282 protein-coding genes, 1 tRNA gene and 6 pseudogenes (1 of these 289 only partly in view) are annotated in these 327,346 nt (G+C 72.7%); 129 read left to right on the top strand and 160 right to left on the bottom strand.

Going from position 1 to position 327,346, the window contains the following annotated elements:
- The 4 genes from pgi to ACFOSY_RS17545 form a co-directional block, all read left to right on the top strand.
- Positions 1-1,027: glucose-6-phosphate isomerase (gene pgi / locus ACFOSY_RS17560; RefSeq protein ID WP_394307749.1), on the top strand; the 1,027-nt coding region annotated here is incomplete at its 5' end.
- A 6-nt stretch (positions 1,028-1,033) separates the two neighbouring features.
- Positions 1,034-1,915, top strand: coding sequence for a phosphogluconate dehydrogenase (NAD(+)-dependent, decarboxylating) (gene gnd, locus ACFOSY_RS17555; protein ID WP_394307748.1), 882 nt, complete (start codon positions 1,034-1,036; stop codon positions 1,913-1,915).
- A 5-nt stretch (positions 1,916-1,920) separates the two neighbouring features.
- Positions 1,921-2,523: a histidine phosphatase family protein gene (locus ACFOSY_RS17550; RefSeq protein WP_394307747.1), complete on the top strand. Its 603-nt coding sequence runs from the start codon at positions 1,921-1,923 to the stop codon at positions 2,521-2,523.
- Positions 2,524-3,182: 659 nt separating this feature from the next.
- Positions 3,183-5,570 carry an ATP-binding cassette domain-containing protein gene (locus ACFOSY_RS17545; RefSeq protein WP_394307746.1) on the top strand — a complete coding sequence of 796 codons (2,388 nt, stop codon included), beginning with the start codon at positions 3,183-3,185 and terminating at the stop codon, positions 5,568-5,570.
- A gap of 31 nt (positions 5,571-5,601) precedes the next feature.
- Here the strand turns inward: ACFOSY_RS17545 and ACFOSY_RS17540 are convergent, their stop codons facing one another.
- The gene (locus ACFOSY_RS17540) at positions 5,602-6,051 is read right to left on the bottom strand and encodes a PPOX class F420-dependent oxidoreductase (RefSeq protein WP_394307745.1); all 450 of its coding nucleotides are present in this window, start codon (positions 6,049-6,051) and stop codon (positions 5,602-5,604) included.
- Positions 6,052-6,099: 48 nt separating this feature from the next.
- On the opposite strand from ACFOSY_RS17540, the gene ACFOSY_RS17535 reads away from it, so the two are divergent.
- The gene (locus tag ACFOSY_RS17535; RefSeq protein ID WP_394307744.1) at positions 6,100-7,326 is read left to right on the top strand and encodes a serine hydrolase domain-containing protein; all 1,227 of its coding nucleotides are present in this window, start codon (positions 6,100-6,102) and stop codon (positions 7,324-7,326) included.
- A gap of 37 nt (positions 7,327-7,363) precedes the next feature.
- On the opposite strand, the gene ribA is transcribed toward ACFOSY_RS17535, so the two are convergent.
- The gene (ribA, locus tag ACFOSY_RS17530) at positions 7,364-8,023 is read right to left on the bottom strand and encodes a GTP cyclohydrolase II (RefSeq protein WP_031023966.1); all 660 of its coding nucleotides are present in this window, start codon (positions 8,021-8,023) and stop codon (positions 7,364-7,366) included.
- Between the two features lie 42 nt (positions 8,024-8,065).
- Between ribA and ACFOSY_RS17525 the strand changes: the two are divergent.
- Positions 8,066-8,827: pseudogene (locus tag ACFOSY_RS17525) on the top strand (creatininase family protein); the annotation flags it as partial.
- On the opposite strand, the gene ACFOSY_RS17520 reads toward ACFOSY_RS17525, so the two are convergent.
- The 5 genes from ACFOSY_RS17520 to ACFOSY_RS17500 all read right to left on the bottom strand — a co-directional run bounded on the left by ACFOSY_RS17520 (position 8,710) and on the right by ACFOSY_RS17500 (position 13,800).
- Positions 8,710-9,996, bottom strand: coding sequence for a lysylphosphatidylglycerol synthase transmembrane domain-containing protein (locus tag ACFOSY_RS17520; protein WP_394307743.1), 1,287 nt, complete (start codon positions 9,994-9,996; stop codon positions 8,710-8,712). The pseudogene ACFOSY_RS17525 and the gene ACFOSY_RS17520 sit on opposite strands and share 118 nt — an antisense overlap.
- Positions 9,993-11,039 (bottom strand): class I SAM-dependent methyltransferase, encoded by a 1,047-nt coding sequence (locus ACFOSY_RS17515; RefSeq protein WP_394307742.1) that lies wholly within the window; start codon positions 11,037-11,039, stop codon positions 9,993-9,995. The genes ACFOSY_RS17520 and ACFOSY_RS17515 overlap by 4 nt, the downstream gene beginning before the upstream one ends.
- Complete coding sequence (locus ACFOSY_RS17510) at positions 11,036-12,193, bottom strand: glycosyltransferase family 4 protein (protein WP_394307768.1); 1,158 nt, start codon at positions 12,191-12,193, stop codon at positions 11,036-11,038. Before ACFOSY_RS17510 ends, ACFOSY_RS17515 begins: the two co-directional genes overlap by 4 nt.
- 98 nt (positions 12,194-12,291) lie before the next feature.
- Positions 12,292-12,690, bottom strand: coding sequence for a 6-pyruvoyl trahydropterin synthase family protein (locus ACFOSY_RS17505; RefSeq protein WP_394307741.1), 399 nt, complete (start codon positions 12,688-12,690; stop codon positions 12,292-12,294).
- A gap of 114 nt (positions 12,691-12,804) precedes the next feature.
- Positions 12,805-13,800 carry a zinc-dependent alcohol dehydrogenase gene (locus ACFOSY_RS17500; protein WP_394307740.1) on the bottom strand — a complete coding sequence of 332 codons (996 nt, stop codon included), beginning with the start codon at positions 13,798-13,800 and terminating at the stop codon, positions 12,805-12,807.
- Positions 13,801-13,908: 108 nt separating this feature from the next.
- On the opposite strand from ACFOSY_RS17500, the gene ACFOSY_RS17495 reads away from it, so the two are divergent.
- Complete coding sequence (locus tag ACFOSY_RS17495; protein WP_394307739.1) at positions 13,909-14,688, top strand: CDP-alcohol phosphatidyltransferase family protein; 780 nt, start codon at positions 13,909-13,911, stop codon at positions 14,686-14,688.
- A gap of 51 nt (positions 14,689-14,739) precedes the next feature.
- On the opposite strand, the gene ACFOSY_RS17490 is transcribed toward ACFOSY_RS17495, so the two are convergent.
- On the bottom strand, positions 14,740-15,285 hold the full coding sequence (locus ACFOSY_RS17490) for a hypothetical protein (protein ID WP_394307738.1): 546 nt from the start codon (positions 15,283-15,285) through the stop codon (positions 14,740-14,742).
- A gap of 218 nt (positions 15,286-15,503) precedes the next feature.
- Between ACFOSY_RS17490 and ACFOSY_RS17485 the strand changes: the two genes are divergently transcribed.
- Positions 15,504-16,109 carry an HD domain-containing protein gene (locus tag ACFOSY_RS17485; RefSeq protein ID WP_394307737.1) on the top strand — a complete coding sequence of 202 codons (606 nt, stop codon included), beginning with the start codon at positions 15,504-15,506 and terminating at the stop codon, positions 16,107-16,109.
- Between the two features lie 61 nt (positions 16,110-16,170).
- Here the strand turns inward: ACFOSY_RS17485 and betT are convergent, their stop codons facing one another.
- The 6 genes from betT to ACFOSY_RS17455 all read right to left on the bottom strand — a co-directional run bounded on the left by betT (position 16,171) and on the right by ACFOSY_RS17455 (position 23,892).
- Entirely contained in the window at positions 16,171-18,285 is a 2,115-nt protein-coding gene (gene betT, locus ACFOSY_RS17480) for a choline BCCT transporter BetT (RefSeq protein ID WP_394307736.1), read from the bottom strand.
- Positions 18,286-18,287: 2 nt separating this feature from the next.
- Positions 18,288-19,859: a GMC family oxidoreductase gene (locus tag ACFOSY_RS17475; RefSeq protein ID WP_394307735.1), complete on the bottom strand. Its 1,572-nt coding sequence runs from the start codon at positions 19,857-19,859 to the stop codon at positions 18,288-18,290.
- 72 nt (positions 19,860-19,931) lie between these two features.
- The gene (locus ACFOSY_RS17470; protein ID WP_394307734.1) at positions 19,932-21,413 is read right to left on the bottom strand and encodes an aldehyde dehydrogenase family protein; all 1,482 of its coding nucleotides are present in this window, start codon (positions 21,411-21,413) and stop codon (positions 19,932-19,934) included.
- Between the two features lie 585 nt (positions 21,414-21,998).
- Positions 21,999-22,343 carry an SCO0607 family lipoprotein gene (locus ACFOSY_RS17465; RefSeq protein WP_394307733.1) on the bottom strand — a complete coding sequence of 115 codons (345 nt, stop codon included), beginning with the start codon at positions 22,341-22,343 and terminating at the stop codon, positions 21,999-22,001.
- Between the two features lie 312 nt (positions 22,344-22,655).
- Entirely contained in the window at positions 22,656-22,793 is a 138-nt protein-coding gene (locus tag ACFOSY_RS17460) for a hypothetical protein (protein WP_394307732.1), read from the bottom strand.
- 136 nt (positions 22,794-22,929) lie between these two features.
- Positions 22,930-23,892: an SDR family NAD(P)-dependent oxidoreductase gene (locus ACFOSY_RS17455; RefSeq protein WP_394307731.1), complete on the bottom strand. Its 963-nt coding sequence runs from the start codon at positions 23,890-23,892 to the stop codon at positions 22,930-22,932.
- Between the two features lie 511 nt (positions 23,893-24,403).
- Between ACFOSY_RS17455 and ACFOSY_RS17450 the strand changes: the two are divergent.
- From ACFOSY_RS17450 to ACFOSY_RS17430, 5 genes and pseudogenes are all read left to right on the top strand, one after another.
- Positions 24,404-27,273 (top strand): annotated as a pseudogene (locus ACFOSY_RS17450) (ABC transporter substrate-binding protein).
- 103 nt (positions 27,274-27,376) lie between these two features.
- Complete coding sequence (locus tag ACFOSY_RS17445; protein ID WP_394307730.1) at positions 27,377-28,192, top strand: M23 family metallopeptidase; 816 nt, start codon at positions 27,377-27,379, stop codon at positions 28,190-28,192.
- Between the two features lie 321 nt (positions 28,193-28,513).
- The gene (locus ACFOSY_RS17440) at positions 28,514-29,587 is read left to right on the top strand and encodes a hypothetical protein (RefSeq protein ID WP_394307729.1); all 1,074 of its coding nucleotides are present in this window, start codon (positions 28,514-28,516) and stop codon (positions 29,585-29,587) included.
- A gap of 250 nt (positions 29,588-29,837) precedes the next feature.
- Positions 29,838-32,615: a glycosyl hydrolase gene (locus tag ACFOSY_RS17435; protein ID WP_394307728.1), complete on the top strand. Its 2,778-nt coding sequence runs from the start codon at positions 29,838-29,840 to the stop codon at positions 32,613-32,615.
- A gap of 114 nt (positions 32,616-32,729) precedes the next feature.
- The gene (locus ACFOSY_RS17430; RefSeq protein WP_394307727.1) at positions 32,730-33,467 is read left to right on the top strand and encodes a hypothetical protein; all 738 of its coding nucleotides are present in this window, start codon (positions 32,730-32,732) and stop codon (positions 33,465-33,467) included.
- A 25-nt stretch (positions 33,468-33,492) separates the two neighbouring features.
- On the opposite strand, the gene ACFOSY_RS17425 is transcribed toward ACFOSY_RS17430, so the two are convergent.
- From ACFOSY_RS17425 to ACFOSY_RS17405, 5 genes are all read right to left on the bottom strand, one after another.
- Positions 33,493-34,578 (bottom strand): AAA family ATPase, encoded by a 1,086-nt coding sequence (locus tag ACFOSY_RS17425; RefSeq protein ID WP_394307726.1) that lies wholly within the window; start codon positions 34,576-34,578, stop codon positions 33,493-33,495.
- Positions 34,575-36,425, bottom strand: coding sequence for a DrmB family protein (drmB, locus tag ACFOSY_RS17420; protein ID WP_394307725.1), 1,851 nt, complete (start codon positions 36,423-36,425; stop codon positions 34,575-34,577). The genes ACFOSY_RS17425 and drmB overlap by 4 nt, the downstream gene beginning before the upstream one ends.
- On the bottom strand, positions 36,422-39,550 hold the full coding sequence (locus ACFOSY_RS17415; RefSeq protein WP_394307724.1) for a helicase-related protein: 3,129 nt from the start codon (positions 39,548-39,550) through the stop codon (positions 36,422-36,424). The genes drmB and ACFOSY_RS17415 overlap by 4 nt, the downstream gene beginning before the upstream one ends.
- A 52-nt stretch (positions 39,551-39,602) precedes the next feature.
- Positions 39,603-43,376, bottom strand: coding sequence for a sigma-70 family RNA polymerase sigma factor (locus ACFOSY_RS17410; RefSeq protein WP_394307723.1), 3,774 nt, complete (start codon positions 43,374-43,376; stop codon positions 39,603-39,605).
- A 282-nt stretch (positions 43,377-43,658) separates the two neighbouring features.
- A complete protein-coding gene (locus ACFOSY_RS17405) occupies positions 43,659-44,771 on the bottom strand; it encodes an ADP-ribosylglycohydrolase family protein (protein ID WP_394307722.1) in 1,113 nt (370 codons plus the stop codon).
- Between the two features lie 490 nt (positions 44,772-45,261).
- On the opposite strand from ACFOSY_RS17405, the gene ACFOSY_RS17400 reads away from it, so the two are divergent.
- The 5 genes from ACFOSY_RS17400 (at position 45,262) to ACFOSY_RS17380 (ending at position 49,933) form a co-directional block, all read left to right on the top strand.
- Positions 45,262-46,701 (top strand): hypothetical protein, encoded by a 1,440-nt coding sequence (locus ACFOSY_RS17400; protein WP_394307721.1) that lies wholly within the window; start codon positions 45,262-45,264, stop codon positions 46,699-46,701.
- Positions 46,698-47,192, top strand: a complete 495-nt coding sequence (locus ACFOSY_RS17395; RefSeq protein ID WP_394307720.1) for a hypothetical protein — start codon at positions 46,698-46,700, stop codon at positions 47,190-47,192. Before ACFOSY_RS17400 ends, ACFOSY_RS17395 begins: the two co-directional genes overlap by 4 nt.
- 37 nt (positions 47,193-47,229) lie before the next feature.
- Positions 47,230-47,895 carry a vWA domain-containing protein gene (locus tag ACFOSY_RS17390; protein ID WP_394307719.1) on the top strand — a complete coding sequence of 222 codons (666 nt, stop codon included), beginning with the start codon at positions 47,230-47,232 and terminating at the stop codon, positions 47,893-47,895.
- Between the two features lie 287 nt (positions 47,896-48,182).
- Positions 48,183-48,983, top strand: a complete 801-nt coding sequence (locus ACFOSY_RS17385; RefSeq protein ID WP_394307718.1) for a protein phosphatase 2C domain-containing protein — start codon at positions 48,183-48,185, stop codon at positions 48,981-48,983.
- Positions 48,980-49,933 carry a hypothetical protein gene (locus ACFOSY_RS17380; RefSeq protein ID WP_394307717.1) on the top strand — a complete coding sequence of 318 codons (954 nt, stop codon included), beginning with the start codon at positions 48,980-48,982 and terminating at the stop codon, positions 49,931-49,933. Before ACFOSY_RS17385 ends, ACFOSY_RS17380 begins: the two co-directional genes overlap by 4 nt.
- Before the next feature lie 147 nt (positions 49,934-50,080).
- On the opposite strand, the gene ACFOSY_RS17375 is transcribed toward ACFOSY_RS17380, so the two are convergent.
- Positions 50,081-50,383, bottom strand: coding sequence for a hypothetical protein (locus tag ACFOSY_RS17375; RefSeq protein ID WP_394307716.1), 303 nt, complete (start codon positions 50,381-50,383; stop codon positions 50,081-50,083).
- 231 nt (positions 50,384-50,614) lie between these two features.
- Positions 50,615-51,820, bottom strand: coding sequence for an erythromycin esterase family protein (locus ACFOSY_RS17370; RefSeq protein WP_394307715.1), 1,206 nt, complete (start codon positions 51,818-51,820; stop codon positions 50,615-50,617).
- A gap of 70 nt (positions 51,821-51,890) precedes the next feature.
- Between ACFOSY_RS17370 and ACFOSY_RS17365 the strand changes: the two genes are divergently transcribed.
- Entirely contained in the window at positions 51,891-52,616 is a 726-nt protein-coding gene (locus tag ACFOSY_RS17365) for a TioE family transcriptional regulator (protein WP_394307714.1), read from the top strand.
- A gap of 8 nt (positions 52,617-52,624) precedes the next feature.
- Here ACFOSY_RS17365 and ACFOSY_RS17360 read toward each other — a convergent pair whose 3' ends face one another.
- A complete protein-coding gene (locus ACFOSY_RS17360) occupies positions 52,625-53,698 on the bottom strand; it encodes an alpha/beta hydrolase (protein ID WP_394307713.1) in 1,074 nt (357 codons plus the stop codon).
- Between the two features lie 305 nt (positions 53,699-54,003).
- On the opposite strand from ACFOSY_RS17360, the gene ACFOSY_RS17355 reads away from it, so the two are divergent.
- Positions 54,004-54,330 carry a hypothetical protein gene (locus tag ACFOSY_RS17355; RefSeq protein ID WP_394307712.1) on the top strand — a complete coding sequence of 109 codons (327 nt, stop codon included), beginning with the start codon at positions 54,004-54,006 and terminating at the stop codon, positions 54,328-54,330.
- Positions 54,331-54,387: 57 nt separating this feature from the next.
- On the opposite strand, the gene ACFOSY_RS17350 is transcribed toward ACFOSY_RS17355, so the two are convergent.
- Positions 54,388-56,052 carry a phosphodiester glycosidase family protein gene (locus tag ACFOSY_RS17350; protein WP_394307711.1) on the bottom strand — a complete coding sequence of 555 codons (1,665 nt, stop codon included), beginning with the start codon at positions 56,050-56,052 and terminating at the stop codon, positions 54,388-54,390.
- A 443-nt stretch (positions 56,053-56,495) separates the two neighbouring features.
- On the opposite strand from ACFOSY_RS17350, the gene ACFOSY_RS17345 reads away from it, so the two are divergent.
- The 7 genes from ACFOSY_RS17345 (at position 56,496) to ACFOSY_RS17315 (ending at position 64,625) form a co-directional block, all read left to right on the top strand.
- A complete protein-coding gene (locus tag ACFOSY_RS17345; protein ID WP_394307710.1) occupies positions 56,496-57,023 on the top strand; it encodes a hypothetical protein in 528 nt (175 codons plus the stop codon).
- Entirely contained in the window at positions 57,023-58,414 is a 1,392-nt protein-coding gene (locus ACFOSY_RS17340; protein ID WP_394307709.1) for a hypothetical protein, read from the top strand. Before ACFOSY_RS17345 ends, ACFOSY_RS17340 begins: the two co-directional genes overlap by 1 nt.
- A complete protein-coding gene (locus ACFOSY_RS17335; protein WP_394307708.1) occupies positions 58,411-59,844 on the top strand; it encodes a vWA domain-containing protein in 1,434 nt (477 codons plus the stop codon). The genes ACFOSY_RS17340 and ACFOSY_RS17335 overlap by 4 nt, the downstream gene beginning before the upstream one ends.
- An 81-nt stretch (positions 59,845-59,925) precedes the next feature.
- The gene (locus ACFOSY_RS17330) at positions 59,926-61,050 is read left to right on the top strand and encodes an ATP-binding protein (protein ID WP_006130682.1); all 1,125 of its coding nucleotides are present in this window, start codon (positions 59,926-59,928) and stop codon (positions 61,048-61,050) included.
- The gene (locus ACFOSY_RS17325) at positions 61,047-63,980 is read left to right on the top strand and encodes a hypothetical protein (RefSeq protein WP_394307707.1); all 2,934 of its coding nucleotides are present in this window, start codon (positions 61,047-61,049) and stop codon (positions 63,978-63,980) included. Before ACFOSY_RS17330 ends, ACFOSY_RS17325 begins: the two co-directional genes overlap by 4 nt.
- A gap of 157 nt (positions 63,981-64,137) precedes the next feature.
- Complete coding sequence (locus ACFOSY_RS17320) at positions 64,138-64,362, top strand: hypothetical protein (protein WP_394307706.1); 225 nt, start codon at positions 64,138-64,140, stop codon at positions 64,360-64,362.
- A 50-nt stretch (positions 64,363-64,412) separates the two neighbouring features.
- On the top strand, positions 64,413-64,625 hold the full coding sequence (locus ACFOSY_RS17315) for a hypothetical protein (protein WP_394307705.1): 213 nt from the start codon (positions 64,413-64,415) through the stop codon (positions 64,623-64,625).
- Positions 64,626-64,713: 88 nt separating this feature from the next.
- On the opposite strand, the pseudogene ACFOSY_RS17310 reads toward ACFOSY_RS17315, so the two are convergent.
- Positions 64,714-65,573, bottom strand: a pseudogene (locus tag ACFOSY_RS17310) (helix-turn-helix transcriptional regulator).
- A gap of 86 nt (positions 65,574-65,659) precedes the next feature.
- On the opposite strand from ACFOSY_RS17310, the gene ACFOSY_RS17305 reads away from it, so the two are divergent.
- Together ACFOSY_RS17305 and ACFOSY_RS17300 are read left to right on the top strand one after the other, a co-directional pair.
- Positions 65,660-66,421 (top strand): SDR family oxidoreductase, encoded by a 762-nt coding sequence (locus ACFOSY_RS17305; protein WP_394307704.1) that lies wholly within the window; start codon positions 65,660-65,662, stop codon positions 66,419-66,421.
- A 138-nt stretch (positions 66,422-66,559) separates the two neighbouring features.
- Positions 66,560-66,769: a 4-oxalocrotonate tautomerase family protein gene (locus ACFOSY_RS17300; RefSeq protein ID WP_394307703.1), complete on the top strand. Its 210-nt coding sequence runs from the start codon at positions 66,560-66,562 to the stop codon at positions 66,767-66,769.
- 82 nt (positions 66,770-66,851) lie between these two features.
- Here the strand turns inward: ACFOSY_RS17300 and ACFOSY_RS17295 are convergent, their stop codons facing one another.
- The 4 genes from ACFOSY_RS17295 to ACFOSY_RS17280 are packed head-to-tail and all read right to left on the bottom strand — an operon-like array spanning position 66,852 to position 71,414.
- On the bottom strand, positions 66,852-68,210 hold the full coding sequence (locus ACFOSY_RS17295) for a GH1 family beta-glucosidase (RefSeq protein WP_394307702.1): 1,359 nt from the start codon (positions 68,208-68,210) through the stop codon (positions 66,852-66,854).
- 26 nt (positions 68,211-68,236) lie between these two features.
- Complete coding sequence (locus ACFOSY_RS17290) at positions 68,237-69,076, bottom strand: carbohydrate ABC transporter permease (RefSeq protein WP_394307767.1); 840 nt, start codon at positions 69,074-69,076, stop codon at positions 68,237-68,239.
- Positions 69,077-69,093: 17 nt separating this feature from the next.
- Positions 69,094-70,083, bottom strand: coding sequence for a carbohydrate ABC transporter permease (locus ACFOSY_RS17285; RefSeq protein ID WP_394307701.1), 990 nt, complete (start codon positions 70,081-70,083; stop codon positions 69,094-69,096).
- A gap of 14 nt (positions 70,084-70,097) precedes the next feature.
- Positions 70,098-71,414: an ABC transporter substrate-binding protein gene (locus ACFOSY_RS17280; protein ID WP_394307700.1), complete on the bottom strand. Its 1,317-nt coding sequence runs from the start codon at positions 71,412-71,414 to the stop codon at positions 70,098-70,100.
- A gap of 259 nt (positions 71,415-71,673) precedes the next feature.
- On the opposite strand from ACFOSY_RS17280, the gene ACFOSY_RS17275 reads away from it, so the two are divergent.
- Entirely contained in the window at positions 71,674-73,467 is a 1,794-nt protein-coding gene (locus ACFOSY_RS17275; RefSeq protein WP_394307699.1) for a coagulation factor 5/8 type domain-containing protein, read from the top strand.
- Between the two features lie 218 nt (positions 73,468-73,685).
- Here ACFOSY_RS17275 and fusA read toward each other — a convergent pair whose 3' ends face one another.
- Positions 73,686-75,770, bottom strand: coding sequence for an elongation factor G (gene fusA, locus ACFOSY_RS17270; RefSeq protein ID WP_394307698.1), 2,085 nt, complete (start codon positions 75,768-75,770; stop codon positions 73,686-73,688).
- Positions 75,771-76,207: 437 nt separating this feature from the next.
- On the opposite strand from fusA, the gene ACFOSY_RS17265 reads away from it, so the two are divergent.
- The 5 genes from ACFOSY_RS17265 to ACFOSY_RS17245 all read left to right on the top strand — a co-directional run bounded on the left by ACFOSY_RS17265 (position 76,208) and on the right by ACFOSY_RS17245 (position 81,706).
- Positions 76,208-77,641 carry an MFS transporter gene (locus ACFOSY_RS17265; protein WP_394307697.1) on the top strand — a complete coding sequence of 478 codons (1,434 nt, stop codon included), beginning with the start codon at positions 76,208-76,210 and terminating at the stop codon, positions 77,639-77,641.
- Between the two features lie 165 nt (positions 77,642-77,806).
- On the top strand, positions 77,807-78,913 hold the full coding sequence (locus ACFOSY_RS17260; RefSeq protein ID WP_394307696.1) for a VWA domain-containing protein: 1,107 nt from the start codon (positions 77,807-77,809) through the stop codon (positions 78,911-78,913).
- A gap of 36 nt (positions 78,914-78,949) precedes the next feature.
- Complete coding sequence (locus tag ACFOSY_RS17255; protein ID WP_394307695.1) at positions 78,950-80,320, top strand: SMI1/KNR4 family protein; 1,371 nt, start codon at positions 78,950-78,952, stop codon at positions 80,318-80,320.
- Positions 80,321-80,372: 52 nt separating this feature from the next.
- Positions 80,373-80,753, top strand: coding sequence for a hypothetical protein (locus ACFOSY_RS17250; protein ID WP_394307694.1), 381 nt, complete (start codon positions 80,373-80,375; stop codon positions 80,751-80,753).
- Positions 80,754-80,872: 119 nt separating this feature from the next.
- Entirely contained in the window at positions 80,873-81,706 is an 834-nt protein-coding gene (locus ACFOSY_RS17245; RefSeq protein ID WP_394307693.1) for an SAM-dependent methyltransferase, read from the top strand.
- A gap of 88 nt (positions 81,707-81,794) precedes the next feature.
- Here ACFOSY_RS17245 and ACFOSY_RS17240 read toward each other — a convergent pair.
- The 4 genes from ACFOSY_RS17240 to sucC all read right to left on the bottom strand — a co-directional run bounded on the left by ACFOSY_RS17240 (position 81,795) and on the right by sucC (position 85,644).
- Positions 81,795-81,879: transfer RNA gene (locus ACFOSY_RS17240), tRNA-Leu, on the bottom strand.
- 145 nt (positions 81,880-82,024) lie between these two features.
- Complete coding sequence (locus tag ACFOSY_RS17235) at positions 82,025-83,566, bottom strand: aldehyde dehydrogenase family protein (protein ID WP_394307692.1); 1,542 nt, start codon at positions 83,564-83,566, stop codon at positions 82,025-82,027.
- A gap of 54 nt (positions 83,567-83,620) precedes the next feature.
- The gene (gene sucD, locus ACFOSY_RS17230; RefSeq protein WP_394307691.1) at positions 83,621-84,499 is read right to left on the bottom strand and encodes a succinate--CoA ligase subunit alpha; all 879 of its coding nucleotides are present in this window, start codon (positions 84,497-84,499) and stop codon (positions 83,621-83,623) included.
- 14 nt (positions 84,500-84,513) lie between these two features.
- Positions 84,514-85,644, bottom strand: coding sequence for an ADP-forming succinate--CoA ligase subunit beta (sucC, locus tag ACFOSY_RS17225; RefSeq protein WP_394307690.1), 1,131 nt, complete (start codon positions 85,642-85,644; stop codon positions 84,514-84,516).
- A gap of 200 nt (positions 85,645-85,844) precedes the next feature.
- Between sucC and ACFOSY_RS17220 the strand changes: the two genes are divergently transcribed.
- The 4 genes from ACFOSY_RS17220 (at position 85,845) to ACFOSY_RS17205 (ending at position 92,422) form a co-directional block, all read left to right on the top strand.
- Positions 85,845-87,527 carry a thiamine pyrophosphate-binding protein gene (locus ACFOSY_RS17220; RefSeq protein WP_394307689.1) on the top strand — a complete coding sequence of 561 codons (1,683 nt, stop codon included), beginning with the start codon at positions 85,845-85,847 and terminating at the stop codon, positions 87,525-87,527.
- Positions 87,528-87,538: 11 nt separating this feature from the next.
- A complete protein-coding gene (frc, locus tag ACFOSY_RS17215) occupies positions 87,539-88,771 on the top strand; it encodes a formyl-CoA transferase (protein ID WP_394307688.1) in 1,233 nt (410 codons plus the stop codon).
- A 4-nt stretch (positions 88,772-88,775) separates the two neighbouring features.
- Positions 88,776-90,920, top strand: coding sequence for an acetate--CoA ligase family protein (locus ACFOSY_RS17210; protein WP_394307687.1), 2,145 nt, complete (start codon positions 88,776-88,778; stop codon positions 90,918-90,920).
- A gap of 122 nt (positions 90,921-91,042) precedes the next feature.
- Positions 91,043-92,422: an OFA family MFS transporter gene (locus ACFOSY_RS17205; RefSeq protein WP_394307686.1), complete on the top strand. Its 1,380-nt coding sequence runs from the start codon at positions 91,043-91,045 to the stop codon at positions 92,420-92,422.
- Positions 92,423-92,505: 83 nt separating this feature from the next.
- Here the strand turns inward: ACFOSY_RS17205 and ACFOSY_RS17200 are convergent, their stop codons facing one another.
- From ACFOSY_RS17200 to ACFOSY_RS17110, 19 genes are all read right to left on the bottom strand, one after another.
- Positions 92,506-93,717 carry a sugar phosphate isomerase/epimerase family protein gene (locus ACFOSY_RS17200; protein ID WP_394307685.1) on the bottom strand — a complete coding sequence of 404 codons (1,212 nt, stop codon included), beginning with the start codon at positions 93,715-93,717 and terminating at the stop codon, positions 92,506-92,508.
- 110 nt (positions 93,718-93,827) lie between these two features.
- The gene (locus ACFOSY_RS17195) at positions 93,828-95,207 is read right to left on the bottom strand and encodes a nucleotide pyrophosphatase/phosphodiesterase family protein (protein ID WP_394307684.1); all 1,380 of its coding nucleotides are present in this window, start codon (positions 95,205-95,207) and stop codon (positions 93,828-93,830) included.
- Positions 95,204-96,373 (bottom strand): metabolite traffic protein EboE, encoded by a 1,170-nt coding sequence (eboE, locus tag ACFOSY_RS17190; protein ID WP_394307683.1) that lies wholly within the window; start codon positions 96,371-96,373, stop codon positions 95,204-95,206. The genes ACFOSY_RS17195 and eboE overlap by 4 nt, the downstream gene beginning before the upstream one ends.
- A 3-nt stretch (positions 96,374-96,376) precedes the next feature.
- On the bottom strand, positions 96,377-97,267 hold the full coding sequence (locus ACFOSY_RS17185) for a TatD family hydrolase (RefSeq protein WP_394307682.1): 891 nt from the start codon (positions 97,265-97,267) through the stop codon (positions 96,377-96,379).
- A complete protein-coding gene (locus tag ACFOSY_RS17180) occupies positions 97,267-97,998 on the bottom strand; it encodes an EboA domain-containing protein (protein WP_394307681.1) in 732 nt (243 codons plus the stop codon). The genes ACFOSY_RS17185 and ACFOSY_RS17180 overlap by 1 nt, the downstream gene beginning before the upstream one ends.
- Positions 97,995-98,942 (bottom strand): sugar phosphate isomerase/epimerase family protein, encoded by a 948-nt coding sequence (locus tag ACFOSY_RS17175; RefSeq protein WP_394307680.1) that lies wholly within the window; start codon positions 98,940-98,942, stop codon positions 97,995-97,997. The genes ACFOSY_RS17180 and ACFOSY_RS17175 overlap by 4 nt, the downstream gene beginning before the upstream one ends.
- Positions 98,939-99,985 carry an SCO3242 family prenyltransferase gene (locus ACFOSY_RS17170; RefSeq protein WP_394307679.1) on the bottom strand — a complete coding sequence of 349 codons (1,047 nt, stop codon included), beginning with the start codon at positions 99,983-99,985 and terminating at the stop codon, positions 98,939-98,941. Before ACFOSY_RS17170 ends, ACFOSY_RS17175 begins: the two co-directional genes overlap by 4 nt.
- The gene (locus ACFOSY_RS17165; protein WP_394307678.1) at positions 99,982-101,172 is read right to left on the bottom strand and encodes an inositol-3-phosphate synthase; all 1,191 of its coding nucleotides are present in this window, start codon (positions 101,170-101,172) and stop codon (positions 99,982-99,984) included. The genes ACFOSY_RS17170 and ACFOSY_RS17165 overlap by 4 nt, the downstream gene beginning before the upstream one ends.
- A 1,188-nt stretch (positions 101,173-102,360) precedes the next feature.
- Positions 102,361-106,074, bottom strand: coding sequence for a ThuA domain-containing protein (locus ACFOSY_RS17160; protein WP_394307677.1), 3,714 nt, complete (start codon positions 106,072-106,074; stop codon positions 102,361-102,363).
- Between the two features lie 286 nt (positions 106,075-106,360).
- Positions 106,361-107,359: a sugar phosphate isomerase/epimerase family protein gene (locus tag ACFOSY_RS17155; RefSeq protein WP_031017823.1), complete on the bottom strand. Its 999-nt coding sequence runs from the start codon at positions 107,357-107,359 to the stop codon at positions 106,361-106,363.
- A 15-nt stretch (positions 107,360-107,374) separates the two neighbouring features.
- Positions 107,375-108,583 carry a Gfo/Idh/MocA family protein gene (locus ACFOSY_RS17150; protein ID WP_394307676.1) on the bottom strand — a complete coding sequence of 403 codons (1,209 nt, stop codon included), beginning with the start codon at positions 108,581-108,583 and terminating at the stop codon, positions 107,375-107,377.
- Positions 108,584-108,662: 79 nt separating this feature from the next.
- The gene (locus ACFOSY_RS17145) at positions 108,663-109,712 is read right to left on the bottom strand and encodes a substrate-binding domain-containing protein (protein ID WP_369159947.1); all 1,050 of its coding nucleotides are present in this window, start codon (positions 109,710-109,712) and stop codon (positions 108,663-108,665) included.
- Between the two features lie 17 nt (positions 109,713-109,729).
- Positions 109,730-110,749 (bottom strand): ABC transporter permease, encoded by a 1,020-nt coding sequence (locus ACFOSY_RS17140; protein WP_394307675.1) that lies wholly within the window; start codon positions 110,747-110,749, stop codon positions 109,730-109,732.
- Entirely contained in the window at positions 110,746-112,266 is a 1,521-nt protein-coding gene (locus ACFOSY_RS17135; protein ID WP_394307674.1) for a sugar ABC transporter ATP-binding protein, read from the bottom strand. The genes ACFOSY_RS17140 and ACFOSY_RS17135 overlap by 4 nt, the downstream gene beginning before the upstream one ends.
- 855 nt (positions 112,267-113,121) lie before the next feature.
- Positions 113,122-114,303, bottom strand: coding sequence for an ROK family protein (locus ACFOSY_RS17130; RefSeq protein WP_031017818.1), 1,182 nt, complete (start codon positions 114,301-114,303; stop codon positions 113,122-113,124).
- A gap of 205 nt (positions 114,304-114,508) precedes the next feature.
- Positions 114,509-115,186 carry a GntR family transcriptional regulator gene (locus ACFOSY_RS17125; RefSeq protein WP_394307673.1) on the bottom strand — a complete coding sequence of 226 codons (678 nt, stop codon included), beginning with the start codon at positions 115,184-115,186 and terminating at the stop codon, positions 114,509-114,511.
- 175 nt (positions 115,187-115,361) lie between these two features.
- On the bottom strand, positions 115,362-116,309 hold the full coding sequence (locus ACFOSY_RS17120; RefSeq protein WP_394307672.1) for a beta-ketoacyl-ACP synthase III: 948 nt from the start codon (positions 116,307-116,309) through the stop codon (positions 115,362-115,364).
- 177 nt (positions 116,310-116,486) lie between these two features.
- Positions 116,487-116,627, bottom strand: a complete 141-nt coding sequence (locus ACFOSY_RS17115) for an MFS transporter small subunit (protein ID WP_354758294.1) — start codon at positions 116,625-116,627, stop codon at positions 116,487-116,489.
- Positions 116,596-117,951 (bottom strand): OFA family MFS transporter, encoded by a 1,356-nt coding sequence (locus ACFOSY_RS17110; RefSeq protein ID WP_394307671.1) that lies wholly within the window; start codon positions 117,949-117,951, stop codon positions 116,596-116,598. The genes ACFOSY_RS17115 and ACFOSY_RS17110 overlap by 32 nt, the downstream gene beginning before the upstream one ends.
- 177 nt (positions 117,952-118,128) lie before the next feature.
- Between ACFOSY_RS17110 and ACFOSY_RS17105 the strand changes: the two genes are divergently transcribed.
- The 6 genes from ACFOSY_RS17105 (at position 118,129) to ACFOSY_RS17080 (ending at position 126,404) form a co-directional block, all read left to right on the top strand.
- The gene (locus ACFOSY_RS17105) at positions 118,129-119,100 is read left to right on the top strand and encodes a 2-dehydropantoate 2-reductase (RefSeq protein ID WP_394307670.1); all 972 of its coding nucleotides are present in this window, start codon (positions 118,129-118,131) and stop codon (positions 119,098-119,100) included.
- Positions 119,097-121,025: a molybdopterin oxidoreductase family protein gene (locus ACFOSY_RS17100; RefSeq protein ID WP_394307669.1), complete on the top strand. Its 1,929-nt coding sequence runs from the start codon at positions 119,097-119,099 to the stop codon at positions 121,023-121,025. Before ACFOSY_RS17105 ends, ACFOSY_RS17100 begins: the two co-directional genes overlap by 4 nt.
- Entirely contained in the window at positions 121,006-122,925 is a 1,920-nt protein-coding gene (locus ACFOSY_RS17095) for an NADH-ubiquinone oxidoreductase-F iron-sulfur binding region domain-containing protein (RefSeq protein WP_394307668.1), read from the top strand. The genes ACFOSY_RS17100 and ACFOSY_RS17095 overlap by 20 nt, the downstream gene beginning before the upstream one ends.
- Positions 122,922-123,782: a 2Fe-2S iron-sulfur cluster-binding protein gene (locus tag ACFOSY_RS17090; RefSeq protein ID WP_225656352.1), complete on the top strand. Its 861-nt coding sequence runs from the start codon at positions 122,922-122,924 to the stop codon at positions 123,780-123,782. The genes ACFOSY_RS17095 and ACFOSY_RS17090 overlap by 4 nt, the downstream gene beginning before the upstream one ends.
- A 17-nt stretch (positions 123,783-123,799) precedes the next feature.
- A complete protein-coding gene (fdhD, locus tag ACFOSY_RS17085) occupies positions 123,800-124,648 on the top strand; it encodes a formate dehydrogenase accessory sulfurtransferase FdhD (protein ID WP_394307667.1) in 849 nt (282 codons plus the stop codon).
- A gap of 196 nt (positions 124,649-124,844) precedes the next feature.
- Positions 124,845-126,404: an alpha/beta hydrolase gene (locus ACFOSY_RS17080; protein WP_394307666.1), complete on the top strand. Its 1,560-nt coding sequence runs from the start codon at positions 124,845-124,847 to the stop codon at positions 126,402-126,404.
- A 27-nt stretch (positions 126,405-126,431) separates the two neighbouring features.
- On the opposite strand, the gene ACFOSY_RS17075 is transcribed toward ACFOSY_RS17080, so the two are convergent.
- Positions 126,432-127,472: a bile acid:sodium symporter family protein gene (locus ACFOSY_RS17075; RefSeq protein ID WP_394307766.1), complete on the bottom strand. Its 1,041-nt coding sequence runs from the start codon at positions 127,470-127,472 to the stop codon at positions 126,432-126,434.
- Between the two features lie 178 nt (positions 127,473-127,650).
- On the opposite strand from ACFOSY_RS17075, the gene ACFOSY_RS17070 reads away from it, so the two are divergent.
- The 3 genes from ACFOSY_RS17070 to ACFOSY_RS17060 all read left to right on the top strand — a co-directional run bounded on the left by ACFOSY_RS17070 (position 127,651) and on the right by ACFOSY_RS17060 (position 131,604).
- A complete protein-coding gene (locus tag ACFOSY_RS17070) occupies positions 127,651-128,523 on the top strand; it encodes a LysR substrate-binding domain-containing protein (RefSeq protein ID WP_394307665.1) in 873 nt (290 codons plus the stop codon).
- Between the two features lie 328 nt (positions 128,524-128,851).
- Complete coding sequence (locus ACFOSY_RS17065; protein ID WP_394307664.1) at positions 128,852-130,678, top strand: AMP-dependent synthetase/ligase; 1,827 nt, start codon at positions 128,852-128,854, stop codon at positions 130,676-130,678.
- Between the two features lie 134 nt (positions 130,679-130,812).
- A complete protein-coding gene (locus ACFOSY_RS17060; protein WP_394307765.1) occupies positions 130,813-131,604 on the top strand; it encodes an aldo/keto reductase in 792 nt (263 codons plus the stop codon).
- 66 nt (positions 131,605-131,670) lie between these two features.
- Here the strand turns inward: ACFOSY_RS17060 and ACFOSY_RS17055 are convergent, their stop codons facing one another.
- The 3 genes from ACFOSY_RS17055 to ACFOSY_RS17045 all read right to left on the bottom strand — a co-directional run bounded on the left by ACFOSY_RS17055 (position 131,671) and on the right by ACFOSY_RS17045 (position 135,271).
- Positions 131,671-132,375, bottom strand: a complete 705-nt coding sequence (locus ACFOSY_RS17055; protein WP_394307663.1) for an SDR family oxidoreductase — start codon at positions 132,373-132,375, stop codon at positions 131,671-131,673.
- Between the two features lie 69 nt (positions 132,376-132,444).
- The gene (locus tag ACFOSY_RS17050) at positions 132,445-133,395 is read right to left on the bottom strand and encodes a class I SAM-dependent methyltransferase (protein WP_394307662.1); all 951 of its coding nucleotides are present in this window, start codon (positions 133,393-133,395) and stop codon (positions 132,445-132,447) included.
- A gap of 154 nt (positions 133,396-133,549) precedes the next feature.
- Positions 133,550-135,271, bottom strand: a complete 1,722-nt coding sequence (locus ACFOSY_RS17045) for a glycoside hydrolase family 6 protein (protein WP_394307661.1) — start codon at positions 135,269-135,271, stop codon at positions 133,550-133,552.
- A gap of 494 nt (positions 135,272-135,765) precedes the next feature.
- Between ACFOSY_RS17045 and ACFOSY_RS17040 the strand changes: the two genes are divergently transcribed.
- The 4 genes from ACFOSY_RS17040 (at position 135,766) to ACFOSY_RS17025 (ending at position 142,840) form a co-directional block, all read left to right on the top strand.
- The gene (locus ACFOSY_RS17040) at positions 135,766-138,681 is read left to right on the top strand and encodes a glycoside hydrolase family 48 protein (RefSeq protein WP_394307660.1); all 2,916 of its coding nucleotides are present in this window, start codon (positions 135,766-135,768) and stop codon (positions 138,679-138,681) included.
- Between the two features lie 140 nt (positions 138,682-138,821).
- Positions 138,822-141,473, top strand: coding sequence for a cellulose binding domain-containing protein (locus ACFOSY_RS17035; RefSeq protein ID WP_394307659.1), 2,652 nt, complete (start codon positions 138,822-138,824; stop codon positions 141,471-141,473).
- 57 nt (positions 141,474-141,530) lie between these two features.
- Positions 141,531-142,088 (top strand): chloramphenicol phosphotransferase CPT family protein, encoded by a 558-nt coding sequence (locus tag ACFOSY_RS17030; protein ID WP_394307658.1) that lies wholly within the window; start codon positions 141,531-141,533, stop codon positions 142,086-142,088.
- On the top strand, positions 142,085-142,840 hold the full coding sequence (locus tag ACFOSY_RS17025; RefSeq protein WP_394307657.1) for a Type 1 glutamine amidotransferase-like domain-containing protein: 756 nt from the start codon (positions 142,085-142,087) through the stop codon (positions 142,838-142,840). The genes ACFOSY_RS17030 and ACFOSY_RS17025 overlap by 4 nt, the downstream gene beginning before the upstream one ends.
- Here ACFOSY_RS17025 and ACFOSY_RS17020 read toward each other — a convergent pair.
- Both ACFOSY_RS17020 and ACFOSY_RS17015 read right to left on the bottom strand, forming a co-directional pair.
- Positions 142,809-143,552 (bottom strand): class I SAM-dependent methyltransferase, encoded by a 744-nt coding sequence (locus ACFOSY_RS17020; protein WP_394307656.1) that lies wholly within the window; start codon positions 143,550-143,552, stop codon positions 142,809-142,811. The two genes, ACFOSY_RS17025 and ACFOSY_RS17020, sit on opposite strands and share 32 nt — an antisense overlap.
- Positions 143,553-143,557: 5 nt before the next feature.
- Positions 143,558-143,863, bottom strand: coding sequence for a 4a-hydroxytetrahydrobiopterin dehydratase (locus ACFOSY_RS17015; RefSeq protein ID WP_394307655.1), 306 nt, complete (start codon positions 143,861-143,863; stop codon positions 143,558-143,560).
- A gap of 138 nt (positions 143,864-144,001) precedes the next feature.
- Here ACFOSY_RS17015 and ACFOSY_RS17010 point away from each other — a divergent pair, with 138 nt between their 5' ends.
- Positions 144,002-144,820, top strand: a complete 819-nt coding sequence (locus ACFOSY_RS17010) for a helix-turn-helix domain-containing protein (RefSeq protein ID WP_394307654.1) — start codon at positions 144,002-144,004, stop codon at positions 144,818-144,820.
- Here ACFOSY_RS17010 and ACFOSY_RS17005 read toward each other — a convergent pair.
- Positions 144,802-145,227, bottom strand: coding sequence for a hypothetical protein (locus ACFOSY_RS17005; protein WP_394307653.1), 426 nt, complete (start codon positions 145,225-145,227; stop codon positions 144,802-144,804). The genes ACFOSY_RS17010 and ACFOSY_RS17005 overlap by 19 nt on opposite strands.
- A 194-nt stretch (positions 145,228-145,421) precedes the next feature.
- Here ACFOSY_RS17005 and ACFOSY_RS17000 point away from each other — a divergent pair, with 194 nt between their 5' ends.
- Positions 145,422-146,285, top strand: coding sequence for a helix-turn-helix domain-containing protein (locus ACFOSY_RS17000; RefSeq protein WP_394307652.1), 864 nt, complete (start codon positions 145,422-145,424; stop codon positions 146,283-146,285).
- A 13-nt stretch (positions 146,286-146,298) separates the two neighbouring features.
- On the opposite strand, the gene dnaK is transcribed toward ACFOSY_RS17000, so the two are convergent.
- The 6 genes and pseudogenes from dnaK to ACFOSY_RS16970 form a co-directional block, all read right to left on the bottom strand.
- Complete coding sequence (dnaK, locus tag ACFOSY_RS16995) at positions 146,299-148,194, bottom strand: molecular chaperone DnaK (RefSeq protein WP_394307651.1); 1,896 nt, start codon at positions 148,192-148,194, stop codon at positions 146,299-146,301.
- A gap of 561 nt (positions 148,195-148,755) precedes the next feature.
- On the bottom strand, positions 148,756-149,184 hold the full coding sequence (locus ACFOSY_RS16990; protein ID WP_394307650.1) for an OsmC family protein: 429 nt from the start codon (positions 149,182-149,184) through the stop codon (positions 148,756-148,758).
- Positions 149,185-149,283: 99 nt separating this feature from the next.
- Positions 149,284-151,104, bottom strand: coding sequence for a vWA domain-containing protein (locus ACFOSY_RS16985; protein ID WP_394307649.1), 1,821 nt, complete (start codon positions 151,102-151,104; stop codon positions 149,284-149,286).
- Positions 151,101-152,162: an ATP-binding protein gene (locus tag ACFOSY_RS16980; RefSeq protein WP_031017774.1), complete on the bottom strand. Its 1,062-nt coding sequence runs from the start codon at positions 152,160-152,162 to the stop codon at positions 151,101-151,103. The genes ACFOSY_RS16985 and ACFOSY_RS16980 overlap by 4 nt, the downstream gene beginning before the upstream one ends.
- Positions 152,163-152,335: 173 nt before the next feature.
- Positions 152,336-154,417, bottom strand: coding sequence for a phage holin family protein (locus tag ACFOSY_RS16975; protein WP_394307648.1), 2,082 nt, complete (start codon positions 154,415-154,417; stop codon positions 152,336-152,338).
- Between the two features lie 95 nt (positions 154,418-154,512).
- Positions 154,513-154,915 (bottom strand): annotated as a pseudogene (locus ACFOSY_RS16970) (hypothetical protein).
- 92 nt (positions 154,916-155,007) lie between these two features.
- Between ACFOSY_RS16970 and ACFOSY_RS16965 the strand changes: the two are divergent.
- Both ACFOSY_RS16965 and ACFOSY_RS16960 read left to right on the top strand, forming a co-directional pair.
- Positions 155,008-155,781 carry an MBL fold metallo-hydrolase gene (locus ACFOSY_RS16965; protein ID WP_394307647.1) on the top strand — a complete coding sequence of 258 codons (774 nt, stop codon included), beginning with the start codon at positions 155,008-155,010 and terminating at the stop codon, positions 155,779-155,781.
- A 17-nt stretch (positions 155,782-155,798) separates the two neighbouring features.
- Positions 155,799-156,431 (top strand): DedA family protein, encoded by a 633-nt coding sequence (locus ACFOSY_RS16960; protein WP_394307764.1) that lies wholly within the window; start codon positions 155,799-155,801, stop codon positions 156,429-156,431.
- Between the two features lie 19 nt (positions 156,432-156,450).
- Here the strand turns inward: ACFOSY_RS16960 and ACFOSY_RS16955 are convergent, their stop codons facing one another.
- The 5 genes from ACFOSY_RS16955 to ACFOSY_RS16935 all read right to left on the bottom strand — a co-directional run bounded on the left by ACFOSY_RS16955 (position 156,451) and on the right by ACFOSY_RS16935 (position 161,081).
- Entirely contained in the window at positions 156,451-157,506 is a 1,056-nt protein-coding gene (locus tag ACFOSY_RS16955; protein WP_394307646.1) for an MBL fold metallo-hydrolase, read from the bottom strand.
- Positions 157,503-158,747, bottom strand: a complete 1,245-nt coding sequence (locus tag ACFOSY_RS16950; protein WP_394307645.1) for an aminotransferase class I/II-fold pyridoxal phosphate-dependent enzyme — start codon at positions 158,745-158,747, stop codon at positions 157,503-157,505. The genes ACFOSY_RS16955 and ACFOSY_RS16950 overlap by 4 nt, the downstream gene beginning before the upstream one ends.
- Positions 158,748-158,901: 154 nt before the next feature.
- On the bottom strand, positions 158,902-159,816 hold the full coding sequence (locus tag ACFOSY_RS16945) for a hypothetical protein (protein ID WP_394307644.1): 915 nt from the start codon (positions 159,814-159,816) through the stop codon (positions 158,902-158,904).
- Between the two features lie 176 nt (positions 159,817-159,992).
- Positions 159,993-160,793, bottom strand: coding sequence for an RNA polymerase sigma factor SigF (locus ACFOSY_RS16940; protein ID WP_394307643.1), 801 nt, complete (start codon positions 160,791-160,793; stop codon positions 159,993-159,995).
- A 147-nt stretch (positions 160,794-160,940) separates the two neighbouring features.
- Entirely contained in the window at positions 160,941-161,081 is a 141-nt protein-coding gene (locus ACFOSY_RS16935; RefSeq protein WP_394307642.1) for a hypothetical protein, read from the bottom strand.
- Positions 161,082-161,260: 179 nt separating this feature from the next.
- Between ACFOSY_RS16935 and ACFOSY_RS16930 the strand changes: the two genes are divergently transcribed.
- The 3 genes from ACFOSY_RS16930 to ACFOSY_RS16920 all read left to right on the top strand — a co-directional run bounded on the left by ACFOSY_RS16930 (position 161,261) and on the right by ACFOSY_RS16920 (position 162,730).
- Positions 161,261-161,653, top strand: coding sequence for a DUF2795 domain-containing protein (locus ACFOSY_RS16930; RefSeq protein ID WP_394307641.1), 393 nt, complete (start codon positions 161,261-161,263; stop codon positions 161,651-161,653).
- Positions 161,654-161,675: 22 nt separating this feature from the next.
- A complete protein-coding gene (locus ACFOSY_RS16925) occupies positions 161,676-162,101 on the top strand; it encodes a CBS domain-containing protein (RefSeq protein ID WP_006130869.1) in 426 nt (141 codons plus the stop codon).
- 83 nt (positions 162,102-162,184) lie between these two features.
- Positions 162,185-162,730, top strand: coding sequence for a type 1 glutamine amidotransferase domain-containing protein (locus ACFOSY_RS16920; RefSeq protein WP_394307640.1), 546 nt, complete (start codon positions 162,185-162,187; stop codon positions 162,728-162,730).
- 84 nt (positions 162,731-162,814) lie between these two features.
- On the opposite strand, the gene ACFOSY_RS16915 is transcribed toward ACFOSY_RS16920, so the two are convergent.
- Together ACFOSY_RS16915 and ACFOSY_RS16910 are read right to left on the bottom strand one after the other, a co-directional pair.
- The gene (locus tag ACFOSY_RS16915; RefSeq protein WP_394307639.1) at positions 162,815-163,102 is read right to left on the bottom strand and encodes a DUF6158 family protein; all 288 of its coding nucleotides are present in this window, start codon (positions 163,100-163,102) and stop codon (positions 162,815-162,817) included.
- Between the two features lie 49 nt (positions 163,103-163,151).
- Positions 163,152-164,771 carry an ABC-F family ATP-binding cassette domain-containing protein gene (locus ACFOSY_RS16910; RefSeq protein WP_394307638.1) on the bottom strand — a complete coding sequence of 540 codons (1,620 nt, stop codon included), beginning with the start codon at positions 164,769-164,771 and terminating at the stop codon, positions 163,152-163,154.
- A gap of 171 nt (positions 164,772-164,942) precedes the next feature.
- Between ACFOSY_RS16910 and ACFOSY_RS16905 the strand changes: the two genes are divergently transcribed.
- A complete protein-coding gene (locus ACFOSY_RS16905; protein ID WP_394307637.1) occupies positions 164,943-165,764 on the top strand; it encodes a methyltransferase domain-containing protein in 822 nt (273 codons plus the stop codon).
- 32 nt (positions 165,765-165,796) lie between these two features.
- On the opposite strand, the gene ACFOSY_RS16900 is transcribed toward ACFOSY_RS16905, so the two are convergent.
- The 14 genes and pseudogenes from ACFOSY_RS16900 to ACFOSY_RS16835 form a co-directional block, all read right to left on the bottom strand.
- Positions 165,797-166,054, bottom strand: coding sequence for a gas vesicle protein K (locus ACFOSY_RS16900; RefSeq protein ID WP_026243351.1), 258 nt, complete (start codon positions 166,052-166,054; stop codon positions 165,797-165,799).
- A 170-nt stretch (positions 166,055-166,224) separates the two neighbouring features.
- Positions 166,225-166,413 (bottom strand): gas vesicle protein, encoded by a 189-nt coding sequence (locus ACFOSY_RS16895; RefSeq protein ID WP_006130875.1) that lies wholly within the window; start codon positions 166,411-166,413, stop codon positions 166,225-166,227.
- Positions 166,410-167,237 (bottom strand): GvpL/GvpF family gas vesicle protein, encoded by an 828-nt coding sequence (locus ACFOSY_RS16890; protein ID WP_394307636.1) that lies wholly within the window; start codon positions 167,235-167,237, stop codon positions 166,410-166,412. The genes ACFOSY_RS16895 and ACFOSY_RS16890 overlap by 4 nt, the downstream gene beginning before the upstream one ends.
- A complete protein-coding gene (locus ACFOSY_RS16885; RefSeq protein WP_394307635.1) occupies positions 167,234-167,569 on the bottom strand; it encodes a gas vesicle protein in 336 nt (111 codons plus the stop codon). The genes ACFOSY_RS16890 and ACFOSY_RS16885 overlap by 4 nt, the downstream gene beginning before the upstream one ends.
- Positions 167,566-168,849: an SRPBCC family protein gene (locus ACFOSY_RS16880; RefSeq protein WP_394307634.1), complete on the bottom strand. Its 1,284-nt coding sequence runs from the start codon at positions 168,847-168,849 to the stop codon at positions 167,566-167,568. Before ACFOSY_RS16880 ends, ACFOSY_RS16885 begins: the two co-directional genes overlap by 4 nt.
- Entirely contained in the window at positions 168,846-169,529 is a 684-nt protein-coding gene (locus tag ACFOSY_RS16875) for a DNA primase (protein ID WP_394307633.1), read from the bottom strand. The genes ACFOSY_RS16880 and ACFOSY_RS16875 overlap by 4 nt, the downstream gene beginning before the upstream one ends.
- On the bottom strand, positions 169,526-169,792 hold the full coding sequence (locus tag ACFOSY_RS16870; protein ID WP_006130880.1) for a gas vesicle protein GvpG: 267 nt from the start codon (positions 169,790-169,792) through the stop codon (positions 169,526-169,528). Before ACFOSY_RS16870 ends, ACFOSY_RS16875 begins: the two co-directional genes overlap by 4 nt.
- Before the next feature lie 4 nt (positions 169,793-169,796).
- Positions 169,797-170,570, bottom strand: a complete 774-nt coding sequence (locus tag ACFOSY_RS16865) for a GvpL/GvpF family gas vesicle protein (RefSeq protein WP_394307632.1) — start codon at positions 170,568-170,570, stop codon at positions 169,797-169,799.
- Positions 170,567-170,986 carry a gas vesicle structural protein GvpA gene (locus ACFOSY_RS16860; RefSeq protein WP_006130882.1) on the bottom strand — a complete coding sequence of 140 codons (420 nt, stop codon included), beginning with the start codon at positions 170,984-170,986 and terminating at the stop codon, positions 170,567-170,569. Before ACFOSY_RS16860 ends, ACFOSY_RS16865 begins: the two co-directional genes overlap by 4 nt.
- Before the next feature lie 129 nt (positions 170,987-171,115).
- Entirely contained in the window at positions 171,116-171,610 is a 495-nt protein-coding gene (gvpO, locus tag ACFOSY_RS16855) for a gas vesicle protein GvpO (protein ID WP_394307631.1), read from the bottom strand.
- 120 nt (positions 171,611-171,730) lie between these two features.
- Positions 171,731-172,657 (bottom strand): non-homologous end-joining DNA ligase, encoded by a 927-nt coding sequence (gene ligD, locus ACFOSY_RS16850; RefSeq protein ID WP_394307630.1) that lies wholly within the window; start codon positions 172,655-172,657, stop codon positions 171,731-171,733.
- Positions 172,654-174,501, bottom strand: a complete 1,848-nt coding sequence (locus tag ACFOSY_RS16845; protein WP_394307629.1) for a transketolase — start codon at positions 174,499-174,501, stop codon at positions 172,654-172,656. Before ACFOSY_RS16845 ends, ligD begins: the two co-directional genes overlap by 4 nt.
- Positions 174,498-175,973 (bottom strand): NAD(P)/FAD-dependent oxidoreductase, encoded by a 1,476-nt coding sequence (locus ACFOSY_RS16840; RefSeq protein WP_394307763.1) that lies wholly within the window; start codon positions 175,971-175,973, stop codon positions 174,498-174,500. Before ACFOSY_RS16840 ends, ACFOSY_RS16845 begins: the two co-directional genes overlap by 4 nt.
- 268 nt (positions 175,974-176,241) lie before the next feature.
- A pseudogene (locus tag ACFOSY_RS16835) lies at positions 176,242-176,636 on the bottom strand (phage holin family protein).
- 123 nt (positions 176,637-176,759) lie between these two features.
- On the opposite strand from ACFOSY_RS16835, the gene ACFOSY_RS16830 reads away from it, so the two are divergent.
- The gene (locus tag ACFOSY_RS16830) at positions 176,760-177,107 is read left to right on the top strand and encodes a VOC family protein (protein WP_006130888.1); all 348 of its coding nucleotides are present in this window, start codon (positions 176,760-176,762) and stop codon (positions 177,105-177,107) included.
- 7 nt (positions 177,108-177,114) lie between these two features.
- On the opposite strand, the gene ACFOSY_RS16825 is transcribed toward ACFOSY_RS16830, so the two are convergent.
- From ACFOSY_RS16825 to ACFOSY_RS16800, 6 genes are all read right to left on the bottom strand, one after another.
- On the bottom strand, positions 177,115-179,085 hold the full coding sequence (locus ACFOSY_RS16825) for a DUF5107 domain-containing protein (RefSeq protein WP_394307628.1): 1,971 nt from the start codon (positions 179,083-179,085) through the stop codon (positions 177,115-177,117).
- A gap of 59 nt (positions 179,086-179,144) precedes the next feature.
- Entirely contained in the window at positions 179,145-179,702 is a 558-nt protein-coding gene (locus ACFOSY_RS16820; RefSeq protein WP_394307627.1) for a GNAT family N-acetyltransferase, read from the bottom strand.
- A gap of 107 nt (positions 179,703-179,809) precedes the next feature.
- Positions 179,810-180,751 carry a S66 peptidase family protein gene (locus tag ACFOSY_RS16815; protein WP_394307626.1) on the bottom strand — a complete coding sequence of 314 codons (942 nt, stop codon included), beginning with the start codon at positions 180,749-180,751 and terminating at the stop codon, positions 179,810-179,812.
- The gene (locus ACFOSY_RS16810) at positions 180,748-182,700 is read right to left on the bottom strand and encodes an LpqB family beta-propeller domain-containing protein (RefSeq protein ID WP_394307625.1); all 1,953 of its coding nucleotides are present in this window, start codon (positions 182,698-182,700) and stop codon (positions 180,748-180,750) included. The genes ACFOSY_RS16815 and ACFOSY_RS16810 overlap by 4 nt, the downstream gene beginning before the upstream one ends.
- A 16-nt stretch (positions 182,701-182,716) precedes the next feature.
- On the bottom strand, positions 182,717-184,021 hold the full coding sequence (locus ACFOSY_RS16805) for a M20/M25/M40 family metallo-hydrolase (RefSeq protein WP_394307624.1): 1,305 nt from the start codon (positions 184,019-184,021) through the stop codon (positions 182,717-182,719).
- The gene (locus ACFOSY_RS16800) at positions 184,014-184,847 is read right to left on the bottom strand and encodes a M55 family metallopeptidase (RefSeq protein ID WP_394307623.1); all 834 of its coding nucleotides are present in this window, start codon (positions 184,845-184,847) and stop codon (positions 184,014-184,016) included. The genes ACFOSY_RS16805 and ACFOSY_RS16800 overlap by 8 nt, the downstream gene beginning before the upstream one ends.
- Positions 184,848-185,021: 174 nt before the next feature.
- Here ACFOSY_RS16800 and ACFOSY_RS16795 point away from each other — a divergent pair, with 174 nt between their 5' ends.
- The 7 genes from ACFOSY_RS16795 (at position 185,022) to ACFOSY_RS16765 (ending at position 191,667) form a co-directional block, all read left to right on the top strand.
- Positions 185,022-185,915 (top strand): SDR family oxidoreductase, encoded by an 894-nt coding sequence (locus ACFOSY_RS16795; RefSeq protein WP_394307622.1) that lies wholly within the window; start codon positions 185,022-185,024, stop codon positions 185,913-185,915.
- A gap of 209 nt (positions 185,916-186,124) precedes the next feature.
- Positions 186,125-187,309, top strand: a complete 1,185-nt coding sequence (locus tag ACFOSY_RS16790) for a substrate-binding domain-containing protein (RefSeq protein WP_394307621.1) — start codon at positions 186,125-186,127, stop codon at positions 187,307-187,309.
- A gap of 3 nt (positions 187,310-187,312) precedes the next feature.
- The gene (locus ACFOSY_RS16785) at positions 187,313-188,053 is read left to right on the top strand and encodes an ABC transporter ATP-binding protein (RefSeq protein WP_394307620.1); all 741 of its coding nucleotides are present in this window, start codon (positions 187,313-187,315) and stop codon (positions 188,051-188,053) included.
- Positions 188,050-188,790, top strand: a complete 741-nt coding sequence (locus ACFOSY_RS16780) for an ABC transporter ATP-binding protein (protein ID WP_394307619.1) — start codon at positions 188,050-188,052, stop codon at positions 188,788-188,790. Before ACFOSY_RS16785 ends, ACFOSY_RS16780 begins: the two co-directional genes overlap by 4 nt.
- Entirely contained in the window at positions 188,790-189,716 is a 927-nt protein-coding gene (locus ACFOSY_RS16775; RefSeq protein WP_394307618.1) for a branched-chain amino acid ABC transporter permease, read from the top strand. The genes ACFOSY_RS16780 and ACFOSY_RS16775 overlap by 1 nt, the downstream gene beginning before the upstream one ends.
- Positions 189,713-190,780 (top strand): branched-chain amino acid ABC transporter permease, encoded by a 1,068-nt coding sequence (locus ACFOSY_RS16770; protein ID WP_394307617.1) that lies wholly within the window; start codon positions 189,713-189,715, stop codon positions 190,778-190,780. Before ACFOSY_RS16775 ends, ACFOSY_RS16770 begins: the two co-directional genes overlap by 4 nt.
- Entirely contained in the window at positions 190,777-191,667 is an 891-nt protein-coding gene (locus ACFOSY_RS16765) for an alpha/beta fold hydrolase (RefSeq protein ID WP_394307616.1), read from the top strand. The genes ACFOSY_RS16770 and ACFOSY_RS16765 overlap by 4 nt, the downstream gene beginning before the upstream one ends.
- Before the next feature lie 65 nt (positions 191,668-191,732).
- On the opposite strand, the gene ACFOSY_RS16760 is transcribed toward ACFOSY_RS16765, so the two are convergent.
- Both ACFOSY_RS16760 and ACFOSY_RS16755 read right to left on the bottom strand, forming a co-directional pair.
- On the bottom strand, positions 191,733-194,168 hold the full coding sequence (locus tag ACFOSY_RS16760) for an MFS transporter (RefSeq protein WP_394307615.1): 2,436 nt from the start codon (positions 194,166-194,168) through the stop codon (positions 191,733-191,735).
- Between the two features lie 164 nt (positions 194,169-194,332).
- On the bottom strand, positions 194,333-194,779 hold the full coding sequence (locus tag ACFOSY_RS16755; RefSeq protein WP_394307614.1) for an SRPBCC family protein: 447 nt from the start codon (positions 194,777-194,779) through the stop codon (positions 194,333-194,335).
- Between the two features lie 160 nt (positions 194,780-194,939).
- On the opposite strand from ACFOSY_RS16755, the gene ACFOSY_RS16750 reads away from it, so the two are divergent.
- The 4 genes from ACFOSY_RS16750 (at position 194,940) to ACFOSY_RS16735 (ending at position 198,673) form a co-directional block, all read left to right on the top strand.
- The gene (locus ACFOSY_RS16750) at positions 194,940-195,977 is read left to right on the top strand and encodes an Rv2578c family radical SAM protein (RefSeq protein WP_394307613.1); all 1,038 of its coding nucleotides are present in this window, start codon (positions 194,940-194,942) and stop codon (positions 195,975-195,977) included.
- Positions 195,978-196,110: 133 nt separating this feature from the next.
- Complete coding sequence (locus tag ACFOSY_RS16745; protein WP_394307612.1) at positions 196,111-197,697, top strand: alpha/beta hydrolase; 1,587 nt, start codon at positions 196,111-196,113, stop codon at positions 197,695-197,697.
- Between the two features lie 53 nt (positions 197,698-197,750).
- Positions 197,751-198,149, top strand: a complete 399-nt coding sequence (locus ACFOSY_RS16740) for a RidA family protein (RefSeq protein WP_394307611.1) — start codon at positions 197,751-197,753, stop codon at positions 198,147-198,149.
- The gene (locus ACFOSY_RS16735; RefSeq protein ID WP_394307610.1) at positions 198,146-198,673 is read left to right on the top strand and encodes a GNAT family N-acetyltransferase; all 528 of its coding nucleotides are present in this window, start codon (positions 198,146-198,148) and stop codon (positions 198,671-198,673) included. The genes ACFOSY_RS16740 and ACFOSY_RS16735 overlap by 4 nt, the downstream gene beginning before the upstream one ends.
- Before the next feature lie 47 nt (positions 198,674-198,720).
- Here the strand turns inward: ACFOSY_RS16735 and ACFOSY_RS16730 are convergent, their stop codons facing one another.
- The gene (locus tag ACFOSY_RS16730) at positions 198,721-199,326 is read right to left on the bottom strand and encodes an adenylosuccinate lyase (RefSeq protein WP_394307609.1); all 606 of its coding nucleotides are present in this window, start codon (positions 199,324-199,326) and stop codon (positions 198,721-198,723) included.
- Positions 199,327-199,676: 350 nt separating this feature from the next.
- Here ACFOSY_RS16730 and ACFOSY_RS16725 point away from each other — a divergent pair, with 350 nt between their 5' ends.
- The 9 genes from ACFOSY_RS16725 to pssA all read left to right on the top strand — a co-directional run bounded on the left by ACFOSY_RS16725 (position 199,677) and on the right by pssA (position 210,644).
- Positions 199,677-201,482, top strand: coding sequence for a 3-hydroxyacyl-CoA dehydrogenase family protein (locus ACFOSY_RS16725; protein ID WP_394307608.1), 1,806 nt, complete (start codon positions 199,677-199,679; stop codon positions 201,480-201,482).
- A 163-nt stretch (positions 201,483-201,645) separates the two neighbouring features.
- Complete coding sequence (locus ACFOSY_RS16720; protein ID WP_394307607.1) at positions 201,646-202,458, top strand: TetR family transcriptional regulator; 813 nt, start codon at positions 201,646-201,648, stop codon at positions 202,456-202,458.
- A 379-nt stretch (positions 202,459-202,837) separates the two neighbouring features.
- Positions 202,838-204,181, top strand: coding sequence for a crotonyl-CoA carboxylase/reductase (gene ccrA, locus ACFOSY_RS16715; protein WP_394307606.1), 1,344 nt, complete (start codon positions 202,838-202,840; stop codon positions 204,179-204,181).
- 17 nt (positions 204,182-204,198) lie between these two features.
- Complete coding sequence (locus ACFOSY_RS16710; RefSeq protein WP_394307605.1) at positions 204,199-206,226, top strand: protein meaA; 2,028 nt, start codon at positions 204,199-204,201, stop codon at positions 206,224-206,226.
- On the top strand, positions 206,223-207,242 hold the full coding sequence (locus tag ACFOSY_RS16705; RefSeq protein ID WP_394307604.1) for an HpcH/HpaI aldolase/citrate lyase family protein: 1,020 nt from the start codon (positions 206,223-206,225) through the stop codon (positions 207,240-207,242). The genes ACFOSY_RS16710 and ACFOSY_RS16705 overlap by 4 nt, the downstream gene beginning before the upstream one ends.
- 5 nt (positions 207,243-207,247) lie before the next feature.
- Complete coding sequence (locus ACFOSY_RS16700) at positions 207,248-207,760, top strand: MaoC family dehydratase (protein ID WP_394307603.1); 513 nt, start codon at positions 207,248-207,250, stop codon at positions 207,758-207,760.
- A gap of 3 nt (positions 207,761-207,763) precedes the next feature.
- A complete protein-coding gene (locus ACFOSY_RS16695) occupies positions 207,764-208,969 on the top strand; it encodes an acyl-CoA dehydrogenase family protein (RefSeq protein ID WP_394307602.1) in 1,206 nt (401 codons plus the stop codon).
- A gap of 180 nt (positions 208,970-209,149) precedes the next feature.
- Positions 209,150-209,806, top strand: coding sequence for a phosphatidylserine decarboxylase (locus ACFOSY_RS16690; RefSeq protein ID WP_026243357.1), 657 nt, complete (start codon positions 209,150-209,152; stop codon positions 209,804-209,806).
- A 22-nt stretch (positions 209,807-209,828) separates the two neighbouring features.
- Complete coding sequence (pssA, locus tag ACFOSY_RS16685; RefSeq protein ID WP_026243358.1) at positions 209,829-210,644, top strand: CDP-diacylglycerol--serine O-phosphatidyltransferase; 816 nt, start codon at positions 209,829-209,831, stop codon at positions 210,642-210,644.
- Between the two features lie 244 nt (positions 210,645-210,888).
- Here the strand turns inward: pssA and ACFOSY_RS16680 are convergent, their stop codons facing one another.
- Complete coding sequence (locus ACFOSY_RS16680) at positions 210,889-211,989, bottom strand: glycerate kinase (protein WP_394307762.1); 1,101 nt, start codon at positions 211,987-211,989, stop codon at positions 210,889-210,891.
- 227 nt (positions 211,990-212,216) lie between these two features.
- On the opposite strand from ACFOSY_RS16680, the gene ACFOSY_RS16675 reads away from it, so the two are divergent.
- From ACFOSY_RS16675 to ACFOSY_RS16665, 3 genes are all read left to right on the top strand, one after another.
- Positions 212,217-213,299 carry an ADP-ribosylglycohydrolase family protein gene (locus ACFOSY_RS16675; RefSeq protein ID WP_394307601.1) on the top strand — a complete coding sequence of 361 codons (1,083 nt, stop codon included), beginning with the start codon at positions 212,217-212,219 and terminating at the stop codon, positions 213,297-213,299.
- A 135-nt stretch (positions 213,300-213,434) separates the two neighbouring features.
- Positions 213,435-213,959 carry an NUDIX domain-containing protein gene (locus ACFOSY_RS16670; RefSeq protein WP_394307600.1) on the top strand — a complete coding sequence of 175 codons (525 nt, stop codon included), beginning with the start codon at positions 213,435-213,437 and terminating at the stop codon, positions 213,957-213,959.
- Between the two features lie 65 nt (positions 213,960-214,024).
- Positions 214,025-214,750, top strand: a complete 726-nt coding sequence (locus tag ACFOSY_RS16665; protein WP_394307599.1) for an SIR2 family NAD-dependent protein deacylase — start codon at positions 214,025-214,027, stop codon at positions 214,748-214,750.
- A gap of 12 nt (positions 214,751-214,762) precedes the next feature.
- Here ACFOSY_RS16665 and ACFOSY_RS16660 read toward each other — a convergent pair whose 3' ends face one another.
- The 5 genes from ACFOSY_RS16660 to ACFOSY_RS16640 all read right to left on the bottom strand — a co-directional run bounded on the left by ACFOSY_RS16660 (position 214,763) and on the right by ACFOSY_RS16640 (position 223,433).
- Entirely contained in the window at positions 214,763-215,245 is a 483-nt protein-coding gene (locus ACFOSY_RS16660) for a methylated-DNA--[protein]-cysteine S-methyltransferase (RefSeq protein ID WP_394307598.1), read from the bottom strand.
- Positions 215,246-215,262: 17 nt separating this feature from the next.
- A complete protein-coding gene (locus ACFOSY_RS16655) occupies positions 215,263-216,732 on the bottom strand; it encodes an AlkA N-terminal domain-containing protein (protein ID WP_394307761.1) in 1,470 nt (489 codons plus the stop codon).
- A 92-nt stretch (positions 216,733-216,824) separates the two neighbouring features.
- Positions 216,825-217,691: a DUF72 domain-containing protein gene (locus ACFOSY_RS16650; RefSeq protein WP_394307597.1), complete on the bottom strand. Its 867-nt coding sequence runs from the start codon at positions 217,689-217,691 to the stop codon at positions 216,825-216,827.
- Between the two features lie 51 nt (positions 217,692-217,742).
- Entirely contained in the window at positions 217,743-221,669 is a 3,927-nt protein-coding gene (locus ACFOSY_RS16645) for a glycoside hydrolase family 2 TIM barrel-domain containing protein (RefSeq protein WP_394307596.1), read from the bottom strand.
- A 246-nt stretch (positions 221,670-221,915) separates the two neighbouring features.
- Positions 221,916-223,433 (bottom strand): potassium/proton antiporter, encoded by a 1,518-nt coding sequence (locus tag ACFOSY_RS16640; RefSeq protein WP_394307595.1) that lies wholly within the window; start codon positions 223,431-223,433, stop codon positions 221,916-221,918.
- Positions 223,434-223,764: 331 nt separating this feature from the next.
- Between ACFOSY_RS16640 and ACFOSY_RS16635 the strand changes: the two genes are divergently transcribed.
- Positions 223,765-224,196: an NfeD family protein gene (locus tag ACFOSY_RS16635; RefSeq protein ID WP_189479313.1), complete on the top strand. Its 432-nt coding sequence runs from the start codon at positions 223,765-223,767 to the stop codon at positions 224,194-224,196.
- A gap of 4 nt (positions 224,197-224,200) precedes the next feature.
- Positions 224,201-225,223, top strand: a complete 1,023-nt coding sequence (locus tag ACFOSY_RS16630) for an SPFH domain-containing protein (protein WP_394307594.1) — start codon at positions 224,201-224,203, stop codon at positions 225,221-225,223.
- Positions 225,224-225,343: 120 nt separating this feature from the next.
- On the opposite strand, the gene ACFOSY_RS16625 is transcribed toward ACFOSY_RS16630, so the two are convergent.
- Both ACFOSY_RS16625 and ACFOSY_RS16620 read right to left on the bottom strand, forming a co-directional pair.
- Complete coding sequence (locus ACFOSY_RS16625; RefSeq protein ID WP_394307593.1) at positions 225,344-225,856, bottom strand: O-acetyl-ADP-ribose deacetylase; 513 nt, start codon at positions 225,854-225,856, stop codon at positions 225,344-225,346.
- Positions 225,853-227,262 (bottom strand): phytoene desaturase family protein, encoded by a 1,410-nt coding sequence (locus tag ACFOSY_RS16620; protein ID WP_394307592.1) that lies wholly within the window; start codon positions 227,260-227,262, stop codon positions 225,853-225,855. Before ACFOSY_RS16620 ends, ACFOSY_RS16625 begins: the two co-directional genes overlap by 4 nt.
- A 98-nt stretch (positions 227,263-227,360) precedes the next feature.
- On the opposite strand from ACFOSY_RS16620, the gene ACFOSY_RS16615 reads away from it, so the two are divergent.
- Entirely contained in the window at positions 227,361-228,023 is a 663-nt protein-coding gene (locus ACFOSY_RS16615) for a hypothetical protein (RefSeq protein WP_394307591.1), read from the top strand.
- Here ACFOSY_RS16615 and ACFOSY_RS16610 read toward each other — a convergent pair.
- Positions 227,959-228,804 (bottom strand): inositol monophosphatase family protein, encoded by an 846-nt coding sequence (locus ACFOSY_RS16610; protein ID WP_394307590.1) that lies wholly within the window; start codon positions 228,802-228,804, stop codon positions 227,959-227,961. The two genes, ACFOSY_RS16615 and ACFOSY_RS16610, sit on opposite strands and share 65 nt — an antisense overlap.
- Before the next feature lie 110 nt (positions 228,805-228,914).
- Complete coding sequence (locus ACFOSY_RS16605) at positions 228,915-230,744, bottom strand: gamma-glutamyltransferase family protein (RefSeq protein ID WP_394307589.1); 1,830 nt, start codon at positions 230,742-230,744, stop codon at positions 228,915-228,917.
- 196 nt (positions 230,745-230,940) lie between these two features.
- On the opposite strand from ACFOSY_RS16605, the gene ACFOSY_RS16600 reads away from it, so the two are divergent.
- The 3 genes from ACFOSY_RS16600 to ACFOSY_RS16590 all read left to right on the top strand — a co-directional run bounded on the left by ACFOSY_RS16600 (position 230,941) and on the right by ACFOSY_RS16590 (position 234,094).
- Positions 230,941-232,005, top strand: coding sequence for a lipoate--protein ligase family protein (locus ACFOSY_RS16600; protein ID WP_394307588.1), 1,065 nt, complete (start codon positions 230,941-230,943; stop codon positions 232,003-232,005).
- 179 nt (positions 232,006-232,184) lie between these two features.
- Complete coding sequence (locus ACFOSY_RS16595; protein ID WP_394307587.1) at positions 232,185-232,853, top strand: hypothetical protein; 669 nt, start codon at positions 232,185-232,187, stop codon at positions 232,851-232,853.
- A 359-nt stretch (positions 232,854-233,212) separates the two neighbouring features.
- Positions 233,213-234,094, top strand: a complete 882-nt coding sequence (locus ACFOSY_RS16590; RefSeq protein ID WP_394307586.1) for a CAP domain-containing protein — start codon at positions 233,213-233,215, stop codon at positions 234,092-234,094.
- A 28-nt stretch (positions 234,095-234,122) separates the two neighbouring features.
- Here the strand turns inward: ACFOSY_RS16590 and ACFOSY_RS16585 are convergent, their stop codons facing one another.
- The 9 genes from ACFOSY_RS16585 to ACFOSY_RS16545 all read right to left on the bottom strand — a co-directional run bounded on the left by ACFOSY_RS16585 (position 234,123) and on the right by ACFOSY_RS16545 (position 245,381).
- The gene (locus tag ACFOSY_RS16585; protein WP_394307585.1) at positions 234,123-235,643 is read right to left on the bottom strand and encodes an NCS1 family nucleobase:cation symporter-1; all 1,521 of its coding nucleotides are present in this window, start codon (positions 235,641-235,643) and stop codon (positions 234,123-234,125) included.
- A gap of 27 nt (positions 235,644-235,670) precedes the next feature.
- On the bottom strand, positions 235,671-236,672 hold the full coding sequence (locus ACFOSY_RS16580; RefSeq protein WP_394307584.1) for a TIGR03842 family LLM class F420-dependent oxidoreductase: 1,002 nt from the start codon (positions 236,670-236,672) through the stop codon (positions 235,671-235,673).
- Between the two features lie 11 nt (positions 236,673-236,683).
- Positions 236,684-238,087, bottom strand: a complete 1,404-nt coding sequence (gene hydA, locus ACFOSY_RS16575) for a dihydropyrimidinase (RefSeq protein ID WP_394307583.1) — start codon at positions 238,085-238,087, stop codon at positions 236,684-236,686.
- A gap of 85 nt (positions 238,088-238,172) precedes the next feature.
- Positions 238,173-239,015: a nitrilase-related carbon-nitrogen hydrolase gene (locus ACFOSY_RS16570; protein ID WP_394307582.1), complete on the bottom strand. Its 843-nt coding sequence runs from the start codon at positions 239,013-239,015 to the stop codon at positions 238,173-238,175.
- Between the two features lie 155 nt (positions 239,016-239,170).
- Positions 239,171-240,730 (bottom strand): PucR family transcriptional regulator, encoded by a 1,560-nt coding sequence (locus ACFOSY_RS16565; protein WP_394307581.1) that lies wholly within the window; start codon positions 240,728-240,730, stop codon positions 239,171-239,173.
- A 26-nt stretch (positions 240,731-240,756) separates the two neighbouring features.
- Complete coding sequence (locus tag ACFOSY_RS16560; RefSeq protein ID WP_394307580.1) at positions 240,757-242,043, bottom strand: aspartate aminotransferase family protein; 1,287 nt, start codon at positions 242,041-242,043, stop codon at positions 240,757-240,759.
- Positions 242,040-242,882: a nitrilase-related carbon-nitrogen hydrolase gene (locus ACFOSY_RS16555; RefSeq protein ID WP_394307579.1), complete on the bottom strand. Its 843-nt coding sequence runs from the start codon at positions 242,880-242,882 to the stop codon at positions 242,040-242,042. Before ACFOSY_RS16555 ends, ACFOSY_RS16560 begins: the two co-directional genes overlap by 4 nt.
- A gap of 172 nt (positions 242,883-243,054) precedes the next feature.
- A complete protein-coding gene (locus ACFOSY_RS16550; protein WP_394307578.1) occupies positions 243,055-244,962 on the bottom strand; it encodes a hypothetical protein in 1,908 nt (635 codons plus the stop codon).
- Between the two features lie 122 nt (positions 244,963-245,084).
- Positions 245,085-245,381 carry a helix-turn-helix domain-containing protein gene (locus ACFOSY_RS16545; RefSeq protein WP_394307577.1) on the bottom strand — a complete coding sequence of 99 codons (297 nt, stop codon included), beginning with the start codon at positions 245,379-245,381 and terminating at the stop codon, positions 245,085-245,087.
- A gap of 32 nt (positions 245,382-245,413) precedes the next feature.
- Between ACFOSY_RS16545 and map the strand changes: the two genes are divergently transcribed.
- Together map and ACFOSY_RS16535 are read left to right on the top strand one after the other, a co-directional pair.
- A complete protein-coding gene (gene map / locus ACFOSY_RS16540) occupies positions 245,414-246,184 on the top strand; it encodes a type I methionyl aminopeptidase (RefSeq protein ID WP_394307576.1) in 771 nt (256 codons plus the stop codon).
- A gap of 139 nt (positions 246,185-246,323) precedes the next feature.
- Positions 246,324-248,852, top strand: a complete 2,529-nt coding sequence (locus ACFOSY_RS16535; RefSeq protein WP_394307760.1) for an ATP-dependent Clp protease ATP-binding subunit — start codon at positions 246,324-246,326, stop codon at positions 248,850-248,852.
- A gap of 89 nt (positions 248,853-248,941) precedes the next feature.
- On the opposite strand, the gene ggt is transcribed toward ACFOSY_RS16535, so the two are convergent.
- A complete protein-coding gene (gene ggt, locus ACFOSY_RS16530; RefSeq protein WP_394307575.1) occupies positions 248,942-250,771 on the bottom strand; it encodes a gamma-glutamyltransferase in 1,830 nt (609 codons plus the stop codon).
- A gap of 154 nt (positions 250,772-250,925) precedes the next feature.
- On the opposite strand from ggt, the gene ACFOSY_RS16525 reads away from it, so the two are divergent.
- Positions 250,926-251,690 carry a hypothetical protein gene (locus ACFOSY_RS16525; protein ID WP_394307574.1) on the top strand — a complete coding sequence of 255 codons (765 nt, stop codon included), beginning with the start codon at positions 250,926-250,928 and terminating at the stop codon, positions 251,688-251,690.
- Positions 251,691-252,189: 499 nt separating this feature from the next.
- Here the strand turns inward: ACFOSY_RS16525 and ACFOSY_RS16520 are convergent, their stop codons facing one another.
- From ACFOSY_RS16520 to pcaDC, 4 genes are all read right to left on the bottom strand, one after another.
- The gene (locus ACFOSY_RS16520; protein ID WP_006135014.1) at positions 252,190-252,597 is read right to left on the bottom strand and encodes a DUF6278 family protein; all 408 of its coding nucleotides are present in this window, start codon (positions 252,595-252,597) and stop codon (positions 252,190-252,192) included.
- Between the two features lie 74 nt (positions 252,598-252,671).
- Positions 252,672-253,451 (bottom strand): exodeoxyribonuclease III, encoded by a 780-nt coding sequence (locus ACFOSY_RS16515; protein ID WP_006135013.1) that lies wholly within the window; start codon positions 253,449-253,451, stop codon positions 252,672-252,674.
- 74 nt (positions 253,452-253,525) lie between these two features.
- Positions 253,526-254,161, bottom strand: coding sequence for an MBL fold metallo-hydrolase (locus tag ACFOSY_RS16510; protein WP_394307573.1), 636 nt, complete (start codon positions 254,159-254,161; stop codon positions 253,526-253,528).
- 110 nt (positions 254,162-254,271) lie between these two features.
- Entirely contained in the window at positions 254,272-255,567 is a 1,296-nt protein-coding gene (gene pcaDC / locus ACFOSY_RS16505; protein ID WP_394307572.1) for a bifunctional 3-oxoadipate enol-lactonase/4-carboxymuconolactone decarboxylase PcaDC, read from the bottom strand.
- A 432-nt stretch (positions 255,568-255,999) separates the two neighbouring features.
- Between pcaDC and ACFOSY_RS16500 the strand changes: the two genes are divergently transcribed.
- Complete coding sequence (locus ACFOSY_RS16500; protein ID WP_394307571.1) at positions 256,000-256,317, top strand: hypothetical protein; 318 nt, start codon at positions 256,000-256,002, stop codon at positions 256,315-256,317.
- A 309-nt stretch (positions 256,318-256,626) separates the two neighbouring features.
- On the opposite strand, the gene ACFOSY_RS16495 is transcribed toward ACFOSY_RS16500, so the two are convergent.
- Both ACFOSY_RS16495 and ACFOSY_RS16490 read right to left on the bottom strand, forming a co-directional pair.
- On the bottom strand, positions 256,627-257,118 hold the full coding sequence (locus ACFOSY_RS16495; RefSeq protein ID WP_394307570.1) for a GNAT family N-acetyltransferase: 492 nt from the start codon (positions 257,116-257,118) through the stop codon (positions 256,627-256,629).
- A gap of 68 nt (positions 257,119-257,186) precedes the next feature.
- Positions 257,187-257,696 carry a TetR/AcrR family transcriptional regulator gene (locus tag ACFOSY_RS16490; RefSeq protein ID WP_394307569.1) on the bottom strand — a complete coding sequence of 170 codons (510 nt, stop codon included), beginning with the start codon at positions 257,694-257,696 and terminating at the stop codon, positions 257,187-257,189.
- Positions 257,697-257,701: 5 nt separating this feature from the next.
- Here ACFOSY_RS16490 and ACFOSY_RS16485 point away from each other — a divergent pair.
- Positions 257,702-257,940, top strand: a pseudogene (locus ACFOSY_RS16485) (MMPL family transporter); the annotation flags it as partial.
- 102 nt (positions 257,941-258,042) lie between these two features.
- Here ACFOSY_RS16485 and ACFOSY_RS16480 read toward each other — a convergent pair.
- Genes ACFOSY_RS16480 through ACFOSY_RS16470 form a run of 3 tightly spaced genes read right to left on the bottom strand, consistent with a single transcriptional unit; the run spans position 258,043 to position 260,351 of the window.
- The gene (locus tag ACFOSY_RS16480; RefSeq protein ID WP_394307568.1) at positions 258,043-258,300 is read right to left on the bottom strand and encodes a hypothetical protein; all 258 of its coding nucleotides are present in this window, start codon (positions 258,298-258,300) and stop codon (positions 258,043-258,045) included.
- A 39-nt stretch (positions 258,301-258,339) separates the two neighbouring features.
- Complete coding sequence (locus tag ACFOSY_RS16475; RefSeq protein WP_394307567.1) at positions 258,340-259,554, bottom strand: glycosyltransferase; 1,215 nt, start codon at positions 259,552-259,554, stop codon at positions 258,340-258,342.
- The gene (locus ACFOSY_RS16470) at positions 259,551-260,351 is read right to left on the bottom strand and encodes a MerR family transcriptional regulator (RefSeq protein ID WP_394307566.1); all 801 of its coding nucleotides are present in this window, start codon (positions 260,349-260,351) and stop codon (positions 259,551-259,553) included. Before ACFOSY_RS16470 ends, ACFOSY_RS16475 begins: the two co-directional genes overlap by 4 nt.
- A 412-nt stretch (positions 260,352-260,763) precedes the next feature.
- On the opposite strand from ACFOSY_RS16470, the gene ACFOSY_RS16465 reads away from it, so the two are divergent.
- The 3 genes from ACFOSY_RS16465 to ACFOSY_RS16455 all read left to right on the top strand — a co-directional run bounded on the left by ACFOSY_RS16465 (position 260,764) and on the right by ACFOSY_RS16455 (position 262,987).
- A complete protein-coding gene (locus tag ACFOSY_RS16465; protein WP_394307565.1) occupies positions 260,764-261,810 on the top strand; it encodes a hypothetical protein in 1,047 nt (348 codons plus the stop codon).
- A 233-nt stretch (positions 261,811-262,043) separates the two neighbouring features.
- The gene (locus ACFOSY_RS16460; RefSeq protein WP_394307564.1) at positions 262,044-262,418 is read left to right on the top strand and encodes a hypothetical protein; all 375 of its coding nucleotides are present in this window, start codon (positions 262,044-262,046) and stop codon (positions 262,416-262,418) included.
- A gap of 203 nt (positions 262,419-262,621) precedes the next feature.
- Positions 262,622-262,987 (top strand): ArsR/SmtB family transcription factor, encoded by a 366-nt coding sequence (locus ACFOSY_RS16455; protein WP_033273823.1) that lies wholly within the window; start codon positions 262,622-262,624, stop codon positions 262,985-262,987.
- A gap of 29 nt (positions 262,988-263,016) precedes the next feature.
- On the opposite strand, the gene ACFOSY_RS16450 is transcribed toward ACFOSY_RS16455, so the two are convergent.
- On the bottom strand, positions 263,017-263,436 hold the full coding sequence (locus ACFOSY_RS16450; RefSeq protein WP_394307563.1) for a nuclear transport factor 2 family protein: 420 nt from the start codon (positions 263,434-263,436) through the stop codon (positions 263,017-263,019).
- A gap of 137 nt (positions 263,437-263,573) precedes the next feature.
- On the opposite strand from ACFOSY_RS16450, the gene ACFOSY_RS16445 reads away from it, so the two are divergent.
- A complete protein-coding gene (locus tag ACFOSY_RS16445) occupies positions 263,574-264,365 on the top strand; it encodes an MmyB family transcriptional regulator (protein ID WP_394307562.1) in 792 nt (263 codons plus the stop codon).
- Positions 264,366-264,407: 42 nt separating this feature from the next.
- Here the strand turns inward: ACFOSY_RS16445 and ACFOSY_RS16440 are convergent, their stop codons facing one another.
- From ACFOSY_RS16440 to ACFOSY_RS16420, 5 genes are all read right to left on the bottom strand, one after another.
- Positions 264,408-266,498, bottom strand: a complete 2,091-nt coding sequence (locus ACFOSY_RS16440; protein ID WP_394307561.1) for an SWIM zinc finger family protein — start codon at positions 266,496-266,498, stop codon at positions 264,408-264,410.
- Positions 266,495-269,383 (bottom strand): DEAD/DEAH box helicase, encoded by a 2,889-nt coding sequence (locus ACFOSY_RS16435; RefSeq protein ID WP_394307560.1) that lies wholly within the window; start codon positions 269,381-269,383, stop codon positions 266,495-266,497. The genes ACFOSY_RS16440 and ACFOSY_RS16435 overlap by 4 nt, the downstream gene beginning before the upstream one ends.
- A 101-nt stretch (positions 269,384-269,484) precedes the next feature.
- On the bottom strand, positions 269,485-270,081 hold the full coding sequence (locus tag ACFOSY_RS16430; protein ID WP_394307559.1) for a sugar kinase: 597 nt from the start codon (positions 270,079-270,081) through the stop codon (positions 269,485-269,487).
- Entirely contained in the window at positions 270,078-271,229 is a 1,152-nt protein-coding gene (locus ACFOSY_RS16425; protein ID WP_394307558.1) for an ROK family glucokinase, read from the bottom strand. The genes ACFOSY_RS16430 and ACFOSY_RS16425 overlap by 4 nt, the downstream gene beginning before the upstream one ends.
- A gap of 327 nt (positions 271,230-271,556) precedes the next feature.
- Positions 271,557-272,294, bottom strand: a complete 738-nt coding sequence (locus ACFOSY_RS16420; protein WP_394307759.1) for a GntR family transcriptional regulator — start codon at positions 272,292-272,294, stop codon at positions 271,557-271,559.
- Positions 272,295-272,422: 128 nt separating this feature from the next.
- Between ACFOSY_RS16420 and ACFOSY_RS16415 the strand changes: the two genes are divergently transcribed.
- Positions 272,423-273,445, top strand: a complete 1,023-nt coding sequence (locus ACFOSY_RS16415) for a Gfo/Idh/MocA family protein (RefSeq protein ID WP_394307557.1) — start codon at positions 272,423-272,425, stop codon at positions 273,443-273,445.
- 31 nt (positions 273,446-273,476) lie between these two features.
- Here the strand turns inward: ACFOSY_RS16415 and ACFOSY_RS16410 are convergent, their stop codons facing one another.
- The 3 genes from ACFOSY_RS16410 to ACFOSY_RS16400 all read right to left on the bottom strand — a co-directional run bounded on the left by ACFOSY_RS16410 (position 273,477) and on the right by ACFOSY_RS16400 (position 276,047).
- Positions 273,477-273,920: a PaaI family thioesterase gene (locus tag ACFOSY_RS16410; RefSeq protein WP_394307556.1), complete on the bottom strand. Its 444-nt coding sequence runs from the start codon at positions 273,918-273,920 to the stop codon at positions 273,477-273,479.
- Between the two features lie 153 nt (positions 273,921-274,073).
- Positions 274,074-274,748 carry a response regulator gene (locus tag ACFOSY_RS16405; protein ID WP_394307555.1) on the bottom strand — a complete coding sequence of 225 codons (675 nt, stop codon included), beginning with the start codon at positions 274,746-274,748 and terminating at the stop codon, positions 274,074-274,076.
- Positions 274,749-274,796: 48 nt separating this feature from the next.
- Positions 274,797-276,047, bottom strand: a complete 1,251-nt coding sequence (locus tag ACFOSY_RS16400; RefSeq protein ID WP_394307554.1) for a sensor histidine kinase — start codon at positions 276,045-276,047, stop codon at positions 274,797-274,799.
- Between the two features lie 179 nt (positions 276,048-276,226).
- Between ACFOSY_RS16400 and ACFOSY_RS16395 the strand changes: the two genes are divergently transcribed.
- Complete coding sequence (locus ACFOSY_RS16395; RefSeq protein WP_039989084.1) at positions 276,227-276,430, top strand: hypothetical protein; 204 nt, start codon at positions 276,227-276,229, stop codon at positions 276,428-276,430.
- 130 nt (positions 276,431-276,560) lie between these two features.
- Here the strand turns inward: ACFOSY_RS16395 and ACFOSY_RS16390 are convergent, their stop codons facing one another.
- Positions 276,561-276,998 carry a ribonuclease domain-containing protein gene (locus ACFOSY_RS16390; protein ID WP_394307553.1) on the bottom strand — a complete coding sequence of 146 codons (438 nt, stop codon included), beginning with the start codon at positions 276,996-276,998 and terminating at the stop codon, positions 276,561-276,563.
- Positions 276,999-277,177: 179 nt separating this feature from the next.
- Between ACFOSY_RS16390 and ACFOSY_RS16385 the strand changes: the two genes are divergently transcribed.
- Positions 277,178-277,939: an SDR family NAD(P)-dependent oxidoreductase gene (locus ACFOSY_RS16385; protein WP_394307552.1), complete on the top strand. Its 762-nt coding sequence runs from the start codon at positions 277,178-277,180 to the stop codon at positions 277,937-277,939.
- 51 nt (positions 277,940-277,990) lie between these two features.
- Here ACFOSY_RS16385 and alc read toward each other — a convergent pair whose 3' ends face one another.
- Positions 277,991-279,115, bottom strand: a complete 1,125-nt coding sequence (alc, locus tag ACFOSY_RS16380) for an allantoicase (RefSeq protein ID WP_394307551.1) — start codon at positions 279,113-279,115, stop codon at positions 277,991-277,993.
- A 31-nt stretch (positions 279,116-279,146) separates the two neighbouring features.
- The gene (gene allB, locus ACFOSY_RS16375) at positions 279,147-280,484 is read right to left on the bottom strand and encodes an allantoinase AllB (RefSeq protein WP_394307550.1); all 1,338 of its coding nucleotides are present in this window, start codon (positions 280,482-280,484) and stop codon (positions 279,147-279,149) included.
- A gap of 236 nt (positions 280,485-280,720) precedes the next feature.
- Between allB and ACFOSY_RS16370 the strand changes: the two genes are divergently transcribed.
- Positions 280,721-281,527: an IclR family transcriptional regulator gene (locus tag ACFOSY_RS16370; RefSeq protein WP_394307549.1), complete on the top strand. Its 807-nt coding sequence runs from the start codon at positions 280,721-280,723 to the stop codon at positions 281,525-281,527.
- Between the two features lie 177 nt (positions 281,528-281,704).
- Here ACFOSY_RS16370 and ACFOSY_RS16365 read toward each other — a convergent pair whose 3' ends face one another.
- Complete coding sequence (locus tag ACFOSY_RS16365) at positions 281,705-281,965, bottom strand: DUF5955 family protein (protein ID WP_369159703.1); 261 nt, start codon at positions 281,963-281,965, stop codon at positions 281,705-281,707.
- A 260-nt stretch (positions 281,966-282,225) separates the two neighbouring features.
- On the opposite strand from ACFOSY_RS16365, the gene ACFOSY_RS16360 reads away from it, so the two are divergent.
- Positions 282,226-282,825: a nucleotidyltransferase family protein gene (locus tag ACFOSY_RS16360; protein WP_394307548.1), complete on the top strand. Its 600-nt coding sequence runs from the start codon at positions 282,226-282,228 to the stop codon at positions 282,823-282,825.
- 155 nt (positions 282,826-282,980) lie between these two features.
- Positions 282,981-284,606, top strand: a complete 1,626-nt coding sequence (aceB, locus tag ACFOSY_RS16355; protein WP_394307547.1) for a malate synthase A — start codon at positions 282,981-282,983, stop codon at positions 284,604-284,606.
- A 48-nt stretch (positions 284,607-284,654) separates the two neighbouring features.
- Here aceB and ACFOSY_RS16350 read toward each other — a convergent pair whose 3' ends face one another.
- The 4 genes from ACFOSY_RS16350 to ACFOSY_RS16335 form a co-directional block, all read right to left on the bottom strand.
- Entirely contained in the window at positions 284,655-285,569 is a 915-nt protein-coding gene (locus tag ACFOSY_RS16350; protein ID WP_394307546.1) for a HipA family kinase, read from the bottom strand.
- A gap of 76 nt (positions 285,570-285,645) precedes the next feature.
- Positions 285,646-285,906, bottom strand: coding sequence for a hypothetical protein (locus ACFOSY_RS16345; protein WP_394307545.1), 261 nt, complete (start codon positions 285,904-285,906; stop codon positions 285,646-285,648).
- 20 nt (positions 285,907-285,926) lie between these two features.
- Positions 285,927-286,880: a TerC family protein gene (locus tag ACFOSY_RS16340; RefSeq protein WP_394307544.1), complete on the bottom strand. Its 954-nt coding sequence runs from the start codon at positions 286,878-286,880 to the stop codon at positions 285,927-285,929.
- A 134-nt stretch (positions 286,881-287,014) separates the two neighbouring features.
- Positions 287,015-288,571, bottom strand: coding sequence for an IucA/IucC family protein (locus ACFOSY_RS16335; RefSeq protein ID WP_394307758.1), 1,557 nt, complete (start codon positions 288,569-288,571; stop codon positions 287,015-287,017).
- Between the two features lie 127 nt (positions 288,572-288,698).
- Between ACFOSY_RS16335 and ACFOSY_RS16330 the strand changes: the two genes are divergently transcribed.
- From ACFOSY_RS16330 to ACFOSY_RS16320, 3 genes are read left to right on the top strand one after another with little or no spacing between them, the layout of a single operon-like run.
- Entirely contained in the window at positions 288,699-290,234 is a 1,536-nt protein-coding gene (locus ACFOSY_RS16330; protein ID WP_394307543.1) for an IucA/IucC family protein, read from the top strand.
- A gap of 45 nt (positions 290,235-290,279) precedes the next feature.
- Complete coding sequence (locus tag ACFOSY_RS16325; protein WP_394307542.1) at positions 290,280-291,554, top strand: VWA domain-containing protein; 1,275 nt, start codon at positions 290,280-290,282, stop codon at positions 291,552-291,554.
- Entirely contained in the window at positions 291,554-292,357 is an 804-nt protein-coding gene (locus ACFOSY_RS16320; protein ID WP_394307541.1) for a hypothetical protein, read from the top strand. The genes ACFOSY_RS16325 and ACFOSY_RS16320 overlap by 1 nt, the downstream gene beginning before the upstream one ends.
- A gap of 69 nt (positions 292,358-292,426) precedes the next feature.
- On the opposite strand, the gene ACFOSY_RS16315 is transcribed toward ACFOSY_RS16320, so the two are convergent.
- Positions 292,427-292,951 (bottom strand): DUF3291 domain-containing protein, encoded by a 525-nt coding sequence (locus ACFOSY_RS16315; RefSeq protein WP_394307540.1) that lies wholly within the window; start codon positions 292,949-292,951, stop codon positions 292,427-292,429.
- A gap of 179 nt (positions 292,952-293,130) precedes the next feature.
- Between ACFOSY_RS16315 and ACFOSY_RS16310 the strand changes: the two genes are divergently transcribed.
- Positions 293,131-293,472 carry a hypothetical protein gene (locus ACFOSY_RS16310; RefSeq protein ID WP_394307539.1) on the top strand — a complete coding sequence of 114 codons (342 nt, stop codon included), beginning with the start codon at positions 293,131-293,133 and terminating at the stop codon, positions 293,470-293,472.
- Positions 293,473-293,491: 19 nt separating this feature from the next.
- On the opposite strand, the gene ACFOSY_RS16305 is transcribed toward ACFOSY_RS16310, so the two are convergent.
- A complete protein-coding gene (locus ACFOSY_RS16305; RefSeq protein ID WP_394307538.1) occupies positions 293,492-294,118 on the bottom strand; it encodes a winged helix-turn-helix transcriptional regulator in 627 nt (208 codons plus the stop codon).
- A gap of 81 nt (positions 294,119-294,199) precedes the next feature.
- On the opposite strand from ACFOSY_RS16305, the gene ACFOSY_RS16300 reads away from it, so the two are divergent.
- Both ACFOSY_RS16300 and ACFOSY_RS16295 read left to right on the top strand, forming a co-directional pair.
- A complete protein-coding gene (locus ACFOSY_RS16300; protein WP_394307537.1) occupies positions 294,200-295,408 on the top strand; it encodes a pyridoxal phosphate-dependent aminotransferase in 1,209 nt (402 codons plus the stop codon).
- Positions 295,409-295,493: 85 nt separating this feature from the next.
- Positions 295,494-295,820, top strand: a complete 327-nt coding sequence (locus ACFOSY_RS16295) for a hypothetical protein (protein WP_394307536.1) — start codon at positions 295,494-295,496, stop codon at positions 295,818-295,820.
- Positions 295,821-295,852: 32 nt separating this feature from the next.
- Here ACFOSY_RS16295 and ACFOSY_RS16290 read toward each other — a convergent pair whose 3' ends face one another.
- Entirely contained in the window at positions 295,853-296,653 is an 801-nt protein-coding gene (locus ACFOSY_RS16290) for a GNAT family N-acetyltransferase (protein ID WP_394307535.1), read from the bottom strand.
- Positions 296,654-296,825: 172 nt separating this feature from the next.
- The gene (locus tag ACFOSY_RS16285) at positions 296,826-298,361 is read right to left on the bottom strand and encodes an alpha/beta hydrolase (protein ID WP_394307534.1); all 1,536 of its coding nucleotides are present in this window, start codon (positions 298,359-298,361) and stop codon (positions 296,826-296,828) included.
- 99 nt (positions 298,362-298,460) lie between these two features.
- Between ACFOSY_RS16285 and ACFOSY_RS16280 the strand changes: the two genes are divergently transcribed.
- Together ACFOSY_RS16280 and ACFOSY_RS16275 are read left to right on the top strand one after the other, a co-directional pair.
- On the top strand, positions 298,461-299,429 hold the full coding sequence (locus tag ACFOSY_RS16280; protein WP_394307533.1) for a helix-turn-helix domain-containing protein: 969 nt from the start codon (positions 298,461-298,463) through the stop codon (positions 299,427-299,429).
- 63 nt (positions 299,430-299,492) lie between these two features.
- Positions 299,493-301,664 (top strand): hypothetical protein, encoded by a 2,172-nt coding sequence (locus tag ACFOSY_RS16275; RefSeq protein ID WP_394307532.1) that lies wholly within the window; start codon positions 299,493-299,495, stop codon positions 301,662-301,664.
- A 139-nt stretch (positions 301,665-301,803) separates the two neighbouring features.
- On the opposite strand, the gene ACFOSY_RS16270 is transcribed toward ACFOSY_RS16275, so the two are convergent.
- Complete coding sequence (locus tag ACFOSY_RS16270) at positions 301,804-302,679, bottom strand: helix-turn-helix domain-containing protein (protein ID WP_394307531.1); 876 nt, start codon at positions 302,677-302,679, stop codon at positions 301,804-301,806.
- A 156-nt stretch (positions 302,680-302,835) separates the two neighbouring features.
- On the opposite strand from ACFOSY_RS16270, the gene ACFOSY_RS16265 reads away from it, so the two are divergent.
- From ACFOSY_RS16265 to ACFOSY_RS16250, 4 genes are all read left to right on the top strand, one after another.
- Positions 302,836-303,768: an MBL fold metallo-hydrolase gene (locus ACFOSY_RS16265; protein ID WP_394307530.1), complete on the top strand. Its 933-nt coding sequence runs from the start codon at positions 302,836-302,838 to the stop codon at positions 303,766-303,768.
- 293 nt (positions 303,769-304,061) lie between these two features.
- Positions 304,062-304,229: a hypothetical protein gene (locus ACFOSY_RS16260; RefSeq protein ID WP_394307769.1), complete on the top strand. Its 168-nt coding sequence runs from the start codon at positions 304,062-304,064 to the stop codon at positions 304,227-304,229.
- A 125-nt stretch (positions 304,230-304,354) separates the two neighbouring features.
- Complete coding sequence (locus tag ACFOSY_RS16255) at positions 304,355-304,786, top strand: hypothetical protein (RefSeq protein ID WP_394307529.1); 432 nt, start codon at positions 304,355-304,357, stop codon at positions 304,784-304,786.
- A gap of 110 nt (positions 304,787-304,896) precedes the next feature.
- The gene (locus ACFOSY_RS16250; RefSeq protein ID WP_394307528.1) at positions 304,897-305,460 is read left to right on the top strand and encodes a cysteine hydrolase family protein; all 564 of its coding nucleotides are present in this window, start codon (positions 304,897-304,899) and stop codon (positions 305,458-305,460) included.
- Between the two features lie 33 nt (positions 305,461-305,493).
- Here the strand turns inward: ACFOSY_RS16250 and ACFOSY_RS16245 are convergent, their stop codons facing one another.
- The 5 genes from ACFOSY_RS16245 to ACFOSY_RS16225 form a co-directional block, all read right to left on the bottom strand.
- Positions 305,494-305,979, bottom strand: coding sequence for an SMI1/KNR4 family protein (locus tag ACFOSY_RS16245; RefSeq protein WP_394307527.1), 486 nt, complete (start codon positions 305,977-305,979; stop codon positions 305,494-305,496).
- A gap of 130 nt (positions 305,980-306,109) precedes the next feature.
- On the bottom strand, positions 306,110-307,390 hold the full coding sequence (locus ACFOSY_RS16240; protein WP_394307526.1) for an MFS transporter: 1,281 nt from the start codon (positions 307,388-307,390) through the stop codon (positions 306,110-306,112).
- 39 nt (positions 307,391-307,429) lie between these two features.
- Entirely contained in the window at positions 307,430-308,266 is an 837-nt protein-coding gene (locus ACFOSY_RS16235) for a phosphotransferase (RefSeq protein ID WP_394307525.1), read from the bottom strand.
- 205 nt (positions 308,267-308,471) lie between these two features.
- The gene (locus ACFOSY_RS16230) at positions 308,472-308,864 is read right to left on the bottom strand and encodes a hypothetical protein (RefSeq protein WP_394307524.1); all 393 of its coding nucleotides are present in this window, start codon (positions 308,862-308,864) and stop codon (positions 308,472-308,474) included.
- Positions 308,865-309,277: 413 nt separating this feature from the next.
- Positions 309,278-309,745, bottom strand: coding sequence for an ATP-binding protein (locus ACFOSY_RS16225; protein ID WP_394307523.1), 468 nt, complete (start codon positions 309,743-309,745; stop codon positions 309,278-309,280).
- 149 nt (positions 309,746-309,894) lie between these two features.
- Here ACFOSY_RS16225 and ACFOSY_RS16220 point away from each other — a divergent pair, with 149 nt between their 5' ends.
- The 4 genes from ACFOSY_RS16220 (at position 309,895) to ACFOSY_RS16205 (ending at position 312,061) form a co-directional block, all read left to right on the top strand.
- Complete coding sequence (locus ACFOSY_RS16220; protein ID WP_394307522.1) at positions 309,895-310,722, top strand: helix-turn-helix domain-containing protein; 828 nt, start codon at positions 309,895-309,897, stop codon at positions 310,720-310,722.
- Positions 310,719-310,919: a DUF397 domain-containing protein gene (locus ACFOSY_RS16215; protein WP_394307521.1), complete on the top strand. Its 201-nt coding sequence runs from the start codon at positions 310,719-310,721 to the stop codon at positions 310,917-310,919. The genes ACFOSY_RS16220 and ACFOSY_RS16215 overlap by 4 nt, the downstream gene beginning before the upstream one ends.
- Complete coding sequence (locus ACFOSY_RS16210; RefSeq protein WP_394307520.1) at positions 310,916-311,569, top strand: hypothetical protein; 654 nt, start codon at positions 310,916-310,918, stop codon at positions 311,567-311,569. The genes ACFOSY_RS16215 and ACFOSY_RS16210 overlap by 4 nt, the downstream gene beginning before the upstream one ends.
- 69 nt (positions 311,570-311,638) lie before the next feature.
- Positions 311,639-312,061: an acyl-CoA thioesterase gene (locus ACFOSY_RS16205; protein WP_394307757.1), complete on the top strand. Its 423-nt coding sequence runs from the start codon at positions 311,639-311,641 to the stop codon at positions 312,059-312,061.
- A 24-nt stretch (positions 312,062-312,085) separates the two neighbouring features.
- On the opposite strand, the gene ACFOSY_RS16200 is transcribed toward ACFOSY_RS16205, so the two are convergent.
- Positions 312,086-312,490 carry a winged helix-turn-helix transcriptional regulator gene (locus tag ACFOSY_RS16200; RefSeq protein WP_394307519.1) on the bottom strand — a complete coding sequence of 135 codons (405 nt, stop codon included), beginning with the start codon at positions 312,488-312,490 and terminating at the stop codon, positions 312,086-312,088.
- Positions 312,491-312,570: 80 nt separating this feature from the next.
- On the opposite strand from ACFOSY_RS16200, the gene ACFOSY_RS16195 reads away from it, so the two are divergent.
- The 3 genes from ACFOSY_RS16195 to ACFOSY_RS16185 all read left to right on the top strand — a co-directional run bounded on the left by ACFOSY_RS16195 (position 312,571) and on the right by ACFOSY_RS16185 (position 315,956).
- Positions 312,571-314,019 carry an MFS transporter gene (locus tag ACFOSY_RS16195; protein WP_394307518.1) on the top strand — a complete coding sequence of 483 codons (1,449 nt, stop codon included), beginning with the start codon at positions 312,571-312,573 and terminating at the stop codon, positions 314,017-314,019.
- Positions 314,020-314,311: 292 nt separating this feature from the next.
- Positions 314,312-315,196 carry a lysozyme gene (locus ACFOSY_RS16190; protein ID WP_394307517.1) on the top strand — a complete coding sequence of 295 codons (885 nt, stop codon included), beginning with the start codon at positions 314,312-314,314 and terminating at the stop codon, positions 315,194-315,196.
- A gap of 100 nt (positions 315,197-315,296) precedes the next feature.
- Entirely contained in the window at positions 315,297-315,956 is a 660-nt protein-coding gene (locus tag ACFOSY_RS16185; protein ID WP_394307516.1) for a peptidoglycan recognition protein family protein, read from the top strand.
- A 17-nt stretch (positions 315,957-315,973) separates the two neighbouring features.
- On the opposite strand, the gene ACFOSY_RS16180 is transcribed toward ACFOSY_RS16185, so the two are convergent.
- From ACFOSY_RS16180 to ACFOSY_RS16150, 7 genes are all read right to left on the bottom strand, one after another.
- On the bottom strand, positions 315,974-317,362 hold the full coding sequence (locus ACFOSY_RS16180; RefSeq protein WP_394307515.1) for a nucleobase:cation symporter-2 family protein: 1,389 nt from the start codon (positions 317,360-317,362) through the stop codon (positions 315,974-315,976).
- Between the two features lie 274 nt (positions 317,363-317,636).
- Positions 317,637-319,016 carry an 8-oxoguanine deaminase gene (locus ACFOSY_RS16175; protein WP_394307514.1) on the bottom strand — a complete coding sequence of 460 codons (1,380 nt, stop codon included), beginning with the start codon at positions 319,014-319,016 and terminating at the stop codon, positions 317,637-317,639.
- Between the two features lie 117 nt (positions 319,017-319,133).
- Positions 319,134-320,039, bottom strand: coding sequence for a factor-independent urate hydroxylase (gene pucL / locus ACFOSY_RS16170; RefSeq protein ID WP_394307513.1), 906 nt, complete (start codon positions 320,037-320,039; stop codon positions 319,134-319,136).
- A gap of 5 nt (positions 320,040-320,044) precedes the next feature.
- Complete coding sequence (gene uraH, locus ACFOSY_RS16165; RefSeq protein WP_394307512.1) at positions 320,045-320,482, bottom strand: hydroxyisourate hydrolase; 438 nt, start codon at positions 320,480-320,482, stop codon at positions 320,045-320,047.
- 6 nt (positions 320,483-320,488) lie between these two features.
- Positions 320,489-320,998, bottom strand: a complete 510-nt coding sequence (gene uraD / locus ACFOSY_RS16160) for a 2-oxo-4-hydroxy-4-carboxy-5-ureidoimidazoline decarboxylase (protein WP_394307511.1) — start codon at positions 320,996-320,998, stop codon at positions 320,489-320,491.
- Between the two features lie 179 nt (positions 320,999-321,177).
- On the bottom strand, positions 321,178-321,546 hold the full coding sequence (locus ACFOSY_RS16155; protein ID WP_394307510.1) for a helix-turn-helix domain-containing protein: 369 nt from the start codon (positions 321,544-321,546) through the stop codon (positions 321,178-321,180).
- On the bottom strand, positions 321,543-321,794 hold the full coding sequence (locus tag ACFOSY_RS16150; protein WP_225654748.1) for a thiamine-binding protein: 252 nt from the start codon (positions 321,792-321,794) through the stop codon (positions 321,543-321,545). Before ACFOSY_RS16150 ends, ACFOSY_RS16155 begins: the two co-directional genes overlap by 4 nt.
- Positions 321,795-321,932: 138 nt before the next feature.
- Between ACFOSY_RS16150 and ACFOSY_RS16145 the strand changes: the two genes are divergently transcribed.
- The 5 genes from ACFOSY_RS16145 to ACFOSY_RS16125 all read left to right on the top strand — a co-directional run bounded on the left by ACFOSY_RS16145 (position 321,933) and on the right by ACFOSY_RS16125 (position 325,516).
- On the top strand, positions 321,933-322,754 hold the full coding sequence (locus tag ACFOSY_RS16145) for a TIM barrel protein (RefSeq protein ID WP_394307509.1): 822 nt from the start codon (positions 321,933-321,935) through the stop codon (positions 322,752-322,754).
- A 26-nt stretch (positions 322,755-322,780) separates the two neighbouring features.
- A complete protein-coding gene (locus ACFOSY_RS16140; RefSeq protein ID WP_394307508.1) occupies positions 322,781-323,671 on the top strand; it encodes a 2-hydroxy-3-oxopropionate reductase in 891 nt (296 codons plus the stop codon).
- Positions 323,672-324,001: 330 nt separating this feature from the next.
- Entirely contained in the window at positions 324,002-324,238 is a 237-nt protein-coding gene (locus ACFOSY_RS16135; protein ID WP_006136841.1) for a hypothetical protein, read from the top strand.
- Between the two features lie 194 nt (positions 324,239-324,432).
- Positions 324,433-325,164, top strand: coding sequence for a TIGR04222 domain-containing membrane protein (locus ACFOSY_RS16130; RefSeq protein ID WP_394307507.1), 732 nt, complete (start codon positions 324,433-324,435; stop codon positions 325,162-325,164).
- A 55-nt stretch (positions 325,165-325,219) separates the two neighbouring features.
- Complete coding sequence (locus ACFOSY_RS16125; protein WP_394307506.1) at positions 325,220-325,516, top strand: hypothetical protein; 297 nt, start codon at positions 325,220-325,222, stop codon at positions 325,514-325,516.
- A 46-nt stretch (positions 325,517-325,562) separates the two neighbouring features.
- Here the strand turns inward: ACFOSY_RS16125 and gcl are convergent, their stop codons facing one another.
- Positions 325,563-327,346, bottom strand: partial view of a glyoxylate carboligase gene (gcl, locus tag ACFOSY_RS16120; RefSeq protein ID WP_394307505.1) — the 3' portion only. 1 nt of this gene lie beyond the right edge of the window; only the last 1,784 of its 1,785 coding nucleotides appear in the window; the start codon is cut by the window's right edge — 2 of its three bases fall inside, at positions 327,345-327,346; it ends in the stop codon at positions 325,563-325,565.

Genomic DNA, 327,346 nt, shown 5'->3' with positions numbered 1-327,346 from the left:
GGCGTCGAAGACGTTCACCACGATCGAGACGGTCACCAACGCCACGTCCGCCCGCACCTGGCTGCTTGAAGGGCTGGGCGGCGACGAGAAGGCGGTGGCGCGGCATTTCGTGGCGCTGTCGACGAACGCGGAGAAGGTCGCCGGGTTCGGCATCGACACGGCGAACATGTTCGAGTTCTGGGACTGGGTCGGCGGACGGTACTCCTACGACTCGGCGATCGGGCTGTCGTTGATGATCGCGATCGGTCCGGACCGGTTCCGGGAGATGCTGGACGGGTTCCGGATCGTCGACGAGCACTTCCGCACGGCCCCGCCGGAGGCCAACGCGCCGCTGCTGATGGGCCTGTTGGGGATCTGGTACAACAACTTCCACGACGCCCAGTCGCACGCGGTGCTGCCGTACTCCCACTACCTGTCGAAGTTCACCGCCTACCTCCAGCAGCTCGACATGGAGTCCAACGGCAAGTCGGTGGACCGCCAGGGCCGGCCGGTGGGGTGGCAGACGGGACCGGTCGTGTGGGGCACCCCGGGCACCAACGGGCAGCACGCCTACTACCAGTTGATCCACCAGGGCACCAAGCTGATCCCGGCCGACCTGATCGGCTTCGTCCGGCCGATCGCCGAGCTGAGCGACGGGCTCAAGGCGCAGCACGACCTGCTGATGGCCAACCTGTTCGCGCAGGGACAGGCGCTGGCCTTCGGCAAGACGCCGGACGAGGTGCGCGCCGAGGGGGTGCCCGAGGAACTGGTCCCGCACAAGACCTTCCAGGGCGACCACCCCACCACGACGATCCTGGCCACCGAGCTGACCCCGTCGGTGCTGGGCCAGCTGGTCGCGCTCTACGAGCACAAGGTGTTCGTGCAGGGCGCCGTCTGGAACATCGACTCCTTCGACCAGTGGGGCGTCGAACTCGGCAAGGTGCTCGCCAAGCGCGTCGAGCCCGCCCTCACCGAGGGCGCCGACGTCCCCGGCCTCGACCCGTCCACGGCCGCGCTGGTGGCCGCCTACCGCGAACGCAGGAAGTGAACTGACATGCAGATCGGTCTTGTTGGTCTCGGCAAGATGGGCGGCAACATGCGCGAGCGGCTGCGCCGCGCCGGCCACACCGTCGTCGGCTTCGACACCAACCCCGAGGTGTCCGACGTGCCGCACCTGTCCGACCTGGTCGACCAGCTCGACGGGCCGCGCGCGGTGTGGGTGATGGTTCCCGCGGGCGGCCCCACCCAGCAGGTCGTCGACCAGCTGGCGAGCCTCCTCAAGCACGACGACGTCGTGGTGGACGGCGGCAACTCCCGCTGGACCGACGACGAGAAGCACGCCAAGGAGCTGGCCGCCCGCGGCATCGGCTTCGTCGACGCGGGTGTCTCCGGCGGCGTCTGGGGCCTGGAGCACGGCTACGCCCTCATGGTCGGCGGCGAGGCGGAGTACGTGGAGCGGCTCAGGCCGATCTTCGACGCCCTCAAGCCGGACGGCCCGTACGGGTTCGTGCACGCGGGCCGGGTCGGCGCCGGTCACTTCGCGAAGATGGTCCACAACGGCATCGAGTACGCCATGATGCAGGCGTACGCCGAGGGCTGGGAGCTGCTGGAGAAGGTCGACTCGGTGGACAACGTGCGGGAGGTGTTCCGCTCCTGGCAGGACGGCACCGTCATCCGCTCCTGGCTGCTCGACCTGGCGGTCAACGCCCTCGACGACGACGAGCACCTGCGGCGCCTGCGCGGCTACGCCGAGGACTCGGGCGAGGGCCGCTGGACGGTGGAGGCGGCCATCGACAACGCCGTGCCGCTGCCCGCGATCACCGCGGCCCTGTTCGCCCGGTTCGCGTCCCGGCAGGAGGACGCGCCGCAGATGAAGATGGTCGCGGCGCTGCGCAACCAGTTCGGCGGCCACGCCGTCGAGACCAAGAAGGCGTAGGGAGCATGGGGGATCTGCTGCTCGCGCGGCACGGTGAGACGGAATGGAGCAGGTCGGGCCGCCACACCGGCGGCACCGACCTGCCGCTGACGGCGACCGGCGAGGCCCAGGCCAAGTCCCTGGCCCCGCTGCTCGCGGACCGCGCCTTCGCCCTGGTCCTCACCAGCCCGCTCACCCGCGCCCGCCGCACCGCCGAGCTGGCGGGCCTCACCGCGGCCGAGCCGGAGCCGGACCTGCGCGAGTGGGACTACGGCGCGTACGAGGGCGTGACCACCGCCGACATCCACACCACCCGGCCCGGCTGGGACCTGTGGACCGACGGGGTGCCGCCCGGCGAGGAGTTCCCCGGCGAGTCGCCGGAGCAGGTGGGCGCCCGCGCCGACCGGGTGCTGGCCCGGGTCGCCGGGGCCCTGGAGCGGGGGGACGTGATGTTGGTCGCCCACGGTCATCTGCTGCGGGTCCTCACCGCCCGCCGTCTGGGCCTGCCCCCGTCCCACGGCCGTCTCTTCCGGCTGGAGACGGGCACGCTGAGCCGGCTGTCCCTGGAGCACGGCTCCCCGGTGATCGCGGAGTGGAACACGCGGCCGCCGGCGGCGGGGCGGGGCTGACGACGGTCGGGCGCCCGCGCCTCGCGGGGCTCGGGTTCCTTCCCGGCACGCCGGCGCCTCGCGGGGCTCCGGTTCCCTTCCCGGCACGCCGGCGCCTCGCGGGGCTCCGGTTCCCTTCCGGCACGCCGGCGCCTCGCGGGGCTCCGCTTCCGGCACACTCGTACCGCACGGGAGCCCGGGTTCCGGCGCGCTCGCGCCCCACCGGAGCTCCGATTCCGGCACGCCACGCCCCACCCGGGCTCCATGTCGCTGCCAACGCACTCACGCCCGCAGGGCTCCTTCCGTCCCGGCACGCTCGCGCCCCGCAGGGCCCCTGTGTCGTTTCCGGCGCGTCCTGCCGGCCCTCCCCGGCCGGCGGGACGCGCCGTCGCTGTCCCCAGGCCGGCACCGGCGGGAAGCGCCGTCGCCCCCCGGGGCGTGTCGGCGGCGCGTCGGCGGCCGATCAGGAATCGAGAAGCACCGGCGGGGGGCGTCCGCCTAGGCTGTCGGTGGCGCGCGACGCCGGGGGCGGGGGCCACGGTACGGGCCGGCCGGGTCCTCGGCCGTGGGCGCGCCGCCACGGGCCGGACGGACGCACCTCGTCGCCGGCCGGACCGAGCCGGGGAACGCCGGCGGGGACCGCGACGGCGGACCCGCCCGACGGATGGAGAACCACGACCATGGTCACGAACACGGACCCGCGCCAGCCGGGCGGACACGTCGCCGACAGCCACGACCTGATCCGCGTGCACGGCGCGCGCGAGAACAACCTCAAGGACGTCAGCGTCGAGCTGCCCAAGCGCCGCCTGACCGTGTTCACCGGTGTGTCCGGCTCGGGCAAGAGCTCGCTGGTCTTCGACACCGTCGCCGCCGAGTCGCAGCGCCTGATCAACGAGACGTACAGCGCCTTCCTCCAAGGGTTCATGCCGACGCTGGCCCGTCCCGAGGTCGACGTGCTCGAGGGGCTGACCACGGCGATCACCGTCGACCAGCAGCGGATGGGCTCCGACCCGCGCTCCACGGTCGGCACCGCCACCGACGCCAACGCCATGCTGCGCATCCTCTTCAGCCGGCTGGGCAAGCCCTACTTCGGCCCGCCCGGCGCGTTCTCCTTCAACGTGGCCTCGGTGTCCGCGAGCGGCGGCTTCACCGTCGACCGCGGCGCCGACAAAACCCGGACGGAGAAGGTGACCTTCTCCCGCACCGGTGGCATGTGCGTCCGCTGCGAGGGCCGCGGCACCGTCACCGACATCGACCTCACCCAGCTCTACGACGACTCCAAGTCGCTCAACGAGGACCCGTTCACCATCCCCACCTACACCGGCGGCGGCTGGGTGGTGCGGGTCATCACCGAGTCCGGCTTCTTCGACCCGGACAAGCCGATCCGCGAGTACACCAAGAAGGAACGCCACGACTTCCTGTACCGCGAGCCCACCAAGGTGAAGATCGGCGGAGCCAACCTCACCTACGAGGGGCTGATCCCCAAGCTCCAGAAGTCGATGCTCAGCAAGGACCGGGAGTCGATGCAGCCGCACATCCGGGCCTTCGTGGACCGGGCGGTCACCTTCACCACCTGTCCCGAGTGCGACGGCACCCGGCTCACCGAGGGCGCCCGCTCCTCGAAGATCGAGGGCATCAGCATCGCCGACGCCTGCGCCATGGAGATCAGGGACCTCGCCGAGTGGGTGCGCGGCCTGGACGAGCCGTCCGTGGCGCCGCTGCTCACCGCGCTCCAGCACTCCCTCGACTCGTTCGTGGAGATCGGCCTCGGCTACCTCTCGCTGAACCGGCCGTCGGGCACGCTGTCCGGCGGTGAGGCGCAGCGGGTCAAGATGATCCGGCACCTCGGCTCCTCCCTCACCGACGTCACGTACGTGTTCGACGAGCCCACCATCGGGCTGCACCCGCACGACATCCAGCGGATGAACGGCCTGCTGCTGCGGCTGCGCGACAAGGGCAACACGGTGCTCGTGGTCGAGCACAAGCCGGAGACCATCGCGATCGCCGACCACGTGGTCGACCTGGGCCCCGGCGCCGGCACCGAGGGCGGCACGGTCTGCTACGAGGGGACCGTCGAGGGGCTGCGGGCGAGCGGCACGATCACCGGCCGCCACCTCGACGACCGCGCCTCCCTCAAGGACACCGTCCGCAAGCCCACCGGCGCCCTGGAGATCCGCGGCGCCACCGCGAACAACCTGCAGAACGTCGACGTGGACATCCCGCTCGGTGTGCTGACCGTCGTCACGGGCGTGGCCGGCTCCGGCAAGAGTTCCCTGTTGCACGGGTCGATCCCCACCGACCAGGGCGTGGTCTCGGTGGACCAGGCCCCCATCCGCGGCTCCCGGCGGAGCAACCCGGCGACGTACACCGGGCTGCTGGAGCCCATCCGCAAGGCGTTCGCCAAGGCCAACGGCGTGAAGCCCGCGCTGTTCAGCGCGAACTCCGAGGGCGCCTGCCCCACCTGCAACGGCGCCGGGGTCGTCTTCACCGACCTGGGGATGATGGCCGGCGTCTCCACCACCTGCGAGGACTGCGGCGGCAAGCGGTTCGACGGGTCGGTGCTGGAGTACCGCTTCGGCGGCCGCGACATCAGCGAGGTGCTCGGGATGTCGGTGACGGAGGCGGAGGAGTTCTTCCGGGAGGGCGAGGCGCGGCTGCCGGCCGCCCACAAGATCGTGCAGCGGATGGCGGACGTCGGGCTCGGCTATCTCACCCTCGGCCAGCCGCTCACCACCCTGTCCGGAGGTGAGCGGCAGCGCCTGAAGCTCGCCACGCACATGGGCGAGAAGGGCGGCGTCTACGTGCTGGACGAGCCGACCACCGGTCTCCACCTCGCCGACGTGGAGCAGCTGCTCGGGCTGCTGGACCGGCTGGTCGACTCCGGCAAGTCGGTGATCGTGATCGAGCACCACCAGGCCGTGATGGCGCACGCCGACTGGATCGTCGACCTGGGCCCCGGCGCCGGCCACGACGGAGGGCGGATCGTCTTCGAGGGCACCCCGGCCGAGCTGGTCGCCGCCCGCTCCACGCTGACCGGCGAGCACCTCGCGCAGTACGTGGGCGCCTGAGACAGGGCAAGGTGGCGCCGGGGTCTTCCGGTCAGGCCCCGGCGTCCCGGCGCGGGATGCCGTACGCCCGTTCGACGTGCAGCCGGAGCACCAGCCTGCGGTCGCGGACCATCGCCGCCCGGAAGTCCTCCCAGTCCGGGTGCTCGCCGTTGACGTCCCGGTAGAGCCGGATCAGCTCCTCCACCGTCTCGTCGTACGGCTGCCCGGCGACCGGCGTCAGCTCGGCGGTGCCCTCGGCCACGGTGTAGGCCCAGCGGTCCTGGGTGGTGACGTGGTAGGACGCCCGGGGGTCGCGCCGCAGATTGCGGGTCTTCGCCCGGTCGTCGGTGAGGGACACGCGGATGACCCGCTCGTCGGGGTAGTAGGCGTGCGTGACGTTGGACAGCTGGGGCCGCCCGTCGCGTTTCAGCGTGACGAGCACTCCGCCGTGCCCCTCGGTGAGCAGGGCGAGCAGTGCGTTCTGTTCTGCGTCCTGGGTCATGCTTGGATCAACGGCCCGCACCGGGCCGGCGTTCCCCGGAGGTGTGCGATGGCGGTGCTGCGGCAGGAGGCCGATCCCGGCGAGGCCGGGCTGGACCCGGACGCGCTGGATCGGCTCGACCGGGAGCTGGCCCGCCGGGTCGACGACGGGGAGATGCCCGGATTCCTCGTCTCCGTCGCCCGCGCGGGGCGCGTCGCGCACCTGACGGCGTACGGGGCGCGGGACGTGGCGGCCGGCCTGCCCGTGGAGAGCGACACCCTGTGGCGCATCTACTCCATGACCAAGCCGGTGACCACCGTGGGCGCGCTGATGCTGGTGGAGGACGGGCTGCTGTCCCTCGACGACGAGGTCGGCCGGCACCTCCCGGCGTTCGCCGAGCCGCGTGTGTACGTGGACGGCTCGGGCGACCAGGTGCGCACCCGCCCGGCGTCCGGCCCGCTGCTCGTACGGCATCTGATGACGCACACGGCCGGGCTGACGTTCGCCTTCTACCACGCCCATCCGGTCGACGCCCTGTACCGCGCGGCCGGGCTGGACTCGTCGGTGGCGCCCGGCACGGACCTCGCCGGGACGACGGACGTGTACGCGGGCCTGCCGCTGCTGTTCGACCCCGGCACACGGTGGAACTACTCGGTCGCCACCAACGTGCTCGGCCGGATCGTCGAGGTCGTCTCCGGCCGCCCCCTCGACGCGTACCTGGCCGAGCGCGTGTTCCGGCCGCTCGGCATGGAGGACGCCGGGTTCGAGGTGACCGACGCGCAGGCGGAGCGGCTAGCGGAACTGTACGGCGAGACGGACGACGGGGGCATCGAGCCGATCGACGGGCTGCCGCTGCGGGGCCGCCCCCGCTTCCTGTCCGGAAGCGGCGGCATGGTGGCCACCGCCCATGACATGCACCGCTTCATGGAACTGCTGCGCCGGCACGGCGAACTCGACGGCACGCGGCTGCTCCGCCCGGAGACGGTGCGGCTGATGACCCGCAACCACCTTCCGGGCGGCGCCGACCTGCGCACCGCCGGCGTCCCTCCGCACGACGACCCCGGCAACGAGGGCGTCGGGTTCGGCCTCGGCGTCTCCGTGGTCGTCGACCCGTCGCGCACCCGGGAGCCGTCCGGCCTCGGCGCCTACGGCTGGAGCGGCGTGGCCACCACGACCTTCTGGGTCGACCCCGGCCGCGACCTGACCGTGCAGTTCTGCACGCAGGTGCGGCCCAGGTCCTCCCACACCGTCTACCGCGACCTCAAACGGCTGGTGCACGAGGCACTCACCGACTGACCAGCCCGCGGCGGCGGTCGCACCGGCCGGCGGGGCGTCAGGACAGGTGCCCGACCGCGTCCAGGTGCGGGAGGTGGTGGTCGAGCCGCTCCCGCTTGGTGCGCAGGTAGGTGATGTTGCTCTCGCACGGCTCGATGAGCAGCGGCACCTGCTCGTCGACCTCCACGCCGTGCCGCACGAGCGCCTCGCGCTTGCGCGGGTTGTTGGACATCAGCCGCACCGACCGCACGCCCAGGTCCTTCAGCATCCCGGCGGCGACGGCGTAGTCGCGGGCGTCGACCGGCAGTCCGAGCGCCAGGTTCGCCTCCACGGTGTCCAGGCCCTCCGCCTGGAGCGCCATCGCGCGCAGCTTGGCGAGCAGACCGATGCCGCGGCCCTCGTGGCCCCTCAAGTAGACGACCACGCCCGCCCCTTCGGCGACGACCGCGCGCAGCGCCGCGGCCAGCTGGTCGCCGCACTCGCAGTGCTGGGAGCCGAAGGCGTCGCCGGTGAGGCACTCCGAGTGCAGCCGGGTGAGCACCCGGTCCGAGCCCAGGTCGCCGTACACGAGGGCCACTTGTTCGTCACCGCGGTCGTGGTCCAGGTATCCGATCGCCTGGAACTTTCCGTACACGGTGGGCAGCGGCGCATTCACGACGCGTTCCACACCGGTCCGCCGCTGAGGCTGCTTGCCGAGTACGCCTATTTTTTCTGTCATGATTCTCGAGTTCCTAAGCAGAGACGAAAGGCCGTGACGGATATGGGTGGTTCACACGAGCGGTCGGCGGCATACGGCCCGGTGCACGGTCTGTTGCCGGCGGATACTACAGAGGATGTACGGACGCGGGGAGCCGGCGTCTCACGTCAGATCGCGGTACTTCCGGTCGGAAGTCATGAACAGCACGGACCCTTCCTGCCGTTGGCGACGGACACCCTGGTCGCCTGCGCGATCGCGCGGGCCGTCGCCGACTCCCACCCCGTGCACCTCCTTCCCCCGGTGACCATCTCCTGCTCGCACGAGCACGCTGCCTGGCCGGGCACGGTGTCCATCTCCTCCGTGACCCTGCACGCGGTGGTGCGGGACATCGCCGACTCCCTGCGCCGCTCGGGCGTCGACACCCTGGTGCTGGTCAACGGGCACGGCGGCAACTACGTGCTGGGCAACGTCGTCCAGGAGGCCTCCGCGCGCGGTGAGCGGATGGCGCTCTTCCCGGCCCCGGAGGACTGGGAGGCGGCACGGGTGCGCGCCGGGGTCGTCACGTCGCTGCTGACGGACATGCACGCGGGCGAAGTCGAGACGTCGATTCTTCTGCACACTTCTCCCGAGGTTCTCCGTCCCGGTTACGAGACGTCCGACCACGTTTCGGACGACCGGCGTCATCTGCTCACCACCGGAATGTCCGCCTATACGGATTCCGGCGTCATCGGCCGGCCTTCGCTGGGCACCGCGGAAAAGGGCAGGGAACTCCTCGCGAGCCTGGCGGATTCCTTCGGCGCGTATTTCTCGCTTCTGACCTCCGACAGCTGAGCGGGAATCCGGACGAGGGGTCCCTGCCGGTCCGGCTGCGGTGTCTCCGTCTCCGTCTCCCGGGCGAGCGGGCGGGGTTCCGGGACGGCCGGTTCCGGGACGGCCCGCGTGGCCACCGTGGAGTGTGCGGGGCCGCCCGTGCGGCGGTCACGGGCGGCCGCGTACCAGCGGGCCACCAGCACCACCGCTCCCGGCAGGCTGGCCGCCAGGCTGAGCACCCCGTACACCACGGCGACCGTCAGCCCCCGTCCCGCGCCGAGCCCCGCCGCGCCGAACGCCCATGCGGCGACGCCCTCCCGCGGCCCCCAGCCGCCCACGTTCAGCGGCAGGCTCATCGCCAGCAGCGCCAGCAGGGCGAGCGGCAGGAGCTGCGCCACCGACGCCGCGGCCCCGGCGACGTCCGCGGCGAGGACGAACATGGCCACGTACCCGGCGAGCACCACCACCGACGACACCAGCACGCCCGGCGCGGTGCTCCGCGAGAACAGCGCCTGCCGTGCCTCGCCGAGCAGCCCGCGCACCGCGCGGGGTTTCCTCCCGGACGGCGCCCGGTTCATCCGCAGGGCCAGCACCACCGCGCAGGCCCCCAGCAGTCCGAGCCCGGCCGGCAGGGCGGCCTGCCGTATCCGGTCGTGGACCGGGGACGGCATGGTGAGCAGGACCGCTCCCCCGGCGGCGAACAGCGCGAGCTGCCCGGCGGTACGCTCCAGCACCACCGCCCGTACGCCCCGCCCGAGGTCACCGGCGTCCTGGCCGTGCCGCACGGCCCGGTGCACGTCGCCCAGGACGCCGCCGGGCAGCGCCGCGTTGAGGAACAGCGCCCGGTAGTAGTCCGCCACGGCCGCCCCGAACGGCAGCCGGATGCCGATGCCGCGCGCCACCAGCGCCCAGCGCCAGGCGCTGAACACGGTGGTCACCAGCCCGATGCCGAGCGCGGCGGCCAGCGTGGGCGCGTCGATGCGCCGCACCCCGTCCACGAAGGCGCCCGTGCCGAGCCGCCAGAACAGCACGGCGAGGATGACGACACCGGCGAGCGTGCCGAGGCGGGTGCGCACGGCGGGACCGCCGAGCCGCCCGAGCAGACGGCGGACTCCGCCCCCGCCCGCCGGCGCCTCCGCCGTGGGCGCCTCGGACCCGGCCGTCTCCCCCGTGTGCGTGCTCATGCGCTGCCGTCCACCGGGCGGCTCAGGGCGAGCAGGTCGGTGTGGTGCACGACCACCCGCAGCTTCCCCGCCGCGCAGGCGTCGAGGCGCTCGGCCAGATAGGCGGCGGCGCGCTCGGACAGCTCCGGCCGCTCCTCCACCGCCGCGCCGACCCAGCCGCGCAGCCACTGCTCGGTCAGCGCGGCGTCCTCCGGGCCTAGCCGCCACGGGCTGGGGTTCAGCCGTACGGTCGCGCCGTGTTCGGTGAACGCCTCGGCGGCGGCGGTGACCGCGTCCGGGCCGAGGAGTCCGCCGCGGCGCTGATGGGCGTTGAACGCCTCGGCGATCTCCGCGTCCAGCGGGTGCGGCTCCGTCAGCTCCACGCGTCCGGCGACCGACAGGGTGAGCAGCGCGGGGCAGCCGGCTCCCGCGCAGGCGGCGGCCAGCGCGCCGACCTCCTCGCGGGTGAGGACGTCGAGCAGGGCGGACGCCGTCACCAGGGAGGCGCCGGCCAGCGCGTCCGGGGTGAGCCGGGCGACGTCGCCGCGCCGGGTCTCGACGGTGACGTGACTGCCGTCGGCGGCGGAGCGCGGGGAGGCCACGGCGGCGAAGTGCAGCAGATAGGGGTCGCGGTCGTGCAGCACCCAGTGCTGCGTGCCGTCCAGACGGGGCGCCAGCCAGCGTCCCATGGAGCCGGTGCCGCAGCCGATGTCGTGCACGACGAGTCCGCCGCCGGCCCGTCCGGGCAGGTTGGCGAGCCGGATCCGCAGCGGGTCCAGCAGGTCGTAGGAGCGGGCGGCGGCGTCGGCCGGTTCGCGCAGCTGGAGCCACTCGGGCGCGTAGCGGGGCGGCTCGTCCTCGCCGGTGTCCCGCAGCCGCACGGTGGCCCGCTCGCCGGGGCGGGGTCCGGCCGGTCCGGCGCCGGGGATGACCGGTGCGCCGTCGGTGGAGCCGCTGGGTGCCATGTCGCCCCCTGGTGTCGCGGGCGCCGCGCCGGTGACGTCCCGGGGTCCGGGCTGGGCCGGGATCGCGGCGGCTGCCTGGGTGGTGGTCGGTCGTGTCATGCCGCCCTCCCGGACGCGGTGGGGAGCCGGCGCAGGACTCCCGCGAGGCTCTGTGCCGTGCCGGCCCAGCCGCCGAGCGCGGCCCTCCGGCCGCGGGCGGCCGCCTTCAGCCGCCGCCGCACGTCGGCCTCGCCGAACCAGCCGCGTAGTTCGGCGGCGATCGCGGCCGGGTTCTCCGGCGGGACGAGGATGCCGGGCACGCCGCCGTCGGGGGCGCGGCCGACGGCCTCGGGCAGTCCGCCGACGTCGGTCGCCAGCACCGGGATGCCGCGGGCCAGGGCCTCGGTGACGGCCATGCCGTAGGTCTCGGCGTAGGAGGTGAGGACCATCAGGTCGGCGGCGGCGTATGCGGCGTCGAGTTCGGCGCCGGACTTGGGGCCGGCCAGCTCCAGCCGGTCCTCCAGACCGTGGTCGCGGACGAGGCCGCGCAGGTGGGCGACGTAGTCGGGGTCGTGTCCGAGTCCGCCGACCAGGGAGCAGGTCCACGGCAGGTCGGTCACCGTCGCCAGTGCCTCCACCAGCCGGTGCTGACCCTTGCGCGGGGTGACCGCGGCGACGCACACCAGGTGCGAGACGCCGTCGGTGCCGGGCGCGAGGGGCGCGATGTCGGCGCCGGGGGCGGCGACATGGACCCGCTCGGGGGCGAGCCCGTGGTGGGAGACGAGCCGGCGCACCGCCCACTCGCTGGTGGCGACGACGGCGGGCACGGCCCGCAGCACCGCGCGCTCGCGGGCGTCCAGCTCGGCCGCGACGGTCGCGTCCAGGCCGGTCTCGTCGCCGAGCGGCAGGTGGACGAGCACCGCCATGTGCAGGCGCCCCTCCTCCGCCTCGGGCACGATCACCTCGGGCACCCCGCAGGCGACCAGCCCGTCGAGCAGGACGACCGCGCCGTCGGGCAGTTCGCGCAACGTGCGGGCGAGTTCGTCGCGGGCGGCCGCGTCGGGGCGGGGCCAGTCACCGGGGACCGGGTGCCGGTGCGCCTGCCAGCCGAAGCCGGGCAGGTCCAGGCACACGCGCCGGTCGTAGGCGTTGCCGCCGCTCGGGGCCGACCGGTCGTCGACCCCGCCGGGCATCACGAAGTGCACGGAGCGCAGGGACATGGGGATGATCCCGCCGTTCCTCCGGAAGGACGCCTGCAGGGGCACGTAGTCCAGGCGGCCGGCGCCGCCTCGGCCTGCCGTCCGGGTGGTGTCGAGCGTCCTGCCGGTCGTCGTCTCGGTCGTGTCGACAGGGGTGCCGACGGTCGTGTCGGTCACAGCGCACGCTCGTAACTCGCCCAGGCGATGTGCGACTCGTGCAGGGTGACGGCGATCGCCGCGATGCCCTTGGCCCCCTCCCCGAGCGCTCCCTTGTGGATGCGCTCGGCGAGCCGGTCGGCGATGACCTTGGCCAGGTACTCGGTGGACGTGTTCACCCCGGCGAAGTCGGGCTCGTTGTCGAGGTTGCGGTAGTTCAGCTCTCCCACGACGGCCCCGAGTTCCTGCGTGGCCAGGCCGATGTCGACGACGATGTTGTCCTCGTCCAGCTGTTCGCGCCGGAAGGTGGCGTCCACGAGGAACGTGGCCCCGTGCAGGCGCTGGGCCGGTCCGAAGACCTCGCCGCGGAAGCTGTGGGCGATCATGATGTGATCGCGGACGGTGATGCTGAACAACGGACGACCCTCCAGGTGCGGCGCGTCTGTTCCCCGCCGGTCTGGAGGCGGGGATGTCGAGTAGTACGGCTGGCTTCCTTCCCGTGTTCAGCGTCGGTCGTGTCTTTTCTCAGGTCAGGCGTGTGTGCCCGCTCCGGGGCCGTCGTAGCGCACCCGGTGGCACAGCGCGGGAAGCTCGCCGGAGGCGAGGCGGGGCATGAGGGCGGGCAGGTCCTCGAAGGGCGACTCGCCGGTGACGAGGGCGTCGAGGGCGGGGTCGGCGAGCAGGTCGAGGGCGAGGGCGAGACGGTCCCCGTAACTCCGGTGCGCGCGGGCCGGGGAGACGGTGCCGACCTGGCTGCCGCGGACGGTCAGCCGCCGGGAGTGGAACGCCTCGCCCAGCGGCACGCTCACCTTCCGGTCGCCGTACCAGCTGAGCTCGACGACCGTGCCCTCGGGCCGCAGCAACTCCAGCGCGCGGGCGAGTCCCTGCTCGGTGGCGCTGGCGTGCACCACCAGGTCGCGGTCCCCGTCGGCGTCCGCGGGCAGGGCGAAGCCCACCCCCAGGGCCGCGGCGGTGCTGGCCCGCGCGGGGTCGGCGTCGACGAGCTGGACGCGCACGCCGGGGAAGCGGGCGAGCAGCGCCGCCACCGAGCAGCCGACCATCCCGCCGCCGACCACGGCGATCCGGTCGCCGACCAGGGGCGCCGCGTCCCAGAGGGCGTTGACGGCGGTCTCCACGGTGCCCGCGAGCACCGCCCGCCCGGCCGGCACCGACTCGGGCACGGGCGTCACGGCCGCCGCCGGCACCACGTACCGCGTCTGGTGCGGGTACAGGCAGAACACCGTCCGCCCGGTGAGCGACGCCGGCCCCTCCTCGACCACGCCGACGCTCAGGTAGCCGTACTTCACCGGCCCGGGGAAGTCGCCTTCCTGGAACGGCGCCCGCATCGCGCCGTGCTGACTCTCCGGCACCCCGCCGCGGAACACGAGCGTCTCCGTGCCCCGGCTGACCCCCGAGTACAGGGCGCGCACCACGACCTCGTCCGGGCCCGGCTCCGGCAGGTCCACCTCACGGATCTCGCCCCGGCCAGGTGAGTCGAGCCAGAACGCACGTGCGGCGCGGTTCATCGAAGTCCTCCTGAACGATCGGGATCCTGCGCGCGTACGGAGTGGTGCACAGGCCGCGCACAAGGTAGCGGCGTTGATCGACTCTGTCACACGGCCGGAGGGTGTTCGGTGGCCCTGAACAACACGTACGACGCGAGGCTCGTCCAGCAGGAGACCGCACTGGGAGCGGGCGTACAGATCCTGCTGCTGGCCCTGATCGGTACCGCGATCGGCATGGGCCCCGCGGGCTGGGTCACGGGCCTCGCGTTCGCCATCGCCACCTGGGCGGTGCTGTCCCGGGCCCTGCACCGGGCGGGGTCGCGCACCTTCGGTCCGGCGAACCGGGTCACCCTCGGCCGGGCCACCCTCGTCGGCGGGGTGACCGCGCTGGTCGCGGACTCGTTCCAGGACTCACCTCCTGTCTCCCTCTTCGTCGGCCTGACGGCCGTGGCCCTGATCCTCGACGGCGTCGACGGCAAGGTCGCCCGCAGGACCGGCACCTCGACCCCGCTGGGCGCCCGCTTCGACATGGAGGTCGACGCCTTCCTGATCCTGGTGCTGAGCGTGTACGTGTCGATGGCGATGGGCCCCTGGGTGCTGCTGATCGGCGCCATGCGCTACGTGTTCGTCGCCGCCGCCCGGGTGTGGCCGTGGCTGACCGCGCCGCTCCCGCCGAGCACGGCACGCAAGACGGTCGCGGCACTCCAGGGCGTGCTGCTGCTGGTGGCGGCCTCCGCGCTCCTTCCTCACGTGGTCAACGTCGGCGTCGTGGCCCTGGCGCTCGGCCTGCTGGTGTGGTCGTTCGGCCGTGACGTGCTGTGGCTGCACCGCACCCACCGGGCGACGACGCAGGCGGCGCCGGCGGCTGCGGCCGGGCGCGGGGCGCGGCGGGAACTGGTGACGAGCTGACACCGCAGGCGGGCAGCGCGCGTCACACACCCGTGCGCCCTTGTCGCCCCGCTACTCGATCCCCGTGGCGTCCAGCAGCCGCACCAGCTCCTTCCGCCCGTACCCGAGCCGTCTCGACCGGTGCGCGGCCGTCAGCACCAGATGCGCCACCCGCGCGGCCGCGTCACTGCTCCGCACCTCGGCGTCCGGCCACTCCTCCGGTCTCTCGGCCACCCGCAGGCCGTTCATCACCAGCCCGTGGTCGCGCCGGATCTCCGCGACCGTGGCGGCGACGGCGTCCAGCAGCGTCTTGCCCGGGCGCTCGCACTCCAGGGCGAAGTGCCCGTGGTCGGCCGGCAGGCACCCTTCGGGCGGCCTCGCCCGCAGTCCCGCGTACCGCTCGTCCTCGAAGCCGCAGCTCCCGTCCTCCTCGTGGGTGAGCAGGAAGCGGTGGTGTCCCGGCGGGACCGGGGGCGGCGGGGGCGTGTACTCCCAGCCCGCGTCCTCGTACAACTGCCGCTTCACCTCCTCCTCGTCGGCGTGGGTCACGGTGAAACCGTTGGTCTCGTTGCGCCCGGTGACCGTGCCGTCGGCGTTCCGCAGGAACTGCAGCGTCATGGTGTCTCTCCCGTCGTCGGTGCCTCGCGGGGGCGACGACCGCCCCCGTCACCCCGTCGAACGGCCCGCAGGACCACCCAGTGCCCGCTTCGGGCGTTATCACCGGATCGCGTGAAATGGCCGACGGTGGGAACTCTTCCGCATCGACGGGGTGCCGGGCCCCCACCGGCTCGGCAACTCCTCCACCCGCCCCCACCTGCGGTTGTTACGCTCCCCGGATGAGGATTCCGGGACCCGAAGAGATCCGCGCGCTGCACCAGAAGCACGCGCCGACGGCCGGGGCGTTCGCCTCCGTCCACCGCCACTGCGAGATCGTCCGGAGCATCGCCGAGCAGTTGCTCGCGTCGCCGCACCTCGCCCACCTCGACGCGGAACTGGTCCGGGCCGGCTGCCTCCTGCACGACATCGGCGTCTACCGTCTCTACGACGACGAGGGACGGCTGGACCACAAGAACTACATCCGGCACGGCCTGCTCGGCCAGGAACTTCTGGAGGGCGAGGGCTTCCCCGCCGCCCTCTGCCGCTTCTGCTCCCACCACACGGGGGTCGGGCTGACCCGGCAGGACGTCGTGCGCCAGAACCTCCCGGTCCCGCCCGCGGACTATCTGGCGGAGACGCCGGAGGAGCGGCTGGTGATGTACGCGGACAAGTTCCACTCCAAGTCGCACCCCGACCGATTCGTCTCCCTCGACGCCTACGCCGCCCACGTCCGCCGCTTCGGCGAGGAGAAGGTGACCGCCTTCCAGGCCCTGCGCGACGAGTTCGGCGACCCGGACCTCACCCGCCTCATGCCAAAGGTGGAACAGCCGCCCGTCACCAGCTGACACCGGGCGTGCGACAGCCGCCCGTCCCCGACTAAGGGCGGGCGGCACCCGGAACCGCCCCTCACTCCTCCGGCAGGTGTGCGTCCGGCGCGTCCGGGCGGTGGTCGGGGAGGCTGGAGCGGGTGGACGCCTCGTGGCGCACCCGCAGGAACTCCAGGTACCGCTCGTACTGGTCGAGGCTGTCGGCGATGAGCTGCTCCTTGGTGTAGCCCATCACGTCGTAGTCCTGGTTGCCCTCGGCGAGACGCACCTCGAACCGCACGTAGGAGTCGTGCTCGGCGACCGACCGGGTGGCGAACGCGGGGGTGGGGCGCTCGACGGGCCACACCTCGTAGAGGAACACGTCGCCCTCGCCGGCCGGCACGCGCAGGCCGACGTGGGTGAGGCCGTTCTCCTCGACGGTGCCTTCCAGGACCTCCGCCTCGGCTCCCTGCTGCCGCAGTTCCTGCGCCACCTCCGCGAAGGCGGGCCGGGCCACGTGGTCCACGAACCGCGCGGCCGCCCGCCGGCCCGGGAACGACATCGCGCGCGCCAGCCGGTGCCGCCAGTTCGGCGCGCCGTGCAGCCCCTGCTGCATGGTGCGTCCGGAGAGCGAGCCGGGCAGCGTGGTGACGCTCGCCTCGGCCTTCATCCGCTCCGTCCTCAGGGCGAGATAGAGCCCCGCCATGATCAGGAACATCACGAAGGAGAAGGGCAGGCCCATGATGATGGTGGCGTTGGTGAGTGCCTGCACACCGCCGACGATGAGCATCGCGAGGGTGAGCAGACCGGTCGCCACCGCCCAGAAGATGCGCAGGTACGTCGGCGCGTCGGTCATCGGGGTGGGCAGGTCGGCGCTGAGGTTGCCCATCACCAGGGCGCCGGAGTCGGCGGAGGTGACGTACAGCAGCAGGCCGACGAAGGTGGCGAGTCCGGCGCTGAACGTGAAGCCGGGGAACTGCTCGAGCAGGCTGTAGAAGCCCTGTTCGGGGACGTTCATGGCGATCTCGCCGAACTCGGTGTTGCCGTCGCGCACCAGGAACAGGGCGCTGTTGCCGAAGATCGCCAGGAAGAGCCCGGTGAAGAGGAACGGGATGACCAGCGTCGCCGCGACGAACTCGCGCAGGGTGCGGCCGCGGGAGATGCGCGCCAGGAACAGGCCGACGAACGGCGCCCAGGCGACCCACCACGCCCAGAAGAACAGCGTCCACGCGTCGAGCCACTCGGTGGGCTGGTCGTAGGCGAAGGTGTTCAGGGTCATCGAGGGGAAGCCGCTGACGTAGTCGCCGACGTTCTGGACGATGGCGTTGAGCAGCCGGAACGGCTCGCCGACGACGAGGATGTAGAACATCAGCAGGGCGGCGAGCAGGATGTTGAGCTGCGACAGCCGGCGGATGCCCTTGTCGACGCCGGAGACCGCGGACACGGTGGCCATGCCCACCGCGATGACGATGAGCGCGATCTGCGCCGTCAGTCCTTCGGGGACGTCGAAGAGCGCCTTGAGACCGTAGTTGAGCTGCACCACGCCGATGCCCAGGGTGACGCCGATGCCGAAGACGGTGCCGATGATGGCGGCGAGGTCGACGGTGTCGCCGATCCGGCCGTGGATGCGGCGTCCGATGATCGGGTACAGCGCGGAGCGGATGGCGAGCGGCAGCCGGTACCGGAAGGAGAAGTAGCCGAGCGCCATGCCCATCAGCGCGTACATGCCCCAGCCGGTGATGCCGTAGTGGAACAGCGTCCAGACGACCGCCTGCCGGGCGGCCGCCAGCGTCTGAGGGTCGCCCTCGGGCGGCGCGAGGTAGTGGCTGACCGGGCCCGACACCGAGAAGAACATCAGGTCGATGCCGATGCCCGCCGCGAACAGCATCGACCCCCAGGTGAACAGGCCGTAGTCGGGCCGGGAGTGCTTGGGGCCCAGCTTGACGGCACCGTACTTGGACGCGGCGACGAAGACGACGAACAGCAGGTAGAGGGTGGCGGCGAGGAAGTAGTACCAGCCGAACCAGTGGGAGATCTTGCCGACGACGACACCGATGGCGTCCTCGGCGCCCGACGGGGTGACGATCGCCCAGAGGGAGATCGCCAGGACGAGGAGGGCCGCGCCGAAGAAGACGACGGGCTTGAGGCGGACCGGGCGGTACGGTTCGTCCTCGGGCGGCGGTTCCTCCGGCGCCCCGGCGCCCTTCTCCCTCACGGTCACCGCGTCGCCGCCCGGCCGTCCGGACCGGGGCGTCCGGTGATGAGGTCGGCGGCGCGTTCGGCGGCGAGCAGCACCGTCACCATGGGGTTGATGGTGGGCATCGTCGGGAACACCGAGGCGTCGACGACGCGCACGCCTTCGGCGCCGCGCAGCCGCATCTCCGGGTCGCACACGGCCATCGGGTCGTCGGCGGCTCCCATCCGGCAGGTGCCCGCCGGGTGGTAGACGGTGTGGGCGACGCGACGGCCGTACTCCGACAGGTCGGCGTCGGAGGTGACACCCGGACCGGGCGCCACCTCGCGCACGAGCCAGTCCTTCAGGGGGTCGGTCGCGGCGACCTCGCGGGCCACCTTGAGCCCTTCGACGATCGTGCGCTCGTCGTGGCCGCCGGGGTCGGTGAAGTAGCGGAAGTCCAGGGCGGGGTGCTCGGACGGGTCCGAACTGCGCAGCCACATACGGCCGGTGGAGCGGGCGCGGGGCACGTTCGGCGTCATGCACACCCCGTGCTCGGGCACCGGGTAGCCGAGCCGTTCGGTGTTGACGGTGAACGGCACCTGGTAGAAGTGGAACATCAGGTCGGGCCGCGGCTGGTTCTTGTCCATGCGCAGGAACAGGCCGGCGTCGGAGTCCATCGCGGACTTGGGCGGCAGGGGGCCACGGGTCTCCCAGACGATCACCGACTCGGGGTGGTCCAGCAGGTTCTCCCCCACGCCGGGCAGGTCGACGCTCACGTCGATGCCGAGGCGGCGCAGGTCGTCGGCCGGTCCGATGCCGGACAGCATCAGCAGCCGCGGGGTGTCGATCGCCCCGGCGCACAGCAGCAGTTCACGGGTCGCGCGTACGGTGGCGGGCTCACCGTCGGCGCCGCGCACCGCGACCCGGGTGAGCCGGCCCGCCTCGTCGGTGAGCAGCCGGTGCGCCCAGGTCTCCAGCAGCAGCGTGAGGTTGGGGCGGTCGAGGACGGGGTGCAGATAGGCGACGGAGGCGGAGGAACGCTTGTTGCCCTCCGGCTCGTAGGCCAGGGAGAAGAAGCCGGTGCCGTCGGCGAAGGGCTCGGCGTTGAAGTCGGCGACGACGGGGACGCCGGTGGCACGGGCGGCGGCGGTCACGAAGTCCTTGGCGATGGGGTTCCGGTCGGCGTCCGCCACCGGGACGATGGTGGTCCGCAGCCGGTCCCGGTACGGCAGGATCGTGCCCGGGTCCCAGCCGGCGCAGCCGGCGGCCACCCAGTCGTCGAGGTCCTGCGGCAGCGGCAGGAAGCTGATCAGGGTGTTGTGGGAGGAGCAGCCGCCCAGGACGCGGGCCCGCGAGTGCAGGATGTGGGAGTTGCCGCGCGGCTGTTCGACGGTCGTGTAGCCGTAGTCGAACTCCGAGCCGAGCAGGTTGATCCAGTTGCGCAGGCGCAGGATACGGTCGTCGCCCACGTCGCTGGGTCCGCCTTCCACGACGCAGACGCGGCAGTCGGGGTCCTCGCTGAGCCGTGCGGCGAGCACACAGCCGGCGGTGCCGCCGCCGACGATGACGTAGTCGTGGTCCGACTCCGCGCCGTGAGGGGTGGTGGAGGCCATGAGCTGCCTTTCTTCGGAACCGTGGGGTGGGGGAAGGGCCGGCGTGACGCGGCTCGAGTGACGCGGTCGGGGTCAGTCGCCGCCGCTCGTGCCCTTGAACCAGCCGGAAGGTCCCGGGGCGAGGTTCTGGTAGATGTGCTTGGCCTCCTGGTACTCGCGCAGGCCCGTGGGCCCGAGCTCCCGCCCGACGCCGGAGCGGCCGAAGCCGCCCCACTCGGCCTGCGGAACATAGGGGTGGAAGTCGTTGATCCACACGGTGCCGTGCCGCAGCCGCTGCGCGACCCGCTGCGCTCGGCTCGCCTCGGACGTCCAGACGCCGCCGGCCAGCCCGTAACGGGTGTCGTTGGCGAGTGCCACGGCCTCGTCCTCGGTGCGGAACCGTTCGACGGTGACCACCGGCCCGAACACCTCCTCCTGCACGATGCGCATGGACCGGTCGCAGTCGGCGAAGATCGTCGGCAGCAGGAAGTAGCCGCGGCTCAGGGCGGGGTCGTCGGGGCGGGCGCCGCCGGTGACGAGCCGGGCGCCCTCCTCCTTGCCGAGGGCTATGTAGCGCTCGACCTTCTCCCGGTGCTCGGCGGAGCTGAGCGGCCCGCTCTCGGTGCCCTCCTCCAGGCCGTTGCCCAGCCTGATCTGCCGGGTGCGCTCGGCGAACGCCTCGACGAACCGGTCGTGCAGCGAGTCCTCCACCAGCAGACGCGACCCGGCGGAACAGACCTGCCCGGCGTGCAGGAAGGCGGCGTCGAGGGCGTAGTCGACGGCGGCCTCGAAGTCGGCGTCGGCGAACACGATGTTGGGATTCTTGCCGCCGAGCTCCAGGGCGATGTTCTTCGGCCCCTCGGCGGCGGCGGCCATGATGGCGCGCCCGGTGGCCAGGCCGCCGGTGAAGGACACCAGGTCGACCTCGGGGTGGGAGGTCATGGCGGCGCCGACGGTCGCTCCGGAGCCGAGGACCAGGTTGGCGACTCCGCGCGGGGCGCCGGCCTCCTCGATCAGCCGGAACAGGGCGATGGTGGTGAGGGGGGTGATCTCGCTGGGCTTGAGGATGATGGTGTTGCCGGCCGCCAGCGCGGGAGCGACCTTCCACGACGCCTGCAGCAGCGGATAGTTCCAGGGGGCGATGAGCGCGCACACGCCGACGGGCTGGTGGACGACGCGGCTGAGCACGTCGGGGCCGACGTCGACGACGCGTCCGCCGTCCTTGCCGGCCAGCTCCGCGAAGTAGCGGAAGGCGTTGGCGACGTCCTCGACGTCGAAGCGGCCCTCGGCGAGCGTCTTGCCGGTGTCGAGCGTCTCGGTGCGGGCGATCTCGTCGATGTCGCGCAGCAGCAGGTCGTGCACCCGCATCAGCAGATCGGCACGGCGCCGGGTGGGGGCGTTCACCCAGTCCTCCTCGTCGAAGGCACGGCGGGCCGCCCGCACCGCCCGGTCCACGTCGGAGGCGTCGGCCTCGTCGACGGTGGTGATGACGGAGGCGTCGTACGGATTGATCACCTCGCGCCGCCCTCCGCCGGCGGCGGTCGTCCACTCCCCGTCGATGTACAGCTCACCCATGGCGGGCGCCTCCTTCGCATCCGACCGGTACCGGCTCGGGCGGCCGGCCGGCAGCACGGCCATGGTGCGGGGGTACGCGCCGGGGCGCTCGGTGATCGTTGCGGACGGGTGGTGGGGAGGCCGGGCGGGTGACAGCCCGTCCCGGGGCATCCCTCGACGCGAGCGCTGTTGCGGTGCGGTGCCGCGCGGGGCGGAGAAGGGCGGGGGAGCCAGGGTGAATGTCCGGGAACGAATCGAGAACGTGGGGGATCTGCCGCCGGTGTTGGCTGCGGTCCTCGGGGTCGTGGTGATCGCCCTGATCGTCGGATGGGCGTGGGCGCTGCTCCGGCTGCCGGACCACACGAAGCTACGGAGCCCGGAGGCGCGTGGGCGGGCGCGGCGGCGAGGGGAGAGTCAGAAGCGGCAAAGGGCGCTGCGCCGGCGGCGGGAGTCGTTGCAGCGCGGGAGGGGCAGGGGCCGATCGCGGCCGGCGAACGGATCGAATCCCGGCCACCGCTACCTCACCACCCTGCTCGAAGGCAGGCGCTCCGTACCGCCATGCGCCTGAAGCCGGGCGGAGTGATACGTGAACGCCGGTCGTGCGAGTCAGTTCGCGCCCGGGACGTCGACGACCTTGCCGTCCTCGTCGAGGGTGTGGTCCTGCCAGTACAGGTCCCACTTGTCGCCCACCTGCTGCGGCACCTTGCCCTGCGGGTACTTCACGAACCCCGCCGGGGGCTCTTCATTGTTCGAAACACACATGGAACCGGTCCCGCCTACGGACAGGGCCGGGTACTCGTCGGCGCCGCAGATGTCCTCCTTGTACTCGAAACCGGCGCATCCGGTCACTGCTACGACAGCGACCGCGCTCGCGAATGCGGCAACGGCGATACGAGCTCTGCCGGTCCGGGGAGCGGTGGCGGTCCGGGACGCACGGCGGGTTATGTACATGATCTTCTCCAATCGTTCCGCGTGCGTCCATCCTCAGCGCCCGGACGCCTTCGGCCCCTGAGTACCTGGACTCAATTTCGTCCTGTGCGGATACCCAGAACACCGTAGCGGGCGGGGCGTTGGGGACGGGCCGAACGGGCTCTGCCCACGGCTCCCGGGCAGCAGCTCCAGGTCGCTCTCCGCGCGGTCGAACTGCGCGGCCCGCAAGGTGACTCGGTGCCGGACCGGGTCCTGGGCGACTTCACATCATGCCGTGCGGTCGCCCTCCCTCAGGCGGGCGAGATCGGCGCGGCCCGCCGCGCGCACGGTCTCCTACAGCTGAGGACCCTCAGAGCCCAGCCGGTCGTATGCGCACCTCTCCTCCGCGTTGAGGTCGAAGTCGAAGGGGAAGGCGGCCGGCTCGGCCAGGCGGCGGTCCTGCCGCAGCAGCCGTAGCGCGTGATCGGACATGCGGCGGAACGTAGCACCGCCCGCTGACCGCCGACTCGCGGCCCATTGCGAGAAGGGCCATGCGTCGCGAATGTGCTCGGGTCCATGCGGCTGATCACCTACTCGCAGGAAAGCAAGCCGGGTGCGGGCAACGCCGTCACCCGGCGAAGGCGTCCACGCCGGTCAGCTCCGCCGACAGGGCCCACAGCCGGGCCGCCTGCTCGGGGTCGGTCGCCCAGTCCTTGACCCCGACGCGCCCGCCGTCGGCCGGGGCCGGCTCGGCGACGTCGCAGTCCTCCAGGTACAGGCCGCCCAGGCCCGCCAGCTGGGGGGAGGTCGCCGCCCACACCTGGGTCGCGGCACCCTGCTCGGGCGTCTTGAAGCCGGGCTGGGGGATCTCGTTGCCTTCCTCGTCGATCCAGCCGTTGGCGATCATCTCCTCGCGGGGCAGATGGCGCTGAAGAGGCGTGAGGATGCCACCGGGGTGCAGTGAGAAGGCGCGGACACCGCGGTCGCCCGCGAGCCGGTCGAGGTGGACCGCGAACAGAGCGTTCGCGGTCTTGGCCTGCCCGTAGGCATGCCACTTGTCGTAGCCCCCGCGGAACTGGACGTCGTCCCAGCGGATGCCGGAGTAGTGGTGGGCGCGCGAGGACACCGACACCACCCGGGCGCCACCGGGCTCGATCGCCGGCCACAGCCGGTTGACGAGGGCGAAGTGCCCGAGGTGGTTGGTGGCGAACTGGGCCTCCCAGCCGGGTCCGACCCGGGTCTCCGGGCAGGCCATGATGCCGGCGCTGTCGATCATGATGTCGATGGTCCGGCCACCGGCCAGGAACCGTTCGGCGAAGCCGCGGACGCTGTCCTGGTCCGCCAGGTCGAGCTCGTCCACCTCGACGCCGCTCAGACCGGCCAGCGCCTCGTCGGCGGTGGACCGGCGGCGGGCGGGGACGACGACGAGGGCGCCGGCCCGGGTGAGGGCGCGGGTGGTCTCCAGGCCGATCCCGGAGTAGCCGCCCGTGACGATCGCGAGCTTTCCGGTGAGATCGATGCCCGCCAGGACCTCGTCCGCGGTGCTGTTCGCTCCGAAACCGGAGCCGATCTTGTGCTGTGCAGTCTTCATGTCCGAAACGCTACGAATTGGAGTGCTCTCGAAGTCAAGCGGGCCTGCGGCGCCAGCCCTCAGTCCGTGGTCGTGCTGGACGGCGCCCAGGGCACCTGCCGGATGCCGGTGGCCGCGGACGCGGATGGGCTGCAGGACGCCTGGTTCGCGCGGGCGCGCTCGCGGGGGAGCATGGCGAACACCTCCGTGACCGGGAACACGCGCATCCGCGCGGGCGCGCTCGCGGGGGAGCATCAGTCGCGGGACCTTCGGTACGCCGCAGACCACCGAATGGTCAGCAGGGGCCCTCGGCGATGGCGACCGTCCGGAACGACCGAACGCCGGTACGCACACGCGTGGTGAGCACCGCCCCGCGTCCGCAGGAAATCCCCCTTTCAGCCTCACCCGTTGTCACAGGCAAGCGTTATTCTCGCTAAGCGCTTGTGACACGTGTGTCGTACGACAACGGGGGGTGTCCATGCTCGGCCGGGATCAGTTGTTCCCACAGGACTGTCCGGGAGGTCACCCGGGCATGTCGACAGGGGCGGGGATCGACGTCCAGCGGCAACTGGAGTCGCTGATCCAGGACTTCCGCGCGGGCGACCCTCCGATGCCGGTGATCGTGCTGCACGCGGAGGACGCCGAGGACGACGACCGCGTGACGGAGCTCGTAGACGAGCTGCGCGAAGGGCAGCAGAGCCACGGCACGCGTCTCGCCGTCGCCCCCACCGAGCCGCCGCAGGAGGATCCGGATCTGGACCCCACCGCCCAGGCCGTACGGCTCCTGCGCGACCTGGGTGACAGCCGGAAGTGGGGCGACCGTTCGGCCTCCTACCGCCCCTACTCCTTCCCCCGGCTGGGACTGGTCCGGGCCCTCCAGGACGCCACCGACGACCAGGAGATGGGCGAGCACTGGCCGACCGCCCCGGCGGGCACCCCGGACGGCAACGCCCAGCGCGAACAGGCCCAGACACAGCTGCTGCGCATCCTCGCCCGGCAGCGCTGGCGCCCCCGCAGACCGGCCCGCCGCAACCGGCAGGCGCTGCTCAACGACGTGCAGCAGTTCCTCCCCGCGGGCGTCCTGGGCGCGCTGACCTCGCTGCTGACCCGCCCCGAGTGGTACATCGCCGTTCTCGCGGGCATCGGTCTGATGATCCTGCTGGCCGCGCTGAACCATGTGCCTGGGCGCGCGCCCCTCTTCCTGTGGCTGCGCAGGGAGAGCCGCTGGTTCCTGACCACGACGTTCCTCCAGTCCGCGGCCCGCCGGCAGTCGACCAGCGTACGGCTGCTGCGGCCCGTCCGCTCCTGGCGCGCCATCGCCGCCCGCGCCTACGACGTCGCCGAGGCCATGCGGGAGGGCGGCGTCTTCCCCCTCCAGCTGTACGTGCTGGCGCTCTTCGAAGATCTGCGTGACAACCACCGGCGGGCCGGCTGGGATCTGCGCGGCCTCAAGCGGACGCGTCCGCCGGTGCTGATTCTGCGCCGGGTGAGCCGGGAGAACGGCGGCATCGAGCTGATCAAGGCGGTCAGCGACGTCCGCAGCCGGCGCAGCGAACTGGACCCCCTGCTGATCGTGGCCGCCGTGGCGGCGGACGACGCGTCGCTGCTCGACCGGGGCACCGACACCGGCACACACCCGAACGGCGCCCACTCCCGTTCGCAACCGCTGTCCCGCCCCGCGCGCCTGCAGCAACGCCTGAGGCACTGGTACGACGAATGGGCCGGGAACCTGCGCGCCGACCAGTCCCCGAGCAGGGCCAACGCCCTGCCCTGGGTGCTGCGCATCGCCCTCCCCCATGACGAGCTGGTCCAGCTGCGGCAGGCGGACTGGCGGTGCGTGCGGGCCCGGCACCGGCCGCCCGTGGCGCGGATCGTATGGTCGGCGTACAGCCTGACGCTGGTCCTCGCGCTGGCCGCCACCCTCGGCGTCGTGCACGCCCGCGACCTGCACCGCACGTACTGCTCGGCGGGTCTGCTGACCGCCGACCGCGACACCGAGCTGCGCCCCGCGCCGGGCGGCGGCACGGAGTGCGTGGGCATCTCGACCGGCGACGTGCGATTCGGCTCCCACCTCGAGGGCGGTTCCGACTCCGAGGGCGGGCGGCTGCGCGAGCTGGAGAAGCTGGTGCACGCCGAGAACGCCAAGGTGCTGAACGACAATCCCCGCGCCTACGTCACGGTGGTGTACGCGGGCCCGCTGAGCTCGGCCACGGTGGATCCGTCCCTGGTCAAGGGCGCCGAGGAGCTGGCCGGCGTGTACCTCGCCCAGCGCGTGGTGAACGAGAACTACCGCGTCAAGCTACGCGTGTTGCTCGCCAACGGCGGCGCGGACATGGGACACCAGCGCTTCACCGCCGACGCGATCGCGCGGTACGCCGAGCGCGATCCGACGGTCGTCGGTGTCGTCGGCTTCGGCCGCGACCTGCAGAGCAGCCCCGCCGTGACCCGCCGGCTGCTGGAGGCGGGCCTGCCCATCGTCTCCGGCACCAACTCGGCAACGTACTGCCGAAGGACTTCTCCAACTGGTTCAGCCTCGCGGCCCCCGACGAGCACCAGGCGGAGGCGCTCGGTCTGATTGCGCAGCAGCTCCACGGCAAGGGCGAGGCCCCGTACGCCCTCGTCCTGGCCCGCGACACCAAGGCGTCGCAGGACCGGTACACCAGCGAACAGGCCTACTACGGCGGGGAGATGCTGCGTAAGAAGGGTTTCCGGCTGCTGCCTTCACGGACCTACCGGGTGGCGAACGGCAAGCCCGAACTCCGGCTGCACGCGGAGAGCATCTGCCGGGGCGAGGACGTCCCATCGGTCATCTACTTCGCGGGACGCGTCGAGGACATCGGCCCGCTGATGACCCAGCTGGGCGTCGAACCGGGGTGCGCCAACCGGGAGATCTCAATCCTCACCGGGGACGACCTGAGCAAGGCGAAGTTCTCCGGCATGGGCGGCCGGGACGGCGTGGCCCCGCGCATCACGCTGTACCACGCTGCGCTGGCGGAGCTCCGGGAGGCGGCGTCCGGGACCGCCTTCTACCAGGACGCGGCCCAGTTCCTCCTCTGGCTCGAGCCGGGCGAGGCGACCTACGACGCCCCCGGTTTCGCCAGCGGCCAGACGGCCCTCGCCCACGACGCCACCCGCGCGCTGTACTGGGCGGCGAGCCTCGGCGACGTACGCCAGAGCCGGGCCGCCACCTGGGTCAACCTGAGGGTCGTCAAGCTGGAGGGCATGGCCACCGGCACGATCGACTTCACCGACGCGCCCCTGTACGGCGAACGTCACGGCCACAGCATCGTCCTCGCGCGTGTGCGCAGGACACCGGAGGGGCTGTCGAATGCGGAGGTGCTGTGCAGCAGGCCGGCGGGGGTGAGCAGGCCGCTGGATGTGGAGCAGTGTTCGATCAGGTGAGGCGGGCGTCCTGTCGTGAACGCTTCGATTGCGGCATCCTGGCGGCCGCCCCTGTCCGCTGACATCGCCGCGCGACGCCGCACGTCGCAGTTCGGAGACAGCCTTGCGCTCGACACGCATCGCCCTGGTCGGCCTCGTGGCCCTGGTGGGCAGTCTGCTCGTGGCGACACCCGCGCAGGCGGCGCCGGTGTTCAAGGCGCCCTTCGCCTGCGGCCAGAAGTGGACGTACAGCCACCACTCGGCCGAGGTCCGCCAGGCGCTCGACTTCGTCCGCAGCGACGGCGGCGCCACGAGCGGCGCACCCGTCCTCGCGTCGGCGGCCGGCACCGCCACCCGGCACTACGAGGCGAACGGCGCCGGCAACCACGTCGTGATCGACCACGGCAGCGGCTGGAAAACCTACTACTTCCACCTGAACACCTTCTCCGTCGCCAACGGCGCCTACGTCGGCCAGGGGCAGCAGATCGGCACGACGGGCAGCACCGGCAACAGCTCCGGCGCCCACATCCACTACGAACAGCTCCTCAACGGCGTCGGCCAGCGGATCACCATCAACGGCACCGCCCTCGCCTACCCAGGCTCGTACGGCAGCTACCACCTGACGAGCGACAACGGCTGCGGCACGGGCGGCCGTTACTGGGTGGACACCTTCGCCGACGCGACGGGCTACGCCCAGCCGAACACCAACGACGCACAGGGCGTCCTCTACGCGGGCACCAACTACGTGTACTGCAAGGTGTGGGGCCAGGAGATCCGCGGCGCGAACGGCACCTACAACCACTGGTGGCTGAAGACGGACCTCGACGTCACCTACGCGGGCAAGAACGGGCGCGGGGCGTATGTGTCGGCGTACTACCTGTCGCGGTGGGGGAACGACGAGGCGCGGGACAACGGTGGGGCGGTCATTCCGGACTGCTGACGCCGCCCGTGGCCCGGGATGACACGCGCGTACGCCCGCCTCTTCAGCCGGGCACGGGTACGGCCATACCCCGGTCGATGTCGCCGGCCTTCGGCGCGTCGGCCCACGGCCGCCTCCCGACGGAGCACGCGAACCCCGCGCTGTGACCGGCGAGGCCGGGGAACACATTTGCGACGTGCGATGACGGCGGGTCATACTCCCCCTCCCCCCACGCCCTTCCCCGCTGCCTTTCCGCCTCAGGAGGACTCCGCCCCCATGGGTGAATTCGTTCGTGCGCAACTCTTCATGACGGTCACAGCACACCAAGGCGGTGCGTGACCGGTGGAGATCACCCGCCTCATCGTCGTCGGACTGGGCGTGGCCGTGTCCGTGGCCTACTACCGCCGTTCCGCAGGAGGGCCTTCCTCGCCTCGCAGATCGGCCCGCAGGGCCGAGGCACTGGGTTTTCTGCCCCGGTCCGCCCAGAACACGCTGTACTCCGCGGCCGACGCCGAGCTGGAGCAGGCCGGGGCAGCGGCGAGCCGGGGCGACTGGGAACCGGCGGCACGCCTCCTGGCCCGGACCAGGGAGCAGCGCGACTGGGCACGTCGTTCCCACTACGTCGGCGTGCTCAGCACGCACCGCGCCGCGCAGCCCGGCAGCTGGCTGGACGCCTGGGAAAAGTCGGCCGGCCCTGACGATCCGGACGCGGCGCTGGTCCGGGCCCGGGCGACCGTGGCCCTGGCCTGGCATCTGCGGGGCGGCGGCTGGGCGAAGGACACCAGCAGCAAGCAGTTCGAGGGATTCGGTCGCACGCTGGCGCAGGCACCGCAACGGAACGCGCGGGCCATGGAGGTGAACCCGGACGACCCCTCCCCGTACGTCAGCGAGATCTGGACCGCGCTCGGCCTGAACTACTCCCACGACAGGATGCGCCGCATCTGGGAGGAGGTCACCACCCGGGACCCCCACCACTTCGGCGCGCACACGGCGGCCCTCCAGTACTGGTGCGCCAAGTGGCACGGTTCGGAGAACCTGGCCGCGTCCTTCGCGCGGGAGGCCGCGGCCAAGGCGCCTGCCGGCAGGCTGCTCGCGGCGCTGCCGCTGATCGCGTGGTACGAGCACCGTGACAGCGCGGCGAAGGCGGACGACTTCCGTGAGCCGTATGTGTTCGATCTGGTCGACGACGCCCTGGCGGACGTGTCCGCCGCGCCGCCGGACCACCCGGACGTGCCTGCCGTACGTCATCTGCTGGCCTACTTCCTGACCCGGCAGAACCGGTGCGCGGAGGCGCTGCAGCAGTTCCGGCTGGTCGACGGGTACGTGAACGCCCTCCCCTGGCGGTACTACGACGATCCGGCCGCGGTGTACTGCCTGTGGCGGGACCGCGCGGTCGCGGGCGTTCGGACGCGCTGAGTCTCCGACGCTCTCACGGCTGAGGCGGTGCGTCCCGGGGTACCGGACGCGCCGCCGCCGGAACCACGCTCCAGTTCGCCCGCAGAGCCGCCCCGCACGGCCCCGAACCGGTGTCGAAGACCTGACGACTTCCAAGTCCCCTACAGGCTCGCTGTGTTCAAACTATTGACACGTGAATTACACCGGCTTTACGTTCCGGCCATCTGAGAGCGCTCTCAGAGTCTCCCCCAGTCACAACTTGAGGTGACTCATGCCATCCCCACGCACCAGACCGGCAACCGTTCTGCTGCTGGCGTCGGCCCTCGCCGTCGTCGGCCTGGGCCCGGCCGCCGCCCCCGCGGCCGCTGCCACCATTCCCGTAGGCGCGGGCAGTTACTCCGACACCCGGCCTGCCGGGACGTCCGGCCCCACGACCAACACGGGCACGCCGGTCACCCCGAAGGTGACCACCGCCGCCCGGAACCGCCCCGTGCCCACCAACGACTGGTGGTCCTCCCTCGCCTTCCAGCGCTACGGCGACAACCCGTACTCGACCCCCATGTACGGGCACCCCCTCACCTACCAGGCCACCGCCGGCGGACTCGACGTCGGGTACCCGACGGCCCCCACCATCACCGGCGACGGCCGCCAGTACGAGTTCGCCCACAAGCGCGACCTCACCATCGGACTGACCGGCCTCAACTCCCCCGACACCAAGGCCGACGACTGGTCCGACTGGACGGTCACCCCCTACTGGTCCGACGGAACCCGGACCCTGCGCACCACCATCGGGCACGGCTCGCCGTTCGTGTACGCCAAGGGCTCCGGCGGCAACGCCCAGATCACCACCGCGGGCGCCCCCGCCGTCTTCGCCGACCAGGGCAACGTCCTCGGCATCACCGTCGCCGGACACCACTACGCCCTCTTCGCCCCGACCGGCAGCGACTGGAACGTCTCCGGCTCCACCGTCACCGCGGGCCTCGGCGGCAAGGACTACTTCTCCGTCGCCGTGCTGCCGTCCACCGACGCGCTGGCGACGTTCCGCAAGTACGCCTACAGCTTCGTCACCGGCTCCAAGGTGACCTGGGGCTACAGCGGCGGCACCGTCAGGGCCACGTACACGCTGACCACGGAGGCGAAGGAGGGCACCGAGCGCGGCACGCTCCAGGCCCTCTACCGCCACCAGTGGCTGCACACCACCGACGCGCTCACCTCGTACACGTACGTCTCGCCGCGCGGCACCATGAAGGTGCGCGAGGGGACGTCGTTCAGCACCAGCCAGAAGGCGGCGGCGGTACTGCCCGCGCTGCCGAAGTCGAACGGCGTGGACACGGCCCGGCTGCGCGGCTATCTGAACGACGTGGTGAACGCCTCCGACCCGTTCTCCGGCGCGGTCGACACCTACTGGACCGGCAAGGCGCTGGGCCGTCTCGCCCAACTGGTGCCCGTGGCCGACCAGATCGGCGAGACCGGCATCCGCGACCGGATGCTGAACCTGATGAAGGGCCGGCTCCAGGACTGGTTCACGGCGGGCGGCGCGAACGAGTTCAGCTACGACCAGGCCTGGAAGACGCTCACCGGTTACCCGGCCTCGTACGGCAGTGACACCGAGCTGAACGACCACCACTTCCACTACGGGTACTACGTCTACGCGGCGGCGATCATCGCCCAGTACGACCCGTCGTGGGCCGCCGACTCGGCGTGGGGCGGCATGGTCAAGACCCTTGTGCGGGACACCGCGAACCCGAGCCGCACCGACTCCGCGTTCCCGTTCCTGCGCGGCTTCGACGTCTACGCCGGCCACGGCTGGGCCTCCGGCCACCAGGGCTTCGCCGCCGGCAACAACCAGGAGTCGTCCTCCGAGTCGACCAACCTCAGCGCGGCGCTCATTCTCTGGGGTTCCGCGACCGGTGACACCTCGCTGCGGGACCTCGGCTCCTTCCTGCTGACCACGGAGTCGGAGTCGATCGCCCAGTACTGGTTTGACGCCGACGAGCAGGTCTTCCCGGCGTCCTTCGGCCACAGCACGGCCGGCATGGTGTGGGGCAGCGGCGCCGCGTACTCCACCTGGTGGACCGCGAACCCCGAGGAGATCCACGGCATCAACGTCCTGCCCGTGACGGGCGGTTCGCTGCACCTCGGCGGTGAGAAGGCGGCGATCCGGCGCAACATCGCCGAGATGGAACGGGAGAACGGCGGGCCCGCCGTCGAATGGCGCGACATCCTCTGGGAGTTCGAGTCGTTCACCGACCCGGCCTCGGCGAAGGCCAAGTGGGACGCGGGCAACGGCGGTTACACCCCGGAGCAGGGTGAGTCGAAGGCGCACACCTACCACTGGCTCACCACGCTGGACGCCGTCGGCGCCCCGGACGCCACGGTGACGGGTGACATCCCGACCTCCGCGGTGTTCACCAAGGGCACGACCCGGACCTACGTGGCCCACAACCACGCTTCCTCGGCCCGCACGGTGACCTTCTCCGACGGCAAGACGATGACCGTGCCGGCCCGTTCCACGGCGTCGAGCACGGGCACCGGCTCCTCGGACCCCGATCCCGACCCGGAGCCGCCGACCGGCAACACCTTCCAGCTGCGCGCCGGCGGCGTCCTCACCACGGCGACGGGCGGCACGGCCGGCAGCGACACCATCCCGTCCGGGAACGGCGCCAACCACGACGGCACCCCGTACCAGCCGCTCGTCTACGAGGTGCGGGGCGTCAACGGCACCCCGACCTCGGGCGGCCAGACGGCCTTCCGCCTCCAGGTCGACGCCGGCACGACGGTCGGCCTCGGCCAGCAGGCGCGGGTGAGCTACGACTTCACCGGCGACGGCAGCTTCGACCGGACGGAGACGTACCACTACTTCGCGACCGACCCGGTGACCGGCTGGGAGGAGTACACCCAGGCCCGCGGCCTCAAGTCCGCGACGGGCTCCCTGAGCACCCTCAGGAACGGCACGGTGCGGCTCGAGGTGTGGAGCGCGATCGGCAACGGGGCGTCGAAGCTCCAGACGGGCACGGACAAGTCCGTGCTGGTCATTCCGTACAGCTGAGCCCCCCCCTCGGGATCCCGGTGGGGACCGGCGCACGGCCGGTCCCCACCGTCTCCTCCGGACCGGGATAGGGTCACGCCCGTTACTTGGTGCTTCCTCCCCGGTGCAGGAGTCATGGATCTGCTCACCACACTCGCCGGCTTCCCGAACGCCGCCCCGCTCGCCGGTCTCGACCGGGCCTGGACATGGTCACTCGGCCCCGTGCTGCACTTCGCGGGAGCGGTGACGGCAGACGGGCGCCGGCTGCTTCAGACGAACCAGCGCGGCAGGCATGACGAGGGACTCGCGCGAGGGGTTTTGGCATTCGCGCGGCAGCACGAGCAAGCGCTGATCGGCGAAGGCCGCCCCCTTGCGGCGGTACGGGGCTTCTCGGCAGCCGGCTACGACTTCGACGCGGTGGCCGCGACGGCTCCCGAGGTCCACGGACACCACCGAGCCCAGAACCCCGGCCTCACGGCCATCACGTACATCGTGTTCCCCGGCTTCGAGTCGGAGGTGTCCGGGCGGGAGACCCTGGAGGAAGCACAGGCCCGGTACCGGACGATGCTGAGCCCCGCCGAGATCGGCCGGGAAGCGGTGCCCTTCCTGAAGATGAGCTTCGACAACCCCCGCACGGGCGGCGGCAGCACGAGCGCGGCGCGGGCGTTGACGTACCCCCGGATGCTGCGCCAGGAGATCCCTCAGCTGGAGGGGACTCCCGGTGGCTTCGTCGAGTGGGAGAACCGGGTCGGGGGCGTGTGGCGGGTCGAGTGGGATCAGGGCTGGGTGCTGCGCAGCGGTGGGGAGGAGCGGCGGGGGCTCGGCATCGAGGAGGTGCTGGGCTTCGCCGACGGCACGCTGCGGGTCGGTTGACGACCGTGGCCGGCCTGCGCCGTTCCTACCCCCGCTGCAGTACCCCACGGCCCACCTGAGCCAGCAAGGGCGGCTCCGTGTCTCCCTCGTAGCCGAGGTGCAGTTCGTGTCGCGCGCGGGTGGCCATGACGTAGTAGGACATGCGCAGTCCAGCGGACGTGGGGTCCGTCGCCGCGTCCTGGTGCGTGTCGGGGATGACCACGGTGTCGAAGCTGAGACCCTTCGCGCTCGCACGGTGGACGATCACGATGCCGGGACGGGCCAGATCCAGGTTCCGGTAGAGGTTGCCTCTGGACTGCGAGGTGTACAACTGGGGTTTGATGCGTGGCGCACGGTTCTGGATGCTCCCGAGCAGCGAGAACTGCATGTGCTTGGTGGCCGCGATGACTCCTATGGTCTTACGGGGCTGCGACTGGGCGAGCAGGACGAGCAGATCCGCCGCTCCCCGCTCGTGGAAGCGATGGAGGCGTGGGACCGGTCCTTGCCGTCCGGGAAGGGCGGGCGTGGCCTTGCCGATGTGGAACTGGGCGGCGAAATCCGCGATCTGGTCGGTGTTGCGGTGGTTGCCGTCGAGTTCGTGTCGTGTGTGACGACCGAGGTTGCGGCTGATCTCGTCCAGAGTGGAGTTGGTGTCGGTGAGCCGCTGACATTCGTCCGCGAAGACCGTCATCCGCGCCTTGAGCATGCGGCAGAGCAGATAGAACTCGGGAGGCAGGTCCTGGCCTTCGTCCACCACCAGGACGGGCCCTGTCGTGGGGGGAGCCTCGGCCGCCCGGTTCCAGAGAGCCTCCCAGTCGTACCAGCCGCCGCCGTTGCCCGGCGGAGTGGTCCCGTACCACTCGGTGAGCCAGCGGTGAGCGGTCATCACGCGGATGGACCGGTCCGCCGGGCCCAGCGCGTGCACGGACGCCTTGAGCGACTGCCGCAGCAGGTTGGAGTACGTCAGCACGACCACCGGTGTGCCGGTGAGGGCGAGCATGACGGCGCGCTGTGCGACGAGGACGCTTTTGCCGCTGCCAGGTGGGCCGCTGACCAGGTGGTTCCCGTCGAAGGGGAGGCCGTCGAGGCCGTCACGTTGCGCGGGAGCCAGGTCCAGGTAGGTGATGGTCATGCCTGCTCCAGGGCGGTGGCGGCCGCGGCGCGGGCCGCGGTGACGATGGATTCCAGGTACCCGGGTGCGTGTTCCCCGCCCACCACGAGGGCACGGTCCAGCAGGCTGTTGCCGGCCTCGCAGCTGGTTTCGGGCAGCAAGGCGCAGGCGTGACAGGCGGCTCGGTTGAGGTTGCCGAAGCCCTGACCGGTGTGCTCGGCGCAGAGCGGGTCGGCGGAGCACCATGCGGCGGCCTCCGTCATCCGCAGCAGGGTCTCGGCCAGCCGCGGTGGCTCGCCCTGCCGGACGAGTCCCCCCAGGGTCCCCTCGGCGTCTCCGGCAGCCGTGTACACGAGGATGCCGTACTGGTTCTGCTCCGGGCGGGCGTAGATCCGTTCGCGCAGACTCGCCGTCGTGTAGCCGGACTCGAAGGACAGCTGCCGGATGAGCAGATGAGCGAGCGTGTGCAGGAGCACGAAGCGCGGCGCGAGTTCCGGGCCGGTGACGTTCTCCAGGCGGTCCTTCTGGAACGAGCGGTCGAGGTCGGCCCGCATGCCGGCGACCCTCCTGCGGACGTCCGGCCGCTCTTCCCATTCCCGCAGTGCGCTGTGGTCGAGGGTAAGAAAAATGCCCTCACCGAAGACCTCGACGGCGGGCAGCCACCGCAGCCGGCGCGAGGTGTCGGCGGGAACCACGGTGGCGTCGGGTGACACCCGTGTGAAGCCGGACAGGGCACGGACCTCGCGCAACCGGTCCACCAGCACGACACGGCCGAACCGGCCGGCGAGGGAGGACCAGGGCTCGGCCGTCTCACCGGCCAGCCCGAGGGTGGTCTCCCGGAGAGCGAAGTCACGGGTCGCCGGCGGGGCGGGCTCCATGAAGGCCGCCCACTCCTCCCGGCTGAGATCGGGCCGTGCGGGTCCTGTCGACGTGGTGGTGGCGGTGGCGGGCCCCGCCCCGCCCGTTTCCTCGGTGAGGAGGGCGTCCAGCAGGGCGTCGTCAGCTCCCGTGTCCTCCTGGATCATTCCCCGGAAGACGGTGGCACGCGACGACTTGGGGTCCCGGCACAGCGACACCCACAGGTGGTGTTCGCGCACCTGGTCGGCGACCGCGTCATCGGTGAGCTGGGGGGCGTCCGGCTCGGGGATGTCGAGCGCCGAGTGCACGACGGGGTAGTACAGGTTGCCCGCGGTGCGCTGCACGATCTGTACCGGCCTCGTGCACTGTGTCGCCTCACTGGCGCGCTGCCACGGGTTGCGTCCGGAGCAGCGCAGACCGTGGGTGCCGAGCACGTCGAGCAAGTCGCGTACGGCTCCGCACTCCTTCGCCGTGCAGGCGACGGACAGCGCCTCGAGTCCCGACGCCCGTTCGGAGACGAGGAACTTCAGCTTCTCGCGCTCGGCGCACTGCCGTCGTTCACCCCCGTCCCTGCGCGAATGCGCCCAGAACCACCAGTCGACGTCGCCGAGGTGTCCGCCCTGGCAGATCTGCACGAACCGCATCGGCGCCAGCGTCCGGGCCGGCGAGCACGCAGGGCAGCGGGGCGCCTGTCCGTGCTTCTCGTCCGCGATCCGCCATCGCTTCATCCGCCGGCACGCCCCGCAGAACAACCAGGAAGGGAAGCGGATGTAGGGCGCTCCTGGAGCGTCGGCGATGTCGAAGCGGTCGTTGGCGGTGGCGGGCGCGGCGAAGAAGCCGGTGACGCCCAGGCGGTCGGCGAGCCGCGCCGACTCGACCGGCTGCCGGCCCCGGGTCGGCCAGTCACCGATGCCGGCGGCGACGAACGACTCACCCTGGATGTCGAAGACGGCTCCGACACCGAAGGGCACCACGGTCTGCGACTGACGTACCCGGAGTGTCCGGCTCACAGGTCGGCTCCCTTCACTGTCACCTGGCATTCACGGTCGACGTTGCGCATCGAGTTGGGTGCCTCCCACAGCCCGTGAACCTGCTCGAAGCTTTTGATCAGATTGGACTGGCCCTTGCCCTGGCTGCGGTAGTACAGCTCGCGTCCTTCCTTGCGGGCCTGGCGCGCCAGGTCCTCCCAGTCGGCGAGCAGGCCGGTGAGTTCCTTGTGCGCGACCTCACCGGCCCCGGGCTCGGCGGCCTCCGCGCGGCCCGCCAGCTCCCGGATCAGCGCCTCCGCCTCCGCCATCCGGTCGAGGACCTCTCCGGCCTGGTTCTCCGCCGCGAGGCCGAGCCGATGCCGTACGAGGACGACCAGCACCGCGTGCAGGGCACGGCGGCGGGACGGCACGGACCACGGGGTGACGCTGGTCGGCTCGACGTGCCGGTAAAGCGCCCGGTGGTAGACGTCGAAGGTCTCGTAGTGCGAACGGTCCCGGGGACGGGTGGCGTTGAAGAAGGTCACCACAAGGCCGGGCACCGTGTGACGGCCCACTCGGCTGGTCGCCTGGATGTACTCCGCGGTCGTCTTGGGCTGGCCCTGCATCAGCATCAGCGCGAGCCGCTTCACGTCGACGCCCACGGACAGCATGTTGGTGCACGGCAGGAAGGACACCGACTTGCTGTCGTCCCAGCTCTTCTCCAGCCTGTCCAGCAGCACCGGCTGCTCCGCGCGGGGCAGGTTGCTGGTGAGCTCCTCGACCTGCTGGTCCGGCAGGGGACGTACGCCGTTCCCGGAGTCCAGTCCCGCGAGCTGGGCGGGAATGTCGTCGGCCGCGGCGGTGACCGTGCGGCCGAGTTCGCGCAGGCTGTGGTGGTACGCGACGAGCGTCCAGTAGGCGTCGCGGTGTTCCTCCGGCAGTTCCCACGCACCCTGGAGCAGGGCGGCGGCGGTGGCGACGGAGGCACGGCCGGCGGTGTGCCCTTGCGCCATGACACCGACGTAGCGCCGGCCCGGACGGGTGGTGTCAGGTTCCGCGAAGTAGGAGTGGCGGGCGTCGAGTCCCGCAGGCGGGAACAGCTGGACGTCTCCTCCGTACAGGGCGCGGACCTGTTCGCCGGAGCGCCGGATGGTGGCGGTGGAGGCCACCACCTTGGGCCCGGTGCCGTCCGGAGCGGTGCACAGGCCGAGGACAGCTGCTTCGTACAGCCCGACCGTGGTACCGAGCGGGCCCGTGAGCAGATGCAACTCGTCCTGGATGACCAGGGATGGTGGCAGTTTCCCGGTGCCTGCTCCGAAGAGGCGGCCCGCGCGGGACTCCCACGCCAGCCGGGCGAACTTGTCGACCGTGCCGAGGACGAAGCTCGGCGGCCGGTCGTACATGTGCTCGTCCACGACGGCGACGGGCAGCTCGTCGTGGAAGAGGCACGCGTCTCTGGGGCAGAAGAAGGTGAACGAGTCGGCGCCGGCGCGCACACCGTAGTCGTCGATGTCGGGTGACTTGTGAGCGGGCAGGATGCGCGTGCCGCACCACGGACAGCGGTCGAGGATGAACACGTCGTCCGGGGCGGAGGCAGCCCTCACGGTCTCGAAGTCGCGGCGTGCCTTCTCGTAGGTGTTCGCGGTGGTGGTCTCCCCGACCCACAGACCGATGGAGAAGGGTTCGTCGCCGTAGGTGGCCGGGTCGGCACGGCGCATGGACTCCAGAGCGCACACGGTCGTGGAAGCGCGCTGGAACTGCTGGGTGGTGAGCAGGCTGAGCGTGTAGCGGCTGAGTACGGCGGTGCCCCCACCGTCCGGGCTCTCGCGGCGCAGCACCATCACGAACGCGGCCAGCAGCAGGTACGCCTCGGTCTTTCCACCGCCGGTCGGGAACCAGATGAGGTCGGTGACAGCACGGTCGGGGTGCCGGGGGTCGGCGGCTCCTTCCACCGCCAGCAGGAAGAACGCCAGCTGGAACGGTCGCCAGGCTGCCTCCGGATTGGGCTCGGGGTCCGGTGGCACGGAGTTGTCGTGACGGGAGCGCCGGGAGCCGGCGAGATCGGGGGCGGAGTGGCGCATCTGCAGTGCCATGGCGCGGTTCGCGGCTCGGAACGCGTGCAGCAGCTCGGGTCGTGCGGGATCGCACAGTGCGCGAACGCCGGCTTCGATGCGGGCGACGGCGGTGCCGATCCGGGCGAGGACACGCTCGGCGGCCGCGCGGCCCCACTCGGGCACCTCGGTGTTCAGCTGGCCCACGTACCAGGCGCGGTACGCCGAGGCGAACTCGGCCAGCTCCTCCCGCAGCTGTTCGACCGGGACGGACGGGTCGGCGAGGTGCGTGAGACTGAGTACGGGCGTGTCGGTGAGTCCGGCGGCGCGTACGCCCGTGACCTCGGCCTCCGGCATGACGGCCGCCCGCAGTCCGGTCACCGACCGGCCTTCGTCGTCGTGCAGTTCCTCGACGGCGCACCCGTGTCCGACGGCGTGGGTGCGCACATGGCGGTACTGCAACCGCAGTTCCTGTTCCTCCAGGTCCCGGCTGGCGAGGAGCACGCTCGGGTACTGAAGGACCTGGCCGCCGACCGGCCGGGCCCGCAGCTCCACCTGGAACAGCATGCGGTCCCAGTGGGCGTTCTTGCCGAGGGCGGCGTCGTACTGAGCCGCATTGACCAGGGCGACGGTCACGAGCTGTCCGGCACCGAAAGCGCGCCGCGTTACGCGGAGTTCCGCCCGTGCGTCGAGAACGGCGACGGCGTCCCGACCCGGTTCGAGGAGGTGCGTCTCGGCCGGTATCGCGACGCGCTGCCACGTGCGACCCCGCCGGCCCGTGTGCGACACCGTCAGATAGCGGGCGGCGGAACACTCGACCTCCAGGGTCCGGGCGTCCGTGTAGAAGCTGAAGCCCAGGGACGAAGGGAGCCAGGAGTTCGACTCGGGCACGGGATCGCCGGCCGGCGCGGTGTCCTCGGCCCCGCGTTCCGTGCCCGCTCCCTCGAACTCCTCCTTGGCGAGGTCCAGCTGCCCCTGGAGGTCGGCTTCCTGCGGGTAGAGGGTGCCCATGAGGTACTGCCGGTCGGGGGGCGCGTCGAGCGTCTCGTCATCGCCGTTGACCGGCCCGACGAGTTGTCGTCGCAGGTAGGAGACGAGTTCTTGTCTGGCATCCATGGCTGTTCCTGTGATCGTGGAAGAGGGAGGTGACGTGTGGGTGGCCGCGGGCTCAGGACGTACGGCGCCAGCGGTCGCGGAGCAGGCCCCGGCTTCGTTCCGCATCTTGTGTTGCGGCCAGTCGTGCCTCTGCCTCGTTCAGCTGGTTCTGCAGGTCGGTGATCCGCAGCCAGGCGTTGTGCTCGCTCTGCGCGATGCGCTGTGCCGCCTGTTGTTCCGCTTCCTCCGCATGCCGGCGGGCCGCTTCGACGAACCGGTCGCGCTGTTCGAGGGCGTCCTCGGCGTCTCGCAGCCGGGCCTCGAGTTCGGCGATACGCAGGCGGGCGCCCTGTCGGTACTCCTCGCGTGCCGAGGTGAGGGCGTTGACGCGCTCGGTCGCGGTGGCCTCAGCCTCCTGGGCGCGGGTGACCAGTTCGGTCACCAGCGCTTCGGCAGCGCGTTCACGCTCGGCAGCGGTTCTCTGGGTTTCGGTCAGCCGCCTCTCGAGCTCCGCGATGCGAGCTTCGGCGCCCTCCCGGTAGTCGCGCAGTCGCGTCTCGAGAGTCTCCGCTCTGGCTCGCTGTGCCGCCAGCGACCCGGCGATCTCCTCAGCCTTCTCGGCCCGGTCCAGCACCGACCGGTACAGGTCGTGATGCTGTGCCGTCACCTCCGCGATGCGCGCCTCGGCGGCGGCACGTATGCGTCGCTCGCGTCGGAGCAGAACGGCGTCCATGCGCGCGAGCAGGACGTCTTCCCATGCCTCCAGTTCACGCTCGGCCTCTGCCCGCTGAGCGGCGGCCCGCTCCTCGGCAGCGTTGCGTTCCTCGGCCAGTCGCCGTTCGAACTCCCGCGTCATCGTTTCGAGCCGCGCCTCGCAGACGTCGTGGTCCCTGGTGGACGGGAGTTCGCGCTCGGCCGGCGCTTGAGCGTCCACGGCGTTGCCGGCGGGAGTTGCCGCCGGGCTGCCGTCGCTCGCCTCGGCGTCGGTGGTCACAGCCGTCATAGGACCGGTGCCGGCCTCGGGTCTCGTGGGCTCGTCCTGCGTGCTCCGAGCCGCGGTGAATTCGCGCAGCGCGTCCCCGATGGCCTGGCGTGCCCCGTCGCTGACCAGCGGAGCCGTAGCAAGGTATGCGCGAGGAGTCGCCCCTGCCAGTCTGTCCGCGGGCTCCTCGAAGAAGTGCTCGGGGCGGAGGCCCAGCTCCCGCAGCACGGTAAAGACGTCGACGAGCGTGTCGAGGGCCTGGACGACCGGACGGTCCAGCGATCCCCGGTGCCGCGCCGCGCGCATCACCGCGTGAGCGGCCGACGGACCCAGAAGAACGGACAGCTGCAGGTGCCCGAGCGCTAGCAGCGCGTACTCGGCCCGCCACGCAACTGTCCCGCCGAGTGGCGGCTCCACCAGATCCAAAGCCTTGTCCCAGTCGGCGGTGGCCTGGGTCGGCTCCGCGCTCCGGTCACTCGAGGCGGCGGGCGGGGAGGGAGCCACCGGCACGTCCTGCGCCTCGTCCCGTCCAGCTTCGCCCTCCGGTTCCACCGGCGCGGGCGTCTCTTCCGCCGTCTCCGCATCGGGACGAGAGACAGGCGCGTCGGCGAGGTATTCGCGCAACGCGTCCCGTACGGCCAGCCGCGACTCGCGGTTCACGAGCGGGCGGCGCAGGAGGTAGTCACGTGGGGTGACGCCGACGAGCGCCTCAGCCGGCCGGTCGAAGAAGTCACCCGGCTGCTGTCCCGCGGTCACGAGGGCGTCGAAGACCCGCCGCAGCACTTCGAGAGCCGTCAGCACCGGGCGGGACAGACGCCCGCCGTCATGCGCGTCACGTGCGACGGCGGCGGCCGACAGCCCGAGGAGCGCGGTCAGCTCGTCTTCGCCCAGTGCGGCCCGTGCGTAGTCGACGAGCCAGGACGCGTGGTCGACGGGCGCCTCTGCCAAGGCGCGGGCGCGCTCCCAGTCAGCAGCGGCGACGTCCGGCTCCGCCGCGGTGACAGTGGGGACTTCGGTTACGGACTCGCTCTCGACGGCCTTGGATCCGGCGTCCGGCTCCGCCGGCGAGTCCACAGCGTCGGACGGAGCCTGCGTGACCGCGCGATCCGGCTGCGGTTCGACGGCGGGGGTGCGGACAGCCTCACCGGTCTGCTGAGCAGCCGTCGCGTCGCCGCGCTTCGTCCTCGCCTTACGCAGTGCGGCGCGAGCGCGGGCGGTGCGGGCCGCGTGCGTGGCCCGGGCGATCCGTGCGGCACGCCGGGCTTCCGCCGCCCGCTCGGCCGCCCGCTCGGCCTCCTCGCAGGCGGCGTCCAGGCCGACGAGGCCGGCTTCACGCAGGCGGAGTCGCAGCACGGGCTTGGTCTTGCCCTCGATCTGCCGGATGCGTTCCCTGGTCACCCCGAACTCGCGCCCCAGATCGTCCAGAGTGGACGGCTCGTCACCGTCCAGGCCGAGACGGCGCACGAGGATGCGCGCCTCTCGTTCCGAGAACGTGTCGACGACGGCCAGCACGTCCTCCACGTACAGGGCACCCACGACCTGCTTCTCCAGCGGCGGCGTGACGTGCGTCTCCGCCACGAGATCCGCGAGGGTCGCACCGTCCCCGATCACACGGTCCAGGGAATCCGTGCGGTGAGTAAGGCGACGGATCTCCTGCACCTTCTGCAGAGTCACGTCGCACCGCACGGCGACCTCGGCGTCACCTGCGCGTCGACCCTCGGCGGCGAGTTCCCGCTCCGCCTTCGCCACCTTCCGCATCTGCTCGTGCATGTGCACCGGGACCCGGATCAGGGCGCCCTCGTCCGCGATGGCCCGCGTCACCGACTGTCTGATCCACCAGGTCGCGTAGGTCGAGAACTTGAAGCCTTTGGACGGGTCGAACTTGCGGGCAGCCCGCAGGAGGCCGAGGCAACCGTGCTGGGCCAGGTCCTCGTAGTCGAGCCCCTGGTCGACGTAGCCGCGCACAATGGAGTGGACTAGGCGCTGATTGTGCTCCACGAGGCAGTTGCGGGCGCGAATCCTGAGGTCGCCGACCGGCAGGGACCTCAGTTCGTCCTCATCGGGCTCCTGTGCCATGTGGTGCGGTCCGCCGCGCACAAGGACGGCCAAACCGACTTCGGCCTGCGCCGACAGCAGTGTCTTCGCGGGGTGCCTTGTCCGTCGGTCGGTCTCCAGGACACTATGAGCCGCTGCCATCGCCTCAGCGAGTTCGCCCAGGTCGCTCAGGTCGCCGTGGTCAGCGGAGAGGCCGTCCGGCGCTTCGGGCTCGTCCTCCTCGAGGTCGTGCAGTTCACCCGGATCGGGCTCGTCCGTGTCCTCGGGATCGGAGTCGGGCGGCATCACGTCGGAGTTTTCCTGACTCGACGCGTCCGCCGTCCGGTCGCTGTCACCGGCGTCGTCGCCCTCGCCGTCACCGTCGCCGGGCGGGCCGTCGGGCGGCCGCACCGGAGTGGTCGCTCGCAGATGTCCGGCCTCGCGCGAGTTCAGGCCCGCGAGCCTCACCACGCCGTCCAAGGCCCGGGGCGTCACGTAGCCGTCGTCGTCGGCGTACCGGGCCAGCAGTCCCCGCACCGGAGCCAATCTCGGGAACATACTTTCTCCGCAATCCCGTGCAACCTTTTCACCGGCCTGGGGGTCGACTTCTGCGTGCACGTGCAACTTCCGCACGGGCAGCCCCAGCCGGGCCAGCTCGTGACGCAGCCGCTCCCGCTCGGCCTCCCCGAGCGCGAGAGCCCGCACGCCTTCGACGAAGTCACCCTCCGGCACAACGCCGTCCACGGCCGCGCCCCTTAGCCGCGTCAGGAGTTCCCTCAGCGCCGAGCGCAGGTCGGAGGAACCGGAGCCGCCGTCGGACCACCGCGTCATGTCTCCCCCTTCGACCGACCCCTCACACGTCACACTAGGTCGTGCGCGTTGATGCCGTCAACACGCCAGAACGGATACACCTGACGCTCCTCGTGTACGGTACGGCTCGTCGCAGGCGGGGCAGGCCAGATACGCGCGCCCGGCGAGAGGCAGGGTGTCGGTGCGATGTGCGAAAGTCCCGGCTCGAACGCACCGCGGCCTGCGTGGCCGCGCTGCTCGAGCGGTGGTGTGACCTCACCGTGGGCAGTGCTCGGTTCCTGCACTCGTTAGGTCCGGCGGACATCACCAACCGGGGTAACGGCTCCGCCAGTGCGGGTCCCAGCCTGCGACGTACTCACCGCCGCTGGGTGACTCGAAGAGCTCGAGCAACAGGTCACGCGCCAAGGTGTCCAGCACCCAGGACAGTTCGTGACGGCTCACCAGTCCTACGGGCAGTGCCTCGACCCCGTGTACGGCGCCCAGCAGCGCGCCCGTCACGCATGCGACGGAGTCGCCGTCCGGCGCTCCCGCCGCGAACTGCAGTGCGGCAGCGAAGTCGGTTCGTTGAGGGAAGGACACTGCGGCGTAAAGGCCGCCGTACAACGCAGACGGCGCGGTGGCGTCCGGCGCGAGCCGGCCGAGCAGCCCCGGCTCCGCGGGCTGGTCGACGGCGCACTGGAACACCCCCATGAGGTGGCCGTCCTCGTCACCGACCCCGCCGCGGCCCGCTGTTGGGAGCGTGGCGATACCTCGGCGCAGGGTCCCCTTCACCAGCTGGCCGGCGCCATCGGAAAGGTGGGTCTCCTCAAGGGAGTCAGTCATGCAGTGATGGAGCAGCGCGGTCACTTTGACAGTGGCGGACCTGGCTGCTGGGTCACCGTGTGTGAGAGCAGCGGTCTCACCGGCCAGTGCGGCTCCCTCGCTCCCGATCGCCGCAATCGGAAGGGCCCGTGTCAGCGCGTGGCAGCCTCGGCTGCGCGTGGCCGTCTGTTCGAAACCTTCGCCGATCCGGGACAGGGCGGCCACCGTCGCCGGTGCGCTGCCCCGCCTCTCGGCCAGTACGGGCACACCAGCGAGCCAGCCGTCCGGCCACTCAGCCTCGGTCACGGAGGCCCAGCGACGCCGCATCCTCTCCGTTTCGATGCCCTGCAGCGCCGCCCACCGGCAGTAGGCGTGCAGGACCACCGACGGCGGATGGCAGATGCCCTTGTGTGCCATACGCATCATCGCCCGGATGACGCCCTCGGCGGTGAAGCAGGCCAGTTGTGTGCTGACACCGGCGCGCAACGGACCGTTGGCCGGCGGCTCACCCCGAGCCGCCCCCACCGTGTCCCCGAGCGCAAGGCCGAGCATCATCCCCCTCAGCCGGTATTCGAGTCTCCAGAACTTCGTTCGTCGATCCTGCTCGTCGGCCATGACAGCCTGCCTTCTTCTCGAGGGGCAGTTGTCGAATGCCGAGGCGGTGACCACGCAGTTGAGGGGGTAACTCCCAGCACGGTGTCACTCCTCCCGCCGCAGAAGCTCGTCCGGCAAGAGTACACACGCCTGGACGGAGGCAACACCTTGGCGCGTTGACATCGCCAACGCACATAGGTCATCCTGTCACCGGACACGGTGTGCACTTTGTGCATGGCAGACCCCACCTGCCGTCGCCGCTCGACGCGCACCCCATTACCCCATTGACCTGCATAGATGCATCACGCCACACCGTAGACACCATGCGATCATCGCCTATCATGACGTGATCGGTGAAGAGAACGTGAAGATTCTCTTCACTTCTTCTGCGCGGCAGGGGTGCGCCTGGCATGCCATCGCTCTGTCCTCCGTCACGCTCGCATTCGTACGAAGTCCCGGCTACACCGGGCAAGGGTGGGAAATGTTCACCGGGACACACACCGACAAAGGGGTGACCGCACGTCACCTCGAGGACGTCGCGCAGGACCCCGCGCTCGCCCCGCGCGCCGAAGAACTGCGCGCGCTGGCGCACGCGCTGGACTCCACCGACGTGGACGCCCTCGACGCGTGGGCCGACCTCGACCTGATGGCCCACTTCGCCCGGCCCGAGAGTGTCGCCGAACCGGTGGACGCCGGCCGGGGCGAACGGTTCGACTCCGTGCTGGACTGGGTTCTGGGAGCCCTGGTCTTCCTGCCGCTGCTCTTCACCTGGTTCGGTCTGTGGCAGGCGTCGAGTGCCTATGGGGCGCTCACCGGGGACGATCCCAAGGCCGCCGGCCGGCCCTTCCTTCAGCTGTGGCAGTCCGGGTTCGACGGGCATCTGAGCGACGCGTACCGCTTCGGCCATGTCGCCGTGTTCGGGTGCCTCGCCCTCGTGATGCTGTTCGTCCTCACGACCGTGCACGGCTACCGGCGCACACGTGCCGAGCGTCGCGAGGAGGAGGTGCGGGAGCGTGCTCGTGCGGCTCTGGCCCGCCTGGTCCCCGTTCTCACCCGTGCGCAGCTCTCCCTCAACGAGCACCGGTTCGCCTCACCGCAGCGTTTCGCCGCGGAGCTCAACTCGGCGGCCGGCCGGCTGCAGCGGATGCACTCCAAGGCCATCACCACGCAGGAGGCGCTCACCCGGGCCGCGGAACTGGTGGGCGAGGCCGCGGACAAGGCGGAGCAGCGCCTCTCCCAGGCGGAGGCGTACGTACGGCCCATCGAGCAGGTGGTGCTGCGGATCGAGGAGACCGTCCGGGACAGCGGCGCGGCCATTCAGGCCGCCGTCCGGGGCCTGGACGACCCGCTGACGGAGGCGGGCCGCCGCCTGGCCGACGCCGTCAGCGGGCAGACCGGCGTCCTGGACAAGGCGCTGGAGGACTTGCGTACGGCCGGCGACGACATGCGTGATGTCCTGTCCCGTGCCGCGGACCGGCTGGAGACGGCGGTCGGCGACAACGGCGACCGCGTGCGCGGCGCTCTGTCGGACGCGGCCCGGCAGGTCGAGGAATCCCTGACCGTACTGGCCGCCTCCCAGCGCGGGTTCACCACCGGCATCGAGGTCGTCGCTGACGTCAACGGCCGCCTGCTCGACGACCTGGGCGCGGTGGCCGACCGGACCGGCGAGGCCGCCGAAGCCTCACGGGAGGCCCTGCTCGGCATCGAGGCGCGCAGCCGCGCCGTCCAGGAGGCGACGGACCGCTTCGTCGCGGTCACCGACGTCCTGGAACGGGCGCTCCGTGAGACGGAGGCGGCACGGATCGAGGCGGAGACCGCACGCGGTCAGGCGGAGGCGGCGCGCAGCGAGGCGGAGGCCGCCCGCCTGGGCGCCCAGGCGGCCCAGCGGCGCGCGGCGAGCGAGCTGCGGCAGGCCGAGACACTGCAGGCAGGAAGCGGACGGGACCTGTGAGTGCGCTGAAGAGGCGTTTCCGGTTCACCCCGCTTCACCTGGCCGGGTGGCTCTTCGCCGACATGCTGCTCGTGCTCGCCCTGGTGTCCATGGGAGACCGCGGTGACCCGCTCGCCGCACGGGCCGACGCCAAGCCCTCGAAACCCGCCGCGGTCGAACCGTCGCCCGAACCGAGTCCCACTCCGACGGGGCCGCGGTCCGTGGCACGCAAGCCGGTGAAGGTCCAGCTGACCGCGGCGGCCGGTGACACCACGCGGATGGTGGAAAAGCTCCGTGCCGCCACCACTCGCTACGAAGGGCGCGAAGCCGCCATCGTCCTGACCTTCGGTCAGGCGTCGGAGCCGAGTGACGGCCAGGCGTACGCGCGGGAGGTGAACAAGGCGCTTCGGAAGGCGCGTCCGGACATGTTCACCGACGCGACCACGCGGGACTTCTGGAACGGCGGCCCCTCGGGCTCGGCCGACCTGGAGATCTACTTCTACACCCGGTGACGGCCCCGCCGTCCCACGAGCTCAGGAGAGCACATCTATGCAGATCCTTCCCTTCTACCTGGTGTGCGACGAGTCCGGCTCCATGGCCGGTGACGGCGTCGACGCCATCAACTCGGCGCTGCCGGAACTGCATCACGAGATCAGTACCAATCCGAGCGTGGCGGACAAGACCCGCTTCGCGCTCATCGGCTTCTCCACGCAGGCGTCCGTGCTGCAGCCGCTCGCCGACCTGAGCGAGCTGACGCAGCTGCCGTCCCTGTCGGCGGGCGGCGTGACCTCGTTCGGCGCCGCCTTCCGGCTGTTGAAGGACACCGTCGAGAAGGACGTCGCCGCGCTGAAGGCGGAAGGCCACGACGTGTACCGGCCCGTGGTGTTCTTCCTCTCCGACGGCATCCCCACGGACGAGGGCTGGCGCACCGCCCTCGCCGACCTGAACGGGTTCCGCTACGCGCCGAAGATCATCGCGTTCGGGATCAGCGACGCCGACGCCGCGACCATCACCGAAGTGGCCAACTTCAAGGCGTTCATCCAGCAGAGCGACTCCATCTCCCCGGCCGTCGCCCTGCGGGAGTTCGCCTCCAGCCTCACCCGGTCCATCGTCAGCTCGGCGACCAGCATGGCCGCACAGGGCGGAGAGGGCTTCCAGCTCCAGGTGGACGAGCAGGTGCCCGGCTTCACCAGCCTTTCCCTGGACAAGCTGTGAGCGGCCCGATGCATCACGGAGAAGCCCGCGACGAGGCGACGAGCGGTGGCGCAACCGCCCCCGGTCACGGTCTCGACGAAGACCTCGGCCTGCCCGACGGCGTCAACTTCCACGACATGGGCACGGGCGGATCCGCTTCCGCGGAGCAGCTCGCGCCCGCGGTGAGGGAGCACCTCATGTCGTCCGTATCCCTCTCGAAACCCGAAGACCCTTCGGTGCGCGGGGTGCCCGCGCACGTCGGCCAACGGCCGCCCAGCTATCCGCCCCATCCTCTGGGGTGCCCGTCCGTGCGAGGTGGCGACGAATTCGCGGCCTTCACCCCGGCGGTGCTGCTGGACGGGGCCGAGGTCGGACAGCTGACGGTGCGGGCCACGTCCGTGCGTGGTGACTCCCACAACTGGGAGGGCACCTGTCGCCAGGACGCCATGACGGTGACGCGCGTCGGTCCGCCGGAGGCTGAACTGCTGTTGCTGGCGGTCGCCGACGGAGTGGGCTCCGCGACGTACTCGCACATCGGCTCCTACCGTGTCACCCGCCAGGCGGCTCTCCACCTGGACCGGGAGGCGGAGAACATCCACGCGGCACTGATCGCCCACGACGAGGGCGAACTCCGCGCGATCGCCAACAAGGCGATCGCCGGCGCGGTCGGCGAGCTGCGTATCGGCCAGGAGCACGCCACCACCTTGCACGTCCTGCTGATACCGACCGATGCCCGCATCCGCGAGCGCGTCGTGTTCAGCGTGGGGGACGGCGGTCTGTACGTGCTGCGGGAGGGCCGGTGGGAATCGGGCAGTCCGGTGGACGACGGAAATCTTCTGGACACCCGTACCGAAGCCCTTCCGCACGCCTACCGCAGCGTCAAGGCCAAGCTGCTGCACACCACCCCGGGCGAGGTCCTGCTCCTGGGCACCGACGGCATCACCAACCCGCTCACCCAGAAGAATCCCGAGTTCGCCCAGTACCTCGCGCACGCGTGGGGCGGACCCGAGGTGCCTTCGCTGTCCGACTTCCTGTGGCAGGCGCAGACGCGGGCCAAGTCCTACGACGACGACCGGACCGTCATCTGTGTGTGGGAGAAGCCGGCATGAGCGCGGAGGACGGGGCCGACGTCGCACGGTCGTCGCTCACCTTGGATCAGCGGATCGGCAGCGGCGGCCAGGGAGACGTGTACGCGGTCACGGGCGGCCCGCTCCTCTTCAAGGAGTACAAGGACCCGTCCAAGGTGAACGGCACCGCCCTCGCCGACCTGGTCGGGCTGCGGCAGGGTCTCGGTCAGGCGGACCGGAGCCGCCTGGACGCCCTTGCCGCCTGGCCCCTGTGCCGTGTCGTCGAGGGCGGCCGGACGCTCGGCTTCCTCATGAGGCGGGCCCCCGCCCCCATGACGTGGCGCACCGCGACGGGGGCGACGAAACTCCTCGAGCTGCAGTACCTGATCCGCCCGCCCAAGGCGGCCTGGCGGGACGTCGCCCAGCCGACCCCGGAGCAGCGCAGGGCACTCGCGCTGGCCTGCGTCGAGGCCATCGGCTGGTTCCACGACGCCGGACTCGTGATCGGTGACATCTCGCAGGCCAACGTCCTGTGGTCGCTCTCCCCCGAGCCCGCCGTCCACTTCCTGGACTGCGACGGCTTCCGCCGGGTGGGACGCGCGGCGGTCCAGGCCCAGGCCGCCACTCCGGACTGGGACGACCCGCTCACACCCTCCACCGATGCGACGGTGGACACGGACGCCTACAAGACCGCCCTGGTGGCGGGGCGCATCGTCGCCCGGCAGCCGTACGTCAGACCGGGGCAGGACCTGGAGCTTGTCCCCGGCTGCCTCGACGACCGGCAGAGTGCCGGGGTGCGCAGGCTCTTCGCGCAGGCCGCCGGCGAGCGTGGCAACCGGCCCCGGCCGGGCGAGTGGCGGATCGCGCTGGGCGACCGCGGCGTCATCACGCTCACCGCGGCAACACCCCGGCCCCGGCCTGCCGTCGACCACTCGGTCCTTGACGGGGTACGCAACCGGACGCCGATCGATCTGCGGGGTCCGGTGCGGTAGTGCGGGACGCTGTTGGCGGGAACGGCGTCAAGCGGCCGACGGGAGCGAATGTCCCCGCACGACGGTCGCCGCAGGGTGTGTCGTGCCGGGAACCTCGCACACTGCCGCGGGCAGACGCCGACCTCGGCGAACGCGGGCGCGGCGGCGTCACCGTACCGCCGTCCTTCGAGCGGCCAGCTCCACCCGATAGTGCATCCCGATGAAGAGCAGGGCCGCGGTCAGGGCAAGGACGACCGCCGTCCAGTTCATCCACACCAGGTCGGGATCGCTGACGTAGACGCTTCCGTCCGCCCGTACGCAGTCGAAGCGGAGGGGCAGGTAGGAGGCCCGGTGGTGGGTGAGGCCCTCGATCGTCTCCGGGTCGAAGCCCATGCGGCAGGCCGGCGCGGGGGTCGAGTCGGCGCCGTCACCGACCTCCGCCTCCGACCACAGCACACCGGCCAGTCCCATGGAGTAGACAGCACCGGCGGCCCATGCGAACGCTGTCGCGGTCCGGCGCAATAGGTGTTCGGCCCAGGGCTGGGGCCGGCCGGGTAGCGCCATCGCGGTGACGCGTGCCGCCGAGATGAGTACGGCGACCGCGCAGACCAGGGACACAGCGAATGCCGGTAGTGCGAACAACGGTGCGGTCGCCTCCCCTCCGGACGGGGCGAGACCGTCGTACGCGCCGTCCCCGCGACTCTAGTCGCGCGGAACGTGCCTCACGTACACCACCCCGTCGATGCGGGGCAGGTGGGACGGGTCGAGCGGGGCGTAGCCGAAGTACGGGGACACGCGGGGGACGGCGTGCGTGTCGCCTGCTGACGTGGCCAGTTGAGCCGCGTCGATCACGTACTGGGGATCGGGCACGGCGTGCAGGATGCCCTCCACCGTGTCCGGGGGCGGGGTGTCGACGCCGTGGTGCCGCAGCGTGCCGAGCGCGGTCGCCAGGTGGGCGTACCGGTCGCCGAGGCGGGTGCTCACCAGGGCCCCGGCGCTCCACCACTCCACCTTCGGGTGTCCCCGCATGCTCATCGCGCTCTTGTCCCGTTGCAGGTGACTGTTGTGGGCGAAGACCAGCACGGAGCCGCGTCCGGCGAGGGCGAGGAGATTGCCGGCCATCATCCCGTCCCGCGTGGCGAGCAGGCGGGCCATGCGAGCCGGTGAGGTGTCCGCCATCCAGGAGTGGTAGCGCAGCAGGCCGACGGCGGTACGTCCGTACAGATGCGCGCGGTCCCGGTCGGCCGGCGAGGACGCCGCGGCCAGGTGCGGCGCCTGCGTCTCCAGCAGGGTCACCATGTCGTCCGCGAGCAGGCGCAGTTCGCGCGCCTGCTGTGTACGGCCGATGGACCGGTACGGGTCCGTCATGGCCGCCGGGTCGGTCCAGGACGCGTCGGCGCCGAGCAGCTCGTCGAGCCTGTCCGCCGTACAGGGCAGCAGGTCCGCGTCGACGTGGGCGGCCAGGTGGGCGTGCAGCGCGGTGAGGGCCCGGCGCGGGCTTTCGGCGCCTGTGATCTCCAGCGGGCCGTCCATACCCGCGAAGCGGACGGGGTCGTCCGCCGGTCGCTCCGCGTTGAACTCGCTCATCCAGCGCACCAGTTCGCGGTTGGCCTGCGAGCCGCCCCAGTCGTGACTGAAGCCGCGCCGCATCACGTCGTCGAGTGAGCCCTCGCCCGAGGTGACGTACGCGTCCACGATCAGCGCCTTCAGGCAGTCACTTTCCAGCGCGATCGTCCGGTAGCCCTCCTGTTCCACCAGCTCCTGGAAGAGCGCGTTGCGCAGGTCCAGGAGGGTGTCCTCGCCGTGTGTGGGCTCGCCGAGGGCGAGTACGCGGGGGCGGGACGGAAGCAGTTCCATGATTGCCGACGCCTCGACGGGACGGGCGAATTCCTTGATGCCGGTTTCCATGCCTTCAACGGTATCGTTGAACTTTCGGTTGAAAGTTCGGGTGTGGTTCTCTCGCTATATTGTTGGCACCGTGAGTCGGAACCTTCAAACGAGTGGCAAGCTGAGGCCGGTGGACCTGGCGCGTCGGCACGGTCTGTCCACCCAGGCGGTGAGGAACTACGAAGAGGCCGGCATCCTCCCGACAGCCGAGCGAACGGCCTCCGGCTACCGCGTCTACACCCCTCTGCACGAGCGGGCGCTGGCCGCGTTCCTCGCCCTCGTGCCGGGGCACGGGCACGCGACGGCGACGGTGGTCATGCAGGCCGTGAACCGGGACGCCGTCGACGAGGCCTTCCAGCTCATCGACGAGAGTCACGCCCGGTTGCTGCACGACCGGCGCACCCTGCGAGCCGTGGAGGACGCCCTGCGCGGGCTCACAGGAGAATCGGCGGGCACCGATTCAGCCGGCTTCCGGCAGATGTTCATCGGGCCGCTGGCCGAGGAGCTGGGCGTTCGTCCGGCGACCCTGCGGAAGTGGGAGGCCGCCGGGCTCGTACGTCCGCGGCGCGACCCCGTGACCGGGTACCGCGTGTACGACCCGGCCGACGTACGGGACGCGCACCTGGTGCATCAGCTCAGGCGCGGTGGTTACCTCCTCGAGCGGATCGCGCCGCTGATCACCCAGGTGCGGACAGCCGGCGGCCTCGAACCTCTCGAGGGCGCTCTACGTGACTGGCGTGGCCGGCTGTCCGACCGCGGCCGGGCGATGCTGCGCGGGGCCGCCGCGCTGGACGCGTATCTGGTGGAGCGGGGCTGAGTTCCGCCTCAGCCCTTCACACCCAGCGCGCCCAGCAGCATCGGCAGGGAGGCGTGCAGTTCGCGTTCCCAGTAGCGCCACGTGTGCGTGCCGGCGCCGTAGAAGTGGGTGGTGAGGTCCTTGGCGCCCACGCGCTTCAACTCGGCCGCGAGAGCGTGGTTCTGGCGGTTGAAGTCGGCCTCGAGGGCGCTCGACGCGCCCGGCGTGTCCAGCGGGCCCGCTGTGCCGTCGCCGCAGGACAGGTAGACGGGCAGGGACTTGAGGCGCTTGGCCAGGTGGAACGGGTCGTGGGCCTGCCAGATGCGGCGCTGGGCGACCGGGTCGCCCCACACGCGGAGGGGGTCGTTGCCCTGACCGGCGAACAGGCCCAGGATGCGGTCGACCGACTCGTCGTTGAGGAGCGGGTGCGCGGAGCCGGAGTAGGCGGCGGTCGCCTTGAACATGCCGGGGTGGCGGGCGGCGTAGAGGAGGGCGCCCTGGCCGCCCATCGACAGCCCGGCAACGACGCGGTTGCGGCCGGCGCCCCAGTCACGTTCGAGGAGCTGGCGCAGTTCGACCGTATGGAAGGTCTCCCAGGCGGGGTCGCCGCCCTCGCCGTAGTTCCACCAGTCGCTGTACCAGCCGTTCCAGCCCGCCTCCGGCATGACCACGAGCACGTCGCGCAGACTGTCGGTCTCGGCGACGTCCGTCATCGACGTCCAGGACGTGTAGTCGCCGCAGCAGCCGTGCAGCAGCCAGAAGGTGGGCCAGTGTTGGCGTCTGTCGGCGGGGTTCCAGCCATCGGGGGTCAGCAGGCGTACCTTGACGGTGCGGCCGCCGAGCGCCGCCGAGCGGACCGACAGGTCCACCTGGCGCTCGGCGACCTGCGTGACCGCCACGACTTCGGCGCCCTGTCGCCCCGACTCACCCTGTCCCGGGGCACGATCCTCGGACACGTCGGCGGAGGCGGGGGCGGGGGCGGCGAGGGTCGGTGTGGTCGGCACGAGCGCGAGGATCAAGGCGGCCAGGACGAGGCGGACACGAGCTCGGAAGGTCACAACGGCGGTCACGGCGGCTCCCTGCGGTGCGGTTCGTCGCTGCATCAACGGATGGACAAAAGGCTCTGCTCACCTTGCACTCCGGCAGCATCCACCACAGGTAGCGGTACGCAACAGTCCACGACTCGGCCGTCCTGGTGCTCACCGTCACGCTGTTCCGCTCTCGGCGCGTGGATGCGATCGTCCCCGAGCAGCTTTTCCCCGCACTCTTGTGCCATCTAAGTTCACGTGCGGGTTCCTCAGGGAAGGGAACCACCCGTGCTCGAAGGACACCAGATCGCCATCTTCGGCGAACGCGCGGCCGAAGTGTTCTCCAACTCGATCCATCGAAGGGTGGGCCCCTCGTCATCATGACCGCAGAATTCCTGATGCACCTCGACGACGGAATGCTGGAATACTTCCGGCATATCGCGGACGAGATGGTCTCCCGATTCGGGATATCCCGTTCGGAAGCGGTGGCGAGAATCAACGAGCGGTACGAGGACGCCGACATCTCTCCTTACCCCGACCTGATGTGTCATGAGTACCCCGAGTACTGGGCGTACGGGCTCTACTACTTCCCCGACTCGGCAGGCCGTCTGCCCTCTGGGGGCGAGGACGAGGTCATCGACGTCTCCGCGCTCAAGGTGCGGCCGGCTCCTCCACCCGGATCACCGGCCTGGACCCTCGAGGAATGAAGGCGTCGGAGGGGCAGCCGCCGGAACTGCCCCTCCGGTACACGCCCACGACGCTCGTCAGCTCCTGCGCGGCAGGACCAGCAGCGCGTCTCCGACCGGCCGTTCGCCCGCCGCGTCGGACGGGGCGTTGATCACCCGGCCGTTGGCCACCATCGTCGTCGATCCGCCGCCGTCGAGGTTGACGGCGTCCCGCAGGCCGAGGGAACGGGCCACCTTCGCGCTCTCGGTGATGCTCAGCCCGAGGGAGTTGGTGCTGCGGCCGTCGGCGGTGATCAGGACGGTACGGCCGGCCGCGTCGGTGCCGGCGAGGGTGCGGGGATTGCGCTTGTGGACCCAGCCGTAGTACCAGCTGGGGTTGCCCGGGTGCACCATGCCGTCGGTCGCCGGCGTGATGTGGATGTTTCCGTCTCGGACCAGTTCCGGGCCCGCGTTGACGATGTCCGTGCCGGGGCCGGGCGTCACGGGGTCGCCCTGGTCGTCGCGGAGGGTCGTCTCGACGCTCAGGCGCGTACCGGGGCGGGCCAGGGCCGTCAGCGCGGCCACATGCCTGCCGGTCGCCTGGATCGAGCTGCCGCCGGGCGGGAGGGAGCCGCCGCGGGCGGTGCGCAGCTCCAGTACGAGGCCCGTGCTGTCCAGGACGGCTTCCACGCCCTCGCCCAGCGGGGTGCTCGCGCCGTACTCCGGGGTGAACGCCACGAGTTGGTCGGGGTTGGTGCACGTCACGTCGTGCAGGGGCAGGGAGGTGGGGCTGTCGCCCTCCCCGCCGCCGCAGTTGCGGATCAGGCCGGGTACCCGGTTGACGCCGTTGAGGGGCAGGGAGGTGCCGTTCGCCGAGACCGTTCCCTCCCAGGTGAGGCGGGTGACCTGCGTCCGCCGGCCGTCGTCCTGGACGACGAACCCGGGCCGCCCGCCCACCGTCTCGCTCAGCAGCCGCCCGTCGTAGACGCCGACGCCCGCCGGATCGCCGGGTGCGCCGGAGCGGGGGTCGAGCACGAAGAAGCCCGCGTTGACCGCCGCCACGGCGCCGGCGTCGGCGGCGAGGGCGCTGACGGTCTCGCGGTTCTCGATGTCGGGGCCGTAGGAGGCGTCCAGGGCGCCGCGGAAGGTGCGCGGGTCGATGGTGAGGACGTCGAGGCGCCACGGGCCGCGGTCCGTCGTCGCGCCGTCCCAGCCGGTGTAGGTGACCGAGCCCGAGTAGCCGGCGTTGATCATCCGGGTGCGTTCGGTCGTCGCGGCGGCCTGGGAGGTGAAGCTGCCGATGCGCACGCGCCAGCCGAGCGTGCCGCCCGCGTAGTCGGCGGTGCGCGGCGTCGTCACCCGTTCGGCCCGCGCGTCGAAGCCGTCGCCGCGCAGGCCGGCGACGAGTTCGTCGGCGCTGGCCTTGTCCTTGAGGGCGGTCGGCGGGGCGTCGGGGTCGGGGGAGGTGTCGCCGCCGGGGATGGACGCCTCGACGGTCCAGCGGTGCTTCTGGTCCACGGCGCCGCGGACGATGCGGGTGAGGGTGAGGCCGGGCTGCAGGGTCTGCGTGCTGCGGGTCTCGGCGAGGCCGGAGAGACCCAGCGGCAGCGCGGCGCGGGCGGCGGTGAGGTCGAGGAAGCCCGACGGAAGTGTGGTGCGGGCGTTGGAGGGCCGGGGCTCGGCGAACGCCTGGCCCGGGAGTCCGGTGGCCGCCAGGGCGACTCCCAGAGCGGCAGCCGCCCAGCACAGTCTCTTCTTCGTCATCCTTGACCGCCCTCTCGCGCGTCGAGCCTGCTCGCGTCGCTCCTGGAGCGAAGCCTCGGTGGGAACATGCGTCACGTTCTCGCCCTGTGCTGACGGCGTCACGAACAGTCACTTAACGCACGCTGGACAAGTATCGACCTGTTGGAACACGCGTCAAGGAGGAGTGTCGGGAGAACAGTTGGCCGGACGATCGGCCGGTCAGACTACATGCGGCGGGGTGTCTCCCGCATGTGTCCACAACCTCGCGTCGGTCCGCGGCCTCGGTTTCGTCCACAGCCCCGCCTCCGTCCGGGGCCTCGGTTTCGTCCACAGCCCCGCCTCCGTCCGGGGCCTCGGTTTTGTCCACAGCCCGCACTTGTCCACAGCCGCGCACCGTTGTCAGTGGCCGTCGATAGATTTCTTCGCGTCCCGCCGGTCCGGCGAGGACATCCCCTTTCGCATGCATGGGAGATGGTGCGTTGTCGGTCTGGGAGAGGTCGAGCACGGTGCGGGTGGTGCCGTCGGCGCGGCCGCGGAAGCTGGCCAAGGTGCCGTTCGTCGAACTGGCGGACGGGCGGTTGCAGGGGGTCGTGTCCAGCGGCTCCGACATCGGACGGGTGTACGTGTCGTCGGTGGAGGCGGGGACGTACGCGTTCTCGTGCAGCACCAACAACAACCGGCCCTGCGGCGGGGCGCGCGGCGCGTTCTGCAACCACATACGGGCGCTGATCGGCGAAGCCGTGCTGCAGTACGGCGCGGAGCGCGTCGGCCGGTATCTGAAGGTGGACGTCTCCGGTGACTCCGGTGAGGGGGCCGACGCGCACACTCTCACGTTCGCCATGACGTCCACGCGTCCCGCCCAGGGCGACAAGTCGGCCGCGGCCCAGGTGTTCAGCCGGTTCCTGCGCCATCTGGCCTATCTGGAGTTCGCGCCGAGCACCGCTCCCCTGCCGGAGATGCACTGGTTCCCGACGACCGGGGCGGTGGCGTGATGCGGGTGGATCTGCTGACCGATGCCGTCGACGGGCTGGACGAGGCCCTCGCCGCCGTGGACGGATTCGACCAGGTGCTCGTCGGCGGGCTGCTGCGTCCGCAGCCGGCCCAGGCCGCCGGTCTCGCCGGGCTCGCGGACGCCGTCGCCGGGTCGCCGCTGGCCGGGCGCACCGCCGAGGCCGCCGAGAAGACCGCCGCGGGCGCCGCGGACGAGGACCACTTCCTGATGCTCGCCGCCGCGCGCACCGCGCTGCTGGGCTCCGTGCACGACGCGCTCGTCGAGCGGGTCGAGGAGGCGGTCGGGCGGCCGCGTGCCGAGGAGGCCCCGGTCCCGGGAGCGGGCGCGGAGCACCCGGTGAACCTGCTGGCGGCGGCGCGCGGCTGGCTGTGCGACCTGGCGCGGGCCGGGTGGCAGGGCATCGATCACGAACTGGTCGGCGGCGCCGCTCCCGTGGTGACGGCGATGCTTCCCGAGCCGGCGCTGCGGCGGCTCGCGACGCTGCTCGACGGGTTCGCCGCGGAGCTCGCCGCGTCCTGCCCCGGAGCCACGCTGGAGCGGGTTCCGGTCCGCCGGTGGGCCGACCTGTGGTCGCGGGCGATGCTGCTGACGCTGCCCGGCGCGGACCGCACGGCCGCCGTCACGGAGGTCACGGGTCGTCTGCTGCCGCTCGGTGTCGACCTGCACGAGCACGCCACGGCCGTGCAGGCGCAGGTGCACGCGGTGTTCGAGCCGACGGACGGCACGACGCCGCGGCTGGTGCGGGCCGGCGTGTCCGTGCCGAAGCCCGACACCGTGGTCGGGGCCGGGCTGTGGCAGCTGCTGCGGCCGCACATGTCCGTGCTGGCCGCAGTGAGCGAGGGACGCGCCATGGAGCTCGACGCCATGCCGGTCACCGCGGAGGGCGACCTGATCTGGGACGACGCCCGCGCCACGCCGGGCGAGCCCGCCGACGCCTTCGCCACGGCGCGGGTGGCTCTGCCCACGGCGACGGCCGCCCCCGTGACGCCGGTCGACCGGCATCCGGCGCGGATCGCCGTGCCCGTGCTGCTCGAGGGGTACACCGTCGAGAAGGAGGACGACGGGCTCGCCTTCCGGGCCGCCGGGGAGCGCCTCGCCGTCGACACCGTGCGGGTGCCGGCCGCCGGGCCCCTCACCGCGGAGGCCGTCGCCTCGTCCGGGGCGTGTCTCGGCCTGCTGCGCTGGGACGCCGGGGAGTTCCTGCTCCAGCCGCTGGCCGTCGAGCGGACGGTGCGGAAGAAGCCCGTCGCCGTGCACGCGGGCGCCTGGGCCGGGGGCACCGCCGACAAGGCGGGCGTACGGGCCGAGAAGGCGGCGACCGACGCCGTCACCGTGCTGCGCGAGCGCGCGGGAAGGCTGCTGCGGAAATGAGCGAGGTGAACGGCGTCGGCGCGGGAGGCGAGGGAGCACCCGCCCCCGACGCGGACGAGAACCGGCGGCAGGTCCTGTACTGGCGGCTCCTGGCCCGCCTCTTCGACCCGGAGGAGCAGGCGTCCCTGGAGTCGGCGAGCGTCGCCGTGGTCGAGGACATCGGTCTGCCGGTGGCGCTGCTGGATCCGGGCGCGTCCGTCGACTCGGTCGTGCAGCGGCATCCGGACCTGGCCGCCGAGTTCGACGGCCTGATGACGCCCGAGCCGGACGCGGACGGCGCGCGGGACCGGGCCGCCGAGGTGCGGCGGGCGGCGCTGGCGTCGAAGGTGCTGCTCAACGTCTTCGCGACCGGCAGCGGCACGGTCACCGCCGAGCAGCTGGCCCGCTGGCAGTCCGACGCCGGCTGGCTGGAGCGGGCGCTGGGCTGCCGGCCCGGTGACCTGCGCGGAGGCCGGGGCGGAGGCAGCGGCGCCGGCGGAGGCGTCAGCCCGACGGGCACCGGTGTCGGCTCGCCCACGCCCGACCTGAGCAGGCTGATCCCGGAGATCGGCCCGGAGCTGGGCGCGGTCGAGGCCGGTCTCGTCCAGCGGATGCATCTGCGCGAGGTGCTGGCCGATCCCGCGCTCGCCTCGCGGCTGACGCCGAGCATGTCGCTCATCGAGCAGCTGCTGCGCGACAAGAACAACCTGTCCGGCGTCGCCCTCGCCAATGCCAAGGCGCTGATCAGGCGTTACGTCGACGAGGTCACCGAGGTGCTGCGCACGCAGGTGGAGAAGGCGACGGTCGGTGAGCTGGACCGGTCCGTGCCGCCCAAGCGCGTCTTCCGCAATCTCGACCTGGACCGCACCATCTGGAAGAACCTCACCAACTGGGACCCGGAGGGCGAGCGGCTCTACGTCGACCGGCTCTACTACCGGCACACCAGCCGCAAGACGACCCCGCAGCGACTCATCGTCGTGGTGGACCAGTCGGGGTCCATGGTCGACTCGATGGTCAACTGCACCATCCTGGCGTCGATCTTCGCGGGACTGCCGAAGGTCGACGTGCACCTGATCGCGTACGACACGCAGGCGCTGGACCTGACGCCCTGGGCGCACGACCCGTTCGAGACGCTGCTGCGCACCCAGCTCGGCGGCGGGACGGACGGCACGGTCGCCATGGCGCTCGCCCAGCCGAAGATCGCCGAGCCGCGCAACACCGTCGTGGTGTGGATCTCCGACTTCTACGAATGGCGCACGGAGGAGCTGTTCGAGAGCATGGCCGCCATTCACCGTTCCGGGGCGAAGTTCATCCCGGTGGGATCGGTGACCAGCTCCGGCCGCGGCAGTGTCAACCCGTGGTTCCGGGAGAAGTTCAAGGACCTCGGCACGCCGGTGATATCCGGCCACATCAAGAAGCTCGTGCACGAGCTCAAGTCGTTCCTGACGTGACCGTCTCCCTGACGGCTCACTGACGTCTCACCTCGTCACTTTCGCGACCACGCGACCCTTACCTGGAAAGGCTCATCCCTCATGTCCGAACTGCTGCGCGCCCCCGCCGAGATCAAGTACGCCGAGGAGCTCGACTGGCTGGAGTCGATCGACGACAACCCCAAGCCGTTCTCGTGGCGGCTGTCGCCGAAGATGGTGCGGTTGTTCATCCTCGGCTCGGAGCGGGCCGACGGACTGGACCGTGAGATTTCCCAGAAGTGGTTCGGCGACCGGAGCTTCGTGGAGCGGTCGATCGTCACCCTGGCCTCCGACCGCGGCCTGCTGCTCATCGGTGATCCCGGCACGGGCAAGAGCTGGCTCGCCGAGCTGCTGTCGGCGGCGATCTGCCGCAACTCCACGCTGGTGGTACAGGGCACGGCCGGCACCACCGAGGACCACATCAAGTACTCGTGGAACGTGTCGATGGTGATCGCCAAGGGCCAGTCGCGTGAGTCGATGATCCCTTCGCCGATCATGACGGCGATGGAAGCCGGTTCCATCGGCCGCTTCGAGGAGCTGACCCGGTCCACGAGTGACGTGCAGGACGCGCTGATCTCGATCCTCTCCGAGAAGTACATCTCCGTTCCGGAGCTGGAGAGCGGTGGCGGCGACGACAACATCGTGTTCGCCAAGCCCGGTTTCTCCATCATCGCCACCGCCAACAGCCGCGACCGGGGCGTCAACGACCTGTCGTCCGCGCTGAAGCGCCGCTTCAACTTCGTCCGCATCCCGGTGGTGACGAACAAGAAGAGCGAGGCGGAGATCGTCCGTTTCCGCACGGAGGAGCTGCTGCGCCGGCACGCGATCGACCTGGACGTGCCGCCGACGCTGCTCGATGTGCTGCTCCAGAGCTTCGCCGACCTGCGGGCCTCCGCCGCGGCGGCCGGCAGCGACGACGAGAAGCTGGAGTCCGCGCTGTCGACGGCCGAGCAGATCGGTGTGCTGGAGGACGCCGTGCTGCACAGCAATTTCTTCGGTGAGCGCGCCCTGACCGCCCGCACTCTGGCATCGTCGCTGGTCGGTTCGCTGACCCGGCGCGAGCCGGAGGACCTGGCGATACTCAACAAGTACCTGCACGGGGTCGTCGAGCCGCGCAGCAAGGAGCAGGGCGGGGCCTGGCCCGAGTTCCTCGAGGGCGGCCGCGACGCGATCGCCACCCTGTCGTGAGCGGGCCCCAGGAGAGCGGTGTGTTCACCGCGCTGCGTACGCAACTACAAGGGGCGGCAACCGAGTTCGCGGGCGGGCCCGACGCCCTGGAGGGCATCCTCCTGGGCATGGTGGACGACGTCGACCGGGCGGTGCGCGAGCCGCTGGAAATCTTCCCGGTCTGCCACCACTCCCCCGCCTCCGCGCTGGCGATGGCACGCCGGCTGCGGGAGAAGCAGCCCAAGGTGGTGTACCTGGAGCTGTGCGAGGACATGGCTCCGCTGCTCACCGAGCTGCGCAACTGCCGGCTCCCCGTCGCGGTGCAGGCGTTCGCGGGCGAGATCAACGGCTTCCCCCAGGAGTGGGCCCCGCTGTCGGTCGTCGCGCCGATCACGGAGGCGTCCGCCGAGTACCAGGCCATCGCCTACGCCCTGGACACCCCGGGCGTGGAGCTGGTCCTGGTCGACCGCTCCTCCGACCACGTCTTCCAGTGGGACCGGGCGGGCGGCTCGGAAGCCACGGAGACCGACGGGTCCCCGGCCGAGGCGGAGGAGGCGCCGAAGTCCGAGGAGGCCGCGCTGCACGGCGAGGCGGTCGGCGTCGAGATCGGCGACCTGCGCCCGCGCTTCGCGGAGCTGGAGGAGCATCTGCTGCGCCACGGCAAGGTGCGGCACTGGTCGGAGTGGTGGCACCAGTACGTGGAGGTGCCGCTCGGTGACAGCGACCACGACACCTACCGCCAGGTCATGTTCCTCATCGGCAGCCTGTTCCGGCGGCTCGCGCCGGGCGACGGCGACCGGGTCCGGGTGGACGAGGACCGCGAGCGGTACATGTGGACGCGGATGCGTGAGCACCTGGCGGCGACGGGCACGGACCCGGAGGACTGCCTGTACGTGTGCGGGGCGTTCCACGCGGCCAGCCGGGTGGAGGAGTTCGGCGTGGCCGGCCGCTCGGGCGCGTTCACGATCTCCCCGCGTACGGCGACCACCTGGCAGTACGGGCTGATCCCGTCGAGTCACACGGCGATCGAGGCGCAGTTCGGGCTGGCGGCGGGTTCGGTGTCGATCGCGGCGACGCAGTGGCAGAAGAGCCTGACGCGGACGCGGGTGCGGCCGTACCGGCTGGAGGGCCAGGCGGGCGCGCGGAAGTCCCGCGCGAAGAAGGCACTGCCCGCCGCCGGGTCCGCCGCCCAGGCGCCCGCCACGGACCGGCTGACCGGCTTCCTGCACCAGCCGCCCGTGCTGGACGCCCTGGACGAGGCGGAACTGCTCGGCTGGTCCGTGGACATCGTGCGGGCGGCCCGGCGCAACGGGTACCTCGCGTCGACCGCCGACGCCATCGCCGTGTTCGAGACGTCGATCCTGCTCGCGGGGATGCGGGACCGGGCGAAGCCGACCCCGTACGACTTCCAGGACGCGGCGGTCACCTGCATCGAGAAGGACAGCGTGCCCGGGCGCCGGGACGTGCGCCGGCTCGTCGAGATCATGATGGGCGGCGACCGGATCGGCCAGGTGGGCTACGAGGCACTGCCGCCGCTCGCCCGGGACGTGTACGACCGGCTGGAGCCGCTCGGGCTGAAGCTGCAACAGCGCGGTGTGCAGCGGGCGTTGCTGGACATCGCCGGGCGGCCGGAGCTGGAGGCGTGCTCGGACGTGCTGTGGATGCTGCGGCGGCTGATGCCGGCGGCCGCGGCCCGCCCGATCATGGGTGAGCGGCGGCTCGGTGAGCGGTCGATCCAGGAGTCCTGGGATTTGGCGCTGGGCACCCACCAGCGGGCGCTGATCGAGCTGGGCTACGAGGGCGTCAGCCTTGAACAGGTCCTGGAGCAGCGGCTGCGGCGCGAGGCGTACGGGCCGCGGGCTACCACGGCGGGAGTGCTGGCGGCCGTCGAGGACACCCTGCTGTACCTCCGCAGCGGGCGCCTGGCGGACGAGCTGGGCACCCACGCGCTGAAGGTGCTGGCCGCGGAGCGCAGCGTCGACGGGGCGCCGGAGGTGCTGCGCCGGGCCCGGGCGCTGCTGGCGTACTACCGCACGAGCCGGCCGGAACTCCCGGCGTGGATCGAGTCCTTCGTGAAGACGGGGTACGCGCACTACTGCACGCTGCTGCCGACGGCGTTCCGGGACGAGGACGCGACGGTGGGGCAGGTCGCGGCGATGCTGGGCTTCCTGTTCAGCATGGAGAGCCTCGCGCTGTCGCTGGGCTGCGACCGTACGCAGCTGGAGCTGGCGGTCGCCCAGTCGCACCCGGAGGACCCGTCGAAGACGGCGCTGCTGTGGGCGGCGCAGGTCCAGCTCGGCACCCTGTCGCGCGCGGAGCTGCGGTCCCGGTGCGCAGAGTTGCTGGACAACCCCCTGGTGGTGCCCTCCTACCCGCGCTACCTGAACGGCTTCGTGCACGCGCTGGAGCCGGTGCCGGGGCTGGCGGACGTGGTGGTGGAGGCGGTGTCGAACGCGTTCGGGCGTCTGCCGGACTCGGTGCTGCTCCCGTGGCTGCCGCTCCTGATCACCACGCTGCGCAAGGGCGCTGCCGACCTCGCCCCGCTGCTGATCCGCGAGGCGGGCCGGATCTTCCCGGGCCGGCTGCCGGCCCTGGACGCGTGGATACCGCCGTGGCGGATGCCCCAGCAGGACCCCTTCGCGACCCCGCGGGCGCAGCGCACGGCCACGGCCCCGGTGGGCGCCGCACTGCTCGCCGCCCATCCGGCGACGTGCGACGGGGTGGCGGAGCTGCTGGGCTGCGAGGACGGCTGGCAGCAGCACGCCGGACCCGCCCGGCCGGGCGCGGCTCTGCTGTCGGCGCACCCGGCGACGTGCGACGCGGTGGCGGAGCTGCTCGGGTGCGAGGGTGCCTGGGCAGCGGCGGGCGACACCGCGGTGGCGGGGGCGGCGCTGACGCTTCGCCATCCGGCGACGGCCCAGGCGCTGGAGCCGTTGCTCGCCGACAGGTGACGGCAGATGCCGGCCCCTCTTGGACCGGGGGGCCGGCATCGACGTCCCCTTCACGGGTAACGGCAGCGACACCGGATTCATCCGCGGACCCGCGGGCACGTTGGACTCCATCAGCAGCAACGTCCGCGTACGGGGAGGCCTGGCAGAAGGAGGGCGCGTGGACACTGGTAACGATCGAGGAAACGTGCTGGGCCACGGCGACGAGGCCGGACGAGCGGTGGCTGCTGCTGGATTGCGGATCGCCGTGGTCGCTGGGATCGGCCTTGTGCTCATCGGTGCCTTCGGCATGGTGGCAGGCCTGAAGCCGGCCGTCTGGGTGGCCGTGGTCGGTGTCATCGTCTCGATCGGAGTGGCAGTGGCCATCCGTTCGCGCAACAAGTGAGACGGAGGGAGCCGGCCGGCCGTCATGACTCGGGGAAGGAGGGACCGCACATGTCCGACGTGGGATGGTCGACGGAACAACGGGCGGCAGTGAAGCGGTGGATGCTGTTCGCCACGCTCTTCGCGGTAGCCGGGGTAGTCCTGTCGGTGTTTCTGATCGTTGCCGGGAATTCCGGCGGCTGGGTGGTGCTCGTGATGACGCTGTGCGTGTACGGGGCCCTCTACATGTTCATCGGGAACCGTAAGAACAAGCAGCCTGGCTGATCGCACTGCGGAAGCCCGTCGGGCCGCGGGCCCGGCGCAGGTCACGACGGTCGGACATGCCGGAGCGCCCCCGGTAGACCGGGACCCCTCACGCCCCGGACCCGACCACGTCCTGTGTGCCGAGGACCGCGAGCAGGTCGAGGAGGTCCGCGCTGTCGGTGCCCAGGGCCGGGGTGAACCACAGCAGGCGCTGCCGCCCGTCCTCGCTGAAGAGGTTCAGGCAGTTGACCTCCACACCCCGAGGGCGGGGTGCGCGATCCGTTTGCGGTCGTCGCGGCGGAACGCCACGTCGTGCTCGGCCCAGAGGGCGGCGAACTCCGGCGAGGCGTCCAGCAGGGTGCGGATCATCGAGGCGGCCTCCCTGTCCTTGGCGTCCCTGCGGGCGGCGGCCGCGCGGAGGTCGGCGACGAACGCCCGCGACTGGGTCGCGTGGTCGGCCTCCGGGTAGAGCAGGCGCGCATCGGGCTCGGTGAACCACCGGTGGACGAAACTCGCGCGGGGCCCGCGGTAGCCCGACTGATCGCCTAGCAGTGCCACCGCGAGCCGGTTCTGCACGAGGGTGACGTGGAGGTCGGTGATGACCTGCGCGGGTGTGGACGGCATCCGCTGGAGCAGGTCGAGCATGCCGGGGTGAACGTGCGCGGTCACGCCGCCCGAGGCGGGTACGGGACAGTCCGCCAGCCGGTAGAGGTAGTCGCGCTCGTCGGCGGTCAGGCGCAGCGCCCGGGCCAGGGCGGCGATCATCTGTTCCGACGGCTGGGAGCCGGCTCCGCGCTCGAGTTCGTTGTAGTAGTCCACCGACGCCCCGGCGAGCTGGGCGACCTCCTCCCGGCGCAGACCGGGCACCCGGCGCCGCGGGCCGGCGGGGAGGCCCACGTCGGCCGGGCGGATGCGGTCCCGGCGCGACCGCAGGAACGCCCCGAGCTCGGTGTACTTCGCAGAACCCATGTGCACCATTGTGTGCCCGGCCGGGGCGCCGACCCAGGGGATGTCATCCCCTGGTTGCGCCGGCCGCGACCGCGCACCGTGGAGGCATGACTACGACTGACAGCCCTCACACCCCGGCTCCCGAACGGGTCGCCGTCGTCACCGGCGGTTCGCGCGGCATCGGCCGCGCGGTGTCGCTCCAGCTCGCCCGCGACGGTCTCGCGGTGGTGGTGAACTACACCAGGGACGTGGCCTCGGCCGACGAGACCGTGAAGACGATCACGGCGGACGGCGGGAAGGCGATCGCCGTGCGGGCGGACGTGGCGGACGAGCACGCGGTCGCCGCGCTGTTCGACCGGGCGGAGCAGGAGTTCGGCGGCGTGGACGTCGTGGTGAACGCCGCCGGCCGCCTGATCCTGTCGCCCGTCGCCGACCTCGATCTGGCCGCCCTCGACGCGATGCACCGCACCAACATCCGCGGCGCCTTCGTGGTGGCACAGCAGGCCGCGCGGCGGCTGCGGTCCGGCGGCTCCCTCCTGGGCGTGTCGACCTCCGTGGTCGGAACGCAGTTCCCCGCTTACGGCGCGTACGTGGCGAGCAAGGCCGCCGTCGAGTCGATCACCCTGATCCTCGCCCGGGAGCTGCGCGGCCGGGACATCACGGTGAACACCGTCGCCCCCGGGCCCACGGCCACCGACCTGTTCCTCGACGGCAAGACGCCGGAGGAGATCGACCGGCTCGCGAAGACCCCTCCGCTGGAGCGGCTGGGCACCCCGGAGGACATCGCCCGGGTCGCCGCCTTCCTCACCAGCCCGGCGGGGCACTGGGTGAACGGCCAGGTCCTGCGGGCCAACGGCGGAATGGTGTGAGCACCCTGCCGGCCGCCGTGCCGGCCACCCGAGCCCCGCAGCCCGCCCGGGACCCGCCGGTCACCCCGGAGAACGTCCGTGCGCGACGCCCGTACCGCGTCCGCAGCCTTTCCACAGCGCCACCAAGGAGTCCCACTCATGCCTTTCGCCCACTTCAAGGTCCCCGCCGGCACTCTCGGCCCCGACGACAAGAAGAAGATCGTCGAGCGCACCACCGATCTGTACGCCGAGATCTACGGTGAGCGCGCCCGCGCCACCACCGTCGTGCTCGTCGACGAGGTCGCCGACGGCGGCTGGGGCGTGGGCGGTCACGTCCTCACCGCCGCCCTGCTCAACGGCGACGCCTGACCCACGGCCGCCGGCGGGCGCGGGACCCGGCCCGCGCCCGCCGGCACCGCACGGTACCCGCGCCCACCGGCGCGCCGAACGGTCACGCGGCCTTCCGCACCCGCTCCCCGTGCCCCCGGACGATGTCCGCGTACCGGTGGCCCGAGCCCTTGATCGTGCGGGTCTGGGTGGCGTAGTCGACGTGCACCAGGCCGAAGCGCTTGTCGTAGCCGTACGCCCACTCGAAGTTGTCCAGCAGCGACCAGGCGAAGTAGCCGGCCAGCGGAGCGCCCTTGCGGGCGGCGGAGGCGCAGGCGGCGATGTGCCGGGTGAGGTAGTCCTGGCGCTCGGGGTCGTCGACGGTGCCGTCGGGGCGGACCACGTCGGGGAACGCGGAGCCGTTCTCGGTGACGTAGATCCTGCGGGCGCCGTACTCGTCCGTGAGACGCAGCAGGAGGTCCTCGATGCCGCTGGGGTCGATCTCCCAGTCCATGCCGGTGCGCTGCACGCCGTCCCGGCGGACGGTCGCGGCGTAGGGGGCGGGGCCGTCGGGGTCGGCGGTGACCACCTGCGGGAAGTAGTAGTTGAGGCCGATCCAGTCGAGCGGGGCGGCGATGGTCTCGAGGTCGCCGGGCCGCTCGGGGAGGTCGACGCCGTAGACCTCGCGCATGTCCTCGGGGAAGCCCCGGCCGTGGACCGGGTCGAGCCACCAGCGGTTGGTGTGGCCGTCCATGCGGAGGGCGGCGGCGCGGTCCTCGGGGCTGTCGCTCGCCGGGTGGATGGTGGAGAGGTTGTTGACGATGCCGACCTGCGCGTCGGGGGAGGCGGCGCGGATGGCGCGGGCGGCGAGGCCGTGGCCGAGGAGCAGGTGGTAGGAGGCGCGGACGGCCGCCGTGAGGTCGGTCCAGCCGGGGGCCATCTTGCCCTCGAGGTGGCCGATCCAGGCCGAGCACAGGGGCTCGTTGAGGGTGGCCCAGTGGTGGACGCGGTCGCCGAGGCGTTCGGCGACGGCGGAGGCGTAGGCGGCGAAGTGTTCGGCGGTGTCGCGCTCGGGCCAGCCGCCGCGGTCCTGGAGGGTCTGGGGCAGGTCCCAGTGGTAGAGGGTGACCGACGGGGTGATGCCGGCCTCGAGCAGCCCGTCGACCAGCTCGTCGTAGAAGGCCAGGCCCTTGGCGTTGACCGGGCCGTCGCCGCCGGGCACCACGCGCGGCCAGGCGACGGACAGCCGGTAGGCGTTGGCGCCGAGGCGGCGCATCAGGCCGATGTCCTCGCGCCAGCGGTGGTAGTGGTCGCAGGCGACGTCGCCGTGGTCGTCGTTGTCGATCCGGCCGGGGGTGTGCGAGAAGGTGTCCCAGATCGACGGAGAACGGCCGTCCTCCGCCACGGCGCCCTCGATCTGGTAGGCCGAGGTGGCCGTGCCCCACAGGAAGTCGTCGGGGAGCGCGGCGTAGTCGATGGTCACGGAGGTCCTTTCGGGGCGGGGGGTGGTCACTTGACGGCGCCTGCCGTCAGGCCGGCGACGAGGTAGCGCTGGAGAAGCAGGAACCCGGCGACCACGGGGACGCTCACCACGAGGGAGGCGGCCATGATCTGGTTCCAGTACACGTCGTTGAGGGTGGAGTAGCCCTGGAGGCCGACCGCCAGGGTGCGGGTGGTGTCGTTGGTCATCACGGACGCGAAGAGGACTTCTCCCCAGGCGGTCATGAAGGCGTAGACGGCGACGGCGACGATGCCGGGCACGGCGGCCGGGACGACGACGCGGAACAGCGCGCCGAGCGGGCCGCAGCCGTCGACGAGCGCCGCCTCGTCCAGGTCGCGCGGGACGGAGTCGAAGTAGCCGATCAGCATCCAGATGGAGAACGGCAGCGAGAAGGTCAGGTAGGTGAGGATCAGGCCGCCGCGGGAGCCGAACAGGGCGATGCCGGTGGCGTTGCCGATGTTGACGTAGATGAGGAACAGCGGCAGCAGGAAGAGGATGCCGGGGAACATCTGCGTCGACAGGACGGTCACCGTGAAGACGCGCTTGCCGCGGAACGAGTAGCGGCTGACCGCGTACGCGGCGAACACGGCGATGACGACCGAGCAGACGGTGGCCGCGCCAGCCACGATCAGCGAGTTCACGAAGTAGCGGCCGAGCGGGACGGTGGACCAGATGTCGATGTACGGGCGGATCGTCAGCTCGCTCGGCAGCCAGCGGAACGTGCCGGTGACGTCGGCGAGCGGCTTCAGCGAGCTGGACAGCATGACGTAGACCGGGACCAGCACGAACCCGGTGAGGAGCGTCAGGAAGACGCGCCGTGTCCACAGGAACGAGCGGGGCGGGGCCATCGGGGACCGGGGCGTGCTCATGAGGCGGTCCTCCGTCCGCGCGAGGTGAAGGCGAGGTAGACGCCCGTGACGACGAGCAGGAACAGCAGGAGCAGCACCGACATCGCGGAGCCCGTGCCGAAGTTCCAGGTGACGAAGGACGCCTGGTAGATGTGCACGGAGATCAGGTCCGCCGCTTCGGGCGCGCTCTTGCCGAACATGACGTACGGGGTGTTGAAGTCGTTGAACGTCCACAGGAACAGCACGAGCACCAGCACCTGGTTGACCGGGCGGAGCGACGGCAGGGTGATGCGGCGGAGCTGCTGGATCATGCCGGCGCCGTCGAGGGCGGCGGCCTCGTACAGCTCCCGGGGGATGTTCTGGAGGCCGGCCATCACGATGAGGAAGGCGAACGGCCAGCCCTTCCACACCGACACGGTGAGCAGGGCGATGAAGCTGTTGTCGCCGATCAGCCAGAACGACGGCTTGTCGGTGAGGCCGAGCTGGTCGTGCAGGACGTGGTTCACCAGGCCGTTGTCGTGCTGGAACATGAACACCCAGGTGATGACGGCCGCGTAGACGGGCAGCGCGTACGGCACCAGGAACAGCGCGCGCAGCAGGCCGCGGCCGCGGAAGGTGTCCTGCATGAACACCGCGGCGGCGGTGCCGATCAGCCAGCACAGGCCGACGGACAGCAGGGTGAAGGCGACCGTGACGAGGAACGAGTGGAGCAGGGCCTCGCCGACGGGGGCGTCGAAGTCCACCGACACCGAGTAGTTGTCGAAGCCGGCCCAGGGGGCGGTGCCCCAGTCGCGGATGTAGAACTGGGTGAGTTCCTTGAAGCTCATCACGATGCCGATGACCATCGGCACCAGGTGGACGAGGAGTTCGAGGAGCAGCGCGGGCAGAAGCAGCAGGTAGGGCAGTCCGATGCGGCGGATCCGCCCGGTGCGGCGGCGGGGGCCGCGCGCCGCACCGGGGGAGGTCTTCCGCACGGTTGCCTCCGCTGCGGGGGCGGTGGCGGTCATGGCGGTGTGGTGACTCACTTCGTGGGCATCTGCTGCTGCGCCTTGGTGAGCGCGGCCTTGACCGATTCGGTGGTGACCGGGCGTCCGGCGGCGGCGTCGGCGAACAGTTCCTTGACGGCGGTGCCGACGGTGGTCTCGAACTGGGACTCGTCGGGCACCTGCGGCAGGGCGACGGCGCTCTTGGCGAGGGTGTCCTTCAGCACGGCGTTGGCGGGGGTGTTGAAGGCGGGGTCCTGCTGTGCGGCCTTGACCGGCGGGATGGAGCTGTAGGCGGTGTTGAGGATCTTCTGCTCGGCGTCGCTGGTCATGAACTTCACGAACTCGGTGGCGCCGTCGAGGTTGTCGGTGTTCTTGAAGACGGCGAGGTTGATGCCGGCGACCATGGAGTTGACCTGCTTGCCGGCGCCGGGGGTGCCGGACTGCACGGGCACGGGGGCGATGCCGTAGGCGTCCTCGCTCATGCCCTGGGACTTGAGGTTGGCGGAGGCGGACTGCCACAGCAGCATGCCGGTCTTGCCCTTGGCGAAGTCGCTGACCGACTGGTTCTGGGCGTACTCGGCGTTGCCCGGGGCGATGATCTTGTCCTTGGCCATGAGGTCGACGTACTGCTTGACCGCGGTGACGACGCCGTCGTTGGTGAAGTCGGGCTTGCCGTCGGCGGTGAAGAAGTCGGCGCCGTGCTGCTTGGCGAAGACGTAGGCGTGGTGGATGTTCTCGGAGGGGTTGGAGCCCTCCATGGCGATGCCCCAGTTGCCGTCCTTGGACAGCTTCTTGCCGGCGGCTATCAGCTCGTCCCAGGTGGCGGGCGGGGCGTCGATGCCGGCCTCGGCGAACTTCTGCTTGTTGTAGTAGAGGGCGTAGGCCATGGAGTAGAGCGGCACGGCGGCCGGGTCCTGGCCCTCGGCGCCGGTGGAGCCGAGCGCGGAGTCGACGAAGCGGTCCTTGCCGCCGATCTTGTCGAACTGCGCCTTGTCCCAGGGCAGGAGGCCGCCGGTGGCCTGGAGCGAGGCGGACCAGGTGTTGCCGATGTTCAGCACGTCCGGGCCCTGGCCGGAGGTGGTGGCGGTGAGGATGCGGTTGAGCAGGTCGGACCAGGGCACGACCTCCAGCTTGACCTTGATGCCGGTCTGCTTCTCGAACTTGTCGAGTTCGGGCTGGAGGACCTTCTTGTCGACCTCGATGCTGGCGCCCTGGTTGGAGGCCCAGTAGGTGAGTTCCTTCGGCGAGTCGTTGGACCCGCCCCCGTTGCTCGACCCGCCTCCGCAGGCCGAGGCGGCGAGTGCGAGAGACAGCATGACGGCGCCTGTGGCCGCGGCTCGGATTCTGCGCATGGCTCCTGGGGTCCCTTTCCGGGAAGTGCAGACAGGCAGTGCAAAAGGGGTGCGCACAGGGCGCGCCGGAGCAACGCCTCATAGCTTAATTTAGGACGTGAGTTAAACCCTAACGAGGCGGAACGTCAAGGGTTTCGACGATGTCACCCAACTCCCGCCGCACCTCTTGACTCATGTGTTCCAGGGATGAACCATTCAGCGGCGAGAGAGCGCTCCCCGCACCCCACGCCGTTCACTTCCCGAACCAGGAGAGCCGCCCATGACGTCCGACTCCCCGTCGTCCCCCCGACCGCCCGTCCTCGGCCGCCGCGCCGTTCTCGGCGCCGCCGCGGCCGCCCCTGTACTGGCCGGCCTGCCCTCGGTGGCCTCCGCCGCGCCCGCGGCCCGGCGCAAGAAGCCGCGCCGGCTGAAGGCCGGCGGCGATCTCGGCCCCAACGTGATCGTCTTCGACCCGTCCACCCCGGGCATCCAGGCCCGCCTGGACGAGGTCTTCCGGCAGCAGGAACGCGCCCAGTTCGGCACCGGCCGCTACCAACTGCTGTTCAAGCCGGGCACGTACAACGGGCTCAACGCCCAGATCGGCTTCTACACCTCCATCTCCGGGCTCGGCCTCTCCCCCGACGACACCACCATCAACGGTGACGTGACGGTCGACGCCGGCTGGTTCGACGGCAACGCCACCCAGAACTTCTGGCGTTCGGCGGAGAACCTGGCGCTCGTCCCGGTCAACGGCACCAACCGGTGGGCGGTCGCGCAGGCAGCGCCGTTCCGTCGGATGCACGTACGCGGCGGCCTCAACCTGGCCCCGTCCGGCTACGGCTGGGCGAGCGGCGGCTACATCGCCGACAGCCGCGTCGACGGCACCGTCGGCCCGTACTCGCAGCAGCAGTGGTACACTCGGGACAGCTCGGTCGGCGGCTGGACCAACGCCGTGTGGAACATGGTGTTCTCCGGCGTCGAGGGCGCCCCCGCGCAGAGCTTCCCCGAGCCGCCGTACACCACGCTCGACACCACGCCGGTCTCCCGCGAGAAGCCCTTCCTGTACCTCGACGGCGACCAGTACCGCGTCTTCCTGCCCGCCCTGCGGACCAATGCGCGCGGCGTCACCTGGGGCAACGGCACCCCGCGCGGCACCTCCCTGCCGCTGGAGCGCTTCTACGTCGCCAAGCCCGGCGACTCGGCCGCCACCCTCAACCAGGCGCTCGCCCAGGGCCTCAACCTGCTGCTCACCCCGGGCATCTACCACGTGGACCAGCCCGTCCGGGTCACCCGTGCCGGCACGGTCGTCCTGGGTCTCGGCTACGCCACCCTGATCCCCGACAACGGCGTCACCGCCCTGAAGGTCGACGACGTCGACGGCGTGCGGCTGGCGGGCTTCCTGATCGACGCGGGACCGGTCAACTCGCCCGTCCTGCTCGAGGTCGGCCCGCAGGGCGCCTCCCGGGACCACTCCGCCGACCCCATCACCGTGCAGGACGTCTTCATCCGCATCGGCGGCGCGGGCCCCGGCAAGGCGACCACCAGCATGGTGATCAACGCCCGGCACACCATCGTCGACCACACCTGGGTCTGGCGCGCCGACCACGGCGACGGCGTGGGCTGGGAGACCAACCGCTGCGACTACGGCGTCGTCGTCAACGGCCACGACGTCCTCGCCACCGGTCTGTTCGTCGAACACTTCAACAAGTACGACGTGCAGTGGAACGGTGAACGCGGCCGCACGATCTTCTTCCAGAACGAGAAGGCGTACGACGCCCCCGACCAGGCCGCCATCCAGAACGGCTCCATCAAGGGCTACGCGGCGTACAAGGTCGGCGACCATGTCACCACCCACGAGGGCTGGGGCATGGGCAGTTACTGCTACTACAACGTCAATCCGAGCATCGTCCAGCACCACGGCTTCGCCGCGCCGAACCGTCCGGGCGTGCGCTTCCACGACCTGCTGGTCGTCTCGCTGAGCGGCCACGGCCAGTACGAGTGCGTCATCAACGACACCGGCGCCCCCACCTCGGGCACCGACACCGTGCCGTCCAAGGTGGTGTCGTACCCCTGACCCCGGCGCCGGGGGCACGCCTTGGCCGACGCCGACGGCCGGGCGCGCCCCCTCGGCACCGGTGGCGGCCCCTCCCGGCTCCGGGAGCGGGAGGGGCCGCCGTTCACGGCCCGCGGCACGGGGGCCGTACGGCCTGCCGTACGGGGCGTCGCAGGTGTGCCGTACGGGCCGTCGCACGGCGTGCCGTAAGGGCTACCGCGCTGGGCTACGGCACCGGGCTACCGCGCCGGCACGGACGCCGGTGCCGGGGCCGGGGCGTACCCGGTGGGCCGGCTGGTGAACGTGCCGCGGCCCTGGGTGCGGCTGCGCAACCGGGTGGCGTAGCCGAAGAGTTCGGCCAGCGGCACGGTCGCCGTGACGACCGCCGCGCCCGCCCGCGTGGCGGAGCCGCTCACCCGGCCGCGCCGCGCGGCCAGGTCACCGAGCACGGACCCCACCGCGTCCTGCGGCACGGTGACCGTGACCTCGGCGACCGGCTCCAGCAGCACCATCGCGCATGCCCGCAGGGCGTCCCGCAGTCCGAGCCGGCCCGCGGTGCGGAAGGCGGTGTCGGAGGAGTCCTTGACGTGCGTCGAACCGTCGGTCAGCGTCACCCGCAGACCCGTCACCGGGTGCCCGCCGAGGGGTCCCTCGGCGAGCGCGTCCCGGCAGCCGGCCTCGACGGCACGGACGTACTCCTGCGGCACCCGGCCGCCGACGACCGTCGACCGGAACTCGAAGCCACCCTCCGCGAAGCCGCTCTCCGCCGAGCCGCTGTCCGCGTCGCCGAGCGGCTCGACGTCGAGCACCACGTGCGCGAACTGCCCCGCCCCGCCGTCCTGTTTGACGTGCCGGTACACGAACCCGGACACGCCGCGCCCGACGGTCTCCCGGTGGCTGACGCGGGGCCGGCCGACGGCGACGCCCAGCCCGTGCTCGCGCCGGATCCGCTCCACCGCGACCTCCAGATGCAGTTCGCCCATGCCGGACAGCACCGTCTGCCCCGTCTCGGCGTCGGTGCGCACGACCAGCGAGGGGTCCTCCTCGGCGAGCCGGGCCAGCGCCGACGCCAGCCGCCCGGTGTCCGTGCCGCGCTGCGCCTCGACGGCGACCGAGACGACGGGTTCGGCGGTGCCGGGCGGCTCCAGCACCAGCGGGGCGTCCGGCGCGCACAGGGTGGCGCCCGCGCGGGCGGTCTTCAGCCCGACCACGGCCACGATGTCGCCGGCGACCGCGCGGTCCAGGCGTGTGTGCCGGTCGGCGTGGACCCGCAGGATGCGCCCGACGCGCTCGGCGCGGCCGGCGGTGACGTCCCGCACGGTGTCCCCCTGTTCGATCGTTCCGGAATAGACGCGCAGGTAGGTGAGGCGTCCGGTGGCGGTGGCGGTCACCTTGAACGCCAGGGCGGCGAGCGGCGCCGCCGGGTCGGCGAGCCGCTCCTGCTCGGCGCCGTCGTGCGTGCCGCGCACCGGCGGTACGTCCAGCGGCGACGGCAGGTAGGCGAGGACGGCGTCCAGCAGCGGCTCGATCCCGCGGTTGCGGTAGGCGGAGCCGCACAGCACGACCACGGCCTCACCGCGCGCGGTCAGCTCCCGCAGGGCGGCCGCGAGCGTCCCGGTGCGGAGCGCGCCCGTGTCGCAGAACTCCTCCAGCGCGGCCGGATGCAGTTCCGCGACGGCCTCCTCCAGCAGCCGGCGCCGTCGGAGCGCCTCCTCGCGCAGGGCGTCCGGCACGGGTGCAGGCTCGCGGGTCTCACCGTCGTCGCTCCAGGTCAGGGTGCGCATGCCGAGCAGGTCGACGACTCCGGTGAAGGCGTCCTCGGCACCGACCGGCAGCTGCACGGCCAGCGGCGCCGGGTGCAGCCGCTCCCTGATGGAGGCGACGGCGGCGTCGAGGTCGGCGCCGGCCCGGTCCATCTTGTTGACGAACGCGAGGCGCGGGACGCCGTGCCGGTCGGCCTGCCGCCACACCGACTCGCTCTGCGGCTCCACCCCGGCGACCGCGTCGAACACGGCGACCGCCCCGTCGAGGACGCGCAGGGAACGCTCGACCTCGTCGGCGAAGTCGACGTGGCCCGGTGTGTCGATCAGATTGATCCGGTGACCGCTCCAGGAGCAGGACACGGCGGCGGAGAAGATGGTGATGCCCCGGTCGCGCTCCTGCGGGTCGAAGTCGGTGACGGTGGTGCCGTCGTGCACCTCGCCGCGCTTGTGGGTGGTGCCGGTGGCGTAGAGGATCCGCTCGGTGACGGTGGTCTTGCCGGCGTCGACGTGGGCGAGGATGCCGAGGTTGCGGACGACGGCGAGGGGGTCGGTGGTGCGCATGGCCCGTGGCCTTTCGGAGGGAACCGGAAAAGGGCAGCGCGATTTGCCCGGCGCACGGCGCCGGGCACTCCCGGTGGCACGGGAGGGCCGGACGTGCGTCAGGGCATCCGGTGCCGGCCGCGCAGCGGGCACCGGGCGGCCGAGGACACCAGGATCACCACGGACCGGCGGGACCGGGAACGGGGAGCGACGGCGACAGCGGTGTGGTCACGCACGGCCGTTCTCCCTCCCGGATCGATTCTGGTCTGAACGCGCGCGTGCCGCCGTCGAGGGGCGGTGCGCGCCTGCCCGGCGAGTGTAGGGAGCCGGACGGCCGCAGGGCCACGGATTTTCCGCAGCAGGTCACAGGGAAGTCGTCTCACATATCGAAACGGCTTTCCTGAGAAGTGAGACCTTCTGCGAATGTGGAGTGATCGTCCCCGTGGAAAGACCGTGAAATGCCCGCACCAATCACCAGTCCGGCCGCCGGCCCGGACACCCGTCCGGCCCCGGCTCCCGTCAACTCGCGGTCGCGCGTCCTCATCGCCAGCCTCATCGGCACGACGATCGAGTTCTACGACTTCTACATCTACGCGACCGCCGCCGTACTGGTCTTCCCCTCGCTCTTCTTCCCGAGCAGCGACCCCACCACGGCGCTGCTCTCGTCCTTCGCGGTGTTCGGCGCCGCGATGGTCGCCCGCCCGATCGGCGCGGTGGTCTTCGGCCACCTCGGCGACCGGCTCGGCCGCAAGGGAACGCTCGTGGCGTCCCTGCTCACCATGGGCGTCGCCACGTTCCTCATCGGCGTGCTGCCCACCTACGCGCAGGCCGGCTGGGTCGCGACCGCGCTGCTGGTGCTGATGCGGCTGGCGCAGGGCTTCGCGCTCGGCGGCGAGTGGAGCGGCGCGGCGCTGGTCGCCACCGAGAACGCGCCGAAGGGCAAACGCGCCCTGTACGGCACGTTCCCGCAGCTGGGCGCCCCGCTGGGCTTCATCATCGGCAACGGCTTGTTCCTGATCATCGGCGCGCTGCTGCCGTCCGCGGCCGGCGCCGACCCGTCCCAGCCGTCGGAGGCGTTCCTCAACTGGGGCTGGCGCATCCCGTTCCTGTTCTCCGCGGTGATGGTCGCGATCGGTCTGTGGGTGCGGATGCGCCTGGTCGAGGCGCCGGTGTTCGCCAGGACGCGGGAGGCGGGCCTGGTGCGGAAGCTGCCGCTGGCCACGGTCTTCCGCAGCCACGGGAAGCAGCTGGTCCTCGGCACGTTCTTCATGCTGGCGACGTACGTGCTGTTCTACCTGATGACCACGTTCTCGCTGAGCTACGGCCGCACGGCGAAGGACGCCGCCGTTCCCGGACTGGGCTACGAGTACACGACGTTCGTGCTGATGATGATTTTCGGGGTGCTGTTCTTCGCGGCGTTCACCCTGATCTCCGGCCCGCTCGCGGACCGCTACGGCCGGCGCGCCACGCTCATCGCCGTCACGGCCGGAATCCTGGTCTTCGGCCTGGTCTGGGTGCCGCTGATCGGCCTGGGCACGGTCGGCGTGGTGCTGTGGCTGGTGTTCGGCTTCACGCTGATGGGCATGACGTTCGGCCCGATGGGCGCGCTGCTGCCGGAACTGTTCCCGACGAGCGTGCGCTACACGGGCTCCGGCATCTCCTACAACGTCAGCTCGATCCTCGGCGCGGCCGTGGCCCCGTTCATCGCGGTGGCCCTGTGGGAGGCCGGTGACGGCTCACCCTGGCTGGTCGGCGTCTACCTCTCCTCGATGGCCCTGCTGACGCTGGTGGCGCTGGTGCTCGGGCGGGAGACGAAGGACGTGGGGCTGGAGGAGGGCGAGTCCGCGGAGACGCCGGCGGCGGAGAAGGTTGCGGGCGGCGCGGCGTCCTGAGGCTTCTTCGACCGGGCGGCTCACCCCGTTGTCAGTCCCCCTCCCTAGAGTGAAGCCATCATCTGGACGGACCAGATCCATCCCGGCGTTCACGCTGTGGGTGGACACGTCCGCCTGCGGAAATGGGCGTCGGGGAGGGTCCCCCGACGGCCGACGGGGAAAGGGATGGACGCGATGAGCGCCACGGTGAAGGACCGGCTGAAGAAGCACTTCGTGAACCACGTCGCTCTCGTCATCGACAAGTCCGGTTCGATGCAGGGCCACTCGGAGCAACTCGTGCGCGTCGTCGACGAGTTCGTGAAGGGGCTCGCGGAGGAGTCGGACCGGCTCGGGCACGAGACCCGGATCAGCCTCTACGCCTTCGACCACCTCGTCGAGAACCTGGTGTGGGACATGGACGTGAAGCATCTGCCGTCCATGCGGGGGCTGTACACCGTGGAGAACGGCGCGACGGCGCTGATCCAGGCGTCGGTGAAGGCGCTCGACGACCTCGGTCACATCTGGGAGGAGTACGGCGAGCACAGCTTCCTCCAGGTCGTCGTCACCGACGGCGAGGAGAACGCCTCCGGCGCCGACACGACGGGTTCGCGGCACGACCTCATGCCGGACGGGCGTGCCGTGCTCGACGAGTGGCGGAGCCGGATCGCCGACAAGATGAACACCCTGCCGGACCACTGGACGTCGGCCATCATGGTGCCGAACTCCTTGGCCAAGCGGACGGCCCAGCAGTACGGCTTCCCGACGGGCAACATCTCGATCTGGGACGCCGACTCCGACCAGGGCGTCGAGGAGGCGATCGGCGCCGTCAAGACGGCCGCCACCCGGTTCCTGCGCGACCGCGAGCACGGCGTGCGCGGTACCCGGAACCTCTTCGCGATGGGCCAGGACCTGAGCGCGGCGGACGTGACGTCCAGCCTCCAGGCCCTGAACGCCGGCAAGTACGTGCTCATCCCGGTCGACCAGCCCACGTCGATCCGCGACTTCGTCACCAGCGCCGGGCATCCGTACAAGACCGGCTGCGCCTTCTACGAGCTGTCCAAGCGCGAGAAGGTGCAGGCCAACAAGCAGATAGCCGTGGCGGAGAAGGACCCGGCCACCGGCCGCACGACCGGCAAGGTGTTCACCGGTCCCGCCGCCCGACAGCTCCTGGGCCTGCCGGCGACGGAGGTCACGGTGGCGCCGGGGAGCAACGACGCCTACACGGTGTTCGTCCAGTCGACGTCGGTCAACCGGAAGCTCGTCCCGGGGACCAGGCTGCTCGTCCTGCTCTAGCCTCGACCAGCGGTCACAACCTCCGGAGGTTCTCCCTTGCCCTCGCTCCATGACGTCGCCACCTGGCAGCCCCTGCTGCGCCTCTTGCACGCCGCGCACGCGGACACACTCTCCGCGCCCGGCGGGCACGTGGCGGGGCAGATCGGTACCGGCGGGTGGAGCGTTCCGCTCCCGTACCGGCCGCCGCAGCCCGGGCGTGCCGCGCTGATCTCGGACAACCAGGAGGAGTTCGACGCCATCGGCCTGATCGTCGAGGCGCTCAAGGAGGAGGGGAGCGACGGCATCTCCTTCGTCGTCGAGGCCGCCTCCGCGCCCGGTCGTGTCCGGCTGCATCTGATCGAACCGAGCCCCTCCGTCGAGCCGGGTGTCGCGACCGCGCACCCCGGCACGCTCCTCCTCGCGGACGGGGCGCTGCCCGAGCCGGTGCGCCGCCTGCCCGAGCCGGTGCCGGGCGCCGCGCCGGCCGCGTCCGCGGACGTGGACCTGCTGCGGCGCAGCCTGCGTGAACGGCTCCCGGGCGCGGTGGGCGCCTCCGAGGAGGAGCTCGCGGCGGCCGAGGCACGCCTCGGGGTGACGCTGCCGCCCGAGCTGAGGGCGCTGTACGAGGTCGTCCGGGGCCGGCACGAGGACTGGGACGACTTCCGGCAGCCGTACGACATCATCGGCTGCGATCTGTTCCCGCTCAGCGAGGTGTACATAGCGGACGCGGCGTCCCGGAACGTGCTGTGGCAGTTCGGCGCCATGGACGCGGTCGAGACGGGTCCCGAGCACGCCGTGCAGCAGCTCGTCGGCTCGCCGGGCTGGATCGTCTTCGGTGACAACGGCGGCGGCGACCGTATCGCCGTCGACCTCACACCGGGCCCGGACGGGCACGTCGGACAGGTGATCATCATCGGTCACGAAGGGAACATCGGTGCCGGGCTGGTCGCCGACTCCCTCACCGACATGGTCGTGCACCGCCACTTCGACGGCCGGCCGGTCCGGAGGGTCGAACGGCCCCCGCTGGTCGCCTACGTCAACCGCGCCTCCCTGCCCAGCATCGAGGTCGCCGCCCATCCTGGCCTGGAAGTCCTCAGCATCGGGGTGTGGGACAAGGAACCCGTCAGCCTCGCCCCCGTCTTCGACCTGCCGCGCCTGCGGACCTTGAGTGCGTATTCGGGTACGCTCGCCGACCCGTGCGAGATCGCCCGGCTCACGCACCTCGAGTACCTGGAACTCCCGCCCGCGGAGTGGCGCGTCCTGCTCGACGCGGGGGCCGTGCCCACGGGGCTTCTGGCGGCAGGCATCGACGCCCACCGGCAGCGGGACAACCCGCTGCACATCATCGCCCTCGCCAACGAGATCCTCGCCCTCTACGGCCGGCCGCCGATCACGGGGATCACGGTGTTGGAGGGTGCGGCCTCTTGAGGGGGCTCATCGGTGAGGCAGCCTGAAACCTACGCGAGGAGCTTTTCCGGCGATGGGATTGGTGCTCTTCCCGGGTGACGGCGACGTGACGAGTCCGGACGTCTCCTGGTCCTACGGCGACTTCAGCATGTTCAGGAAGTGGCTGGCCCAAGCCGACGGTTTCACACTCGCCGAGATGGACGGCTTCGGCGGGGACCGCCCGTGGTCCAGCGTCTCCACCACGCTGGCGCCACTGCTCAACCACCCGGACGACGAAGGAGAGCTCACGCCCGCCCAATGCGCGGCGATATTGCCGAGGTTGGAGGAGATCCTGAGCCAACATGAGACCGACCCCTGTGACCCACTCCTTCGACGGCGCGTCGAAGACGTGGGCAAGTTGGTCATCGTGCTGCGGGTCTGCGTGAGCAAGGACGTCGAGCTCTTCTTCGGCTAGTAGGTTGGCGCTCGCTGGTCCCCCCGTGTGCAACGGACCGGAGCCGGCACGGCCTCCGCGTCCGTCCGCACGGACGGGGATTTCGGAACGCCGGAGGGCGGGCGGCCTCGCGGGAGAGGATGGTCGTCATGACGGTAGAAGGTCCCTCCATCGACCCCACCAGGCCCAGCATCGCCCGCGTCTACGACTATCTGCTGGGCGGCAAGGACAACTACGCCGTGGACCGGGAGGTCGGCGACGTGTTCTTCCGGGACCTTCCTGGGTCGGTGGCCATCGCCTTCGCCAACCGCGCGGCACTGACGCGGGCCATCGCGCAGATCGTGACGACCACCGGCATACGGCAGTTCATCGACCTGGGCAGTGGTCTGCCGACCGCCGACAACGTCCACCAGGTCGCGCAGCGGCACGCCCCGGAGTCCCGGGTCGTGTACGTCGACAACGACCCCCAGGTGCTGGTCCACGGCTGTGCGCTGCTGGAGCAGAACGACCGCACCCGGGTCGTCCGGGCCGATGTACGCGACCCCGAGAGCGTCCGTACCCACCCGGACACCCTGGAGCTCATCGACTTCGACCGCCCCGTCGCCGTCGTCTTCAGCGCGATCCTTCACCACGTCAACGACGAGGAGGACCCGGCCGGGATCGTCCGTCACTGGCGTGACCACGTGCCCTCCGGGAGCCACTTCTTCGTCAGCCACTTCCGGTCCGGCGACAACCCGGAGACCGCGGAGGCCGAACGGGTCCTCCAGCAGACCTTCGGCCGCGGCCGGTGGCGCACCGACGAGGAGATCGCCGCCCTGCTGGACGGCCTGGAGATTCTCGACCCCGGGATCGTCCCCGCGCCCCGGTGGCGTCCCGACCCGGTCGGCGCCACCCCGTGGGGCACCGGAGGCGAGGAACGGGAGCTGAGCGTCTGGGAGCGTCTCATCGTCGCCGGGCTGGCCCGGAAGGCGTAGCGGCCCGCAGCGAAGCCTGGGATCGCTGTCAGTCATGACAACGCGACGAGGGCCCCGACCATCCGGTCGAGGCCCTCGAAGGAGCGAGTGTCCGAGGGGGGACTTGAACCCCCACGCCCGATAAAGGGCACTAGCACCTCAAGCTAGCGCGTCTGCCATTCCGCCACCCGGACAAGGTGTCTGTCGCGTGCGGGGTGATCCCCCCGCGGCGACATGGACAACCATACCAAGGTTTCGGAGTGCCTTTCACCTGCGTTTTCCGTGCCTCCGCACGGTGTGGGTACGGGGTGCACGGCGTGTGTCCGGGCGGTCACGCGGTCAGGGCGCGAGCTGGTGGTCCGGGAAGTTCCCCGGCAGCCTCTCCCCCGCCGGGCCCCGGGTGACCGCGCGGACGAGGAGGTCGCCGCCGACGAAGGCGCCGCGCCAGGACGCGCCGGAGCCGCCGAACAGCTCGTCCCGGTCCCCGCGCGAGCGCGGCACGCCGTGGCCGATCTTGAAGGCGCGGATGTGCGGGGCGAGCCGGTCGAAGGTGGCGCGTTCGTCCGTGGAGAGGGTGGCCACCAGGGCGCCGTTGGACGCGTTCATGGCGGCCAGCAGTTCCGCCTCCGTGTCGACCAGGACGATCGTGTCGACCGGGCCGAACGGTTCCGCGTGGTGCAGCGGGGAGGAGCGGGGCGGGTTGAGCAGCGTGACCGGCTGGACGTACGCCGACGTGTCCTGGCCGGGCAGGAAGCGGGCGTCGGCCGGGGTGCCGCGGTGCAGCGGGACGGCGCCCCGGTCGATCGCCTCGGCGACCTGGTCGTGCAGTTCCTTCGCCTTGGCCGCGTTGATCACGGGGCCGAAGTCGAGCGCCGGGTACGGGTCGTCCGGGTGGTCGACGGCGAGGGGGTGGCCGGTCCGCAGGGTGCGGACCGCGGGGAGGTAGGCGGCGAGGAACGCGTCGAACAGGCCGCGCTGGACGACGAAGCGCGGGTAGGCCGTGCAGCGCTGCTTGCCGTAGTCGAAGAGCTTCGGGATCGTCGCGCTCAGGGTGTCCCAGTCGGAGAAGTTCCACACGCCCCAGGCGTTCAGGCCCTCCTGTTCGAGGATGTGCCGTTTGCCCAGGTCGGCCACGGCGGTGGCGACCGCGGCGCCGGTGTCGCGGCCCCCGACGAAGGAGACGCAGCCGATCTCCGGCGCCCGCACCAGCGCCTCGGACAGCTCGCCCCCGCCGCCGCTGACGAGGGTCACCGGGATGCCCTCGCGGGCGGCGAGCGCCGTGGCCAGGGTGAGGCAGGCGACGCCGCCGTCGGTCGGGGTCTTGGCGACGACCGCGTTGCCGGCCAGCGCCTGCACCAGCAGGGCGTGGACCAGCACGCTCATCGGGTAGTTCCAGCTGGCGATGTTGGAGACGGGCCCGTCGAGCGGGGCGCGGCCGTCGAGCATGGTGTCGATGCCGTCGACGTACCAGCGCACGCCGTGGACCGCCCGGTCGACGTCGGCGCGGGCGAGCCGCCAGGGCTTGCCGATCTCCCAGACGAGCAGGAGGGCGAGCAGGTCGCGGTGCTCGGCGAGGGCGTCGAGGGTGGCGGCGACGCGGGCCCGGCGTTCCGGCAGCGGGATGTGGCGCCAGGCGCGGTGCTGGTCCAGGGCGGCGCGTACGGCCTGGCGGGCGGTGGCCCGGTCCAGGCGCGGCGGGCCCGCGACGGGGGTGCCGTCGACGGGGCTGACGGCGGGCAGGGCGCGGCCGTCGGTCTGCCAGGCGGCGTTCCAGAGGTTGAGGACGCGGTCGTCGCGGAAGGCCTCCGGGGCGACGGTCAGGCAGCGCTGCCAGGCGTCGTCCCAGGCGGTGCCGGACTTGAGGGTGAGGGTGGGTGGCATACGGTTCCTCCGCTCTCGGTGCACGGTCGAGAGGTCGAGGTGCTCAGGAAGGGGTCAGGCGTCGAGCACGGCCAGGACCTGCCGGGCCGTCTCCGTGGGGGTGCGGCCGACCCGCACGCCGGCCGCCTCCAGGGCCTGCTGCTTGGCGCGGGCCGTGCCCGAGGAGCCGGAGACGATCGCGCCGGCGTGGCCCATGGTGCGGCCCTCGGGGGCGGTGAAGCCGGCGATGTAGCCGACGACGGGCTTGGTGACGTGGTCGCGGATGTAGGCGGCCGCGCGTTCCTCCGCGTCGCCGCCGATCTCGCCGATGAGGACGATCAGGTCGGTGTCGGGGTCGTCCTGGAAGGCGGCCAGGCAGTCGATGTGGGTGGTGCCGACGACGGGGTCGCCGCCGATGCCGACGCAGGTGGAGAAGCCGATGTCGCGCAGCTCGTACATCAGCTGGTAGGTGAGGGTGCCGGACTTGGAGACCAGGCCGATCCGGCCGGGTTTGGTGATGTCGGCGGGGATGATGCCCGCGTTGGACTGGCCGGGGCTGATCAGGCCGGGGCAGTTGGGGCCGATGACGCGGGTGCCGCGGCGGCGGGCGTGGTCGAGGAAGGCAACGGAGTCGTGGACGGGGACGCCCTCGGTGATGACGACGGCGAGGCCGATGCCGGCGTCGGCGGCCTCGGTCACCGCGGCCTTGGTGAAGGCGGGCGGTACGAAGACGACGGTGACGTCGGCGCCCGTCGCGTCGATGCCCTCGGCGACGGAGCCGAAGACGGGGACCGGCCGGCCTGCGAAGTCGACGGTGCGGCCCGCCTTGCGCGGGTTGACGCCGCCGACGACGTTGGTGCCGGCGGCGAGCATCCGCCGGGTGTGCTTCATGCCCTCGCCGCCGGTCATGCCCTGGACGAGGATCTTGCTCTCCTTGGTGAGGTGGATCGCCATGTCGTCCGGTCTCCTCAGGGTGTGGTGGCGAGGTGGGCGGCCCGGCTCGCGGCGCCGTCCATGGTGGTGACCTGTTCGACGAGCGGGTGGGCGCGCTCGTCGAGCAGGGCCCGTCCGCGCTCGGCGTTGTTGCCGTCGAGGCGCACGACGAGCGGCTTGGTGAGCCGTACGGTGTCGAGGGCGCGGACGATGCCGTCGGCGACGGCGTCGCAGGCGGTGATGCCGCCGAAGACGTTGACGAAGACGGACGTCACCGACGGGTCGGAGAGGACGACGGAGAGGCCGTCGGCCATGACCTGGGCGGAGGCGCCGCCGCCGATGTCGAGGAAGTTGGCGGGGCGGGCGCCGCAGCCGGCGACCACGTCGAGGGTGGACATGACGAGTCCGGCGCCGTTGCCGATGACGCCGACCTCGCCGTCGAGCTTGACGTAGTTGAGGCCCTTGGCGGCCGCCGCCGCTTCCAGCGGGTCGTGGCCGGCGTCCGCCTCGTCGCCCCGACGGGACTGGCGGAAACGGGCGTTGTCGTCCAGGGTGACCTTGCCGTCGAGCGCCATGATCTGTCCGTCGCGGGTGCTCACCAGCGGGTTGACCTCGACGAGGAGGGCGTCCTCGCGGACCAGGACGTCCCAGAGGCGGACCAGGACGTCGACGGTGCGGGCGGGCAGGCCCGCCGCGTCGGCGATGCGGGCGGCGACCGCGGGGGTGACGCCCTCGGCCGGGTCGACGGGGACGCGTGCGACGGCCTCGGGGCGGGTCGCGGCGACCTCCTCGATGTCCATGCCCCCTTCGGCGGAGGCGATGGCGAGGAAGCGTCCCGCGGCACGGTCGAGGACGTAGGAGACGTAGAACTCGGACTCGATGTCGACGGGTTGGGCCAGCATCACGGTGCCGACCGTGTGGCCCTTGATGTCCATGCCGAGGATCTGGCGTGCGGTGAGTTCGGCGGCGGCCGGGTCGGCGGCGAGCTTGACGCCGCCCGCCTTGCCGCGTCCGCCGGTCTTGACCTGGGCCTTGACGACGACGCGGCCGCCGAGGCGGCGGGCGATCTCGCGGGCCTGCTTGGGCGAGCCGGTGACCTCGGCCCGCGGGACCACGATGCCGTGGTCTGCGAAGAGTTCCCTTGCCTGGTGTTCGTACAGGTCCATCTCGGCTCCTGTCTGTGACGTCGCCGGAAGGTCCGGGGAGGGGCCCTCTGGGCCGGGGCCGGCGACGGAAAAGTCCCGCGCACCCCCTGGACACCACCCATCGGATGCGGGATAACAAGCTTCATACAGTATTCGTCGACTGTATGCAATGTACCGCGAGAGTGTTCCCCGCCCCCTAGGAAAGGGACAAGGACTTCGCCATGCCCGACGACACCCAGGACGTCATCTCCGGCGGTCATCTCGTCGCCAAGGCCCTCAAGGCCGAGGGCGTCGACCGCATCTACACGCTGTGCGGCGGCCACATCATCGACATCTACGACGGCTGCGTCGACGAGGGCATCGAGGTCGTCGACGTACGGCACGAGCAGGTCGCCGCCCACGCCGCCGACGGCTACGCGCGCATCACCGGCAAGCCCGGCTGCGCCGTGGTCACGGCCGGACCGGGCACCACCGACGCCGTGACCGGGGTCGCCAACGCCTTCCGCGCGGAGTCGCCCATGCTGCTGATCGGCGGCCAAGGGGCCCTGACCCAGCACAAGATGGGGTCGCTGCAGGACCTCCCGCACGTCGACATGATGAACCCTGTCACCAAGTTCGCGGCGACCGTGCCGGACACGGCGCGCGCGGCGGACATGGTGTCGATGGCCTTCCGCGAGTGCTACCACGGCGCCCCAGGGCCCTCCTTCCTGGAGATCCCGCGCGACGTGCTGGACGCCAAGGTGCCCGTGGACAAGGCGCGGGTGCCGAAGGCGGGCGCCTACCGCGCCTCGACCCGCTCGCCCGGCGACCCGGAGGCGGTCGAGCGGCTGGCCGACCTGCTGGTGCACGCCGAGAAGCCGGCCATCCTGCTCGGCAGCCAGGTGTGGACGACCCGCGGCACCGAGGCGGCCGTCGAGCTGGTGCGCACGCTCAACGTGCCCGCGTACATGAACGGCGCGGGGCGCGGCACGCTGCCGCCCGGGGACCCGCACCACTTCCAGCTGTCCCGCCGGTACGCCTTCTCGAACGCCGACGTCATCGTGATCGTCGGCACGCCCTTCGACTTCCGGATGGGCTACGGCAAGCGGCTCTCCCCCGCCGCGACGGTCGTGCAGATCGACCTCGACTACCGCACGGTCGGCAAGAACCGCGACATCGACCTCGGCATCGTCGGGGACGCGGGGCTGGTGCTGAAGGCGGTCACCGAGGCGGCCTCCGGGCGGGTCAACGGCGGGGCGTCCAAGCGGAAGGAGTGGCTGGACGAGCTGCGCGCGGCCGAACAGACCGCCCTGGAGAAGCGGTTGCCGCAACTGCGCTCGGACGCCTCCCCCATCCACCCGTACCGGCTGGTGAGCGAGATCAACGACTTCCTCACCGAGGACTCGATCTACATCGGCGACGGCGGCGACATCGTCACCTTCTCCGGGCAGGTCGTGCAGCCCAAGTCGCCCGGCCACTGGATGGACCCGGGGCCGCTCGGGACGCTCGGCGTCGGTGTGCCGTTCGTGCTCGCCGCGAAGCAGGCGCGGCCGGACAAGGAGGTCGTCGCGCTGTTCGGCGACGGCGCGTTCTCCCTCACCGGCTGGGACTTCGAGACGCTGGTCCGCTACGACCTGCCGTTCGTCGGCATCGTCGGCAACAACTCCTCGATGAACCAGATCCGTTACGGCCAGGCCGCCAAGTACGGCAAGGACCGGGAGCGGGTCGGCAACACCCTCGGGGACGTCCGCTACGACGAGTTCGCGCGGATGCTGGGCGGCCACGGCGAGGAGGTCCGCGACCCCGCCGACATCGGCCCCGCGCTGCGCCGCGCCCGGGAGTCGGGCAAGCCGTCGCTGATCAACGTCTGGGTGGACCCGGACGCGTACGCCCCCGGAACGATGAACCAGACCATGTACAAGTGAGGTGCACGCCCATGACCGCGAAGGCACTCGAGGGCATCCGCGTCCTGGACATGACCCACGTCCAGTCGGGCCCCTCCGCGACCCAGCTGCTGGCCTGGCTCGGCGCGGACGTCGTCAAGCTGGAGGCGCCCACCGGTGACATCACGCGCAGGCAGCTGCGCGACCTGCCGGACGTCGACTCCCTCTACTTCACGATGCTCAACTGCAACAAGCGGAGCATCACCCTGAACACCAAGACCGAGCGCGGCAAGGAGATCCTCACCGAGCTGATCCGGCGCTCGGACGTGATGGTCGAGAACTTCGGACCCGGCGCCATCGACCGGATGGGGTTCACCTGGGACCGCATCAAGGAGATCAACCCGCGGATCGTCTACGCCTCCATCAAGGGCTTCGGCGAGGGCCCGTACACCAACTTCAAGGCGTACGAGGTCGTCGCGCAGGCGATGGGCGGGTCGATGTCGACCACCGGCTTCGAGGACGGGCCGCCGCTCGCGACGGGCGCCCAGATCGGCGACTCGGGCACGGGCGTGCACGCGGTGGCCGGCATTCTCGCCGCCCTGTACCAGCGGGAGCACACCGGGCGCGGGCAGCGGGTGAACGTGGCGATGCAGCACGCGGTGCTGAACCTGTGCCGGGTGAAGCTGCGCGACCAGCAGCGCCTGGCGCACGGCCCGCTGGCCGAGTACCCGAACGAGGACTTCGGCGACGAGGTCCCCCGCTCCGGCAACGCGTCCGGCGGCGGGCAGCCCGGCTGGGCCGTCAAGTGCGCGCCGGGCGGCCCGAACGACTACGTGTACGTGATCGTGCAGCCCGTGGGCTGGAAGCCGGTCGCCGAGCTGATCGGCCGGCCGGAGCTGGCCGACGACCCCGAGTGGGCGACGCCGGAGGCGCGGCTGCCGAAGCTGAACAAGATGTTCCAGCTGATCGAGGAGTGGTCCTCGACGCTGCCCAAGTGGGAGGTGCTGGAGAAGCTCAACGCGCACAACATCCCGTGCGGGCCGATCCTGTCCACCAAGGAGATCATCGAGGACGACTCGCTGGTCGCCAACGAGATGGTGGTGACCGTCCCGCACCCGGAGCGCGGCGAGTTCGTCACCGTCGGCAGCCCGCTGAAGCTGTCCGACTCCCCCGTCGAGGTGGTCGCCTCCCCGCTGCTCGGCGAGCACAACGAAGAGGTGTACGTCGGCGAACTGGGGCTCGGTGACGAGGAGTTGCGCCTGCTCAAGTCGAACGGGGTGATCTGACGTGATGGCGGAGGACCGGACGGCGAAGGTGCGGGCGCTGCTGGACGCGGTGCGCGCCGAGGGGCGGACGGCGCTCACCGCGCCCGAGGGCAAGGTGATCGCCGACGCCTACGGGATCGCCGTGCCCGGTGAGGAGCTGGCGCGGGACGTCGACGAGGCGGTGGCGTGCGCGGCGCGGCTGGGCGGGCCCGTGGTGATGAAGATCGTGTCGCCGGACATCCTGCACAAGACCGACGCCGGCGGTGTGGTCGTCGGCGTGGAGGGCGCGGCGGACGTGCGGGCCGCGTTCCGCCGGATCGTCGAGAACGCGCGGGCGTACGCGCCGGACGCCCGGATCGAGGGCGTGCAGGTGCAGGAGCTGCTGCCGCAGGGGCAGGAGGTCATCGTCGGCGCGGTCACCGACCCGACGTTCGGGAAGGTGGTGGCGTTCGGGCTCGGCGGGGTGCTCGTCGAGGTGCTGAAGGACGTCACGTTCCGGCTGGCGCCGGTGGACGCCGGCGAGGCGCTGTCGATGCTGGACTCGATCCGGTCGGCGGAGATCCTCACCGGGGTGCGCGGCCGGGCCGGCGTGGACCGCTGGGCGGTGGCCGAGCAGATCCGGCGGGTGTCCGAACTGGTCACGGACTTCCCGGAGATCGCCGAGGTGGACCTCAACCCGGTGATCGCGACACCGGGGGGCGCGGTCGCCGCGGACATCCGGGTGATCCTCTCCACGGAGGAGCCGAGGGAGCGCCGCCGGTACTCCCGGGAGGAGATCCTCACCTCCATGCGCCGTCTGATGCAGCCGCGCTCGGTGGCGGTGATCGGGGCGTCCAACGAGTCCGGGAAGATCGGCAACTCGGTGATGCGCAACCTCGTCGACGGCGGTTTCGCCGGGGAGATCCACCCGGTGAACCCCAAGGCCGACGACATCCTCGGCCGCAAGGCGTACAAGAGCGTCACCGACGTTCCCGGCGAGGTGGACGTGGCGGTCTTCGCGATCCCCGCCCGGTTCGTGGCCTCGGCGCTGGAGGAGGTGGGGCGCAAGCGGATCCCCAACGCCGTCCTCATCCCCTCCGGGTTCGCGGAGACCGGCGAGCACGAGCTCCAGGAGGAGATCGTGGCGATCGCCGAGCGGCACGGCATCCGGCTGCTCGGGCCGAACATCTACGGCTACTACTCCACCTGGCAGGACCTGTGCGCCACGTTCTGCACGCCGTACGACGTCAAGGGCGGGGTGGCGCTGACCAGTCAGTCGGGCGGCATCGGGATGGCGATCCTGGGCTTCGCGCGGACCACGAAGACCGGTGTGTCGGCGATCGTGGGGCTGGGCAACAAGTCGGACCTGGACGAGGACGACCTGCTGACCTGGTTCGGGGAGGACCCGCACACCGAGTGCATCGCGATGCACCTGGAGGACCTCAAGGACGGGCGCGCGTTCGTCGAGGCCGCGCGGGCGACCGTGCCGAAGAAGCCGGTCGTGGTGCTGAAGGCGGGGCGTACGGCGGCGGGCGCGAAGGCCGCGGGCTCGCACACCGGGGCGCTCGCGGGCGACGACGCGGTGTACGACGACATCCTGCGGCAGGCCGGCGTGATCCGGGCGCCGGGTCTGAACGACATGCTGGAGTACGCGCGGGCGCTGCCCGTGCTGCCCGCCCCGCAGGGCGACAACGTCGTGATCATCACCGGGGCGGGCGGCAGCGGGGTGCTGCTGTCGGACGCGGTGACGGACAACGGGCTGTCGCTGATGGAGATCCCGCCCGATCTGGACGCCGCCTTCCGGGAGTTCATCCCGCCGTTCGGGGCGGCCGGCAACCCGGTGGACATCACCGGGGGCGAGCCGCCGTCGACGTACGAGGCGACGATCCGGCTGGGGCTCGAGGATCCGCGCATCCACGCGCTGGTGCTGGGCTACTGGCACACCATCGTCACCCCGCCGATGGTGTTCGCGGAACTCACCGCGCGCGTGGTCGCGGAGTTCCGCGAGCGGGGGATCTCCAAGCCCGTGGTGGCGTCGCTCGCCGGGGACGTGGAGGTCGAGGAGGCCTGCCAGTACCTCTTCGAGCACGGTGTCGTGGCCTACCCGTACACGACCGAGAGGCCGGTGGCGGTCCTCGGCGCCAAGTACCGCTGGGCGCGGGCCGCCGGGCTGATGGGGGGCGCCTCATGAGCTGACGGGGCCGGGGGGCGGCCGGCGGGTGTGCGCCGGCCGGCCCCGGGACCCGGGCGCGCACGAAAGGCACGGGACAGGGGGCGCTGGCCAGTTCTTTCGACGCAAGGGGTGCAATTTCCATGACAACCACGGATGTCACACGGGTCGTCCCCTACCGGGAGGTGACCGACAGGAACGGGCGGGTCTACCGGGTCGGTGAGACCGACATCGACATCATGGGCCGCAAACGCAAGTGGATGGTGATCCTGCCCTGGGTCGGCATGATGGGCATCTCCTCCGCCGAGTACGCGTTCGCGTCCGCGGAGGACACGCTGCACGAGGCCCACCACTGGTCCAGCGGCAGCATCTACTGGATGATGACCGCCTGGGTGTTCTGCCAGGCCGCGGTGGCCTTCCCGGCGGGGCGGCTGCGGGAGAACGGCAAGCTGCCGGCGCGGTGGGCGATGATGCTCGGCTCGGCCGGCACGCTGCTCGGCTATCTCTCCCTGGCGTACGCGCCGCACGTCGCCCTGGCCTTCATCGGGTTCGGCGTGTTCAGCGGCATGGGCGCCGGCATGGTGTACGCGACCTGCGTCAACATGGTCGGCAAGTGGTACCCGGAGCGCAAGGGCGGCAAGACCGGCTTCGTCAACGGCGGCTTCGCGTACGGGTCGGTGCCGTTCGTCTTCATCTTCCACGGCTACATGGACGGCTCCAACTTCCGCTGGGTGCTGGTCGCCTCCGGGGTGTTCCTGGCCGGGGTGGTGGCCGTCGCCGGCTTCTACTTCCGGGACCCGCCGAAGAACTGGTGGCCGGACTCGGTGGACCCGCTGAACCCGCCGGACGACCCGCGCGCCCGGCGTTCGCTCGAGAAGAACCCGCCCGCCGTGAAGCAGTACTCCCCGCTGGAGGCGTGGCGGACCGGCCGGGTGGCGCTGATGTGGTTCTGTCTCGCCTGCACCTCGGGCGTGAACATCTTCGGCATCGCCTTCCAGGTCGACATCGGTGAGGAGGCGGGCTTCGCGGCCGGCATCGTGGCCACCGCCATGTCGCTGAAGGCGATCGTCAACGGCACCGGGCGGGGCGTGATCGGCTGGCTCTCCGACCTGTACGGCCGCAAGAAGTGCCTGCTGTACGTGTGCGTGATCCTGGGCCTGGCCCAGTTCGGCATCATCTGGTCGGCGGAGATCAAGAACCTGCCGCTGTTCCTGCTCTTCTCCGCCGTCTCCGGCTTCGGCGGCGGAGCCATCTTCCCGATGTTCGCGGCGCTGACGGCGGACTACTTCGGGGAGAACAACAACGCCACCAACTACGGGATGGTGTACAGCTCCAAGCTGGTCTCGGGGCTCGGCGCGGGCATGGGGTCCGTGGTCGTGGCCGCGTGGGGCTACAACGGCGCCTTCGGTCTGGCCGGCGGCATCTCGCTGTTCGCCGGGGTCGTCGCGCTGTTCCTGACCCCGCCGGGGCGCCCGAAGACCAAGAAGGTGACGCCCAACCCGCGTCCGCTCGGCGAGGGCTGACGGCGCGACGCTCGCCCGCACCGCACGGACCGGGCGGCCCCCTCCCTCGCCGGGAGGGGGCCGCCCGGTCCGTCGTCACGCGGTCAGCGGCGGCGCCTGCGCAGGGCCGCCATGTTGTCGTAGCTGATCTTGGCCTCGCGCAGCGACTGCGCGGGGTCGGTGGCGCTCGGGGAGTTGTCGTCCTCCACCATCGGGTTGCGGTAGGTGCTCAGCCCGACGCGGGAGAAGAACGTCGTGTAGTCGATGTCGCCGGTGCCGAAGGGCACCATGTCCCAGCCCATGCCGTTGGCGGTGTCGACGACGCCGTCCTTGGCGTGGAACAGCGGGTAGCGCTTGTTGTACCGGGTGACCAGGCCCGCCGGGTCGAACACGTTCTCGCGGGTGGAGCCGTCGGGCGCGGTGTAGGTGTGGAACTTGTACTGGGCGACGTGCGCCCAGAAGATGTCCATCTCCAGCCAGACCAGCTTCGGGTCGGTGACCTTCAGGAAGTACTCCAGCTTCCGGATGCCGGAGCTGCGGGTCGGCCGGCCCTGGTCGTCCAGCGGGCCCCGGTCCAGCAGGAAGCCGTACGCGCTGTCGTGGTTGTGGGTGTAGAGCTTGATGCCCGCGCAGCGGGCGATCTCGCCGAGCTCGTTCCACTTGTCGGCGGCGACGTCCCAGTCGGCCCGGTAGGAGCTGCCGGTGGGGTCGCCGCCGGTGCCCATGTGGTCCATGCCGAGGATGTTGGCGATCTCCAGGTGCTTCTTGAAGGTGTCCTTGTCGGCGGCGGTCAGCGGCCAGGACGACGGGATGAAACCGTGGTTGCCCTGGGCGCGCAGCCCGTACTCGTCGAGCCAGCGGCGCAGCAGCCTCGCGCCCTCCACCGTCTCGAGGTTGTCGCCGCCGGGCGCGTTCGCGTGCTGGCGGTAGCCGGCGAACTCGACCTGACGGTAGCCGTGCCGGGCGAGCTGCTTGAACACCTCGCGGAAGCCCGAGGGCAGGTCACTGGCCAGCGGGTCGCGGGCGGTGGCGTCCCGCACGGTGTAGAGGATGATGCCGCGCTTGTGCGGCGGGACGAGCACCTGGCCACGGCCGTGGTCGTGCCCGTGGTCGTGGCCGTGGTCTCTGCCGTGGGCCAGGGCCGGGGCGGCGCCGAACACGGGGGCGGCGACGGCGCCGGCCGCCACGGCGGTGCAGGTGCTCAGGAAGCGGCGCCGGCCGACGCCGAGACTGCGGCGCAGCGCCTCGTCCGGGGTGTCGGTGAGAGCGGCGGCGTCGGTGCCGGAGGGGCGGGAGGGGTCGGAGTACGGGGTCACGGGTGCCTGCCTTCTCGGTCGTGGGCGGTCCCGGCGGCTGCGGGACCGGCCGTTGTCAGTGCCGTGTGTTTCACTCTCGGTGGTCGGGTTCGGCGGCCGTGCGTGGTGTGTCAGCCGAGTCCGGCGAGCCGGAGCAGGAGTTGCTTGACGTCGGTGGCCGCGACGCGGTCTCCGACAGCGCGGGGGGTGGAGCAGATGAGGAGCGGACCGTCGTCGTCGCTCGCGGGGAGGCGGCCGTGGCTGCCGCGAATAGGTGAGGCGTCGAGGGGCACGACCGCCATGCGGTAGCGCATGCCGAGCTTCTTGCGGGCCAGCGCGCCGGCCGCCTTGACCTTGACGTAGGGGTCGTGGGGGTCCATGAACAGCTCGACCGGGTCGTAGCCGGGTTTGCGGTGGATCTCGACGAGCTGCGCGAAGTCGGGCGCGCGGTCGTCGTCGAGCCAGTAGTAGTACGTGAACCAGGCGTCGGGTTCGGCGACGGCGACCAGCTCGCCGGCGCGAGGGTGGTCGAGGTGGTGGGCCTTCTTGCCCTCGTCGTCGAGGAGCTGCTCGATGCCGGGCACTGAGTCGAGGGCCTCCCGGGTGGCGTCGAGGTCCTCCGGGCGGCGCACGTAGACGTGGGCGATCTGGTGGTCGGCGACCGCGAAGGCGCGGGAGGCCATCGGGTCGAGGTACTCCATGCCGTCCTGGGTGTGCACCTCGAGCAGGCCGGCGCGGCGCAGGGCGCGGTTGATGTCCACGGGCCGGCTGACGCGGGTGATGCCGTACTCGGAGAGGGCGACGACGGTGCGTCCCTCGGCGCGGGCGTCGTCCAGCAGCGGGGCGAGGGCCGTGTCGAGGTCGGCGGCGGCCTTCAGGGAGCGCGGGTCGTCGGGGCCGTAGCGCTGGAGGTCGTAGTCGAGGTGAGGGAGGTAGCACAAGGTCAGGTCGGGGTGGCGGGTGCTCATGATGTGCCGGGTGGCGTCGATGATCCACTGGCTGGAGACCAGGTCGGCGCCGGGGCCCCAGAAGTGGAACAGGGGGAACGTGCCGAACTTCTCGGTGAGTTCGTCGTGCAGGGCGGGCGGCCGGGTGTAGCAGTCGGGTTCCTTGCGGCCGTCGGCGTAGTAGACGGGGCGGGGGGTGACGGTGATGTCGGTGTCCGCTCCCATGGCGTACCACCAGCAGATGTTGGCGACGGTGTAGCCGGGGTGGGCGCGGCGGGCGGCGTCCCAGAGCTTGTCGCCGGAGACGAGGCCGTTGTGCTGCCGCCACAGCAGGACGTCGCCGAGTTCCCGGAAGTACCAGCCGTTGCCGACGATGCCGTGCTCGGAGGGCATGGCGCCGGTGAGGAAGGTGGACTGGGCGGCGCAGGTCACGGCGGGCAGCACGGTGCCGAGCGGGGCGCGGGACCCGGACTGCCCGAGGGTCTTGAGGTGGGGCATGTGGTCGAGCAGACGGGGGGTGAGGCCCACGACGTCGAGGACGAGCAGCGGGGTGGGGTCGGTCATGGGAGTTCCTTCAGGCCGAGGTCCGTCAGCAGGTCGCGGGCCAGGGTGAGTTCGGCGGCGATGCCGTCGGCGAGCTGGGCGCGGCCGCGGGGGCGCAGCTCGGGCGGGAGCGCCTGCCAGGTGTAGGTCTCCACCTCGAGGTGGCGGGTGAGGGGGTGCGGCCCCCCGACGAGCCGGGTCAGCACGGAGGTGAGGACGGGGAGCGTGGAGGTGAGGGGCGCGGCGGGGGCCGCGTGCAGCGGGACGTGGAAGTGGGAGCGCCAGGGGCCCGCGTCGGGCAGGGCGTCGCCGGCCAGGGCCTCGTCGAGGTCGTCGGTGCCGCGCAGCCCGGCGGCTGTGGAGGTGCGGGTCTGGTGCAGGAAGCGGGGTTCGGCGAAGGCGGCGAGGGCTTCGCGGACTTCGGGGAGGTGCGGCTGTGCGGCGTGCAGGGCGGCGGACAGCTGCGACTTGACGACGGGGACGCCGGCCCGGGCGAGGTCGTCCAGGGCGGTGTCGGGGTCTTCGAAGGAGGTGGCGAGGTGGCAGGTGTCGACGCAGATGCCGACGCGGTCGTGGCCGACCGCGGTGAGCGGGGCGATGGCGTCCCGGGTGGTCTCGACGACGCAGCCCGGTTCGGGTTCGAGGGCGACGCGGATGGAGCGGCCGGTGAGGTCCTCGAGTGCGTCGAGGCGTTCGGCGAGGGTGCGCAGCGCCGTGCGGGCGGTCTCCGCGCGCGTGTCGTCGTAGGCGGTGCGCCAGGCCAGCGGCAGGGTGGAGATGCTGCCCTCGGTGACGTCGTCGGGGAGCAGTCCGGTGAGCACGCGGGCGAGGGCGGCGGTGTGTTCCAGGCGTTCGGGGTCGGCCCAGTCCGGCTTGTAGACGCGGTACTTGACCTCCTCGGCGCCGAAGCCCTCGTAGGGGAAGCCGTTGAGGGTGACGACCTCGAGGCCGCGCCGTTCGAGTTCGCAGCGCAGGCCGCGCAGGGCGGCGGGGTCGGTGTGCAGGGCGCGGGCGGCGTCCTTGGCCAGCCACAGGCCGATGCCGAGCCGGTCCCGGCCGAGGCGCCGGCGGACGGGTTCGCAGTGGTCGCGCAGCTGGGCGAGGACGCCGTCGAGGGTTTCGGCGGGGTGGACGTTGGTGCAATAGGCGAGGTGGACGGTGGAGCCGTCGGGGTGGCGGAAGCGCATGGCTCACGCCCCCGCGGCGTCGGCGGTGTCCGGTGCCGGTGCGTCTCTGGGCTGCCCGCGCAGGATGGAGTTGCCCTCGTGGGTGGCCCCGGGAGCGGCCACGTCGAGGTCGAGGCGTCCGCTGAGGCCGTAGAAGGCGACGGGGTTGCGCCACAGCACGCGGTCGACGTCGTCCTCGGTGAAGCCCTCGGCGAGCATCAGGTCGGCGACCTTACGGGTCTTCAGCGGGTCGCTCCTCCCCCAGTCGGCGGCGGAGTTCACCAGCACCTGCTCGGGGCCGTAGGCGCGCAGGATGGCGACCATCCGTTCCTCGTCCATCTTGGTGTCGGGATAGACGGAGAAGCCGAGCCAGGCGCCGCTGTCCTTGGCCTCCTTGACGGTGGTCTCGTTGAGGTGGTCGACCAGCACCCGCTCCACCGGCAGCGCGGACTCGCGGACCACGTCGAGGGTGCGGCGCAGTCCGGCGAGCTTGTCGCGGTGCGGGGTGTGCACCAGCGCGGGCAGCCCGTGGTCGGCGGCCATCTGGAGCTGGGCGGCGAGCGCGGTGTCCTCGGCGGGGGTCATGGAGTCGTAGCCGATCTCGCCGACGGCGACGACGTTGTCCTTCATGAGATAGCGGGGCAGCTCGTCGAGGACGGGGGCGCAGCGCGGGTCGCCCGCCTCCTTGGGGTTGAGGGCGAGGGTGCAGTGGTGGGCGATGCCGTACTGGGCGGCGCGGAAGGGTTCCCAGCCGAGGAGGGAGTCGAAGTAGTCGTAGAAGGAGGCCGGGGAGGTGCGGGGCTGGCCGAGCCAGAAGGAGGGTTCGACGACGGCGCGGACGCCCGCGGCGTACATGGCCTCGTAGTCGTCGGTGGTGCGCGACGTCATGTGGATGTGGGGGTCGAAGATGCGCATCAGGACTCCTTGCCGTGGGGGGCGTCCGGGCCGTCCGCGGCGGGCGCGGCTTCGGTCAGGGCCAGGACGCGGTGCAGGTCCTCCGGGACGGTGCGGCCGGCGGCGGTGCGTTCGGCGGCGTAGTCGCCGAGCATGCGGGCGAGTTCGGCGTCGCCGCGGGCGCGCCCGGCGAGGTCCGCGACCAGGGCGACGGGGACGCCGGTGAACAGGCATTTCAGTACGGCGTGCCGCCAGGCGTGGGCGTCGAGGTGGCGGGCGCCGTAGGGGCCGAGGGCGGCGGCGACCAGCCGGGTGTCGTTGGTGCGCAGGGCGTCCTCGACGAGCGGGAGCGCCTCGGGCCCGGGCACCAGGTGGGGCAGGGCGTGCAGGACGGCGCGGCGTTCGTCGGCGGTGCCCTGCCGGTAGACGCGGGTCAGGGCCTCGGCGTCGGCGGTGGCCGCGTGCAGGATGAGGACGCGGGCGGCGTCGGCGTGTTCGGGTCCGCAGCGGCGGCCCGCCTCGGCGAGGCGCAGCTCCCACACCGAGATGGGCCCGTGGGCGCCGGGGTGGGCGGTGGCCTCGTCCAGGGCCTGGTCGAGCCAGGCGCGGGCGGCGCCGTCGAGCCGGGCGGTGAGGTGGTGGCGCAGGTCGGCGGGCGGGGTGACGGCGGGGGTGGTGCCGTCGCCGGGGGCGGGCGGTCTGCCGGTGGTGCCGGCGTCCGGTCCTGCCGGTGCCGCGTGCGGGCGGGTCATGGGGTGCTGCTCCCTTCGGGGGTGGCGGAGGGATCGCCGGGGGCGGGGACGGGGGGCGTGCCGGGGGTGCGCTCGGCCGCGAGCCGGGCGGCGCGGCGCAGGTACGGCAGCGAGTGGGCGGCGAAGCGGGGGCCGGCGTGGGAGTGGCGGGGCAGTTCGACGACGGTCAGGCCCCGGTATCCGGTGGCGGCGAGCGCCGCGAGGACGGGCGGGAAGTCGATCTCCCCGTCGCCGAACGGCAGATGCTCGTGGACGCCGCGGCGCATGTCCTCGATCTGCACGTGGCGCAGCCAGGGGGCGGCCTCGCGGACGCAGTCGGCGGGTGCGAGGGGTTCCAGGCACTGGCAGTGGCCGATGTCCAGGGTGAGGCCGAGCGGCTCGGGGTCGCCGAGGGCGCGGCGCAGGTGGTGGAAGTCGGCGAGGGTGGCGAGGAGGTGACCGGGTTCGGGTTCGACGGCGAGCGGGACGCCGGCTTCGGAGGCGGCGTCCAGGACCGGTTCGAAGGCGTCGGTGAGGCGTTTCCAGGCGGTGTCCTCGTCGGTGGCGTCGGGGACGGTGCCGCTGAAGCAGTGCACGGCGTGCGCCCCGAGGTCGGCCGCGACCCGCACGGCCCGCACCAGCAGACCGACGCGGCGCGCCCGGTCGTCGGGGTCGGGGTCGAGCAGGGACGGGCCGTGCTTGCGCCGGGGGTCCAGCACGTAGCGGGCGCCGGTCTCCACGGTGACGCCGAGCCCCAGCTCGTCCAGGCGGCGCGCGACGTGCCGGGTGCGGGCCGCGAGGTCGGGGGCGAGCGGGTCGAGGTGCATGTGGTCGAGGGTCAGGCCCACGCCGTCGTAGCCGAGGTCGGCGAGCAGGCCGAGGGCGTCGTCGAGGCGGAGGTCGGTGAGGCCGTTGGTGCCGTAGCCGAAGCGCAGGGGCAGCGCGGGGGGCTCGTGCGCGGTCATGTGATGCTCACCTTCCTCAGGGCGCGCCGGCGGGCGAACAGCCGTCCCGCCGGGGCCAGCGCCGCGATCAGCAGGGACGTGGCGGTGGCCCCGGACCGGGCGGCGAGCGCCGCCTGGAGCGGGACGGTGGCGCGGATGCCGCCGCCGACGGCGCGCTGGGTGAGCGGGGGTGAGGGGTTGAGGGCCGCGTGGAAGTAGGGCCGGGCGGCCGTGGCGGCGTAGGCGGCGGCCAGGGCGGCGGTGACGGCGCCGCCGGGAGTGGTCCGGGGGCCGCCGGCCGGGGTGGAACCCGGCAGGCCGGGGGCGGCTGCTGCCCGCCGGCCTGCCGGGAGTCGGACGCGGCGGTGCGTGACCAGCCGGGTCAGTACGCCGGTCGCCGCGAGGGCGGCGAGCGGGGCCGCCGCCGAGCCGCCGGTGGTCTCGCGCCGGGAGACGGCGGTGACGGCGAGGGTGTGGCAGCCGAGGAGGGCGGCGGAGGGCACCGCGGCCCGGGTGGAACCGGCGGCCGCCGCGCCCATCAGCAGGTCGAGTCCCCGGGCGGCGGCCATGGCGGCCGGGCCCGCGGGCGTGTGCTTCAGCGCCAGGTCGTACGCCCAGACCGTCGCCGCCAGCGGGGCGGCCACCGCGAGGGCGGGGCGGCCGGCGCGGGCGGCGAGCAGCAGTCCGGCGCCGGTGAGTCCGCAGGCGGCGGTGAGCGCGGCGGCGGGGCGGATCCGACCGGACGGAAGGGGGCGGTGGGGACGCTCCTCGGCGTCCTCGGCGCGGTCGGCCCAGTCGTTCAGCACCATGCCGGCCGCGTACAGGCACAGGGAGGAGCCGATGGGGAGCAGAGTGCGCGCGCCGGGCCGCCCGCCGGCCGCCGCGAGGCCGGCGAGGGTGTCGCCGGGGACGGTGAACAGGGCGGGCAGGCGCACAAGTTCCGCCCAGGCGGCGGCGCGGTCCGGGGCGCCGGGGGGCGGGGTGCCCTCGGCGGCCGGGGGCGCGGGCGCGGGTGTGGTGTTCCGGTCCGCGGGGGTGAGGGGCGGGGACGCGGTGGCGGTCATCGGCGTGCCCCGCTGTCCCCCGCGTCGTCGCGCAGGCGTGCGGCGAAGCGTTTCAGCTCCGCGTACTGCTCCCCCAGGGAGGCCGGGCCGTCACCGACCGGGTCCTTGAAGTAGAAGCCGAGTTCGCCCAGCGGGCCGGTGAGGCCCTTCTGCCCGGCGCGGAGCAGCAGCCGGGCCAGGTCGAGGACGAGCGGCGCGGCGAGGGCGGAGTCGCAGCCCTGCCAGATGGTCTGGAGGATCATCCGGGAGCCGAGGAAGCCGTCGAAGGCGATGTGGTCCCAGGCCGTCTTCCAGTCGCCCATCGCGGGCACGTCGTCGATGTGCACCTCGCCCTCAGGCGCCGCGCCGAGGGTGTCGGCGAGGACGCGTTCCTTGCCGGCGTTCTTCGCGGCGGCCGCGGCGGGGTCGGCGAGGGCGGCGCCGTCGCCGCCGCCGAGGAGGTTGGTGCCGGACCAGGCGCGCACGGCGAGGGCGCGCTGCTGGAACATCGGGCCCAGCACGGACCGCAACAGGGTCTGCCCGGTCTTGCCGTCCCGGCCCGCGTAGGGCACGCCGGCGGAGTCGGCCAGCCCTGCCAGCGCGGGGTGGTGCAGTCCGGTGGACGGGGTGAAGTTGACGTAGCCGCAGCCGGCGCGGAGGGCGGCGGCCGCGTAGAGGGAGCTGGGCGGCAGGGCGCCGTCCGAGGGGGCGGGTTCGGTGGAGGCGACGTTGACGACGACGGTGCCGGCCAGCCGATGGCGGTCGGTGAAGTCGCGGATGTCGGCGGCGAAGACGTCGATCCAGTCGTCGTCGGTGCGGGCGGGGCCGGTGTCCGTGTCGCCGGGGGTGGGCCCGCCGGGCCTGATCTCCCGGTCGGCGGCGACGAGTTCGGCGTGCACGGCGGCGGGGAGGCCGTGCGGGAGGACGCCGCCCTCGGCGAGGTGCTCGGCGCGTTTGGGCAGCGGGCAGTCGAGGGTGTCGTGCCCGCCGAAGACGAGCGAGGCCAGCGGGGGCAGACCGCTCGCGGCGAAGTCGGGGGTCTCGGTGACCATGCCGGCCGGCGGGTGCAGCCCGGCGGCGACGGCCGCGCATCCCGCGACGGCGGTCGTGGCGACGGACCCGCGGGCCCCGATCAGCCAGACGCCGTAGCGCGGAGCGGAGGAGGACGGGGTGGTGGGGGTGGGGAGGGACGACGGTTCGGCGGACATGGGCAGCCTCCTTGTCGAACGCGAACCGGACGGACGGCGCGCCGGCCCGGCGGTCGGCCGCACCGCCGGCCTCTCGACCGACGGCGCGCCCGACCCCGGACGGGGTGGTGAGTCCGGTCCCCGGGCTGAAGGGGGTTCCTCCGGTCCGGGGACCGCACGGGGCGGTGTGTGTCCGGCCCGGAGGCCGAACGGGGTGATGCGTGCCCGGCCCGGGGTGGGAGGGGGTACCTCCGGCCCGAGGGCCGAGCGGGGTGGTGCGTGTTCCGCCCCCGGGAGCGGGAGGGGGTACCTCCGGCCCGGAAGCCGAACGGGGTTCCCCGGCCCGGAGGCCGGACGAGCTTGCCCCGCCCGAGGGCGGGACGGGATCCGCCTGGCCTGGTGGGCCGGACGAGGTGGTACGTGTTCCACCCCGGGGGCCGGAGGGGGTACCTCCGGCCCCGGAGGCCGAACCGACCGGATCCCTGCGGCCCAAAGGCCGGACCGGGCTCCCGGCCCAGGAGCGGGACGGGGGTCCTCCGGCCCGAGGGCCGGACGGAGGGGGGTCTTGTCCAGCCAGGTGACGGGAGGAGATTGCTTCTCCCGCCCCGAGGCCGGACAGGGCTTCTCCCACCCGAAGGTGGGACGGAGTTTCTCCCACCCGAAGGCGGGACGGCGTTTCTCCCACCCGAAGGCGGGACGGCGTTTCTCCCACCCGAAGGCGGGACGGCGTTTCTCCCACCCGAAGGCGGGACGGGCTTATCCGGCCGGACGCACGACCGGACCAGGTCGTGTGTCCGGCCCGCTGGCGGGGAGGGCCCCCTCCTGCCCAGAGGCGAAGGTGGTTCCTCCCGCCCGGAGGCCGGACGGAGCTGTCCCGGCCCAGGACGGGACGGGTCCCTCCCGGCCGTGGGCCGGACGGGGTTTCTCCCGCCCGGGTGCGGACGGGGCCGGCCCGGGACGGGGCGGGCTTCCCCGGCCGGCCCCCGGCCGGACGAGGTGCCGGGCCCCGGCCGGATGGGGTGCCGGACCCCGGCCGGATGAGGTGCCGGGCCCCCGCCGGACCAGGTGCCGGGCCCCGGGCACGGGGCCTTCCCCGTGCCCGGACAGCGCCGGGGCCGAGGCCCTGGGGTGGAGGCGGCGGGCGGGGGTCCGGCGTCCGTCCGCCCGCCGCCGTTCTCGGTGTCCTAGAGGGAAGGTGGCCTACGCCCCCTAGGGCAGTTCCTTCAGTTGGATGTTGCGGAAGGACACCTGGTCGTCGGCCCCGTGGTTCTGGAGGCCGATGTAGCCGTCGGTGAGGCTCCGCTGCGGGTCCTTGTTGGTGTAGTCGTTGATCTTGACTCCGTTGAGGAACACCTGGAGGCGTTCGCCCTGGACCTTGATCTCGTAGGAGTTCCACTGCCCCGGCGGGCGCAGGACCTGGTCACGGGCCTTGATGTTGGCCGCCTTAAACGTGTAGATCGCACCGGTGGTGCGGTCCACCGCGTCGGTGGCGTCGATCTGGACCTCGTAACCCCGGTCGACCGCCGACCACGGGTCGTCGGAGGCCGGGAAGCCCACGAAGACACCGGAGTTGTCGTCGCCCTGCATCTTCCAGTCGAGCTTCAGGGAGTACGACTTCAGCTCCTTGGCCTGGTACCAGAGCAGGCCCATGCCGCCCTCGGTCTCCATGACCCCGCCGTCCTTGACGACGAACTTGCCGGGGCCGGCCTGCTTCCAGCCGTCCAGGGTCTGGCCGTTGAAGATCTTCCGGTAGCCCTTGTCCGGCTTGCAGTCCGCCTTCACCTGGCCGGTGGCGTACTGGAGGCCGCCGAGCAGGTGGGCGCGGAAGGCCTCGTCGGCGTACGACTCCTTGGTGTGGCCGCCGCCGGTGTAGAAGGACCGGCCGCCCCCGTAGGTCTGGCACCAGGCGATCGGGTGGTCGCCCTTCATGGTGCCGCCGGAGTAGGTGGTCTCGTCCAGGGTGGCGAGGACCTTGGCCTGCTCACGCGGGTTGGTGCGGTAGTTGTACCACTCGTCGGTGCGCTCCCAGGCGTCGTCCAGGTGCGCGGTGGACGGGTGGTCGTGGTCCTCGACCCGCACGGTGGCCTTCTGGATGGCCGGGTGCGAGTGGAAGTACGCGCCGACGAGGCCGCCGTAGAACTCCCAGTCGTACTCGGTGTCGGCGGCGGCGTGGATGCCCATGTAGCCGCCGCCGTTCTTGACGTAGTTCTCGAACGCCTTCTGCTGGTCGGCGTCGAGGACGTCACCGGTGGTGGACAGGAAGGCGACCGCGTCGTACTTGGCGAGGTTGGCGGTGGTGAACTGCCGCGCCTCCTCGGTCGCGGTGACCGAGATGCCGGCCGGGGCGCCGAGCTCCTTCAGGGCCTTGACGCCCTCGGGGATGGAGTCGTGCCGGAAGCCGGCGGTCTTGGAGAAGACCAGGACCTTCTTGCCCTGCTTGAACGGCTCCTTGGAGAACTCGAAGTCGTCCACGTCGTAGAGCGCGCCCTCGCCGCCCCTGAAGACCAGGTAGATCTCGGTGGTCTTCTTCGGCAGTGCCCGCAGCGGGACGTCGACGTCCTGGAACGTCTCCCAGCCGCCGGTCGGCGGGATGTACGCCGAGCCGTGCAGCGGGCCCTCGGGGGAGCCGGTGCGCAGCTCGATGAAGCCGCCGGAGCCGCCGGAGGAGGCCCGTACGGTCATCTTCTTCTGCCCGTCGAAGCGGTAGGGGCTGAAGGAGATCCAGTCGCCGTCGTTGATGTCGCCGACCGTCTTGCCGCCGTTGGCCTCCGCCTTGTCGAAGGTGTTGACGCCGGACTGGGCGGTGAAGTGCTCGGCCTGGCGGTGCAGCGGCTGGAGCACGGTGCGCGCGGTGCCGGTCAGCGCCTCCTGCCCGTTGGCGCCGCCGTCGGTGTAACTGGCGCCGACCACGCCGTAGATGTTGGCGTTGGGGTCGTGACCGCCGTCGCCGGCGGGCGGCTTCAGGGTGCCCTCACAGCCCGTCTCGCTGGTCAGCTCGTGGGCGTGGGAGTCGTGGCCGAGGCTGTAGGCGACCTTGACCTTGGAGCAGTCGATCGTCTCCTCGGGGTCGGTGACGGTCACCTTGAACGGCACGGGCTCTCCGAAGGCGGCCAGGCTGCCGTTGCCGGGGACGTCGATCCGCACCTTGGGCTCGGTGTTGCCGACGACGATCCGCACGCTCGCGTTGCCGGTGTTGCCCTCGGCGTCCTTCGCGGTGAAGGTTGCGGTGTAGGTGCCGACCTTCTTGTACCGGTGGGTGGGGGTGAGTCCCTCGCCCGTGGTGCCGTCGCCGAAGTCCCAGGAGTAGGTGAGGTCCGGGGAGTCGGCGTCCTCCGCCGTGGCCGTGAAGCCGACTTTCAGGCCGGCCGCGCCGGACGTGCGGTCCGCGGTGACTCCGACGATCGGCGAGAAGCCGTCCTCGGCGTTCTCGATCCGGTAGAGCGCGGAGTTCTCGTCGCCCTGGAACCAGGACAGGCCGTAGTCGAGCACGTAGAGCGCGCCGTCGGGGCCGAAGTCCATGTCCATGATCTGCGTGCCGGTCCACGGGAAGTCGTTGATCTTCGCGACCGAGCCGTCCTCGTTCTGCTCGATGCGCTTGATCCAGCGGCGCCCGAACTCGCCGGCGAAGAAGTCGCCGTCGAACTCCTCCGGGAACTTCACCGAGGACTCGAGCTCCGGGTCGTAGTGGTAGACCGGGCCGCCCATCGGGGACTCGGAGCCGGTGCCGAACTCGGGCACGGATCCGTCGTCGTAGGGGATCCAGGCGGGCTGGGCGGGCGGCAGGTCGACCAGGCCGGTGTTGTGCCGGGAGGTGTTCTTCGGCGCGGCGCAGTCGAACTTGTCGCCGGAGGCGCCGGTGGCGAAGTCGTAGTCGACGTAGGCGTCGTTGTCGCCGGTGCAGAACGGCCAGCCGAAGTTGGCGGCCTTCGTCACCTTGGCGAACTCGACCTGTCCGGCCGGGCCACGGGTCGGGCTGGCGGCGCCGGCGTCGGGGCCGTAGTCGCCGACGTAGACCGTGCCGGTCTTCTCGTCGACGCTGATGCGGAACGGGTTGCGGAAGCCCATCGCGTAGATCTCGGGGCGGGTCTTCTCGGTGCCCGGCGGGAAGAGGTTGCCCTCCGGGATGTCGTACGACCCGTCCTCGTTGACCTTGATGCGCAGGATCTTGCCGCGCAGGTCGTTGGTGTTGCCGGCGCTGCGGCGGGCGTCGAAGGCCGGGTTGCGGTCGGCCCGCTCGTCGATCGGCGTGTAGCCGTCGGAGGCGAAGGGGTTGGTGTCGTCGCCGGTGGACAGGTAGAGGTTGCCCTCGGCGTCGAAGTCGATGTCGCCGCCGACGTGGCAGCAGGTGCCGCGGGAGGCGGCGACGTCCAGGATCTTCTTCTCGCTGGACAGGTCGAGGGTGCCGTTGGGGTTCAGGGTGAACCGGGAGAGGCGGTTGACGCCGTCGAACGGGGCGAAGTCCTCGGCGGTGCCGTTCTCCGGGGCGTCCCCGGCGGGCGTGTCGAGCGGCGGGGCGTAGTAGAGGTAGATCGCCCGGTTGTTCTCGAAGTCCGGGTCGACGCCGACGCCCTGGAGGCCCTCCTCGTCGTGGCTGTAGACGTCGAGGCGGCCGGCGACCTTGGTGGTGCCGCCCGCGTCGGTGAGGCGCAGGGTGCCGTCGCGGGAGGTGTGCAGGACGCTGCGGTCCGGGAGGACGGCGAGCGACATGGGCTCGCCCATCTCGGGTTCGCCCTTGGCGAGCGGCACCTGCTGGAACTGCCCCTCGGCGGCGGCCGGTTCGTCGTGCTCCGGGTGGCCGGGGTGGGCGCCGGCGACGGTGGCCGGGGTGCCCACGGCCAGCAGCAGGCCGGTGACCAGGGCGAGTGTGGTGCGGAAGGCGGGGCGCTTGGCGGTGCGGGCGGATTTGAGTCTTCTTCTGTGCACGAAGTCCCTCCGGGAACGGGATGGGGCCGTACGGAACAGGTGCTTGATCGTGCGGTGCGTGCGGTGCGTGCGGTGCGTGCGGGCGCCGGGGTGCGCCGTCACCCCGGAGGCGTAAGTGCGCTGAACACTCAGGGACGGTAACCGCGTTCTTCCTGGCGGAACACCCCTTGGACCGCGGCTGGTTCAACTTTTTCCCAACACAGGACAAAGCGGATTCCGGGCAGGCCGGACCGGGGACCGGCGAAGGCGCCGGCCCCCGTCCCCGACCTGGCGCCGGGAGGGTCCGTCAGCTGTTGAAGGCAGCGTCGAAGGAGGCGGTGGGCGGTTCGAAGTCGAAGGCCTTGAGCCGCTTCAGGGCCTCGGGAGCGCCCTGGAGGCGGTCCATGCCGGCGTCCTCCCACTCCACGGAGACGGGGCCCTGGTAGTCGATGGAGCGCAGCATGCGGAAGACGTCCTCCCAGGGCACGTCGCCGTGGCCCGCGGAGACGAAGTCCCAGCCGCGCCGGGGGTCGCCCCACGGGAGGTGGGAGCCGAGGCGGCCGTTGCGGCCGTCGAGGCGCTTGCGGGCCTCCTTGCAGTCGACGTGGTAGATCCGGTCGCGGAAGTCCCACAGGAACCCGACCGGGTCGAGGTCCTGCCAGACGAAGTGCGAGGGGTCGAAGTTCAGCCCGAACGCCGGGCGGCGGTCCACCGCGTCGAGGGCGCGCACGGTGGTCCAGTAGTCGTACGCGATCTCGCTGGGGTGGACCTCGTGGGCGAAGCGCACGCCCTCCGCGTCGAAGACGTCCAGGATCGGGTTCCAGCGCTCGGCGAAGTCCTCGTAGCCGCGCTCGATCATCGACTCGGGGGCCGGCGGGAACATGGCGACCAGGTGCCAGATCGCGGAGCCGGTGAACCCGATGACGGTGTCGACGCCGAGGAGGGCCGCGGCCCGCGCGGTGTCCTTGATCTCGGCGGCGGCCCGCTGCCGTACGCCCTCGGGCTCCCCGTCGCCCCAGATGCGGGCGGGCAGGATGCCCTGGTGCCGTTCGTCGATGATGGCGTCGCAGACGGCCTGGCCGACCAGGTGGTTGGAGATCGCCCAGCATTTCAGGCCGTACTTGTCGAGGAGCTGGTGGCGGCCGGCCACGTAGGAGGGGTCGGCGAGGGCCTTGTCCACCTCGAAGTGGTCGCCCCAGCAGGCCAGTTCGAGGCCGTCGTAGCCGAAGTCACGGGCGAGCCGGCAGACCTCCTCCAGCGGAAGGTCGGCCCACTGGCCGGTGAACAGGGTGAAGTTGCGCGGCATCCGTATCCGTCCTCCTCAGGCGGCGATCGGGGTGTAGACGGCGTTCTTCTCGGCGCTCTCCTCCACCGCCGCCAGGACGCGCTGCACCTGGAGCCCGTCCTCGAAGGACGGTTCGGGGCTGCGGCCCTCGGCGACGGCGTGCACCAGGTCGCGGGCCTGGTGGGTGAAGGTGTGCTCGTAGCCGAGCCCGTGGCCCGGCGGCCACCAGGCGTCCAGGTAGGGGTGGTCGGGCTCGGTGACGAGGATGCGGCGGAAGCCGCCGTGCGCGGCGTCCCCCGTGCCGTCGTGGTACTCGAGCTCGTTGAGCCGCTCCAGGTCGAAGGCGAGCGAGCCGCGCTCGCCGTTGAGTTCGATGCGCAGGGCGTTCTTGCGCCCGGTGGCGTACCGGGTGGCCTCGAAGGACGCCAGCGCGCCGGAGGAGAACCGCCCGGTGAACAGGGCGGCGTCGTCGACGGTGACCGGTCCGGTGCCGGCCGCGGAGACGGCGGCCAGGCCGCTGCTCGGCGCGGTGGGCAGCGGCCGCTCACGGACGAACGTCTCGGTGAGCGCGGAGACGCCCGCGAGGTGCTCGCCGGCCAGGTACTGGGCGAGGTCGACGATGTGCGCGCCGAGGTCGCCGAGCGAGCCGGAGCCGGCCTGTTCCCGGCGCAGCCGCCAGGTGAGCGGGAACTGCGGGTCCACCAGCCAGTCCTGGAGGTACGCCACCCGCACGTGCCGCAGGGTGCCGATGCGGCCCTCCTCCACCATCCGCCGGGCCAGCGCGGTGGCGGGCACCCGGCGGTAGTTGAAGCCGACCATGGCCGCCTGGCCGCGGGCCCGCGCCTCCTCGGCGGCGCGAGCCATCGCCTCGGCCTCCCCGACGGTGTTGGCGAGGGGCTTCTCGCACAGCACGTGCTTGCCCGCGGCCAGCGCGGCCAGCGCGATCTCGGCGTGGCTGTCGCCGGGGGTGCAGATGTCGACGAGGTCGATGTCGTCGCGCTCCACCAGGGCGCGCCAGTCGGTCTCGGTCTCCGCCCAGCCGTGCCGGTCGGCCGCCGCCCGCACGGCGTCGGCGTCCCGGCCGCAGATCACGGCCATCTCGGGGCGGAGCGGCAGCTCGAAGACACGTCCCACGGTGCGCCAGCCCTGGGAGTGGGCGGCGCCCATGAAGGCGTAACCGACCATGCCGATGCGCAGCGGTGGCTTCCCCGTTTCCGCCCCTTCGGACGCTTGCGGCTGTGCCATTCGGATGTCCTCCTCGTCGTGGTGGCGGGCGGGGCGGTCCCCGCCCGGTGGGCTGGTCAGGCCCGTGGGGCGGGGCTCCTCACCGGAAGCCGGTGGGCATGTACTGGTCGACGTTCTCCTTGTCGACGACGGCCGAGTAGCAGGTCACCGACGAGGGGATCTCGAACTCGGCCAGGCCGCCGATGCCCTTGCCCTGGCCGAGGGCGCGGGCGAGGTCGATCGCGGAGGCGGCCATCGTCGGCGGGTACAGCACCGTCGCCTTGAGCACCCCGTTGTCGGCCTTGATGGCCTCGAACGCGGAGAGCGCGCCGGCGCCGCCGACCATGATGAACTCGTCGCGCCCGGCCTGTTCGATGGCGCGCAGCGCGCCCACGCCCTGGTCGTCGTCGTGGTTCCACAGGGCGTCGATCTGCGACTGCGCCTGGAGCAGCTGGGCCATCTTGGCCTGGCCGGACTCGACGGTGAACTCGGCGGCCTGGCGGGCCACCTTGGTGATGTTGGGGTAGTTCTTCAGCGCGTCGTCGAAGCCCTGGGTGCGCTGCTTGGTCAGCTCCAGGTTGTCCAGGCCTGCCAGCTCGACGACCTTGGCGCCCTGCTTGCCCTTGAGCTTCTCGCCGATGTAGTGGCCGGCGTTGAGGCCCATGCCGTAGTTGTCGCCGCCGACCCAGCAGCGGTAGGCCTGCGGGGTGTTGAAGATGCGGTCGAGGTTGACGACGGGGATGCCGGCGCGCATCGCCTTCAGCCCGACCTGGGTGAGGGCCTTGCCGTCGGCCGGCAGGATCACCAGGACGTCGACCTTCTTGTTGATGAGGGTCTCGATCTGGCCGATCTGCTGGGCGGTGTCGTTGGAGCCCTCGGTGATCTCCAGGGTGACGTCGGAGTACTTCTCCGCGCGCTTCTTGGCGTTGTCGTTGATGGCGTTGAGCCAGCCGTGGTCGGCCTGCGGTCCGGCGAAGCCGATGGTGACCTGCTTGCCCGGCTTGTCGTCGGCGGCCGGCTGGTTGTTGGCGGCCGGCTCGTCGCCGCCGCTGGGCTCGTTGCTGGTGCAGCCGGTGACGAGGGCGCCGGCGGAGACGGCGGCGGCTCCGAACAGGAGCCCTCTGCGGCTGGTGAACGTCGGCTCTGGCATGGCGGTGAACCCTTCCCTCAGGTCGTGCTCGCGGTACGCCGCTGGACCAGCACGGCGGCGACGATGATCGCGCCCTTGGCGATCTGCTGGACGTCGGTCTGCAGGTTGTTCAGGGCGAAGATGTTGGTGATGGTGGTGAAGATCAGGACGCCGAGGACGGAGCCGACGATGGTGCCGCGGCCCCCGGTGAGCAGGGTGCCGCCGATGATCGCGGCGGCGATGGCGTCGAGTTCGTAGAGGTTGCCGTTGGTGTTCTGGCCGGAGCCGGCCAGGACGATCAGCAGGAAGGCGGCGATGCCGCAGCACAGCCCGGACAGCAGGTACAGGTAGAGGCGCTGGCGGCGCACGTCGATGCCGGCCAGGCGGGCGGCCTCCGCGTTGCCCCCGACGGCGACGGAGCGGCGGCCGAAGGTGGTGCGGTTGAGCAGCAGCCAGCCGATGACGGTGACCGCGGCGAACACCAGCACGAGCGGGGGGATGCCCAGCACGTAGGAGTCGCGCTCGCCGAGGTCCAGGACGCTGTCGATGGTGACGATCTGCGTCCGCCCGTCGGTGATCTGGAGGGCGAGGCCGCGGGCGGAGGCGAGCATGGCGAGGGTGGCGATGAACGGCACCATCCCGCCGTACGCGATGAGCACCCCGTTGACCAGGCCGCAGCCGAGGCCGACCAGGACGGCGGTGAACAGGATGCCGGCGAAGCCGTACTCCTGGGTGGCGACGGTGGTGGCCCACACCGAGGCGAGGGCGACGATCGCGCCGACCGACAGGTCGATGCCGCCGGAGATGATCACGAAGGTCATGCCGACGGTGACCACGCCGATGACGGAGGCCTGGGTGAGCACCAGCTGGAGGTTGCGGGTGTCCAGGAACTCGTCCGGCTTGGTGATGCCGCCGATCAGGATCAGTACGGCGAGCACGCCGAGCAGGGACAGGGTGCGCACGTCGGCGCGGAACAACACGGCCCGCCAGGCGGGCTTTTCGGCGGCCGACGGCACCTTGTCGGTGCTGTCCCGCGGCGGGGAGACGGGCTGCGTCATGACGCCGGGCTTCCTTCCATGACCAGGTCGAGTACACGGTGTTCGTCGAGTTCGCGGGCGGGCGCGGTGTGGACGACGGAGCCTTCGCGCAGCACCAGGACGCGGTCGGCGAGGCCGAGGACCTCGGGCACCTCGCTGGAGACCAGCAGCACGGCGAGCCCTTCGTCCGCCAACCGCCGTACGACGGCGTACAGTTCGGCGCGGGCTCCGACGTCGACGCCGCGGGTGGGTTCGTCGAGCAGCAGCACCCGGCAGCCGCGGAGCAGCCAGCGGGCGAGCACCGCCTTCTGCTGGTTGCCACCGGACAGGGTGCGCACGGGCACGTCCGGGTTGTCGGGCCGCAGCGACAGTTCGCGGACGGCCGCGCGGGCCGCGCCCAGTTCGGCGCCCCGGTTGATCCAGCCGGCCGTCGCGAAGCGGGACATGGAGGAGACGGACACGTTGCGGGTGACCGACTCCAGCATCAGCAGGGCCTGCGCCTTGCGTTCCTCGGGGGCGAGGCCGAGTCCGGCGCGGACGGCCGCGCGGACGCTGCCGGGCCTGAGCGGCCGGCCGTCGACGAGGACGCGGCCGGTGTCGGGCTTGCGGGCGCCGTAGATCGTCTCGAGGATCTCCGACCGCCCGGACCCGACGAGTCCGGCGAGGCCGACGATCTCGCCGGGGCGCACCTGGAGGTCGAGGGGGGCGAACTCGCCGCGCCGGGACAGGTTCTCCACGGTGAGGACCGGTTCGCCGGCGGCCGGCGGGGTCGCGGGGCGGGGCGGGAAGACGTACTCGACGTTGCGGCCTGTCATCAGCGACACCACCTCGCTGGTGGGCGTCGACTTGGCGGGCAGCCCGCGGGCCACGGCGCGGCCGTCCTTCAGCACGGTGACGCGGTCGCCGATGCGGCGGATCTCCTCCAGGCGGTGGGAGATGTAGACGACGGCGACGCCGGCGGCGGTGAGGTCGCCGACGATGCGGAAGAGGTTGTCGACCTCGTCCGGGTCGAGGGCGGCGGACGGCTCGTCCATCACGATGAGCCGCACGTCGTGGGAGAGGGCGCGGGCCATGGACACGATCTGCTGGTGCGCGGCGGACAGGTCGCCGACCAGGCGGCCCGGGTCGATCTCCGGGTGCCCGAGGCGCTTCAGCAGCTCGGCGGTGGAGGTCCTGGCCGCCCGGCCGCGGACGACGAAGCCGGCGGCGGTGGGTTCGTGGCCGAGGTGGACGTTCTCCGCGACCGACAGGTGCTCCACCAGGTCCAGTTCCTGGTAGATGGTGGCGATGCCGAGGCGCATGGCGGCGATCGGCGAGCGCAGGGTGACGTCGTCACCCCGCCAGCTGATCGTGCCCGTGTCGGGCTGGTGGGCGCCGGCCAGCACCTTGATCAGGGTGGACTTCCCGGCGCCGTTCTGGCCGAGCAGGCAGTGCACCTCGCCGGCCTGGACGTCGAGGTCGACGCCGTCCAGGGCGCGGACTCCCGGGAACGACTTGGTGATGCCGGACATGCTGAGCAGCGGTGGTTCTGGTGCCATGCGGATTCCCCTCGGCGGGCGTGGGCCGACGGCCCCTCGCGGGGCAAGCGTTTTCAGGCAGGGCGAAGCGGAGCGGCGGCGGTGGGCTGGTGTCGGGGCGGGCGATGCGGCTCGCACGGCGGGGCCGGTGGCGCCCGCGCCGGCGGGGGTACGGGGCGGGGCCCCGCGTTCACGGTGATGCGGATGCCCTCCGGGACGGGCGGCTTCCGGCCCGGCGGGTCGAACTCCCGTTGCTGATACGGCCGGCGGCCGTTTCAACACCGGTGGTGCGGTCCCCTCCGGGGCGGGCTGATACCGGCCCGGCGGGGCGAACTCCCGATGCCGGCACGGCTGGCGGCCGTTCAACACCGGTGGTGCGTGCCGGAAGCGGAGTGGCCCCCGCTCGGCGGGTGGTGCTGTGCGCGCCGGCAGCGGTGTGGCGTCCGCGGCCGACGGGTCGTGCCTCACGTGCCGGACGCGGGCGGCTTCCGGCCCGGCGGGTCGAACTCCCGTTGCTGATACGGCTGGCGGCCGTCCAGCACGGTGGTGCTGTGCACGTCGGCAACGGTCCGGCGTCCGCGCCGACGAGTGGTCACCTCACGTGCCGGAACGGCTGGCCGTCGCACCGGCGTCGTGCCTTGCGCGCGGAAGCGAAGTGGCGCCGCTTCCGCGGTCGTGCCTCACGTGCCGGTACGGCTGGCTGTCGCACCGGCGTCGTGCCTTGCGCGCCGGTACGGGCACCCCGTGCCGGCGGGTGGTGCAGTTCGGGGCGGTGCGGGCGGGGCCCGCGCCGGGTGGTGCTGGCCCGGGTCGGGATGGCCCGCGCCGGGGTGGTGCTGGTGGCGCCGGATCGGCGGGTGCCGGACCGGCGTCCGGTCAGGCGGGTGAGAACAGGTGGTCGCTGATCAGGCGGGCCGCGCCGATGACTCCGGCGGTGGGGCCCAGCTCGCCCAGGACGATGGGCAGGTTGCCCGTCGCCAAGGGCAGCGACCCCCGGTAGACCTGGGTGCGGATCGCGGCGAGCAGGGTGTGGCCGAGGCCGGTCACCCCGCCGCCGATCACCACCAGGCCCGGGTTGAAGAAGCTGACCAGGCCGGCGATGACCTGCCCGGTGCGGTTGCCGCCCTCGCGGATCAGGTCGAGGGCGGTGGCGTCACCGGCGGCCGCCGCGGCGGCGACGTCGACGGCGCTGAGCGTGCCGTTCGCCTCCAGCCGGGTGGCGAGTTCGGGCGAGAGCCGCTGCTCGGCGGCCTCCGTCGCGTCCCGGGCGAGGGCCGCGCCGGAGAAGTGCGCCTCCAGGCAGCCCCGGTTGCCGCAGGCGCACGGGCGTCCGTCGGGCACGGCCTGGATGTGCCCGATGTCGCCCGCGCTGCCCGTCGTACCGCGGTACACCTCACCGCCGACGACGATGCCGCAGCCGATGCCGGTACCGATCTTGACGCAGAGGAAGTCGGCGACGGTGCGGGCGACGCCCGCGTGCTGCTCCCCCAGCGCCATGAGGTTCACGTCGTTGTCGACCATGACCGGGCAGCCGAGCTCCTGGCTGAGCGCCTCCCGCACGGGGAAGCCGTCCCAGCCCGGCATGATCGGCGGCGCCACCGGGATGCCCTCGGGGAAGCGGACCGGTCCGGGGACGCCGATGCCGGCGCCGTCGAACCCCTCCGCGAGCCCGGTGGCCCTCAGCTTGGCGGCCATGGCCAGCACCTGCTCGAAGACCGCGACCGGTCCCTCGCGCACGTCCATCGGCTGGTTGATGTGCCCGAGGATCTCCAGCTCGGCGTTGGTGACGGCGACGTCGACCGAGGTCGCGCCGATGTCGACGCCGAGGAAGCGCAGGTGCGGGTTGAGGCGGATGTTGTGGGAGCGGCGGCCGCCGCGCGAGGCGGCGAGTCCGTCGGCCACGACGAGTTCCGTCTCCAGCAGCCGGTCCACCTCCACGGCCAGCTTCGACCGGGACAGGTCGACCTGGTCACCAAGCTGGGCACGGGAGTTGGGTCCGCCGTCGCGCAGCAGCCTGAGCAGTCGTGCCTGATGGGCGTTCGCGGGTCGCGCAGTCATGCGTCTCACGAGCCCCTCCCCGCCTCATCGGCTGTGCGCGCCGGATTCCGGCCACGTGTGTGGCGTGCTTTCGGATGGGAAAGTAGCAGCGCTTGCCGGAGGTGGGAAGAAGTCTCGCAGGAATTGACCCCTACTTTTTCCACTCTCAGGACAAAGGCGGGGCGCAGGGCCCGGGACGACCCCGCTCAGTCCGGGCGAAACACCCTCAGTTGTCGCCCCGCGCGTGGTACGACCGCCGCGTGTGCTCGGTGTGCTCGCGCATCAGCCGTGTGGCCGACTGCTCGTCCCGCGCGGCGATCGCGGCGATCATCTCCCGGTGCTCGATCCAGGACTGCTCGCCGCGCTGCCGGGCGACCGGCGTGTAGTACCAGCGCACCCGCCGGTCCACCTGCGCGGCCAGCTCGGCGAGGACCGCGTTGCCCGCCAGCTCCATCACCTTGGCATGGAAACGGGCGTTGAGCGCCACGGCGGCGTCCACGTCGTCCGCCTCGACGGCCTTGAGCCCCTCGGCGAGGATCTCCTCCAGCGCCTGGACGCCCTTGCTGTCGGCGTTGCGCGCGGCCAGCCGGGCCGCTTCCGCCTCCAGCAGCGTGCGGACCGTGAGGAGCTGGTCGGCCTCCTCCTCCGTCGGCTCGTGCACGAACGCGCCCTGCGCGGGCCGCAGATCGACCCACCCCTCGGTGTTGAGACGCTGGAGCGCCTCACGCACCGGCTGACGGGAGACGCCGAGGTGGCCGGCGAGTTCGCTCTCGACGAGATGCTGGCCCGGCTGGAGGGCGCGGGTGGTGATGAGCTCGAGCAGTGCCTCGTAGACGCGGTCGCGCAGCGGGCCCGGGCGTTCGAGCCGGGGCACCGCCCCGTGGGGCAGTCCTGTCGACAACATCGGTCCCCCTCTTCGGCGGCGCCGCGTGTTCGTCGTGCACGCCGGTGACACCGCAGACGTCCTGGGTGATTGTCTTTCGTCTACAGTCTACGGCGCGCCGCCGCACCCCGTTCGGGTTGCCCTCGTCACACCCCGCCCCACCGCGCCCCACCGCTCCCCCATGCCGACGGGCCGCTCACGGGCACCGCACGACCTGCCCCGCGTACGACAGGTTGCCGCCGAAGCCGAACAGCAGCACCGGGTCCCCGGCCGACACCGCGCCCTGCTCGACGAGTTTGGAGAAGGCGAGCGGGATGCTCGCGGCCGAGGTGTTGCCGGAGTCGACGACGTCCCGGGCGACGACGGCGTTGACGGCGCCGATCCGGCGCGCGAGGGGTTCCACGATCCGCAGGTTGGCCTGGTGGAGCACGACCGCGGCGAGGTCCTCGGGCGTCAGCCCCGCCTTCTCGCAGGCCCGCCGGGCGAACTCGGGCAGCCGGGTGGTCGCCCAGCGGTAGACGCTCTGCCCCTCCTGCGCGAACCGCGGCGGGGTCCCCTCGATGCGCACCGCGTTGCCCATCTCCGGCACCGAGCCCCACAGCACCGGACCGATGCCGTTCTCCGTGCCGGACTCCGCCGCCTCCACCACGGCCGCGCCCGCCCCGTCGCCGACCAGGACGCAGGTGGTGCGGTCGGTCCAGTCGGTGACGTCGGACATCTTGTCGGCGCCGACGACCAGCACCCGGTGCGCCCCGCCGGCCCGCACGGCGTGGTCGGCGGTGGCCAGGGCGTGGGTGAAGCCGGCGCACACCACGTTGATGTCCATGACGGCGGGGCCGGGCATGCCGAGGCGGGCGGCGACGCGGGCCGCCATGCTGGGCGAGCGGTCGATCGCGGTGGAGGTGGCGACCAGCACCAGGTCGATCTCGTCGGGCGTCCGGCCGGCCGCGGCGAGCGCCTTGGCGGCGGCGTGCGCGGCCAGTTCGTCGACGGGCTCGTCGGGCCCGGCGATGTGACGGGTGCGGATGCCCACCCGGCTCGTGATCCACGCGTCACTGGTGTCGACCATGCCCGCCAGGTCCTCGTTGGTCAGGACCCGGGCGGGCTGGTAGTGGCCGAGGGCGGTGATGCGCGAGCCGCTCATGGTGATCCCCTTGTGATCCGGTTGCGGGATGCACCAGTCTGATCAGTGACTCACGGGTACGAGCGCAGGTGAAGCGACAGGAAACGGGCGCGAGGCTTGTCGCCTTCCGTCAGCGCCCGGAAGGCCCCGCCGGGCGTCCCCGCGCCCGCCTCCTGTGTCACCTCTGTCACCTCCGGGTCACCCCGTGAACAGCTGCGTGGCCTTCCGCACCAGCTCGTACAGGCCGTAGGCGAGCGGGAGGCCCACCCACAGCCAGGCGAAGGCGATCAGCGCGCGACGCGAGGGCTCAGGCGGACTCGGGCTGCTCTCGCCGGTCATCGGCGGCCTCCTTCGGTGTCCCGGCCGCCGCGTCGGCGGCGGCCGGTTCGTGGTGACGCGGGTGGACGGGGCGGACCAGTTCGTTGGCGACGAAGCCGACGGCCAGCAGCCCGATCATGATCACGAGGGAGACGCCGTACAAGGACGGGCCGTGCTTGCCGGCCTCCTCCTGCCGGTCGGCGACCCAGTTGACGATGAGCGGGCCGAGGACGCCGGCGGTGGACCAGGCGGTGAGCAGCCGGCCGTGGATGGCGCCCACCTGGTAGGTGCCGAAGAGGTCCTTGAGGTAGGCGGGGACCGTGGCGAAGCCGCCGCCGTAGAAGGAGAGGATGACCAGCGCGGCCAGCACGAACAGCGGCTTGGACGAGTCGCCCAGCGACCAGATGAGGGCGTACATCAGCGCGCCGACGCCGAGATAGACGCGGTAGATGTTCTTCCGGCCGATGAGGTCGGAGGTGGTGGACCAGCCGATGCGTCCCGCCATGTTGGCGGCGGACAGCAGGGCGACGAACCCGGCGGCGGCCGTGGCGGACACCGGCGCGGAGGTGTCCGCGAAGAAGTCCGTGATCATCGGCGCGGCCTTCTCCAGAATGCCGATGCCGGCGGTCACGTTCATGCAGAGCACGAGCCACAGCAGCCAGAACTGCGGGGTGCGCACGGCGGAGCGGGCGGAGACCTGCGGCCCCGTGGTGACGGCGGGCGCGCCGGCCGCCGGGCGGGCGGTGGGCGGCACCCGCACCAGCAGCACGCCGAGCAGCATGAACACGGCGTACGTCAGCCCGTGCACGAGGAAGGCGTAGGCGATGCCGACGTTGTCCGTGCCGAAGGAGTCGAGCATCTGCGCCGACCAGGGGGAGGCGATCAGCGCGCCGCCGCCGAAGCCCATGATGGCGATGCCGGTGGCCATGCCGGGCCGGTCCGGGAACCACTTGATGAGCGTGGAGACGGGCGAGATGTAGCCGATGCCCAGGCCGATGCCGCCGACGAAGCCGTAGCCGAACACGATCAGCCAGTACTGCTCGGTGGCCGCGCCCAGCGCGGAGAGCAGGAAGCCGGAGGAGAAGCAGATCAGGGCGACGGTCATCGCCCAGCGCGGGCCCCGGCGTTCGACGAGGGTGCCGCCGAAGGCCGCGGACAGGCCGAGCATGACGATGCCGAGCTGGAAGGGCAGCGCGCTCTGCGTGCCGCTGAGATCGAGCGCGGACTCCAGCGGCGGCTTGAACACGCTCCACGCGTAGGCCTGGCCGATGGAGAGGTGTACGGCGAGTGCGGCGGGCGGGACGAGCCAGCGGCTCCAGCCCGGCGGTGCGACGGGGGGACTCATGAGTCCCCAACCGTAGGGAGCGACCCGCCCCTTGAGAAGACTGTTGAGCGGACAACCACCGGTACTGCACAAAGCCTTGTCGCCCTTGTCTCCATACTGTAGACAATATTTCGTCGACAGAGATTCGGCGATTCCCGGTTCTTCGGTATCCCTCGACCGGACGGAGCTCCCTTCGCCATGAAAGTCGCAGTCCTCGGCGCCGGTGCGATCGGCGCCTACGTGGGCGCCGCGCTCCACCGCGCGGGCGTCGACGTGCATCTCATCGCCCGTGGACCGCATCTCGCGGCCATGAGGCAGGACGGGGTACAAGTGCGCAGCCCGCGCGGCGACTTCACCGCGCGGCCCCACGCCACCGACGACCCGGCCGAGGTCGGCCCCGCCGACTACGTGTTCCTGGGTCTGAAGGCCAACTCGTACGCGGCGTGCGGGCCGCTGATCGAGCCGCTGCTGCACGGCACGACGGCCGTGGTGGCCGCCCAGAACGGCATCCCCTGGTGGTACTTCCACCGGCACGGCGGCCCGTACGACGGACGCCGCCTGGAGAGTGTGGACCCCGGCGGCGCGGTCAGCGCGGTGCTCGCGCCCGAACGGGCCGTCGGCTGCGTGGTGTACGCGGCCACCGAACTCGAACGGCCCGGTGTCGTCCGCCATGTGGAAGGCACCCGCTTCTCGATCGGCGAACCCGACCGCAGCGTCTCCGCGCGCTGTCTCGCCCTCGGCGAGGCCATGCGGGCGGGCGGCCTGAAGTGCCCGGTCGAGCCGGATCTGCGGGGCGACATCTGGCTCAAGCTGCTGGGCAACATCTCCTTCAACCCGATCAGCGCCCTGGTGCGGGCCACCATGCGGCAGATGTGCCTGCACGGCGGCACCCGCCGGGTCATCGAGACGATGATGGCCGAAACCCTGGCCGTCGCCCACGCGCTCGGCTGCGAGGTCGGCGTCTCCATCGAACGGCGGCTGGCCGGCGCCGAGAAGGTCGGCGACCACCGCACCTCCACACTCCAGGACCTGGAGCGCGGCAAGCCGCTGGAGCTCGACGTGCTGCTCGCGGCCGTGGTCGAACTGGCGGAGATCACCGGCGTCCCCGTGCCCACCCTGCGCACCGTGCACGCCCTGTCCGACCTGCTCGCGCTGAGGAGCGCCGCATGAGGAAACGCGACCGGACCCCGAAGACCTACACCCGCCTCACCCACCCCCTCGTCCGCGACGCACGGGACGAGCCGTTCCGCAGGGCCACCTGGGAGGAGGCCCTGGACCGCACCGCGCGCGAACTGGCGGCTGCACGCGGCGCGTTCGGCATGTTCTCCTGCTCCCGCGCCACCAACGAGATGAACTACGTGGCGCAGAAGTTCGCCCGGGTCGTCATGGGCACCAACAACGTCGACTCCTGCAACCGCACCTGCCACGCGCCGTCGGTCGCCGGACTGTCCGCCGCGTTCGGCTCGGGCGGCGGCACGTCGTCGTACGAGGAGGTGGAGCACACCGACGTCGTCGTGATGTGGGGCTCCAACGCCCGCTTCGCGCACCCGATCTTCTTCCAGCACGTCCTCAAGGGCATCCGTAACGGCGCCCGGATGTACGCGGTCGACCCGCGCCGGACGTCCACCGCCGAGTGGGCGGAGAGCTGGCTCGGGCTGAACGTCGGCACGGACATCGCGATGGCCCACGCGATCGGCCGCGAGATCATCCACGCGGGCCTGGTCAACGAGGCGTTCGTGCGGCGCGCCACGACCGGCTTCGAGGAGTACCGGGAACTCGTCGAGCCCTGGACGCTGTCCCTCGCCTCGAAGGTGACCGGCGTCCCCGCCGCCGCGATACGGGAGCTGGCGCACGCCTACGCCCGCGCCGAACGCGCCCAGCTGTGCTGGACCCTGGGTATCACCGAGCACCACAACGGCACCGACAACGTGCGCGCCCTGATCAACCTCGCCCTGCTGACCGGGCACGTCGGCCGCTACGGCTCGGGGCTCCAGCCGCTGCGCGGGCAGAACAACGTGCAGGGCGGCGGTGACATGGGCGCGATCCCCAACCGGCTGCCGGGCTTCCAGGACCTCCTCGACGCGGGTGTGCGCGCCAAGTTCGAGACCGCCTGGGACACCGTCATCCAGCCGCACCACGGCATGACCTTGACGGAGATGTTCGAGGCGATGGAGGACCGGTCGCTGCGCGCCGTGTACTGCATCGGCGAGAACCCGGCCCAGTCGGAGGCGGACAGCGAGCAGGCCGTGCGCCGGCTGAAGGAGCTGGACTTCCTGGTGGTCCAGGACATCTTCCTGACCAGGACGGCGGAACTGGCCGACGTGGTGCTGCCCGCGACCGCAGGCTGGGCCGAGACCGAGGGCACCACCACCAACAGCGAGCGCCGGGTGCAGCGCGTGCGCCGGGCCGTGACGCCGCCGGGCGAGGCCCGCGAGGACATCGACATCCTCTGCGACCTCGCCGGACGCCTCGGCCACGACTGGAAGTACGACGGCGCCGAGGCGGTGTGGAACGAGCTGCGCGCGGTCTCCCCGGACCACCACGGCATGACGTACGAGCGTCTGGAGGAGCACCAGGGCATCCAGTGGCCGTGCCCGAGCACGGACCGGCTGGAACCGCCGTACCTGCACGGCCGGTTGTGGGAGAAGGACCCCGGACGCCGGGGCCGTCCGGCGCCGTTCGGGATCGTGCGGCACGACCCTCCGGTGGACCTCACCGACGAGCACTACCCGGTGCGGCTCACCACGGGACGCCGCCTCGACTCCTACAACACCGGTGTGCAGAGCGGCAGTTTCGCCTCCCCGCTGCGGCGCGGCGAGTACGTCGAGCTGAGCCCGGAGGACGCCGAGCGGTACGGGGTGGTGGTCGGCGAGGAGGTGCTCGTGACCTCGCGGCGCGGGTCCGTGCGGGCGCCGGTGTGGGTGGACCCCGCGCTGCGGCCGGGGCTCGCGTTCATGACGTTCCACTTTCCCGACGAGGTGGACACCAACCAGCTGACGATCGAGGCGAACTGCCCGATCGCGGGGACGGCGGAGTTCAAGGCGTCGGCGATCCGGATCGAGAAGGTGAGCACCCATGGATCTGCGCTTCGGTGACAGCAAACCGACGGACGAGGAGCGCGCCGCCGTCGACGCGCTGCTCGGGCCGCCCGAGTCCTCCTGGGAGGGCGCCGACCGCTCCGACGCGGACCTGAGGTGGGCGCGCGGCGGCCGGGCGGCGCGTGACCGCCGCGACCTGCTGCTGCCGGGGCTGCACGCGCTCAACGACCGGGTCGGCTGGATCAGCGAGGGCGGTCTCGGCTACCTGTGCCGCCGGCTGACGGTCCCTCCGGCCGAGGCGTACGGCGTCGCCACCTTCTACGCGATGTTCTCCGTCCGCCCGCGCCCGGCCACGGTGCTGCACGTGTGCACGGACCTGGCCTGCACGGCGGCGGGCGCGCCGAAGCTGTGCGAGTCGGTGGAGGCGCGCCTGGGCCCGGAATCAGGCGTCCAGGTGCAACGCAGCCCGTGCCTGGGCCTGTGCGAAAGGGCACCGGCGGCCCTGGTGATCCGGGCAGGCCACTCAGCCCGTCCGGCGATTGAGGACGAGGCCCGTTCAGGGCCGATTGGGGGGTCCGGGGGCGCAGCCCCCGGGGACGGGACAGGGAAGGGGCGGCGGGGGCGAACAACAGCGGTCTCCGCCCCCACCACCCCCGACACGGCGATCCACACCGCGCTCACCCCCGAGAACGCCCCCGAGGAACCCCCCGCCACCCTGGCGGTCCCCCAGGCGCCCGACCAGGACCTCCTCCTCCTGGGCCGCATCGGCACCGTCGACCCCACCGACCTGGACGACTACCGGGCCCACGGCGGCTACACCGCCCTCCGCCGCGCGTTCGCCCTCGGCCCCGCCGCCGTCATCCGCGAGGTCACCGACTCCGGCCTCCTCGGCCGGGGCGGCGCGGCCTTCCCCACCGGCCGTAAGTGGCAGGCCACCGCCTCTCAGCCGGACCAGCCCCACCACCTGGTCTGCAACGCCGACGAGTCCGAGCCGGGCACCTTCAAGGACCGCGTGCTGATGGAGGGCGACCCGTTCGCGCTGGTCGAGGCCATGACGATCGCGGCGTACGCGACCGGCGCCCGGCACGGGTACCTCTACCTGCGCGGCGAGTACCCGCGCGCCCTGGAGCGCATGGAGCACGCCATCACGCAGGCCCGCGCCCGCGGACTGCTCGGCGACGACATCCTCGGCCAGGGCTTCTCCTTCGACATCGAGATCCGGCGCGGCGCGGGCGCCTACATCTGCGGCGAGGAGACAGCGCTCTTCAACTCCATCGAGGGCCACCGCGGCGAGCCCCGCTCCAAGCCCCCCTTCCCGGTGGAGAAGGGCCTGTTCGGCAAGCCGACGGTCGCGAACAACGTGGAGACGCTGGTCAACGTCCTGCCGGTGCTCACCATGGGCGCGCAGGCGTACGCGGCGATCGGCACGCGGACGTCCACCGGCCCGAAGCTGTTCTGCGTCTCGGGCAGCGTGGACCGCCCCGGCGTCTACGAGCTGCCGTTCGGCGCCACGCTCGGCGAGCTGCTGGACTTGGCCGGGGTGCGCGGCGACCTCAGGGCGGTGCTGCTCGGCGGGGCGGCCGGCGGGTTCGTCCGACCCGACGAGCTGGACGTCCCGCTCACCTTCGAGGGCACCCGCGCGGCCGGCACCACCCTCGGCTCGGGTGTCGTGATGGCCCTCGACGGCACCGTCCCGCTGCCGCGCCTGCTGCTGCGCATCGCCGAGTTCTTCCGCGACGAGTCCTGCGGGCAGTGCGTGCCGTGCCGGGTCGGCACCGTGCGGCAGGAGGAGGCGCTGCACCGGATCGCGGAGCGCACCGGCGCGGACGCCGCCGCCGACATCGCCCTGCTGCGCGAGGTGGGGCGCGCGATGCGGGACGCCTCGATCTGCGGTCTGGGCCAGACCGCGTGGAACGCCGTGGAATCCGCCATCGACCGTCTGGGGGCGTACGAATGACCGTGACACCGCTGGGTATCCCCCGCCGTCTGCTGGAGTTCACCCTCGACGGGGAGCCGGTGCGGGCGCCCGAGGGGTCGACGATCCTGGACGCCTGCCGGGCGGCGGGCAAGGACATCCCGACCCTCTGCGAGGGCGACACGCTCACGCCGAAGAACGCCTGCCGGGTCTGCGTGGTCGAGGTGGAGGGCGCGCGCACCCTGGTCCCGGCCTGCTCGCGCAAGGCCGAGGCGGGCATGGAGGTGCGCACCGGCACCGAGCGGGCCCGGCACAGCCGCAAGGTCGTCCTGGAACTGCTCGCCTCCTCGGTCGACCTGTCGACGACGCCCCGGGTCGCCGAGTGGCTCAAGGAGTACGAGGCGAAGCCGGACCGCTTCGGCCCGGACGCGGCCCGGCTGAACGAGGAGCCCCGCGTCGACAACGACCTCTACGTGCGCGACTACGGCAAATGCATCCTCTGCTACAAGTGCGTGGACGCCTGCGGCGACCAGTGGCAGAACACCTTCGCGATCTCCGTCGCCGGGCGCGGATTCGACGCCCGTATCGCGGTGGAGCACGACGCGCCGCTGACCGACTCGGCGTGCGTGTACTGCGGCAACTGCGTGGAGGTGTGCCCGACGGGGGCGTTGTCGTTCAAGTCGGAGTTCGACATGCGTGCGGCGGGTACGTGGGACGAGTCGCGGCAGACGCGCACGACGACCGTGTGCGCCTACTGCGGCGTGGGCTGCAACCTGACGCTCCATGTGCAGGACAATGAGATCGTGAAGGTCACGTCGCCGCACGACAACCCGGTGACCCACGGCAACCTGTGCATCAAGGGCCGGTTCGGCTACCAGCACGTGCAGAGCCGGGACTGAACGGAACGGACAGGGACATGGGACGAGTCACGGAACGACGCAAGGTGATCCGCATCCGGGACGGGGCGGTCTCCACCCGCCCGGACACGCTCGTCGCCGAGGAACCCCTGGAGATCCGGCTCAACGGCAAACCCCTGGCGATCACCATGCGCACCCCGGGCGACGACTTCGCGCTGGCGGCCGGCTTCCTGGTCAGCGAGGGCGTCCTCGCCGAGGCCTCGGACCTGCGCAACATCGTGTACTGCGCCGGGGCGACGGCCGACGGGTCGAACACGTACAACGTGGTGGACGTGACGACCGCCCCCGGGGCGACCGTCCCCGACATCACGCTGGAGCGGAACGTCTACACCACCTCGTCCTGCGGCCTGTGCGGCAAGGCCAGCCTGGACGCGGTGCGCACCACGACCCGTCACCCCATCGCCGACACCCCGCCGCTGCGGGTGACGCCCGAGCTGCTGGCCGGGCTGCCGGACCGGCTGCGGGCGGCCCAGCGGGTCTTCGACCGCACCGGCGGACTGCACGCGGCGGCCCTGTTCGACGAGCACGGCGGACTCCTCGACGTGCGGGAGGACGTGGGCCGGCACAACGCGGTCGACAAGCTGGTCGGCCGCGCCCTGCAGAAGGGGGGTCTGCCGCTGTCGCGCACGGTCCTCATGGTGTCCGGGCGGGCCTCGTTCGAGCTGGCGCAGAAGGCGGTCATGGCCGGCATCCCGGTGCTGGCGGCGGTCTCGGCCCCGTCCTCGCTGGCCGTGGACCTGGCGGCGGAGACCGGCATGACCCTGGTGGGCTTCCTGCGGGGCAGTTCCATGAACGTGTACGCGGGTGAGGAGCGGATCGCCCTGCGGGCCGCGGCCGTCCGGGCCTGACCGCATCCCCTCGCTGCACGGCGGCGGGGCTCCACCGGCGGGGAGCGCCCCCTGCGCCGCGGGGGCCCCGCCTCGGCCCGCACCGGCCCGTCCCGTCGGCTTCCGTCGCCGCGGTGTCGGAGTGATCCCGTAGGTTCGGACCCGTGGGAGTGGGGCGGCACGCCGGAGTGGTGTCGCCGGGGGCAGGGGGTCACGGATGCGTACGGGGTTCGAGACGGCGGGACGCGGGAGACGGGCCGCCGCGGCTCTGCTCGCCGTCGTGGTGGCGTTCACGGCGGCGACGGTGTCCGGGTGCGACGAGGGCGGCGCGTCGTCCCCGGCGCCGCGCGCGCAGGAGCGCAGGGCGACGAACCCGCCGGCGGGGGTGCCGTCGGTGTTCACGGGCCAGCGGCTCAACTGGGCGGTGTGCCCGGCGCCGTCCGGGGCGCAGGGGAAAGGCGAGGCCCCGGGCGAGGACTACGAGTGCGCCACGATGAAGGCCCCCCTCGACTACGCGCGGCCCGGCGGCGACACCATCGACGTGGCCCTGATCCGGAAGCGGGCCACCGGGCCCGAGGGCGGGCGGATCGGTTCGCTTCTGCTGAACTTCGGCGGCCCCGGCGTGTCCGGGGTGGTGACGCTCCCCGCCGTCGCGGACGACTACGCCGTCCTGGGCGAGGCCTACGACCTGGTGAGCTTCGACCCGCGGGGCGTCGGCGGCACGGCCCCCGTGCTGTGCGGGCAGGACACCTACGAGGGGGCGTCGGCCTGCGGCGGGCGCTCCGGCCGGCTGCTGCCGTACGTCGGCACCTCGTCCACCGCGCGCGACATGGAGCTGATGCGCTTCCTGCTCGGCGACGAGCGGCTGCACTACTTCGGCGTCTCCTACGGCACCCGGCTGGGCGGCGTGTACGCGCACCTGTTCCCGCGGAACGTGGGCCGCATGGTGCTCGAGGCCCCGGTGGACCCGGTGCTGGACGACTTCCGGTCCGAGATCGCCCGGGCGCGGGCCGTCCAGCGCGCCTTCGACCGCTTCGCACGGCACTGCGCGAAGACCTACGACGACTGCCCCACCGGCAGCGGCCCCGAGCAGGCGCGGCAGCGCGTCACCGCGCTCCTCGACCGGCTGAAGGAGAAGCCCGCGCCGGCCGAGGGCGGCGAGGACCTCGACGACAGCCTGGCCGCCCACGGGATCGCCAATCACCTGGACCGGGGCCGGGACGGCTGGGAGCGGCTGGTGGAGGCGCTGCGCGAGGTGATGGAGCGGGGCAGGGGCGACGCGCTGCTGGCGGAGGCGTACGACCACGACCCGGACAGCCGGGCACGCCTCGCCGGCGCCCACGCGGGCGTCACGGGCGACAACGGCACCTCCGCGCTCGTCGCCATCAGCTGCGCCGACTCCGACCTGCGCCCGAGCTTCGACGAGTTCGACGTCATGGAGCGGCAGGTCGCGGCGGCCTCCCCCGTCTTCGGCGAGACCTGGGCCAATGCCCTCTACCTCTGCTACGACTGGCCGTTCGACGGGGAGAGCGCCGCCGCCGACGTCCGTGCGGAGGGCGCTCCCCCGGTCCTGGTCGTCGCCAACACCGGCGACCCGACGACGCCGTACGAGGGCGCCCGGCGGATGGCGGCCGAACTGGGCGAGAGGGTCGGGGTGCTGCTGACGGTGCGGGACGAGGGGCACGGGTCCTTCCCGCACAACCGCTGCGCGGAGCGGGCCGTCCACCTGTATCTCGTGCACGGCACGACACCGGAGGCGGGCGCGGTCTGCCCGTGACGGCGGGACGCCGTGACGCCGGTCCCGTCAGCCGGAGCGCGTCCCCGTGCCGACCTCGGTGCGGGACGGTGCGGCCCGGTCGTCCCGACCCGCCTCGGGAAGCGGGTCCCTGGAGCGGCGCTTGGCAATGACCGCGCACACCATGAGCTGCATCTGGTGGAACAGCATCAGCGGCAGCACGGCCAGCGAGGCGTGCGCCCCGAACAGCACGCTCGCCATGGGCAGTCCGGCGGCCAGCGACTTCTTCGACCCGGCGAACTGGATGGCGATCCGGTCCTCCCGGCCGAAGCCGAGGCCCCTGGCGCCGTACCAGGTGAGCGCCAGCATCACGGCGAGCAGCACGGCCTCGACGACGAGCAGTCCCCCGAGCCGGGCGGGGCTCACCTGGTGCCAGACGCCCTGCACCATGCCCTCGCTGAACGCGGTGTAGACGACGAGCAGGATGGAGCCGCGGTCCACCAGACCCAGCACCTTGCGGTGGCGGGCGACGAAGCCGCCGATCCAGCGGCGGGTGAACTGCCCCGCGAGGAACGGCACCAGCAGCTGGAGCACGATCTTCACCAGCGAGTCGCCGGAGAAGCCGCCCGTGCCGCCGCCGAGCAGCGCCGCCGCGAGCAGCGGGGTGACGACGATGCCGGCCAGCGAGGAGAAGGAGCCGGCGCAGATCGCGGCGGGCACGTTGCCGCGGGCGATCGAGGTGAACGCGATCGACGACTGGATGGTGGAGGGAACCAGGGTGCAGAACAGCAGCCCCTGGTACAGCGGGTTGGTGAGGAACACCGGGACGAGTCCGCCGGCGGCCAGGCCCAGCACCGGGAAGACGACGAAGGTGCAGGCCAGGACGGTGACGTGGAGCCGCCAGTGCTTGAGGCCGTTCAGGGCCTCACGGGTGGACAGCCGGGCGCCGTAGAGGAAGAACAGGAACGCGATCGCGGCGGTGGAGGCGCCGGACGCGACGTCCGCGCCGGTGCCGCGGGCGGGCAGCAGCGCGGCCAGGCCCACCGTGCCGAGCAGGAGCGTGATGTACGGGTCGATCGGCAGCCGGCGCGGCCAGTGCGGGCGTTTCACGGTGCTCCACGTGCTCGGTTCGGTGTGCTCGGCGGTGCGGTCCCCGGTGCGGGTGCCCCGGGTCACCAGGGACAAGGCGTCCCCGCTCCATCCTGCTCCTCCCCTCCGTGATCGGGAATCCCGCACACCGCTCTCACTGTGATCGCGTCACGTGATGAGCACGGCTAGGCTCCCGGGCATGTACGAGCCGACCCACCTGCGGACCTTCCTGTCCGTGGCGCAGACGCTGAGCTTCACGCAGGCGGCGCGGCGGCTCGGGCTGCGCCAGTCGACCGTGAGCCAGCACGTGCGGCGGCTGGAGGAGGCCACCGGGCGGCAGTTGTTCACGCGCGACACCCACTCCGTGGAGCTGACCGAGGACGGCGAGGCGATGCTCGGCTTCGCGCGCCGCATCCTGGACGTGCACGAGCAGGCGGCGCAGTTCTTCACCGGCACCCGGCTGCGCGGGCGGCTGCGGTTCGGGGCGTCCGAGGACTTCGTGCTGACGCGGCTGCCGGAGATCCTGGAGCGGTTCCGGCACGAGCACCCGGAGGTCGACCTGGAGCTGACGGTCGAGCTGTCGGGCACCCTGCACGAGCAGCTCGCCGCGGGCCGGCTGGACCTGGTGCTGGCCAAGCGGCGGCCGGGGGGCGCCGGGGGTGAGCTGGTCTGGCGCGACGAGCTGGCGTGGATCGGCGCGCCGGGTCTGCGGCTCGACCCGCACCGCCCGGTGCCGCTGATCGTCTACCCGCCGCCGGGCATCACCCGCGCCCTCGCGCTGCGGGCGCTGGAGCGGGAGGGCCGCCCGTGGCGCGTCGCGTGCACCAGCGGCAGCCTCAACGGTCTGCTCGCGGCGGCCCGCGCCGGGCTCGGTGTGATGGTGCACGCGCGGGGTCTGATCCCGCCTGGGCTGGTGCGGATGCCGGAGCGGGCCGGGCTGCCGGAGCCGGGCTCGGTGGACTTCGTGGTGGTGCACGGCCGGCGCCGCCCCTCGGCGCGGGGCGCGGCGGACGCGCTCGCGGCGGCGATCCTGGCGGGCGGCGACCGGCTGCACCGCGGCGGACAGGGGTGACGGCCGGGCGGGGTGACGGCGGGCGGGGGTGACGGTCCGGCCCGCGCGTGCGCTGAGCTGGGTGAGGGCCGTCGCGCCGCCCATGCGCCGGTCATGGGGACGTACAGATTCCGTGGAGATTACGGCACCGAAACTTACTCGACCGTCAGGAATGTGCCCGGACCTTCCCCAGTTGCGAGGTTTCTCCCCCACCGCAGGGCGACTCCGCGCCCTATTCGCACCGTTCGACCCCCTCCCGCCCCCGGGAACCGTGGGGTAGCTTTCACCGCGCTGTGCGGGACGAGGGTGTTGCCGCACCGGTCCGAGCGCCAGGAAGCGGGGAGCGGGATTGCGCGAGTTCACCAACCCTCCGTTGTCGCAGGCGCCCGCGGTGGGCGGTCTGGCAGACGTGGTGTTCCAGTACGCCGAGGAGGATCCGCTGCGCGTGGCGCTCGGCCGCAAGGACGACGACGGCCACTGGCGCGACGTGACCAGCGCCGAGTTCCGCGACGAGGTGCTCGCCCTGGCGAAGGGCCTGCTGGCGAGCGGTATCCGGTTCGGCGACCGGGTCGCGATCATGTCCCGCACCCGCTACGAGTGGACCCTGTTCGACTTCGCGCTGTGGTCGGTCGGCGCGCAGGTCGTCCCCATCTATCCGACGTCGTCGGCCGAGCAGTGCTCGTGGATGCTGCACGACGCGGAGGTGACGGCGGCGATCGTGGAGCACGAGGACCACGCGATGACCATCGCGACGGTCATCGACCGGCTGCCGCGGATGCGCCGGCTGTGGCAGCTCGACGCGGGCGCGGTGCAGGAGCTGTACGACGCGGGCGCGCACCTCGAGGACGACGTGGTGCACCGGCACCGCCGCGCGGTCACCCCCGAGTCGGTGGCGACGATCATCTACACCTCGGGCACCACCGGCCGCCCCAAGGGCTGCGTCCTCTCCCACGGCAACTTCATGTGGGAGGCGGACACCGTCATCGAGCGCTGGGAGCCGGTGTTCCACTCCAAGCGGGGCGACGAGGCGTCGACACTGCTGTTCCTGCCGCTGGCGCACGTCTTCGGGCGGATGGTGGAGGTCGCGGCGATCCGCGGCAAGGTGAAGTTCGGCCACCAGCCGCAGCTCAACGCCGCCGCGCTGATGCCCGACCTGGCCGCGTTCCGGCCGACGTTCATCCTGGCCGTGCCGTACATCTTCGAGAAGGTGTTCAACGCGGCGCGGCGCAAGGCCGAGCGGGAGGGGCGCGCGGGGCCGTTCGAGAAGGCGGTCGAGGTGGCCGTGCGGTACGCCGACGCGATCGAGGCGAAGGCCTGGGGCACGGGGCCCGGCCCGTCGGCGTCGCTGCGGATGCAGCACCAGCTGTTCGAGAAGCTCGTGTACGCCAAGATCCGGACCGCGATGGGCGGCAGGATCCGGCACGCCATGTCGGGCGGTTCGGCGATGGACCGGCGGCTCGGCCTGTTCTTCGCGGGCGCCGGCGTGCACATCTACGAGGGCTACGGGCTGACGGAGTCGACCGCGGCTGCCACCGCCAACCCGCCCGAGCGCACCCGCTACGGCACGGTCGGGCAGACGATCCCCGGGGTGAGCGTGCACATCGCGGACGACGGCGAGATCTGGCTGCACGGCGAGAACATCTTCCAGGGCTATCTCAACAACCCGAAGGCCACCGACGAGACGCTGCACGACGGCTGGCTGGCCACCGGCGACCTGGGCTCCCTGGACGAGGACGGCTACCTCACCATCACCGGGCGCAAGAAGGAGATCCTGGTGACGTCCGGCGGCAAGAGCGTCTCGCCGGGCGTGCTGGAGGAGCGGGTGCGCGACCATCCGCTGGTCAACCAGTGCATCGTGGTCGGCAACGACCGGCCGTACGTGGCGGCGCTGGTCACCCTCGACCAGGAGGCGGTCGAGCACTGGCTGGCGATGCGCGGGAAGCCGCGGCTCTCCCCGGCCGAACTGGTGCGCGACGCGGATCTGGAGACGGAGGTGCGGCGCGCGGTGGTCGCGGCCAACACCCTGGTCTCGCAGGCCGAGTCCATCCGCACCTTCCGCATCCTGGCGCAGCCGTTCACCGAGGAGCACGGGCTGCTCACCCCGTCGCTGAAGCTGAAGCGCAAGGCCATCGAGAAGGCGTACACCCAAGAGGTCGAGGCGCTGTACCGGGCGTGAATTCCGCGGTCAGGAATGCGGCGCGGGCCGTGATCGTCGACGATGGGGGTAACACTGGCAGTACCTGACCACAACCTAAGGATCGAGAGCTCGTGAGCAAGGTCCCCCCGATCACCCTGAACAACGGCGTCGAGATGCCCCAGCTCGGGTTCGGCGTCTGGCAGGTACCGGACGCGGAGGCCGAGACGGCCGTGGCGGCGGCGCTGGAGGCCGGCTACCGCAGCATCGACACAGCGGCGATCTACGGCAACGAGGAGGGCACCGGCAAGGCCATCGCGCGGTCGGACGTCCCCCGTGAGGACATCTTCGTCACCACCAAAGTGTGGAACAGCGACCACGGGTACGACTCCACCCTGAAGGCCTTCGACGCGTCGCTGGCCAAGCTCGGGCTCGACTACGTCGACCTGTACCTCATCCACTGGCCGACCCCGGCCCGCGACCGGTACGTCGACACGTACAAGGCGTTCGAGAAGCTGCTGTCGGACGGGCGGGCGCGCGCGATCGGCGTGTCCAACTTCCTTCCGGAGCACCTGGAGCGGCTGATCGGGGAGACGTCGGTCGTCCCGGCGGTCAACCAGATCGAGCTGCACCCGCACCTCCAGCAGGCCGCCGCGCGGGAGTACCACGCGGAGCAGGGCATCGCCACCGAGGCCTACTCCCCGCTCGGGTCCGGCAAGGGCATCCTGGAGATCCCGGCGATCGTGGCCATCGCGCAGAAGCACGGCCGCACCCCGGCCCAGGTGGTGCTGCGCTGGCACCTCCAGCTGGGCAACGTCGTCATCCCCAAGTCGGTGACGCCGTCCCGTATCGAGGAGAACATCGACGTGTTCGGGTTCACCCTGGACGCCGAGGACCTGGCGGCGATCAGCGCGCTGAACGAGGACCGTCGGCTGGGTTCGCACCCGGCGGAGTTCAACATGGCCTGACGGCGCACACGCCGGTGGCCGGCCCCCGTGGTGACGGGTGGCCGGCCACCGGCGTGTCCGGGCACGTCAGTTGGGCTGCCCCAGCGGCCGTACGACCACGGTGTTGACGTCCACCCCTTCCGGCCGGCCGAGCGCCCACACCACCGACCCGGCGATCTGGTCGGCGGTGAGCAGCTGCCCCGGCGGCAGTCCGTCCCCGCCGTCCCAGAACGGGGTCTCCACCCGGCCCGGCGCGATCAGCGTCACCCCGACGCCCCACTCGGTGACCTGCCGCCGGGTGTTCTCGGCGAGCCCTGTCACCGCGTACTTGGTGGCCCCGTACAGATTGCCGGGCGTGGGCACGAACCCGGCGACGCTGCCCACCAGCACGATCCGCCCGCGGGTCTCCTTCAGCGCGTCGACGGAGGCCCGGATCAGCAGGGCGGGGCCGAGGACGTTGGTCAGCACCATGTCGGTCCACCCGGCGGGGTCACCGTCGGCGACGGAGTCGTGCGTGGCGAACCCGGCGTTGGCGACGACGGCGTCCAGCCGCCCGAACCGCGCGAGCACGGCGTCCACCGCGGCGCTCACCTCGCCGTACACGGCCGCGTCCCCGGGGATCGTCAACAGGCGTTCCGGCTCGCCGAGTTCCTTGGCGAAGGCGTGCAGCCGCTCCTCCCGCCGCCCGGTGACGGCGACCGCCTCCCCCGCGTCCAGCAGTTGGCGCGCCACGGCGGCGCCGATGCCGGTCCCGCCTCCGGTGATGAGCGTGACCCGCGTGTCGTCGGTCATGGGAACTCCCCCTCGGTCTTGTCGCGTACCGGGGAGTCCATCACTTGGAGCGCTCTTCAGGTCAAGACCTCACACGGGCCGTACGCCCGAATGGACCGTGTGGGCCGCCAGGACGAAGACGTCGGGGCGGTGGTGGACGCTCTCCGGGTCGCCGGGGTCGACGAGGCGGTCGAGGGTGGCGCGGTCGTCCGGGTCCAGGTACGCGCCGAGCATGTCGCGGGTGCGGGTGAGGGACTCGGCGACGTAGGCACGGGCGCGGTCCGGGACCGGGGACGGCAGGTCGAGGAGGAAGGTGCGCGAGCGGGTGTGGTGCAGGCCGGCGGCGGTGAGCAGGGCGGGCCAGTTCTCCACCTGGGCCACCGAGCCGGGCAGCTCCTCGCGCATGCGGGTGAACCGGTCCTCCTCCACGGCGTCGATGCGGGCCTGGAGGCCGGGGCGGCCGAGGCCGATGTCGCGGGGCAGGAAGCGGGCGGGCAGTCCGCCCTCCATCACGGCCAGCGTGCCGCCGGGCGCGAGCCGTTCGACGCAGGCGGCGAGGGCCGCGCCCTGGTCGCCGAGGTGGTGGATGCTGCGGCTGGCCCACAGCAGGTCGGCGGGGTAGTCCAGCTCGGCCAGCACGCCGGGCATGTCACCGGTCAGGGTGTCGAAGCGGTCGGCGGCGCCGAGTCGTCCGGCGCGGGCGCGGGCCCGCTCCAGCAGCGCCTCGGAGCCGTCGACGGCCACGATCCGGGCGCCCGGGAAGGTCTCCGCGAACAGTCCGGAGATCACGCCGGGTCCGCTGCCGGCGTCCACGATCAGCCCCGGATCGGTGACCTCCTTCGCCAGCCAGGCGAGGGCCCGCTCGTACAGCGGGGTGAACAGCTCCGCCTGCGCCTCCAGCAGGGGCGCCATCTCGGCCCAGTCGATCTGCTCGTGGTCGTGCCCGTGCCTGTGTCCGCCGGTCCCGTGCCCGTTGTTCCCGTGTCCGTCGTGCCCCTGCCCGTGTCCGTCGTGCCCGGGTGCGTGGTGGTGGTGCGCCATGGTGGTCAGCCTCTCCGCTCGGATGCGGTCAGCGTGCGACGACGCACCGGGAAGGGGCAAACGGTGTTGTCACTCCAGCAAAACCCCGCGGACGCGGGTCCGCCGGACCCGGGCCCCGTGCGGGGTCCGGGCCCGGCGGACCGGGGTCAGCCCGTCACGACAGCGGCGGGTAGGCGTTCTTCATCAGCTCCTGGAACTGGGCGGAGAACCAGTGCCCGGAGATCGGGGCGTCCCCGAGCGCCCCCGACATGTTGTTGTCGTTGCGCGGGTTGCCGGTGTACGTGGGGTCGCACATCCGGTCGAAGCCCTTGCCCTCGTCGTTGTCGATCTCCTCGCTCGCGCCGTCGGACTCACCCGGCGGCTTCATCCACACGTAGGCGTCGATGCCGGGCTCCGGGGACGCCTGGGGCCGCTCGCCCAATCCGGCTCCCGCCTGGTTGCACCAGTTGCCCGTGTTGTAGCGGCGGTCGTAGCGCCCGCCGTCGACGTAGGTGTCCACGCTGGTCGTCGCGCCGGGCCCGGTGGGCCGGTTCGCCCCGCCCCAGCCGTTGCGGGAGGTGTCGATCAGCATGCCGATCCCCGAGTCGAACCCGAGCGAGACCAGCTTCTCGCGCAGGGCCTGGGCGTACGACAGCTCGTCGACGTACCGGTTCCAGCTGACCCACTTGGACTCGCGCACGGACTTGCCGCCCACCGTGTCGTTGATGGAGAAGTGGTCCTCCTTCAGCGCGCTGTAGTTGGCCGTGTTGGCGATGAAGCCGTGCACGTCGGCGACGGTCGCGCCCTCGGCGGTCGCCGCCTGCTTGAACATCTCCGCGGAGGCGCCGAAGTTGTCGTCCCAGCCCAGCCAGCCGTGGTGTCCGGCGTCCACGTAGTTGTAGACGTTGGGCACGTCGCCGAGCTTGTTCAGGGCGTAGCCGACGCCCTTGACGTAGTTGCCGTTGGACTTCATCACGTCGCAGTTCGGCGTGGCGGTGGCCCGCGGCGACACGTTGGTGACCAGGTTGGGCAGGGAGTCGATCTCGACCGTGGTGACGATCCGCAGCGAGGCGTACTTGGGGTCGGCGAGGATCTCCGCGATCGGGTCGATGTACTCGGTCTTGTAGCGGTCGATCTCCGTGGGGCCGAGCTCGCCGTTGGAGGCGAGGGCGGCGCAGTCGCGGCCCGGCAGGTTGTAGATGACGAGCTGGACGACCATCTCGTCCGAGCCCTGCTGGGCGAGCGCCTCGTCGAGGTGGTCGCGCAGGCCCATCTTGCCGTTCGCCCCCTCGATGGCGGCGATGCGGTCCAGCCAGACGCCGGTGGGCTGGTCGGCGATGCGGCTGCCGCCCGGCTCGGCGGCGGCCTTCTCGGACCACTCGGGGTTCACGTACACCTTGGCGCCGTCGTAGGGGTTGTCCACCCGGTCGCCCTCGGCCGGCGGGTCGGTCGGGTCCGGCGGGTCGGTGGGGCCGCCGGAGTCGACGTTGCAGGTCACGCCGTCGAGGGTGAAGGTGGCGGGGACGGCGTTGGTCCCGCTGTAGCTGCCCTGGAAGCCGAAGGTGGCGGAGCCTCCGGTGGCGAGCGTGGCGTTGTACGCCTCGTTCGACGCCGTGACGTTCGCGCCGGACTGGGTGATCCTGGCGTTCCAGCCGCTGGTCACCCTCTGGTTGCCGGCGTAGGTCCAGTTCACCGCCCACGACGACTTCGCGGCGCCGTGGTTGGTGACCGTCACGGACGCGGTGAAGCCGGTGTCCCACTGGTTCTGCACGGTGTAGTCGACCGTGCAGGGGACGGCGGCCGCGCCGGCGTCGCCCGGGACGGCGGCGAGCGCCGTCCCGGTGGCGCCGGCGACCAGCGCCATGGCGGCGAGAAGCGCGGTTCTGGTGCGACTCATGGTGCGGGTTTCCTATCCGTAGGGGGCGTTCCTTCGTGGGCGCGCGCAGCCGTTCGCGCGGCCTGGTGCCTTACGGGGTGGGGGATGCCGTCCCGGATCCGCACGGGCGGGTCCGTGATGCCGGCCGGACGTCTCCGGGCAGCACGACGGCACAGAAATCCCACGGTGACGAGCGCCCCCGCGTCAGGTGCTCCACACGCGTGCGGGGGTGGCTAAAAGTACTGAACGCGGGGGGTGGCTCATCGAGCGACTCCTTGCAGCTCGGACGCGTCGTGACCGACGCGTCGACTGATGGAACCGCTCCCACTGGTGCACATGAAGCTAGCGCCAAGTGACGATGAAGAACAGAGGGTGTGCGGACATTGGCGTTATGCACACCGTCGAATCTTTTCGATTCGCACCAAGGGTTGACCGGTCCACCCCCCGTCCCCACTATGGGAGCGCTCCCACTGGTTCAAGCCTTGACCTGTCGAGTCGCAGGAAGGACCAGCACCATGCATCCCCCACCCCGCAGACGGGGCGGCGTGCGCCGCCTTTCAGCGGTCGCCGTGGCCGCTCTCGCACTGCCTCTGACGATGCTGTCGACGGGTACCACCCCCGCCCGCGCGGCGGCCGTCCAGTGCAGCGTGGACTACAGGACGAACGACTGGGGGTCGGGCTTCACCGCCGACCTGACCGTCACCAACCGCGGTTCGGACGTCATCGACGGCTGGACCCTGACGTACGCCTACTCGGGCAACCAGCGCCTGGTGAACGGCTGGAACGGCAGCTGGTCCCAGTCCGGTTCCACCGTCACCGTGCGCAACGCCGGGCACAACGGCCGGATCGCCGCCGGGGCCGCCGTCACCACCGGCGCCCAGTTCTCCTACAGCGGCACCAACACCGCGCCCACCTCCTTCTCGGTCAACGGCACCGCCTGCGTGGGCGCCCACCAGCCGCCGATCGCCGTGCTGACCAGCCCGGAGGCCGGCTCGGTGTACACCCAGGGCGAGACGGTGCCGCTCGCGGCCACCGCCGCCGCGGCCGACCAGGCCACCGTCACCAAGGTGGAGTTCTACGACGACACCGAACTGCTCGGCACGGACACCTCCGCGCCGTTCACGCTGTCGGTCGGCAGACTGGCCGTCGGCGCGCACTCGCTGGTCGCGAAGGCGTACGACAGCCTGGGCGCCTCCGCCTCCTCCACCCCGGTCGGCATCACGGTCGCCTCGGGTCCCGCCGTGGTCGCGAGCCCGTCCCAGCTGGGCGTGCGCCAGGGCGAGTCGGGCACTTTTGAGGTGAAGCTCTCCAAGCAGCCGAGCGCGAACGTGACCGTCACGACGGCGCGGGCGAGCGGCAACACGGGGCTGTCGGTGTCCTCCGGCGCGACCCTCACCTTCACGCCGTCCAACTGGAGCACCGCGCAGCGGGTGACCGTCGCCGCCGACTCCTCCGGCACCGGTTCGGCGGTCTTCGAGTCCACGGCCGCCGGCCACGCCAAGGCCGCGGTGACCGTGACCCAGCTGGGCGCGACCAAGACGTACGAGAGCCGCTTCCTGGAGCTGTACGACAAGATCACCGATCCGGCGAACGGCTACTTCTCCCCCGAGGGCATCCCGTACCACTCGGTCGAGACGCTGATCGTCGAGGCGCCCGACCACGGTCACGAGACCACCTCGGAGGCGTACAGCTACCTGCTGTGGCTCCAGGCGATGTACGGCAGGATCACCGGCGACTGGACGCGGTTCAACGACGCCTGGGAGACGATGGAGCGGTACGCCATCCCGACCCACGCCGACCAGCCGACCAACTCCTTCTACGACCCCTCGAAGCCGGCGACGTACGCGCCCGAGCACGACACCCCGGACGAGTACCCGTCGCAGCTCGACCCCGGCGTCTCCGTCGGCCGCGACCCGATCGCGGCGGAGCTGAAATCGGCGTACGGCACGGACGACGTGTACGGCATGCACTGGATCCAGGACGTGGACAACGTCTACGGCTACGGCAACTCGCCCGGAAAGTGCGAGGCCGGACCGTCCGACACCGGCCCGTCCTACATCAACACCTTCCAGCGCGGCCCGCAGGAGTCGGTGTGGGAGACCGTCACCCAGCCCACCTGTGACGCCTTCAAGTACGGCGGCACCAACGGCTACCTGGACCTGTTCACCAAGGACGCGTCCTACGCCAAGCAGTGGAAGTTCACCAACGCCCCCGACGCCGACGCGCGCGCGGTGCAGGCGGCGTACTGGGCCGACCTGTGGGCGAAGGAGCAGGGCAAGGGCGGTGAGGTCGCCGGGACCGTCGCCAAGGCCGCCAAGATGGGCGACTACCTGCGCTACGCGATGTACGACAAGTACTTCAAGAAGATCGGCAACTGCACCAGCACGTCCTGCCCGGCCGGCACCGGCAAGGACGCCTCGCACTACCTGCTCTCCTGGTACTACGCCTGGGGCGGCGCCACCGACACCTCGGCGGGCTGGTCCTGGCGCATCGGCTCCAGCCACGCGCACGGCGGGTACCAGAACCCGCTCGCCGCGTACGCGCTCGCCACCTACGCCCCGCTGAAGCCGAAGTCGGCGACCGGCGCGGCGGACTGGGCCGAGTCCTACGACCGGCAGCTGGAGTTCTACCGCTGGCTCCAGTCCGACGAGGGCGCCATCGCGGGCGGCGCGACCAACAGCTGGGCGGGCCGCTACACCACCCCGCCGTCCGGCACACCGACCTTCTACGGCATGTACTACGACGAGAAGCCGGTGTACCACGACCCGCCGTCGAACCAGTGGTTCGGTTTCCAGGCGTGGTCGATGGAGCGGGTGGCCGAGGTGTACCAGCAGACGGGCGACGCGCAGGCCAAGGCGGTCCTCGACAAGTGGGTCGACTGGGCGCTGTCCGAGACGACGGTCAACCCGGACGGTTCGTTCCGCATCCCGTCCACGCTGCGCTGGTCCGGCGCGCCCGACACCTGGAACGCGTCCTCGCCGGGTGCCAACAGCGGGCTGCACGTCGAGGTCGTCGACTACACCAACGACGTCGGTGTGGCCGGCTCCTACGCCAAGGTGCTGACGTACTACGCCGCCCGCTCCGGCGACACCGAGGCGGCGGACACGGCGAAGGCTCTGCTCGACGGCATGTGGGAGAACAACCAGGACGACCTCGGCATCGCCGTCCCGGAGACCCGCACCGACTACCAGCGCTTCGACGACCCGGTTCATGTCCCGTCCGGCTGGACCGGCACCATGCCGAACGGCGACCGGATCGACTCCTCGTCGACGTTCCTCTCGATCCGCTCCTTCTACCAGGACGACCCGGCCTGGTCGAAGATCGAGAGCTATCTGGAGGGCGGCTCCGCGCCGGTCTTCACGTACCACCGGTTCTGGGCCCAGGCGGACATCGCCACGGCCATGGGCGCGTACGCGGAGCTTCTCGAATAGTCCCCGCCGACGCTCCGTGTACCGGCCCCGGCACATGACGCCGGGGCCCACCGGGCCGGGCGGTCCCCTCGCGCACGGGGGACCGCCCGGTCCTCGCACGCTTTCCGTTTCTCTCCCCCACGAGGAAGGACACCCCCACCGTGCGAAGAACCCGTGTGCTCACGGCCGTGCTCGCCCTGGCGGCCGGTCTGCTCGCCGGCGGCCCGCCCGCGCTGGCCGCCGACGCCCCGGCCCCCACCCCCGCCGCCGTGTCGAAGCCCGCCGCCGACACCTACACCTGGCGCAACGCCCGCATCGACGGCGGCGGTTTCGTGCCCGGCATCGTCTTCAACCGCACCGAGCCGGACCTGGCGTACGCCCGCACCGACATCGGCGGCGCCTACCGCTGGCAGGAGTCGACCAGGAGCTGGATCCCCCTGCTGGACTCGGTCGGCTGGGACGACTGGGGCCACACCGGCGTGGTCAGCATCGCCTCCGACTCCGCCGACCCGGACCGGGTGTACGCGGCGGTCGGCACGTACACCAACGACTGGGACCCGGGCAACGGCGCGGTGATGCGCTCCGGCGACCGGGGCGCGAGCTGGCGGAAGACGGTGCTGCCGTTCAAGCTGGGCGGCAACATGCCCGGCCGGGGCATGGGCGAACGGCTGGCGGTCGACCCGCACGACAACGACGTGCTGTACCTGGGAGCGCCCAGCGGCCACGGCCTCTGGCGGTCGACGGACGCAGGCGTCACCTGGGCGAAGGTGACGTCCTTCCCCAACCCCGGTAACTACGCGGAGGATCCGGACGACGCGAGCGGGTACGCCTCGGACAACCAGGGCGTCGTCTGGGTGACGTTCGACGAGTCGACGGGGACGGCGGGTTCGCCCACGCGGACCGTGTACGTCGGGGTCGCCGACAAGGAGAACGCCGTGTACCGCTCGACCGACGCGGGCGCCACCTGGGAGCGGCTGGCCGGCCAGCCCACGGGGTACCTCGCCCACAAGGGCGTCCTCGACGCGGAGAACGGCCACCTCTATCTCGCGTACAGCGACACGGGCGGGCCCTACGACGGGGGCAAGGGGCGGCTGTACCGGTACGCCACGGCGACCGGGACCTGGACCGACATCAGCCCGGTCGCCGAGGCCGACACCTATTTCGGGTTCGGCGGACTCACCGTGGACCGGCAGAACCCGGGCACGGTGATGGCGACCGCGTACAGCTCCTGGTGGCCCGACACGCAGATCTTCCGCTCCACGGACAGCGGCGCCACCTGGACCCAGGCGTGGCGCTACACCTCGTACCCGGAGCGCGAGAACCGCTACGTCATGGACGTCTCCTCGTCACCGTGGCTGACCTGGGACGCCAACCCCTCACCTCCCGAACAGACGCCGAAGCTGGGGTGGATGACGGAGGCGCTGGAGATCGACCCGTTCGACCCGGACCGGATGATGTACGGCACGGGCGCGACGGTCTACGGCACCGAGGAGCTGACGAACTGGGACGACGACACCCCGTTCACCATCCGCCCGATGGTGCGCGGGCTGGAGGAGACCGCGGTCCTCGACCTGGCCTCTCCCCCGTCGGGCGCCCCGCTGCTCAGCGCGCTCGGCGACATCGGCGGCTTCCGCCACACGGACCTGACGAAGGTGCCGTCGATGATGTTCACCCGGCCGAACTTCACCTCCACGACCAGCCTGGACTTCGCCGAGTTTGCCCCGGACACGGTGGTGCGGGTGGGCCAGGTCGACTCCGGTCCGCACGTCGCGTTCTCCACCGACAACGGCGCCAACTGGTTCGCGGGCACCGACCCTTCGGGGGTGAGCGGCGGCGGGACGGTCGCCGCGTCGGCGGACGGCGGCCGCTTCGTGTGGAGCCCGGAGGGCGCGGGCGTGCACCACACCACCGGCTTCGGCACCTCCTGGTCGGCGTCGCAGGGCATCCCGGCGGGGGCGATCGTGGAATCCGACCGGGAGGACCCGCACACCTTCTACGGCTTCAGGTCCGGGCGGTTCTACGTCAGCAGGGACGGCGGGGCGACCTTCGAGGCGTCTCCGGCGAGCGGGCTGCCGGCCGGCGACAGCGTGCGGTTCAAGGCGCTGCCCGGCACGGCGGGCGAGATCTGGCTGGCGGGCGGGGCGAGCGACGGGCCGTACGGGCTGTGGCACTCCACCGACTTCGGGGAGACGTTCACGAAGGTGCCGGGCGTCGACGAGGCGGACACCGTCGGCTTCGGCAAGGCCGCGCCGGGCGCCTCGTACCCGACGCTGTTCACCAGCGCGCGGATCGGCGGGGTGCGCGGCATCCACCGCTCCACCGACGCGGGCGCGAGCTGGGTACGGGTCAACGACGACGCGCACCAGTGGGGCTGGACCGGCGCGGCCGTCACCGGTGACCCGCGCGTCTTCGGGCGCGTCTACGTGGCGACCAACGGCCGCGGCGTCGTCTACGGCGACCTGGCGGACCCGGGAGGCGGCACCGATCCCTCGGGCGCGTGCGAGGTGGCGTACCGGGTCACGCATGCGTGGGGCGACGGCTTCCAGGCGGACGTGCGGCTGACCAACACGGGGACGACGCCGTGGGACGGCTGGTCGCTGGCCTGGTCCTTCGCGGGCGGTGAGCGGATCGCCCAGCTCTGGAACGGCGCGCACACCCAGTCCGGCCGGGCGGTGACGGTCCGCGACGCCGGCTGGAACGGCAGGGTGGCGCCGGGCGCGTCGGTGTCCTTCGGCTTCACGGCGAGCGGTGCGCCCGCGGACGCCCGGCCGGCGGCGTTCGCGCTGGGCGGGAAGGAATGCGCGGTGCGGTGAAGATCGCCGGCGGGGGATGATGGGGCCGCCCCCGCCGGCCACCCCGAAGGAGCCCCGATGCACGGACGGATCATCTTCCTCAACGGCACGTCCAGTTCGGGCAAGTCCAGCATCGCGCGGGAGTTGCTGCACGTCCTGGAGGAGCCGTACTTCCACATGCCCGTGGACGCCTTCCACCGGATGCGGACGAGCCGGGAGATCGACGCAGGCCGGCTGCCCGAGGTGCTGCACCGCACCTGGCGGGGGTACCACCGGGCGGTCGCGGGCATGGCCGCGGCGGGGAACAACGTGGTGGTCGACCATGTGCTGAGCGAGGACTGGCGACTGGCCGACTGTCTGGAGCTGTTCGACCCGCGGGAGGTGGTCCTGGTCGGCGTGCGGTGCTCCCTGGAGGAGACCGAACGGCGCGAACGGGAGCGCGGCGACCGCCCGGCCGGGCTCGCCGCCCGGCAGCACGCGCGGGTGCACGCGCACGGCGTGTACGACGTCGAGTGCGACACGACCACGACGAGCGCGGCGGACTGCGCCCGCGCGATCGCCGCCTTCCTGCCCCGCCGCCCCTCCCCCACCGCCTTCGAACGGCTCCGCGCCACGGTGGAGGTGAGCGGACGGTGAGCCGGATCGCCCTGCTCGGGGGCGGCTTCTCCACCGACGAGGACGGGCTGCTGGACGACTGGGTGCTGGGGCACGCACGCGCCCTGCGGCCGAAAGTGTGCTTCCTGCCCACGGCGAGCGGGGACGCGCCCGCGTACGCCGAGACGTTCCTCGCCGCGTTCCGGCCGCGCTCCTGCGAGCCGTCCGTGCTGCCGCTGTTCCGGCGGGAGCTGGACGACGCGGCGCTGCGGGACTTCCTGCTCGCGCAGGACGTCGTGTACGTCGGCGGCGGCAACACCGCGAACCTGCTGGCGGTGTGGCGGGTGCACGGCGTCGACCGGCTGCTGCGGGAGGCGTACGCCGGCGGGACGCTGCTGTGCGGGATCAGCGCCGGGGCCAACTGCTGGGCCGAGGGGTCGCACACCGACTCCTTCGGCCCGCTGACCCACCTCCCGGACGGGCTGGGGCTGCTGCCCGGGTCGGTGTGCCCGCACTACGACAGCGAGCCGGGCCGCCGGTCCTCCTACCGGGCGGCCGTGGCGCGCGGTGAGCTGCCCGCCGGGTGGGCGGTGGAGGACGGCGCGGCGGCGCTCTTCAGGGACGGGCGGTTCACCGAGGCGGTGACGCGGACGCCGGGCGCCTCCCTGTACCGGGTGCGGGCGGACGTCAAGGCCGCCGGCATCGACAGGACCGCCGGGGTCGTCGAGGAGGCGGTGCCGTGCCGGCTGCTCGGCGGTGACGCTACGGCGTCCTGCGGAACGCCCTCAGGGTGAAGACCGGGTCCGGGCGGGGGCGGTCCTGGTCGGGGAGTGCCGAGAGACGGGCGGCGAACTCCTCCGCGATCGGCCGGCCGGGCGGAAGGGTGACGAACCAGCCCCGCCGCAGGTCGTCCACCGTGCGGCGCGGGCTGCGGCCCTGGCCGTGGCCCCGGAAGCGGGCCTCCCCCGCCGGGACGAGGCCGTGTCCGGCCGCGCAGGCCGCCACCGTGTCCGGGTCGTCGGGCACGGGGCTCGGCGGGCGGCCGGCGAGCACGGCGTCGATGTCGCTGCCCACGTTGTGCGAGAGCCCTTTGTGCACGGTGGTGACGTACACCCCGCCGGGCCGCAGCACCCGCGCGCACTCGGCGACGACGGCGCGCACGTCGGCGGGGTCGGTCAGCAGGTGCAGCAGCCACACGCTGACCACCGCGTCGAAGCTCGCGTCCCGGAACGGCAGCCGGCGGCTGTCGGCGCGCACCACGGCCCCCGGGAGCCGGGCGGCGGCCCGCAGGGTCATGGACGAGGACAGGTCCACGCCCGTCACCCGCAGTCCGGGGCGCGACGCGGGGAATCTCCGGGTCACGATGCCGGTGCCGCAGGCCACGTCCAGCAGGCGCCGCGCCTGGCGCGGGACGAGGCTCATGACGGCCTCGGCGGCGGCCTGCGCGCGGGGTTCACCGCCGCGCAGGGCGTCGTAGCGCTCCGCTTCCTCGTCGTAGTCCAGCACGAGCGTCAGTGTGCCCCGTGCGCGGGCGCCAGGTCTTCCACCTTGCGGGCGAGCTCGAAGTCCTTGGCGGTGACGGCGCCGCCCGCGCTGTGCGTGTGCACGGACAGGGACACCGAGTGGTAGCCGAGGGTGAGGTCGGAGTGGTGGTCCAGCTCGTCCTGCACCCGGGCGACGTGGACGACCATCGCCGCCGCCGCGATGTGCGAGTCCAGCCGGTAGGCGCGGGTGAGGCGGTCCCCGTCGAGCGTCCAGCCCGGCAGCTCGGCGAGCCGGGACTCGATCTCCGTCCGGGACAGCGGTTCGACGGGCATGCGCGGTGCTCCTTCGCCGGGTCGGCTCTCGTGGCGCGTCCAGGCTGCCACAGAAGCGCGGGCGCCGCCCTGGCCGGACGGCGGGCGGCTCCCCCGGGCGGCTCCCCGGTCCGGCGGTTCCTCGATTACCGTCCTGGCATGACCACTGCCCCCACCGACACCGTTACCCGCACCGAGGGCGTGGGTCCGCTGCTGCGCGCCTGGCGGCAGCGGCGGCGGGTCAGCCAGCTGGAGCTGGCCCTGCGCGCCGACTCCTCCGCGCGGCACATCAGCTTCGTCGAGACCGGCCGGTCGCGGCCCAGCGAGGAGATGGTGCTGCGGCTGGCCGAGCACCTGGACGTGCCCGTACGGGAGCGCAACGCGCTGCTCCTCGCGGCCGGTTACGCCCCCCGCTACCCGGAGACCCCGCTGGACGACCCCGCGCTCGAGGTGGTGCGCACCGGCGTCGAGCGGCTGATCTCCGGGTTCGAGCCGTACCCGGCGCTGGTGGTGGACGCGGCCTACGACGTGGTGGCGGCCAACCGGGGGGTGCTGGCGCTGTTCGAGGGCGTGCCGGAGGCGCTGCTGACGCCGCCGCTGAACGCGGTGCGGCTCACCCTGCACCCGCGGGGCCTGGCGCCGCGGATCCGGAACCTGCGGGAGTGGCGCGGACACCTGCTGGAGCAGATGCGGCGGAACATCGCCCTGCACCGCTCGCGGCGGCTGCGGGCGCTGTACGACGAGGTGGCGGCCTACCCCGTGCCGGACTCGGCGGACCCGGAGCAGGAACCGGCGGAGCCGGTGGCGTACTTCGCGCTGCCGATGGTGGTCGAGCACCGGGGGCGGACGCTGTCGTTCGTGTCGTCCATCGCCACGTTCAACACCCCGATGGACGTGACCGTCGCCGAGCTGGCCGTGGAGACGCTGCTCCCGGCGGACCCGGCGACGGCCGCGTACCTTCAGACCTGGCTGGACTGACCCGCCCTCAGCGACCAGTGCTGGGCGAGGGCGAGGCCCGCCACGACGAGCGCCTGGAGCACGGTCCACACCGCGCCCGCGGTGGTCGGCGAGAGCCACAGCGCGAGGGCGGCGAAACTCACCGCCGCCCAGGCGAGGTTGGCCTCCACGACGACCCGCACGCCGGCCGCCGGCGGGTGCGGCCGGGCGGCCAGCAGGCCCACGCCGGCCGCGTACACGGCGAGAAACGCGCCGAGGGCGAGCAGCAGTCCGGGACCGGCCCCGAGGAAACGGCCGAGCGGTCCGGACAGGGCGAGGTAGGCGAGGGCGTTGGCGCCGGTCACCACGGCGTCGAGGGCCAGCAGACGGCGCAGCGTGCGCCGCGCCTCGACGGTCCGGGCGGGCATGGCGAGCGGGGTCGTGGACATGGGGCGTCATCCTCCGTCGGGAGCGGTGCGGGACTCGGTGCGTCCACGATCCCGTGGGGCCGGGGGCGGGTCGATTACGCCCGGGGTAATGCGGCGGACGGCGGGGAGACAGGGCGGTCACCTGCGGCACGTGAGAGTCTCTGAGGGACATGACAGGATGAGCGCATGCCCGAGCACGTTGGGGAGGCGTGGCGTTGAGTGAGCGGCGGGCCGCACCCACCGTGGGCCAGGTGGTCCTGGGACGGCGGCTGAACGAATTGCGTGAGGCCGCGGGCCTCTCACGGGAGGAGGCCGCCCGGATCCTGCGGGTGGCGCCGGCGACGGTCCGCCGGATGGAGACCGCCGAGGTCGCGCTGAAGATCCCGTACGTCCAGATGCTGCTGACCGCCTACGGGGTCCCCGACAGCGAGGCCGACACGTTCGTCACGCTCGCCGAGGACGCCAACCGCCCCGGCTGGTGGCAGCGCTACCACGACGTGCTGCCGGAGTGGTTCAGCCTCTACGTGAGCCTGGAGGGCGCGGCCCGGATCATCCGCTCCTACGAGCCGCACTTCGTCCCCGGGCTGCTCCAGACGGAGGAGTACGCGCGTGCCGTGCTGGAGGCCGGGACGATCGGCACGGCGGGCCCGGAGACGGTCGAGCGGCACGTGGCGCTGCGCATGGAGCGGCAGCGGCTGCTGGAGCGCCCGGACCCGCCGCACCTGTGGGTGCTGATGGAGGAGACCGTGCTGCGGCGTCCGGTGAGCGGGGACAGCCGGGTGATGCGCGACCAGCTCGACAAGCTGCTGGAGTACGCGGCGCGGGACCGGGTCACGCTCCAGATCGCCGAGTTCGCCGACGGGCCTCACCCGGGGACGTACGCGCCGTTCTCGCTGTTCCGGTTCGCCGAGCCGGAGCTGCCCGACATGGTGTTCACCGAGTACCTGACCGGCGCGCTGTACCTGGACTCCCGCAAGGAGGTCTCGGTGCACCTGGAGGTGCTGGACCACATCACGGCCCGGGCGGCCTCGGCCCGGCGCACCGAGAAGCTGCTGCGGGAGTGCCGCGAGCGCCTGTGAGGCGCCCGTGGACTCAGGCGGCCCCCTCCTGGCCGGTGCGGGTGTCCTTGTCGTCGTCGACGATCTCCGCGTCCACCACGTCGTCGTCCCCCTGGGACGCGCCGCCGCCGTCGTCCGGGGTGCCGGGGCCGGCGGTGCCGCTGCCGGCCGTGGCGCCGGTCTGCGCGTACATCGCCTGGCCCATGCGCTGGCTGACCGTGGCGACCTTCTCGACGGCGGTGCGCAGTTCGGCGGTGTCGGGCGACTCCTGCGCCAGCAGCCGCTTGACGTCGGCGACGGCCGCCTCCACGTCGGACTTGGCGTCGCCGGGCACCTTGTCGCCGTTCTCGGTGAGGAACCTCTCGGTCTGGTAGACGAGTTGCTCGGCCTGGTTGCGGGTCTCGGCCGCCTCCCGGCGCCTGCGGTCCTCCTCCGCGTACTGCTCGGCCTCCCGCATCATGCGGTCGATGTCGTCCTTGGGGAGGGCCGAGCCGCCGGTGACGGTCATCTTCTGTTCCTTGCCGGTGCCGAGGTCCTTCGCGGAGACGTGCATGATGCCGTTGGCGTCGATGTCGAACGCCACCTCGATCTGCGGCACCCCGCGCGGCGCCGGGGGCAGTCCGGTCAGGTCGAACGTGCCGAGCTTCTTGTTGTACGCGGCGATCTCCCGCTCGCCCTGGTAGACCTGGATGCCGACCGAGGGCTGGTTGTCGGCGGCGGTGGTGAAGATCTCCGAACGCCGGGTGGGGATGGTGGTGTTGCGCTCGATCAGCTTGGTCATGATGCCGCCCTTGGTCTCGATGCCGAGGGACAGCGGGGTGACGTCGAGCAGCAGCACGTCCTTGACGTCGCCACGGATGACGCCCGCCTGGAGGGCGGCGCCGAGGGCCACCACCTCGTCGGGGTTGACGCCCTTGTGGGGTTCCTTGCCGGTGAGTTCGCGGACCAGTTCGGTGACGGCGGGCATCCGGGTGGAGCCGCCGACGAGGATCACGTGGTCGACGTCCGACAGCCGTACGCCGGCGTCCTGGACGGCCTGGTGGAAGGGCTTCTTGCAGCGGTCCAGGAGGTCCGCGGTGAGCTCCTGGAACTGGGCCCGGGTGAGCTTCTCGTCCAGGTGCAGGGGGCCTTCCGCGGAGGCGGTGATGTAGGGCAGGTTGACGGTGGTCTCGCTGGACGACGACAGCTCGATCTTCGCCTTCTCGGCGGCCTCGCGCAGCCGCTGCACGGCCATCCTGTCCTGGGTCAGGTCGACGCCGTACTGGCCCTTGAAGCGCTTGGCGAGCCAGTCCACGATCCTCTGGTCCCAGTCGTCGCCGCCGAGGTGGGTGTCGCCGTTGGTGGCCTTGACCTCGATGACGCCCTCGCCCATCTCGAGGAGCGACACGTCGAAGGTGCCGCCGCCGAGGTCGAACACCAGGACGGTCTGGTCGTTCTCCTTGTCCAGTCCGTAGGCGAGCGCCGCGGCCGTGGGCTCGTTGATGATGCGCAGCACGTTGAGTCCGGCGATCTCGCCGGCCTCCTTGGTGGCCTGCCGCTGGGTGTCGTCGAAGTACGCCGGTACGGTGATCACCGCGTCGGTGACGTCCTCGCCGAGATAGGACTCGGCGTCCCTGCGCAGCTTCTGGAGCACCCGGGAGGACAGTTCCTGCGCCCGGTAGCGGGTGCCGTCGACGGAGCCCTGCGCGGGGAACCGCCACTGGGCGTCGCCCATGTGGCGCTTGACCGAGCGGGCGGTGCGGTCGACGTTGGTGACGGCCTGCCGCTTGGCGACCTCTCCGACGAGCACCTCGCCGTTCTTGGCGAAGGCCACGACCGAGGGGGTGGTGCGGGCGCCCTCGGCGTTGGCGATGACGGTGGGCTCACCGCCCTCGAGCACGGCGACCACCGAGTTCGTGGTTCCCAGATCGATTCCGACGGCACGTCCCATCGCTGCAACCCCTTCCGCCAGGGCCACTCTCCGGTTTCCAACACTTCCAGCACAAAACTTGAGCGGCGTGTTGTCAAGCGTGCGGAGCGCCCTTCAGGGGCGCGGGGAACTGCGCGACCAGCCCCATGCGGCCCGCACCCGGCATACAACAACAGTTACTGGCACCCCAGTGGCCGTACGGGGTGCGGCGCAGGCCCGCCGAAGGGGTGCCGCCTGCGCCCACCCGTGCCGCCCCAGCGGCACGACTGCCCCCAGGCTGGGCGCCCCGCAAGGGGCGCGGGGAACTGCGCGACCAGCCACGACACGGCCGCACCCGGCATGCAACAGTCCCCGGCACCCCAGTAGCCGTACGGGGTGTGGGCACAGGCCCGCTGGAGGGTGCCGCCTGCGCCCACCCGTGCCGCCCCAGCGGCACGACTGCCCCCAGGCTGGGCGCCCCGCAAGGGGCGCGGGGAACTGCGCGACCAGCCACGACACGGCCGCACCCGGCATGCAACAGCCCCCGGCACCCCAGTAGCCGTACGGAGATGCGGCACGACCGCCCGCAGGCGGCGGGGCGGGTCAGGCCAGCTTCGCCGTCAGGGTGATCTCCGTGCCCTTGAGCGCCTGGCTGACCGGGCAGTTCACCTTGGCGTCCTCCGCGGCGGCGGTGAAGCCGGCCTCGTCCAGGCCGGGGACCGTGCCCTCGACGGTGAGGTGGATGCCGGTGATGCCCTGGCCCGGCACGAAGGTGACCTCGGCGTTGGTGGTCAGCCGGGTGGGCGGCGTGCCCGCCTTGTCGAGGCCGTTGGACAGGGCCATCGAGAAGCAGCTGGAGTGCGCGGCGGCGATCAGCTCCTCGGGGCTGGTCTTCCCGTTCGCGTCCTCGGCGCGGGAGGCCCAGGTGACCGGCTGCTCGGGGATGGCGCCCGAGGAGTCGAAGGCGACGACCCCGCTGCCCTTGAAGAGGCTGCCTTCCCAAACGGTGTGTGCGGAGCGCGTGGTTGCCATGACGCAATCCTTTCAAAAAGTTCCGGTCGTGCGACCGGCGGTGCTCGGTCCGGACGCCCGGATCACCGGGCGCCCTGCCCCATCCGATCACATCACGGCTCAACTCACCCGGAAGACGGGCCCTCTCGGGGTGAAGGGCAGGGTCGCGCCCTGCGGGATCAGGTAGGCGTGCTCGCGCCGGACCCGCAGCACGTCGCACCAGCCGTCGGTGATCACCAGCACGGGCGCGCCGCGCGGGAAGTCGTCGGCGCGCTCCAGCAGGTCGACGCCCGGCTGCAGCTCGGTGCCGCCCCGGCCGCGCACCCGGACCTTCCCGGCGATCTCGGTGACCGGCAGGTAGCCCGCGTCGTGCGGCGCCGCGTCGCAGAACACCACGCGCGCGGCCGGCACGTCACGCGACTGCGCGTAGGAGGCGATGGCGCCGAGCGCCTTGCCGAGGAGGGTGCGGCTCATGGAGCCGGAGGTGTCGAGGACGACGCCGAAGGTGCAGCGGGCGATCTCCTCCGGCGGGTACCAGCGGCCCGCGCGCGGGATGTCCGGCGTGGACGCCTGGCGCCGGGAGGGCCGGGCGAACGACCGCAGCGGCTCGGGGCGGGGCACGAACTCGTCGAACCAGCGGGCGAGCCGGGCGTCCCAGGGCAGCGGCGGATGGCTGAGGGCGCGGATCTCCTCGACCAGGCCGGCCGGGAGCAGGCCGCGCTCCTGGCGGTCGTGCAGGTCCAGGCCCTGGGCGAGGCCCCGCCGGTAGAAGCCGTCGAGGTCGACGCAGTCGCGGGGCGGGCCGAGAGGGGCGCCGAGGACGTCGCCGAGGCCCTTGCCGCGCGGGGTGGGCAGGCGGCGGGAGCGACGGTCGCCGGCGATGCGGTCGTAGACCTCCTCGGCGGACAGCCCGGCGAGGTCCTTGTCGTACAGCAGGCCCGCGGGGATCGTGCCGATGTCCATCTCCACGAGCCAGCCGTTGATGACGAAGTCGCAGGCGACGTTGAAGAGGAACGGGTCGCGGGGGCCGCAGCGGTCGCCGTGGCGCAGGGCGGCGTGCAGCATCTCGTGCGCCAGCACGAACCGCCACTCCTCGTCGTCCATGACCCGCAGCGGGTTGACGTAGATCTCGCCCGCCCCGGCGTTGACGGCGGCGACGGAGATGCCGTGGGCGCGGGCCAGTTCGGCGTCGGCGACCAGGGTCATGCCGGAGGCGATGCCGCCGAGCAGCGGGTAGGAGGAGACGAACCAGCTCAGCGCCTTGTGCCAGGCGCGGCGCGGGGCCGGCGCCCCGTCCAGGCTGTCACGGCGGCCGCCCGCGACGTCCATCGCGGCCGCCACGGTGCGGGTGAGGGCGGAGGCGAACGCCAGCTGGTGGTCGGGCGGCTGCCCGTACCAGCCGTTCCAGCTGGTCAGGTGCAGGTCGGGTGCGCCGCCTGCGGTGCCGCAGCGGCGGTAGGCGTCGGGGACGCCGGTGCGGCGCCAGGCGGCGGCGAGGCGCTCCTCGTCGCCGTCGGGGTAGGCCGTGGGCAGCTCCTCGGGCGCCTTCCCGACGGGCGAGCCGAGCAGGAAGCGGTCGACGACGACGCAGCGGGCGGCCAGCTCGCAGGCGTCCGGCTGGGTGCGGGGCCCCTCGGCGGCCGGGACGTGGCCGAAGCCGAGGTGCAGGACGGCGTGCGCGAGGGCCCACGCCCAGGTCTCCGGGTCGGCCGTGCGGTCGGGGTGGACGTGCAGCACGGCGTCGGAGCTGACGCGCACCAGGCCGTCGCGGGGCGCCAGCTCGCAGTCCTCGCGGCGGCACACGTCGACGTCCACGGCGGCCAGCGCCGGGTTGGCCCGCATGATGCGCAGGCCCTCGGCGAACGCCTCCGCCGCGAGGTCCCGCTTGCGCCGCCGCGCGTCGCCCTTGGGCTGCGTGCCCTTGCCGCGGCCGCGGCTCACCGGCGCGCCTCCACCAGCCGGGGCATGTCGCGGGCCGCCTCGACCAGGAACCACGACGGCAGCACCGGGTTGCCGTCGGCGTCGGGGGCGATGACGGTCTGCGCGACCTCCACGGAGATCTCCGCGAGCTGCACCAGCAGCGACTTCGCGCGGTAGGCGATCTGCCGGCCGGCCGCCGACATGTGCTCCTTGGAGGCGGGCAGCTCCTTCACCAGCCGGCCGCGGAAGGACTCGGCGAGGTAGTAGAGCAGGTCGCGGTCCTCCGGGCGGTGCGGCCAGCGGGCCTCGCCCTTGACGACGGCGTCGATGCCGAAGCGGCTGCGCACGATCTTGACGTAGCCGCAGAAGGCGGTGGCGTGCGCGGGGGTGAGCGTGCCGTGGGCGAGGACCTTCAGGGTGTCCTCGTCGAGGTCGCGGCCGAAGGAGTGCAGCGCGTCGGAGAGCATGTGCCAGGAGCGGGGCGTGGAGAACGGCTCCTCGGTCTTCGGCGGCTTGGACCACAGGTGGTCGGGGCGGTCGGTGAGGTGGTCGGCGATCCACGGGTGGATGCCGTTGTTCGCCGCCCAGACCAGCCAGTCCTTCGGGGACGCCGTCAGGTGGACGTGAGTGAGGCGGTTGACCAGCGCGGAGGCGAGGGGACGGGCGAGCGCGTTGTCGGTGGCGCGGTTGCCGGCACCGATGACGACGGAGCCCTTGGGCAGCTCGTAGTCGCCGATGCGGCGGTCCAGGATCAGCGAGTAGAACGCCTTCTGCACGTCCGGGGTGGCCGCGTTCAGCTCGTCCAGGAACAGGCAGTACGGCTCGTCGCGGGCGATCGACGCGGGCGGGCAGAACACCGAGCGGCCGTCGCGGATCTGCGGCACGCCGATCAGGTCCTCGGGGGCGAGCTGGGTGCCCAGCAGGCTCACGCACTCCAGCCCGAGGCTTTCGGCGAACTCCCTGACCAGGGAGGACTTCCCGATGCCGGGCGCGCCCCAGAGGAACACCGGCCGCACGGTCGCGAGGCCGAGCAGCAGCTCCGGGACACGGGCGGGGGTGACGGTGACGGCTGCCTGCACGCAGATGCTCCCTCTCCGCGCGCCTTCGCGGGCGCGGGTGACGTGACGGTGGACGACTCGTGGTCGAGGTTGTCAGCACCGGGCGCGTCCGTCACACGAATTTCCGCCCGCGACGCCCTTGTTGCCGCGTTCAGGCCGCGTGGTGCCGCGTTGAGGCGGTGTGGGTGCCGCGTTCAGGCCGCGCGTTCGCGGTGGTCGGGGAGGGGGCGGGTGTCGGCCTGGTCGGCCTCGGTGAGCCAGCGGCGCAGCACGTGGTGGACCTGTTCGGCGCCGGCCAGCTCGGCGCCCTCGGGGACCGGCACGGACAGCACCAGTGGGGACAGCAGGAAGGGGCGGGACTGGGCGCCGCCGAGGCCGCCGTGGGAGCCGATCTGCTCCTCGAACGCGAGCACCTCGCCGTCCGCCGGGTCGTGGAAGGAGTTGACCATGATGTCGGCGGTGTGCGGGAAGGTGTGGGTGCGGCGCACGACGTCGGCGGCGCCGGGGCCGAACGGGGCCAGCGGGCCGGGGTTGTCGTCGAGTTCGTCGAGCGGTATCTCCGCGCCGTACGCGCCGAGCACGACCCCGCCGTGGCGTTCGCTGCGTACCAGCAGGAAGCCGATGCCGGGGTGGTTGGCGAGGGTCGGCAGCAGCGCGGGGTGCCGGGCGTCGATCTCCTCCTTGGTCATCCGGTGCGGCACGTCCGGGAAGGACACCAGGCCCAGGTTGCCGGAGGCGAGCACCACCGGCTCCGATCCGCGGGAGGGCCGGTAGTGCTCGGCGCCCTCCTCGACCGGCCGGCGCAGCGCGGCGCGGACCGCCGCGCGGGCCTCGGCCCCGCTGTGGGTGCGCCGGGCGCGGCGCGGCACGGGCAGCCCGCAGCCGGCCCGCACCAGGTCGCCGAGGGTGAGTCCGTAGCGGGCGCGGAAGGTCTCGCCGGGGCTCTGCCCGTGGTCGGACAGCACGACGATGCGGTACGGGCGGGGGGCGTGCTCGGCGACGTTCTGGATCAGGGCGAGGGCGCGGTCGAGGCGGCGCAGGACCTGTTCGGTGTCCCGGCTCGCCGGCCCGGAGTGGTGGGCGACCTCGTCGTAGGCGACCAGGTCGGCGTAGACGGCGCTGCGGCCGGCCAGCAGGTCGCCCATCACGGCGGCGGTGACGACGTCCCGTTCGACGACGGTGGCGAAGGCGCGCACCAGCGGGTACAGCCCGCCGCGGGAGACGCGCGGGCGCCGGCCGCGGATCCGGGCGCGCACGGACTGGCCGATCTCCCGGCCCACCTCGGCGACGAAGGACAGGGCGGTGCGCACGGCGTTGGCCGGGTCGGAGAAGTACGCGAAGTAGCCGGCGCGGGAGCGGGCCGCCGGACCCCGTCGGCGGGCGGCGATGGACAGCACCAGCGCCTGCTCGTCGGCGCCGCCGCTGAACAGGTTGCCGCGGCTCGCGCCGTCGCGGGCGAGCAGCCCGGCGTGGCCGGAGTGCTCGATGGCGCGCGCCTGGAGCTCGGCGGCGCTGGTGGGCCGGTTGCAGACCATCACCTCGCGGCGGGCCTTCTCGTACCAGCGGAACGCGGGGACGTCGAAGGTGCTGCCGTGCAGGATGCCGAGCTGGCTGGCGCCGGTCTGGCTGGACCAGTCGGTGCGCCAGGGAGTGAGGCGGTGGGTGGGCCGGCCGCCGTCGGCGCCCAGCCAGCGGGCGACGGTGGGCATCAGGCCCTTGCCGACGGCGGACAGCAGGACGTCGTGGCCGACGCCGTCGAGCTGGACGAACACCGTGCCGGGGGTGGCCGGGCAGGGCGGGTCGGAGCGCCGTCTTCGGTCGGCGAGCCGGTAGAGCCGCCGGCGGTAGGCGTCGTCGTCGCGGACGGCGAGGGCGGCGCCGGTGGCGGAGGCGACGGCGGACATCACGGCGGCGACCACCACGGCCGTCTCGGGGGCCGCCGCGCCGCGCTCGACCGGGTTGACGCGCAGCGCCAGCCACAGCAGGGCGCCGTTGAGGAAGAACACCAGCAGGCCGAGGACGAGCGCCGGCACGAGCAGCAGCAGCCGCACCAGGAGCGGCCAGACCAGGGCGGACAGCAGGCCGAAGGCGCCCGCGCCGAGGGCGGCGGTGACCGCGATGTCGGTGGCGCTGTCGCCGTCGGCCGAACGGAGCCGGAAGTCGGGCAGGATGCCCGCGAGCGCCAGCATGGTGAGCGTGGAGACCGCCCACACGGTGACACTCCGCCCGATCTGACTGGCGACCCGTCGCCATCGCCCGCCACCCACGCCGCGCACACCTCACGTTCCGGTCCCTGGCCCGCCCTCACCCTGTCACAACGTCCCGATGAGGCGTTTCGTCCCCCCTCCCCCAATGCGAGCGGGCGGCGCCCTCAGCGGCCGTCGTAGCCGGCGGTGGGCATGGACAGCCTGCGGTGCACCCGGGCCTTCATCGCCGCGTCGTACGACGGCTCCGCGCGGCCCACCGTCTCCACCCGCACCCCGCGCCGCGCGCACTCCGCGGTGAACTCGGCCACGGACGACAGCGCCCGCTCCAGCACCCGCCGGCTGGGCGCCACGAACAGGTCGGCGCCGGGACGCACCCCGTCCCACAGCAGCGCGTGGTCGGGGCGCAGGCCCCGCACCAGCAGTTCGCGCGCCACCACGTACCCGTGCTCGGCGGCCCAGCGCGCGCACATCGTGTGCTGCTCGCGGGAGTCCACCAGGAACGGCTCGGCGTCCAGTTCCTCCAGCGGCGTCAGGCCTCGCGATGGTCGTCACCCGCACCGGCGCCATGGCGTCCCCCTCACCTCGGGCCCCCCTCGGGTTCGCCGACGACCCTACTCCTGAGCGTAGGCTTCGGGGAGTCGCGCGAAGGAGGCGAAGAGGTGCCGGCGGAGGTCACGTGGTGGGGGCACGCCACCTGCACGCTGGAGGACTCGGGCACACGCGTCCTCACCGACCCCCTGTTCGCACGCCGGCTGGCGCATCTGCGGCGCAGGCGCGGTGCGGTGCCTCCGCCGGAGGCGCTGCGCGCGGACGTGGCGCTGGTCTCCCATCTGCACGCCGACCACCTCCATGTGCCGTCGCTGGCCCGGCTCGCCCCGGGCACCCGGCTGCTGGTGCCCCGCGGCGCGCTCGACGCCGTGCCGGGCCTGCGCAGGCTGACCGCGCTGGACGTCACGGAGATGGCGCCCGGTGACGTGACGTCCGCCGGGCCGCTCGCGGTGCGGGCGGTGCCCGCGCTGCACGACGGGCGGCGGCTGCCCGTGGGGCGGCGTCGCGCGCCCGCCCTCGGCTATGTCGTGGAGGGCGAGGCACGCACGTACTTCGCGGGGGACACCGGCCTGTTCGAGGACATGGCGAAGGAGGTCGGGCCGGTCGACGCCGCGCTGCTGCCGGTGGGCGGCTGGGGGCCGTACCTGGGCGACGGGCACCTGGACGCGGGGCGCGCGGCGCAGGCGCTGGCGCTGCTGGGCGCGCCGAGCGCGGTGCCGGTGCACTACGGCACGTACTGGCCGATCGGGATGGACGCCGTGCGCCCCCACGAGTTCCACGCGCCCGGGCAGGAGTTCGAGCGGCTCGCGGCGCGGCACGCGCCGGAGGCGGTGGTGCACCGGCTCGACCACGGGGACAGCGTGCGCCTGGGAGTCGCGCGGTGATATCCCCCGCCGCCCTCGTGCAGGCGGCCGGGGGCCTGGTGCCGCCGGCGGCCGTGGCTCCCGAGTCGACCCAGCAGGCCATCGGGTATCCGTCGTTGTTCCTGCTGGTGCTCATCGGGGCGCTGGTGCCGGTGGTGCCGACCGGCGCGCTGGTCAGTTCGGCGGCCGTGGTGGCGTTCCACCGCAGCGCCCCGTTCTCGATGGCGCTGGTGTTCGCGACGGCGTCGCTGGCCGCCTTCCTCGGGGACGTGGCGCTGTACTGGCTGGGGCGGCGCGGGATGACGTCGAGGAACGGCTCCCGCTGGCTGGAGGCGATCCGGGACCGGGCCCCCGAGGAGCGGCTGGCGCAGGCCCAGGAGAAGCTCGCCGACCACGGGGTGGCGGTGCTGGTGCTGTCCCGGCTGGTGCCGGCCGGGCGGCTGCCGGTGATGCTGGCCTGCCTGGTCGCGCGGTGGCCGCTGCGGCGCTTCGTGCGCGGCAACCTGCCGGCCTGTCTGGCCTGGGCGGCCACCTACCAGCTCATCGGCGTGCTCGGCGGCTCGCTGTTCCCCGAGCCGTGGCAGGGCGTGGTCGCGGCGGTCGTGCTGACCGTGCTGATCAGCGCGGCCCCGAGCCTGTGGCGGCGGGTGCGCCGCACACCCGTGAACTGACACCGGCCGGCGGCGCCGGTCACCCTGGCGCGAGCATCCGCGACCCGCCGATCGGCAGGTCCCACAGCCGGTCCCGGGGCAGGCCGGCCGCCTCCCAGGCGGCGCGGACCCGGGTGAGCGGCTCCAGGACCGGTTCCGCGGACAGCACGAACGTGCCCCAGTGCATGGGCGCCATGCACCGCGCCCCCAGGTCCTGGGCGGCGCGCACCGCCTCCTCCGGGTCGCAGTGCACGTCGGCCAGCCACCAGCGCGGGTCGTACGCGCCGATCGGCATCAGAGTGAGGTCGATGCCCGGGTAGCGGCGGCCGATGCGGGAGAACCAGTGGCCGTAGCCGGTGTCGCCGGCGAAGTGCACGCGCCGGCCGTCGGACGCGGTGAGCACCCAGCCGCCCCACAGCGAGCGGCAGGTGTCGGTCAGGGTGCGCTTGGACCAGTGGTGGGCCGGTACGAAGTCGAAGCGGACGCCGTCGAGTTCGGCCGCCTCCCACCAGTCGAGCTCGGTGACGCGGGTGAACCGGCGGCGGTGGAACCAGCGGGCCAGGCCCGCCGGCACGAACAGCGGGGTGTCGCGCGGCAGCCGGCGCAGGGTCGGGGCGTCCAGGTGGTCGTAGTGGTTGTGGCTGATGACGACCGCGTCCACGCGGGGCAGCGCCTCCCAGGCCACGCCGACGGGCGTGACGCGGGCGGGCGTGCCGAGGATGCGCCGCGACCACACCGGGTCGGTGAGCACGGTGAGCCCGCCGATCCGCACCACCCAGCTGGCGTGGCCCGCCCAGGTCACGGCGAGCGTGCGGGCGTCCACGTCGGGCACCGGGCCCGGCGCGTACGGCAGGTCGGGGATGCCGGCGAGTCCTTCGGGGCCGGGCCGTACCGCGCCCTCGCGGGCGAAGCGGGCGAACGCCTTGAGGCCGGGCAGCGGGGCGGTGAGCCGGTCGTGGAAGGTGCGGGGCCACACCCGGCGCTCGGCGAGCGGACGCGGCGCGGCGAGCGGGGGGTGGGGGCCGTCGCCGCGGGCCGGGGGGCGGGCGTCCGGTGCCGTGGTCGTCGTTCTGGCCGGCTCGTGCCGCTGCGTCATCGAGAGGACTCCCATCGCCGAGCGTCGTCACGGAGGTCGTCGAGGACCGATGTCACCCGGTTCAACGCGCGTCCCACCGGTGGCAGTTCCTCCGGTTCGTCCGCCTCCAGGCACTCCGCGCGCTCCTCGGGCGTGTCCCCCAGCAGGGGCGCGGTGCACAGCCGCACGCGCGGGCTCTCCAGGTCGTCGCCGAAGCGGTGGCCGCCGGCCACGGGCATGCCGAGCCGGCCGGTGAGGAGGTCCTCCAGTTCCTGGGCGTCGCCGACGCCGTGCGCGGCGAGCGCGGGCGCCAGGGGGGAGAGGTCCACGTACAGGTGGCGGCCGCACTGCGGGGGCCGGGCCAGGGCGCCCGCCGCGACGACGGCCCGGTACGCGGCGGCGGCCACCCGCGCGTGCACCCGCACGGCGGCGGCGACGCGGGCGGTGACCGGCTCCGGCTCGGACAGCGCGTACCCGGCGGCCGCCGCGACGGGGGCCGCCACGCGCGCGTCGAGGGCGGTGAGCACGTCGAGGACGCGCGCGTGCAGCGCGCCGCCCTCCTCGCCCGCCGGGAAGCGGGCGACCGCGGCGGGCCAGCCGGGCGGCAGCAGCGCGCCGGCGAGGTCGGTGACGACGGTGACCCGGTCGGGCAGCATCTCGGCGGGGCTGAGCAGCACCGTGCCGTGCGGGTCGTGCAGCGTGTCGCGCCAGGTCTCGTCGCTGATCAGGTGCAGCCCCTCCCCGGCCGCGGCCTCCAGCGTCTCGTGCAGCAGCTCGGGCGGGGCGACCGTCGCGGTGGGGTCGTCGGCCACGGACAGCACGAGGAGCCGCGGGTCGCGGCCCTCGGCGCGCATCCGGCGCACGGTCTCCAGCAGCGCGTACGGGTCGGGGACGCCGCCGCTCTCGGCGGGGGTCGGCACATGGAAGACGGGCCGGCCGAGCAGCCGCGCGTACGGCGCCCACCAGGCGGCGCACGGCCGCGGCACCAGGACGTCGCCGTCGATGGCGGCGGTCAGGGCGGTCAGCAGGGCGGGCGCGCCGGGGGCGAGGGCCGTGCGGCCGGGGGCGGCGGGCAGACCGCGCCGCTCGCCGTACCCGCGGGCCGCGTCGAGCAGGGCGGGGCCGCCGCCGACCGGCTCGGGGCCGGACCGGGAGGCGGCCGCCGCGAGCACCGCGGCCGGCTCCGGCAGCACCGGCAGCCCGTCGTCGGGGAGCGGCGGCCCGAAGCGGACCGGGCCGTGGCCTTCCGGATCCGTCCGCATCGCCACCTCCGCGCAGTTGCCAGAGCCCGGCGCCGGTGTCCCGGCGTCCGGTCGTGCCGCCCTCGGCGAAGTCAGTACCCCGCGACCGGCCCGTCATGAGCACGGTGCCGGATCGGGTGCGCCGCCGCACCGGCAGGGCAGCCCGGCGGGGGCCTCAGAAGCGCGTCCGGCCGGCGCGCCGGCGGAGCAGGCGGTGCGCGCCGGCGCCGACCGCGCCCGCCATCAGCAGACCGCCCGCGACCTGGGCGGGCACGGAGTCGGTGAAGGCGCCGCCGCCGCCCGCCTGGACACCCTGGTGGGCGGTCGGCGAGGGGCAGGGCGTCGGCGTGGGCCTGTGCGAGGGGGTCGGCTTGTGGGTGGGGGTGGTGGAGGCGGTCGGCGAGGTCGTGGGCCCCGGCGGTGCGGTCCACTGCGGGGCCGCCTCCGGGCCGCCGGCGCCCGGGTCCGTCGCGGTGCGGGGCGGGGCCTTGTGGTCCATGGCGCCGGGGTCGGCGGCGTACGGGTCGGCGTACGCGTCGGGGGCCGTGCCATAGGGGTCGCTGCTGTACGGGTCCGTGCCGTACGGGTCGGTCGCGCCGGGTTCGACGGCTCCGGGGCCGACCGCTCCGGGGTCCGTCGCCGTGCCGGGGGCGCCCTCCGCGCCCGGGGCTCCCGCACGCTCCTCGGCGCCGGGGTCGGGGATCAGTTCCTCCAGTGCGGTGCCGGAGTCCGCGGGCGGCTCCTCGGCGAGCTCGGGCGCGAGCGGGTCGGTCGCCGCCGGGTCCTCGGGCGCGAGGCCTTCGGAGGTGCCGAGGGTGGTCGCGCCGTAGAGGTCGGCCTCGGTGAACTCCTCCACCAGCGTCTCCGACGAGTACTCCTCGGCCTCCTGCGCGCCCGGCGCCACGGGGCTCGGCGTCGCGCTCGCGCGCCCCTGCCACCCGTGTCCGGCGGTCGGGGACGCGCACGGGGAGGGGGACGTCCAGGCGCCCACGCCCGCGGGGACCGTCAGGGCGGACGCGGCCGGTGCGAGCGCGCCGAGGACGGTGCCGGCGACGGCGGCGACGGACAGGGCACGGGCGGTGCGGCGCATGGTGCGGGCTCCTTCGGCGACGGCGGGGGCGCGGCGGTCGCCCCGCTGCCATCACAGCCCGCCCGTCCCGGCCTCGCGCGCGGCCGGGCACCATTCGCAGGACCGGGTCCGCCCGTGCGGGTGAAAGGACCCCCGCGGGTCGGGCCGGCAGCTGTCCCTACGCGTCGTCGCAATCCCTACGCGTCGTCGGTGTCGCCCATCACCTGGTCGCGCACCCGGCCGCAGCTCCGGCTGATCAGCCGGGAGACGTGCATCTGGGACAGGCCCAGCTCCTGGGCGATGCTGTTCTGCGTCATGTCACCGAAGAAGCGCATGTAGAGAATGGCCCGCTCGCGCTCCGGCAGCTCGGCCAGCCGGTCCTTGACCGCCTCGCGGTCGACCACGGTGTCCAGCGCGGGGTCGGGGCCGCCCAGGGCGTCGCCGAGAGACCAGCTGCCGTCGCTGCCGGGCATCTCGGCGTCCAGGGACAGCGCGCTGAAGCTCTCCGCCGCCGCCTGGCCGGTGCGCACCTCGTCCTCGCTCAGCCCGGCGCACTCGGCGATCTCCGCGACGGTGGGGCCGCGGCCCTGGACGGTCTGGGAGAGCTCCTGGGTCGCCCGCCGGACGCGGTTGCGCAGTTCCTGGACGCGGCGCGGGACGTGGAGGGTCCACATGTGGTCGCGGAAGTGCCGCTTGATCTCGCCGGTGACGGTAGGCACTGCGTAGCTCTCGAAGGCGCTGCCGAGGTCGGGGTCGTACCGGTCGACGGCCTTGACCAGCCCCAGGGCGGCGACCTGGCGCAGGTCGTCGTAGCTCTCGCCGCGGCTGCGGAAGCGTCCGGCGAGGCGGTGGGCCATGGGGAGCCAGGCCCGCACGATCTCGTCGCGCAGCGCGTCCCGCTCGGGTCCGTCGGGCAGGGAGGAGAGCCTGCGGAAGGCCGCCGCGGTGTCGGGTGCGTCGTGGTGGGGATGCGTCTTGGCGCCTGTTCGGCTCGGCATGGTGCGTCGCAACTCCCTAGGAGGTGCTCGGGGACGGACGGTCACCGTGGCGGACGCACCCACCGGGACAGGAACGCCCGGGGCGGTCGCGCCGCCACCACGGACGTGCCTCCTGTCCGAAGCACTTCCTGACCGCATGCCCCCGTGTCAGCCGCGCAAACCTCCCACGGGCCGGTCACCCGGTTCCGCTTCCGCCTCACGGGGCGGCAGGACGTAGTCCTCGTAGCGGCCCAGCATCAGGATCACGCCGAGCATGAGGAACGGGACGAGCAGGGCGAGCACCGCCATGGCCGGTCCTTCCGGAAGCCGCGTGGGGGGCGTGCGGTCCGGGTCTCCCACGGCCCCGGCGCCAAACCCCGCGGCGCGCGGACGCCCTCCGGATCCGGCCCGGATCGCCGCCCGGATCGCGGTGTCGGCCCGCCCTCCTCGGGTACGCGGTGCGCACCCCGAAGGATCTGGAGGGAGACATGCAGCGAGGCAGTGACCGGCTCAGCGTCCACCGTGACGACGAGATGAAGCACGAACTGCAGGGCCTGCTGCGGTCCGGACATCCCACCCGTACCGAGGAGTGGCACGACCCGGAGCCGTTCGCCGACGACGACCCCGAGGTCGCGCACGGCCCCGTGACGCCGGGACGCGACCCGTCGTCGCTGGAGGCGGTGCGACTGGAACTGGCCCGGACCCTGGCGAGGGGGGACTTCCCCGCAGGCCCCCGTGAACTCATGCGTGCCCTCGACCGGCGGCACGCCCCCGACGCGCTCGTCGAGGCGCTGGAGCGGCTGCCGCGCAAGGACCGCTACCACAGCGTCCAGGAGCTGGCCGAGGCGCTCACCCGGGTCCGGGAGACCGAGAGGGCGTGACCGGAAGGGAGGCCCGCCCGCCATGGCCGAGTTCGTGAAGGACGTGATGACCCCCGGCGTGGTCGCGGTCCGCCCGGACGCCTCGGTCGTCGAGGCCGCGCGGCTGATGCGCGGCCAGAACATCGGCGACGTGGTGGTCGCGGACGGACAGCGCGTCGTGGGGGTGGTCACCGACCGGGACATCACCGTCCGGGCGGTGGCCGAGGGCCGGGACCCGTACGCGGTGAGCGTCGGGTCGGTGTGCACGCCGGACCCGCTGACGCTGGCCCCGGACGACCCGGTGGCCTCGGCCGTCGCCCTGATGCGGGAGCACGCGGTGCGCCGGATCCCTGTGGTGGAGGGCGGGCTGCCCGTCGGCCTGGTGACCCTCGGCGATCTGGCCGAGGCCCGGGACCCCGGGTCGGCCCTCGCCGACATCAGCCGCGCGGAACCCGACGCCACCGGCTGACGCGCGACGGCGGAACGACCGAGCGAAGAACGACGACCGACGACCGACGAACCGACGAACCGACGAAGGGACGTAGCGCCATCATGCGCATCGCATTTCTGACCGCACCCGAGGGCGTCGAGCAGGTCGAGCTGACCGAGCCCTGGAAGGCGGCCGAGCAGGCGGGTCACGAGCCCGTCCTGGTGTCGACGAAGTCCGGGGAGATCCAGGCGTTCCACCACCTCGACAAGGCGGACACCTTCCCCGTGCAGGAGGTCGTCGGCGACACCTCGGCGGACTCCTTCGACGGGCTGGTGCTGCCCGGCGGGGTCGCCAACCCGGACTTCCTGCGGATGGACGACAAGGCCGTCGCGTTCGTCCGGGACTTCTTCGAGCAGGGCCGGCCGGTCGCCGCGATCTGCCACGCCCCGTGGACCCTGATCGAGGCGGACGTCGTGCGCGGCCGGGAGCTGACGAGCTGGCCCAGCCTGCGGACGGACCTCGGCAACGCGGGGGCCACCTGGGTGGACGAGCAGGTCAAGGTCTGCGACCACGGGTCGAACAAGCTGGTCACCAGCCGTAAGCCGGACGACCTCAAGGCCTTCTGCGAGACCTTCCTTGAGGTGTTCGCGGCCGAGCGCGCCTCGTAGCAGGCCCGGTACGAGGGCCGTACGGTAGGAGGGCCGTACGACAGCCGACGGGAGTCCCGCGTGAGCGGGGCTCCCGTTCGCCGTTCAGGTGCCCGAGGCGGTCGGCGTCGCCGCGTCCGAGCCGGTCCGCTCCCGGGCGCCCTCGCGGGTGCGGCCCGGCGCGACGGGGCGGCGCGGGTTGCGCCGCAGGTACTCGCCCTCCAGCTGCGCCATGCGCTCGTTGTGGGCCCGCAGCGCGTCGTTGGACCCGTACAGCAGCGTGTCGTGGCGCGTGCGGTGGATGGTCTCCAGCTCCTTCATGAGCTGCTGGTCGTCCAGGCGGCTCGGGTCGACTCCGGTCATCGTGGTGCCCCGCTCGTCGTGTGCGTTCATGCGCCCCGGGTACCCGCCCCGCCGCCCGGGCCACCACCCGGAACGGCAATCAGCGCGCGCGTTCCACCCGCCGCTCGTCCCAGACCGGTTCCGGCGTCTCGCGGACCCGGCCGTCGCTGCCGAAGACCAGGAACCGGTCGAAGGAGCGGGCGAACCAGCGGTCGTGCGTGACGGCCAGCACCGTGCCCTCGAAGCCCTCCAGGCCCTCCTGGAGGGCTTCCGCCGACTCCAGGTCGAGGTTGTCGGTGGGCTCGTCGAGCAGCAGGGCGGTGACGCCCTGGAGCTCCAGCAGCAGGATCTGGAAGCGGGCCTGCTGGCCGCCGGAGAGCCGGTCGAAGGTCCGCTCCGCCTGCTGGGTCAGCTCGTAGCGGCGCAGGCGGGACATGGCGGCGCCCCGGTCCTGGGAGTGCTCGGTCCACAGGATGTCGAGCAGGGTGCGGCCGATCAGCTCCGGGTGGGCGTGGGTCTGCGCGAAGTGCCCGGGCACGACGCGCGCGCCGAGCCGCCAGCCGCCGGTGTGCGCGACGTCGTCGCCGGCGAGCAGACGCAGGAAGTGCGACTTGCCGGAGCCGTTGGAGCCGAGCACCGCGACCCGCTCGCCGTAGAACACCTCCAGGTCGAAGGGTTTCATCAGTCCGGTCAGCTCGAGCCGCTCGCAGGTGACGGCGCGGACGCCGGTGCGGCCGCCCTTGAGGCGCATCCGGATGTCCTGCTCGCGCGGCGGCTCCGGCGGGGGCCCCGCCTCCTCGAACTTGCGCAGCCGGGTCTGGGCGGCGCGGTAGCGGGACGCCATGTCGGGGCTGTTCTCCGCGGCCTGGCGCAGCGTGAGCACCAGCTTCTTCAGCTGGGCGTGTTTCTCGTCCCAGCGGCGGCGCAGCTCCTCGAAGCGGGCGAAGCGCTCGCGCCGCGCCTCGTGGAAGGTGGCGAAGCCGCCGCCGTGCACCCAGGCGTCGGCTCCCGCGGGGCCCGGTTCGAGGGAGACGATCTTCTCGGCGGCGCGGGCGAGGAGTTCCCGGTCGTGGGAGACGAAGAGGACCGTCTTGCGGGTCTCCGCGAGGCGCTCCTCCAGCCAGCGCTTGCCGGGCACGTCCAGGTAGTTGTCGGGCTCGTCGAGCAGCAGCACCTCGTCGGGGCCGCGCAGCAGCGCCTCCAGCACCAGGCGTTTCTGCTCGCCGCCGGAGAGCGTGCTCACCTGCCGCCACTGGGCCTTGTCGTAGGGGACGCCCATCGCGGCGGTGGTGCAGATGTCCCACAGCGTCTCGGCCTCGTACCCCTGGGCCTCGGCCCAGTCGGCGAGGGCCTGCGCGTAGCGCATCTGGGCGGCCTCGTCGTCGATTGTCATGATGGCGTGCTCGGCGGCGTCCACCGCGCGGGCGGCCTCGCGGACACGGGGCGGGGCCACGGACACCAGCAGGTCGCGCACGGTGGTGTCGTCCCGTACGGAGCCGACGAACTGGCGCATCACCCCGAGGCCGCCGCTGACGGCGACGCTGCCGCCGTGCGGGGCGAGCTCGCCGGAGAGGATGCGCAGGAGCGTCGTCTTGCCCGCGCCGTTGGGTCCCACCAGGGCCACGACGGCGCCCTCCCCCACCCGGAACGACACGTCGCCCAGAAGAGTCCTCCCGTCGGGGAGGTGGTACTCGAGGTGCGCGGCTTCCAGGTGTCCCATGGCCGCGATTGTGCGGGGCGCGCGAAGCCGCTGGCAAACGGGTTTTCCACGGCCCGGTCCGGCTGTCGGGCGACCGGCGTGCGTACCAGAATGTGAAACGTGGATCTCATCATGCGGCCGTCGCGCGTAACGTGGGCGTCCTCACGACGAGTTGAAAGGGGTGGCCCCGCCATGCCGCACGCACGGGAGACCGCCGTCTACACGCACGGGCACCACGAGTCGGTGCTGCGGTCGCACACCTGGCGCACCGCGGAGAACTCGGCCGCGTACCTCCTCGGGGCGCTGAAGCCCCACATGCGGATCCTGGACATCGGCTGCGGGCCCGGCACCATCACCGCCGACCTGGCCGCCCTGGTGCCCGACGGGCACGTCACGGGGCTCGACCGGGAGCCGGGCATCCTCGAGCGGGCCCGCGCGGTGGCCGGCGAGCGGGGTCTGACGAACGCCGACTTCGTGACGGGGGACGTGCACGCGCTGGACTTCCCCGACGCCACCTTCTGCGTGGTGCACGCCCACCAGGTGCTCCAGCACGTCGGCGACCCGGTGGCCGCGCTGCGCGAGATGCGGCGGGTGACCAAGCCCGGCGGGTACGTCGCCGTCCGGGACGCGGACTACGCGGCGATGACCTGGTATCCGGAGTCGGCGGGCCTGAACGACTGGCTCGGCCTCTACCGGCGCGTGGCGCGGGCCCACGGGGGCGAGCCGGACGCGGGGCGGCGGCTGAAGGCGTGGGCCCTTCAGGCGGGGTTCACCGACATCACGGCGACGTCGGGCACCTGGACCTACTCGACGGCGGAGGAACGCGCCTGGTGGAGCGGGCTGTGGGCGGACCGCACGGTGACCTCCGACTACGCGGAGCGGGCCGTGGCGGGCGGGCACGCCACCCGCGAGCAGCTGGAGGCGGTGGCCGCCGCGTGGCGGGAGTGGGGCGCCCGGGAGGACGGCTGGTTCGCCGTGCTCCACGGCGAGATCCTCTGCCGGAAGGACACGTGAACCCAAGCGCCGGGCCCTCTGCTGCCCAGGACTCAGTCCCGGGGCAGCAGAGGGCCCAGCGGGCCGAGGTCGAGGTTGAGGTCCTCGGGGCGCAGTCCGTAGCGGTTGCGCAGTTCGGCCATCCGGTCCTCGAGCAGCATGAGGGTCAGCCCGACCCGCTCCTCCTGCTCCTCGGTGAGGTCGCCCTCGTCGAAGCGGCGCACCGCCTGGCGCTCCATGAGCTGGCGGAGCAGTTCCACCACGGTCAGCACCAGCTTCACCAGGTCGCGCTCGACCGTGTCCGGCTCCAGGTCGAGCCGCCGGCGGGGCTTGGGGTGCGGTCCTGCGGGGCGGGCCGCCGGCTCCGGGCGCGCGTCGAAGGACGCCTCCGGGTCGAGGGGCGAGCGCTCCTCGAAGAGGTCGGCGTCGGTCACCGTGACGGGGTCCGGCGCGTCGGGCGCGCGGTGCCGCGGGTCGTCGGTCACGGTGACTCCTCGAAGGGCGAGGGGACGTTCTGGTTCACGGAGCTGATCAGTGCGTTGAGGTCGATGCGGACCAGGTCGACGTCCGCGATCCGGAGCGTGATGTCGCCCGTGATCACCACGCCGCCGGCCAGCAGCCGGTCCAGCAGGTCGACCAGGGCGATCTCACGCCGTTCGACGACGGTCACGTGGTCCCCTCCCCGGCGGTCCCTCCAGCGGCGGTGTCCCCACCCGCGGTCTCCCCGTCGGCCGTCTCCTCGCCGGCGAACGAGTAGGCCGCCCACGGGCCGGTGAGCTCCACCCGCAGCCCCGGGGAGTCGTCCTTCGTCCGCTCCACCTGCTCCACGAACGCCTCCGACTGACCGCGCGGCACCAGATAGGCGGCGTTGAGCACGTTGCGGCCGCGGGCGCCGGACAGGGTGGGGTTCTGCGGCGCGTGCAGCCGGGAGTCCTCGGCGAAGCCGGTCAGGGTCCGGTGCAGCCCGGTCGCGAAGGTCTCCGCGCGCTGCCACTGGTCCTCCCTCGACCGCGTCTGCTCCCGGCGCCGGCGCAGGTAGTCCCGCCCGGACATCGCCGCGGGCCGCGGCTCGGGCCGCTCGGGGGCCTGCTCCGGCTCGGACTCCAGGAACACCTTGACGCCCCACTCGACGCGGCCCTCCAGCCGGTCGAGGCGCCGCAGGAAGTTCTCCTCGCGCGCCTCGATCATCGACCGTACGCCGCTGTCGTCGCGGAACACGGTGCCGAGCCGCAGCGGCAGCGGAGTGGTGACGGTGGTGAGCGCGTCGATCACGCCCTGGTGGGCCCGCGCGACCGCGGTCAGCCAGTCCAGGTCCTCCAGATGTGCCCGCAGCGGCTCCTCCGCGAAGTCCGCCTCGGGCACATGGCTGACCACGGCCACCAGGTCGCGGTGCGGCACCAGCCGGGGCGGGTCGCCGCCCACCCCCGTGAGCTGGGCCTGGAGCGGTGTGCCGAAGGGGCGGCAGACCGCGTACACGTAGCGCAGTCCCGTCACGGGGCCTCCTCCTCCGCGCGGCGCGGCTCCAGCTCCTCGAGCCGGGCCAGGCGCTCGCGCAGCTCGGCGTTCTCGCGGGCCAGTTCGTCACGCCGGGCGCGTGAGGACAGCGCCGGGTCGGACTCCCACCAGTCGATCCCCATCTCCTTGGCCTTGTCCACGGAGGCGACGACGAGGCGCAGCTTGATGGTGAGCAGTTCGATGTCGAGCAGATTGATCCGGATGTCGCCCGCGATCACCACGCCCTTGTCCAGCACCCTTTCCAGGATGTCGGCGAGGTTGGCGCTGCTGCCCTGGCCGTACGGGTCGGGGAGTCGGCTGGGAGTGGTCATCGGCGGCTCCGGCCCTCGGGCTCATCGGCGACGGCGTCCTCGGCCGGCCCTTCCTCGTCCTCGTACTCCTCGTCCTCGTAATCCTCCTCCTGGGGGGCGTCCTCCTCCGGGGGCACGCCCTCCTCGTACCCTTCGTCGTCCTCGTCGCCGGCGGCCTCTTCGTCCTCGTCCTCGTACGGGTCGTCGGGCTCGGCGCCGCCGGCCTCGTCCTCGTACCCGGCCTCGGGCTCGGCGCCTTCCTCGTACTCGGCCTCGTCCGCCTCGTCCTCGTCGTACGCGTCCTCGGGGCCGCCCTCGGTCCCGCCCTCGGGGGCCTCCTCGTCGTACTCCTCGTCCTCGGCCTCGAAGTCGCCCGCCTCGGAGTCCTCGGGCTCGCCCTGCTCCTCCTCTTCCTCCGCCACGGCGTCCTCATGGCTGCGGACCACCTCGCCGTCGCGGATCTCGCCGCGCCAGCTGTCCTCGGCCTCGCCCTTGATCGTGATGAAGCGGGCGAAGTTCTTCAGGTCGAGCCGGGCGCGGCGGCCCTGGGCACGCCAGATGTTGCCGGTCTTCTCGAAGAAGCCCGAGGGGTAGTACTCGATGACCAGCAGCACCCGGGTCAGGCTGTCGGCGAGCTTGTGGAAGGAGACGACGCCCTTGGTGGTGCCCTTGGCGCCCTCCGACGTCCAGGCGATCCGGTCGTCGGGCACCTGCTCGGTGGTCGTCGCCTTCCAGCTGCGGTTGGACCACCAGATCTTCGCCTGCCAGTCCGACGTGGTGTCGTCGGCCTTGTTGGCGCTCTTCACGCCCTTGGCGAAGGTGCTGAAGTCCTGGTACTGCGTCCACTGGTCGTACGCGGTGCGCAGCGGCACGCCGACGTCGATGTACTCCATGATGACGGTCGGCTTGTTGCCGGACGACTTCTTGCGCTTGCCCTTGCCGCCTCCGCCGAGGTTCTTCAGGGCGCCCGTGACGTTGTCCTTGGCACGCGTCGCGCCGAGTTCCAGCGCGGTGCGCAGGGGGCCCTTGCCCTCGGCGAGCTTCTTGCCGCCGTCGGCGGCGAGCTTGGCGAAGCCGGGGCTGTTGCCCTCGGCGATGTCGTTCAGCTTGCCGGTGGTCTCGCCGAGCTTGTGGCCGACACCGGTCAGCAGGCGCGTGGCCTGGGCGGCGAGGTAGTCCTGGAGCTCGGCCTTGAGCCGGTCGGCGGCCTCGCTGTGGGCGAGGTCGGACAGCGGGTTCTTGCCGGCGCCGTCCGCGGTGTCGCGTGCGGCGGACGTGGCCCGCCCGACGGTCTCGGTCATCCTTCACCGCCTCCCTTCGAGGGACGGGGACGGGCGCCGCGGGAGGCGGACGCGGTCCTCTTCGCGGCCGTCTTCTTCGCGGCGGCCTTCTTCGCGGCGGGCGCCGGAGCGCCGGCGGCCCGCTTGGCCGGTGCGGCCTTCTTCGCCGCGGGGCCCTTCTGGGCCGGGGCCTTCCTGGCGGCCTTCCTCGCCGCCGGTGCGGCGCCCGGTTCCCGCTCGCGCCCGCCGTCGTCCCGCCGACGCCCGCCGTCGTCCCGGTCCTCGCCGCCGGCGTCGTCCGGCTCCTGGCCGGACGGCTCCTCGTCGTGCGGCTGCTCGCCGGCGTCGGTCCCGTCGCGGTCCTCGGCGCGGTCCTCGGCATCGCTGCCGTCCAGTTGGCCGCGTACCGCGGCGGTCCGGCCGTGCAGCCGTTCGGCGAGCGAGCTGATCTGCCGCTCGACCAGCGCCCCGGAGGCGGCCTTGCCGGCACCCCGCAGATCACCCCGGAGCTGGTCGCCCAGCTCCTTGAACTGCGGGTTGTCGCGGAGTTGCTTCGTCACCAGGTCGGTGACGGCGCGCGGGCTCAGGTTGAGCTTCTTGCCCGCGACCAGACCGCCGACGGCCAGTGCCATCTTGAGCTTCTTGGTCCGTCCGAGGAGATATCCGGCCCCGATGGCGAGGCCCAGTCCCGTTCGATTCATCGTTGTGCCGTCCCGTCCCCTTGACCCGCGCCCGTGCGCGTCGCGATCTCCAACCGGTCCAGGAGTGCGTCCTCCTGCTCGTCGAACTCCTCCTCGGTGATCTCCCCTGCCTCCAGCAGTTCCTCCAGGCGGGCCAGTTCGGCACGGATGGTCGCGGGGTCGTAGTAGATGCGTTCCGCTTCCTGAAGGACCTGCCGGACGGCCCAGGAGCCGGCCCGCGCCGGGGCGAGCGGCAGCAGCAGCACCTCCGAGATCAGGCCCATGTCGTCACCCCGCTCCGGTGTCCGCCCCGCCGGCCGTGGCGCCCGCGGGCTCGGCGGGGCCGGGCTCGACGAAGCTGTACGGCGGCAGCGGGCCGTTCAGACGTATCTCCAGGTGGGGCAGGTCCTCGCGGGCCCGCTCCACCGCGGTCAGGAACTCCTCCGCCGTGTCGCGCTTCACCAGGTACGAGACGTTGGCGAGCCAGCCGGTGGAGCCGGGGCCCACGCTCTCGGCGTCGGCGATGCCGTGCAGCGCGTTCTCCAGCGCGGCCCCGTCCTCGGCCTCACGGGCCTTGACCGCTTCGGCGACCATCTCGCCGAGGCGGATCTTGTCGTCGTAACCGCCGCCGCCGGCCTGCCGGTTGGCCTCCGCGAGGGCGCGGATCTCCGGGTTGGTGGCCATCACGTGGTGGAGGACGGCCTCTTCCACGTGGTTGGCCTTGACGTTGTACTCGACGCGGCCGTCGAGGGCGCGCAGCCGCTCCAGGTAGTGGTCGGCGCGCTCGGCGAGGACCGACGTGACGGAGTCGTCGTCGGGGGCGACGCTGCCGAACCGCATGGGCAGGACGCAGCCGCCCGCGCCGATCTCGGCGAGCACGTTCTGGTGGGCGAGCAGCTCCCGCCGCTTGGGGCGCAGACCCTCGGGGGCGTCGCTGACGACGGCCGCCAGCTCGCCCTCGGTGAGGATGCGGACCTGGCGTGCCGGGTCGCCGACCCCGCCCATGCCCTCGGGCAGGGAGGGGTGCGAGGCCGCGGTGATGCCGTAGACGTACGTGCTCACTCCTGCTCCTCCTTGCGCCGCGACGTGGTCTTACGGGCGCGGGGCCGGGACTCGGTCTCGCCCTCGCGGCCCTGCTTGAAGGCGTCCGAGATGGTCTCGGCGGCGCCGGACAGGGCGCCCTTGGACTTGCCGCGGGCGCCGGACTCGGTGACCTCGCCGACGATCTCGGGCAGGCCCGGGCTCTTGCGGGGCCCGGCCTCCAGGTCGAGCCGGTTGCACGCCTCCGCGAAGCGGAGGTAGGTGTCGACGCTCGCGACGACGACGCGGACGTCGATCTTGAGGATCTCGATGCCGACCAGGGACACGCGCACGAATGCGTCGATGACGAGCCCCCTGTCCAGAACAAGCTCAAGCACGTCGTAGAGGCCGCTGCTGCCGCCTCCGCCGCCGGACTGCTGTGCCGGTACGACTGTCATGCCGGCCGTTCCTCCTTGAAGTCGGGGATGCGATTGTCGGGGATGTGACTGTCGGGGTTGTCGGAAATGTTGCGGTTCTGCGGATGTCGGGTTTCTGCGTATGTCGGGGTGTGTATGCGGTCGTGCCGCCTAGCCGGACCTGCGCGCGTCGGCGCGTCCGCGCTCGTAGCGGCGGACCCTGCGGTACCCGGTGAGGTCCCCGTCGGGGTCCAGCTCCACCTGGTAGCTCGCCATCAGGCTCATCGTGTCGGGCACCCGTTCCAGCTCCAGGACCTCGACCTCCAGCACCCAGCCCTCCGAGGTCTGCTCGAAGGACGACACGGACTCGGCCTCCATGCCGGTGAGCTCCGCGAGCTGTGCCCGCGCCTGGCGCAGCACCTCCATGGGCTTCGGCTTCTTCCGTGCCGGGGTGCTCCCGGTCGTGTCGCTGCCGTGCTCGGTGTCGCTGTCGTGCTCGGTGGTGTCGCCGGCGGTGCGGCTGGTGTCGGTCTCGGTTCGCCTGCGGGGTGCGGTCTGTTTGCGGGGTGTGCGCGAGCGCCGGGTCTCCTGGGAGTCCCGGCTCTCACGGGAGTCCTGAGATTCCTGTGAATCCTGTGACTCTTCGGTGTTCTTCGTGTTCGACATGGCCACCTCCCCCTCCGTGTGGCCGCAAGCGTGTTCGCCAAACCTCCGGGAACTCACCCGTTCGCCACGTCCGGGTGTCGTCCCTGGCCGGAAGGGGGTACACGGCGACGGCTCCGGCGGTCAGCCGCGCAGGGCGGCGAGCCTGCGGCGGGCCGGGGCGAGGGAGCGGCCCGTGCGGGACAGCCCCGCCCACGGGTCGGTCTCGGCCTGTTCGACGGCGTTCTCCACCGTCCAGCGGCGGGCGTGCAGCTCCGGGTCGTCGAGCTGCTCCCAGGTGATGGGGGCGGCGACGGGCGCGCCGGGCAGGGCGCGGACCGTCCAGGGGGCGACCGCCGTCTGCGCGTAGGCGTTGCGCTGCACGTCGAGGTAGAGCCGGTCGCCGCGGTCCTTCTTGCGGGCCGCGGTGGTGAGGCGGTCCGGGTGGGCGCCGGCCAGCGTGTCGGCCACCTCGCGGGCGAACTCCCGTACCGTGTCGAAGTCCTGGCCGCCGTCGAGCGGCACGACCACGTGCAGCCCGCGGGAGCCGGTGGTCATCAGGGCGGAGGGCAGAGCGAGTTCGTCCAGCAGCTCCCCCGTCAGCCGGGCGGCCTCCCGTACCGCCTCGAAGTCGTCGCCGGACGGGTCCAGGTCGAACACCAGCCGGTCGGGGCGGTCGGGGTCGTCGGCGCGGGAGAGCCAGCGGTGCAGCGTGACGCTCGCCTGGTCGACCAGGTACAGCAGGGTGGCGGTGTCGTCGCACACGGTGTGCGTGACGGTGCCGCCCTCCTTGGCGACCTCGGCCCGGGTGATCCAGTCCGGATAGCCGGCAGGGGTGTTCTTCTGCATGAAGGCCGGGCCGTCGATGCCGTCGGGCCGCCGGTCCAGCATCAGCGGCCGGCCGCGCAGGTGCGGCAGCATGTGGCGGGCGACGGCCCGGTGGTGGTCGACGAGGTCGCCCTTGGTGTACGCGCGGGCACCGTCGCCGCCCGGGAAGAGCACCTTGTCCGGGCGGTGGATCTCCAGCCGGCGGCGGCCGGCCCGTACGGTGCGCGACCCGCCGTCGCTCACGACACGATCGCCTCCCCTACCAGCAGCCGCCCGGCCGCTGCGATCGACGCGGCGTCGATCCCGGCGGCGTGCAGCTGCTCCTCGGGGGAGGCCGAGCCCGGCATGTTCCGCACGGCGAGCCGCACCAGCCGCGGCACGGGGCGCCCGTCGGAGAACGCCTCGGCGACCGCGTCGCCCAGCCCGCCCTCGGGATGGTGGTCCTCGACCGTCATCAGACAGCCGGTCTCCTCGGCGCAGGTGCGCAGGGTCTCCCGGTCGGCCGGCTTCACCGAGTACAGGTCGACGACCCGTACGGCGATGCCCTCGTCGGCGAGGGCGTCGGCGGCGGCCAGCGCCTCGGGCACGGTGACGCCGGCGGCGACCAGGGTGAGCCGGTCCTGGCCGGAGGAGCGCAACACCTTGCTGCCGCCGACCGGGAACTCCTCGTCCGGGCCGTAGATCACCGGGCTCTTGCCGCGCGAGGTGCGCAGATAGCGGATGCCCTCCAGGCCGGCCATCGCGGCGACCAGGCGTGCCGTCTGGTTGGCGTCGCACGGGTACAGCACGGTGGAGCCGTGCACGGCCCGCATCATCGCCAGGTCCTCCAGGCCCATCTGGCTGGGTCCGTCCTGGCCGATGGCGACGCCCGCGTGCGACCCGACGAGGTTGAGCCCCGAGCCGCTGACCGACGCCATGCGGACGAAGTCGTGGGCGCGGGTGAGGAAGGCGGCGAAGGTGGAGGCGTACGGGAGCCGGCCGCGCGCGGCGACCCCGACGGCGGCCGCGATCATCTGCTGCTCGGCGATGTAGCACTCGATGTAGCGCTCGGGGTGCTCCTTGGCGAACATCTCCAGGCGGGTGGAGTCGCCGACCTCGCCGTCCAGGGCCACCACGTCGTCGCGCGCGTCGCCGAGGGCGGCCAGCGCCTGGCCGAAGGCGTCGCGGGTGGCCACGTCCTCGCCGCGCTCCCAGCGGGGCAGCTCGGGCGTGGTGATCCGGGGGGCGGGGGTCGCGGCGCCGGCGGGCGGCGCGTGGACGGTGATGCGCAGGTCGCGGAGTCCGCCCAGTTCGGCGACGGCGTCCTCCGCCTCGGGCAGCGGCTTGCCGTGCAGCCCCTCCCGGTCCTGCACGGACTCCACGCCCTTGCCCTTGAGGGTGCGGGCCAGGATCACGGTCGGCTGGCCCCGGGTGGACAGCGCCTCGCCGTAAGCGCGGTCCACCGCGTCCACGTCGTGCCCGTCCACCTCGACGGTGTGCCAGCCGAACGCCTGGAAGCGGCGGGCGTAGGCGTCGAGGTCGTGGCCGTGCCGGGTGGGACCGCGCTGGCCCAGCCGGTTGACGTCCACGATCGCGGTGAGATTGTCCAGGTTCTCGTACGCGGCCTGCTCGGCCGCCTCCCACACCGAGCCCTCGGCCAGCTCGCTGTCGCCGCACAGCACCCACACGCGGAAGTCGGTGTGGTCCAGCCGCTTCCCGGCGAGCGCGATGCCGACGCCGACGGGCAGGCCCTGCCCGAGGGAGCCGGTCGCCGTCTCCACCCAGGGGAGCTTGCGGGGCGTGGGGTGGCCCTCGAGGCGGCTGCCGTTCTCACGGAAGGTGAGCAGCTCCTCGTCGCCGATGACGCCGGCCGCCTTGTAGGTGGCGTACATCAGCGGGGAGGCGTGGCCCTTGGAGAGGACGAAGCGGTCGTTGGCGGGGTGGTCGGGGCGCTCGAAGTCGTAGCGCAGATGGTGGGCGAAGAGGACGGCCATGAGGTCGGCCGCGGACATCGACGACGTGGGGTGCCCGGAGCCGGCGGCGGCCGCCGCCCGGACACTGTCCACCCGCAACTGCTGTCCGAGCTCGACGAGTTCACCGGTGTTCATGCGTCTCCTTCGCTGGGTCGGTCGGTACGCCGGACGGGTCCCGGCGCCACGTCCGGACCGGGCTCCGGCTGGTCGGGCGGCGGGGTGAGGGCGTCGTCGGCGGGCGGGGTGTCCTCGGCGGAGGACCGGGCGGCGTCCTCGGCGGGGGTGCCGTCCGCGGCGGGGGACGGCCGGTCGTCGCGGGGGCCGCCGGGGACGCGTGCGACCTCGGGGGAGGCGGTGTCCAGCGGCACGGACCAGGACCGTACGAGGCCCAACTGCACGGCCTGGCGCGGCAGTACGGCGTCCAGCAGCCAGTCGGCGGCCACCCGCACCCGGTTGCCGGGCATGGCGGCCAGGTGGTAGCCGCGGGTCACCGCGCCGGCCGCGATCCCGGAGAGGTTGACGCCGAGCGGGTTGGCGGCGGCCTTGACGCCACCGAGGTCCACCACGAACCCCAGGTCCTTGTGCCGGTACGCCTTCCGCTCCCCGTCGCCGAAGGACGCGGCGATGTTGCGCGCGCACACCGTGCCCTGCCGCCAGGCGTGCTGGGCGGTCATCGGGGTGTACGAGCCGGGCTTCTCCAGGTCGGGGACGGCGGCCGCGTCACCGCAGGCGAAGACCTCCGGACGGCCCGGCACCTGAAGGTGCGGGTCGACCAGCAGCCGGCCGCGCTCCATGGGCAGGCCCAGGGACTCGGCGAGCGGGTCGGGGCGCACGCCCACGCACCACACCAGGGTGCGGGTCCCGACGAACTCCCCGTCGGTCAGCAGCACCCCGTCGGGGGTGGCCTCCTTCACGGAGGTGCCCATCCGCACGTCCACGCCCCGCTCCCGCAGCACCGTGTCGGCGGTGCGGGAGAGCCGTTCGTCCAGCTCGGGCAGGACACGGTCGGCGATGTCCAGCAGGATCCAGCGGGGCCGCATGCCGGTGCGCAGCGGCTGCCTGGCCACCTGCGCGTCGGTGAAGAGCTGCCCGTGCGCGGCGACCTCGGTGCCGGTGTACCCGGCGCCCACGACGACGAAGGTGCAGCGGGAGGCGCAGCGCTCCGGGTCGTCCGTGGCGGCGGCCAGCTCCACCTGCCGGGTCACGTGGTCGCGCAGGTACAGCGCCTCGGGCAGGCCGCGGAAGCCGTGCGCGTGCTCGGCGACGCCCGGGATCGGCAGCAGCTTGTTGACGCTGCCGGCGGTCAGCACCAGACGGTCGTAGGAGAGGGTGCCGTCCTCACCCTCGGGGTCGGTGTAGTGCACCTCGCGGGCGTCGAGGTCGATGCGTCCGGCCTCGCCCAGCACCAGCTTGACGTGCGGCAGCGTCCCGGAGAGGGACACGGTGACCCGGCGCGGCTCGAGGATGCCGGCCGCGACCTGGGGCAGCAGGGGCAGGTACAGGAAGTAGTCGGTGGGGTTGAGCAGGACGATCTCGGCCCGGCCCTTGGCCTCCCGGGACAGGGTCTGGGCCGTACGGTAACCGGCGAAGCCGGCACCGACGATCACAATGCGGGGTCGACTCACAGTTCGCCTCCGGCGCGGTCGCGTACGTCGGGAGCCTTCCGCGTCCCCCGGTGCGGGTCCGCCAAACGTCGGGCGGGGCGCGGCAGGCGCCCGAAGGGGCGCGGGGAACTGCGCGACCAGCCACGGTGCGGCCGCACCCGGCGTACAACAGCCCCCGGGGACGCGGACGGCCGGTCCGCGACCGTACTGCCTGAGTGGCCCGGCTCGGGCCGTCGGCCCGCAGGCCGGCGGTGCCCCGGCCGTGGCCGGGCTACCCGTCGCTGCCCGGGATGCGGTCCGTGCCGACCGTCGGCGGGGTGGACGGCACCGGGGGCACGGGGGCCGCGCCCGTACCGGGGACCGGGGCGCCTGACGGCGTCGGGCGGGCCGCCGTGCGCAAGGCCACAGCGGCCCCCGCCAGGATCACCGCCGTGATCAGCGCCGCCGCCCAGTCCGGCAGGACGAGGGCCAGGGCGAGGCCACCGCCAGGGCCGCCGCCGCGCCCGCGTACAGCGCGGCGGCGCCGGAGCCGGCGTACAGCGCCGCCCTGCGCCGCTGCCCTTGCGCCTGCTCGCGCAGTTCGGCGCGTACGGACTCCCGGGCCACGTGGGCCAGTTCGTCCACCAGGTGCTGGTCGAGTTGCCGCATGTGTTCCGAACGCTGCATGGCGGCCGGGTACCCGTGCCCGGGACCTGGTAACTCTGCCCGGGCGTACGGCAGGAGAGAGAGTGGTGTGGAGATCACCGGCGCCCCGCCCGCCGCCCACGGCGTCCAACTACGCTCGGACGCATGGAGATTCTGGGTGCCACACTGCGCGTCTGCGTCGACGACATCGAGACCGCCATCCCCTTCTACGAGCGGCTCGCGGGCGGTAAGGCCCTGCGGTTCGAGCGGGAGCGGGTCCAGGTCGCCGCGGTGGGCTGCTTCCTGCTGATGAGCGGCCCCGAGGCCGAACTGGACGTGCTGCGCAAGGTCGCCGCGACCATCGCGGTCAAGGACGTCGACGAGACCCGCCAGGTGCTGGAGGAGATGGGCGCGGCCGTGCTCGCCGGACCGCTGCCCACCCCCGTCGGCCGCAACCTGATCGCCCGCCATCCGGACGGGGCGGTCTACGAGTACGCGGACCGCCGCGCCTGACCCGCCGTCACGGCGTGGCCCGCATCCGGAAGTCGTAGCGCTCCGGCAGCGGTTCGTCCGTGAGCCGCGCCCACAGCCGTCCGATCACCTCGTCGCCCTCGCGCAGGTCGGCGACCTCGAAGCCCGCGTCGAACACGGCGCGGGCCTCCGCCTGTCTCCCCTCGGCGAGCAACAGGCCCGCCTCGATCAGCCGGAAGCGTCCGCGCTCCCGGGTGGCGGGGGCCAGCCGCTCCCACACCGACCGGGCGTCGGCCGTACGCCCCACCGCGAGCAGCGCCTCGATCGCCTCCCGCCCGAGCGCGGCCATGACCGCGGTCCACTCCCCCGCCGTGCCGTCGCCCGCGTTTCCGGCCTCGCGGCACAGGTCGTCGAAGGCCAGCACATAGCGGTCGGCGGCGCGCTCCGGATGGCGTTCCTCCCGGTCGGCGACGGCGAGGCAGCGCAGCACGGGCCAGGACGGGCCGTCCTGCGCCAGCCCCCGCTCCCAGCTGCGCACGGCCTGCGCCCGGTCGCCGCCGTGCCACTGGGCGACGCCCAGGTGGTACTCGGTGAGCCCGGTCGCGGGCGCCGTCTCCAGCATGTCCCGCCAGTGCCGGGCGACCAGCGTCCCGCCCGGCGGCCGGCTGTCCGGCGGCTCGGGGAAGGCGCCGGCGCGCAGCAGTCGCAGCCAGGGCTGCTGCTCCTCGCCCAGGGTGCTCTCGTCGAAGGGGGTGCCGGGCAGCTTCCAGCCGGCCCGCAGCACCTCGAGCGCGCCCCACCCGGACCCCGCGGCCAGCCGCTCGCCGGGCTCGGTGTCGGCGTACGGCAGCCATGCCGCGTACGCCGCGTCGACGTCCGCGCGCGGCAGCACGCCCTCCAGCCGGGCCTCCGCCTCGTCGAGGACGGCGCCCCACTCCCCGTCACGCCGCGACTCGAAGGGCCCGTACGCCTCGAGCCAGGACACCTCGCTCTCCGGCTCCAGACTCACGTGCTCCAGCTGGGTGCGGGCGAGTCCGGCCTGGATCTCGCAGTAGCCGCCGGTGTCGGGCTCGGTGAGCCACTGCTGCCAGCTCCGGCCGCCGGGCCCGCGGCCCCACACGAACAGCTTCCGGCCGCGCAGGGTGTCGGTGGAGGTCTGCACGAGCCCGTGGCCGTCGGCGTCCAGGGCGGCGATCCAGCGCCGGCGTCGCTCGGGGACCTCGTAGAAGTAGTCGGCGGCGTAGGTGCTGTTCGGCGGGTAGGTGCGGTCGACACCGTCGTACTCCGGGACGGGGACGCGGCGCAGGCGCTGCTCGTAGCCGAAGTGGTAGGCCTCCTCGGCGGGCGCGAGGACGCGGCAGTCCTCGGGGACGGCGATGTTGGACCACCAGTACGTCGGCGCCGGCCGCTCGTGCGGGTTGCGGATCCGCACGCCGACGTGGAGGAAGTCGGAGCCGTCCGGCAGCCACAGGTCGACCTGGAAGGGCAGGTCGCGCAGCCGCTCCCACTCCCACAGGCGGAGCATCTCCCCGCCGTCCGGGGCGGGGACGCGGGCCGCGTGCACGGGCGAACAGGACAGGGTGGTGTGGCCGGTGGCGCCGATGTTCCACTCGATGCCGCCGGAGAACCAGGCGCCGTTGAGCGCGAAGTTGGCGGGCTGGAACACCGGGTTCACGTACAGCAGTTCGCGGCCGGTGGGCTTGTGGACGAGGGAGGCGATCCGGCCGCCGAAAGCGGGCAGGACGGTGGCGCGCAGCCGGTCGTTCTCGATGACCAGGGCGTCGAGGGGCCGGGGCGCGCGGTCCCGGTCGTAGCCGTCGCGGACCGGGACCGGCAGCAGGCTGTGCAGCGGGGCGTGGCCGATCTGCCGGGCCATGTCGCGCGGCAGGTCCTTCTTGTCGCGGTCCTCGATGCGGTGCATCTCGTCGAGGGGACGCAGGGCGGGCAGCGGGTTGTCGGGGCCGAGGTGCGCGGCCGGCAGCGTGAGTACCTCATGTCGGATCGTCGTCACGATCTCCATGGAAGCCGCCGGACGCCCGCCTGAACAGAGGCCCGCGCCCGCGGTTTTCCGAGGCGCGGTCAGTCGTCCCCGGTCAGCATCTCGCTGGTGAGCGCCCAGCGTTCGTGGTCGCGCCAGGCGCCGTCGATGAAGAGCATCTTCGGGGAGAAGCCCTCCTTGCGGAAGCCGCAGGCGCGGGCGAGGGCGATGGAGGCGGCGTTGCCCGGCTGCACGTTGATCTCCAGCCGGTGCAGCCGCATCGGTCCGAAGGCGTACCGCACGAGCAGGTCCAGCGCCTCACGCATCAGTCCGCGTCCGGCCGCGTGGGCGAAGGCGCCGTAGCCCAGGGCGCCGCAGAGGAAGCCGCCCTCGACGATGTTGTTGATGTTGACGAAGCCGGCGAGGGCGCCGTCCGCCTCCTTCTCGCAGACCAGGAATCCCGCCTTGGCGGGGTCCTCGATCAGGCGCTGCGCGTAGGCGGCGTACGCGGACGGGGTGTCCGGCGGGTACAGCCAGGGGTGGTGCAGGTCCTTGCTCTCCCTGGCCCGCGCGGTGAATTCGGCGCCGTCGTCGTAGGTGAAGTGGCGCAGACCCACGCGGCGGCCTTCGGTGACGTAACGGGAAGCGGTGTGCGGCACCCTGTCACCCTACGACGGCGGCCGGCGACGCGCGCCGGGCGGGGGGATGCGCGGTCCGCCCCCCGCCCGGCGCGTCCGCCGTCAACTCGACGCCGGTTCGCCCGACGTCAGCTCAACGCCGGTTCGTCCAGCGTCAGCGTGCCCGCGTCCGCGTCCAGTTCGGCCGCGACGCCGAAGGGCAGCGTGAGCGCGTCGTCGCAGTGGCCGAAGCCGAACTGCTCGGCCACCGGCACCCCGAGCCCGCCCAGCCGGTCCACGAGCAGGGTCCGCACCTCGTCGTACGGGTCGCACTCCGCCCAGGAGCCCAGCAGCAGCCCGGCGACGCCGTCGAGCAGCCCGGCGCGCAGCAGCTGGGTGAGGTAGCGGTCGAGACGGTAGGTCTCCTCCCCCACGTCCTCCAGGCACAGCAGACCGCCGCGCGCGGAGTCGCGGGTGTGCGGGGTGCCGATGCCGCCGGCGATCAGGGAGAGGCAGCCGCCGAGCGTCACCCCGCGGGCGCGTCCCGGGACCAGCGCGGTACCGCCGGAGCGGACCGTGCGGATCGTGCGGACCGACTCGGGGTCGAACAGGGTGGCCCGCAGGTGCTCCTGGGCGCGGGCGCTCTTGACGAAGTCGACGCCGGCGGCCATCGGCCCGTGCAGGGTGACCAGGCCGAGCCGCACGGCGAACGCCTCGTGCAGCGCGGTGATGTCGCTGAAGCCGACGAGCACCTTGGGTCCGGCGGCGCGCATCGCCTCCCAGTCGAGGGCGTCGACCATGCGCTGTGCGCCGTAGCCGCCGCGCGCGCAGATCACCGCGTCGACGGCCGGGTCGCACCAGGCGTTCTGGAGGTCGGCGGCGCGGTCGGCGTCGGCGCCGGCGAGGTAGCCGAGTGCGCCGTGCCGGTCGAGGACGTGCGGGGCGGTCACGGGGTCGAGGCCCCAGCCGCGCAGCACGTCGAGCCCGGCGGCGAGCCGCTCCTCGGGGATGGGGCCGCTGGGGGCGACCACGGCCACCCGGGCGCCGGGCGCGAGGCGGGGCGGCCGCCGCAGCGGTGTCAGGGTGCTCACGGCGTCAGCTCCAGGGCCGGAATGCCGGGCGCCTTCAGCCCGAACACCTGCGCGTAAAGGGACAGCTCGGCCTCCAGGGCGCGCACCATCGTCTCCGCGCGGCGGAAGCCGTGGCCCTCGCCCTCGAAGGTGAGGTACGCGTGCGGGACGCCCCGGCCGGCCAGCCGGTCCAGGAACCGCTCGCACTGCACGGGCGGGCAGATCACGTCGTCCAGCCCCTGGAGCAGCAGGAAGGGCGCGCGCAGCCGGTCGGCGTGGGTGACGGGCGAGCGCTCCTCGTACCGCTCGGGCACCTCGGCGCGCGGGCCGATCAGCGTCTCCAGGTACTGCGACTCGAAGTCGTGGGTCTCCCCGGTGCCCCAGCCGGTGAGGTCGAGCACCGGGTAGATGATCGTGCCGCAGGCGTAGACGTCGGTGGTGGTGAGGGAGGCGGCGGTGGTCCAGCCGCCGGCGCTGCCGCCGCGCACGGCGAGCCGGGCGGGGTCGGCGGTGCCCTCCTCGGCGAGGGCCCGCGCGACGGCGGCGCAGTCCTCCACGTCGACCTCGCCCCACCGGCCGCGCAGCCGGTTGCGGTAGTCGCGGCCGTACCCGGTGGAGCCGCCGTAGTTGACCTCGGCGACGCCGATGCCGCGCGAGGTGAAGTAGGCGATCTCCAGGTCGAGGACCAGCGGGAAGCGGCCGGTGGGGCCGCCGTGCGCCCAGATCACGTACGGGGGGAGCTCGCCGGCGGGGCCGGCGTGGTCCGGGTTGCGCGGCGGGTACACCTGGGCGTGGATCTCCCGGCCGTCGGGTCCGGTGAAGGTGCGGACCTCGGGCTCCGGGTAGTAGGCGGGGTCCACGGCGTCGCGGTGGGCGGCGCCGATCACGCGGGCCCGTCCGGTGCGGGTGTCCAGCTCCACGACCTCGTGGGAGGTGCGCGGTCCCGCGCCGACGGCGACGATCCGCTCGCCGAGCGCGGCGAGCGTGGGGCCGAACTCGCTCCACGGTCCTGCGGCGTCGACCACCTCGCAGGTCTCCGGGTCGAGCACGCCGAGCCGCTGGGCGCCCTTGCCGTGCAGGACGGCGATCAGCCCGCCGTCCAGCGGGGCGAACCAGCGCTGGCCCAGCTTCCACAGCGGCCCGGCGAACTCCTCGGGGCGCGGGCAGACCGGCTCGCCGTCCCGGTAGAGGTTCCACCAGCCGGTGCGGTCGGAGGCGTACAGCAGGCGGTTGTCGTGGGTCCAGTCGGCCTGCGGGACGGACTCCTCGGGCCCGCCGGCCACGGTGCGGGCGCCGGTCAGCGTGCCGTCCGCGGCGACGTCGGCGACGATCAGCTCGGTGCCGTCCCACGGCATGCGGGGGTGGTCCCAGCCGATCCAGGCGGCGCGGGTGCCGTCGGGCGAGAGCCGCGGCCCGGTGAGGAACCGGTGCCGCTCCCCGGTCAGCTCCCGTACCGCGCCCCGGTCCTCGGCGGCGGACCCGTCGAGCGGGACGGCGGCGAGCACCCGGCGCACGTCGCTCGGGCCGTCGCCGGTGAACTCCTCCAGGACGCACCACACCTCGCCGCGCTCCTGCAGCACGACGGGCTCGGCCCAGCGCAGACCCAGGCCGACCGGCGACACCGGGGTCAGCGGGCGCGGTTCGGCGCCCGGCTCCCAGCGGTAGAGGCGCTGGTCGGGGAAGTGCGCGAACACCACGAGGGGCACGCCGTCGCGCACGGCGCCGGCCCAGGGGTGGCCGCCGTACTCGATGACGCGGCTGCGGACGTTCCACGGGGCGGGCAGGACGGACTCCTCGGTGCCGTCCGCGTGCCGCCGCACCAGGGTGCGCCGGCCCGCCTCGGCGGGCCGGGGCTCGGTCCACCACACCTCGTCCCCGACGAAGCCCACGTACTCGGGGCTGCCGTCGTGGGCCGCGGCCGTCGCCGCGTCGACGGGCGAGGGCCACTCGCCGTACGCCAGGGTCTGCACTGTCTCCCCCACTCGCTCAGGCCGACCGCAGGAACCGGTCGAGCACCTGGACACCGAACTGGAGCGCCTCGACCGGGACGCGCTCGTCCACGCCGTGGAAGAGGGCCTGGTAGTCGAAGCCCTCGGGCAGCTTCAGCGGCGCGAAGCCGTAGCCGGTGATGCCGAGCCGTGCGAACTGCTTCGCGTCCGTGCCGCCGGACATGCAGTACGGCACGGTGTACGCCTCGGGCGCGAACGCCCGCACGGCCTCCCGCATCGCGGCGAACGTCGGGGAGTCCACCGGGGCCTGCAGGGCGATCTCGCGGTGGGCGAACTCCCAGTCCACGTCCGGGCCGGTGAGCCGGTCCATGGTGGCCCGGAACTCCTCCTCGGTGTCCGGCAGGAACCGCCCGTCGACGTGCGCCACGGCCTCGCCGGGGATCACGTTGACCTTGTAGCCGGCGTCGAGCATCGTCGGGTTGCTGCTGTTGCGGACGGTGGCCTCGACCAGCTTGGCGGCCCCGCCGAGCTTGTCCAGCAGGGCGTCCACGTCGGACAGGTCGGTCTCGATGCCGTACACGGCGGCGATCTCGGTCAGCGCCGCGCGCACGGTCGGGGTGAGCCGCAGCGGCCACTCGTGCTCGCCGATGCGGGTGACGGCGGCGGCGAGGCGGGTGACCGCGTTCTCCCGGTTGACCTTGGAGCCGTGTCCGGCCCGGCCGCGGGCGGTGAGCCGCATCCAGCCGGTGCCGCGCTCGCCGGCCCCGATCGGGTAGAACTGCCGGCCCTGCCCGTCGTGGAAGGTGTACGCGCCGGACTCGCTGACGCCCTCGGTGCAGCCCTCGAAGAGGTGCGGGTGCTGGTCCGCCAGGAAGCCGGCGCCGTCCGCGGCGCTGGCCTCCTCGTCGGCGGTGAACGCGATGACGATGTCCCGGCGCGGCCGTACGCCCTCGCGGGCCCAGGACCGCACCACGGAAAGGATCATCGCGTCCATGTTCTTCATGTCGACGGCGCCGCGTCCCCAGACCACGCCGTCGCGGATCTCCCCGGAGAACGGATGCACGCTCCAGTCGGCGGGCTCGGCCGGGACGACGTCCAGGTGGCCGTGGAGCAGCAGCGCGTCGGCCGACGGGTCGGTGCCCTCCAGCCGCGCCACGACGTTGGTCCGGCCCAGGGTGCGCTCCAGCATGACCGGCTCCAGGCCGGCCTCGGCGAGCTTCGCCGCCGCGTACTCGGCGGCGGGACGCTCCTGGCAGTCGCCCCCGCCCCGGTTGGTCGTGTCGATCCTGATGAGGTCGGACGTGAAGGTCACGACCTCGTCCAGGGCGAGCTGGTCAGCCATACTGCTCCTCCACCGCGGCCGAGGCGATCGTGGTGACCGCCTTGAAGGTGCGGATCGCGTCGTACATGGTCTCGCTGGTGTAGATCACCTTGCGCTCGCCGCTCCGGGTCACGCCCGGCACGACGGTGACGGAGGTGGCCAGGTGCTCGGCGTCGAACTCCACCGCCACGGTGAAGGGCCCGCCGCGCACCGGCTCCCGGCGCACCGCCAGCGCGGCCGCCTCCTTGGCCGCCGCCTGGATGTCGGCGGCCGTCCGGGAAGGGGTGCGGCACACCGCCGCGTACCGCGACACATGGTCCTTCACGGCGACCTTCAGCGCCTCGGGCGCGTAGCCGAGGGCGTCCTCGCAGGCCACGTCGTCACCGGTGACGAGGACGACCGGGACGCCGTACTCGGCGGCCACGTGCGCGTTGAGCAGGCCCTCGCTGGCGCGGACGTCGTTGAGCCATACGCCGGTGATGGAGTTGGCGAGGAAGGTGTGCGCGAGGACGCCCTCCATGCCGGCGCCCGCGTGGTAGCCGACGAAGGCGACGCCGTCGACGTCGCCGCGCTGCACGCCCTCCACCATGGACAGCGCCTTGTGGCGGCCGGTGAGCATCTCGGCGCGCTCGTCGAGCCGCTCGAGCAGCAGGTTGCGCATGGTCCAGTGGGCCTCGTTGATCAGCACCTCGTCGGCACCCCCGTCGAAGAAGCCGCGCACGGCGGCGTCCACGTCGGAGGTGAACATCGACCGGCACCGCTCCCACTGCGGTGTCCCCGGCAGGACGTCGGCCGGCCAGGTGACGCCGGTGGCGCCCTCCATGTCGGCGCTGATGAGGATCTTCATGGCGCACACGCTACGTGCTCCCCCGCCGCTCCGGCCACCCTGTGGATAACTCTCACCGGTCCAGACCACTGACACCCTCCGCGCGCCCCGGCCCGCCCGTCCGACCTGCGGGGATGCCCGGCCGGACCTACCGTGAACGGGACGAGCGCCCGCCACGGAGCACAGGAGCGTCGTATGCCGCAGACCCGGAACCCCCTGGACGGAAGGACCGCCGTCGTCACCGGGGCGGCGCGCGGCCTGGGCGCCGCGCTGGCCCGCGAACTGTCCTCGCGCGGCATGAAGGTGGCGCTGCTCGGGCGGGAGGAGCGGACGCTGCGGCAGGTGCGGGACGAACTGCCCGGCGAGGGCGGCTGCTGGGAGGTCGACGTCACGGACGACGAGTGCCTGGCGGCGGCCGGCGCGGACATCCGGGCGCGTCTCGGGCCGCCGTCCGTCGTGGTCGCCAACGCGGGGGTCGCCGAGGGCGGGCCGTTCGCCGAGTCCGACCCGGCGGTGTGGCGGCGGGTGATCGAGGTGAATCTGATCGGCAGCGCGGCCACCGCCCGCACGTTCGTCGGCGACCTGACCGCCACCGGCGGCTGTTTCCTCCAGGTGGCCTCGCTGGCGTCGATCGGCGCGGCGCCGATGATGAGCGCGTACTGCGCGTCCAAGGCGGGCGTCGAGTCGTTCGCGCACTCCCTGCGCGCGGAGCTGGCGCACCGTCAGGTGGCCGTGTGCATCGCCTACATCAACTGGACCGACACCGACATGATCCGCGGCGTCGACGAGCACGCGGTGCTGCGGGAGCTGCGCGGCCACATGCCGCCGCCCGCGCGGAAGGTGTACCCGGTGGAGCATGTGGCTCAGCGGCTGGCGGAGGCGGTACGGCGGCGGCGCCCGTCGGTGTACGTGCCCGGGTGGCTGCGCGCGACCCAGCTGGTGAGGGGGGCGATGCCGCCGGTGGTGACGGCGCTGTCCCGGCGTGAACTGCCGCGGCTGGCCGAGGCCGCGCCGTTCGAGGCGACCGGGCTGCTGGGCGCCGGCGGCCTCGCGGACCAGGCCGCCGCCCGCAGCCGCCGGACGTCCTGACCGGGCCGCCCCCTCCTCGCGCCTCTCCATGAGACTCCTCAACGACGTGCGCGCACACCACCGTTGAGCGCTGTCACGTGTGCGCGGCCCACATTGTGGCCGGATCCGGCCCGGATCACACTGCCGGTTACCGCTCAGCGCACAGTGATCACCCGTGACGGATCGTGCCGCTGGCGTCGTCCGCCGTCGCACCGAGGAGCCGTACGGTCATGCGTAGACCCCTTGTCCTGTCCGCCGCCGTGGCCCTGCTGGCCACCGCCCTCACCGCCGGCTGCTCCAGCCCGGGCAGCGGCGCCGCCTCCGGCGCCGAGGAGGTGAAGGTCGCCCTCATCACCTCCACCAGCGGCCCCCTGGCCTCGTACGGCGAGCAGTATCTGCGCGGCTTCGAGGCCGGCCTCGACCACGCGACCGACGGCACCGGCGCCGTCGACGGCGTCGAGATCACCGTACTGAAGGACGACGACGGCGGCGATCCGGCCAAGGGTGTCTCCCTGGCCAAGAAGCGCATCGGAGAGGGCGTGCCGATCATCGCGGGCACCGCCGTCTCCGGTGTGGCCACGCAGATCGCGCCGGTCGCCGCCCAGAACAAGACCCTCTACATCAGCGGGCCCGCCGCCACCGACGCGCTGACCGGCGTCAACCGCTACACCTTCCGCTCCGGCCGGCAGACCTACCAGGACGTGCTGACCGCCAAGAACATCCTGGGCGGCTCGCAGGGCAAGAAGGTCGTGGTGCTCGCCCAGGACAACGCCTTCGGCCAGGCCAACGCCGCCGCCGTGAAGGCCGTGCTCGGCACCGGCGGCACCACGGTGAGCGAGGTGCTCGCCCCGCCCGCCGCGACGGACCTGACCCCCGTGGCGAGCAAGGTGAAGGCGGCCCGCCCGGACATGGTGTTCGTCGCCTGGGCCGGGGACACCGCCCGGTCGATGTGGGCCACTCTCGACCAGCAGGGCGTCCTCGACGCCGCCACCGTAGTCACCGGCCTGGACAGCAGGGCGAGTTACCCGGTCTTCGGCAAGGCACGCGAGAAGGTCACGTTGCTCGCCCACTACGTGCCGGGCGCGGCCGAGACCCCGGAGGCCAAGGCGATGCGGACGTACTTCGCGGCGAAGAAGTGGCAGGAGGACCTGTTCACCCCGGACGGGTTCAACGCGGCGCAGATGGTCGTCGAGGCGGTCCGGGCCGGCGGCGCCGAGGGCGACACCGATGCCATGGTGAAGGCGCTGGAGGGCTTCTCGTTCTCCGGCGTGAAGGGGCCGAACACGGTGCGGGCCGCGGACCACGCGCTGCTCCAGCCCACGTTCCAGGCCCGGTTCACCGGCGAGGGCGTGCCGCGGGTGGCGCGGACCTTCCCCGCCGGGCAGGTCGCCCCCGCCGAGTCGGGGATCGGCTGACGGATGACCCCCGTACTGCAACTCGACCGTCTGAGCTGGTCGGTAGGTGGAGCGCACATCATCGACGGCGTGTCGCTCGCCGTGCGCGAGGGCGAACTCCTCGCCGTGATCGGCCCCAACGGGGCGGGCAAGACGTCCCTGTTCAACCTGGTCACCGGGCTGACCCGGCCGACCGGCGGCGCCGTCCTGCTCGACGGCCACGACATCACCTCCCTGCCCCCGCACCGCCGGGTGCGCCGGGGCATCGGGCGGACCTTCCAGTCGTCCTCGGTGTTCCCGACCATGACGGTCGCCGAGCACGTCGAGCTGGCCGCCCGGTCCGCCGGGGTGCGCCGGGTCGGCGCGGCGGACGTCGCCGGCGTGCTGGAGCGGGTCCGGCTGGCGCACCGCGCCGGGGACCTCGCGGCCGGGCTCTCGCACGGCGACAAGCGCAAGCTGGAGCTGGCGATGCTGCTCGCGCCCACCCTCGGCGCGGGCACGGCCGGGGCGCGGCTGATGCTGCTGGACGAGCCGATGGCCGGGGTGGCCTCGGAGGAGACCGGCGAACTCACCGACTTGATCAGGTCGTTGCACCGCGACGAGGGCCGCACGGTGCTGCTGGTCGAGCACCACATGGACGTGGTCCTGGGCCTCGCCGACCGGGTCGCCGTGATGCACCACGGGCGGCTGCTCGCCGCCGCGAGCCCCGCCGAGGTGATGGCGGACGCCACCGTCCAGCAGGCCTATCTGGGAGACGAGCTGTGACCGCGCCACCGATCCTGCGCGTCGAGGGCCTCGACGTGGACATCGCCGGGTCCCGCATCCTCACCGGCGTCACCTTCGACGTCCCCGCCTCCGGGGTGACCGCCCTGCTGGGCCGCAACGGCGTCGGCAAGACGACGACGATCCGGGCGGTGCTGGGGCTGCTGCCCGACGGCGGCCGGGTCACCGCGGGCCGCGTCACCTTCGCCGGCGACGACATCACCCGTGAGCCCACCCACCGCACGGTGCGCCGCGGCATCGGCTACGCCCCCGAGGACCGCGGGGTGTTCGCCGGGCTCACCGTCGCCGAGAACCTCGCCCTCGCCGAACGCCCGGGCCACGAGCACCGCTACGACCTGGTGCACGACCTGTTCCCGGAACTCGCCGCCCGCCGCGGCCAGCGCGCCGGCACCCTGTCCGGCGGCCAGCAGCAGATGGTCGCCCTCGCCCGGACGCTGCTCAACGACAACACCCTCGTCGTCGTCGACGAACCCACCAAGGGGCTCGCGCCGCGTGTCGTCACCGAGGCCGCCGAGGTGCTCGAACGGGCCGCCGAGCGGGTGCCGTTGCTGCTGGTCGAGCAGAACCTCGCCGTGGTGCGCCGGCTGGCGCGCAGCGCGGTGGTGCTGGACGTCGGCCGGGTGGTGCACACCGGCGACGCCCGCGACCTGCTCGCCGACACCGCCCGTACGACCGCGCTGCTGGGTGTCGGCAGCCGCCCGGACCACGGAGCCGCCTGATGGACACCCTCGTCCTGCTCACCCTGACCGGACTGGGCCTGGGGGCCCTGTACTTCCTCATCGCGTCCGGACTCGCCCTGATCTTCGGGCTGATGGACGTGCTGAACTTCGCGCACGGCGCGTTCCTCACCGTCTCCGTCTACGCCGCCTGGCGTACCGCCGAAACGGTCGGCGGGGCGCCGGGGCTGCTGCTCGCCGCCGTCGTCGGCACCCTCACCGGGCTGCTGCTGGCGGCCGTGGTCGAACTGGTGCTGATCCGGCGGCTGTACGGCCGGGTCAAGGAGCAGATCCTGGTGACCGTCGGGCTGTCGCTGGCCGTCCCGGCGCTGGTGCAGACGGTCTGGGGCGCCGACGCCCGGCCCTTCCCGGTGCCCGACGCGCTCGCCGGCACCGTGGGCGTCCTCGGCGCGCGCGTGCCGGTGAACCGGTTCCTGCTGATCGCGGTGGCGCTGCTGGTGCTCGCCGGCATCCGTCTCTTCCTGTCCCGCACCCGCTACGGGCTGATCGTCCGCGCCGGGGTCGAGGACCGGGCGATGGTCACGGCGCTCGGCATCGACGTCACCCGCGCCTTCACCCTGGTGTTCGCGCTCGGTGGCGCCCTCGCGGGCCTGGCCGGCGTGCTCGGCGGCCTCTACTTCGGCTCGCTCTCCCCGCATCAGGGGACCTCACTGCTGGTGTTCGCGTTCGTCGTGGTGATCATCGGCGGTCTCGTCTCCATCACCAGCGTCGCCCTGTCCGCGCTCACGGTGGGTCTGGTGCAGCAGTACGCCAACTACTACGCGGGCGGCTACGGCGACCTGGCCGTCGTGGTCCTGCTGGCGGCCGTGGTGCTGTCCCGGCCGGCCGCCGGGGCCGGTTCGCCGCCGGCGCGGCTGCGCCGCGCGCTCACCGCACTCCGTACCCGATCCGCAGGAGGCACGGCATGACCGCCACCCGCACCCCCCGGGCCACCCCCGCCGCACCGGCACCAGCCGCCCAGGACGCGCCGGGGTCGAAGGCGGGGCTGCTGCGCCGGCTGCGTCCGGCGACCGTCCCGGTGGCGGTGCTGCTGGTCCTCGCGCTGCTGCCGTACTCGGCGCTGGACATCCCGGTGCTGCTCGACGGGCCGGTCAACTCGCCGGGCTCGCTGCAGCTGTTCGCGCTGTGCCTGGTCTTCGGCGCGCTCGCGCTCGGCTACGACTTGATGTTCGGCCGCACCGGGCTGCTGTCCTTCGGGCACGCCCTGTACATCGCCGGCGGCAGCTACGGCACCCAGCTCGCGATGACCGAGCTGGGCCTGGGTCTGGGGCCCGCCGCGCTGCTCACCCTGGTGCTCGGGGCGCTGGCCGCGCTCGTCCTGGGCGCCGTGTCGCTGCGCACGCTCGCGCTCGGCAGCGTGGGGTTCGCGATGGTCACCCTGGCCTTCGCGCAGGCGGGCTCCATCTACGTGGAGCGCAACCCGGGCGGCCTCACCGGCGGCGAGGAAGGGCTGCCGCTGTACGTCGAGGGGATGCCGGACGCCCTGGTCGGGGTGCAGAACACGGTGAACGTGTACTGGCTGGCGCTCGCCTACCTGGTCCTGGTGGCGGCCGTGGTGTGGACGGTGACCGCGCGCCCGGCCGGCCGGGTCTGGCAGGCGATCCGGGACAACGAGCAGCGGGTGGCCGTCCTCGGACGCAGCCCGTTCGCCCACAAGCTCGGCGCGTTCGTGCTGGCCTCGTCCCTGGCCGTGCTCGGCGGTGTGCTGCACCTGCTGGTCACCGCGGGCGCCACCCCGCACACCTCGACGCCCGAGTTCACCCTCACCCTGCTGGTGATGGTGGTGCTCGGCGGCAGCGGCACCCGCTGGGGGCCGGTCGTGGGCGGGGTGCTGTTCACCTACCTCGACCAGCGGCTCGGCGGCTGGGACCTGGGGGTGGAACCGATGCTGATCCTGGGCAGTCTCTTCGTCCTCGCCGTCTACCTTGCTCCCGGCGGCCTCACCGCCCCGGTCCGAAGGAGAAGCGCATGACCACGTCCGGGTCCGCCCTCGCGCGGAGTCTGACCGTCCCGGTCCGGGGCGGCCGGCTCGCCGTCACCCACTGGCCGGGCGACGGGCCGCCCGTCGTCGCCCTGCACGGCATCACCGCCAACTCGCTCGCCTTCGCCGCCCTGGCCGACGCGCTGCCCGGCGTCGACCTGTACGCCCCCGACCTGCGGGGCCGGGCCGGGAGCGCGGACCTGCCGGGACCGTACGGGCTGGGCGCGCACGTCGAGGACACCGTGGCGCTGCTCGACCATGTGGGGCTCGCGCACGTGGTGCTGGTGGGCCACTCGATGGGGGCGTTCGTCGCCGCGCTGGCCGCCGCACGCCATCCGGACCGCTTCCCGCGCGTGGTGCTGGTCGACGGCGGGCTGGGCTTCCCGCCGCCCGCGGGCACGGACATCGACGCGCTGCTGAAGGCGGTGATCGGCCCGGCGATGGACCGGCTGTCGAGGACGTTCGCCAGTACGGAGGACTATCTGGCGTTCTTCCGCGCCCACCCGGCGCTCGGCCCGCACTGGGGTCCGCACGTGACCGGCTACGTGACACGGGACCTGACGGGCCGGGCGCCGGAGCTGCGCAGCAGCTGTGTGCTGGACGCGGTGCGCGCGGACGGCGCGGACGTGCTCGGTGACGCGGAGACGCTGGCCGCCGTGCACCGGCCGCGGGTGCGGGGCGAACTGCTGTGGGCGGAGCGGGGGTTGCTCGACGAGCCGCGGGCGCTGTACGACGCGGAGCGGGTCGCCGCGGCGGCCCTGGATCCGGCGCGCATGCCGGCCCGCAGGATCGACGGCACCAACCACTACTCGGTGCTCTTTCCGCCGGCCGTCGACGAGGTCGCCTCGGCCGTGCGCGGCGCTCTGGCCGGGGGGTGACGGGGTGGTGGGCCGGAGCCGCGGAGGGGGGCGGCTCCGCCCCACCGGTACCGGGGGTGGTGCGGTCAGTCCTCGTGTCCGAGCTGGAGGTCGCGCTCGGTGCGGCCCCCGCCGGCCACCTGGAGCACGGTGGCGACCGGCGGATAGCCGGCGGCGATGACCGTGTACTCGCCGGAGGACAGGTCGACGAACCGGAAGGTGCCGTCGGGGCCGGTGGTGAGGGTGTCGACGACGTTGCCCGCCGCGTCCAGCAGCGTGACCCGCGCGTCCTCCACGGGCCGTCCGCCGCCGGCCCGCACGGTGCCGCGCAGCACTGCCCCGCCCGCCAGTTCCACGTCCTGCCGGGTCTCGCGGGCGGCCTGCACGGTGACCGGCAGGGCCGCCGGGCGGAAGGCGGGGGCGCTGGCGGCGAGGGTGTACTCGCCCGCGACCAGTTCGGTGATGACGTAGCCGCCCTCGCGCCCGCTGCGGGTGCTGGCGACGACCTCGCCGTGCACGTTGGTGAGGGTGACGGCGGCGTCCCGTACGGGGGTGCCGTCGGCGGTGAGGACGCTGCCCGCGAGCCGGCCGGCGCCGCCGAGGACGACGTCGAGCTCGACCGGCCGCTCGCCGACCGTCACGGAGACCGCCTGCGGCTGGTGCCCGCCCGCGGCGGCGATCAGGACGTACGAGCCGGGTCCGGGGGTGGCCAGCGCGTACCGCCCGTCGGCGCCGCTCGCGCCGCGTCCGGTCTGCTGTCCCTGGACGTCGATGAGGGTGAGCGCCGCGCGGGGCACGGGGGTGCCGTCGGGGTGCTGGACGGTGCCGCAGACGGGGATGCCGCCGCTCTGCGGGGAGCGCGCCGGGGGCACGCGCGTCTCGAAGTGCGGTGCTTCCTGGGCCGGGTCGGCGGTGGGGGTGTGGTGGGACACCAGTGGTTTCTCCTTGAGGAAGAAGGCGATGAGCAGGCCGAGGACGAGCACCGGCACGAGGTACAGGAAGATGCGCGGCATGGCGTCCGCGTAGGCCTGGACGTAGGCGTCGCGCAGCTCGGGCGGCAGGGCGTGCACGAGCTGGGGGGTGATCGACTCCGCGTCGGCCGGCGCCCCGGCGGCGTCGGCCGGGAGTCTCTCGGCGAGCGCGTCGGTGAGCCGGTCGGCGAACAGGGTGCCGAAGACGGCGGCGCCGACGCTGCCGCCGATCTGCCGGAAGTAGTTGTTGGCGCTGGTGGCGGTGCCGAGGTCCGCGGGGCGCACGGAGTTCTGCACGGCGAGGACGAGAACCGGCATCACCATGCCGATGCCCGCGCCGAGGACGAACATCCAGACGCTGTAGTGCAGCCGGGGCGTGCCGGTCTCCAGGCGGGACAGCAGCCACATGCCGACGACGGACAGGGCGGCGCCGACGACGGGGTGACTGCGGTAGCGGCCGGTGCGGCTGATCATCTGCCCGGAGACGACGGACGCGCCGACGATGCCGCCCATCATCGGCAGCATCAGCAGCCCGGACTCGGTCGCCGAGGCCCCGTCGACCATCTGGAGGTAGGTGGGCAGATAGCTGGCGGCGCCGAACAGGGCGACGCCGATGACCAGGCCCACCAGTCCGGTGACGTTGAAGACGGAGTCGCGGAACAGCCGCAGCGGGATGAGGGGTTCGACGGCGAAGCGCTCGACGACCAGGAACGCGGCGGTGGCCGCGAGGGCGCCCGCGCCGAGGCCGAGGACGACGCGGGAGTCCCAGGCGTACTCGGTGCCGCCCCAGCTGGTGAGCAGGACCAGGCAGGTGGAGGCGGCGGTCAGCAGCAGCGTGCCGAGCACGTCGAAGCGGCGCCGTCCGGTCGGCTTCGGCAGTTTCAGCACCAGGGCGACGACGACCATGGTGACCAGGCCGAAGGGCACGTTGACGTAGAAGCACCAGCGCCAGGAGAGGTGGTCGGTGAAGTAACCGCCGAGCAGCGGCCCGGCGACCGAGGCGAGTCCGAAGGCGGCGCCGATCAGGCCCATGAAGCGGCCGCGCTGCCGTGCGGGCACGATGTCCGCCATGATCGCCTGGACGCCGATCATCAGGCCGCCCGCGCCGACGCCCTGCACGGCGCGGTAGGCGATGAGCTGGTCCATCGTCGTGGCCCGGCCGGCCAGCGCGGAGCCCACCACGAAGACGAGGATGGCGAACTGGAAGACGCCCTTGCGGCCGAGCTGGTCGCCGAGCTTGCCGTACACCGGCAGTCCGACGGTGGCCGTGAGCAGGTAGGCGGTGATGGCCCAGGACATCTTGTCCAGGCCGTGCAGCTCGCCGACGATCTTCGGCAGCGCGGTGGCGACGATCATCTGCTCGAGCGCGGCGAGCAGCAGCGCCAGCATCAGCGCGAGGAAGACGAGCCGGACCCGGCCGGGGCTCAGGGCCGGTCCGCTCTCCCGGGCCGGGGGCGGAGTGCCGTCCCCGGCCGGTGGCACCGGGGGTGGCGGCCCCCCGGCCGTCGGAGCCGTGACCGGCTCGTCCTGCGTCAGAGTGATCCCGCCCACGTGCCGCTCCCCTCGTCGCACTGCTGGACAATTCCCGCGTAAAAGCGACAACTACGAGCAAGCGCGACGAGTTACGGCACAGAGTCGGTCCGCCGAGAGATCACCCGAACCGGTGACGGAGGCGCCAACTCCATTTCAGGCGAACGAAGTTGGCGTGATCGCGTCTACTGCTTGCCGACCTCGGCGTCCAGCCGGGCCAGCACGGCGTCGTAGATGCGGGCGAGGCCCTTGGGGGCGAAGGTGCGCTCGAAGAAGCCGCCGATGCCGCCGGCGCCGTTCCACACGCTGGTCACGACGACCCGGGCGCGGCCTTCACCGGCCGGGGTGACCCGCCAGGTGGTGACCATGGAGGAGTTGCGGTCCTTCTCGACCAGCTCGCCGTCGGTGGGCTCGGTGACCTCCAGGAGGCAGTCGCGCACGCGCTTGCTGGTGGCCTGGAGCTTCCAGTGCACGAGGGTGCCCTCGCCGTCGCCGCCCTCACGGACCTCGTACTCGCTGAACTGTTCGGGCAGCAGCTTGGCGCGGGTGCCGCTGTAGTCGGCGAGGGCGTCGAACGCCGTGTCCGCGTCCGCCGCGACGATCCGCTCCGTAGTGGCCTCGACCTGCGCCATCGCATTCCTCCAGGGCTGCATCTCTCCAGGGTCGGGGCACAGCCAACCACCCCCGCGCCCGCCGCCCAAATCGAGGTTCCGGAAGTGACCGAAGATGTCGCTCGCACGATCAAGGGAACATGTGTTCTATTCTGTGCGGCAGCGACACCGAGGAGGCGTCATGCGCTGGGAGAACCTCTCACCGGACTCCGAACACAGCCGTGCCGACGCCGCGCTGTTCGGCGCGGACGCGGTCACGACCCGCACCTTCGACACGCCCGAGTTCCGCGGCATCACCTTCCACGAGATCCGGGCCCGCTCCGTCGTCAACCGGGTGCCGGGCGCCTCCCGCATGCCGTTCGAATGGACGGTCAACCCCTACCGGGGCTGCACCCACGCCTGCGTCTACTGCTTCGCCCGCAAGACCCACAGCTATCTCGACCTCGACACGGGGCTCGGCTTCGACAGCCAGATCGTGGTCAAGGTGAACGCGCCCGAACTGCTGCGCCACCGGCTGGCCTCCCGTTCCTGGCGCGGCGAGCACATAGCCATGGGCACCAACGTCGACTGCTACCAGCGGGCGGAGGGCCGCTACCGGCTGATGCCCGGCATCATCGAGGCGCTGCGCGACCACGCCAACCCCTTCTCGATCCTGACCAAGGGCACGCTGATCCTGCGCGACCTGCCCCTGCTGCGGCAGGCCGCCGACGTGACCGACGTCGGGATCTCGGTGTCGGTGGGCTTCACCGACGAGGAGCTGTGGCGCACGGTCGAGCCGGGCACCCCGGCGCCCGAGCGGCGGCTGGACGTGGTGCGCGCCTTCACGGACGCCGGCATCGGCTGCGGGGTGCTGATGGCGCCGGTGATCCCGTTCCTGGGCGACCGGCCGGAGCAGCTGAGGGCGACCGTGCGGGCCGTCGCGGCCTCGGGCGCCACCTCGGTCACGCCGCTGGTGCTGCATCTGCGGCCCGGCGCCCGCGAGTGGTTCATGTCCTGGCTGGCCCGCCACCACCCGCACCTGGTGGCCCGCTACGAGCGGCTGTACGCGGAGGGCGCCTACGCGCCCCGCTGGTACCAGCGCCGGATCACGCGTCAGGTGCACGACCTGGCCCGGGAGTACGGCATCGGCCCGGCCCGCGCGGACACCCCGCGCCGGACACCGGTCCCGGCGCCGGAGGAACCGGAGGTAGGTCTGCCGACCCAGCTGACGCTGCTCTGAGGGCATCCGGGCGCATCCGGCGGCCCGATTGGGTCAACAACCGGCGTATCGCGTTCAGCTTCGGCGCCACACCGGGACGATGCCGCGTGAACCGTGAGCCTCGCGGTCCGCTCCAGCTCGTCCTGGGAGAACCATGAAGAAACGCGCAGCCGTGCTGTGCGGCGCCGCCGCCGTCGTCGTCGCCTCGGGCCTCACGGCCGTGCCCGCCGAGGCCGGCGCCCCGCACGCCCCGGAGACGTTCCGCGCCACCGCGCCCGCCTGGAAGAAGTGCGGCACCGACGACTACCCGACGCTCCAGTGCGCGTCCGTCGAGGTGCCGCTGGACCACGCCGAGCCCTCCGGGCGCACCATCACGCTGGCGCTGTCGCGCATCCCGCACACCGCGAAGAAGTACCAGGGCCCGCTGCTGGTGAACCCGGGCGGGCCGGGCGGCAGCGGACTGACGCTCGCCGGGTTCGTGGCCGCGTCGCTGCCGAAGCGGGTCGCCGCCGAGTACGACGTCATCGGCTTCGACCCGCGCGGCGTCGGCGACAGCCGCCCGGCGCTGGACTGCGCGCCCGGCCACTTCGACGCCGTACGGCCCGACCCGGTGCCCACCTCCCCCGAGGTGGAGCGGGCCAACCTGGACCGGGCGAAGTCCTTCGCCGAGGCGTGCGGGCGCAAGTACGGGGACCTGCTGCCGCACATGACCACCACGGCCGCCGCGCGCGACCTGGACGTGATCCGGCAGGCGCTGGGCGCGGAGCGGATCAACTACTTCGGCTACTCCTACGGCACCTACCTCGGCACCGTGTACGCCAAGCTGTACCCGCAGCGGGTGCGGCGGCTGGTGCTCGACTCCGTGGTCGACCCCACCGGCGTCTGGTACGACTCCAACCTCGACCAGAACCAGGCGTTCAACGCCCGCCACCGCGCCTTCATGGACTGGGTGGCCAAGAACGACGCGACCTACCGTCTGGGCACCGACGCGGAGAAGATCGAGGCCGCCTGGTACGCGATGCGCTCCGCGCTGAAGGAGAAGCCGGCCGGCGGGAAGGTCGGCCCGGCGGAGCTGGAGGACACCTTCGTCCCGGGCGGCTACTACAACGGCTACTGGCCCTACCTGGCCGAGGCGTTCGCCGCGTACGTCAACGACAAGGACGGCGGGCCGCTGGTCGAGGCGTACGAGAACTTCGGCGCGACCGACGTCGCCGGGGACAACGGCTACAGCGTCTACACGGCGGTCGAGTGCCGGGACGCCCCCTGGCCGCGGGACTGGGCGCAGTGGCGCAAGGACAACTGGGAGATGTACGAGCGGGCGCCGTTCATGTCGTGGAACAACGCCTGGTACAACGCGCCGTGCGCGTACTGGCCGGTCGAGGCGCGGCGGCCGGAGCGGATCAACACCACGGGCCAGGTGCCGCCCGCGCTGCTGTTCCAGGCCACGGACGACGCGGCCACCCCGTACCAGGGCGCCGTCACCGTGCACCGCCGGCTGGAGCGGTCGAGCCTGGTGGTCGAGTCGGGCGGCGGCAACCACGGCATCACGCTGAGCGGCAACGCCTGCCTGGACCGGCACCTTGCGGCCTATCTGGCGAACGGCACGGTGCCGCGCGGCAGTCACGGGGACGCCGACGCGGTGTGCGCGGCGCTGCCCGACCCGAAGCCGCTGACGTCGAAGGCGGCCCCGGGCACGGCCCGCGGCTCGGTCCTCCACGGGCTGCTCGGCTCCCGCATCTGACCCGCCCGCAACTCGGGGGCGGACGCGCGGCACGGTGGGCCATGATGATCCGCATGACCCACCTGACCCGCATTCCCGCCCCCGACGGAGTGGCCCCCGCGGCCCAGTACGCGCACGTGGTGACGGGCGCTGGCCGTCTCGTCGCCGTCTCCGGCCAGCTCGCCCTGGACGAGGACGGCGGGCTCGTCGGCGAGGGCGACGCCGGGGCGCAGGCCCGCCAGGTCTTCGAGAACCTCCGGCGCTGCCTGGCCGCGGCCGGCGCGACCTTCGACGACGTCGTGAAGCTGACCTACTTCGTCACGGACATGGCCCACATGCCGGCCGTCCGCGCGGCGCGCGCCGCCCACCTCCCCGACGACCGCCTCCCGGCGTCCTCCGCCGTCCAGGTCGCCGCCCTGGTCCGCCCGGAGTTCCTCCTGGAGGTCGAGGCGCTCGCGGTGGTCGCGGCATGACCGGGCTCCGGATCCGCCCCATGACCGCCGGCGACAGCGACGAGGTCGCCGCGATGCGGGTGCGCGGGTGGCGGCACGCCTACCGGGGGCTGATGCCGCAGACGTACCTCGACGGGATGGACGTCGCGGCGGAGGCCGAGCGCCAGCGGGCCCGGCTCGCGGCCGGGGACGGCAGCGTGGTGAACCTGGTCGCCGAGGCGGAGGACGGCACGCTCGCCGGGTGGGCGGCGTACGGGCCGTACCGGGACGGCGAGGTGCGCACGGGCGACGGCGAGCTGTACGCCCTGTACCTGCCGCCCGAGCGCATCGGCCAGGGCGTGGGCCGCACCCTGCTGACCGAGGTGACCGCCCGCTGCACGGTCGCCGGGCACCCCCGGATGCTCCTGTGGGTGCTCAAGGAGAACGCCCGCGCGCGCCGCTTCTACGAGGCCGCGGGCTTCGCGCCGGACGGCGCGGAGGAGCCGTTCGAGGTGGCGGGGGCCGTGGTCCCGGAGGTCCGGTACGTACGGCCCCTGACGGGCTGACCCGCGAACAGGGGCGGCCGACGGCCAGGTGACGGCTCGTCACCGCGTCACCGCTGCCCCGGGATCCTGCCCCGCGCGCTTCCCTGGCGCGGGATGCGGGCCAGGGCGTGCACCGCCGCCTCCGCCAGCGCCGGGTGGGCCAGGGCCTCGTTCAGTACCGGTTCCGCCCGGGGGTCGCCGAGGTCGCCCAGGCCCTCCACGCACGCGAGCGCGACCCGGCGGTAGGGGTCGTGCGGGCGCAGGCGGCGGCGGAGGGTGGTGATCAGGGCCGGGACCGCCTCGGGGGCGCGCAGGTCGGCGAGGAGGCGGACCGGGTGCAGGGCGTAGGCGACGCGGAGTTCGTTGGTGGCGAGGGCGGCGGCGGCGCGGGCGGTGCGCGGGTCGCGGAGGCGGGCCAGGGCGTGCGCGGCGGCGGCGCAGCGCGGCGGGTCGCGGTGGTTGAGGAGGAGCACCAGCGTCTCGAAGGCCCGCCGGTCGCCCGCCGTGCCCAGCCGGAACGCGGCCAGTTCCCGCGCCCACAGCGGCTGTCCGGGGGCGGTGAGGACGCCGGCCAGGAGGTCGTGGTCGTCCGTGGCGGCCAGCCGCTCGAACGCGGCCGTGCCGCCGGACTCCGTCCGTAAGCGCTCCGTGAGCGTTCGCAACTCTTCGTCCATGCGACGAGGTTAGGTCGATCACACGAGGCGCGGGAGCCACCTCACAAATCCAGGGGCTGGCGCGCTCGTTACCGGCGAGTTAAGCTCAGACGAGCGAGTTACCCACTCGCACCCTCCTCACGGCGGTCTGGTGACGCGGCCGTCGTGAGTCGCAGTCGGTTCGGTGCCCCCGTGTACCGCAGTACGGCTCGGCCCCGGGACAGGGCCGGTCGGATCCACCGCCGTTCGCCGGCGGTCCGGGCGTGTGCGCTCGCAGCCCGGCTCACACCCGCATCCCGCACGCACCCGGTGCGCCCTCCGGCGCACCCGGGCGCTGCTTTCGTCGTCACCCTCATTCCTGGAGTCCCGCGATGGCCACTCCCCTGTCCGACACCCCCTTGTCCCCGCTCCGCACCGTCGCCGTGGTCGGCCTCGGCACGATGGGCACCGGCATCGCCGAGGTCCTGGCCGCGGCCGGCCGCGACGTGATCGGCATCGACGTCAGCGAGGCCCAGGCGGCGAAGTGCGTCGCCGCCCTGGAGGCCTCCACCGCCCGTGCCGTCGAGCGCGGCCGGCTGACCGGGCCGCAGCGCGAGGAGCTCCTCGCCCGCGTCACCACCGGCACCGATCTGTCGGCCGCGGCGGCCGCCGACCTGGTGATCGAGGTCGCCCCGGAGTCGTACGAGATCAAGCAGCAGATCTTCCGGGAGCTGGACGGCGTGGTGCGGCCTCAGACCGTCCTGGCCACCGGCACCAACGCGCTGTCCGTGACCCGGCTGGCCGCCGACTCGGCCCACCCGGAGCGTGTGCTCGGCATGCACTTCTTCAACCCGGCGCCCGCGATGAAGCTGGTCGAGGTGGTCTCCAGCGTGCTGACCGCGCCCGCCGCCGTCACCGCCGTCACGGACCTCGCGCTGGACCTGGGCAAGGAGCCGGTGGCCGTGGGCGACCGGCCCGGTTTCGTCGCCGACGGGCTGCTGTTCGGCTACCTCAACCAGGCCGCCGCGATGTACGAGGCGCGGTACGCCTCCCGCGAGGACATCGACGCGGCGATGCGGCTGGGCTGCGGCCTGCCGATGGGCCCGCTGGCGCTGCTGGACCTGATCGGCGTGGACACCGCGCGCAGGGTCCTGGACGCCATGTACGCCGCCTCCCGCGACCGGCTGCACGCCCCCGCGCCGATCCTCAAGCAGCTCAGCGAGGCGGGCCTGACCGGCCGCAAGGCGGGACGCGGCTTCTACACCTACGAGGCGCCCGGCAGCGGCACGGTCGTGGAGGACGCCCTCACCCCGCGCGAGGACGGCCCCTCGGCCGCCGGCCGCCCGGTGCGCTCGGTGGGTGTGGCCGGTTCGGGCACGATGGCGTCCGGGATCGCCGAGGTCTTCGCCAAGGCGGGCTTCGAGGTCGTGCTGGCCGCCCGCACCGAGGAGAAGGCGCAGGCGGCGAAGGCCCGCATCGGCAGGTCGCTGTCCCGCTCGGTCGACCGGGGCCGGATGACCGCCGAGGCGGCCGCGGGCACCCTCGACCTGATCCGCCCGACCGGCACCTACGACGACTTCGCCGACGTGGACCTCGCCGTCGAGGCGGTCGCCGAGGACCTGGAGGTCAAGCGGCAGCTGTTCGCCACGCTGGACAAGGTCTGCAAGCCGGGCGCGGTGCTCGCCACCACCACCTCCTCCCTCCCGGTCGTCGCCTGCGCCCGCGCCACCTCGCGCCCGCAGGACGTGATCGGCATGCACTTCTTCAACCCGGCTCCGGCGATGAAGCTGGTCGAGGTGGTGCGCACGGTGCTGACCGCCGACGACGTCCACGCCACCGTGCGCGAGGTGTGCGCGAAGGTCCGCAAGCACGCCGTGGACTGCGGCGACCGGGCCGGGTTCATCGTCAACGCGCTGCTGTTCCCCTACCTGAACAACGCGGTGAAGATGGTGCAGGAGCACTACGCCACCCTGGACGACATCGACGCGGCGATGAAGCTGGGCGGCGGCTACCCGATGGGCCCGTTCGAGCTGCTGGACGTCGTGGGGCTGGACGTCTCGCTGGCCATCGAGAAGGTGCTGCACCGCGAGTTCCGCGACCCGGGTCTGGCCCCGGCGCCCCTGCTGGAGCACCTGGTGGCCGCGGGCTGCCTCGGCCGCAAGACGGGCCGCGGCTTCCGCGAATATGCCAAGCGCTGAGGCGTACCCCGGCGAGCCGCTTCCGGGCGGCGCCGAGTGGGGCGGGCTGCTGGACCCCGACCGGTTCCCGCCGCCCGCCCGCACCGCCCCTCCCCCGCCCCCCGAGGGCGGGGGAACCCCCGGTCACGCGCACCGTGCCGCGCGCATGCAGTACGTTCAGGGCATGTCCCAGTCCGCCAAGTCCGCACGTACGCCCGCCACGACCGAGCCGCCGGAGTCCACGGCCGGCTCGCGTGCCGCCGCGCAGCGGCTCAAAATGCGCCGGGAACTCGCGGCCGCCGCGATGGAGCTGTTCGCGACCAAGGGCTACGAGGCGACCACCGTCGACGAGATCGCGGCCGCCGCCGGGGTGGCCCGCCGCACGTTCTTCCGCCACTTCCGCTCCAAGGAAGAGGCGATCTTCCCCGACCACGACGACACCCTGGTGCGCGCCGAGGCGGTGCTCAACGCCGCGCCGGCGCACGAGCATCCGCTCGACACGGTGTGCCGGGGCATCAAAGAGGTCATGAAGATGTACGCGGCGCGGCCGGACATCTCCGTCGCCCGCTACAAGCTGACCCGTGAGGTGCCCACCCTGCGGGAGGCGGAGATCGCCTCGGTGGCCCGCTACGAGCGGCTGTTCACCCGGTATCTGCTGGGCCACTTCGACGAGCACGCCCACGACGACGACGCCAACGACGACCCGCTGCTGGCGGAGGTCGCCGCGTCCGCCGTGGTCACGGCGCACAACCACGTGCTGCGGCGCTGGCTGCGGGCGGGCGGCCAGGGCGACGTGGAGGCGCAGCTGGACCACGCCTTCGCGATCGTGCGGAAGACGTTCGGCACGGGGATCATGGCGGGCCGCACCGCGGCCCCGCAGCGGCCGCCGGCGGCCACGACGTCCGCGCACGGCGAGGTGCTGGTGACGGTCGCCCGCACCGACGCCCCGCTGGAGGAGGTCATGCAGGCCATCGAGCGGGCGCTCAAGGAGCGCTGAACCGCCCTCCGCCCCTGTGATGACGGCCACCCTTCGGGGTGGCCGTTTTGCCATGTCAGGGGCGCTTTTCGCCCGGCTACCGGAGGCGATTCGATCGATCATCGCTCATCTGATGCGTAAAGATTTCACCTGAGCCCAAGTTCTGGCACGCAGTGCCTTGCCGACTGACACGGCGTGCCATACGTTGAAGGAGTCCGGGCGAGTCCCGGCGGGTCCACCACCCGCACGCCCGGACGCCTGCGTCACAGGCAACCTCCCGCGCAACCACGCGCTGCCGAAGCACCACCGCCGGACCGACGGCACTTCCCGACCCTCAGCAGCACACCGACGTAACCCTCAGCGCCCCTCCCTCAGGGCGCCCATCGCCGGAGGCAACACCGTGACCGTCAAGGACATCCTGGCCGCGATCCAGTCGCCCGACTCCACGTCGGAGGACTTCGCCGCCCTGCCGCTCCCCGAGTCGTACCGCGGCATCACCGTGCACAAGGACGAGACGGAGATGTTCGCGGGCCTCGACACCCGTGACAAGGACCCCCGCAAGTCGCTCCACCTGGACGACGTGCCGCTGCCCGAACTGGGCCCCGGCGAGGCCCTGGTCGCCGTGATGGCCTCCTCGGTCAACTACAACTCGGTGTGGACCTCGATCTTCGAGCCGCTGCCGACGTTCGGCTTCCTGGAGCGCTACGGCAAGCTCAGCGAGCTGACCAGGCGCCACGACCTGCCGTACCACGTCATCGGCTCCGACCTGGCGGGCGTCGTGCTGCGCACCGGCCCCGGCGTCAACGCCTGGCGGCCCGGCGACGAGGTCGTCGCGCACTGCCTCTCCGTCGAGCTGGAGTCCTCCGACGGCCACAACGACACGATGCTCGACCCCGAGCAGCGCATCTGGGGCTTCGAGACCAACTTCGGCGGGCTCGCGGAGATCGCGCTGGTGAAGTCCAACCAGCTGATGCCCAAGCCCGGCCACCTCACCTGGGAGGAGGCCGCCGCCCCCGGCCTGGTCAACTCCACCGCCTACCGCCAGCTGGTCTCCCGCAACGGCGCCGGCATGAAGCAGGGCGACAACGTGCTCATCTGGGGCGCCAGCGGCGGACTCGGGTCCTACGCCACCCAGTTCGCGCTGGCCGGCGGCGCCCACCCGATCTGCGTCGTCTCCAGCGGGCAGAAGGCGGAGATCTGCCGCTCCATGGGCGCGGAGTCGATCATCGACCGCAACGCCGAGGGCTACAAGTTCTGGAAGGACGAGAACACCCAGGACCCCAAGGAGTGGAAGCGCTTCGGCAAGCGCATCCGCGAACTCACCGGCGGCGAGGACATCGACATCGTCTTCGAGCACCCCGGCCGCGAGACCTTCGGCGCCTCGGTCTACGTCACCCGCAAGGGCGGCACCATCACCACCTGCGCCTCCACCTCGGGCTACATGCACGAGTACGACAACCGCTACCTGTGGATGTCCCTGAAGCGCATCATCGGCTCCCACTTCGCCAACTACCGCGAGGCCTGGGAGGCCAACCGCCTGATCGCCAAGGGCAAGATCCACCCCACCCTGTCCAAGGTGTACGCGCTGGAGGACACCGGCCAGGCCGCCTACGACGTGCACCGCAACCTCCACCAGGGCAAGGTCGGCGTGCTCTGCCTCGCCCCCGAGGAGGGCCTGGGCGTGCGCGACCACGAGAAGCGGGCCCTGCACGCCGACGCCATCAACCGCTTCCGGAACATCTGAGGACACCGAGGTCATCGATGACTGAGCGTCAGAAGGACCGTCCGTGGCTCATGCGGACGTACGCCGGCCACTCGACCGCCGAGGCGTCCAACGAGCTGTACCGGCGCAACCTCGCCAAGGGCCAGACCGGTCTGTCGGTCGCCTTCGACCTGCCGACCCAGACCGGCTACGACTCCGACCACGTCCTCGCCCGCGGCGAGGTCGGCCGGGTCGGGGTGCCCGTCGCGCACCTCGGCGACATGCGCCGGCTGTTCCAGGACATCCCCCTGGAGCAGATGAACACCTCGATGACGATCAACGCCACCGCCATGTGGCTGCTGGCGCTCTACCAGGTCGTCGCCGAGGAGCAGGGCGCGGACATCACCAGGCTCCAGGGCACGACCCAGAACGACATCGTCAAGGAGTACCTGTCCCGCGGGACGCACGTCTTCCCGCCCGGCCCGTCGCTCCGCCTGACGACCGACATGATCGCGTACACGGTCTCCCACATCCCCAGGTGGAACCCGATCAACATCTGCAGCTACCACCTCCAGGAGGCCGGCGCCACGCCGGTGCAGGAGATCGCGTACGCGATGTCCACCGCGATCGCCGTGCTCGACGCGGTGCGCGACAGCGGCCAGGTGCCGCAGGAGCGCATGGGCGACGTGGTCGGCCGTATCTCCTTCTTCGTGAACGCGGGCGTCCGCTTCATCGAGGAGATGTGCAAGATGCGCGCCTTCGGGCGGATCTGGGACACCCTCACCCGCGAGCGGTACGGCATCGAGAACCCCAAGCACCGCCGCTTCCGCTACGGCGTCCAGGTCAACTCCCTCGGGCTGACCGAGGCGCAGCCGGAGAACAACGTCCAGCGAATCGTCCTGGAGATGCTGGCCGTCACCCTCTCCAAGGACGCCCGCGCGCGTGCCGTGCAGCTGCCCGCCTGGAACGAGGCCCTCGGCCTGCCCCGCCCCTGGGACCAGCAGTGGTCGCTGCGCATCCAGCAGGTCCTGGCGTACGAGAGCGACCTGCTGGAGTACGAGGACATCTTCGAGGGCTCGAAGGTGATCGAGGCCAAGGTCGAGGAGCTGGTCGCCGAGGCGACCGCGGAGATCGGGCGGATCCAGGAGATGGGCGGCGCGATGGCCGCCGTGGAGTCCGGCTACCTCAAGTCCCAGCTGGTCTCCTCGCACGCCGAGCGCCGCGCCCGGATCGAGTCGGGCGAGGAGAAGATCATCGGCGTCAACGCCTTCGAGTCCACCGAGCCCAACCCGCTCACCGCCGACCTGGACACCGCCATCCAGACCGTCGACCCCGCGGTCGAGGCCCGGGTGATCGCCTCGCTCCAGAACTGGCGCGACACCCGCTACCAGCCGCCGTTCAACCACCCGCGCCCCTGCAAGGCTCTGGAGAAGCTGAAGGAGGCCGCGCGCGGCACCGACAACCTGATGGAGGCCACCCTGGAGTGCGCCCGGGCCGGCGTCACCACCGGCGAGTGGGCCGGCGCGCTGCGCGAGGTGTTCGGCGAGTTCCGCGCCCCGACCGGGGTGTCGTCCGCCCCCGTGGCGGTCCCCGCCGAGGAGGGCTCCGCCCTGTCGGAGGTCCGCCGGAAGGTGGAACGCACGGCGAAGGACCTCGGCGTGGGCAAGCTGCGCTTCCTGGTCGGCAAGCCCGGCCTGGACGGTCACTCCAACGGCGCCGAGCAGATCGCCGTACGGGCCCGCGACGCCGGGTTCGAGGTGGTCTACCAGGGCATCCGGCTCACCCCGGAGCAGATCGTGGACGCCGCGCTGGCGGAGGACGTCCACGCGGTGGGCCTGTCGATCCTCTCCGGATCGCACGCCCAGCTGGTGCCGGACGTGCTCGAACGGCTCCGTGTGGCCGGCGCCACGGACATTCCCGTGATCGCCGGTGGCATCATCCCCAGCGGTGACGCCGAACAGCTGCGGGCCGCGGGAGTCGCCGCGGTCTTCACCCCGAAGGACTTCGACATCACCGGGATCATCGGCCGCATCGTCGACGAGATCCGCACCGCGAACAAGCTCGACCCTCTGGAGGTCCCCGCATGACGACCGTCAATCGCCCGCCCGTCTCCCACCACCACCCTCAAACGACGCCCCTGCGGGACGGCACCTCCAGACTGCGCCCCCGCCGCTCCTGTCTGGCGGTACCGGGAAGCAACCCGCGCTTCCTGGAGAAGGCGCAGGGCCTCCCGGCGGACCAGGTCTTCCTCGACCTGGAGGACGCCTGCGCCCCGCTCGCCAAGCCCGAGGCGCGGCACACCATCGTGAAGTTCCTCAACGAGGGCGACTGGACCGGCAAGACCCGCGTGGTGCGCGTCAACGACTGGACGACCGAGTGGACGTACCGGGACGTCGTGACGGTCGTCGAGGGGGCCGGCCAGAATCTCGACTGCGTCATGCTGCCGAAGGTGCAGACGGCCCAGCAGGTCGTCGCGCTGGACCTCCTCCTGACCCAGATCGAGAAGACCATGGGCTTCGAGGTCGGCCGGATCGGCATCGAGGCGCAGATCGAGAACGCGCAGGGCCTGAACAACGTCAACGAGATCGCCCAGGCCTCCCCGCGCCTGGAGACCATCATCTTCGGCCCGGCCGACTTCATGGCCTCCATCAACATGAAGTCGCTGGTGGTCGGCGAGCAGCCGCCCGGCTACCCGGCGGACGCCTACCACTACATCCTGATGAAGATCCTGATGGCCGCCCGCGCCAACGACCTCCAGGCGATCGACGGCCCCTACCTCCAGATCCGCAACGTGGACGGCTACCGCGAGGTCGCGCAGCGCGCCGCCGCCCTCGGCTTCGACGGCAAGTGGGTGCTGCACCCCGGCCAGGTCGAGGCGTCCAACGAGATCTTCTCGCCCTCGCAGGAGGACTACGACCACGCCGAGCTGATCCTGGACGCGTACGAGTACTACACGTCCGAGGCGGGCGGCAAGAAGGGCTCCGCGATGCTCGGCGACGAGATGATCGACGAGGCCAGCCGCAAGATGGCGCTGGTCGTCGCGGGCAAGGGACGTGCCGCCGGCATGACGCGCACGTCGACGTTCGAGATCCCGGAGGCCTGACCGACATGCAGTTCGGACGCACCTACGAGGAGTTCGAGGTCGGCGCGGTGTACAAGCACTGGCCGGGCAAGACGGTCACCGAGTACGACGACCACCTGTTCTGTCTCCTCACCATGAACCACCACCCGCTCCACATGGACGTCAACTACGCGGAGCAGACGACGGACTTCGGAAAGAACGTCGTCGTCGGGAACTACGTCTACTCGCTGCTGCTCGGCATGAGCGTGCCGGACGTCTCCGGCAAGGCGATCGCCAACCTGGAGATCGAGTCGCTCAGGCACGTGGCGCCGACCTTCCACGGCGACACCATCTACGGCGAGACGACCGTGCTGGACAAGTGGCCGTCGAAGTCGAAGGACGACCGCGGCATCGTGTACGTCGAGACCAAGGGCTACAAGCAGGACGGGACCCTGGTCTGCGTGTTCCGCCGCAAGGTGATGGTGCCGACCGAGACGTACATCAAGGAGCGCGGCGGCGAGCAGCCGGGCCGCCCCGAGCTGAGGGAACAGGGGAAGTAAGCCATGGCCCGTCTCGCCCAGACCGCCGGTCTGACCGACGTCCAGCAGGAGATCCTCTCCACCGTCCGGGACTTCGTGGACAAGGAGATCATCCCGGTCGCGACCGGGCTGGAGCACCGCGACGAGTACCCGCAGCAGATCGTCGACGGCCTCACGGAGTTGGGCCTGTTCGGCCTGATGATCCCCGAGGAGTACGGCGGCCTGGGTGAGTCCCTTCTCACGTACGCGCTGTGCGTGGAGGAGATCGCGCGCGGCTGGATGTCGGTGTCCGGCATCATCAACACGCACTTCATCGTGGCGTACATGCTCAAGCAGCACGGCACCCAGGAGCAGAAGGAGCACTTCCTTCCGCGCATGGCGGCCGGCGACGTCCGCGGCGCCTTCTCGATGTCCGAGCCGGCCCTCGGCTCCGACGTGTCGGCCATCACGTCCAAGGCGGTGAAGGACGGCGAGGAGTACGTCCTCAACGGCCAGAAGATGTGGCTGACGAACGGCGGAACCTCGTCCCTGGTGGCCGTTCTCGTCCGAAGTGACGAAGGACACCCCGAGGGCACCGCGCCCCACAAGTCGATGACGACCTTCCTGGTGGAGAAGGAGCCCGGCTTCGGCGAGGTCCGTCCCGGCCTGACCATCCCCGGCAAGATCGACAAGATGGGCTACAAGGGCGTCGACACGACCGAGCTCATCATGGACGGCCTGCGCGTTCCCGCCGATCGGGTGCTCGGCGGCGTCACCGGCCGAGGTTTTTACCAAATGATGGACGGGGTCGAGGTCGGCCGCGTGAACGTCGCGGCGCGTGGCTGCGGCGTCGCGCAGCGTGCCTTCGAGCTCGGCGTCCGGTACGCCCAGCAGCGTCACACTTTCGGCAAGCCGATCGCTCAGCATCAGGCCATTCAGTTCAAGCTGGCGGAGATGGCTACCAAGGTGGAGGCCGCGCATGCCATGATGGTCAACGCAGCGCGCAAAAAGGACTCCGGGGAACGAAACGACCTTGAGGCAGGGATGGCGAAGTACCTCGCCTCCGAGTACTGCAAGGAGGTCGTGGAGGACGCCTTCCGGATCCACGGCGGCTACGGCTTCTCGAAGGAGTACGAGATCGAGCGCCTCTACCGGGAGGCACCGATGCTGCTGATCGGTGAGGGCACCGCCGAGATCCAGAAAATGATCATCGGTCGCCGACTGCTCGAAGAGTATCGATTCCAGGGCTGACCGGGGTCGGATGTCCGGATACGGGGTGTTTTCTTGAGGAAGAGGATCACACCCCGTATGCGTTCTTCGGCCGCCGACTTGGTTGCCTGGCTTACCCAGTTGCGGCCCGGAGCCGCTACGATCGCCGGAAAGCCGCCGTCCCCCGCAGTTGCGCGGCATCATCCGCTACGAAGGTCATCCATGCCCCACAGCCAAACCTCTGCACACCGCGACAGCCTCGCCGGCGTACGCCTCGCGCGCGGAGCATCGCCGTGGCTTCTGCCGACCGTCGCCACCGCAGCCGTGAGCCTGCTGCGCGCCCGCCGCTCGGGCGCCGCCAAGGCCGTCGCCGTCCCCGCCACCGCTCTCGCGGCGGGGATGCTGTGGTTCTTCCGCGACCCCGAGCGCGAGATCGCCCAGGGCCGGGTCATCTCGCCCGCCGACGGTGTGGTGCAGAGCATCATGCCCTGGAAGGACGGACGCACCCGCGTCGCGATCTTCATGAGCCCGCTCAACGTCCACGTGAACCGCGCCCCCCTGGCCGGCACCGTGACGTCGGTCGAGCACATCCCCGGTGGCTTCGTTCCCGCCTTCAACAAGGAGAGCGAGAACAACGAGCGCGTGGTGTGGCACTTCGACACCGAGCTCGGTGACATCGAGATGGTGCAGATCGCCGGCGCGGTGGCCCGCCGCATCGTCCCCTACGTGCCCCAGGGCACCAAGGTCGAGCAGGGCGAGCGCATCGGCCTCATCCGCTTCGGTTCGCGCGTCGACATCTACCTGCCCGAGGGCGTGGAGGTCGATGTCGAAGTGGGCCAGAAGACCGTGGCTGGGGTGACTCGCATTGACCGTGGTTGATCCCGACACACAGGCCGGCTGGGTGCCGGAGGCCGACGAGGACGACGACGAGGAGATGCCTCTGTCGCTGCGCCTGTCGATAGCGGACACCCTCACGCTGGGCAACGCCACCTGTGGCTTCATGGCGGTGTACTTCACCACCACCGGCATCCTGATCCCGCACCTCCAGGGCAGCCAGGAGTCCGGGATGGCCCGCCACAGCGCGGCCACCGCGGTCATCCTGATGCTGTGCGCGGCGGTCTTCGACCTCTTCGACGGCCTGGTGGCGCGCAAGCTGCGCTCCTCGCCGATGGGCGCCGAGCTGGACAACCTCTCGGACCTGATCAGCTTCGGCCTGGCCCCGGCGTACTTCGTCCTCGTCTACGGCATGGTCGCGGACGACGCGCACCAGAGGGTGGCCGCGGTCGGGGCGATCGTGGTGCTGCTGGCGGTGGTGCTGAGACTGGCGCGGTTCTCCTGCGTCACGGTGAAGGACGGCACCTTCCAGGGCATGCCGTCGCCCTTCGGGGCGCTGACGGTCGTGTCGATCGTGCTGCTGGAGCTGCCGTTCGTGGCGACGCTGCTGGCGATCATCGGCACGGCGTGGCTGATGGTGAGCCGCGTCGAGTACCCGAAGCCGCGGGGGCGCCTCGCCGTGGCGATGCTGTCGTGGATCGTGCTGTCGATGGGGCTGCTGGCGGCATGGGCCTTCGACGCGCCGAGCGGACAGCTGCTGCTGCAGACGGGGTGTGCGCTGCAGCTGGTGATGGGGGCGGTGATCCCGCTGTTCGCGACGGCACGGCGGGTGAACAACTTCCGCGACAACCGTCGCGAGGCGCGGGCGGCGCAGCTGCCGTAACACTGCCGCTGGGCTTTGTGGGCCCCGGACCCGGGTTGGGTCCGGGGCCCACTTGTTTCGCCCCCGCCGCCCCTTCCCTTCCCGTCCCTGGGGGCTGCGCCCCCAGACCCCCCTTGTCGGCCCTGGCGGGCCTCGTCCTCAAACGCCGGACGGGCTACAAGTAGCCCCTCCGGCGTTTGAGGAGCGGGGTCCGGGGCGGAGCCCCGGGGTCGGGAAGGGAAGGGGCGGCGGGGGCGAGGAAACCTCAGGTGAGGTAGTCCCGGGCGATCCGCTCCCCCGTGCGCTCCAGGAGGGACCCCGCATCGGCGATGCACACCGCCACGTCCGGTTCCAGGTCCGTCAGGGCGTAGGCACGCCGAATGCCCGCCTTCCCGAGAGCCTCGGCCGGCAAGGCCAGCCGCCCGCACACCGCGACCACGTCCTTCCCGGCCGCCCGCGCCGCCGCGGCCACCCCCGCCGGCGCCTTCCCGTGCAGCGTCTGCTCGTCCAGCGATCCCTCCCCCGTGATCACCAGATCCGCCCGCTCCAGCGCGGTGGCGAACCCCAGCACGTCGAGCATCACCTCGATGCCCGGCCGGAACCGCGCCCCCACCAGCAGCGCCCCGAAGCCGATGCCGCCCGCCGCGCCGGCCCCCGGCGACGCCGCGAGCGCGGACGCGTCCAGCACCTTCGCGTAGTGCGCCAGCGCCGCGTCCAGCCGCTCCACGTCCTCCGGCGAGGCGCCCTTCTGCGGCCCGTACACCGCCGCCGCGCCCTTCGGCCCGGTCAGCGGATTGTCGACGTCGCTCGCGAGCACGAACTCGACCGACCGCAGTCGCGGGTCGAGCCCGGACAGGTCGGCCGACGCCAGCTCCGCCAGCGCCGCGCCGCCCGGCTTCACCTGCTCCCCCGACGCCGTCAGGAACCGCGCGCCCAGCGCCGCCAGCATCCCCGCCCCGCCGTCGGTGGTCGCGCTGCCGCCGACGCCGAAGACGACGCTCCGCGCCCCCGCGTCCAGCGCGGCCCGCAACAGCTCCCCGGAGCCGTAGGTCGACGCGGTGAGCGGCGCGAAGACGCCGTCCGGCAGCCGCTGCAATCCGCTGGCCTCCGCCATCTCCACGACGGCGGTGCCGTCCCGCAGCGCGTAGGCGGCGGTCACCTCGTCGCCGAGGGGTCCGGACACCCGTACCTCGTGCCGTTCGAACCCGGCCGCGACGGCCGCCGCGACGGTGCCGTCGCCGCCGTCGGCCACCGGCAGCGCCTCGGCACCGAGGTCCGGCCGGACCCGGCGCAGCCCGGTGATGACCCGCTCGGCGACCTCCACGGCCGTCAGCGACCCCTTGAACTTGTCCGCGGCGACCAGCACCCGCTGTGCCGACGGCGTCGTACGCGTACCGCTTCCCGAAGCGTCCGCCACTTGCCTTCCCCTCGCTCATCGGGCCCCGCGCGCACGGCGGGACCAGTCGCGCCGCTGCGACCCTAACCGCAGGGCGCCGTGCCCGTCATGCGGTGACCGGCCCATGGACGGGCCTGGACGGTCGTGAACGGTCGCGGACGGGCACGGAACCGCCCGGAAACGGGTACACCGGTGCCATGACCGCCACGACCGACGTGACCACCGCGACCGGGCTCGCCGACCGGGTCCTCGGGGGCTGGCTGGGCCGGATCGCCGGCAACATGCTCGGCAAGCCGGTGGAGCAGGGCGAGGTGTGGACGCGGGACCGCATCGACCGCTACCTGCGGGCGACGGACGCGCTGCCGCTGACCGACTATCTGCCGGGGCCGCCGACGATGGAGGACGAGCGGGCGCTGCGCCCGGAGTGGCGGACGTGCGTCCGCGGCCGGGTGCACGGCAGCTGCCGGGACGACGACGTCGACTACGCGATCCTCGGCCTGCACCTGCTGGAGACCCACGGCTTCGGCTTCACCACCGAGCAGGTGGGTGACCTGTGGCTGCTGCGGCTGCCGTACCTCCAGACGTTCACGGCGGAGCGGGCGGCGTACCGGAACCTCGCCAACGGGCTGCGGCCGCCGGTGACGGCGACGTACGAGAACCCGTACCAGGAGTGGATCGGCGCGCTGATCCGCGCCGACGTGCACGGCTGGGTCTCGCCGGGCGCGCCGGGCCGGGCCGCGGCGCTGGCCCGCAAGGACGCGGTGCTGTCCCACACGGGCAACGGGGTGTACGGCGCGATGTGGGCGGCGGCGCTGGTCGCGGCGGCGTTCACGGCGGCGACGGCGCGGGAGGCGGTGGACGAGGCGCTGGGGGTGGTCCCGGCGAGCAGCAGGCTGGCGCGGACGGTGCGCCGGGTGACGTCGCTGCACGAGAGCGGGCTGCCGTGGGAGGACACGCTGGCCACGCTGGAGGAGGAGACGACGGGCCTCGGCTGGATCCACACGGTCCCGAACGCGGCGGTGATCACCGCGGGGCTGCTGTACGGCGACGGCGACTTCTCGCGGACCGTCGCGCTGACGGTGCGGGGCGGTCTGGACACGGACTCCAACGGCGCGACGGCCGGTTCGGTGGCGGGGGTGATGTGCGGGGCGGCGGCCGTGCCGGACCAGTGGAAGGAGCCGCTGGAGGACACGGTGCGCAGCGCGGTGTTCGGGTTCGACGGGGTACGGATCAGCGAGCTGGCGGAGCGGACGCTGCGGCTGGCGCGGGCGGAGGTCTGAGCCCCTGTCGGCGTCGGTGTGCTCCGGCGTGTGCGCCCGCCGTGTCGATCATGGGACGGCGTGTGCTGCCGTGCGCCGGGCGGGAGGGCCCGCGACGGCCCCGGCGGGGCACGGGAGCGCCGTTACCCTTCCCGCATGACCACCACGCAGGACACCCAGGACGCCGAGACAACCACCCAGGATTTCGCCGCCTACGTCGCCTCCCTCCCCCGTGTCCTCGCCGGGGCCGCCGCCCTCTTCCGGGACGCGGGAGGGCGGGTGCTGCTCGTCGAGCCGAACTACCGGGAGGGGTGGGCGCTGCCCGGCGGCACGATCGAGTCGGACGACGGGGAGAGCCCGCGCGAGGGCGCGCGGCGGGAGACGGCCGAGGAGATCGGCCTGGACCGGCCGCTGGGCCGGCTGCTCGCCGTGGACTGGGTGCGGACGGAGGGCGTGCCGCCGCTGGTGGCGTACCTGTACGACGGCGGTGTGCTGGGCGAGGACGAGCTGAGGGCGATCCGGCTCCAGGAGGAGGAGCTGCTGTCGTGGCGGCTGGTGGAGCGCGAGGAGATCGCCGCGCACCTCCCCGGGTCCCTGGGCCGCCGGGTGCTCGCCGCGCTGGACGTGCTCGCGGACGGCTCGGGCACGGCGGAGCTGGAGGACGGCCGGCGGGTGCACTGACCGGCCGCACCGACCGGCCCGAAATCCCCTCGCCGGGCGCGCCCCGCCCGCCCTACCCTCGCCGCATGAGCAAGCCCCTCGTCGCCCTTCTGACCGGCGCCGGCGTGAGCACGGACTCCGGCATCCCCGACTACCGCGGGCCGGCCGGTCTGTGGCGCCGCGACCCGGACGCCGAGAAGCTCGTGACGTACGAGTACTACATGGGCGACCCGGAGATCCGCCGCCGGTCGTGGCGGATGCGGCAGGAGAACTTCGCCGTGCTGCCCGAGCCGAACGCGGCCCACCGTGCCGTGGCCGAGCTGGAGCGGTCCGGGACGGCGGTGCGGGTGATCACGCAGAACGTGGACGGCCTGCACCAGCTCGGCGGCGTGCCGGACCGCAAGGTGCTGGAACTCCACGGCACGGCGCGCGCGGTCGTCTGCACCAAGTGCCGGGCGAGGACCCCGATGGAGGACGCCCTGGCCCGCCTGAGGGCCGGCGAGGACGACCCGCCGTGCGTCGACTGCGGCGGCATCCTCAAGCCGGCGACGGTGATGTTCGGCGAGGCGCTGGACCCGATGGTGCTGGGCGAGGCGGTGGCGATCACGAAGGCCTGCACCCTGTTCATCGCCGCCGGCACCAGCCTCCAGGTCCACCCCGCGGCGGGCCTCGCCCAGGTGGCCGTCGACCACGGCGCCCGCCTGATCGTCGTCAACGCCGAGCCGACCCCGTACGACGACCTGGCGGACGAGGTCGTCCGCGAACCGATCGGCACGGCGCTGCCGGCGCTGCTGCGGCGGATCGCCGCCTGACCGTCCAGCCGCCTAGAACAAGCCCGTTCCGCGTTCGAAGTCCAGCAGCCGCCGCTTGCGGGCCAGGCCGCCGCCGTAGCCGGTGAGGGCGCCGGTGGAGCCGATGACGCGGTGGCAGGGGACGATGACGCCGACCGGGTTGCGGCCGTTGGCGAGGCCCACGGCGCGGGACGCCTTGGGGTTGCCGAGGAGGGCGGCGAGTTCGCCGTAGGTGCGGGTCTCGCCGTAGGGGATGCGCCTCAGCTGCTCCCACACCCGGAGCTGGAACGGGGTGCCGTGCAGGCGCAGGGGGACGGTGAACTCCGTGAGGTCGCCGGCGAAGTACGCGTCGAGCTGCTCGGTCGTCTCCGCGAACGGGGTGTCGTCGGGGGCGCCGAAGGTTTCCTCGGGTGGGCGGTGGCGCTGGTCGGTCATGTAGAGGCCGCACAGGACGCCGTCGTCGGCGACGAGGGTCAGGGGGCCGTAGGGGCTGTCGGTCACGGTGTGGTGTCGCATCGGTCCTCCCCCGCCGGTCAGGCCGGCAGGACGTTGATGGGGTGGCTGTCGGTCGCCCACAGGTACTGGACCGCGTACGCGCGCCAGGGGCGCCAGGCGGCGGCCCGGGTGGTGAGGGCGGACGGGGTGGAGGGCAGGCCCAGGGCGTCGGCGGCGCGGCGGACGCCGAGGTCGGTGGGGAGGAAGGCGTCGGGGTCGCCGAGGGCGCGCATGGCGATGACGTCGGCGGTCCAGGGGCCGAAGCCGGGGAGGGCGAGGAGCGCCGCGCGGGTCTCCGGCCAGTCGCTGTCGGCGCCCAGGCGGAGCTCGCCGTCCGCGAGCCGGCGGACCAGGGTGGTCAGGGTGGTGCGGCGGGTGCGGGGCATGGCGAGGGCGTCCGGGTCGAGCGCGGCCAGCTCATCCGGCGTGGGGAAGAGGTGGGTGAGGCCGCCCTCGGGGTCGTCGACGGGGGTGCCGTGCGCGGTGACCAGGCGGGCGGCGTGGGTGCGGGCGGCGGCCGTGGACACCTGCTGTCCGAGGACCGCGCGGACGGCGAACTCCGCCTCGTCGACGGTGCGCGGCACCCGGCGGCCGGGCGCCTTGTCGACCAGGGGTGTGAGGGCGGGGTCGGCCCGCAGCTGCTCGTCGACGGCGACCGGGTCGGCGTCGAGATCGAGCAGGCGCCGGCAGCGGCTGATGGCGACGGTCAGGTCCCGGGGGTCGCTCAGCGCGAGCCGGCAGGCGATGTGGCCGGGGCGGGGGGCGAGGGCCACGATGCCGTGCCCGTACGGCAGCCGCAGCGTGCGCCGGTAGGCGCCGTCCCGCCACTCCTCCACGCCGGGTACGGCGGTGGCGGCGAGGTGGCCGAAGAGGTTGTCGGGGTGGAGCGGGGCGCGGAACGGCAGGCGCAGGGTGATCACGCCGGGTGTGCCGGAGGCCGCGTGCCTCGGGGCCCGGGTGCGCAGCTCGCTCGGGGAGAGCGCGAAGACCTCGCGCACGGTGTCGTTGAAGGTGCGGACGGAGGAGAAGCCGGCCGCGAACGCGATGTCCGCCATCGGCAGGTCCGTCGTCTCGACGAGCAGCCGCGCGGTCCTGGCGCGCTGGGCGCGGGCCAGGGCGAGGGGGCCGGCGCCCAGTTCGGCGCGCACCTGGCGTTCGATCTGCCGGGTGCTGTAGCCGAGGCGGGCGGCGAGCCCCGTGACGCCCTCGCGGTCCACGACACCGTCGGCGATCAGCCGCATGGCGCGGGCGACGAGGTCGGCGCGCACGTTCCACTCCGGGGAGCCGGGGCTGGTGTCGGGGCGGCAGCGTTTGCACGCCCGGAACCCGGCCTGCTGGCAGGCGGCGGCGCTCGGGTGGAAGACCATGTGCGCGGGCTTGGGCGGGACGGCGGGGCAGCTGGGCCGGCAGTAGATGCCGGTGGTCAGGACGGCGGTGTAGAACCAGCCGTCGAACCGCGCGTCCTTCGACTGCACGGCGCGCACGCAGCGCTCGGTGTCGGTGTGCATCCCTCGGTGCATGCCTCAAGGATCGGGCACGGGGGTAGGGGGAGTCTGGCGGGAATCCGACGTCGACGTCCCGTGTGCTGCGATTCCCTGGTTCACCCCGGTGGGGCCAGCAGGCCGCGCATCGTCTCCGCCGCCCGTACCGCCGCGTCGCCGCAGCAGTTGTTGAACAGGACGTGCAGCTCGTCCGCCCGCTGTGCGGCGCGGCGCAGGCGCGGCACCCAGGCGGCGAGTTCGGTGACGTCGTAGTCGTGGCGGAAGCGTTCCTCCTTGCTGCCCCTCCCCCACGCCCCGCTGCGGCCGTGGAACCGTACGACGGCGAGGGCGGGGCGGGTGACGGGGGTCAGGGGCGGCAGGGAGGCGGTGAGGCCCTGCGCCATGTCGGTGCCGACCGCCGTGACGCCCAGCGAGGTCAGCAACTCCCGTGTCCCGTCGGCGCGTTCCGCGTGCCACCAGGCGGGGTGGCGGAACTCGACGGCGAGCGGCCAGCCCTTGGTGCGCTCCGCGGTGTCCTCCAGGAGCCGCTCGGCCGGGGCGCCGGGGGTGAACCACGGCGGGAACTGGAACAGCACGGCGCCCAGCCGTCCGGCGGTGCGCAGGGGGTCGATCGCCTCCGCGAAGCGGCCCCACACCTCGTCGAGCAGGGCGGGGTCCGCCGGCCCGCGCGCGGGCGCGCGGTCGCGCAGGTCGGGCGGGAGCGCCTCGGGGCGGGTGGGGTGCCCGGTGAGCAGCGAGAACGCCTTCACGTCGAAGCGGAAGCCGTCCGGGGTGCGTTCCACCCACAGCTCGCTGTTGCGGCGGCGCGGCAACGCGTAGTAGCCGGCGTCCACTTCGACGACGGGCAGCCGCTCCGCGTAGTGCCGCAGCCGCCCTTCCGCGTCGCGCCGTCCGCGCGGATACCAGCCGCTCGCGACGAGTCGGCGGTCCGTCCAGGAGCAGGCGCCGGTCAGGATGTCACCCATGGGAGCCCGGTTACCCCGGGCTCCCACGAGTGTGCCGGTGCGTGTGCCGCGCTATTCGCCGGCGGTGGGCCGGCGGGAGAGGGCGAGCGCCCGGTCCACGTCGGTGAGCGGGCGCAGCCGGTAGGTGTAGGCGTAGTCGCGGTCGGCGAACAGCTTGAACTCGTCGTGGGTGTGGGCGCCCCAGCTGTTGTCGCCGCCCACGCCCATCTGCCGGTGGTTGACCCGCAGGACGACCGCGTCGCGCGGGGTGAGCTGGTAGTCGTGCCGGACGCCCGTGGACAGGTCCTCCGGGGTGAAGTGCGAGGCGTTGATCTCCACGAGGGGTTCGCCCGTCACCAGCAGCCCGCGTCCGCCCCGGTCGGTCAGCGCGGCCCAGCGGACGTCGGTCTTGTTGCCGTTCTCCTGCGGGCGGATGTACGGCGTCCACTGCTCGGCCACGGTCGAGGACCAACGGCCCACGTCCGTACCGGTGTTGCGGTCCCAGTGGTTCTCCTCGGGGCCGCGCCCGTACCAGTGCAGCCGGTCCAGGCGGCGGGGCAGGAACAGCAGCGTGCCGACCTCGGGAAGGTACGGCAGGCTCGCCGCGCCCGGGTGGAGGGTGTTGTCGACCTTGATCTCGCCGTTGCCGAAGACGGTGTACGTCGTGGAGTACGCGGACTCGACCGTGGTGGGGAGGGTGCCGGTGACGCGCACCTCGACGGCACGGTCGCCCAGCGGCCGTACGGTGACGTCGGTGACCGTGCGGCGGGCGCCCGCGTCGCGCCACGTCGCGTTGCGCAGGTGCTGGCCGTTGCCGTGGTCGTTGTCGGTGGGCGCCCGCCAGAAGTTGGGCGCCGGTCCCGAGGTGAGCAGGCGGGTGCCACCGGCCTCGTAGTCGGTGAGGAGGCCGGTGAGGCGGTCGACGGTGACGGAGAAGCCCCGGCCGGTGATCCGGACGTCCCGCTCGCGCACCTCGTGCCGCAGCGCGGGGACGCGGGACAGGGGCACGGGCACGACCGCGGGGGTGTCCGCGTCGAGCGGGAACTGGTGGCGCGCCACCTCGAAGCCGGCCTCCGCCCAGGGCGTGCGCTCCCGCGTGGCGAAGGTCAGCTGGAGGAAGAACTCCGTGCCCGGTGCCGGGTTCCGGGGCAGGCGCACGGGCAGGTCGACGCGCTTCTCGGACAGGGGCGCCACGTCGAGCTGGTCCCGGGTGAGCCGTCCGCCGCCGATCACCTCACCGTCCGCGACGAGTTCCCAACGCCCGTCGAAGTCACGGAGGTTGGTGAACAGGTGCTCGTTGGTGAGGGTGACCGCGCCGGGTCCGCCGCCGGGGACACGGGTGGCGCCGACGGCCTGGTAGACGCGTTTGATCTCGGCCGCCTTGCCGCCGAGTTCGCGTACGGCGGTGACGATGCCGTCGGCGACGAACGCGCCGTCGTTGGGGTTGTCGCCCCAGTCGCCGCCGTACGCGAGGAAGGTCCTGGCCTCGGGGCGCTTCCGGTCGGTCTGCACGGTGGCGGCGTCGAACCAGAAACGCACACCGTCGTCGCCGGGTGCCCGGTCGCCGTCGGCCAGTTCGGCCGTGGTGAGGGCGCGGGCGTAGACGCGGGCGCGGCGGATCGTGCCGTCGAACGCGCGGGTCTGGTTGTCGGCGTCGGAGGCGAGGGACAGCGGTGCGGTGTTGCTGGTGGGCCGGCGGTCGGTGGTGCGGGTGGCGCGGACCGCGCCGTCGGCGTACAGGGTGAGGGTGCCGGCGTCGGCGTCGAAGACGCCCGCGACATGGTGCTCCCTGCCGCTCCAGTCGTCCGGCACGGGCCAGTTGACGGCGATCCACTCGCCGTCGGAGCAGATGAAGAACTCCACCGCGCGGCCGGTCTGCTTGAGCGCGTACTGGGTGTCGCCCTTGGCGACGATCGGCTGGTGGGAGTAGGGCACGCCCGGGGTGAACCACGCCTCCAGGGTGAGGGAGCCGGTGAGGTCGAGGCTGTCGTGCCGTTCGAAGACGGTGATGCCGGACAGGCCGGTGTCCCGGTCGAGCCGGCCGCGGGTGGCGAGGATCTCGCCGCGCAGCGCGGCCGGTCCCGACTCGGTGAGCAGGATGCGCCCGGGCACGGGCGTGTGGAGGGACTGGTCGGCGAAGTCCCAGATCCAGCCGCCCTGGAGGACGTCGTACCGGCGCACGACGTCCCAGTACTTCTTGAAGTTGCCGTTGGAGTTCCCCATCGCGTGGGAGTACTCGATCATCACGTACGGCCGGGTGTCCGCGGTGTCCAGGGCGCGCTGTTCGACGCGGGCGGGGCTCTCGTACATCCGGGAGCGGATGTCGCTGATGCCGGGCCGGTCGTCGCCCTCGTACTGGATGACGCGGGTGGTGTCGTAGGAGCGGATCCAGTCGTGCATGGCGGTGAAGGTGGAGCCGCCGCCGGCCTCGTTGCCGAGCGACCAGATGACCACCGAGGGGTGGTTCTTGTCGCGGTGGACCATGTTCTGCGCGCGGGCGACGCAGGCGGCGGTCCAGTCGGGGTGGTCGCCCGGGTACTCGTCACGGATGCCGTGGGTCTCGAGGTTGGTCTCGCCGACGAGGTAGACGCCGTACTCGTCGGCGAGTTCGTACCACAGCGGGTTGTCCGGGTAGTGCGAGGTGCGGACGGAGTTCATGTTGAGCCGCTTGACGAGGGTGATGTCCCGGACCATGTCCTCGCGGGTGAGGGCGGTGCCGCGGGCCGGGTGCATCTCGTGGCGGTTGGTGCCGCGGAAGGACACCGGGCGGCCGTTGATCCGCATCAGCCCGTCCTTCAGCGCGAACTCGCGGACGCCCACCCGGTGGGAGAGGGTCTCGACGACCGTCCCGGAGGGGTCGCGGAGCTGGAGCACGGCGGTGTAGAGGTACGGGTCCTCCGCCGACCACAGCCGGGGGTCGGGCACGGCCCGGGACGCCCGCACGGTGACGTCGTGACCGGCCTCCACGGAGGCGAGGTCGGCGGTCTGCCGCAGCGGACGCGGCCAGACGGCGTGCCCGCGCGCGTCGTACAGCTGCGTCTCGACGGTGTACCGCCCGCCGTCCCCGGTCCCGCCCCCGCCGTACGCCCGCACGTGCGCGGTGACGTCCAGCTCGGCCGCGGTGTACGTGTCGTTGAGCGGCGTCTCCAGCTTGAAGTCGCGCAGGTGCACGGGAGGGGTGGAGTACAGGTAGACCGAGCGGAAGATGCCGCTCAGCCGGATCATGTCCTGGTCCTCCAGCCAGTCGCCGTCGGAGTAGCGGTACACCTCCACCGCGATCTGGTTGGCGCCGGGGCGGAGGTGGTCGGTGACGTCGTACTCGGACGGGGTGCAGGAGTCCTCGTCGTAGCCGGCGAGTTCGCCGTTGATCCACACGTAGTGCGCGGACTTGACGCCCTCGAAGTGCAGGAAGACGCGGCGTCCGCGCCAGTCGCGCGGGACGGTGAAGGTGCGGCGGTACTGGCCGACCGGGTTGTAGCGGGTGGGCGCGGCGGGCGGCTGGGGCTCCTCGCCGCGGCCGTTGGGGCCCCAGTAGGGGTAGGTGATGTTCAGGTAGATCGGGAAGTCGTGGCCGTGGAGCTGCCACACCGACGGGACGGGGATGGTGTCCCAGTCGCGGTCGTCGGTGTCGGTGCGGTGGAAGTCGGGGTCGCGGTCCTCGGGCCGGTCCGCGTAGGCGAACTTCCAGGTGCCGTCGAGGTCGAGCCGGTACGGCGAGCGGGTGCGGTCGGCGGCGAGCGCCTGCGGCAGGCCGGCGTACGGCATGAGGGTGGTGTGCGGGGGTTCGGTGCCGAGGCGGAAGACGCCGAAGTCGTTCCACTCCGGGGGGCCGTCGTCGGGGAGGGGGCGCGGGCCGGCCGCGTGCGCGGAGCCGGGAGGCGCGGACAGGGCGAGCGCGCCGAGCACGGCGGCGCCTGACTCCAGGAGACGGCGGCGGCTGACGACCGGACGGACGGGGCGGGCGGGACCTGCGGCGGGAGACACGTGCGGGTGCGGCATGACCGTGGCCTTCCTCGGTGCGACAGGGCACTGCGCGGACTGAGGGCACGCCGGATCCCCCGGCGGCGCGGCGTCACGGCGGCGACGTCACGCCGGAGGAGAACCACGACGGGTGGTGACGGTGCGACTACTGAGCCCGCCACACCCTAGAACTCGCACACAAACGAAGCAATGATGCCGTCGGACTCTGTGCGGTCGTGGTGGTTCCGTACGGAGTGACATCTGGGGAGACGGCCGGCGTGCCCGTCAGCTGTCCGTGGTCCCGCCCGGTTCCGGCGCGCCGCGTTCGCCCAGCCAGCGGGCGAGCTTGCCGCGCCGGCCGATGGCCCGCAGCCTGCGTTCGGCGTCCTCGCGGGTCCCCGGGGTGGTGATGAGCAGGAGGTCGTCGCCGGCGTGCAGCACGGTGCCGCGGTCGGGCACCAGCGTGGTCCCGTCGCGGACGATCAGGGTGACGACGGTCGGGGGCGGCAGCCGCAGTTCGAAGACGGCCACGCCGTGCAGCCGGGAGCCCTCCGGGATGCTCACGGTGAGCAGGTCGGCGTCCAGGACGTCGAGGGGCGCGGTCTCCACCTGGATCTCGCGCAGCGTGTCGGGACGTACCAGGCCGAGGCTGCGGGCGACGGCGGGCAAGGTGGGGCCCTGGATCAGGGTGAACAGGGCCACCAGCACGAAGACGATGTCGAGGATCTCGCGGGCGTCCGGCACGTCCTCCACCACCGGGAAGGTGGTGAGCACGATGGGTACCGCGCCGCGCAGGCCCGCCCACGAGATGAACGCCTGCTGCCGCAGGGGGACGCGGAACGGCAGCAGGCAGAGCAGCACGGACACGGGGCGGGCGACGAGCAGCACCAGGCCGACGACGAGCGCGGGCAGGATCGCCTCGGACAGCTCACTGGGGTCGACGAGCAGGCCCAGCATGACGAACAGGCCGATCTGCGCCAGCCAGCCGGCGCCCTCCGCGAAGGACCGGGTGGCGGCGCGGTGCGGCAGCTGGGAGTTGCCGAGGACCAGCCCGGACAGGTAGGCGGCGAGAATGCCGCTCGCGCCGGCCGCGCCGGCGGCGGCGAAGGCGGTGATGCCGAAGCCGACGGTGGCCAGCGGGTAGAGGCCCGTGGCGGGCAGGGCGATGTGGCGCAGCGCGACCGCGCCCAGGAGCCCCGTCAGCACGCCCAGCGCCCCGCCGGCCGCCAGCTCGAACAGCAGGTCGCCGACGAGCGGCCCGATCCCCGGGACGCCCGACGTGGTGGTGGAGAAGAACACCACCAGGATGACGGCGGGCGCGTCGTTGAACCCGGACTCGGCCTCCACCAGGCCGGTCAGTCTCCGTGGCAGGGGCAGCGCCCGCAGGACGGAGAAGACGGCGGCGGAGTCGGTCGGGGAGACGATCGCCCCGAGCAGCAGCGCCACGTTCCAGTCGAGGCCGAGCAGCCGGTGCGCGCCCGCGGCGGTGACCAGGAGGGACAGGACCACGCCCACGGTGGCCAGCACCCCGGCGGGTGCCACCAGCCGCCGGACGTCGCTCCACCGGGTGGCCAGGCCGCCTTCCACCAGGATCACGGCCAGGGCGGCGATGCCGAGCGCCTGCGCGAGCTGGGCGTCGTCGAACCGCAGGCCCAGGCCGTCCTCACCCGCCACGATCCCCACCGCGAGGAACAGCAGCAGACTGGGCAGACCCACCCGGTGCGCGGTGCGGGCGGCGGCGATGCTGGTCAGCAGCACGGTGCCCGCGACGAGCAGCGTCACGTACAGCTCGGGCAGGGTCATCGATCAGTTCCTCGTACCGTCCTCGGCTGTCCTCGGCCGTCCGCGTACCGTCCTCGGCAGTCCGTCGGCGTCCGTCGGCCGCCGGCGTCCCACGGTCCGTGCGGTGACGCCGTGCCTCACGATCACACCCGGCAGGGCGGGGCGGGCGGGCGCCATGAGGGGCGCCACCCGAAGGGACGCGTGCCGGACATGTACGGCGGAACTGCCCGGTGCACGGATCTCGGCACCCGGGCCGCCGCTGGGTAAAGTGGGTGCAAAGGTGCTGGCTTGTCCTCGCGTGCCGGCCGGCGCCGGGCCACAGCCCTCCACCCCGGGTGAGAGAAGGCGCGACATGGACCCCTGGCTGATCTGGCTGATCGTCGCGGCCGCCCTGGCCGTGGCGGAGATCTGCACCCTCACCGCCGCCCTCGGCATGCTGAGCGTGGCCGCGCTGGTCACGGCGGGAGTCGCGGCGGCCGGGCTGCCGCTCTGGGTCCAGCTGGTCGCGTACGCCGTCCTCGCCTCCGTCACGCTGGCGTTCGTACGGCCCCTCGCCCTGCGCCACCTCCAGCGCCCGCAGGGCGCGCGCTTCGGCGTGGACGCGCTGGTGGGCAAGCCCGCACAGGTGCTGACGGCCGTGTCGGGCACCGGCGGCAGGGTCCGTATCGACGGCGAGGAGTGGACGGCCCGCAGTTACGACGAAACGCTGGTGATCTCGCCGGGGACGACCGTCGACGTCATCGAGATCAGTGGCGCCACCGCGATCGTCTACCCACGGGACTGAAGCCATGGACGTCTCCGCCTCCCTCGTCGCCGGCCTGCTGATCGCGCTGCTCGCGATCTTCACGGTGATCCGAGCGGTGCGCATCGTGCCCCAGGCGCGCGCCCGCAACGTGGAGCGGCTGGGCCGCTACCACAAGACCCTGACCCCCGGTCTCAACCTCGTCATCCCGTACATCGACCGGGTGCACCCGCAGATCGACCTGCGCGAACAGGTCGTCTCCTTCAAACCGCAGCCGGTCATCACCGAGGACAACCTGGTCGTCGAGATCGACACGGTGCTGTACTTCCAGGTCACCGATCCGCGCGCGGCCTTCTACGAGATCGCCAGCTTCCTCCAGGCGGTGGAGCAACTGACCGTCACCACACTGCGCAACGTGGTCGGGTCCATGGACCTGGAGAAGACGCTCACCTCGCGGGACACCATCAACAGCCAGCTGCGCGGGGTGCTGGACGAGGCGACCGGCAAGTGGGGGCTGCGGGTCAACCGCGTGGAGATCAAGGCCATCGACCCGCCGCAGTCCATCAAGGAGGCCATGCAGAAGCAGATGCGCGCCGAGCGGGACAAGCGGGCCGCGATCCTGGGCGCCGAGGGACAGCGCCAGTCGCAGATCCTCACGGCGGAGGGCGACAAGCAGGCGGCCGTGCTGCGCGCGGAGGGCAACCGGACCGCCGCGATCCTGGAGGCCGAGGGCCAGTCGCGCGCCATCGACGAGGTGTTCCAGGCGATCCACCGCAACGACCCCGACCCGAAGCTGCTGGCCTACCAGTACCTGACGGCGCTCCCCCAGCTCGCGCAGGGGCAGGGCAACAACTTCTGGGTGATCCCGAGCGAGATCACGACGGCGCTCCAGGGCGTGTCGAAGGCGTTCAGCGAGTCGCTGCCGCCGTCGCCGGCCACCCGGTCGAAGCCCCCGGCCGACGACGAGGCGGCGGCCAAGGCGGCCGACGACACGGCGGAGGCGGCTCAGGCGGCGGCTGAGGCGGTGGCCGACGCGGCGGAGGCGGACCGGCGTCCGCGGGGGATCTGAGGCCGGCGGGGGCGCACACAAGGGGCCGCACGCAGGAGGCTCACGCGCCCCCGTGCACTCACGCCCCGCGCGTGCTCACGCCCCCATGCACTCACGCCCCGCGCGTGCTCACGCGCCCCGTCAATCCACCTGCGCCGCGAACGCCTCGTACGCCCGTTCGTCGAAGAGGACGAACGTGATCTCCTCGACCGCGGTGTCCGTCGTGCGGACCGTTTCCACGGCGATGCGGGCCGCGTCGTCCAGCGGCCAGCGGTAGACACCCGTCGAGATCGCGGGGAACGCGACGGTGCGGGCGCCCAGTTCACCGGCGACGCGCAGCGACTCGCGGTAGCAGGAGGCGAGGAGATCGGAACGGTCCTCGGTCGCGCTGTGCACCGGGCCGACGGTGTGGATCACCCAGCGGGCGTCCAGCCGGCCCGCCGTCGTCGCGACGGCCTGGCCCGTGGGCAGCCCCTTGCCGTACCGCGAGGCGCGCAGGGCACGGCACTCCTCGAGGATCTCCGGGCCGCCCCGCCGGTGGATCGCGCCGTCGACGCCGCCCCCGCCGAGCAGGGACGAGTTGGCCGCGTTGACGATCGCGTCGGCGCTCTGCCGGGTGATGTCGCCCTGGACCAGGGTGAGGGTGGGGGTCATGTCTGGCGGAGCCTCCTCCACACGGCCTTCGCCGCGTTGTGGCCGGGCATGCCGTGCACGCCGGGGCCGGGCGGGGTGGCCTGCGAGCAGATGAACACGGCGGGGTGCGGGGTCGCGTACGGGTACAGCGACAGCTTGGGGCGCAGCAGCGTCTGGAGTCCGGAGACGGCGCCGGTGGCGATGTCGCCGCCGATGTAGTTGGCGTTGCGCGCGGCCAGTTCGGGCGGGCCCGCGGTGGCGCGGGCCAGGACGCGGTCGCGGAAGCCGGGCGCGAACCGCTCCAGCTGGCGTTCGATCGCGTCGGTGAGGTCGCCGGTCCAGCCGTGCGGGACGTGTCCGTAGGCCCAGAAGACGTGCTTGCCCTCGGGCGCGCGGGTGGGGTCGACGACGGAGGGCTGCACGGTGATGAGGAACGGCGCGTCGGGGGCGCGGTTCTCCCGGGAGGCGGCGTGCAGGGCGGCGCCGATCTCCGCGCTGTCCGCGCCGATCTGCACGGTTCCGGCGGTGCGCGCCTCGGGGGCGGTCCAGGGGACGGGCCCGTCCAGCGCGTAGTCGATCTTGAAGACGCCGGGGCCGTAGCGGTAGCGGGCGTAGTGGTCGCCGAAGCCGGCGATGCGGGCCAGGGCGGTGGGCGAGGTGTCGAAGACGTATGCCCGGGCCGGCGGCAGGTCGTCGAGGCGCTTGACCTCGTAGTCGGTGTGCACGGTGCCGCCGAGCTCGCGCAGGTGGGCGGCGAGGGCGTCGGAGATCGCCTGGGAGCCGCCGCGGGCGACGGGCCAGCCGTGGGTGTGCGCGGCGAGGGCGAAGACGAGGCCAATGGCGGAGGTGGCGAAACCGTTGAGCGGGGCCATCACATGGGCGACGAGCCCGGCGAGGAGGGTGCGGGCGCGCTCGTCGTGGAAGCGGCGGGCCAGCCAGGTCGACGGGGGCAGGCCGACGAGGCCGAAGCGGGCGAGGGTGACGGGGTCGCGGGGCAGCGCGGTCAGCGGCAGCGACATGAAGTCGCGGACCAGGGTGTCCCAGCGGTGCAGGAAGGGCGTGACGAGCCGCCGGTAGGCGCCGGCGTCGCGCGGCCCGAAGGAGGCGGCCGTCTCGCCGACCGAGCGGGACAGCACGGCCGCGGTGCCGTCCAGGAAGGGGTGGGCCATGGGCAGTTCGGGGTGCAGCCACTCCAGGCCGTGCCGCTCCAGCGGCAGGCCGCGGAAGGCGGGCGAGCTGACGGCGAGGGGGTGGGCGGCGGAGCAGGGGTCGTGCCGGAAGCCAGGGAGGGTCAGCTCCTCGGTGCGGGCGCCGCCGCCGACCGTCCCCTTGGCCTCGAAGAGAGCCACCGAGAAGCCGCGCCGGGCCAGTTCCACGGCGGCGGTCAGCCCGTTCGGCCCCGCCCCCACCACGACCGCATCGAGCATCGACGGCACCTTCGGACTCCTTCGTCAGCCGACGGCCACTGAGGGATCAGGATATGCCGGGCCGATGACGTCCTCCGGTGCCGGGTAGCGTCCGGGGCGTGATGCGACGGCTGCGGTTTTTGGTGCCCGGGGAGGGCACCTGGTGCTGGTACGAACTGGACGGAGACGCTGTGGCGCGGCGGCAGGCGGTGTTCGACCGGTCGCTTCCGGTGCCGGACCCCGACGATCCGTGGGGCGGGACGGCGGAGTCCATGGAGGGCGGGGTGTCGGTGGCGGCCGACCGGGAAGGGCTCTCGGCCGTCAGGGAGCACTTCGGCCCGGTCGGCGCGCAGATGTACGAGTCCGTGTACGGCCCGCTCACGGACGGCCGGGTCCGGGTGCCGGGGAACGCCGAGGACGTCTCGGAGGCGGAGTTCGAGCGGGCGTGGGACGCTGCCCGGCGGCAGCGGCACTTCACCCGGCACCGTGGCGGACCGCTGCCCGAGGGGACGTCTGTGACCGGCACGGTGGTCGCGCTGCCCTGGGGCCCCGGACGCACCGGTCTCGCCGTGGACATCGGGATGCCCGGCCGGGGTTTTGTGGACATGGGTCACTTGCCCGTCGCTCCGGAGGACTGGCCGACCGTCGGGACCGTGACGGAGTTCGAGGTCGTGCAGATCCGCATCCACACGTCGGCCGACGGCGCCGATCTGGAGGTCAGACTCCGTCCGACAGCAACGCCACCACCCGGCGAGCCGTGGCCTCGTCCCGCGCCGCGGTGAACGGCAGGGTGTTGCCGCCCCGGACGGCGAAGGGCAGGCCGGCGCGGGTGAGGTGGGCGCCGCCCGCCTCCTCCACGAGGAGCAGCCCGGCCGCGTGGTCCCACGCGGCCTCCCAGCTGAAGGCGACCGCGTCGCTCTCGCCGCGGGCTATGGCCAGGTACTCCAGCCCGGCGGAGCCGCAGGGGCGGGGGGCCACGCCGTCGGTCCACAGGCCGAGCAGGGCGCGCTTCTGGGCGTCCGTGGTGTAGTCCGGGTGGGAGGTGGCCACGCGCAGGTCGCGGCCGGGGTCGGGGGAGCCGGCGTGCAGCGGCTCCCCGTCGAGGCGGGCGCCACGCCCCCGTACGGCCGTGGCGAACTGCTCGCGGGCGGGTGCGAAGGTCCAGGAGGCGTGGACGACACCGCGCCGGGCGAGGGCGACCAGGGTGCAGAAGCCGGTCTCGCCGCGCACGAACTGGCGGGTGCCGTCGACGGGGTCGACGATCCAGACCGGTGTGTCGCCCTGGATCGCCTCGTACGACGACGGGTCGGCGTGCACCGCCTCCTCGCCGACGACGACGGAGCCGGGCAGCAGCGCGCCGAGCTCCTTCGTGAGGAACAGCTCGGCCTCACGGTCGGCGTCCGTCACCAGGTCGTGCGGGCCGGTCTTGACGTCCACGTCGTGCTCGCCGAGGCGCCGCCAGCGCGGCATGACCTCCTTCGCCGCCGCCTCGCGGATCAGTCCCTCCACGTCCGTGGTGTGCCGGGCGAGAAACTCGTCGATGGTTTCGCTGGTCTCGATCATGCCTCCATGAGAGCACGCACCACTGACATTCCCCGCCCGCCCGGTGCACTCCAGGTGGAATCGGGATGACGGGATGAAAACGCGGTGCGCCCCGCCCCTGCGCCGTGGGCTCAGCGGCCCACCGCGTACCCCTGCATGCCGCGCGGGTTGGCGGCCGCCGAGAGGACGCCGGTGTGCGGGTCGCGGGCGACGGCGCACAGCCGGCCCTCGGACCAGGCGTCGCCGACGGTGACGTCGTGGCCGCGGCGGCGCAGCTCCTCGATCACCTCCGGGTCGGTGCGCGACTCGACGGTGACGCTGCCGGGCCGCATGCCGCGGGGGTAGAACGAGCCGGGGAAGCTGTCGTTGTGCCAGTTCGGGGCGTCGACGGCACCCTGGAGGTCGAGTCCGCCGCGCACCTCGGGGCGCAGGGCGACGGCGAGGAAGAAGTGCAGCTGCCACTGGTCCTGCTGGTCCCCGCCAGGAGTGCCGAACGCCATGACCGGCACGCCGTCGCGCAGGGCGAGGGACGGGGTGAGGGTGGTGCGGGGGCGGCGGCCCGGGGTGAGGCTGTTGGGCAGGCCCTCCTCCAGCCAGGTCATCTGGAGCCGGGTGCCGAGCGGGAAGCCCAGCTCGGGCACGACGGGGTTGGACTGGAGCCAGCCGCCGCTGGGCGTGGCGGAGATCATGTTGCCCCAGCGGTCGACGATGTCGAGGTGGCAGGTGTCGCCGCGGGTGCCGCCGTCGGCGGAGACCTCCGGTTCGCCGGGCACGGGAGAGGTGGGGCTCTTGGCGACGGTCGGCTCGCCGACGCCCATCGGGCTGAAGCCGGGGTCGTCGGTGGCCACGACGCGCGCGTGGGCGGCGAGCCGGGGGATACGGCCGCCGGGGCTGCCGGGGCGCAGCTCATGGGAGGCGCGCGGGCCGACCAGGGTGCGCCGCTCGGCGTTGTACGCGGCGGACAGCAGGTCGTCGAGCGGCACCTCGGCGGCGTCGCCGTACCAGGCCTCGCGGTCGGCCATGGCGAGTTTGCAGTTCTCGATCAGCAGGTGCAGGTAGGCGGCCGAGCCGTACGGCGGCAACTCGTCGGGGAGCAAGGCGAGTTGCTGGAGGAGCGCCGGGCCCTGGCTCCACGGCCCGGCCTTGCACACGGTCCAGCCGCCGAAGTCGTACGTCACCGGGTCCTCGTAGGTGGCGGACCAGGCGGCGAGGTCGTCGGCGGCGAGGGTGCCGGTGTGGTGCTCGCCGCTGGTGTCGAGGGTGGGGCGGGCGGACTGCCGCACCAGCGCCTCGGCGACGAACCCGGTGCGCCACACGTCCCGGGCGGCCTCGATCTGCGCCTCCCGGTCGCCGGCGCCGGCGACCTCGGCGAGCAGCCGCTTCCAGGTGGCGGCGAGGGCGGGGTTGCGGAAGAGCTCGCCGGGGCGCGGCGGGTGTCCGCCGGGCAGGTAGACGTCGGCGGAGCTGGTCCACTCCGTCTCGAACAGCTCGCGCACGGTCGCCACGGTCTCGCCGACCCGCTCCACGGGCGGGTGGCCGTCCTCGGCGTAGCCGATGGCGTACTTCAGCACGTCGGCGAGGGTCTTGGTGCCGTGGTCGCGCAGGAGGAGCATCCAGGCGTCGAAGGCGCCGGGCACGGCGGCGGCGAGCGGTCCGGTGCCGGGGACGAGGTCGAGGCCGAGGCCCTTGTAGTGGGCGACGGTCGCGCCGGCCGGGGCGACGCCCTGCCCGCACAGCACGCGCACCTCTCCGCCGGCGGGGGCGAGGATCATCGGCACCTCGCCGGCCGGGCCGTTGAGGTGGGGTTCGACGACGTGCAGCACGAAGGCCCCGGCGACGGCCGCGTCGTAGGCGTTACCGCCGTCCTCGAGGACGGCCATGGCGGACTGGGAGGCCAGCCAGTGGGTGGAGGACACCATGCCGAAGGTGCCCTGGAGGGTCGGTCGGGTGGTGAACTGCATCCCCTGCCCCAGGTGTTCGCGTCGTCCGGCCCTGCGCCCCACCCGCTCCGGGCCGGAGGCCTCGGCCCTTGCCGGACGCAGGGTAAGCGCGTACTGCCGGGGGATGCCACCCTCGGCGCCACCGGGCCTGGCGGCGTGACGGGAACATTCCGGGCGTGCCCGGTGTTGGTACGCGCGGCTGACGAAAGGCGGAGTCGTGCACGGTGAGTACAAGGTTCCCGGCGGCAAGCTCGTCGTGGTGGACGTGGACGTGGCGGACGGGGTGCTGCGCGACGCGCGCGTGGCGGGGGACTTCTTCCTGGAACCGGACGAGGCGCTGGACGCCGTGAACCGCGCCCTGGAGGGCGCCCCCGCCGACACCGACGCCGCCGGTCTGGCCGCGCGGGTCGAGGCGGCGCTGCCAGAGGGCACCGTGATGTACGGGCTCACCGCGGAGGGCGTCGGCATCGCGGTGCGCCGTGCGCTGGCGCACGCGACCGACTGGACCGACTACGACTGGCAGCTCGTGCACGAGGGCCCGCAGCCGCCCGCGCTGCACATGGCCCTGGACGAGGTGCTGACCGCCGAGGTGGCCGCCGGGCGGCGCCCTCCCACGCTGCGAGTGTGGGAGTGGGCCTCCCCCGCCGTGATCATCGGCAGTTTCCAGTCGCTGCGCAACGAGGTGGACCCCGAGGGCGCCCGACGGCACGGCGTGGACGTGGTGCGCCGCATCTCCGGCGGCGGCGCGATGTTCGTGGAGCCGGGCAACACCATCACCTACTCGCTGTCGGTGCCGGAGGCGCTGGTGCAGGGCCTGTCCTTCCAGGACAGCTACGCCTACCTCGACGACTGGGTGCTCGGCGCGCTCGGCGACATGGGGATCAAGGCCTGGTACCAGCCGCTGAACGACATCGCCACCGACCAGGGCAAGATCGCGGGCGCGGCACAGAAGCGGATCGTGGGCCCGGACGGCGCGCCCGGCGCGGTGCTGCACCACGTGACGATGGCGTACGACATCGACGCGGACAAGATGCTCGACGTGCTGCGCATCGGCAAGGAGAAGCTGTCGGACAAGGGCACGAAGAGCGCGAAGAAGCGGGTGGACCCGCTGCGCCGGCAGACGGGGCTGCCGCGCGAGGCGGTCATCGGGCGGATGGTCGACTCCTTCCGCACCCGTTACGGTCTGACGCAGGGCAAGGTGACGGACGAGGAGCTGGCGCGCGCTCAGGAGCTGGCGCGGACGAAGTTCACCGCACCGGAATGGGTCGCGCGGGTGCCCTGACGCTCAAATCCCCCTATTCGTAAAGGAACAGCGGCAAGCGGCCGGCGATCCGGAACCGCCCCGTCACCGCGCGCCTACGGAGCGAGTTGAACCCTTCCGCACCGTGACGAAGCGTGTGACACTGGCGTCCCGTCCGCAGTGCGGACCCCCTCCGCACCGTCCCCCACGAGAAGTGCGCCGTGCGTTCCTTTCCTCTGCCGATCGCCCTGACCGCCCGTCTGTCGCCGGTGGTCGTCCTCGCCGCGGCCGGATGGGCGCTGTCCTCCGGCCCGCTGGCCGCGCCCGAGGCCTCCGACAAGGAGCCGACCGGGAAGACCGCCTCGCAGCAGTCCCCCACCGCCCCGTCCGAGACGCAGGCGGTGAAGACGTACGCCGCGGCGCCCGAGCCGTGCGACGCACTGTCCGCCGCGACCGTCAAGTCCCTTGTGCCGGGCGCGAAGACGGCCGGCAAGGAGATACCGTCCACGGACTCCGACCTGCGCCGCACCTGCTCGTGGAACGCCCTCAAGGGCTACGACTACCGCTGGCTCGACGTGTCCTTCGAGGTGCTGGACTCCGACGAGGCCGCGGAGAAGTCGTACAGCGGGCGGCTGGCGGAGAAGAGCGGCGGGGGCGCCGTCCCGGGGGTCGGGGACGCGGCGTACTCGGTCGTGAACCTCACCACCGAGGACAAGCAGGACACGCGTGAGGGTGTCGTGGTGGCGCGAGCCGCCAACGCGCTGGTGATCGTCACGTACAACGGCAGCGACTTCGAGTCGAAGAAGGCGCCGAGCACGGACGTGATCAACAAGGGCGCGATCAAGGCCGCCAAGGAAGCGGTGGCCGCGCTGGGGAAGGCGCGAGGCTGATCCGGAACCGATGGTTCCGTGACATCTGTCACAGCCCGTTCCCGATCTGACCGGGCCGCTTAGTAGACGGGGCCGCGGCGACATGGGGGACTTGTCCGTCTTGGCGGGTAAGCGCACCGGGCCCGTACGGGTGGCGGGCCGGCCGCGATCCGGGTGCACCCGCTTCGTCGCCGCATGGCGCTTTCTGACGTGGCGGCAGACGGTCCCGTCGCCCTCCCGAGGGCCGGTCGGCACGCTCTCCCGGCCGTCGCAAGACCCCTCCCGTCCTACGAAGCCGGGTAGTACACGAGCCCTTTGCGCCGCGCGCCGGGCCGTCCCAAGAATGACCAGCCTCCGCACACCCAGGGGTGAGGTCACGTATGGGAATCCATCGCCACGAGAAGAAGTACCGGCGGGCGGTCGTCGTCGCGGTCGCCGTCGGTGTCATAGGCATACCCTCGGTCGCCATGGCCTGTGCCGACTGGCCGGACGGCGGGCAGCGCGAGGACCGCGCCACCGCGGTGCCGACCGTCGGCGAGGACCGCTGGGACGGGCCCGGCTGGTACGGCCGCTGGCGCAGCCAGCACGAAGGCGACCCGACGCCGGTGGCGTCCGGCTCCCCCGGCGCCTCCGCGAGCCCGTCGGAGGACGCCCGCAGGGACCACGGCGGCAAGCCCTCGCGGAAGCCGGCGAAGAGGACCACCCGGCCGGCCGGCGCGGCCCCCTCCACCACCACGGCGGCCCCGAAGCCCACCACGGCGTCCCCGAAGCCCTCGACCGCCGCCCCGAAGCCCTCCACGGCCGCTCCCGCGCCCTCCACCACCGCGCCGAAGCCGACGACCCCGGCCCCGAAGCCGACCACCGCGTCGCCGAAGCCCACCGCCACCGCCTCCGGCGCCGTCGCCCGGGTCGTGGAGCTGGTCAACGCCGAGCGCGCCGAGGCCGGCTGCTCCCCGGTGACCGCCAACTCCACGCTGAACACGGCCGCCCAGCGGCACAGCGAGGACATGGCGTCGACCGGCACCATGTCGCACACCGGCTCCGACGGGTCCGACCCCGGTCAGCGCATCACCCGCGCCGGGTACACCTGGAGCACCTACGGCGAGAACGTCGCCTACGGCTACTCCACGCCGGAGCAGGTGATGCAGGGCTGGATGACCAGCCCCGGGCACAAGGCGAACATCCTCAACTGTTCCTTCAAGGAGATCGGCGTCGGCCTGTCCGGCACCTACTGGACGCAGGACTTCGGCACCGCCCGCTGAGGTCCCCGGGGGCCACGGCGGCGGGCGTTCACACCCGTCGCCGCCCCGCCGTCAGCGCGACGTACACGACGAGCGAGGCCGCGAGGCCCACCGCCCAGCCGTAGTCCGCGAGGGGCTTGAGGAAGGAGATCAGCCCGTCCTGCGGGAAGGGCCCCTTGCCGGGCGCCGAGTGGGAGCCGCCCACCGCGAGCACCCCGCCGACGGCGAAGGCGACGACGGCGTGCACGTTCCAGCCGGACGTGTACCAGTAGCGCCCGCCCGGGGTGTACAGGTCGGTCAGGTCCAGTCGGGTGCGGCGCACGATCCAGTAGTCGGCGATGAGGATGCCGGCGACCGTGCCGAGCAGCCCGCCGACCAGCCCCAGCCAGGTGAAGATGTACAGCTCCGGCGTCTCGGTCAGCTTCCACGGCATGATGACCACGCCGACCACCCCGGTGATCAGCGCCCCGGTGCGGAAGGTGATGAACCTGGGCGCCAGGTTGGCCAGGTCGTACGCCGGTGACACCACGTTCGCCGCGATGTTCACGGAAATCGTGGCGACGAGCACGGTGACCAGCGCGAACAGCAGCCCGAAGACGTTGTCGGTCTTGGCGGCCAGCTGCACCGGGTCCCAGATCGCCGCCCCGTAGACGGCCTGCGAGCCGGAGGTGACGAACACCGACAGCAGCGCGAACAATGTCATGGTCGTAGGCAGGCCGAGCGTCTGCCCCCAGACCTGGGCGCGCTGCCCCGCGCCGAAGCGGGTGAAGTCGGGGATGTTGAGGCTGAGCGTCGACCAGAACGCGATCATGCCCATCAGGGACGGGAAGAACACCGGCCAGAAGTCGGCGCCCCAGCCCAGCTTCGACGGCTGGTCCAGCAGCGGCCCGAGACCGCCGGCCTTGTTCGCGACCCACACCAGCAGCACCAGCGCGCCGACGATGACGAACGGCGCCGCCCAGTTCTCGAACCGGCGCAGCGCCTCCATCCCCCGGTAGATGATGGCCAGTTCGAGCGCCCAGAAGAGCACGAAGCACACCCACAGGGTCCACGGCTGGCCGCCCACCTCGGACGCCTCGGCCCAGCCGCCGAACAGCTTGCCGAGCAGCACGAAGATGCCCTGGCCGCCGATCCAGGTCTGGATGCCGAACCAGGCGCAGGCGACACCGGCCCGGATCATCGCGGGCAGGTTGGCGCCGCGCAGCCCGAAGGAGGCGCGGGCCAGCACCGGGAACGGGATGCCGTACTTGGGGCCGGCGTGCCCGGTCAGCAGCATCGGCGCGAGCACGACGACGTTGGCGAGCGCGATGGTGAAGACGGCCTGCTTCCAGTCCATGCCGAGCGCGACGAGTCCGGACGCGAGCAGCCAGGAGGGGATGTTGTGCGCCATCCCCACCCACAGGGCGGTGAAGTTGTACGTGGTCCAGCGGCGGCGGGCCAGCGGGACCGGCAGCAGGTCGTCGTTGACGAAGCGGGCGTCGGTGAGGACGGCGCCCGGCGGGAGCTCGACGCGTCCCGCCGGGTCGGGTATCGGATTCTCTGAGGGCGCGGGCGGGACGGTCGCGGTCATGGGCGTGCCTTTCGCAGTGGTACCGGTTCAGTCGCCGAGTGCCGGGATGATCTCCGCGCCGTACGCGTCGATCGTCGTTTCCTGCGCGTCGTGCATGTCGTACACCGCGAACTGGTCGACGCCCAGGTCGCGCAGTGCGCGGAGCTTCTCGATGTGCGCCTCGGGCGGGCCGAGCAGGCAGAAGCGGTCCACGATCTCGTCGGGGACGAAGTCCGTGGACGGGTTGCCTGCCCGTCCGTGGTGGCTGTAGTCGTAGCCCTCGCGGCCCTTGATGTACTCGGTGAGCGCCTCGGGGACCATGCCGGAGTGCTCGCCGTACCGGGCGACCAGGTCGGCGACGTGGTTGCCGACCATCCCGCCGAACCAGCGGCACTGCTCGCGGGCGTGCGCCAGGTCGTCGCCGACGTACGCGGGGGCGGCGACGCAGACGGTGATCGCGTCGGGGTCGCGGCCGGCCTCGGCGGCGGCGTTCCGCACCGCCTTCACCATCCACTCGGTGAGGAACGGGTCGGCCAGCTGGAGGATGAAACCGTCGGCCTTCCGCCCGGTCAGGGCGAGCGCCTTGGGCCCGTACGCGGCCATCCACACCGGGAGCCTGCCGTCGCGGACCCACGGCAGACGCATCCGCTGTCCGTCGACCTCGGCCTCGCGTCCCTCGGCGAGGTCGCGGATCGCGTCGATCGCCTCGCCGAGCCGGGCGAGGGTGTTGGGCCTGCGTCCGGCGACGCGCATCGCGGAGTCGCCGCGGCCGATGCCGCACACGGTGCGGTTGCCGTACATGTCGTTGAGGGTGGCGAAGGTGGAGGCGGTCACCTCCCAGGTGCGGGTGCCCGGGTTGGTGACCATCGGGCCGACTCTGAGGGTGGTGGTGTTGGCGAGGATCTGGCTGTAGACGACGAAGGGTTCCTGCCACAGCACCGCCGAGTCGAAGGTCCACCCGTGGGTGAACCCGTTGCGCTCGGCGCGCTTCATCAGGCTGATCACCCGCGACGCCGGCGGGTCGGTCTGAAGGACGAGGCCGAAGTCCATGCGCTCCGCTCCTAGGTGAGGTACTGACAGGTGGAACGCGGGGTGTAGACGCCGTGACCGGCGTGCCCGGTGTACTCCCGGTCGGTGACGACCGGGACCCCGCGCGAGAACACGGTCTCGACGCGTCCGGTGACCCGCTTGCCCTCGTACGCCGAGTAGTCGACGTTCATGTGGTGGGTGTCGGCGGACATGACCTGCTCGGCGTGCGGGTCGTAGATCACGACGTCGGCGTCGGCGCCCGGCGCGATCGTCCCCTTCTTCGGGTAGAGGCCGAACATCCGCGCCGGGGTGGCGCAGGCGATCTCGATCCAGCGGCGGCGGCTGATGTGCCCGTCCAGGACGGCCTGGTGGAGGAGGTCCATGCGGTTCTCCACGCCCGGCAGCCCGTTGGGGATCTTGGAGAAGTCGCCGCGGCCGAGCTCCTTCTGGCCGCTGAAGCAGAAGGGGCAGTGGTCGGTGGAGACCACCTGGAGGTCGTCGGTGCGCAGACCCCGCCACAGCGCCGCCTGGTGCTCCTTGGGCCTGAGCGGCGTGCTGCACACGTACTTGGCGCCCTCGAAGTCCGGCTCGGCGAGGTTGTCGGTGGACAGGAACAGGTACTGCGGGCAGGTCTCGCCGAACACGGGCAGCCCGTCGTCGCGGGCCCGGGCGAGTTCCGCGACCGCCTCGGTGGCGGAGACGTGCACGACGTACAGCGGGGCGCCGGCGACCTGGGCGAGCCGGATGGCCCGGTGGGTGGCCTCCGCCTCCAGGAGGGCCTTGCGGACCTCGCCGTGGAAGCGGGGGTCGGTCTCGCCGCGGGCGAGGGCCTGTTCGACGAGGACGTCGATGGCGATGCCGTTCTCGGCGTGCATCATGATCAGTCCGCCGTTGTCGGCGGAGCGTTGCATGGCGCGGAGGATCTGTCCGTCGTCGGAGTAGAAGACGCCCGGGTAGGCCATGAACTGCTTGAACGAGGTGACACCCTCCTCCACGAGGAGGTCCATCTCCTTCAGCGTGTCGTCGTTCACGTCGGAGACGATCATGTGGAAGGCGTAGTCGATCGCGCAGTTGCCCTCCGCCTTCGCGTGCCAGGCGTCCAGGCCCTCGCGCAGGCCGTGCCCGACGCTCTGCACGGCGAAGTCGACGATCGTGGTGGTGCCGCCCCAGGCGGCGGCACGCGTGCCCGTCTCGAAGGTGTCGGAGGCGAAGGTGCCGCCGAACGGCAGCTCCATGTGGGTGTGCGCGTCCACGCCGCCCGGGATCACGTACTTGCCGGTGGCGTCCATCGTTCGCTCGGCTGTGAACGTCTCGGCGGCGGGGGTGTGGGAAGCGGCGATGGCCGCGATGCGGCCGTCTTCCATGAGGACGTCTGCGTGTAGTTCGTCGGAGGCGGTGATGACGAGTCCGCCGCGGATGACTGTGCGGGTGCTCATGCCGGGGTCGCTCCTCCTGGTGGGTGCGTGCGGGTTGTTTGTGGCTGATCGCGCAGTTCCCCGCGCCCCTTTGGGGCGTTCTCGCTCAGGGCGTTGTCAGGGGGCCGTAGGCGCCCGGGGCGCGGTCGCGGTAGAACTGCCAGCGGTCGCGGACCTCTCGGAGTTTGGCCAGGTCCAGGTCGCGGACGACCAGTTCCGGCTCCTTGTCGCCGGCCACCTCGCCGACGAAGCGGGCCTCCGGGTCGACGAAGTAGCTCGTGCCGTAGAAGTCGTTGTCGCCGTACTCCTCGACGCCCACCCGGTTGATCGCGCCGACGAAGTACTCGTTGGCCACGGCCGCCGCCGGCTGCTCCAGCTGCCAGAGGTAGCCCGACAGGCCGCGCGAGGTGGCCGACGGGTTGAACACCAGCTCCGCGCCCGCGAGTCCGAGGGCGCGCCAGCCCTCCGGGAAGTGCCGGTCGTAGCAGATGTAGACGCCGATCCGGCCGGCCTGGGTGTCGAAGACGGGCCAGCCGCTGTTGCCGGGGCGGAAGTAGAACTTCTCCCAGAACCCCTTGACCTGCGGGATGTGGGTCTTGCGGTACTTGCCCAGGTAGGAGCCGTCGGCGTCGATCACGGCGGCCGTGTTGTAGAGGACGCCGGGCTGCTCCTCCTCGTACATCGGCAGCACCAGGACGAGGTTCAGCTCCCGGGCGAGGCGCCGGAAGCGCTCGACGATCGGGCCGTCGGGGATGCGTTCGGCGTACTCGTAGAAGGCGGGGTCCTGGACCTGGCAGAAGTACGGTCCGTAGAACAGCTCCTGGAAGCACAGCACATGAGCGCCCTGCGCGGCCGCGTCGCGGGCGGCCTGCTCGTGGACCTGGATCATCGACTCCTTGTCGCCCGTCCAGGCGGTCTGGAAGACGGCGGCTCGGATCACTCGGCTCATCGGGACCTCCGGTCGCTCGGTGTGCGGTGAGCCTAGGAAGCGGACGAGCGCGCGCTGAGTGGCACGGTGTCACGTCTGCGGGGGTGCGGCGTGTCACCGTGTCATCCGCGGACGATCCCATGTGTCACCGCCGTTGCCGCAGGTGGTCGCTCGTTTCAGCGTTGTTGCGCGTCGTGCGCGAGGAGTGCGATGTGCAGCGAGGCGGCCTGTTCGAAGTCGTCCAGGTCCACCCCCAGCCGTATCTGTATCGCCTCGAGGCGGCGGTACAGCGCCGGCCGGGACACGTGGTGGAGCTGCGCGGTGCGGGACTTGTTGCGGCCGGTCGCCAGGTACGTCCGCAGGACCGGGAGCAGGTCCTCGCCGGGGTCGCAGAGCAGCCCGGCCAGCTCCCGTTCGGCGAACGACTGCACCTGCGGGTCGTCGCGCAACAGCCGTACGAGGCCCCGCAGATGGACGTCCCGCAGCCGCACCACGGGGGGCAGGTCGAGGGCGGCGGCGTCGTCCGCGACGGCGTCGGCGACGTGCCGGGCCTCGCGCAGCCCGGCGGGCACGTCGTCGAAGGAGGCGCGGGCGGCGGCGGCCGCCACCACGACGGGCCCGTCGGCCGGTTCGGCGCGCAGCCGGGCCGCGAAGTGCGCGGTGAGCGCCTCGGCGTCCTGGTCGCGGGCCAGGCTGAGCAGCACGGCGGTCGCGGCGGCGGACAGTTCGCCCGCGATGCCGGGCAGGCCCAGCAGCCGCAGTGTCCGGTCCAGCGGGGCGGCCCGGTGCCCGCGCACCACGAGCGGCACGAACGTGCGCCGGTTGACCGGCAGTCCGGCGGCGCGGGCGCGGGGCAGCAGGTGCCGGGCCGGTACGGCGCCGCCGACCAGGTCGGTGAGCAGGCTCAGCGCGGACTGCCCTTCCCAGGAGCAGTCGGCGCCGCCGAGCATGCGGTGCAGGACGAGCGCCTCGGCGGCCCGGTCGGCGAGCAGCCGCCCGGTCTCGGTGTCGCCGCGGTAGCCGCACAGCACGAGCCGGCCCCAGGGCTCGCCCCGCCCGCCGAGTTCCGCGCGGATCCAGCCGTCGCCCTCGCTGCGGCCGGCCTGCCGGGCGATCCGCTCCCAGTCGCGCAGCACGTCGTCGACGGCGGACCGCTCCCCCGCCGTGCCGAGGACGCGGTGGGCGAGGTTGGTGAGGACGACGGGGCAGCCGCTGTGCCGGGCGATCTCGTCGAGCAGCCGCTGGAGCGGGGCGCCGCCGGTGATGAGCGCGGTGAGTTCGGTGCGGACCGTCTCGGAGAGGCTGACGGCGGCGAACTTCCGCCGCACCAGCCGGGACTGCACCTCCTCGGTCAACTGGGCGAAGGGGAAAGGGCGGTGGAGCACGACGAGGGGCAGCTGGCAGCGCTCCGCCGCCCGCCGCATCGCCTCCGGCGGGGACGGGAAGGCGCGGCCGAGGCCGAGGACCACGGCGGACGCCTCGGCGCGGTGCAGGGAGCGGACGTACTCGGTCTGCTTGTGCTCGTCGCCGGCGAGAAGCACCCCGGTGGTGAGCACCATCTCGCCGCCGCTGAGCATCACGCCGACGTCGGCCGCCTCGGCGACGTGCACCCAGCGCACCGGCCGGTCCAGCCGGCCGGCGCCGGCCACCACCTCGGGCTCCCCGGCGAGGACCCGCTCCAGGGCGAGGACCTGCCGGACCGAGAGGGCCGGTACCGGTGGCTCCCAGGTGGTCATGGCGGTGCCCTTCGGTGGGTGTGGGCCTACTGGATGCTCCTCAGGGCGTCCTCGAGGATCGCGGCGCCCTCCTCGGCCTCCGCGATGTTCAGGGACAGCGGCGGGGCGATGCGCAGGGCGCTGGTGTCGTGGCCGCCGCCCTTGCCGATGAGCAGGCCGCCCTCGCGGGCCGCCTCCAGGACGGCGGACGCGGCGGCCGGGTCGGCCTCGTCGGTGCCGGGTTTCGTCAGCTCGATGCCGATCATCAGGCCCCGTCCGCGCACCTCCCGTACGGCGGGGACGTGGGCGGCGGCGGCCCGCAGCCGTTCGGCGAGCAGGCCGCCGACCCGGCGCGCGTTCCCCTGGAGGTCGTGTTCGAGGAGGTAGTTGAGGTTGGCGAGGCCGGCCGCCATGGTGATCTGGGTGCCGCCGAACGTGGAGATGCTGTTGGCGTCCAGGCAGTTCATGATCTCCGCGCGGGCGACGACCCCGCCGATGGACATGCCGTTGCCGATGCCCTTGGCGAAGGTCAGCATGTCGGGCGGGCCGCCGCGGGCGTGCGCCTGCCAGCCCCAGAAGTGCTCGCCGGTGCGGCCCCAGCCGGTCTGCACCTCGTCGGAGATCCACAGGACGCCCCGCTCGTGCAGCACCTCGCGGAACGCGGCGTAGAGGCCGTCGGGCGGGGAGGTGAAGCCGCCGACGCCCTGGATCGGCTCGGCGATCAGCGCGGCGGGCGGGCGGGTGTGGCCGAGGAGGTCCTTGAGGTCGTCGACGCAGGCGGCGACGAAGTCGTAGTCGTCGAGGCCGGCGAACGGGCCCCGGCTGCGCACCCCGCCGTGCACGTACAGCGTCTGGAGCGGGGACAGCGAGGTCGGGGACCAGCCGCGGTTTCCGGTGACGCCGACCGCGCTGAAGGAGCGGCCGTGGTAGCTGTTGCGCATCGCCAGGACGGTGTTGCTGCGCCGGTAGGTGGTGGCGAGCAGCAGGGCGGTGTCGTTGGCCTCGGTGCCGGAGGTGGTGAAGAAGACCCGGGCGTCGGGGATGCCGCTGAGCTGGGCGATCCGTTCGGCGAGGTCCACCATCGGCCGGTTGAGGTAGAGGGTGGAGGAGTGGACGATCCGCCCGGCCTGTTCGGTGACCGCCTTGGTGACCTCGGGCAGGGCGTGGGCGGTCATGGTGGTGAGGATGCCGCCGAAGAAGTCCAGGTAGCGGTTGCCGTCGGAGTCCCAGACGTGGCGTCCCTCGCCGTGGGTGATCTCGATGGGGTGTTCGTAGTAGAGGGCCAGCCAGTCGGGGAGGACGGAGCGGTGGCGGCCCAGCAGGTCGTCGGTCACGGCCGCACCAGCCCTTCGTAGGCGTCGGGGCGGCGGTCGCGGTAGAACGCCCACTGCTGCCGCACCTCGTCGACGAGGCCGAAGTCGAGGTCCCGTACCACCAGTTCCTCCTCGCTGTCGCTGGCCACGTCGCCGACGAACTGTCCGCGCGGGTCGACGAAGTAGCTCGTGCCGTAGAAGTCGTTGTCGCCGTACTCCTCGACGCCGACGCGGTTGATGGCGGCGACGAAGTACTGGTTGGCGACGGCCGCCGCGGGCTGCTCCAGCTGCCACAGGTACGCCGACAGGCCGCGGTGCGTGGCCGACGGGTTGTACACCAACTGGGCGCCGTTCAGTCCGAGCTGCCGCCAGCCCTCGGGGAAGTGGCGGTCGTAGCAGATGTAGACGCCGACCTTGCCGACGGCGGTGTCGAAGACGGGCCAGCCCAGGTTGCCCGGGCGGAAGTAGAACTTCTCCCAGAAGCCCTTGACCTGCGGGATGTGGTGCTTGCGGTACTTGCCGAGGTAGGTGCCGTCGGCGTCGATCACGGCGGCGGTGTTGTAGTAGTGGCCGGACTGCTCGACCTCGAAGACGGGGGCGACGACGACCATGCCGGTCTCGCGGGCCAGGTCCCGCATCCGGCACACGGTCGGGCCGTCCGGGACCTCCTCGGCCCAGCGGTAGTGCTCGGTGTCCTGGACCTGGCAGAAGTAGGGGGCGTTGAAAACCTCCTGGAACCCGATGACCTTCGCGCCCCGCCGGGCCGCCTCGCGGGCGTGCTCCTCGTGTTTCGCCAGCATGGACGCGGTGTCGCCGGTCCAGGTGGCCTGGACGAGGGCGGCGGTTACGACGTTGGGCATGAGCTGCTGCTCCTTCGACGCGACGTCAGCGCCTCTACGCCCGTAGAGACGGCCGTAGAGGGACGAACGTAAGCCTCCCGGACGGCCTTGCCAAGACCATCGTCGTGCGGCTCGTGGAGTCGATCGTGATTGACACCCCTGTGGGTGAGCGGGCCGGGCCGCCGGCGCCCGGTCAGGCGGCCAGTCCCGCGACGCGCAGGGCGTGCAGCACGTCCCAGTGCCGCTCCTCGGAGACGGCCCGGGCGGCCGTGAGGAGCAGCGGCACCAGGCGTCCGGGGTCCGGTGCGGCCGTGCGGGCGGCGTCCTGCGGGGTGCGCATCCGGACGCAGGCGTCGAGCAGGGCGCGCAGCTCGCGGTGGCGGGTGCCGTCGGCCAGGGCGAGGGCGGCGTGCCCGATCTCGTCGGCGGGCCGTACGACGCCCTGCCGCAGGATCCGCTCGCCGTCCTCCGCGCGCCCCGCCGCGGTGAGCGCGTCGGCGGCGGCGACGAGCCGCTCGGTGGGCAGCGTCGCCGCCTCCCACAGCAGGGTCGCCCAGTCGGCGGCGAGCCCGGCCCGCTCCATCGCGTCCGCGAGCAGCGGGAACCGTACGGCGGGCCAGTACGCGGCCTGGTTCAGCAGGGCGTGCGCCTCGCCGTCGCGGGCCTCGCGCCTGAGGCGCGTCAGGGTGTGCACGAGCCGGCCCACCTCGCGGACGTCCTCCGCGCCGATCCGCTCCGGCGGGGGCGGCTCGGCGGGGCCGTCCTGTGCGGCGGCCCCGGCGAAACGCGCGCCGCGGGCCGCGGTGACGGCGGGCAGCTCCGGCACGGCTGCGGGCGGCGCGACGAGGGGCTGCGCCCCGTCGTCCTCCACCCCGGCGAACCGGGCACCGCCACGGCGCCGCTTGCGGGGCGGGGAGGCGGGGCGAGTGTCCTCGACGGGCGGGGGCGTGGTCGCAGGCGGGGGCGGGGGCGGGGGGACGTGCTGTTGCGCGGCGCGCAGCTCTGGGGGGATGGGGTCGGGGGTGAGGGGGTGTGTCCGGGGGGACAGGGAGGACTGGGGGGCGGAGGGGTGCGGCTCGGGTGCTGCCGCGCGGGGGTGCCGGGCGGGCGGGCCGAGGGTTTCCGGGCCGGGGTGCCGGCCGCTCACGCCCGGGGTCTCCGGCCCGGGGTGCCAGGGGCCGGGGCCCGGAGTGCGGGACCCGGAAGCCCCGGACGCCGGGTGCAGGCCGGGCCCGGGCTGCGATGCGAGGCCAGGGCCCGGAGTGCGGGGCCCGGGGACGTCGGACGCCAGGTCCGGGCCTGGCCCCGGCTGCGGCTGGAGGCCGGAGCTCGGAGTGTGGGGTCCGGGGAGCCCGGACGCCGCGTCCGGGCCAGGCCCCGGCTGCGACGCGCCCGGTGTCGGACCGGGGCCGGGGCCCTGCCGTGCCGGGTGCGGGCCGCCGCCCGCCTGTCGGTGGTCCGGTGTCGGCGACGGGCCGTGGGCCTGGTCGGCGAGGGGCGTGTGCGGGCCCTGGGGCCCGGAGGCTGTCGGGGTGTCCGCCGCTAGGTGAGGGGTGTAGCGGCCCTGAGCGTGCAAGGGGCTTGCCCCCGGCGTGGCCGCGTCCAGGGCGGTCACGCGGGTCGTGAGTTCCGCGCAGCGGGCGGTCGCGCGGCGGTGGTCGTCCTCGGCCCAGGCGAGGTCGGTGGCCAGGGCATCCGCGTCCTCCTGCCCGGCAGCGGAGGCGAGCCGGTGCGTCAGGTCGGCCCGGCGGTCCGCCGCGTACCGCTGCTCGCGCAGCATCACGTCGAGCCGGTCACGCAACGCCTGCCGGGCGCCCGGCCGCGCGTCGAACGCCGCCGTCGCCGCGGCGTGCAGTAAGCGCGCCCGCGGCAGCTCCGCCTCGGCGGCCGCGGGGCCGTGGACGGCGGCGAGGTCCTGGAGCAGCGACTCCACCACGTCCCACGGCGGCAGTTCCCGTCCCTCCACGCACGCCCGCATGCCGTCGGGGTCGCGCTGCCAGAACACCAGACACCAGCCCGTGTACCGGTCCAGACGCGCCAGGAGACCCCGTAGGTGGTCCGTGAACCCCCGGACGCCGTCCGGGAGTTGCTCCGTCGCCATAGCCAACTCCCGCCAGTCCCGGAGTACTCGACTCCGTAGATAACACCTGGCGTGTTACAGCGACGCTACGGAGAGTTTTCCGGCAGGCGTGCGGGCGGCCCGGACCGGGCCGGTCGCCCCGCTCAGGCGGCGATCGTCGCGTCCGGGGCGTCCTGGGCGCCGGGCGCGCCCGTGGCCTCCTGCGCACAGCGACCGATCAGCTCGTCCATCGACAGCCCGAGCGCCCCGGCCAGCGCGGCCACGGTGAAGAACGCGGGGGTCGGCGCCCGCCCCGTCTCGATCTTGCGGAGGGTCTCCGCGGAGATGCCGGCGTTCGCGGCGACGTCCGTCATGCTGCGGGCTCCGCGCGCCTCGCGCAGCAGTCTGCCGAGCCGCTCGCCGCGTTCGCGCTCTTCGGGGGTCAAGGGGGTGCGCACCATGACACCATTCTAATACCGGTATAGTAATTGGCATGGTGGAGCTGAAGACCGACGCATCGATCGATGCCATGTACGAGACGGGCCAGATCGTGGCCCAGGCGCTGACGGCCGTGCGGAAGGCCGCCGGCGTGGGCGTTTCCCTGCTGGAGCTGGACGAGGTGGCCCGGGATGTGCTGAACGCGGCCGGCGCGACGTCGCCGTTCCTCGGGTACCGGCCCACGTTCGCGCTCACCCCGTTCCCCGCCGTGATCTGCGCGTCGGTGAACGACGCGATCGTGCACGGCATCCCGACCAGGTACCGGCTGCGTGACGGGGACCTCGTGTCCATCGACTGCGGCGCCCAACGGGGCGGCTGGGCGGGCGACTCGGCGATCAGCTTCGCCGTGGGCACCGCGCGCCCGGCGGACGTCCGGCTGGTCGAGACGGCCGAGCGGGCGCTCGCGGCGGGCATCGAGGCGGCCGTGGTCGGCAACCGCATGGGCGACATCGCGCACGCCATCGGCACGGTGTGCCGCGGCGCGGGCTACGGGATCATGGAGGACTTCGGGGGGCACGGCATCGGCCGCCGTATGCACGAGGACCCGCCGGTGCCGAACGAGGGCCGGCCGGGGCGCGGGCTGCCGCTGCGGCACGGCATGGTGCTGGCGATCGAGCCGATGCTGATCGCGGGCGGCGGGGACGCCTACCGCACCGACCCGGACGGCTGGACCCTCCGCACCACGGACGGCACCCGCGCGGCCCACACGGAACACACGGTCGCGATCACGGAGGCGGGGCCGCGTGTCCTGACGGCGCGAGACTGAGGGGCGGTGGGGGCGGCATGCCCAGGTGCCGCGAACCTGGACATGCCCACCCAAACCGAACGTGTCATCGTGGGCATGAGCGCGCCCCGACCGGGTTACCCGGGACCGGCACGTCGACCCAGCGAAGGAACGGATGACGATGACGAGTGGTTTCGTCGGCCCGGAGGGTGACCCGTTCGCAGAATTCCTCGCCCGCTTCTTCGGCGGACAGCGCCCCCGCCAGATCGACATCGGCAGGCTTCTCAGCCAGCCCGCCCGTGAACTCGTGCGCGGCGCCGCGCAGTACGCGGCCGAGCACGGCAGCCGTGACCTGGACACCCAGCACCTGCTGCGTGCCGCGCTCTCCGCCGAGCCGACCCGGAGTCTGCTCAGCCGCGCGGGCGCGGATCCGGACTCGCTGGCGTCGCAGATCGACGACCGGTCGGGGCCCGCGCAGCACGGCCCCGGCGACGCGCCGCCGCCGACCTCGCTGTCCCTGACGCCTGCCGTCAAACGGGCGCTGCTGGACGCGCACGAGATGGCGCGGGCGAGCGGCGCCGGATACATCGGCCCGGAGCACGTGCTCAGCGCCCTCGCCGCGAACCCGGACTCGGCCGCCGGGCACATCCTGAACGCGGCCCGCTTCGCCCCGTCCGGCCCGCAGGAGACGCCGGAGGCGCAGCAGCCGCGCCAGGAGCGTCCCCGGCCGTCGTCCAGCACCCCGACGCTGGACAAGTACGGCCGTGACCTCACCGCGCTGGCCCGCGAGGGCCGGATCGACCCGGTGATCGGGCGGGACACGGAGATCGAGCAGACCGTCGAGGTGCTGTCCCGGCGCGGCAAGAACAATCCCGTGCTGATCGGCGACGCGGGCGTCGGCAAGACCGCCGTGGTGGAGGGGCTGGCGCAGCGGATCGCCGAGGGGGACGTGCCCGACATCCTGCTGGGCCGCCGCGTGGTCGCCCTGGACCTCACCGGCGTCGTCGCCGGCACCCGGTACCGGGGTGACTTCGAGGAGCGGATGAACAACCTGGTCGACGAGATCCGCGCCCACTCCGACCAGCTGATCGTCTTCATCGACGAGCTGCACACCGTCGTCGGCGCGGGAGGCGGCGGCGAGGGCGGCTCGATGGACGCCGGCAACATCCTCAAGCCGGCCCTGGCGCGCGGCGAGCTGAACATCGTCGGCGCGACGACCCTGGAGGAGTACCGGCGGATCGAGAAGGACGCGGCGCTGGCCCGCCGCTTCCAGCCGATCATGGTGCCGGAGCCGTCGCCCGCGGACGCGATCGAGATCCTGCGCGGCCTGCGCGACCGGTACGAGGCGCACCACCAGGTCCGCTACACCGACGAGGCGCTGGTGGCGGCGGTGGAGCTGTCCGACCGCTATCTCAGCGACCGCAGGCTGCCGGACAAGGCGATCGACCTCATCGACCAGGCGGGTGCCCGGGTGCGGCTGCGGGCGCGCACCAAGGGCACCGACGTACGGGCGATGGAGCGTGAGGTCGAGCAGCTGACCTGCGACAAGGACCAGGCCGTCGCGGACGAGAGTTACGAGGAGGCCATGCGGCTGCGGGACCGCATCACGGAGCTGAAGGAGCGCATCGCGCAGGCCGGCGGCGAGGACGAGGTCGACGAGGGCCAGAGCCTGTGGGTGGACGCCGAGGCGATCGCGGAGGTGGTGGCGCGGCAGACGGGCATCCCGGTCAGCCGGCTCACCGAGGAGGAGAAGGACCGCCTGCTGGGCCTGGAGCAGCACCTGCACCAGCGGGTGGTGGGCCAGGAGGAGGCCGTACGGGTCGTCTCGGACGCCGTGCTGCGCTCCCGCGCGGGGCTGTCCAGTCCCGACCGGCCGATCGGCAGCTTCCTGTTCCTCGGTCCGACGGGCGTCGGCAAGACGGAGCTGGCGCGGGCGCTGGCCGAGGCGCTGTTCGGGAGCGAGGACCGGATGGTGCGCCTGGACATGAGCGAGTACCAGGAGCGGCACACGGTGAGCCGTCTGGTGGGCGCCCCGCCCGGCTACGTGGGCCACGAGGAGGCCGGTCAGCTCACCGAGGTGGTGCGCCGGCACCCGTACTCGCTGCTGCTGCTCGACGAGGTGGAGAAGGCCCATCCGGACGTCTTCAACATCCTGCTCCAGGTGCTGGACGACGGCCGGCTGACCGACTCGCAGGGCCGCACGGTGGACTTCACCAACAGTGTGATCGTGATGACCAGCAACCTCGGCTCCGACGTCATCACCCGGCGCGGGGCCACCCTGGGCTTCGCGACGGGCGGCGCGGAGGCCGACGAGGAGGCGCGGCGGGAGCAGATCCTGCGGCCGCTGCGGGACCACTTCCGGCCGGAGTTCCTCAACCGGATCGACGAGATCGTGGTGTTCCGCCAGCTCACCCCTCAGGAGCTGCGGCAGATCACCGACCTGCTGCTCGAGAGCACCCGCCGCCGGCTGAAGGGGCAGGACATCTCGGCGGAGTTCACCGACGCGGCCGTGGACTGGCTCGCCGAGCGCGGCTACGAACCGGAGTACGGCGCCCGGCCGTTGCGCCGCACCATCCAGCGGGAGGTGGACAACCAGCTGTCCCGGCTGCTGCTGGACGGCCGTGTGCGGGAGGGCGGCCGGGTGACGGTGGACGCGCAGGACGGACGTCTGGTCTTCCGCACGCAGGACACGCCGGCGCCGGAGCTGTGACCTCGCCGGAGCTGTGACCTCCGTACGGCCGTCGGCCCGGCGCCCCTCTCGCGGGGGACGCCGGGCCGACGGCCGTGCTGGACCGACCGTTACCGCTTCGGGTGGACGACCATCGCCGAGCCTCCACCGCGGCGGACCTTCTCCGCCGCCGCGAGCCAGGCGCCGCCGGGCAGCCGCTGCACGGCCGTGGTCGCACCGATCTCCGGGTTCTCCCGGAAGGAGTGCCCGAGGGCCTCCAGACGCTGCCTCAGCTCACTGTCGTACAGGCCGGGTTCGAGTTCGGTCTGTGCGGCGTTGCGCTGGCTGGCGCGGGGTGCGGCGATCGCGTCGACGAGGGGCAGGCCGCGGTTGAGGAAGCCGGTGAGGGTCTGGAGCACGGTGGTGATGATGGTCGCGCCGCCGGGCGAGCCGAGCGCCACCACCGGCCGGTCGTGCCGGTCGAGGACGATCGTCGGCGCCATGGACGAGCGGGGCCGCTTGCCGGGGCCGGGCAGGTTCGGGTCGTGCACGGCAGGGTTGGCGGGGGCGAAGGAGAAGTCGGTCAGCTCGTTGTTGAGCAGGAACCCGCGTCCGGGCACGGTGATGCCGCTGCCGCCGGTCTGCTCGATGGTGAGGGTGTAGGCGACGACGTTGCCCCACCGGTCGGCGGTCGTCAGATGCGTGGTGCTCTCCCCCTCGTACGTCGTCGGCGCGGCCGTGCCGCCCTTCGCGCACGGCGCCGGGTCGCGGGGGTCGCCGGGGGCGAGCGGGCTGGTGAGGACGGCGTCGTCCTTGATCAGGCAGGCGCGCGAGTCCGCGAACCGCTGTGACAGCAGTCCCTTCGTCGGTACGTCCTCGAAGGCGGGGTCGCCGACCCAGCGGCCCCGGTCGGCGAAGGCGACGCGGCTGGCCTCGATGAACCGGTGCAGGTAGCGCACGTCGCTCGCCCTGGACAGGTCGGTGCGCTCCAGGATGTTGAGCGCCTCGCCGACCGTCGTGCCGCCGGAGGAGGAGGGCGCCATGGAGTAGACGTCGAGGCCGCGGTAGGAGGTCTTGGTGGGCGCTTGGAGCTTGGTGCGGTAGGCGGCGAGGTCGCGCGGGGTCAGGTCGCCGGGGCGGGCGTTCCAGCCGGACGCCGGGTCCACGGGCGGCTTGTCGACCGTGTTCACGATGTCGCGGCCGATGTCGCCCCGGTACAGGGCGTCGACGCCCTTACGGCTCAGCTCGCGGTAGGTGCGGGCGAGATCGGGGTTCTTGAAGGTGGAGCCGACGGCGGGGAGTTCACCGCCGGGCAGGAACAGCTCGGCGGTGTCGGGGAAGTGGCGGAAGCGGGTCTCGTTGGCGGCGGTCTGCGCGCGGAAGGTCTCGTCGACGGTGAAGCCGTCGCGGGCGAGCCGTTCGGCGGGCCTGAGGACCGTGCCCAGGTTCTTCCTGCCCCAGGTGTCGAGCGCCCGCTGCCAGGTGGCGGGCGTGCCGGGGGTGCCGACGGAGAGCCCGCTGGTGACGGCCTCGGCGAAGGGGATGGGCGCGCCGTTCTCCAGGAAGAGGCCGGAGTCGGCGGTGAGCGGGGCGGTCTCGCGGCCGTCGAGGGTGTGCACGGTGCGGGACCGGGCGTCGTAGTAGACGAAGTAGCCGCCTCCGCCGACGCCGGCCGAGTAGGGCTCGGTGACGCCGAGCGCGGCGGCGGTGGCCACGGCCGCGTCGACGGCGTTGCCGCCCTGGCGCAGCACCTCGATGCCGGCGGCGGTGGCGTCGGCGTCGACGCTGGAGACGGCGCCGCCGTGACCGACGGCCACCGGGGTCTTGGGCGCCGGGCGGGTGTGGGGGGCGGTGTGGGGGGCGTGTCCGCCGTGGGGGGTGGGCGGCGCGGCCGCTCCCACCGAGACGACGGCGGTGGTGACCGCGAGGACAGCGAATTTCCGTGCGACGGGGCGACGCATCCGCACCTCCAGTAAAGGGCCGTCCGGGCAGCTTAGTTCGCCGCCATGCCCGCGTCAGTGAGGCCGTAGGGGCGTGGCGCCGGGCGCGGCGGGGGCGTCCGGCGGCCCGGGGCGTCGAACACGGGTGCGCTCAGGACCGCTAGCATGCGCGCCCATGAATGACGACGTGCGCAACATCGTGCTGGGCCTGGTGGCCGCGGGCATCAGCGCCGCCCTGGGCTGGATCGCCCGTACCTACCTCTGGAATCGCAAGCTCCGCCGCAAGCAGGCGTTCTTCGGACTGCCGGAGAACGCCGAGTCGTTGCTCGTCGTCAACCGCGACCCGGCGACGGCGGAACCGGCGGTGCACCGCTTCGACGTGTTCGCGCTGCTCGAACTGTCCGCGCTGATCAAGGACTGCGGGGCGCACGTCCAGGTGGTCACCCAGGACTCGGCGCATCAGGGGTTCGGGGAGCGGACCGAGTTCTGCGTCGGCGGGCCGGGTTCGAACCGGCGGATGGTCGCCCACATGGCGGCGATGCTGCCCGGGGTGCGGGTCAACGTCGACCCGGAGCCGGGGCCGGACCGCGGCGCCTTCCGCATAGGCTCCGAGCTGTACCGCATGGAGCCGGGCGTCACCGAGTACGTGCTGCTGGCGCGGCTGACGGCGGGCGAACGGCGGGAGACGCGCCCGGTGTTCCTGTTCTGCGGCCAGCGGGCGATCACCAACCAGGCGGCGACCCGCTATCTCGCCCGCAACCACGAGCGGCTGGCCCGCAAGTACGGGTCGGGGTCGTTCGTGCTGCTGCTGAAGGTCGTCAACTCGCAGGCGTACGGCCCGGACGTGGTGGAGCTGGTCGCGGACGTCACCAAGCCGGCGCAGAGTCCGCTGCCGGCGCCGGAGCCGGCGGCGCAGAAGAAGTCGCACCGGGCGGACTGAAGGGCCCGCGCCTCGCTCGCTCGGAGGGAGCGCCTCGGATACGGGATCGGGGCGTGGGCGGGGCCCGGGCGGCACCACCCGTCCGGCGCGCAGCTGACCTTCTCCTCACCTGCGGGCGACCGTGGCTCGGTCGCTGCCGCCGGGAGCAGTGATCTCCGGCTGCCGCCGGACGGGACCGGCCTGTGTGATCCGCCGCCCCGGCTGGGCGGGCGGTCCCTCCCGGCGGCGGCGTCCCCGCTTACGCCGCGAAGTCTCCTCCCCCACCGGGACGGAGGAGACATCGTAGTCGAGGTCCGGGCGGACAGGTTCCCGTGCGTCATGGTGACCGCCGCAACGTATCCGGGCAAGATCGCCAGCACAGGGCGACACGCACTTTTCGGGCATAAGCCGTATTTACGGCGGGTGATGGGGCGCGTGCGGGGGCGCGTACGCAGGCCGTCCGCGACCTCGGGCCCGTCGCTCGGATCAGCCTCCCGCGACCTCCAGCCTGTCGTTCGGATCAGCCTTCCGCGACCTCGGCGTAGAGCTGGGACAGTTCGGGCGCGCCGTCGGCCGCCCACCGGTGTCCGGCGTCGACGACGTCGAACTCCCGTCCACCCGCGAGCCGTACGACCGGCTGTCCGTCGGGACGGAGGTCCCAGGCGGCGCCCGCCACGGTGCGGACGATCACGGTGCCCAGGTACAACCCGGCGTCGTTGCCCAGCCAGTCGGAGGCGTCCTCGTCGTCCCGCCAGCGCGGAACCAGCTGGTCGAGCGCCTCCAGCGAGGCCGGGCCGTCGTCCAGCCGGACCCCTTCCCGCTCCGCCTGGGAGCGCAACAGCGCGCACTCGGCGAGGAGTTCGGCGAGCCCCTCCGGGCCGGGGAGTTCGTCCTCCCGGCGCCGCCTGCCTAGGAACGGAATCCTCATACTGCCAGCCTGTCATTCGAACCGCCCCGCGCACCACAGGCGCGCGGGGTCCGGCGACGCCGGGCCGGCCCCTGTCACACGTCCAGGTCGACCACGACCGGGGCGTGGTCCGAGGCGCCCTTGCCCTTGCGCTCCTCCCGGTCGACGTAGGAGTCGGTGACCGCCTTGGCGAACGGCTCGTTGCCGTACACCAGGTCGATGCGCATGCCGCGGTTCTTGGGGAAGCAGAGCTGGCGGTAGTCCCAGTACGTGTACGGGTGGTCGTACTTGAGGGGGCGCGGGACGACGTCGCTCAGGCCGGCCTCGCGCAGGGAGGCGAGGGCGGCGCGCTCGGCCGGGGTGACGTGCGTGGAGCCCTCGAAGGCGGCGCGGTCGTACACGTCGTCGTCGGTCGGCGCGATGTTGTAGTCGCCGAGGACCGCGAAGGGGCGGTCGCCCGCCGCGTCGCCCGCGACCGCCGCCTTCAGGGCCTCCAGCCACTGGAGCTTGTACGCGTAGTGCGGGTGCTCCACCTCGCGGCCGTTCGGCACGTAGACCGACCAGACGCGCACCGGGCCGCAGGTCGCGGAGACGGCGCGGGGCTCCACCGAGCCGTCGTACCCCGGGTCGCCCGGGAGGCCCTTGACCACGTCCTCCAGGCCGACGCGGGAGAGCACCGCCACGCCGTTCCACCGGCCCGTGGCGTGCACCGCCGACTCGTAGCCCAGCTCGCGCAGCTGCTCCGCCGGGAACTGGGCCTCGGCGACCTTGGCCTCCTGGAGGCACAGCACGTCCGTGCCGCTGCTCTCCAGCCAGGCCAGGAGCCTCGGCAGGCGGGCGGTGATCGAGTTCACGTTCCAGGTCGCGATGCGCATGCCTCACAACCTACCCGCCGGGTCCGACAACGCACGGGCTGCGGCCGACGGCCGGGGGCCGGGGGCGCCCGGGATCAGAGCCGGACCGCGTCCCCGGGGGCCAGCCGCAGATGCTCGGCGCCGCCGAGGGCGCCGATCTGGCGGTCGTAGATCGGGCGGGCGAGGTCGGTGAGCAGGGCGTCGTGGATGTCGTAGGCGCGCCGCGCCTGCACCTCGCGGACGTAGTCGATCACCTCGGAGATCTTGTTCCAGGGCGCCATGACGGGCAGCATCAGCGTCTCGACCGGCCGGCCGGGGACGGTCAGCGCGTCGCCCGGGTGGAACAGCTTGCCGCCGTCGACGAGGTAGCCGACGTTGGTGATGCGGGGGATGTCCGGGTGGATCACCGCGTGCAGCTCGCCGTGCACCTGGATGTCGAAGCCGGCGGCGGTGAAGACGTCGCCGTGGCCGACGGTGTGCACGCGGCCCGGGAACGCGGCGGAGACCTGGTCCGCGACCGCCTTCAGCGTCCAGACCTCCGCCGCCGGGTCGGCCTCCAGGGCGGCCCGCAGCCGGCCCTCGTCGAAGTGGTCGGGATGCTCATGGGTGACCAGCACGGCGTCCGCGCCGACGGCTGCGTCCTCCTCGCTGAACCCGCCGGGGTCGACGACGAGGACGCGTCCGTCCTTCTCCAGCCGGACGCAGGAGTGCGACATCTTGGTGAGCTTCATGGCTCCATCCTGCATCCGGGGGCGGGGCGGCGCGCCGGGGGCGGAGAGGCGCCCGGAGGGTCCGGCTCACTCCGGCGAGGTTCGGAGCTCACTCCGGCGGAGTCCGGAGCTCACTCCGGCGGGGTGGTCTCCTCGCGGACGACCTGCTGGGCCACGCGGAAGGCGCGGCTGGCGGCCGGGACGCCGCAGTAGACGGCCGCCTGGAGCAGCACCTCCTTGATCTCGTCCGGGGTGAGCCCGTTGCGCAGGGCGGCTCGGGTGTGCACGGCGAGTTCGTCGAGGTGACCGCCGGCGACGAGGGCGGTGAGGGTGACGCAGCTGCGGGTGCGGCGGTCGAGTCCGGGGCGGTCCCAGACCTCGCCCCAGGCGTACCGGGTGACGAGCTCCTGGAAGTCCTCCGAGAAGGCGTCGGTCTGCTCCAGGATCCGGTCGACGTGCGCGTCGCCCAGCACCTCCCGGCGTACCTTGATCCCGGCGTCGTACGTGTCCGGGGCGCCCTGCGCCTGCGGGGGCACGACGGCGGGGGCGATCTCGGCGACGGGGGCGGGCTGCGGCGCGACGGCGACCGGCGCCGCGGGCGCGGCGGCGGGCAGCACGACGTGGCCGGTGGCGTTCTCGGGGAGGGGCTGCCAGGCGGTGGAGAAGTGCCGGACCAGCAGGTCGGTGACGGCGGCGGGCTGCTCCACCGGCACCAGGTGGCTGGCGCCGGGCACGACGGCGAGCCGGGCGTCGGGGATGCCGGCGACCAGGGTGCGGGCCTCGGCGGGGCCGGTGACCTGGTCCTCGGAGCCCACGAGCACGAGGGTCGGGACGCCGACGCTGCCGAGCCCCGCCCGTACGTCGAAGGAGGCGAGCGCCTCGCAGGCGGCGATGTAGCAGCCGGGGTCGGTGGTGCGCACCATCTGCACGGCCCACTCGGTGATCGCGGGCTGGGCGGCGGCGAACCCGCCGGTGAACCAGCGCTCGGGCGCGGAGCGGGCGATCGGGTCGAGGCCGTTGGTCCGCACGATCACGCCGCGCTGACGGAACTCGTCGGCGGTGCCGAAGCGGGGCGAGGCGGCGATCAGCGCGAGGGACGCGAGACGCTCCGGGTGGCGCAGGGCCAGTTCGATGCCGACGGCGCCGCCGAGGGCGCAGCCGGCGTACCCGAAGCGGTGGACGCCGAGGCCCTCGAGGGTGGCGAGCAGCCGCGTGGCGAGGTCGGCGACGGAGGCCGCGGGGTGGGCGGGGGCGCCGCCGTGCCCGGGGAGGTCGAACCGGAACACCCGCCACTGTTTCGTCAGCTCGGGGATCTGCCGGTCCCACATGTGCCAGGTGGTGCCGAGGGACGGCCCCAGGATCAGAACCGGAGCGTCTTCCGGCCCGTCGAAACGGTATTGCAGGGTGTTCGGTGGTGTCTCGCTCACCCGTCAGACCCTCTCACGTCGTACGAAATCTCCCGTGGCCGGGGAAAGAGCCGACGGCCCCCCACCTGCACGCAACACCACGTCCGGCACGGAACCCTAATGGATACGGGCGGGGCACATCCGGCGCACGCTTCATCCCACGGCAACCGATACGACCGAAACACGCGTGTTCGATACGCATTTCGGCTCGGCGGACCCGGCGCACGCACATCACACATTCACCGACCCTGCACGCCCCGCCCCCGACCCGCGCCTCGCCATGCCCGACATGTCCACCGGCCACGCCCGTGCCGCCGGTACGGCCACCCCGCGCCGGACACCGGCACCGAGACCGCCGAAGCGGCGTCGAAGAACACGGCAACGGACCGTGGCCTGGCCAGCAGGCTGCCGCCGACTCAAGATCACTCCGATAGCTGCGCCATGATGGCCCGCGTGAGCAAAGAAGCCGCCTTCGAGGTCGTCTCGCGCCTGTACCAAGAATTCATGGATCTGCCCTTTCCTCCGCGATTGGCCGGCGCGGACCGGGCCGGCTTCGACCTGGTCATGCTGGACTCGGAAACCGCAGCCTGGGTCTTCATCTGGATCAAGAACGGCGGCGAGCTCGAAGGGCAAGGCCGAAGTGGCCTGCTTCGCTGCATCGCACATCTGGACCGGGTCATACCTGCACTCGGCGAAGCGGACTACCCGGAGTACTGGCACAGACTGCGTGAGATGGCTCGGCTTGCCGCGTATCCGCAACCCAGGGATTGAGATGACCTCTCAGGGCGATGCAGTGTCCTTCTCCGCCGCCGGAGACAGATCTATGATCAGTGCACACAGCAACTGCGCCCCTCACAGCGGAGCCGACGCCCGCCGACGCCGCGCCGTCACACCGGAGCCGATATGCCTACCGAACCTCCTGGGAGGTCAGCAGCATGGGCGCAGGTGTTGGCCGCCTTTGTGCTCCTCGTGCTCATGCCGCTGGTGATCTGGTTTCTGGTCAGTTTCCCCGGGTCGGGCGCGTTTCCGTGGTGACCGCGGCACCCCGGGCCCATGGAAAGCGCAGGGGCGCACACCCCGTCATTCCGGAGGAATACGAAACTCGAATACGGGACGGTCCCACGGCACGGCGGGTGGGTTCGCGAGCGCGGTCCCGGTGCGCACCGCGCCTACGCGGTGGTAGAAGTCCTCGGCGGGGAGATGCGACACGACCTTGACCCGGTCGAGCCCGGCGGCACGGGCCTCGGACTGCATGTGCGCGACGAGCAGCCGTCCGATACCCCGTCCCTGCGCCTCGTCGGCGACGAACAGCAGGTCGAGCTCCGGTGGAGCGAGGACGAGCGAGTAGAAACCGAGGACCCGGTCTCCCTGCTCGTCGGCGCCGACGGCCACATGGGTGTGGTGGGCCTCGATGTAATCAGGCCCGACCCTGTAGCCCGCGACGGCGGACGCGTACTTGCCCGCGTAGGCGCCTGAGCCACGCACGAGCCGGGTGAGCCGTTTGGCGTCCCGCGCAACGGCCCTCCGTATCGTGATCGGCCGCCGGCCGACCGGGGAGGTGCGTGAACTCATCAGGAGTTACCTTACGCGCTCACCCTGGACCGGTCCGGCCGGGATACGGCGGTGAATGTTCCCCAGCATCATGCGGACCGACGTGCGGAAGACCTCCGAACAGGGTGACCGCCAGGGCCGGCAGGTCGCCCTGGGCCTGCACGGGCAGCCGTTCCAGCTGCTCCCGGTACGCGGCCGACAGCGGGAGCACGTCCGCCGCGGCCCTGCTCCCGGGTGAACCCGGCGATCAGCTCGCGCTGGAAGATCGTGCCCATCCGGCGGACCGCCCGCGTCGTCGGCCCCTCGGCGGGGGCCGCGTACGAGCGCGGCGGTGTCCCGTAGAGCAACTGGAAGTGCTCAGGACGGGCCACGCCCCGCTCGCGGTACGCCTCGGCCACCACGACCAGGCGCGGTTCGCGGACGTCCGGGCCCGCGCGGTCGGCGGCTGCCTGCAACGCGTCGGCCAGGTCGCCGTAGGCCTTGGTGATCAGCGCGGGGACGAGGGCGTCGCGGTTCGGGAAGTAGTGGTGCAGCGCCTGCACGGTCATGCCGAGACTGCGGGCGACCGCGCGCAGGGACAGGGCCGCGGGCCCGTGCACGCCGCACCGGCCGCATCGTCACCGCGGCGGCCTGCCTGCTCGCGGTGAGCTTCTTCGCCTTCGGGACCGCGAAGATCAGCTCCATGCAGATGTGCGGACTTCGGACTGGGCAGCGGCCTGAGTCCTCGTGCCGGCCGCGATGCGCCTGCGCGGCCGGCCCGTCTGGTACGCGCCGTCCTTCCTGCGCGGGATCCAATGCCGGTACGGCCTGAGCGAGGGCGGCCCCGTCCCGGCCCCCTCCCCCCCCCCCCCCACTCCGCCCGAGTCCGCGTCCCCTCCCCCGGGAAGCGGGCACGGGCGGGCATGCGCCGGAGGGGCGGCGGTCAGGGGCCGACGGCACGAAGGGTCAGCCGGTGGGTCTGATCGCATGTCCGGCGACGATGAGCGCGAGTCCGATGACGGCCGGTGTCCAGGAGAGGAAAAGCACGCTGGAGAGCACGATCAGCAGGCCGGTACCCCACAGCCTGCGGTTGCGTACGGTCCTGTTGAACCATCGGCCGGGCACCCGGTCGTGAATCAGGGCGTGGGTGCCGGCCCACAGTCCCGCCATGCCCAGGACCACCATGCCGAGAAGCGATACCGCCGCGAGTCCGCCGTAGGTCACTGCCGTCCCCTCTCATCCGCCGCACCATGCGGTCGGGTTTCAAGCACCGGTGAGTCGCCGGACGGCCCTCAGCACCCGCTCTGCCCCGTCCTCCGTCGCCATGTGCTGTGCCGCGCGCGCCGCGGCGCGTCCGTACGACTCCTGCTTCACCACCCGGCCCAGCGCGTCGGCGAGCCGTTCGGCGGTGAGGGAGCCGAACGGGACGGGGGCGGGGGCCGCGCCGATGGCCGCGAGCCGGCTCGCCCAGTACGGCTGGTCCGCGGTGACCGGGACGGTGACCGCCGGCACCCCGGCACGCAACGCGGCGGCCGAGGTGCCGGCCCCTCCGTGGTGGACCACCGCGGCCAGCCGTGGGAACAGCAGCGCGTGCGGCACGTCCCCGATCGTGAGCACGTCGTCTCCCTCGGCGGCGAGTCGGGCGCTGCCGGCCTGGAGGATGCCGCGCAGTCCGGCGCGGCGCAGCGCTCCCACCGCGATCTCGCTCAGCCGTTCCCCGTCGCCGGACGCCATGCTGCCGAAGCCGACGAGGACAGGCCGGGGCCCGGCGGACAGGAAGTCCTCGAGTTCGGCGGGCAGACGCTCGGCCGGGTCGTGATGGGGCCACCAGTTGCCGACGACTTCCAGGCCGGGGCGCCAGTCGGAGGGGCGGCGGACCAAAGCCGTGCTGAATCCGTGCAGGACGGGCCAGCTGGCCTGTTCCTGGCGGCGGCGCACCTCGGAGGGGAGGGCCGGCGGGAGGGCGAGGCGGCGGCGCAGCTGTGCGGCCGCTTGCGTGTAGACACGGTCGGCCATCCGCAGCGCGAAGCGCCCGGCCGCCCGGTTGGCGAGCCGGCCGAGTGAGCGGGAGCCGGTCACGACGGGTGGGGAGTCGCCGGTCGGCGCGGTGGGCTGGAGGTACACGCCGAGGCTCGGTGTTCCCGTGGCCTCGACGACGTGCCAGCCGAGCGGGGCCGTGGTGGTCGACAGCAGGAGCAGGTCCGTGCCTTTGTCCACCGCGTCGGCGAAGCCTTCTCCCAGCTCGGTGATGAAGGCGGAAGCGGCCCGCATCAGGCCCCGTTTGTCCGTGACGTCGCCGCGCGCCCGCGTGTCCGCGGGCAGACTCCGGAACTCCAGCCCCGCCTCGTGGGCGAGGGGTGCGAAGGAGTCGGTGGCGGCGAGGGCGACGTCGTGACCGGTCCGGCGCAGTTCGACGCCCAGGCCCGTGTAGGGCGCGACGTCACCGCGCGATCCCGCGGCGGCGATCATGATTCTCATCGGTTCTCCTCACCCTCGGTGCCGTCACCGGCGTGGCGGGCCGCGTTGGCGTGGACCGCGTTGCGCGTGTAGGCGGCCAGGCCCGGGCGTTGCTGCGAGGGCGGCACGACCAGGGCGAAGGCGCGCGGGTCGGCGACGAAGTCGTCCGCGATGCGCCGGTGCATGTCGGGCGGGCAGGAGGTGAACCAGCGGGCGATGTGCAGACGGTGCTCCTCGGCGAGGTCCATGGCCCGCTCGCCGTCGCTCGGCTCGCCCTCGTCGAAGACCGCGAGCAGCTCCGCACGCCAGGCGGCGGCCTCACCCATGAGCCGCCGCCAGTCCTCCTTGGTGTGGGCGTCCGCGCGCGCCATCGCCTCACGCTGCCGGTCCGAGTGCGCCCACTTCAGCTCCGCCTCGGTGGCGTAGCTGAGGTCGAAGGCGACCTCACCGAAGACCTCGAAGCGTTCCTCGGGCGTCAGGGGCACCCCGGTCTTCTGCACCTCGATGGCCCGTTCCGCCACCTCGACCAGCCGTTGCAGCCGGGCGATCTCCTCGTTCAGCTGCCGCTGCCGGTCCCGGAGCCGCTCCAGGGGATTCGCCTGCGGATCCTTGAAGATCGCGGCGATCTCGTCGAGGGGGAAGCCGAGTTCGCGGTAGAAGAGGATCTGCTGGAGACGGACCAGGTCGGCCTCGCCGTAGAGCCGGTAACCGGCGGGGCTGCGCTCACTGGGCGAGAGCAGTCCCGCCTTGTCGTAGTGATGCAGCGTCCGCACGGTGACACCGGCGAAGGCGGCCACCTGCCCCACGGAGTAGCTCATCCACCTGCCCTTTCGTTCGGCACACAGCGTCAAGCCTGACGTGGGGTGAGGGTCAAGTCGCCCGCTCGTGACCGACTGTCGACGTTTTTGAACGTGTTCAAATCGAAGGTATCAGTGGTCGCGCCGGAGTGCGACCCGTGTCACGGCGAGAGGTGGTCGCTGGGGCGGGCGGCGTGATCGCCGCCTTCGCTCCTGGATTCGCTCCGCACCCGTGTGGTCACCGTGCGCGACGAATCTCTCCGCGCCGCGAGTATGGTGAGGTCCGCCAACGCCCCAGGCAGCGAGAGGTGTTGGCGGGGAGTGCGGGCGCGGGGTTCGGAGGGGCATGAGGCAGGGAGCTGGGCCGGGCTCGTCCGTCGCGGCGTCGCGGGCTCCGCGGCAGAGGCCTCTCGTCGGGGTATCGCTGGTCGTCATGGGCCGCACCGTGCTTGGTGCGGGGTTCGTCGTCGCAGGGGGCTGCACCACCGCCCTTGGCCGCGTTTTGTTCCTCGAACCGGGTCCGGACGTCGCCCGCATCCACTGGGCGCTGCGCGTCCTGCTGACCCTGATCGTCCCGTTGACCGGGGGGTTCCTCTACGCGGCCGGGCGGCGGCTTGTGCTGCGGGGCAAGCAGCACCGCGCTCCCGTCGTCGAGTCCTTCGAGCAACTGCGAGGCGAGCGGTACCTGCTGCATCTGCGGCCCTTCGCCCTCGACAGGAGGATGTCCGAGCCGCCTCCGGAGGCCCCAGGCCGCGCGTGGCGCTCGCCGTTCGAGCTGCCTGGGCATACGGCCGAGGACTTCCTTCTCCGCCAGTTCTCCTCCCTGGGCGAGGTCGTGGCCGTGGGGCAGCCCGGGGAGAGACTGCCGCCGCTCGGTGCGCGGCGGGGGTATCTGCCGCTCGACGGCTGGCAGAGACCCGTGAGCGCGCTTCTGCAAGGCGCCCACATCGTGCTCCTGTCCGTCGCCCCCGGGCCGGGAACCGAATGGGAGTTCACCGAGGCCTTGCGCACCGTCGCGCCGGAGCGGCTGGTGCTCATGGTCGCCTGCCACGCCGGGGAGTACGACACCTTCCGTCGCGAAGCGGCCGAGCTGTACGACGCGAGGAGACGTCGGGAGGGCGGCAGCACCTGGGCGCCGTTCCCCGATCTGCCGCCCTGCCCGTGGCCGCCGGGCGGGAAGCGGCAGTACGTTCCGCCTGTCAGGGCGTTCGTCGTCTTCGACCGGGAATGGCGGACGACGCTGCTTCCGTTCGTCGTCACCGTGCCGTGGATGCGTCATATGTGGACGGTGCGGCGGCTCATTCGCGCGGAGATGCAGCCGCTGCTGGACCGGATCGGCGGTCTGCCGCAGCGCGGGCCCACGGAGCTCGTTCCCTTGCCGCCGTCGGCTCTGCCCGCACCGGCACCCGTGCCGCCGCAGCCTCTTCTGGGAAGCGTCCACGTCCATCGGCAGGCCCCGCCACGCAAGCGGCGGCGCTGACCGGCGGAGCCTCCGCTCGCCGTCAGGACGTTGTCCGTCCGTTCGGCACTGTTTCGAACTGGCGGTGGTCAGACGGGCGTTCGTGGGCGCACGTTTTCGATCATCACGGGTCATCCACGAAAACCCCCACACTCCGACACGTTCGGCCTGCCTACCGTTCCCACGCGGCCAGGGCGAAAGGGCTGCCCCTTGAGGCCGCCGCGATCACGTAACGACTGGAGAGGGAGACGCGCGTGGCAAGTGTGGAAGTGTCGCTGAAGGACCTCATGACCAGCGTCGAGGGGGCCCTGGGTGCGGCCGTCGTCGACTACTCGAGTGGCATGGCGCTGGGCACGATGGGCGGGGGGAAGGACCTGGACCTGACCGTCGCGGCGGCCGGCAACACCGACGTGATCCGCGCCAAGGTGCGCACGATGGAACTGCTGGGCCTCACCGGGCAGATCGAGGACATCCTCATCACCCTGGAGTCCCAGTACCACCTGATCCGGTTGGTCACCGGCCGCAGCGGCAACGGTCTGTTCCTGTACCTCGTGCTGGACAAGTCCCGTTCGAACCTGGCGATGGCCCGCCACCAGCTCAAGCGGGTCGAGGAACAGCTGGAAGTGTGAGCCGCCCCGGGGCCCGGCCGACGCGCGCCCATGATGTGAAGACTTCTTCAAGTCGCCACTTGAACATGGTCCCAAGCCACGGGCGCGCGTCGCGCCGAGCCAGAAGGATCGGCGGCGAAGGACGGCACATCGCGCGGCGGCGCCCGCTGAGGGCGCCGCCGTATTCCGGAGAACATTCCCGACGCGGCAGGGAGCGCGCACCCATGCAAGTCCCCCTCTACCAGGCCAAGGCCGAGTTCTTCCGGATGCTGGGGCACCCGGTGCGCATCCGCGTGCTGGAACTGCTTCAGCACGGGCCGGTGCCGGTGCGGGACCTGCTCGCCGACATCGACATCGAACCGTCCAGCCTCTCCCAGCAGTTGGCGGTGCTGCGCCGGTCCGGCATCGTCGTCTCGGTGCGGGAGGGCTCCACCGTGACCTACGCCCTCGCCGGCGGCGACGTCGCCGAACTCCTCCGCGCCGCCCGGCGGATCCTCACCGAGCTGCTGGCCGGGCAGAGCGAACTCCTCGCCGAACTGCGGCAGGTGGACGTACCGGTGCCGTCGGCGCCCGGGGGCGGGGAGGAGTAGGGGCGCGAAGGTTCGGCCGGCGGGCCCTGTCAGTCGTGTGCCGTGGGGTCGAAGCCCTCCGGCGCCCGGTCGAGGAAGGCTGCGACCGCGCTGATACGGCCGTCCTCGGCGAACTCGATCACATCGGTGCCGGTGGCGAAGGACGTCCCGTCGCCGGTGACGATCTCCCAGCGCAGGCGGGCCCTCCCGTGGTGGACCTCGGGCTCCTCACGGCGGCGGACCGTCGCGGGGCCCACGTGGGACACGAACTGGTCCCGGAAGTCCGCGAGGGCCGCCGCGCCGCGGAGGAGGCCGACGAGGGCGCGGTACTCGACCCCGTCGGTGAAGACCGTGGCGGCCAGGCGGTCCCGGTCGCCGTCGGGGCCGGTGTTCCAGAAGCGGGTGTAGCGCTCCAGCTGGGCGAGCGGGGGCGTCGTCCCGGTCATGGCGTCGGTCATGGAGTCGGTCATGGCAGGTTCCTTTCGCTCCGCGCGGCGCCGTGCGGCGGACCGCGCTCCTGTCTCCGACTGTGCGCGGGCGAGGGGCGCGGAGTCGATGACCTGCGAGGTCATTGCCGTCGCGCACCCCGCGCGGCAGCCTGGGCCTCATGACAACGACCACCGCACCACCGGTCGGAGTGCTGCTGCGGCGCTGGCGTGAGCGCCGCCGCCGCTCCCAGCTCGACGTGGCGCTCGCGGCCGAGCTGTCCACCCGCCACCTGAGCTGCGTCGAGACCGGACGCGCCAATCCCAGCCGAGACCTCGTCCGGCGGCTGTGCGACGAGCTGGACGTGCCGCTGCGGGAGCGCAACCCGATCTACCTCGCCGCGGGCTTCGCCCCCGTGCACCAGGAGCGTCCCTTCGACGACCTGGGAGCGGCGCGGGCCGCCGTGGAGGCGGTGCTGACCGGGCACGAGCCGAACCCGGCCCTCGCGGTGAATGTGCGCTGGGAACTGCTGGCTGCGAACCGTGCCATGGAGCTGTTCCTCGGCGACGTGCGGCGGGGGCCGTCGGACCCGCCGTTCAACGTGCTGAAGGCGACGCTGGGGCCCGACGGCATGGCGGGGCGTGTCCTCAATCACGCGCAGTGGCGCGCGCACGTCCTGCGTCGGGTCCGCCGTCAGCTGGAACGGACGGCCGACGCCGGTCTCGCGGAGCTGCTCGCCGAGCTGGAGAGCTACCCGGTGCCGCAGGGGGCGGACGCGCCCGGCCCGGGCGGGGAGGCGCAGGACCTGGTGGTTCCGCTGCGCCTGGCGTCCGAGTACGGGGAACTGTCGCTGCTGTACACGACGACCGTCTTCGGATCACCGCAGGACGTCACGCTCGACGAGATCGCCATCGAGACGTTCTTCCCGGCGGACGGGCGCACGGCAAAGCTGGTGCGGGGGCTGGCCGGCTGAGGCCGGGGTACGCCCTGTCCGGATGGGACCGGGTGCCTCGTGTCAGGCGTCGCCGACGGTGTCCAGGCCGGTGAGCGCGCCGACCGGGTCCGGGTCGGGCGTGCCGCGCGGCCACCAGTCGTCCTGGCCCGGCTCCGACTCGTACGCGTACCAGAGGTGGTCGCGGCCGAGGCGGAGCTGGACGTGGCCCCTGGGGTGGGTGAGGCGGTTGCGCCACGGACGGAAGGCTGGAAAGTCCGCCGCGAGCAGCAGCGGGCGCGCGCGGTCGAAGCGGCCGGCCGGAGGGTCCCACGGCTCCTCCAGTACGGCCAGCCCGGTCGGGCCGCCCTGCCGCCACGCGGCGACCGCGCGCGCCAGGTCGCCGGGCGTACGGCCGGCCGCCCGCGCGAGCGACGCGTACAGCGCGCGGGTGCCCGCGGTCAGCCCCGAGCCGGGGCGCGCGGCGGCCAGGCGCACCGCGTCGTGCCACACGGACAGCGTGCCCACCGGGTCGCGGCCCGTGGTGAGCAGGGCGTGCGCGCGGGCCGCCGCGTCGGTGGCCAGCTGGTCCAGCGCGAACGGGTCCGGGCCGCCCGGGGACGCCGGATAGACCGGCGGCTGTTCCGGGTGCGACGGAGGAGGCAACGGCGCGGGCAGCGGCGGGAGTTCGGCATCGCGCCGGGACACGGCGTCGGTGGCGCGTACGCCGGGCAGCGGCTCCGGCTCCCGGCCCTGGGCGGCCCGTGCGGCGCGGGCCGCGCTGAGCCGGGACAGCGCGTCGATCACCTCACGCTCACCGCGCCCGCGCAGCAGGAGCAGCACGAACGGGTCGGCGTCCAGCAGCCGGGCCGTCTGGTAGCAGAGGGCCGCCGCGTGCTTGCACGGGTGACCCGAGTCGGGGCAGCTGCACCGCGGGGCGAGGTCGCCCGGGCCGGGCAGCAGGGGGACGCCGCAGTCGGCGAGGGACTGGGGCATCTCCTTGTCCAGCAGGGCCGCGATATGACCGGGGCGGTCGGCGGCGGCGTCCAGGAACCGGTCCCAGTCGGCGTCGTCGAACGTCCGCAGGCGCACCTGCACCCGGTAGGGCCGGGGGCGGCTGCCCTGCACGTACGCCAGGACCAGTCCCGGCGTGACCGTGATGGCGTCCACGTGGCCCTGCTCGGCGTAGCCGCGTCCGCGGGCGAGGCGCGCGGGGTCCAGCGCGCCGTCCTCCAGCGCGGTGACCCACGCCCTCCCCCACCAGGTCTCGGCGAACGGCCCGTCGTCGCCGGAGGGCCGGGGCGGGAACGGCGGGAAGGTACGGCGGTGATCGCCGTCGCGGGCGGGGGCGGCCATCGTCGCCGGTGCGGCCGGCGGTTGCGCGGCCGGCGGCGGTGCGGCCGGCGGCGGTGCGGTGGTGCCGGTCGCGCCGGCGTGCGGCGGCGTGACTCGTGCGGGTTCGGGGTGGGGAGTGAGGGGTGCCTTGTGGCCGGTGGCGGGTGCGCTGCTCGGGGTGCCTGTCGGCGGGGCGTCCGCGTCGGCGGAGCCCGCGGGTGTCGGGGCGTCCGTCGCGTCGGGCATGAGGAAGGCGTCCGCCAGGGACTCCCTGATCTCGCGGGCGCGGCGGTCGGCGGCGCGGTCGCCTCGTGTGGTGCGCGGGACGCGGGGCTCGGGGTCGCGGCGGGGGCGCTTCGCCTCGTCCACCTGCTCGCGGGCGCGGGCCCGTGCCCGTTCCTCGCGGGCGGCACGCAACGCCTCCCGCGCGATGTCCCCGGGGCGGGAGGACGGGCCCCCGTCCGCCTCGGAGTCTTCCGTCGAGTCGGACGCCTCGTCCCTGTCCGCAGGGTCGGTCCCCTCCCCCACGGCGGCCTCGGGGCGCGGCGAACTGGTCGGGCTGCCTTCCGCTCCCCCGTCGCCCGCGTCCGCGTCGCCCGGTGCCGCGGACACCCCGCGCCGCTCCCGCAGCGCCCGGTGCAGCGCCTCCCGGGCCGCGTCCGACGGGCGCGGTGTCCGTTCGCCGGCCGGGGAGAGCGGGGATGCCGAGGCGGCCGGACCAGCCTGCGCCGGCTCCTCACCCGAACGGCCCGAACCGGCCGCCGCCGCCGCCTCCCGCTCCCTCGCCGCGCGCAGCGCTTCCCGCGCCGCCCGCGCCTCCGCGGACCCCCCGCCCGTCACGTCGTCCTCCGCAGCGACACCAGGTCGGACAGCTCCCGGTCGGACAGCTCCGTCAGCGCCGACTCGCCCGAGCCGAGGATCGCGTCCGCGAGGGCCCGCTTGGACTGGAGCATTTCGGCGATGCGGTCCTCCACCGTGCCCTCGGTGACGAGCCGGTGGACCTGGACGGGCTGGGTCTGGCCGATGCGGTACGCGCGGTCGGTGGCCTGTTCCTCCACCGCCGGGTTCCACCAGCGGTCGAAGTGGACGACGTGACCCGCCCGGGTCAGGTTCAGTCCCGTCCCCGCCGCCTTGAGCGAGAGCACGAGGACCGGGACCGCGCCGCTCTGGAAGCGGTCCACCATGCGCTCCCGCTCGGGCACCGGCGTGCCGCCGTGCAGCAGGTCGACCGGGACGGCGCGCTCGGCGAGGTGGCGGGTGATCAGGCGGGCCATGCCGACGTACTGGGTGAAGACGAGGGCCGAGCCGTCCTCGGCGAGCACCGTGTCCAGCAGTTCGTCGAGCAGGGCGAGTTTGCCGGAGCGGGCGGCGAGGCGGTCACCGGCCGGGGCGTGTTCCTCCTTCAGGTACAGCGCCGGGTGGTCGCAGATCTGCTTGAGCGAGGTCAGCAGCTTCAGCACCAGGCCGCGGCGCCCCATGCCCTGCGCGGTCTCGATGGCGATCATCGACTCGCGCACCACCGCCTCGTACAGCGCGGCCTGTTCGCGGGTGAGCGGCACCGGGTGGTCCGTCTCCGTCTTGGGCGGCAGCTCGGGGACGATGCCCGGGTCGGACTTCTTGCGGCGCAGCAGGAAGGGGCGGACCAGGCGGGCCAGCCGCTCGACCGCCTGCTCGTCCTCGCCGGTCTCCACCGCGCGCGCGTGCCGGGCGCGGAAGGACTTGAGGGGGCCGAGGAGTCCGGGGGTGGTCCAGTCGAGGAGGGCCCACAGCTCGGAGAGGTTGTTCTCCACGGGTGTGCCGGTGAGGGCGACCCTGGCGGGGGCCGGGATGGTGCGCAGCGCCTTGGCGGTCGCCGAGTGCGGGTTCTTGACGTGCTGCGCCTCGTCGGCGACGACCATGCCCCAGCGCTGCTCCGCCAGGGTGGGCGCGGCGGAGCGCATGGTGCCGTACGTGGTGAGGACGAAGCCGCCGTCCAGGTCGTCCAGGGTGCGGTCGGGGCCGTGGAAGCGGCGCACGGGCACGCCCGGGGCGAACCGGGTGATCTCCCGCTGCCAGTTGCCGAGGAGGGAGGCGGGGCAGACCACCAGGGTGGGTTCGCGGCGGGCCCGCTCGAGGTGCAGGGCGATGAGGGTGACGGTCTTGCCGAGGCCCATGTCGTCCGCGAGGCAGCCGCCCAGTCCGAGGGAGGTCATGAGGTCCAGCCAGGCCAGTCCGCGCAGCTGGTAGTCGCGCAGGGTGGCGTCGAGGCCGGGCGGGGGCGCGGCGGGCCGCACGCCGGCGGTGAGGCGGTCGCGGAGGGCGGCCAGCGCCCCGGCGGGCACGGCCTCCACCGTCTCGCCGTCGACCTCCGCCTCCCCGGTGAGGGCGACGGACAGCGCGTCGACCGGGTCGAGCAGTCCGAGATCCCGTTTGCGGGCCTTGCGGACGAGGGCGGGGTCGACCAGCACCCACTGGTCGCGCAGCCGGACGACGGGGCGGTGCGCCTCGGCCAGGGCGTCCATCTCGGCCTCGGTCAGCGGGTCGCCGCCCAGGGCGATCTGCCAGCCGAACCGCAGCAGGTCCTCGCTCTCGAAGAAGCCGGTGCCGTCGGTCGCCGAGCCGGGCGCGGGCCGGACGACGGCCGTGGCGGTGAGGTCCTGGGCGAGGTCGCGCGGCCAGTGCACGGCGACCCCGGCCGCCGCGAGCCGGGTGGCTGCCACGCCGAGCAGGTCGCTCAACTCGTCCTCGGACAGGGGCAGTACAGCCGGCACGTCCTGGTCGGCGAGCCGGTCCAGCGGGGGCCACACGCGGGCGGCGCGGCGCACCGCGAGGGCGGCGTCCACGCGCGCGCGGGGCCCGAAGCCGTGGTCGGCGTCGCCGGACCACAGGGCCGCCGCGTCGGCGACCAAGGTGGGGTCGGACAGGCTGTGCACCTGCACGATCGCCGCGCCCGCGCCCCGTGCGCCGCCGCCTTCGCCGCCGGCGGTGTCCCCGGTGTCGAAGAGGTCCTGCGCGGACAGGTCCAGGCGGAGCGAGACGCGTACGCCCGCGTCCATGCCGGCGGCGACCTCGGCGGCCCAGTCGCGGGCCTCGGGCAGCCGCTGGGGCCGTCGCGCGGCGAAGGGCAGTCCGGAGGCGTAGGGCGCGGCGGGCGTGCGGGGCAGGGTGTCGGCGACGGCGTCCAGGAAGGCGCGGACGAGGGATTCCGGCCGGGGCAGGCGCAGGGGGCCCGGGCCGGGCAGCGGCACCGCGTGGCCCTCGTACGGGAGGGCGGCGGCGACCGCGCGCAGGTGGGTCACGTCGTCCGGTTCGAGCGGTCCTGCCCGCCAGGCGTCGTAGCCCTCGGCGGTGAGGCCGGGGAGCAGCCGGCCGCGGGCGGTGAGCCGCAGGGCGTGCAGGGCGGCGGCGCCCCAGCAGGCGGTGGCGGGGTGGGCCGACGGCTCGTGCCGGGCGCGCACCAGGAGCGGCAGGGCCTCGTCCACGGGCAGGGACAGCGCGGGGACCGTGCGGCGGCGCACTCCCGCGCCGTGCGGGCGGACGACGGTGAGGTCGGTGCGCCTGGCGTCGGCGGCATCGCCCTCGGGGGAGGCTTCGACGCCCTCGGGGTCGTAGAAGGCGACGCGTCCGTCGCGTGGGAGGGGCGCGGGCAGGAACACGGCCGGCAGGGACAACGCGACGAGCCCGCCGGCCGTCATGGGCCGCTCGGCCGCCGCCGTCACCGTCGTCGCCGCCGTCGTCTCGTTCATACGCCGTGTCACCTCCCCGCCCGTCCGTCGGACCAGTCGTCTTCGACTCTACGGGCGGGGTCCGACAATCGGCTCCGGCGGCCAGATCCCAGGCGGCCTGGTCACGGCACGGTGCGGGCCACGACGTACACGCGCGGGTAGCCGGGTTTGTCGTGGTTGACGACGACGTCGTGCGTGGGCGCGGGATCCTTCTGCTTGTGCACCAGGCCGGACCAGGTGCCGGGGCCGTCGAAGGTCCAGCCGGTGACGTCGCGGTCGCGCGCGTTGATGGGGAGGCGGTCCTTCTTCAGGTCCTTCTCCGACATGCCCATGCTGGTGAGGAAGGCGGTCAGGCCCGCGTCGCTGGTCTCGAACTCGACGTAGAGGCGGCTGGTCTTCCAGTTGTTCGTCTCGTACGAGGCGACCCACCAGGCCGGGTGCGGCACCGGCACCTGGTAGATGCGGCGCTGGAGCTTGGACGGCCATCCTTCGGTGAGGCCGGTCGCCGAGTACTTCGCCTCCTTGTCCTTGCCGCTGGCCCGGCTCTGGTTGGCGGAGATCACCAGATAGCCGGCCGGGATGCCGATGAGCAGGACGATGATCAGCAGGGTGAGGGCGCGGCGGCGGATCATGTGCCGCCGGTCCTCACCGGAGTGCGCCCCGCCCTGCCCGTCGGGGCGGCCGGGGTCGTTCGTCAGGGGAGGAAGCTCGCCCGTCACAGCGACTCCGAGGCGGATCGGCGGGCGGCCTCCGCGAACCGCTCGTAGCGCTCGTAACGCTCGACCCGGCGGCGCTTGGCGCGGCGGAAGCGGCGGGCGACCAGGCGGGCCAGGTCGGCGGCGCCGACCATGCCGGCCTCGGGGCCGAGCTGGGCGCGCACGATGCGGGCCTCCGGGCGGTAGCCGCGCCCGGTGAGCTGCCGCTTGAAGGCGTCCCGGGCGGGGCCGATGAGCAGGTCGTCCGCCGCGGAGACGCCGCCGCCGATGACGAAGCAGGAGGGGTCGAGGGCGGCGGCCAGGTTGGCGATGCCGACGCCGAGCCACTGGCCGATGTCCTGGAGCAGCTCGATGCACATGGCGTCGCCCTCGCGGGCCAGCTCGGTGATCATCGGGCCGGTGATGTCACCGACGTTGCCCTTGACGTGCTCGATGATCCCGTAGGCGACCGGGGAGTCGGCGGCGGCCAGCTCACGCGCCTCGCGCACCAGGGCGTTGCCGGAGCTGTACTGCTCCCAGCAGCCGCGGTTGCCGCAGGGGCAGCGGTGTCCGCCGGGGACGACCTGCATGTGGCCGAACTCGCCGGCGACGCCGTACTTGCCGCGCTTGACCTTGCCGTCCTCGAGGATGGCGCCGCCGATCCCGGTGCCGAGGGTGATCATGACGAGGTTGTCCTCGCCGCGTCCGGCTCCGAAGCGCCACTCGGCCCAGGCGGCGGAGTTGGCGTCGTTGTCGACGAGGACGGGGACGGCGAGGCGGCCGGCGAGGCGGTCCCGCAGGGGTTCGTTGCGCCAGGACAGGTGGGGGGCGAAGAGCACCCGGTTGCGGTCGGCGTCGACCCAGCCGGCCGCGCCGATGCCGACGGCGTGCACGTCGTGCCGGTCGGACAGGTCCAGGACGAGCTCCACGATGGTGTCCTCGACGACCTTCGGGCTCTTGGACTTGTCGGGGGTCTCCGTGCGGAGCTTCTCCAGGATGTTGCCGTCGGCGTCCACGACGCCCGCCATCACTTTGGTGCCGCCGATGTCGATGCCCACGGTCGGCACCCGGGGCGCCGACAGGTGGGAGCGGCGCTCCCGCGTACCGACCGTTCTCAGGACGGTCGCGCGCCGGGAGCCGATGGGGGCGGTGAAGTCGCGGTAGGTGCTCATCGGGTGCGATTGTGCCGCACGGGTGCCCCGATCGCGGTACCGGGCAGGTGACGGGGTTCGCCGGAACCGGCACCGGGAGCGGGCGGAAGCGGGCCCTCCGCCGTTCGCGTCCGCACCCGTCGGCGTGCGTCCACCGTACGCCTGTGGATCGCGTCACATTGTCCGGACAATGCGACGATCCCGTGTCCGCGGCCCGGGTCACGTCAGGTCGGGTCGGGTCGGGTCAGGTCGGGCGGGCGCGGTGTCCGCGTCCGGCTCAGGCGCGGTGTCCGTGTCCGGCTCGGGCGCGGTGTCCGTGTCCGGCTCAGGCGCGGTGCCGTGTCCGGCTCAGGCGCGGACGAGCAGCTGGAACTCGAACGAATACCGCGAGGGCCGGTAGGTGTGCGTGCCGTACTCCACCGCGCGGCCGGTGTCGTCGAAGGTGACCCGCTGCATGGTGAGCAGCGGGGCGCCGGGCTGCTCGTGCAGCCGCTCGGCCTCGACGGCGGTGGCGGCGCGCGCGCCGATGGTCTGGCGGGCGCTGTGCAGGGTGATCCCGGCGGCCCGCATCAGCCGGTACAGGCCGGTGGCCTCGAGCTGGCCGCTGTCCAGGTCGAGCAGGCCGGGCGGGAGGTAGTTGCACAGGTACGCGATGGGCTCGCCGTGCGCGGAGCGCAGCCGCTCCAGGCGGTGCACCTCGCCGCCCTCGGCCACCCCGAGCGCGGCGGCGACCTCGGCGGACGCGGCGACCATGGTGTTGACCAGCACGGTCGTGGTGGGGCGCTGGCCGGCGGACTCCAGGTCGTCGTAGAGGCTGCTCAGCTCCAGCGGGCGCTTCACCTTGCTGTGCACGACCTGGGTGCCGACCCCGCGGCGGCGCACCAGCAGGCCCTTGTCGACGAGCGACTGGATGGCCTGGCGGACGGTCGGCCGGGACAGGCCGAGGCGTGCGGCCAGCTCGATCTCGTTGCCCAGCAGGGTGCCGGGGGTGAGGGTGCCGTGCTCGATGGCGGACTCCAGCTGCTGGGCGAGCTGGAAGTACAACGGCACGGGGGAGCCGCGGTCCACGCTCAGCTCCAGCTGCACGGTCGGGTCCATCTCTGGTTTCGGCACGGTGCGAGCGTATCCGCGCGGGCTGTTGACGGGAAGTCGTGTAGTTCGGTTGTCCGGACATACGCATTGACAGGGAGCGGCGCGAGCCCCACTTTGTTTCCATGCGCATCGGGGTCATCGGTACGGGCCGCATCGGCACCATTCACGCTCACACGCTCAGCAGGCACCGCGAGGTCGGTTCGCTGATTCTCACGGACGTCGACCCGGCGCGGGCCCAGGCCCTCGCCCACCGGCTCGGCGAGACGGCAGCGCCGGGGGTGGACGAGATCTACACCTGGGGGGTCGACGCCGTGGTGATCACCACGGCCACCTCCGCCCACGCGGATCTGATCGCGCGCGCGGCGCGCGCGGGTCTGCCGGTCTTCTGCGAGAAGCCCATCGCCCTGGACATCGGCGGCACGTTACAGGCGATCACGGAGGTGGAGACCGCCGGGACGGTGCTTCAGATGGGCTTCCAGCGGCGGTTCGACAAGGGGTACACGGGCGCCCGCGAGGCGGTACGGACGGGCAGGCTGGGACGGCTGCACACGGTCCGGGCGATGACCAGCGACGCCGAGCCGCCGGACGTCGGACACCTGGCGCAGTCGGGCGGGCTGTACCGGGACACCCTCATCCATGATTTCGACATTCTGCGCTGGGTGACCGGCCGGGAGGTCGTCGACGTGTACGCCACCGGGTCGGACGCGGGGCCGTTGATGTTCCGCGAGGCGGGCGACGTCGACACGGGCGCGGTGCTGCTCACCCTCGACGACGGCGCCCTCGCCACCGTCACCGGGACCCGGCTGAACGGCGCGGGCTACGACGTGCGCATGGAGCTCGCCGGGGAGCGCGACCAGATCGTGGTCGGCCTCGACGACCGTACGCCCATCGCGTCCACCGAGCCGACGGGGCCGCCCGCGGCGGACAAGCCGTGGACCGGCTTCCTGGAGCGGTTCGGACCCGCGTACGAGGCCGAACTGGTCGCGTTCGTCGAGGTGGTCCGGGGCGAGCGCGCCAACCCCTGCGACGGACGTGAGGCCCTGCGGGCGCTGCTGATCGCGGAGGCGTGCGAGAGATCGCGGCGCGAGCGCAGACCGGTGCGGCCGGCGGAACTTCTGAGCAGCGCCCAGGAGGCGCTGACGTGAGACGCGGGGGTGTCGGGTGACACCCCCTTCGTCATGCCGTACGGGCGGTCACCGGGAGGACCGTCCCCTGCGCGACCGCGCACAGGGTCTCGGTCGCCTCGTCGTCCTCCGGCACCGTCAGCAGGTCGCAGCGGGTGACGGCCTGCCGTCGGCCCGCGTGGACGACGCTCGCGCGGGCGCGGAGGGTGCGTCCGGTGGCCGGGCGGAGGTACTGGACGGAGAAGCCGCCGGTCAGCACGGACGGACCGAGCACCGCACCGGCGGCGAACGTCAGCGCGTTGTCGGCGGCGTAGGCGAGGACGCCGCCGTGCAGGAAGCCGTTCTGCTGGTGCAGGTCCTCCCGGATGTCGATCTCCAGGGTCGCCCCACCGTCGCCGAACGCGGTGATCCGGGCGCCGAGAAGCCTGCTGAACGGCTGGGCGTCCAGCAGCTTTTGCGCGGCGGCGAGGTCGAGCACGGGCGGCGTGGTGGTCATGGGGCGGGCCTCCTCAGGAACGTCAGAAACGTCGTGTCACTCGGGTCGGTCTGCGGTGGGGTCGGTCTGCGGCGGGGCCGGTCTGCGGTGGGGCCGGTCGGTCGCAGAAGGCGGTGATGGTCGACGCGCGTGTGAGGCCTCCGTACGCGGACGTCACGGGCTGTCGGTGTCCTCCAGCAGCCCCGCGTCGTGGGCGAGCAGCGCGATCTGGACGCGGTTGTTGAGGTCGAGCTTGGCCAGGATGCGCGAGACGTGCGTCTTGACGGTGGCCACGCTCATGTAGAGCTCGGCGGCGATCTCCGCGTTGGCGAGGCCCCGGCCGACCGCCACGGCGACCTCGCGTTCGCGGTCGTTGAGGGCGGCGACGCGGTCGCGGGCGCGGGTCCGGCGGGTGTCCCCCTCGTCGCCTGCCGCGTGGGCCATCAGCTGCCGGGTGACCGCGGGCGACAGCACCGGGTCGCCGGCCGCGACGCGGCGCACCGCGGCGACGATCTCGGCGGGCGGGGTGTCCTTCAGCACGAACCCGGCCGCCCCGGCGCGCAGCGCGCGCAGCACCTGGTCGTCGGCGTGGAAGGTGGTGAGCACGACGACCTGCGGGGCGTCCTCGCGGCTGCGCAGCGCCTCGGTGGCGGTGAGGCCGTCGACCGTCGGCATGCGGATGTCCATGAGGACGACGTCCGGCCGGGTGCGGTCGACGAGCGCCTCGACCTCGCCGCCGTCGGCGGCCTCACCGACGATCTCGAGGTCGTCGGCGCCGCCCAGCATGAAGGACAGGCCGGCCCGCACGAGGGGGTCGTCGTCGACGAGGAGCACTCTGATGGGAGTCATGGGCGGTACGTAATCATGCACGGACGTCGGTGTGGGCCGCGGCGGGTGTCAGTGCCATGGCAGGCAGGCCCTCACCTCGAAGCCGCCGTCCGGCGTCGGGCCGTGTTCCAGGGTGCCGCCCGCCAGGGTGGCCCGCTCGGTGAGGCCGATCAGGCCCTGGCCCGCGCCCGGGACGGGCGGTACGTCGCCCTCCGGGGCGGGATTGCGGACGGTCACGGTGAGATCCTCCCCCGGGCCGCCGGCCACGGACACCGTGACCTCCGTTCCGGGGGCGTGCTTGCGGGCGTTGGTCAGGCCCTCCTGGGCGATCCGGTAGGCGGTGCGGCCGACGGACGCGGGGACGGAGCCGGCGTCGGCGACCCGCTGCTCCAGGGTGACCTTCATGCCCGCCTGGCGGGACTCGGCGACAAGGGTGTCGAGTGCCGCGAGCGTCGGCTGCGGGCGGCCCGCCTCCTCGCTCTCGCCGGCGCGCAGCACCCCGATGATCTCCCGCAGGTCCTGGAGCGCCTCGTGCGCGCTCTCCCGGATCACGCCGGCCGCCCGCGCGATCTCCTCGCGCGGGGCGTCGGGCCGGAACTCCAGGGCGCCCGCGTGCACGCTGAGCAGCGTCAGCCGGTGCGCGAGCACGTCGTGCATCTCCCGTGCGATGGCCTCGCGGGCCAGCCGCTGCGCCTGCTCGGCCCGCAGCCGCGCCTCCGTCTCGGCGCGCCGGGCCCGGTCCCGCAGGCTGAGCATGAGCTGCCGCTTGGACCGCACGAACATGCCCCAGCCGACCGTGGCGCCCGTCAGCACGACGAAGAGGATGACGATGGCGGCGTACGGCAGGTCGGGGTCGGGGCGCCACCAGAAGTACAGCGGCGTGAGCACCAGTTGCCCGGCGGCCACCCAGGCGACGTACCGGAACGGCCGGTGCACGGCGAGCGTGAACAGGGCGATGACCGCGACCCCGCCGGAGGTCTCGGAGACGAAGCCGACCGGCAGCATGGCGACGGCCAGGCCGAGCGGCCAGCGCCGGCGCAGCCAGACCGCCGCGCAGGACAGCGCGCCGAGCACCTGGTCGAGGACGGCGACGGCGTGCGGGAGGTCGGGGGTGTCGCGCAGCGTTTCGGCGCCGACCAGTCCGACCAGGACGGCGAGCAGGAAGCAGGAGAAGTCGACGACCCAGTCGCGGGCGGTGCGCCGGGGGCGGCGGCCGGAGCGGTTCGCGTCGGGCTCGAGCTCATGGATGAGGGCGGACGGGAAGAACCATCGGGGCCCCGAGTACACCGGGGCGGCCTTCGCCGCCTTGTCATCAGTCACGGTCGACAAATCTATGCAGTGGACGGTGGGTGCGGAGCACCGCGGACGCGATCGTCGACCAAAGTCGTGTGACCGCAGACTTTCGGCGTCCCGGGCAGGGGCGGCCGTCCACCTCGGTCGGTAAGGCCTCGCCCCGCGGCCGATGTGGGTGGGGGGTCCGCGGGGCGAGAGTCGGTGACATGAGACGACTGCTGGAAGTGCTGGGATTCGTTGCCGTGCTCCAGGGCGTGGCGGGTCTGGTGACGGAGTTCACCGACTGGCACTGGGGCCTGGTGCGGCGGGCCGGGTTCCTCGACGGCTTCGAGATCTACGCGAGCGTCGCCCTGCTGGTGCTGGGCGTCGCCCTGTTCGCCGTCGCGGAGACCCGGAAGCCCGGCGGATGAACCGCCGGACGGTCACCGCCGCACCCGTCCGTCTCCCGGCGCGTCACGTCCTGCCGCGTCACGTCCCGGCACGCGGTCAGCGGGAGCGGTCGACCAGACCGGGTCAGCAGGAGCGGCCGACCAGATCGGGTCAGCAGGAGTAGTCGACCAGGTCGAACGAGGCGTAGTGGTCGGCGGTGTAGTAGTCCTCCTGGTACTCCTCACCGGTGACGATCCGGCGGGCGCCGCGGGTGGGGGAACCGGGCGTGATCACCGTGTACTCGTGGTAGTAACCGGTCGACCGGTCAGGGAGGATGCCCTCCCGGTTCTGGAAGACCGTGCCGTCCTGCTCGAACGGGAACGGGCCGCCCTGTTCGATCAGGTCGAGGGTGTCGTGCGCCTCGGACGGCAGGTCGCCGTAGCAGATCTCGCCGACCGCCAGGACGGACGGCGCGGCGGACGCGGCGACGGGGAGGGCGGGGGCGGCGTGTGCCGCCGGGGCGGAGAGCACTCCGCCGCCGCCCAGCAGAAGGACGGACAGAAGGGCTGCTGCGGCCCCGGACCGGGCCGCACGTGGGGGGAATCGCATACCCCCATGATGACGCGCGTAGACGCTGGCATGTCAATGTCAAGTACATGGATTTTTCGGTACGGTCCGATGAGTTTCCCGTGACGTAACACGCGGACCGGGCACGCCGGGTGACGGCCCGGCAGGTCGACGTCCGATCGCCGCCAGCGCCGCGGCGCCCCGGCCGCTGGGATGGACCCATGACCACTCACACCATTCGCACCACGGAGAAGACCCTGCTCGGCCGGACGGCGCTGGTGACCGGCGGCAGCCGCGGCATCGGCGCCGCGACGGCGCTGCGGCTCGCCCGGGAGGGCGCGGACGTCGCGGTGACGTACGTGAACGGCAAGGAGGCGGCGGAGGACGTCGTACGGGCCGTCGAGGCGCTGGGGCGCCGTGCGGTGGCCCTGCGCGCGGACGCCGGCGACCCGGAGGAGGCGGCCTCGGCGGTGACCGCGGCCGTCCGGGAGCTGGGGCGGCTGGACGTGCTGGTGAACAACGCGGGCGTCGGCGTGCTCGGCCCGCTGGAGTCCCTCTCCCCCGCCGACGTCGACCGGGTGCTCGCGGTGAACGTGCGCGGCGTCTTCCTCACCTCGCGGGCGGCGGCCGCGGTGCTGCCGCGCGGGGGCCGCATCATCACCGTCGGCTCGTGCATGACCCAGCGGGTGCCCGGCCCCGGCGGCACCCTCTACGCCATGAGCAAGGCGGCGCTGGTGGGGCTGACCAAGGCGCTGGCGCGGGAGCTGGGCGAGCGCGGCATCACCGCGAACATCGTCCACCCGGGCCCGACCGACACGGAGATGAACCCGGCGGAGGGCCCCTTCGCGGCCGGCCAGGCGGCGGCCACGGCGCTGGGCCGGTTCGGCACGGCCGAGGAGGTGGCGGACACGATCGCCCACCTCGCGGGCGCGGCGTACGTGACGGGCGCGGAGGTGGCGGTGGACGGGGGCCACGCGGCCTGACCGGACCGCAGGGGCGCCCGCTCCATCGGCGAGCGGGCACCCGTACGGGCGTCAGCCCCCCAGCTCCTGCCTCCGCGCCTCCAGCGCCGCCCTCCCCCGGTCCGTCAGGGTGCCGAAGAGGCGGAGGCGGGAGATGCCGCCGTCGGGGTGGATGTCCACGCGGGCGTGGGTGCCCACCGCCGGGGCCGGGAGGACGAAGCGGTGGTTGGTGTCGGGCTGGAGGCGGGTGCGGGGAAGGATCTCCCGCCAGTCGCCGTCGCCGCCGTCCTCGCCGTCCCGTACCGAGACCGACGCCCAGCCCGCCGCGTTGCCCTTCAGGTAGGCGGTGTCGATCTCCAGGGCGCGGATCCGGGCCTGGGCGACCAGGCGGTACGTGATCCAGTCGTGGCCGTGGTCGCGGCGGCGGCGGGTCTCCCAGCCGTCGTCCATCTTCTGCGAGCGGCCGGGCCGGATGGTGTTGGCGGCGGGCGAGTAGAAGAGGTCCGAGGCGTCCAGCACCCGGCCGCCGTTCTCCAGGGCGACGACGTCGAAGGTGCCGAGCGCGGTGAGCCACGCCAGGTCGGGGACGACCTCGCCGTAGACCCGCAGGCGGGCGATGCCGCCGTCGGGGTGCTGGTTGAGCCGCAGGTGGGTGACGCGCTGTTCGGCGGTGACGGCGAAGCCGTTGGCCGCGTGGCCGCCGACGGGGGTGCGGGGCACCAGCGTCGTCCACTTCACGTCGTCGCCGAGCAGGTCCTCGGGGCTCGGGGAGCCGTCCACGGCGGTGCCCTCGACCGACACGGCCTGCGGGTAGTTGCCGCGGAAGTGCGCGGTGTCGACGACGATGCCGCGGACGACGCCGGGCGTGCCGAGGCGGATCAGCGCCCAGTCGTGGTCGCCGTCGGCCGGCCAGGGATGCCCGGCGGAGGCGCCGCGCCGCCGCCGGGTCTCCCAGCCATCCATGATCTTGCCCTTGTGGCCGAAGCGTTCGGGGTCGAAGACGGGGCGGCCGGGCAGCAGAAGGTTTTCGCGCTGGGCGAAGAACTCGTCGTTGGCGGCGATGACACCGGCACCGAGCCGGCGGTCGGCGAGGTCGGCGAGGTGGGTGAAGGGGAAGTCGGCGGTGCGGTAGTCCGCGTACGGGTCGCCGCCGCCGTAGGGGTGGGCGTCGCCGGTGAAGGTCTCGATCGCCGTCACGGTGATGTGGTCCTGCCTTTCGGGTGTCGGATCAGGGTCGGGTGAGCAGGCGGCCCCTCGGTGCGGTGAACTCCCCGTCGTGCAGGATGCGTTCGCCGCGCAGCCAGGTGGATCTGACGACGCCGTGCAGGGTGCGTCCGGCGTACGCGGTCACGAGGTTGCGGTGCTGGAGGGCGGCCGGGTCGACGGTGAAGGTCTCGTCGGGGGCCAGGACGGCGAAGTCGGCGTCGTGGCCGGGCGCGATGGCGCCCTTGCGTGCCTGGAGGCCGGCCAGCCGGGCCGTGCGTGTCGACGTCCAGCGGACCACGTCCTCCAGGGAGTGGCCGCGCCTTCGGGCCTCGGTCCAGACGGCCGGGAGGCCGAGCTGGAGGCCGGAGATGCCGCCCCAGGCGGTCGCGAAGTCGTCCGTCTTGAGGTCTGCGGTGGACGGGGAGTGGTCGGTGACGACGCAGTCGAGGGTGCCGTCCGCCAGGGCCTGCCACAGCAGGTCCTGGTTGGCTGCCTCGCGGATGGGCGGGCAGCACTTGAACGCGCTGGCCCCGTCCGGGACTTCCTCCGCGGTGAGGGTGAGGTAGTGGGGGCAGGTCTCGGCGGTGACGCGGACGCCGTCCGCCTTGGCCTCGGCGAGCAGGGGCAGCGCGTCGGCGGAGGAGAGGTGGAGGACGTGCACGCGCGCGTCGAAACGCCGGGCCTGCTCCAGGAGTCGCGCGATGGCGGTGTCCTCGGCGCGGCGGGGGCGGGAGGCGAGGAAGTCGGCGTAGCGGGGGCCGCCGCGCTGCGGGGCGTCGGCGAGTTGGCCCGGGTCCTCGGCGTGCACGATCAGCAGGCCGTCGAAGGAGGCGATCTTACGCAGGGCGCGGGCGAGTCCCTCCTCGTCGAGGTGGGGGAACTCGTCGACGCCGGACGGCGACAGGAACGCCTTGAAGCCGAAGACCCCGGCCTCGTGCAGCGGGCGCAGGTCGGCCCCGTTGTCGGGCAGGGCGCCGCCCCAGAAGCCGACGTCGACGTGCGCCTTGTCGGCGGCGGTCTTCCGCTTGACGCGCAGGTGGTCGGCCGTCGTGGTCGGCGGGAGGGAGTTGAGCGGCATGTCGATCAGCGTGGTGACCCCGCCGGCGGCGGCCGCGCGGGTGGCGGTCCAGAAGCCCTCCCACTCGGTGCGGCCGGGGTCGTTGACGTGCACATGGGTGTCGACCAGGCCGGGCAGCAGGACGTCGTCGCCGAGGTCTTCCAGGCGGGCGCCGGCGGGGACGGGCGCGTCGAGCGGCAGCACGGCCGTCACCATGCCGCCGGCCACGGCGACGGACGCGGGGCGCGTCCCCTCGGGGGTGATGACGCGGGTCGAGCGCAGCACCAGTTCGACGTCGGGCACCCGGAGCCTCCTGCCGGTCCGCGGAAATTTCAACGTTCTGTTGAAGGAGTCTTCCCTCGGGTCTTCATGGCGTCAAGGGTGCCCCCGCCGTCGCGGCGGCGCGATCGCCAACTCTGGACGTTTCCACAAAGCGGAAATAGACTTCCGGAACACAGAACGTAGATCCGTACAAGCGGGCCCCCGACCGGCCGCCGGGTAGGCTTCTGACCTCCTGCCAGTCCCGAAAGGAACGCGCCGTGCCGACGTCCAGCGCCAGCACCACCGACTCCGCCCGGCCCGCCGCCAGTGGCGGCGTGCAGTCCCTCGAGCGCGCCTTCGACCTGCTGGAGCGGATGGCGGACGCGGGCGGCGAGGTCGGCCTGAGCGAGCTGTCCGCCAGCAGCGGCCTCCCGCTGCCGACGATCCACCGCCTGATGCGCACGCTGGTCGCCTGCGGTTATGTACGGCAGCAGCCCAACCGGCGGTACGCGCTCGGTCCGCGTCTGATCCGGCTCGGCGAGTCGGCGTCCCGGCTGCTGGGCACCTGGGCGCGGCCGTACCTGGCGCGCCTGGTGGAGGAGACCGGCGAGACGGCGAACATGGCCCTGCTGGACGGCGACGAGATCGTGTACGTGGCGCAGGTGCCGTCGAAGCACTCGATGCGGATGTTCACCGAGGTGGGGCGGCGTGTGCTGCCGCACTCCACCGGGGTGGGCAAGGCGCTGCTGGCCGGGTTCCCGCCGGAGGAGGTGCGGGCGCTGCTGGGCCGCACCGGCATGCCCGCGGCCACGGAGAAGACCATCACCACGCCCGAGGGCTTCCTCGCCGCGCTGGAGGAGGTGCGCCGGCAGGGGTACGCGATCGACGACAACGAGCAGGAGATCGGCGTGCGCTGCCTGGCGGTTCCGGTGCCGGACGCCCCGACGGCGGCGGCCGTCTCCATCTCGGGCCCGGCGGGCCGCGTGACGGAGTCCGCGACGGAGCGCATCGTCCCGGTGTTGCAGGAGATCGCGCGCGAACTGTCGGAGGCGCTGGCGAACCCGGGCGGCGGCCCGGCGGCCTGAGGACGCCCCGCGCCGCCACACCCTGCGTCGGCCCCGCGCCCTGCGTCGGCCCCGCGCCCTTCCCGGCCCGCGCGCCGCCCCGGCCCGCGCACCCGGTCCCGGTCCGCGCCCGCCCGCCCCGGCGCGGGGCGCGCCGGAAGAATCACCCGCGAGGCTGACCCCTCGCACACCCGTGCGTCACGCGCGTGGTGACACCCCGAAGAGGTCGACCGCCTCGCGGAGTTGACGCAGACCGTCCCCCAGGGCGCTCACCGAGCCGATGGCGCCGGCGACGAGCAGCAGGGAGCGGCGCAGCATCGGGATGTCGGGACGGTCGGCGGCGGCCAGTCCGGCCAGCGTCGCGAGGGCCTCCTCCGCGATGCTCCGGTCCCGGAACTCGGCACGGTGGGCGGCCAGTTGGCGGCGTAACCGGGCCACGGCGGAGCGCAGCTCCGTCACCCGCGGATCCACCTGACTGCCGGGCTCACACCTCTGGTCCACGCCTCGCAACACGGTCCTCCCCCTGGCAGGTCGTCGTGCGCCTCCCCTGACCGGCCCCACGCGCCCCCGCGGACCGGTGCGCGCCAGTAAACGCCACCCCGGGGCCTTTGCGCCACCCCGCTGCGTCATCAACATGTTCCGCAGCGTGACACAGCAGCCCGCGGCAACCGTCCGCCGGGCGCCCGTGCGGGCGGCTGCGGGTGGGGTATGCAGGACGCATGACGGACGACGAGAACCGGGTGGCCGGACTGCTGCTCGCGGCGGGCGGCGGGCGCCGGCTCGGCGGGCGCCCCAAGGCCCTGCTCCCGCACCGGGGAGGGCTCCTCGTGGAGCACGCGGCGGAGGTGCTCCGCGCGGGCGGCTGCGCGGGCGTGCATGTGGTGCTCGGGGCGCGTGCCGAGGAGGTGCGCGCCCGCGCCGCGCTGCCGGGCTGTGTGCTCGTGGACAACCCGGAATGGGAGCAGGGCATGGGCACGTCCCTGCGGGCCGGGCTGGACGCGCTGGCGGGCACGGGCGCGAGGGCCGCGCTGGTGCTGCTGGTGGACCAGCCGGGGATCGGCCCGGAGGCGGTGGCCCGGGTGCGGCGCGCGTACCGGTCGCCGCGCTCGCTGGTCTCGGCGGCGTACGACGGCGTACGCGGCCATCCGGTGCTGTTCGGCGCCGCGCACTGGGCGGGGATCGCCGCGACCGCGACCGGCGACCGAGGGGCGCGTGCCTATCTCAAGGAGCATGCGGACGCCGTCGAACTGGTCGAGTGCGGCGACGTGGCGGAGGCGTACGACATCGACACGGAGGCCGATCTGGCGCACCTTGAATGAGGACTCTCGACATCAACAAAACATTGAACTTCCACCATGAGGAAACTACTATCCACTGCTCAGAAGCCCTGTGCCCGGAGCAGGGGCCTCTTCCGCCGTACCCGGGTCACCCGGCACCCGGTGCCCCCCCCGCACGCCGAAGGAAGTGACAGCTGATGTCCGCACCAGCGCCGTCCCCGCTGGCCATCGTCGACGCCGAGCCCCTGCCGCGGCAGGAGGAGGTCCTCTCCGAGACGGCCCTCGCCTTCGTGGCCGCGCTGCACCGGCGGTTCACACCCCGGCGTGACGAGCTGCTCGCCCGCCGCGCGGAGCGCCGCGCCGAGATCGCCCGCACCTCCACCCTCGACTTCCTCCCCGGGACGGCCGCCATCCGCGCCGACGACTCCTGGAAGGTCGCCCCGGCGCCGCCGGCCCTGGAGGACCGCCGCGTCGAGATCACCGGCCCGACCGACCGCAAGATGACGATCAACGCGCTGAACTCCGGCGCGAAGGTGTGGCTCGCGGACTTCGAGGACGCGTCCGCGCCCACCTGGGAGAACGTGGTCACCGGCCAGCTCAACCTGATCGACGCGTACACCCGCAGCATCGACTTCACCGACGAGCGCACCGGCAAGACGTACGCCCTGCGCCCGGAGGAGGAGCTGGCGACGGTCGTGATGCGCCCGCGCGGCTGGCATCTGGACGAGCGCCACCTGGCCGACGCCGACGGCACCCCGGTGCCGGGCGCGCTCGTCGACTTCGGCCTGTACTTCTTCCACAACGTCAAGCGGCTGCTCGGCCTCGGCAAGGGCCCGTACTTCTACCTGCCGAAGACGGAGTCGCACCTCGAGGCGCGGCTGTGGAACGACGTGTTCGTCTTCGCGCAGGACTACCTGGGCGTCCCGCGGGGCACGGTCCGCGCGACCGTGCTGATCGAGACGATCACGGCCGCGTACGAGATGGAGGAGATCCTCTACGAGCTGCGCGACCACGCCTCCGGGCTGAACGCCGGCCGCTGGGACTACCTGTTCTCCATCGTGAAGAACTTCCGTGACGGCGGGCCGAGGTTCGTGCTGCCGGACCGCAACGCGGTGACGATGACCGCCCCGTTCATGCGCGCCTACACCGAACTCCTCGTCCGCACCTGCCACAAGCGCGGCGCGCACGCCATCGGCGGCATGGCGGCGTTCATCCCGTCCCGGCGGGACGAGGAGGTCAACAAGGTCGCCTTCGAGAAGGTGAAGGCGGACAAGGACCGCGAGGCGAACGACGGTTTCGACGGCTCCTGGGTCGCCCACCCGGACCTGGTGCCGATCGCGATGGAGTCCTTCGACCGGGTGCTCGGGGACCGGCCCCACCAGAAGGACCGGCTGCGCGAGGACGTCGACGTCAAGGCCGAGGACCTGATCGCGGTCGACTCGCTCGACGCGAAGCCGACGTACGCGGGGCTGGTCAACGCCGTGCAGGTCGGCATCCGGTACATCGAGGCGTGGCTGCGCGGCCTCGGCGCGGTGGCGATCTTCAACCTGATGGAGGACGCGGCCACCGCGGAGATCTCCCGCTCGCAGATCTGGCAGTGGATCAACGCGGGGGTGGAGTTCGAGAACGGCGAGAAGGCGACTCCCGAGCTGGCCCGGAAGGTCGCCGCCGAGGAGCTGGCGAACATCCGCGCGGAGATCGGCGAGGAGGCGTTCGCGGCGGGCAACTGGCAGCAGGCGCACGATCTGCTGCTGAAGGTCGCCCTCGACGAGGACTACGCCGACTTCCTCACCCTGCCGGCGTACGAGCAGCTGAAGGGCTGACGCGGCCGGGGGACGGCCGGCGCGGTTCGCGTCAGCGCGGGTGCGCCGTCACCGCAGGTGGACCGTGCCGTCCTGTTCCACCGCCGGCCGGCCGTGCAGGTCGGGCACCTGCTTGAGCCAGGCCGGGCGGCCCCGCTGCGTGCGTGCCGCGCGGAGGGCGTTCTCCGCGGCGACCTGGTCGGCCGTGGGGAAGTCGAGCGGCAGCCACGCGGCGGACGCCCGCGCCCGCGCGTGCAGGTGGTCCACGTACGCCGCGCGGACCGCCTCGGGCGAGCCGAACCCTGGTTCGCCGTCCAGCCAGGCGTCGGGCACCTCGTCCACGATCGACCGCAGCAGCTCCTCCGTCACCCGGGGCGCGAACTCCGCGTCGGCGGCGCGCACGTCGGGCCCGTACCGGCCGAGGGCGTGGTGCCGGAAGTCGTACGCCTTCTCCGGGTCGCCGGCGTCCCAGCGGTGGTGGAAGACGAGCGCCGCGCCGTGGTCGATCAGCCACAGCCGGGGCGGGACGACGCCGAGGGTCGGCCACAGGAGCAGGTTGGAGCTGTGCACGGTGCGGTCGACGTTCGCGGTCAGCGCGTCGAGCCACACGATCCGCCCGGCCTCCAGCGGGTCGACGGCGACCTGCTCGGCCACCTCGGGGGTGAAGTCGCGCGCGCCCGGCAGGTGGTCCATGCCGAGGTTGACCCCGGCGCTGGAGGCGTGCAGTTCGCGGACCTCCTGGTGCGGCTCGGCGTCCGCGATCGCCGGGTCGAAGTGCACGAGGACCAGCTCGGGGAAGCGCAGCCCGAGCGCCCGCGCCAGCTCCCCGACGATCACCTCGGCGACCAGCGCCTTGCGGCCCTGCGCGGAGCCGGTGAACTTCACGACGTACGTGCCCAGGTCGTCCGCCTCGACGACGCCCGGCACGGAGCCCCCGGAGTGCAGGGGCTCGACGTAGCGGGTGGCGGTGACCTGCTTCAGCATGCTCCGGGCCACCCCATCCTCGTCCGACGTCGGACAGGCATCCTAACCGCGTGGGGTGAGGCGGCGCCGGGGCAGGTCAGGCGGACGGTCCGGCCTCCTTCTCGCGTTCCTCCGCCCGCGTCACCGGCTCCTCCGTCCGGGGGCGCAGGGTGTCCGCCGGGACCATCTCGGGGACGTAGTCCTGGCAGTCGGGGTTGTGACAGGGGCCCGCCCGCCAGTGGGGGACGTTGACGCCCAGGGTCTTGTGCCGGGTGACGACGGTCTCGACCGGCTGTCCGCACGAGCCGCACAGCAGCTCGGTGGGCCGTGTCCCGGTGTGCTTGCGGTCGCTGCTCATGGTTCCACTTTACGCCCGCTTTACGCGTTTTTGTCCTGTTCGGCGGGCGGCCGGAGCACGCTCACCGTGATTGCCACGGCCAGGACGACAACGATGACGGCCAGGCTGACCAGGGACGGGATCTCGGGGACTGCGGTGCTGACGGTCTCGTGGGTCGCCTGGAGGACGAGTTTGACGCCGATGAAGCCGAGGATCAGCGCCAGGCCGTAGCTCAGGTAGTGGAAGCGGTCGAGCAGGCCGGCGAGCATGAAGTACAGGGCGCGCAGGCCGAGGATGGCGAAGGCGTTGCTGGTGTAGACGATGAACACGTCGCTGCTGACGGCGAGGACCGCGGGCACGCTGTCGACGGCGAAGACCAGGTCGGCGGCCTCGATGGCGGCGACGACCGCGAGCAGCGGGGTCGCCACCCGGCGGCCCGCCTCCTTGACGAAGAAGTGCGGTCCCGCGTACTCGTCCCGCACGGGGACCACCTTGCGCAGCAGCCGGACCGCGACGCTCCTGCCCGGGTCGAAGCTCTCGTCCTCCCCCTTGAGGATCTTGTACGTGCTCCAGAAGAGGATCGCGGCGAAGAGGTACAGCACGGCGGTGAAGCTGCTGACCACGGCCACGCCGGCCGCGAGGAACAGGCCGCGGAAGACCAGGGCGCCCAGGACGCCGAGGAACAGCACGCGGTGCTGGTAGGCGCGTGGCACCTGGAAGTAGCTGAAGATCAGGGCGAAGACGAAGAGGTTGTCGACGGACAGGCTCTTCTCCAGCAGCCACGCGGTGGTGTACTCCACGCCCGCGTCGGTGCCGACGACGAGAAAGACCACGCCGCCGAAGAGGACGGCCAGGGAGATCCACGCGGCGCTCCAGGCGGTCGCCTCGCGGAAGCCGATGGTGTGGGCGGTGCGGTGCGCGAACAGGTCCACGGCGAGGGACGCCACGACGATGACGACGAAGACGATCCACAGCCAGAACGGCACGTCATGCACGGGCCCGCCTCCTCTGGGCGCGGTCGGACGGCGGTCCCCCCGGGGTTCTCCGTACAGCCCTCTTCCCGAGTCTGGGGCATCCGGGCGGCGGTCGCCTCTCGTCGCGGCCCGCGCGGGAGAGGCTCACCGGCCGGTCAGCGGGTCGGGCCGTGCCCGGACAGCGGGTTGGGCAGCGGCTGGTAGCGGGCGTCGGCGCCGTCCGCGGCGGTCCAGCGCAGGAGGAGGTTGGTCTTGGCGGGCAGGGTGGGGGCGGTCAGCAGGGCGGGGATCTCCGGGAGGTCGTGGCGGGCCAGTTCGGCGCGGACCGCCGGCCAGGGGTCGAGGCCGGGGTGGTGGTCGGCGAGGGCGGCGGCGATCTCCATGAGGTGGTTGACGACCAGGCAGTACACCAGCCGCTCCCACCCGGCCGCCCGTGTCACCGTGGGCGGCCCGTCGGGGCGGTGCGGGGAGGCGAGCAGCTTCACGCCTTCCGCGTCCCGGAAGAGGGCCTGCACGGGCATGCCGTCGGCGTCGAAGGCGATCAGCGTGTTCTGGAGGTGCGCCTCCAGGACGACGCCGTGCCGGTGGAAGGCGGCGAGGGCCGGGGGCACCACCCGGGACAGGTACGCCTCCCACCACGCGTCCGGCCGGCCGGTGGCGGCGAGCGGGTCGCCGTCGAAGCCCTCCACCAGGGCGGCGGCCAGACAGGGCGTGGCACCGGGGGCCAGACGGCCGTCGAAGCCGTCGCGGACCACGACCGCCAGCTGCTCCACGGCGAAGTCCGCGGTGCGGTGCCCCCGGTCGCTCAGCCAGGCCCCGCCCGCCGGGCCGTCCGCGAAGGCGTCCCGTACGGCCGTGTCGGTGGCGCGCAGGCGGGCCAGGTCGTGCCGCCACAGCCGGCGGATGTCGTTGGTGATGCGCACGTCGAGGCTGAACTTCAGGAACAGGTCGTCGCCGGGCGCGTACACGGTGCGGACGGCCGCCGTGGGCCACACCGCCCCGCGCGTCTCACCGAGCCGGACGAGACGCCCGTCGGCGAACGCGGGGGCGAGGTCGTCGGCGGCGAGGTCGAGCTGCCAGGGGTGGGCGGGCAGCAGCCGGTAGCCGGGCGGGGCGGCGCCGAGACGGTCCAGCGCGGCGGTGTCGCCGTCGTCCAGCAGGCAGTCCTCGCGCACGCCGAGCAGGGTCAGCGGGAAGCGGGCGTACGCCTCGGGCGCGTACGGCAGCCAGGCCGCCGCGGGGCCGCCGCCGCGGGCCTTGGGGGCGGGGTGGTGGGTGTGGCCGGTGAGCAGGGACTGCTCGGAGCGCCGGTAGAGATCGCCGGGCGGGGCGGCCTGGTCGCGGGCGGCGAGCAGCGCGGCGACGGCGTCGCGGCTGTCGAGCATCTCGGCGGGCAGCTCGTGGTTGGAGCGGCCGGTGTGCCGGCGGAGCTCCTCGGCGACGAGTTTGACCAGTTCGGTGTGGGTGAGGAGGCGCCAGGAGCCGGCGGTGTGCACCTCGGGGGCGGTGGGGCGGCGGGCGCCGCGCACGCGCAGCAGCCGCTGCGTGTGGGGCAGCCGGTAGGTCCGCGGGCCGTCGGGGCGGGCGGGCCCGGGCAGGGGTTCGGCCACTTCGCGCAGCAGGCAGTTCAGCAGCGGCACGGCGGCGCGGGCGTCGGCACGCCCGGCCAGGCCGGCGCGGCGCGCCGCGTCGTCGTCCGCGGGCGGGGGCATCAGGTCCACGCGTTTCGGTTCCCTACGGTCTGTCCGGTCTCCGCGGTCCGTGCCGCGGAGACGATCAGTATGTCTGGCATGGTCCCTCCGTACGTCCCAGCTTTCCGCCGATCCGAGGAGTGTGCCCGTGCCGCGTCCCACCACCGCCGAGGCCACGGTCGCCGACGAGTTGGCCGTCGTACGGCCGGCTCTGCTGCCGGCGTACACGGGGGCGCTGCCCGGTGCGCGGGCGGCGGTGCTGACCCGGCTGTGGCGGGGGCTGACGCACGACCCGCTGCCGTGGGTCGCGGGGCGTGCGGGCGGCCGGTCGGGGGTGGTGCTGCGGCTGGCGGACGGGCGGCGGCTGGAGGGCCCGCCCGCGGACCCGTACGCGACGGACGACCGCGTGAGCGCCGTACGGCTGGACGGGACGGAGTACGACGACCCGGCGCGGCTGATGGCGGACCTGGCGGTCCCGCACTCGGGCTCCTTCGCCGCCGAACTCGCGCACAGCGCGGCCTCGTTGGCGCTGTCGCGGGCGGGGCAGCGGAACCTCGAGGGTCCCGGGGACGCGGCGCCGGTGCGGGACTGGGAGTGGGAGCAGCGGGTGGTCGACGGGCACCCGTTCCATCCGAACTGCCGTTCGCGGCCGGGCTTCTCGGTGGCCGAGCAGCTCGCGTACGGCCCCGAGCACCGGCCGGTGGTGGAGCTGGGGCTGCTGCCGGTGCCGGCCCGTGAGTGCCTGGTGTCGGGGGTGTGGCCGGAGTGGCTGCGGGAGGGGGACCGGGTACTGGTGCCGGTGCATCCCTGGCAGGCGGCGCATGTGCTGAAGCGGGCGGGTGAGGGGGCGCGGGCGGCGCATCCGCCGATGGCGCGCACGCTGGCGGCGCATCCGCTGATGGCGTTGCGCACGCTCGCGCTGCCGGAGGGGCCGCACGTCAAGACGGCGCTGTCCGCCCGGCTGACGTCCTCGGTGCGGGACATCTCGCTCGGGTCGGTCGCCGCGTCGGCGGCGCTGTCGGACTTCGGGCAGGCGGTGGCGGAGCGCACGGACGGGCTGCTGCACGTCACCCGCACGCTGGGCGCGGTGGCGGCCGGTTCGCCCGATCTGACGGCGCTGCTGCGGGAGTCGCCGGAGGCGTACGCGGGCCCCGGGGAGCGGGTCGTGCCGGTGGCGGCGCTGGCCACCACCGGCCTGCCCCGCTCCCCCGCCCGGCTGGCCCGGCTGGCGCTCACCGCGGGGCTGCGGCTGCTGGACCTGGGGGTGGCGCTGGAGGCGCACGGACAGAACCTGCTCGTGGTGCTGTCGCCGGACGGGGAGCCGGTACGGCTGGTCTACCGGGACCTCGCCGATCTGCGCGTCTCGCCGGCGCGCCTGGCCCGGCACGGCGTCCCGGTGCCGGACGTCCCGGACCGCATGGTCACGGACGACGCGGTGGCGCTGCGCCGCAAGCTGTTCGGCTCGCTGGTGGCGGGCGCGCTGGCCGGGACGGCGGGGTCCGGTGCGGCGCTGCGGGCGGCCCTGGAGGACGCCGTACGGGACCTGCCGCGCACGGCGGACCTGGCGGCGCTGCTCGACGAACCGCTGCCGGCGAAGGCGCTGACGCTGATGCGGCTGTCGCCGGGGGCGGCGGACGACCGGTGGGCGGACCTGCCCAATCCCCTGCGTTGGGGGACCAGGTGACGGTGCGTTTTGGAGTGCGGCACTCCTGATCAATAGGATCCGCCGATGATCAGAAGAACACGGCCGGTGGCAGGCGCGATGGCCCTGCTCGCCGCCCTGACGGCCGGGATCGCCTTCCCGGCCGGGGCGGCCGCCGGTGAACCCACGGGCCAGGACGCGCCCAAGGTCGACCTCGTCCTCGACGTGAGCGGCTCGATGCGCGCCAAGGACATCGACGGCCAGTCCCGGATGGCGGCGGCGAAGCAGGCGTTCAACGAGGTGCTGGACGCGACGCCGGAGGAGGTGCAGCTCGGCATCCGCACCCTCGGCGCGAACTACCCCGGCGACGACCGCAAGGAGGGCTGCAAGGACACCGCGCAGCTCTACCCGGTGGGTCCGCTGGACCGCACCGAGGCGAAGACGGCGGTGGCGACCCTCGCCCCGACCGGCTGGACGCCGATCGGCCCGGCGCTGCTGAAGGCGGCCGACGACCTCGACGGCGGCGACGGCTCGAAGCGGATCGTGCTGATCAGCGACGGTGAGGACACCTGCGCCCCGCTGGACCCGTGCGAGGTGGCCCGGGAGATCGCGGCCCGGGGCATCGGCCTGACCATCGACACCCTGGGCCTGGTGCCGAACGCCAAGCTGAGCCGGCAGCTCAGCTGCATCGCCGAGGCGACCGGCGGCACCTACACCTCCGTCGAGCACCAGGACGAACTCACCGACCGGGTCAACGAGTTGGTGGACCGGGCGGCCGAGCCGGTGGTGACCCCGGTGGCCACCGAGGGCGCCGGCTCGTGCGACAAGGCGCCCGTGCTGACGTCCGGTCTCTACACCGACCGCGAGGAGTTCGGCCAGCAGCGCTGGTACCGCGTGGAGGTGCTCGCCGGGCAGGAGCTGCGCGCCTCGGTGAGCGTGGCGGCGGACCGAGCCGTGCGTCCTGATTACGGGCTGCTGGTGCGTGCCGTCACGGTGCACGACCGGGAGATCGTGCGCGGCGAGGCCACGGGCAACGGCCGTACGGACGTGGTGTCCACGGGCCTGCGCTACCCCAAGCCGGAGCTGGAGGACGACGACAGCGGCAAGCCGGCGGCGGAGACCGTGTGCCTGGGGGTGACCACCTCCTTCTCGGCGGACGCCGGCGTGAAGACCACGCCCGGTCTGCCGCTGGAGCTGACGGTCGACGTCGTCGACGGCCCGGACGACGCGTCCGACGTCGCCTCCTTCGGCCTCGGCCGGGGCTGGTGGCTGCTGGGCGCGCTGGTCGTGGCCGGCTTCCTCGCCGGTCTCGTCTGGGGCTGGCTGTCCCGCTGGCGGGTCGCTGTCTGGAGGACCAACTGATGCGCGCGATACGCGTACTGAGTGCCGGCCTGCTGACGCTGGGCCTGGCCGCCGCGCCCGCCTCGGCCGACTCCTCGCCGTCCCCGGAGGCCTCCGGTGACAGCGGCGGGCCGACCCGTGCGGGGACCTCGTTCCGCACGGCGACGGAGGTCGAGCAGGGGCAGACCGCCACGGCGCGGGCCTCCACGGGTGACTACCTGTACTGGTCGTTCCCCGCGGACGCCGGGCAGCGGCCCACCGTCCGCGCGACGGTGAAGCTGCCGGAGGGCCACGCCGCCGAGACGTGGCAGGTCGACGTGTACGACGGGCTGCGCCGCCGCCAGGCCTGCCAGTACGGCGCACAGACCCGCACCGCCGGGGCGGGCGCGGCGAGCGTGGAGCTGGCGTGCGTGCTGCGCACGGTCCGCGCCTGGTCGGAGCCGTGGGCCGACGACCCGCTGCCCGGCACGTACTACGTGCGCCTGACGGCGCTGAAGCTGTCGGCGGACGACCTGGGCCAGCCGGTCGACGCCGAACTGCGCGTCGAGTCCGAGGACATGGGCGGCGCGGCGGCGGTCGACGGCTCACTGTCCGAGCCGTTGGTGCCGGGCATCGCCTCCCGGCCGGAGGCGGAGGGCGACGACGACTCGCCGTCGGCCGTGCTGGCCGGTCTGGAGCCGGAGGACGGCTGGACCTCCGGCTGGTGGTCCGACCGCTGGGTCTGGACGGCGGTGGGCGGCGCACTGGCCGCCCTGGCGGGCGTCTTCGGCTACCGCCTGACGCGGGGACCGGGACGGCCGCGGCACGTGCCGCCGGGGGCGTAGGTGTCCCCCGCGCGCTGACCGGTCGGAAGGCCCGCCCTGTGCGGGCCTTCCGGCTGTCCGGGGTCTACCTCAGGTACGGCCCGGAGTGCCGGCCGGGGTGAACGGCTGGTGGAAGGTGAAGCCTTGGGGTGCGGGACCGTGGTCCTGGAGGCGCTCCAGTTTGGCCACGCCCTCCTGCCAGGTCGGGGTCACGTCGTCCGGGACCCACCAGAGCACGTGGGTCGGGTGCGGTGACCTCTCGAACCAGTCGTGGCGCCTGGTCAGCGCCTCGCGGTGGAGGCCGGTGCAGACGGCGTCGCGGGCGGACCGCGGGTCGGTCCAGAGGGAGAGGGTCGCCGCCAGGGCGGTGGTGTCCGGGGTGCGGCCCTTGGCGTACCACGCCGGCACGGCGAATTCGCCCCACGCGCCCCAGTCCGCCCCGAAGAGCACGCCCTGCTCACCGCCCGCCGGTTCCGCGCGGGCGAGGTAGCCGGGGTGCGCGGCGATCGCCCGGTAGACGGTCTCACCGAGGTCGTAGAACTCGCGGGTGGTGGGGGCGGGGTCGGAGAGGGGGGATTTGAGGACGCCGAAGGTGTAGAGCGCGAGGCGGGGCATGCGTCTCCCTGGGTCGGGGCAGCGGGGGGTGTACCCCGGGCGCGAAGTCGTCCAGGGCCAGGCGAAGTTAGTCCGCTCCTCGGGCCGCTGTCGAAGTTGCGTTGCGCCTCCTCATGTGGCCCCGGGGAGATCACTCGCGGCGGGTGCCGGACGGCCGCCGCCGGGAGGATGATGGGCGGATGACCGACGGGCGCGATCCGCACATCCATGTCGCCGCGGCTGCGGGACGGGACGCCGCCGCCGTTCGGGGGCTGCTGGCGTCCGCCTTCGGGCTCGCGGGCGACCTGCCGAGTGAGGTGACGACCGGATGCGGGGTGCGTGTGCCCTACGCGATGACCTCGCCGCGCCCGGACAGGGTCACGTGTCTGGCCTGCCGGGAGCATGCGCGCAGCGAGCATCTGCGCCTCGCGGAGTGGGTGGAGCGCCTGGCCGGCATGCCGGGAGCCCCCGTCGGCCCGGACCAGGCCGCAGAGGCCGCCGCCCGGCATCGCGAGCTCGCGGCGCGGTTCGCCGAAACCTGAGCGCGGAAGTCGGCGCCTCTCACGCCTCCCTGAGCTGCTTGGCGAGGGGGCTGTCGCCGGTCACCTCGACCCGGCCGTCCCGGATCGCCTCCGTGAGGGGCAGGTCGCCTCGGCTGAGGGCGATGCAGGTGGGGGTGTCGAGGGTGAGGACCGCGTCCGGGTCGGCGGGAGCGGGACCGTCACCGTGGACCGGGCTCTCGGCCGCGCCCGCGTGGACGTGGAAGCAGCCCTCGTCCAGGCGTACTTCGACGAGCCCCTCGCCCTCCAGCGCCCGCAGCAGCGGAAGGGCGAACCAGTGGGCGCGTACCGCGTCCGTCGGGCGGCGTTCGCCCAGTTCGGGCTCGCCCCAGGCACCGAGGGCCTGGAGGACGGGCAGCAACCCACGGCCACGCGCGGTCAGTTCGTACACGTACGCCGCGCCGGGCGGGGGGAGGCGGCGGCGGGTGGTGAGGCCGTCGCGTTCCATGTCCTTCAGCCGTGAGGCCAGTACGTCCGTGCTGACGCCCGGCAGGTCCGCGTGCAGGTCGGTGTAGCGGCGCGGCCCGGCCAGCAGTTCCCGGACGATCAGCAGGGTCCAGCGGTCGCCGACGACGTCGAGCGCGCGGGCGGCGGAACAGTACTGGTCGTAGCTTCGGCGAGGTGGCATGCCCCGCAGTCTAGACATGTCGTTGGACTTTCCAAGCACCCACTTGGTAAAACCAAGCAACACCAGAAACCGGAGGGGCGCATGGAGTTCCGGCAGTCGAGCAAGCTCAGCGAGGTCTGTTACGAGATCCGCGGCCCGGTGATCGAGCACGCCAACGCGCTGGAGGAGGCGGGGCACAGCGTGCTGCGCCTGAACACCGGCAATCCGGCCCTGTTCGGTTTCGAGGCGCCCGAGGAGATCCTCCAGGACATGATCCGGATGCTCCCCCAGGCGCACGGCTACACCGACTCGCGGGGCATACTGTCCGCCCGCCGCGCGGTCGCCCACCGCTACCAGACGCTGGGCCTGGAGGTCGACGTCGACGACGTGTTCCTCGGCAACGGCGTCTCCGAGCTGGTGTCCATGGCCGTTCAGGCCCTGCTGGAGGACGGCGACGAAGTCCTCGTCCCGGCCCCGGACTTCCCGCTGTGGACGGCGGTGACCACCCTGGCCGGCGGCAAGGCGGTGCACTACCTGTGCGACGAGCAGGCCGACTGGTACCCGGACCTCGACGACATGGCCGCGAAGATCACCGACCGCACCAAGGCCGTCGTCCTCATCAACCCCAACAACCCGACGGGCGCGGTGTATCCGAAGGAGGTCGTCGAGGGCATCCTCGACCTGGCCCGTCGCCACGGCCTGATGGTCCTCGCCGACGAGATCTACGACCAGATCCTGTACGACGACGCCGTGCACCACTCGGCCGCCGCGCTCGCCCCCGACCTGGTCGTGCTGACCTTCTGCGGCCTGTCCAAGACGTACCGCGTGGCGGGCTTCCGCTCCGGCTGGCTGGTGGTGACCGGCCCGAAGCAGCACGCGAAGGACTACCTCGAGGGTCTGACCATGCTGGCCTCGATGCGGCTGTGCGCCAACGCGCCCGCGCAGTACGCCATTCAGGCCGCGCTGGGCGGCCGGCAGTCCATCCGTGACCTCACCGCCCCGGGCGGCAGGCTGCGCGAACAGCGGGACGTGGCCTGGGAGAAGCTGAACGAGATCCCGGGCGTGAGCTGTGTGAAGCCGAAGGGCGCGCTGTACGCGTTCCCGCGTCTCGACCCTAAGGTGCACAAGATCCATGACGACGAGAGGTTCGTCCTGGACCTGCTGCTCCGGGAGAAGATCCAGGTGGTCCAGGGCACCGGCTTCAACTGGCCCTCCCCCGACCACTTCCGCATCCTCACCCTCCCCCACGCGGAGGACCTGGAGGCAGCGATCGGCCGCATCGGGCGGTTCCTGAGCGGGTACCGGCAGTAACCGGCAGGAGGCAACCCGGTCACGGCCGTCCACGGCCGTCCGCGGCCGGGGAACCGCCCGTGCGGTGAGCGCGTCGGACCAGGGCATGAGGGAACACACACGCGGCTGCGTCGGCCTGCTCCTGGCGTCCGTCGGCGCCACTGGCGCCGTGCTGGCCTGGGCGCCGAAGGCAAGGATCAACGTCCAGGGCGGGTTCGAGGGCCTGCACCGCGAACTGAGCGTCCTCTACGTGGACCTGCCCCTCATCGCGGCGGCAGGCGCGCTCCTGCCCACGGCCGTCTGGCTCCTCGCCCTCCGTGTGCTGCGTAGGCCCTGGCTCGCGCTTCTCCCGGCGGTGGCGGTCCTCGCGCTCGGTGTGTGGGGCCTGCTGAGCTGGTGGACGCCGTACCAGCCGCCGGAGATCGTGTACTAGTCACGTACCGGCGGCCACGGACGTCCGCCGGCTCAGGGCGCCAGGCCGTAGAACCGCATCGGCGAGTTCGGGCGGAAGCCGATGCGGGGGTACACCGGCGCGCCGGCGGCGGTCGCGTGCAGGGTGGCGCGGGTCGCTCCCGTGGCGCGGGCGCCCTCGTACAACGCCTTGCGGGTCACCGCCTCCCCGTAGCCCCGTCGCTGCCACTGCGGGTCGGTGGCGACGAGCAGGACGAAGAGGCGGCCCTGCGCCTGTGTCGTGGCGGCGCAGGCCACCGGGGTGCCGTCGCGTACGCCCAGGTAGGCGTGGATCCCTCCCTTCCACAGCGTGGAGCCGGTGAGGCCGTCGCGGCCGTCCTCGAGGGGGAAGCCGTAGGCGCGTGAGTTGATGTCCGCGTAGGCCCGCAACTGCTCCTCCGTGGTCACGCGCTCGAACGTCAGGTCGGGGTGGTGCGGTTCGGGGAGGGGCAGCAGGTCGCCCGCCATGCCGGTGCCGGGGAAGGCGTACGCGAGGCCGGCCTGCTCGGCGGCCGTGTCCAGCGTGGCGCGCGCCTCGTCGTCGAGGAGGTCCTCGAAGACCCACAGGAAGCCCGGGCGGCTCTTCCCGCGCATGACCTCCGCGGCCTCCTTCAGCTGCCGTTCCAGCGGCTCGGCGCCTGTGCCCACGCCGGTCAGGGTGACGCAGTTCCAGAAGGCGAACCGACTGTCGGCCCACCGGACGGCGATGCCCGGCAGGTCACGGACGTCCGCCTCCGGGTCGCGGTCGAGCACCAGGGTCCGCCAGGCGGTGGCGAGTTGTTCCATCGACTCGACCGAGTCCGCGAGATCGTGCACAGGCCTTTCCTCTCCGGTCGCCGGGTGTGCTGCGCCCTTCGGGCGGGCGGTACGAGTTGTACACGCCGTATCCCCGCCGCGGGGCCCACTCGCCCACTCCGGGGCCCGTGTCGTCCTCCCGCGCGCCCCGCCGAGCCCCGTGCGCCCCGCGTGCCCCGGTCGACGGGCAGCCCTACCGCCCGCCCGGCAGGCCCAGCCGCCCCAGCACCGCCCGCATCGCACGCCGCACCGCGTCCCGGGATTCGTCCGTGGGGTCCACGGTCTCGAAGGCATGACGGCCGTTCGGTACGTCGATCACCTCCACGTCCGCCCCGCAGTCCTCGGCCGCCGCCAGGAACTGCTCGACGGTCGCGGCGATCGCGGGCACCTCCCGTCCGACACGGGTGAGAACGACGGGCAGGGCGCCGGCGTTCGCCACCGCGCGCGCCGGGTGGAAGCGTCCGCCGGTCAGTCCCCAGCCGGGCAGCGGCCCGAGAACGGGGTACGTGGCCGCCAGGCAGCGCAGCCAGGGCGGCGGCGCGTCCAGCCAGTCGGCCGCCATCGGACCACCGCCGGAGAAGAACCACAGCGCGACACGGTCCGCGTCCACGCGCGGGTCGGCCCGCAGGAGTTCCACAGCGGCGGCGACGTCGGCGGCGGCGCGCTCGTAGTCGTCCAGGTCGTGCAGCCGGTGATCGACGACGGCGGCCACCGCGCCGCCCGCCGCGGCGCACCGGGCGTACCCCCTCAGGGTCGGCCAGTCCCTCGGCGTGGGGCGGGCGCCGGCCGGAACCGGGCCGCCGTGCACGAACAGCACGGCGGGACGCGGCGCCTCCGCCTCGGGCGGATACAGGTCGACGGTGCCGTGCCGCTCCCGGGGGGCCTCGGGGACGTCCAGCAGGAAGGGACGCAGGTGCGGGGGCGGTTCCGTCGCGTCGGCGGGGGTCAGACGGTGCCCCTCCCCGGCCGCGGCGCGCAGCAGCACGTCCGCGAGCTCGGCGGGCCGGGACAGCATCGGCCAGTGACCGGTGGGCAGTTCGAAGAAGGTCACCCGGGGATCGACCAGTTCCTTCAGCGTGGCATCGCCCTGGTCCACCCTCATCTGGATCAGCTCGACGCTCGCCCCGTTCCCGGTGCACAGGACACCGGTGACGGGCAGCGACTCCACCGCGCCGGTCAGCCGGAGCGGCTGGAGCAGGGTCCCTGTCGGCTGCGGCGCGGCCATGGCCGTGAGCCGCTCCAGCGCCGGACCGGGCACGCCCTCGGTGCTGCCCCACCGGCGCCACTCCTCGGGTGTGGCCGGGGGCGCGAGCGCGTCACCGGGCGTCTCGCCACCCTGCGGTGCCGCCAACCGCTCACGCAGCGCCCGGTCGGGCACCGCGGCCACGGCGGGAACGCCGTTCCTCGGCATGCCCGCATCCAGGTACACGACCCGGCCGACGCGCCCGGCCCTGCGGTCGGCCGCGCCCAGCACGGGATGGATGCCGTAGTCGTGGCCGACCAGGACGATCTCCTCATCGGCGCCGCCGACGGAGTCGATCACCGCGACGACGTCCGCGATGTGGGTTTCCAGGTCGACGCGGCCGCTCACCGGGCGGAGCGGCGCGCGGTCCAGCCCGGTCGGACGGACGGCGTGCGCCTCGGCGCCCGCGGCGGCCAGCCGGGACGCCGTCTCCTGCCAGACGTGTGCGCCGGTGAACATGCCCGGCACCAGGACGAAAACGGTCATGACTCTCCCCTTGGAGTCTCGACGGTCCGGCCCGGTCCCGCCCGGTCACCGGCCCCGCTCGCCGGTACCGTAGGAACTCCCCTTGAGGGAGGTTCAAGCGTGGGATCGACGTCCGACGATCTGTGGGGCATCGGGGAGCTGGCCGCGCGGGCCGGCGTCACCGTGAAGACCGTCCGCTTCTACTCCGACCGCGGTCTGCTGCCGGAAGCCTCCCGTAGCGTCGGCGGTCACCGGCGGTACGGCGCCGACGCACTCGACAGGCTCCGCCTGATCCGCTCCCTGCGCGGGCTCGGCCTCTCAGTCCGCGAGGTGCGCCGCGTCCTCGACGAGGAGGACGTGGCCGACGGCGTGGGCGGCGGCGCACTGGAAGACGCGGTCGCCGGGCGACTGCGCGAACTCGGCACCGAGATCAGGGCGCTGCGCTGGAGGGAGGCGGCGCTGCGGCTGGTCCACGAGTCGCCGCCCGAGGACAGGGCCGACCGGCTTCGCCTCATCGGGGGTCTGTCCGTCCCGCCCAGTACGGCCCCGCTGGTCCGGTTCTGGCGCGGCTGGCTTCCGCCGCGGATGCCCCGCCGGTCGGTCGACGCGTTCCTGGACGTCGCGGTGCCGCAGCCGCCCCAGGACCCGGTTCCGGCGCAGGTCCTGGCCTTCGCCCGCCTCAACGCCCTGACACTCGGCCCGTGTCCGGGAACCGCACAGCCCCAGCCCGAGGCGCACCGGGCCGTCGACGGCCGGCGGGCGGCCGTGCTGTACGCGGGGCTGGCGGAGTCGTACGAGCTGGCCGGCGTCCAGGTGCGGCGGGGCCGGGACCCGCGGCCCGGCGAGGCGCTCGACCGCTTCGTCGACGCGTACACCAGCACGTACGGCGTCCGGGACAGCCCGGGGTTCCGTCGCCGATTGGCCAGGCAGCTCGCGGCGGACCCGCGGATCGACCGGTACTGGGAGCTGGTGGCCGAGGTCGTCACCGAGCCGGGCCGGCGTCCGGAACCGACACCCGGAGCCGCCCATGACTGGCTGCTCGCCGCGCTGGCGTCAGAGACGGGAACGTCGCAGTCGGCGTCCGTGTGACGCCCCCGGAGGCGTACGAAAACTCCGGTGCGCCGGTTCGTACACCTCTGCGACCATCGCCGGATGACGCACGGTCTCGCATCACTGGTCATCCGGCACACCCACCGCGTCCCCTCCCCCGAAGGCTCCGCCGGGAAAGGCGCCGGCGCCGCTCGGCAGTTCGACGCCGCGCTCATGTCCGTGGGCTTCAAGCTCTCGGCGGAGCTGCTGCAGCGGCTGTCCGGGCTGTCCGAGGCGGCGGTCCTGCACACCGCCCGGCGGACCCTGCGCGCGGTGAGCGAGATGGTGGGCGACCACGTCCGGCACAACGCGTACTTCATCGACTTCCCGGCGAACGTGCCGGACACCGAGGAGTTCTGGATCGGCTGCGTGGCGAAGGCGCTCGACGACGACGCGTCGCTCGAGAGCCTGCTGACGCAGCTGTCGCACGGCGTGCTGAACCTGCTCACCCTCCCCACGTACGGCCGCTACCAGCACACCTACGAGCAGCTGCTCGCGGCGCAGGAGGAGCTGATCGCCTCGGCGGGCGACCGGGTGACCGTTCTGCACCTGGGGAAGAGCCTGGACGACGAACTCACCCGCTTCTACCTGGCGTTGGCGGGCAGCGCGACGCCCCTGGGCGAGGAGCACCTGGGCGACCTCAAGACTCTCGCCCAGCGGTGCGCGCTCGGACCGCAGCCCGAGTCGATCCCGGTCCGGGAGAACCGGGCGGTCGTCAACGAGGCGCGGCTCATGGCCGGCGCGGACCTCCTGCTCGACACCGTCACCGACGTGCTGCGCCTGGCCTGCGCCCTGTCGGGCGGCGACGTGACGCTGCGGGAGCCGACCCGGTTCCGTGCCCTGCCCCGGCCGGTCCGCCGCGCCCTGCTCGCGGGCCTCGACGCCGTGGTCGCGGCCGGCCCCGCCAAGCTGGCCGACGTGCACGCGCACCGCGAGCCGTTCAAGCGGCTCGGTGAGCGGCTCCATCCGCACGAGTACCCGCGTTGGCCGCACGCGGCCGAGGTGTTCGCCGTGGCGCGCGGGGAGAAGGAGGCGCGGTCCTTCGACAGCCGTCTGGAGGGGCTGCTCGACGCGTACGACGTCCCCGGCGCCGTGCGGCTGCTGGAGGCCGCGCCCGGCAAGCTGTTCCGCGCCCTGGACCTCCTCCTGCGTATCGCCTCCGGTCAGGAGGAGAGGGACGCGGTGGTGGCCGCGGCGGTGCGGGTCGCGCCCCAGGTCTCGGGCCGGGTGGTGCTGTCGGTCCGCGAGCACTTCCAGAACCGGGAGCGGGAGACCGGCGAACCGCGGATCTTCGTCAACGGGCGGGGCCGTGGCTGGGTCGTCCTCGACGACCGGCCGCCGGTCCCCGCGGCCGACCGCGACCGTCTCGTCGCCGCCCTCGACGCCGAGATGCGCCGCAGGCTCCCGGCACCGGGCCGGCTGCTGCTCGACCCGGACGTCCTCGACGTGGCGCTCCCGCTGAGCGGCAGGGCGGCCGCGGCAGGACTCGGGACACTGCCGCGGGGCTCGGTCTCGGCGGTCACCGGGGAACGGCTGCGCTTCTTCACGTACTGGAAGCAGGCCGGGGAACGGACCGACTACGACCTCTCGGCGCTGGTCCTCAACCGCGACTACGGCACCGAGTCCTGGCTGTCCTACACCTCGCTCAAGAACGTCGCGGGGGTGCACTCGGGAGATGTCACCGAAGCGCCCGACGGGGCCTCCGAGTTCATCGAACTGTCGCTTGGCCGCGTACGCGGCACCTTCATCGTCCCGCAGGTCAACATCTTCTCCGGGGAGGGCTTCGACGAGGTCGAGGAGTCGTTCTTCGGTTTCATGCTGCGCGACGGCGAGCGGAAGGGCCGGCCGTACGAGCCGCGCACCGTTCGGATGAAGTCGGACCTGCGCGGCACGGGCCGGGTGGCCCTGCCGCTGGTGTTCCGGCGGGAGGACGACGGGCGCTGGAGCGCGAAGTGGCTCCATCTGTACCTGAGGGGCATCTCGTCGGCCAACCGGGTCGAGGAGAACCAGGTGTCGGTGTCCAAGGTGGTGCGGGCCGTCGTGGAGCGCGAGTACCTGACGGTGCGATACCTGGCCGGCCTGCTGGCCGACCAGGGCACCGCCGTAGAGGTGTGGGACGGCGGGCGGGTGCCGGACGAGCCCGTGACGTACATCGGCCTCGAACGGCCTGAGGGGCTGCACCCGGACTCCGTGGTCGTCACCCGCGAAAATCTGCGCGACCTGATCCCGGACTGAGTGCTAGCGTTGCTCGCGGCAAGGCCATGAAGGGACTTCCTTCTCCACTCCTTCTGACACGAGTTCCTTCGCTTTCCTTGCCCTCGACGTCGCTCCGGGCGGCGCCCGCGTCACCGTGCGGGCGCCGCCCGGAGTCGTTTCACGGCCGGCCGGATCCGGTCACGGCCGTCACCTGGTGGAGAGCCGCGAGGGCCGCCGCCGAGGGCGAGCCGGGTTCCGCCGTGAAGGTGACGAGGGACTGGTGCGGCTCCTTCGGTACGTCGAACGTCTGCTGGGTGACGGTCAGTTCACCGACCGCCGGATGGGCGAGGGCGTACACGTCACGGCCGCAGGGGGCGACGGGGTGGGCGTCCCAGAAGGCGGCGAACTCCCGGCTGAGCACGCGGAGTTCGGTGATCAGAGCGGTGAGGTGGGCGTCCCCCGGGTTGCGTGCGGTCAGGATGCGGAGGTTGCCGACCACCGCGCGGGCCTTGGCGGGCCAGTCGCGGTAGAGGGCGCGGGTGGGGGCGTCCAGGAAGACCAGGCGGGTCAGGTTGGGGCGGGTGCCGGGGTCGTCGGGCGCGGCGAAGTGCAGGTGCGCGGCGAGGAGGGCGTGGCAGGAGCGGTTCCAGGCCAGTACGTCGTTGCGGCGGCCGACGACGAGGGCGGGGACGTGACCCAGTGTGGTGAGCAGGGTGCGCAGGTCGGCGGAGACCGTTTCGGTGCCGCCGGGTGTCGCCGTGCGGGTGCGGTGACCGGGTGTCGCGGACAGGTCGCGCAGGTGGTCCCGTTCGGCGGTGGTCAGGTGCAACGCCGTCGCCAGTGCGTCGAGGACCTCCGGTGAGGCGTTGGCCTGCCGGCCCTGTTCGAGGCGCGTGTAGTAGCCGACGCTGACGCCCGCGAGCAGCGCGACCTCCTCGCGGCGCAGCCCGGGGACGCGCCGCCGGTCCCCGTACCGGGGCAGACCGACGTCGTCGGGGCTCAGCCGCGCCCGCCGGGCCTGGAGGAACGCGCCGAGCGGTGATGTGCGGTCCATGCGCCCAGTATGCGCGGGGGCGGGGGCTCGCAGCCTGCACCTGTCAGGGGTAGGCAAGGGCGGGCCTGGTCCTTGCGGGCGGCGGGCCGCAGAGTCGGTCGTACGGGCCGCCCGGCCCAGCCGGAGTTCGCATACGAAGGCATACGAAGGAGCCTCATGCCCACCGCACGCACCACACCGCCCGAGGTCACCACCCTCCGCCTGGGGGACGTCGAGATCACCCGAGTCGTCGAGTTCTCCGAGGTCTCCCCCATGACGACCGACGTGTTCTTCCCCGGCAGCAAGCCCGAGGAGTGGCAGCGGCACGCCGCGCTGCTTGACCCGGACCACTGGGACGCCCGTACCGACCTCACCCGGGTCGCCACGCAGTCGTGGGTGCTGCGCAGCGAGGGCCGGGTCGTCGTGATCGACACCGGGGCGGGCAACGGCAAGTACCGTCCCCTGCAACCGATCTGGTCGTACCTGGACACCGGCTACCTCGCCAACCTCGCCGCCGCCGGCGTCCGCCCGGAGGACGTCGACCTCGTGGTGAACACCCACCTGCACGACGACCACGTCGGCTGGAACACCCGCCTCGACGGCCGCGACTGGGTGCCCACCTTTCCCAACGCGACGTACCTGATGCCGGCGATCGACCTGGCGTACTGGCACCCCGACAACCTGCACCGCACGGTGTTCGGGCGGGGCAACCAGAACGTGTTCGAGGACAGCGTCCAGCCCGTGCTCGACGCGGGGCTCGTCACGGCCTGGGAGGACTCCTACGTCATCGACGCCAACCTGCGCCTGGAGCCCGCGCCGGGCCACACCCCGGGTTCGTCGGTCGTCCACCTGGAGTCCGGAGGCGACCGCGGGGTGTTCGCGGGGGACCTGCTGCACGGGGCGATCCAGATCCACGAGCCGCATCTGAACAGCTGCTTCGAGGAGGACGAGGAGGGCGCGCGTGCCAGCCGCGCACGGATGTTCGCGTACGCGGCGGACCACGGCGCCCTGGTGTTCCCGGCCCATCTTCCCGGCCAGGGGGCGTTCGAGATCCGGCGGGAGGGGAGCGGGTTCGGGCTGGCGGGGTGGGCGGGGTTCTCACGGACGTGAGGTGTCACGCCCGCCGGCGCCCGTGGGCGTGGGAGCGGCTCGCTCACCGAACACCGGCGCGGGCCACGGCCTCCGGTTGGCCGGGGGGCACCGGTTCCCGCGTAGCGCCGTGCGTCAACTCGATCCCGGTACCGGTGCTGTCCGCCCGCCGGACGGTACCGTGCCGGTTCTCCCACTCGACGAAGCGCCTGAAGCGCCGTCGAGCAGCTTCAACTCGGGGACGAGCGCCTCGTCATAAGAGCCGCGCACGTTGACCCGAAGATTGGGCCGGCCGTCGGTGGACAGGGCGGCGCATGAAGGTGAACACCGGGTTCGGCGACCACCGCCAGGCGGACGCCAGATCGGGGACGGGCGCGGCGCCGGGCATGGCGAGCTTCGCCGGTTTCCTCGCCAAGACCTCGACGCCGTCACTGCCGGACTCACCCTGTCGTGGAGTTCCGGGGTGGTCGAAGGACATGTGAACCGGGTGATAACACTCAAGAGAGCAATGTATGGCCGAGCACCCTTCGAACTGCTCCGGACCCGCATCCTCACCCAGCCATGAGCATCACGCCGACCGTCCATGCAGGGCCTTTACGCTTCTCACGTGCGCTATCTGACGCAATCTTCCGCCCTCGGTGCCCTGAGCCGGGGCCGACCGATCGAGCAGTTCCTCGGCCCTGTTGGCTCACCCGAGCGTCCCGGCATCCGCTACGTCGAGGTCAGACCGACCAAGACCCGTTACGAGATCTATCTGCACACCCTGGAAGACGTCGGTCACGAAACCTTCGTTGACGTAGTCGAGTTCCCTCCTCTGTACACCGACGACGAGGAAGAGGAGTTCGGCCGCCTTCTGACGACTTGCGATGACCCGCTCGGCGCCCTCGCAGCCGCCGAAGACGTCATGGGAGCGGGACGCGGAAGGTGGGTCAACGCTGGTGTGGTCCAGGACGAGTATCTCGACTACGTGGTGGCCGGACGGCCAGCAAACACGTCACCAGATGGATCCCCCTGGCCCGTGCCGCCGCACGAACGTTGACGATTAGCGGGATCACGGAACTTGCGGCCAGAGCCCCGAAACCCCCCACCGCCGCTCGCTCGATCCACCAGACTTGCTTCTGTTTCCCATCGACAGGAGGGACGGCGGGCATGGCGAACAGCGCGCTTCTGGTGATGGACGTCCAACGGGACGTCGTGGCCCTCGCCGACGACGGTTCCGGATACCTGCCGCGCCTTCGCGGGGCCATCGACGGTGCCCGGGCTGCCGGTATTCCCGTGATCTACGTGGTGATGGGGCTACGGCCGGGCGATCCCGAAGTCAGCCCGCGCAGCAAGGTGATGGCCAGCATCGTGCGGGCCGGCCTGTTCACCGAGGGGGCGCCCGGCACCGAGATCCATGACGAGGTCGCGCCCCGGCAGGGCGACGTGGTGGTCACCAAGAGGCGGGGCAGCGCGTTCTCGGGCAGTGACCTCGACCTGGTGCTCAGGGCGCGCGACATCGACAGCCTTGTCCTCACCGGCATCGCCACCAGCGCCGTCGTGCTGTCCACCCTGTGGCACGCCATCGACCTGGACTTCGGCCTCACCGTCCTGGCGGACGCCTGTCTGGACACCGACCCGGAGGTGCACCGGATGCTCACCGAGAAGCTGTTTCCGCAGTGGGCGGACGTCGTGACCGTCGAGGACTGGCTCAAGGCCATCGCACCGCGATGACGGTGGCCGTCCGCTGACCACGTATGACGCGGCTCAGCAGGGCGTCGCCTCGGGATCGAACGCGCGCAGGCCCCACGGCTCCACGCTGCCGTCGCAGAGTCCGGCGAGGAACTGCACGGCTCCACCCTCGTAGCGCCACCACGCTCCGCCCCGACTCGCCACGGTGACGTCCCACTCCTGCGGGTTCTGCCCGACGGTGCTCCACATGAACTTGTCGCTCTCGTCCGACTCCGACCACGGCAGAAGGCCGCCCGGTGCGGGATAGGCCGTCAGGCCGAGGCCGGTCTCCAGCCAGGCGTCGACGAACACGTCCAGCATGCTCCGAAAACCACGGGTGACGACGTGTTCCTCGCCGGGCTCGGGAAGACCGACGAGGAGGAAGTCGCCGAGGGCGAACGTCGGGTACCACTCGGCGAGATGCTTGTAGTCGGACGGCAGCGTGGTGCCCAGGCCTGCCTCCACCCGAGCCCAGTCGAGCACGGCCGGCGCCGGCCGCCGGAGGTGGCGCAGGTTGGGCACAGCACGCTCAAGCGCCGCACGAGCCTCTGCCGGATCCGTGATGCGCCGCTTCGGCGTCTGAGTCTCGATGAGGGCACCCGTCATGGGGGCAGCCTGTCATGCCGTGCGGTGGCGGCGAACTCCGGTCCAGCTAAGCCGAGGAGCCATCCGTAGCCGGTGACGAGGCCCCTTCGGTTGCGGGCGTTGGAGCAGACCCCCTGGAGATACGCGTCTCCCGCCACGGCAGGAGCAGCGCGCTCGCCATGCACAGTGAACCGGCGATGAGCAGGGCGCCTCGTACGCCGGCTGCGGCGGCGATCAGGCCTCCGGCGATCATGAAGACGGCCTGGCATGTCTTGGCGCCGACGGACCAGGAGGTGGCGACGCGGGACATGAACGCGTCGGGGGTGGCGGCCATGCGGTAGGTGGTGAACGACGGATTGAAGACGCCGGCGGAGAGAAGCAGGCCGAAGTCGGCGGCCACGATGACGAACACGCCGAGGGCGCCGGGAGGTGTCAGCGGCAGGAGGATCGTCCACAGCGTCCTCGCCGCACCCGACACCAGCAAGACGCGCCGCTGTCCGAATCGCCGGGCGAGCAGCGGAGCCAGGCGTGAGCCCAGCACTCCGCCCAGGCAGGGCAGTCCGAGGGCCAGTCCGTACTGCCACGGAGCCAGGCCGAGGTCGTCCAGCATGAGGACGGCCATCAGCGGTGACGCCATCATGATGGATCCGCCGAAGAGGAGCGCGTTGAAGAACAACGGCCGCAGTCCTGGATGCCGAAGGAGGTACTGCCAACCGGCGGCGATGTCACGGCCCAGGTGAGAGGTGGCGCAGCGTGCCGGTGGCGCGGGTTCAGGCCGCTGAATCCGGCGGATGCCCAGCGCAGAACCGAGGAAGGACAGCGCATCGATCACCAACGTGGTGGCCGCGCCCAGCACTCCGATCAGGAACCCGCCGACGGGCGGTCCGGCGCTGACGGTGATCCAGTTGGTCGTCTCGAACAGGCTGTTGGCACGCAGGCGTTGGTCGCGCACGACGAGTGCCTTCAGGTGGGCCCCGCTCGCCGCGTCGAACGCCACGGACGCCGCCGTCTGCAGAACGCCGACCGCACACAGGTGGGCGAAGGTGAGCCCGTCGAAAACCATGGCAGCCGGAACGCTCGCCAGCACCGCGCAGCGGACCAGATCGGCGGCGATCATGACGGGCCGCTTGTACTGATGCTCGATACGCACACCGAGTGGCAGGGCGATCATCCCGCTGGCCACCGCGGACAACGCGGCGAGCAGGGAGACCTGGAACGCCGGGGCATCCAGCACCAGGAGGGCGATCAGCGGCAATGCCCCCATGCCGACGGCACTGCCCGCCGCGCTGATCGCGTACGCACTCCACAACCGCCGGAAGTCCTGCCCGAGCGGGCTCTGCCGTGCCAAGCGAACCTCCGCACTGTGAAGAGTCGCCCAGTGTATTCGTCAGGTCCGCAGCAGGGCCGTCGTGAACGTGTTCCGGTGGTCCGCCAGCCAGTTCTGGATCCGGTCCCAGCGTTCCCAGCCGCCCCGCTCTGCCAGCGCGCGGACGAACGCCGGGTCGTCCTCGGCCACTCGGCGGGCGACAAAGGCACGGCACACCTCCGTGACCTGCTCGACCACGGCGGGCAGTTGGGCACGGTCCTCCGTCGACAGGCCGTAGCCGTCGGCGAGGACGCGCAGTCGGGTCGGTGCGTCCAGGTTGGGCGGGTAGAGGGCGGCCGCCGATACGGGGTCGAGCATCGGCACCCAGTAGCGGGCCGTCATCGCCACGTCCCACAGCGGACGGCCCGGCGCCGCCTGGTCGAAGTCGATCAGGGCGGCGGCGCGGCCTTCCCGGAAGACGACGTTCTCCGGGCACACGTCGTTGTGGCACAGCATCGTGCCGCCCTCCGGGTCGGACAGCTCCGTGGGCCACTGCGCCTGCGGGTCGACCCGCACCGCCGCGCTCGCCTCGTGCAGGCGTCGCAGCAGACGGCCCACCGACGCGAGGGCCGTGTCCGTCATCGCCCAGTCCGGGAAGGGCGGCAGGGCCACGTCGCCCGCGACGAAGGTGAGGTGCTCACGTCCGTCCGCGGTGAGGGCGACCGGGGCCGGCGCCCCGTCGAAGCCCCGCTCCCGCAGGGCGCGGAGGTACGCGTGCAGGGCGCGTGCGTTGCGCGGGGCGGGGCGGTCCACCACCTCGCCCCGGCGGAACACCGCCCCCTCGTTCACCGTCCCGCCGGCCAGCGCCAGGGCTGGTCCGTCCTCGCGGCGCCCGGGCGGGTGGGAAGACGCGGTCACCGTCCCATCCCTTCGGTCGCGGCGACGTCCTCGGGACGCCTCCCCCTCGTCCCCATACTCCCTAACACGCGACCGTCGGGCGCGTCACCCCTGAGACGCGCGTTGCCGGGAGATGTCGGCACGTGTCCTCCGGCACGTCCTTGCCACCGTCGGCAGTTCCGGGTGGGCCCGGTGATGTCGGAGGAGCTCACCGGGCCGCTGGGAACTACCGGTACAGCACGATCGAGTTGATCGGGGTCAGGTTCAGATACTCCCCGTAGCCGGGACCCAGCTTCTTGCTGCAGTCGCCGGTGCCGTTGTAGCCGGTGCACAGCTTCACGTACGCGTCCTCGAACGGGCCGGTCTGGTTGTTCAGGACCCAGTGCTGGTTGACCTGGTTCGACAGGTTGTAGGTGCCGTAGCGGAAATACTTGTTGGTGATGTCTCCGGCGCCGATGTTGCTGTAGCGGCCCTCGGCGTAGATGCAGACGTTGCCGTCCGGGCAGCCGGCCCAGTCCGCCTGAGCGGCGGAGGCACCGGTCGCGCCCATGAGTACGGTGGCGCCGGTCGCAGCGGCGACGGCGGACACGGCCAGCAAGTTGCGGAATTTGTTCCTCATGATGAATTCCTTCCTGACTCTGTGCGACATGTCTCATACCTACCGGGGGGCATTGCCGGGCGGGTACCTGACAGATGTCAGGGTGGAATCGTGAGAGGTGTCCGGAGCGGAGGACGTCGCGGCACCGGCGCGGCTGCCGCCCTGCGGTCGCGGCGTGCTCGAACGCCGCTCCCTCGTCCACGTCGTTCACTGTCGGAGTGACCAGTTCGTCAGCTTCATCGGATTCAGCATCAGCCACACGTTCGTGATGCCTTCCTCTCTGACGTCGAAGGTGACGATGCCGTGTCGACCTCCCTCCGTCAGAAGGTTTTCCTCACTCCGTTCCGGGCGCCGGTCGCCGCCCTCACCGACATGACGACGTAGCCCGGAGAAATGTGAGGCCGGTGAGGGCACCGCGTCCCGGGCGACGCACGCTATCCGGGCCGCCCCGTCAGCGGGACCTCGCACCACACCGTCTTCGTGTACGGGTCCCCCGCCGTCGCGCCCCAGCGGGTGGACAGGGACTCGACCAGCAGCAGGCCCCTGCCCGACTCCGTGTCGGCGTCGGCAGGGGTGAGCGTGCCGGGGAGGGGCACGCCTCGGTCCGGGCGGGCGTCCGTGACCTCGATACGGAGCGTCGCGTCCTCCGCGTACAGGGTCAGGCGCAGGGCGAAGTCACGGCCGCGTGCCCTTCCGTGCCGTACGGCGTTGGCCGCCAGCTCGGCCACCAGCAGGGACGCCGTCCCGTTGCCCTCGGAGTCGTACGGCCAGCCCCACCTGTCCAGTTGCTCCGCCGTGAGGTGCCGGGCCAGCCGCGCTCCCCTCGCCGTCGCCGACAGGCGGATGCGGAAGTGGTGGGCGGGGCCGGTGTGTTCGTGCACCGGGGCGATCTCGACGTTCATGTCACTCAGCGTGGTCAGCCGGCTCCGTCGTGAACAGCCCCGGCGGTCGTACCCGCCCGCGCCGTCCGGGAGCCGTCCGCGCCTGTCCGGGTCGCGACGCGTGACATCCCGCGCCCGCCGCGAGTTGAACACCCCGGAGGTGTGGGGACATGAGCGTAGAACCTTACGGCGCGGACGAGGAGTCGGCGGCCGTCCTGCGGACCGTCGGCCGCGTCATCAAGATGTGCCGCGAGCGGGCGGGGCTGACCCAGGCCGCCCTCGGCGCGCAGATCGGGTACAGCGAGGAGCAGGTCTCCTCCGTCGAGCGGGGGCGGCGGGCGCCCATGGAGGAGTTCCTCGACGCCGCCGACCGGGTTCTGGAGGCCGACAACCTCCTCAGCGCCCTCAAGGGGGACGTGGAGAAGGCCCGCTTCCCGAAGAAGGTCCGGGATCTGGCCAAGCTGGAGGCAGAGGCGGTCGAGCTTTGCGCCTACGCCAACCATGTCGTGCATGGCCTGCTGCAGACGCCTGAGTACGCGCGGGCGCTGTACGGGATGCGGCGGCCGCCCTACCCCGACGAACAGGTCGACGGACTCGTCGAGGCTCGCCTGGCACGCCAGCGCGTCTTCGCCGAGCAGCCCGTCCCGATGTTCAACTTCGTCCTGGAAGAGGTCACGCTGCGCAGGCCGCTCGGAGGCAGAATGGTCCTGCGCAAGCAGCTCGAACATCTGTTGGAGGTGGGTCGGCGGCGGAACGTGGAGATCCAGGTGCTGCCCACGGATCGCGAGGACCACGCGGGCCTCGCGGGGGCGCTCCAACTGCTCCGGCTCAAGGAGGGACTCACCGTGGGACACGTCGAGGTCCAGCTGTTCAGCCGACTGATCTCCGACCCGAAGGAGATCCAGATCCTGGAGATCCGCTATGGCATCATCCGGGCGCAGGCCCTCACGCCCCGTGAGTCGCTGGCCTTCATCGAGAAAGTGCTGGGGGAGACATGACCGCGAAGTCCCGCACGGAACTGACCTGGTTCAAGAGCAGCTACAGCACGAACGACGGCCCCGAGTGCGTGGAGGTCGCCCTCGCCACCGCCGCCGTCCACGTACGCGACTCGAAGCGGATACCGGGCCCCCACCTCACCTTCTCCCCCACCCCCTGGGCCGCTTTCCTCCCCTACGCCTCCTCCGGACGCCGATGACCCGACCGCTCACCGCCGCCCAGCGCCGGCTCATCGAGGCCGCCGATCCCGGAACCGGGCGTCTCAAGGGCACCGAGGCCCAGCTCACCGCGTTGGTGAAGCGCGGCCTCGCCTTCCGGCACCCGCGGCCCCCGCACGACCACTTCCTCACGCCCGCCGGGCACCGGACACGCGAGGCCGAAGGCGCGCCCTCGCAAGAGAACGAACCGGAGGCGCCCTCCCCCGGAGGCCCCGGAGGCGTCTTCGCCGCCCGCGTCGGCGGCGAGACCGTACCTCTCGCCCAGGGGGAGGCCGCCCGCCTGCGGGAGGTCCGCAGTGCCTGGCAGGGCATGCTCGAACTGCGCCGCATGACCAACCCCGACGCCTCGACGGACCGCCCCTGCGCCTGGGAGCGCACGCACCTCGTGCAGGCCGCCGCCCTCGCGCTGGAGGCGTCCGGGCACCGGCCGGCCGGGCCGGAGGGCGAGGGCGGCGACGGCTACCGCGTACGGGACACCCCGCAGCCCGACGCCGTCGCCGTGTACGCCCCGGACCCCGACGCGCTGCGGGCCTGCGCGGAGACCCTTGAGGGGGCCGGCTGGCAGGCCGGTGAGTACACGGAGCCGAGGACGCGGAGGCGTTACGTCCTGGCCTCTCCGCGCCGCGTGTGAGGGGCATGCCAAGATCGGTGTATCGGGCGAGAACCGGACCGGCGTGAAGGGGACGCAGTGAGCGACGCAGTGAGCGAGCCGTATTCCGTCCGCGTGACCGTGCGCGGATACGAGACCGACGTGCAGGGCCATCTGAACCAGGCCGTGTATCTGAACTACGCGGAGCACGCGCGCTGGGCGCTGCTCCAGGAGGCCGGGATCACCCAGTCCCAGCTGCGGGCGCACGGGGTGGGGCCGGTCGCCCTGGAGACCACCATCCGCTACCGGCGGGAGCTGCTCGCCGGTGACGAGGTGGACGTGAGCTGCGTGTTCGACTGGAGCGGCGGCAAGACCTTCACCATCGAGCAGAAGGTCACGAAGACGGACGGCACGGTCGCCGCGTTGATCAGCGGCGTGGGCGGGCTGCTGGACCTGGAGAAGCGCAAGCTGGTGCCGAACCCCGCGGACGTGTTCCGCGAGCTGGCCAAGGACGCCTCCCTCTTCGGGCTGTAGACGAAGGCGCCGCGGGGGACCCTCCTACGCGTCGACCCGTCGGTCGGGGTCGTGGGCGGCGTCGTAGGCCGCCCGCGACTCGGCGATGTAGACCCGGTGGCGCTCGGCCCAGTCCGTCAGCCGCAGCAGGGTCTCGTACAGCTCGTCCGCCGCCGGGGTGAGGGCGTACTCCACCTTCGGCGGCACCGTCGGATGGACGGTCCGGCCGACCAGTCCGTCGCGCTCCAGCTGGCGCAGGGTCAGGGTGAGCATGCGGCGGCTGATCCCCTCGATGCCGCGCTCCAGTTCCGTGAAGCGGATGGGGCCCTGGGCCGCCGCGACCAGGATCTGCACGCTCCACTTCCCGGCCACCCTGTCAAGAACTTCCCGCACCGGGCACGCGTGCGCGTTCACCACCTGCGGGGTAACACCGGTGTTCCTCTGTGACATCCGACTGCCTCCTTACCGCGACCTTCACGGTCACTGACGATGTACCCCGTTACACGTCGTGCACCTTTGGAGGTCGTACCATGTCCGCCCCTGTGCAGTCACCGGTGCCGGTGGCGTCGCGCCGCGTCCGCTCCCGCTGGGCCGCTCTGCCCGTGCTGTGCGCGGGGACGCTGATGACGATCCTGGACGGGAACATCGTCACGGTCGCCATGCCGGCGATCCAGAGCGGCCTCGGTTTCAGCGCGCCGGGGCTGGCGTGGGTCGTCAACGCCTATCTGATCCCGTTCGGCGGGCTGCTGCTGCTCGTCGGCCGGCTCGGGGATCTCGTGGGCCGGAAGCGGATGTTCACGTCCGGGCTCGTGGTGTTCACCGCGGCCTCCGTGCTGTGCGGGGTGGCGGACGACCGGGCCGTGCTGATCGCGGCGCGCGCCCTTCAGGGGGTGGGCGGGGCGATGACGTCGGCCGTGGTGCTCGGCATGCTCGTGGCGCTGTTCCCGCAGGGCCGTGAGCAGGCCACGGCGATCGCGGTGTTCAGCGCCGTGGGCGCGGCGGGCGGAGCGCTCGGCACGTTCCTCGGCGGGGCGCTGACGCAGGCGTTCGGCTGGCACTGGATCTTCCTGATCAACCTGCCGATCGGGGTGGTGGCCCTGGTGGCGGCGGTCCGTGTCCTCGCCGACGACCGGCCCGGCCCGGGTGCGGGGTTCGCGCGGAACGCCGACCACGTGGGGGCAGCGCTGATCACCGGCGCGCTGATGCTCACCGTGTACGTCATCGTCGGCTCCGGCGAGCGCGAGGCGCCGCACACCCTGCTGCTGTCCGTGCTCGCCGTGGCGCTGCTCGCGGCGTTCGTGCTGCGCCAGGCGCGCGCCGCGCGTCCGCTGCTGCGGCTGGGGCTGTTCCGGTCGCGGCTGCTGAGCGGGGCGAACGCCGTGCAGATCCTGATGATCGCGACGATGTACGGCTTCCAGTTCATCGGCGCGCTGTATCTCCAGCGGGTGCTGGGGTACGACGAGCTGACCACCGGTCTCGCCTTCCTGCCGGCGCCGGTCGCGATCGGCGTCCTGATGCTGGGGCTGTCCGCGCGCGTGGTGTCCCGGTTCGGGGCGTACCGGGTGCTGCTGGCGGGTCTTGTGCTGATCACCGCGGGCATGGCGCTGCTGGGCCGGGCGCCCGTGGACGGGGTGTACGCGCGGGACGTCCTGCCGCCGATGCTGCTGCTCGCCGTCGGGTTCGCGGCGGCGATGCCCGCGCTGACCGGGCTCGCCATGTCGGGGGCGCGGGAGGAGGACGCGGGGCTCGCCTCGGGGCTGTTCAACACCACGCAGGTGGTGGGCGGTTCGCTGGGGCTGGCCGCGCTGTCGGTGCTCGCGTCGGCGCGGACCGACGTCCTGCTGGGCGAGGGCGCGGAGGGGGTGGCGGCGACGGCGGACGGGTACCGGCTGGCGTTCCGGGTGGCGGCCGTGATCGCCGTGGGCGCGCTGGGGCTGGCGGCGCTCGTCCTGCGGACGCCTCGTCAGGAGGACGCCTGACGCCAATGCCGACGCGTCGTCAGAAGGCGTGTTTCAGCGCTCCGTTCCGCCTCCCCGGGACCCGGCGCTGTTTTCATCCGATGAAAGTTTCCTCCGTTCAGCTCCCAAGTTTCCTGACCATCCGCTCCTACAGTGGACCAGACCACCAGAGGAGCAAGGAGACTCTTTACAGCCCGTCGATCTACGTGCGTAACTAATGACGCGCGCACGTCAAGGAAGTACGGAACTGCCCAGGTGGCAGCGGCCGACGTCACCTCCTTCTCATCCCCACATGTGTCAGGAGGCAAGTCCCATGCAGGTACTCCCTCACGTTTCCCGCCCCGGCAGACGCACGGCCACCGCGCTCGGCGTCCTCGGCGCCGCCCTCGCGCTCACGGCCACGTCCGCCACCGGTGCCGGCGCCGCACCGCAGCCCGACCCGCAGCCCCTCACCATCAAGCCCGGCCAGGCCTACATGGGCGTCGGCGCCCGTATCCACGAGGGCTCCCCCGCCGCCGAGCAGCCGTCCCGCGGGCTGCTGGCCCCCACCGACGGCGTGCAGGGCATCGACGTGTCGCACTGGCAGGGCAGCATCAACTGGACCTCCGTGCGCAACGCCGGCATCCAGTTCGCCTGGATCAAGGCGACCGAGGGCACCAGCTACAAGGACGACCGCTTCAACGCGAACTACCCCGCCGCGCACTCGGCGGGCGTGATCCGCGGGGCGTACCACTTCGCGCTCCCCAACGCCTCCAGCGGAGCCACCCAGGCGGCCTACTTCGCGAGCAACGGCGGGGCCTGGTCGCGCGACAACCTGACACTGCCGGGCGTGCTGGACATCGAGCACAACCCGTACGGGGCGATGTGCTACGGCCTGTCCACCACGCAGATGCGCACGTGGATCAACGACTTCTACACGACGTACAAGGCGCGCACGAGCCGCGACGTCGTCATCTACACCACCGCCAGCTGGTGGAACACCTGCACCGGCAGCTGGACGGGCATGTCGTCCAAGAGCCCGCTGTGGGTGGCGCACTGGACCTCCGCCTCGTCGCCCACCATCCCCGCCGGGTTCCCCACCTGGACGGTGTGGCAGTACACCTCGACCGGGTCGGTCTCCGGCGTGTCGGGAAGCGTGGACCGCAACAAGTTCAACGGGTCCCGCGACCGGCTCCTGGCCCTCGCCAACAACACCTGACGGACTGACGGGTCCGTACGGCACGCGGCCACGCGGAGGGGCCGGTCGTCCTCGGACGCCGGCCCCTCCCCGCTTTCCCCCACACCCCCTCTCCCGAGGAGTGCTCGTGCATCCCAGCAACCTCTTCCGGCGCCGTCTCCTGCTGGCCGGCGCGGCCGGGCTCGCCGCCGGCGCCGTGTCCGGTGTCGCGCACGCGCGGGGCGCCGCCGCCGTGCAGCCGGACATCGACGGCACCAGGGTCTGGGGCGCCCGGTCCCCGCAGGGGACCGTCAGCGTCCTCCAGTACCGGCCCAGCCGGATCGTGGTCCACCACACCGTGTCCGCCAACACCACCGACTACTCCCGCGCCCAGGCGCACGCGCACGCCCACTGGGTGCAGGACCTGCACATGGACGACAACGGGTGGGTGGACACCGGCTACAACTTCCTGGTCAGCCGCGGCGGCTGGATCACCGAGGGCCGGACGGGCAGCCTGTCCGCGCTCACCGGCGGACGGACGTTCGTGCTCGGCGCCCACACCTCCGGGCAGAACACGCAGGCCGTCGGCTTCGCCTGCGAGGGCGCGTACCACGCGGGCGCACAGCCGCCTCAGGCGCAGTGGGAGGTCCTGGTGGCGCTGTGCGCGTACGCCTGCGACCAGTACGGGATCGCGTCCACGCAGATCTTCGGGCACAAGGACTACGGCACGACCGAGTGTCCGGGCGTCTACCACGACATGCTGCCGCAGTTGCGCGCGGAGGTGGCGGCGGCCCGGGCCTGACCGGGCCGCCAAGCGCCTCATGGGGCCGCCGGCGCCTTCCCCGGGGAGGTGAGGTCCTCGCCCGTCTCCATCGGGTGGGTGACGTCGGCGGCCTCTCGGCCGCTCCGGCCCAGGTGGTTGAAGACGAGGTTCAGCGCGACCGCGACCACACAGCCGGTGGAGATGCCGGAGTCCAGGACGATGCGGGCGGTCTCCGGGAACGCGTGGTAGAACTCGGGCGCGCTGATCGGGATGACGCCGACGGCGAGCGCGACCGCGACGATCAGCACGTTGTTGTCCTTCTCCAGGCCCGCCTTGGCGAGGGTCTGGATGCCGCTGGCGGCGACCGAGCCGAAGAGGACCACCCCGGCGCCGCCGAGCACCGGGCGCGGCACGACGGCGATCAGCGAGGCGGCAACCGGGCACAGGCCCATGAGGACGAGGAAGCCTCCGCCGGTGGCGACGACGAACCGGCTGCGGATCCTCGTCATCGCGACCAGCCCGATGTTCTGGGCGAACGCGCTGCACATGAAGCCGTTGAACAGCGGGGCGATCGCCGAGCCGAGGGTGTCGGCGCGCAGCCCGGCCGCGATGGTCTTCTCGTCGGCGGGGCGCTCGACGATCTCGCCGAGGGCCAGCATGTCGGCGGTCGACTCGGTCATCGACACGACCATCACCACGCACAGCGAGAGGATCGCGGCGAGCTGGAACTGCGGGGCGCCGAAGTGGAACGGCGTGGGGAAGCCGACGAGGTCCGCCTCGGCGACCGGGGAGAAGTCGGTGACGCCCAACGGCACGGCGATCAGGGTGCCGGCGACCAGGCCGAGCAGTACGGCGATCTGCTTGACGAAGCCGCGGGTGAAGCGGCGCAGCAGCAGCACGAGGAACAGGGTGACGGCGGCGAGGCCCAGGTTGGTGGCGGAGCCGTAGTCGTCCGCGTCGGGGCTCGCGCCCTGCGCCCAGCCGAAGGCGACCGGCAGCAGGGAGACGCCGATCAGGGTGATCACGGTGCCGGTGACCACGGGCGGGAAGAAGCGGACCGCCTTGCTGAAGAAGGGCGCGGCAAGGAAGCCGAGCAGCCCGGCGACGATCACCGCGCCGAAGATGACGGGCAGGGCGTCCCTCTTGTCGTCGGTGGAGGCGACGATCGCGGTCATGGGGGCGACGCCGGCGAAGGTGACGCCGTTGACGAACGGCAGCCGGGCGCCGATCTTCCACACGCCGACGGTCTGGAGGAACGTGGCGAGGCCCGCGGTGAACAGGCAGGCGCCGGTGAGGAAGGTGAGCTCGGCGGGGGTGAGACCGACGGCCGCGCCGACGATCAGGGGCGGGGCGACGACGCCGGCGTACATGGCGGCCACGTGCTGGAGGCCGGTCGTCGCCATCTTCGGCGCGGGCAGTTTCTCGTCTACGGGATGATCGGCCACTGCGGTGTTCCTCCGGTCGGTTGCACGCCGGGGCCGGCGTGGTTGTCAGGGAGGCGGTGCGGGCGGGCGTGGGGTACCTCCCGCTCGAGTGCGGCCGAGCGTGGGGAGGGACGGTGACGTCCGGTGGAGCGGGGGTCCCGGGCCGAGGGCCCGGGGTGTGCCGTGTCCGGGGCGCGCACGGTCGCGCGCCCCGGAGACGGCCTCCGCGGATCCCGTAGGGGTCCGCGGTCTCCGGGCCGGGAGCCGTCCCTCCCGGCCCGGAGACGTGTGGGGGTCAGGCGTGCCCGGCGATCCGGGCGAGGCGCCGCGCCTCGGCGCGGGTGGTGCGGGCGATGGCGTCCTCGTCGGCGGTGAGCAGCCGGTTGTTCTCGACGATCTGACGGCCGTTCACGAAGGACGCGGTGACCGGGGCGGCGGCGCCGAACACCAGGGCGGTGACCGGGTCGGCGACGGAGGCGTGGGCGAGGGTGTCCATCCGCCAGAGCACCAGGTCGGCGAGCTTGCCCGGCTCCAGGGAGCCGATCTCGTCCGCCCGGCCCAGCACGCGCGCGCCGCCGTGGGTGCCCAGGCGCAGCGCCTGGCGTGCCGTCAGGGCCTTCTCGCGGTGCGGGCCGAGGCGGTTGACGAGCAGGGCGTTGCGCAGTTCGGTGTGGAGTTCGCCGGACTCGTTGGAGGCGGTGCCGTCCACGCCGAGGCCGACGGGGACGCCGGCGGCGAGCATGTCGGGGACGCGGGCGATGCCGGCGGCGAGGCGGGCGTTGGAGGACGGGCAGTGGGCGACGCCGGTGCCGGTGCGGGCGAAGGCGGCGATGTCGGAGTCGTTCATGTGGACGCAGTGCGCCATCCACACGTCGTCGCCGAGCCAGCCGGTGGACTCGAAGTAGTCGGTGGGGCCCATGCCGAACAGCTCGTGGCAGAACTTCTCCTCCTCCACGGTCTCCGACCCGTGGGTGTGCAGCCGTACGCCGAGACGGCGGGCCAGCTCGGCGCCCTGGCGCATGAGTTCGGTGGACACGGAGAACGGGGAGCAGGGGGCGACGGCGACCTGGGTCATCGCGCCGGGCGCGGTGTCGTGGTGGCGGCGTACGGTCTCCTCGGTGGCGGCGAGCGCGTCGTCGAGGGTCTCCACCGCGAAGTCCGGGGGCAGTCCGCCGTCCTTCTCGCTCCGGTCCATGGAGCCGCGGGCCAGGGTGAGGCGGACACCCATGTCGCGGGCGGCGGTGACGATCGCGCCGGACAGGTCGCCGGAGCCGCGCGGATAGACGTAGTGGTGGTCCATGGCGGTGGTGACGCCGCCGCGGGCCATCATCGCGAGGGACCCCTGGGCCGCCGCGTGCACCATCGCCTCGTCGATGCGCGCCCAGGTCGGGTAGAGGGCGACGAGCCAGTCGAAGAGGTTGTGGTCGGTGGCCAGACCCCGGGTGAGCCACTGGTAGAAGTGGTGGTGGGTGTTGACCAGGCCGGGGGTCGCGAGATGACCGGTGGCGTCGATCCGGCGGGTTACGTGCTCCAGGCCCTCGGGGGCCCGGCCGGGGCCGAGCGACTCGATCCGGTCGCCGGCGAGGACGAGGTGCCCGGTGGCGTGCTCGGTGTCCGCCGCGTCGACGGTGGCGATCGCGCAGTTCTCGATGACGGTGCGCCGGTCTGCTGCCATGGTGCGTCCTTTTCGCGTACGGGGAGAGGGCACGGCAGGACCCTGGGGTTTTGAGTGCCGTGGCCGGGGCGGGTGCGGGGCCCGGGTACCCGGCCACGGGTGCCGATGTGGGGGCGGTCAGAGGTTGGTGAGGTCCACGGGGATCCGCGGCTCGCAGCCGTCCCTGAGGACCGTGGCCTCGATCAGGCCGTAGGGCCGGTCGGCGGCGAAGTACACGGCGCCGTCAGGGGTGTCGTTCTTGATGCCGAACGGCTCCAGGTCGACCAGGAAGTGGTGGCTGTTGGGGAGGGAGAAGCGGATCTCGTCGACCTCCGCGCACTCCTCGATGACGCGCGAGCCCATCTGGTACAGCGTCTGCTGGAGCGAGAGGGAGTACGTCTCCGCGAAGGCCCGCAGCATGTGCTGCTTGACCCGCGCGTACGAGGCGTCCCAGTCGGGCGTCGGCTGCGCGTCGTCGGTCCAGTTGAACCGCCAGCGGGAGGAGACCGAGGTGGCGAGGATCCGGTCGTACGCCTCCTTGAGGGTGGTGTAGCGGTCCTTGACGTAGCCCCAGAACTCCGAGTCGGTGGAGTTCATGACGGTGAGGTCCTTCAGGCCGGAGACGACCTCCCAGCTCTCGCCGTCGTAGGTGACCTGGGTGAGCCGGGTCTCCTGGCCCGCGCGGACGAAGGAGTGCTTCGCCTCGCCGGAGGTCTCGATGCGCTCCCAGGCGTACTCCTCGATGCGGATGCGCGCCCGGTGGATGGGCTCCTGAGAGGTGACGAAGTGGCGGGCGAGGTGGATGCCGAACTGCTCGGCGGACTCGATGCCGTGCTCCTTGGCGAACGCGTACACCGTGTTCTTGGTGGTGTCGGTCGGCAGCACGTGCGCGTTGGAGCCGTTGTAGTGGACGTCGTCCATGTCGCCGGAGAGGGCGACGGAGACGTTGAGGTCCTTGATGTGGTGGGTGGCGCCGTCCCGCGTGATCTTGACGACTCGGTTCTCGGCCTTGCCGTACTGGTTCTGTCCCAGGATCGTGGGCATGGGTGTCAGCTCCCTCGGTAAACGGAGTAGCCGAACGGGTTGAGCAGCAGCGGTACGTGGTAGTGCTCGCCGGGCGTGACGGCGAAGGTGACCGTCACCTCCGGGAAGAACACCGCGGTGCCGCTGTCCCGATGCGCGGGGGCGTCCTGCTGAGCCTCGGCCTTCTTGTTCGGGTTCTTCGGGTTGTCCAGGAAGTACGGCTCCACCTCGAAGTCGAGCCGTACGTGGGTGGTGCCCTGCGGCACGGCCGGCAGGTCCTTGCACCGCCCGTCCGCGTCGGTCGCGGACCCGCCGAGTTCCTGCCAGGGGGCCCGCGGGCCGGGGCGGGCGGCCAGGCGCACGGCGACGCCCTCGGCGGGGCGGCCGGCGCTGGTGTCCAGGATGTGCGTGGACACGGAGGCGGGGGACGCGGAGGCGGTGCTGTCGGTGCTGTCGGTGCTCATGCGAGGTCAGTCCTCTTCGACGAGTCGGGCCAGCCGGATGCGGTTGATCTTCCCCAGTTCGGTGCGGACGATCTCGCGTTCCTTCTCCGGCGGGTTACCGAGGCGCTCGCGCACGGCGTCGCGCATCTCCTCGGCGGTGCGGCCGGTGGCGCAGATCAGGAACACATGGCCGAACCTCTCCTGGTAGGCGAGGTTCAGCTCCAGCATCTCGGCGCGCAGGCCGTCGTCGGCCCCGGCCATGCCGCGCTGCTCCCGCGCCGAGGTGGGGTCCCCCGGCCTGGGGCGGCCGATCGGCGGGTGCCCTGCCATGGCCTCCGCCAGGCCGGCCTCGGTGAGCCCGGCCGTGGCGGCGTCGTTCTCGGCGTACAGCGCGTCGGGGTCCGCGTAGGGGCGGGCGGCGAGCAGCCTCCCGGCCCAGGCGGTGGAGGCGCAGACCTCGAGGAGCGCGGTGCGCGCCGCGTGCTCCTCCAGGGCGTTGAACCGGGCCAGGCCCGGGGGCGTTGCTGTCGACGTCACGGGAGCCTCCGTGGCCGCGAACGGCCGTGTGCTGCGAACGGGCGTGCCGACAGTGAACGCCGTCACGCGGCGAGCGTCAACAGTTTGTTGAAAAATCCGTGTGACGTTCGGGTGAGGCGTCGCGATCCGCGGGCGGGGCGTCCGGACCGGGCTCCGTGAGGGGCAGCGCGCGCCTCGGCTCAGGCGCCCTTCTCCCGGTTGAGGTAGTTGTAGACGGTGAAGCGGCTGACGCCCAGCGCGCTCGCCACCGTCTCCACTCCGTGCCGCACGGCGAACGCCCCGCGCGCCTCCAGACCGCGTACGATCTCCTGCTTCGCCTTACGGTCCAGCTCCGCCAGCGGCATGCCCTTGCGCCGCTCCAGCGCGGCCAGGATGTGATCGAGGGAGTCCGCGAGCTGCGGCAGCCGTACGGCGACGGCGGCGGCGCCCTCCCAGGTGAGCACCACGTCGTCGGGGCCGGCCTCGTCCGGCGGGACCATCTCCCCGCCCATCGCGTCGACCAGCGGCTTCACGGCCGCGATGAAGGCGCCGTCGCCGGCCTCGCTCACCGGTCGTCCTCCTCGACCACGTTGACCTGGAGGGTGACCCGGGTGGCGCCGGCGGTCAGGGTGCGGCGCAGCAGGGTGTCCACGGCGGCCAGCACTGCGTCGGCGCCGCCCTCGGCGGTGTTGCCGAACGGCCCGACGTCCACCGCGTCCAGGTCGGCCGTCTCGATGACCTCGCGCGCCACCACGGCGTGCCCGGGCGCCTCGTCGAGGTCGAAGGGCTCGGTCGTGAACTCCACTCGCAATCGCACGGGGCCAACCTACCGACCTCTTGACAGCCCTTCACCGGCACGGGCAGTCTTCCAGTAGGCAGAAAGCTTCTTCCGCAATACGGAAATTAGCGCAGGAAGATCATACGGAGACCACGATTGGGAAGGGAGCGCGGCCCGATGGGATTCGCCGACCAGCGCTTCACCGTCAACCTGTCGATCCTCTTCACCGAGCTCCCGCTCCTTCAGCGCCCGGCGGCCGCCGCCGCGGCCGGTTTCGGCGCGGTCGAGCTGTGGTGGCCCTGGGCCGACTCGCCCGTGCCCGAGCAGTCCGCGCTGGACGGGCTGCGCACGGCGATCGAGGACGCGGGGGTGCGGCTCACCGGCCTGAACTTCTACGCCGGGCAGTTGCCCGGACCCGACCGGGGCGCGCTGTCCGTGCCGGGCGAGGAGTCCGACCGGTTCCGGGCGAACGTCGAGGTCGCGGCCGGTTTCGCCGAGTCGCTCGGCTGCCGCGCGCTGAACGCGCTGTACGGCAACCGGGTCGACGGTGTAGACCCGGCCGAGCAGGACGCGCTCGCGCTGGAGAACCTCGTCCTCGCCGCGCGCGCCGCCCACCGGATCGGCGCGGTCCTGCTGATCGAGGCGCTCAACCGGCCCGAGTCGCCGCACTACCCGCTGGTGTCGGCGCCGGCCGCGGTCGGCGTCGCCGAGCGGGTCGACGCGGCCACGGGACTGGGCAACGCGCGCTTCCTGATGGACCTGTACCACCTGGCCGTGAACGGCGAGGACCTGCCGGCGGTGATCGACCGCTACGCGGACCGCACCGGGCACGTCCAGATCGCCGACAGCCCCGGCCGCGGCGCGCCCGGAACCGGGTCGCTCCCCCTGGACGACCTCCTCGGCCGGCTGACGAAGGCGGGCTACGACGGCTGGGTCGGCCTCGAGTACAAGCCGGGCGACCGCCCGAGCGCCGAGGCCTTCGACTGGCTGCCCCGCTGACCCCCTCACCGAAAGGCACCCCCGTCATGAGCAACCTCCCCACGATCGCCTGGATCGGTCTCGGCATCATGGGCTCCCCCATGTCCGAGAACCTGGTCAAGGCGGGCTACCGGGTCACCGGCCACACCCTGGAGCAGGACAAGCTGGACCGCCTGGCCGCCGCGGGCGGCACCGCCGCCGCCTCGATCGCCGAGGCCGTGCGGGACGCCGACGTGATCGTCACGATGGTCCCCGCCTCCCCGCAGGTCGAGGCCGTCGCCTACGGACCCGACGGCGTCCTGGAGAACGCCCGGCGCGGCGCCCTGCTGATCGACATGTCCTCGATCACCCCGCAGACCTCCGTCGACCTGGCCGCCGCCGCGAAGGAGAAGGGCATCCGGGTGCTGGACGCCCCGGTGTCCGGCGGCGAGGCCGGGGCGATCGAGGCGGTGCTGTCCATCATGGTGGGCGGCGACCAGGCCGACTTCGACGAGGCGAGGCCGCTGTTCGAGGCACTGGGGAAGACGATCGTGCGGTGCGGGCCGCACGGCTCCGGGCAGACCGTGAAGGCGGCCAACCAGCTGATCGTCGCCGTGAACATCCAGGCCTGCGCCGAGGCCGTGGTCTTCCTGGAGAAGTCCGGCGTCGACCTGGCGGCCGCGCTGGAGGTCCTGGGCGGCGGGCTGGCCGGCTCGACCGTGCTGGCCCGCAAGAAGGACAACTTCCTGAACCGGGACTTCACTCCGGGCTTCCGCGTCGACCTGCACCACAAGGACATGGGCATCGTCACCGACGCCGCCCGGAACGTGGGCGCCGCGCTGCCGGTCGGCGCGGTGGTCGCCCAGCTGGTGGCGAGCCTGCGCGCGCAGGGCGACGGCGGCCTGGACCACTCCGCGCTGCTGCGGGCCGTGGAACGGCTGTCGGGCGCGCGGATCTGATCCTCGTGCTCCTCTGAACTCCGGGCGGCGCCGGCGTCGACATCAGTCCCGTCGCGCCCAAGGCGGCGGCGCCGCCCGGAACCCACGGCCCGCACCGGCGTGCCGTACGGCCCGGACGAGGCATGGCGCCTCCGGACCCGTACGGCGCGGCGGCGGTGCGGGCGGGGCGAGGGCGCCGCGGCGGCGCGCGAGCCAGTGCGGTGGTCAACGCCGCGGCCCGTCTCCTACGACCTGAGGGGAGACGCCCCGCGGCCGTCGCCGTCGCCGCGGTCCCGAGCCCACCTCCCCTCCCGGCGTGCGGATCGGCGCGGTCCGCAGCAGCCTGGGGGCATGGCACATCCGACGGAGCATCCGCACATCGTGGTCCACGCGCCCGCCCTGGACGGCTCCCGGCGGGTCACCTCCGACGACGAGACGCTGGGCGTCGCCACCCACACCGACGACGTGGGCGAGATCCTGCGCCTGGCCGACCTGTACGTCACCGACGTCGAGGACGCGGACTTCATCGAGTGGCAGGGCGGCGGCCCGGAGGACTGGCCCGGACTGTCCGAGCACCACGAGCCGTGAGACGCGGCCGTACGGCGACGTCCGTGGCCGATGCCGTACGGCATCGGCCGTAGGGCGGCTACGGCACCCTCAAATGAACCTCTGAACACCGCCTCCCGAGGCTTCGGCGGTCCCCGCGCGCGGAACCATCCCCGCACACACGGGGCCCGCCGGCACGGGGGCGGCGGGCCCCCTGTCCGAGGGGGTGTCCTGTCATGGCCGACACCGAGCGCGTACGGGAAGCGCCGCACGAACTCGCCCTGCTGGCCGGGGGGCCGCGCGCCGCCGTCGTGGTGGCCGTCGTCGCCCTGCATCTGCGCGGCGCCGTCGAGCCGGGCTCACGGGGCAGGCTGGTGGCGGTCGACAACGAGGCGGGGCGCGCCCTCCCGCCGCTGCCGACGTTGGAGGAGGGTGACAACATCCCGGCGGCGGAGCTGAGGGTGCCGTACCTGGAGAGCGCGGTGCACGGGCGGCTGCACACGCCGTGCGAGGTACGGGAGTTGCTGCGCGACCCGGACGTCCGGTGGGCGGTGGCCACGCTGAAGACCGGGCTGGCGGACACGGACCTGGTGAGTCCGCCGCCGCTGCTGGGCACGACACGGGCGGCACGCCGTCGCCTGCACGTGCTGCGCACCGCGTACCCCGTCCCGGCGAGCCGGGCCGGCCTCTCCGACGAGGAGAAACTGCTGGCCGTCGCCCTGCACGGCGAGGCGGCCCTCCGCGCCGTCGTCCCCCGCTTCGCCCTCCGCGCGGGCCTCACCCCACGCGTCCGCCTCCGCCACAAGCGCACCCTGCGCCACTTCATCCCCGCCTCCGGCGGCTCCAGCGGCGCCTACAACGGCCCTCACTACTGCGGCGGCGGATGGGAAGGCGGGGGCGGCGACTACGGCGGAAGCGGGGGCGGTTGTGGAGGCGGAGGGGGGTGCGGCGGGGGCGGGGGGAACTGAGCCCCGAACCGCATCCCGGTTGCCCAAGGTCCGTTCGCCGGGTGACCATCGCCGGATGGAGCGAGTCGAAGGGCCGGCGCTGGTGCGCGTCGTGCGGACGTGTTCCGCCCACCCGTCCCAGTGGGACGCCTGGACGGCGGAGGGCCAGTACCTGTACCTCCGGTACCGGCACGGCGAAGGCCGCGTGGAGCGTCACCCCGGCCCCGACGTCGATACACCGGAGTCGTGGAACGCGGGGCTCTCGGCGGTCCTGGCCGAGTGGGACGACGGCACCGGCGGCGGAGCCATCGGCCTCGAAGACTTCTGCGCGGCCGCCGGCCTGACCCTGGCGCCCGGCGCTGCGGTGAGCTGACGCCGGCGCGGTGGCAGGGGCGGGGTGCCCCTGCCACCGGAGGTGGTCAGACCTTCAGGGGTGTGACCGCCGTCGGGGCGTGGCCCGGTTCCGTGGCCACGGGTTCGAACTCGACCACGTCGCTGATGTCGTTCGTCGTCGACATCGCGATGTTGGTGACGCGTTCCAGGATCGCCTCCACGATCACCGGGACACGGTGTTCCGCCGCGAGCTTCTTCGCCTGCTCGAAGGCCGGGCCCAGGTCGGCCGGGTCGCTGACGCGGATCGCCCTGCACCCCAGGCCCTCGGCGACCTTGACGTGGTCGACGCCGTAGACGCCCAGCTCGGGGGTGTTGATGTTCTCGAACTCCAGGTTGACCTGGAAGTCGATGTCGAAGGCGCGCTGTGCCTGGCGGATCAGGCCCAGGTAGGCGTTGTTCACCAGGACATGGACGTACGGGATCTTGTGCTGGGCGCCGACGGCCAGTTCCTCGATCATGAACTGGAAGTCGTAGTCGCCGGACAGCGCGACGACTTGCGCCTCCGGGTCGGCCTTGGCCACGCCCAGCGCCGCGGGGACGGTCCAGCCGAGGGGGCCCGCCTGGCCGCAGTTGATCCAGTGACGCGGCCGGTGGACGTGCAGGAACTGCGCGCCGGCGATCTGGGAGAGGCCGATGGTGGTGACGTACCGCGTCTCGGGGCCGAACGCCTTGTTCATCTCCTCGTAGACCCGCTGCGGCTTCATCGGCACGTCGTCGAAGTGGGTGCGGCGCTGCATCGTGGCGCGCCGCTCCTGCGCGGAGGCCGCCCACGCGGTGCGGTCGGGCAGCCGGCCCGCCGCCGCCAGCTCCTCGGCGACCTCGACGAAGAGGGCCAGCGCGGCGCGCGCGTCGGAGGCGATGCCGTAGTCGGGGGCGAAGATGCGGCCGATCTGGGTGGGTTCGACGTCGACGTGCACGAAGGTGCGGCCGGCGGTGTAGACGTCGAGGCGTCCGGTGTGGCGGTTGGCCCAGCGGTTGCCGATGCCGAGGACGAAGTCGGACTCCAGGAAGGTCGCGTTGCCGTAGCGGTGCGAGGTCTGCAACCCGACCATGCCGGCGTTGAGTTCGTGGTCGTCGGGGATGACGCCCCAGCCCATCAGCGTGGGCACGACGGGCGTGCCGGTCAGCTCCGCGAACCGCACCAGCAGGTCGGCCGCGTCGGCGCCCACGACCCCGCCGCCCGCGACGATCAGCGGCCGCTCGGCGGCGTTGAGCATGCCGAGCGCCTTCTCGATCTGCGCGCGGGTCGCGGCCGGCTTGTAGACGGGCAGCGGCTCGTACGTGTCGGGGTCGAACTCGATCTCCGTCGTCTGCACGTCGATCGGCAGGTCGATCAGCACGGGCCCCGGGCGGCCGGAGCGCATCAGGTGGAAGGCCTGCTGGAACACGCCGGGGACCTGGGCCGCCTCCAGCACGGTCACCGCCATCTTGGTGACCGGCCGGGCGATGGACGCGATGTCGACGGCCTGGAAGTCCTCCTTGTGGATCACCGCGGTGGGCGCCTGGCCGGTGATGCAGAGGATCGGGATCGAGTCGCCGGACGCCGAGTACAGGCCGGTGATCATGTCGGTGCCGGCCGGTCCCGACGTGCCGACGCACACGCCGATGTTGCCGGGGTGCGTACGGGTGTAGCCCTCGGCCATGTGGGAGGCGCCCTCGACATGGCGGGCGAGGGTGTGGCCGATGCCGCCGGACGCCTTGAGCGCCGCGTAGAACGGGTTGATCGCCGCGCCGGGGACACCGAACGCGACGTCGACGCCCTCACGCTTGAGGATCTCGACCGCCGCGCGGGCAGCCGTCATTCGAGCCA

The organism is Streptomyces lusitanus, assembly GCF_042647945.1.
Taxonomy (GTDB): Bacteria; Actinomycetota; Actinomycetes; order Streptomycetales; family Streptomycetaceae; genus Streptomyces; species Streptomyces pseudogriseolus.
Note: the sequence above shows the minus strand (reverse complement) of the source record. Positions and strands in the feature narration are given on the sequence as shown.

Coding starts and splice junctions, on each gene's coding strand:
- gnd (WP_394307748.1), top strand. CDS start 1,034: ATGCAGATCGGTCTTGTTGGTCTCGGCAAGATGGGCGGCAACATGCGC.
- ACFOSY_RS17550 (WP_394307747.1), top strand. CDS start 1,921: ATGGGGGATCTGCTGCTCGCGCGGCACGGTGAGACGGAATGGAGCAGG.
- ACFOSY_RS17545 (WP_394307746.1), top strand. CDS start 3,183: ATGGTCACGAACACGGACCCGCGCCAGCCGGGCGGACACGTCGCCGAC.
- ACFOSY_RS17540 (WP_394307745.1), bottom strand. CDS start 6,051: ATGACCCAGGACGCAGAACAGAACGCACTGCTCGCCCTGCTCACCGAG.
- ACFOSY_RS17535 (WP_394307744.1), top strand. CDS start 6,100: ATGGCGGTGCTGCGGCAGGAGGCCGATCCCGGCGAGGCCGGGCTGGAC.
- ribA (WP_031023966.1), bottom strand. CDS start 8,023: ATGACAGAAAAAATAGGCGTACTCGGCAAGCAGCCTCAGCGGCGGACC.
- ACFOSY_RS17520 (WP_394307743.1), bottom strand. CDS start 9,996: ATGAGCACGCACACGGGGGAGACGGCCGGGTCCGAGGCGCCCACGGCG.
- ACFOSY_RS17515 (WP_394307742.1), bottom strand. CDS start 11,039: ATGACACGACCGACCACCACCCAGGCAGCCGCCGCGATCCCGGCCCAG.
- ACFOSY_RS17500 (WP_394307740.1), bottom strand. CDS start 13,800: ATGAACCGCGCCGCACGTGCGTTCTGGCTCGACTCACCTGGCCGGGGC.
- ACFOSY_RS17490 (WP_394307738.1), bottom strand. CDS start 15,285: ATGACGCTGCAGTTCCTGCGGAACGCCGACGGCACGGTCACCGGGCGC.
- ACFOSY_RS17485 (WP_394307737.1), top strand. CDS start 15,504: ATGAGGATTCCGGGACCCGAAGAGATCCGCGCGCTGCACCAGAAGCAC.
- ACFOSY_RS17475 (WP_394307735.1), bottom strand. CDS start 19,859: ATGGCCTCCACCACCCCTCACGGCGCGGAGTCGGACCACGACTACGTC.
- ACFOSY_RS17470 (WP_394307734.1), bottom strand. CDS start 21,413: ATGGGTGAGCTGTACATCGACGGGGAGTGGACGACCGCCGCCGGCGGA.
- ACFOSY_RS17465 (WP_394307733.1), bottom strand. CDS start 22,343: ATGTACATAACCCGCCGTGCGTCCCGGACCGCCACCGCTCCCCGGACC.
- ACFOSY_RS17460 (WP_394307732.1), bottom strand. CDS start 22,793: ATGTCCGATCACGCGCTACGGCTGCTGCGGCAGGACCGCCGCCTGGCC.
- ACFOSY_RS17455 (WP_394307731.1), bottom strand. CDS start 23,892: ATGAAGACTGCACAGCACAAGATCGGCTCCGGTTTCGGAGCGAACAGC.
- ACFOSY_RS17435 (WP_394307728.1), top strand. CDS start 29,838: ATGCCATCCCCACGCACCAGACCGGCAACCGTTCTGCTGCTGGCGTCG.
- ACFOSY_RS17430 (WP_394307727.1), top strand. CDS start 32,730: ATGGATCTGCTCACCACACTCGCCGGCTTCCCGAACGCCGCCCCGCTC.
- ACFOSY_RS17425 (WP_394307726.1), bottom strand. CDS start 34,578: ATGACCATCACCTACCTGGACCTGGCTCCCGCGCAACGTGACGGCCTC.
- ACFOSY_RS17415 (WP_394307724.1), bottom strand. CDS start 39,550: ATGGATGCCAGACAAGAACTCGTCTCCTACCTGCGACGACAACTCGTC.
- ACFOSY_RS17410 (WP_394307723.1), bottom strand. CDS start 43,376: ATGACGCGGTGGTCCGACGGCGGCTCCGGTTCCTCCGACCTGCGCTCG.
- ACFOSY_RS17405 (WP_394307722.1), bottom strand. CDS start 44,771: ATGGCCGACGAGCAGGATCGACGAACGAAGTTCTGGAGACTCGAATAC.
- ACFOSY_RS17390 (WP_394307719.1), top strand. CDS start 47,230: ATGCAGATCCTTCCCTTCTACCTGGTGTGCGACGAGTCCGGCTCCATG.
- ACFOSY_RS17380 (WP_394307717.1), top strand. CDS start 48,980: ATGAGCGCGGAGGACGGGGCCGACGTCGCACGGTCGTCGCTCACCTTG.
- ACFOSY_RS17375 (WP_394307716.1), bottom strand. CDS start 50,383: ATGGGACTGGCCGGTGTGCTGTGGTCGGAGGCGGAGGTCGGTGACGGC.
- ACFOSY_RS17370 (WP_394307715.1), bottom strand. CDS start 51,820: ATGGAAACCGGCATCAAGGAATTCGCCCGTCCCGTCGAGGCGTCGGCA.
- ACFOSY_RS17360 (WP_394307713.1), bottom strand. CDS start 53,698: ATGCAGCGACGAACCGCACCGCAGGGAGCCGCCGTGACCGCCGTTGTG.
- ACFOSY_RS17355 (WP_394307712.1), top strand. CDS start 54,004: ATGACCGCAGAATTCCTGATGCACCTCGACGACGGAATGCTGGAATAC.
- ACFOSY_RS17350 (WP_394307711.1), bottom strand. CDS start 56,052: ATGACGAAGAAGAGACTGTGCTGGGCGGCTGCCGCTCTGGGAGTCGCC.
- ACFOSY_RS17345 (WP_394307710.1), top strand. CDS start 56,496: ATGGGAGATGGTGCGTTGTCGGTCTGGGAGAGGTCGAGCACGGTGCGG.
- ACFOSY_RS17340 (WP_394307709.1), top strand. CDS start 57,023: ATGCGGGTGGATCTGCTGACCGATGCCGTCGACGGGCTGGACGAGGCC.
- ACFOSY_RS17335 (WP_394307708.1), top strand. CDS start 58,411: ATGAGCGAGGTGAACGGCGTCGGCGCGGGAGGCGAGGGAGCACCCGCC.
- ACFOSY_RS17330 (WP_006130682.1), top strand. CDS start 59,926: ATGTCCGAACTGCTGCGCGCCCCCGCCGAGATCAAGTACGCCGAGGAG.
- ACFOSY_RS17315 (WP_394307705.1), top strand. CDS start 64,413: ATGTCCGACGTGGGATGGTCGACGGAACAACGGGCGGCAGTGAAGCGG.
- ACFOSY_RS17305 (WP_394307704.1), top strand. CDS start 65,660: ATGACTACGACTGACAGCCCTCACACCCCGGCTCCCGAACGGGTCGCC.
- ACFOSY_RS17300 (WP_394307703.1), top strand. CDS start 66,560: ATGCCTTTCGCCCACTTCAAGGTCCCCGCCGGCACTCTCGGCCCCGAC.
- ACFOSY_RS17290 (WP_394307767.1), bottom strand. CDS start 69,076: ATGGCCCCGCCCCGCTCGTTCCTGTGGACACGGCGCGTCTTCCTGACG.
- ACFOSY_RS17285 (WP_394307701.1), bottom strand. CDS start 70,083: ATGACCGCCACCGCCCCCGCAGCGGAGGCAACCGTGCGGAAGACCTCC.
- ACFOSY_RS17280 (WP_394307700.1), bottom strand. CDS start 71,414: ATGCGCAGAATCCGAGCCGCGGCCACAGGCGCCGTCATGCTGTCTCTC.
- ACFOSY_RS17275 (WP_394307699.1), top strand. CDS start 71,674: ATGACGTCCGACTCCCCGTCGTCCCCCCGACCGCCCGTCCTCGGCCGC.
- fusA (WP_394307698.1), bottom strand. CDS start 75,770: ATGCGCACCACCGACCCCCTCGCCGTCGTCCGCAACCTCGGCATCCTC.
- ACFOSY_RS17265 (WP_394307697.1), top strand. CDS start 76,208: ATGCCCGCACCAATCACCAGTCCGGCCGCCGGCCCGGACACCCGTCCG.
- ACFOSY_RS17260 (WP_394307696.1), top strand. CDS start 77,807: ATGGACGCGATGAGCGCCACGGTGAAGGACCGGCTGAAGAAGCACTTC.
- ACFOSY_RS17250 (WP_394307694.1), top strand. CDS start 80,373: ATGGGATTGGTGCTCTTCCCGGGTGACGGCGACGTGACGAGTCCGGAC.
- ACFOSY_RS17245 (WP_394307693.1), top strand. CDS start 80,873: ATGGTCGTCATGACGGTAGAAGGTCCCTCCATCGACCCCACCAGGCCC.
- ACFOSY_RS17235 (WP_394307692.1), bottom strand. CDS start 83,566: ATGCCACCCACCCTCACCCTCAAGTCCGGCACCGCCTGGGACGACGCC.
- sucD (WP_394307691.1), bottom strand. CDS start 84,499: ATGGCGATCCACCTCACCAAGGAGAGCAAGATCCTCGTCCAGGGCATG.
- sucC (WP_394307690.1), bottom strand. CDS start 85,644: ATGGACCTGTACGAACACCAGGCAAGGGAACTCTTCGCAGACCACGGC.
- ACFOSY_RS17220 (WP_394307689.1), top strand. CDS start 85,845: ATGCCCGACGACACCCAGGACGTCATCTCCGGCGGTCATCTCGTCGCC.
- frc (WP_394307688.1), top strand. CDS start 87,539: ATGACCGCGAAGGCACTCGAGGGCATCCGCGTCCTGGACATGACCCAC.
- ACFOSY_RS17210 (WP_394307687.1), top strand. CDS start 88,776: ATGGCGGAGGACCGGACGGCGAAGGTGCGGGCGCTGCTGGACGCGGTG.
- ACFOSY_RS17205 (WP_394307686.1), top strand. CDS start 91,043: ATGACAACCACGGATGTCACACGGGTCGTCCCCTACCGGGAGGTGACC.
- ACFOSY_RS17195 (WP_394307684.1), bottom strand. CDS start 95,207: ATGACCGACCCCACCCCGCTGCTCGTCCTCGACGTCGTGGGCCTCACC.
- eboE (WP_394307683.1), bottom strand. CDS start 96,373: ATGCGCTTCCGCCACCCCGACGGCTCCACCGTCCACCTCGCCTATTGC.
- ACFOSY_RS17185 (WP_394307682.1), bottom strand. CDS start 97,267: ATGCGCATCTTCGACCCCCACATCCACATGACGTCGCGCACCACCGAC.
- ACFOSY_RS17180 (WP_394307681.1), bottom strand. CDS start 97,998: ATGACCCGCCCGCACGCGGCACCGGCAGGACCGGACGCCGGCACCACC.
- ACFOSY_RS17175 (WP_394307680.1), bottom strand. CDS start 98,942: ATGACCGCGCACGAGCCCCCCGCGCTGCCCCTGCGCTTCGGCTACGGC.
- ACFOSY_RS17170 (WP_394307679.1), bottom strand. CDS start 99,985: ATGACCGCCACCGCGTCCCCGCCCCTCACCCCCGCGGACCGGAACACC.
- ACFOSY_RS17165 (WP_394307678.1), bottom strand. CDS start 101,172: ATGTCCGCCGAACCGTCGTCCCTCCCCACCCCCACCACCCCGTCCTCC.
- ACFOSY_RS17155 (WP_031017823.1), bottom strand. CDS start 107,359: ATGCCGCGCAACTTCACCCTGTTCACCGGCCAGTGGGCCGACCTTCCG.
- ACFOSY_RS17150 (WP_394307676.1), bottom strand. CDS start 108,583: ATGGCACAGCCGCAAGCGTCCGAAGGGGCGGAAACGGGGAAGCCACCG.
- ACFOSY_RS17145 (WP_369159947.1), bottom strand. CDS start 109,712: ATGCCAGAGCCGACGTTCACCAGCCGCAGAGGGCTCCTGTTCGGAGCC.
- ACFOSY_RS17140 (WP_394307675.1), bottom strand. CDS start 110,749: ATGACGCAGCCCGTCTCCCCGCCGCGGGACAGCACCGACAAGGTGCCG.
- ACFOSY_RS17135 (WP_394307674.1), bottom strand. CDS start 112,266: ATGGCACCAGAACCACCGCTGCTCAGCATGTCCGGCATCACCAAGTCG.
- ACFOSY_RS17130 (WP_031017818.1), bottom strand. CDS start 114,303: ATGACTGCGCGACCCGCGAACGCCCATCAGGCACGACTGCTCAGGCTG.
- ACFOSY_RS17125 (WP_394307673.1), bottom strand. CDS start 115,186: ATGTTGTCGACAGGACTGCCCCACGGGGCGGTGCCCCGGCTCGAACGC.
- ACFOSY_RS17120 (WP_394307672.1), bottom strand. CDS start 116,309: ATGAGCGGCTCGCGCATCACCGCCCTCGGCCACTACCAGCCCGCCCGG.
- ACFOSY_RS17115 (WP_354758294.1), bottom strand. CDS start 116,627: ATGACCGGCGAGAGCAGCCCGAGTCCGCCTGAGCCCTCGCGTCGCGCG.
- ACFOSY_RS17110 (WP_394307671.1), bottom strand. CDS start 117,951: ATGAGTCCCCCCGTCGCACCGCCGGGCTGGAGCCGCTGGCTCGTCCCG.
- ACFOSY_RS17105 (WP_394307670.1), top strand. CDS start 118,129: ATGAAAGTCGCAGTCCTCGGCGCCGGTGCGATCGGCGCCTACGTGGGC.
- ACFOSY_RS17100 (WP_394307669.1), top strand. CDS start 119,097: ATGAGGAAACGCGACCGGACCCCGAAGACCTACACCCGCCTCACCCAC.
- ACFOSY_RS17095 (WP_394307668.1), top strand. CDS start 121,006: ATGGATCTGCGCTTCGGTGACAGCAAACCGACGGACGAGGAGCGCGCC.
- ACFOSY_RS17090 (WP_225656352.1), top strand. CDS start 122,922: ATGACCGTGACACCGCTGGGTATCCCCCGCCGTCTGCTGGAGTTCACC.
- fdhD (WP_394307667.1), top strand. CDS start 123,800: ATGGGACGAGTCACGGAACGACGCAAGGTGATCCGCATCCGGGACGGG.
- ACFOSY_RS17080 (WP_394307666.1), top strand. CDS start 124,845: ATGCGTACGGGGTTCGAGACGGCGGGACGCGGGAGACGGGCCGCCGCG.
- ACFOSY_RS17070 (WP_394307665.1), top strand. CDS start 127,651: ATGTACGAGCCGACCCACCTGCGGACCTTCCTGTCCGTGGCGCAGACG.
- ACFOSY_RS17060 (WP_394307765.1), top strand. CDS start 130,813: ATGCCCCAGCTCGGGTTCGGCGTCTGGCAGGTACCGGACGCGGAGGCC.
- ACFOSY_RS17055 (WP_394307663.1), bottom strand. CDS start 132,375: ATGACCGACGACACGCGGGTCACGCTCATCACCGGAGGCGGGACCGGC.
- ACFOSY_RS17050 (WP_394307662.1), bottom strand. CDS start 133,395: ATGGCGCACCACCACCACGCACCCGGGCACGACGGACACGGGCAGGGG.
- ACFOSY_RS17045 (WP_394307661.1), bottom strand. CDS start 135,271: ATGAGTCGCACCAGAACCGCGCTTCTCGCCGCCATGGCGCTGGTCGCC.
- ACFOSY_RS17040 (WP_394307660.1), top strand. CDS start 135,766: ATGCATCCCCCACCCCGCAGACGGGGCGGCGTGCGCCGCCTTTCAGCG.
- ACFOSY_RS17030 (WP_394307658.1), top strand. CDS start 141,531: ATGCACGGACGGATCATCTTCCTCAACGGCACGTCCAGTTCGGGCAAG.
- ACFOSY_RS17015 (WP_394307655.1), bottom strand. CDS start 143,863: ATGCCCGTCGAACCGCTGTCCCGGACGGAGATCGAGTCCCGGCTCGCC.
- ACFOSY_RS17010 (WP_394307654.1), top strand. CDS start 144,002: ATGACCACTGCCCCCACCGACACCGTTACCCGCACCGAGGGCGTGGGT.
- ACFOSY_RS17005 (WP_394307653.1), bottom strand. CDS start 145,227: ATGTCCACGACCCCGCTCGCCATGCCCGCCCGGACCGTCGAGGCGCGG.
- dnaK (WP_394307651.1), bottom strand. CDS start 148,194: ATGGGACGTGCCGTCGGAATCGATCTGGGAACCACGAACTCGGTGGTC.
- ACFOSY_RS16990 (WP_394307650.1), bottom strand. CDS start 149,184: ATGGCAACCACGCGCTCCGCACACACCGTTTGGGAAGGCAGCCTCTTC.
- ACFOSY_RS16955 (WP_394307646.1), bottom strand. CDS start 157,506: ATGACGCAGCGGCACGAGCCGGCCAGAACGACGACCACGGCACCGGAC.
- ACFOSY_RS16950 (WP_394307645.1), bottom strand. CDS start 158,747: ATGCGGACGGATCCGGAAGGCCACGGCCCGGTCCGCTTCGGGCCGCCG.
- ACFOSY_RS16945 (WP_394307644.1), bottom strand. CDS start 159,816: ATGCGCCGCACCGCCCGTGCCCTGTCCGTCGCCGCCGTCGCCGGCACC.
- ACFOSY_RS16940 (WP_394307643.1), bottom strand. CDS start 160,793: ATGCCGAGCCGAACAGGCGCCAAGACGCATCCCCACCACGACGCACCC.
- ACFOSY_RS16935 (WP_394307642.1), bottom strand. CDS start 161,081: ATGGCGGTGCTCGCCCTGCTCGTCCCGTTCCTCATGCTCGGCGTGATC.
- ACFOSY_RS16930 (WP_394307641.1), top strand. CDS start 161,261: ATGCAGCGAGGCAGTGACCGGCTCAGCGTCCACCGTGACGACGAGATG.
- ACFOSY_RS16925 (WP_006130869.1), top strand. CDS start 161,676: ATGGCCGAGTTCGTGAAGGACGTGATGACCCCCGGCGTGGTCGCGGTC.
- ACFOSY_RS16920 (WP_394307640.1), top strand. CDS start 162,185: ATGCGCATCGCATTTCTGACCGCACCCGAGGGCGTCGAGCAGGTCGAG.
- ACFOSY_RS16915 (WP_394307639.1), bottom strand. CDS start 163,102: ATGAACGCACACGACGAGCGGGGCACCACGATGACCGGAGTCGACCCG.
- ACFOSY_RS16910 (WP_394307638.1), bottom strand. CDS start 164,771: ATGGGACACCTGGAAGCCGCGCACCTCGAGTACCACCTCCCCGACGGG.
- ACFOSY_RS16905 (WP_394307637.1), top strand. CDS start 164,943: ATGCCGCACGCACGGGAGACCGCCGTCTACACGCACGGGCACCACGAG.
- ACFOSY_RS16885 (WP_394307635.1), bottom strand. CDS start 167,569: ATGACCACTCCCAGCCGACTCCCCGACCCGTACGGCCAGGGCAGCAGC.
- ACFOSY_RS16880 (WP_394307634.1), bottom strand. CDS start 168,849: ATGACCGAGACCGTCGGGCGGGCCACGTCCGCCGCACGCGACACCGCG.
- ACFOSY_RS16875 (WP_394307633.1), bottom strand. CDS start 169,529: ATGAATCGAACGGGACTGGGCCTCGCCATCGGGGCCGGATATCTCCTC.
- ACFOSY_RS16870 (WP_006130880.1), bottom strand. CDS start 169,792: ATGGGCCTGATCTCGGAGGTGCTGCTGCTGCCGCTCGCCCCGGCGCGG.
- ACFOSY_RS16860 (WP_006130882.1), bottom strand. CDS start 170,986: ATGACAGTCGTACCGGCACAGCAGTCCGGCGGCGGAGGCGGCAGCAGC.
- gvpO (WP_394307631.1), bottom strand. CDS start 171,610: ATGTCGAACACGAAGAACACCGAAGAGTCACAGGATTCACAGGAATCT.
- ACFOSY_RS16845 (WP_394307629.1), bottom strand. CDS start 174,501: ATGAACACCGGTGAACTCGTCGAGCTCGGACAGCAGTTGCGGGTGGAC.
- ACFOSY_RS16830 (WP_006130888.1), top strand. CDS start 176,760: ATGGAGATTCTGGGTGCCACACTGCGCGTCTGCGTCGACGACATCGAG.
- ACFOSY_RS16825 (WP_394307628.1), bottom strand. CDS start 179,085: ATGGAGATCGTGACGACGATCCGACATGAGGTACTCACGCTGCCGGCC.
- ACFOSY_RS16805 (WP_394307624.1), bottom strand. CDS start 184,021: ATGGCTGACCAGCTCGCCCTGGACGAGGTCGTGACCTTCACGTCCGAC.
- ACFOSY_RS16800 (WP_394307623.1), bottom strand. CDS start 184,847: ATGAAGATCCTCATCAGCGCCGACATGGAGGGCGCCACCGGCGTCACC.
- ACFOSY_RS16795 (WP_394307622.1), top strand. CDS start 185,022: ATGCCGCAGACCCGGAACCCCCTGGACGGAAGGACCGCCGTCGTCACC.
- ACFOSY_RS16790 (WP_394307621.1), top strand. CDS start 186,125: ATGCGTAGACCCCTTGTCCTGTCCGCCGCCGTGGCCCTGCTGGCCACC.
- ACFOSY_RS16785 (WP_394307620.1), top strand. CDS start 187,313: ATGACCCCCGTACTGCAACTCGACCGTCTGAGCTGGTCGGTAGGTGGA.
- ACFOSY_RS16775 (WP_394307618.1), top strand. CDS start 188,790: ATGGACACCCTCGTCCTGCTCACCCTGACCGGACTGGGCCTGGGGGCC.
- ACFOSY_RS16770 (WP_394307617.1), top strand. CDS start 189,713: ATGACCGCCACCCGCACCCCCCGGGCCACCCCCGCCGCACCGGCACCA.
- ACFOSY_RS16765 (WP_394307616.1), top strand. CDS start 190,777: ATGACCACGTCCGGGTCCGCCCTCGCGCGGAGTCTGACCGTCCCGGTC.
- ACFOSY_RS16755 (WP_394307614.1), bottom strand. CDS start 194,779: ATGGCGCAGGTCGAGGCCACTACGGAGCGGATCGTCGCGGCGGACGCG.
- ACFOSY_RS16750 (WP_394307613.1), top strand. CDS start 194,940: ATGCGCTGGGAGAACCTCTCACCGGACTCCGAACACAGCCGTGCCGAC.
- ACFOSY_RS16745 (WP_394307612.1), top strand. CDS start 196,111: ATGAAGAAACGCGCAGCCGTGCTGTGCGGCGCCGCCGCCGTCGTCGTC.
- ACFOSY_RS16740 (WP_394307611.1), top strand. CDS start 197,751: ATGACCCACCTGACCCGCATTCCCGCCCCCGACGGAGTGGCCCCCGCG.
- ACFOSY_RS16735 (WP_394307610.1), top strand. CDS start 198,146: ATGACCGGGCTCCGGATCCGCCCCATGACCGCCGGCGACAGCGACGAG.
- ACFOSY_RS16730 (WP_394307609.1), bottom strand. CDS start 199,326: ATGGACGAAGAGTTGCGAACGCTCACGGAGCGCTTACGGACGGAGTCC.
- ACFOSY_RS16725 (WP_394307608.1), top strand. CDS start 199,677: ATGGCCACTCCCCTGTCCGACACCCCCTTGTCCCCGCTCCGCACCGTC.
- ACFOSY_RS16720 (WP_394307607.1), top strand. CDS start 201,646: ATGTCCCAGTCCGCCAAGTCCGCACGTACGCCCGCCACGACCGAGCCG.
- ACFOSY_RS16710 (WP_394307605.1), top strand. CDS start 204,199: ATGACTGAGCGTCAGAAGGACCGTCCGTGGCTCATGCGGACGTACGCC.
- ACFOSY_RS16705 (WP_394307604.1), top strand. CDS start 206,223: ATGACGACCGTCAATCGCCCGCCCGTCTCCCACCACCACCCTCAAACG.
- ACFOSY_RS16700 (WP_394307603.1), top strand. CDS start 207,248: ATGCAGTTCGGACGCACCTACGAGGAGTTCGAGGTCGGCGCGGTGTAC.
- ACFOSY_RS16695 (WP_394307602.1), top strand. CDS start 207,764: ATGGCCCGTCTCGCCCAGACCGCCGGTCTGACCGACGTCCAGCAGGAG.
- ACFOSY_RS16690 (WP_026243357.1), top strand. CDS start 209,150: ATGCCCCACAGCCAAACCTCTGCACACCGCGACAGCCTCGCCGGCGTA.
- ACFOSY_RS16675 (WP_394307601.1), top strand. CDS start 212,217: ATGACCGCCACGACCGACGTGACCACCGCGACCGGGCTCGCCGACCGG.
- ACFOSY_RS16670 (WP_394307600.1), top strand. CDS start 213,435: ATGACCACCACGCAGGACACCCAGGACGCCGAGACAACCACCCAGGAT.
- ACFOSY_RS16665 (WP_394307599.1), top strand. CDS start 214,025: ATGAGCAAGCCCCTCGTCGCCCTTCTGACCGGCGCCGGCGTGAGCACG.
- ACFOSY_RS16660 (WP_394307598.1), bottom strand. CDS start 215,245: ATGCGACACCACACCGTGACCGACAGCCCCTACGGCCCCCTGACCCTC.
- ACFOSY_RS16655 (WP_394307761.1), bottom strand. CDS start 216,732: ATGCACACCGACACCGAGCGCTGCGTGCGCGCCGTGCAGTCGAAGGAC.
- ACFOSY_RS16650 (WP_394307597.1), bottom strand. CDS start 217,691: ATGGGTGACATCCTGACCGGCGCCTGCTCCTGGACGGACCGCCGACTC.
- ACFOSY_RS16645 (WP_394307596.1), bottom strand. CDS start 221,669: ATGCCGCACCCGCACGTGTCTCCCGCCGCAGGTCCCGCCCGCCCCGTC.
- ACFOSY_RS16640 (WP_394307595.1), bottom strand. CDS start 223,433: ATGACCCTGCCCGAGCTGTACGTGACGCTGCTCGTCGCGGGCACCGTG.
- ACFOSY_RS16635 (WP_189479313.1), top strand. CDS start 223,765: ATGGACCCCTGGCTGATCTGGCTGATCGTCGCGGCCGCCCTGGCCGTG.
- ACFOSY_RS16630 (WP_394307594.1), top strand. CDS start 224,201: ATGGACGTCTCCGCCTCCCTCGTCGCCGGCCTGCTGATCGCGCTGCTC.
- ACFOSY_RS16625 (WP_394307593.1), bottom strand. CDS start 225,856: ATGACCCCCACCCTCACCCTGGTCCAGGGCGACATCACCCGGCAGAGC.
- ACFOSY_RS16620 (WP_394307592.1), bottom strand. CDS start 227,262: ATGCTCGATGCGGTCGTGGTGGGGGCGGGGCCGAACGGGCTGACCGCC.
- ACFOSY_RS16610 (WP_394307590.1), bottom strand. CDS start 228,804: ATGATCGAGACCAGCGAAACCATCGACGAGTTTCTCGCCCGGCACACC.
- ACFOSY_RS16605 (WP_394307589.1), bottom strand. CDS start 230,744: ATGCAGTTCACCACCCGACCGACCCTCCAGGGCACCTTCGGCATGGTG.
- ACFOSY_RS16590 (WP_394307586.1), top strand. CDS start 233,213: ATGGGAATCCATCGCCACGAGAAGAAGTACCGGCGGGCGGTCGTCGTC.
- ACFOSY_RS16585 (WP_394307585.1), bottom strand. CDS start 235,643: ATGACCGCGACCGTCCCGCCCGCGCCCTCAGAGAATCCGATACCCGAC.
- ACFOSY_RS16580 (WP_394307584.1), bottom strand. CDS start 236,672: ATGGACTTCGGCCTCGTCCTTCAGACCGACCCGCCGGCGTCGCGGGTG.
- hydA (WP_394307583.1), bottom strand. CDS start 238,087: ATGAGCACCCGCACAGTCATCCGCGGCGGACTCGTCATCACCGCCTCC.
- ACFOSY_RS16570 (WP_394307582.1), bottom strand. CDS start 239,015: ATGAGCCGAGTGATCCGAGCCGCCGTCTTCCAGACCGCCTGGACGGGC.
- ACFOSY_RS16565 (WP_394307581.1), bottom strand. CDS start 240,730: ATGACCACCTGGGAGCCACCGGTACCGGCCCTCTCGGTCCGGCAGGTC.
- ACFOSY_RS16555 (WP_394307579.1), bottom strand. CDS start 242,882: ATGCCCAACGTCGTAACCGCCGCCCTCGTCCAGGCCACCTGGACCGGC.
- ACFOSY_RS16550 (WP_394307578.1), bottom strand. CDS start 244,962: ATGGCGACGGAGCAACTCCCGGACGGCGTCCGGGGGTTCACGGACCAC.
- ACFOSY_RS16545 (WP_394307577.1), bottom strand. CDS start 245,381: ATGGTGCGCACCCCCTTGACCCCCGAAGAGCGCGAACGCGGCGAGCGG.
- map (WP_394307576.1), top strand. CDS start 245,414: ATGGTGGAGCTGAAGACCGACGCATCGATCGATGCCATGTACGAGACG.
- ACFOSY_RS16535 (WP_394307760.1), top strand. CDS start 246,324: ATGACGAGTGGTTTCGTCGGCCCGGAGGGTGACCCGTTCGCAGAATTC.
- ggt (WP_394307575.1), bottom strand. CDS start 250,771: ATGCGTCGCCCCGTCGCACGGAAATTCGCTGTCCTCGCGGTCACCACC.
- ACFOSY_RS16525 (WP_394307574.1), top strand. CDS start 250,926: ATGAATGACGACGTGCGCAACATCGTGCTGGGCCTGGTGGCCGCGGGC.
- ACFOSY_RS16520 (WP_006135014.1), bottom strand. CDS start 252,597: ATGAGGATTCCGTTCCTAGGCAGGCGGCGCCGGGAGGACGAACTCCCC.
- ACFOSY_RS16515 (WP_006135013.1), bottom strand. CDS start 253,451: ATGCGCATCGCGACCTGGAACGTGAACTCGATCACCGCCCGCCTGCCG.
- ACFOSY_RS16510 (WP_394307573.1), bottom strand. CDS start 254,161: ATGAAGCTCACCAAGATGTCGCACTCCTGCGTCCGGCTGGAGAAGGAC.
- ACFOSY_RS16495 (WP_394307570.1), bottom strand. CDS start 257,118: ATGAGTTCACGCACCTCCCCGGTCGGCCGGCGGCCGATCACGATACGG.
- ACFOSY_RS16475 (WP_394307567.1), bottom strand. CDS start 259,554: ATGAGAATCATGATCGCCGCCGCGGGATCGCGCGGTGACGTCGCGCCC.
- ACFOSY_RS16470 (WP_394307566.1), bottom strand. CDS start 260,351: ATGAGCTACTCCGTGGGGCAGGTGGCCGCCTTCGCCGGTGTCACCGTG.
- ACFOSY_RS16465 (WP_394307565.1), top strand. CDS start 260,764: ATGGGCCGCACCGTGCTTGGTGCGGGGTTCGTCGTCGCAGGGGGCTGC.
- ACFOSY_RS16455 (WP_033273823.1), top strand. CDS start 262,622: ATGCAAGTCCCCCTCTACCAGGCCAAGGCCGAGTTCTTCCGGATGCTG.
- ACFOSY_RS16450 (WP_394307563.1), bottom strand. CDS start 263,436: ATGACCGACTCCATGACCGACGCCATGACCGGGACGACGCCCCCGCTC.
- ACFOSY_RS16445 (WP_394307562.1), top strand. CDS start 263,574: ATGACAACGACCACCGCACCACCGGTCGGAGTGCTGCTGCGGCGCTGG.
- ACFOSY_RS16435 (WP_394307560.1), bottom strand. CDS start 269,383: ATGAACGAGACGACGGCGGCGACGACGGTGACGGCGGCGGCCGAGCGG.
- ACFOSY_RS16425 (WP_394307558.1), bottom strand. CDS start 271,229: ATGAGCACCTACCGCGACTTCACCGCCCCCATCGGCTCCCGGCGCGCG.
- ACFOSY_RS16415 (WP_394307557.1), top strand. CDS start 272,423: ATGCGCATCGGGGTCATCGGTACGGGCCGCATCGGCACCATTCACGCT.
- ACFOSY_RS16410 (WP_394307556.1), bottom strand. CDS start 273,920: ATGACCACCACGCCGCCCGTGCTCGACCTCGCCGCCGCGCAAAAGCTG.
- ACFOSY_RS16405 (WP_394307555.1), bottom strand. CDS start 274,748: ATGACTCCCATCAGAGTGCTCCTCGTCGACGACGACCCCCTCGTGCGG.
- ACFOSY_RS16395 (WP_039989084.1), top strand. CDS start 276,227: ATGAGACGACTGCTGGAAGTGCTGGGATTCGTTGCCGTGCTCCAGGGC.
- ACFOSY_RS16390 (WP_394307553.1), bottom strand. CDS start 276,998: ATGCGATTCCCCCCACGTGCGGCCCGGTCCGGGGCCGCAGCAGCCCTT.
- ACFOSY_RS16385 (WP_394307552.1), top strand. CDS start 277,178: ATGACCACTCACACCATTCGCACCACGGAGAAGACCCTGCTCGGCCGG.
- ACFOSY_RS16360 (WP_394307548.1), top strand. CDS start 282,226: ATGACGGACGACGAGAACCGGGTGGCCGGACTGCTGCTCGCGGCGGGC.
- aceB (WP_394307547.1), top strand. CDS start 282,981: ATGTCCGCACCAGCGCCGTCCCCGCTGGCCATCGTCGACGCCGAGCCC.
- ACFOSY_RS16350 (WP_394307546.1), bottom strand. CDS start 285,569: ATGCTGAAGCAGGTCACCGCCACCCGCTACGTCGAGCCCCTGCACTCC.
- ACFOSY_RS16345 (WP_394307545.1), bottom strand. CDS start 285,906: ATGAGCAGCGACCGCAAGCACACCGGGACACGGCCCACCGAGCTGCTG.
- ACFOSY_RS16335 (WP_394307758.1), bottom strand. CDS start 288,571: ATGCCCCCGCCCGCGGACGACGACGCGGCGCGCCGCGCCGGCCTGGCC.
- ACFOSY_RS16325 (WP_394307542.1), top strand. CDS start 290,280: ATGATCAGAAGAACACGGCCGGTGGCAGGCGCGATGGCCCTGCTCGCC.
- ACFOSY_RS16320 (WP_394307541.1), top strand. CDS start 291,554: ATGCGCGCGATACGCGTACTGAGTGCCGGCCTGCTGACGCTGGGCCTG.
- ACFOSY_RS16315 (WP_394307540.1), bottom strand. CDS start 292,951: ATGCCCCGCCTCGCGCTCTACACCTTCGGCGTCCTCAAATCCCCCCTC.
- ACFOSY_RS16310 (WP_394307539.1), top strand. CDS start 293,131: ATGACCGACGGGCGCGATCCGCACATCCATGTCGCCGCGGCTGCGGGA.
- ACFOSY_RS16305 (WP_394307538.1), bottom strand. CDS start 294,118: ATGCCACCTCGCCGAAGCTACGACCAGTACTGTTCCGCCGCCCGCGCG.
- ACFOSY_RS16300 (WP_394307537.1), top strand. CDS start 294,200: ATGGAGTTCCGGCAGTCGAGCAAGCTCAGCGAGGTCTGTTACGAGATC.
- ACFOSY_RS16295 (WP_394307536.1), top strand. CDS start 295,494: ATGAGGGAACACACACGCGGCTGCGTCGGCCTGCTCCTGGCGTCCGTC.
- ACFOSY_RS16285 (WP_394307534.1), bottom strand. CDS start 298,361: ATGACCGTTTTCGTCCTGGTGCCGGGCATGTTCACCGGCGCACACGTC.
- ACFOSY_RS16275 (WP_394307532.1), top strand. CDS start 299,493: ATGACGCACGGTCTCGCATCACTGGTCATCCGGCACACCCACCGCGTC.
- ACFOSY_RS16270 (WP_394307531.1), bottom strand. CDS start 302,679: ATGGACCGCACATCACCGCTCGGCGCGTTCCTCCAGGCCCGGCGGGCG.
- ACFOSY_RS16265 (WP_394307530.1), top strand. CDS start 302,836: ATGCCCACCGCACGCACCACACCGCCCGAGGTCACCACCCTCCGCCTG.
- ACFOSY_RS16260 (WP_394307769.1), top strand. CDS start 304,062: ATGAAGGTGAACACCGGGTTCGGCGACCACCGCCAGGCGGACGCCAGA.
- ACFOSY_RS16250 (WP_394307528.1), top strand. CDS start 304,897: ATGGCGAACAGCGCGCTTCTGGTGATGGACGTCCAACGGGACGTCGTG.
- ACFOSY_RS16230 (WP_394307524.1), bottom strand. CDS start 308,864: ATGAGGAACAAATTCCGCAACTTGCTGGCCGTGTCCGCCGTCGCCGCT.
- ACFOSY_RS16225 (WP_394307523.1), bottom strand. CDS start 309,745: ATGAACGTCGAGATCGCCCCGGTGCACGAACACACCGGCCCCGCCCAC.
- ACFOSY_RS16220 (WP_394307522.1), top strand. CDS start 309,895: ATGAGCGTAGAACCTTACGGCGCGGACGAGGAGTCGGCGGCCGTCCTG.
- ACFOSY_RS16215 (WP_394307521.1), top strand. CDS start 310,719: ATGACCGCGAAGTCCCGCACGGAACTGACCTGGTTCAAGAGCAGCTAC.
- ACFOSY_RS16210 (WP_394307520.1), top strand. CDS start 310,916: ATGACCCGACCGCTCACCGCCGCCCAGCGCCGGCTCATCGAGGCCGCC.
- ACFOSY_RS16200 (WP_394307519.1), bottom strand. CDS start 312,490: ATGTCACAGAGGAACACCGGTGTTACCCCGCAGGTGGTGAACGCGCAC.
- ACFOSY_RS16195 (WP_394307518.1), top strand. CDS start 312,571: ATGTCCGCCCCTGTGCAGTCACCGGTGCCGGTGGCGTCGCGCCGCGTC.
- ACFOSY_RS16190 (WP_394307517.1), top strand. CDS start 314,312: ATGCAGGTACTCCCTCACGTTTCCCGCCCCGGCAGACGCACGGCCACC.
- ACFOSY_RS16175 (WP_394307514.1), bottom strand. CDS start 319,016: ATGGCAGCAGACCGGCGCACCGTCATCGAGAACTGCGCGATCGCCACC.
- pucL (WP_394307513.1), bottom strand. CDS start 320,039: ATGCCCACGATCCTGGGACAGAACCAGTACGGCAAGGCCGAGAACCGA.
- uraH (WP_394307512.1), bottom strand. CDS start 320,482: ATGAGCACCGACAGCACCGACAGCACCGCCTCCGCGTCCCCCGCCTCC.
- ACFOSY_RS16145 (WP_394307509.1), top strand. CDS start 321,933: ATGGGATTCGCCGACCAGCGCTTCACCGTCAACCTGTCGATCCTCTTC.
- ACFOSY_RS16140 (WP_394307508.1), top strand. CDS start 322,781: ATGAGCAACCTCCCCACGATCGCCTGGATCGGTCTCGGCATCATGGGC.
- ACFOSY_RS16135 (WP_006136841.1), top strand. CDS start 324,002: ATGGCACATCCGACGGAGCATCCGCACATCGTGGTCCACGCGCCCGCC.
- ACFOSY_RS16130 (WP_394307507.1), top strand. CDS start 324,433: ATGGCCGACACCGAGCGCGTACGGGAAGCGCCGCACGAACTCGCCCTG.
- ACFOSY_RS16125 (WP_394307506.1), top strand. CDS start 325,220: ATGGAGCGAGTCGAAGGGCCGGCGCTGGTGCGCGTCGTGCGGACGTGT.